General features: G+C 69.6%; 258 protein-coding genes, 2 tRNA genes, 1 rRNA gene, 1 other RNA gene and 9 pseudogenes (1 of these 271 cut by a window edge). 141 read left to right on the top strand and 130 right to left on the bottom strand.

Going from position 1 to position 364,790, the window contains the following annotated elements; genetic code table 11:
- The 5 genes from rrf to ABD793_RS15250 all read left to right on the top strand — a co-directional run.
- Positions 1 to 74: ribosomal RNA gene (gene rrf, locus ABD793_RS42690) — 5S ribosomal RNA — on the top strand; the annotation flags it as partial.
- Positions 75 to 1,457: 1,383 nt separating this feature from the next.
- Positions 1,458 to 2,207: a type 1 glutamine amidotransferase gene (locus tag ABD793_RS15265; protein WP_344860176.1), complete on the top strand. Its 750-nt coding sequence runs from the start codon at positions 1,458 to 1,460 to the stop codon at positions 2,205 to 2,207.
- A 93-nt stretch (positions 2,208 to 2,300) separates the two neighbouring features.
- Positions 2,301 to 3,431 carry an inorganic phosphate transporter gene (locus ABD793_RS15260; RefSeq protein ID WP_344860174.1) on the top strand — a complete coding sequence of 377 codons (1,131 nt, stop codon included), beginning with the start codon at positions 2,301 to 2,303 and terminating at the stop codon, positions 3,429 to 3,431.
- A gap of 51 nt (positions 3,432 to 3,482) precedes the next feature.
- Positions 3,483 to 6,458, top strand: coding sequence for a bifunctional [glutamine synthetase] adenylyltransferase/[glutamine synthetase]-adenylyl-L-tyrosine phosphorylase (locus ABD793_RS15255; RefSeq protein ID WP_344860172.1), 2,976 nt, complete (start codon positions 3,483 to 3,485; stop codon positions 6,456 to 6,458).
- A 9-nt stretch (positions 6,459 to 6,467) separates the two neighbouring features.
- Positions 6,468 to 6,896, top strand: a complete 429-nt coding sequence (locus tag ABD793_RS15250) for an acyl-CoA thioesterase (RefSeq protein WP_344860169.1) — start codon at positions 6,468 to 6,470, stop codon at positions 6,894 to 6,896.
- 13 nt (positions 6,897 to 6,909) lie between these two features.
- Here the strand turns inward: ABD793_RS15250 and ABD793_RS15245 are convergent, their stop codons facing one another.
- Positions 6,910 to 7,467, bottom strand: a complete 558-nt coding sequence (locus ABD793_RS15245) for a TetR/AcrR family transcriptional regulator (protein ID WP_344860167.1) — start codon at positions 7,465 to 7,467, stop codon at positions 6,910 to 6,912.
- A 230-nt stretch (positions 7,468 to 7,697) separates the two neighbouring features.
- Here ABD793_RS15245 and ABD793_RS15240 point away from each other — a divergent pair, with 230 nt between their 5' ends.
- From ABD793_RS15240 to ABD793_RS15230, 3 genes are read left to right on the top strand one after another with little or no spacing between them, the layout of a single operon-like run.
- Entirely contained in the window at positions 7,698 to 8,150 is a 453-nt protein-coding gene (locus ABD793_RS15240) for a (2Fe-2S)-binding protein (RefSeq protein WP_344860165.1), read from the top strand.
- Entirely contained in the window at positions 8,137 to 9,099 is a 963-nt protein-coding gene (locus ABD793_RS15235; protein ID WP_344860162.1) for an FAD binding domain-containing protein, read from the top strand. The genes ABD793_RS15240 and ABD793_RS15235 overlap by 14 nt, the downstream gene beginning before the upstream one ends.
- A complete protein-coding gene (locus ABD793_RS15230; protein ID WP_344860160.1) occupies positions 9,096 to 11,267 on the top strand; it encodes a xanthine dehydrogenase family protein molybdopterin-binding subunit in 2,172 nt (723 codons plus the stop codon). Before ABD793_RS15235 ends, ABD793_RS15230 begins: the two co-directional genes overlap by 4 nt.
- 150 nt (positions 11,268 to 11,417) lie before the next feature.
- On the opposite strand, the gene ABD793_RS15225 is transcribed toward ABD793_RS15230, so the two are convergent.
- From ABD793_RS15225 to ABD793_RS15210, 4 genes are all read right to left on the bottom strand, one after another.
- On the bottom strand, positions 11,418 to 13,127 hold the full coding sequence (locus ABD793_RS15225) for an alpha/beta hydrolase (RefSeq protein WP_344860157.1): 1,710 nt from the start codon (positions 13,125 to 13,127) through the stop codon (positions 11,418 to 11,420).
- A gap of 14 nt (positions 13,128 to 13,141) precedes the next feature.
- Positions 13,142 to 14,320: a sensor histidine kinase gene (locus tag ABD793_RS15220; protein WP_344860154.1), complete on the bottom strand. Its 1,179-nt coding sequence runs from the start codon at positions 14,318 to 14,320 to the stop codon at positions 13,142 to 13,144.
- Positions 14,301 to 14,954: a response regulator transcription factor gene (locus ABD793_RS15215; protein WP_344860151.1), complete on the bottom strand. Its 654-nt coding sequence runs from the start codon at positions 14,952 to 14,954 to the stop codon at positions 14,301 to 14,303. The genes ABD793_RS15220 and ABD793_RS15215 overlap by 20 nt, the downstream gene beginning before the upstream one ends.
- 77 nt (positions 14,955 to 15,031) lie before the next feature.
- Positions 15,032 to 15,400, bottom strand: a complete 369-nt coding sequence (locus tag ABD793_RS15210; protein ID WP_344860149.1) for an ArsR/SmtB family transcription factor — start codon at positions 15,398 to 15,400, stop codon at positions 15,032 to 15,034.
- 115 nt (positions 15,401 to 15,515) lie between these two features.
- On the opposite strand from ABD793_RS15210, the gene ABD793_RS15205 reads away from it, so the two are divergent.
- On the top strand, positions 15,516 to 16,499 hold the full coding sequence (locus ABD793_RS15205) for a cation diffusion facilitator family transporter (protein ID WP_425548706.1): 984 nt from the start codon (positions 15,516 to 15,518) through the stop codon (positions 16,497 to 16,499).
- Between the two features lie 123 nt (positions 16,500 to 16,622).
- Here the strand turns inward: ABD793_RS15205 and glnA are convergent, their stop codons facing one another.
- Entirely contained in the window at positions 16,623 to 18,047 is a 1,425-nt protein-coding gene (gene glnA, locus ABD793_RS15200; RefSeq protein WP_344860147.1) for a type I glutamate--ammonia ligase, read from the bottom strand.
- Between the two features lie 173 nt (positions 18,048 to 18,220).
- Here glnA and ABD793_RS15195 point away from each other — a divergent pair, with 173 nt between their 5' ends.
- Positions 18,221 to 18,700, top strand: a complete 480-nt coding sequence (locus tag ABD793_RS15195; RefSeq protein WP_344860145.1) for an RDD family protein — start codon at positions 18,221 to 18,223, stop codon at positions 18,698 to 18,700.
- Positions 18,701 to 19,329: 629 nt separating this feature from the next.
- On the opposite strand, the gene ABD793_RS15190 is transcribed toward ABD793_RS15195, so the two are convergent.
- Positions 19,330 to 20,058, bottom strand: coding sequence for a DUF4191 domain-containing protein (locus ABD793_RS15190; RefSeq protein ID WP_344860142.1), 729 nt, complete (start codon positions 20,056 to 20,058; stop codon positions 19,330 to 19,332).
- Positions 20,059 to 20,122: 64 nt separating this feature from the next.
- Between ABD793_RS15190 and ABD793_RS15185 the strand changes: the two genes are divergently transcribed.
- The 6 genes from ABD793_RS15185 (at position 20,123) to ABD793_RS15160 (ending at position 25,969) form a co-directional block, all read left to right on the top strand.
- A complete protein-coding gene (locus ABD793_RS15185; protein WP_344860140.1) occupies positions 20,123 to 22,222 on the top strand; it encodes an ATP-dependent DNA helicase UvrD2 in 2,100 nt (699 codons plus the stop codon).
- 212 nt (positions 22,223 to 22,434) lie between these two features.
- Positions 22,435 to 22,686: a hypothetical protein gene (locus tag ABD793_RS15180; RefSeq protein ID WP_344860138.1), complete on the top strand. Its 252-nt coding sequence runs from the start codon at positions 22,435 to 22,437 to the stop codon at positions 22,684 to 22,686.
- Positions 22,687 to 22,837: 151 nt separating this feature from the next.
- Complete coding sequence (locus tag ABD793_RS15175; RefSeq protein ID WP_344860136.1) at positions 22,838 to 23,194, top strand: WhiB family transcriptional regulator; 357 nt, start codon at positions 22,838 to 22,840, stop codon at positions 23,192 to 23,194.
- Entirely contained in the window at positions 23,191 to 23,454 is a 264-nt protein-coding gene (locus ABD793_RS15170; RefSeq protein WP_344860134.1) for a hypothetical protein, read from the top strand. The genes ABD793_RS15175 and ABD793_RS15170 overlap by 4 nt, the downstream gene beginning before the upstream one ends.
- 1,457 nt (positions 23,455 to 24,911) lie before the next feature.
- Positions 24,912 to 25,790, top strand: a complete 879-nt coding sequence (locus ABD793_RS15165; protein ID WP_344860131.1) for a class I SAM-dependent methyltransferase — start codon at positions 24,912 to 24,914, stop codon at positions 25,788 to 25,790.
- Positions 25,787 to 25,969, top strand: a complete 183-nt coding sequence (locus tag ABD793_RS15160; protein WP_344860129.1) for a hypothetical protein — start codon at positions 25,787 to 25,789, stop codon at positions 25,967 to 25,969. Before ABD793_RS15165 ends, ABD793_RS15160 begins: the two co-directional genes overlap by 4 nt.
- Positions 25,970 to 26,505: 536 nt before the next feature.
- On the opposite strand, the gene ABD793_RS15155 is transcribed toward ABD793_RS15160, so the two are convergent.
- From ABD793_RS15155 to ABD793_RS15145, 3 genes are all read right to left on the bottom strand, one after another.
- Entirely contained in the window at positions 26,506 to 27,444 is a 939-nt protein-coding gene (locus ABD793_RS15155) for a hypothetical protein (RefSeq protein ID WP_344860127.1), read from the bottom strand.
- A 101-nt stretch (positions 27,445 to 27,545) separates the two neighbouring features.
- Positions 27,546 to 28,847, bottom strand: coding sequence for an ABC1 kinase family protein (locus tag ABD793_RS15150; protein ID WP_344860212.1), 1,302 nt, complete (start codon positions 28,845 to 28,847; stop codon positions 27,546 to 27,548).
- A gap of 101 nt (positions 28,848 to 28,948) precedes the next feature.
- Positions 28,949 to 30,001: a ThiF family adenylyltransferase gene (locus ABD793_RS15145; RefSeq protein ID WP_344860125.1), complete on the bottom strand. Its 1,053-nt coding sequence runs from the start codon at positions 29,999 to 30,001 to the stop codon at positions 28,949 to 28,951.
- A 217-nt stretch (positions 30,002 to 30,218) separates the two neighbouring features.
- Between ABD793_RS15145 and ABD793_RS15140 the strand changes: the two genes are divergently transcribed.
- Complete coding sequence (locus ABD793_RS15140) at positions 30,219 to 30,728, top strand: M48 metallopeptidase family protein (RefSeq protein ID WP_344860211.1); 510 nt, start codon at positions 30,219 to 30,221, stop codon at positions 30,726 to 30,728.
- A gap of 1,447 nt (positions 30,729 to 32,175) precedes the next feature.
- Here ABD793_RS15140 and ABD793_RS15135 read toward each other — a convergent pair.
- Positions 32,176 to 33,573, bottom strand: a complete 1,398-nt coding sequence (locus tag ABD793_RS15135; RefSeq protein ID WP_344860123.1) for a zinc-dependent metalloprotease — start codon at positions 33,571 to 33,573, stop codon at positions 32,176 to 32,178.
- 191 nt (positions 33,574 to 33,764) lie between these two features.
- Between ABD793_RS15135 and ABD793_RS15130 the strand changes: the two genes are divergently transcribed.
- The gene (locus tag ABD793_RS15130) at positions 33,765 to 34,784 is read left to right on the top strand and encodes a YlbL family protein (RefSeq protein WP_425548709.1); all 1,020 of its coding nucleotides are present in this window, start codon (positions 33,765 to 33,767) and stop codon (positions 34,782 to 34,784) included.
- Positions 34,785 to 35,181: 397 nt separating this feature from the next.
- Here the strand turns inward: ABD793_RS15130 and ABD793_RS15125 are convergent, their stop codons facing one another.
- On the bottom strand, positions 35,182 to 35,754 hold the full coding sequence (locus ABD793_RS15125; protein ID WP_344860119.1) for a PPA1309 family protein: 573 nt from the start codon (positions 35,752 to 35,754) through the stop codon (positions 35,182 to 35,184).
- Between the two features lie 161 nt (positions 35,755 to 35,915).
- On the opposite strand from ABD793_RS15125, the gene ABD793_RS15120 reads away from it, so the two are divergent.
- The 9 genes from ABD793_RS15120 (at position 35,916) to ABD793_RS15080 (ending at position 44,784) form a co-directional block, all read left to right on the top strand.
- Complete coding sequence (locus ABD793_RS15120; RefSeq protein WP_425548705.1) at positions 35,916 to 38,912, top strand: UPF0182 family protein; 2,997 nt, start codon at positions 35,916 to 35,918, stop codon at positions 38,910 to 38,912.
- A 68-nt stretch (positions 38,913 to 38,980) separates the two neighbouring features.
- A tRNA-Met gene (locus ABD793_RS15115) sits at positions 38,981 to 39,054 on the top strand.
- A 526-nt stretch (positions 39,055 to 39,580) separates the two neighbouring features.
- Positions 39,581 to 39,654 (top strand) — tRNA-Met (locus ABD793_RS15110).
- A 242-nt stretch (positions 39,655 to 39,896) separates the two neighbouring features.
- Positions 39,897 to 40,397, top strand: a complete 501-nt coding sequence (locus tag ABD793_RS15105) for a PadR family transcriptional regulator (RefSeq protein ID WP_344860117.1) — start codon at positions 39,897 to 39,899, stop codon at positions 40,395 to 40,397.
- A 64-nt stretch (positions 40,398 to 40,461) separates the two neighbouring features.
- Positions 40,462 to 41,565: a peptide chain release factor 2 gene (prfB, locus tag ABD793_RS15100; protein ID WP_344860115.1), complete on the top strand. Its 1,104-nt coding sequence runs from the start codon at positions 40,462 to 40,464 to the stop codon at positions 41,563 to 41,565.
- Between the two features lie 97 nt (positions 41,566 to 41,662).
- Positions 41,663 to 42,352, top strand: a complete 690-nt coding sequence (gene ftsE, locus ABD793_RS15095) for a cell division ATP-binding protein FtsE (RefSeq protein WP_344860113.1) — start codon at positions 41,663 to 41,665, stop codon at positions 42,350 to 42,352.
- 49 nt (positions 42,353 to 42,401) lie between these two features.
- Positions 42,402 to 43,295, top strand: coding sequence for a permease-like cell division protein FtsX (gene ftsX, locus ABD793_RS15090; protein ID WP_344860111.1), 894 nt, complete (start codon positions 42,402 to 42,404; stop codon positions 43,293 to 43,295).
- A 113-nt stretch (positions 43,296 to 43,408) separates the two neighbouring features.
- The gene (smpB, locus tag ABD793_RS15085; protein WP_344860109.1) at positions 43,409 to 43,891 is read left to right on the top strand and encodes an SsrA-binding protein SmpB; all 483 of its coding nucleotides are present in this window, start codon (positions 43,409 to 43,411) and stop codon (positions 43,889 to 43,891) included.
- Positions 43,888 to 44,784, top strand: a complete 897-nt coding sequence (locus ABD793_RS15080; protein ID WP_344860107.1) for an amidohydrolase family protein — start codon at positions 43,888 to 43,890, stop codon at positions 44,782 to 44,784. Before smpB ends, ABD793_RS15080 begins: the two co-directional genes overlap by 4 nt.
- Here ABD793_RS15080 and ABD793_RS15075 read toward each other — a convergent pair.
- The 5 genes from ABD793_RS15075 to ABD793_RS15055 all read right to left on the bottom strand — a co-directional run bounded on the left by ABD793_RS15075 (position 44,774) and on the right by ABD793_RS15055 (position 49,006).
- Complete coding sequence (locus tag ABD793_RS15075) at positions 44,774 to 46,081, bottom strand: acyltransferase family protein (protein WP_344860105.1); 1,308 nt, start codon at positions 46,079 to 46,081, stop codon at positions 44,774 to 44,776. The two genes, ABD793_RS15080 and ABD793_RS15075, sit on opposite strands and share 11 nt — an antisense overlap.
- 105 nt (positions 46,082 to 46,186) lie before the next feature.
- The gene (locus ABD793_RS15070) at positions 46,187 to 46,426 is read right to left on the bottom strand and encodes a hypothetical protein (protein WP_425548704.1); all 240 of its coding nucleotides are present in this window, start codon (positions 46,424 to 46,426) and stop codon (positions 46,187 to 46,189) included.
- 58 nt (positions 46,427 to 46,484) lie between these two features.
- Complete coding sequence (locus ABD793_RS15065) at positions 46,485 to 47,126, bottom strand: response regulator transcription factor (protein ID WP_344860103.1); 642 nt, start codon at positions 47,124 to 47,126, stop codon at positions 46,485 to 46,487.
- A gap of 54 nt (positions 47,127 to 47,180) precedes the next feature.
- A complete protein-coding gene (locus ABD793_RS15060; RefSeq protein ID WP_344860101.1) occupies positions 47,181 to 48,314 on the bottom strand; it encodes a sensor histidine kinase in 1,134 nt (377 codons plus the stop codon).
- Entirely contained in the window at positions 48,311 to 49,006 is a 696-nt protein-coding gene (locus ABD793_RS15055) for a sensor domain-containing protein (RefSeq protein WP_344860099.1), read from the bottom strand. The genes ABD793_RS15060 and ABD793_RS15055 overlap by 4 nt, the downstream gene beginning before the upstream one ends.
- A gap of 194 nt (positions 49,007 to 49,200) precedes the next feature.
- Between ABD793_RS15055 and ssrA the strand changes: the two genes are divergently transcribed.
- Positions 49,201 to 49,572: a transfer-messenger RNA gene (gene ssrA / locus ABD793_RS15050) on the top strand.
- Between the two features lie 569 nt (positions 49,573 to 50,141).
- Here ssrA and ABD793_RS15045 read toward each other — a convergent pair.
- Entirely contained in the window at positions 50,142 to 50,951 is an 810-nt protein-coding gene (locus ABD793_RS15045) for an IclR family transcriptional regulator (protein ID WP_344860097.1), read from the bottom strand.
- Positions 50,952 to 51,087: 136 nt separating this feature from the next.
- Between ABD793_RS15045 and hutH the strand changes: the two genes are divergently transcribed.
- From hutH to hutI, 5 genes are read left to right on the top strand one after another with little or no spacing between them, the layout of a single operon-like run.
- Positions 51,088 to 52,617, top strand: coding sequence for a histidine ammonia-lyase (hutH, locus tag ABD793_RS15040; RefSeq protein WP_344860095.1), 1,530 nt, complete (start codon positions 51,088 to 51,090; stop codon positions 52,615 to 52,617).
- On the top strand, positions 52,614 to 54,272 hold the full coding sequence (gene hutU / locus ABD793_RS15035; RefSeq protein WP_344860093.1) for a urocanate hydratase: 1,659 nt from the start codon (positions 52,614 to 52,616) through the stop codon (positions 54,270 to 54,272). Before hutH ends, hutU begins: the two co-directional genes overlap by 4 nt.
- Positions 54,269 to 55,465, top strand: a complete 1,197-nt coding sequence (locus tag ABD793_RS15030) for an allantoate amidohydrolase (protein WP_344860091.1) — start codon at positions 54,269 to 54,271, stop codon at positions 55,463 to 55,465. The genes hutU and ABD793_RS15030 overlap by 4 nt, the downstream gene beginning before the upstream one ends.
- Positions 55,462 to 56,766, top strand: a complete 1,305-nt coding sequence (locus ABD793_RS15025) for a formimidoylglutamate deiminase (protein ID WP_344860089.1) — start codon at positions 55,462 to 55,464, stop codon at positions 56,764 to 56,766. The genes ABD793_RS15030 and ABD793_RS15025 overlap by 4 nt, the downstream gene beginning before the upstream one ends.
- Positions 56,754 to 57,899, top strand: coding sequence for an imidazolonepropionase (hutI, locus tag ABD793_RS15020; protein WP_344860087.1), 1,146 nt, complete (start codon positions 56,754 to 56,756; stop codon positions 57,897 to 57,899). The genes ABD793_RS15025 and hutI overlap by 13 nt, the downstream gene beginning before the upstream one ends.
- Positions 57,900 to 57,926: 27 nt before the next feature.
- Here hutI and ABD793_RS15015 read toward each other — a convergent pair whose 3' ends face one another.
- Positions 57,927 to 59,447: an acyltransferase gene (locus ABD793_RS15015; RefSeq protein ID WP_344860085.1), complete on the bottom strand. Its 1,521-nt coding sequence runs from the start codon at positions 59,445 to 59,447 to the stop codon at positions 57,927 to 57,929.
- Positions 59,448 to 60,802: 1,355 nt separating this feature from the next.
- On the opposite strand from ABD793_RS15015, the gene ABD793_RS15010 reads away from it, so the two are divergent.
- Both ABD793_RS15010 and ABD793_RS15005 read left to right on the top strand, forming a co-directional pair.
- Positions 60,803 to 61,930 carry an inorganic phosphate transporter gene (locus tag ABD793_RS15010; protein WP_344860083.1) on the top strand — a complete coding sequence of 376 codons (1,128 nt, stop codon included), beginning with the start codon at positions 60,803 to 60,805 and terminating at the stop codon, positions 61,928 to 61,930.
- Between the two features lie 10 nt (positions 61,931 to 61,940).
- Positions 61,941 to 62,162, top strand: coding sequence for a hypothetical protein (locus ABD793_RS15005; protein WP_344860081.1), 222 nt, complete (start codon positions 61,941 to 61,943; stop codon positions 62,160 to 62,162).
- Here ABD793_RS15005 and ABD793_RS15000 read toward each other — a convergent pair.
- Both ABD793_RS15000 and ABD793_RS14995 read right to left on the bottom strand, forming a co-directional pair.
- Complete coding sequence (locus tag ABD793_RS15000; RefSeq protein WP_344860079.1) at positions 62,144 to 62,872, bottom strand: hypothetical protein; 729 nt, start codon at positions 62,870 to 62,872, stop codon at positions 62,144 to 62,146. The two genes, ABD793_RS15005 and ABD793_RS15000, sit on opposite strands and share 19 nt — an antisense overlap.
- Entirely contained in the window at positions 62,869 to 63,078 is a 210-nt protein-coding gene (locus ABD793_RS14995) for a hypothetical protein (protein WP_344860077.1), read from the bottom strand. Before ABD793_RS14995 ends, ABD793_RS15000 begins: the two co-directional genes overlap by 4 nt.
- 82 nt (positions 63,079 to 63,160) lie before the next feature.
- Between ABD793_RS14995 and ABD793_RS14990 the strand changes: the two genes are divergently transcribed.
- Together ABD793_RS14990 and ABD793_RS14985 are read left to right on the top strand one after the other, a co-directional pair.
- Entirely contained in the window at positions 63,161 to 64,708 is a 1,548-nt protein-coding gene (locus ABD793_RS14990; protein ID WP_344860075.1) for a sensor histidine kinase, read from the top strand.
- Positions 64,705 to 65,352 (top strand): response regulator, encoded by a 648-nt coding sequence (locus tag ABD793_RS14985; protein WP_344860073.1) that lies wholly within the window; start codon positions 64,705 to 64,707, stop codon positions 65,350 to 65,352. The genes ABD793_RS14990 and ABD793_RS14985 overlap by 4 nt, the downstream gene beginning before the upstream one ends.
- A gap of 225 nt (positions 65,353 to 65,577) precedes the next feature.
- On the opposite strand, the gene ABD793_RS14980 is transcribed toward ABD793_RS14985, so the two are convergent.
- On the bottom strand, positions 65,578 to 66,702 hold the full coding sequence (locus ABD793_RS14980; protein WP_344860071.1) for an FAD-dependent monooxygenase: 1,125 nt from the start codon (positions 66,700 to 66,702) through the stop codon (positions 65,578 to 65,580).
- Between the two features lie 49 nt (positions 66,703 to 66,751).
- Here ABD793_RS14980 and ABD793_RS14975 point away from each other — a divergent pair, with 49 nt between their 5' ends.
- On the top strand, positions 66,752 to 67,306 hold the full coding sequence (locus ABD793_RS14975) for a TetR/AcrR family transcriptional regulator (protein ID WP_344860069.1): 555 nt from the start codon (positions 66,752 to 66,754) through the stop codon (positions 67,304 to 67,306).
- Between the two features lie 4 nt (positions 67,307 to 67,310).
- On the opposite strand, the gene ABD793_RS14970 is transcribed toward ABD793_RS14975, so the two are convergent.
- From ABD793_RS14970 to ABD793_RS14955, 4 genes are all read right to left on the bottom strand, one after another.
- Positions 67,311 to 68,069 (bottom strand): ABC transporter permease, encoded by a 759-nt coding sequence (locus ABD793_RS14970; protein ID WP_344860067.1) that lies wholly within the window; start codon positions 68,067 to 68,069, stop codon positions 67,311 to 67,313.
- On the bottom strand, positions 68,066 to 68,980 hold the full coding sequence (locus ABD793_RS14965; protein WP_344860064.1) for an ATP-binding cassette domain-containing protein: 915 nt from the start codon (positions 68,978 to 68,980) through the stop codon (positions 68,066 to 68,068). The genes ABD793_RS14970 and ABD793_RS14965 overlap by 4 nt, the downstream gene beginning before the upstream one ends.
- Before the next feature lie 77 nt (positions 68,981 to 69,057).
- Positions 69,058 to 71,490 (bottom strand): ATP-dependent helicase HrpB, encoded by a 2,433-nt coding sequence (gene hrpB, locus ABD793_RS14960; RefSeq protein ID WP_344860061.1) that lies wholly within the window; start codon positions 71,488 to 71,490, stop codon positions 69,058 to 69,060.
- Positions 71,487 to 72,317 (bottom strand): glutamate ABC transporter substrate-binding protein, encoded by an 831-nt coding sequence (locus ABD793_RS14955; protein WP_344860059.1) that lies wholly within the window; start codon positions 72,315 to 72,317, stop codon positions 71,487 to 71,489. Before ABD793_RS14955 ends, hrpB begins: the two co-directional genes overlap by 4 nt.
- Positions 72,318 to 72,403: 86 nt before the next feature.
- Between ABD793_RS14955 and ABD793_RS14950 the strand changes: the two genes are divergently transcribed.
- Positions 72,404 to 72,925 carry a MauE/DoxX family redox-associated membrane protein gene (locus ABD793_RS14950; RefSeq protein ID WP_344860205.1) on the top strand — a complete coding sequence of 174 codons (522 nt, stop codon included), beginning with the start codon at positions 72,404 to 72,406 and terminating at the stop codon, positions 72,923 to 72,925.
- A 5-nt stretch (positions 72,926 to 72,930) separates the two neighbouring features.
- Positions 72,931 to 73,740 carry a DsbA family protein gene (locus ABD793_RS14945; protein WP_344860057.1) on the top strand — a complete coding sequence of 270 codons (810 nt, stop codon included), beginning with the start codon at positions 72,931 to 72,933 and terminating at the stop codon, positions 73,738 to 73,740.
- A gap of 220 nt (positions 73,741 to 73,960) precedes the next feature.
- Here the strand turns inward: ABD793_RS14945 and ABD793_RS14940 are convergent.
- Positions 73,961 to 74,607, bottom strand: a pseudogene (locus ABD793_RS14940) (class I SAM-dependent methyltransferase).
- Between the two features lie 192 nt (positions 74,608 to 74,799).
- Here ABD793_RS14940 and ABD793_RS14935 point away from each other — a divergent pair.
- Positions 74,800 to 75,639 (top strand): ThuA domain-containing protein, encoded by an 840-nt coding sequence (locus ABD793_RS14935; RefSeq protein WP_344860055.1) that lies wholly within the window; start codon positions 74,800 to 74,802, stop codon positions 75,637 to 75,639.
- Between the two features lie 284 nt (positions 75,640 to 75,923).
- Here ABD793_RS14935 and ABD793_RS14930 read toward each other — a convergent pair whose 3' ends face one another.
- The gene (locus ABD793_RS14930) at positions 75,924 to 78,413 is read right to left on the bottom strand and encodes a DNA gyrase/topoisomerase IV subunit A (RefSeq protein ID WP_344860052.1); all 2,490 of its coding nucleotides are present in this window, start codon (positions 78,411 to 78,413) and stop codon (positions 75,924 to 75,926) included.
- A 32-nt stretch (positions 78,414 to 78,445) separates the two neighbouring features.
- Positions 78,446 to 80,497, bottom strand: coding sequence for a DNA gyrase/topoisomerase IV subunit B (locus tag ABD793_RS14925; RefSeq protein WP_344860050.1), 2,052 nt, complete (start codon positions 80,495 to 80,497; stop codon positions 78,446 to 78,448).
- 246 nt (positions 80,498 to 80,743) lie between these two features.
- Here ABD793_RS14925 and ABD793_RS14920 point away from each other — a divergent pair, with 246 nt between their 5' ends.
- From ABD793_RS14920 to ABD793_RS14910, 3 genes are all read left to right on the top strand, one after another.
- Positions 80,744 to 81,832 (top strand): LLM class flavin-dependent oxidoreductase, encoded by a 1,089-nt coding sequence (locus ABD793_RS14920; protein ID WP_344860048.1) that lies wholly within the window; start codon positions 80,744 to 80,746, stop codon positions 81,830 to 81,832.
- Between the two features lie 29 nt (positions 81,833 to 81,861).
- Positions 81,862 to 82,467 (top strand): FMN reductase, encoded by a 606-nt coding sequence (locus ABD793_RS14915; RefSeq protein WP_344860045.1) that lies wholly within the window; start codon positions 81,862 to 81,864, stop codon positions 82,465 to 82,467.
- Between the two features lie 79 nt (positions 82,468 to 82,546).
- Positions 82,547 to 82,963 carry a PGPGW domain-containing protein gene (locus ABD793_RS14910; protein WP_344860042.1) on the top strand — a complete coding sequence of 139 codons (417 nt, stop codon included), beginning with the start codon at positions 82,547 to 82,549 and terminating at the stop codon, positions 82,961 to 82,963.
- Positions 82,964 to 83,390: 427 nt separating this feature from the next.
- On the opposite strand, the gene ABD793_RS14905 is transcribed toward ABD793_RS14910, so the two are convergent.
- The 5 genes from ABD793_RS14905 to ABD793_RS14885 are packed head-to-tail and all read right to left on the bottom strand — an operon-like array spanning position 83,391 to position 90,501.
- A complete protein-coding gene (locus ABD793_RS14905; RefSeq protein ID WP_344860040.1) occupies positions 83,391 to 85,886 on the bottom strand; it encodes a LamG-like jellyroll fold domain-containing protein in 2,496 nt (831 codons plus the stop codon).
- Between the two features lie 32 nt (positions 85,887 to 85,918).
- Positions 85,919 to 86,902, bottom strand: a complete 984-nt coding sequence (locus tag ABD793_RS14900) for an ABC transporter permease (protein ID WP_344860038.1) — start codon at positions 86,900 to 86,902, stop codon at positions 85,919 to 85,921.
- Positions 86,899 to 87,858, bottom strand: coding sequence for an ABC transporter permease (locus tag ABD793_RS14895; protein WP_344860035.1), 960 nt, complete (start codon positions 87,856 to 87,858; stop codon positions 86,899 to 86,901). Before ABD793_RS14895 ends, ABD793_RS14900 begins: the two co-directional genes overlap by 4 nt.
- Positions 87,830 to 89,383, bottom strand: a complete 1,554-nt coding sequence (locus tag ABD793_RS14890) for a sugar ABC transporter ATP-binding protein (RefSeq protein ID WP_344860033.1) — start codon at positions 89,381 to 89,383, stop codon at positions 87,830 to 87,832. The genes ABD793_RS14895 and ABD793_RS14890 overlap by 29 nt, the downstream gene beginning before the upstream one ends.
- A gap of 41 nt (positions 89,384 to 89,424) precedes the next feature.
- On the bottom strand, positions 89,425 to 90,501 hold the full coding sequence (locus tag ABD793_RS14885; RefSeq protein WP_344860030.1) for an ABC transporter substrate-binding protein: 1,077 nt from the start codon (positions 90,499 to 90,501) through the stop codon (positions 89,425 to 89,427).
- A gap of 178 nt (positions 90,502 to 90,679) precedes the next feature.
- Here ABD793_RS14885 and ABD793_RS14880 point away from each other — a divergent pair, with 178 nt between their 5' ends.
- Entirely contained in the window at positions 90,680 to 91,702 is a 1,023-nt protein-coding gene (locus ABD793_RS14880; protein ID WP_344860026.1) for a LacI family DNA-binding transcriptional regulator, read from the top strand.
- Between the two features lie 36 nt (positions 91,703 to 91,738).
- Here the strand turns inward: ABD793_RS14880 and ABD793_RS14875 are convergent, their stop codons facing one another.
- Entirely contained in the window at positions 91,739 to 92,500 is a 762-nt protein-coding gene (locus ABD793_RS14875) for an alpha/beta fold hydrolase (RefSeq protein WP_344860023.1), read from the bottom strand.
- Positions 92,501 to 92,555: 55 nt separating this feature from the next.
- On the opposite strand from ABD793_RS14875, the gene ABD793_RS14870 reads away from it, so the two are divergent.
- On the top strand, positions 92,556 to 93,191 hold the full coding sequence (locus tag ABD793_RS14870; protein WP_344860020.1) for a TetR/AcrR family transcriptional regulator: 636 nt from the start codon (positions 92,556 to 92,558) through the stop codon (positions 93,189 to 93,191).
- A 94-nt stretch (positions 93,192 to 93,285) separates the two neighbouring features.
- Here ABD793_RS14870 and ABD793_RS14865 read toward each other — a convergent pair whose 3' ends face one another.
- A complete protein-coding gene (locus tag ABD793_RS14865; RefSeq protein WP_344860016.1) occupies positions 93,286 to 93,780 on the bottom strand; it encodes a winged helix-turn-helix transcriptional regulator in 495 nt (164 codons plus the stop codon).
- Between the two features lie 30 nt (positions 93,781 to 93,810).
- A complete protein-coding gene (gene helR / locus ABD793_RS14860; RefSeq protein WP_344860012.1) occupies positions 93,811 to 96,000 on the bottom strand; it encodes an RNA polymerase recycling motor ATPase HelR in 2,190 nt (729 codons plus the stop codon).
- Between the two features lie 536 nt (positions 96,001 to 96,536).
- Here helR and ABD793_RS14855 point away from each other — a divergent pair.
- The 4 genes from ABD793_RS14855 (at position 96,537) to ABD793_RS14840 (ending at position 99,376) form a co-directional block, all read left to right on the top strand.
- Entirely contained in the window at positions 96,537 to 96,752 is a 216-nt protein-coding gene (locus ABD793_RS14855) for a hypothetical protein (protein ID WP_344860010.1), read from the top strand.
- A 296-nt stretch (positions 96,753 to 97,048) separates the two neighbouring features.
- Positions 97,049 to 98,260, top strand: a complete 1,212-nt coding sequence (locus ABD793_RS14850; RefSeq protein ID WP_344860008.1) for a cytochrome P450 — start codon at positions 97,049 to 97,051, stop codon at positions 98,258 to 98,260.
- A gap of 16 nt (positions 98,261 to 98,276) precedes the next feature.
- Positions 98,277 to 98,471 (top strand): ferredoxin, encoded by a 195-nt coding sequence (locus ABD793_RS14845; RefSeq protein ID WP_344860006.1) that lies wholly within the window; start codon positions 98,277 to 98,279, stop codon positions 98,469 to 98,471.
- A gap of 110 nt (positions 98,472 to 98,581) precedes the next feature.
- The gene (locus tag ABD793_RS14840; protein WP_344860203.1) at positions 98,582 to 99,376 is read left to right on the top strand and encodes a TetR/AcrR family transcriptional regulator; all 795 of its coding nucleotides are present in this window, start codon (positions 98,582 to 98,584) and stop codon (positions 99,374 to 99,376) included.
- On the opposite strand, the gene ABD793_RS14835 is transcribed toward ABD793_RS14840, so the two are convergent.
- The 6 genes from ABD793_RS14835 to ABD793_RS14810 all read right to left on the bottom strand — a co-directional run bounded on the left by ABD793_RS14835 (position 99,348) and on the right by ABD793_RS14810 (position 106,307).
- A complete protein-coding gene (locus tag ABD793_RS14835; RefSeq protein WP_344860004.1) occupies positions 99,348 to 100,109 on the bottom strand; it encodes a class I SAM-dependent methyltransferase in 762 nt (253 codons plus the stop codon). The genes ABD793_RS14840 and ABD793_RS14835 overlap by 29 nt on opposite strands.
- Before the next feature lie 54 nt (positions 100,110 to 100,163).
- A complete protein-coding gene (locus ABD793_RS14830) occupies positions 100,164 to 100,409 on the bottom strand; it encodes a glutaredoxin family protein (protein ID WP_344860002.1) in 246 nt (81 codons plus the stop codon).
- On the bottom strand, positions 100,406 to 102,535 hold the full coding sequence (locus ABD793_RS14825; protein WP_344860000.1) for a phage holin family protein: 2,130 nt from the start codon (positions 102,533 to 102,535) through the stop codon (positions 100,406 to 100,408). The genes ABD793_RS14830 and ABD793_RS14825 overlap by 4 nt, the downstream gene beginning before the upstream one ends.
- Complete coding sequence (locus ABD793_RS14820; protein ID WP_344859998.1) at positions 102,532 to 103,125, bottom strand: DedA family protein; 594 nt, start codon at positions 103,123 to 103,125, stop codon at positions 102,532 to 102,534. Before ABD793_RS14820 ends, ABD793_RS14825 begins: the two co-directional genes overlap by 4 nt.
- A complete protein-coding gene (locus ABD793_RS14815; protein ID WP_344859996.1) occupies positions 103,122 to 103,913 on the bottom strand; it encodes an MBL fold metallo-hydrolase in 792 nt (263 codons plus the stop codon). Before ABD793_RS14815 ends, ABD793_RS14820 begins: the two co-directional genes overlap by 4 nt.
- 156 nt (positions 103,914 to 104,069) lie before the next feature.
- Positions 104,070 to 106,307: a terpene synthase family protein gene (locus ABD793_RS14810; RefSeq protein ID WP_344859994.1), complete on the bottom strand. Its 2,238-nt coding sequence runs from the start codon at positions 106,305 to 106,307 to the stop codon at positions 104,070 to 104,072.
- A 256-nt stretch (positions 106,308 to 106,563) separates the two neighbouring features.
- Between ABD793_RS14810 and ABD793_RS14805 the strand changes: the two genes are divergently transcribed.
- The 4 genes from ABD793_RS14805 to ABD793_RS14790 all read left to right on the top strand — a co-directional run bounded on the left by ABD793_RS14805 (position 106,564) and on the right by ABD793_RS14790 (position 110,099).
- The gene (locus ABD793_RS14805; protein ID WP_344859992.1) at positions 106,564 to 106,860 is read left to right on the top strand and encodes a GNAT family N-acetyltransferase; all 297 of its coding nucleotides are present in this window, start codon (positions 106,564 to 106,566) and stop codon (positions 106,858 to 106,860) included.
- 345 nt (positions 106,861 to 107,205) lie between these two features.
- Positions 107,206 to 108,222: a S1 family peptidase gene (locus ABD793_RS14800; RefSeq protein ID WP_344859990.1), complete on the top strand. Its 1,017-nt coding sequence runs from the start codon at positions 107,206 to 107,208 to the stop codon at positions 108,220 to 108,222.
- An 81-nt stretch (positions 108,223 to 108,303) separates the two neighbouring features.
- Positions 108,304 to 109,155, top strand: a complete 852-nt coding sequence (locus tag ABD793_RS14795; protein ID WP_344859989.1) for an SCO6745 family protein — start codon at positions 108,304 to 108,306, stop codon at positions 109,153 to 109,155.
- A complete protein-coding gene (locus tag ABD793_RS14790) occupies positions 109,152 to 110,099 on the top strand; it encodes a zinc-binding dehydrogenase (protein ID WP_344859988.1) in 948 nt (315 codons plus the stop codon). The genes ABD793_RS14795 and ABD793_RS14790 overlap by 4 nt, the downstream gene beginning before the upstream one ends.
- Positions 110,100 to 110,236: 137 nt before the next feature.
- On the opposite strand, the gene ABD793_RS14785 is transcribed toward ABD793_RS14790, so the two are convergent.
- The 5 genes from ABD793_RS14785 to ABD793_RS14765 form a co-directional block, all read right to left on the bottom strand.
- Entirely contained in the window at positions 110,237 to 110,659 is a 423-nt protein-coding gene (locus tag ABD793_RS14785; protein ID WP_344859986.1) for a hypothetical protein, read from the bottom strand.
- Positions 110,659 to 111,474 carry a heavy metal-binding domain-containing protein gene (locus tag ABD793_RS14780; protein WP_344859984.1) on the bottom strand — a complete coding sequence of 272 codons (816 nt, stop codon included), beginning with the start codon at positions 111,472 to 111,474 and terminating at the stop codon, positions 110,659 to 110,661. The genes ABD793_RS14785 and ABD793_RS14780 overlap by 1 nt, the downstream gene beginning before the upstream one ends.
- Positions 111,475 to 111,484: 10 nt before the next feature.
- A complete protein-coding gene (locus ABD793_RS14775; protein WP_344859982.1) occupies positions 111,485 to 112,285 on the bottom strand; it encodes a heavy metal-binding domain-containing protein in 801 nt (266 codons plus the stop codon).
- A gap of 99 nt (positions 112,286 to 112,384) precedes the next feature.
- On the bottom strand, positions 112,385 to 113,671 hold the full coding sequence (locus tag ABD793_RS14770) for a GGDEF domain-containing protein (RefSeq protein WP_344859980.1): 1,287 nt from the start codon (positions 113,669 to 113,671) through the stop codon (positions 112,385 to 112,387).
- Between the two features lie 780 nt (positions 113,672 to 114,451).
- Positions 114,452 to 115,684: an MFS transporter gene (locus ABD793_RS14765; protein WP_344859978.1), complete on the bottom strand. Its 1,233-nt coding sequence runs from the start codon at positions 115,682 to 115,684 to the stop codon at positions 114,452 to 114,454.
- A gap of 134 nt (positions 115,685 to 115,818) precedes the next feature.
- Here ABD793_RS14765 and ABD793_RS14760 point away from each other — a divergent pair, with 134 nt between their 5' ends.
- Positions 115,819 to 117,498: a protein kinase domain-containing protein gene (locus ABD793_RS14760; protein WP_344859976.1), complete on the top strand. Its 1,680-nt coding sequence runs from the start codon at positions 115,819 to 115,821 to the stop codon at positions 117,496 to 117,498.
- Positions 117,499 to 117,574: 76 nt separating this feature from the next.
- Positions 117,575 to 118,642 (top strand): annotated as a pseudogene (gene dinB / locus ABD793_RS14755) (DNA polymerase IV); the annotation flags it as partial.
- Positions 118,643 to 119,837: 1,195 nt separating this feature from the next.
- Here dinB and ABD793_RS14750 read toward each other — a convergent pair.
- From ABD793_RS14750 to ABD793_RS14740, 3 genes are all read right to left on the bottom strand, one after another.
- Entirely contained in the window at positions 119,838 to 120,233 is a 396-nt protein-coding gene (locus ABD793_RS14750; RefSeq protein ID WP_344859974.1) for a DUF742 domain-containing protein, read from the bottom strand.
- A 2,085-nt stretch (positions 120,234 to 122,318) separates the two neighbouring features.
- Positions 122,319 to 123,719 carry a sugar porter family MFS transporter gene (locus tag ABD793_RS14745; protein ID WP_344859972.1) on the bottom strand — a complete coding sequence of 467 codons (1,401 nt, stop codon included), beginning with the start codon at positions 123,717 to 123,719 and terminating at the stop codon, positions 122,319 to 122,321.
- A 988-nt stretch (positions 123,720 to 124,707) separates the two neighbouring features.
- Positions 124,708 to 125,265: a YceI family protein gene (locus ABD793_RS14740; RefSeq protein ID WP_344859970.1), complete on the bottom strand. Its 558-nt coding sequence runs from the start codon at positions 125,263 to 125,265 to the stop codon at positions 124,708 to 124,710.
- Between the two features lie 102 nt (positions 125,266 to 125,367).
- Between ABD793_RS14740 and ABD793_RS14735 the strand changes: the two genes are divergently transcribed.
- Positions 125,368 to 125,853, top strand: a complete 486-nt coding sequence (locus tag ABD793_RS14735; protein ID WP_344859968.1) for a MarR family winged helix-turn-helix transcriptional regulator — start codon at positions 125,368 to 125,370, stop codon at positions 125,851 to 125,853.
- Positions 125,850 to 126,842, top strand: a complete 993-nt coding sequence (locus tag ABD793_RS14730) for a glutathione S-transferase family protein (protein ID WP_344859966.1) — start codon at positions 125,850 to 125,852, stop codon at positions 126,840 to 126,842. The genes ABD793_RS14735 and ABD793_RS14730 overlap by 4 nt, the downstream gene beginning before the upstream one ends.
- Before the next feature lie 5 nt (positions 126,843 to 126,847).
- On the opposite strand, the gene ABD793_RS14725 is transcribed toward ABD793_RS14730, so the two are convergent.
- The 3 genes from ABD793_RS14725 to ABD793_RS14715 form a co-directional block, all read right to left on the bottom strand.
- Positions 126,848 to 127,513 carry an alpha/beta fold hydrolase gene (locus tag ABD793_RS14725; protein WP_344859964.1) on the bottom strand — a complete coding sequence of 222 codons (666 nt, stop codon included), beginning with the start codon at positions 127,511 to 127,513 and terminating at the stop codon, positions 126,848 to 126,850.
- Positions 127,514 to 127,582: 69 nt separating this feature from the next.
- On the bottom strand, positions 127,583 to 129,838 hold the full coding sequence (locus ABD793_RS14720; RefSeq protein WP_344859962.1) for a hypothetical protein: 2,256 nt from the start codon (positions 129,836 to 129,838) through the stop codon (positions 127,583 to 127,585).
- 40 nt (positions 129,839 to 129,878) lie between these two features.
- Positions 129,879 to 130,283, bottom strand: coding sequence for a Rossmann-fold NAD(P)-binding domain-containing protein (locus ABD793_RS14715; RefSeq protein WP_344859960.1), 405 nt, complete (start codon positions 130,281 to 130,283; stop codon positions 129,879 to 129,881).
- 93 nt (positions 130,284 to 130,376) lie between these two features.
- Here ABD793_RS14715 and ABD793_RS14710 point away from each other — a divergent pair.
- Positions 130,377 to 131,109: pseudogene (locus tag ABD793_RS14710) on the top strand (ATP-binding cassette domain-containing protein).
- Positions 131,106 to 131,790, top strand: a pseudogene (locus ABD793_RS42685) (ABC transporter permease). Before ABD793_RS14710 ends, ABD793_RS42685 begins: the two co-directional pseudogenes overlap by 4 nt.
- On the opposite strand, the gene ABD793_RS14695 reads toward ABD793_RS42685, so the two are convergent.
- Positions 131,732 to 134,881: an AfsR/SARP family transcriptional regulator gene (locus tag ABD793_RS14695; RefSeq protein ID WP_344859954.1), complete on the bottom strand. Its 3,150-nt coding sequence runs from the start codon at positions 134,879 to 134,881 to the stop codon at positions 131,732 to 131,734. The pseudogene ABD793_RS42685 and the gene ABD793_RS14695 sit on opposite strands and share 59 nt — an antisense overlap.
- 112 nt (positions 134,882 to 134,993) lie before the next feature.
- On the opposite strand from ABD793_RS14695, the gene ABD793_RS14690 reads away from it, so the two are divergent.
- The 4 genes from ABD793_RS14690 to ABD793_RS14675 are packed head-to-tail and all read left to right on the top strand — an operon-like array spanning position 134,994 to position 137,540.
- Complete coding sequence (locus ABD793_RS14690) at positions 134,994 to 135,629, top strand: TetR/AcrR family transcriptional regulator (RefSeq protein ID WP_344859952.1); 636 nt, start codon at positions 134,994 to 134,996, stop codon at positions 135,627 to 135,629.
- 1 nt (position 135,630) lies between these two features.
- Positions 135,631 to 135,930 carry a DUF6204 family protein gene (locus tag ABD793_RS14685; protein ID WP_344859949.1) on the top strand — a complete coding sequence of 100 codons (300 nt, stop codon included), beginning with the start codon at positions 135,631 to 135,633 and terminating at the stop codon, positions 135,928 to 135,930.
- A 54-nt stretch (positions 135,931 to 135,984) separates the two neighbouring features.
- Positions 135,985 to 136,548, top strand: coding sequence for a hypothetical protein (locus ABD793_RS14680; RefSeq protein WP_344859946.1), 564 nt, complete (start codon positions 135,985 to 135,987; stop codon positions 136,546 to 136,548).
- The gene (locus ABD793_RS14675) at positions 136,545 to 137,540 is read left to right on the top strand and encodes a hypothetical protein (protein WP_344859944.1); all 996 of its coding nucleotides are present in this window, start codon (positions 136,545 to 136,547) and stop codon (positions 137,538 to 137,540) included. Before ABD793_RS14680 ends, ABD793_RS14675 begins: the two co-directional genes overlap by 4 nt.
- Positions 137,541 to 137,654: 114 nt before the next feature.
- Here the strand turns inward: ABD793_RS14675 and ABD793_RS14670 are convergent, their stop codons facing one another.
- Positions 137,655 to 138,176 carry a GNAT family N-acetyltransferase gene (locus ABD793_RS14670; protein WP_344859941.1) on the bottom strand — a complete coding sequence of 174 codons (522 nt, stop codon included), beginning with the start codon at positions 138,174 to 138,176 and terminating at the stop codon, positions 137,655 to 137,657.
- A gap of 42 nt (positions 138,177 to 138,218) precedes the next feature.
- Here ABD793_RS14670 and ABD793_RS14665 point away from each other — a divergent pair, with 42 nt between their 5' ends.
- Positions 138,219 to 138,821: a helix-turn-helix domain-containing protein gene (locus ABD793_RS14665; RefSeq protein ID WP_344859939.1), complete on the top strand. Its 603-nt coding sequence runs from the start codon at positions 138,219 to 138,221 to the stop codon at positions 138,819 to 138,821.
- 3 nt (positions 138,822 to 138,824) lie between these two features.
- Here the strand turns inward: ABD793_RS14665 and ABD793_RS14660 are convergent, their stop codons facing one another.
- Both ABD793_RS14660 and ligD read right to left on the bottom strand, forming a co-directional pair.
- Positions 138,825 to 139,811 carry an LLM class F420-dependent oxidoreductase gene (locus ABD793_RS14660; protein ID WP_344859937.1) on the bottom strand — a complete coding sequence of 329 codons (987 nt, stop codon included), beginning with the start codon at positions 139,809 to 139,811 and terminating at the stop codon, positions 138,825 to 138,827.
- A 46-nt stretch (positions 139,812 to 139,857) separates the two neighbouring features.
- Complete coding sequence (gene ligD, locus ABD793_RS14655; RefSeq protein ID WP_344859935.1) at positions 139,858 to 141,444, bottom strand: non-homologous end-joining DNA ligase; 1,587 nt, start codon at positions 141,442 to 141,444, stop codon at positions 139,858 to 139,860.
- Positions 141,445 to 141,530: 86 nt separating this feature from the next.
- Between ligD and ABD793_RS14650 the strand changes: the two genes are divergently transcribed.
- Positions 141,531 to 142,178: an FMN-dependent NADH-azoreductase gene (locus tag ABD793_RS14650; protein ID WP_344859933.1), complete on the top strand. Its 648-nt coding sequence runs from the start codon at positions 141,531 to 141,533 to the stop codon at positions 142,176 to 142,178.
- Positions 142,179 to 142,350: 172 nt separating this feature from the next.
- On the opposite strand, the gene ABD793_RS14645 is transcribed toward ABD793_RS14650, so the two are convergent.
- Both ABD793_RS14645 and ABD793_RS14640 read right to left on the bottom strand, forming a co-directional pair.
- Positions 142,351 to 142,884: a GNAT family N-acetyltransferase gene (locus ABD793_RS14645; RefSeq protein WP_344859930.1), complete on the bottom strand. Its 534-nt coding sequence runs from the start codon at positions 142,882 to 142,884 to the stop codon at positions 142,351 to 142,353.
- 91 nt (positions 142,885 to 142,975) lie between these two features.
- Complete coding sequence (locus ABD793_RS14640) at positions 142,976 to 143,743, bottom strand: sulfite exporter TauE/SafE family protein (RefSeq protein WP_344859927.1); 768 nt, start codon at positions 143,741 to 143,743, stop codon at positions 142,976 to 142,978.
- 86 nt (positions 143,744 to 143,829) lie between these two features.
- Between ABD793_RS14640 and ABD793_RS14635 the strand changes: the two genes are divergently transcribed.
- From ABD793_RS14635 to ABD793_RS14560, 16 genes are all read left to right on the top strand, one after another.
- Positions 143,830 to 144,597, top strand: a complete 768-nt coding sequence (locus ABD793_RS14635; protein WP_344859925.1) for an AraC family transcriptional regulator — start codon at positions 143,830 to 143,832, stop codon at positions 144,595 to 144,597.
- A 684-nt stretch (positions 144,598 to 145,281) separates the two neighbouring features.
- Positions 145,282 to 145,752, top strand: coding sequence for a hypothetical protein (locus ABD793_RS14630; RefSeq protein ID WP_344859922.1), 471 nt, complete (start codon positions 145,282 to 145,284; stop codon positions 145,750 to 145,752).
- A gap of 103 nt (positions 145,753 to 145,855) precedes the next feature.
- On the top strand, positions 145,856 to 146,974 hold the full coding sequence (locus ABD793_RS14625; RefSeq protein WP_344859920.1) for a sensor histidine kinase: 1,119 nt from the start codon (positions 145,856 to 145,858) through the stop codon (positions 146,972 to 146,974).
- Positions 146,971 to 147,579 (top strand): response regulator transcription factor, encoded by a 609-nt coding sequence (locus ABD793_RS14620; protein ID WP_344859918.1) that lies wholly within the window; start codon positions 146,971 to 146,973, stop codon positions 147,577 to 147,579. Before ABD793_RS14625 ends, ABD793_RS14620 begins: the two co-directional genes overlap by 4 nt.
- A 94-nt stretch (positions 147,580 to 147,673) precedes the next feature.
- Positions 147,674 to 148,492: a siderophore-interacting protein gene (locus tag ABD793_RS14615; RefSeq protein ID WP_344859916.1), complete on the top strand. Its 819-nt coding sequence runs from the start codon at positions 147,674 to 147,676 to the stop codon at positions 148,490 to 148,492.
- A complete protein-coding gene (locus ABD793_RS14610) occupies positions 148,479 to 149,531 on the top strand; it encodes a FecCD family ABC transporter permease (RefSeq protein WP_344859913.1) in 1,053 nt (350 codons plus the stop codon). The genes ABD793_RS14615 and ABD793_RS14610 overlap by 14 nt, the downstream gene beginning before the upstream one ends.
- Positions 149,528 to 150,574 carry a FecCD family ABC transporter permease gene (locus tag ABD793_RS14605; protein ID WP_344859911.1) on the top strand — a complete coding sequence of 349 codons (1,047 nt, stop codon included), beginning with the start codon at positions 149,528 to 149,530 and terminating at the stop codon, positions 150,572 to 150,574. The genes ABD793_RS14610 and ABD793_RS14605 overlap by 4 nt, the downstream gene beginning before the upstream one ends.
- A 109-nt stretch (positions 150,575 to 150,683) precedes the next feature.
- On the top strand, positions 150,684 to 150,899 hold the full coding sequence (locus ABD793_RS14600; protein ID WP_344859909.1) for an MbtH family protein: 216 nt from the start codon (positions 150,684 to 150,686) through the stop codon (positions 150,897 to 150,899).
- Positions 150,892 to 152,895 carry a multicopper oxidase family protein gene (locus ABD793_RS14595; RefSeq protein ID WP_344859906.1) on the top strand — a complete coding sequence of 668 codons (2,004 nt, stop codon included), beginning with the start codon at positions 150,892 to 150,894 and terminating at the stop codon, positions 152,893 to 152,895. Before ABD793_RS14600 ends, ABD793_RS14595 begins: the two co-directional genes overlap by 8 nt.
- A gap of 24 nt (positions 152,896 to 152,919) precedes the next feature.
- On the top strand, positions 152,920 to 170,943 hold the full coding sequence (locus tag ABD793_RS14590) for an amino acid adenylation domain-containing protein (protein ID WP_344859904.1): 18,024 nt from the start codon (positions 152,920 to 152,922) through the stop codon (positions 170,941 to 170,943).
- Positions 170,940 to 178,658 carry an amino acid adenylation domain-containing protein gene (locus tag ABD793_RS14585; RefSeq protein ID WP_344859901.1) on the top strand — a complete coding sequence of 2,573 codons (7,719 nt, stop codon included), beginning with the start codon at positions 170,940 to 170,942 and terminating at the stop codon, positions 178,656 to 178,658. The genes ABD793_RS14590 and ABD793_RS14585 overlap by 4 nt, the downstream gene beginning before the upstream one ends.
- Positions 178,655 to 190,666, top strand: a complete 12,012-nt coding sequence (locus ABD793_RS14580; RefSeq protein ID WP_344859898.1) for a non-ribosomal peptide synthetase — start codon at positions 178,655 to 178,657, stop codon at positions 190,664 to 190,666. The genes ABD793_RS14585 and ABD793_RS14580 overlap by 4 nt, the downstream gene beginning before the upstream one ends.
- A 58-nt stretch (positions 190,667 to 190,724) precedes the next feature.
- Positions 190,725 to 191,702: an ABC transporter substrate-binding protein gene (locus ABD793_RS14575; protein WP_344859896.1), complete on the top strand. Its 978-nt coding sequence runs from the start codon at positions 190,725 to 190,727 to the stop codon at positions 191,700 to 191,702.
- Positions 191,703 to 193,364, top strand: a complete 1,662-nt coding sequence (locus ABD793_RS14570; RefSeq protein WP_344859894.1) for an ABC transporter ATP-binding protein — start codon at positions 191,703 to 191,705, stop codon at positions 193,362 to 193,364.
- The gene (locus ABD793_RS14565) at positions 193,357 to 195,078 is read left to right on the top strand and encodes an ABC transporter ATP-binding protein (protein ID WP_344859892.1); all 1,722 of its coding nucleotides are present in this window, start codon (positions 193,357 to 193,359) and stop codon (positions 195,076 to 195,078) included. The genes ABD793_RS14570 and ABD793_RS14565 overlap by 8 nt, the downstream gene beginning before the upstream one ends.
- On the top strand, positions 195,078 to 195,839 hold the full coding sequence (locus ABD793_RS14560) for a class I SAM-dependent methyltransferase (protein WP_344859890.1): 762 nt from the start codon (positions 195,078 to 195,080) through the stop codon (positions 195,837 to 195,839). The genes ABD793_RS14565 and ABD793_RS14560 overlap by 1 nt, the downstream gene beginning before the upstream one ends.
- 231 nt (positions 195,840 to 196,070) lie before the next feature.
- Here ABD793_RS14560 and ABD793_RS14555 read toward each other — a convergent pair whose 3' ends face one another.
- Positions 196,071 to 196,544, bottom strand: a complete 474-nt coding sequence (locus ABD793_RS14555; protein WP_344859888.1) for a MarR family winged helix-turn-helix transcriptional regulator — start codon at positions 196,542 to 196,544, stop codon at positions 196,071 to 196,073.
- Between the two features lie 201 nt (positions 196,545 to 196,745).
- Here ABD793_RS14555 and ABD793_RS14550 point away from each other — a divergent pair, with 201 nt between their 5' ends.
- Positions 196,746 to 197,702, top strand: coding sequence for a LysR family transcriptional regulator (locus ABD793_RS14550; RefSeq protein ID WP_344859886.1), 957 nt, complete (start codon positions 196,746 to 196,748; stop codon positions 197,700 to 197,702).
- On the opposite strand, the gene fdhD is transcribed toward ABD793_RS14550, so the two are convergent.
- From fdhD to ABD793_RS14520, 6 genes are all read right to left on the bottom strand, one after another.
- Positions 197,657 to 198,496: a formate dehydrogenase accessory sulfurtransferase FdhD gene (gene fdhD, locus ABD793_RS14545; RefSeq protein ID WP_344859884.1), complete on the bottom strand. Its 840-nt coding sequence runs from the start codon at positions 198,494 to 198,496 to the stop codon at positions 197,657 to 197,659. The genes ABD793_RS14550 and fdhD overlap by 46 nt on opposite strands.
- Positions 198,429 to 200,798 (bottom strand): FdhF/YdeP family oxidoreductase, encoded by a 2,370-nt coding sequence (locus ABD793_RS14540; RefSeq protein ID WP_344859882.1) that lies wholly within the window; start codon positions 200,796 to 200,798, stop codon positions 198,429 to 198,431. Before ABD793_RS14540 ends, fdhD begins: the two co-directional genes overlap by 68 nt.
- A 291-nt stretch (positions 200,799 to 201,089) precedes the next feature.
- On the bottom strand, positions 201,090 to 201,662 hold the full coding sequence (locus tag ABD793_RS14535; RefSeq protein ID WP_344859880.1) for a GNAT family N-acetyltransferase: 573 nt from the start codon (positions 201,660 to 201,662) through the stop codon (positions 201,090 to 201,092).
- Between the two features lie 91 nt (positions 201,663 to 201,753).
- A complete protein-coding gene (locus tag ABD793_RS14530; protein WP_344859878.1) occupies positions 201,754 to 203,115 on the bottom strand; it encodes an amidase in 1,362 nt (453 codons plus the stop codon).
- Positions 203,116 to 203,132: 17 nt separating this feature from the next.
- Positions 203,133 to 204,071 carry a polysaccharide deacetylase family protein gene (locus tag ABD793_RS14525; protein WP_344859876.1) on the bottom strand — a complete coding sequence of 313 codons (939 nt, stop codon included), beginning with the start codon at positions 204,069 to 204,071 and terminating at the stop codon, positions 203,133 to 203,135.
- Positions 204,072 to 204,995 carry a polysaccharide deacetylase family protein gene (locus ABD793_RS14520; RefSeq protein ID WP_344859874.1) on the bottom strand — a complete coding sequence of 308 codons (924 nt, stop codon included), beginning with the start codon at positions 204,993 to 204,995 and terminating at the stop codon, positions 204,072 to 204,074.
- Positions 204,996 to 205,103: 108 nt separating this feature from the next.
- Here ABD793_RS14520 and ABD793_RS14515 point away from each other — a divergent pair, with 108 nt between their 5' ends.
- The 4 genes from ABD793_RS14515 to ABD793_RS14500 all read left to right on the top strand — a co-directional run bounded on the left by ABD793_RS14515 (position 205,104) and on the right by ABD793_RS14500 (position 210,569).
- A complete protein-coding gene (locus ABD793_RS14515; RefSeq protein WP_344859872.1) occupies positions 205,104 to 206,153 on the top strand; it encodes a zinc-binding dehydrogenase in 1,050 nt (349 codons plus the stop codon).
- An 18-nt stretch (positions 206,154 to 206,171) separates the two neighbouring features.
- A complete protein-coding gene (locus ABD793_RS14510; RefSeq protein ID WP_344859870.1) occupies positions 206,172 to 206,465 on the top strand; it encodes a muconolactone Delta-isomerase in 294 nt (97 codons plus the stop codon).
- Between the two features lie 832 nt (positions 206,466 to 207,297).
- The gene (locus ABD793_RS14505) at positions 207,298 to 209,628 is read left to right on the top strand and encodes a glycoside hydrolase family 172 protein (RefSeq protein WP_344859868.1); all 2,331 of its coding nucleotides are present in this window, start codon (positions 207,298 to 207,300) and stop codon (positions 209,626 to 209,628) included.
- Complete coding sequence (locus ABD793_RS14500; protein ID WP_344859867.1) at positions 209,628 to 210,569, top strand: glycoside hydrolase family protein; 942 nt, start codon at positions 209,628 to 209,630, stop codon at positions 210,567 to 210,569. The genes ABD793_RS14505 and ABD793_RS14500 overlap by 1 nt, the downstream gene beginning before the upstream one ends.
- Position 210,570: 1 nt before the next feature.
- On the opposite strand, the gene ABD793_RS14495 is transcribed toward ABD793_RS14500, so the two are convergent.
- On the bottom strand, positions 210,571 to 211,650 hold the full coding sequence (locus tag ABD793_RS14495) for a winged helix DNA-binding domain-containing protein (protein WP_344859865.1): 1,080 nt from the start codon (positions 211,648 to 211,650) through the stop codon (positions 210,571 to 210,573).
- Between the two features lie 33 nt (positions 211,651 to 211,683).
- A complete protein-coding gene (locus ABD793_RS14490) occupies positions 211,684 to 212,721 on the bottom strand; it encodes an aldo/keto reductase (protein ID WP_344859863.1) in 1,038 nt (345 codons plus the stop codon).
- Between the two features lie 230 nt (positions 212,722 to 212,951).
- Between ABD793_RS14490 and ABD793_RS14485 the strand changes: the two genes are divergently transcribed.
- The gene (locus tag ABD793_RS14485; protein ID WP_344859862.1) at positions 212,952 to 213,794 is read left to right on the top strand and encodes an alpha/beta fold hydrolase; all 843 of its coding nucleotides are present in this window, start codon (positions 212,952 to 212,954) and stop codon (positions 213,792 to 213,794) included.
- Positions 213,795 to 214,048: 254 nt separating this feature from the next.
- On the opposite strand, the gene ABD793_RS14480 is transcribed toward ABD793_RS14485, so the two are convergent.
- The gene (locus ABD793_RS14480; protein ID WP_344859860.1) at positions 214,049 to 214,807 is read right to left on the bottom strand and encodes an SDR family NAD(P)-dependent oxidoreductase; all 759 of its coding nucleotides are present in this window, start codon (positions 214,805 to 214,807) and stop codon (positions 214,049 to 214,051) included.
- On the bottom strand, positions 214,807 to 216,114 hold the full coding sequence (hisD, locus tag ABD793_RS14475; protein WP_344859857.1) for a histidinol dehydrogenase: 1,308 nt from the start codon (positions 216,112 to 216,114) through the stop codon (positions 214,807 to 214,809). Before hisD ends, ABD793_RS14480 begins: the two co-directional genes overlap by 1 nt.
- Positions 216,115 to 216,150: 36 nt before the next feature.
- On the opposite strand from hisD, the gene ABD793_RS14470 reads away from it, so the two are divergent.
- The gene (locus ABD793_RS14470; protein WP_344859855.1) at positions 216,151 to 217,152 is read left to right on the top strand and encodes a LacI family DNA-binding transcriptional regulator; all 1,002 of its coding nucleotides are present in this window, start codon (positions 216,151 to 216,153) and stop codon (positions 217,150 to 217,152) included.
- Here the strand turns inward: ABD793_RS14470 and ABD793_RS14465 are convergent.
- Positions 217,131 to 217,637: a winged helix-turn-helix transcriptional regulator gene (locus tag ABD793_RS14465; protein WP_344859853.1), complete on the bottom strand. Its 507-nt coding sequence runs from the start codon at positions 217,635 to 217,637 to the stop codon at positions 217,131 to 217,133. The genes ABD793_RS14470 and ABD793_RS14465 overlap by 22 nt on opposite strands.
- A gap of 79 nt (positions 217,638 to 217,716) precedes the next feature.
- Between ABD793_RS14465 and ABD793_RS14460 the strand changes: the two genes are divergently transcribed.
- From ABD793_RS14460 to ABD793_RS14425, 8 genes are all read left to right on the top strand, one after another.
- On the top strand, positions 217,717 to 218,139 hold the full coding sequence (locus ABD793_RS14460; protein WP_344859851.1) for a nuclear transport factor 2 family protein: 423 nt from the start codon (positions 217,717 to 217,719) through the stop codon (positions 218,137 to 218,139).
- Between the two features lie 79 nt (positions 218,140 to 218,218).
- On the top strand, positions 218,219 to 219,232 hold the full coding sequence (locus ABD793_RS14455; protein ID WP_344859850.1) for a LacI family DNA-binding transcriptional regulator: 1,014 nt from the start codon (positions 218,219 to 218,221) through the stop codon (positions 219,230 to 219,232).
- A 101-nt stretch (positions 219,233 to 219,333) separates the two neighbouring features.
- Complete coding sequence (locus tag ABD793_RS14450; RefSeq protein WP_344859848.1) at positions 219,334 to 220,128, top strand: cyclase family protein; 795 nt, start codon at positions 219,334 to 219,336, stop codon at positions 220,126 to 220,128.
- On the top strand, positions 220,125 to 220,931 hold the full coding sequence (locus ABD793_RS14445; protein WP_344859846.1) for an enoyl-CoA hydratase/isomerase family protein: 807 nt from the start codon (positions 220,125 to 220,127) through the stop codon (positions 220,929 to 220,931). Before ABD793_RS14450 ends, ABD793_RS14445 begins: the two co-directional genes overlap by 4 nt.
- A gap of 37 nt (positions 220,932 to 220,968) precedes the next feature.
- On the top strand, positions 220,969 to 223,251 hold the full coding sequence (locus ABD793_RS14440) for a xanthine dehydrogenase family protein molybdopterin-binding subunit (protein WP_344859844.1): 2,283 nt from the start codon (positions 220,969 to 220,971) through the stop codon (positions 223,249 to 223,251).
- On the top strand, positions 223,248 to 224,090 hold the full coding sequence (locus tag ABD793_RS14435) for an FAD binding domain-containing protein (protein WP_344859842.1): 843 nt from the start codon (positions 223,248 to 223,250) through the stop codon (positions 224,088 to 224,090). The genes ABD793_RS14440 and ABD793_RS14435 overlap by 4 nt, the downstream gene beginning before the upstream one ends.
- On the top strand, positions 224,087 to 224,569 hold the full coding sequence (locus ABD793_RS14430) for a (2Fe-2S)-binding protein (protein ID WP_344859840.1): 483 nt from the start codon (positions 224,087 to 224,089) through the stop codon (positions 224,567 to 224,569). The genes ABD793_RS14435 and ABD793_RS14430 overlap by 4 nt, the downstream gene beginning before the upstream one ends.
- Positions 224,570 to 224,634: 65 nt before the next feature.
- On the top strand, positions 224,635 to 225,945 hold the full coding sequence (locus ABD793_RS14425) for an MFS transporter (protein ID WP_344859838.1): 1,311 nt from the start codon (positions 224,635 to 224,637) through the stop codon (positions 225,943 to 225,945).
- On the opposite strand, the gene ABD793_RS14420 is transcribed toward ABD793_RS14425, so the two are convergent.
- The 3 genes from ABD793_RS14420 to ABD793_RS14410 form a co-directional block, all read right to left on the bottom strand.
- Positions 225,938 to 226,573, bottom strand: a complete 636-nt coding sequence (locus ABD793_RS14420) for a TetR/AcrR family transcriptional regulator (protein ID WP_344859836.1) — start codon at positions 226,571 to 226,573, stop codon at positions 225,938 to 225,940. The two genes, ABD793_RS14425 and ABD793_RS14420, sit on opposite strands and share 8 nt — an antisense overlap.
- Before the next feature lie 133 nt (positions 226,574 to 226,706).
- Positions 226,707 to 227,564 carry an oxidoreductase gene (locus ABD793_RS14415; RefSeq protein ID WP_344859834.1) on the bottom strand — a complete coding sequence of 286 codons (858 nt, stop codon included), beginning with the start codon at positions 227,562 to 227,564 and terminating at the stop codon, positions 226,707 to 226,709.
- 70 nt (positions 227,565 to 227,634) lie between these two features.
- A complete protein-coding gene (locus ABD793_RS14410; RefSeq protein WP_344859832.1) occupies positions 227,635 to 228,375 on the bottom strand; it encodes an SDR family oxidoreductase in 741 nt (246 codons plus the stop codon).
- A 96-nt stretch (positions 228,376 to 228,471) separates the two neighbouring features.
- Between ABD793_RS14410 and ABD793_RS14405 the strand changes: the two genes are divergently transcribed.
- From ABD793_RS14405 to ABD793_RS14395, 3 genes are all read left to right on the top strand, one after another.
- Positions 228,472 to 229,044, top strand: coding sequence for a TetR/AcrR family transcriptional regulator (locus ABD793_RS14405; protein WP_344859830.1), 573 nt, complete (start codon positions 228,472 to 228,474; stop codon positions 229,042 to 229,044).
- 205 nt (positions 229,045 to 229,249) lie between these two features.
- Positions 229,250 to 230,233 carry a S1 family peptidase gene (locus ABD793_RS14400; RefSeq protein ID WP_344859828.1) on the top strand — a complete coding sequence of 328 codons (984 nt, stop codon included), beginning with the start codon at positions 229,250 to 229,252 and terminating at the stop codon, positions 230,231 to 230,233.
- A gap of 103 nt (positions 230,234 to 230,336) precedes the next feature.
- The gene (locus ABD793_RS14395) at positions 230,337 to 230,771 is read left to right on the top strand and encodes a VOC family protein (RefSeq protein ID WP_344859826.1); all 435 of its coding nucleotides are present in this window, start codon (positions 230,337 to 230,339) and stop codon (positions 230,769 to 230,771) included.
- An 11-nt stretch (positions 230,772 to 230,782) separates the two neighbouring features.
- Here the strand turns inward: ABD793_RS14395 and ABD793_RS14390 are convergent, their stop codons facing one another.
- From ABD793_RS14390 to ABD793_RS14375, 4 genes are read right to left on the bottom strand one after another with little or no spacing between them, the layout of a single operon-like run.
- Entirely contained in the window at positions 230,783 to 232,330 is a 1,548-nt protein-coding gene (locus ABD793_RS14390; RefSeq protein ID WP_344859824.1) for an AMP-binding protein, read from the bottom strand.
- Complete coding sequence (locus tag ABD793_RS14385) at positions 232,317 to 233,342, bottom strand: LLM class flavin-dependent oxidoreductase (RefSeq protein WP_344859822.1); 1,026 nt, start codon at positions 233,340 to 233,342, stop codon at positions 232,317 to 232,319. The genes ABD793_RS14390 and ABD793_RS14385 overlap by 14 nt, the downstream gene beginning before the upstream one ends.
- Positions 233,343 to 233,348: 6 nt before the next feature.
- Positions 233,349 to 234,458, bottom strand: a complete 1,110-nt coding sequence (locus tag ABD793_RS14380; protein WP_344859820.1) for an iron-containing alcohol dehydrogenase — start codon at positions 234,456 to 234,458, stop codon at positions 233,349 to 233,351.
- Complete coding sequence (locus ABD793_RS14375; RefSeq protein ID WP_344859818.1) at positions 234,455 to 235,225, bottom strand: citryl-CoA lyase; 771 nt, start codon at positions 235,223 to 235,225, stop codon at positions 234,455 to 234,457. Before ABD793_RS14375 ends, ABD793_RS14380 begins: the two co-directional genes overlap by 4 nt.
- Positions 235,226 to 235,325: 100 nt before the next feature.
- Between ABD793_RS14375 and ABD793_RS14370 the strand changes: the two genes are divergently transcribed.
- Positions 235,326 to 236,090, top strand: coding sequence for an IclR family transcriptional regulator domain-containing protein (locus ABD793_RS14370; RefSeq protein ID WP_344859816.1), 765 nt, complete (start codon positions 235,326 to 235,328; stop codon positions 236,088 to 236,090).
- 149 nt (positions 236,091 to 236,239) lie between these two features.
- Here the strand turns inward: ABD793_RS14370 and ABD793_RS14365 are convergent, their stop codons facing one another.
- On the bottom strand, positions 236,240 to 236,965 hold the full coding sequence (locus ABD793_RS14365; protein WP_344859814.1) for a CoA transferase: 726 nt from the start codon (positions 236,963 to 236,965) through the stop codon (positions 236,240 to 236,242).
- Positions 236,966 to 237,038: 73 nt separating this feature from the next.
- Between ABD793_RS14365 and ABD793_RS14360 the strand changes: the two genes are divergently transcribed.
- From ABD793_RS14360 to ABD793_RS14350, 3 genes and pseudogenes are all read left to right on the top strand, one after another.
- Positions 237,039 to 237,293 (top strand): hypothetical protein, encoded by a 255-nt coding sequence (locus tag ABD793_RS14360; RefSeq protein WP_344859812.1) that lies wholly within the window; start codon positions 237,039 to 237,041, stop codon positions 237,291 to 237,293.
- Positions 237,294 to 237,711: 418 nt separating this feature from the next.
- A pseudogene (locus ABD793_RS14355) lies at positions 237,712 to 237,807 on the top strand (LysR family transcriptional regulator); the annotation flags it as partial.
- A 134-nt stretch (positions 237,808 to 237,941) separates the two neighbouring features.
- Complete coding sequence (locus ABD793_RS14350) at positions 237,942 to 238,496, top strand: LysR substrate-binding domain-containing protein (RefSeq protein WP_344860201.1); 555 nt, start codon at positions 237,942 to 237,944, stop codon at positions 238,494 to 238,496.
- Between the two features lie 69 nt (positions 238,497 to 238,565).
- Here the strand turns inward: ABD793_RS14350 and map are convergent, their stop codons facing one another.
- Complete coding sequence (gene map, locus ABD793_RS14345; protein WP_344859810.1) at positions 238,566 to 239,360, bottom strand: type I methionyl aminopeptidase; 795 nt, start codon at positions 239,358 to 239,360, stop codon at positions 238,566 to 238,568.
- Positions 239,361 to 239,671: 311 nt separating this feature from the next.
- On the opposite strand from map, the gene ABD793_RS14340 reads away from it, so the two are divergent.
- Positions 239,672 to 240,703: a trimeric intracellular cation channel family protein gene (locus ABD793_RS14340; RefSeq protein ID WP_344859808.1), complete on the top strand. Its 1,032-nt coding sequence runs from the start codon at positions 239,672 to 239,674 to the stop codon at positions 240,701 to 240,703.
- A gap of 124 nt (positions 240,704 to 240,827) precedes the next feature.
- Here the strand turns inward: ABD793_RS14340 and ABD793_RS14335 are convergent, their stop codons facing one another.
- Genes ABD793_RS14335 through ABD793_RS14315 form a run of 5 tightly spaced genes read right to left on the bottom strand, consistent with a single transcriptional unit; the run spans position 240,828 to position 246,502 of the window.
- A complete protein-coding gene (locus ABD793_RS14335; RefSeq protein ID WP_344859806.1) occupies positions 240,828 to 241,769 on the bottom strand; it encodes an MBL fold metallo-hydrolase in 942 nt (313 codons plus the stop codon).
- On the bottom strand, positions 241,766 to 242,728 hold the full coding sequence (locus tag ABD793_RS14330) for an MBL fold metallo-hydrolase (protein ID WP_344859804.1): 963 nt from the start codon (positions 242,726 to 242,728) through the stop codon (positions 241,766 to 241,768). The genes ABD793_RS14335 and ABD793_RS14330 overlap by 4 nt, the downstream gene beginning before the upstream one ends.
- On the bottom strand, positions 242,725 to 243,972 hold the full coding sequence (locus ABD793_RS14325; RefSeq protein WP_344859802.1) for an MFS transporter: 1,248 nt from the start codon (positions 243,970 to 243,972) through the stop codon (positions 242,725 to 242,727). Before ABD793_RS14325 ends, ABD793_RS14330 begins: the two co-directional genes overlap by 4 nt.
- Positions 243,973 to 244,020: 48 nt before the next feature.
- Positions 244,021 to 245,478: a class I adenylate-forming enzyme family protein gene (locus ABD793_RS14320; protein ID WP_344859800.1), complete on the bottom strand. Its 1,458-nt coding sequence runs from the start codon at positions 245,476 to 245,478 to the stop codon at positions 244,021 to 244,023.
- The gene (locus ABD793_RS14315; protein ID WP_344859798.1) at positions 245,468 to 246,502 is read right to left on the bottom strand and encodes a fumarylacetoacetate hydrolase family protein; all 1,035 of its coding nucleotides are present in this window, start codon (positions 246,500 to 246,502) and stop codon (positions 245,468 to 245,470) included. The genes ABD793_RS14320 and ABD793_RS14315 overlap by 11 nt, the downstream gene beginning before the upstream one ends.
- A gap of 115 nt (positions 246,503 to 246,617) precedes the next feature.
- Between ABD793_RS14315 and ABD793_RS14310 the strand changes: the two genes are divergently transcribed.
- Positions 246,618 to 247,253 carry a TetR/AcrR family transcriptional regulator gene (locus ABD793_RS14310; protein ID WP_344859796.1) on the top strand — a complete coding sequence of 212 codons (636 nt, stop codon included), beginning with the start codon at positions 246,618 to 246,620 and terminating at the stop codon, positions 247,251 to 247,253.
- A 168-nt stretch (positions 247,254 to 247,421) separates the two neighbouring features.
- Here the strand turns inward: ABD793_RS14310 and ABD793_RS14305 are convergent, their stop codons facing one another.
- From ABD793_RS14305 to ABD793_RS14290, 5 genes and pseudogenes are all read right to left on the bottom strand, one after another.
- A complete protein-coding gene (locus ABD793_RS14305; RefSeq protein WP_344859794.1) occupies positions 247,422 to 247,661 on the bottom strand; it encodes a hypothetical protein in 240 nt (79 codons plus the stop codon).
- Positions 247,556 to 247,957, bottom strand: a pseudogene (locus ABD793_RS42960) (WXG100-like domain-containing protein); the annotation flags it as partial. The gene ABD793_RS14305 and the pseudogene ABD793_RS42960, both read right to left, overlap by 106 nt.
- 350 nt (positions 247,958 to 248,307) lie before the next feature.
- Positions 248,308 to 248,754, bottom strand: a complete 447-nt coding sequence (locus tag ABD793_RS14300; protein WP_344859792.1) for a phospholipase A2 — start codon at positions 248,752 to 248,754, stop codon at positions 248,308 to 248,310.
- Positions 248,755 to 248,968: 214 nt separating this feature from the next.
- Positions 248,969 to 250,810 carry a serine/threonine-protein kinase gene (locus tag ABD793_RS14295; protein WP_344859790.1) on the bottom strand — a complete coding sequence of 614 codons (1,842 nt, stop codon included), beginning with the start codon at positions 250,808 to 250,810 and terminating at the stop codon, positions 248,969 to 248,971.
- Entirely contained in the window at positions 250,807 to 252,675 is a 1,869-nt protein-coding gene (locus tag ABD793_RS14290) for a serine/threonine-protein kinase (protein ID WP_344859788.1), read from the bottom strand. Before ABD793_RS14290 ends, ABD793_RS14295 begins: the two co-directional genes overlap by 4 nt.
- Positions 252,676 to 252,781: 106 nt before the next feature.
- On the opposite strand from ABD793_RS14290, the gene ABD793_RS14285 reads away from it, so the two are divergent.
- Positions 252,782 to 253,297, top strand: a complete 516-nt coding sequence (locus ABD793_RS14285; protein ID WP_344859786.1) for a nuclear transport factor 2 family protein — start codon at positions 252,782 to 252,784, stop codon at positions 253,295 to 253,297.
- Positions 253,298 to 253,334: 37 nt separating this feature from the next.
- Positions 253,335 to 254,279, top strand: coding sequence for an SDR family NAD(P)-dependent oxidoreductase (locus tag ABD793_RS14280; RefSeq protein ID WP_344859784.1), 945 nt, complete (start codon positions 253,335 to 253,337; stop codon positions 254,277 to 254,279).
- 48 nt (positions 254,280 to 254,327) lie between these two features.
- Here ABD793_RS14280 and ABD793_RS14275 read toward each other — a convergent pair whose 3' ends face one another.
- The 3 genes and pseudogenes from ABD793_RS14275 to ABD793_RS14265 all read right to left on the bottom strand — a co-directional run bounded on the left by ABD793_RS14275 (position 254,328) and on the right by ABD793_RS14265 (position 258,945).
- Entirely contained in the window at positions 254,328 to 255,215 is an 888-nt protein-coding gene (locus ABD793_RS14275; protein ID WP_344859782.1) for a patatin-like phospholipase family protein, read from the bottom strand.
- Positions 255,216 to 255,364: 149 nt separating this feature from the next.
- Positions 255,365 to 256,623 (bottom strand): annotated as a pseudogene (gene manD / locus ABD793_RS14270) (D-mannonate dehydratase ManD).
- An 18-nt stretch (positions 256,624 to 256,641) separates the two neighbouring features.
- Positions 256,642 to 258,945, bottom strand: coding sequence for a mannitol dehydrogenase family protein (locus tag ABD793_RS14265; RefSeq protein ID WP_425548703.1), 2,304 nt, complete (start codon positions 258,943 to 258,945; stop codon positions 256,642 to 256,644).
- Positions 258,946 to 259,173: 228 nt separating this feature from the next.
- Here ABD793_RS14265 and ABD793_RS14260 point away from each other — a divergent pair, with 228 nt between their 5' ends.
- On the top strand, positions 259,174 to 259,833 hold the full coding sequence (locus ABD793_RS14260) for a 6-phosphogluconolactonase (RefSeq protein WP_344859778.1): 660 nt from the start codon (positions 259,174 to 259,176) through the stop codon (positions 259,831 to 259,833).
- A gap of 148 nt (positions 259,834 to 259,981) precedes the next feature.
- Here the strand turns inward: ABD793_RS14260 and ABD793_RS14255 are convergent, their stop codons facing one another.
- A complete protein-coding gene (locus ABD793_RS14255) occupies positions 259,982 to 260,905 on the bottom strand; it encodes an oxidoreductase (RefSeq protein ID WP_344859776.1) in 924 nt (307 codons plus the stop codon).
- 23 nt (positions 260,906 to 260,928) lie between these two features.
- Here ABD793_RS14255 and ABD793_RS14250 point away from each other — a divergent pair, with 23 nt between their 5' ends.
- Both ABD793_RS14250 and ABD793_RS14245 read left to right on the top strand, forming a co-directional pair.
- Entirely contained in the window at positions 260,929 to 261,813 is an 885-nt protein-coding gene (locus tag ABD793_RS14250) for a MurR/RpiR family transcriptional regulator (protein ID WP_344859774.1), read from the top strand.
- A gap of 234 nt (positions 261,814 to 262,047) precedes the next feature.
- Positions 262,048 to 266,691 (top strand): DUF6531 domain-containing protein, encoded by a 4,644-nt coding sequence (locus tag ABD793_RS14245; RefSeq protein WP_344859772.1) that lies wholly within the window; start codon positions 262,048 to 262,050, stop codon positions 266,689 to 266,691.
- A gap of 102 nt (positions 266,692 to 266,793) precedes the next feature.
- On the opposite strand, the gene ABD793_RS14240 is transcribed toward ABD793_RS14245, so the two are convergent.
- From ABD793_RS14240 to ABD793_RS14225, 4 genes are all read right to left on the bottom strand, one after another.
- Positions 266,794 to 267,102: a hypothetical protein gene (locus ABD793_RS14240; protein WP_344859770.1), complete on the bottom strand. Its 309-nt coding sequence runs from the start codon at positions 267,100 to 267,102 to the stop codon at positions 266,794 to 266,796.
- 165 nt (positions 267,103 to 267,267) lie between these two features.
- On the bottom strand, positions 267,268 to 268,437 hold the full coding sequence (locus ABD793_RS14235) for a M24 family metallopeptidase (RefSeq protein ID WP_344859768.1): 1,170 nt from the start codon (positions 268,435 to 268,437) through the stop codon (positions 267,268 to 267,270).
- Between the two features lie 243 nt (positions 268,438 to 268,680).
- The gene (locus ABD793_RS14230; RefSeq protein ID WP_344859766.1) at positions 268,681 to 269,223 is read right to left on the bottom strand and encodes an NADPH-dependent F420 reductase; all 543 of its coding nucleotides are present in this window, start codon (positions 269,221 to 269,223) and stop codon (positions 268,681 to 268,683) included.
- 52 nt (positions 269,224 to 269,275) lie between these two features.
- A complete protein-coding gene (locus ABD793_RS14225) occupies positions 269,276 to 270,208 on the bottom strand; it encodes an NAD-dependent epimerase/dehydratase family protein (protein ID WP_344859764.1) in 933 nt (310 codons plus the stop codon).
- A gap of 290 nt (positions 270,209 to 270,498) precedes the next feature.
- On the opposite strand from ABD793_RS14225, the gene ABD793_RS14220 reads away from it, so the two are divergent.
- Positions 270,499 to 271,431, top strand: a complete 933-nt coding sequence (locus ABD793_RS14220; RefSeq protein ID WP_344859762.1) for a LysR family transcriptional regulator — start codon at positions 270,499 to 270,501, stop codon at positions 271,429 to 271,431.
- A 166-nt stretch (positions 271,432 to 271,597) separates the two neighbouring features.
- Here the strand turns inward: ABD793_RS14220 and car are convergent, their stop codons facing one another.
- Together car and ABD793_RS14210 are read right to left on the bottom strand one after the other, a co-directional pair.
- Complete coding sequence (car, locus tag ABD793_RS14215; RefSeq protein WP_344859760.1) at positions 271,598 to 275,083, bottom strand: carboxylic acid reductase; 3,486 nt, start codon at positions 275,081 to 275,083, stop codon at positions 271,598 to 271,600.
- Positions 275,084 to 275,477: 394 nt separating this feature from the next.
- The gene (locus ABD793_RS14210) at positions 275,478 to 276,440 is read right to left on the bottom strand and encodes a GlxA family transcriptional regulator (RefSeq protein ID WP_344859758.1); all 963 of its coding nucleotides are present in this window, start codon (positions 276,438 to 276,440) and stop codon (positions 275,478 to 275,480) included.
- A 116-nt stretch (positions 276,441 to 276,556) separates the two neighbouring features.
- Here ABD793_RS14210 and ABD793_RS14205 point away from each other — a divergent pair, with 116 nt between their 5' ends.
- Entirely contained in the window at positions 276,557 to 277,495 is a 939-nt protein-coding gene (locus ABD793_RS14205) for an NADP-dependent oxidoreductase (protein WP_344860199.1), read from the top strand.
- A 29-nt stretch (positions 277,496 to 277,524) separates the two neighbouring features.
- Here ABD793_RS14205 and ABD793_RS14200 read toward each other — a convergent pair whose 3' ends face one another.
- Positions 277,525 to 278,244: a TetR/AcrR family transcriptional regulator gene (locus ABD793_RS14200; protein WP_344859756.1), complete on the bottom strand. Its 720-nt coding sequence runs from the start codon at positions 278,242 to 278,244 to the stop codon at positions 277,525 to 277,527.
- Between the two features lie 62 nt (positions 278,245 to 278,306).
- On the opposite strand from ABD793_RS14200, the gene ABD793_RS14195 reads away from it, so the two are divergent.
- Complete coding sequence (locus tag ABD793_RS14195) at positions 278,307 to 278,726, top strand: hypothetical protein (protein WP_344859754.1); 420 nt, start codon at positions 278,307 to 278,309, stop codon at positions 278,724 to 278,726.
- Between the two features lie 107 nt (positions 278,727 to 278,833).
- Positions 278,834 to 279,634 (top strand): S1 family peptidase, encoded by an 801-nt coding sequence (locus ABD793_RS14190; protein WP_344859752.1) that lies wholly within the window; start codon positions 278,834 to 278,836, stop codon positions 279,632 to 279,634.
- A 167-nt stretch (positions 279,635 to 279,801) separates the two neighbouring features.
- On the opposite strand, the gene ABD793_RS14185 is transcribed toward ABD793_RS14190, so the two are convergent.
- The 3 genes from ABD793_RS14185 to ABD793_RS14175 form a co-directional block, all read right to left on the bottom strand.
- Positions 279,802 to 279,930 carry a hypothetical protein gene (locus ABD793_RS14185; RefSeq protein WP_344859749.1) on the bottom strand — a complete coding sequence of 43 codons (129 nt, stop codon included), beginning with the start codon at positions 279,928 to 279,930 and terminating at the stop codon, positions 279,802 to 279,804.
- A 102-nt stretch (positions 279,931 to 280,032) separates the two neighbouring features.
- A complete protein-coding gene (locus ABD793_RS14180; RefSeq protein ID WP_344859747.1) occupies positions 280,033 to 282,111 on the bottom strand; it encodes a prolyl oligopeptidase family serine peptidase in 2,079 nt (692 codons plus the stop codon).
- A 188-nt stretch (positions 282,112 to 282,299) separates the two neighbouring features.
- Positions 282,300 to 283,712 (bottom strand): pyridoxal phosphate-dependent decarboxylase family protein, encoded by a 1,413-nt coding sequence (locus ABD793_RS14175; RefSeq protein ID WP_344859744.1) that lies wholly within the window; start codon positions 283,710 to 283,712, stop codon positions 282,300 to 282,302.
- An 81-nt stretch (positions 283,713 to 283,793) separates the two neighbouring features.
- Between ABD793_RS14175 and ABD793_RS14170 the strand changes: the two genes are divergently transcribed.
- A complete protein-coding gene (locus ABD793_RS14170; protein ID WP_344859742.1) occupies positions 283,794 to 284,225 on the top strand; it encodes an Lrp/AsnC family transcriptional regulator in 432 nt (143 codons plus the stop codon).
- A gap of 9 nt (positions 284,226 to 284,234) precedes the next feature.
- Here the strand turns inward: ABD793_RS14170 and ABD793_RS14165 are convergent, their stop codons facing one another.
- Positions 284,235 to 285,161, bottom strand: a complete 927-nt coding sequence (locus tag ABD793_RS14165) for an NADP-dependent oxidoreductase (protein ID WP_344859740.1) — start codon at positions 285,159 to 285,161, stop codon at positions 284,235 to 284,237.
- Between the two features lie 193 nt (positions 285,162 to 285,354).
- Complete coding sequence (locus ABD793_RS14160) at positions 285,355 to 285,972, bottom strand: stage II sporulation protein M (protein ID WP_344859738.1); 618 nt, start codon at positions 285,970 to 285,972, stop codon at positions 285,355 to 285,357.
- 134 nt (positions 285,973 to 286,106) lie between these two features.
- Between ABD793_RS14160 and ABD793_RS14155 the strand changes: the two genes are divergently transcribed.
- A complete protein-coding gene (locus tag ABD793_RS14155) occupies positions 286,107 to 286,712 on the top strand; it encodes a TetR/AcrR family transcriptional regulator (protein WP_344859735.1) in 606 nt (201 codons plus the stop codon).
- 209 nt (positions 286,713 to 286,921) lie between these two features.
- Here ABD793_RS14155 and ABD793_RS14150 read toward each other — a convergent pair whose 3' ends face one another.
- Together ABD793_RS14150 and ABD793_RS14145 are read right to left on the bottom strand one after the other, a co-directional pair.
- The gene (locus tag ABD793_RS14150) at positions 286,922 to 287,425 is read right to left on the bottom strand and encodes an SRPBCC family protein (RefSeq protein WP_344859733.1); all 504 of its coding nucleotides are present in this window, start codon (positions 287,423 to 287,425) and stop codon (positions 286,922 to 286,924) included.
- Positions 287,426 to 287,590: 165 nt separating this feature from the next.
- Positions 287,591 to 288,079 (bottom strand): SRPBCC domain-containing protein, encoded by a 489-nt coding sequence (locus ABD793_RS14145; RefSeq protein WP_344859730.1) that lies wholly within the window; start codon positions 288,077 to 288,079, stop codon positions 287,591 to 287,593.
- Positions 288,080 to 288,314: 235 nt separating this feature from the next.
- Here ABD793_RS14145 and ABD793_RS14140 point away from each other — a divergent pair, with 235 nt between their 5' ends.
- The 7 genes from ABD793_RS14140 (at position 288,315) to ABD793_RS14110 (ending at position 294,141) form a co-directional block, all read left to right on the top strand.
- Positions 288,315 to 289,316 (top strand): LysR substrate-binding domain-containing protein, encoded by a 1,002-nt coding sequence (locus tag ABD793_RS14140; RefSeq protein ID WP_425548702.1) that lies wholly within the window; start codon positions 288,315 to 288,317, stop codon positions 289,314 to 289,316.
- Between the two features lie 60 nt (positions 289,317 to 289,376).
- Positions 289,377 to 290,363, top strand: coding sequence for a fumarylacetoacetate hydrolase family protein (locus ABD793_RS14135; RefSeq protein ID WP_344859728.1), 987 nt, complete (start codon positions 289,377 to 289,379; stop codon positions 290,361 to 290,363).
- A complete protein-coding gene (locus ABD793_RS14130; protein ID WP_344859725.1) occupies positions 290,311 to 290,709 on the top strand; it encodes a nuclear transport factor 2 family protein in 399 nt (132 codons plus the stop codon). Before ABD793_RS14135 ends, ABD793_RS14130 begins: the two co-directional genes overlap by 53 nt.
- A 12-nt stretch (positions 290,710 to 290,721) precedes the next feature.
- Positions 290,722 to 291,516: an SDR family NAD(P)-dependent oxidoreductase gene (locus ABD793_RS14125; protein ID WP_344859723.1), complete on the top strand. Its 795-nt coding sequence runs from the start codon at positions 290,722 to 290,724 to the stop codon at positions 291,514 to 291,516.
- A gap of 41 nt (positions 291,517 to 291,557) precedes the next feature.
- Complete coding sequence (locus tag ABD793_RS14120) at positions 291,558 to 292,685, top strand: DUF3500 domain-containing protein (RefSeq protein ID WP_344859721.1); 1,128 nt, start codon at positions 291,558 to 291,560, stop codon at positions 292,683 to 292,685.
- A 51-nt stretch (positions 292,686 to 292,736) separates the two neighbouring features.
- Positions 292,737 to 293,471, top strand: a complete 735-nt coding sequence (locus tag ABD793_RS14115) for an RraA family protein (protein ID WP_344859718.1) — start codon at positions 292,737 to 292,739, stop codon at positions 293,469 to 293,471.
- 160 nt (positions 293,472 to 293,631) lie between these two features.
- The gene (locus ABD793_RS14110) at positions 293,632 to 294,141 is read left to right on the top strand and encodes a VOC family protein (RefSeq protein ID WP_344859716.1); all 510 of its coding nucleotides are present in this window, start codon (positions 293,632 to 293,634) and stop codon (positions 294,139 to 294,141) included.
- Between the two features lie 51 nt (positions 294,142 to 294,192).
- Here the strand turns inward: ABD793_RS14110 and ABD793_RS14105 are convergent, their stop codons facing one another.
- Together ABD793_RS14105 and ABD793_RS14100 are read right to left on the bottom strand one after the other, a co-directional pair.
- A complete protein-coding gene (locus tag ABD793_RS14105) occupies positions 294,193 to 295,296 on the bottom strand; it encodes a glycoside hydrolase family 183 protein (protein ID WP_344859714.1) in 1,104 nt (367 codons plus the stop codon).
- A 285-nt stretch (positions 295,297 to 295,581) separates the two neighbouring features.
- Entirely contained in the window at positions 295,582 to 296,655 is a 1,074-nt protein-coding gene (locus tag ABD793_RS14100) for a LacI family DNA-binding transcriptional regulator (protein WP_344859712.1), read from the bottom strand.
- Positions 296,656 to 296,940: 285 nt separating this feature from the next.
- Between ABD793_RS14100 and ABD793_RS14095 the strand changes: the two genes are divergently transcribed.
- From ABD793_RS14095 to ABD793_RS14075, 5 genes are all read left to right on the top strand, one after another.
- A complete protein-coding gene (locus ABD793_RS14095; protein ID WP_344859709.1) occupies positions 296,941 to 297,162 on the top strand; it encodes a hypothetical protein in 222 nt (73 codons plus the stop codon).
- Between the two features lie 114 nt (positions 297,163 to 297,276).
- The gene (locus tag ABD793_RS14090) at positions 297,277 to 298,599 is read left to right on the top strand and encodes a PepSY-associated TM helix domain-containing protein (protein WP_344859706.1); all 1,323 of its coding nucleotides are present in this window, start codon (positions 297,277 to 297,279) and stop codon (positions 298,597 to 298,599) included.
- 167 nt (positions 298,600 to 298,766) lie between these two features.
- Positions 298,767 to 300,257 carry a type I 3-dehydroquinate dehydratase gene (locus tag ABD793_RS14085; RefSeq protein ID WP_344859704.1) on the top strand — a complete coding sequence of 497 codons (1,491 nt, stop codon included), beginning with the start codon at positions 298,767 to 298,769 and terminating at the stop codon, positions 300,255 to 300,257.
- A gap of 30 nt (positions 300,258 to 300,287) precedes the next feature.
- Positions 300,288 to 301,502, top strand: a complete 1,215-nt coding sequence (locus tag ABD793_RS14080) for an acyl-CoA dehydrogenase family protein (RefSeq protein WP_344859702.1) — start codon at positions 300,288 to 300,290, stop codon at positions 301,500 to 301,502.
- A 103-nt stretch (positions 301,503 to 301,605) separates the two neighbouring features.
- A complete protein-coding gene (locus tag ABD793_RS14075) occupies positions 301,606 to 302,802 on the top strand; it encodes an MFS transporter (protein WP_344859700.1) in 1,197 nt (398 codons plus the stop codon).
- A gap of 33 nt (positions 302,803 to 302,835) precedes the next feature.
- Here the strand turns inward: ABD793_RS14075 and ABD793_RS14070 are convergent, their stop codons facing one another.
- Positions 302,836 to 303,945 (bottom strand): sodium:calcium antiporter, encoded by a 1,110-nt coding sequence (locus ABD793_RS14070; protein WP_344859698.1) that lies wholly within the window; start codon positions 303,943 to 303,945, stop codon positions 302,836 to 302,838.
- A 187-nt stretch (positions 303,946 to 304,132) separates the two neighbouring features.
- Here ABD793_RS14070 and ABD793_RS14065 point away from each other — a divergent pair, with 187 nt between their 5' ends.
- On the top strand, positions 304,133 to 304,693 hold the full coding sequence (locus ABD793_RS14065) for a Chromate resistance protein ChrB (protein ID WP_344859696.1): 561 nt from the start codon (positions 304,133 to 304,135) through the stop codon (positions 304,691 to 304,693).
- A 268-nt stretch (positions 304,694 to 304,961) separates the two neighbouring features.
- Here the strand turns inward: ABD793_RS14065 and ABD793_RS14060 are convergent, their stop codons facing one another.
- From ABD793_RS14060 to ABD793_RS14045, 4 genes and pseudogenes are all read right to left on the bottom strand, one after another.
- The gene (locus ABD793_RS14060; RefSeq protein WP_344859694.1) at positions 304,962 to 305,735 is read right to left on the bottom strand and encodes an enoyl-CoA hydratase-related protein; all 774 of its coding nucleotides are present in this window, start codon (positions 305,733 to 305,735) and stop codon (positions 304,962 to 304,964) included.
- Positions 305,736 to 305,745: 10 nt separating this feature from the next.
- A pseudogene (locus ABD793_RS14055) lies at positions 305,746 to 306,752 on the bottom strand (CaiB/BaiF CoA transferase family protein).
- Positions 306,753 to 306,820: 68 nt separating this feature from the next.
- Positions 306,821 to 307,978, bottom strand: a complete 1,158-nt coding sequence (locus tag ABD793_RS14050) for an acyl-CoA dehydrogenase family protein (RefSeq protein ID WP_344859692.1) — start codon at positions 307,976 to 307,978, stop codon at positions 306,821 to 306,823.
- A complete protein-coding gene (locus ABD793_RS14045) occupies positions 307,975 to 308,121 on the bottom strand; it encodes a hypothetical protein (RefSeq protein ID WP_344859690.1) in 147 nt (48 codons plus the stop codon). Before ABD793_RS14045 ends, ABD793_RS14050 begins: the two co-directional genes overlap by 4 nt.
- A gap of 169 nt (positions 308,122 to 308,290) precedes the next feature.
- Here ABD793_RS14045 and ABD793_RS14040 point away from each other — a divergent pair, with 169 nt between their 5' ends.
- From ABD793_RS14040 to ABD793_RS14005, 8 genes and pseudogenes are all read left to right on the top strand, one after another.
- A complete protein-coding gene (locus ABD793_RS14040; protein ID WP_344859688.1) occupies positions 308,291 to 309,262 on the top strand; it encodes an NAD(P)H-dependent flavin oxidoreductase in 972 nt (323 codons plus the stop codon).
- 17 nt (positions 309,263 to 309,279) lie between these two features.
- Positions 309,280 to 310,041: a 3-hydroxyacyl-CoA dehydrogenase gene (locus tag ABD793_RS14035; RefSeq protein WP_344859686.1), complete on the top strand. Its 762-nt coding sequence runs from the start codon at positions 309,280 to 309,282 to the stop codon at positions 310,039 to 310,041.
- Between the two features lie 111 nt (positions 310,042 to 310,152).
- A complete protein-coding gene (locus tag ABD793_RS14030; protein ID WP_344859684.1) occupies positions 310,153 to 310,809 on the top strand; it encodes a TetR/AcrR family transcriptional regulator in 657 nt (218 codons plus the stop codon).
- 328 nt (positions 310,810 to 311,137) lie between these two features.
- Positions 311,138 to 312,721, top strand: coding sequence for a class I adenylate-forming enzyme family protein (locus ABD793_RS14025; RefSeq protein ID WP_344859682.1), 1,584 nt, complete (start codon positions 311,138 to 311,140; stop codon positions 312,719 to 312,721).
- A 55-nt stretch (positions 312,722 to 312,776) separates the two neighbouring features.
- Complete coding sequence (gene hemA, locus ABD793_RS14020) at positions 312,777 to 314,066, top strand: 5-aminolevulinate synthase (RefSeq protein ID WP_344859680.1); 1,290 nt, start codon at positions 312,777 to 312,779, stop codon at positions 314,064 to 314,066.
- Entirely contained in the window at positions 314,063 to 315,604 is a 1,542-nt protein-coding gene (locus ABD793_RS14015) for a long-chain-fatty-acid--CoA ligase (RefSeq protein ID WP_344859679.1), read from the top strand. The genes hemA and ABD793_RS14015 overlap by 4 nt, the downstream gene beginning before the upstream one ends.
- A gap of 258 nt (positions 315,605 to 315,862) precedes the next feature.
- Positions 315,863 to 334,399 (top strand): SDR family NAD(P)-dependent oxidoreductase, encoded by an 18,537-nt coding sequence (locus ABD793_RS14010; protein ID WP_344859677.1) that lies wholly within the window; start codon positions 315,863 to 315,865, stop codon positions 334,397 to 334,399.
- Between the two features lie 20 nt (positions 334,400 to 334,419).
- Positions 334,420 to 345,771: pseudogene (locus tag ABD793_RS14005) on the top strand (type I polyketide synthase); the annotation flags it as partial.
- A 68-nt stretch (positions 345,772 to 345,839) separates the two neighbouring features.
- On the opposite strand, the gene ABD793_RS14000 reads toward ABD793_RS14005, so the two are convergent.
- A complete protein-coding gene (locus tag ABD793_RS14000; RefSeq protein ID WP_344859673.1) occupies positions 345,840 to 346,703 on the bottom strand; it encodes a helix-turn-helix domain-containing protein in 864 nt (287 codons plus the stop codon).
- A gap of 148 nt (positions 346,704 to 346,851) precedes the next feature.
- On the opposite strand from ABD793_RS14000, the gene ABD793_RS13995 reads away from it, so the two are divergent.
- Positions 346,852 to 347,739 carry an alpha/beta hydrolase gene (locus ABD793_RS13995; protein WP_344859670.1) on the top strand — a complete coding sequence of 296 codons (888 nt, stop codon included), beginning with the start codon at positions 346,852 to 346,854 and terminating at the stop codon, positions 347,737 to 347,739.
- A gap of 560 nt (positions 347,740 to 348,299) precedes the next feature.
- Here the strand turns inward: ABD793_RS13995 and ABD793_RS13990 are convergent.
- The 10 genes from ABD793_RS13990 to ABD793_RS13945 form a co-directional block, all read right to left on the bottom strand.
- Positions 348,300 to 349,103: a response regulator transcription factor gene (locus ABD793_RS13990; protein WP_344859668.1), complete on the bottom strand. Its 804-nt coding sequence runs from the start codon at positions 349,101 to 349,103 to the stop codon at positions 348,300 to 348,302.
- Between the two features lie 677 nt (positions 349,104 to 349,780).
- The gene (locus ABD793_RS13985) at positions 349,781 to 350,341 is read right to left on the bottom strand and encodes a hypothetical protein (RefSeq protein ID WP_344859666.1); all 561 of its coding nucleotides are present in this window, start codon (positions 350,339 to 350,341) and stop codon (positions 349,781 to 349,783) included.
- 1 nt (position 350,342) lies between these two features.
- Positions 350,343 to 352,049, bottom strand: a complete 1,707-nt coding sequence (locus ABD793_RS13980; RefSeq protein WP_344859663.1) for a DEAD/DEAH box helicase — start codon at positions 352,047 to 352,049, stop codon at positions 350,343 to 350,345.
- 112 nt (positions 352,050 to 352,161) lie between these two features.
- Entirely contained in the window at positions 352,162 to 353,739 is a 1,578-nt protein-coding gene (locus ABD793_RS13975; RefSeq protein ID WP_344860195.1) for an MFS transporter, read from the bottom strand.
- Between the two features lie 741 nt (positions 353,740 to 354,480).
- The gene (locus ABD793_RS13970) at positions 354,481 to 355,686 is read right to left on the bottom strand and encodes a PucR family transcriptional regulator (protein WP_344859660.1); all 1,206 of its coding nucleotides are present in this window, start codon (positions 355,684 to 355,686) and stop codon (positions 354,481 to 354,483) included.
- Complete coding sequence (locus tag ABD793_RS13965; protein ID WP_344859658.1) at positions 355,683 to 355,889, bottom strand: hypothetical protein; 207 nt, start codon at positions 355,887 to 355,889, stop codon at positions 355,683 to 355,685. The genes ABD793_RS13970 and ABD793_RS13965 overlap by 4 nt, the downstream gene beginning before the upstream one ends.
- Positions 355,890 to 355,933: 44 nt before the next feature.
- On the bottom strand, positions 355,934 to 356,299 hold the full coding sequence (locus ABD793_RS13960) for a RidA family protein (RefSeq protein ID WP_344859655.1): 366 nt from the start codon (positions 356,297 to 356,299) through the stop codon (positions 355,934 to 355,936).
- 138 nt (positions 356,300 to 356,437) lie between these two features.
- A complete protein-coding gene (locus ABD793_RS13955; protein ID WP_344859652.1) occupies positions 356,438 to 357,661 on the bottom strand; it encodes an NAD(P)/FAD-dependent oxidoreductase in 1,224 nt (407 codons plus the stop codon).
- Positions 357,658 to 358,602: a dipeptidase gene (locus tag ABD793_RS13950; protein ID WP_344859648.1), complete on the bottom strand. Its 945-nt coding sequence runs from the start codon at positions 358,600 to 358,602 to the stop codon at positions 357,658 to 357,660. The genes ABD793_RS13955 and ABD793_RS13950 overlap by 4 nt, the downstream gene beginning before the upstream one ends.
- Positions 358,602 to 360,038: an amidohydrolase family protein gene (locus tag ABD793_RS13945; protein ID WP_344859645.1), complete on the bottom strand. Its 1,437-nt coding sequence runs from the start codon at positions 360,036 to 360,038 to the stop codon at positions 358,602 to 358,604. Before ABD793_RS13945 ends, ABD793_RS13950 begins: the two co-directional genes overlap by 1 nt.
- Before the next feature lie 142 nt (positions 360,039 to 360,180).
- Here ABD793_RS13945 and ABD793_RS13940 point away from each other — a divergent pair, with 142 nt between their 5' ends.
- The gene (locus ABD793_RS13940) at positions 360,181 to 361,566 is read left to right on the top strand and encodes a serine hydrolase domain-containing protein (RefSeq protein WP_344859643.1); all 1,386 of its coding nucleotides are present in this window, start codon (positions 360,181 to 360,183) and stop codon (positions 361,564 to 361,566) included.
- A gap of 410 nt (positions 361,567 to 361,976) precedes the next feature.
- Positions 361,977 to 362,270 carry an alpha/beta hydrolase gene (locus ABD793_RS13935; protein WP_344859641.1) on the top strand — a complete coding sequence of 98 codons (294 nt, stop codon included), beginning with the start codon at positions 361,977 to 361,979 and terminating at the stop codon, positions 362,268 to 362,270.
- Positions 362,271 to 362,406: 136 nt separating this feature from the next.
- Here ABD793_RS13935 and ABD793_RS13930 read toward each other — a convergent pair whose 3' ends face one another.
- The 3 genes from ABD793_RS13930 to pdxR all read right to left on the bottom strand — a co-directional run.
- On the bottom strand, positions 362,407 to 363,327 hold the full coding sequence (locus ABD793_RS13930; protein WP_344859639.1) for an NADP-dependent oxidoreductase: 921 nt from the start codon (positions 363,325 to 363,327) through the stop codon (positions 362,407 to 362,409).
- 42 nt (positions 363,328 to 363,369) lie between these two features.
- Positions 363,370 to 363,780 carry a cupin domain-containing protein gene (locus ABD793_RS13925; protein ID WP_344859637.1) on the bottom strand — a complete coding sequence of 137 codons (411 nt, stop codon included), beginning with the start codon at positions 363,778 to 363,780 and terminating at the stop codon, positions 363,370 to 363,372.
- A gap of 82 nt (positions 363,781 to 363,862) precedes the next feature.
- Positions 363,863 to 364,790, bottom strand: the 3' portion of a protein-coding gene (gene pdxR / locus ABD793_RS13920; protein WP_344859635.1) for a MocR-like pyridoxine biosynthesis transcription factor PdxR. It continues 485 nt past the right edge of the window; 928 of the gene's 1,413 nt are visible here — the last part of the coding sequence; its start codon lies off the right edge, out of view; its stop codon occupies positions 363,863 to 363,865.

Raw genomic sequence — 364,790 nt, 5'->3', positions numbered from 1 at the left:
ACCCGGAAGCTAAGCCTGACAGCGCCGATGGTACTGCAACCGAAGGGTTGTGGGAGAGTAGGACACCGCCGAACTCAACCCAAAAAAGGTAGTGGTGGTGTGGGGCGGGGCCCCGGTCGAGAACCCGGAACACGGTTCTCCCAGACCCCAACCCACACCACCACTTTCTTCATGTCTGCGTCCGGTTGGGGCGCCCGGCTTCGGTGAGCGCCGAAGGTCCCCCGCCCCACAGGCGGGCCGGGAGCGGTGTGTGGCGAAACCACACCGGCGGGATGATGTTGCCGGTGACCCGGGCATTACTGTCGGGATGCCGCCATCCTGCAGCACCATCCCGACCCTGCAGCAACACCCGCACCCCCGGGCCCGGCACGGGACCGGACCGCCAGCAAGCGGGTTTCTGTATCCCACCCGACAATCGGGGGACGCTGTCCCAGCCCCCGCCAGCAGCCAACACCAACCCAACCCCCGGCCCAGCTCGGACCGCCATTGAGCTGGTTCTGCCTCCCACACCCCACAACAGGGGGCGTGTGAGGCCGGACCCCGCCCCGCAGCAGGCCTGCGATCAGACCCCGGGGCCCCCATCGAGCGGGCCCGGTATACGCCGCCCAACGACCGGATGTTCACCATCCCAGCCCCCGCCGGCGCCGATACAGGGCCCGCATCCACTCCCGCCCACCATGCCTCGAACCGCACGCCACCCGGCAGCAAGGTTTACGAGCCACACGATCCCCGGCAATCGAGCCGCGCCCCGGACCACCCGAACGACCACGATGCTCCGCATCCCACACCCCACCCGACGACGGAGCCCGCTATCCGCATCTCGCCGGCAGTTGGCACACTGCCCGGCAGGTGGGGCCGACATCGCGGCCCCACCCGACCCGACACCCTGTGCATAACAACGCATCTCCATCAGCGGCCACCAAACTCTGCCTGGTTCGAAGGCCTGTGGCAGGGTCGCTGCGGTGGCGACGTCCGGGGCTGAGGAGCTTCCCAACCGGACTGAAGATTTCCCCACGTCCGGGGGCGCCCCTGATCCGAGAGGCGCCATCCCGGGTTCCTGGTCCGAGGGCCTGGACAGCTTCGGACTTCCGCGCCTCGGGGCGGTTCAAGCTAGGCGCCCGGTCCCACGGGAGGCTTGACCTCCAGGCCTCCCATCTCCACGAGTTGCCTGCCCCCAGACTTCCCAGGCTCACAAGCGACTGGCACCCGGGTTTCCCAGCTCCACGGGCGGCCTAGCCCCTAGACCTCCCAGCTCCACGGGCGGCCTGGCTCCCAGCCTTCCCAGCCCTACAGGCTGCTCTGGTCCCAGATCTGACACCTCAGGCTCTGCCCGAGGCTTGCGGCCCGAGCTTTCGGACTTGGCGCACCCGGCTCCGTGCTCTTGATTCCCGGAGACAGAACGTCGTTGTGGAGCTGGTCCCGGGCTCGGTCGGGGGTGGGGTCCGTACGCTGGGGTGGTGACCCGTTTGCTGATCATCCAACCCGATGCCAGTGACCCGGTCGGTCCGCTTGGTGAGTGGTTTGCCGAGGCCGGGGCTGAGCTGGACGTGCGTCTTCCGCCTGGGCAGGAGTTGCCGGAAGGGCTTGACGGTTACGCCGGTGTGGTCTGTCTCGGCGGACATATGGACGCGCTCGCCGATGAAAAGTATCCATGGCTTGCCGACGTGCGGAAGTTGCTTGCTTCCGCGGTCGGCAAGAGGGTGCCGACGCTCGGTGTCTGCCTCGGGGCACAGCTGCTTGCTGTCGCCACAGGCGGGCAGGTCGCGGTCGGTGCGGACGGGCCAGAGGTGGGGCCTTCGCTCGTGTCGAAGAAGGACGTCGCCTGGACCGATCCGCTGTTCGCCGATCTGCCGCTCATGCAGGATGTGCTGCAGTTCCACACCGACGTCGTCAAGCGGCTGCCACCGGGGGCCGAGCTGCTCGCCTCCTCGCCCCGGTACCAGAACCAGGCGTTCCGGCTGAACTCCTGCGCCTACGGTGTCCAGTTCCACCTCGAGACGACCCCGGATGTGGTCAAGGCCTGGGCGGAATCCGCCCCGGAGATGGCAGAAGTCACCCGTCCGGGCGCGTTGGAGTCCGACTCGCTGACTGCGCTGCACGAGGACCTCGCCGAGACCTGGCGTCCGTTCGCGCACCGGTTCGTCCGGTTGGCGGCAGGGGAGCTGGAAACGGCGCCGGAGGGTCAGCACCGGTTGCCGTTGGCTTGACCGGAGATAGACAGATCACTACAGCGCCTTAACGATTCACCCAATCGGTCAGGTACCTTGCGGGAGGTGTATCCGTAGGGTTCGGAGGTCGGGGTGGACCCCTCGCTGCTCGTCGTGCTCGTGATCGTCACGGCGCTCGTTTTCGATTTCACCAACGGGTTCCACGACACGGCGAACGCGATGGCGACGTCCATCGCCACCGGTGCGCTGAAACCCAAGGTCGCGGTCGCGATCTCCGCGGTGCTGAACCTTGCCGGCGCCTTCCTGTCCGTCGAAGTCGCGAAAACGATCTCCAGCGGACTGGTCGACGACACGAAGATCGGACCGGCGATTGTCTTCGGTGGCCTCGTCGGCGCGATTGTGTGGAACCTCTTCACCTGGTATGTCGGCCTGCCCTCGAGCTCGTCACACGCGCTCTTCGGCGGCCTGATCGGCGCCACCTGGGTCTCCGCGGGCGCGGATTCGGTGCATTTCGGCAAGATCGTGGACAAAGTGCTGCTGCCCGCCGCGGCGTCGCCGGTGATCGCCGGCGTCGTGGCGGCCGCGGTGACCTTCCTCGTGTACCGATTCCTGGTCCGCCGCCGGGGCGGGCGTGGCTTCCGGGTCGGGCAGATCCTCTCCGCCTCCCTCGTCTCGCTCGCGCACGGCACGAACGACGCGCAGAAGACGATGGGCGTGATCACGCTGACCCTCGTCGCGGCAGGCAGCCTTCCCGCCGGTTCCGGACCCCCGGTGTGGGTGATCGTGAGTGCCGCGACCGCGCTCGCGCTCGGCACCTACCTCGGCGGCTGGCGGATCACGCACACTCTGGGCAGAGGCCTCACCGATATCGAAGGCCCGCAGGGCTTTTCCGCACAGACCAGCAGCGCCGTGGTGATCCTGCTGTCGTCGCACCTCGGCTTTCCGCTGTCCACCACGCACGTGTGTTCCGGCGGCATCGTCGGCTCCGGGGTCGGCCGTCGCGAAGCGCCGGTGCGCTGGCGAATGGCCGGGCGGATGGTGATCGCCTGGCTGTTCACGCTCCCGGCCGCGGCGGTGGTCGGCGCGGCCGCAGGCAAGCTCGCTTCGCTCGGCACCGCGGGCACGGTCGGCGTCGGCGTGCTGGGGATCGTTTTCGCCACCGGCATCTACCTGCTGTCCCGCCGCAAGCCGGTGACCGCGCACAGTTTCCAGGTCCCCGAACCGTCCCCGGCCGGCGCCGAACCGGACCGGCTCGCCGCTTGAACCGAGATGCCGTCTGCTGAACCGGCCCGTGTCCGGCTACGGTGAGAGGTAATGGCAGAGCGCGCACGTACGGCCGGTTCAGCCGCCAGGTACGGCTTCACCGACACTCGGGCCGACGGTCAGCTGCGCGCGGCGGGATGGTGGGACGCCGCGGGCCCGGCCGCCGGTGCCATCGACGTGCTCTCGGCCCTGTCCAGGGCCGCCGACCCCGACCTCGCGCTGCTCGGGCTCGACCGGTTGCGCGAAGCCGACGAGGACGGCTGGACCGAGCTCGACACCGCGCTGCGGCAGAACCGCACCTTCCGCGGCCGTCTCGTCGCGGTTCTCGGCACGTCCACCGCGCTCGCGGATTTCCTCGTGGCCCATCCGGGGGAGTGGCGTTGTCTGGTGGACAACCGCTGCACCGTCCCGGAGACCTTCACCGAACGGCTGCTCGAACGGCTTCGCCGGGACGACGGCACGTACGAGACCGGGCTCCCCGCCGAACAGGCGTTGCGTGCGGCTTATCGCGGGCTGCTCCTCGGCATCGCCGCGGCGGACCTCGGTCACCTCGTGGAGCCCGGCCTGGAGCAGCCGCCGTTCCGCGAGATCGCCAGCCAGCTCACGGTGCTGGCCGAGGCCGCGCTGACCGCCGGGCTGGCGGTGGCCGAACAGGAAGTCGGCGCGCCGGCCGAGGGGGCGCTCGCGGTGATCGCGATGGGCAAGACCGGTGGCCGCGAGCTGAACTACGTCAGCGATGTGGACGTCATCTTCGTCGGTACCGGCGAACTGGCCGTCGCCACCCGGCTGGCCAGCACGATGATGCGGGTGGTCGGCAAGGCCTGTTTCGAGGTGGACGCGGCGCTGCGGCCCGAGGGCAAGAGCGGGGCGCTCGTGCGCACCCTCGAAGGGCACACCGCCTACTACCAGAAGTGGGCGAAAACCTGGGAGTTCCAGGCGCTGCTGAAGGCTCGCCCGGTGGCAGGCGACGCGGAACTCGGCAGGCAGTACGCCGAAATGGTCGCGCCGATGGTCTGGTCGGCCGCGGACCGCGACAACTTCGTGAACGAGGTCCAGCAGATGCGCCGCCGCGTGGAGGACCATGTGGCCTCCGAACACGCCGAACGGGAGCTGAAGCTGGGGCGCGGCGGGCTGCGTGACGTCGAGTTCGCGGTGCAGCTGCTGCAGCTCGTGCACGGGAGGATTGACGCCGAGCTGCGTTCACCGTCCACTTTGGATGCGCTGGAGGCGCTGGGTGTCGGCGGGTACGTCGGACGTGCGGACGCTGCGGAGATGAGTTCGTCCTACGAATTCCTGCGTACCGTCGAACATCGGCTGCAGTTGCGGCGGTTACGGCGCACGCACCTGTTCCCGGAGACGACGGACACCGCGGAGCTGCGGGTGCTGGCGCGCGCCTGCGGCATCGTCCCGTCCCGTGGCCGGACTCAGGGTGAAGCGTTGCTCTCCGAGTTCCGCAGGCACGCCAAGGGAATCCGGCGTTTGCACGAAAAGGTGTTCTACCGTCCGCTGCTGCAGTCGGTGGCGAACGTGCCGACCGAAGCGCTGCGGCTCACCACAAAACAAGCGGCCAGCCGGCTGGCCGCGCTGGGGTATGCGGCACCGGAAGGCGCGCTGCAGCACATCAAAGCACTCACCGCGGGTGTCTCCCGGCGGGCCGCCATCCAGCAGGCGCTGCTCCCGGTGCTGCTCGACTTCCTCGCCGACACCCCCGATCCCGACGGCGGTCTGCTCTCCTACCGCAAGGTTTCCGAAGCGCTCGAGGGAACCCCGTGGTACCTGCGGGTGCTGCGTGACGAGGGGACGGTCGTCGAACGTCTCGCCTTCCTGCTCGGCACCTCCCACCTGGTACCCGATCTGCTCGTCCGCGCGCCGGAAGTACTGCAGTTGCTGGGTGATCCGGCGCGGATGACGGGTCGGTCGCCGGCGGACGTCGCGACGTCGTTGCGTGCTGCCGTGCGACGGCAGCCGGGCCCGAGCGCCGCGGTGGCCGCGGCACGATCGTTGCGGCGGCACGAGATGCTGCGCGTCGCGTGCGCGGATCTGCTGGGGCTGTTGGACGTTCCGTCCGTGTGTGACGCGCTGTCGAGTGTGTGGGTGGCTGTGCTGCAGGGAGCGCTGTCGGCCGCGTACCGGAAACGGCAGGCGGAGCTCGGCCGGACGCCCGCCACGGTCGCGGTGATCGGCATGGGCAGGCTGGGCGGTGCTGAGCTCGGCTACGGTTCCGACGCCGACGTCATGTTCGTCTGCGCACCGGCGGAAGGCGTGTCGGACGCCGACGCGGTGCGGTTCGCGTCCTCGGTCGCGGAGGCCGTGCGGAAGATGCTCGGCACGCCGAGTGCGGATCCGGCGCTGGTCGTGGACGCCGACCTGCGGCCGGAGGGACGCAGCGGGCCGCTCGTGCGCACGCTCGATTCGTACCGCGCGTATTACCAGCGCTGGGGCGAGGCGTGGGAGGCACAGGCGTTGCTGCGGGCCCGGTTCGTGGCAGGTGACGACGAGCTGGGCGAACGGTTCATCGAGATGATCGATCCGATCCGCTATCCCGGCGGCGGGCTCGATCCCGCGGACGCCAGGGAGATCCGGCGGATCAAGGCCAGGGTCGAGACCGAGCGGATGCCCCGCGGTGCCGATCCGACCCGGAACACGAAGCTCGGCAGGGGCGGACTCGCGGACGTCGAGTGGACGGTGCAGCTGCTGCAGCTGCAACACGCACACGAGGTGCCTGCCCTGCGCACCACGTCTACCCTGGACGCGCTGACCGCACTCGCCGACGCGGGACTGGCGCCGGTCGAGTCGGTGGCGTCACTGCGGGAGGCGTGGCTGCTGGCCACCCGCGTCCGCAACGCCGGGATGCTGGTGCGCGGCAAAGCCGTGGACGAGGTCCCGAGCTCCGGCCGGGACCTCGCCGCGGTGGCACGGGCGTTCGGGTACTCGGTCGACGACGACCCCGGCGAGTTCCTCGACACCTACCGCCGGGTGACGCGCCAGGCCCATGCCGTGGTCGAAGAGCTCTTCTACGACAACTAGTCTTGGCCCGTGACCGATCGCGAACCGTTCCGCACCCGGATCAAGGTGCGGCACTACGAACTCGACACGCTGGGCCACCTGAACCACGCGGTCTACCACTCCTACGGCGAGGTCGCCCGGCTGGAAGTCTTCGAGTCCGCTGGTGACGAGAAGCTGCGGGCATCGGGCCTGTCTCCGGTGCTGCTGGAATCCCACATCGTCTACCGCCGCGAACTCCGCGGCGGCGACGAGGTCGACGTGACCTGTGAGGCCTCTTTCGGCGAGGGCAAGGTCTTCTGGATGACGTCCCGGATCGTCAAACTCGACGGCACGCTGTCCGCCGAGATCAAGTGCACCCTCGGCCTGCTGGACCTGGAACGCCGCAAACTGGTCCCCGACCCACGGGGCCACTTCGAACGGGCGGGGCTGGACCTGACGGCGCTTTCGCCGACGGAGTGACCGGGCCGCCCGCTCATCCGCCGCCGGGGCACATCCCCCGCCACACCAGGTCCACCACGGATTCCGCCTCGGTTTTCCAGTCTTGCTCGGTCAGGAACAGCAATCCGCCGAGGCCGCGGAACAGCGTTTCGGCCGTCAGGTCCGCGCGGATCGTGCCCGCGTCCACGTTGGCCTGGCGCAGTGCTTCGACGGCGCCCAGCATCGACGGGTACTTCGGCAGATCGGCGGGGATGGCCTGCAGGGCGGTCGACAAACCGCGTTTCGTCATCATGTAGTGCGCGAGGTGGTCGATCACCCAGGCCCGGAACGCTTCCTCCGGCGAGTGCCGCGCCAGCAACACCGGCACGACCTCGACCAGATGCTGTACTTCGCGGTCGTACACCGCCAGGATCAGGTCCTCCGGGGTGGGGAAGTGCCGGTAGACCGTGCCGACGCCGACTTCGGCGCACTTCGCGATGGCGTTGTAGGACACCGCTCCGGTCCTCTTCAGCGAGTCGGCGGCGGCGGTCAGGATGCGTTCGTGGTTGCGGCGGGTGTCCGCCCGCCGCGGGCTGACCGATCCCGTCGGCATCCTTCCTCCTCCTCAGTAGCGTGGTTGCCGGGAAGCAGCGGGTGCTCCCCGGGAGCACCGTAATACACCTGGAGCAGCTCCAGTTCGTTGCCAAGCGGATTGTAATCCGCTAGCCTCGGTTCGGCGAGCCCGAGCGGATTCCTATCCGCATCGGCGGGTACCGAACCGGCCGACACCACCACAACCATGCCGGCGGACGTCTGTGGACGCTCCGCGGGAAAGAGCTCCCAGTGGACATCTCGATCGAAATCAACGGCAGAACCGAGCAGCTCAGCGTCGAACCCGGCGTCACGCTGCTGGACGCGCTGCGCGAACGACTCGGCATCACCGGGCCGAAGAAGGGCTGCGACCGCGGGCAGTGCGGCGCTTGCACCGTCCACGTCGACGGCAAGCCGGTGCTCTCGTGTCTCACTCTCGCCGCCACCGTGCGACAACCCGTGACCACTGTGGAAGGACTGTCCACAGAGGAGGAACTGCATCCGGTGCAGCGTGCTTTCGTGGAGCAGGACGCACTGCAGTGCGGGTTCTGCACTTCCGGGCAGGTCATGTCCGCGGTCGCCGCGGTGCGCGAGGAGGTGACGGACGTGCGTGAGTTCATGTCCGGCAACCTCTGCCGCTGCTCGGCGTATCCGAACATCGTCGCGGCAGTGCAGCAGGTGAGGCAGGCCGATGCGACCGTTTGAGCTGACCGCACCCAGTACGGTCGAGGACGCACTCGGCTCCGCAGGCACCTTCCTCGCCGGCGGCACCACACTCGTGGACCTGATGAAGCTCGACGTCCTCACACCGCAGCGCGTACTGGACATCAACGAGCTCCCGCTGCGCGGCATCGACGCTGCCGACGGCCTGCGTTTCGGTGCGCTGGAACGGATGGCCGACATCGCCACGCACCCCGGCGTGTACCCGGCGATCTCGAAGGCCCTGCTGCTCAGCGCGTCGCAGCAGTTGCGGAACATGGCCAGCATCGGCGGAAACCTGATGCAGCGCACGCGGTGCTCGTACTTCCGCGACGTGACCATGCCGTGCAACCGCCGGGTCCCCGGCAGCGGCTGCCCCGCCATCGAGGGCGCCAACCGGATGCACGCGGTCCTCGGCACGAGTGAGACCTGCGTGGCCACGCACGCCAGCGATGTCGCGGTCGCGCTCGTGGCGCTCGACGCGGAGGTCGTGCTGACCAGTGCGGTGGGCGTCCGGACGGTTGCGTTGAACGACTTCTACCGCGTGCCGGGTTCGACTCCCGAGGTCGAGAACGATTTGCGCGACGGTGAGCTGATCACCGAGGTGCACGTGCCCCGGCTCGATTGGGCCGCGAATTCCACCTACGTCAAGGTTCGCGACCGGCAGTCCTACGAGTTCGCGCTCTGCTCGGCCGCGGTCGCGCTCGACGTGCAGGACGGTCGTGTCGTGGACGCGCGGGTCGCGGCCGGTGGCGTGGCGACCGTGCCGTGGCGGCTGACCGCGGTCGAGGCCGCGCTGCGCGGTGCGCCGGCGACCGAAGCAGCCTTCGCCAATGCCGCAGCAGTGGCGGCGGAGGGAGCGCGTCCGTTGTCCGCCAACGGATTCAAGCCGTTGCTGCTGAAGCGGACCATCGTACGAGCGCTGCTGGAGCTGACCGAAGGGAAGCGGCGATGAGCGCCAGGCTGGGAGCCGAGCCGAAAGTCACCGGGCGCGCCAAGTACGCGGTGGACCACAACTTTCCCGGCATGGTCTACGGCTACGTCGTGCTCAGCACGGTCGCCAACGGCGTGCTCGAGGCCATGGACGTGGCGGCGGCCAAGAGTGCACCCGGCGTGGTCGCTGTGTACACGCCGTTCGACTCGCTCGGCCTGACCACCACGTCGTCGCCGATGATGGGGCAGACCTGGGTGCCGTTGCTCAACCGGGACGTCGACTACCGCGGCCAGCCGATCGGCGTGGTGGTGGCGGAGACGTTCGAGCAGGCCCGCGACGCCAGCGCGCTCGTCGCGGTGACCTACCGGGAGAAGCCTGCCCGGACCTCGTTCGAGGAAGGCCTCCCGAGTGCGGAGGACGCGCCCGAAAACCGGGGCAATCCGCCGGAGATCTCGGTGCTGGCCCCCGGTGTCGAGTCCATTGAGGACGCACTCGCGGCCAGTCCGGTCGTCGTCGAGGCGACGTACCGCACGGCATCGCAGAACCATGCGGCGATGGAGCCGCATTCCGCGGTCGCGGTGTGGGCGGACGGTGCGCTGACCGTCTACAGTGGAAATCAGGGCAGCGACATGCAGGCCGTGGAGCTGGCCGGTGCGTTGAAACTGCCGGAATCCGCGGTGCATGCGGTGAATCCGTACGTCGGTGGCGCGTTCGGTGGCAAGGGGCGGACCTCGGCACCCGCCTTCCTCGCGGCGGGCGCGGCCCGCGTGCTGGGCCGTCCGGTCAAATGCTCACTCACCAGGGAACAGGTCTTCACCGCGACTGCGAACCGGCCGGCCACCGTGCAGAAGGTCGCACTGGGTGCGAACGAGAGCGGCACGCTGTTCGCGGTGCGGCACGATTCGTGGTCCAGCACGCCGATGGACCGGTCGTTCGTGGAACCGACCTCGCACGGCACCTCGCGGGAGTGGTACGCCACGCAGAACCTGGCCATCAGCCAGAAGATGGTGCCGCTGAACATCCCGCTGACCACGTTCATGCGGGCTCCCGGCGAGGCACCGGGGTCGTTCGCGCTGGAGAGCGCGATGGACGAACTGGCCGTCGCGCTGAAGATGGATCCGATCGAACTGCGGAGGCGCAACAGCTCCATCGCCCCGCCGGGTATCGACCTGCAGTGGTCGAGCAAGCACCTCGACGAGTGCTACTCCATCGGTGCGCAGCGGTTCGGCTGGGCCAACCGCTCGCCGAACGGGCGCGTCGACGGCGATTGGCTGGTCGGCATGGGCACGGCGACCGCGATGTTCCCCGCGCTGCTGTTTCCGGCCACCGTCGAGATCACGCTCAACGCGGACGAGACGGCCGTGGTCTCGACCAGCGGTGCCGACCCGGGCACCGGCCTGCTGACCGTGCTCTCCGCCATCGGTTCCGAATCGCTGGACCTCCCGCCGGAGCGGATCACCCCGCGGCTGGGCGATTCCCGGTACCCCTCGGGCGGTCTGTCGGGCGGCTCGACCGCGACGGCGAGTGCGGGCGCGGCGATCATGGTTGCCGCGGCCGGAGCCATCGACGCGCTGCTGGCGCTCGCCTCGGCCCCCGGAGCGCCGTTCGAAGGCCAGGAGGTCACCTACGCCGACGGGCACGTGCACGGCGCCGACGGCACCGCGTCCTTCGGCGAACTGCTGCGGGCGGTGGGACGGGAATCCCTGTCGGTCACCGGTTCGTCCGGTCCCGGTGAGGAACGGACCAAGCATTCGTTCAGCTCGTTCGGCGCGCAGTTCTGCGAGGTGCGGGTGCACCGCCTGACCGGTGAAGCACGGGTGTCGCGGCTGCTGGGCGTGTTCGACGCCGGCCGGATCATCAACGACAAGCTGGCCCGCAGCCAGCTTTCCGGCGGCATGATCTGGGGCGTGTCGGCCGCGTTGCACGAGGGGCTGGAGATCGAGCCGGACGGCCGCCTCGCGAATGCCGACTTGGCCAGCTACCTGGTCCCGGTCAACGCCGACATCCCGGACATCGAGGTCCAGTTCGTGGAGTACCCGGACACCTTCAACAACGCGGTGGGTGCCAGGGGCATCGGCGAGATCGGCGTGGTGGGCGTGGCCGCGGCGATCGCCAACGCCATCTACAACGCAACCGGCGTCCGCGTCCGGCACATCCCGATCACGATCGAGGACCTGCTGGTGGACTGAGCCGTACGGCACCGGGGCGAGCCGATCCGGCCCGCCCCGCCCCGGTCCCGCAGTCACTGCCGGTTCGGCGTGCCTCGGTCCCGGGGTTGCTGCCGGTTCGGCCCGCCCCGGTCCGTCATTACTGCCGGTTCGGCTCGACCCGGGCCGCGGTTACTGCCAGACGGATCGGTGCCCGAGTGCTGCTTCGGCGCGGGCCGCCTTGGTGGTGCTGCTCTCGGCGTGGCGTTGTTCGGTGTGGTTTCCCGTGGCCTGGTCGGCCGGGACCGGTGGCCGGGCCTCGGCGCCGGGGCATTCCGTGCGTGATCCGGGCAGGACGCCGTTGATCAGGTAGTCGTCCACCCGGTCGGTGACGCACTGGTTGCTGCCGTACTGGCCGTGGATACCGCTGTCGCGCACGCTGATCAGCGCGCTGCCGAGGACGTCGGCCATGGCAGGCCCGCCCGCGTACGGGGTGGCCGGGTCGTCGTCGCCCTGCACCACCAGGCCGGTCGGGTAGTTCTCGTGTGCCAGCTCGACCGGTTTCTCCGGCGGGGTGAAGGAACGGAACGTGCACGGGGTCGGCGCGGCGGAATAGGCCCCGCCGGCGTTGCCGTCCCGGAACGGGTACTTCTCGCGGAACACGCGCATGTCGTCGTAGTAGGTGTTGAGGTCGCTCGGCCAGTCCGCCTCGCAGGTCACCGTGTCGTACACCCCGGGGTCGAGCTCCGGGATATCACGACGGGCGGTCAGCAGGCCGATCGCGGTACTGGAATCGCCCGATGCCGCAGCTCCGGTCGTTGCCGCCTGGCGCAGTTCGCCGATCACCTCGGCGAGTACGTCCCACACTCCGCGGGATTCACTGCTCTGCCCCACGAACAGATCCAGCGTCGAACGGTCCATCGTCTTCGGCCAGAAGCCCGGCCAGCCTTCCGGGCGGTCCCGGGTGAGCGGAACCGGCTTCTTGTCCAGCTGCGCGGAGAGCGCGTTGACCGTGGCGACGACCTGGTCACCGGATGTGCCGAGGTGGAAGGTGCCGTTGCGCTCGGCCACCCACTGCGCCCAGTGGTCCACATTGGACCGGACCGCGATCGCTTGCTGTTCGCTCATCTCCCGCCACAGCCACTGCGGGTGCACCGAGGAGTCCAGCACGCTGCGGTTCAGGTTCGCAGGGAACAGTTTGCCGTAGACCGCGCCGAGATAGGTGCCGTAGGAGTAGCCGAGGTAGTTGATCTGCTTTTCGCCGAGCGCGGCGCGAATCACGTCCATGTCCCGGGCAGTGTTGGCGGTGTTGAAATACGGCCGCATACTGCCGCCCGCGCGCTGACAGGCGGCTTCCCTCGCCCGCGCGTGGTCGGTGAACTGGACCAGCTCCTCGTCCGATGGCCGGCTGAAGTCCGGCAACGGCTCGGTGATCCGTTCGCACTTCAGCTGGGTGGACCGTTCGACCCCGCGCGGGTCGAAGCCGATGAGGTCGAACTGCTCGCCCAATTTCGAATGCTGTTTGACCAGGCCGAGCGGCATCGGCAGGCCACTGCCGCCGGGGCCGCCCGGGTTGAGGAGCACCGCACCTTGCCGGTGTGCCGGATCGGTCGCCTTGATCCGGCTGATCGTCAGGCGGAGCTTGCTGTTCCCCGGCCGGGCGTAGTCGAGCGGCACGAGCACCTCGGCGCAGTCCATCTCCTTCCAATGGCCCTTCCACGGATCCATCGAGATCCCGTCGGGTGCGTCCTCCGGGTCCGGAGGTGGCGGTTCCGCGCAAGGCTGCCAGGAAATCGTCTGGTGGTAGAACTCGTCGAGCGGCCCTGCCGCGGAGGCGGGCGCGGCCAGTCCCGCGCTCAGCAGCGCGACCGCGGTACTCACGCAGAGAATCTTCTTCCTCATGCACACTCCAGATTTCAATCGACGGGAATCGTGACGACGACGTGCATTCCGCCGTCCGGCCGGGGCCGGACGGTCAGCGAACCCCCGTGCGCGCGCACGATGGAGTCCACAATGGATAGACCAAGACCGCTGCCGCTGCCCGCGGCGCTGCGGCCGTTGCCCCGGTGGAACGGTTCGAGCAGGCGTGGGATCTCGTCCTCGGTGACCATCGCGCCGGTGTTGGCAACGGTCAGCGTGCCCGGTGCGTCGGTCCGCACCCAGGTCGTTCCCCCGCTGGTGTTGTGCCGGACCGCGTTGGCCACCAGGTTTCCTGCCAGCTGGGTGAGCAGCGCCCGGTCGCCGAGCACCGTCGTCTCGGCCAGCTCGGTTTCGACCACGACCGGCGCTTGCGCCGCTTCGGGCCGGTACTGCGAAACCGCCTCGCCGACCACGGTGTGCAGCTCGACCGGGTGCCGTTTGTCGAGGCCGCGGTCGCTGCGGGCGAGCAGGAGCAGTCCGTCGATGAGCCGTTCGATCTGCCGGTTCGCGGTCAGCAACTGCTCCCGGACCTCGGCCGCCTTCTCCGGTCCTGGGTTGCGGGCGAGCTCGATCTGCACCGCGGCGCGCTGGATCGCGAGCGGGGTGCGCAGCTCGTGCGAGGCGTTCGCGACGAACCGGCGCTGGCTGTCGAACGCCGATTCGAGCCGGTCGAGCATGCCGTCGAAGGTTTCCGCCAGTTCGGTCAGCTCGTCCCGTGGCCCGTCGAAGGCGAGCCGTTCGTGCAGATTGGACGAGGACAGCCGGCGCGCGGTCGCGGTGATCGTGTTCAGCGGCCGGAGCACCCGGCCGGACATCCACCAGCCCGCCGCCACCGCGATCACGGTCACCGCGACCAACGACAGCCCTGACACCAGCAGCAGCGTGTCCAGCGTCATCGTGCCGAGGCTGGTCGCGAACTTCTCGGTTCTCGCGGCAGGCGACGGATCGTCCGGGGGGAGCTCGGACAGCGATAATTCCAGCTGCGGCGGGTTTCCGACCTGTCGTGCGTGCAGTGAGGCGTCCTTGACCAGGAACGGGTACCGGCTGCGCATCAGCAGGTAGGTGACGGTCAGCAGGACCACGCCACCGGCGAGGAAAAGCGCGCCGTACAAGGCGGTGAGCTTGACCCGGACGGTGAGCCGCGGCCGCTTGCGGTCAGATCCGGTAGCCGACACCGGGCACCGTCTCGATCACCGGGGGTTCGCCGAGCTTCGTGCGCAGCTTGGAAAGCGCCACCCGTACCGCGTTGGTGAACGGATCGGCGTGCTCGTCCCAGGCGAGTTCGAGCAGTCGTTCGGCACTGAGCACCGTGCCCTGCGCGCGCATCAGCACGGCCAGCACCGCGAATTCCTTGGGGGACAACTCGATCCGCCGGTCGCCACGGCTGACCACGTGGCTGGTCACGTCGAGCCGGAGGTCGCCGCGCACGAGCACCGGCGGCAGCGCGGGCTGACTGCGCCTGCCGAGCGCGTGCACCCTGGCCAGCAGCTCCGGATACTCGAACGGTTTGGTGAGGTAATCGTCCGCACCGAGCCGGAGCCCGTCCACTTTGTCGTCCAGCGATCCGGCGGCGGTGAGCATGAGCACCTTGGTCCGGGTGCCCGTCGCGGCCAGTTCGGCGCACACGTCGTCACCGTGCTTACCGGGCAGGTCCCGATCGAGCACCAGCACGTCGTAGTCGTGCAGGGCAAGCCGTTCCTGCGCGTCGAGGCCGTCGTGGACCACGTCCACCGCCATCGCCGCACCGCGCAACCCGGAGGCGACCAGCTCGGCAAGCGCCACCTCATCCTCGGCGACCAAGATCCGCATGGCGGCGAGACTAACGAGAAGGGCGTTTCCGGAACGTTTCCGACAGGATCAGCTCGCCGATGGCCGGAGGACGCCGGTCACCGCGCGCGCGGCCGGTGCGTCTCGGCGTGCCCGCCGTCCGGAAGGTCGCGGCCGAGGTGGTCGGCGTGGTGCAGTGCCTGTGCCAGCAGTCCGCGAACGTGGTTGTCGGCGGCGGAGTAGAAGACGAACGTACCTTCGCGGCGGCCCTTGACCAGTCCGGCCAGCCGCAGTTTCGCGAGGTGCTGGGACACCGCGGTCGGGGTCGCACCGGCGAGCTCGGCCAGGCACGCGACCGACGATTCGCCCTGCAGCAGCGCCCACAGGACCTTGATCCGGGTCGGGTCGGCCAGCAGGCGGAACGACTCGGCGGCCAGGTGCACCTGCTCGTCGTCGGGCATGTCGAACTCCGGCAGCGAAGTGTGCATGGCCGCGACGATACCCGGTTGGCTAAGTATCTTCGTGTATACGCATATACGCTGATACTGTGCATTGCGAACCGGCCGCCGACTCGTACGCGGCCCCGTGCGAGCCGAGGCAGCCATGAACCCGACCGGACACGGTCACGACCAGCCCGGGAGCCGGATGGCCCGGCGGTGGCACGGGATCCGGCACGCGATCACTCCGCACAGCCATGAGAGCTCCGGCCGGGTGGACCGTGCACTGGAAACCAGCCGACGCGGGATCAGAGCCTTGACCTGGTCGTTCGCCGGGCTCTTGGTGACCGCGTGCGGCCAGCTGGCGCTGGTGGCGTTCACCGGATCGGTCGCGCTGCTCGGCGACACCTTCCACAACTTCGCCGACGCGTTGACCGCGCTGCCGCTCGGGCTCGCCTTCCTGCTCGGCCGCCGGGCCGCCACGCGTCGCTACACCTACGGTTTCGGCCGGGCCGAGGACCTCGCCGGAGTGGTGGTGGTCCTGGTCATCACGGCATCCGCCGCATTCGCGGCGGCCGAAGCGATCGACCGTCTGTTGAACCCCCGACCGGTCGCGCATCTCTGGGTGGTCGCGGTGGCCGGCGTCATCGGCTTCGCCGGCAACGAACTCGTGGCCCGCCACCGGATCACCGTCGGTCGGCAGATCGGGTCTGCCGCGCTGGTCGCGGACGGCCTGCACGCCCGCACCGACGGGTTCACCTCACTTGCCGTGATCCTCGGCGCGCTCGGGGTGGCCTTCGGTTTCCCGGCCGCCGACCCGATCATCGGCCTGCTGATCACCGCGGCGATCCTGGTGGTCCTGCGCGATGCGGCGAAGGAGGTGTTCCGCCGCCTCATGGACGGCGTCGAGCCCGCCACGGTCGACCAAGCCGAGCAGACCGCCCGCGCCGTCCCCGGGGTGCACGACGTGGCGAACCTCCGGATGCGCTGGATCGGCCACCGCCTGCACGCCGAACTGGCCATCCGCGTCGACCGGACCCTCACCGTCGACCAGGCACACCACCTCGCCCACGAAGTGGAAGCCCAGCTGCGCCAGACCACGCCCCGCCTGGCCTCCGCGAACATCCACACCGAACCGGCCACCGCCTGACCGTGCCCGGCAGCCCCGGCGCTCCGGCGAAATCGACGCCGCGCCAGGCGGCCGGCACACAAAGAACGGGACGGCGGTCGGGGTTTCCCCTCGACCACCGTCCCGCGGCTGCACCGGTTCGGATCACACGTCGTAGTACAGCGAGAACTCGTACGGGTGCGGCCGCAGCCGCAGCGGGTCGATTTCGTTTTCGCGCTTGTAGGAGATCCAGGTGTCGATTACGTCGGGGGTGAAGACGCCGCCCTCGAGCAGGAAGTCGTGGTCGGCTTCCAGCGTCTCGAGCACGGTGCCGAGGTCGCCGGGGACGAGCTTGACGTTCTTGGCCTCCTCGGGCGGCAGCTCGTAGAGGTCCTTGTCGATCGGCTCCGGCGGCTCGATCTTGTTCTTGATCCCGTCCAGCCCGGCCATCATCATCGCGGAGAACGCCAGGTACGGGTTGCCCGACGAGTCGGGACACCGGAACTCGGCGCGCTTGGCCTTCGGGTTGTTGCCGGTGATCGGGATGCGGACGCACGCGGAGCGGTTGCGCTGCGAGTACACCAGCGAAACCGGGGCCTCGAAGCCCGGCACCAGGCGGTGATAGGAGTTCACCGTCGGGTTGGTGAAGGCCAGCAGGCTCGGCGCGTGCTTGAGCAGGCCGCCGATGTAGTGGCGTGCGGTGTCGGACAGGCCCGCGTAACCGGATTCGTCGTGGAACAGCGGCAGGCCGTCCTTCCACAGCGACTGGTGGCAGTGCATGCCCGAGCCGTTGTCCCCGGAGAGCGGCTTCGGCATGAACGTCGCGGTCTTGCCCGCGGCGAACACGGTGTTCTTCACGATGTACTTGAACAGCTGCAAGTCGTCCGCGGCGTGCAGCAGCGTGTTGAACTTGTAGTTGATCTCGGTCTGCCCCGCGGTGCCGACCTCGTGGTGCGCGCGCTCGATCTCGAAACCGGAGTTCGTCAGCTCGCGGACGATGTCGTCGCGCAGGTCGGCGAAGTGGTCGACCGGCGGGACGGGGAAATAGCCGCCCTTGAACTTCGTCTTGTAGCCCTGGTTGCCGCCTTCGGTGTCGGCACCGGTGTTCCACCAGCCCTCGACCGAGTCGATCTCGTGGAACGACAGGTGCTCGGCGTCCTCGAAGCGGACCGAGTCGAAGATGTAAAACTCCGCCTCCGGGCCGAAGAACACGTTGTCGGCGACGCCGTACTCGGCGATGTACTGCTCGGCCTTGCGCGCGATGTTGCGCGGGTCCCGGCTGTAGGCCTCGCGCGTGAACGGGTCGTGCACGAAGAAGTTGAGCGACAGCGTCTTCGTCTTGCGGAACGGGTCGAGCCGCGCCGTCTCGGGGTCCGGCAGCAGCAGCATGTCGGACTCGTGGATCGACTGGAAGCCGCGCACCGAGGAGCCGTCGAAGGCCAGGCCTTCTTCGTACGCCTCCAGGTCGAACGCCTTGGCGGGCACCGTGAAGTGCTGCATGACGCCCGGCAGGTCGCAGAACCTGACGTCGATGGACTCCACCTTCTCGTCGGCGATGAGGCGCTGAATGTCGTCTGGAGTAGTGGGCACCCTCGGTGACTCCTTCTCGTTCGTTACCGGCGGCAGTACTCTCTTCGGCTCACGCTATGAGCGCGGTGTTGCCCGACCGTCACCCGAATGTTTCGCCGGTGTTAACGGGTGCGTGGATACCCGGCAGTCGACCAGGCAGAACGTGGTGTCCGCCACCGGCATACCCTGGATGGGTGGCGAGATGGACAGGCGAGTGGCTGCCGGGGACCGGCGATCCCACCGCGCGGCAGGACGCGCCGAAGTACCCGGGGGAGAAGTTCGGCCTGCCCGAATCGGGCGTCGGCGCAATGGCCGGCGGTGGGCAGCGACTGCTCGCGCTGATCGTGGACCTGGTGTTCGCCGCGCTGGTGACGGCCCTGTTCGTCCGCTACGACGTGCAGGACGTGGCCGCGATGCAGACGTTCAACCTGTGGGCGGGCGTGGGCTGGGCGGTGATCACGGTGGTCCCGGTGACGCTCTTCGGCTTCACCCCTGGCATGGGCGTGCTCGGGATCCGCGTCGCACGCCTCGACGGCGCCGGCGCGGTCGGCCCCTGGCGGGCGCTGGTGCGGATGGTGCTCACCGTGCTGATCATCCCGCTGCTGGTGCGCAACGCAGACGGCCGCACCTGGCTCGACCGGGCCACCGGCACCGTCGTCATCCGGATGCGCTGACCGGCCGGACCCGGCTGCGGAACTCACGGCCGCGGAACTCCCGGCCGCGGAACTCACGGCCGCGGAACTCACGGCCATGAGGAACCCAAGCCGCGAGGAACCCAAGCCGCGACGGACCCTCGCCCGAAGAGCCGAGGCGGCGACGAGCCAGGCCCGAAGGGCCCCTGGCTGCGAGGAACTCGGCCGCGAGAAATTCCGATCGCGATGGACCGTGGCCCAAGGACCGAGGCGGCGAAGAGTCGGGACCCGAAGAGTTTCGACCGCGAGAACCTGGCCGCGAAGAACCCCGGCAGCGGCCAGGAGCCCCGGCCGGGAGGCAACCTCCGGTCGCGCCGGGCAAGCCTCGGCTGGGAGGTAACCCCTCGGCGACGAGGCAACCCTGGTTGCGCCGGGCAACTACCGGCGACGAGGCAACCCCGGTCGCGCTGGGCAACCACCGGCGGCGAAGAACCCCGGTCGCGAAGCGTCCCGGCGACGAGGTAACCCTGGTTGCGCTGGGCAACTACCGGCGGCGAAGAACCCCGGTCGCGAAGCGTCCCGGCGGTGACGAACTCTGGCTGCCGGACAACCCCGGGACACGAAGAACCCCCGGCCGTGATCCGTGGCCGGGGGTCCTTGGCGTACGTGGGTCAGCGACGGCGGATGGTGCGTTGCATGTTGCGCATCTTCGCCCCGGCGGGCATCGGGCCCTTGGGCATCGCCGCGCCGCGCGAGCCGAGCGCGGCGAGCTTCGCTTCCAGCGCGTCGACCTGGGCAGGCTTGAGGTTGCGCGGCAGCTTCGTGAGGTGGCTCTGCAGCTTCTTGAGCGGCACCTGCTTGTCTTCGTAACCGATCGTCACGTCGTAGATCGGCGTTTCGCCGACCAACCGCGAAACCCGCTTCTTCTCCTGCGCAAGCAGGTTCTTCACGCGGTGCGGTGCGCCTTCGGCCACGAGCACCACGCCGGGGTGGCCGAGCACCCGGTGCACGGCGTCGAGCTGCGTCGTGGCGGCCACCGTCGGGGTGACTTTCCACTTGCCGCGCATGTTCTCCAGTGCCCACGCGGCCGCGCCGGGCTGGCCGTCCGCCTTCGCGAAGACGGTGCGCTGCACCCGGCGACCGAAGATGATCACCGCGAGCAGGATCCCGAGCACGACACCCAGCGGCAGCAGCGTCCACTGCATGTCGAAGAGGAACCCGATGCCGAACAGCACACCGGCGACGACCACGATCGAGCCGACCATCCAGGGGATGAGCATCGGGTCCTCGCGGCGTTGCATCTTGAACGCCTCGAAGAGCTGCCCGCGCCGCGCCTTGCCGGCCGCGCGCTTCTCCCGTTTGGCCGCCTTGGCCGCTTCCTTGTCCTGCTGTCCCGCCATATGACCAGGATACGGCCGCGTGCCCTGCCACGAATCCGTCGGCCCCCTCTGCGAGGATCGCGGGGTGGCCACCGCATCGTCTCCCCAGAGCAGTCCACGCCGTCTCAGCTTGCTCGACGGGCTCGACCCGGAGCAGCGTGCCGCCGCGGCCGCACCTCGCGGTCCGGTGTGCGTGCTCGCAGGCGCAGGTACGGGGAAGACACGCACGATCACGCACCGTATTGCGCATCTGGTCCGTTCGGGCCACGTTGCGCCTGGTCAGGTACTCGCGGTCACCTTCACCACGCGCGCCGCGGGCGAGATGCGCACCCGGCTGCGCGGTCTCGGCGTCGAGGCGGCGCAAGCGCTGACCTTCCACGCGGCTGCCCGCCGTCAGCTCCGCTACTTCTGGCCGCGGGTCGTCGGGGACCGGCCGTGGGACCTGGTCGACAACAAGTTCCGCCTCGTGTCGCAGGCCGCCCAGCGCGTCCGGCTGAGCAGCGAACCGGAGGTGGTGCGCGACCTCGCGAGCGAAATCGAGTGGAGCAAGGCGTCGCTGGTTTCGCCGGACGAGTACGCGGCCGTCGCGGCCCGTACGCAGCGAGAGACGCCGGCGCCGGCCGCGCAGGTCGCCGAGGCGTACCGGCTCTACGAGGAGCTGAAGACGTCCGCGCAGGTTCTCGACTTCGATGACCTGCTGCTGCACACCACCGCGGTGCTGGAGAAGCACGACGCCGTCGCCGCGGAGTTCCGTGACCGCTACCGCTGCTTCGTGGTCGACGAGTACCAGGACGTCACGCCGTTGCAGCAGCGTCTTCTCGACGCATGGCTCGGCGGGCGCGACGACCTCACCGTGGTCGGCGACGCCAACCAGACCATCTACTCGTTCGGCGGCGCTTCGCCACGGTCGTTGCTGGAGTTCACCCGGCGCTTCCCGGAGGCGACCGTTGTGCGGCTCGAACGCGACTACCGGTCGACGCCGCAGGTGGTGTCGCTCGCCAACCAGGTGATCGGCGCGGCTCGCGGGCGACCTGCCGGGTCGCGGTTGAAGCTCGTCGGTCAGCGGCCGGAGGGGCCCGATCCGCGTTTCGCCGAGTACGAGGACGAAGCCGCGGAAGCCGCCGCTGTCGCACGCCGGGTCCACGAGCTGCTCGACGGCGGAGTGGCGGCGAGCGAGGTTGCGGTGCTGTTCCGGGTGAACGCGCAGTCGGAGGCGTACGAGCAGGCGCTGACCGAGGCCGGCATTCCGTACCTGATCCGTGGTGGCGAGCGGTTCTTCCAGCGTGCCGAGGTGCGGCAGGCGATGTCGGCGCTGCGTGTGTCGTCGGCCGAACCTGCTGGGCCGGACCTGGTCACCGCGGTGCGTTCGGTCCTCGCGCGCGTCGGCCTCACCGAGCAGCCGCCTGCCGGTGGTGCGGCGAAGGAACGGTGGGACGCGCTGCTCGCGTTGGTCGAGCTGGCCGAGGAGCTGGCCGCAGCCGTGGACGATGCGGACCTGCCGCGGTTCGTCGCCGAGCTCGAGCAGCGCGCGGCGGCCCAGCACCCGCCGACGGTCGAGGGCGTCACGCTTGCGTCGCTGCACGCGGCGAAGGGGCTCGAGTGGGACGCAGTGTTCCTCGTGGGGCTGTCCGAGGGCACGATGCCGATCCTGCACGCCGAAGGCGACGACGCGGCGATCGAGGAAGAGCGTCGGCTGTTCTACGTCGGTGTCACGAGGGCGCGTGAGCACCTCTCGTTGTCGTGGTCCCTTTCGCGCGGGGCGGGCAGCCGTCGCAACCGGCGGCGCAGCCGTTTTCTCTACGGGCTGCTTCCGGAAGACCACCCGGCGGCACGGATCGCGCGTTCGCAGCAGACGGCGAAGTCGGCGGCGAAGGTGAACCGGTGCCGGCTGTGCGGTGGTCCGCTGGTGCAGACCATGGAGGTGAAGCTGGGGCGGTGCGCACGGTGCCCGTCCACAGTGGATGAAGGGCTGTTGGAGAAGCTGAAGGAATGGCGGGGAGAGCGTTCGCGCGAGCTGAAGGTGCCTGCGTTCGTGGTGTTCACCGACGCCACGTTGATGGCCATCGCCGAACAGCGACCGACCGACGACGGAGCGCTCGTGACGATCTCCGGTATCGGGGCCACGAAGATGGCTCGCTTCGGCGCGGAGGTGCTCGAGGTGGTCCGCGCGTCGATGCGGTCTTGACCGCGTCGACGCCGTGATCGATGCGGCGAACCCGCTGCTCACGGGCGATCTTCGTCGCTTCGGCAGAGATTTGGGAAAATCAGTTGCCCCGGTCTCGCAGGGGCAATAACCTGCTGGTACACCCGGGCGGTGAGCGCCTGGACTGGGGATGCATGTGACGAGCGCCGCCTGGAGCGGCGAGCGTCCGGACAGCGAAAGGTGGTGTCAGTGAAGTGATCAACAATCAGACGATGTTCATCAGCCCTGGCACCGGTCTGTCCGTCGGAGTGCCCCTCGCTTCGCGCCAGGGTATTGGTGCGTCCACGGCCGCCTGCTTCGGCGGATCCCTCCGTCGCATTGAGCGCACGTGGACCCCGGTCGGCATCACCTTCGCGGCTGCCGCTGCGTACCCGCAGGTTGATGTCGATCTGCCGACCGTCAAGCAGTTCCGTGTTCCGTCGTCGTTACGGGAGCGAAGTTCCTGACCTAGTCAGGACACGAGGCTCACGAAGGCCGCGGAACCGGTAACCGGATCCGCGGCCTTCGTGTTTTTTTGGCTGCTCAACCCTGAGGAACAAGGTGTCCAGTCCGATCGCCAATCCCACCAGCACCACCACATCGCAAAGGAGCACGGAAATGTCATCCGCCATCGCGCTCGCCGAGAGCGCCGTGACCGACGGGTTCGACGTCGGCATCGGTGACCTGCTCGACGGCGTCGCCGACCCCGAGCTGCCCTGCCGCTCGCGCGACGCCGACCTGTGGTTCGCCGAATCGCCTGCCGAACTGGAGCGGGCCAAGGCGTTCTGCGCCGGCTGCCCGGTCCGCGAGGCGTGCCTGGCAGGTGCACTCGCCCGGCGTGAGCCCTGGGGGGTTTGGGGCGGCGAGATCTTCGAACGCGGCGCGGTGATCGCGCGCAAGCGCCCCCGTGGCCGCCCGCGCAAGAACGCCAACCTCGAGCCCGTCACCACCGCCACCCGGAGCGCCGCCGCATGACCGTCGAACTTCTCACCACCCGCGATTACGAGGCCCGCACCGGAGAAACCGCCGAGGTGCAGCCGAAACCGAAGCAGAACCTGACCAAGGAGACCACCAAGATGTTGCTTCACGAAGAACTGTCCCGTGCCCGAATACGGGACTTCCACGCCGAGTCCGAGGAACAACGCCCCTGGCGCCGCGCCCGCGCGGTCCGCCGCTGGACTCGCCTGGCCCGATGGGCACAAAACCACGCAGACCGACACCGAACAGGAGACTGACCCCCGCCACTGCACGGGCCCGCACCACCGGGCCCGCGCAGTGGCGTACCCGTGGAGCTGGCAGCACAAGCCCCGGGACGGCTGAGCGGAGGCCGCTGGGCGGCGGTGCGAGCGTTGGAGGCTGCCGGGTGAAGCCGCGAGCCGCGGAGGCTGCAGCGTGAAGCCGCGAGCCGCGGAGGCTGCAGCGTGAAGCCGCGAGCCGCGGAGGCTGTTGGGCGGAGGTCTCACCCGGAACTACCTCCCGGACGCATGAGCCTCGGGGGCCAGCGCCGGGAGGCATCGCACACTCCGCGTACAGGAAACCCGGTGACCGCCACCTGGAGGCCAACGCGTCGATGCATGAGCTTCGGAAACCCACCACCGTTCGCAGCACTACCGGAGCCACTACCTCGAGCCACGAGTCTCGGGGCCACCGCTCGAGGCTGTCACGCGGAGGCCATCGTGCAGAGGCCAGAGGTTCGGGAGCCGGGTTCAGAAGACACGATGCCGAGCCGAGACTGGGAAGCCGTGGCTCGGTGGCCGGGTCCGGGTCCCGCGCCCGGCTTTTCGGAGGCTGGGTTCGGAGAACCGGGCGCGGCGGCCCACGGTTCGGGAGCCGGGTCCTCGAAATCCTGGTTTTCGAAAGCCCGGACTCGCAGATCACGGTTCGCAAGCGGGGGACTCGCAAGCCGAGTCCGGAAGCCGGGCCCGCGAGCCACTGTTCGGAAGCCGGAAGCCGGAAGCCGGAAGCCGGAAGCCGGAAGCCGGAAGCCGGAAGCCCGGCGCGAGAAGCGAGAAGTTCGGGGGCAAGGGGACCTCGGAGCCCGCGGTTCGGAACTCACGGTTTGGAGGCCAGGTTCGTTAGCCCGGCCGCGGCAGCCTGGCTTTTCGGGAGGCGGGAGCTGACCCGAAAAGCCACCAGGTTCCGGGCCCGGAGCCTGGTGGCTTTTCGTGCCGTCGGTTTGTTGGGGTCGGGTACTGGTGGCTCTTCGTGGCATCGGCTCGTTGGGCTTGGAGGCTGGGCGTCCTTCGGGCCTTCGACTTCGGGGCTCTGGTTGGGAAGTTGCAGGTTTCGGGGTGGGCAAGGGGTCCGGTCCTGCCGAGTCTTCAGGTCTGCAAGGGGTTCCGGTCGCTGGAGCCTTCGGCACTCGGGCGTGCGGATTGTCGGGCGCCGCAGGTATTTCCGGGTCTCGACTCTGCGCGTGCTCGTTGTGTGCGGAGGTTCCGATGCCTGCGCGGGAGGCCGGTCTCGCAGGTCGGGGGGGTGGGACTGGCAAGGTTCTGTCGCAAGCGAGCATGACCCGAAAGCGGAACGTTGCGCGGTGCCGTCGAGCCGGCCCCCGGGGGGGAGGCCGGAGGGTGTTGTGCCGACCAAGAGTCGGCTGGAACGAGTTGCCGGAACATGCGGAAGGAGAGCGCGGGCGACCAGGGGAATGGTGGGGCGGGCCGACGATCGTTCTCGGGTGTTCAATAAGCCAATGTCCGGGCACACTCACGACCACATCGACTGGGCTGATCGGCTCGCTCTGCTTCGGGCTGCCGACAGTCTTGACGCCGACGCGCAGGCCTCGGCGGCAGCGCGGCTGATCTCTCGGCTTCCCGCTGCGCCGACTGTGGTTGACCTCGGTTGTGGTGCGGGCGGGGCCAGCACGCACTTCGCCCGGGAACTCTCCTCTCGCGGTGGCGGCACGATCGTCCTGGCGGACGCGACGCCGGAGTTGTTGCACGAGGCTCAGCACGTCGTCCGCGCAGCGGCCGGTGACGGGTCACCGGTGCAGATCCACGCGGTTGCCGCCGACCTCGCCGACTCCGAGTTGCCGGAGAAGGTGCAGGCTGCCGATCTGGTGTGGGCCTCCCGGGTGGTGCATCACCTACCGGACCAGCAGGCCGCCGTCGCGACGCTCGCCGCGGCGGTCCGACCGGGCGGAACCGTCGCGCTGGCCGAGGGCGGATTGACTTTTTCGTGCCTCCCCTGGGATCTCGGCATCGGGCGGCCGGGCCTCGAAGACCGGTTGCACGCCGCGCAAGCCGAGTGGTTCGTCGGTATGCGCGAAGGCATCAACGGATCCGTGCCGATGCCCTACGGCTGGCCGACCGCGCTCGAACGTGCCGGGCTGACTGAAATCGGTTCGTTCAGCGTCCTCGTGGACCACCCTGCACCGGGGCCGGACGCCCTTCCCGGCTACGTGCACCACCACCTTTCCCGTATCGCCGAGCACGCCACCGACCTCCTGATCGACGAGGACCGTGCCACTCTCACCTCCCTTCTGGACCCGGAGAGCCCACACCATCTCGCCAAACGCCGCGACCTCTACCTGCTGGGCGCCCGAACCGTGCACCACGGACGCCGTCCATGACCACCCCGGACGTGGTCTGCGTGCGCTGCGGCCGCCGCCGCTCGGCGGAGTCCGACGCACTCGCCGCCCTGGCCTGGGCCTGCACCAAGGACAACGGCACTGAACGCTGGCTCTGCCCGGATTGCGCCCGCAACCACACGCGCGACATCGAGGGCAAGCTGCCCGACGAGTACTGGTGAAGCCGGACGAACACCCGAGCTGGCCGCGTCAAGCGAGGTATGTCCTGACATCGCGCCTCCCGGAACACACCGGACCCGGAAACGGGAAGCACGCCCCAGTACCACCGGCGCACCGAAGACCGCGAATGGCTTGAGGTCCGGTGTCGCACCCGGCCTGCCGATGCACTCGGGTGGGCTGATGGTCGTTGGCCCAGAGCCAGCCCGGGTTTGGTGTGCTGGTGCCGGGCAGGTCGTCGGTTGCGTTGGTGGGTATGGCCCCGAGTCAGTTCGGGTGGTTGGCGGTGGTTGACGCAGTGGTGTGCTGGGCCAGGCAGGCTGCTGGTTGCGGTGGTAGGTGCCGGGTCGAAAGTGGCTCGGGTTGGGTGTTCTTTGCGTGGTGGTGTTGGGGCCGGCGAGGTTGCGGGTGGGCGTTGGTCCAGAGCCAAGTCGGGTTGGGGTGGTTGACGTGGTGGCGTGCTCGGGCTGGTCAAGCTGCGGGTTCGGGGGCGGTGGGGGCCGGGGTGTGCTCGGATCTGGTGATGTGCCGCGCCCTGGTTTCAGGCTGCGTTGCTGGTCTGGCAGATCGCGCGCACCTTGGGGCGTGGAGTGCGGGCCGCCTGGGTGTAGGCACGCAGCAGCTCGAGGGCCATTTCCTCGGGTTCGTCCAAGAGTTGACGTGGCGTGCAGCGGAACAGCACGGTGCCGGTGGCCGCGAGGGCCAGGTGGCTGAAGTCGGTGGGTCCGGCGGCCGTCCGGTAACGCCAGGCCAACCCGATCTGGTCCCACCACGCGTCCGCGGTGCCGATCCGGCGGCCGCGGCGATCGCACACCGACACGTTCCACTGCGGGACCGGCAACGGTGTCTGCCGGAGCACCCGGATGGCCTGGCCGTGGGTGAAAGTCTCCTGGTCATTGAGGCTGCGGAGGACGGCGCGCACGGTTGCGGAACCGCGTTGGTTGCCTGCGTCGAGTTCGGCGGCCAGTTCACCGCGGTCGCAGAGTCCCCAGTACAGCGGGAGCGAGATCAGCCGCTCGACCGCGTCCGGCTCGTTTTCCCGCCTGGCCAGATCGAGTGCTGCGCGTGCGGCGGTGGCGTAGGGCAGGCCGTCGATCACCACTGGCTGCGGCAGCCGTGACGTGCGGTGCGTGAGGATGCCTGGTTCGGCGGCGAGCCGTCGGTAGTGCGGTACGAGCAGGTGGATCTGCTCGGTGAGCGGATGACTGACGCCATGCGCGCGCAGCGCATCCGTCCCGGTGATCACGGCGTCCGGCCCGCAGCGTGCCACCGCGGCGTGCAGGAGCTGTTCTCGGCTCGGAGGTTTGTCGTGCACGAGGAAGACGCCGGAGTACACCCGTTGCCACGGCCCGCCGGGTCCGGCGAGCTTCGCGACTCTTCGGTTCGATACCCCGGCGTCGCGGAGACGGCGCCGGACGACCACGCCATGGGTCGCCAAATCACCGAAAGCAACTGAACCGGGACTTGCAGTAGTCGTCATGCATCGAGAATGACGGCTCGGCCATCCGAGTGGAACCACCTTCGACAATCTGTGGATAACTTCGCGTCGTCCGGCCGGAAACGGCTCTTCCTGTGGATAACTCAGATGGCGAAACCGGGCTGCCACCGTTCCACGATGCCGCGTGCCGGGATGTCCGCGCCGAGCTGGCAGAGGATGCCGGTGGAGCCGGCCGTGACCCGGTGGATCATCAGATATTCCGGGGGCAGGTTCAGGGACCGGCCGGTGCGGAAATCGGTACCCCGGGTGTCTCCGACGCGGCCCGCTTGGCGCTGCATCCATCGACGCGTGAAGTGGAACGTCGGCGTGGCGAGCGGTTCGGTGAACGGGGCGAGATACGTCAGCACCTGGTCCGAGGACAGCTCCGAGCCTTCGCGCACGAAGCCGTTCTCCTGAAGCAGCTGCATCAGTTCCTCGGAGTGACCGTCGAGCGCCAGCCGGGTCATCTCGCCGAGGTGATGGGGGATGCCGTTGGGCAGCTTGGCGACGCCGCCGAAGTCGATCACGCACAGCCGTCCGTCGGCGGTCAGCATGAAGTTGCCCGGGTGCGGATCGGAATGCAACAGGTGGACGCGCGCCGGCGAGGAGTAGTGGAACTCGGCGAGGAGCCGGCCGGCCACGTTGCGGGTCTCCTGATCCCCGTTCGCGATGATCTCGGCCAGCGGCGTACCGGTGGCCCACTCCGTGACCACGACCTTCGGCGCGCTCGCGACGACGCGGGGGATCAGGAACGCGGGATCTCCTTCGAAAGCCTTCGCGAAGGCACGCTGGTGGTCGGCCTCGGAAAGGTAGTCGAGCTCCTCGTCCATCCGTTCGGCCAGTTCGGAGAGCAGCGGCTTCACGTCGGTGCCGGGCACGAACGCCTGGAACAGCCTGCTGAACCGCTGCAGCTGGCGAAGGTCGCTGCGCAGCGCCTCGTCCGCGCCGGGGTACTGGACCTTGACCGCCACCTCGCGGCCGTCGTGCCACGTCGCACGGTGGACCTGGCCGATGCTCGCGGACGCCGCCGGCTCGTCGTCGAAGTGCGCGAACCGCCCCGTCCACGAGCGGCCCAGCTGTTCGGCGAGCACCCGGTGGGTCTGCCGGGCCGACATCGGCGGCGCCGCGGACTGCAGCTTCGTAAGCGCTTCGCGGTAGGGCTCGGCCATGTCGTCGGGCACGGCGGCCTCGAACACGCTCAGCGCCTGGCCGAACTTCATCGCGCCGCCCTTGAGCGTGCCCAGCACTTCGAAGAGCTGCTCCGCGGCCTTGGCCGACAGCGTCGCGCTTACTTGGTCGGCGTTCTGGCCCGTGAGCCGCCTGCCCCAGCCGCCCACCGCTCGGCCCGCGATGCCGAGCGGAAGGCTGGCCAGCTTCGCGGTACGCGCAGCGCCCCGGCGTGGCATGGCGGATTCGCGGTCTCCGGTGCGTTCGCGGAAGTCGGTCACCCTGCGATTCTGCCTTGGTCGGCTCCGCGCCCGCAGCCCACGGAAAGCTTGGGTGTGGCCTACGTCTCCTGCAGTACCTCCTCCGGCGCAACGGGCGCTCCGCAGCCACAGTCCGGATGTGGTTCCCAAACCTCGTGGTTGACCCGGCCCTCGAAGTTGTCGATCTCCAGCGTGGTGTTCCACGTGGGCGGTGGTTCTTCACTCGGCGACAGCAGACGCATGGCCTGCGAGACGGCGAGCGCGGCGCACGACTGCACCGCACCGAGGTCCGGCCGTTGGGCCTTCCCGACGAGCTGGCTCGCCACCCGCGGCCACGAGGAATCGTCGTCGGTCCGGTGCAGGTCACAGCACCGCAAACAGGTACTGCGTCCGGGCACGACGAGTGGTCCGACGACGCCGGTGCCTTCACGGATTCGGACGGGCAGGTGCGGAACGCCCTCGTCGACCAGCTCCGCCACCTCTTCCGGGGCCGGAACCAGAGAGTCGGTGAGGATCACGAGGTCAGGGTTGCGGCGCTGGTTCCTGGCGGTGGACACGTCGGGGGCGAGCCGGGTCAACACGGCCACGATCGCGCGCCGACGGGGTTGGCCCAGTTCGGTGGTGGTGAAGCCGGAGCCCAGATCGGCTTCGGTGACCGTGCCGCCTGCTCGGATGTCAAGGTGCCCGACGCCGGCGTTCGCGAGCAGCATGGCGACGGCGACAGCCAGCCTTCCGCTGCCGTGCACCCCGATCAGGCTTTGGCGCCGGCGATCGGTGAGCGCGGTCTGGTGGTGGCGGGCGCGAAGCGACCACAGGCCGGTCTCGACGCGTTTTGCCGCCTGCCGGGGAGCTTCGGTGACCAGGCCCAGCGCAGTCAGCTGTTTGAGCAGCAGGTGGAGTTGGTCCTGGTGTTCGCCGACCGCGAGCATCACGTCGTCGAGCCCGCGTCTGCCGTCGAGACGGCGGACGATCTCGACGACGTGCGGGGCGAGCCCGCCGGCCACGACTCCGTGGCGGGGGTCGAGGCCGAACTGGACCTCGTTGTCGTCTCGTTCGAGCACGTGAATGCCCGGGAGCAACGTCGGATGCGCCGGAAGGAGCACGTCTGGCGGCGGAACGGTGGACAACGTCATGTCGATCAGCTTGGCACGTGCGCGACGGTGAGAGCGGCCGAAAACCTGAGTTGTCCACAGGCTCGGTCAGTTGTGGACAACTTGGAGCTGTGACCTTTCGGCACTCCAAGTTGTCGGTGTCGGGCCTTACCGTTGTCGAGTGGTCGAAGCACGGACGCCCTCATTGAGAGGCAGGGGCGAGAACGCCCCGTCGGACACTCCTCAGCACAAGGTCGAGGTGCGGCGCAGCGCGCGCCGGCACCGGACGGTCACTGCGTACTGGAACGACGACACCCTGGTGGTGTTGATCCCGGCACGGATGACCCGCGCGGAAGAGAAACACTGGGTTGCGGAGATGGAGCGCAAGCTGCAGCGTTCCGGACCCCGAAAAGGGACGCCACCAAGGGCATCGGACGAGGCGCTGCTCGCCCGCTGCGCGGTGCTCTCGGGCAAATACCTCGGCGGAAAGGCGTTACCGGCCAGCGTTCGATGGGTGCCGCCCATGCGTACCCGCTGGGCTTCGTGCACCCCGGTCGACGCCACGATCCGGGTGAGCGAGCGGCTCCGGCACGTGCCGTCGTGGGTCTTGGACTACGTGCTGGTGCACGAACTGGCGCACCTGCGCGAACCCGGGCATGACGCGGCGTTTTGGGAGTTGGTGAACCGGTATCCCAAGACAGAGCGGGCCATCGGGTACCTCGAAGGACTCTCGGCCGCGGCGGGGTGGGGAATTTCGATGGAGGAGTGAGTTCGGGCGGTCGCTCGGGATGGAGGGCGGTTGGCTGGGTGGGGGTGGAGGCCCGTGGCCGGTGGGGTCGTGGCGGGCGCTGGCGGCTCGGCTGGACGCTCGTCTGAGGCGCGGCGTTGGTCTTCGTACGCGGAGCGTGCAGGACGTGCCGGAGGCACGGTGTCCCGAGCGTGGCGGCGCGGTGGCGGGTGGGCGTGGGCGGCGTGGTGATGGACGAGCGTCGGAGGCAGGCGCTGGGTGGGCGTGGTAGGCACGGTGGCGGAAGAGCGTCGGCGTTGAGGGGCTGAATCTGGGCACAGGCCGCTGGCAGAGAAGTACGAAGTGGGCGGCTGCGGTGTGCGCTGATCGGTGGGTAGGCGGCAGTAGGTCGTGGTGGTGCTCGTACGCGGAGCGTGTTCGGTGAGGCGGGTGCGGGTGGTGTCCGTGTCCAGTGCGGGGCTGGTTGGCTGTAGCAGGCAGATGCGGGCCATGCGGCGTGCGCGCGGCCCGTCGCTGCTGGCGGGAGGGGCTGGGAACGTTCCGGGTCGCCGCGCCCGACGCTCGGGAGCTGCGGAGTTCGGGAATGCCCCGGACGGTCGGGGCCAATGGGTTGAGGAGTGCCCACGGGGCCAGGGACGTTCGGAGGCTGATGGGAAGGACCTGGGGCTGGGAGATCGGTGCCTCGGGAGGTCGTGGGGCCCCGGGGCGAGGAAGGCCGGGGGGTGCATGGGGCCCGGGGGTGAGAAGGCGCGGGATTGCCCTGAATTCAGGGGACCGGACAAGGTCCAGGACTGCTCGGAGGCCAAAGATTCAGTTCTTGTGCGTGGGAGCGTGCCAGGCGTCGGGCGTGCGGGCCCGGAGCTCCGGTCTGGGACTGCTTGGGCCTGGTTCCTGAGCTCCGGAAGCCCTGAGTCTCGGAGCCCAGGAATCAGATTTCAGGAGTCAGGAATCCGGTAGGCGCACGAGCTCCGAGTCCACTGGGCCAGGACTCCCGTGGGCTGAGGACTTTAGGGCTCAGGGACAAGGGCTCCAGGGCTCAGGGGCCGGGGTTTCAGGACTGCCGGGGTTTCAGGACTGCCGGGGTTTCAGGACTGCCGGGGCTTCAGGACTAAGGACCGGGGACCCCATGGTCCAGGAGACTCCGGCCCCAGGCGCCAAGACCTGGATCAAGTCCTGGACCCATGGCTCCAGGACTGTGAGGACTCGGTGCGCACTGCCCACTGCTCGGGACGCGGGGCTCAATGCTCGGGGCTCAGGACTCAGGCCCGGAACCCGGGACTCAGGGCTGGGGACCCGGGACCCGGGGCTCAGGACTTGGAACCCAGGGCTTGGAGCCCAGAATCCGGGACCCAGGGCCCGGAAACCAGGGCCCGGAAACCAGGGCCCGGAAACCAGGGCCCGGAAACCAGGGCCCGGAAACCAGGGCCCGGAACCCAGGGCCCGGAACCCAGGACCCGGAACCCGGGGCTCAGGAAGGTTCGGAGTCGCCCTTGTCTTCGTTGTTGCCGGGGTTGGGGGGTGGGTTTTCCTGGTCGGAATCGCGGGCTTCGCGTTCTTCGCGTTCCGTGCGTTCGAGTTCTGCGATCGGGTCCAGGTCGTCCGGGAGGGACTGGGGGTCTGCCAGGCGGTCGGCGAAGTCCAGTGGCTCGTCCAGGTCGTCGGCCGAGGGCATGAGGTCCGGGTGGGACCAGAGGTCGTCGCGCTTTTCCAGGCCGTGGCGGTCGCCTACGAGTTTCCACAGCGACGATGCCGCGCGCATGCGGCGGGGGCGCAGTTCCAGGCCGACCAGGGTGGCGAAGGTCTGTTCCGCCGGTCCGCCGGTCGCGCGGCGGCGACGCAGGGTTTCGCGCAGCGCCTCGGCACCGGGGAGACGGTCGCCGATCGCTTCCGCGACCACCACGTCCACCCAGCCTTCGACCAGGGCCAGCAGGGTCTCCAGACGCTTCAGCGCGGCCTGCTGCTCCGGCGTCGTCTGCGGTTCCAGCAGGCCCGAGGACATGGCCTGCTCGATGCTCGCCGGATTGGCCGGGTCGATCTGACCGGCGAGGGACTCCAGCGCGGAGGTGTCCACGGTGATGCCGCGGGCGAACTCCTCGACCGTCGCCAGCAGGCGCTGCCGCAGCCACGAAACGTGCGTGAACAGCCGCTGGTGCGCGGCCTCGCGCGCGGCCAGGTACACCAGCACTTCGCTGCTCGGCAGCTCAAGGCCCTCGGTGAACTTCTCGATGTTGGCCGGCAGCAACGCCGACGTCGCGGACGGGCCCAGCGGCAGGCCGACCTCCGTGGAGGTGAGCACTTCCTGCGCCAGCTGCGCGAGTGCGTTGCCGAGCTGGGAGCCGAAGGCCATCCCGCCCATCTGGCCCATCATCGACAGCAGCGGTCCCGCAGCCTGCTTGGCCTCCTCCGGCAGCGCCTCCACCCACGCGCCGGACACCTGCTGGGCCACCGGGTCGCACAGCCGCTGCCAGGTGGGCAGCGTCTTCTCCACCCAGGTGCGGGCCGACCAGGACACGGTGCTGGTCGCGCCCGCGGGCAGGATCGTCGCCGCGTCCAGCCACAGTTCCGCCAGGTGTGCCGCATCGCGCACGGCGGTGGAACTGTCCCCGGACGACTCGGATGCGGAAAAGCCGATCTTGGCGTCGTCCCGCCCGCTCAGGTTCTGCAGCGCGATCTGCTTGGCGAGGTCGTAGTTCACCGGTCCGCTCGACGTGCCGGCCTGGCTGAGCATCTGGCCCAGCTGGCTCAGCATCTGGCCGAGCTGGTTGAACGCCTCGGCGCCGGAAGGCTGCTCCGAGGGGTTCGAGGGATCTCCGTCGCCGCGCTTGTCGGGATCGGACGGTCCGAAACCGAACGGGGGATTGCTCATAGGTCCACCGTACGCGGGTAGGGGCCAGCCCAGCGCGTCAACCATGGCCTTCACCGGGAAGCGAACACCGTCACCGTACGCTGTCGCACGTGACGAAACCCGACGAGGAGACCGCGACCCCGCGTTCGCGGTCCGCCACGCCCCGCGAACCGGCCGGCACCGACCGGCGGATGACCCGGCGCGGCTGGACCCTGCTGGTCAGCGGCGTGCTGTTCCTGGTGTTCGTCGTGGCAGGCTTCCTGGTCCAGGTGCCCTACGTCGCGATCAGTCCCGGTCCGACCTACGACACGCTCGGTCGCGACGCCGCGGGCAACCCGGTGATCCAGGTCAACGGACAGCAGACCTACCGCACCAGCGGTGAGCTGCGCATGACCACCGTGTCGCTCAACGACGGGATCAACCTGTTCACCGCGCTCGGCCTGTGGGCAAGCGGACGGTACGCGCTGGCTCCGCGCGAGGAGTACTACAAGCCGGGCGAGTCCAACGAGCAGGTCAAGCAGGAGAACATCCAGCAGCTGCAGGACTCGCAGAGCGCCGCGCAGGTCGCTGCGCTGCGGCACCTCGGTTACCCGGTCCAGGTGGTCGCCAAGGAGATCGTGTCGGGCAGCCCCGCCGACCACGTGCTCGCCCCCGGCGACCGGCTGGTCACGGTGAACGGCAAGCAGGTCAAGGAAGCCACCGACGTCGCAGGCGCGCTCACCGGCACCAAACCGGGCCAGAGCGTGCAGATCACCTTCCGGTCCGCCGGCGGTCCCGAGCAGACCGTGCCGGTCACGCTCGCCCACCGCGACGACCGTACGCAGGGCTTCCTCGGGCTGACCGCGGCCGACCGGGCGCAGGCGCCGTTCAACGTCGCGATCTCCCTGCAGGACGTCGGCGGTCCGTCGGCAGGGCTGATGTTCACCCTCGCGATCATCGACCGGCTCACCCCGCCGGGGAAGCAGGGGAGCGACCTCGCCGCGGGACGGCACATCGCGGGCACCGGCGAGATCGGCGAAACCGGGCAGGTCGGTCCGATCGGCGGCATCTCGTTCAAGGTCGTCGGCGCGCGCGAGGCCGGGGCCACCGACTTTCTCGTGCCCGCACACAACTGCGCCGAGGCCGCGGCCGCCGCGCCGGACGGGCTCAACCTGATCAAGGTGTCCACACTGGACGACGCACTGGCCCAGCTGGGGAACCTCAAGGCCGGTCGCCCGACCGCGCACTGCTGAGCCGCGGGGCAACGGCGGGGCAGGGGCTGCCGCGGTCTCGCACCGCCGAGGACGAGACGCCCTGGCCGGGGAGACGCCCTGGCCGGGGAGACCACGGCCAGGGAGGCCCCGGCCGGGGAGATCCTGCGCCGGAGCGCGTAACCGGACGCGGGTTCGGTCGGGCCCGGTCGCCTCGCCGGGCCTGGGGTCAGTCGAGCCTGGCTGCCCTCGCCGGGCCTGGGGTCAGTCGAGCCCGGCTGCCCTCGTCGGGTCTGGGGTTCGGACGAGCCCGGCTGCCTCCGTTGGGTCGGGGGCCAGTCGAGTCCCGTCGCCTCGCCGGGCCTGGGTTCGGTAGAGCCCGGTCGCTTCGTCGAGTCCGGGGTTCAGCCGAGCCCGGTCGCTTCGTCGAGTCCGGGGTTCAGCCGAGCCCGGTCGCCCCGTCGGGCTGGAAGGTCGTCGTCAGTGCTTCCAGCAGGTTCGGTGCCAGGTCCGGGCTTTCCACGATCTCGTCCACGGCGTCCTCGTCGCCGTCGGGGGAAGCGCCGCGCAGCCGCATCACGCACGCTCGCTCGCCGTCCCGCAGTACGGCCGCGACCAGCCGGGCCTCGGTGCGTCGCGGGTGGTCGGCCGCGGCCCGGCGCAGGCGCTGCGCGTCCGCGTTGGCGAGGCCGTCGAGCTCGGCCTCCACATCCGGCGGCAGCACGATGATCTCCTGTGCGAGCGCGCAGCCCACCACGATCTCCGGCCAGGCGATCCGGCCGAGTGATTCGGCGAGGTCACCGTCCGGCAGCGGCTCCTGCGCCACCGGGGTCAGCGGGTTCGCCCGGTCCAGCTGACCGGCAAGCTCGGGTTGTTCGTCCAGCAACGCCGCGGTCGGTACCAGCGCGAACAGCTGCGGCGGCTGGTCCCAGCCGGCGGCGGCGACGAACTCTTCGACTTCCCGTGCCAGACCTGCGACGGGGTGGGCGGCAGACGGCTCACTCGGTGGCATGGCGATATCGTCGCAGGCCGCCACCGCGGGCGCCGCGCGCGTCGGAGATCGGGTGGTCCCGGGAACTTCGGCACCCGTCCGTAGAGTTAGACCATCAAGGGACTCCCCGGCCGGTCCGTCCGGGGCCCCGCGGACGTGTTCACGAAGACAGGAGCGTTGCCGTGGCGACTCGGCCCCCGGTGAGCCTGAAGCTGTCCCGCCGCAGCCGGATCCTCCTCATCATCGCCGCGGTGGTAGTGCTGGGGCTGCTGCTGTGCATCCGGCTGCTCGGCACCTATGTGGACTGGCTGTGGTTCGGCGAGGTGCAGGCCCGTTCGGTGTTCACCACCGAACTGGTGACCAGAATCGTGCTCTTCGTGGCCGTCGGGCTGCTGGTCGGCGGAGCGCTCGCGGTCAGCCTGATCATCGCCTACCGCACCCGCCCGGTGTTCGTGCCGGTCTCCGGCCGGGACGATCCGCTGTCGCGCTACCGCTCGGTGGTCGTCGCGCGGATCCGGCTGTTCGGCATCGGCATCCCGGTGATCACCGGGCTCATCGCCGGCGCGTCGGCGATGGGGGACTGGCAGACCATCCAGCTGTTCCTGCACGGCACCTCGTTCGGCCAGAAGGATCCCGAGTTCGGGCACGACCTCGGCTTCTACGCCTTCTCCCTGCCGTTCGTGAACTGGTTGCTCGGCTGGCTGTTCATCACGGTCGTGATCTCGTTCTTCGGCTCGCTGATCGCGCACTACCTCTTCGGCGGCATCCGGCTGGCCGGCCGCGGCGGCCAGCTCGCCGGGCCCACCCGCGCGCAGCTGGCCATCACCGTCGGCATCTTCGTGCTGCTGAAGGCGGTCGAGTACTTCTTCGACCGGTACAACCTCCTACTGTCCGATCGGGACATGCCGCTGTTCAACGGCGCCACCTACACCGACCTGAACGCGGTACTGCCGGCCAAGCTGATCCTGCTGTGCATTTCGGTGATCTGCGCGGTCGCCTTCTTCGCCGGGGCGTTCCTGCGCAACCTCCAGCTGCCTGCGATCGCGCTCGTGCTGCTGATCCTGTCCGGGGTGCTGATCGGTGTCGCCTGGCCCGCCATCCTCGACCAGTTCTCGGTCAAGCCGAATGCCAACGAGAAGGAAGCCACGTCGATCCAGCGCAACATGGACGCGACGCGGTCGGCGTTCGGGCTCAACGGCATCAAGTACGAGCAGTACCCGGGCAAGACCGAGGCCTCCTCCGCCGCGGTGAAGGAGGACACCGGCACGGTGTCCAACATCCGGCTGCTCGACCCGAACATCCTCAGCGACACCTTCACCCAGCGCGTCGGCCGGGAGAACTTCTATGGCTTCCCCGCGAAACTGGACATCGACCGCTACACCCTCGGCGGCACCACACAGGACTACATCGTCGCCGCCAAGGAGATCAAGACCGACGGCCTCACCGGCAACCAGACCAACTGGATCAACAAGCACCTGGTCTACACCCACGGCAACGGATTCGTCGCCGCGCCTGCCAACACCATCGACAGGGCGGTCAAGGACTCCAACTCCGACGGCGGCTATCCGATCGCCACCACGAGCGATACGACGAACGCGACCGGCGCCGGTTCGGCCAACGGCCAGCCGGGGATCCGGGTCGACCAGCCGCGCATCTACTACGGCGAGCTGACCAACGAATCCGACTACGCGATCGTCGGCGGCACCCCCGGGCAGGCGCCGGGCGAGTACGACACCGACGCCCAGCGCGGCTACCTCTACCAGGGCAAGGGCGGCGTCTCGCTGGACAACTGGTTCAACCGGCTGGCGTTCGCCGCCGAATACGGCGAGCGCAACATCCTCTTCTCCGACGCCATCGGCGACGGTTCGAAGATCATGTACAACCGCGATCCGCGTGATCGGGTCAGCAAGGTCGCCCCGTGGCTCACGCTCGACGGCGACCCGTACCCCGCGGTCGTCAACGGCAGGATCCAGTGGATCGTCGACGGCTACACCACGCTCAACAACTACCCGTACTCCCAGCAGACGCAGCTCGGCGAAGCCACCAACGATTCGCTCAGCGGTGTCACCAAACAGGCCAACAACTCGATCAACTACATCCGCAACTCGGTGAAGGCGACCGTCGACGCGTTCGACGGCACGGTCAACCTGTACTCGATCGACGACAACGAGCCGGTGCTGAAGGCGTGGGAGAACGTGTTCCCCGGCCTGGTCAAACCCAGTAGCGCCATCTCACCCGAACTGCGTTCGCACTTCCGCTACCCGGAGGACCTGTTCAAGATCCAACGGGAACTCATCGCGCGGTACCACGTGGACAGTCCACAGGAGTTCTACGCGCAACAGGCGTTCTGGAGCGTGCCACAGGACCCGACGGAGGACGGCAGCTCCACCACCGCCGCGGCCAACGTGGCCAACCAGCCCGGGTACTACGTGCTCGCCAATGCGGCGGGCGAGGGCAGACCGACGTTCCAGCTGACCAGTGCGCTCACCGGTTTGCAACGGCAATACCTGGCCTCCTGGATGTCGGTCTCGTCCGATCCGGAGGACTACGGCACCATCCGCGTGCTCCGATTACCCCCGGCCAGCGGGGCCAGCCAGGTCGACGGACCGGTCCAGGTCCAGAACCGGTTCCAGAGCGACCCCAGAGTCGCCCAGGACCGCACCCTGCTGAACAACCCCAACGTCATCCCCATCTACGGCAACCTCATCACGTTGCCGGTGGCCGACGGGTTCCTCTACGTCGAACCGGTCTACATCCGCCAGCGCAACCAGCTGAGCTATCCGCAGCTGGCGCGCGTGCTCGTGTCCTACGGTTCGAAGATCGGCTTCGCGCCGACCCTCAACGAGGCGTTGGACCAGGTGTTCGGCAACGGCACCGGTGCAACGGCGACCACCCCGCCCGCAGGCGGGACGCCCAGCACCCCGCCGTCCAGTCCGTCGTCCCCGTCCACCCCGCCCAACCAGGGCGGCAGCAATCCGGCCATGGACAAGGCCGTCACCGACCTCCAGTCGGCGCTGGCCAAGCTCAAAGCCGCGCAGCAAGCCGGGAACTTCACCGACCAAGGCGCGGCACTGGCCGCGCTCGACGCGGCGGCCAAGGAATACGACGCGGCCAAGGCGAGCACCGCGCCGGCCAGCGGAGCACCCACCAGCGGGGCGCCTCCGCAGTCCGGCGGGTGACGTCGGTTACGGAAAGGGCACCTGCTTTGCGCCTGGGTGAAACCCGGGCGTAGAGTAGGTGTTACCGACGCGGGGTGGAGCAGCTCGGTAGCTCGCTGGGCTCATAACCCAGAGGTCGCAGGTTCAAATCCTGTCCCCGCTACAGAGATTGGGAGACTCTTGCTTGCGGAGTGCGCAAGCAAGGGTCTCTTTCGTGTGTCGTCTGGGGGCAAGCCCCCAGGCCCCCGCCAGGGGGCTTGCCCCCTGGACCCCCATGGTGAGTGGCTGGGTTTGTCTTGTCTGTCGCCAGGGTGAGTTGCCAAAGGTGGGTGGTCGGGGTTGTCTTGTTGGTCGCTGTGGTGAGTGACAGGGGATGTCTTGTCGGTTGCCGTGGTCGGTGGTCGGGGTTGTCTTTGTTGGTCGCTGTGGTGAGTGACAGAGGTTGTCTTGTTGGTCGCCGTGGTGGGTGGTCGGGGTTGTCGTCCTGGTCGGCAAGGGTGGCCGGGGTGCCTTTTCTGTCGCCGTGGTGAGCGGTTGGGTTCTCGGTGCGGTGCGCTGGAGGCGGGCCGCGCGGTGCGGCAGGGTGGTGGTGTCGGGTGGCCGGGTTGTGGTTTCGGTGCTGGTGGTGGGGTTTTCGGGGGGTGGTGTGGGCGGGGTTTGGGGGGTGTGTAGGGTTGTGTTTACAACGACGCGGGGTGGAGCAGCTCGGTAGCTCGCTGGGCTCATAACCCAGAGGTCGCAGGTTCAAATCCTGTCCCCGCTACTGGTGGAAGATGCCCGGTTTGCGCACAGCGCGCAGACCGGGCATTTTTGCATGCCGACCAGCGGAATCGCTCGGCTGGTGGTTGCGCGGCCGGGATCGGCGCCGCGGCGATTGCGGAGCGTGGCCGGGTCCACTGTGGACCGGCTTTCGGATTGGGCCGAACGAGGGGCCGACACTAGCCACAATGGACAGAACGCCAGACCACTGTGGACACCGCAGCGATTAAGTGGGAACGTAGACGGGTGTCCGATTTGAATGCAACAGCCGCCGCTCTGCTTGGTCTGCTCCATGACGGCCCCGCCACCGGCGGGCAGCTCGTCGCCGGAGCAGACGGCCGGTTCGGCGCCTTCTTCAGCGTTACCCGTAGCCAGGTTTACCGCGAGCTCCCGGCACTGTCGAAAGAGGGCCTGGTCCGGCTCGGCAAACAGGGACCGCGCTCGAGCCAGCAGTACGTGCTGACCGCGGCCGGGAAGAAAGCCTTCAAGACGTGGCTCACGTCCGAGGCGGGTCCCGACCACCTGCGCAGCCCGCTCATCCTGCGGCTCGTGCACGCAGGCTCGCTCACCGCGAAGCAGCGGACCGCACTGCTGGAGACCGCGCGCACCACCTACCAGGGCCAGCTCGACGCGGCCAAGACCGCCACGAAGTCCGCCGACGGGCCCTACGACAAGGCCGTCGCCGAGTTCGCTCAGGCGCAGGCCAAGGCCGCTCTGAAGCTGCTCGACTCGATCCCGCAGGCCTGAGGATCACCGCGGCCCCGCGACCGGTTCGCAACCGGTCGCGGGTTTTGCCGTAACCTTGGCCAACGTGAGTGATGAGTTCGATGCGTCGTTGAGGGACCTGACCGGCAAGCTGACCCAGATCGAGTCGGTGATGGACCTCGATGCGCTGCGGGCCCAAGTCGCCGCGCTCGAGGAGCAGGCCTCCAGCCCCACCCTCTGGGACAACCCGGAGGAGGCGCAGAAGGTCACCAGCCAGCTGTCCCACCGGCAGAGCGAACTGCGCCGCGTCTCCGAGCTGCGCCAGCGCGTCGACGATCTGGGCGTGCTCTACGAGCTCGCCGCCGCCGAGAGCGACTCCGGCAGCATGGCCGAGGCCGAAGGCGAACTCGCCGAACTCGTCAAGGACATCGACGGGCTCGAGGTCCGCACCCTGCTCTCCGGCGAGTACGACGACCGCAACGCCGTCGTCACCATCCGCTCCGAGGCCGGCGGCGTCGACGCGGCCGACTGGGCCGAGATGCTGCTGCGGATGTACCTGCGCTGGGCCGAGCGCCACGGGTACCCCACGGACGTCTACGACATCTCCTACGCCGAGGAAGCGGGCATCAAGTCCGCCACCTTCAAGGTGTCCGCGTCCTACGTCTACGGCACGCTGTCGGTCGAACAGGGCACCCACCGGCTGGTGCGCATCTCGCCGTTCGACAACCAGAGCCGTCGCCAGACCTCCTTCGCGCACGTCGAGGTGCTGCCGGAGGTCGAGGAGGTCGACCACGTCGACATCCCGGAGAAGGACATCCGCGTCGACGTGTACCGCTCGTCCGGACCCGGTGGACAGAGCGTGAACACCACCGACTCCGCGGTCCGCATCACCCACCTGCCGACCGGCATCGTCGTGTCCTGCCAGAACGAGAAGTCGCAGCTGCAGAACAAGGCAGCCGCGATGAAGGTCCTCCAATCGCGGCTGCTGCAGCGCAAGAAGGAGCAGGAGCGGGCCGAAATGGATGCGCTCAAGGACGGCGGTTCCAGCTGGGGCAACCAGATGCGCTCGTACGTGTTGCACCCGTACCAGATGGTCAAGGACCTGCGTACCGAATTCGAGGTCGGCAACCCCAGCTCGGTGCTCGACGGTGACATCGACGGCTTCCTCGAGGCCGGAATCCGCTGGCGGCGCCAGGCAGGCGTCGCCTGATCCACTTCGGACAGCTCACCTGTGCAGGGGATGACGCAGCTCACCCAGGGCACCGGCAACCCCGCCTTTACAGGACCCATGGGTAGTATGCCGAACCGTGATCCGGCTCGAAGAGGTTTCCAAGGTCTACAAGACCTCGACCCGCCCCGCCCTCGAACGGGTGTCGGTCGAGGTCGACAAGGGTGAGTTCGTCTTCCTCATCGGCCCGTCCGGCTCCGGGAAGTCGACGTTCCTGCGGCTGCTGCTGCGCGAAGAGGTACCCAGCAAGGGGCGGGTCATGGTGTCGAACTTCGACGTCGCGAAGCTCGCCCGGCGCAGGGTTCCCCGGCTGCGCCAGACGATCGGCTGTGTGTTCCAGGACTTCCGCTTGCTGGCCAACAAGACCGTGGCGGAGAACGTGGCCTTCGCGCTCGAGGTGATCGGCAAACCCCGGCCCACGATCCGCAAGGTCGTGCCCGAGGTGCTCGAACTCGTCGGCCTCGACGGCAAGGCCGACCGGCTGCCCAACGAGCTCTCCGGCGGTGAACAGCAGCGCGTGGCCATCGCGCGGGCCTTCGTGAACCGCCCGCTGGTGCTGCTCGCCGACGAGCCGACCGGGAACCTGGACCCGGACACCAGCCAGGACATCATGCTGCTGCTGGAGCGAATCAACCGCACGGGCACCACCGTGCTGATGGCCACCCACGACCACTCCATCGTGGACTCGATGCGGCGCCGGGTCGTCGAGCTGCAGCTCGGTCGCGTGATTCGCGACGACTCCCGCGGCGTCTACGGCATCGGCCGCTGACGCCAACCCCCGTCCGACTCCAGCCCCGAACCAAGGACAGACACCAGCGATGCGTGCCAGTTTCGTCTTCAGCGAGGTCGTCACCGGTTTGCGCCGGAACGTCACGATGACCATCGCGATGATCCTCACCACGGCGGTTTCGCTCGCCATGCTCGGCGGCGGCCTGCTCGCCGTGCGCACGATCGACAAGATGAAGGCGAACTTCCTCGCCGAGGTCGAGGTCTCGATCAGCCTGGTCGACCAGGTGAGCGCCAACGACAAGAACTGCAGCCAGCAGCTGTGCGGCTCGCTGCGCCAGTCACTGCAGAACAACCCGGGTGTGGAATCCGTGGTGTACGAGAACCGCGACCAGGCCTACCAGCGGTTCCAGAAGATCTTCGCCAGCCAGCCGGAACTGCTCGAGCTGACCGGGCCGGAGGCGCTGCCCGCGTCACTGCAGGTCAAGCTGAAGGACCCGGACCGCTCGGACGCGATCATCAAGCAGTACACCGGCCAGCCCGGCGTGCGGAAGGTCGACGACCAGAAGAAGTTCCTCGACCGGGTGTTCAACGTGTTCAACGGCGTGCGCAACATCGCCTTCGTGATGGCGCTCATCATGGCCGTCGCCGCGCTGCTGCTGATCGCGAACACCATCCAGGTCTCGGCCTTCACCCGGCGTACCGAAGTCGGCATCATGCGCCTGGTCGGCGCCACCCGGTGGTATACCCAGCTGCCCTTCCTGCTGGAGGCGGTGGTCGCCGGCGTGGTCGGTGCCGTGCTCGGCACGGTGTTCCTGCTGCTGACCAAGCTGTCGTTCCTCGACTCGGTGTTCACCGGCGAGGTCTTCCCGCAGATCACCACGCTCGAAGTGCTGTTCCCGGTCGCACCGATCCTGCTCGCGGTGTCGGTCGTGATCTCGGCGATCACCGGGTACGTCACGCTGCGCCTGTACGTGCGGCACTAGCGCCTCGAACCCCGGCTACTCCATTGTGGACAGCAGGGACGCCATCCGCTTCGGGTCTCGGCCGGGCGGATACCCAGCTGCTCACGGCGCCGTGACCACGTAGAATGGTCGGTATGCCCAAGGAACGTGGACAGAAGGTCATTGCGTCGAACCGTAGGGCGCGGCACGACTACTCCATCCTGGACACCTATGAAGCAGGCATGGTGCTCCAGGGCACCGAGGTGAAGAGCCTGCGAGCGGGCAAGGCCTCGCTCGCCGACGCCTTCGCCACTGTCGACGACGGCGAGGTGTGGCTGCGCAACGTGCACATCCCCGAGTACACCCAGGGCACCTGGACCAATCACATGCCGCGGCGCACCCGCAAGCTGCTGATGCACCGGCGGGAGATCGAGCGGTTGATCGGCAAGACGAAGGAGAGCGGGTTGTCGCTGGTCCCGCTGTCGATGTACTTCAAGGACGGCAAGGTCAAGGTCGAGATCGCGCTGGCCAAGGGCAAGAAGGCCTACGACAAGCGGCAGACGCTGGCCAAACGCGACGCACAGCGCGACATCAGCCGGGCCATGGGCCGGGCGCTGAAGGGCCGGTTCACCGAGTGAACCCCGGCCCCGCCTCGGACGCCGACGTCGCGCGGTGGACCGCCTCGCTCGGTCTCGACGGGCTCGTCGACCTGCACGTCCACTTCCTGCCGAAACCCGTGATGGACAAGGTGTGGGCCTACTTCGACCGGGCCGAGGAGCATTACGGCACGCCATGGCCGGTGCAGTACCGCTCGCCGGAGCCGGAACGGGTGGCAACGCTGCGTGCGCTCGGCGTGCGGCACTTCGCGCCGCTGGTGTACCCGCACAAGCCGGACATGGCCGAGTGGCTGACGTCGTGGGCGATGGAGTTCGCCGCCGGGGTCCCGGAGGCGGTGCCCACCGGCACCTTCTACCCGGAGCCCGCCGCGGCCTCCTCGGTGGACGCCGCGTTGCGGGCGGGCGCGCGCTGCTTCAAGGCGCACGTCCAGGTGGGTGCCTACGATCCGCGCAGCGAGCTGCTGACCCCGGTGTGGGGTGCGCTCGCCGACGCCGGTGTCCCGGTCGTCGTCCATTGTGGACACGGGCCGTTGCGCGGCGAGTACACCGGGCTGTCGGTGTTCGCCGAGGTGCTGCAGCGGCATCCGCAGCTCACCGCGGTACTGGCGCACGCTGCGATGCCCGAGTTCGACGTGGCGTTCGAGCTGATGCAGCGTTATCCGCGGGTGCATCTCGACACCACCATGGTGGGCGTGCCGTTCTCGGAGAAGATCGCGCCGCTGCCCGCCGACTGGACCGCCCGCGTCGCCGAGGTGGCCGATCGTGTGGTGCTCGGCACGGACTTTCCGAACATCCCCTACTCCTATGCCACGCAGCTGCAGGCGATCGCCGGATGGGCGGCCGACGATCGCCTTGGCGAGCCGTTCCTGCGGGCGGTGCTGCACGACACCCCCGCGAAGCTGCTCAGCGTTTGAGCTGCACCACCGGTGCCGACGCGAGCCGGACCTGCCGTCCGGCCAGCGCGAAACCGGCCGCGGTCAGCACCACCCACAGCACCGGTCCGTGTGCAAGCCCGGCACTCAGCGGCCGGAAGCCGTTCGCGGCCAGGCCGAGCAGCCCACCGGAGGCGAGCAGGCCGGCGAGTACGAGCTGCGGTGTGCCTGCGGTGACCGCAGTCCCGCCGGGCCGGGTTTCGAAGCGTTCGAACAGCCGGAGCAGGCCCAGCAGTACCGCACCGCAGGCGGCGACCCAGCCGGGCACCATCAGCCACCACATCGTCGAACCGGGTTGCGGGGTCGCGTAGCCAAGGCCGTAGACAGTGATGCCGGAGACCACGATCAGCGCCGGCATGTGCCACAGGTACACGGACATGAACCGGGCGCCCAGCTTGCCGAGTGTGGCGGTGACGCCGGGCAGGGTCGTCAGCCGCTGCCGGAACGCCAGCAGCAGGCCGACCTGCCCGAGCGCGAGGAACAGCAGCAACCCGGTCGGCGGGCTCATGTTCGACACCGGCGCGCCGGGCATGCCGATCATGCTGGCCGGGTACGGACCGAACGCGACCATCAGCGCGGTGCTCCCGAAGCCGGCGGCGGACAGGGTCAGCGCGGCCCGGCGGCCGAGGTTGCCGAGTCTGCCCTCGGCGTAGTGGAACCCGAGCTGGTGCACCGCAACCCACACGACCACCGCGTTCGCATACCCGAGGAAGCCGGAGCCGGAGAACCGCGCGACGTCGATCAGCACCCCGGCGACGGCCAGTACGGCCGGGACCGCGAGTCCCCACCGGCGATGTGCTGCGACCATCGGCGGCGTGAGCAGCACGGTGAGCAGGTAGACCGAGAGGAACCACAGCAGCTGCGCGGCGATCGAACCGGCGACCTGCACCGGCTGCTCGGGAATCCCCAGCCCCCGCAACAGGTCCGGGACGACGAGCCACACCGCCATCAGCGGCAGGACCGGAACGAGCAGCCTGCGTACCCGCGCGGCCAGCCAGACCCGGGTGGATTCCGCGCGGCGCAAGGAGATCAGGTTCGCCGCGCCACCGGCGAAGAAGACCAGCGGCAGCACCTGGGACAGCCAGGTGATTGCCCACCACCCCGGCGTGACGAGGGCGTTGCCGGTCGCCAGGGTGCCGCCGGAGTAGGAAAGCACCGGCATGATCCAGTGTTGTGCCACCACGGCGAGGATCGCGCCCGCCCGCACCACGTCGAGGAACGTGTCGCGACGGACCGGATCCGCAGTCCTGGTGCCGCCCCGCGGCAGACTCGTTGTCATGCCCGAAAGCCTGGCGGCCCAGGTCTTCCGGCACAGCGGGGCAGACCGCCGAATCCGTCCGGTGGCCAGCCATGCCGGGGTCCCGGGGGCTGGCCCTACCCCTGATTACCGGAGCCCGTCCCGCTCCGGCTCGGTTTCGTGCGCGCGCAGCCGGTACTCCCAGCCGTCCTCGGTCAGGCCGAGTTCGTACACCGTCTCGATCTTCGGCCCGCCGTGCAGGTGGATGTGCCGTACCACGGCACCCGGCACCGGCTCCTCGTCGGTGAGTTCCTGGACGCGCCCGTCGAGTGGCCCGCCGAAGAAGCGGACACTGCGGGCGGACATCGGGGGCTCCTCACTCGACATCGGCCCATGGTAAGCGAGGCCACCGCCGTGCGGCTGCCCTCGGATCGGGTGAGGTCGATCAGCGGCCGAGGTAGGTCAGCACCGCCCGTACCCGACGGTGCTCCTCCGCGCTGGTTTCGAGCCCGAGCTTGGCGAAGATGTTGCCGATGTGCTTTTCCACCGCACCGTGCGACACCACCAGCGAATTCGCGATTGCGGTGTTCGACAGGCCTTGCGCCATCAGGCCGAGCACCTCGGACTCCCGCGCGGTGAGCGAATCGAGCGGATTGCGCCGCCCACGGGCCATCAGCTGCGCGATGACGTCCGGGTCGATGGCCGTGCCGCCACCCGCCACGCGGCGGACCGCGTCGAGGAACTCGGCCACGTCGGCCACCCGCTCCTTGAGCAGATAGCCGACGCCGCCTGCACCGCCGGACAGCAGTTCGACCGCGTAGCTCTCCTCCACGTACTGCGAAAGGACCAGCACCGGCAGCCCGGGGATCTGCTGGCGCGCCGACAGTGCGGCACGCAGGCCCTCGTCGGTGAACGTCGGCGGCATCCGCACGTCGACGATCGCGAGGTCGGGCCGGTGCTCGGTGACGGCGCCGAGCAGATCGTCCCCGTTGTCGACGGCGGCGACGGTCTCGATGCCTTCATCGGAGAGCAAGCGGGTGACTCCGGCCCGCAACAGTACGGCGTCTTCGGCGATCACTACCCGCATCAGGCCCCCAGCTCGTGAGTGGACAAGCTCCGAGGCTATTCACTCACGAACCCCTCACCACTGGCAGGGCAGGTCGGCTCTGATCACGGTCGGCCCGCCGACCGGGCTCACCACGGTGATCACGCCGTCGATCGTCGCGGCCCGGTCGGCCAGCCCGGCGAGCCCGCCGCCGGGGCTGACTTCGGCGCCGCCGCGGCCGTTGTCGGTGATCTCGGTGATCACGTGCGTTTCGCTGCGCCACACCTTCACCGTCGCCTCGGTCGCGCCGGAGTGCTTGGCGATGTTGGTGAGCGTCTCACCGACGATGAAGTACGCCGTGGTCTCCACCGCGGCAGGCGGCCGGGGTTCCACGTCCACCTGCACGTCCACCGGGATCGGCGACTTCGCCGCCTGCGCGGACAGTGCCGCGTCGAGCCCGCGATCGCCCAGCACCGCGGGGAAGATGCCACGGGCGAGGTCCCGCAGTTCGGAGACGGCCATCTTGGCGTCCGAATGCGCCTCGTCGAGCAGACCGCGCACCGCGTCCGGGTCCTGGTCGAACTTCGACTTCGCCCGGCCGAGGCTCATCGCGACGGCGACCAGCCGCTGCTGCGCACCGTCGTGCAGGTCCCGCTCGATCCGGCGGCGTTCGGCCTCCGCGGCATCCACACCGCGGGCTCGCGAGGCCTGCAGGTGTTCGGCCTTCCGCTCCAGCTTCTTGGTGCGGTTGGGGCCCAGCAGCGACAGTGCCAGGTTGCCGTGCAGCCAGCCGAGCCACGGCGTCACCCAGATCGCCATCGGCAGCAGCACGATCGAGGCGATCGCGATCGGCAGCTCGACGATCGACAGCGGGAACGCCACCATCAGATAGGTCAGGTCACGCCAGGTCGTCGGGTCGGTGAGCCGGGTCAGCCAGCGCCGGGTCAGTGACAGGCCCTCCAGCGGCAGCCGTTCCACCGGGGCGAGCGGTGTGCGGAGCATCCGCTGGGCCCACCGCCGTTCGACATCGCCGGACCAGCGGACGAAACCGGTGGTCGCGAGCAGGATCGGAAAGCCGACCCAGACGACGACCGTGCCCGCCCCGACCACGGCCCCCACCACGATCAGGATGAACTGCACCAGCCGGAACACGAAGCTCAGCAGCATGTAGACAACGGTGCGGGCCGGATTCGGCCGCGGATGCTCCGGAGGTGGTTGCTGGGAGGTCATCCGGTCACCGTGCTCATTCCGTCGATCGCGTTCCAGGAGCGCTCCATGCGCTGGCGCTGGGCGACCGTGGGCCGCAGCAGCGCCACCGAGAACTCGCAGTGGAACGCGGCCAGTGCCCTGGTCAGCGCCGCCGCCAGCGCGACGAGCAATACCCCCAGCGCCGCCCACGGCAGCGCGGTCACCGTCGAGTCGACGGTGATCCACCGCACATCGTAGCTCGGGAAGTGCCATGCGCCGCCGGGCAGGAAACGGTAGTACACCGGCAGCGCAACCAGCCCGAGCGCGACCGCCCAGAAGGCCACCACCAGCACGAATTCGACGAGTCCGAGCGGGAACAGCAGGAAGAAGTAGGCGAGGTCGCGCCAGGTGGCGCTGTCCTTGAGCCGGGTCACCCACCGGTTCCGCTGCCGTCCCGGTGGCAACGGCAGATAGGGCCGGTCGATGTAGGTGTCGAGCAGCGCGAACACCCGTGCCCGTTCCATCCGCCCGGCACCCCTGACCAGCAGCACCAGCAACCCGAGCAGCGGCACGCCGAGCCACACGATCGCGGTGCCCAGACCGGCCGCGGTCAGGGCGGTGATCAGCGTGAACCCCAGAATCCCCAGTGGCAGGTTGAGCAACAGGAAGGCCAGCGCCCCGCTTAGCGGAGGGGTTCGGCGACCAGGCTTCGCGGCAGCGGAAACAGTGCGCATCGGCGGGGCTCCTCACAGGAAATCGAACCAGCTCAGCATCGCCGCGCGAGGGGTCCCGTCGCCAGGGGGCCGACGGGCATCTCCGCGGTGGGGCCAGCCCTACCTCGGCCGGGGCCGGCCGGACCCGGCAAGCCCGGCCCGGAACATCAGGGTTGCCGGGAGCGTTATGATGGACAGGTTACGAACACCTACAAGGGGGTGAACGGTTTCGACTCTGGACGTTGAGTCAGGGGAAGCGTGCCGGTGCAGGCGAGAGACCACCGTAAGCGTCATCGCAAACCAATAAGCGCCAAGGCCAATAGCCAGCGCGACTTCGCTCTTGCTGCCTGAGTAGCGAGCGAGTCTGTCGGCCCGGGTTCGCCTCCGACCCGGTAGCCGGCATCAGCTAGGAGGCTTACCGCCAGTCCCGGCCACGGGGCCTGGTTGGGAAGCAAACAGTGGCTGGGCCCGTCACTTCAGCTTGTTCACGTGACTGAAGGGGCCAAGCAGAGACAGAGTGGACTGCGCACGGAGAAGCCCTGAGGAGGCGCTAGAGGACCCGGGTTCAATTCCCGGCACCTCCACCACTCGGATCCGGAGAGTCTTCCGACTCTCCGGATCCGTTTTTTGTCGTGTGTTGCGCCCGGTTCGGGTTGATCGTGGCCGGGGAGTGCCGGCAACCGGTTTCTGCGTGGGTTCCGCCGGCGGAGCGGCTACTGGTTGTCGACATAATCGGCTTGCTTTCACCGTCATTGACGAACGTTCGATCCACGCTTAGCTCGATCGATAAGGCTCCCGATCGCGCCGTCCGGAGCAGTGCCCCCGGCATCGTCGAGCCCATTCGCGCAGCCAGGGCTGGGCAACCGCAACCTGACTGATTCCGGCTCGCGGAAGAAGTACCGGCAGGCGCGGATTCGTCAGACTGGCGCGTCCGGCAATGAACCCCTGCAACGGCCCATTGCCGCCCGATCGGTGGCTTTCCCCTGCTCTGATCGCGACGATCCGCACGATCACGATCCGATGGGGTTCAGTCAGCGCCGGTCTCGGTCTGCTCAGGATTGTTGCGGTATCCATATTCGGCTGCGATTTACCGTGCCGATCGTGCTCTGCCTCCTGCTGCCCGCAATTGCCGCACCGGTAATTGCAGTCAACGTGGTCAGTTGCTGTCCGCAGCCGGTGGGCCGGGTGGTGACGTGCCGCCGATTCTGGTGGTGAGTTCGGTGGCGGTTGCTGCGACTTCCGTTGCCAGGGCGGGGAACGTTTCGTCGCAGGGGCGGTCTTCCGGGCACCGGTGGCGGAGCGTGACCGAGATTGCGGCCATCGGCCGGGTGCCGTGGTCGAAGACGGGGGCGGCGACGGACGCGAAGCCTGCCGTCACATGGCCGTCTTCGATGGACCAGCCCAGGCGGCGTTCGGTCGCCAGCGTCCGGCGCAGGGCGGCCAGTGAACCCGGGCCGCGATCCGTCCGCAGGACGAACGACGTCGGCGCGGGGAACAGTGCGCGGACGTGTGCGGCGGGCAGGTGCCGCAGGATAGCCCGTCCGGATGCGGTCAGCTGGCCGGGGAGCCGGACGCCCACGTCGGTCACCAGGGTCTCCGGGCGGACTGGACGTTCCTTGATCAGGTAGAGGGATTCGTTGCCGTGCAGGACACCCAGATGAGCGGTGTGGCCGACGCGGTCCACGAGCTTGCGCAGCAACGGGCCGGCCAGCCGTTCCAGCGGATCGTGGCGCAGGTAGGCCGAGCCCAGTTCGAAGGCGGCGATGCCCAGCCCGTAGCGGCGTTCCGCGGGCAGGTGCACGACGAAACCGGCTTCGGCGAGTTCGTTGAGCAAGTGGTAGGTCGTCGAGCGCGGCAGGTGCAGGTCGCGGGCGACGGTGGCGGCCGAGACGGGTCCGGCATGCGCGGCGAGCAGGCGCAGCACGGAGAGGCCGTTGCGCAGCGCCGGGATGTCCGAACTGCTCATTTTTCCCCTTCGAAGCGGTGCGAGTGGCCCGTTCGCACCAGGTGCCGAGGCTTCAACCTCGGACTGTCTTGAATACCAGACACTACCCGAAACTTTGCCCTGTCCTCTCCGCGGCGGGCGGGGTGCAATGGCTGACATGCCGGAACCAGTGCTCCTGGGCTCGAAGCCGATGACCGCGGCGGAGGTCGTCGACGTCGTACGCGGTCGCGCGTACGTCGGGCTCGCCGAGGCAGTCGAGAAGAACCTCGCTGCCACCCGCCAGCACATCGAGAAGCTCGCGGACGCCACGTCACCCACGTATGGCGTCTCCACGGGCTTCGGTGCGCTCGCCACCCGCCACATCCCGGTGGAGAGCCGCACCGCGTTGCAGCGCAGCCTGATCCGCTCGCACGCGGCGGGCGCCGGGCCCGCGGTGGAGCCGGAGGTGGTGCGTGCGCTGATGCTGCTGCGCCTGCGCACGTTGGCCAGCGGCTACACGGGCGTGCGGCCGGAAACCGCGCAAACGCTTGCGGCGCTGCTCAACGCGGACATCACGCCGATCGTGCACGAGTACGGCTCACTCGGCTGCTCCGGTGATCTCGCGCCGTTGGCCGCGGTTGCGCTCGCGTTGATGGGCGAGGGCGAGGTCGTCCACGCGGGCACGCGTAGGCCGGCCGAGGAAGCACTTCGTGCCGAGGGGATCACGCCGCTGGTGCTGGCCGAGAAGGAAGGCCTCGCGCTCACCAACGGCACCGACGGGATGCTCGGCATGCTGCTGCTGGCCGCCGCCGACCTGCACCGGCTGCTGGACATCGCGGACCTCACCGCGGCGATGAGTGTGGAAGCGTTGCTGGGCACCGATCGGGCGTTCGCCGCCGACCTGCAGGCGTTGCGTCCGCATCCCGGACAGGCGGTCAGCGCGGCGCGGATGTTCGCCGCGTTGCAGGGTTCGAAGATCGTGGAAAGCCACCGTGGTCCCGACTGCAACCGGGTGCAGGACGCCTATTCGTTGCGCTGTGCTCCGCAGGTGCACGGCGCTGCGCGGGACACGCTGGCGCACGCCGAACTGGTGGCCGATCGTGAACTGCAGTCCGCTGTGGACAACCCGGTGGTGCTGCCCGACGGCCGGGTCGAGTCGAACGGCAACTTCCACGGTGCCCCGGTCGGCTATGTGCTGGACTTTCTCGCGGTGCCGGTGGCCGACGTGGCGAGTATCGCCGAACGGCGCACCGACCGGATGCTCGACCAGGCGCGTTCGCACGGACTGCCCCCGTTCCTCGCGCACGACCCCGGCGTCGATTCCGGCCACATGATCGCGCAGTACACGCAGGCCGGCGTGGTCAGCGAGCTGAAGCGGCTCGCGGTACCCGCCTCGGTGGATTCGATCCCGAGCAGTGCGATGCAGGAGGACCACGTGTCGATGGGCTGGTCCGCCGCGCGCAAGCTGCGCAAGGCGGTCGACGGCCTGACCACGGTCCTCGCCGTCGAACTGCTCACCGCCGCTCGTGCGCTCGATCTGCGGGCGCCGCTCACCCCTTCGCCGGTCACCGGACGAGTCCGGGATCTGCTGCGCACCCGGGTCGAGGCCCCCGGGCCCGACCGTCATCTGGCGCCCGAAATCGCGGCTGCCGAAGAACTCGTGCGGTCGGGCGCTGTCCTGGCCGCGGCCGAACTGGAGGTCCGATGAACACGCCACGCACCGTCCGCGCCGCCCGCGGGACCACGCTCACCGCGAAGAGCTGGCAGACCGAGGCCGCGCTGCGGATGTTCCACAACAACCTGGACCCCGAGGTCGCCGAGCGGCCCGAGGACCTGGTGGTCTACGGCGGAACCGGCCGTGCCGCGCGCAATTGGGCCAGCTTCGACGCGATCACCCGCGAACTGACCACTTTGGACTCCGACGAGACGCTGCTGGTGCAGTCCGGTAAGCCGGTCGGGGTGTTCCGCACGCACGAGTGGGCGCCGCGGGTGCTCATCGCGAACTCGAACCTGGTGGGCGATTGGGCCACCTGGCCGGAATTCCGCAGGCTGGAGCAACAGGGCCTGACCATGTACGGCCAGATGACCGCCGGTTCCTGGATCTACATCGGCACACAGGGCATCCTGCAGGGCACCTTCGAGACGTTCGCCGCGGTGGCCAGGAAGCGCTTCGGCGGCAGCCTGCGCGGCACGCTCACGGTCACCGCGGGGCTCGGCGGCATGGGTGGTGCGCAGCCGCTGGCCGTCACTATGAACGACGGTGTGGCGCTCGTGGTCGAATGCGATCCGCACCGTGCGCACCGCCGGGTGGAGACGCGCTATCTCGACGAGGTGGCCGCAGACCTCGACGATGCGATCAAGCGGGTCACCGCGGCCAAGAAGGAGCGGCGTGCGCTCTCCGTCGCCGTGGTGGGCAACGCCGCCGAGGTGCTGCCGGAGCTGCTGCGTCGCGGGGTCGAGGTGGACATCGTGACCGACCAGACCTCGGCCCACGACCCGTTGTCCTACCTGCCCAAGGGCATCAGCGTGGACGACTGGGCCGACTACGCGGCGAAGAAGCCGGACGAGTTCACCGACCGTTCGCGCGAATCGATGGCCGACCACGTCGAGGCGATGCTCGGCTTCCTCGACGCCGGCGCCGAGGTGTTCGACTACGGCAACTCCCTGCGGGGGGAAGCGAAGCTCGGCGGATGCGAGCGCGCGTTCGACTTCCCGGGGTTCGTGCCCGCCTACATCCGGCCGTTGTTCTGCGAAGGCAACGGGCCGTTCCGGTGGGCGGCGCTCTCCGGCGATCCGGAGGACATCGCCGCCACCGACCGCGCGATGCTGGAACTGTTCCCGGAGAACGAATCGCTCGCGCGCTGGATCCGGCTGGCCGGTGAGCGCGTGGCGTTCCAGGGGCTGCCGGCGCGGATCTGCTGGCTCGGGTACGGCGAACGGCACCTGGCGGGCCTGCGCTTCAACGAGATGGTGGCCAGCGGGCAGCTGAAGGCGCCGGTCGTGATCGGCCGGGACCACCTCGACTCGGGCAGCGTCGCCTCGCCCTACCGCGAGACCGAGGGCATGGCCGACGGATCCGACGCGATCGCCGACTGGCCGCTGCTCAACGCGCTCGTCAACACCTCGTCCGGGGCGAGCTGGGTGTCCATCCACCACGGCGGCGGGGTCGGCATGGGCCGGTCGATCCACGCCGGGCAGGTGAGCGTGGCCGACGGCACGCCGCTGGCGGCGCAGAAGCTGGAGCGGGTGCTCACGAATGACCCCGGTATGGGCGTGATCCGGCATGTCGACGCCGGGTACGACCGCGCGGCCGAGGTCGCCGACGAGCGTGGTGTCCGAGTGCCGATGCGGGACCGGGCGTGAGCGCGGCCGAGCTGCTCGCTGCGATTGCCGACGTCGGGCGCGACGCGCGGCGTGGTGGCTACTCTCGACACGCATTCGACCGGCCCGAACGCGAACTGCGCACCTGGTTCGTGGAGCGTGCGCAGCGGCTGCGGCTCGACGTGGAGACCGACCGCAACGGCAATCTGTGGGCCTGGTGGGGCTCGCCGGGGCCGGACGCGGTGGTCACCGGCAGCCACCTGGACTCGGTGCCGGGTGGCGGCGCGTTCGATGGGCCGCTCGGCGTGGTCAGTGCGCTCACCGCGGTGGAGGCGTTGCAGGAAAAGGGGTTCCGTCCCGCAAAGCCGGTCGCGGTGGTGGTGTTCGCCGAGGAGGAGGGTGGCCGGTTCGGAGTGCCGTGCCTCGGGTCGCGGCTGCTGACCGGGACCATCGACGCGGGGCGCGCGCGGGCGTTGCGGGACCCGGACGGCGTGACGTTCGCCGAGGCAGCGGTCGCGGCGGGTCTGGATGCCGAACGCATCGGTTCCGACCCGGAACGGCTGGGGCTCGTCGGGCAGTTCGTGGAACTGCACGTGGAGCAGGGCCGGGGACTGATCGACCTCGGCTCACCGGTGGCCGTGGGCAGTACCGTGATCGCGCACGGACGGTGGCGGTTTTCTTTTGCCGGTCAAGGAAACCACGCCGGTGCGACACGTCTCGGCGACCGGGTGGACCCGATGTTGCCTGCGGCCGGGACGGTGCTGGCGGTGCGTCGGCTGGCGCAGTCTCGCGACGATGCGCGGGCGACCGTCGGCAGGCTCGTGCCGACGCCGGGTGGGACGAACGTCATCGCGTCCACTGTGGACCTTTGGCTGGACGCGCGGGTTCCCGGAACCGAGACTCCCGAGCTGGTCGAGGAAATCGTCGCGGCTGCCCGGGATGCTGCCGGTGCCGAGGGCTGCGAGCTGACCGTCACGAGGGAGTCGTACTCCGACGACGTGGTGTTCGACGAGCCGTTGCGCCGCGCGCTGGCGGAATGGCTCGGTGCCCCGCCCGAACTGCCCACCGGCGCCGGGCACGACGCGGCGATCCTGGCCGGGTTCGTGCCGTCCGGGATGCTTTACGTGCGCAATCCGACGGGGATCAGCCACGCGCCCGACGAGTTCGCCGAAGACGCCGACGTCGAGGCGGGCGCGCGGGCGCTCACCGAAGTGCTGGAGCGGCTCTCGAAATGACCACGTACTGGTGTGCGCGGGCCTGGCTGCCGGACGGGATTGCCGACGCGGTCCGGATCGAGGTGGCAGGCGGCCGGATCGTTTCGGTGACCGCCGGTGCGTCGCGGTCCGGGACCATCCTGAGCGGACTCACGCTTCCCGGGTTCGCGAACGGGCATTCCCATGCGTTCCACCGTGCGCTGCGCGGCCGGACGCACCACGAGCGAGGCACGTTCTGGACCTGGCGGGAACGGATGTACTCGCTCGCGGCCCGTCTCGATCCGGAGGTGTACTACCGGCTCGCCCGGGGCGTCTACGCGGAAATGGTGCTGGCGGGTTACACGAGCGTCGCCGAATTCCATTACCTGCACCATGCGCCGGGTGGCAGGCCGTACGCTTCGCCGAACGCGATGGGCGATGCGCTGCGCCAGGCCGCCCGGGACGCCGGGATCCGGTTGACCCTGCTCGACACCTGTTATCTGGCGGGTGGAATCGGCGTGCCGCCGGACGAGGTGCAGCAGCGGTTTTCCGACGGCACCGTCGAACGGTGGGCGGAGCGGGTCGCCTCGGTGCAGGAAGACGAGCTGTTCCGGGTGGGCGGGGCGATCCATTCGGTACGCGCGGTTCCCGAGCACGACCTGCCCGCGGTGGACCGGGCAGTGCCGAAGAACCGTCCGCTGCACATCCACCTGTCCGAGCAGCGCGCGGAGAACGAACAGTGCGAGGCCGCCTACGGCTGGACTCCGACCGGTCTGCTGTGGGACTACGGCGTGCTCGACGAGCGGTTGACCGCGGTGCACGCGACCCACCTCACGGATCAGGACGTGAAGTGGCTGGGCGAAGCCCGTGCCGGAGCGTGCTTTTGCCCGACCACCGAACGGGACCTCGGTGATGGCATCGGACCGGCGCGTGCGCTGCTCGACGCGGGCGCGCGGCTGAGCGTCGGCAGCGACAGCAACGCGGTGGTCGATGCGTTCGAGGAAACCCGCGCGCTGGAGCTGGACGAGCGGTTGGCGAGTGAACAGCGTGGCCGGTTCACTGCGGACGCGCTGGTGGCCGCCGGCACCGACCACGTCGCGACCGGCTGGCCGGAGGCAGGGACGATTGCCGTGGGCGCCGGGGCGGATCTGGTCACGGTCGCGCTGGACACCGTGCGGACCGCCGGGATCGAGCCGTCCGGCGTGGTGTTCGCGGCCTCGGCGGCGGACGTGTGCGCGGTCGTGGTCGCCGGCCGGGAGGTCGTCCGGGACGGGGCGCACCTGCTGATCGAACGTCCGGAAACCGTACTGGCAGAGGAGATCGAGACGCTGTGGCAGTTCTGATCACCGGAATCGGCGAGCTCACCACCAACGACCCCGAACTGGGCAAGGTGTCCGAAGCCGCGCTGGTGCTCGACGGCGGCACCGTCGCGTGGGCTGGTCCGGCCGGGCGGGCACCGGCCGCGGACGAACGCGAGGACGTCGGTGGGCGGGCGGTGTTGCCCGGCTGGGTGGACAGTCATACGCACCTGGTCTTCGCCGGCGACCGCACGGCGGAGTTCGAGGCGCGGATGGCCGGGAAGCCCTACTCGGCCGGCGGCATCGCGGTCACCGTCGAGGCCACCCGTGCGGCGCCGGACCACCTGCTGGCGGAGAACCTGCGCCGACATGTCGACGAAGCGGCCCGGCAGGGAACCACGTGCCTGGAGACGAAGACCGGGTACGGGCTGACCGTGGCCGACGAGGCGCGCTCGGCGAAGCTCGCCGGTGCGGTGGCGGACGAGGTCACCTACCTCGGCGCGCACCTCGTGCCGCCGGGCGCCGACGCGGAGTCCTATGTGGACCTCGTATGCGGGGAGATGTTGGACGCGGTCGCGCCGCACGTGCGGTGGGCAGATGTGTTCTGCGAGAACGGTGCGTTCGACGAGGCGCAGTCGGCGCGGGTGCTCGCCGCCGCCGCGGACCGCGGACTCGGGTTGCGGGTGCACGGCAACCAGCTGGGTGAAGGGCCGGGCGTGCGGCTCGCGGTGGAACAGAGCGCGGCGAGCGTCGACCATTGCACGTATCTGAGCGATGCGGATGTGGTAGCGCTGGCTTCATCCGAAACGGTGGCGACGCTGCTGCCCGCGTGCGATCTGTCGACACGGCAGCCGCTGGCTCCGGCGAGGCGGCTGCTCGACGCGGGCGCGACTGTCGCGTTGGCCAGCAATGCGAACCCCGGCAGCTCGTACACCACGTCGATGGCGTTCTGCGTCGCCACGGCCGTCCTGCAGATGCGGATGACCGTGGACGAGGCAGTGTGGGCGGCGACCGCAGGCGGGGCACGGGCATTGCGCCGGGAGGACGTCGGCGTCCTCCGGCCGGGCGCTCGCGCGGATGTGCACGTGCTCGATGCGCCGTCCACGACTCATCTCGCGTACCGGCCCGGGGTTCCCTTGACGTATGCGGTGTGGCGGAAGGGAGAACGCATGAGGTGATGAGCCGGATGCCGAACACGTCCCGCCTCACTTGCGCGTGAGGAAGAGACCGGGCAGCGCGGTGAGTCCGCAGAGCCAGGCGAACCAGTCGTGGAGGTGGCGGTACGGCGTGTCGCCGGTACCGAGCGGAACGTCGGCGGTCGCGGTCGCCATCGGTGTGCTGCCGGTGCGGGTGTCGGCGAGTACGTGACCGGTGGCGTCGCTGAGAGTCGGCGCGCCGCGGGTGGCGCTCCAGGCGACGGAGACACCGTTCTCGACGCCGCGCAGCACGGCGGTGCGGCTGTGCTGCCAGCCGTCCACGTCCTCATCGGACGCCGGGATGAGGATCAGGCCGGCGCCGGCGGGGGCGTAGTCGCTGGTTGGTGACGAGCCGTTGACGTCCATGCAGACCTCGAGGCCGATGTGCTGCCCGGGGAGGAACGCAAGGTCGTTGCCGGCGGTGACGGGAGAGGTTCCGGTGCGCCACTTGTGGTACTCGACAATCGGGCCGGTCGGCGGTACGTCCAGCGCGGTGTTGTAGGTGCGTCCGGGATCCTGCACGATCGTGCCGGTGACGATGTGCAGGCGCTTCGCGCGGGCGAGGTCGGAGAGTGGGCCGGTGATGTTCGCCAGCCGGGCGCGGTCGCTGCCGAAGGCGCCTTCGGGCAGTACCGCGATGCGGACGTCGGGCGGGAGGACGGCAAGCGCGTCTACATAGGACTCGAGGACCTGCCGGCCTGCTCCGGTGGCCGGATCCGCGGCCCAGTGCGGTTGGCTGCGCGCGAGCACGGCAATCCGCACGTGGTTCGCCGAACCGGACGGGGCTGCTGCGCCCCACATGAGGGCACCCCCGGCGGCCGCTGCGGTGACGACGAGGATTCCTGCGCGGGCCGACGTCCGCACCCCGCGCGGAGCCGGCGGCGAACCTGCGGGCTGGGCCGATGCGTGCGGGGCAGGCTGGGGCGTAGCGGAGTTTGCCGACGCTCGCCTGCCTGGCGCGAACGCCGCGGCGAATGCGACCGGGGCGAGCAGCACGAGGTATTCGATACCCCAGCCGCCGCTCACCGACGCTATCCGCAGTACGTCGGGGTGGTCGGCCTGGCTGGTCATGAAGGTCCCCATGACGCCGACCGGGCTCAGGAGCGAGACACCGTAGAGCACGCCGGTCCAGAGCGCGGGCGTTGCCACCGTCGCGAGAATCGGCCTGCCTACCCGTACCAGCCGCCGGAAGAACGCGACGGTTGCGGCGAACAACAGAGGTGCGCCGATCAGGATCGCGAGTGCGCCGGGAAGCGGGATGGTCAACGAGTTCAGGAAGTAACTCCAGCTGCCTGCGCTTCCGGCGAAGTAGCCGAGAAACGCGGCAGCACTCGCTACCCACCCGCCGACACGTGGTGCCAGCAGCAGAACCGGCAGCGGTGCGATCCAGGCAAGCACGGCGACCGGCTCGAACCCGAGACCGAAGTGGAACAACACCCCGGAAACCACCGTGGCGGCCAGCGTCCACCCCAGGCACCGTCCCGCTCTCCCCGGCGCCGGTTCACTTGGTCGGACAGCAGTGGTGGCCATTCCGGTCTCCTCGATCAGGTCGGCGGGCAGCCCCGGCCCTTTCCCGGGCCGGCGGTTGCCTGACGTACGGCCGACCGGGCACCCGAGCCGCGCCAGACGGACCGGGTTGCCCGGCGCGTCCCGAAGCGCATCGGAATGACCGCTGTGGCCGCAAACTCGGCACGGTGCCCGGTGAGTTGGCGGTGCGGCAACGGGGCTGCGGCGGGTCGGTGGTGCTGGGTGGGCTGCGGTGAGTTGGTGGTGTGGCGATGGGGCTGTGGCGGGTCGGTGGTGCTGGGTGGGCTGCGGTGAGTTGGTGGTGCTGGGTGGGGTGTAGTGAGCGATGGATTGCTGGTTCGCGGCGGGGGCGCGGTGTCCGGCGGGCTAGTGGCGTCCGGTGGGGATGCGGTGATTTGTTGGTGCTGGGCGGAGACGCGGTGTGCGGTGGCTCGGCGGTGGAGCGTGGTGTCTGGAGGGTTGGTGAGGCCGGGTGTGCGGTGGGGCGTGGTGGTTGGTGGGGCGTGGCTGGTGGGTTGGTGGTGCGGTGGTGTGGTGTCCGGCGGGTTGGTGGTGCGGTGGGGCGTGGTGGCCGGTGTGGGTTGGTGGTGCGGTGGGTTGGTGGTGTGCGGTGGTTTGTTGGTGTGAGGTGGATTCGTGGTGCGTGGTGGAGACGCGGTGTGTAGTGGGGCGGTGGGTTGGTGGTGTGCGGCGGTAGTCGGCGAGCGTGTGCGCCGTAGGCGGCGGTGTGCTGCGAGAGGCGGTGTGGTGCGCGGGTGCGTGACGGGGGCGGAGGTGTGATGCCGTGCGGCGTGGAGGGTGTCGTGCGGTGAGGTGCGGTGGAGTGTCGCGCGGAGGTGGGTGTGTGCGCCGTGCGGAGGTGGAGTGTGGGTGCCGTGGAGTGTTGGGTGGAGGTCGGGCGTGGGTGTGTGGCGGGGTGTTGAGTGGAGGTGGGGTCGGGGTGTGTGGCGGCGTGTTGAGCGGAGATGGGGCGTGGGTGTGCGGTGGTGGTTGGCGGGTGCGTTGTGTATGGGTGGGTGTGTCTGGGGATTGGGTGGGTTCTCCGGTCGGGTGGGGGTGTTCGTGGTTTCGGTCGTCCACGTTTGCAGGTTCGGGTGGGGTGGGCACTGGGTTCTGCCTCCGGGATCGGGGTGGGGTTGGCCCCAGTGGGAAGTGCGCGGCGCCGGGGTTGGCGGGACGGTTTGTCCGGTCCGTCCGTTGGTGGCTCGCTATCGGGGGGCGGACCGGACGTGCACGGGTGGGGTGCAAGGGCTCGTTCACGCAGAGTTCAGGAACTGGACACCGTTACTGGGATCTGGTGTCGCCCGATCGGTGGGTAGCGTCGACAGCGCACGACCGCCGAGCTGGAGACACACGCAATGGACTTCTCTCTCATCGTCCTGGTGGTGATCGTCGCGGCGCTTGCGTTCGACTTCACCAACGGGTTTCACGACACGGCCAACGCGATGGCGACGTCCATCGCGACCGGTGCGTTGAAGCCCCGCACCGCGGTCGCCATTTCCGCGGTGCTGAACCTGGTCGGTGCTTTCCTGTCGATCGAGGTCGCGAAGACGATTTCCGGCGGCATCGTGGACGACACCAAAGTCACGCCGGTGGTGATCTTCGCCGGGTTGATCGGTGCGATCGTGTGGAATCTCGTCACGTGGCTGGTGGGGCTGCCCTCCAGCTCGTCGCACGCACTCTTCGGCGGGCTGATCGGCGCCACCTGGATCGCGTCCGGAGGGGACGCCGTGCACTTCGGCAAGGTCGTCGAAAAGGTGCTGATCCCTGCGGTCGCGTCGCCGATCGTGGCGGGCATCGTGGCGATTGCCGGTACCTTCCTCACCTACCGGATCACCGCGAAGGCGCGCCAGAACGTGGTGGGCAGGGGCTTCAAGACCGGCCAGGTCCTCTCGGCCAGCCTCGTCTCGCTCGCGCACGGCACCAACGACGCGCAGAAGACCATGGGCGTCATCACACTGGCGCTGATCGCCGGCGGCACGCTCGCACCGGGCTCCAACCCGCCGCTGTGGGTCATCGCGGCCTGCGGCCTGGCGATCGCGCTCGGCACCTACCTCGGCGGCTGGCGGATCATCCAGACCATGGGCAAGAAGCTCACCGAGATCCAGACGCCACAGGGCTTTGCGGCGGAAACCAGTTCCGCCGCGGTGATCCTGGCCTCGTCCCACCTCGGCTTCGCACTGTCCACCACGCACGTCACCTCCGGCGGCATCATCGGGTCCGGTCTCGGCCGCAAGCTCGCCGAGGTGCGCTGGGGCGTCGCGGGCAAGATGGTGGTCGCGTGGGTGCTCACGTTGCCTGCCGCGGCGATCGTCGGGGCGGTCGCGGCCGCGGTGTCCACCCGCGGCAGCTGGGGCACGATCGCGGTCGGCGGGGTCGGGGTGCTGCTCGCGCTCGGCATCTGGCTCGCGTCGCGGCGCAATCCGGTGAACGCCAGGAACATCAACGAGCCGGAGGCCGCCGAGGCCGCCCCGGTTGCGGTCTGAGGGAGCGGATATGGACATCGACTGGGGTGCACTGGGCACCGTGTTCGTGGTCGCACTGGTCGCCGCCGTGGTGCTCACCGTGCTGTTCGCCTACGGCGTCCGCGGGCTGTCCGAACGGGCGATCGCCCGCGAGCAGGGCGGCAGCGGCGTCGTGCAGTTCACCGGCTCCATCGTGTGCTTCGTGGTCTCCGCGGCAGTCGTCGCCTACGGGATCTACTTGATCGTGGCCTGAGCGCGGGCCCGCAGTTCCTCCGGAAGCTCGCCGAGCAGCGGTCGCACCGTGGCTCGGCGAGTTTCGCCCAGGTGGGCCAGCAGATCCAGGGTCGGCTCCCACAACGAAGGGTCGGCGGCGGCCGCCCGGACCAGCTCCGGCAACCGGCTCGCGGGCAGCAGGCTCAGCACGTGGTCGACGCGGTTCTTGTCGTCCAGCACGTACGCGGTGCGCAGCAGCCCCACGTCGTCCAGCAGGTCGATGCTGCGCCGTACGGTCTCGTCCGGCAGATGTCCGACGAACCGGCCCAGCGTGATCCAGTCCTCGCGCCCGGCCAGCTCGCTGGCCACCGCCAGCACGGTGGACAGCGGGACACGCGTGATGATCGCCGTCGCCCGGCGCGGATCCAGCTCCGCTGCCACCGAGGCGAGGAACTTCGGCGGCAGCCGCTTCGCGACGTCGACACCGCGGGACACGTCGACCAGCCCGGCGATCCGCGCGCACAGCAGCGGGCCGAACACCTTCTCCGCGATCTTCGCGACCACCGGTGCAGGCAGCAGGCGGCTCGCCAGCGCCATGCGTTCCAGTACCACCAGATTGGCGTCGAACAGCGTCGTCGTGACTTGTTCGCGTAGCAGGCGGACGTCGCTTTCGTCCACGTCAGCGAGGTAGCCGAGCCGCTCGGGATCGACGCCGAGTGCCCGCGCGAGCTTGAGGATTTCCGGGTTCACAGGCCGACTGCCTTCCGCACCGCGCCACGCAGCAAGGCCGGCACGTATTTCAGTGCTTCTTCGCCTGCCTGGGCGAGGGCTTTCGCCTGTCGGTGCCGGGCGTCGCCCAGCGCCGCGGCCAGGTCTTGGCGATGCTCTTCGGGCAGGGCTTCGATACCTGCGGGGAGTGGGCCGCCGAGCTGCTCGGCGAGGGTGCGCTCAGCCATGGTGACCCATCATGCACCCACGGCGCGGACCTTGACTTTCGTCAGTGGTGGCCGGGCGTGCCGCCCTTGTAGCGTGGCCACGATGAGGGACGCGACCCGGCGCAGGTGGCGGGTGACGCTCGACATCGCGCTGTGGGCGGCGCTGAGCCTGCTCGTGGTCGGCGACGCGGCGGGGAGGGACCACTGGGAGCTGGCCTACGGTCTGGCCTCGGTCACCGTCGCGGTGGCGACTGCACGTCGGTGGCCGGCAGTGTCGCTCGCGGTGACCATGATGACCACGCTGGTCGTCTCATTCGGCTGGCAGGCGGAAGTGGCCGTCTGGGAGCTCTTCCTGATGATCGCCCTGGCCTACCCGGCCGGGCTGCGCATGTCACGGGTGCGGGCGATGAGCGCGATCTGCGCGGCCATCGCGCTGGCCGGGCTGCCGCCGGCGGCGTTCGTGCCGGCGGGCTTCGACGCATGGGGCGTGATGCTCGGTGCGCTCGCGTTCGCCGGGGTGGCCCCGTACCTGCTGGGGCGGCACGTCCGGCTGCGGCGGGAACTGGCCCGGACCGGATGGCGGCGTGCCGAGGAGATGGAAAGCCGCTACCGGCTCGTGGCACGCGAGACCCGGCTGCGTGAGCGGGCCAGGATTGCCAGTGACATGCACGATTCGCTCGGGCACGAGCTGAGCCTCATCGCGGTACGGGCCGCCGCGCTGGAGGTGGCCACCGGGCTGGCCGAGGGGCAGCGCGAAGCCGCCGGGCAGCTGCGGGCAGGTGCCGCCGAGGCGACCGAGCGGCTGCGGGAGATCATCGGCCTGCTCCGGGAAGACGCGGCGCCGGTCGAGCCGGTGCAAGGCGATCCGACCGAGCTGATCGATCGAGCGCGTTCCTCCGGAATCGAAATCGAGGCGCGGCTGGACCCGCTCGACGACGCACCGCAGATGGTTGCCCGAGCCGTCTACCGCGTGGTGCAGGAGGGCCTCACGAACGCGGCGAAGCATGCTCCCGGCGCAGCCGTGACCGTGATCGTGACCAGCTCCGCGGAGGCCACCGAGGTGGTCGTGCGCAACGCCGTGCCGCCGGCCGGTCCGTTGCCGGGCGGGTCGGGCCGGCTGGGGCTGATCGGCCTGCGGGAGCGGGTGCGGCTGGTCGGCGGGACCCTGCGCGCGGCGCCTGCCGACGGTGGGTTCGAGGTGGCCGCACAGCTGCCGCACGCCGCCGCGCCCGCGCCGGAACCGGGAGACGACGAGGTGGTCGGGCAGGCCGCGCGGGAACAGGAACTGGCCCGCCGGGACGTGCGGCGCAGCCTGGTACAGGCGATCGTGGTCCCGTTGGCGTTGTTCGGCGTGATCCTCGGCGGGACCGGACTGGCCTTCCTCGTGCAGTGGTACGACTCCGAGCTGCCTGCTTCGGCGTACGCGCAGATCAGGACGGGGGAACCGAGGGAGACGTTCGCGGCGTTGCTGCCGGAGCGGCAGCGCGGGCCGCGTCCGGTGGTCAACGAGCCACCGCAGCCACCCGGCACCACCTGCGAGTACTACGGCACCGAGCGGACCTGGCTCAATCTGAACCGGGCGGCGTACCGGCTGTGCTTCGCCGGCGGCCTGCTCGTGACCAAGGATTCCTACAGTGAGGACGAACGGTGATCCGGGTACTGCTTGCCGACGACGAGGCGATGATCCGGGCCGGGGTGGCGGCCATCCTCGCCGCCGACCGGGACATCGAGGTGGTCGCCGAGGCGGGCGACGGGCGCGAGGCGGTGGAACTGGCCAGGGCGAACCGGCCGGACGTCGTGTTGCTGGACATCCGGATGCCCGGATTGGACGGTCTTGCCGCGGCCGAGGAGATCCGTCGGGCGCTGCCGGACGCCGGGGTGCTCATGCTGACCACGTTCGGTGAGGACGCCTATATCGAACGCGCACTCGGCCTTGGCGCGAGCGGGTTCCTGCTCAAGTCGGGGGACCCACGGGAACTGCTCGCGGGCGTGCACGCGGTTGCCGACGGTGCCGCGTTCCTGTCGCCGAAGGTGGCGCACCGAGTCATCACCCGGCTCTCCGGAGACCGTCTCGGCCGGGCTGCCGCCGCGCGGGACCGCACGGCGGCACTGACGCCACGCGAGCGGGAGGTGCTCACCCTGCTCGCCGACGGACTGTCCAATGCGGACATCGCGGCCCGGATGTTCGTGGTGGAGGGCACGGTAAAGGCGCACGTGAGCACGATCCTCACCCGGCTCGGCGCACGTAACCGGGTGCAGGCGGCGATCACCGCGTACGAGGCAGGGCTGGTGTGAGCGGCGTTTTCTCGATGCGGTGACCGCAGGAGCCGATGGGGGTGGGGGAGCCCGGGTTTCGCGCCGTCCCGGTGCTGAGACCGGGCGGCGGACGTCGGGGTTGGGTGGGCGTCGGGGTTTGAGCGGGTGTCGGGTGGGCGTTGGTGTCGGGGTTTGGGCGGTCGCCGGGTGGTCGTCGGGGTTGAGCGGTGATCGGGCCGGTGCCGGATCTCGGGCTTTCGCCGGTTATCGGGCTGGTGGTATGGCCGGTGGGTGCCAGTTGTTGACCGAGGTGCCGACCCGTGCGACTGCTGCGGCCGGCATGAGGCGTAGCAGTGCGTACCGGGCGGCGACGGCGATCGGGTTGCGCAGCAACGGTCCGGTGGCTCCGGCGCGTACCGAGAGGCGGGCCACCTCCTGACTGCGTTGGCGGCGTTCGGCGTCGTAGCGGCGTACTGCCGAATCCACTGTGGACTCCGTGGCGCAGGCGGCGGCGAGTACCACCGCGTCCTCCAGTGCCTGGCAACCGCCCTGGCCGAGGAACGGGGGCATGGCGTGTGCCGCGTCGCCGAGCAGGACGATCCGGCCGTGGACGTAGCTCGGCAGCGGGGTGGCCAGGTGATGGGTGTCGTGCAGCAGGATTTCCGGGGTGGTGGCGATGAGTTCCGGGATCGGCGCGTGCCAGCCGGCATACTTCGCGGCCAGATAGGCGCGGTTGTCCTCGTGCCGGATGCCGGCCGGGCGGGCTTCGGAGATCCACCAGTACACCTGGTCGTCCGGCAGCGGGATGATGCCGATTTCCGTGCCGGGCGCCCAGGAGGTGCTCAGCCGGGCGGGCAGCCTGGCGATGCCGCGGAAAGCGGCGCCACCGCTGTAGTCCACGCGCGCGGTCGGATACTGCGATTGCCGGATCGGGCTGTTGATGCCGTCCGCGGCCACGACCAGGTCGGCCTGCGTCGACTCCGACCCGTGCCGGACCAGTCCGCTGGGCTCGACCGCGGTGACCTCGACGCCGGTGTGCAGGCTTTCGCCGGGCAATGCCGAGCGCAACGCGTCGATCAGGGCTGCGCGGTGGATGGCGGCCAGCGGCAGGCCTTGATGGCGGACGAACGCCTCGGCGTCCCAGTGCGCGAGGCGCCGTCCTCGTCGGTTGAGCACGCCGGCCTCGCGTTGCAGGGCGAGGGTGGGCGCGACACCCAGTTCGGCGAGGGCGCGCTGGGCGTTGGGCCACAACGAAATCCCGGCACCGATTGCGGTGAACGCGGTGGCCCGCTCGAACACCGTGACCCGCCAGCCGATGCGGTGCAGGCCGATCGCGGCGGCGAGACCGCCGATCCCGCCGCCGACCACCACGGCGTGCTGTGTGCCCATGACCTCTCCTCTTCGTCTGGAGCGGACTCTACACCTGTAGAGTATGGGTGTGGACCGGAAAGCGGCGATCGGCGACGCGGCGATCGAGGTGATCGCGGCACAGGGCATGCGGGGGCTCACGCACCGGGCGGTCGACCGCGCCGCCGGGCTGCCCGCGGGGTCCACGTCGTACTACGCGCGCACCCGATCGGCACTGCTCGAACTGACCGCGGCCAGGATGATCGAGCTCGACCAGAAAGAGGTCGAAGATCCACGCGAGGGCAGTCTCGCGGAATTCCTCGGCGCGGTCGTGCACGCCGCGATCACCGAGGGACGCACGAGGGTGCTGGCACGGTACGAATTCGCGCTCGAAGCGACTCGTCGTCCCGAACTGCGGGCCGGCTACGACGCCGGCGGCCTCGCGCTCCGTCGGCAGTGCGCGGAAGTGCTGGCAGCCGCGGGATCGCGTTCGCCGGAAGGCGACACCCGCGTCCTCATCGGCTGGCTCGACGGCTCGATCTTCGATGCGCTGGCAGGCACGGGTTCCCGCCGTCCTCCGTCGAAGGACGAACTGACCGCGGGAGCCCGTGCAGTGCTGACCGGACTGGGGCTGGCCGGAGTCTGAGCGGTCAGGCGTCCCTGCGCTTCAGCAGTACAGTGCCGGCGAGGAGCCCGGCCGCGCTCCAGACGAGGCAGATCAGCACCCCGATCCACGCGCCGTACGGTGGGGTCCCGCCGAACATCGGGTTGACGTCCCCCGGCGGCACCATCGCGTTGATCCCGGCGAACGCCGGGAAGTAGTTCATCGCCGCCGGCAGCACGTACGACGACATCAGCAGCGGCAACGGCAACAGCAGCACGATCATCACCACCAGCGTCCCCGCCGCACTGCGCAGGGTGAACGCGATCCCGGCGCACAGCACGCCGAGGAACGCGAAGTACGCGCCCATGCCCAGCGCGGTCAGCAAGCCCTCGCCGAACGTCGTCGGCAGGCCTCTGCCTGCCATCAGCACCTTCGCGATCACCATCCCGACCGCGGCGACCACGACCCCGAACCCGAACAACACCGGCGCCAGCACCGCCGCCTTCGCCGCGCTCACCCGTGGCCGCACCGGAACCCATTGCAGCGTCGAGCGGATCGAGCCGCTCGTGTATTCGCTCGTCACGAACAACGTCGCCACGGTGATCACGCAGAACTCGACCAGGTACACCGCGCCGGTCACGACGATGCCGTGCGCTGCCTGTGGCCGGTCGCCGCTGAACTGTTGTGAGGAACCGGAGACGACCGCGTAGAACGCCATCAGCAGCGCGCCGCCGGCCAGGCACCACCAAGTGGCGCGCACCGACCAGAATTTCGTCCACTCCGCGGCGATCGCGAACTTCGTCATGCCCGCACCCCGTATTCCACCGACGACGCGGTCAGCTCCAGATAGGCCTGCTCCAGCGATGCCGTCCGCTCGCCGAGGCCGTGCAGCCGCACGCCCAGCTCGTGCGCCAGGTCTCCCACCCGGTCCACCGTGGCGTCGTCCACCAGCAGTTCACCGGCCTCGTCGTGGCGCACGGACACCCCCAGCGTCCGCAGCCGTTCGGCGAGGGCGGCGCGCTGCGCAGGCACCGGTACCCGTACGGACACGCAACTGCTCGAATTGCCCGCGAGGAACTCGTCCATCGGTGCGTCTGCGAGCAGCTTTCCCTTGCCGATCACCACGAGGTGGTCGGCGGTCAGCTGCATCTCGCTCATCAGATGGCTGGACACGAACACCGTGCGGCCCTCGGCGGCGAGCGATCGCATCAGCTGACGCACCCAGCGCACGCCGTCCGGATCGAGGCCGTTCACCGGTTCGTCGAACATCAGCACGGCGGGGTCGCCGAGCAGGGCACCCGCGACCGCGAGCCGCTGGCTCATGCCGAGTGAGAACGTGCCGGCGCGTTTGCCCGCGACGTCGCTCAGCCCGACCGTCGCCAGCACTTCCTCGACGCGGCGTGCCGGAATCCCGTTGCTGCGTGCCATCGCGAGCAGATGCTTGCCCGCGCTGCGGCCCGGGTGCACCGCCTTCGCCTCCAGCATCGCGCCGACTTCGCGCAGTGGATACCGCAGCCGGTCGTACGGTTTGCGCCCGATCAGCACGGCACCGGCGTCCGGATGGTCCAAGCCCAGCGTCATCCGCATGGTGGTGGACTTGCCGGCGCCGTTCGGTCCGAGGAACCCGGTCACCACGCCGGAGGCGACGACCGACGTGAGACCGTCGACCACCGTCTTCTCCCCATAGCGCTTCGTCAACCCGCGAAACGTGATCATGCCTCGACTGTGCGCTGCCGGACGGGGCAAGGGCATCGGCCGACCGGCGGGTGCCCACCCCGACTTTCGGCAGGGGCTCAGCGTGCCCGGCGGGTGGTGTGCCGGGTGGCAGTGGCGGTGGCCGGGTCCGCCGGCCACGGGTGCTTCGGGTAGCGGCCGCGGAGATCGGCGCGGACCGCGGCGTATCCGTTGCGCCAGAAGGATTCCAGATCCGCGGTGACCGCGGCCGGGCGGCCGGCGGGGGAGAGCAGGTGCAGCAGCACCGGCACCCGGCCCCCGGCCAGCGCCGGGGTTTGCGTCCAGCCGAACATCTCCTGCAGCTTCACCGCGAGCACGGGCTGTTCGCCGTGGTAGTCCACGCGGTGCCGCGAGCCGGAGGGCACCTCCAGCCGGTCCGGGGCGAGTTCGTCCAGCCGGGTCGCTTCGGGCCACGGCAGCAGACCGCGAAGCGCGGCACCGGCGTCGAGGGCCGCCAGATCAGCTCGCCGGCGTACTCGGGACAGGTCGAGCCAGGAGTCCACATCGGACAGCAGCGTCTCGTCGTCCACCGCAGGCCAGGGTGCGCCCAGTGCCCGGTGCAGGAACGCCATCCGCTCCCGTAGCCGAGTGGCGTCCTGGCTCCAGCGCAGCAACGCGGTCCCTTCCGCGCGCAGCCCGTGGAGCACGGCGTCGTGCACCAGCGCGGGGTCGGGATTCCGCAGTGGACGTTCGCCCAGCACGATCGCACCCAGCCGGCGGACGTGCCGCGCCACCACCTCGCCGTCCCAGTGCACTTCGTCCACTTCGGACAACAGGGCCGGTGCGGCACGGACGGCGAGCGCCTCGTCCGCAGTCGCGGCGAGCCGGATCGTGCCGTGTGCCCGGCCGGGATCGCGGGTGGCCTCGGCAACGGCCAGCCATTCCGCGTCGCCGATGCCGCTGCCGCCGGGCAGTTCGGCCGCGGTACCACCGGCCATGAGGTAGACCGGTGCCGAGCCGGAACGCTTGCGCGCCAGCCGTTCCGGATGTGCCAACGCGACGATCAGGGCGGGATCGGCCGGTCCGGTGTTCGGTGGTGCATCCACCAACGCGGCCAACCGCCGGGCATCCCGCTGCCACCGGCGAGCCGGATCGTCGTGTGCGGAACGGAGCCGGCGCAGCTCGGCCTCGACATCGGTGAGCGTCGTTCCGGCGTCGAGCAGGGCGACGACCTCGGCCGCCGCCCGCGCGCCGACCGCTGCCGCGCCGTCCAGCAGCGCACGGGCGAGCCGCGGGTGCAGGCCGAGATCGGCCATCCGACGACCCCGTGGCGTGACGGTGCCATCGGACGTCGTCGCGCCGAGGGTGGCGAGCAGGGTGCGCGCGGCGGCCAGCGCACCTTCGCCGGGTGGGTCCCACCAGGCCAGCCCGCTGCCGTCCGGAGTGGACCAGCACGCCAGTTCCAGGGCGAACCGGGCGAGTTCGGCAGTCCGGATCTCCGGCTCCGGATAGCCGGGCAACGTCGCCTGCTCGTGCTCCGGCCAGCAGCGGTAGGCCCGCCCCGGCGCCTCGCGCCCGGCCCGTCCTGCCCGCTGTTCCGCCACTGCCGCGGATACCCGCACGGTGGCCAGTCCGGCGAGACCTCGGCGGTGATCGACGCGTGGCACCCTGGCCAGCCCGGAATCCACGACCGCACGTACTCCGGGCACGGTGAGGCTCGATTCCGCGACCGCGGTCGCGAGAACCACCCGACGGCGCGCACGCGGCCGGAGTGCTTCGTCCTGCCTCGTCGCGGACAGCCGCCCGTGCAGCGGCAGCACATCGGCGTCGAGGGAGCTGAGCAACGCCGACGTACGCGAGATTTCTCCGGCGCCAGGCAGGAAGGCGAGTACGTCACCGTCTCCTTCGGACAGTGCGAGCCGGACTGCCGACGCCACCGCCGCCTCGACCCGCTGTCCCCTGGCCGGTGCCCGGTAGCTGAGGACGACCGGATACGTGCGGGCCTGCGCGGTCACCACCGGCGCGTCGCCGAGCAACTCGGCCAGCCGTCCGGCGGCGACCGTCGCCGACGTGGCGAGCAGCCGCAGGTCGTCGCGCAGCCCGGCACGGACGTCGAGGAGCAACGCGAGCAGCAGATCGGCGTCGAGGTGGCGTTCGTGGCATTCGTCGAGCAGCACAGTGGACACTCCGGCCAGCTCCGGATCCCGCTGCACCCGGCGTACGAGCAGGCCGGAGGTGACGACCTCGATCCGGGTCCGCGGCGAAACCTTGCGATCGCCGCGCACCGAGTAACCCACCGTCTCGCCGACGGGTTCGCCCAGCAAAGCGGCCATCCGCGAGGCGGCCGCGCGAGCGGCGAGCCTGCGGGGTTCGGCGACCACCACCCGGCCGTCGCCGCGCTCCAGCGCGAGCGGCACGAGCGTGGTCTTCCCGGTTCCCGGCGGGGCCACGAGCACCGCGGTGCCGTGTTCGTCCAGCGCGGCGAGCAGGTCCGGCAGCACGGCGCGGACGGGCAGGTCCGGCAGCGCGGGACTGCCTGCGGGCTCGGTCACTTCTCGGTGATCTCCGGTGGCTGCGGCAGCGGGTAGTTCGACGGCCCGATGTTGGCCTGCAGCGAGCGCAGCCAGTCGCCGCCGGAGACCATCTTGGCGATCGCGTCGTCCACTGCCTGCCTGCCCTCGAGATCGCCCTTGCGGATGCCGATGCCGTAGCGCTCGGTAGAGAACGTGTGCCCGACCACCCGCAGCAACTCCGGGTTCTGCGCGACGTACCCGGCCAGGATGACCGCGTCCGTGGTCACCGCGTCGACCTGGCCTGCGAGCAGCGCGGTGACGCAGTCCGGGTACCGCGGGTACTCCACGAGCTTGACCGCCTGCGCGAACTTGTCGCGCACCGCCTGGGCCGGCGTCGACCCGGTGACCGAGCACAGCCTGCGGCCGTTGAGGCTCTCCGGTCCGGTGATGTCGGTCGAGGTGAGCCGCACCAGCAGGTCCTGACCGGTGACGAAATACGGTCCGGCGAAGCTCACCTGCCGCTTGCGCTGATCGGTGATCGAGTAGGTGGCCGCCACCAGGTCCACCGCGCCGGAGGCCAGATCCGACTCGCGGGTGGCCGGGGTCGTCTCGCGCCAGTTGATGTGGTCCGGCGAAACGCCGAGCTCACCGGCGACGAACGTGGCCACGTCCACGTCGAAGCCGACGTACCGGCCGTCGACCGTGCGCTGGGAAAGGCCGGGGTTGTCGAACCGGATCCCGATGGTCAGGTGGTCACCGTCACGCGCCCTGGTGGGCAGCGGATCCCCTGGCGAGGCCGTGCCCGCACCGCAGGAAACACAGCTGACCAGCAGAAACAGGACGGCGAACAGGATACGCCCCCGCATGTCCGCCTCCGATCGGGAAGTCGAGTGCTCACAGAGTTCTCAGGTCCGGCGGCTAGCCTATTCTCGTGCGACGACTGCCCCAACCCGTGCTCGACACCGTCGGCACGCTGGCCCGGCTCGGGCTGGCGGCCGTGTGGTTCGTGTCCGGTGGCGTGAAGATCGCGGATCCGGGCCAGACCTACCTCGCCGTGCGGGCCTACGACGTGCTCCCCGATGCGCTGGTGCGGCCGGTCTCGATCGCGTTGCCGCTGCTGGAGCTGGTGCTCGGGTTGCTGCTGCTGGTCGGGCTGGCCACGCGGTGGGTCGCGGGTGTCGCGCTGGTGCTGCTGGCCGTGCTCGTCGCGGGCATCGCGCAGTCGTGGGCCCGCGGGCTCAGCATCGACTGCGGCTGCTTCGGCGGCGGTGGGCAGGTGGCCGCCGGGCAGACCGCGTACCCGCAGGAGATCCTGCGGGACACCGGGTTCGCCCTGCTCGCGGTGTGGCTGCTGGTGCGGCCCCGCACATGGTTTTCGCTCGATGGCTGGCTCGGCTGGGGCGGCGGTACGGCAGGCGGGAACTCCGCAGGCACCCCGGACGACTACTCCACGAGCATCGCGGAAGGGAATTAGGAACAGTGGGTGGAGCTGCGCGCAGCGCGCGGAAGAACCGGCAGCAGGCGGCGGCCGCGAGGTCGGTTGCCCAGGCCAGGGGATCAGCCGGCGGTGACCGGAAGAAGGCCATCGCCGTGGTGATCGCGGTCGTGGTGGTCGCCGTGCTCGTGATCGGCGGCGTGCTGTGGATCAACTCGAGCAAGAACGCGACCGAGAACACCGCGATCCAGCCTGGTGCGGCTCCCACGCTCGCGGCCGGTGTCGTGGAAAAACGCGACGGGGTCGTGGTGTCGGTCGGCAAGCCGGACGCACCGAAGAGCGTCGATCTGTACGCGGACTTCCTGTGCCCGGTCTGCGGCCAGTTCCAGCAGGCCTACGGCCAGCAGATGGAGCAGGCGATCAACCAGGGTAAGCTCACTGTGCGTTATCATATGGTCACGTTGCTCAACGATCGTTCGGACCCGCCGGGCTACTCGCTGGATTCGGCGAACGCTGCGCTGGCCGCGGCCGACGCGCACAAGTTCACCGCCTTCCACGACGCGCTGTTCAAGAACCAGCCGGAGGAGGGCGGCCGCGGTTACGACAAGGCGCAGCTGATCAAGCTCGGCCAGGACATCGGGATCACCGATCCGAAGTTCTCCCAGTCGATCAACTTGGGCGCCTACGACCAGCAGATCCAGGCAGCGTTCCAGAAGACCGTGAGCGATCCGAACCTCGCGCAGGACTACCAGGGCCAGCCGAGCTTCGGCACGCCGACCCTGGCGATCGACGGCAAGGCCTTCAAGACCACGCCGGACTGGCTGGCGAAGGTCCTGAACGGCACCGCGGGCTGACGCTCGATCCGGGTTTCACGTCGAGGACGGCACGTACGAGCAGCACGCCCGAGCCCGGGTGCCGTTGTCCGGCATCCGGGTTCGCCGGCGAGGCCGCACCCAGGCCGAGGAGCTCCCAGACGTGCTCGATGTGCCGGCTGACGGTGCCGGAAACCTGGAGCGCATCGTGGCGCTTCCTGACGGTCGAGCGAAAACAACGGACAGCCGAAGATCGGTGAGATCAGCTGTCGCCGTTGCGGCGGGCGAAGAGAAACGCTTGCCGGGCTTGCCCATCCAGATCGAACAGCAGCTGAGCGCCGACGTCGAACCCGGCCGCGCGTAGCCGGTCGCCCACCTGGCCGGGCTGACGGCGGTGGACGTGCACCTTCATCGGATGGCCGCCGTAGCCCTCGGTTTTCACCCGGGAATCGGCGCCGAGGTGGAAGAACAGCTGCAGATGCCCGCCCGGTCGCAGTACCCGGTGGAACTGTCCGAACACCGCAGCCACCTCCTCGTCGGGGACGTGGATCAGCGACTGCCACGCGAGCAGTCCGGTCACCGACGCATCGGGCAGCGGCAGGTCCGTCATGGACCCGACCTCGAACCGCAGGCCGGGGTGGTCGCGGCGGGCCACCTCGATCATCCCGGGGGAGAGGTCGATCCCGAACGCGTCGATCCCGAGCTCCGCCAGATACGCGGTGACGTGCCTGGGCCGCAGCCGACGTCGACCACCGGTCCGCCGCCGTCGGCTTGCACGTCCTCGGCGAACAGTGCCAAGACTGTGCGGAGGTGGCGTTCGCTGTCGATCGCGCCGCGCACCTGTTCGGCGTAGCCTGCCGCGACCGTGTCGTAGGAGGTCCGGGTGTCGGTCAGCCATTCCGCGTCCACCTCTGGGAGGTTGGACCGTGGCGAGGATTTCCGTCGGCGGAAGCCGGGGCGCCGCCGGGCGGCCGGCACGAACGCGCACCCGCTGTCCGCGGTTCCGGTCAGCGGTACCCGGGTTCCGTGAGGTCTGGACCATTACTTCCTCTTGTGCGTTAATTCAAGCACTGAAATTTCTCCGGGCCGGAAGGATGTGCGATGTTCGGAAAACGACGTCCGCTCGGGAAGGCGATTGCCTTCTTTGTGGCGTGCCTCGGGCTCGCGCTCGGCGCTCCGGTGGTGAGTTCGGCTGCGGCGAGCCCGTTCAGCGTGCTGGCGTTCTACAGCGGAACCTTCGACGCGGCGCACATCAGTTTCGAGCAGGAGGCGAACGACTGGTTCCCGCAGCAGGCCGCGGCGAACGGCTACACCTACACCGCGACCGACGACTGGGACCGGCTGGCCTCGCTCACCCCGGACGACGCCAAGGTGGTGCTGTTCCTCGACGACCAGCCGCAGTCGCCGGAACAGTTCGACGGATTCCACCGCTATCTCGACGCCGGTGGTGCGTTCTTCGGATTCCACGTGACCGCCTACAACGACGACAGCACCCCGTCGTCCGCGGACTGGTTCCACAACGACCTCCTCGGCACCGGGCGGTTCGCGTCCAACACCTGGGGACCGACCGCGGAGACGCTGAAGATCGAAACCCACGACCACCCCGCGACCGCGAACGTGCCGGACACCATCCAGTCATCGGTCAGCGAATGGTATTCCTGGCAGAAGGACCTGCGGCAGAACCCGGACATCACCATCCTGGCCGCACTGGACCCGTCCACGTTCCCGGTCGGTACCGATCCGGACCAGACCTGGCACGACGGCTATTACCCGATTGTGTGGGCGAACAAGAACTACCGGATGCTCTACGCGAACTTCGGCCACAACGCGATGGACTACGACCACAACGTCCCGCTCTCGTCCACGTTCGAGAGTGCAGACCAGAACCGCCTGGTACTCGACGGCCTGCGCTGGCTGGGCGGGGCGACGTCCGCCAGGTGATACGCGTTTTCCTTGCCGTGCAGGCCGAAACCGGTCGCCTTTGCGACGGCTGCCAGGCCGGTGCCGAAAGCGTGCTCCCCGACGAGTCTCGTGGTGTTCTTGAGCCAGTCCGCGAGCGGTTCGCCGCCCCGGCGGGCGATCATCCCCTCCGCGGTGCAGTCGGCCACTGCTCGTTCGGAGACCCGCGGTGCCCGGCCTTGGCCGAGTGCGGCGTCGTCCATCCCGAACTGCTGCCGCACTCGACGGTTGGCCCGGCTGCGGCCACCACCGGGGTGGCCGCAGCTTCAGTCCCGTTCGATGACGTGGCCCACGACGTCCGGGCCCGGGTGCGCGTGGCCGGAGCCGTCGCGGCGGAGGTCGACTTCCGGGAGTTCCACCGGTTCGCCGTTCTTCGTCGAGCCTGCCGGACGGGGGCCGATCCAGGCGACCAGGATCTGGTCCTCGCCCTTGAGGAACCGGTGTGCCCGGACACCGCCGGTGGCCCTGCCCTTCGCCGGGTACTCGCTGAACGGGGTGACCTTCACGCTCTGCCCGGTGGCGGTGACGACCATCGGCTCACCGTGTTCCTCGTCGTCGGTGCGGATCGCGCCGAAGAACGCGACCGACGCGCCCGCGGGCAGGTTGATACCTGCCATCCCGCCGCTCTTCGTGCCCTGCGGGCGTACCAGCGAGGCCGCGAAGCGCAGCAAGGACGCGTCGGCGGACAGGAACGCGAGGGTTTCGTTGCCGTCGGTGAGCCAGGTCGCGCCGACCACCTCGTCACCGTCCTTGAGGGAGATGACTTCGAACTCGTCGGAGCGGACCGGCCAGTCCGGGGAGCAGACCTTGACCACGCCTGCCCTGGTGCCGATCGCCAGGCCCGGTGAACCGGCCGCCTGTTCGCCCAGCGGGGCGATACCGACCACCCGCTCACCCTTTTCCAGCGGTACCAGCTCTTTCGCCGCCATCCCGCCGCGCAGCGACACGGTGCCCGCCTGCTCCGGCAGCACCGGCAACGGCAGCACTTCGGTCTTGAACGCGCGCCCGCGGCTGGTCACCAGCAGTACCTGGCCGCGCGCGGTCGTGTGCACCACGGCCACCACGGCGTCGTGCTTCACCCGGCCGGCGCGCCGGCGTACTTCCGATGCCTCCTCGGATTCCGCAGCCGTGCGGGCCACGAGGCCGGTCGCGGAGAGGATCACCTGGCACGGATCGTCGGTGACCTCCAGCGGGCCGGACGGTTTGGACGCCGCCAGCACCTCCTTGAGGTCGCCGTCGATCAGCCGGGTGCGCCGCTCGGTCGGGAAGTCCTTCGCGATCTTGGCCAGCTCGGTGGAGACCAGCTTCTTCAGCACCGACTCGTCTTCCAGGATCGTGGTCAGCTCCGCGATCTCCTCGCGCAGCCGGTCCTGTTCGCCCTCCAGCTCGAGCCGGTCGTACTTGGTCAGCCGGCGCAGCGGGGTGTCCAGGATGTAGGTGGCCTGGATCTCGGAGAGCTTGAACCGCTTGATCAGGCCGTCCTTGGCCGCGGCCGCGTTCTCGCTCTCCCGGATCAGCTTGATGACCTTGTCGATGTTCAGCAGGGCGACGAGCAGACCCTCGACGAGGTGCAGCCGCTCCTCGCGCTTGCGGCGGCGGTACTTCGTGCGCCGGGTGACCACCTCGTAGCGGTGCTTGAGGAAGACCTCCAGCAGCGCCTTGAGACCGAGCGTCTGCGGCTGGCCGTCGACCAGCACCAGGTTGTTGATGCCGAACGACTGCTCCAGCGGCGTGAGCCGGTACAGGTCGGCCAGCAGTGCCTGCGGGTTGACGCCCACCTTGCACTCGATGACCAGCCGGGTGCCGTTCTCCCGGTCGGTGAGGTCCTTGACGTCGGCGATCCCGGTGAGCCGCTTGGACTTGTTGACCTCGTCGGTGATCTTCTCGATCACCTTCTCCGGGCCCACCCCGTAGGGCAGTTCGGTGACCGTGATCGCCTGCCGCCCGCGACTGCCCTCCAGCGGGCCGGTCTCGACGTTCGCGCGCATCCGCACCACGCCACGGCCGGTCTCGTAGGCCTTGCGCACCTGGTCCAGCCCGAGCAGCGAACCGCCGGTGGGCAGGTCCGGGCCGGGCACGAACTCCATCAGCTTGTCCAGCGACGCGCCGGGATGGGTGATCAGCCACCGCGCGGCGCCGATCACCTCACCGAGGTTGTGCGGGATCATGTTGGTGGCCATGCCCACCGCGATCCCGGACGTGCCGTTCACGAGCAGATTCGGATACGCCGCGGGCAGCACCGACGGTTCCTCCAGCGAACCGTCGTAGTTCGGCCGGAAATCCACCGTGTCCTCGCCCAGTTCCCCGACGAGCAGCATCGCCTCCGGGGACATCCTGGCCTCGGTGTACCGGCTCGCGGCCGGGCCGTCGTCCGGGCTGCCGAAGTTGCCGTGTCCGTCGATGAGCGGGGCGTTCATCGAGAAGTCCTGCGCCAGCCGCACCATCGCGTCGTAGATCGCCACGTCGCCGTGCGGGTGGTACTTGCCCATCACGTCCCCGACGACGCGGGAGGACTTCACGTACGCGTGGTTCGGCCGGTAGCCGTTCTCGTTCATCGAGTAGAGGATGCGGCGGTGCACCGGTTTGAGGCCGTCGCGTGCGTCGGGCAGTGCGCGCGAGTGGATGACCGAGTACGCGTACTCGAGGTAGGAGTCCTCGATCTCCGTCTTGAGCGGATTGTCGAAGACCTGTGCCCCGGGCTGGTCGAACGCACTCGAGTCGACCTTGGTGACGCTGCCCTTGCTTCGGCGGGCCATGGCTCACAAACTCCTTGGTAACGAAGGAAAAATCAGACGTCGATGGCTTCGCGGTCGACGCGGTCGGACGATTCGACGAGCCAGTTGCGCCGGGGCTCGACCTTCTCGCCCATCAGCAGTTCCAGTGCCAGCTCGGCAGCCTCCACATCGTCCAGCGTGATCCGCCGGACCGCGCGGCTGGCCGGGTTCATCGTGGTCTCCCACAACTCGTCGGCGTCCATTTCACCGAGGCCCTTGAACCGCGGTACCGGCGTGAGGACCTGTTTACCCGCGGCCTCCAGTTCGGCGACCTTCTGCTCCATCTCCCGCTGGGTGAAGGTGAAGATCGTCTCCGAGCCGCGGCCCTTGGTGGTGATCTTGTGCAACGGCGGCATCGCCGCGTACAGCCTGCCGTCCTCGACCACCGGGCGCATGTACTTGGCGAACAGCGTGATCAGCAGGGTCCGGATGTGCGAACCGTCGACGTCCGCGTCGGCCATCAGGATCACCCGGCCGTAACGCATCGTGGACAGGTCGAAGGTGCGCCCGCTGCCCGCGCCGAGCACCTGCACGATGGAGGCGATCTCGGCGTTTTTCAACGTGTCGCCGAGCGAGGCCTTCTGCACGTTGAGGATCTTGCCGCGCAACGGGAGCAGTGCCTGGTACTCCGACACTCGCGCCATCCGCGCCGAACCCAGTGCGCTGTCGCCCTCCACGAGGAACAGTTCGCTGCGCGAGACGCCGGTGGTGCGGCAGTCCACCAGCTTCGGCGGCATCGCCGCGCCCTCCAGCGCGGTCTTGCGCCGGGCGGCGTCCTTCTGCTGCTTCTGGGTGAGCCGCACGCGGGCCGCGTCGACCACCTTCTGCAGCACGATCTTGGCCTCGGACTTGGTCTTGCGGTCCTCGGTCCACGCCTTGAGGTGCTTGTCCACGATGGCCTGGATCACCCTGGTGATGCCCGCGGTGGACAGCTCGTCCTTGGTCTGCGAGGTGAACTGCGGTTCCGGCAGCCGCACGTGGATCACCGCGGTCATGCCCTCGAGCACGTCCTCCAGCGTCGGCGGGTCCTCCTTGGGCTTGAGCAGCCCGCGGGTCTTGCCGATCGCGTCCTGCAGCGCACGGGTGACCGCGCGGTCGAACCCGCGCCGATGCGTGCCGCCGTGCACGTTGCGGATGGTGTTGGTGAAGCATTCCACGGTGCGCTCGTAGCCGGTGCCCCAGCGCAGCGCGACCTCCACCTCGGCGTGGCGCTCCACATTGGACTGCATGACCCCGTTGGCGTCCGCCGCGTTCTCCTTGTACGTGCCCTCACCGGTGATGAACAGCGTGTCGCACACCGGCTTTTCGGCCGACGGCGTGAGGAACTCGACCATGTCCGACAGCCCGTGCGGGTAGTGGAAGGTCTCCTCGTTGATCGCGTCCTCGATCGCGGTGCGCAGCACGTAGGTGACGCCGGGCACGAGGAACGCGGTGTTGCGCAGCTTCGCGCGCACGCCCTCCACATCCAGTGCCGCGCCGGTTTCGAAGTACCGCGTGTCGTACCAGTAGCGGATCGAGGTGCCGCTGCGTTCGCCGCGCTTCATCTTGCCGACGAGGTTGAGCCCGGAACGGCGGGTGAACTTGGCCTTCGGACCGGGACCGTCGAACGTGCCGGGCACCCCGTGCGCGAACGACATCTGGTGCACCTTGCCGTTCTGCTTCACGGTGACGTCGAAGCGGTGCGACAGCGCGTTGACCGCCGAGGCGCCGACGCCGTGCAGACCGCCGGAGGTCTTGTAGCCGGAACCGCCGAACTTGCCGCCCGCGTGCAGCCGGGTGAGCACCAGCTCGACCCCGGAGAGCCCGGATTTCGCGTGCACTCCGGTGGGGATGCCGCGGCCGTCGTCGTCGACCTGCACGCTGCCGTCCGCGTGCAGGGTGACCACGATGCGCCCGGCGTGCCCGGCCACGCCCTCGTCGGTCGAGTTGTCCACGACCTCGGAAAAGAGGTGGTTGATGCCACGGCTGTCGGTGGAGCCGATGTACATCCCTGGGCGCTTGCGGACGGCTTCGAGGCCCTCGAGGTGCGTCAGGTCGTCGGCCCCGTACAGAGTCTCAGCAGTCACGAGGTCGTTTCTCCCGGATCGAGGCGAAGTACAGGGGGGAGCCCGGCACCGGAGCGGGGGCCCCGGGCGGACACCGTACTGCAGGATATCCGCACCCACCGACAGCTTCCGCGCGCTCCGCTCCGGATGTGGTGGTCTGGCGTGTCCCAGGTCACCGTGAACAGGCCGAGGAATACATCTTCCGCGCGAGTAGTTGAGCGAGCAAGTAAGGTAAGGGAACGGGACGAAGCGGCTGAGGAGCGCATCATGCAGTTCGGAATCTTCACGGTGGGTGACGTCACCACGGACCCCACCACGGGCGTCACGCCCTCGGAGCACGAGCGCATCAAGTCGATGGTCCGGATCGCGCTCAAGGCCGAGGAGGTGGGCCTCGACGTCTTCGCGACCGGCGAGCACCACAACCCGCCGTTCGTGCCCTCGTCGCCGACCACCATGCTCGGCTTCATCGCGGCGCAGACCAAGACCATCCAGCTGTCCACGTCGACCACGCTGATCACCACGAACGACCCGGTGAAGATCGCCGAGGACTTCGCGATGCTGCAGCACCTGTCCGGCGGCCGGGTGGATCTGATGATGGGCCGGGGCAACACCGGACCGGTGTACCCGTGGTTCGGCCAGGACATTCGGCAGGGCATCCCGCTGGCGATCGAGAACTACGCACTGCTGCGCCGGCTCTGGCGCGAGGAAGTGGTGGACTGGGAAGGCAAGTTCCGCACGCCGCTGCAGGGTTTCACCTCGACCCCGCGCCCGCTGGACGACGTGCCGCCGTTCGTCTGGCACGGTTCGATCCGCAGCCCGGAGATCGCCGAGCAGGCCGCGTACTACGGCGACGGGTTCTTCGCCAACCACATCTTCTGGCCGAAGGAGCACTTCCAGCAGCTGATCGCCTTCTACCGCAAGCGCTACGAGCACTACGGGCACGGGAAGGCCGACCAGGCGATCGTCGGGCTCGGCGGGCAGGCGTTCATCCGGGGAAAGTCGCAGGACGCGTGGCACGAGTTCCGGCCGTACTTCGACAATGCGCCGGTGTACGGGCACGGCCCTTCCCTGGAGGACTTCACCGAGCAGACGCCGCTGACCGTCGGCAGTCCGCAGGAGGTCATCGACAAGACGCTGACCTTCCGCGAGCACTTCGGCGACTACCAGCGCCAGCTGTTCCTGATGGACCACGCGGGCCTGCCGCTGAAGACCGTGCTGGAACAGCTCGATCTGCTCGGTGAACAGGTCGTTCCGGTGCTGCGCAAGGAATTGGCCGCGATGCGCCCGGAGCACGTTCCGGACGCGCCGACCCACGAATCGCTCAAGGCGGCCAAGGACCAGCCCGCCGTCGCCTGAACCCGCCGGACCGAGGAAGAAGGCCGAACATGACCGCACGCACCATCGCCGTGGTCACCGCAGGGCTGAGCCAGCCGTCGTCCACCCGGCTGCTGGCCGAGCGGCTCGCCGAGGCCACTCGCGCCGCGCTCGCTGTGGACGAGGTCGGCGTCGAGGTGATCGAGCTCCGTGACCTCGCCATCGACGTCACCAACACCATGCTCACCGGTTTCCCGAGCCCGCGGTTGCGGGAGGTGATCGACACCGTGACGCGTGCGGACGCGCTCATCGCCGTCACGCCGGTGTTCACCGCGTCCTACAGCGGGCTGTTCAAGTCGTTCTTCGACGTGTTGGACAACGACGCGCTCGACGGCAAGCCAGTGCTGCTCGGAGCGACCGGTGGCACGGAACGGCATTCGCTCGTGCTGGATTTCGCACTACGTCCGCTCTTCGCCTACCTTCGCGCGACTCCGGTCGCGACGGGCGTGTACGCGGCTTCGTCGGATTGGGGCAGCGTCTCGGCGACGGGTGCGCTGCAACAGCGTGTGGAGCGAGCCGCCGGCGAACTCGCCGCGCTGGTTTCGGCGGCACCTGAGGCCAAGCCGGAGGACGAGTTCACGTCGGTCCCGTTCGAGCAGCTGCTCGCCGGGAACTGACCTGACCCGGGGTTTCGCCGGGCGGGTGCCGGCCGAGGGCGGCACACTGGGCGGAAACGGACACGGGAGGGGAGGCCGGGTGAGCCTCGGCAGACCGGTGAAGCAGGCGATCGCCGCCGTGGTGGGCGGAGTGCTGGTGATCGTCGGGGTGGTGCTGCTCGTGCTGCCCGGTCCGGGGCTGCTGCTGGTGCTCGCCGGACTGATCGTGCTGGCGTCGCAGTTCCCGGCGCTGGAACGGTTCGTGGACCCGGTCCGCGATCGTGCGATGCAGGCCGCCGAACAGAGCGTGGCCGGCCCGCTGCGGATCGCCGGTTCGGTACTGGCCGGACTGGCGCTGATCGCCGCCGGTGTGGTGTGGGGCGTGGTGCGCAGCCTGCCGTTCAGCGGCTGGAGCACCGGGACGAGCCTGATCCTGTCCGGGCTGATCCTGTTCACCCTGCTGATCTGGAGCTACCGCCGGGTGCACGCCCGCCGGACCGCGATGCCCGAGGAATAGTCCACGCGGGGCTTTCGAGGCGGTCCCGGGCAAGTCGGGCACGCGGCCGGAGCCGGCAGGCCCGGGTGAAGGGCGCCACGGACAACGCAGCGACCCGGCTGCCGTTCGTGCGGTGAGGGTGGAAGGTCTTGTACGCGGAGCGTGCGGCCGGTTCCGGAAACGTGCCTGCCGCTCGACAGGTGTCCTGCTTGCGCCGAAGGGGCCTGCTATGGAGGTGTGCCTGTCGTTCGGTGCGTGTGTCGTAGGTGTCGAAGAAGGCCGCTATGGAGGTGTGCCTGTCGCTCGGCGCGTGTCTCGCAAGTGCCGAAGAGAAACGTGCCTGTCGCCCGGAACGTGTCTCGCAAGTGCCGAAGAAGGGCGCCACGGTGGGCCGGACGCGGAAGAGCCGGCAGGACTGGCCTGCCGGCTCTTCGGTACCGCGGGTGCGTTACGCACCTGAGGTGTAGAGGGTCTGCACCTCCTCCGGGGTCAGCGCGCGGTCGTACACGTGCACCTGGTCGACGGCTCCGTCGAGGAAGTCGGCCGGGTTGCCGTCGTACTGGGCGCGGCCGATCACCGTGTGCCCGTCGGCTGCGTCGCCGAGGCACTCGTTGCGGCTTGCCGCCTCCTGACCGTCCACGTAGAGCGCGAGCTTGCCGTTCGACGGGTCGCGGACTCCGACCAGGTGGTACCAGCGGCCGGTCTCCGGCGTCAGCTGGGCCGTCGCCCGCGTGCTGCCGATGCTGAACGCCAGCTTGTGGTCCGCACCCGAGTACTGGAGGTAGAAACCGCTGTGGTCGCTGCCGTCCTGGCTGACCGCGGTCTGGAAACCGTCACCGAGCGAGTTGAACTTCACCCAGGCCGCCACGCTGTAGCTCGCGTCGGTCTTGAGCAGCGACGCACCGGTGTCGGCGTACTGGCCGGAACCGTTCACCGCGAGCGCGGAGCCCTGGTGTCCCTCGGTCCACGTCGCTCCGCCGACCAGCGAAGCGTCGTGGTCGCCGACCGAGTCCGCGGCGGTGGTCCCGGTGTTCTCGTCGAACGGGTACGCGGCGATGCCGTCGATGCCCGGCGTTCCGGCCGGGAGCTGCGGACCCTGTTGCGGCGAACCGTCCACGCCGTTGATCACGGCGAGGTTCGCCTCCCGCACCTTGGCGAAGTCCATCTTCTGCACCTGACGGTCGTAGGTGAAGAAGCCGTTGACCTCCTGCTCCACGTCGGTGGTCTGGGTGTACACCCCGGCCGACACACCGCATTGGCGGCCGGCGAGCAGGAGCTGCTGCTGCAGTTCGGCGTACCGGCTGGTGAGGGTGGCGCTGTCCGGTTCCATCTCGTAGGCGAAGCTGCCGTCCGGATCGAACTCGTGCCCGTCGACCTTCAGTCCGAGCCCGCCGTACTCACCGTCCACCGCGGCGCGGGTCGCGTCCGGCGTCGGTGTGCCCGGTCCGGTGTAGGTGTGGTCGTCGTAGATGTCGCCCTTGCCGCTGTCCGGTTCGGACCGGCAGCAGTTCACCCCGGATTCGGCGTTCACCAGCCGGGTCGGGTCCCATTGCTTGACCTCGTCGGCGATCCGGCCGACCTGGTAGTCGCCCCAGCCCTCGTTGAACGGCACCCAGGTGACGATCGACGGGAAGCTGCGGTGCTGGTCGATCATCCGGTGCATTTCCGACTCGTAGTTGACCTGCGCTTCCGGCGGCGCGTCGACGTCGTCCTTCATCGCGGGCATGTCCTGCCACACCAGCAGACCCAGCTTGTCCGCGTAGTAGTACCAGCGGTCGGGTTCCACCTTGATGTGCTTGCGCACCATGTTGAAGCCGAGCGCCTTTTCCTGCTCCAGGTCGAACTTCAGCGCCTCGTCGGTCGGCGCGGTGTAGATGCCGTCCGGCCAGAAACCCTGGTCGAGCGGGCCGAGCTGCATCACGAACTTGCCGTTGAGCAGCATCCGCTGCTTACCGTCGGCGGTCTTGCCCACCGAGATCGACCGCATGCCGAAGTAGCCGCGCACACTGTCCCCGGAGGAAAGGTTGACCTGCAGGTCGTAGAGGAACGGATCGTCCGGCGTCCACAGATGCGGTTTGTCCAGCTTGAGCTGCAACGGTTTGTTCGCCTCGCCGGTCACCTTGCCGACCGCCGTGCCGTGGTCGTAGGCGATCGCTTCGACGGTCTGCTTGTCGTCCCCGCTGACCGCCGCGTTCACCGTGACCGAACCGTTCGCCACGTCCGGGGTGGTGTCCACCTTGTCGATGTGCGCGGGTTTCACCGGTTCCAGCCACACGGTCTGCCAGATGCCCGAGCTCGGGGTGTAGAAGATCCCGTCGCCCGCGGTGCGCTGTTTGCCGAGCGGCTGGTTGCCCGCGTCGTTCGGATCGCTGACGCCGACCACGATCTCCTGGTCCGGCGAATCGGTCAGTGCGTCGGTGACGTCCGCGGAGAACGCGTCGTAGCCGCCGGTGTGGTGGGTGACCTCGTGACCGTTGACCCATACCGTGGTGTCGTAGTCCACCGCCTGGAAGTGCAGCACGAGCCGTTCACCGTCGCCGACCTTCCAGTCCGGCGGCACCTGGAAGGTGCGCCGGTACCACATCGACGTCTCGTGCCGCATGATGCCCGACAGCGCCGACTCCACCGGATACGGCACGAGGATGCGCTCGCCCAGCCCCTGGCCGATCGGCGGGGCGTCGCCCGGTTTGGCCGCGGAGAATTCCCAGGTGCCGTTGAGGTTCTGCCATTTGTCGCGGGTGAGCTGCGGCCGGGGGTAGTCTGGCAGCGCGTTGTCCGGGGAGACCTGATCCGTCCACGGGGTGGACAGCGGTGGCGCCAGCCGTTGCCACTGCGGGGGATCGGCCGCCGAGGCGGCGGGCGCGTTCGAGAGCCCAGCGGCGACCACGGCGAACGCGGCGGCCGCCGTGGCCCATCGTCGGGACCTGCGGGCAGCACGAAACATCTTCGGACCTCCTGTTGCGGGGATCGAGCCGTTCAGGATCTGCGGGAACGAGCCAGCAGCCGCTGGATCACGACGACGACCAGCAGGAACGCCCCGCTGACCACCGTCTGGTAGTTGGAATCGAGCGTGCCGACCTGGTTGATGACGTTCTGGATGAGCGTTTTCAGCAGCACGCCGACGAGCGTGCCGATGATGGTGCCCGCGCCGCCGGTGAGCAGCGTGCCGCCGATCACGACCACGGAGATCGCGTCGAGTTCGGTGCCGACGCCGAGCACGGTGACGCCGGACTGCAGGTACGCCGCGGTGAGCACGCCGGCCAGTCCGGCGAGGGTGCCGCTGAGTGTGTAGAGCGTGATCTTGGTGCGCACCACGGGAAGTCCCATCAGCAGCGCGGATTGCTCCGATCCGCCGATGGCGAACACCGACTGGCCGAACCGGGTGCGGCGCAACAACACCCCGCCGAGCCCGAAGAGGATCAACGCGAGGTACACCGGCACGCCGACGCCGAAGATGGTGCCCTGCCCCAGCCAGAGGAATGCCGAACCGGCCTCCACTTTGTACGTCGTGGAGCCTTCGCTGGTCAGTGCCAGCAACAGCCCGCGGGCGAACAACAGCGAGGCGAGTGTGACGATGAACGGCGCCATCCGCGTCCGCGCGATGAGCAGGCCGTTGATCAGCCCGATCAGCCCGCACACCACGAGCGGCAGCAGGATCGCCACGATCAGGCCGTACCGCGAGCCGTATGCGCCGAGCACCCCGCCGAGCGCGTACACCGAGCCGACGGACAGGTCGATCCCGCCGGAGATGATCACGAACGTCATGCCGAGCGCGATCACCGCGAGGAACGAGCCCTGCAGCACCAGGCTGCGCAGGTTGTCCGCGGAACCGAAGTGCGGGAAGGCAAACCAGGAGGCGAGCACCCCGAGCACGAGCACCACCGCGGCACCCTGGCGCTGCAGGACGCCGGCCAGGCTCGCGCCGCGCTCCGTCGGTGGTGCGGCGGTGGTCGCGGTCATCGCGTGCTCCGTTCCCTGGCGACGTACACCGCGCCGACGATGATGGCGGCCTGCACCATCTGCGCCGCGGAATCGGGCAGGTTGTGCTTGATCAGCGTGGCGTGCACCAGCTGCATGAGCAGTGCGCCGAACACGGTGCCGAGCACCCGCACCCGGCCGCCGGTGAGCGGGGTCCCGCCGACCACCACGGCGGTAATCGCGGACAGCTCCATCAGCAGACCGGTTTCGCCTGCGTCACTGGCACTCAGCCGGGCAGTGGCCAGCACGCCCGCGATCGCGGCCAGTGCGCCGGAGATCACGTACACCCCGATCAGCACGCGCTTCACCGGCAGCCCGGCCAGCGTCGCGGCAGGCCGGTTGCCGCCGACCGCGACCAGGTGCCTGCCGAAGGTGGTGCGCCGCACCAGCAATCCGGCCAGCACCGCGAGCACCGCGGCGACCAGCACCATGATCGGAATGCCGAGCAGGTCGCCGGTGCCGAGTGCGAGGAAGTCGGCGTTGTGCAACTGGACCAGCTGGCCGTGCGCGATCACCAGTGCCAGCCCGCGTCCGCCGACCAGCAGCGCCAGCGTTGCGATGATCGGCTGGATGCCCAGCTGTGCCACCAGGAATCCGCTGAACAGCCCGGAAACCACGCCGGCGATGACCGCGACGATGACCGCGGTGAGCGGTCCGGCGCCGAGGTAGAGCGGGACCAGCGCGGCGGCGATCGACATTACCGAGCCCACCGACAGGTCGATGCCCTCGGTGCCGATCACCAGCGCCATGCCGAGCGCCACGATGCACACCGGCGCCGCCTGCACCAGCTGGGTGCGGAAGTTCGCGACGGAAAGGAAGTTCTCCGTGAAGATCACGTTGAACAGCAGCAGGACCACTACGGCCAGGTACACGCCGTAGTTCTGCAGCCAGCTCGTGACGCGCGCGCGGTCAGGTGCTCTCAGCGTCGCGGTCGTCATCGTCGTCACCCCCAGCGGCGATCGCGGCCAGTACGTTGTCTTCGGTCACGGCCTCGCCGGTCAGCTCGTCGGCCACCGCGCCGTCGCGCAGCACCACCACGCGGTCCGCACCGTCGAGCAGTTCCTCCAGCTCGGAGGAGATCAGCAGCACGCCGAGGCCCTCCTGGGCCAGTTCGTCGATCAGCGCCTGCACCTCGGCCTTGGCGCCGACGTCGATGCCGCGGGTCGGCTCGTCCAGCAGCAGTACTTTCGGTCCGGTGGCGAGCCACCGGGCGAGCAGCACCTTCTGCTGGTTGCCGCCGGAGAGTTCGGAGACCTTCTGCTCCGGGCTCGCCGCCTTGATCCGCAGCCGTGCCATGAAGGTCTGCACCACCCGGTCCTGTTTGGCCCGGTTGACGAAACCGAAGGTGGACAGGCTGGGGAGCGCGGCGAGCACGATGTTCTCCCGCACCGACAGGTTCGGGATGATGCCCTCGGACTTGCGATCCTCGGCCAGCAGTGCGACCCCGGACCGCATCGCGGCCGCGATCCGGCCGCGCTTCAACGGTTTCCCCGCCAGCATGATGGTGCCGCTCTCCAGCGGGAAGGCACCGATCAGTGCCCGCGCGGTCTCACTGCGACCGGAGCCGAGCAACCCGGCCAGCCCGACCACCTCGCCGGGCCGGACGGTCACCGACACCTCGCGCAGCTTGCGTCCGCCGGTGAGGTTTTCCGCCTGCAGCAACGGTTCTCCTCCGGTCTGGTGTTCCTCGCCGAAGGCGGTCACGCCTTCTTGGCGGATCTGCCGGATCTCCCGGCCGAGCATCATGGACACCAGCTCGATCCGCGGCAACGGCTTCAACGGGCCGCTGTGCACCACCTTGCCGTCGCGCAGCACGGTGACGCTGTCGCACACCCGGTACAGCTCGTCCATCCGGTGGCTCACGTAGATCACCGAGATGTCCTGCGCGTGCAGCCGGGCCAGCACCTCGAACAGCGTGTCCACTTCGCGTGGTTCCAGCGACGAGGTGGGCTCGTCCATCACCACCACACCGGCCTTCGTGGACACCGAGCGGGCGAGCGCGACCATCTGCTGCGCACCCACCGCCAGGGTGTGCAGCGGACGCCGGACGTCGGTGTCGATGCCGTAGCCGGAGAGCAGTTCGCGGGCCTGCGCGTTCATCGTCGACCAGTCCACGAGCCCGGTGCGGGTGCGCGGTTCGCGGCCGAGGAACACGTTGCTCGCCACGCTCATCAGCGGGACGAGGTTCACTTCCTGGTAGATGGTGGAGATGCCGGCCCGCTGCGCGTCGATCGGCCTGCGGAACTGCACCGGCTCGCCGAGGTGGTGTACCTGGCCCTCGTCCGGCCGGTACACCCCGGTGAGCACCTTGATCAGGGTGGACTTGCCCGCCCCGTTCTCGCCGACCAGTGCGTGCACCTCGCCGCGGCGCAGCGTGAACGAGACGTCGTCCAGCGCCACGGTGCCGGGGAACCGCTTGGTCACCCCGGTCACCTCCAGCACCGGTGCGGTCGTGGTCGTCACGCAGTCTCCTTCTCTCGCCCCGTACTGGTCTGTGCCGGTACTCAGAAGGCGTTCCCGACCTTCTGCGCCGCGTTCGACTCGTCGTAGGCGTCGTCGGTGATCACGATGCTCGGCGCGATCGGCTTGCCGTCCTCGAACTGCTGCAGCGTCTGGAACGCCAGCTGCCCGAACCGCGGGTTGGACTCGATCACCGCGTTGTAGCTGCCGTCGACGATCAGCTGCACGGCGTTGCGCGTGCCGTCCACGGAGACGACCTTGACGTCCTTGCCGGGGTTCTTGCCCGCGGTCTTCAGCGCATTGACCGCGCCGATGCCCATCTCGTCGTTTTCCGAGTACACCGCGGTGAGGTCGGGGTGGCTCTGGATCAGCTGCTCGGTCACCGACTGGCCCTTGGAGCGGTCGAAGTCACCGGTCTGCTCGGCGACCACGGTGAGGCCGGGGGTCTTCTTCAGCTCGTCCTTGAAGCCCTGGGTGCGGTCGGTGGTCACGTTGTTGCCGGACGAGCCGAGCAGGATCGCGACCTTTCCGTTGCCTCCGGTGGATTTCGCGAGCGCGGCGGCCGCGCGGTGGCCCTGTTCCACGAAGTTGGAGCCGATGAAGGTCAGGTAGTCGGTGCACGCCTTCGAGCTCACCTGGCGGTCGACGGTGACGACCGGGACCTTCTTCGCCTTCGCGGCGTCCAGCGCGGGCTGCAGGCCGTCGGAGTTCAGCGGTGCGACGATGAGCAGTTGCGCACCGCGGTCGAGCAGTGACTTGATGTCGCTGACCTGCTTGTTCAGGTCACTCTGCGCGTTCGTGGTGAGCAGGTGGTTTGCCGGGATGCCGAGTTTCGCGGCCTCGCTCCGGATGGACTGGGTCTCGGCGATGCGGAACGGGTTGGCCTCCTTCTCCGACTGGGAGAAGCCGATGATCGCGTTCTTCAGGTCGACCTTGGGGTAACCGGTCTTGGCGAGCGTGCAGCCGTCGGCGCTCGGCGCCTCGGATGCGGCCGACGCCGCCGGACCGGCCCCGTCGCTGGGCGCCGAGGACGATTCCTCGCGGCTGGTGCAGCCGGCCAGCGCCAGTGTCGCGGCGGCGCCGACGACGAGGGCCAGGCGGACAGGGACAGTCGGGGACACGGCGGACTCCTCACAGCGGATGACTAAGGTGATCCGCTCACCGGCGTGACCGCAGTCACCCCGGGGAGCTCGCGCCATTTTTACATCGTTGGAACAACGTTGTAAACAGGCAAAACGTCGCTACACTTCGTGTCCGCCGGGCTCGTCGTGGGCGTCGGTCGGAGCGGAGGGAGTCGGCGTGGCCGTGACACTCAAGGACGTCGCGACGCTGGCGGGCGTTTCGGTGAAGACCGTCTCGAACGTGGTCAACGGGTACGCGTTCGTGAAGCCGGAGAACCGCAGGCGGGTCGAGGAGGCGCTGGCCGCGACCGGTTACCGGCCGAACGTCGGCGCGCGCAACCTGCGCCGCGGCCGTACCGGTTTTCTCGCGCTGATGGTGCCGGAACTGAGCATCCCGTACTTCGGCGAGCTGGCCGGGCTGGTGATCACCGCGGCGCAGCGGCGGGGCTGGAGTGTGCTGATCGAGCAGACGCAAGGAACCCGGACCAGGGAACGGGCCACTGTGGACTCCCTCGGCCCGCATCTGGTGGACGGTGCGCTGGTGCACCCGGAAGCCCTCGAAGCGGGGGATTTCCCTGATCCGGGAATGGGAATCCCGATGGTGCTGCTGGGTGAGCACGCGGTGGACGTGGAGCTGGACCGGGTGGCGATCGACAACGTGCAGGCGGCGCACTCCGCGGTCTCGCACCTGGTTTCCCTTGGCCGCAGGCGGATTGCCGCGATCGGCGTGAATCCCCGGCGAGGAACCGCGTCGCTGCGTGTCGCCGGGTACACCGCGGCGCTCACCGACGCCGGTCTGTCCGTTGTGGACTCCCTGATGGAGCCGGCGGACAAGTACCACCGCGCGAACGGGGCAGCCGCGATGAAGCGGCTGCTGTCGCTGCCGGAACCGCCGGACGCGGTGTTCTGCTTCAACGATTTGCTGGCCGTGGGTGCACTGCGCTCGGTGGCCGAACGCGGTCTGCGGGTGCCCGAGGACATCGCCATCGTCGGGTTCGACAACACCGAGGAGAGCGCGTTCAGCCTGCCCTCGCTCACCACCATTTCGCCGGACAAGGCGGCCATCGCGGAGGCCGCGATCGACCTGGTCAACGGCCGGATCATCGGCACCGAGAACGCCTCGCCGCGCGAGGTGCAGCCGCCGTTTTCCTTGGAGATCCGGGAAAGCACCGCCGGGGTCAGCTCACCGGCCGGCCGGTGAGCGCGGTGAACACCTCGCCGGGGTGCCGGGTGAGGGCTAAACCGTCGGGGCGGAACCGGGTTCGGCCCAGAACCGGGTGAGGACACCGGCGCTGCGGACCGGATCCTGCACCATCCACCAGTGGCCGAGCCCGTGGAGCGTGGCGACCTCGGCGCCGGCCCTGGCGGCGGAACGACGGTGCCGGACCGGGCCTCCGCCGAACGGGTCCTCGGTGGCGACGATCGCCAGTCCCGGACGGGCCGCGGCGGCGGGCAGGTCCTTGCCGCGTTCGGCCATCGCCGGTTGGGCCGTCGACCGGTACAGGGCGAGGATGGCCCGTCCCATTTCCGGCCCCTGCGCGGCGGCAATGCGCTGGGCGACCGGCCGGTCGATGCCGCGGCCGACCATCCGCTCGGTGCGCGTCTCGAGTGTGCCGCCCAGTAGTTCCGCGACGGATTTCTCGCCTGCCCCTGCGGTTTGCCACAGCCGGGCCAGCTCGTGCCAGACGTAGTCGGGATCGAACAGGCCCAGTGCATCGCTGGCCCAGGTTCGCAGCAGGTCCGGCCGCGCCATGGCGACGGACAGGACGGTGCTGCCGCCGACGTCGTGGCCGACCAGGTCGACCGGTTCACCGAGCGCAGTCAGTTCCGCGACGAGCCAGTCCCGGTAGTCGGATGCGGTGCAGCCGAACCCGTCCGGGATGGGTGCGCCGAAACCGGGCGGGGACAGGCGCAGCACATCGGCGCGGTCCAGCTGGGCGCACAGCGGATCCCAGATCGCAGCGCTCTCCGGGTTGCCGTTCACGAACACAGTGGGCATGCGAAGCATCCTCACATACTTGTTAGTCAACACGCAAGTTTGTATGCTGACCGGTATGCCTGCCGAATCGCCGCGTCGCACCCAGGAACAACGGCGGACCACCACGGGAGCCGCACTGCTCGCCGCGGCTGCGGAGCTGGTGGTGGAGTCCGGGGTGCGAGCGGTGACCCTGGCCCGCGTCGGCGAGCGTGCCGGATACAGCCGGGGGATCGTCACCCACCACTTCGGCTCGAAGCAGGCGCTGCTCGACGCGCTGGCGAAGGCCAGCCAAGGCGGGTTCGTCCCGGGGATCGGTGACGTGCCGCCGGGGCTCGACCGTCTGGTGCTCCTGATCGAGGGGTACGTGCGCGAACTCGGCAGGGATGGGGTGAACGGCCGGGCGTTTCTGTTGCTGTGGGCCGAAGCGGCTACCGCGGCCGAGCTTTCCGGGACGTTCCGGGAGCGGGACGAAGCATTCCGCGCGGAGCTGAGCGGGGACGTCGAAGCCGGGCTGCGCGACGGCACGATGCGGGCGGACCTCGTGCCCCGCGACGTGGCGGTCGCGGTGCTGGGACAGGTACGCGGCATCGGGCTGCAACGCTTGCTGGACCCGGACGCGGTCGACACCGAGCGGCTCAGCGGCGCCGTGGCGGGGCAGTGGCGGCGGGCGTTGTGTGCCGAAGCCGGTGCCGACGGCGAGGTCCGGTCGTGATGGCCGAGGACGTGGCTGCCGATCGGCACGGTCGCGTGATTTCGGGCTGGTGACCGGGGATCGCGAGGGATCGTCGACGCACGGACCGCGCCGACTATGGGGTGACCGGCTCCGCCAGCGGTGCGTCGATGCCGTAGCGCCAGGTTTCGACCCGGTGCAGGTCGTCGCGTTGTAGTTCGGCGCCGCAGTGGTCGCAGGACGGGCCGGGCCGGGTGTCCTGCCCGCACGGCAGGTGCACCAGGCGCATCGGCTCGGCCGGGGCGGGGGACGACGTGTGCGCGCCGCCCCAGTGCGCCACCGCGTGGATCACCGGCAGGGTGTCCGCCCCGGCCGAGGTGAGCCGGTACTCGTGCCGGGTGCGCCCGTGTTCGCGATAGGGCACCCTGGCGAGCAGTCCGGTTTCGACCATCCGGCCCAGTCGCGTGGACAGCACGTTGTCCGCGATACCGAGCTTCTCGCGGAACTGGTCGAACCGCGTCAAGCCCGCGTGCGCATCCCGCAGGATCACGATCGTCCACGGGTCGCACAGCACGTCGGCGCCCCGCGCGACCGGGCAGGGCGCGCCCGTCCAGCTGTCCCGTCGTCCCATTCGCGGCCTCCTGACTTGCGATGGACAAGCCTAGGTTGCGGCATCGGCTGCTGCCACCAGCGGCGTGAGCCCGCGCAGTGCCGGCGGCAGCGGATCCCGGTGCAGGACGCCGAGCCGCTGCGTGGCACGGGTCAGTGCGACGTAGAGTTCGGCTGCGCCGCGGGGACTGTCGGCGAGAATCCTCTCCGGTTCCACGACCAGCACGGCGTCGAACTCCAGGCCTTTCGTCTCCGCCGGCGACACCGCCTCGGCCACCCCCGGCGGCCCGATCACCACGCTGGTGCCTTCCCGGCCCGCCTCGGTACTGACGAATTCCTCGATGGCCGCGGACATCTCGTCCTCGTCGACCTGCCGCGACCACGGCTGGACCCCGCAGGCGCGAACCGAATCCGGCGGCTGCACCTCAGGGGAGAATCCGGCGAGCACGGCCGCGGCGACGGTCATGATTTCCGACGGCGTCCGGTAGTTCACCGACAGCGACCGGTAGACCCAGCGGCCGGGCACGTACCGCTCCAGCATTTCGCCCCACGACCGCGCACCCGCCGCCGAACGGCGCTGGGCGAGGTCCCCGACCACGGTGAAGGACCGTGCGGGGCAGCGCCGCATGATCACTCGCCAGTCCATTTCGGACAGCTCCTGTGCCTCGTCGACGACCACGTGCCGGTAGGTCCAGTCCCGGTCCGCGGCGGCCCGTTCGGCCAGGTCCCTGGTGTCGCGCTCGACGAAGTGCTCGGCAAGGTCGCCGGCGTGGAGCAGGTCCTGGGCGAGCAGGTGGTCCTCGTCGTCCATCAGATCCTGGCGCTCGGTGTGCAGGATCTCCAGTACCCCGGAGGCGTACGCGGCTTGCCGCGCCTCTTCGGCATCCTGTCCGGCCGGCTTCCGGACGGCGCCGAGCAGGTCGACCAGTTCGTCGAGCAGCGGGACGTCGGAAACCGTCCAAGCTTCGCCGTCGGCGCGCAGCAGTGCCGGGTCCGCGCCTGCCGCGCGCAGCCGTTCCGGGCCGGTGTAGAGCGTCGAGAGCAGGGATTCCGGGGTCAGGATCGGCCACAGCTGCTCGATGGCGGCGGTGAACTGCACGTCACCCGCCAGCTGGCCGAGGAGGTTCTGCCGGAGTTCTTCCCAGCTCTCGCGGTCTTCGCGGGTCAGCCAGTCCCGGCCGATCCTGGCGATGGCCCGTTCGGTGAGCACGTAGGCGACGATTTCGACGAACACCGAGCGGGCCTCGTTGTGCAGCAGGCCGCTGGCCCGTGCCTCGTCTCTTGCCCACTCCGCGGTCTCCGCGTCGATCCGGACCGTGACGTCGCCCAAGCCGATCGGCACGGGTTCTTCCGGCAGCCGCTGCCGATCGGCGATTGCCGCGGAAAGCACGTCCAGCATCTTCAGCGATCCCTTGCACCGCGCCACTTCCGGCGTGTCCTCGGCGGTGATGTGGCGGCCGGGCACGAGCTCGCCCGGGGTCAGGAACACCACGTCGGTCTCGCCGAGCGACGGCAGCACACGGCTGATGTGGTTCAGGAACGCCGGATTCGGCCCGATCACGAGCACCCCGTGGCGTTCCATCCGTTCCCGCCGGGTGTAGAGCAGATAGGCGACGCGATGCAGTGCCACCACGGTTTTGCCGGTGCCGGGTCCGCCCTCGATCACCAGTACGCCCGGATGGTCGTGCCGGATGATCTCGTCCTGCTCGGCCTGGATGGTCGCGACGATGTCCCGCATTCCCTCGCCGCGTGCTGCGTTGACCGCCGCGAGCAGTGCGGCGTCTCCGTGTTCGGCGCTTTCCGGATGGCCGAAAACCTCGTCGGTGAAATCGACGACAGTGCGCCCGCGAGTCAGGAACTGCCGCCGCCTGCGCATGTTCTCCGGTGTCGCACCGGTCGCGGTGTAAAATGGCCTCGCCGCCGGCGCCCGCCAATCGAGCAGGACCGGTTCGTAGTCGTTTTCCTGATCGAACAGCCCGATCCGGCCGATGTAGGAATGCTCCCCGGAAACGGCGTCCAGCCGGCCGAAACACAACCCGTTGTCGGCCACGTCCAGACGTGCCCGCTCGCGGTCGAGCGAGCGCACCCGGACGTCCCGTTCCAGCGGTGTGCCACCGTTGTCGCCCAGTGCCTGCTCATACTCCCGCCGAACCCGCGCCCGCTCCCCGTCGAGCCGTCGGTAGAGCCCGGCGACGTACGCCCGCTCGGACTGCAATTCGTTCTCGTGCTCCTGATTTGACACGTACCCCTCGCAGCGGCTACACTGGTGACAGTTCGGCGGGTATCCCATTTTCGAGTGGAAGGCACGCCGATTTTTTATTGTCCACCTGATGTCAAGTGACTGGGTTCGTGTCGTTGCCGGGCCCGCGTGGACGTGAGAGTCCTCAATGGATGGTGGGGACGGTCTGGTTGGGCGGACTGGATCGGCGGTGTCGATTGGGCGGGGCCGCGGGTGGGGTGAAGCAGCAGAAATATTTCGGAAGAGGTCCAGGTCAGCGCTCCCCGCGCGCGTAACCGGGGGCGGCTGTGTGGGGAAATCCTTGACGCGGCCGGCTGGCTGTTGTCCGGGTTCGACGGGCGCGGGTTGACTGTTCGCGGCCGCGTCGGCGGCGTCGGCGGCGTCGGGGCCGTCGGGATTGCCTCGGTCGGGATCTACCGGTACTTCACCGACCGTGCCGCGGGGCCGACCCGGTGCGAGTTCGCGGGGTCGGCCGGGTACGAGTTCGCCCGGCTGTGTGCCGCGATGGAGGGGGCCGCTACGTCGTCCGGGTTGGCGTGGTGGGTCGTGTCCGCGTGCTGATCCACGCGTACTGCTGGTTTGCCATCGACAACTTCGGGCACTGCCGGCTGGTGGCGGCGAACGGCGCCAGCAGTACGCCCGGTGTCCGAGCGACCGGACCGTTGGTCGAGGTGCTGGATCTGCTCGCCGCTGCGTTCGCCTGTTGTGCCGACGGCGGTGTCCGCTCCGGGTGTCCGCCGGACGAGCTGGGGTGATCGCGTTCGTCGGTGTGTACGGGCAGGGTCGTCCTGTTCCGCAACCCCGCAACCCCGCAACCCCGCAACTCCGCAACCCCGCAACCCCGCCACGCAGTACGCCCCGTGGCGCCCGTGCGGTCCATCGTCGATCTCGTTTCGCTTGAGCCACGGGCGTTTTTCCCGATTCGCCCGGCCGGCGCTGCGCCGTCCCGGTGATCTTGACCGCAGGTGGTGGCCACGGCTTCACCAGGATCCCTAACATCTGTTCAGTAAGTACCCGAACAATCGTTTGGTGACTCTCTGTAGGAGGCAAGATGTCGGAGGCTCTGTCCGACGCGCCCGACTACCCGATGGCGCGAGGACGCTGCCCGTTCGACCCGCCGCCGGAGCTCGCCCGCCGGCTGCAGGATGAGCCGGTGTCCCGGGTGAAGATCTGGGACGGCAGCGAGCCGTGGCTGCTCACGCGCTACGACGACGTCCGTGAAGTGCTCGCCGATCCACGGGTGAGTGCCGATGTGGCGAAGGACGGGTATCCCGCGCAGTCGCCCGGGATCGCGGCCCGCCGTCGCCGGACCAAGGCGTTCATCGGCATGGACGATCCGGACCACGCCGCCCAGCGCCGGCTGCTGACCGGCGACTTCATGGTGCGCAAGGTGGAGCGGCTGCGGCCGCGGATCCAGAAGATCGTGGACGACCTGATCGACCAGATGCTGGCCGGCCCGAAGCCCGCCGATCTGGTGCAGGCCTTCGCGCTGCCGGTGCCCTCGCTGGTCATCTGCGAGCTGCTCGGGGTGCCCTACGCCGACCGCGTCTTCTTCCACCGCATCAGCAAGGTCCTGATTTCCAAGGACTCGACGGTCGAGGAATCGATGGCTGCGACCGAGGAGCTGCTCGGCTACCTCGGCGACCTGGTGAAGCAGAAGCTCGACGACCCCGGCGACGACGTGTTGAGCAGGCTTGCGGTGGAGCAGGTCGCCACCGGCGCGATGACCGTGGACGAGGTCGCGTCGATGGGTCAGCTGCTGTTGGTCGCCGGCCACGAGACGACCGCGAACATGATCGCTCTCGGTACCACCGCACTGTTGCAGAACCCGGACCAGCTCGCCGCGGTCCGCGACGGTGACCCCAAGCTCGTGGCCAACGCGGTGGAGGAGCTGCTGCGCTACCTCACCATCGTGCACACCGGACGGCGGCGGGTCGCGCTGGAGGACATCGAGGTCGCCGGGCAGCGCATCCGCAAGGGTGACGGCCTGATCGCAGCCGGGGACATCGCCAATCGCGACGCCACCCAGTTCCCCGATCCGGACAAGCTCGACGTCACCCGCAAGGCACGCCACCACGTCGCGTTCGGCTACGGCGTGCACCAGTGCCTCGGCCAGCCGCTCGCGCGGGTCGAGCTCCAGGTGGTCTACAGCACCCTCTACCGGCGGATTCCCACGCTTCGGCTGGCGGTTCCGCTGGACGAGGTGGCGTTCAAGCACGACATGGTGGTCTACGGGGTGCACGAACTCCCGGTGACCTGGTGAAAGGACGGTGGCCGAGATGAAGGTGGTCGTGGACCAGTCCCGCTGCGTCGGCGCGGGACAGTGCGTGCTCGTCGCGCCGGAGGTGTTCGACCAGCGTGAGGACGACGGCATCGTCGTGCTGCTGGAGGAGGAACCGCCGGAGGATCTGCACGGCCGGGTGCGGGAGGCGGCGCAGCTCTGCCCGGCGCTCGCCATCGAACTGGAGAGCTGACCGCGTGCGGACGTCACTCCACTGTGGACACGAGGTGGCGGGGTGACGTCCGTCGGTGCGATCCTTTAGGCTGTACGGAGATGGTCCGGACAGCCTGCGAGGAGCAGCCAGTGGTCGTGTTCGCCGGGCAGGGTGACGCCCGCCGTTCGCTGGAGCTGTTGTGGCGCGCGGGAACCGGACCACGTACCGCGCCGGGACCGAAACCGGCGCTGAGTGTGGACCGCATCGTGCGCGCGGCGGTGGAAATCGCGGACGCCGAGGGGATGGCCGCACTGTCGATGCGCGCGGTGGGGGAGCGGCTCGGGCGCACCGCGATGGCGCTCTACACCTACGTGCCGAGCAAGACCGAGCTGATCGACCTGATGGACGACCACGTGCTCGGCGAACTGCGCGAGGACTACGACCTGACCGGCGGCTGGCGGCCCGCGCTGAGCGAGCTGGCGCACGAGCTGTGGACGTTCCATCTGCGGCACCCGTGGCTGCTGCAGGTCTCCCCGGCCCGGCCGGTGCTGGGGCCGGGGGAATTCCGCATGCAGGAGATCGTGCTGCGGGTGCTGTTCACCACCGGTCTGCCGGCCGCGCGGGTGCGCCGGATCGTCAGCACTCTGCTCACCGTGGTCCGCGGCGCGGTGCAGATCGCCGCGGAAGCACGCCAGGCGGCACGGGAAACCGGACTGTCCGATGAGGACTGGTGGCGTTCGCGTTCGGCGGTGCTGGCCGAACTCGTGCCCGATCTGGTGACCCGGTACCCGCAGGTGGCGAGGCTGGGCGAGGATGCAGGTCCGCCGCCCGCGCAGGTGCCCTATTTGGAGCACGAGGCGCGACTCAGCCTGGAAGCCGGGGTGGAGCTCCTCGCGGACGGCATCGCGGCCGCACTCACCCGCGAGGCTTCCGCGCCTCGATGAGGAACCGCGTGGTGGTGGCGACGAACGGCCCGTCCTGCAGCTGCTGGTGGAGCTCGCGCAGCCGCGGCAGATGAGCTGCCACGGTGAAGCCCGGCACCATCCAGATCACCTTGCGCAGGAAGTAGATCACCGCACCGACGTCGAAGAATTCCGTGCGCAGCTTCTCGAACCGCAGGTCGGTCACCTCGAGACCGGCGCGTTCGGCGCCCGCGCGCGCCTCGTCCGGATGTCGTTTCCCGCGCACCTGTGCCGGTTGCGGGCCGAGGAAGTACTCCACCAGCTCGAACACGCTCGCCGGGCCGACCTGCTGGGACAGGTAGTGACCGCCCGGCCGCAGGACACGGGCGATCTCGTCCCACCACACGGTGACCGGATGCCGGCTCGAAACCAGGTCGAACCCGTTGTCCCCGAACGGAAGCGGCGGCTCGTCGGAGTCCTCGACCACGGCCACGCCACGCGGCGCCAGCAGGGCGGCGGCCTTCGCGATGTTGGGCGGCCAGGACTCGGTGGCGACGGTCCGCGACGGCAGCGCCGGTACCCCGGCCAGCACCTCGCCACCGCCGGTCTGGATGTCCAATGCGGACTCGACGGTCGCGAGCCGGTCACCGAGCAACCGCTGGTAGCCCCACGACGGCCGTTGTTCGGTGGCCCGGCCCTCGAGCCACGAGAAGTCCCAGCCTGCCACGGACACCGAAGCCGCTTCGGTCACCAGATCGTCGAAGGAACGCGTCATGCGCCCGATCGTCACAGCATCCGGCGGAACACGCGAGCCGATTTCACCACCCGGTCACCGGGACAGGTGCGCGGTCAGTTCGTCGTCGCCCGGCTCCACCAGGTGCGTGCCGTCCGGGAAGACGATGGTCGGGATGCGCCGCTCGCCGTCCTGCAGTTCCCGCACCAGCTTCTCGGCCGAAGCATCCTCTTCGACGTCCACGTAGTCGTAGGCGACGCCGGTTACGTCGAGCAGCGCGCGGCTGCGTTTCACGTCGGGACACCAGCTCGTGCCGTAGACGACCGGTTGTGGAGCGTTCATGACGCGACCTCCGAAGGGACGGGTGCGGGTTTCTCCTCGGCCGTCCCGGGTTCGGGGTGGCCGAGGAAGGAGAGCCAGTCGCGGAACACCCGGTGCACGGCTTCCGCGCCCACCGGCTCATCCGGCGCCGGGAAGTCCTTGGGGTGCAGGATGAACCCGCGCTGCTGCGGTCCGCCGAGCGCGCCGTGCGAGCCGACGTGCCGCTCGAACGGCGAAGCCTGGTCCGATTCCGGGTCGTAGCGGCTGTTGATCATGATGTCCGCGCAGTGCGGGAAGGTGTCCACGCGGGTGATCAGCTCGTCGGCGTACGGGCCGTACTCGGTGAGCGGGTCCTCGCCGATCACCACGCCGGTGGACAGCCGCTTGAGCCCGTCCCGGCCCAGCACCACCGGACCGAACTCGCGGCTGTGCACCAGCATGAACCCGACCCCGTCGTGGTCCACCAGCGTGGGCAGCAGATCCGGGTACTCGTGCTCGATGGTCTCCAGCTCGACCCGGCCCTCGTGCTCGGTGAACGACACCATCGCCAGATGCCCGGACACCACCACGACCACGCCGGGCGCCACGCGCGTGACCTCACCCGGGGAACCGCTCGTGGTACGCGGGCGGTCGTGCGCGCATTCGGCGTCCTCCACCCGCCCCCGCAGCCGGCGGGCGATCAGGCCGCCGGAGTTCGTCGCCTCCGCGAGTGCGGCGTTCACCTGCCAGCTCTCCGCCTGTCGCCGCTTGCCCGGTTCGGCCACCGGCGCCCCACCGCACAACCGGCCGACCAGCGCTTCCATCGTCTCGCCGAAGCGGTCCACGAACGCCTGGCCCTGGGTCTGCCCGTGATCGGACAGGCCGACGAGGTGGTAGCGCCGGGGCGCGAGCCTGCTCGCGCGCTGCAGCCGGGCGAACTGCTGGTCGATGGACCGCAGCACTTCCAGCGTGTCGAACCGTTCGATGCCGGAATGGTGCGCGACCTCGTCGTAGCCGAGGAAATCCGCGTACACCACCGGTCGTCCGGCCAGCATGTCGCCGATGATCGCGGACACCACCACGTCCCGCGCGATCACCGTGGTGCCCGGCCGGGCCAGCGGGTAGAAGCCGCCGCGCGGGATCCGCGGCATCACGCCCGCCCGGCGCTGCTTCGCCGCCGCGGACAGCTCGCGGAACACGTCGATGAGCGCGACGCCGAAGGTGCGGAGGACGTTCACCGGGTTGGCGAAGTAGGCGCGGTAGCCGGCGCCGACCCGGTCGTGGTGTTTTCCGCGCAGCTTGCGCGGGACCAGCACCGGGACCGAACTCATGGTCAGGCTCACGTGCTCGGCGTCGCCGGAGAACAGGTTGCCGTGGCTCGCGCCGTCACCGGCGAGCAGCCCGCGGCCGTTGGTGTGCCGCCGCTGGATCTCGGCCGAGTCGGACGGGTGCGCGCAGGCCATCACGTGGTCGCGATCCTTTTCGTACCAACGGAAGCCGAGGATGTCGTGGTTCGAGCCGTGCAGGATCCCGCAGACGCTGGCGCCGGTCTGCGAACTCCAGTCGGTGTGCCAGCGGGTGAGCGTGTGCGAGCCCTCGCTCAGCCAGGCGGCGAACGTCGGCATGTCGCCGTCCCGCACCGCGCGGCGCACGATGTCGTAGCCGAGCCCGTCGATCTGGAGGAACAGGACGCCGGGCGGCTGGTCGGCGACCTCGGCGCCGGGGGCGTGCTTGCGGCGACGGCGCGCGGCCCGGCGGAAGAAGATCTCGTCCTCGTCCACCGCCAGCGCACTGGAGATCACCGCGCCGACGGCGGACATCGCGACGGTGAGCACGACCGCCGTGGAGAATCCGTGCAGCTCGACCCCCGGCACGGCCTGGAGGATCGCCAGCGTCGCGGCGCCGAGCACGAGGTAGGTACCGACGCCGAGCGTGAAGTACGCGATCGGCCAGGCCACGCGCACCACGAGCGGCCACACCACAGAGGTGAGCAGTCCGAGGATCAACGCACACACCGTGGCCTGCCACCACGAGTGCATGGCGAACCCGTCGAGCCACCGGTCGAGCAGCCGCAGCGCACCGACCACGGCCGCCCAGACCAGCACCACGCGCGCCACGACGCGGCCACCGCGCAGCAACCGGCCCTTCGCCGGAGCGGGTGTCGTCACTGATGTCCTCCAGTTTTCGTCGCCGTCTTCTGCCGCCGTTTGGAGATCGCGGTCGTCGTGACGGTCACCAGCAGCACCAGCACGGTGGCAAGCAGGGTGGCGATCAGCGGCGAATCGAAGATGCCGCCGCTGAGGATGCCCAGCAGCGAGTAGGCCACCGCCCACAGCACACAGGCGACCAGACCGGCGGGCAGGAACTTGCGCCACGGGTAGCTCAGCGTGCCCGCGGCCAGCAGTACCGGGATCCGCCCGGCGGGCACCAGCCTGCCGATCACCACGAGCTGCCAGCCGCGGCGGGCGAACTGCTCCCGGCCTTTCTCGAGCCGGTCGGCCTGCTGCCGTCGTTCGACCCAGCGCAGCAGCGCTTCGCTGCCGAACCGGGGAACGGCGAAGGTGAGCACGTCACCCAGGTATGCGCCGAGCACGGCCAGCAGGATGACCAACGGCAGCGAAAGGTGGTCGGTGGTCGTCGCGACCGCGGCCGCGGCACCCACCACCGCACCGGTGGGCACGATCGGGATCACCGAGCCCAGCAGCACCCCGCCGAACAGCGCCGGATATCCGATCGCCGACGGGTCCGTCCAGTTCACCCGCGCTCCTCGGGGGCGGGCAGCAGGACGTCGGCGCCGGGACGGGTGTGCAGCACCTCGGTCGCCAGCCCGGCGCGGCCGACGTGGTGGGCGAACGCGCGCGGCGGCTCTACGAGCAGCTGCCGCATCCGTGCGGTGCGGTGGAGCCCCGGCACGGCGAGGGTGCCCCAGTGCACCGGCACCGCGGTGCGTGCGCGCAGCAGGCCTGCCGCTTCGGCGGCGCGTTCGGGCGTGAGGTGACCGGGGCCGAGGTTCGGGCCCCAGCCCCACACCGGCAGCAGCGCGACGTCGACCGGGCCGAGATCCGCCATGCCGGGGAACAGGTCGGTGTCACCGGCGAAGTAGACCCGTTCGCCGGGGGCGTCGAGCAGGTACCCGATGGCGGTGCTTTGCGGCCCGTGCGTGAGCCGCGGTCCCCATCGGTGCCCGGAGTGCACCGCTTCGGTCGCAGTGATCCGCAGCTCGCCATCGGTGACGGTCTCGCCGGGGGAGATCTCCTCGACCCCGGTGAAGCCGCGTTTGGCCAGCCAGCCGCCCGCGCCGCGCGGAACGACGATCCGGGCGTCCCTGCCGAGCAACTTCAGCGAAGGGAGGTGCAGATGGTCGCCGTGCAGGTGGGAGAGCAGCACCAGATCGACCCCGGACCAGGCCGCGATGTCCGGACGCGGCACGACCCTGGTGAGCGGGCCGATCCACCGGGTGAGCACCGGGTCGGTGAGCACCACCCGGCCACCGAGTTCCACGCGCGTGCTCGCGTGACCGAGGAAGTGCAGGTTCAGGCCGCTCACACCTCGAGTATCACCTGGTACGGCGGGAAACGCCCGGCGGAGTGGCCGGTCGCACCCCGCCGGGCGACCCCGGCCACTGCACCGGGTCTCGGCACCTGCGTCTCGACACCGTGGTCTCGACACCGTGGTCTCGGCGAGAGCGCTCGGTGCCCAGCCTCAGCGGGCGGCCGGGCGCACCGACGGGATCCGCAGTGCGCCGGTGCCCAGTCCGGTCGGCCCGGACGGGATCGCGCCGGGTCCGGCCGGGCCCGGCGCCGACGGCGTGGCCAGCCGGTCCAGTTCCGCGTCGGTGTACCGCACGCACTCGCGGTGCCAGTTGACGATCCCGGCCATCCAGTTCCGCAGTTCCTCGGCGTAGCCGGTGAGCGTGGCACGGGCGTCGGCGTCCAGTCCGTGATCGGCGAACAGGCTGGGCAGGCCCACGTCCACCGCATGCCGGAACTCGGCCAGCCGCGCGGCGATCAGCCCGGCGACGATCTCGAACGCCCGGTCCGGCCCGACGTCGAGGAACGAGCGCACCACCAGCACCGCGTTGTGCAGCTCGCCCTCGTACTCGATCTCCTTGCGGTAGGAGAACACGTCGTTGACCAGGCAGGCGTAGTCGGCCGCGGAGTGCTCGATCGCCTGGATCACCCGGGTGCGGTAGATCTCCGGCGGCACGGACCGGCCGTGCCCGATCCGGCAGAGGCTCATGGTCAGATCGGAACCGAAGGTCCGGCGGCGCATCTGCACGTAGTCGATCGGGTCGGGGATGCGGTTCTGCGTGTGGTTGACCAGCTCCCACAGCCAGCTCTCGGTCATCACCTCGATCGCGGTGCGGAACGTCCGCCGCGCGTCGGTGCGCATCGGCCCGGCGGTGCGCTGCCACAGGTCGGCGAGGCTCGTCTCCAGCGCGTTGAGCGGTGGCGGCACCGGCTCGTCGTGCACCGGCATGAACAGCTTGAACCGCTCGGTCAGCACCTTTGCCGCAGGCAGATCCCCGGTCGTGCCGAAGACCACCGGGTAGTAGTCGTCGCCGTAGGTGCCCCAGGCGAGCCAGCCGCTGGTGAGGTCGAGTTGCTCGGCGGAGGCGTCCGGGTGGATGCCGGCACCGCACAGCGGCAGGTCGATCCCGCGCAGCCGGCGTTCGTCCCACACCGGGCCGTCGAGGATGCCCATCCGCCGCGACCACTCGACGAGGTTCTCCCGCGCCGCGTCCAGGTGCGGGCTCAGCCGCAGCGGGAACGGGATCGCGATCTCCGGTGGGTCGATCGGGCCGGTCTTCTCGAACGGCCGGTGGGTGAACGCGCGAGTCCGCTGCGGTGCGGTCACGACGAGCGAGGAGAAGATCCGCGCGGCCGAGGTGCCGAGACCGGACGGTCCGCCGGGCAGTGCCGGACCGCCCCGCGAATCGAGCGCGCCCTCGTTCATGTAGCGGCTGGACCGCAGATGCCATTCGTGGCCGCCGGATTGCCAGTCCTGCAGGCCCTTGACGTAGGCGAAGGTCGCCATCCGCCCGGCCGGGTGCACCGCGTGCTCGTCGAACAGCGCGGGCACCTCGGTGAGCGCGGTGTGCTCGAACTGGTGCAGCCGCGACGTCAGCAGATCGTTGACCGCATCCGCGGCTTCCTGGGTGGTGCAGCCGAGGAACTCCTCGAAAACCAGCACACCGTTGGACAGCTCGCCCTCGTCCTCCACCTCGTGCTGGTAGGAAAACAGGTCGTTGCGCAGGTGCACGGCGTCGGCGAAGCAGTCCCGCAGCACCGCCATCGGACGCTTCGCGGCGATCTCGTCGGGCACCTCGGCGTGCACCGAATGCTCGATCAGGTTCGCCGACCACGGTGCGCCACCGACCTTCCGGCGCATCTCGATGTATTCGATCGGATTGGAAACCCGGCTCTCGTTGATGTTGGCCAGTTCCCACAGCGATTCGTCGAGCAGATTGCGGGTGCTCTCCCGGAACCGCCGCCGCCAGCCAGCCGAACGCTGCGGGACGGTGCGGTGCCACAGGTCCTCGAGCCCGCGTTCCACCGGGTTCTCCGGCGTTTCGGTGCTCTCGCCGGTGGCGGGCATGAACCGGCCGAGCCGGTCGAGGTACGCACGGGCGTGGTCGATGTCGCCGGTGCGCTTGAACAGTTCGAGGAAGTGGTCGTCGAAGTAGAACACCCACACGTACCAGTCGGTGACCAGGTCGAGTTCGGCTGCGCCCGCGTCCGGATGGGTGTAGGCGCACAACAGCGCGTAGTCGTGGGAGTCGAAGTCCTCCTCGTCCCAGATGACGGTGCCGTGCTGGGGCACATCGATCATGTCCATGGTGTACGCCCACTGCTTGCTGTGCGCCCGTGCGCCTTCCAGCTGCGGGTTCAGCCGGGCCGGGTAGGGCATGTAGAACTCGGGCAGAACGAACGGCTGCACGCGTGGTCCCTGACCTTCCGTGGTCGTAGGCGGCGGACCCGTTGAGGCAAACAGACCCGGCGGTGGCGGCGGAAGGCCCGCGCAGGCGCTCCACCCCAACGATGCCGGCGGGTCGCCCGTGCGGCCGAGCCGCGGTCACCGCAGGGTCTGTGCCGGACGTCGCCGGATCGCTCGTCGGTGGAGGTCAAGCCGACATCCGGGAAGCCTTGTCCGGCCCGGTGTGTTGTGCTGGACGCCCCGAGTGCGAGGAGTGGCGATGAGCGAAGGAACCCGAGTGGTCCGCAACGACGACGAGAACCGCTACGAGCTGTACGCCGACGGGAAACTCGCCGGGTTCGCCGAATTCGCCCCCGGCGAGGGCGAGACGGTGTTCACGCACACCGAGATCGGCGACGAGTTCGCCGGCCGTGGCCTGGCCAAGGTACTGGCCGCGGCGGCGCTGGACGACGTGGTGGCGCGTGCCGAGACGATCGTGCCGAGCTGCCCGTTCATCGCGGGCTATCTGCGCAAGAACGACGGGTACGCCGACCACGTGCGGTGGCCGAGCCGGTGAGTCCGTTGTGGACGCTGCGCGGCACGGGTGCACAAGGGACGGTGAAACACAATCGGCCGAACGGGCGGGCGTCGAGGGTGAGTGGTGCGGGCCGGTCTGCCGGTTCCGGATCGTGGGAGGCTCGGGCTCATTCGTCGGCATGGCAAGGCTGTTCGGCCCAGAGCGGCTGATCCGAACGGCACTGGTGCGGTCCGCTTTGTCCGGTATCGTGGTGAATAACCAACGTTCGTCGGTAGTGCGGTGGTTGCCGGGCAACGAAGGTGTGAGGCGTCCACCCTGCGCGTGGTGCGGAATGCGCGGGGTCGGTCGGTCCCCCCCACCAGAGCCCAACTGGAGGAAGAGTCAATGACTTCCCGGAAGACGCTCATCGCCGGTTTCACGGCATTCTCGGCTGCGGCGCTCACCGCGGGTATGTGCATCAACACCGCGTCGGCGAGCCCGCTCGCGTTCTCGCAGATGCAGGCCAAGGCCGTCACGCAGGCCACCCAGGTCGCCGACAGCCTCGGCGCCGCCAACGGCGGCATCTACCTCGACCGGGGCAAGGCGATCGTCAACGTCACCGACGCCGCGGCGCAGGACAAGGCCGAGGCGGCGGGCTTCGCCACCAAGACGGTCAAGTACAGCTTCCAGGCGCTCACCTCGGCGAAGAACAGCATGGACGCGGTCAAGAACGTGCCGCAGACCGCGTGGGGCATCGACACCAAGACCAACCAGGTCGTGGTGAAGATCTACGACGCCGCCTCGAAGGCCACCGCGGACAAGGTCACCGCGGCCGCGGCCAAACTGGGCGACGCCGCCCGGGTCGAGCACCGCACCGGCAAGCTGGCGACCTACATCGCCGACGGCGACTCGATCACCAACGACCAGGTCATCTGCTCGCTCGGCTTCAACGTGACCAAGGGCGGCGACCCGTTCCTGCTCACCGCGGGCCACTGCACCAACGAGGGCGGCACCTGGTCCGGCGGTGACGTCTCCGGTGCGGAGGTCGTGGAGAGCGACTGCCCCGGTGCCGACTCGGGCCTGCTGACCCGGCCGAACGGAACCGGTGAGGGCGCGATCAACACCGGGCAGAAGATCACCAGCGCGGCCGAGCCGACCGTCGGTGAGCAGATCGAGAAGCAGGGCCAGACCACCGGTGGCGGCAGCGGCGAGATCACCTCGGTCGACGAGTCGGTGAACTTCGACGTCGGTGTGCTCAACCACGAGTTCGGCACCACCGCGAAGACCGACCACGGTGACTCGGGCGGTCCGGCCTTCGACGGGGAGAAGGGCCTTGGCACGCTGTCCGGTGGCGACACCGAGACCAGCTACTTCTACCCGCTGACCCTGGAACTGCAGTCCTACGGCCTCGAGCTCGCCTGAGCCGGCCAGTCTCGTCGCGGCCCGTCGTCCCTTCCCGGGGACGGCGGGCCGCGGTCGTTCGGCGGGCCTAGAGTCACCGGGATGGAGCCGAATCCGAGCCCGGCGCGGCAATTCTGGACGGCGCTGGAGCCACTGCACGCCGTGGTCTATTTCGCACCCGAAACCGCCGAGGCCGCGAAGGCGGTGGGACTGCGCGGCTTCTGGATGGGGTACTTCGCGGGCCGTTCCGCGCCGTTGGGGCCGATCGGTCCGGAGCCGGTCGAGGCGATGTTCTTCGGGTTCGCCCCGCGGATGGTCGCTCGCGCGCTGCCCGACGCGTGGACCTTCGCCTCACCAGGCGAGGTGCTGCGCACCCGGATCGAGGCGGTCGAGACGGCGTTGACCCGGTTGCTCGGCGCGGCTTCGGTGGACGAGCTGGTGCGGTTGCTGGAAGCGGCCGTCGACGGTTGCCGGTTCGCCGGTCGCCCGCTCGGCGCTGCATGGGGCGCGGTGCCGCGGCCGGACCGTCCGCTGGCCCGATTGTGGCTGGCGACCACCGTGCTGCGCGAGCACCGCGGCGACGGGCACGTGCTGGCCGCCGTGGCGGCCGAACTCACCGGCCTCGAGGCGGCCCTCACGCACATCGCCACCGGAGCCACCACCCGGCAGCACGTCCAGCGGGCCCGCGGCTGGACCGACGGCGAATGGGACGCGGCGACCGGCGGACTGCTCACCCGCGGCCTGTTCGACCGCGAGGGCAGGCTCACCACGGCCGGCCAAGACGTGCGCCGCACGGTCGAGGAGACCACCGACCGGCTCGCTGCCGATCCGCTCGAAACGCTCGGCGCATCCGCCGTGGAACGGGTGCTGGCGCTGGCGGCGCCGCTGAGCCGGCTGGTCGTGGACGGCGGCGGGATGCCGGTGACCAATCCGATGGGGGCCGCCCGGCCATGAGAGCGGCCTATGTGCGTCGGCCGGGCCAGGCCGACGAGATCCACGTCGGCGAGCTGCCCGATCCGGTGCCTGCCGAGGGTGCGGTGCTGGTCGACGTCGCGGTGAGCGCGGTCGATCCGGTCGACACGTTCGTCCGCAGTGGCCTGTTTGCGGTTCCCGGGCCGTGGCCGTTGGTACTGGGCCGGGATTTCGCGGGCCGGGTCGCGCAGGACGGCGGCGGATTCACCGCGGGCGAGCCGGTCTGGGGCAACAGCCTCGGGCACGGCGGACGGCAGGGTGCGGCAGCCACCCGGGTCGCGGTGGCCGCCGATCGGCTGTACCGGCTGCCGGACGGGGCGGATCCGGCCGAGTTCGTCGCGATGGTGCATCCCGCGGCCACCGCCTTTCTCGCGCTGTACCCGCACGGCCGGTTGCAGGCAGGCGAGACCGTGCTGGTGGCAGGCGGAGGCGGCAACGTGGGCTCGGCGCTGATCGAACTCGCCTCGAACGCCGGTGCACGGGTGGTGGCCACGGCTTCCGCCCGCGACCTCGCACACTGTCGTGCGCTAGGCGCCGCCGAGGCACTCGACTACCACGACGCCGAACTGCCCGACGACATCGACGTGTACGTGGACACCTCGGGCACGAACGACCTCGCTGCGGTAGTGCCGCGAATGGCCTGGCGCGGCCGGATCGTGCTGCTGGCCGGTCCACACAGCCGGCCCGTGCTGCCCGCAGGTGAGCTCTACATGCACGACCGGACCGTGGTCGGGTTCGCGATCTCGCACGCCACCGCCGGAGAACTCGCCGCTGCCGCGAAGACGTTGAACGAACGGTTTTCCACCGGCGGCCTGCGCCCCCGCGCAGTGGAGCGACTGGCACTGACGGAGGCCGCGGAAGCCCACCGCCGGATCGAACGCGGCGAAACACACGGACGCCGGCTCGTCCTGGACGTCGCCGTCTAGGGTGCGACTGAGCAGGTGTTGGTCCAGATGGTGCGGGAGAATCAGGCCGATCGCGTGATCGGGCGACTCGACGTGCGGCGTCCGAGGCGGGTGGCTCGCTGTCCGCTGCATACGTTGCGTTGGCCGCAATCCTCCGGTCAGGAACCGTCGAGCAGCCGGGACAGGGCGTCGCGCGCCTTTGCGTCACGGCCGGCCAGCGCTTGCAGTTCGTTGGTGAGCACGGTGAGCCATTCCTCCAACTCGGTGCTGCGGCGGCTGATCACCACACCGCGCACCACTTGGCGGACTTCGCAGGCAATATCGCCGCTGCCGGTGGCGGTGAGCACGAGTTGTTGTTGCGGCGCAGAAACGCGTACCTCGACCGGCTGCCCGGCCCGTCCGGCGACGCGGTCGGCGAAGCTGCGACGGCGCTCGACCTCGACCATGCCCGGGGGCAACGCGTCGCCGAGCGTCTCGGACAGCACGCGGCTGTAAGAGGCGACGTCGGCGCGGTCTGCGCGCAGCGCGGCGAGCAGCAGGTGGAACTCACCCGCCGGTCCGCTCAGCTCGGAGCCTGCCATCAGTCGGTGAGCGGCAGCACGAGCTGCGGCTTGGTGATGTGGTGGTCGGCGCGCAGTGGTTTCACCGCGGTGCCGATGGCGAAGAACTCCGTGGTGTGCCCGCCCCAGCGGTGCGGCAGCGAAAGCAGCTGCACCCCGACGATGCCCTCCGCGTGCAGCTGTTCGGCCTCCGCCTGCATCCGCGACATGGCCAGCTCCCGCGCGTCGTAGAGCGCCTCGGTGTACTGCGGGATCTCCACGTTCTGGCCGATGTTGCCGAGCGCCTGCCGGAACCGCTGGTGCGCGATGTGGTAGACGCAGGAACCCATCACCATGCCCAGCGGCGCGTACCCGGCCTGCACGAGCGTCCAGAAGTCCTGCCCGGAAAGGTCGCTGGTGAACGGCTTTCCGGTGTTGTTGCGCCATTCCCCCGGTTCGTCGGCCTTCACCGCAGTACCCACCGCGACGAACTCGGCGAGGTCGTTGCCGAACTCCTTGAACTCGATTTCCAGCCGCACCGCGACGATCCCGTCCGCGCCGAGCAGATCGGCCTCGGCCTCCATCCTGGACATGGCCAGCTCACGTGCGTGGTACATCGCCTGGGAAAGCCGGTCCAGCTCCTGGTTCTTGCTCCACCGGCCCATCTGGAAGCCGACGTGGTAGATGCTGGAGCCGAGCACGAGCCCGAGCGGGCGGAACCCGGCCTCGCGCACGAGCAGGAATTCGTTGACGCTCAAATCCGAGGTGAACAGGCTGGTCGCCTGTCCTGGCCGCATTTCGGCGAGCCGGCGCATGGCGTCCTCGGGAATGTGCGGCGCGGCGGGCTCGGTGCTCACGGCGTCTCCTTCACGGTCGATCCAGCGGCAGGATGGTCAATGCGGCGCTCGGCGCGGCCGCTCCGGTGTGGAATCGCGCGACGGCCGTGCCGAACACGCTCGCCACCCCGGCGACCCCGACTTCGCCGAGCTGCCAGGAGTCCAGCGTCATCCGGGACACGATCGCGCCGTCCGCGCCGGACTCGCGCACGGCCCGGCCGAACTCGGTTCGCGCGGCCGATCGCACCGCGGTGACGAGCTCGGTGTGCGCGTCGACTTCGGTGTTCCCCGACCACACCGTGGTCTGGTACTGCATGTTGTAGTCGACCACGGCACGCGCGCCGAAGCCGGTGACCACGGTCGCGGGCACCCAGCCTGCCTGCACGAGCTTGCTCACGTCCGGTCCGGACAGTTCGGTGGTGAACACGAATCCAGGACGTTGCTTCGATTCGGCTCGCACCGCGGTGCCGAGCGCGACGAACTCGTGCATCGTCTCGTCGAGCGGGGTGACCGAGAGCGCGATGCCGATCACGCCGTCGGCACCGATCGCCTGCGCCTCCCTGCGCAGCCTCTCCAGCGTGGCGCGGTAGCCCTCGCGCAGGAATTCGGCACGCATCGTGATCTGCTGCAATGCGGTCACGGCGAGCGTGGCCGACCAGCCGACGCGCTGGACCACGCACCCCATCACCTCGCCGGAGGGCCGGAACCCGGCGGCCTCGGCACCGACCGCGCCGGGCACGCTCAGCAGCGAAGTCCACGGCCCGGATGCCGCGTACCGCTGCACCCTGGCCTGCGCGACCGGCGGCAGCCCCTGGCCATCCCATTCGGGCACCCGGACCTCCTCGCTTCGCTGTCCCCATCGTGGCACGAGCGGCACGGCCGGTCGGTCCGGAAGTGGCGGTCGCGGGGGGTTTGCCCGGAAAAACCCGGATCAGCGAGTGGCGACTTCGACCCGGTTGCGGCCGGCCTGCTTCGCCCGGTACAGCGCGCTGTCCGAGGCGACCAGCAGTTCGTCGACGCTGGAGAGGTGGTCGGCGGGGTAGAGCGCGCAGCCGATGGACACGGTGAGGTCGCTGATCACCGAATCGCGGTCCGGCAGCGAGACGGTCACCTCCGGGACCCGGCAGCGGATGCGGTCGGCGAGCTGGCCGAGGTGCTCCTCGCTGGGCACGTTCGGCAGCACGATCGCGAATTCCTCGCCGCCCCACCGTCCGCACACGTCCTCGTCGCGCACCTGCCCACGCAGTGCGATGGCGATCTCGCGCAGCACCAGATCGCCGGTCGGGTGGCCGTAGGTGTCGTTGATCGTCTTGAAGTGGTCGAGGTCGAGCAGCAGTACGCCGACCGTGCCCTGACCGGCGCGGGCGCGTTCCAGGTACTGCTCGGCAACGGTGCGCCACCAGCGTTTCGTGGCCAGCCCGGTGGTGACGTCGGTGCGTGCGTCGCGCTGGAACTGGCTCAGCAGCAGACCGCGGTGCAGTGCCACGAGCGCGATCACCACCCCGGCCAGCACCAGCGGGTTGGCCAGCACCAGCAGCGCGGCGGTGACCATGCCGAGCCCGATCGCGCCCGCCTCCAGCAGCTGGTCGCCGAAACCGGAGAACAGGTCCGAGAACGACTGCGGCGGGTTGGACAGCGCGATCGCGGCCATCACCAGCGCGGTGTTGATCGCCCAGCGCAGGCCCGCGGCGAACACGATCACCGCGAGGTCGCTCAGCCCCGGCAGGAAACCGGGCGCGAGAATCCCGGGGTACTGGTGCATGCCGAGCGCGAGCACCGCGACCGCCGCCTGCGTACCGCACAGCACGGAAGCCGCGGAGAAGATCCAGCGGTGTGCCAGCACCGGCCGTTCGCGAGGCCAGATCCGCCACCAGGCGACGGCGTAGGTGAACACGACCATCGCCGTGGCCAGCACCGCCGGGAGGGCGACCACCGCGGCAATGCTCCAGACGGCTTTGGTGTCGACGTAGGCGACTGCGGGTGCGCGGTTGTACTCGCGCTGCCGTTCGATGTGACGGGTCGCCTCGATCGCGGCGGCTGCGCACACCGCGAGCACCCCGAAGCGCAGGAGATCGGTCCGGCTGACCGGCACCAGCCACGCGGTGCTCACCGACGCGCCGACTGCCAGCACGTTCACGAGCAGTACATAAGTGCGTACCGGAGAGGGCAATCGCCACAGCCGCCAGCCCGCCAGCCACCCGGCAAATCGTCCGCGCACTCTTCACCTCACCCGGTTGGCTTCTACCGTAAACGACGAGGCGCGTCGGATGCGGCCCGTCGCCCGGACTCTGGGACCCCCGGGGCAATTTCGCCCGGACGGCCCAGCGACCGGCCGGCGATACGGGGAGGTGGCCACTGTGAGTGATGACAAGTCGCCCCGAACCTGTGACCGAGCAGCACATCGGACCGTCCGGCGGCGCACTCGCGACCGGCGCTGTTACCACTGTCGGTGATTATTGCGATGAGCTATCACCCGGTAGTGGAGTCGAGCGGAAAGGAGGGGACAACCGTGCGCGACAACAACTGGACACTCCGGCCGTAACCGGTCCGCAACCCGAGTCTTGACCCGAGGTCGAGACTCCGGTCTTCCCAGGTGAGAGGAGGTGTCCACGGTGCGGGACAACAACTGGACGTTCTGAAATCGAGCCCGTTTGAGCCGGGAGAGGAGGTGCGAACCGATGCGCGACAACAACTGGACGCGTTGAGCGGGGTTGGTCGAGTGAGCCGGGAGAGGAGGTGCGGACCGGTGCGGGACAACAACTGGACGCGTTGAGCGGGGTTGGCCGAGTGCGGTGTGAGAGGGGAGGTGAGTGGTGGTGCGCGACAACAACTGGACCTGCTGAGTCGGTGTGACGAGGTGCGCTGCCGGAGAGGAGGTGCGAACCGATGCGCGACAACAACTGGACCCGCTGACCGGTCCCCCGTCCGCAGATGTGCCGTCGAGGAGGTGAAAGGCGTGCGTGACAACAACTGGACCTGAACCGAACAGCCCCGTGATTCACTGCGCCGGAGGCGGGGTGGCCCCGTCGAGGGGACTTCGGCGGGGCTGCGCCGCGCGGGCCCACGCGGTACCGGCCACCGCGGCGCAGCCGGCGCCCGCGATCGCGGCGATCGCGACCACCGACGTCGGTGCGAACACCTGCGTGAGGGCACCCGCGGCGATGATGCCGATGCCCTGTGCCGCGCGCAGGGCGGCGATCGCCACGCCGATCACCTGGCCGCGTTGTCCGGCGGGCGCGGCCAGGCTGTACTGCACCTGCGTGATGAGGTCGTGCGCGGAACACGCTCCGGAGACCGTCCACAGCGCGACGATCACCGGCAACGCAGGCGTCCATCCGGTCGGCAGCAACACCAGGCTGCTGGCCACCGCGAGCGGGCCGAGCCAGCGCAGCTGCCACGTCCGCGGCAGCCTGCTGATCAGCAGTGCGCCCAGCACCGTCCCGACCGGGTTGGCGACCAGCAGCCAGCCGAGCGCGCCGGTGCCGCCGAGCTGCGCGGCCACCGGCACCGCCAGTCCTTCCGGCACCACGTAGAACCCGCAGCAGCAGGCGATCGCCAGCAACGACCGCAGCTTCCCGTCCCTGACCACGAGCCGGCACCCGGCCACCAGCGAAGCCCACTGCGGCACGCGTTCGGTGACCGACGTGACCGGATACCGCTGCAGGCCCCAGCGCAGCGCGATCGCCGAAACGGCGAAGGTCGCCGCGTCCACCCACAGCGCGCCGGCCACGCCCAGCCACGTCACCACGGCCGCGCCGGCACCGAAACCGACCACGAGCGCCACCTGGTAGGTCGACGACAGGATCGCCTGTCCGGTCGGCAGTTTCTCCTCGCCGAGCAGGTCCGGCAGCACCGCCTGTCGCGCGGCTTGGAACGGCCCGGCCGCCAGCTGCACCACCGCGAGCAGTCCTGCGGCGATCGGCCACGGCAGACCGGGCACCGCCATCACCGCGACGAGCAGCGCGCGCAGCACGTCCGCCACCACGAGCACCGCACGCCGCGGAAACCGGTCCGCCAGACCGCCGAGCGCCCCGCCGAGCAGATCCGGCAGATAGGTCAGTGCGTACGTCCCGGCGGCCCAGCCCGCCGATTCGGTGCGGTCGAAGACCAGCACCGTGAGCGCCACCCTCGCCAGCTGATCACCGGCGACCGACAGCACGTGCGCCACCCACAACGCCCGGAATTCCCCGACACCGAAGACGTTCCGGAAGGACGGGGCCGTCGTGGTCATGCGCTCAGACTGTCCTGGCGCGGCCACTCGGAGCAACCCCCGCGAACCGGGGTGGGTCGTCGGACACGCCATGGCCGGTTCGTGGAAAACTGGGAGGTCGCCGTCCGTGAATCGTCGCATCGAGGGGTTTTCCGTTGACCGAGGAGAGCCGGCAGGTCGCCGGGCGCTACGAGCTCGTCGAACTCGTCGGCAGCGGTGCCATGGGGATGGTCTGGCGCGGTGAGGACAAGATCCTCGGCCGGGTCGTCGCGGTGAAGGAACTCCTCATGCCGGTGAACCAGGGTGAGGACAAGGTCGAGGAGGCCAAGAACCGCGCGATGCGGGAGGCACGCATCGCGGCACGGCTGCAGCACCCCAACGCCATCTCGGTGTTCAACGTGGTCGAGTACGAGGACCGGCCGTGGCTGATCATGGAGTACCTGCCCTCGCGCAGCCTGTCGGTGAAGCTGCACGAGGACGGGCCGCTGACCGTCGACGAGGTGATCCCGATCGCGGTGCAGCTGGCCGGTGTGCTGACCGCCGCGCACCGGGCGGGGGTGGTGCACCGCGACGTCAAACCGGGCAACGTGCTGCTCGGCGACGACGGCACGGTCAAGGTCACCGACTTCGGCATCTCCCGCGCGATGGGCGACGTCACACTCACCGCGACCGGTGAAATCTCCGGCACCCCTGCGTTTCTCGCCCCGGAGGTCGCGCGCGGCGAGGAGGGCACCTTCGCCTCCGACGTGTTCGCCCTCGGCGCCACGCTCTACATGGCGGTGGAGGGCACCCCGCCGTTCGGCACCGCGGACAACGCGATCGCACTGCTGTACCGGGTTTCCAGCGGATCGATCACTCCGCCGAAGCAGGCGGGCAAGCTCGAGCCGCTGCTGCTGAAACTGCTCGAACTCAAACCGGCGGACCGGCCGTCGATGGCCGAGGTCGTGGCCGAACTGCGCCTCCTCGACGGCGGCGTCACTCCGGTCGTCACGGTCCCCGAACCCCCGACGCTGCCGGAAACCGCGCCACCGGCCCCGTTTCGGTCGCCGGCCGCCGGCGTTTCGGGAGAGGGCGCGGGCTTCGGTGTGGCGGGCGCCGGTGCTGCTGCGCCGGGTGGTTCGGCGGTGGCCGGTTCGGACGCGGGTGCTGCGGGTGGTGTCGGCGTCGTCGGCGGTGGTGCGGGTTCGGGTTCCGCCGCGTCCGGCGCTGCCGCCTCGGGTTCGGTTGCTTCGGATGCCCCCGCCGCTTCGGATACCGCCGGAACCGGCGCCCCCGGCTCCGGGGCCGCGGCCGGCTCGCCACCCTCCGGCCGAAGACGCCGCGGAGCGCTCTTCGCCGGTGTCGGCGCGGTGATCGTGGTGGTCGCCGTGATCCTGACCGTCGTGCTCACCCGCAACGACAAGCAGCAGAACCCGGTCGCCGGTGCTCCCTCGTCCGCGCCGGCCGCCTCGGTGCCGGCGTCCTCGCCGAACAGTTCTTCCTCGCCGCCGCCGTCGTCCCGTCCGACGAGTGCCACGAGCTCCGCGGATTCCTCGCCCGAGGCGATGAGTTCGGCTCTGCGCACCTACTTCTCGCTCATCCCCGGCGATCTTCCGCAGAGCTGGAGCATGCTCAGCGACGGGTTCCGCGCGCAGCACAAGCAATCCTTCGACTCCTACCGCTCGTGGTGGGACCGGTTCAGCTCGGTGTCCGCGAACGACGTCAAGGTCACCGGCGACCGCACGGTCAGCGCCCAGATCACCTACCACCGCGCCAACGGCGGCTCGACCACCGAGCACCACAGCTACGTGATGGTGCAGCGGAATGGTGCGTGGCTGATCGACGTGGAGAACTGAGCACGGCTCGCCTGACCGGGTATTAGACCGTTCGGGTGACACAGTGCCCGGTTTTGTCGGTGTTCGATGCGAACATGTGTTCGTGACGACCGAAGGACCGATCCTGCATGCCGACCTCGACGCGTTCTACGCGTCGGTCGAGCAGCGCGACGATCCCCGGCTGCGTGGCAGGCCGGTGATCGTCGGCGGCGGCGTGGTGCTCGCCGCGAGTTACGAGGCCAAGGCGCTGGGCGTGCGCACGGCGATGGGTGGCGTGCAGGCACGGCGGCTGTGCCCGCACGCGGTGGTGGTTTCGCCGCGGATGTCGGTGTACAGCGCGGCGAGCAAGGCGGTGTTCGAGGTGTTCCGGCGGACCACGCCCGTGGTCGAGGGGGTGTCCATCGATGAGGCGTTCCTCGACGTCGGCGGTCTGCGGCGGATCGCGGGACGGCCGTCGGAGATCGCCACCCGGCTGCGTGCGGACGTGCTGGCGCAGGTCGGGTTGCCGATCACGGTGGGGGTGGCGCGCACGAAGTTCCTGGCGAAGGTGGCCAGCGGTGTGGCGAAACCGGACGGGCTGCTGGTGGTGCCGCCCGAGCGGGAGCTGGAGTTCCTGCATCCGTTGCCGGTGGAGCGGTTGTGGGGCGTGGGCAGGGTGACGTCGGCGAAGCTGCGGCACCGGGGCATCCGCACCGCGGGGCAGGTGGCGCTGCTGCCGGAGGTGGATCTCGTGTCGTTGCTGGGTCCCGGCGCAGGCAGGCACCTGCACGCACTCGCCAACGGCCGGGACCCCCGCGCGGTCCGGCCCGGCAGGCGCCGTCGATCGCTGGGCTCGCAACGCGCACTCGGCCGCCGCCGTCGTTCACCTGCCGAACTGGACGAGATCATGGTGTCTATTGTGGACAGTCTGGCCCGCCGGCTGCGCGCGGCGTCACGGGTGTGCCGGACCATCGTGCTGCGCCTGCGTTTCGCCGACTACACCCGCGCCACGCGGTCCCGAACCCTCCCGGAAAGCACGGACCACACCGAAACCCTGCTCACCGTCGCGCGCGGATTGCTGTCCGCCGCACAGTCCACAGTGCACGACCGAGGCCTGACCCTGCTGGGTTTGTCCTTCGCCAACCTGGACAGCCCGAGCGCAATCCAGCTGCCCCTCCCATTCGACACGGCCTTCCCCACAGCCCCACCGAACTCGCCCACCGCCCCGACACCGCCCGGTACACCTGGCCCGCCCACACCACCCACGCCCAGCCCAACCTCCCCACCGACGCCGACACCGTTGCCGCCGCGGGGCGGCAGTGCCTCTCCGCCGGTGCCGCCGACGCGCGGCAGTACGTCTCTGCCGGTGCCGTTGATGCGCGGCAGTACCTCCGCACCGGGGTTGGCACCGGTGCCGCCGATGGGCGGCAGTACGTCTCTGCCGGTGCCGTTGATGCGCGGCAGTACCTCCGCACCGGGGTTGGCACCGGTGTCGCCGATGGGTGGCAGCACGTCTCCGCTGGTGCCGTTGATGGGCGGCAGTACCTCCGCACCGGGGTTGGCACCGGTGCCAACGATGCGCGGCAGTACCTCTCCACCGGGGTCGGCACCGACGCCGCCGACGCGCAGCACAATCTCCGCTCCGACGCCCATGCCCACACCCACGCCGCCGACGGGTTCGGCTGGGACGAGTCTGTCCCTGCCCTCAGCAGGTTCGCCCAGCGCGGCGGAGCGGCAGCCGGTGGGTCCGCCCGGTGCGGCGGAGGGGCAGCCGATGGGTTCGTCTGGTGCGGCGGAGGGGCGGTCGCTGGGTTCGTCCGATGTGGCGGAGCGGCAGCCGATGGGTTCGCCCGGAGCGGCAGAGCGGCGGTCGGCGGATCCGTCTGGTGTGTCAGTGCCGTCGCCGTCGGTGGGCTTGGCCGGCGTGGCAGTGCCGCGGTCGTCGGTGGGTCTGTCTGGTGCCGCGGAGCGGGGGTCGGGGGGTGCGGCTTTGCCGTCGTCGTCCGGCTCGTCCGGGGGGTCTGCGACCGGTTCGTCCGGTGCCGCGTCGCGGGTGTCGGCCGGTTCGTCTGGTGCGGCAGCGTCGTCGGGTTTGTCTTTCGTGGCGGGGTCGCGGCCGTCGGCGGGTTCTTCTGGTGCGGTCTTGCCTCGTGCGCCTGATGGACCGGTCGGAGTGGCTCGTTCTCCGTCGGCCGATCCGCTGGACGTTGCGGTGGACACCGTCCGGGATCGTTTCGGTGCCGCTGCGGTGACCAGGGCTGTCCTGCTACACCACGAACCCGGATTGGAGATGCCGATGCTGCCGGATTGACCGCTGATGCTCGGACGTGTGCCGCACCGTGGTGGGCGCCGGACATCGGCCGTCGTGGCGTGCTTGCGATTCAGAGGTCGTGCAGACGGGAAAAGACCCGGTCGAGCGCGTCCCGCCGTGCTTGCGGCGGGTAGCCGCCGATGGGCGGGTGCGCTTCGACGAGCTGGTCATCGATCAGCTCGCCGACGAGCGCGCGCGTGGTGCCGACGGTCAAATCCAGCCGTGCGGCCAGTTCGGCGACGGCAATGGCTTCTGCGCACAACGCACAGGCTCGGTCGTACGGCGTTCGCAACAACCGATGCAGCCTCCGCCCGAGTTCGGTGGCCGAGACCAGCATCTCGAGCGCGAGTTCGTGTTCCAGGCGCGGCTGCCCTTTCCCCTGTTCCGCCGCGGCGGCGCGTAATGGCACAGGTTGCCCGCCTTCGCCTGCCCGCCCGCGCTCGGGTGCTTCGCCGTTCCCGGCCAACGGTCCCGCCGCCGCTCCGTAGCCCGCAGCACCCGAGCCGACGTTCCACCGTCCGCCCGTCGGCGCACCGCCTTCGGCACTCCACGGGGCCCCCAGAGACCCACCGCCGTCACCGGCCCAAACCGCACCGGACCGCGGAGGGTCTTCGTGACGTAGTGGGATGGCGGGTGGTTCAGCGTTGTCGTGGCGAGGCGCAATGTCTGACCGGGGACGGTTTTCGTCACGGCGTGCGGTGCCAGGTGGTCCGGCGTTGTCGTTGGGAGGCGGTGCATCTGGTCGCGGAGGGCTTTCGCGGCGCGGTGGTGTGGTGGGTGGTTCGACGCTGTTGTGGCGACGCGCAGTGCCGGGCCGGGCCTCGTGGTGCGGTGGGGTGTTGCGTGGCTCGATGTCCGCTTGGCGCGGTGCGGAAGGTTGTGGAGGGTTTCCGAGGTGGGGTGGTTCGGTGTTGTCGGCGCGCGGTGGGCTTCTGCGTGGCTTGATGTGCTCGGCGGGCCAAGGGGCGTCGCGCGGTTCGCCGGTATCCGGTCGGGTTGGGGTGCTTGGCGGGTCGTTTTGCGTCGACGGGAGTGGTCGCTTCGGTAGTCCGCCGGATGGGGTGGGCGCGGATGCCCCGCGGTCCGGGTCGGTTGCCGGCGTGCCGGTGAGCGGATCATCCGGTATGCGCGAGTGCGGCGGGGTGGCCGGTTCGGCGTCGCGGGCGTCCGGTGTGTCCGCCTTTGACTGCCCGGCGTCGGGCAGGCGATGCCGGCCCGAGCGCGGCGGTGGGGGCGGCGCGCCGGGGAACTCCGGCTCGGGCATGCCGCACCTCCTCACGTCCTGGGTCGAAGTACAACATCGTGCGCAGGGTGGTGCCAAGGGCCGTCCGTCGGGATTCGTCCGAAGTGGACGGGAAGTGCCCGCAAACGCCCAGACCCCCGGGGCGGATCGGGAACCCAGGGCACCGATCGCCCCGAACCCGCCGAACCCGCCGAACCCGCCGAACCCGCACAGGCTCGCCGAACCGGCTCCCGACCTGGCGAGCTGTACCCGGATCCGTCGAACCGGGCACAGATCTGGCCGACGGTGGCCCGGACTGCCGAACCGGCACAGTCTGATGGACCGTGGTCAAGCCAACCGTTGCCAAGGCCCTGGTGGACCGTGGCCGAACCCGGTGGACGTGGCCAGGCCCCGAGCCGTGCTCGAGTCTGCTGCAGTGGACGGCCGCCGAGCCGGGGCGGGAGGGTTTGGCTGTTCCGGCCGTACCCGCCGGCCCACGGTGCAGGCCGTCGGCCAGCGCGGGCAAGCCGCGAGTACAGCGCCACGGCTGGGCTACGCGACGAGGCGGGTTGCGATCTCGCCAGCCTGCGAGGTGTCGGTAAGGCGGGCTGCGATCTGGCAAAGGTGGGTGTGCGCCGGAGAGTCGTTCGGTGAACGTCGATGCGGGATCGACGGTGATGCCGGAAAGCCGCCCGGTGCCCGGACAGCTTCCCGGACCACAACCGAGCCGGCTGGATCGACGGGACAGGCCGGATCGACGGGACCAGCCAGACCGGCCTGATGGTTCACTCCGGCCAGTCCGCCAGTCCGCCAGTCCGCCAGTCCGCCACTCCGGCCACTCCGCCACTCCGCCAGAGCGGCAGAGCGGCAGAGCGGCCAGACCGCCGGGCCAGGGCAGGCCCGGCAGAACGGCCAGGCCAGCCAGAGCGCCGGGACCGGCCAGACCGGGCCAGACCGGCTAGACCAGGGCCGGAAGGCCAGCCAGGTCGGCCAGACCGGTAGAGCGGCGGGACCGGCAGAGCGGCGGGACCGGCAGAGCGGCGGGACCGGCAGAGCGGCCAGTCCGCCTGATCAGCCAGACTGGCCGGAGCGCCGGAACCGGCCAGACCGGCCAGGCCAGGGCCGCCAGGCCGGGGCAGAGCCGGAAGGCCGGCCAGGCGAGCAGAGCCGGAGGGCCGGCCAGGCGAGCAGAGCCGGAGGGCCAGCCTGGCGAGCAGAGCCGGAAGGCCGGCCAGGCGAGCAGAGCCGGAAGGCCGGCCAGGCGAGCAGAGCCGGAAGGCCAGCCTGGCGAGCAGAGCCGGAAGGCCGGCCAGGGGTGGGCTGGAGGGTTCAGGCGGCCTCTGCGCCGGACTTGGCGTGGTGGCGGCCTCGGAGGTCCAGTTCGATTTGTTCCAGGCTGCGGCCCTTTGTTTCCGGGACCAGCCACTTTGTCAGGGCGAACAGGATGACGTTGATGCCTGCGAAGAGGAACATCGAGCCGCCGATGCCCAGGGCTCCCGGGTCCGAGATGATCGGGAACACGGCGCTGATGATGCCGGTCGCGGCCCACAGGACCACGCTGCTGACGCCCATGCCCGCGGCGCGGACCTTGAGCGGGAACACCTCCGACATCATCACCCACACCACGGCGCCCCAGCCGAGTTCGTAGCCGACCAAGTACAGCACCATGGCGATCAGCATCAGGATGCCCTTGGTCGCGGTGTCCTCCACCCCGACCACCACGAAACCGGCCCCGATCAGCGTGAGCACCATGATCACGTTGCCGATGAGCAGCAGCGGTTTGCGGCCCCAGCGGTCCACCACGAACACCACCCACGCGGTGAACAGGAATTTCGTGACGCCCAGCAGCACCCCGGACAGCAGTGCCGCCTGGGTGGCGAAACCGAGCCCGATCAGCATGGTCGGGAAGTACGCGTTCACCGCGTTCACGCCGCTGAACTGCTGGCCCATCGCGAGCAGCAGCGCGACCACGAGCATCGGCCGCACCATCGGGGTCACCAGATCGCGGAAGCGGGTCTTCGCCGATTCCGTGTCCAGCCGGATGACCTCGCGGATGGTGCTGATCTCCTCGTCCACGTCGACCGCGGAACCGTGCGAGCTCACCAGTACCGAACGGGCCTGCTCCTCCTGCCCGTTCGCGATCAGCCAGCGCGGCGTCTCCGGCAGGAACATCAGGCCCACGAACAGGATCGCAGCAGGCACGATCGCGCCGGCGAACATCGCGCGCCAGTTCTCCGACGAGCCGAGTCCGTAGCTCACCAGGAACGCAATCAGGATGCCCAGCACGATGAAGATCTGGTTCAGCGAGCCCATCGCCCCGCGCAGCCGCGCCGGGGCCAGCTCGGACAGGTACGTCGGCACGGTCGACGACGAGAACCCGATGCCGACACCGATCACCAGCCGGGACACGATCAGCAGGCCGAACGACGGCGAGAAGGTGGCCGCGACCGTGCCCACGATGACGATCACCGCGGCCGCCATGATCGTGCGCCGCCTGCCGAGTGCCTCGTTGAGCCGGCCCGAGAAGATCGCGCCGACGACCGCGCCGACCGAGATGCTGGCGGTGATCACGCCCTTGTCCCACCCGGTCAGGTTCCAGACCTTCCCGATGAACGGCAGCACCCCGGAGATGACCCCGAGGTCGTACCCGAACAGGATGCCGCCAAGGGCACCGAAGAAGTACAGCGTGGTCCTGTTGATGGGCCGCCGCGCTGCGGCTGTCTGTGTCATTGCCGAGCCGTCTCTTTCCGGAGGGGCCGTCCGGTCGGAGTTCGCTGGGGGAGACCAGCTCCGTCCGGGCCGGGCGATGGGGGTCGTGGATGGCCGTGGTTTCCTCGTGCCGCCGCGGGCCGAGGTTCTCCGCGGAGCACGGTGAAACGGCTGGTTCCCCTGCTGCGCAACGCCTTTCCTCGCTGCCGACGGTGCCGGCGCGGTGCGTCGGCGCGTTCGGAACGAACTTCGCCGTACACAGTCACACGCCACCTTCCGGCGAGCAAGACGCGGGCTGATAACTATTCAGTCACGTGACTAGTATTCACATACGTGTACAGAGGGGTAGGGAGTTTGCCCAGGTCAGCGACAGGTTGTCGGGTTTCTGTCCAATCGGGAACCGCGTGCGGTGGGTCCCGTCGTGCGGCTGCCGCGGGGCGGAAGGGCTGCCGCCGGGTGGGAGAGGCTGCGGTGGGGCGGAAGGGCTGCCGCCGGGTGGAGAGGCTGCGGTGGGGAGGAAGGGCTGCCGCCGGGTGGAGAGGCTGCCGCGGGGCGGAAGTGCCTGCCGCGGGGTGGGAGAGGCTGCGGTGGGCCGGAAGGGCTGCCGCCGGGCGGGAGGGGGCGCGGAAGTGGTTGTCGCTGGGACGGAAGGGCTGCTGCCGGGTGGAAGTGGCTGCGAGTGGCAAGCCGGAGTGCGGGCGAGAGGGGTTTCGATGCCGCTCCGGGGGCCTCAATGGGCGGATGCACTGCGCCGCGGCGACGGTAGGGCGGTGATCACCTGGTGCTCCGCCGGGCTTCTCGTGGTGAAGGTGGCAACGTCGGCAAGTCAAGTCGGGGGTCGGTTCCGGTGAATCGACGGCGAGTCACTGCGGCTGTGGCGGGACATGAGTTCACTGCCTTCGATGCCAACACGTCATGGCCGACGCCGCAGTGGCGCAAGAGAAGGCGGGCGCACCGAAAAAGCGGACCCCGTGGCGGTGCCACGGAGTCCGCTTCGAAATGATGGGGCTCAGGCGTTCTTGATCGCGGAGATCTCGAACTCGAGGGTGATCTTGTCCGAGACCAGCACGCCGCCGGTTTCCAGCGGTGCGTTGAAGGTGACGCCGAAGTCGCTGCGGTTGACTGCGGTCGAGCCGTCGAAGCCCACGCGGTCGTTGCCGTACGGGTCCTTCGCCGAACCGCCGAACTCGAACGGGATGGTCACCGATTTGGTGATGCCCTTGATGGTCAGCTCGCCGGTCACGTCGAAGGTGTCGTCGCCGGTCTGGGTGACGTCGGTGGAGGTGAAGGTGATGGTTGGGTGCTCGTCGGTGGAGAGGAAGTCGTTGGTCCGCAGGTGACCGTCGCGGTCGGCGTTGCGGGTGTCGATGCTCTTGGTCTGGATGGTGACCGTGGCGCTGGACTTCGCCGGGTCGTCGCCGTTCACGGTGAAGCTGCCGTCGAACTCGTTGAAGGAGCCGCGGACCTTCGTGACCATGGCGTGCCTGGCGACGAACCCGATGCGGCTGTGCGTGCCGTCGATCGTGTACTCGCCGGTGAGGTGGGGGTAGGTCGTCGCGCTGGTCATGTCTGTTCCTTCGGGGGTCGCGCTTGTTGATTGAGGGTTCAACCAAGACTGTAGCCCACCAGAACTGATTGCGCGAGCAAGTGTTGCGTTAGACTCCCCCATGTGCTGAACCGAGCCCCGCTGACGAGTGCAGAACAGGCTGTGTGGCGGCCGCTGGCCCGGATCATCACGGTGCTGCCCCGCGCGATCGAGGACCAGTTCGAGCAGGACAACGGCATTTCGATGACCGACTACACGGTGCTGGTCTCGCTGTCCGAGGCGGCAGCGGAACGGCTGCGGCTGACCGACCTGGCGAAGGTCACCGCACTGTCGCTCAGCCGGATCAGCCGGGTGGTGGAAAGCCTGGAACGCCGTGGCCTGGTGCGCAAGGTCAAGTGCCCGCAGGACCGGCGGGCCGCGCACGCCACGCTCACCGACGAGGGGCACGCGAAGCTCGCCGCCGCCTACCCTGGGCATCTCGATCGGGTGCGCACCTACCTGTTCGACCACCTCTTGCCGGAGGAGGTCGAGGCCGCGGGGCCGATCCTCGCCCGGCTGGCCGCCGCGCTCGAACAGCCCGAAGCACGTCGACGAAAGCAGAGCGCATGACCGACAAGGGCACCTACCGGCGCGACATGAACTACCTCGCCGACCGGATCACCGCCGACGGCCGCGACGGCTGGCCGGTGGAACCCGGCCGCTATCGGCTCGTGATCGCCCGCGCCTGTCCGTGGGCCAACCGAGCTTCGATCGTGCGACGGCTGCTCGGGCTCGAGGACGTGCTGTCCATGGGCATCTGCGGACCGACGCACGACGAGCGCAGCTGGACGTTCGACCTCGACCCCGGCGGCCGCGACCCGGTGCTCGGTATCGAACGGCTGCAGCAGGCGTTCTTCGCGCGCGATCCGGAGTACCCGCGGGGGATCACCGTGCCCGCGATGGTGGATGTGCCGAGCGGTCAGGTCGTGACCAACGACTTCAAGCAGATCACCCTCGATCTTTCCCTCGAATGGCGGGCCCACCACCGCGAAGGCGCTCCCGATCTGTATCCGGAACCGTTGCGCGCGGAAATCGACGACGTGGCGGAGAAGGTTTTCCGCGACGTGAACAACGGCGTGTACCAGGCCGGGTTCGCCAGTTCGCAGGAGGCTTACGAACAGGCCTACCGTGCGCTGTTCGATCGGCTCGACTGGCTGTCGCAGCGGCTCGCCGGGCAGCGTTACCTGGTCGGCGACACGATCACCGAGGCCGACGTCCGGCTGTTCACCACGCTGGTCCGGTTCGACGCGGTCTACCACGGCCACTTCAAGTGCAACCGGCAGAAGCTCGAGGAGATGCCGGTGCTGTGGGCCTACGCCCGGGATCTGTTCCAGACGCCGGGATTCGGTGACACCATCGACTTCGCGCAGATCAAGGAGCACTACTACGTGGTGCACCGGCAGCTGAACCCGAGCGGGATCGTGCCACTCGGTCCGTACCTGTCCGGCTGGCTCACCTCGCACGGCCGGGAGGAGCTGGGTGGCCGGCCCTTCGGCGACGGCATCCCGCCCGGTCCGCCGCCGGAGGGCGAGCGGGTACCCGGGCTGCCGGAGGCCTGATCCGCTCAGCCTGCGGCCAGCAGGATACGCAGCAGCTCGTCCGGAGCGTCGCGCATCAGGTCGTGCTTGCTGTCCAGTTCGTGCACGTTCCACTGTGGATCGTCGCGGAGTTTCCGGTGGGTGGGTTCGAAAGGCGAACCGCCGTCCCACACCTTCGCGTACACGTAGTCACGGCGGCGGAACCGGCTCAGGTCGCCGTCCAGCCGGATCGTCTGCAGCAGCGATGCCAGCGGGTGCGCGGACGCGCGTGGGTCGAAGAACGGCAGCGGCGGTACCGCATAACCCGTCTCGCCCACGCTCAGGTACCACTCCCGCTGCCGGTCGTCGGTGAGCGTCCAGCAGGATTCGCCGCTTTCGGGCACGAACGCATCGAGGTAGACCAGCGCGTCCACGAGTTCGGGCCGCCGGTCGGCGGCGCCGGTGAGCACCATCCCGCCGTAGCTGTGGCCCACGAGCACCGCGCGTTCCACCCGCTCGGTTTCGAGGAAGCGCACCAGGTCCTCGATGTGCGTCTCGAGGTTCACGCCGGCGTGCAGCAGGTGCTGCCGTTCGCTGAGCCCGGTCAGGGTCAGCGGCAGGACGCGGTGTCCCTCCGCACGCAGCTGTCCGGTGAGCCGATCGAAGCACCAGCCGCCGTGGCAGGCGCCGGGAACGAGTACGTAGGTGGTCATGGCGGAAACGCTAGGAGCTTCGCGGGTATAAGTCCAAGAGCTGCTTGTTCCTCAGGCCAGAAGCAATGGTTATTCCGGTAGTTCCAGGTCGTGGGCTTTGCGGAAGTCCGTCAGTGTCGCCCAGGCCAGATGCGGGTCGAGGGCCAGATACCTGCGTGCCACGGCCAATTGGTGCAGCGCGGGCGTGAGGCGGTCTTCGGTCAGTGCGTCGGTGAACAGTTCCAGCACGGTGGCGCAGAAGAGGACGAAGGCACTGCTGTGGTGCCGTAGCAGGTTCACCGGGTCGCCGATGTCGTTGGTGGCGCCTTCGTGGAGTCCGGCGGCGAGCGCGGCCAATTCCACGGACTCGTGCGTTTCCGGGATACGCAACAGCTTCGTCCACAGTTCGGTGAGTTCGCCGGTTTGCTCCAGTGTTCGTGCCTGTCCGGTGAACGTGGTTGCTTTCGCCGTCAGTTCCGCGCGGACCAGGATCGCGGTGACGGCCGACAGCGATGGCTCGTACAGTTCGGCGGTCACGTCCACCATGTCGATCGTGGTGCGGCGCAGGTCGCGGGGGAGTCCGCCGGACAGGCAGTGGCCGAGGTGGCAGAACTGCTCCGGGACGCGCGGCAGCCGCTCGGTGATCCACAACCTGCTTTCGTCGAGGGTGAACGGTTCCAGGCGCACCAGTTCGGAAAACGCGCTGTCCATGGCGTCCCGTACGGCGAGGCCGCGTTGTTCCAGGCTGAGCAACGCATCGTCGGACACCGAGACGAGGTAGAGACAGCCGGGCACGCCGAAGATCCCCTTGATGTCGTTCACCAGCTGCTGGGCCTTGTCCGGTTCGCCGATCTTGTCCAGCTCGTCGATCGCCACCACGAGCCGTTCGGTGATCCCGCCGTCGCGGAGCCTTGCCGCGGTCTGCTCGGCGAAGGTCCGGAATTCCGTCACCACTTCCGGATGGGTCAGCTGCTGCCGGGCACGCTGCGTCGAGCGCGTGCGGCCCAGATCGGCGCCGGCCGGCAGGAGCAGCTTGCCGGACCATCCGCTGGTGTGCGTCAGCAGGTAGCGGATCCGGTCGAGCTGCTGGTGCGCGTCCGCGCGCAGGGCGTGCAGCTCCGCGTTGTGCCGGTGGCGCACCGCGGCGACCAGTACGGCAACGGGGAGGGACAGCAGCTGCACCGCCTCGACGAGGGCGAGCAGGGCGAGCACGAGCACCGCGATCCGGTTGCCCGCCGGCTGGTCTGTCCACAACGGACCGATGAGGTCCGGAAAACGTACCTGCGCCAGCAGCTGCCACAGTTCGGCGGGGAAGTGCAGGAACGGGCCGTCCCACAGCCATCCGCCGAGCAACCAGGCCACCGCGGCGGAGCCGGTGAGGCCGGCCAGCCTGCGGGCGCCCCGGCGCAGCCAGGTACGCCAGTCCTCGATCGGCGGCAGGTCCGCCCGGAGCCGTTCGAGCACCGTCTGACACAGCAAACTGTGCAGGTGCAGCACGAAGTCGCGGGCATCGTAATCGGCCGGGGCAGCGGCGAGGACCACCAGCGGTGCCGGGTTCTCCGTGCCGTGGATCAGGCCGCGTTGCAGGGAAAGGATCGCAGTCGACTTACCGGACCCGCGTTGCCCGCCGAGCGCGACCGCGCCGGAACCGGCCCGGTCGAGGATGCGACGCAACCGCTTGGCCGCCGGCGTGGGCACGATGCGGTCGCTGTTCTCCTCGTAGAGGTCGCGTTGTTTTTCGAAGACCAGTTTGGTGCCGTAGTACAGCCTGCGGTGCGCGACGAGGTAGTCGCGGATCTCGGGAAGCACGATTTCCCGCAACGCGAACTCACGGCGGTGGCCGAGCCCGAGCTGCTCCTCGCCGAACTCGGCCGGGCCGGGGGTGAACTGTGCACGCAGGGTGGCAACCTGCCGGAGCACCCGCGCGGTGACCGCGGCCAACCCACAGGGCAGCGCCAGCACGGTGAAGATCCTCAGGAACACCGGCATTGCGTCCCACGCCGCCACCAGCAGCGTCAGATAGCCGACGGCGAACAGGGCGGGGACGGCCAGCCAGCCCAGTCCGCCGATGCGGATCGGCCGGGTGCGCGGCCGGAACCCGGCATCGCCTTCGGCAGCAACCTGATCCTGCAGCATCCGGAGCTTCGCGAGCAGGGTTTCGTTCTCCAGCAAGGCCTCGCGCGCGTCACTGCCCGCCAAGTCCTCACGGCGCAACGTGTGCCGGATGCTGGTTTCGCCGAGTGCTTCGTCGACCAGCGATTCCAGTGCGGCGCGAGTGGTCCACAAGTCGAAGTCGTCCAGCGCCTCCTCGTCGAACGCGCGCGGGTCACTCCACTTACCGGCCACCGGCGGATGATCCCACAACACCTGTGCCGGGTCAGGTGGTTCAGCGCAATTCGGTGGTCATCGCGTCGGTGAACGCGCGCGGGGTCAGCGGTTCGTCGTCCACGACGTGGTAGGTCCCCGGCTCTGCCTTCAGCGCAGCGACGACGGCGGATCCGGCGTCGGCGATGTGGATCACCGAAAGGTAGGCCTCCGGCGGGCCGAGCTGGACGGCGATGTGCCGACGGGCGAGCGCCAGCATCTGCTCGCTGTGCCGTGCACCGGGGCCGTAGAAGAAGCCGAACCGCAGCACGACACCTTCGCGGGCGTTGGCTTCGGCTGAGTAGTTGTCCTGGGCGTTGGGGTAGTGCTCGACCGGTGCGTCCTCGTCGATCCACTGTGCGCCGTGACTTTCGTACAGCAGCCGACCGCGCCGGTGCCACCTGTCACGAACACCCGCATGTCCCAACCGTAAGCCGGTGTCAGCGCGGTGCCAGTGCGAGTGCCACCGGGCGTCAGGGGCCCGACCAGGCTGGCGCCGTCACCGAGAAAGGGGGACCACATGCCCACCAGCACCGCCATTCCAGCGATCAGCATCAGCGGGTTGCGCAAAGCGTACGGCGACCACATCGTGCTCGACGGCGTTGACCTGCGGGTCGCACCCGGCACGATCGGCGCGGGCAAGACCACCCCTGTCCGGATCCTGTCCACCCTGCTCACGCCGGATGGCGGTGAGGTGCGGGTGGCCGGCCACGACGCGGTGCGCGAGCCGGACGAGGTGCGTGCCGCAATCGGCGTGACCGGACAGTTCTCGGCCGTCCGCGATTTGCTCACCGGCGCGGAGAACCTGCGGCTGATGGCCGATCTGCAGCATCTCGACCGGCCGGAAGGACGCGCGAGAGTGGCCGGGCTGCTGGCCCGGTTCGACGTTCATCACGACGCAGTACCTGGACGAGGCCGACCAGCTCGCCAACCGGATCGCCGTGCTCGAACACGGCAGGCTCGTCGCCGAAGGCACCGCGGACGAGCTCAAGCGGCTCGTCCCCGGCGGGCACGTGCAGCTGCGGTTCGCCGACATCGCCGCGCTGAACGCGGGTGCCCGGCTGTTCGACGACGTCGTCCGCGACGACGACGCGCTCACCCTGCAGGTGCCCAGTGACGGTGGTGTCCAGTCGGCGCGGAAGCTGCTCGACCGGCTCGACTCGGTGGCCGTGCAGGTCGGCGAGCTGTCCGTGCACTTGCCCGACCTCGACGACGTCTTCCTCGCCCTCACCGAACGGAGCACCGGCCGATGAGCACGATTTCCCATGCGGCAGGCGATTCCGCCACGATGCTGCGCCGCAACCTCAAGCACCTCGTGCGCTACCCGTCGATGACGCTGGTGCTGATCGGGATGCCGGTGATCTTCCTGCTGATGGCGATCGCCGGTTCGGTGCAGGGCACCGCGGTGTCCGTGGCGATGGACATGACCAACGGCATCGTCGCCCGTTTCGCCACGATGGCGATCAGCCGGGGTGCGCTGCTCACCGGGCACGTGCTGAGCAGCGTCATCCAGTCGATGCTGAGCGTCGCGGTGACGCTCGGGACGGCGGATCGGGTTCCGCTCCTCGGCCGGCGTGGGGCAGTGGCTGGGCACACTGGGTGTGCTCGTGGCACTGGCGTTCGCACTGACCTGGCTGACAGTCGCGCTCGGCATGGTGACCAAGAGCGTGGCGGGTGCGAGCAACCTCCCGATGCCGCTGATCCTGTTGCCGTTCCTCGGCAGTGGTTTCGTGCCGGCCGGCTCGATGCCGGTGGGACTGCGGTGGTTTGCCGAGTACCAGCCGTTCACCCCGGTGATGGAGACGGTGCGGGCTCTGCCGCGGAGTACGCCGGTGGGGTCGAACCTGGTGCTGGCACTGGGTTGGTGCGTGCTGATCAGCCTGGCCGGGTACCTGTGGGCACGGCGGCTGTTCGAGCGGAAGCTGGTTCGCTGAGCACATCGCGGGCGAGCGTGAACGGGTCCGGGTCGCCGGCGGGTGGTGTCGCACCGGCGGCCCGGACTGCGGTTTCCGCGGCAGCCTCGTCGGGGAAACCGTGGTCCGGTCCGCCACGCAGACCGGTGGCGGTCCGGAGCAGGAGCGCGGCGTCGGCGGCGCGGCCGAGGCGGAGTGCGTGGTCCGCGACACCGACCAGGATCTGGGACAGGTAGACCGCGTCGCGCACCTCGACCGTCAGTTCCAGCGCCAGCAGGCGCCGGGCACGGGCGGCGGCCAGATCGCCGGCACCGGCGTCGAGGTAGGCGTGCGAATGTTCCAGCATCGCGCGGAACACCGGGTGCATCTCGGTGTGGCTGAGGAGTGCTTCGGCCTGGTCCAGGTTCAGCCTCGCGGCCGCGGGATCGCCTCGCCAGCGGGCCAGATCCCCCTTCGTGTGTGCCAGCCCGGCCAATGCGTCGGGAAAGGTGACGGTGGTCGATTCGCGTTCGGCGGCGGCGAGTGCGGCTGCGACGCCTGCCTCGTCGCCAAGCTGCAGCAACAGTTGCGCTTGTCTGCCGCGGGACCAGATGGCGTCCTCCACCGAGCCCAGTTCGGTCACGATGTCGACCGCTTCCCCGTAGCGCGCCGCGGCTTCGGCCAGCTGCCCGCGGCGGGCGACGAGCTCGGCCAGACCGCTCAGCGCCAGTGAAGTACCCCAGCGTTCACCGACGACCCGGAACAACCGGAGCGACTCGCGTGCGTCGTCCTCCGCCGCGCTCGCGTCGTGGCGGACGTTCACCTGCAGCCGCGAACGGTGCAGCAGCGCGTGCGCACGCAGCCACGGATCCGGGTCGGCGACCAGATCGTCCAATGAGGACATCAGGGGTGCGGGACCGTCGCGGCCGCTGCGCAGCAGCTCGCGCAGCGGGGTCATGAACCGCAGGATCGGGTGGTGGCGGGCGTGCGCTCCGGCCAGTTCCAGCGCGGCGCTCACCCAGCCTTCGGCGGTACGGTCGTCGGCGAGCCCGGTGGTGGCGAGCAACGCGTACATCGCGCACGCCGTGGCCCGCGACTCGTCGTCGACCTCACCGGGCACTTCCAGCGCTGCGGTGATCAGCTCCAAGCCCTCGACCTTGTGCCCGGTCAGCATCCAGAACCACGCGCAACCGACCACCAGCCGCACGGCCATGGCCGCGTCACCCGCGGCGAGCGCACCCCGGATCGCGGCGATCAGGTTGCCGTGTTCGGCGTGCAGGCGGGGGAGCCAGTCGAGCTGTTCGGCGCGGCGCAGATGGCCGTCGGCACATTCGGCCAGCCGGGCGAACCACTCGGCGTGCGCCTGGCGGATCAGTTCCTGTTCACCCGCCTCGGCCAGCCGTTCCCCGCCGTAGGCCTTGATCGTCTCCAGCATCCCGTAACGCGGTTCGAGATCGCCGGACACGGTCAGCAGCGATTTGTCGACCAGCGCACCGAGCAGCTCGGTGCTGCCCCCGCAGACCGCCTCCACGGCCTCGGCCGTCGCACCTGCGGAGAACACCGCGAGCCGGCGCAGCAGCCGTCGTTCGTCCGGGTCCAGCAGGTCCCAGCTCCAGTCGACCACCGCACGCAACGTCCGGTGCCGTGCCAGTGCGGTCCGGCTGCCGGTGGTGAGCAGCCGGAACCGGTCGTCGAGCCGGATGGCCAGCTGTGCCAGGGTCAGCGAACGCAGCCGCGCGGTGGCCAGCTCCACGGCCAGCGGCATGCCGTCGAGCGCCCGGCAGACCCGGATCACGCTATCCACAGTGGACTCGTCAACGGCGAAGCCCGGTCGTACCGCGGCGGCCCGGTCGGCGAACAGCCGCACCGAGGCACACGTCATCGCCTCGGCCGCGCTCGCTCCCTCGGCAGGCAGGGTCAGCGGTTCGACCGGCCACAGCGCCTCGCCGGTCACCGCCAGCGCTTCCCGGCTGGTGGCCAGGATCCGCAGCCGGGGGCATTCGCCGAGCAGCTGTTCGGCCAGCGCCGCGGCGGCGTCGAGCACGTGCTCGCAGTTGTCCAGCAGCAGCACGGCTTCCCGGTCGCGCAACGCCGACACCACCCGTTCCCGCTGTGCAGTGCGGGAGTGCAGGCCGACGTGTACTTGCTCGCGCAGGTCCAGTGTGCTGAGCACGGCCAGCGCCACGTCCGCGCCCGCGGTGAGCGGGGCCAGCTCCACGAACCACACGTCGCCGCTCGTCTCGCCGAGCAGGCGGTGCCCGGTCTCGGCGGCGAGCCGGGTCTTCCCGGCGCCGCCGGGACCGATGAGCGTGGTGAGCCGGTACTCGCCGACGAGCTTGGTCACCTGGGCGAGGTCCGCATCCCGGCCGACGAAACTGGTGAGCCCGGACCGCAGATTCGTACGCGGCTCGAGCGGGATGGCCACGCTGGTGTCCCGCAGCAGTGCAGTGTGCACTGTGGACAGTTCGGCGGACGGGTCGGTGCCCAGCTCGTCGGCGAGTGCTTGCCGCAGCCGCGCGAACACCTGCAACGCCTCGGCCGGCCGTCCGGCGGCTTGCAGGGCACGCATCAACGCCGCGGCCAGCCGTTCGCGCAGTGGGTGCTCGGCCAGCAGCCCGGCCAGCTCGGTGCTGAGGTTCGCGCCGCGGCCAAGGCGAAGCGCGGCTTCGGCGTGTTCCTCGGCTGCGCTCAGCCGGAGTTCGGTGAGCCGCGCGATCGGGGCTTGGAAGAACTCGGTGTCCGCGACGTCGCCGAGCGCCGGTCCGCGCCACAGGTCCAGCGCCTCGCGCAGCAACCGGACCCGGGTGTCGTCGTCGCCCGCGGTCCGGGCCGCGCGCACGAGCTCCTCGAACCGAGCGACATCCACGGTGACTTCCGGCAGCCGGTATCCGGACGGGGTGGAGTCGAGCGTCGCGCCCGCTCGCCGCAGCCGGGAGACCAGCGCCTGCAAGGCGTTGGCGGTGGCCGGTGGATGCGCTCCCCACACCGCGTCCACCAGCCGTCCGGACGTGACGACCTGTCCGGGTGCGAGGGCGAGCGCGCTGAGCAACGTCCGTACCCGGGCTCCGGGCACGTCCACCTCGGCGCCCGCGTCGGTCCGCACTTCGAGAGGTCCCAGCAAGCCGATCCGCACCGTTCGATTCTGGCGCGTCCACCGCGGCGCTGCCTCGGGGATCACCCGGATTCTCGGCGGCGGAATTTAATTGGTGTCGACTCCAAAAATGGAGTGTGCTTCAATCAACGGCATGGGACTGCGGGAGCGGAAGAAGCGCGAGACCGTGCAGCGGATTGCCGAGACCGCGCTCGGGCTGTTCGTCGAACGTGGCTTCGACGCGGTGACGATCGCCGAGGTGGCCGCGGCCGCGGACGTGTCGGTGAACACCGTCTACAACCACTTCCGCGTGAAGGAAGACCTCGTGCTGCCGCCGGACGAGGCGTCGGCCGACCGGCTCGCCGGGATCGTGCGGGCGCGGGAGCCGGGGGTTTCCGCGGCCGACGCGGTGCTGGCGCACCTGCGCGGGGAGATCCGGCGCCGTGCGCGGACCGTGGGGCTCAGCCCCGGGTTCGGCCGGGTGCTGCCGATGATGCTGGCCGCACCCACGCTCGCCGCGCGGTTGCGGGACCTCGGTGCGCAGATGGTCGCCGAACTGGCCACGCTGCTGGCCGGTGAAGCAGGCGCCGGCCAGGAGGATCCGGTCCCGGGGCTGGTCGCCGCCCAGATCGGCTGGGTGCACAGCCTGGTGTTCGGCGAGATCGGCAAGCGCACTGTCGCGGGGGAATCGCCGGAGGACATCGCGAAGGCGGCCGAAGACCTGCTCGACGCGGTGGAAGGCCTCCTCGGCGAGCGAGTGCGCACATACGCGACTCGGAAGGAGAGCTGACATGGACGCGTTCCGCGTGATCATCCGCGGCAAGTTCGACAACCTCGACGACACCGGCCGTGCCGAGCTGGCGGCGAAGGGCGGCGACCTGATGTTCAGCGAGGAAGGCACCTTCACCTACGACGTGAACGCCACCGCGTTCACGTTCCGCTGCCAGGTGCCGGCCGACCCGGACGACGACGAAAAGACCGCGAAGGTCCGTGCGACCGAGGCGTTGCGCGCGCACGGCTTGCCGTACCGGGACCTGAACTACGCGGTCACGGACCTGCGCGCGGTCCGGATTCGGCGTAAGAAGCGATAGCCGGAAGTCGCGTCGTTCCCGGGCTTCGGCGCGCTTCGTACCTACAGTGGCCGGGTGACCACGCCTGCAGAGCACCAGCGCGACCACGCCGCGGCGCGCGTGTCCGCGCTACAGCGTCAGCTGCGTGCGGGCTTGGCCCAGCTGCCCGAACCCGCGGCTCCCGAACGCACCCAGGCCATCGACGTGCTGGTCGCGCAGGCGGAACTCCTGCTGCGCACGGAACGCGAGGCCGAAGAAGCCAAAGAGCAGGTGCGCCTGGCCCGGCTGGAGGCCAAGCGCGGGACAGTGCAGCGGACGGTGCTTTACCTCGCCGTCGCACCGGTCGCGGTGGGCATGGTGAGCGGTGCGCTGATGCTGTTCGGCGCGCTCGGTGTGGTGTGGGTGCTGCTCGCGTTGCCGTTGCTCGGGGCGGGTCTGCGGATCGCGTTCGGCCCGCTCGGCTCGACTCCGACGATGGTGAGCCGCCGGCTCCGCGGCGCCTACGCCGGTGCGCTGGCCGCAGTGTTCACCGCGGCCGCGCTGATCGTGCCCGGGGGGACGGCCGAAACCGTGCTGGTGATCCTCGCGGCCATCACGACCGCGGCCACGGCGGCGTTCCTGGTGCAGGAGGTCCGGTGACCTACTCCGAGTACTACCCGCACACCGACTACTACGCGGACGAGGACGATCGGGAGGCCGAACAGGACCCGGAGCTGCTCGCGCTGTCCGACACCGTCGGCGGGATGCAGGAGACCTTCGACGACCTCGAGTCCCGCACCGCCCGCGACCTGACCGAACTGCGCGAGACCGTCGAGACCTTCTCCGAGACGCACGCCCGGCACGAGTCGCGGCTGGACCACACCGCACGGCAGCTCGAACGCCTTCGCCAGCGGTTGCTGGTGCTGGAACGCGCGGTGCGGGTGTCGGAAAAGGTGCCCGTGGTCGACCTCGACGACGTCGGTCCCGCACTGCGAAAGCTCGCCGCGGAAGCCGAGCGGCGGCACGGGCTCACTGCGCAGCTGCTGACGCCGAGCCAGCGACGACCGTACGAGGAGGACCTGGCCCGGCTGCCGCAGGCGCAGGAGGCGTTGACCCGCAGTGAAGAAGCGGTGCTCGCCGTGCTCGAAGTGCTGGCAGGCACGGAACGGGGCGGCCCCGGCCGTGCCGAGGCGGAGGAGCGGCTGCCCGAGGTGATGGCCGGCCGGCGTGGCGTGCTGGACCGCCAGCTGCCTGCCGCGGTGCAGGATGCCGAAGCGGCACAACAGGTTCTGGCCGCGGACGAGGTCACGCGAACCCGGGTGCTGCCACAGATCGAGCAGGCCGAACGCGACTGGGAAGAGTTGCACGCACGGCTGCGGGAACGGATCACCGACGCGATCGGGTCCAGTGCGCTGCTGCCGGTGTGGTTCACGCATGCGTTCGGCGTGGCCCCGCCCTCCGGCGCATCGGGGGACCGCTGGATCGCCGCCGCGACGTCGGCGCTGGCCTACCGGATCACCCACGGCGTGACCGACCAGGCGCTCCCGCTGGGCGGGCCGCCGGCCGCCGACACCGACTGGAACGAGCCGAAATGGGCATGGCGAGCCCGGATCGAGCAGGACATCGAGGAACTGGACGTCGGCGGCGAGTGACGACCGCCGACGGCGACGCGAGCCGTCGGACGTAGTGCGGTGGCCGGAGGTGCACGGCGGGTCGGGTGTGGTGCGGTGGCCGGAGGTGGCTCGGTCGCCGGATCCTCCTCGGTTCTAACGCGGTTCGGCCGGATCCTCGTCCGAGGCGGGGCTCAGTTCCCGCTGCAGCCAGGCGACATCCCGCCACGCGCCGTGCTTCCAGCCGATCCGGCGGTAGGTGCCGACAGGTTCGAAGCCGAGTGCGCGGTGCAGGCCGGCGCTCGGTTCGTTGGGCAGCGTCATTCCCGCCACGGCGGTGCGGAATCCGCGCTCGGCCAGCCGGGCGAACAACGCCTCGTACAGTGCCCGGCCACCTCCGGTGCGCCGACGTCCGAGTTCCAGGTACACGCTGACCTCGCACGACCAGCGGTAGGCGGCGCGTTCCTTGAACGGGACACCGTAGGCGTATCCGACGATCTGTTCGTCTGCCTCGAGTACCAGCCACGCGTGGGACTTGACGGCCTTCGCGATCCTCGCCGTCATCTCGGCCGCGGTGGGCGGCTCCGTCTCGAACGTGATGGTGGTGTCCCGGACGTACGGCGCGTAGATCGCCGCGCACGCCGCGCCGTCCCGATCCTCGGCAGGTCGAATCAACATGGTCACTATGGTAGACAGGATCCGCTGCTATAGTCGACGGCTGTGACCGATGCCCTCACCGTCTCACTCGCCACCGCACTGCGCGCGGCTCGCGAGGCTCGCGAATTCTCCGCCGGCGCGCTCGCCGAACGCGCCGGTGTCTCACGCGCGATGATCGGCAAGATCGAACGGGGCGAGGCACAGCCGACGGCCGTGTTGCTGAGCAGGCTGGCCACCGCGCTCGGGCTGACGTTGTCCGAGCTGGTGGCTCGCGCGGAGGGCGACGACCGGCGTCTCGCCCGCCGCGCGGACCAGCCGACCTGGCAGGACCCGGTGACCGGCTACCTGCGTCGTGCGGTCTCCCCGCCGGGCCACGGGGCGACCGAACTCGTCGAGGTCGACCTCCCGTCAGGAGCGAAGGCCGGTTTCCCCGCCGGTTCCTACGCGTTCGCCGACCACCAGATCTGGGTGCTGTCCGGCAGGCTCCGGTTCCACGAGGGCACCGTTGCCGAGGACGGCGTGGCCAAGGGGAGCGTGTCCACCGGCGGCGTGACACATGACCTCGCCGCGGGTGACTGCCTGCAGCTGGGCCGTCCGGTGGACTGCGCCTACGAGAACCCGGGACCGGAACCGTGCCGGTATCTGGTAGTGCTCACGAAACGGTGAAGGTCAGATCAGCTCCGGAAGCACCTTGCTGGTGTACAGCTCGACCCCGGAACGGTCGAAGGCCGATTCGACGAAGTACGCGATCGCGTAAGTCATGCCGAGCCCTTCCAGTTCCTTCAGCCGCTCCACGATCTGCTCCGGCGTGCCGACCAGCGGGCCGGTCGAGTAGTTCTGGTAGGTCGACTCCAGCACGTCCGCGGGCAGGTGCGGCTCGTGGTGTGCGCGGATCCAGGCGAGCCGGTCCTGCACGTCCTTCTCGGTTTCGCCGATCACCACGTTGTAGTTCGCGGAGCGGACGATCTTGCCGAAGTCCGTGCCGACGTCCTTGCAGTGTGCCTCGAGCACCTCGGACTTGTGCTTGAACTCGTCGGGCTTGCCCGCGAAGTTGGTGTAGGACGCGTACTTCGCCGCCGTGCGCAGCGTCTTCTTCTCGCCGCCGCCGGCGATCCACAGTGGAATGCCGCCCTCCTGCAGCGGAAGCGGCCGCGAGATCGCGCCGTCGACCTGGTAGTGCTTGCCTTCGAAGGTGGCCTTGCCCTCGGTCCACAGCTGCCGCATGATCTGCACGCCCTCGTCGAGCTGGCCGAGCCGGTCGCCCGCGCTCGGGAAGCCGTAGCCGTAGGCCCGCCACTCGTGCTCGTACCAGCCACCGCCGATGCCCATCTCGACCCGGCCGCCGGAGAGCACGTCGATGGTTGCGGCGACCTTCGCGAGGTATGCCGGGTTGCGGTAGCCCATACAGGTGCACATCTGGCCGAGCCGGACGCGTTCGGTCGCCGCGCCGTAGGCCGCCATCAGGCTCCACGCCTCGTGGGTCGCCTCGTCGCTGGGTACCGGCACGGTGTGGAAGTGGTCGTAGACCCAGATCGATTCGTAGTGGCCCGCGTCGGCGTAACGGGCGAGGTCGAGCATGGTCGTCCAGTGCTGTGCGGGGTCGATGCCGACGAGATCGTGGCGCCAGCCCTGGGGAACGAAGAGTCCGAATCGCATAGCCCCGACCGTATGCCTGGAGCTGCTCCAGGCGCGCGCTGATTTCTCACAGTTGCGGCAGGCGTTGCGCCACGTTCAGCAGCGCGGCGAACGGATCGCCGGTCTCGGCGACCCGGTCCAGCACGGTGCGCACGGTCCACCGGTCCGGCGTGAGGTCCGGATCGTCGAGTTCGTCCCACGCCAGCGGCACCGACACCGGTGCGCCCGGTCGCGGCCGCACGCTGTAGGGCGCCACGAGGGTCTTGTTCAGCACGTTCTGCGTGTAGTCGAGCCGGGCGCGGCCGCCCCGGCGATCCTTGTGCCAGGCCCAGCTCACCAGGTCCGGCAGGGTGCGCCCGATGGTCTTGGACACGGTCTCGGTCCACGCGCGCGTCTCGGCGTAGGTGTAGCGCGGTTCCACCGGCACCCACACCTGGATACCGCGCTGGCCGGTGACTTTCGGCAGCCCGGCGAGCCCGAGGTGCTCCAGCGCGGTGCGGTGCAGCCGGGCGAGCGTGAGCACGTCGTCGAACGACGTCTCCGGCCCGGGGTCGATGTCGAACAGCGCCCACGTCGGATGCTCGACGTCGGAGGTGCGCGAGGTCCAGGCGTGCAGCTCCAACGCGCCGAAGTTGGCCAGCCACGCCAGATCCGCGACCCCGGACGGCACGAGGTACTGCTGCACGTCGTCCGGTTCGGCCGCGGCGTAGTGCCAGCGGTGCAGCCATTTCGGCGCGTGGCCGGGGACTTCCTTGTGCCAGAAGCCGGGTTTGCCGATCCCGCCGGGGAACCGGTGCGTGTTGAGCGCGCGGCCGGCGAGGTAGGGCAGCATCGTCGGCGCGATCCGGGTGTAGTACTCGATGAGTTCGCGTTTGGTGATCGGATCCTCGTCCGCACGGCCGGGGATCAGCACCTTGTTCAGGTTGGTGAGCTTCAGCTGCCTGCCCGCGACCTGCCAGGTACCGCTCGCGCCCAGCTCTCGCAGCGCGGTCAGCTCCTTTTCGGACGCCGGTGCCGGCACGGTCTTCAGTGGTACCTCGGCCTCGGCCGCGGGCAGGTCACTGCGCCACCGTGCCGGCGGGGCGGCGGCGACCTCGTCGTTGGTGAGCCCGCTCTTGACCGATTTCAGGTGCTCCTCGGCGTCCCAGCCGGCGGTGGCGTGCTCGTCCTGTTTGTGCAGCAGCAGCCACTGCTTGCCGTCGCCGTCGCGGCTCGGGTGGATCAGCACGAAACGGCCTGCCAGCTTTTCGCCGAACAGGTCGAAGTGCAGGTTCCCGTCCGCCAGCGCCTGTTCCGGGTCGTCGGTGTCCACCGGTGCCCAGCTGCCGCGGTCCCACACGATCACGTCGCCGCCGCCGTACTCGCCCCGCGGGATCACGCCTTCGAAGTCGGCGTATTCGAGCGGGTGGTCCTCGACGTGTACAGCCATCCGCCGCGCCTTCGGGTCCAGCGTCGGCCCCTTCGGCACGGCCCAGCTGACCAGCACGCCGTTCAGTTCGAGGCGCAGGTCGTAGTGCCGCCGCCGGGCGCGGTGGCGGTGCACCACGAACCGGTTGCCGGTACCGCCCGCGGAGTCCGCACCGGAGGGTTCGGCGGTCTTGTCGAAGTTGCGCATGGCGCGGTACTTCGCGAGCCGCTCCGCCGCACTGTCCATCGGGCCAGTTTAGGGGTCAACCGGCGGTTCCTGCCGTGTTATAAAGGCCTTGACCTGCGCAAAGTGTTCCTGGGGGTAACAGCGAGATGGCCCATCTGCTGCACATCGACTCGAGTATCAGCGGCGATCGGTCGGTCACTCGCAAGCTCACCGCCCGCGCCGCCGCGGTCTGGCGGGCGGCGCACCCCGGCGGCACGGTGACCTACCGCGATCTCGGGGCGAACCCGTTGCCCCATCTGAACAGCGAGACCGGCCTCGCCCGCTTCATCCCACCTGCCGAGCGCACGCCGGTGCAGGCGGAATCGGCCCGGCTGACCGAGGAGGTGATCGCGGAGGTCCGCGCCGCGGACACCGTGCTGCTCGGTCAGCCGCTGTACAACTACGGCGCCCCGAGCGCGGTCAAATCGTGGATCGACCACCTGGTCGCCCCCGGTCGCAGCATGGACCCGGAAACGCGGGAGGGGTTCCTCGGCGGCGGTGATTTCGTGGTGCTGTCCACCCGCGGCGGCAGATACCGCCTCGGCAGCCCACGGCACGGCTGGGACCACGCCCAGACCTGGCTGCCGCACGCACTCAGCTGGGTCGGTATCGAGGCGAGGTTCATCACCGCCGAGATGACCGCCGTCGAGTGGGTCCCGGAGATGGCCGAACTGCGCACCGCAGCAGCGGAAAGCCTCGCTGCCGCGGAACGCGAGATCGACGCACTCTGGACCCCTGCCACCGCGAACGCCTGATCCCGTTCGGCCGCGATGGGACCGTCCGGCCGTCGCGAGGTGGGTCGCGCTTGGCCGGTGCGCGTGCCGGTTCCGTTCGTCGCCGGCCGGTGCGCGTGCCGGTTCAGCAGGTCGTCGGCGGGTGTCGCCCGGCCGTTGCACGTGCCTGGCCGGGTTCGGCGTGCTGGTGTCGTTACACCAGGTCGCTGTGCCGGATCCGGTATACCTGCAGGCTCAGGTCGTAGTACTTCGTCGTTTCGCCGACCCACTGCATGCCGAGGCGTTTTGCGGTGGCGTTGGCGCGGGTGTTGGCCGGGCGGGCGACGGCGAACAGCTCGTCGGTGTCGTCCTGGGCGAAGGCCCATTCGATCAGCGCGCGGGCGGCTTCGGTGGCATAACCCTGGCCCCAGGCTTCCGGGTGCAGCTGCCAGCTCAGCTCCAGGTCCTCCTGGTACGGCGGCAGCAGCCGGATGCCCAGCCCGCCGACGACCGTGCCGTCGGACCGGCGCTCCACCGCCCACCGCCCGCGCGGCGGGATCAGGTTCGGCTGCGCTTCCTGCCACGCCTGCAGGACCGAACGCATCGCGGCCACGTCGGCGACCCGGTCCATCGCGGGCGTGAGCCAGTGGGTGACTTCGGACGAGCCGTAAATCGGATACGCGGCTTCGGCGTCGTCGTCCGACCACTCCCGGATCACGAGGCGGTCGGTGGTCAGCGGCATGCTCATGGCCGAACAATACGCCGGTCAGGGCCTCTTTCGGCAGTGATCCCCGCCGCAACCCACAGGTGGTCCTCTGTGGACGGACTCGGCCGCGGGGTCACCCGCCGGCGGCGACGGCGACCAGCGCTACCGCCAGCAGGAGGACGTACGCGATCGCGTGCACCCGGTCCGGGAGCCGGTCGGCGACCCTGCGGACCACGGCGATCGTCGGCAGGGAACCGGCCAGCAGGGCGGCCCCGGCAACCGGGTCGAGGTACCCGGCGGGGCCACTGCCTGCCGTGGCGTAGACCGCCGTGCCGATCACCGCGACCGGCACGCTGAGCGGGTTGGCCATCGCGGTGGCGTCGGCCATCGGGAGACCCCTGCGGCGCAGCAGCGGCACGGTCAGCACGCTCCCGCCGACCCCGAGGAAGCTCGCCACCGCGCCGATGCCGACGCCGCCTGCGGTGCTGGTGGCCGTCCCGAGTGGGCGTGGTTCCCCTTGGGCGCGAAGGAAACCACCGCGGATCAGGCTGTCGGCGATGGTCAGCCCCAGATAGCCGGCGAACAGCACGCGCAGCAGTCCGTCACCGACGTGGGCCGCGGCGATCGAACCCGCCAACGCGCCTGCCGCGATGAACGCGGCCAGCGGCCACAGGTACTCCCGCCGCAGCCGTCCGGCCCGCGCCTGTACGACGGTCGCGGTCCCGGCATTGACCACCATCACCGCGGTGGACGTGGCTATCGCGATGTGCATGGCGTCGCCGCTGCTGGTCACCGCCGCGACCACCGGCACCGTGACGAACCCGCCGCCGAAGCCGAACAGCACCGTGGTGACTCCGCTCAGGCAGCCGAAGCCGAACAGCACGAGGATCGAGGTGAACACGGCTCGACGGTAGGTCTCGGCGGGTACGGCACGCATTCGAAGATTGGCCACATTCTTTCGCGGATCCGACAGGTAGGCTCACCGGTGTGCGCAACGTTCCGCTCGACGACGTGGACGGCATTCCGCGGGCCGTGCTGGCGATCAGCACCGATTACCCGCCCGAGCACGTGCTCGCCAAGCATCGCCACCGGCGGGCGCAGTTCCTCTACGGCGCCACGGGTTCCATGCGAGTCGACACCGCGGACGGCACGTGGACCGTCCCCACGCGGCGCGCGGTGCTGATCCCGCCGGAGACCGACCACGGCGTCGTGATGACGAACGTGACCACGCGCAGCCTGTACCTGGAGCCGTCGGCGGTGCCGTGGTTCCCCCGGCGCTGCCGGGCGGTGGACGTCTCGCCGCTGCTGCGGGAACTGCTGCGCGAAGCCGTCGAGATGGCGCCCGAGTACCCGCGGCGCGGCCGGGATGCCACGCTGATTTCGTTACTGCTGCACGAGATCTCCCGGTGCGTACCGTTGCCGCTGGAACTGCCGTTGCCGCCGGACGAGCGGCTGCGCGCCCTGTGCCGGTCCTTTTCGGACGCTCCGGATGTGCACGACCCACCGTCCCGCTGGGCGCGGGAACTGCACCTGAGCGAACGAACGCTGCACCGCCTGTTCCGCGCGGAGACCGGCCTGACTTTCGCCCGCTGGCGCGAACGCGCGTGCGTACTGCATGCGCTGCCGCTGCTGACCGCAGGCCGCCCGGTGGCAGCCGTCGCCACCCACCTCGGCTACGACAGCCCGGCCGCGTTCAGCACCATGTTCACCCGGTTGCTGGGCTCGCCACCCAGCACCTACCACACTGCAGGCTGAGTACCGATCGGGCTGTTCCTGGCTCTGTGTCTTCGTTCTGCGGCTGCGCCGGCTTCGCCCCCGGCACCGGGCGCATCCGGGCCACTACGATCGGCGTTCATGAGCACACCAGGGGGTCTCCAAGGCGAGCAACCGGAACCGAGCCAGCCACCCCAGTCCCAGCCACCGGCGGGCTGGCACCAGCCACCCGCACCGGACCGGCCACCGCAACCAGGCCAGTCACCGCAGCCGGGTTACCCGGCGCAGTCCGGCCGGCCGGCTCCGGCGGGGTATCCGGCACCGCCCGGCGGCTCCGGGCCGACCGGGCAACCGGGCTATCCGGCGCAGTCTGGTTATCCGGCGCAGTCCGGCCGGCCGGCTCCGGCGGGGTATCCGGCACCGCCCGGCTACCCGCCTCCGGCCGGTCAACTCGGCCAGCCCGCTCAGTCCGGTTACGCACCGCAGCCCGGCCAGCCTGGTTACGCACCGCAGCCCGGCCAGCCCGGCCAGCCTGGCTACCTGCCTCCGGTCGGTCAGCCCGGCTACTCAGCCCAAGGCCAGCCCGGCTACCCACCGCAATCCGGCCAGCCGGGCTACCCACCCCAGGGCCGGCCCGGCCACCCCGGCCGGCCGCAAGCCGCTCCGGATGTCTCCGTGCGTGGTGGTGGGCCGCTCACGCTGGCTGGGGTCGGGGCGGTTCCGGCTGTGATCGGGATCGTGCTCCAGGTCGTGGCGTTGGTTGCGGTTTCCTGGATCACCTTCAGCACCGGTCGGCAGTCGGTCAGTCTGGGCTTCGTCGACGTCTTCCGGCAGCTGCCGTCGGACAGTTCCGGGCTTGCCGAGTTCTACGTGCAGGCTCTGGCGATTCTGGCGACCGTCCTGGCCGCCTGCGTCTCGCTCGTCTGGACGCTCGGGGCGTATCGCGGCGCGCGGTCCGCCCGGCTGCTCAGCGGGATCCGCAGCAGGGAGCTCACGCGGGCGAACTTCGGGCGGTACCGCTTCGGCATCGCTGCGCGCGCCGGGGTCATGCTGGTCGTCCACCTCGCCGGGATCATCGCGATGTACGGGAAGGACCTCTCCGCGATCGGTCCGGGGCCCTACCTGCTGCTCGGTGGTGGCGTGCTGATCGTCGTCGGTGCGGCGATCGGGCCACGGCCGGGGCCGGGGATGCACTGAACGGCACCGATCACGCGGACAAATGTCATCGGGTCCCGGTGCGGGGCGGCACTACCGGCCGCCTCGCCCCGGGCGCGCCCGTGACGGTCTGGAAAGGACGGTCATGGGCATCGATACCCCGAACCCGGTCCTGATCGGTAACCTCCCGGACGTGGACAACGGGCCGGGTGCCGATGCGCAACGCTGGGTGCTGGGCTGGCGCCGTCTCCTGCTGGACGTCGGTCTGCTGGTCTACCCGGCGGTGGTGCTCGCCCAGGTGGAATGGCGGCCGGTGGTGGTCGCTCTCCTGCTGGCGTTCTGCACCTGCTACCTGGCGGCCGCGCTCGCCGACTACCGGGAGCAGACCCGGCTGTTCTGGTGGCTGACCGGCGCGCTCGGACTGCTCTTCGCCGCCGCACTGCCGTTCACCCGCGCGGACGGGTTCTACCTGCTGATCGTGATCGTCTCGCTTGCCGTTCCCCGGTTGCCCCGCGGCGGCGTGCTCGTGCTCGCGGTCGCCGCGGCCGCCACGGTGCTCGTGCCGTGGGCGGTACCGCCCTGGCACAGCGGTCCCGGCTGGGCCCAGGCGGTCGCGCTCGTGTTCACCGTGCTGATGATCTCCGCGTTCGCCGAGGCGATCCGGGCGAATCGCGAGCTCGTGCGGGCCCGCGCCGAAGTGGTGCGCCTCGCCGCGGACGCGGAGCGCGCCCGCATCTCACGGGATCTGCACGACCTGCTCGGGCACTCGCTCACCGCGATCACGGTGAAGAGCAACCTCGCGCGCAGGCTCGTGGCGAAGGGTGCCGAACAGGCCGTCGGCGAGATCACCGAGGTCGAACAGCTTTCCCGGCAGGCGCTGGCGGACGTGCGGGCGGCGGTGTCCGGCTACCGCGACGTGACGCTCGCCGGCGAGCTGGCCCGTGGCCGGGAACTGCTGCGGGCCGCCGGGATCACCGCGGACCTGCCCACCTACGCCGACGGTGCGCACCAGGAACTGTTCGGCTGGGTGGTGCGCGAAGGCCTCACGAATGTGGTCCGGCACGCGCGGGCGAGCTCGTGCGCAGTCCGGCTCTCCGCGACCTCGATCGAGGTGCGCGACGACGGGGTGGGTGGTCCCGCGGACCCCGGCAGCGGGCTGTCCGGGCTGCGGGACCGGGTCGCCGAGGCCGGCGGCCGGATGGATGCCGGGCCGCTCAGCCCCCGCGGCTGGCGGCTCCGCGTCTCGGTGGAGGACCCGGCATGACGATCCGGCTGCTGCTCGCCGACGACCAGGTGCTGGTCCGCCAGGCCCTGCGCGCGCTGCTCGAACTCGAAGACGATTTCACCGTGGTCGCCGAGGTCGGCCGGGGCGACGAGGTGGTCGGCGCGGCCCGCGAGCACCACCCGGACGTCGCACTCCTCGACGTCGAAATGCCCGGTCTCGACGGGCTTGCCGCGGCCGCGCTGCTCGCCGAGCACGAGCCGGACACCCGGGTGGTGGTGCTGACCACGTTCGGCCGCGCCGGGTACCTGCGCCGGGCGATGGATGCGGGTGCGGTCGGGTTCGTGGTGAAGGACGCCCCGGCCGAAGCGCTGGCCGACGCGATCCGCCGGGTGCTGCGGGGGGAGCGCGTCGTGGACCCGGCGCTGGCCGTCGCCACCTTGGCCGCGGGGGAGTCCCCGCTCACCGCCCGCGAACGGGACGTGCTGATCGCGGCGCGTTCGGGAGCGTCCGTCGCGGACATCGCGGGCAGCCTCTACCTGTCCGAAGGGACAGTGCGCAACTACCTCTCCGCCGCGATCGCCAAGACCGGTACGCGCAACCGCATGGAAGCCATCCTGGCCGCCGATGAACGTGGCTGGCTGTAAGCACTGTTACCCTCCTCTCGCTATTAGGTAAACCTTGCCTAATAGGTGGATCTGTGGTGAGGTGGCCCGGAGTCACCGGTGATCGAGGGAGCACGTGAGTACTGATCTGGCGGCGGCGAATCCGCCGGTCGTGGTCCGGCCGTACCGGGTGGCTCGGGTCGAGGTGCTCCGGGTGACGGAGCTGAACCCGCACATGCGCCGCGTCACGGTCGGCGGCGCGGATCTCGCCGGGGTGGCCAGCGCCGGGCTGGACCAGCGGATCAAGGTGCTGCTCCCGCACCGGGGGCAGGCCGAACCGGTGGTTTCGGACGGGCCGGACTGGTACACCCGCCACCAGCAGCTTCCCGAGCACCTGCGCCCGGTGTTGCGCACGTACACGATCCGCGCGTTCCGGCCCGCAGCGCCGGAAATGGACATCGATTTCGTCCTGCACGGTGACACCGGACCGGCCACCCGCTGGGCCGCCCGCGCCCGGCCGGGCGACCGGCTGGCGATCGTGGCCCCGGACGTCCGGCACGATCCGATCACCGGCTACGAGTTCCGGTTGCCTGCCACGGCTTCGTGGTCACTGCTGGCCGGAGACGAAACGGCACTGCCCGCCATCGGGTCCATTGTGGAATCACTGCCGCCGGGTCACCGCGCGCAGGTGTTCGTCGAGGTACCGGACGCCGGCGCCGAGCAGTCGCTGGCGATTCCCGGTGGTGTCGAACTCACCTGGGTTCGCCGGGACGGGGCGCGCACCCTGCTCGACGCGATCCGCGGCCGGGAATTTCCGGCCGAGCCCGGGTACGCGTGGGTCGCCGGCGAGGCGAGCACGATCCGGCAGCTGCGCCGGCACCTGGTGACCGAGCGCGGTTTCGGCAAGGATCAGGTCTACTTCGCCGGCTACTGGAGACTCGGTGAGCGATCTTGACGTTCGCGTGGCACCGGAGACCGGCCCCCGCCGTGCTCCGCTTCCCCGCGCCACCCTGGTCCGCGCCGTCGGGTTGCTGGTCGTTGCCGGGCTGCTGTTTTTCGTTGTCCTGCTGAGCATTTCGGTCGGCGCGCAGAATCTCCCGCTCGGCACGGTCTGGCACGCGCTGTGGTCCGGTGCGCACGACTACGACAGCAAGGTCATCCTGGACCTGCGGATGCCGCGCACACTGGTCGGCGTCGCGGTCGGCGTCGCGCTCGGCCTGGCCGGCACGCTGATGCAGGCACTGACCCGCAATCCGCTCGCCGACCCCGGCATCCTCGGGGTCAACTCCGGTGCGGCCTGTGCGGTGGTGGTCGCGGTGGCCTACCTCGGGCTGGGTTCGCCGTTGTCCTACGTGTGGTTTGCCTTCCTCGGCGCCGGGATCGCCTCACTGGTGGTCTACCTGCTCGGGTTCCGCGGCAGTGTCGGGCCGGTGCGGCTCGCGCTCGCCGGGACCGCGGTGTCCGCGGTGCTCGGCGGGCTGACCTCGACGGTGCTCGTGCGGGACGCGGCGACGCTCGAGGTGGTCCGGCTGTGGCAGGTCGGTTCGCTGGCCGGGCGGGATCCGTCGGTGACCTGGCAGCTGTTGCCGTTCCTGGTGGTCGGCGCGGTGCTCGCGCTGGCGGTGGCGGCGCCGCTGAACGCACTCGCGCTCGGCGACGAACTCGGCGGTGCACTCGGCGTGCGCACCGGTGTGACCCGGGTGCTCACCGGGATCTCGGTGATCCTGCTGTGCGGCACGGCGACCGCGATCGCCGGGCCGATCGGTTTCGTCGGGCTGGTGGTGCCGCACGCGGTCCGCATCGTCTCCGGTCCCGACCAGCGCTGGCTGATGGCCTACTCGATGCTCGTCGCGCCGGTGCTGCTGGTCGGTGCGGACATCGTCGGCCGGTTCGTGGTGCGGCCGGGGGAGCTGGAGGTCGGCGTGATGACCGCGGTGATCGGCGCGCCGCTGTTCATCGCGCTCGTGCGCAGCCGGAAGAAGGTGCGGCTGTGAGCACCCTGCCGGGCACCGCGGTGCGGTTGTGGGGAGACCGGGTTTCCGCGTTGGTGCGCGGCCGTCAGCTGGTGGTCGGCGCGGTACTCGCCGCCGGGCTCGTGGTGGTGCTGGTGCTGAGCCTGATGCTGGGCGACTACCCGGTGCCGGTCGGCCGGGTGCTGGCCGCGCTGTTCGGCGGCGGCGCCCGGCTCGAACGCTTCTTCGTGCTCGACGTCCGGCTGCCGCGGGCGCTGCTGGCCATGGCGATCGGTGCCGCGCTCGCGCTGGCCGGTGCGATTTTCCAGCGGCTGTCCGGGAATCCGCTCGGCAGTCCGGACATCGTCGGGTTCAACGACGGCGCGGCGACCGGTGCGCTGCTGGTCACCCTGGTGCTCGGCGGGACGGCGGTGTCCGCGCCGCTCGGTGCGGTGCTGGGCGGGTTCGTCGCCGCGGTGCTGATCTACGTGCTGGCCTACCGGGGCGGGGTGCACGGGCTCCGGCTGATCCTGGTGGGCATCGGGGTCAGCGCGATCCTCGCCTCGGTCCGCTCGTACCTGATCACCCGCGCCGATCTTTCCGCCGCGCAGGGCGCGCTCGCCTGGCTGATCGGCAACCTCAACGCACTCGGCTGGGACCAGGCGCGTCCGGTGCTGATCGGCCTCGCCTGCGCGGTTCCGCTGCTGGCCCTGCTCGGACGAGGCCTCGGCCTGCTGGAGATGGGCCAGGAACGGGCCGGCTCGCTCGGCGTCGCGGTGCAACGCACGCAGCTGCTGCTGTTGCTGGTCGCCATCGTGCTGACCGCACTCGCGGTCGCCTATGCCGGTCCCATCCAGTTCGTCGCGCTCGCCGCGCCGCAGCTCGCCAGGCGGCTCGCGCGCACCGCCGGTTCCGCGCTGGTGACCACGGCGCTGATGGGGGCGTTGCTGCTCGCCTGCGCGGACCTGGTGGCCCAGCGGCTGTTCGCGCCCACCCAGATTCCGGTCGGCGCAGTCACGCTCGTGCTCGGCGGCGCTTACCTGGCGTGGTTGCTGCACACCGAACGCCGGTCCGGTCGCGCCTAGGTACTGCGCGGAAATGTGGTGTCCACCCGATTGACCTAGTGGTCACCCGATTTCTTAGGTTATGCTCGCCTAAGTTGAACGCCTGGTGACGAGACAGATGGGGCTTGCGGTGACGAATCCGTTCGATGACGAGGACGGCCGGTTCTTCGTGCTGGTGAACGATGAAGGGCAGCACTCGCTGTGGCCGTCGTTCGCCGAAATCCCGGCAGGCTGGCGGCAGGTGCACGGCGAGGCGGACCGGCAGTCCTGTGTGGACTACGTGGAGACGCACTGGACGGACATGCGGCCGAAGAGTCTCGTCGACGCGATGGAATCCGATGCCTGAGCCCGAACACGGCGAGGTGCGGGGGCTGAGCAGACGGGAGCTTTTCGGTGGTGCGGTCTCCTTGGCCGCAGTCGGCGCGCTCGGTTACCGTGCGCTGGTCCAGGAGCCCGGCGCGCAGGCCGCGGCGAGCACCCCGATCGTCCACACCGGACACCACGGCACGGTGGTCTCGCCGGTGTCCGCGCCGCAGCGGCCCGGTGGCGACATCCCGCCGGGTGTGCGTGATCTGACGCCGTTCCTCGACCGGCTGCCGGTGCCGCCCGTGGTGCGCACCCGCGAGCAGGACGGCGTGTCCTACGCCACGGTGACGATGCGTGAATCCTGGGTGCGTCTGCATACCCAGCTGCCGCGCACCCGGGTCTGGGCCTACGACGGGCAGTACCCCGGTCCGACCTTCGACGTGCGCCGTGGCCAGAAGCTGCGCGTCACGTGGGCCAACGAGCTCAGCGGAAGTTATCCGCTGTCCGTGGTCGAGCTGCCGTTCGCCACCGGAAGTGACCCCTACCAATGGGATCGGCCCGGCAAGGAAGGCGGTACCCCGCGGGCGGACGTGGCCGCACTGCCGCCGTGGGTCGCGGTGCACCTGCACGGCGCGCTGACCGGCGGCGGGCAGGACGGCTGGCCGGAGAACGCGGTGCTGCCGGGACAGTCGCAGCTGTCCGAGTACAGCAACGACCAGGCGGCGGCGACGCTGTGGTACCACGACCACGCGATGCACATCACGCACTTCAACGTGCTGGCCGGCCTGACCGCGGGCTGCTACCTGATCCGGGACGACGAGGAACGCGCGCTCGGCCTGCCCTCGGGCCGGTACGAGATCCCGCTCGTGCTCTCCGACCACAACCTCGACACCGACGAGAACGGTTTGCTCGACGGCGGGGTGCTGTACAAGACGATCATCACCTACCCGGAGGGCGTCCGGCTGGTCCGTCCGTTCACCGGACCGTACTCGCTGGTGAACGGGGTGATCTGGCCGTTCCTCGAGGCGGAGCCGCGGTGGTACCGGTTCCGGCTGCTCAACGCTTCCAACATGCGGCCCTACAGCCTGCGGTTCGAGGACGAGCAGGGCAACCGGGTGCCTGCCGGTTCGGTGGTGCAGATCGGCGCGGACGCCGGACTGCTGCCCGAACCGGTCACTGTGGACGATGACCTGGTGATCACGCCCGCCGAACGGGTCGATCTGCTCGTGGACTTCTCCGCACTGCGTGGCAAGAAGATCAGGGTGCGCAACCAGTTCGCGACGCCGCCGGTGCCGTGGGTGCTGGAGTTCCGCGTCGGCGGTGCGCCGGTGCACGATCCGTTCCGGTTGCCTGCCAAGGTTTCCCCGTCGTTCCGGCGGGTCACCGACGCGGACCTGAAATCGGTGCCGGAGCGGGTGGTGGTGGCCACCCCGGTTTCGCCGCCGGACGCGCAGTTGTGGGAGATGGAACGCACCGAAGCGCCGAAGGGGCCATTGCCGGTCGACGGGATCGTGCAGATCCAGCAGGACGACGGCAGTGTGGTCACCTATCGCCGGGTGGCTTCGATGCCATCGGACGCGGTGCAGTTCACCGTCACGCGGGACAGCTGGGAACGCTGGACGTTCTACAACGTGGAGCCCGAGGCCGGTGCGTTTCCGCATCCGATGCACCTGCACGCCTGCTCGTTCCAGGTGCTGGGCAAGGAGAAGTGGGACGTCAGCGGGTTCCGGTACTTCAAGCTCGCGGACGGGGTGAGCTGGGGCGGCGGTACGGCCACCCCGATCAAACGGGTGCAGGTCGAGCAGATCCCGGCGGGGGAGCAGGCCTGGAAGGACGTGGTGCAGATGTGGCCGGGGCAGAAGGTCACCATCGCACCGCGGTTCGCCGGGGTCAGCGGGCGCTACGTCTACCACTGCCACACCTACGAGCACGAGGACATGACGATGATGCGCCCCTTCGTGGTGATGCCGCCGGAGGTGCTGCGGATGGACCCGCACAACGGCGGTGGCATGGCCGGCGGCGGCCACCACTCCTGACCGACGAGAAGCCGGGGGATCTTGGTGCCCACGAACGAAACCGAGTCCACCGCGCGGCCGCTGACCCGGGCGCAGACCGGGATCTGGCGTGCGCAGCACGTGGACGAGGACAACCCGACCTACAACACCGCCGAATACGTCGAGCTCACCGGCGAACTGGCGGAGCCGGTGTTCGCCGCGGCGGTGCGGCAGGTGCTGGAAGAGGCCGACGGGCTGCGGGTCCGGTTCTCCGGGGACGGCGAGCCGGTGCAGCGGGTGCTGCCGCTCGACGAGAATCCGTTGCAGATCCTGGACTTCCGTGATCGGCCGGACCCGGCCCTGGCCGCGCACGAGTGGATGCGGGCGGATGTTGCGTGGCCGGCCCGGCTCACCGGTGACCGGTTGTGCACCCAGGCGCTGCTGCGGGTCGGGGACACGCGGTACCTGTGGTTCCAGCGGTTTCACCACGTCCTGCTCGATGCCTACGGATTCGCCATGGTGTCGCGGCGAGTTGCCGAGGTGTACCGCACGCTGTGGCACGGTGAGCCGGTGCCGCCGTCTCCGTTCGCCCCGTTCGGCGATCTGGTGGCCGAGGACCTCGCCTACGCCGAATCGACCCGGTACCAGGCGGATCGGGAGTTCTGGACGGATCGGCTCGCCGGCCTCGGCGAGGTTCCGGTGCTGGGCGACCGGACCGCACCTGCCGCGCATTCGTTCGTCCGGGCCGAGCACAGCCTGGACGGCGCCGTGCTCCGGCAGGTCGACGCTTTCGCCCGGGATACGAAGGCCACCTGGGCCGAGGTGCTGATGGCGGCCGCTGCGGCGTATCTGCACCGGCGGACCGGCGCGGACGAGGTGGTTCTCGGGCTCCCGGTGATGGGCCGGATGGGTTCGGTGGCGGCGCGGGTGCCGGCGAGCACGGTGAACGTGCTGCCGCTGCGGCTGGCCACCCGGCCGTGGACCGGCGCCGGTGAGCTGGTCGCCGCGGTCCGCGCCGAGCTGCGTGCCACGCGGCCGCACCAGCGTTACCGCGGTGAGGACATCCGCCGGGATCTCCGGCGGCTGGGCACGGGGCGGCGGCTGACCGGCCCGTGGATCAACATCAAGCCGTTCGACGCCGAACTCGACTTCGGCACCTGCCGCGGCCGGTCGCGGTACCTGGCAGCAGGGGCGGTGGAGGACCTTTCGCTGACGGTCAGCCGTTCCCCGGACGACACGCTGCTCGTGCAGGTCGACGGCAACCCGGACGTCTACCGTGCGGAGGAGCTGGAGACCCACCTGCGGGCGTTCAGCGAACTGCTCAGCGGTTTCCGCACTCCGGACGTCCGCCTCGGATCGCTGCCCGGGACCGTGCACGGTGAACTCCCGGCCGGCTCCGACGGCCCGGTACGGCAGATCCCGTACGACGGTCTCGCCGCGATGGTCGACCGGCAGGTCGCGGCGGACCCCGAAGCGACGGCGTTGGTCGCCGGTGCCGATCGACTGTCCTATCGCGAGCTTTCCGCCCGCGTCGACCAGCTCTCGCATGCACTGGCCACGCACGGAGCCGGACCAGGACAGCTGGTTGCCGTGCTGTTGCCGCGCAACGCCGACCTCGTGGCCGCGTTGCTCGCGGTGACCCGGACCGGCGCGGCCTACCTGCCGCTCGACCCGGACTTTCCGCGGCCACGGCTGGAGATGATGCTCGCCGACGCCCGGCCCGCGGTCGTTCTCACGTCCGAGCACGCCGAGCTCGCGGTGCCGGCGGGAACGGCATTGCTGGCGCCGCCGGAGCCGGCTGCCGCGGCGCCGTTCCGAGCGGTCGAGCCGAACCCGCAGCAGCCCGCCTACGTCATCTACACCTCCGGTTCGACGGGCAGGCCCAAGGGGGTCGTGGTTTCGTCCGCGAACCTGGTCAACTTCCTGCACGCGATGAGTGCCGAAGTGCCGGTGCGGGCGGGGGAACGGCTGCTGGCGGTGACCACCGTTGGCTTCGACATCGCCGCACTGGAGCTGTTCCTGCCGTTGGTCAGCGGAGCGACGGTGGTGCTCGCCGACCGTGACCAGGTCCGGGACCCGGCGCTGCTTTCCCGGCTGCTCAGCGAGAGCGGTGCCGAGGTCATGCAGGCGACCCCGTCGTTGTGGACTGCGCTGGCGGAGCACGCTCCGCAGTCGTTGCGTGGATTGCGCGCGCTCGTGGGCGGCGAGCGGCTGCCCGGCGCACTGGCCGACCGGCTGCACGAGGCCGGTGCCGACGTGACGAATCTTTACGGGCCAACGGAAACCACGATCTGGTCGGCCGTCTGGCAGCTTTCTCCGGCGGTCCGTGGGGAGGATCCGCCGATCGGGCGTGGGGTGCTGAACACTCGCCTGCGGGTACTCGACGGCGCTCTGCAGGACACGCCGATCGGCGCCACCGGGGAGCTGTACCTCGCCGGGGACGGAGTAGCGCTCGGGTATCTGAACCGGCCCGGTCTGACCGCGCAGCGATTCGTGGCCGGTGCCGGAGGCTCGGTGTGGTACCGCACCGGCGATCTCGCGCGGGTGCGTGCCGACGGCGTGACCGAGGTACTCGGCCGGGCGGACCACCAGATCAAGGTGCGGGGCTTCCGGGTCGAGCCGGGCGAGGTGGAAGCCGCGCTGCTGGCCCAGCCGGGGGTTTCGCGAGCGGTGGTGGTCGCGTTCGGTCCGCGGCTCGTCGGCTACCTGGTCGCCGAACCGGGAGCCGGTCTCGATCCGGAGGCGGTCCGGCAGGCGGTCGGCGAGACTCTGCCGGAGTACCTGGTTCCGTCGTTGCTGGCAGTGCTCGACGAGTTTCCGTTGACTCCCAACGGAAAGGTCGACCGGGCCGCGCTGCCCGAACCTGGGCCCGGCGGTTCCGCGGAGACGACCGGCGCGACCCCGGACGAACAGGTGCTGTGCGGGCTGTACGCCGAGGTGCTGAACACGGCAAGCGTCGGCGTACACGACGATTTCTTCGCCCTCGGTGGGCATTCGCTGTCCGCGATGCGGCTCGTCGCGCGGTTGCGGTCGGTGCTGGATGCCGAAGTACCGGTGCGCGCGGTCTTCGACACCCCGACTCCGGCCGGGCTCGCCCGCGCGCTGGGCGAGCACACCGTGCCCCGGCCGTCCCTGCGTGCCGGTGCGGCGGGTGCCGGACCGGTGCCGTTGTCGTTCGCGCAGCGGCAATTGTGGTTCCTGCACCGGCTTTCCGGCCCCACCCCGACCTACAACGTGCCGCTCGTGCTGCACCTGTCCGGGGCACTGGACACCGACGCGCTGGCCGCCGCGGTACGTGACGTCGTGGGCCGCCACGCGAGCCTGCGCATCGGGTTCGACCCGGGCGACGGCGAGATCACCTCCGTCCGGCAGGTGCTGACCGACGGGCCGGAGCTGGTCAGCTACCCGTCCGGGCTGTTGCCCGAGCACGCGCGGCAGACGTTCGACCTCGGGCCGGAACCGCCGGTGCGCTTCGAGCTGCACCGTGAGGAGAACGGCGAGCACACGCTGCTCGTGCTGCTGCACCACATCGTTGCCGACGAGTGGTCGCTGGACGTGCTCGTCGCGGACCTCGCTGTTGCTTACGCTGCACGTCGAGCGGGCGAAGAACCGGCGTGGGGCGCCGAGGGCCCCAGCTACCTCGACGCGACGCTCTGGCAGAACGAGCTGATCGGCTCGCCGGACGACCCGGACTCGACCGGGGCCCGGCAGCTGGCGCACTGGCGGGACCGGCTTGCCGGGCTGCCGGACGAGATCGCGCTCCCGGCCGACCGTCCGCGCCCGTCGTCGCCCACCGGGGCAGGCGCTGCGTTGGCCTTCGCCGTGGCACCGGCGGTGCACGAACGTCTCCGTGCGCTGGCCGCGGTCGAGGGCGTCAGCCTGTTCATGCTGCTGCACGCTGCCCTCGCCGCCGTGCTGACCCGGCTCGGCGCGGGCACGGACCTGCCGATCGGGGTCCCGTCGGCGGGCCGGACGGATGCCGCGCTCGACACCGTGACCGGCTTCTTCGTCAACCCGCTCGTGCTGCGCACGGACACCGCGGGCAACCCGACGTTCACCGAGCTGCTCGCCCGGGTCCGGGACACCGACCTCGCTGCGCTGGCCGATCAGGATCTGCCGTTCGCGCGGCTGGTCGAGGAGCTCAACCCGGCCCGCGTGGCCGGCCGGCATCCGCTGTTCCAGGTCTTGCTCGATCTGCGTACCGAGGACGCGGGTTCCGCCGAGTTCGCCGGGCTGGCCGTGCGCCGTGAGCTGGTCCGGACCGGCACGGCGAAGTTCGATCTTGCGTTCGCGTTCACCGAAGGCGCCGGTCTGCAGGCGGAAATCGAGTACAGCACCGAACTGTTCGAGCCCGGCACGGTCGAGTCGATCGCGCGCTGGCTGGGCACACTACTGGCGGAAGTGGCCGCCGCACCGCACCGTCGCCTCTCGGCGATCGAGGTGCTGTCCGCTGAAGAGCAGCGAAGCGCGTTGCGGCCCGGCCGGCAGGTCGGACTGCGTCCGGAAACCGCACCGGCGATCTTCGAACGACAGGTCGTGCGAGCCCCGGACGCACCCGCGCTGATCGACGACGAGCACGAGCTGTCCTACCGCGAGCTGAACGAGCGGGCGAACCGCCTCGCGCACGAGCTGATCGCCCGTGGCGCCGGTCCGGAACAGCCGGTGGCGGTGTTGCTGCCCCGCTCGCCCGAGGTCGTGGTGAGCCTGCTGGCGGTGCTCAAGGCGGGTGCGGTGTATCTGCCGGTGGACCCGGACTATCCGGCCGAACGCGTGGCTTTCGTACTCGGCGACGCCCGGCCGGTGCTGGTCGTGACCGACCGCGCGAGCCTGCACAGCGCCCCTGCCGGCGTACCCGTCCTCGTCCTCGACGACGAGACGACCAGTGCAGCGGCGGCGAGCCGGCCGGCGACCGATCCGTCCGATGTGGACCGCCGCGCGCCGCTGCGGCCCGCGCACGCCGCGTACCTGATCTACACCTCCGGCTCGACCGGCAGGCCGAAGGCCGTGGTGTCCACGCACGAGGGCCTGACCGGGCTCGTGGAAACCTGGGACAGCACGGTGACCGCCGGGCCGGGTACCCGGCATCTGCAGTTCGCGTCGCCGAGTTTCGACATGATGTTCTCCGAACTGGCGATGAGCGTGTTCTCCGGTGGCGCGCTCGCGGTGGTACCCGCGGAGCAACGGCTGGGCGCCGAGCTGGCCGAGTTCGTCACCCGGCACCGGCTGACCCACATCGACGTGCCGCCCTCGGCGCTCAGCACGGTGCCCGAGGGCAGCCTGCCCGCCGGGATGACGGTGATCGTCGGCGCGGACCACTGCCCGCCGACGCTGTTCGCGCGCTGGTCCGCGGACCACCCGATGTTCAACGCCTACGGACCCACCGAATCGACGGTCAACTCCACGCTGTGGACCTGTCCACGCGGGTTCACCACCGGCACTGTCGCGATCGGACAGCCGGACGTGGACAAAGTGGCCTACGTGCTGGATTCCGTGCTTCGGCCGGTTGCCCCGGGGGTGGCCGGAGAGCTGTACCTCGGCGGCGCCGGTCTCGCCCGCGGGTACCTCCGTCAGGCGGGACTGTCCGCGACCCGGTTCGTCGCCGATCCGTTCGGCCCGGCCGGCGCGCGGATGTACCGCACCGGCGATCTGGTGCGGTGGACCGGCGACGGCCGGCTCGAAATGCTGGGCCGGATCGACGACCAGGTCAAGATCCGTGGCTTCCGCGTGGAACCGGCCGAGGTCGAGGCCGTGGTACTGGCCGATCCCACGGTGGCCGAAGCGGTGGTGATCGCGACCGACGACGGTGCGGGTGGACGGCAGCTGGTCTGCTACGTCGTGCCGTCGCCGGGGCTCGGCGCGGAACCGGCGCAGTTGCGTCGGCACGCCGCGGGCCGGTTGCCCGCGCATCAGGTGCCTGCGGCATTCGTGGTGCTGGAGGCACTGCCGTTGCTGCCCAACCAGAAGGTCGACCGGAGAGCGCTGCCGGCGCCGGATCGCACCGCGATGGTGGGTGGTACGCAGGCGCGGACGCCGGTGGAAGCCGCGCTGTGCCGTCTCGTCGGCGACGTACTCGGCGTGCCGGGGGTCGGCATCGACGACGATTTCTTCGCGCTGGGCGGGCATTCCCTGCTTGCCACGAAGCTGATCACCAAGGCCCGCGCGGAGCTGGGGGTGGAGATCGCGCTGCGGGAAGTGTTCACCTCGCCGACCGTGCGTGACCTCGCCGCGGCGGGGCGCGCCACCCCGGCCAGGGCCGCGCTGCGTCCGGCGGACCGGCCGCGGGAGATCCCGCTTTCCCCCGCGCAACAACGGCTTTGGCTGGCCGACCGGCTCGACGGCGGCGCCGCCTACAACGTTCCGGTGGGCATCCGCCTGCGTGGCCAGCTCGACGAGGCGGCGCTGCGGGCCGCGGTCGCGGACGTGCTCGCGCGGCACGAGGTCCTCCGCACGATCTACCCGACCCGTGACGGAGTGCCGTACCAGCAGGTACTTCCGGCCGACCGCGAGTTGGCCGAGCGGTGCTTCGCCGAGCCGGAGGTGTCCCCGGAAGCGGCCGCTGCGCGACGGTTCGAGCTGGAGACCGAACTGCCGGTGCGGATCTGGTTGTGGCACCGGGGATCGGAACACCTGCTGCTGATCGTGGTGCACCACATCGCCTGTGACGAGTGGTCGATGGGTCCGTTGCTGGGTGATCTGGCGCGGGCGTACACCGCGCGGGCACCCGGCGGCGTGCCGGACTGGCCGCCGTTGCCGGTCCAGTACGCCGATTACGCGCTCTGGCACCGCGAGGTGCTCGACGAGGTACTGGAAACCCAGACCGGCTACTGGACCGGCACGCTCGCCGAACTGCCGGTGGACCACGATCTGCCGTTTGCCCGGTCCGGCACCGGGAACGAAGGCGGTTACCACGATCTGGCCCTGTCCGAGACCGCCACCCGCGGCATTCGTCAGCTGGCCGCGATGACGGCGACCACCCCGTTCATGGTGTTGCGAGCAGCGACCGCCGCGGTGCTCATGCGGCTGGGCGCCGGTACCGACCTGCCGCTGGGCACGGTCACCGCGGGCCGTTCCGACGCCGCACTCGACGGGCTGGTCGGGTTCTTCGTCACCACGCTCCTGCTGCGCACCGACCTCACCGGCAACCCGACATTCGGCGAACTGCTGAGCCGGATCCGGGACACCGACCTGGCCGCCTACGCACACCAGGACGTCCCGCTGGACCACCTCGTCGACACCCTCGGCCTGCGTCGCGCGGACCCGGCCGCGCCCGTTCCGCGGGTGCTGCTGGTGCACCGCGACGCGGTCAGCACACCTGCCTGGGGCGAGCTGGCTGCAGAACCGTTCCCACTGCGCACCGCGACCGCGAAATTCGACCTGACCCTGGTGTTCACCACTCAGCACGAGCAGGCCGGAATCACCCTGAACTACCGCACCGCGCTGTTCGACGCGGCCGACATCGAACGGTTCGGCCGGTATCTGAGCCGGTTCCTGGAAACCGCGGTGGCCGGCCCGGACCTCCGGATCGGGTCGATCCCGCTGCTCACCGACGGGGAACTGGCCGAAGCCCTCCCGGCCGGTACTGAGCCGGGTTCGTCCCGCGCGCCGGACGAGCTGTTCCAGGAGCAGGCTGTGCGCACGCCGGACTCGATTGCCCTGGTACAGGGCGAGACCACGGTGACCTACGCGGAGTTGGATGCACGGGTCACCGCAGCGGCAAAGCGGTTGTCCGCGGCGGGTGCGCGGCCGGAGACCGTGGTGGCCTTGGCGTTGCCACGCAGCGTGGATCTCGTGGTCGCGACGTTGGCGGTGGTGCGTGCCGGGGCCGCTTATCTGCCGCTCCAGGCCGGTCTGCCTGCCGCCCGGATCGCGGCGTTGTTGCGGTCCGCCGGAGCCGTGCTGGTAGTGAGCGACAACGGGTCCGTAGCCGACGAGGTCCCGGTGCTGCGCCTCGACGAGCCCGGACCGGACGGGGACCTGCCGCAACCGGATCCGGCACGGCTGGCGTACGTCATGTTCACCTCCGGATCCACCGGCGTGCCCAAGGGCGTTGCGGTGACCGGCCGCGAGATCAGCGCGCTGGCCACGGACCACCGCTTCGCCGGCGGTGCCCAGGAACGGGTGTTGCTGCACTCGCCCTATTCCTTCGACGCGGCGACCTACGAGCTGTGGGTTCCGCTGCTGTCCGGCGGACGGGTCGTCGTCGCGCCGGACGGGCAACTCGATCCGCCGTCGTTGCGGGATCTCATCGCCCGGCACGGCGTGACCTCGCTGTGGCTGACCGCGGGGCTGTTCACCGTGGTCGCCGAGGAGATGCCGGACGCTTTGCACGGCGTGCGGGAAGTCTGGACCGGCGGTGACGTCGTGCCGCCCGCCGCGGTACGTGCAGTGCTGAACACCGTGCCCACCGTGGTGAACGGCTACGGCCCGACCGAGACGACGACGTTCGCCACCGCGCACGCCATGGACCAGCCGCCGCAGTCGGTCAGTCCGATCGGCAGGCCGCTCGACGGCATGCGCGCGTATCTGCTGGACGCAGCTCTGCAGCCGGTACCTGCCGGTGTCACGGGCGAGCTGTATCTGGCCGGTGCCGGGCTGGCCCGCGGTTATCTCGGGGAACCCGGCCTTACCGCACAACGGTTTGTCGCCGATCCGTTCGGCGAGCCCGGCGCGCGCTGTTACCGCACCGGAGACCTCGCCCGGCGCCGGGCGGACGGGACATTGGTCTTCGTCGGCCGTACCGACGCCCAGGTCAAGATCCGCGGCTACCGCATCGAGCCCGGTGAAGTCGAGGTCGCGCTGGCGAACCACCCGGACGTGACCGGCGCAGTGGTGCTGGCCCGGCCGGACCGGCTGGTCGCCTACGTGACCGGAACGGCCGACGTCGAGTCGCTGGCGGAGTACGCCCGCGCCACCTTGGCACCGCATCTCGTGCCGGGTGCGTTCGTGCCGATGCCGGCTTTCCCGTTGACCGGTAACGGAAAGCTGGACCGCGCCGCGTTGCCGGAGCCCTCGGCCGGGCCGCCTGCGTCCGTTGCCGCGCGTACCGACGGCGAGAAGCTGCTGTGCCGGTTGTTCGCGGAGTTGCTCGATGTGGCGGAGATCGGCGTCGACGACAACTTCTTTGCGGTCGGCGGACATTCTCTGCTCGCCATTCGCCTGGTGTCCCGGGTCCGTGCCGCTACCGGCGCGGAGATCAGTGTCCGCACCGTGTTCGAAGCACCGACTGCCGCCGAACTCGCGCGGCAGATCGGCGGCGGTGCGCAGGAACGGCCACGGCTGGCTGCCGGTCCTCGACCGGCTGCGGTCCCGTTGTCTTTCGCCCAGCAGCGTTTGTGGTTCCTGCATCAGCTCGAAGGGGACAACCCGGCCTACAACGTGCCCGTGGTGCTACGGCTGTCCGGTGAGCTCGACCGAGCCGCTTTGACCGCGGCGGTGAACGATCTCGTGCAGCGCCACGAAAGCCTGCGTACGGTGTTCCCCGCGGACGGTGGCGTTCCTCGCCAGCATGTACTGTCCGATGTGCACCTGGAGCTGTCCGAATCGGATGGTGAACCGGCGGAAGCCGCTCGGATACCGGTTCCCCTGAACGACGAGCCTCCGGTACGGGTACATCTGTTCCGCACCGGTGCGGACGAGCACACGTTGCTGCTCGTGGTGCACCACATCGCCGCGGACGAATGGTCGTTGCGCCCGCTGGCCGACGATCTGGCGAGCGCTTACCGCGCCCGGTTGCGCGGTTCGGCGCCGGAGTGGCTGCCGCTGCCGGTGCACTACGCCGATTACGCGATCTGGCAACGGAAAGTGCTCGGCGACGCGGCCGATCCGGGCAGCGTGCTCGCCGGTCAGGTCCGGTACTGGCGCGAACGGCTGGCCGGGCTGCCGGAAGAACTCGATCTGCCCTACGCCCGGTCCCGTCCGGACACTCCCGGTTATCGCGGCGAAACCGGCGAATTCCGGCTGTCGGCCGGGCTTTCGAGCCGGTTGCGCGAGTTCGCCGAGCACACCGGCGCCAGTGTGTTCATGGTGTGCCAGTCACTGGTGGCCGCGTTGCTCGCGAAGCTCGGTGCCGGAACGGACATCCCGGTCGGCACCCCGGTGGCGGGCCGCGACGAGGACGCGCTGGGTGAGCTGGTCGGGTTCTTCGTCAACACCCTGGTGCTGCGCACCGACCTCAGCGGCGATCCCAGCCTGACCGAGCTGACCGGCCGTACCCGGCGGACCGTGCTGGACGCGCTCGAGCACTCCGCGGTGCCGTTCGAGCAGCTGGTCGACGAACTGCGGCCGGTACGGTCGAGGTCGCGGCATCCGCTGTTCCAGGTGCTGGTCTCCTACCAGCGGCGCGATTCCCGTCCGCTCGACCTGCCGGGGCTCAGCACGGACCTGGACCTGATCGACACCGGAACGGCGAAGTTCGACCTGACCTTCGCGGTGGTCGACGATGGCGGCGGAATCCGGGGTGCGGTGGTCACCGACGCCGACCTGTTCACGCCGGGCACCGCCGCCTCGCTCGCCGGCCGCTGGCAGGCCTTGCTGACCGCGATGCTCGCCGAGCCGGACGCCCCGATGTCCCGCTTCGACTTGCTCACCGACGACGAACGACAGCGAGTGCTCGGTTCCTGGGCGGGGCCGCCCGGTGCCGCCGTCGGGGAAACCGAGGAAACCATCGCCGCGGTGTTCGAGCGTGTCGCCGCGCGGCAACCGGAAGCACCGGCAGTTCTGGCTGCGGAAGGATCGCTGACTTACCGCGAACTCAACGCGCGCGCCAACCGGCTCGCTCGCGTTCTCGTTGGCCACGGGGCCGGACCGGAACGGTTCGTCGGGCTCTGCCTCGATCGCACGGCGGAACTGGTGGTCGCGATCCTCGCCGTGCTCAAGTCGGGGGCTGCGTACCTGCCGCTCGACCCGGCCTATCCGGCGCAGCGGCTGGCGTTCATGATCGAGGACGCCAAGCCGGTACTGGTGCTCACCGACCGGGCCGATCCGCCGTTGTCGGCCGGCTGCCCGGTGCTGCGGCCGAGCGACGGACCCGGTCCCGGACACGACCTCGGCCACCGGGCGGCACCGCAGCACCCGGCGTACGCGATCTACACCTCCGGCTCCACCGGGCGGCCGAAGGGCGTCGTGGTGCCGCAGCACGCGGTGGTCAGGCTCGCGGCCTGGGCACAGGCCGAACTCGGGACCGCGGCACTCAGCCGGATGCTCGCCACGACCTCGCTCAACTTCGACGTCTCGGTCTTCGAGATCTTCGCGCCACTGCTGGGCGGAGGTGCCCTGGAGCTGACCGTCGACCTGCTGGAACCGGCGCGGAATCCGGACCGCAGCTGGACGCCGAGCACGATCAGCGGAGTGCCGTCGGTGCTGGAGGCATTGCTCGGCACCGCGGATCTCCGGTTGAAGACCGGGCTCGTGGTGCCCGCGGGCGAGGCGCTGTCTTCGGGGCTGCTGCGAGAGATCCGCGAGGTACTGCCCGATGCGGAAGTGCTCAACGCGTACGGACCCACTGAGGCGACCGTCTACGCCACGGCCTGGCGCGCCCCGGACGAACCGGGTTCGGCTCCGGCGATCGGCCGGCCGATGGGCGGGACCGTGGTCTACGTGCTCGACGCCGCTCTCGCTCCGGTCCCGCCGGGCGTCGCCGGTGAGCTGTACCTCGGCGGTGCCCGGCTGGCACGGGGATATCTGGGGCAACCTGCGCTGACCGCGCAACGGTTCGTCGCCGACCCGTTCCGCGGCGGGCGGATGTACCGCACCGGAGACCTGGTCCGCTGGCGCGAAGACGGCGAGCTGGAGTTCCTCGGCCGCTCCGACGATCAGGTCAAGCTCCGCGGATTCCGGATCGAACCCGGCGAGGTGGAGGCGGTACTGCGGACCGCCCCTGGGGTGGCGACGTGCGCGGTCGTCGTGCGCGAAGACGTCCCGGGCGAACGGCGCCTGGTCGGCTACGTCGTTCCGCAGCCGGAAGAGCAGCTGGACGGCGAGGCCGTGCGGACGCACGCGACGAGCGTGCTGCCGGACTACCTGGTGCCGTCTGCGATCGTCGTGCTGCCCGCGTTGCCGCTCGGGCCGACGGGGAAGCTCGACCGGGCCGCATTGCCTGCGCCTGCCCGCTCCGGGACCGAGTACCGGCCGCCGGTTTCGGCTGCGGAGAAGGCGTTGACCGGAATCGTCGCCGAGCTGCTCGGTGTGGAAAACGTCGGCCTGGACGACAATTTCTTCGCGCTGGGTGGCGACAGCATCGTCTCGATCCAGCTGGTCAGCCGGGCCAGGACGGCGGGATTGTCGGTGCGTCCGCGGGAGGTGTTCGAGCACGCCACGATGGCCGAGCTGGCGGCTGTGGCTACTCCGGTGGATGTCGTGCACGCCGGTGGAACCGGCACCGGCATCGTCCCCGCGACGCCGATGGGACGGTGGCTGGAAGGCCGCGGCGGCGATTCGCGCGGGTTCGCCCAGCACGCCGTCGCGTACACCCCGGCCGGCCTGACCTTCGACCGGCTGCGGGAACTACTGTCCACATTGCTCAGCAGGCACGATCTTCTCCGTGCCCGGCTCGGCGACGACGGGACCCTGGTGGTACCGGACACCGCAGAACCGGCACTCCGCCGAGTCGAATCCGCCGGTGCGGACCTGACGGAACTGGTCGCCGCCGAACACACCACCGCACTGTCCGAATTGGACCCGGCGGCCGGTGCGATGATCCGGTTCGTCTGGCTCGATCGGGGTGCGCAACCCGGGCGGCTGCTCATGGTCGCGCACCACCTGGTCGTGGACGGTGTTTCCTGGCGGATTCTGCTCGGCGACCTGGCGGACGCGGCCGCAGCCGATGCGCTCGCACCCGTGCCGGTGTCCTATCGCGAATGGGCGGAGTCCCTGTCCCGCCTGGACTTCTCCGCGGAGCTGCCGTTCTGGCTCGACCAGGTCGGGTCGGAAGAACCGCTGGGACGGCGGCCGCTCGACCCGGCAAGGGACACCACCGACACTGTCGAGCACCTGTGGCGGGAGCTGACCGCCGAACGAACCACCGAGGTACTGACCACGGTCCCGACGGCATGGCACGCGCGGCTGCCGGAAGTGCTGCTGTCCGCGTTGGCTCTCGCTGTTGCGCAATGGCGGGGCGGCGACGCACCGGTGCGGATTGCCGTCGAGGGACACGGACGAGACGGCGAACTCGACCTCACCCGGACGGTGGGCTGGTTCACCAGCCTGTACCCGGTGACTTTCGATCTGCAGGGGCTGGACGTCGCCCGCGTGGTCGACCGGGTCAAGGCGCGGCTGCGGGCGGTTCCCCACGGCGGCAGCGGGTTCGGTGTGCTGCGCTACCTGCACGAGGAACCGGGTTTGGCGACCGCACCACAGATCTCGTTCAACTACCTCGGCCGCGTCGGCGGCGGAACCGGGGCCGACTGGTCGCCCGCGCCGGAACCCGGGGCAGGCGACGGTGTGCCGGAAAGCCTTGCCGCCGCGGCGGTGCTCGACATCAACGCGTCCACAGTGGATACCCCGGCTGGTCCGGTGTTGCGGGTCCGCTGGTCCTATCCCGGCGCGCTGCTGACCGAAACCGAGGTGGCGCAGCTGGCCGATGGCTGGTTCGCCGCACTGGCGACCCTCGCCGAGGTGCCCGCCGGCCGTGGCCCGGCGGACTTCCCGATGGTGGCGTTGACCGACGACGAGGCGGCCGAACTGCATCCGGTGGTGCCGGAGCGGGCCGAGGTGTGGCCGTTGACGCCGTTGCAGCGCGGCCTGCTGTTTCACGCGCTGTTCGACGGCGAAGAGACTGTCGCGCCGGACGTCTACACCGTGCAGCTGGTGCTCTCCTTGCGTGGTCCGGTCGACGCCGAGCGGCTGCACGACGCGGCACGGGCGCTGACAGCCGCGCACCCGGCGTTGCGGACGACGTTCCGGCAGCTGGCTTCGGGCACCACGGTCGCGGTGATCCCGCCCCGGCCCGACCCCGGCTGGCGGACCGGTACCGCGACCGAGGCGGAGCTGGACCAGCTGCTCGCCGCCGACCGCGCCGAACGGTTCGACCCGGAAACCGGCCCGCTGTTGCGGTTCCTGCTCGTCACGCTGGGGCCGGACGAGCACCGGCTGGTGCTGACCAGCCACCACCTGATCACCGACGGCTGGTCGAACCCGCTCATCGTGGGCGAGCTGCTCAGCCGTTACGCAGGCGAATCGGTCCCGCCGCGCCGGCCTTACCACGACTACCTCGGGTGGCTCGCCGGTCAGGACACCGACGCGGTTCGCGAGGCGTGGGCGCAAGCGTTTGCGGGCCTGGCTTCGCCCACCCTGCTGGCCGCCCCGGACCCGGCCCGTCCGCCGGAGGTGCCCGCGGAGACCGAGCTGACGGTCCCGGACACCACGGCGCTGACCGCCCTCGCCCGGCAGTGCGGGGTCACGCTCAGCACCGTGCTGCAGGCGGCCTGGGCGCTGGCCCTCGGCAGGCTGACCGGGACCACGGACGTCGTGTTCGGCACCGTCGTGTCCGGGCGGCCCGGTGAACTCGCCGGGGTCGAGTCGATGATCGGGCTGTTCGTGAACACGGTGCCGGTGCGGATCCGGCTCGGTGAACGCGACACGGCCGCCGAACTGCTCGGCCGGGTGCACCGCGAACAGGCCGGACTGCTTGCGCACCAGCATCTCGGCCTCGGCGACATCCAGCGTGCGGCGGGCATCGGCGAGCTGTTCGACACCCTGCTGGTGGTGGAGAACTACCCGGTCGACCCGGCCGCCGGACGCAGCGCGGCCGGGCTGTCCGTGTCCGGTGTGACCGGTCAGGACGCCACGCACTATCCGGTCAGTGTGCTCGTCGCCCCGAGCGGAGCCGGTCTGCGGATCCTGGTGAAACACCGGCTCGACCTGGTCCCGCCGGAGCAGGCCCGGTTCCTCGCCGACAGCCTGCGCGTGGTGCTCGGCCATTTCGTCGCCGGTACGCCGGTGCGGGACATCGTGCTCGACGCGCCCGCCGAGACTCGCGGGCCGGAGCTGGCTGTGCCGCAGACCGGGTTGGCGCAACTGCTCGCCGAGCGTGTGCGGACCCAGCCCGACGACGTCGCGCTCGTCTCCGGTGAGGAACGGCTGAGCTACGCGGAGCTGGACCGCCGGGCGCGCGAGGTGGCCGCTCGTCTGGCCGTTCGGGGCGTCGGGCCGGAAAAGCTCGTCGCGCTGCTGTTGCCTCGTTCGGCGGACTACGTGATCGCGGTGTTCGCGGTGGCGATGACCGGTGCGGCGTTCCTGCCGGTCGATCCGGACTACCCGGCCGAACGGGTCGAATTCATGCTGTCCGATGCCGCGCCCGCACTGGTGGTGACCACCGGGGAAATGCCGTCGACCGTTCCGGTGCTGCGGATGACCGACGACGAGCCGGCACCTCCGTTGCCGGATCGCCCGCTTCCGGCACCGGATGCACTGGCCTACGTCGTCTACACCTCCGGCTCGACCGGACGGCCCAAGGGCGTTGCGGTCCCGGTGGGCGCGTTGGCGAACCTGTACGCCGGACATCACCGGACGCTGTTCGCGCGGGCCGGTGCCGGACGGCTGCGTGTCGCGCATCTGGCGTCGTTCTCCTTTGATGCGGCGATAAACCCGCTGCTGTGGATGCTCGCCGGGCACGAACTGCACCTGATCGGTGAGATCGAGCGCCGGGACCCGGAGCTGCTCGCGGCCGCGTTTGCCGAACACCGCATCGACGTGTTCCAGGCAACGCCGTCGCAGGTCGAACCCTTGCTGGACACCGGTTTGCTGGAGAACGGACGGTATCGCCCGAGGTTGATCGCGTTCGGCGGGGAAGCGCTGCCGACCGCGTTGTGGGACCGGGTGGCGGCCTCGGACACCACCGGCGTGAACCTCTACGGTCCGGCGGAGTCCACAGTGGATGTCCTCAGTGCCAGGGCCGGCGACGGCGAGGTGCCGGTCCTCGGCGGGCCGGTGCCGAACGTTCGCGTGCTGCTGCTCGATTCCGGGCTGCGGCCGGTGCCCGACGGCGTACCGGGGGAGATCTACCTCGGCGGCGCGCAGCTGGCTCGGGGTTACCTCGGCAGGCCGGCGCTGACTGCGGAACGGTTCGTGGCCGCACCGGACGGGGCTCGCCTGTACCGCACCGGCGACCTCGCCCGGCGGACCGCGAACGGCGCACTGGAATTCCTCGGCCGCGCCGACCGGCAGGTCAAGATCCGCGGTTTCCGCATCGAGCCGGGAGAGGTGGAAGCCGTGCTCGCCGAACATCCGGCGGTCGCCCGGTGTGCGGTGGTGCCGCGGGAGGACGTGCCCGGCGTCCGGCGGCTGGTCGCCTACGTCGTACCGGCAGGTGCGCCGGACTCCGCCGAACTGCGGGAGCACCTCACCCGCCTGTTGCCGTCCTACCTGGTGCCCGCGGTGTTCACCGAACTGCCGGAGCTGCCGATCGGGCCGAACGGCAAGCTCGACCTCGCCCGGCTGCCGGAACCGGACCAGTCCGCCGCTGCCGGGGGAGCGCTGCCGCGGGACGAGCGCGAACGCGTGCTGACCGAGCTGTTCGCCGATCTGCTCAAGGTGCCCGGTGCCGGGGTGCACGACGGATTCGTGCCGCTGGGCGGGGACAGCATCCTGGCCATCCAGCTGGTCGCCCGTGCCCGCGCGGCCGGGCTGCGCATCACGCCGCGTCAGGTGTTCGAGCGCAGCACACCCGCCGAACTCGCCGCAGTGGCCACCGCGACCGGCGGCACGCACACCGACGACCGGGAGGCGGTCGGTTCGGCCCCGCTGACTCCGATCATGCTGCGGCTGCTCGACCGTGGCGGGCCGATCACCCGCTTCTGCCAGTCGATGCTCGTGCGCCTGCCCGCCGGGATCGACCACAGTGGACTGACTGCGGTGCTGCAATCCGTGCTGGAACGGCACGATGTCCTGCGGGCGCGGCTCGAGGAGAACAAGCTGCGGATCGACCCGGCACACCCTGGCTCGGCCGCCGGCCTCCTCGAGGTGGTGTCCACTCCGGACGAACCGGACGTCGAGGTGGCACGGGCCGCCGCGTACCTCGATCCCGAGGGCGGGGTGCCGGCCCGGTTCGCCCGGCTCGGCGACGACCGGCTGCTGATCGTCTTGCACCACCTGGTGGTCGACGCCGTCTCATGGCGCATCCTGCTCGGTGACCTGGCGGCTGCTTGGCCGGCGGTGCACGATGGACGGACGCCGGTGCTCGATCCGGTACCCACGTCGTGGCGGCGCTGGGCGGGCCTGCTCACCACCGAAGCAACCCGGCGATCCGGCGAACTCGAACACTGGACGAGCACGCTGCGCGGCCACGAGCCGAAGCGGCTCGACCCGCACCGCGACACCATGGGTACCGCCCGGACGTTGACTCGCAGCATGTCTTCGGCACGCACCGAAGCACTGCTCGGCACGGTCACCGAGGCATTCCACGCCCGCGTGCACGAGGTCCTGCTGGCCGGTCTGGTCCTCGCGCTCGACCGGGAATCCGTGGTGGTGGAGGTGGAGGGGCACGGCCGGACGGCTGATCTGGACGCCGACCTGTCCCGCACGGTCGGCTGGTTCACCTCCGCGCATCCGGTCCGGTTCGACCTCTCCGGACTCGACCTGCCCGCCGCCCGCTCCGGCGGGGCGGACGCGGGGCAGGCGTTGAAACGGGTCAAGGAAACGGTCCGCGCCGTGCCCGGTGAGGGGATCGGCTACGGCCTGCTGCGGTACCTGAACCCACGGACCTCCGCTGCGCTGGGCAGGCTGCCCGGCGCCGGAATCACCTTCAACTACCTGGGCCGCAGCGACACCACGGCGGCGCCGGACGAGCCGTGGGCACCGCTCTCGGCCGGGCTCGGCGGTACCGCGGACCCCGAGCTGGCGCTGGCGAGCGGTTTGACGGTCAACCTGTCCGTGCTGCCGGGGCCGGAACTTTCCGTGCACTGGGTCTACGCGCCCGCGCTGTGGGGCGCGGGCGAAATCGATGCGCTCACCGAACGCTGGTTCGCCGCGCTCGACGGATTCACCGCGCACGCCGCGGGCGAGGACGCGGGCGGGCACACCCCGTCCGATCTGCCGTTGGTGTCGCTGAGCCAGGACCAGATCGATCTGCTCGAAACGACTTGGAGGACCCGGTGACCACGCGGTCGCGCATCGAGGACGTCCTGCCCGCGGCACCCCTGCAGCAGGGCCTGCTCTTCCACACGATGTACTCCGAAGCCGGCCCCGACCGCTACACCGTGCAGCTCACCCTGGACCTGCGCGGCAGGCTGGACGCCGCGCGGTTGCGGGCGGCCGCCGCCGCGCTGCTGCGCAGGCACCCCAACCTGCGTGCCGCGTTCTGGCACGAGGGGATCGACCAGATCGTGCAGGTCGTGCCCGCCGAGGTGGAACCGGAGTGGCACGAGGTCGATCTGAGCGACCGGCCGCCCGGCGAGCTGACTCGACTGTCCGAAGCGGACCGGGAACGCCGGTTCGACCCCGGTACCCCGCCGTTGCTGCGGTTCACCCTGGTCCGGCTGTCCGATGTGGAGCACCGGCTGCTGCTGACCCATCACCACCTGCTGCTGGACGGCTGGTCGGTGCCGCTGGTGGTGCGTGAACTCCTTGCTCTCTACGGCGACGAGGACGCGTTGCCCACTCCGCGCCCGTACCGCGACTACCTGGCGTGGCTGACCAAACAGGACAACGACGCAGCCCGCAAGGCCTGGCGCGATGCACTGTCCGGAGTGGATGGTCCGACGCTGCTGGCCGGCGGAAGTACCGCAGAGACCGGTGCTGCGCCACAACGGCACGACACCGTATTGGACCCCGCGACCACCGAGGCGCTCGTCCGGCTCGCCCGGCAGCAGGGCGTCACGCTCGGAAACCTGCTCTACACCGCGTGGGCGGTGGTGCTCGGTGCGTCGACCGATCGCGACGATGTGGTCTTCGGTGGCGTGGTCTCCGGTCGTCCGACCGATCTGGCCGGGGTCGAATCGATGATCGGGCTGTTCGTCAACACGATTCCGGTACGCGTCCGGATCCGGCCCGGCGAGCCGGTCACCACGTTGCTGCGCCGGGTGCAGGCCGAGCAGAACGCAGTGCTCGAGCACCACCACGTCAGCCTGGCCGAGATCCAGCGGGACGCGGGCGCCGGGACGCTGTTCGACACGCTCGTGGTGATCGAGAACTACCCGGTCGACCCGGATTCGATCGAGACCGCCGGTGCCGGTGCCGGGCTCCGGCTCGCCGGCATCACCGGCAGCGACGCCACGCATTATCCGGTCACCCTGATCGCCCAGCCCGGTCCGGAGCTGAAACTGGGCCTGCTCTACCTGCCCGGCCACCGCACCGCCGGGCAGATGAGCACGCTCGCGGCCCGGCTCGTGCGGCTGCTCACCCGGATCGCCGCGCACCCGGACCGGCCGCCGGCCGCGTTCGACCTGCTCAGCGATGGTGAACGAGCCCAGCTGACGCGATCGCCCTCGGCTGACGGACGAGTGGCGACGGTGCCGGAACGCATCCGTGCGCACGTCGTGGAAACCCCGGACGCGCTCGCGGTGTCCGACGCCGACGGGTCGTTGACCTACGCCGAACTCGACGCTCGCTCGGCCCAGCTCGCCGCCGCGCTGACCGCGAGCGGAACCGGGCGTGGGGACCTGGTCGGCGTGGTGCTGCCGCGGGGCACGGGCACCGTCGTCGCCCTGCTCGCGGTGCTTCGCGCCGGTGCGGCCTACTTGCCGATCGATCCGGACTACCCGGCCGACCGCATCGCCGGCACACTCGTCGACGCGCGGCCGGTGACCGTGGTGACTGACCGGGCCACCGAGCACGTGCTGCCCGCGGGCACCGATCGTGTCCTGACCGACACCGTGGCCGAGTTACGCGGCGAGGTCGACCCGTACGGCGGGGTCGAGGTCGACCCTGCTGATGCGGCCTATGTCATCTACACCTCCGGCTCGACCGGCAGGCCGAAGGGCGTGGTCGTCACCCACCGCAATGTCGCGCGGCTGCTCGACACCACGCGTGAGCTGTTCCGGTTCGGCCCACCGGACACCTGGACCTGGTTCCATTCCACGGCTTTCGACTTCTCGGTGTGGGAGATCTGGGGCGCGCTGTGCCACGGTGGCCGGCTGGTCGTGGTTCCGGACGAGGTGCGTCGGTCGCCGCGCGAGTTGCTCGGGTTGCTCGCGCGCGAGCGGGTCACCGTGCTGAACCAGACCCCGTCCGCGTTCGCCGCGCTGTGCCGGGCCGACGACGAGGAACCCGAACCGGGACTCGTGCTGCGGCAGGTGATCTTCGGCGGCGAAGCACTCGACGAAACCGTGCTGCGAGCGTGGTTCCTCCGGCACCCGGGTACCTCGATGGCCAACATGTACGGGATCACCGAGACCACCGTGCACGTCAGTCACACCGAACTGCAGCCCGGCCGCGCTTCGGGTATCGGCACGGCGCTGCCGGATCTGCGGATGTATCTGCTGGATCACGCATTGCGGCCGGTGCCGTCCGGCGTGCCGGGGGAGATTTACGTCGGCGGCCCCGGGGTCGCGCGTGGATACCTCGGACAGCCCGGCTTGACTGCGCAACGGTTCGTTGCGGACCCGTTCGGCCCGCCCGGAGCCCGGCTGTACCGAAGCGGCGACCGGGCGGTCGCGCGGCCGGACGGCGTGCTCGACTACCTCGGCCGTGCCGACCAGCAGGTCCAGATCCGCGGCTTCCGCATCGAACCGGGCGAAGTGCGTGCGGTACTTGCCGAGCACCCCGAGGTGTCCGCGGCCGAGGTACTGGCCCGCCCCGGCCCGGACGGCACGCTCCGGCTGGTCGGCTACTACGTCCCGGCCGGCGCGGATGTGGTGCGGGCGGCTGCCGGTCCGGATGAATCACGTCGTGCATCCGGCGGTTCGGCTGCGTCGCGGGACGGCGCTGCCGGCCGGGCGGAGCTGCATTCCCCGCCGGTCGATCCGGACGGGCTGCGTGCGCACCTTGCAGACCGGTTGCCCGCGCATCTGGTACCTGCCCTGCTGCTGCCGGTGGACGAGTTTCCGTTGACTCGCAACGGGAAGCTCGACGTCGCCGGGTTGCCCGAACCGGCTGCGCCGGCGCGGGGCGGGCGGGCTCCGAACGGGCCTGCCGAGGAACTGGTCGCCGCGGCGGTCGCCGAGGTCCTGCAGCTGCCCGAGGTCGGTGCGGAGGACGACTTCTTCGCGCTGGGCGGGCATTCCCTGCTGGCGATCCGGCTGGTCTCGCGGCTGCGGAAGAGGCTCGGCGCGGACATCAGCATGCGCGCGGTGTTCGATCACCCCACGGTGTCCGGACTGGCCTCGCTCGCCGGCGGCCCGGCCGGTCGCCGTCCCGCCTTGACACCGCGGAAACGACCCGAATCGCTCCCGTTGTCGTTCGCGCAGCAGCGGTTGTGGTTCCTGGACCGGTTGCACGGACTCGGATCCGGGTACACCATTCCGTTCGCGGCGCGGCTGCATGGCGAACTGGACGTGTCCGCATTTCGCGCGGCGCTCGCGGATGTCGTGGCCCGCCACGAAACCCTGCGCACAGTGTTCGGCGAGCACGATGGGAAGCCCTTCCAGCGGGTACTGGAAGCCGGCAACCCCGAAGTGCACACGGCTGACCTCGCATCCGGTGACCTGCCCGGCCGGCTCCAGGAAATTGCCGGGTACGAATTCGATCTGTTCGCGGAGATCCCGATCCGCGCGTGGGTGCTGCGGATTTCCGCGGACGAGTGCGTCGTGGTGGTGCTGGTGCATCACATCGCCGCCGACGAGTGGTCTGCGGGCCCGCTGCTGGGTGATCTGGCGGCGGCCTACGGTGCGCGGGCCTCCGGCGTTGTCCCGGACCTGCCGGCGCTGCCGGTGCAGTACGCCGATTACGCGCTGTGGCAACGGGAATTACTCGGCGGTGAGGACGATCCGGACAGTCCACTGGGGACGCAGGTACGGTATTGGCGGGAGGCGCTGACCGATCTGCCCGCGGAGACGGCGTTGCCGTTCGACCATCCGCGTCCGGCGGTTTCGGACAACCGTGGTGACACGGTGGATTTCAGCCTCGATCGGGAGACTTACCTGGCGTTGCAGGAGTTCGCCGCGGCCGCCGGGGTGACGGTGTTCATGGTGCTGCAGGCCGGGGTGGCCGGTCTGCTGTCGCGATCGGGCGCCGGTGCGGATGTTCCGCTCGGCTCGCCGGTGGCCGGCCGGGGCGATGCCGCGCTCGAGGAACTGGTCGGGTTCTTCGTGAACACGGTGGTGCTGCGGGCCGACGTCTCGGGCGATCCTTCGTTGCGGGAGCTGGTGTCCCGGGTCCGGGAGACGAACCTCGGCGCGTTCGCCAACCAGGACGTGCCGTTCGAGCGGCTGGTCGAGCTGGTCAACCCGGAGCGGTCGCTGTCGCGACATCCGCTGTTCCAGGTGATGGTGCTCTACCAACGTCGTGACGCCGGCCTGCCCGGCCTGCCCGGCCTGCGCAGTGCGCCGGAGCCGATCCGCCAGCAGACCGCGAAGTTCGACCTGACCTTCGCATTCGCCGAAGATCCGGGCACCGGACTGTCCGGGTCGATCACCTACCGCACCGATTTGTTCGACCGGGCCACGGTGACCTCGGCCGCACGCAGGCTCCGGCGCCTGTTCGACGGTTGGGTCGGTGCGCCGGAGACCGCGCTCGGCGACGTCGACCTGTTCGACGAGACCGAGCGCGTCGCACTGACCGAACGCTGGAACGCGACCTCCGCCGAGGTCCCGGCGACGACGCTGGCCCAGCTGTTCGCCGACCAGGCCGGCCGGAGCCCGAACGAGACCGCGCTCGTGGCCGGCGCCGATCGGCTCAGCTACGCCGAACTGGACGCCAGGGTCGAAAAGCTGGCCGGATCCTTATGTGGTCACGGGGTGGGGCCGGACGTCGTCGTCGCGGTTGCCGTTCCCCGCTCGGTCGAACTGGTGCTCGCACTGCTCGCCATTCACCGTGCCGGTGGCGCGTACCTGCCGATCGATCCGGACCATCCGGCCGCGCGCAACGAATACCTGCTCGCCGACGCCCGCCCTGCGCTGCTACTGACCACAGTGGACATCACTGCCCCGGTGCCGGTCCACCGGTTCACCGCCGACGGTGTGCTCGACGCCCGGGGGACCGAGACGACGGCAGCCGATCCACGGCCGGGGAATTCCGCGTACGTCATCTACACCTCCGGCTCCACGGGTAAGCCGAAGGGGACGGTCGTCTCCCATCAGGCGATCGTCAACCGGCTGTGCTGGATGCAGGACACGTTCGGCCTCACTGCCGGCGAAGCGGTACTGCAGAAGACTCCGTCCGGTTTCGACGTCTCGGTGTGGGAGTTCTTCTGGCCGCTGATCACCGGCGCGACCCTGGTTCTCGCCGAACCCGGTGGCCACCGCGACCCGGCATACCTGGCGAAGCTCATCCAGGACGAACGGATCACCACCGTCCACTTCGTACCTTCCATGCTGCGGGCTTTTGTCGCGGATCCGGCCGCTGCGCGGTGTGCCACGCTGCGGCGGGTGTTGTGCAGTGGGGAAGCGCTGCCGCGCGAGCTCGCCGACCGGACGCTGTCCACCTTGGACGCCGAGCTGCACAACCTCTACGGCCCCACCGAATGCGCAGTCGACGTCACCTGGACCCGGGTGCACCCCGGCGGGCGGACGGTGCCGATCGGATCTCCGGTCTGGAACACCACCTGTCACGTGCTGGACAGCCGCCTGCGGCCGGTACCGCCCGGCGTGCCGGGGGAGCTGTACCTCGGCGGCGTGCAGCTGGCCCGTGGTTATCTGGCTCGGCCCGCGCTCACGGCGAGCCGGTTCGTCGCCGCCCCTGACGGTGCCCGGCTCTACCGGAGCGGTGACCGGGCGCGGTGGAGCGCCGACGGGCAGCTGGAATTCCTCGGCCGGGTCGACGACCAGGTGAAGATCCGCGGCCAGCGCATCGAACTCGGTGAGATCGAAGCCGTGCTCGCCACGCATCCGGATGTCGGCGCGGCCGCCACTGCGGTGTGGGACGGGCGGATCGCGGCCTACGTCGTGGCCCGGTCCGGAGCCGATCCGGCGGAAGCCGAGTTGCTCGCGCACGCGGCGGCGACGTTGCCGGACTACCTGGTCCCGGCGCTCGTCCTGCCGGTCGACGAGTTCCCGTTGAGCCCCAACGGCAAGCTCGCCCGTGGCCGGCTTCCCGAACCCGATTTCAGCGCTCGCGCCGGAAGCCAGGCACCGCGCACCCTACAGGAAAGTATCTTTGTCGACTTGTTCGCGGAGCTGTTGAGGCTGCCCACAGCCGGTGCGGAGGACAGCTTCTTCTCGCTGGGCGGGGACAGCATTCTGTCCCTGCAGCTGGTGAGCCGTGCTCGGGACGCGGGCCTGGTCGTGACGCCGCGGCAGGTGTTCGAACGGCAGACCCCGGCCGGACTGGCGGAGGTCGCCGAGGTGGCGACAGTGCCCGCCGCGGGGGAGCCGGAGAAGACCTTCACCGACCTGCCGCTGACCCCGATCATGCTGGAACTCCTCGGCCGGGGCGGGGATCTCCGCAGGTTCGCGCAGCACCGTCTGCTGACCACCCCGCCCGGCCTGTGCCACGCCGACCTCGTGCACCTGCTCAGCGTGCTGCGGGAGCGGCACCCGATGCTGAACACCCGGCTCGACCGTAGCGCCGGGAAGCTCGTGCCCGGCAACGGCACACCGGCGATCACCGTCACCGGACCCCGTGCTCCGGACGGGATTTCGCGTGCGCTGGCGGAATCGGTTGCCTGGCTCGATCCCGAGCGTGGGCAGATGCTCGCCGCGGTGTGGTTCGACGGCGGTGGGGAACGGCCCGGCCGGCTGCTGCTGGTCGCGCACCATCTGGTGGTGGACGGGGTGTCCTGGCGCATCCTGATCGACGAGCTGAATCGTGCCTGGCGCGAGTCGGACGGTCCGGCGACGGGCAGCACACCGATGCCGGGATGGGCCCGCGAACTGGTGTCGCGGAGCGGGGAGCTGACCGGTGAACTGGACCTGTGGCGGCGAGTCCTGGACGGTCCGGATCCGTTGCTCGGCACCAGGGCGCTGAGCCGGCAGGACACCATGGACTCGGTGTCGCACCTGGTCACTTCGGTGCCCGCGGACGTGACCGAGCACCTGCTGAGCACCGTGCCGTCGGCGTTCCACGCCCGCACCGACGACGTGCTGCTGACCGCGCTCGCCCTCGCGCTGAGCATCCGGCGCCGTACACCGGGGACGCTGATCGCATTGGAAGGGCACGGCCGGGAGGACCACCTGGTACCCGGCGCAGACCTGTCCCGCACCGTCGGCTGGTTCACCAGCCTGTATCCGGTGCGGCTCGATTTGTCCGGGATCGACGTGCCCGCGGCGATGCGTGCGGAGCCCGCCGCCGGACAAGCGGTCAAACGGATCAAGGAAGACCTGCGTGCACTGCCGGGCAACGGCACCGGGTTCGGTGTGCTCCGGTATCTGGAAGAGTCCACTGTGGAGGTTCTCGCCGGATTCCCGGAACCGCAGATCGGCTTCAACTACCACGGCCGGGTCGGCACCGGAACCGGTGCCGACAGCGGATTCGCGGTGGCTCCGGAGAGCGCTCAGCTCACCCCGCCGGTCGCGTCCGGGCTGCCCGCCCCGCGGGTGCTGGACCTCAACTCGTCCGTTGTGGACGGTGAGCTGCGGATCAGCTGGTCCTGGGTGCACACCCTGCTCGACGAAAGTGCAGTGCGGGAAATCGCCCGGCAGTTCGAAGCCGCGCTCGAGGCGCTGGTTTCGCACGTCGAAGGCGGTACGGCCGGCGGGCACACGCCCTCCGATGTGGATCTTCTCGATCTGGACCAGGACGAGATCGACGAACTCGAAGCGGAATGGGGGACACCATGAGTGCCGACCGGGGACTCGAGGACATCCTGCCGCTGTCACCGCTGCAGGAGGGACTGCTTTTCCACTCCGACGAGGCCGCCTCGGCGGGTAAGCCGGACCCGTACACCGTGCACCTGGCCGTGGAGCTGGCGGGTGAAATAGCCGAGCACCGGCTCCGGGACGCGGCCGCCCGCCTGCTGGCCCGGCACACCGCGCTGCGCTCGTGCTTCCGCCGCCGGAAGAACGGCGAGCCGGTGCAGCTGGTGGTACGCACCGTGCAGCCGGAGTGGCGTTTCCACGACCTGACCACTGCCGGGGCGGACGGTACGGCCGCCGGGATGGGCGAGGCCGGGGCAGCGGCGATCGCTGCGGGGCCGGGGGAAACCGCGGCCGATCAAGCGGCGGCGCGGATTGCCGAGGTTGCCGAGGCGATCGCGGCCGGGGAGCGGGTGCGGCCGTTCGATCTGAGCCGTCCGCCGCTGGTGCGGTTCACCTTGCTGCGACTGGGTCCGGCCAGGTACCGGTTGCTGGTCACGCATCACCACATCGTGCTGGACGGCTGGTCGTTGCCGCTGGTCGTCCGGGAGCTGCTCGCGCTCTACGCGGGTGCGGAAGCCGGCCTGCCCCGCGCCCGGCCGTATCGGGATTACCTGGCGTGGCTGGCAAAACAGGACACCGGCAAGGCGGTCGTCTCGTGGCGAGCCGCACTCGAAGGGGTCGAGGAGCCGACGTTGCTCGGCACCGGGCCCACCGGCGAAGGCGCACCGGTCGAGATCACCGCTGAGCTCGACGAGGCCGAAACCGCGCAGTTGACCGCATACGCGCGTTCGCAGCGGCTCACCCTGGCCGGCGTCGCACAGGCTGCGTGGGCGCTGGTCCTCGGCCGGCTGACCGGCCGCACCGACGTGGTGTTCGGCAGTACCGTGTCCGGTCGTCCACCGCAGCTGCGGGGCAGCGAAACCATGCCGGGACTGTTCGTCACGACGGTGCCGGCGCGCTTCCGGATCCCGGCGGCGGAGAGCTTCCTCGAACTCTGCCTGCGCTCGCAGGCCGAGCAGGCCGAGCTGATCGAGCACCAGCACCTCGGTCTCGCCCGCATCCAGCAGGAGACCGGGCACGGTGAGCTGTTCGACACGCTGTTCGTGGTCGAGAACTACCCGCTGGAACAGGCATCCGCCGAACGAACGGAAATCACTGTCACCGGCAGTTCCGGCCAGGACGCCACGCACTACCCGCTCACGGTCCTCGTCATTCCCGGCCCGCGGCTCCGGCTGCGGGCGAAGTACCAGCCGGGCCGGCTGAGCGAGGAACGCGCACGGGCCGCGGTCAACGGTCTGCGTGCGGTGCTCGTCGCGGCACTGTCCGAACCGCAGCGGCCCACCGGCGCCTTCGGGGTGCTCGAGACCGCGCAGCGGCAGGCGATGCTCCGGCAGAGCCGGGGCAAGCCGCTCGACCTCGACGAAACCACGGTGCGCGAGCTGTTCGCCGCCCAGGTACGGCGCACTCCGGACGCCCCGGCGGTGCAGCTGTCCGACGGGAACGCCTGGAGCTACGCCGAGCTCAAGACCCGGGCGGATCGGGTCGCGGCGGCACTCGCCGTACGGGGGATCGGCCCGGGTGACCTGGTCGCGCTCGCGTTGCCCCGGACTCCGGAGCTGGTCGCGGTCCTGCTGGGGGTACTGACTGCCGGTGCGGCTTACCTGCCGCTCGACCCGGCGCACCCGGCGGAACGGCGCACGTTCACCTTCGCCGACGCCCGCCCACGGCTGCTCATCACGGACCGGGACTTCACGGCCGAGGTACCCACGGTGTCGCCGCAGGACCTCGACTCGCCGGAACAGCCGCTTCAGTCGCGGCCGTTGCTTCCCGGGCACCCCGCCTACGTCATCTACACCTCCGGATCGACCGGTGTCCCGAAGGGCGTCGTCGTCAGCCAGCGCAATATGACCGGTCTCGCGGCTTGGGCGGCTGCCGAGTTCGGCCGGGACGGGCTCGGCCGGGTGCTGGCCGCGACGTCGCTGACCTTCGACGTCTCGGTCTTCGAGATCTTCGGCCCGTTGTTGTGCGGTGGGTCCCTCGAGCTGGTGCGCGATCTGCTCGAACTGCCCGAACAACCTCATCGCAGCTGGGAATTCGACTTGGTCAGCGGTGTTCCGTCAGTGGTGGACGCGCTGCTCGACGAGCCGTCCGTGCCGCTGCGCGCGCGTTCGGTGGTGCTCGCCGGCGAGGCCTTCCCCCGGGAGCTGTTCACGCGGCTGCGCGACCAGCTGCCCACGGCGCGGATCGGCAACATCTACGGTCCGACCGAAGCCACTGTCTACGCCACCGCGTGGTTCGGCGACGATCCCGAAGGTGCGCCGCCGATCGGCCGCCCGATCGACGGAGCCGGTGCCTACGTACTCGACGCTTCCCTGTCGCCGGTCCCGCCCGGCGTGGCCGGTGAGCTGTACCTCGGCGGGCACGGCGTGACCGACGGATACCTGCGTCGCCCGGGGTTGACCGCACAGCGGTTCGTGGCCGATCCGTTCGGTCCGCCGGGCGCCCGCCTGTACCGCACCGGTGATCTCGCACAGTGGACCGCGGACGGGCAGATCGAATACCTCGGCAGGCTGGACGACCAGGTCAAGATCCGTGGTTTCCGGGTCGAACTCGGCGAAGTGGAATCCGCACTGTTGAGCCATCCCGCGGTGCGCCGTGCGGCCGTCGTGCCGGACGGTGGTGGCGGGCTCACCGCTTTCGTCGTGCCGGACGGCCCGGTGACCGAACACGAGCTGCTGGACACGGTCGCGGAACACCTGCCGTCCTATATGGTCCCGTCCACAGTGGAGCAGCTGGACGAGCCGCCGCTGACCGCGAGCGGCAAGCTGGATCGAAAGGCGCTCGCCGCGCGGCCCAGAACGGCGGCAACGTCATCTGCGCCGCGAACCCCGCAGGAAGAAGTGCTGGCCGGACTGTTCGCCGAACTCCTCGGCCGGGACGAGGTCGGCATCGACGACGATTTCTTCGCCCTCGGCGGGCATTCACTGCTCGTGGTCCGGCTGATCGGCCGGATCCGTGCAGTGTTCGGAGTGGACCTTCCGGTGCGCGAGGTGTTCGACCACCCGAGCGTGGCCGCCTTGGCTGCCCGGCTCGACGAGGGTGCCGCGACGCGGCCGCCGTTGCGGGCGATGGACCGTCCGGAACAGATCCCGCTGTCCTACGCACAACAACGGCTGTGGTTCCTGGACCGGCTCGGCAACGCCGGACCCGCATACAACATCCCGCTCGTCGCACGGATGCGTGGCATGCTGGATGTCCCGGCATTGCGGATGGCGCTGGGCGATGTGGTCGCACGGCACGAAAGTCTCCGCACGATCTTCGCCGAATCCGGCGAAACTGCCCGTCAGGTGATCCTCGACGAGGCGCAACCGCAGCTCACCGAACAGGATTGCGAACCCGCTCGGCTGGCCGGCGCACTCGCCGAGGCGGTTCGGTACGAATTCGATCTGCCGAACGAGATCCCCGTTCGGGCATTCGTGTTCCGGCTGGCCGCCGAAGAATTCGTGGTAGCGGTGCTGGTCCATCACATCGCGGCCGATGAATGGTCGGCCGGGCCGTTGCTCGGCGATCTCGCCACGGCCTACGGCGCACGGGCATCCGGCGACGCTCCGAAGTGGGCTCCACTCCCGGTGCAGTACGCGGACTACGCGTTGTGGCAACGAGAACTGCTCGGTTCCGAGAGTGATCCGGCCAGTCTGCTGTCGGGTCAGACTTCCTACTGGCGCAAGACACTGGCCGAGCTGCCCGACGAGCTCGAGCTGCCGAGAGACCGGCCTCGTCCGGCCGTACCGACCTACGGCGGCGGTTCGGTGCCGCTCCGGTTTCCCGCCGAGGCGCACCGCCGGGCCCGCAAACTGGCGGCGGACGCCGGTGCGACGGTGTTCATGGTGCTGCAGGCCGGGGTGGCCGGTCTGCTGTCGCGGCTGGGTGCAGGCAACGACATTCCGCTCGGCTGCCCGGTGGCCGGCCGGGGAGACGCCGCGCTGGACGGCCTCGTCGGGTTCTTCGTGAACACGCTGGTGCTGCGCACGGACCTCTCCGGCGATCCGTCGTTGCGTTCGCTGGTTTCGCGGGTTCGCGAAGCGAATCTGGGTGCGTTCGCGAACCAGGACGTGCCGTTCGAGCGGCTGGTGGAGCTGGTGAACCCGGAGCGGTCGCTGTCGCGGCATCCGCTGTTCCAGGTCGGCGTCACCTACGAGCACCGGGCCCGGCCGCTGCCGGGGTTGCCAGGGCTGGCCGTAGCGCCGGTCGCCGCACACACCGGGGCCGCGAAGTTCGATCTCACGTTTTCGTTCGTGGAGACCGCGGACCGGGTCGAGGGCAGCCTGAACTACAGCACCGACCAGTTCGACCCGGCGACCGCCGAACGCATTGCCCGGAGCCTGAGCACCTTCCTCGGCCGGGCACTGACCGACCCGGCCGTCCCGTTGGGCCGCTGGGACGTCCTCGACGAGGATGAGCGGCAGGCTCTTCTCGTCCAGCGCAACGAGACCGCGTGCACCGTGCCGGAGCTGACCCTGCCCGCGCTTTTCGAGCAGATCGTCCGATCCGGACCCGACACGGCCGCGGTCGAACACCGCGACGGCGTGCTCAGCTACGCAGAACTCAACGCCGCAGCCAACCGGCTGGCCCGCGCGCTCGTGGCGCGTGGAATCGGCACGGAGGACACCGTTGCGGTCGCTCTGCCCAGGTCCGCAGACGCCGTGGTCGCCGCGCTGGCCACCATGAAAGCGGGCGGTTGCTACCTCCCGGTCGACCCCGGGTATCCCGCCGAGCGGATCAGTTACCTGCTCTGGGACGCCGAGCCCGCGGCGGTGCTCACCCTGGCCGGCACCGATCTGCCCGAGGTGGCACCGGCACTGATCCTGGACGATCCGGAGACGATGGCCTGGATCGCCACCCAGTCCGGCACCGACCTCACCGACGAAGACCGGCGCGGTCCGGTGCGGCCGGGCAATTCGGCGTACGTGATCTACACGTCCGGTTCGACCGGACGGCCCAAGGGTGTCGTGGTCACCCACCGTGGCGTGCCGAGCCTTGCCGAAACCATGCGGCGGGGGTTCGCGGCCGGACCGGGCGCACGGGTGCTGCAGTTCGCGTCGCTCAGCTTCGACACGGCCATGTGGGAGATCGGCATGGCCCTGCTGACCGGGGCGACGCTGGTGTTCGTGCCGGAGGAGGACCGGCTCGGCGACCGGCTGGCCGAGTTCGTCGGCGAGCGCGGGATCACCCACCTCACGCTGCCGCCCGCCGCGCTCGCCGCGATCACCGGCGGATTCGCGCACGAGACCACGCTGATCGTCGCCGGTGAGGCCTGTGGCCCGGATCTGGTGGACCGGTTCGCGGCCGCGCACCGGATGTTCAACTCCTACGGCCCGACCGAGACCACTGTGGACATCACGCTGAGCCGATGCCTTCCGCGGTCCGGGATGACGCGGGTGCCGATCGGGCTGCCGGTGGACAACACCGTCGTCTACGTGCTCGACGAATTCCTGCGCCCGGTCCCGCCAGGGGTCGTCGGTGAGCTGTACGCCGGTGGGCACGGCCTGGCGAGGGGCTACCTCGACCGTCCGGGCCTGACCGCAGGCCGGTTCGTGCCGGATCCCTTCGGCAATCCCGGTGCGCGCCTGTACCGGACCGGGGACCTGGTGCGCTGGAACAACTCCGGTGAGCTGGAGTACGTCGGCCGCTCCGACGGTCAGGTCAAGATCCGTGGTTTCCGCGTCGAACTCGGTGAGATCGAGGCGGTCCTGTCGCGGCATCCCGCCATCGGCAGCTGCGCAGTGATCGATCGCGAGGACACCCCCGGCGACCGTCGGCTGGCGGCGTACGCGGTGGCTTCGGCGCCGTGCGATCCCGCGGAGCTGCGTGCGCACCTGGCCGGCACGTTGCCCAGTCACCTCGTGCCCGCTTCGATCACCTTGCTCGACGCGCTACCGCTGACCCCACACGGAAAACTCGACCGCTCGGCGCTGCCCGCTCCGCGGTACGGCTCCGCGGAAAGCGGCGAAGCGGCCCGGGAGGGCATCGAGGAATTGCTGGCCGGTCTGTTCGGCGAGGTCCTCGGTATGCCCGCCCCCGGCGCGCGCGAGAGCTTCTTCGACCTCGGTGGCCATTCGCTGCTCGCGACCCGGTTGCTTTCCCGTATCCGCACGGTGCTTGGCCGTGAAATCCCGTTGCGGGAGCTGTTCGACAACCCCACGGTCGCCGGACTCGCCGGGGCACTCGGGGCGGCGGCAGAGCGTCGCCCGGCGGCGACCGCGATGGAGCGTCCGGACGAAATTCCCCTGTCGTTCGCGCAGCAACGCCTGTGGTTCTTCGATCGTCTGCACGGCCCGGACTCCACCTACAACATCCCGCTCGCCGCCCGGTTCTCCGGTCCGCTTGATCCGGATGCACTGCGGTCCGCGCTCACCGACCTGGTGCTCCGGCACGAAAGCCTGCGTACGGTATTCGAGGAAACCGGCGGGAACGCCCGGCAACGCGTGTTGCCCACAGTGGACCTCGAATGTGCACTCGAATCCATCGCCGAGGACGAGATTCGCGGCGCAGTACGGGAAGCAGCTCAGTACCGGTTTGCGCTCAGTGAAGAAATCCCACTCCGCGCCCGGCTTTTCCGGATCGCCGAAGACGATCATGTGCTCGTGCTGCTGGTCCACCACATCGCGTCCGACGAGTGGTCCACCGCACCGCTGCTGCGTGATCTCGGGTACGCCTACGAGTGCCGCAAGGCGGGCCGGGCGCCGGAGTTCACCCCGCTTCCGGTGCAATACGCGGACTACGCCTTATGGCAACGGGACCTGCTCGGTGACGAGCACGACGCGGACAGCCTGTTCGCCCGTCAGCTGGCGTTCTGGCGGAACGCTCTCGCCGACCTGCCGGAAGAGTTGCCGCTGCCGAGGGATCGGCCTCGTCCGGCGGTGGCCGACACCCGGGGTGCCGCGGAGCCGTTCGCTCTCGACGAGGACACGAGCAGGCGCCTGCGCGACCTCGCCGCGCAGTCCGGGGCGAGTCTGTTCATGGTGCTGCAAGCCGCGATCGCCGCGCTGCTGCGTGGTTTCGGTGCGGGCACGGACATTCCGCTCGGCGTTCCGGTCGCCGGACGCACTGACGAAGCTTTCGACGAGCTGGTCGGCTTCTTCGTGAACACGCTGGTGCACCGATGCGATGCCAGTGGCGATCCGGCGTTCACCGAACTCGTGCGCCGGGTCCGCGAAGGCAGCCTTGCGGCCTACGCCCACCAGGACGTGCCGTTCGAGCGTGTGGTGGAGGCGGTCGGTGCGGAACGTTCGCTGTCCCGGCATCCGCTGTTCCAGGTCATGGTCGTCCACCAGCACCGCGGCGAAGGACAGTTCGGCCTGCCCGGCCTGGAAACCGCCGCGGTGCCCGCGCCCGACGAGGTGGCACGCTTCGATCTGACGTTCATCTGCACCGACCACCGCGACGGCGTGATCACCGGCGCAGTCAACTACCGCACCGCACTCTTCGACGCGACCACCGCGCGGCGGCTCGCCCGCGCGATGGAACGGCTCTGCGTGGCCGTGGCGAACGCCCCGGACGTCCGGTTGAGCCGGATCGACTTGCTCGGCGGGGACGAGCGGAAGCGGCTGCTCGCCCTCGGTGACGGCGGGCCGATCGCGGAGCCGGCGACGTTCCCCGCCCTGTTCAGCGCGCAGGCCGGACGCTCCCCGGAGCATCCGGCACTGGTCTGCGATGACACGGAACTGACCTACGCCGAGCTGAGCGCCCGTGTCAACCGGCTGGCCCGTGCGCTGATCGACGCCGGGGCGGGACCGGACCGGGTGGTCGCGATCGTGCTGCCGCGGACCGCGGAGATGATCATCGCGATGCTGGCGGTGCTGCAGTCCGGCGGGGCCTATCTGCCGATCGATCCGGACTACCCGGACGAGCGGATCGCCACGATGCTCGCCGACGCCTCGCCGGTCGCGCTGGTGACCGTCGCGGAGCTGGCCGACCGGCCGGACGGCGGAATCCCCCGGCTCGTGCTCGACGGCGCCGGCCGGGACCGGATCGCCGGGTACCCGGCCGGCCCGGTCGGCGACGCGGACCGGCGTGGCCCGTTGCGGATCGAGCACGCGGCCTACGTGATCTACACCTCCGGTTCGACCGGCACGCCCAAGGGCGTGATCGTGCCGCACGAAGGCGTGGTCAAGCTGCGGGAGCTGCAGCAGCGCGTGTACCGGCCGGACCGGCGGACCCGGATGCTGCACTTCGTGTCCCTCAGCTTCGACCTGGCGTTCTGGCAGATGATGGTGCCGCTGGTTTCCGGTGGCACGCTCGTGCTGGCGACCGCCGACGTCCGGGTGCCGGGGGAGCAGTTCACCGAGTACCTGCGTCGGCACCGGGTGAACGTGGTCAACGTGCCACCGTCGTTCATCGGTGCGCTGCCCGCGGGTTGCGAGTTGCCGCCGGAGGCGACGCTGGCCGTCGGGGCCGAGCGGATGCCCGCCGAGCTGACCGAACGGTTCGCCGGGCGGCCGTTGATCAACTTCTACGGTCCGACCGAGGCCACGGTGAACTCGACCACCTGGGTGCGGAGTCCGGAGTGGACCCCGGGACCGGTGCCGATCGGCAGGCCGGACCCCGGCGTCACGGCGTATGTGCTCGACGAGTTCCTCCGCCCGGTTCCGGCCGGGGTCGCGGGGGAGCTGTACCTCGGCGGCGCCGGGCTGGCCCGTGGCTACCTCGGCCGCCCGGGGCTGAGCGCGACCAGGTTCGTGCCCGATCCGTTCGGTTCGCCCGGGACCCGGCTCTACCGCACCGGCGACCGGGTCCGCTGGCTCGACAGCGGCGACCTCGATTTCCTCGGCCGGGTCGACGACCAGGTGAAGATCCGCGGCTTCCGGATCGAACCGGGAGAGGTCGAAGCCGCACTCGCGGCGCGGGCAGGGGTGGCGCAGGCGGCCGTGCTGGTCCGCGAGGACCAGCCGGGCATCCGACGGCTCGCCGGGTACGTGGTGCCCGCCGAAGGGGCCACTGTGGACGGTGCTGCGCTGCGCCGGGAACTGGCCGCGGTGCTGCCGGACTACCTCGTCCCGGCGGCGATCGTAGTGCTGGAATCGTTGCCCGTCACCACGAACGGCAAGGTGGACCGTGCGGCGCTGCCCGCGCCCGACTTCACCGGACGGGAGGCGGGCCGTCCGCCCGCGCCGGGTGTGGAGCAGGTGCTGGCCGGGGTCTTCGCGGATCTCCTCGGCGTCGCTTCGGTGAGTGCCGACGACGACTTCTTCGCACTCGGCGGGGACAGCATCGTCTCGATCGGGCTCACCGGCCGCGCTCGGGAAGCCGGGTTGCGGATCACCCCGCGGCAGGTGTTCGAGGGCCGGACCGTGGCCGGTATTGCCGAACTGGCCGAGCCGGCCACGGCAGAGCCCAGTGCGGAACCGGCGGAAGCGGCACTCGGTCCGGTGGCACCGATGCCGATGGTGCGGCGGTTCGCCGAACGCGGACCGGTGCCTGCCCGGTTCGCGCAGTCGATGCTGTTGCGAGTCCCGGCCGGAGCGACCGCGGAACGACTGTGCCGTGTCCTGGACGCACTGCTGGAGCGGCACGACGTCCTGCGCGGCCGGCTGTCCGGTGACCGGATGGAGATCCGCCCGGTCGGCGCGGTCAGCGGCGCCGACGTGCTCACCGTCGCCGAACTCGACGGCGAAATCGCGGACCGCGCGCGGCAGGCGTTCGACCAGCTGTCGCCGGAACGGGGAGACCTGGTCCGCGCGGTCTGGTTCGACGGCGGGCCGGAGCGCCAGGGCCGGCTGTTGCTGGTCGTGCACCACATTGCGGTGGACGGGGTCTCCTGGCGCATCATCAGCGCAGATCTGGCCAGGGCCTGGGAAACGGACGCGGCGCTGCCTCGGGCAGGCACCTCGCTGCGCACCTGGGCGGCCGGGCTGGCCGAGAGCGCCATGCACCGGGACGCCGAACTCGTTCTGTGGCAAGGAATGCTCAGCGACGACGGGCTGGCAGGCGATTTCGGCGAGCGGGACCTCGATCCGGCGGTGGACACCGTCGCAACCATGGGCAGCCACTCGGTGACCCTGCCCGCGGACTACACCGAGCCGCTGCTCACCGACGTACCCGCGGCGTTCCACGCCGGGATCAACGACGTCCTTCTCGCCGCACTGGCGGTCGCGTTCGCCGCCTGGCGCCGCGGCCGGGGCGGTTTGGTCGTGGAGATGGAAGGGCACGGCCGGGAGGAGCAGGTCGTCCCCGGCGCGGATCTCGCACACACGGTCGGCTGGTTCACCAGCGTGTTCCCGGTCGCGGTCGAAGTCGCCGACAGCGAGATCGACGATGCGCTGAACGGTGGTCCCGCGCTGACCACGGTGGTGAAGCGGGCCAAGGAACGGTTGCGTGCGATCCCGGACGGCGGGATCGGCTTCGGCATGCTGCGGTACCTCCGTGGCGCTCTCGCCGAGCGTCGCGCGCCGCGGTTCGGTTTCAACTACCTCGGTCGCTTCGGCACCGCAGGCGGCGAGGAACCGTGGACGCCTGCGCCCGAGGCCGTCGCGCTCGGTGGCGCATTGGCCCCGGAAATGCCGCTGGAACACGTGCTGGAGCTGAACGCACTGACCCAGGACCGGGACAACGGGCCGGAGCTGGTCGCGCAGTGGTCGTTCGCCTCCGGCGTGCTCGCGGAGGACGAGGTCGCGGAAATCGCCGCGAAGTGGTTTGCCGTGCTGCGGAAACTGGTGGAGCACCGGAAGACCGACCGCGGACACAGCCCGGCGGACTTCCCGCTCGTCCCGCTCGCGCAGTCCGATGTGGACGATCTGGACGCCCGCTTCCCGGTCGCCGACATCTGGCCGCTCACCCCGTTCCAGCGGGAGCTGTTCGAACAGGCGGAGAGCGGACCCGCCGGGCATGCGGTCGGCACCATCCAGCTCGTGCTCGACCTCGAAGGAGACCTGGACCCGGCACGGTTGCGCGAAGCAGCAGTCGCGTTGGTGCGGCGACATCCGAACCTGCGCACGGCCTTCACCCGCACTGCGAGCGGTGTGCCGGTGGCTGTCGTGCACGCCGATCCGCCGGTGAAATGGCGGGAGGCCGACGACGCGGCGATCGGGGAACGTGGCCGGCCGGTCGCCCTCGACGAGGCCCCGCCTGTGCGGTTCGTGCTCGGCCGGGTCGGCCCGGTCCGGCATCGGCTGGTGCTCACCTCGCACCACCTGCTGCTCGACGGATGGTCCAGCTCCCTGGTGATCGCCGAGCTGTTGGCCGCTTACCGGGGTGAGCCGGTGCCGCGATCCCGGCCGTACCGCGATTTCCTGCAGTGGCGTGCCGGCCGGGACGGTGCCGAGCAGGCTTGGCGCAATCGGCTCGCCGGGCTGCCGGGGCCGACGCTGGTGGCTCCGGACGAGCCGCGAGCCCTGCGCAGCGAACCCGGCCAGCTGGCCCTCGAACTGACCGAAGACGCAACCGCCCGGCTCGTCGAGCGGGCCAGGGACGCCGGGGTCACGCTCAACACCGCGGTCCAGGCCGCGTGGGGAAGCTGGCTGGCGGAGCGGACCGGACGCAGCGACGTGGTCTTCGGCGCCGTGGTGTCCGGTCGTCCGGCGGACCTGCCGGGCGCCGAACGCACCCCGGGACTGTTCGTGAACACCGTGCCGGTGCGAGTGCGTTCCGCTTCGCTCACCGAACTGCATGACGCGCAGGTGGCCATGCTCGATCACCAGCACGCCGACGTTCGCCGGATCGCCGAGCTCACCGGGTACGAACGGCTCTTCGACACCGTCGTGGTGTTCGAGAACTTCCCGGCGGGCGGCGGGGCTGCCACGACCGAACCGGAACCACGAGTGGTGGGCGTCGGCGGCTGGGACAACATGCCGTACCCGCTCACCTTGTGGGTCACCCCGGGGCGTCGCGTGCACTTGCGGCTCGGCTACCGCGGTGACGTCTTCACCGCGGCGGAGGCGCGGGCGGTCCTCGACCGGCTCGGTGACCTGCTCGGGGAGCCACCGGTGGATTGACGGGGCCTCGGGTTTACGATTAGGTAAGGCTCGCCTTAGAAATGGAACGGGAGCGAAGATGGTGCTGCAGCGTGACCTGTCGAGACGAGCGGTGCTGACCACCGCACTGGGAGCGCTGGGCACCCTCGGGCTGGCCGCCTGCGGCAGCGGTGCCGACGACGCGGCGGCGCCTGCCGGGCAGACCCGCAAGGTCGCCACCGACCTCGGCGAGGTCGAAGTGCCGGTGAACCCGGGGAAGGTGGTCGCGGCCGACTTCTACCCGTCGTTCATCCTGCAGGACCTCGGGATCACGCCGATCGGGGTGTGCGAGTACACCGAGGACCTGGTCCACCCGGCCTACCGGAACCTGCTGTCGCTGCCGAAGATCGGCCCGAACGGCCAGCCGAACGTGCAGGAGATCGCCCGGCTGGCCCCGGATCTCGTGGTGTCGATGGGCTACGCTTCCGGACGCTCCCGGATGCAGCCGGTCTACGACCAGATCCAGGCCGTCGCACCGGCGATCGTGCTGCTTTCCAGCAGCCAGGCCAAGTTCTGGCGGGAGTGCGCGGACCGGCTGGCGCCGATGATCGGCCGCGAGGCGCAGGGCCGGAAGCTGCGCGACAGCTACGAGGGCAAGATCGCCGAGATCAAGAAACAGCGGGCGGCGCAGCTGGCCGGGCACAAGTGGGCCTACATCTCGCAGGGCAACAACTCCGGCACCTGGACGCTGAACATGGCCGGCTCCGCACTCGGCGGCGTGCTCGCCGACGCCGGGCTCCAGTTCGGCAAGGAGGCCACCGGACAGACCAAGAACGGCCAGGAGTTCTCCTACGAGCAGTTCAACGCCATCGCCGATTGCGACGTGCTCGTCTACCCGGTCACCTACGACGGCAAGCCGCGGCAGCCGGTGCAGGCCGTGCTGGAGCAGTCCACGTTCCGTGAGCTGCCCGCGGTCAAGGCAGGCAGGCTCTACCCGATGCCGAACTACAGCGTCGCCTCCTACCGCATCGCCACGGACGCGCTCAACGACGTCGACAAGATCCTCGCGGGGTTGTGAGTGAACCGGGCCGACGTCCGCCTGCTGTGGTCGTGCGTGCGGGAGTACCGCGGCCAGGTGCTGGTCTCGATCCTCGCCGGCCTGGTCTTCCAGGGCGCCTCGATCGTGCTGCCCGACCTGCTGAAACAGGGTCTCGACCAGGGCGTTGTCGGCGGAGACCGGGGTTCGCTGGTGATCTGGGCGGTGATCGTCCTGGTGGCGACGCTGGTCTCGGTGGGTGGTCTGCTGGGCATGCTGTGGTCGGCGGTCACCTATTCGACCGCGGCCGCCGGGGGGCTGCGTGAGCGGCTGCTCGACCACGTGCTGACCCTGGACCGGACGGCGGACCGGTTCGGTGCCGGGGACCTGGCCATCCGCGGCACCCGCGACGTCGACGCGGTGCGCGCCTGGCTGGCCGGGATCGCGTCACTGGTATCCGGCGCATGCGGGTTCGTCGCGATCGTGGTGGCGATCGCGCTGCTCGATCCGCTGCTCGCGGTGGTCGGCCTCGCGGTGGTCCCGCTGATCGCGCTCGCCAGCATCTTCTACCCGAAGCGGCTCGCCTCGGTGAACGCCGATCTTTCGGCCGCGCACGGCCGTCGCGCGGATGCGGTCGAGAACCTGTTGACCGGTGCGGAATCCGTGCGCGGGCTCGGTGCCGAACGCGTGCTGGTCGACGTGCACCACCGGGACAGCGCCGAGGTCACCACGCACACCTTCCGGGTGGCCAGGGTCGCGGCGGACTGGACGGCGCTGGCCCCGTTCATCCCGGCCGCCGGCACCGCGATCGGACTGGCGGTGGGCGGACCCGCGGTGGCGTCCGGCGCGCTGAGCATCGGCGGCCTGGTCGCGTTCACCACCTGGATGACCATGCTCTCGGGCTGGATCGGCATGCTGACCACGCGCTTCACCCAGGTCGTGCAGGCGATGACCGCGGCGCGGCGGATCAACGAGGTGCTGCAGGCACAGCCCACGGTGCGGGACCCCGCGCAGCCGATGCCGTTGCCCTCGCGGGGTGCGCTGGAACTGCGTGCGGTGGACCTGCCCGGCGGAACGCTGTCCGAACGCGTCGAGGCCGGGGAGTTCGTCGCGGTCACCGGCCCGCTCGGTTCGGGCAAAACCCGGCTGACCCGGTTGCTGTGCCGGCTCGACGATCCGGCACACGGCGACGTCCGCTACGGCGAGGCCGACCTCCGGACTGCGGAACTGCGCGAGGTACGGCAGCGGATCACCTACGTGCCACAGCGGCCCACCATGGTGTCCGGCACGATTGCCGAGAACCTGGCACTCGGCCAACCCGGCCGCACGCTCGCCGAACTGCGCGAGGCTTGCCGCGGCGCGGCGATCGACGCCGAGATCGAGTCCCTTCCGGACGGTTACGAGACCCCGGTCGGCGAACGCGGCAGTACGCTGTCCGGCGGGCAGCGGCAACGCCTCGCACTGGCAAGGGGCATGCTGGCCGGTGCCGAAGTGCTCGTGCTCGACGACGTCACGTCCGCAGTGGACATCGCGACCGAACGCACGATGCTGGCGAATCTGCGCGCGTGGGCAACGAAAACCGCGACCACCGTCGTGTTCGCCACCCATCGCAGTGCGGTGCTCGAGGAAGCCGACCGGGTGCTGAGGCTGCCCAGCCCGGTGCGCCGGGACCTGGTGCCGACGGCGGGAGCCGTCGATGGCTGACCAAGCGACCACAGTGGACGAATCGGTACTGGAAGAAGCTCCGTCCCAACGGAACCTGCGTGCCAGGGCCTGGCCACACCTGCGTCCGCACCGGCGGCTGATCGTGATCGCGGTCGTGGTCACCGCACTGTCCACGCTGGCGCTCGCGCTGATCCCGCCGGCGATCGGCTGGGTCACCGACGTGGTGCTCGCCGGAGACCGCACCGGGATGCTGGTGGCGGCACTGGCCGTGCTCGGCCTCGCCGTGGCGCGGATGGTGCTGCTGCGCGCGTCCGAAGTACTGCTCGTCCGTGCCGGCGAGCGCGTGGTGCGGCAGCTGCGGGACCTCGTGGTGGAGCGGCTGGCCGGTACGGCGCTGCGGTTCCTGGAACGGCACCGCACCGGCGACCTGCTGCGACGGGTCACGAGTGAGGTGTCGGATCTGGCCGGGTTCGTCCGCTCGGATCTGCCGGATCTGCTGGCTGTGGTCGGCTACCTGACGTTTTCCACGATCGTGCTGCTGCTCTATTCGGTACCGCTGACGCTGCTGCTGGCGCTGGTCTTCCTGCCCGCGACGGTCTGGCTGCTGCGGTCGTTCAAACGGGCCGCCGCGCCCGCGTTCTCCGCGCAGGCCGCCCGGCAGGCGGAAGCAGCGGCCACCTACCGCGAAGGAACCGAGGCGCGGGAGCTGCTGCAAACCACCGGTGCCCACGACGTGATCCGCGATCGGCTGGTCGAGGACCACCGTCGGCTGGTCACCGCGGCCCGGCACGCGCAACGGGTCGCCTTCCGCAGTAGCGCGGTCACCGTGGTCCAGGGCGTCGCGGACGCGGTCATGCTGGTCGCCGCCGGTCTGCTTGCCGTCTACGGCGTGATCAGCGTCGGCACAGTGGTCGTGTTCGTGCTCGCGATGCGCCAGCTGTTCAGCTCGGTCACGCAGCTGACCCAGCTGCTCACCCAGATGCAGACGTCCCGGACTGCTTTCGCGCGGCTGCTCAACCTGCTGGCGGTGACGTCCGACGTGCCGGCGCCCGGGGCGGAGCCGCACGCACCGGTCACACCGCGGCGAGGTGAACTGAGCGCGGACAGCGTGTGCTTCTCCTACACCGAGGACGCGCAGGTGCTGCACGACGTCGTGGTGCATTTCCCGAGCGGGGACCGCGTGGCGCTGGCCGGTCCGACCGGTTCGGGCAAGACGACGTTGTCGAAGCTGCTGTCCGGGCTGTACCGCCCGGCGACCGGCCGGATCCGGTACGCGGGCACCGACCTGCGCGAGATCCCGCCCGCCGAACTGCGCGCACGGATCGTGCTCGTACCGCAACAGGTCCACCTGATCACCGGCACCCTCGCGGACAACCTCGCGCTGGTGCCGGGCAATCCGGATCGGGACGAGCTGGCCGGTGCGGTCGGCGCACTGGAACTGCAGGATTGGGTCGCCGGTCTCGACAACGGACTGGACACCGACCTCGGCGCACGGGGTGCGCGCCTGTCGGCGGGGGAACAGCAGCTGGTGGCGTTGCTGCGAGCCGCGTTGCTGGACCCGGCCGTGCTCATCCTCGACGAGGCGACCGCCGACATCGATCCGGCGACCGCGGCGCGGATCGAAACCGCGATCGACCGGCTGCGCGGCGACCGCACGCTCATCGTGATCGCACACCGCCCGGCCACGATCGAGCGCATGCGCACGGTGATCTCGTTGCGGGGCGGCAGGATCGAAGAACGGAGTGCCGGCTGATGACCTGGGCCATTGGCGAGTTCAGCCAGGAAGAGGACCGTTACGCCGAGGTGCTGCGCCGGCAGTGGGGCAGCGACACGCTGCGGCAGATCTACCGGGATGCCTACGGCACGGACTATCCGGAGGAAGCCGACCCGTTCGGCTTCGTCACGAGGACGGACCTGGCCCGCATCGCCGAACTCGCCGGCCCGGTGCGGGGCAGGCGGCTCGCGGACCTCGGCTGCGGACGCGGCGGTCCCGGCCTGGAAGTGGCACGGGCATTGGGCACCTCACTGGCCGGGGTCGACGTGGTCGAAGCCGCGGTGACCGAAGCCCGCACCCGCGCGGCCGCCGCGGATGTCGCCGACACCCGCTTCACGGTCGGCAGCTTCGAAGCGACCGGACTGGAGACCCGTTCGTGCGCCGCGGTGATGAGCGTGGACGCACTGTGGATGGTCTGGGACAAGCCCGCCGCGTTCGCGGAGGTCACCCGCATCCTGGAGCCGGGCGGGCGATTCGTGTTCACCACCTGGGAACCCGCCTACCTCGACCACCGCAGCCTGCTTTCCGACGCCGGTTTCGAGGTGCTGGTCCACGAGGAAACCCCGGCGTGGCTGCGCCGGCAGCTCGCGGTGTACCGCGGCATCCTCGGCCACCGCAGGGAACTCGCCGACGAGATGGGCCAGACCGCGGCCGCCACGCTGATCGCCGAGGCACGGGAGACGCGCTCGGTACTGGCCACCACACCGCGGGTACTGGTGGCGGCACGCAAAAGCGGTTAGGCCGGGTCCTTGCTTTGCTCCGGCGAGCTCCTGCACCGGTATTGCCGCCGGGCCCTCGGGCGGGACCGCGGATCCACGCGGTGCGCCGGTGGCACGAATGCTGTCCTGCCAACGAGGTCCACGAACTCCGGCCGACTGCTTTCCGATGAAGCCCTGCTCCGATTTCGGGACCGGATTCCGCCCTTGTGCGACCGCTGTGGTGTTTCCGGCAAATCCGCGACCGGTTTCGCGTTACGGTTGTTCCGCGGGCGGGCTTTCGACCCGGTCGATCAGCTGCTCGCTCCAGCTCAGGATGGCCCCGGCCTGCTCGGGGGTGAGCGGATCGAAGAAGCACTCCCGGATCGCACGGGCGTGCCCGTGCAGGGCCTGTTCGGCCAGCCGCCGGCCTTTCCGGGCCAGCCCGATTCCGGTGCGCCTGCCGCTGGCGCCGCCTTCGGCGCGGACCACGAAGCCGCGGTTCTCCACCCGGGTGAGCTGATGCGACACCCGGCTCTTCTCCCAGCCGAGTGAGTCCGCCAGCTCCTGCACCCGCAGCTGCTGCCCTGGTGCGTGCAGCAACGTCACGAGCACGCTGAACTCGGCCTTGGAGATCCCGAACTCCGCCTGCAACCGGCGATCGACCTCCCGGACGAGCAGCCGGTGCGCCCGCATCCAGGTGTTCCACAGCTGCTGCTGACCGGCGTCGAGCAGGTCGGAGTCCGTCATCCGGCCAGCGTAGGGACGGTGAGTTGAGCCCTCAACTCGGCTCGCCCGCGAGCGCCGGGTCATCCGGTCACCCGGTTGTCGTCCTCGGCCGGTCCGAGTGTCGAATCCGGCAGCCCGAGCACTCCGTACTGGCGCATCGGGCCGGTACGGCGGTTCCGGCCCGGCCTAGGATCTCCTGATGCCGAGGGAAAGGAGGCCGCCGTGCTCTTCCGGCAGCTGGAATACCTGGTCGCGCTGGCCGGGGAGCGGCACTTCGCCCGTGCGGCGGAGCAGTGCGGGGTTTCCCAGCCGTCGCTGTCCGAGGCGATCCGCAAGCTGGAGGAAGAGCTGGCCGTGCCGCTGATCCGGCGGGGCAGGCGGTTCGACGGGCTGACCGCGGAGGGCGACCGGGTGGTGGCGTGGGCCCGGCAGATCCTCGCCGACCGGGACTCCCTGCTCACTGCGGTCGGTGCCATGCGCACCGGTCTGACCGGGCGGCTGCGCATCGGCACCGTGCCCAGCGCCGGGGTGACCGCGCCCCGGCTGATCGAAACGCTCGGCGTGGCCCATCCGCTGCTCACCACCGACGTGGCCTCGGATCTGACGTCGGTGACCATCGTCGACCGGCTCCGCGATTTCTCGCTGGACGCCGCACTGACCTACCTCGACGACGACATGCGTGCCGAGTTCCGGGTGCTTCCGCTGTACCTGGAGCGATACGCCCTGCTGGTGGGCCCCGACCGGGCCGCCGTGCTGGGACCGGTGGCGTCCTGGGCGGATGCCGCCGCGCTGCCGCTGTGCCTGCTGACCCCGTCGATGCGGGGCAGGCGGATGATGGACGACTGCTTCGCCGACGCCGGGACCGCGCCCGTCGCGGAGGTCGAGACGGACTCCTTCGCGACCGTGCTCGCGCACGTCGCGAACGGGCGCACGGCAGGGGTCGTACCGCTGGCCTGGCTGCACGCACTGGGCGTACCGGCGGGCGTGCGGGCGATCCCGCTGGCAAAGCCGCCGAAGCCGGTGCAGATCGGCCTTGTGGTGCGTGCACGCGATCCGCAGCCGCCCGCGGTACGGGCACTGCTGGCCGCGGCGGAGGAGACCGATTTCCGGGAGCTGGAGAGCGGGCCTGCCGGCTATCCGACCGGCTCGGCCACCCGCAGCCGTTCGGTGCGGCTGTAGACGTTCACCGACCGGCCGCGCAGGAACCCCATCAGCGTCAGCCCGGTTTCGGTGGCCAGATCGACCGCGAGCGACGACGGCGCGGACACCGCGGCGAGCACCGGGATCCCGGCCATCGCCGCCTTCTGCACCAGTTCGAACGACGCCCGGCCACTGACCATCAGCACCGCGCCGCGCAACGGCAGCCAGCCCTGCCGCAGCGCGTGCCCGACCAGTTTGTCCACCGCGTTGTGCCTGCCGACGTCCTCACGCAGCACCAGCAGCTCACCGTCGGCGGAGAACAGCCCAGCGGCGTGCAGCCCGCCGGTGCTGTCGAACACCCGCTGCGCGGCCCGCAGCCGGTCCGGCAGCGAGAACACGACGTCCGGGTCGATCGCGGTGTCGTCCTCGTCGAGGCTCCATCGGGTCGTGGTGCGCACTGCGTCGAGGCTGGCCTTGCCGCACAGCCCGCAGGACGAGGTGGTGTAGAAGTTGCGCTCCAGCGAAGCCTCCGGCAGTGGTGTGCCGGGGGACAGCGCGATGTCGACGATGTTGTAGGTGTTGCCGCCGTCGGCGGTGGCGCCCGCGCAGTACCGGATTCCGGCGATCTGCTCCGCGTGGTGCACCACGCCCTCACTGACCAGGAATCCCGCGGCGAGGTCGAAGTCGGAGCCGGGGGTGCGCATGGTGACCGTGAGCGGCTTGCCGCCGACCCGGATCTCCATCGGCTCCTCGCCGGCCAGCGTGTCAGGCCGGTGCGTGCTGGTCTCGTCCCGCAGGCGCAGCACCTGGCGTCGTACCGTCGCTCGTCCCATGCTCTTCACTCCTCTCGGCTCGCGGGTCCACCGGCTCGAGCCGGACCACGATCCCCTTCGAGGTGGGGCAGTTGCTCGTCTCGGCGACGCTGTCCAGTGGTACCAGCACGTTCGTCTCCGGGTAGTACGCGGCGGCCGAACCACGCGAGGTCGGGTACGGCACGACGCGGAAGTTCCGCGCCCGGCGCTCCGATCCGTCGGTCCAGATGCTGACCAGGTCGACGTGCTGCAGTTCGGTCAGTCCCAGCTCGGCCATGTCCTCGGGGTTGACCATCACGATGTGCCGTCCGTGCCGGATGCCGCGGTAACGGTCGTTGGCCGAATACGGGATGGTGTTCCACTGGTCGTGCGAACGCAGCGACTGCAGCACGAGGTGCCCCTCGGGTGCGTCGAGGAAGTCGAAAGCGTTGCCGGTGAACATCGCCTTACCGGTGGCGGTGCGGAACACGTGGTCGTTGACCGGATTCCGCAGGGCGAACCCGGCCGGGTCGGCGATCCGCGCGTTGAAGTCCTCGAAACCGGGGACGACCCGGGAAATCCGGTCCCGGACGCGTGCGTAGTCGGCTTCGAACTCCTCCCACGGGATGTCCGGACGGCTGCCCAGTGTCCGGCGTGCCAGCCGCGAAATGATCGCCACCTCGCTGAGCAGGTGCGGCGAGGCAGGCGGCAGCTTCCCGCGCGAGGCGTGCACCATGCTCATCGAATCCTCGACGGTCACCACCTGTTCGCCGCTTGCCTGCAGGTCCCGGTCACTGCGGCCGAGGGTGGGCAGGATCAGCGCCACCTCGCCGCAGACCGCGTGCGACCGGTTGAGCTTGGTGGAGATGTGCGCGGTCAGCCGGCAGGTGCGCAGGGCTTGCTCGGTCACTTCGCTGTCCGGCGTCGCGCGGACGAAATTGCCTGCCACGCCGAGGAAAACCTTCACCGCACCATCGCGCATGGCACGGATCGTGTCGACCGTGTCGTGGCCGTGCTTCGTCGGCGGGGTGAAGGAGAACTCGCGCCCGAGTGCGTCGAGGAACTTTTGCGGCACGCGTTCCCAGATGCCCATGGTGCGGTCGCCCTGCACGTTGCTGTGCCCGCGGACCGGGCACACCCCGGCACCCGGCTTGCCCAGGTTCCCGCGCAGCAGCAGGAAGTTCACCATCTCGCGGATGATCGGCACCCCGTGCCGCTGCTGGGTGATGCCCATCGCCCAGCACACGATGACCTTCTTGCTGGCGAGCACGCGTTCGTGCACCTGCTCGATCTCGGCGCGGGTCAGCCCGGTGGCGGCCAGCACGTCGTCCCACGCGGTCCGGCGGATGTGCTCGGTGAAGTCGGCGAACCCGCAGGTGTGCGCGTTGATGAACTCGTGGTCGAGCACCGTGCCGGGATTCGCGTCCTCGGCCTCGATCAGCAGCAGGTTCAGCGCCTGGAACAGGGCGAGGTCGCCACCCGCGCGGATGTGCAGGAACTGGTCGGCGATCTTCGTACCACGGCCGACGATCCCGCGGGGCCGCTGCGGATGCTTGAACCGCATCAGCCCGGCTTCCGGCAGCGTGTTCACCGCGACGATCTGGCCGCCGCGGCGTTTGTTCTCCTCCAGCGCGGTCAGCATCCGCGGGTGGTTCGTGCCGGGGTTCTGGCCGACCACGAAGATCAGGTCGGCCTCGTACAGGTCGTCGAGGCTGACGCTGCCCTTGCCGACGCCGAGGGTTTGCATCAGCGCCGAACCGCTGGACTCGTGGCACATGTTGCTGCAGTCGGGCAGGTTGTTGGTGCCGTAGGCACGGGCGAAGAGCTGGAGCAGGAACGCTGCCTCGTTGCCCAGCCTGCCGGAGGTGTAGAACGCCGCTTCGTCCGGTGTGTCCAGCGCCTGCAGTTCGCCGGCCAGCAGCGACAGGGCGCCGTCCCAGCCGATCGGTTCGTAGTAGTCGGAGCCGGCCGGTTTGACCATCGGCTCGGTGAGCCTGCCCTGCTGGTTGAGCAGGAAATCCGACATCGCGTTGATCTCGGAAACGGAATGCTGCCGGAAGAATTCCCGTCCGACGCGGCGAGTGGTCGCCTCGTCGTTGATGTGCTTTGCGCCGTTTTCGCAGTATTCGTTGAGATGCCTTTTCTTCGGCTCCTCTTCCGGCCACGCGCAGCCGGGGCAGTCGATGCCGCTGCCCTGGTTGACGTTCAGCAGGGTGGTGAGCATCCGCCGCGGCGAGGTCTCCTTCAGCGAGTACTCGATCGCGTGCGCCACCGCAGGCAACCCGGTGGCCCAGGTCTTGGGCGGGGCGAGCCGCACCGCGTCGTCGCCGGGTTCGTCTTTCATCAGCAGCGCGCGCCTTCCCTGCGGTCCGGTATTTCGGATACCGCCACGGTAACCGGGGCCGTTTCAGGCCGTCAAAAAGGCTCTGGCTGACCCGTGATAGGGCGTACCTATCGAGCGGTTCGGGCGGTGCGCGGAAATGGTGCCCGGTTTCGCGCTGCGCTTTTCGGGCGACGTCGCCCGAATTCGGTTTCGCCGGTTCGCGGTTCCATCTGCTTCGCCGACCACGGCAGCACCCGCATCGAGCGCTTGCCGACCGACAACGCCTCGGCCCGCCGCCGGCCCTTCAGTCACCTAGCGCGGGTCGACCGTGCGGGTGACGACCCAGCGGTGCGGGGAAATCGGCCGGGTGCGGGTGAAACCGTGGTGTTCGAAGGCCGCCATCGGGCCGGTGTGCAGGTACGAGCCGGGCACGGTGCGGTCGTCGGTCTCTTCGGGGTAGCCCTCCACCACGCCACCGCCGCGGCGGGCGATCTCGGCCAGCGCGCCGCTGAGCGCGGTGCCGGCGACTCCGCCGCGGCGCCGGCCCCTGCCGGTGAAGAAGCAGGTGATCCGCCAGTCCGGCAGGGTGGTGCGGCCGGCGTCGTAGCGGCGTCGGCTCTTGATCTCCGGCAGTTCCTCCGGGGAGCCGAACTGGCACCAGCCCACGCACTGCGCGCCCTCGAACACCAACGCGGCATGGGCGCGCCCCTCGCGGACGAGGTGCTGCTTGTCCGCCCGGTTCTGCTCCGCGGTGCGACCCTTGCCGAGTTTCACGTGGAAACCCATGCACCAGCAGCCGCCCCACACCCCGTTGTTCGCCTCGGCCAGTTGGGCGAACGCGGGCCAGGTGTCGGCACTCAGTGCCCGGACCTGCAGGACGGACATGCCTGCAGCCTGCCCTCCGGATGCGGAAAAGGCCAGCTCAGCCGGGTCTGCTCGGTGGTGAGACGCGCGTCCGGTCGTAATGCGCCGCGGCTCAGACCGAGATCGGCTCCACGGTCTCCGCGAGCCAGCGGGCGATCGCCGTGACCCGGGCGTCGGTTCCGGGCCTGCCCATCACCTGGACCCCCATCGGCAGGCCGGCCACGGTCAGCAGCGGCACGGTCACCACCGGGGCACCGAGCAGCGAGCCCGGGGTGTTGAAGACCGCGTCGCCGGTCGGCCACGGTGCGAGCGGCTCACCGGGTACATCGCCGGACCACAGTGGCGCGGGCCCGGGTGAGGCAGGCGACACCAGCACGTCCACGTCGAGCGCGGTGTGTTCGCGGCGAATGCGGGCGCGACGTTCGAGCAGGTCGGCATATCCGTCCACGCCCAGCCGGTCCGCCACGCGCAGCACGGCCTTGCCTCGCTCGCTGACGCCATCCGGATGCTGCGCGACCAGATCCTGGGTCCACCAGTGATTTTCCCATGCGGTGATGGTGGTCGTGGTATCGCGGGCGCCGACCAGGCTCTGCTCGAACCGTTCGATACCCGGATGCCCGGCCCTGGCCGCCACCGGTACCCCGGTGCCTGCCAGCCTGCGGACGAACTCCTCGAACGCCTTGTGCGACCGTTCGTCTACTGTGGACCATCCTTCGGTTTCCAGTACCCCGAGCGAGAACGGTCGGTGCGCCGCCGGTGGGCTGTCCGGTCCGGCCAGCCGGGCGTGCCCCGGATCGCCGCCCGCGCGCTTCGCGATTTCGATGGCGACCAGCCACAGGTCTTCCTGGCACGTCGCGTGCACGCCGTGCGTGCTCATGCTCGTGGTCTGCCGCTCGCCCCGGTTGATCGCGCCCTGTGACGGTTTCAGCGCCCAGTTCCCGCAGTAGCTGGCGGGCCGGATGATCGAGCCGCCGACCTGGGTGCCGATCGCCGCCGGGACCATTCCGGCGCCGACCGCGGCGGCGGAGCCGGACGAGGAGCCGCCCGGGGTGCGTGCCGGATCGAACGGATTCGTCGTGGGGCCCGGTTCCGAGCCGCCGAGTTCGGCGGTGACGGTCTTGCCGACGATCACCGCACCCGCCTCGCGCAATGCCCGTACCGCGGCGTTGTCCCGCCGGGGAAAGTTGCCCTCGTGTGCCGCGCAGCCCATCTGGGTCGGCAGGTCCGCGGTCTCCAGCAGGTCCTTGATCCCGATCGGCATCCCGTCGATCGGGGACAGCGGGGCGCCCTCGCGCCAGCGCGCGGTACTGCGATCGGCCTGCTCCCGCGCGCCCTGCTCGTTGCGCACCACCCACGCGCGCACGGTCGGTTCGCGTTCGGTGATCGTGTCGAGACAACGCTCGAGGTAGTCGCGCGGAGTGTCCGCGCCGGTGCCGAAGCTCGCGGTGGCGAGGTGGAACGGTGCTGCAGTCATGGAGAATTCCCTTGCGGTCAGTTGAGGCTGTCCTCGTGGTACTGCCAGATGCTCGGTTCGATGCGCAGTGTTTCGGCGGCCGGATACGTTTCGAGCCAGTACCGCGCGCATTCCCCCGCGGTCGCGTTCCACAATCCGGGCAGTGCCGTGGCGTGCGTGAGGAAATCGTCGAGCTTGCGCAACCGGTTCGGCCAGGCGATGGCGTGCGGATGCAGGTTCATGGTGAACGCCCGCCCGCGCCGGTACTGCGCGCTGAACTCCGCGCGCCAGTTGCGTTCCAGTGCGTCGGCGTGTTCGAGACCGGTGCCGCGTGCGGGGAACAGCAGGTGGAACTGGTCGTCGAAGGCGTAGTAGTACGGCATCGCCAGTATCGCGACCGGTCCGGCCGGATCGGCGACCCAGTAGTGCGGGACGTCGTCGGCCGGGCTGTTGCCCAGATAGGTGAAGCCTTCCGCGAGCAGCAGCGGCACGGTGTCCGGGCTGATCGCGCCGACCGCGTACTTGTCGCCTGCCCGCGGCAGGCAGTACCAGCCTGCCGGTGCCTCCCCGGTCGCCGCGTGCAGTGCCGCGACGGTCCGGCGGATCAGGTCCCGCTCCTCGGCCCGCTCGTGCAGGCTGATGTCTTCCCGGCGCCAGCCGTCGGCCGCGATCTCGTGCCCTTCGGCGTGCAGTGCGCGCACGATTTCCGGGTACAGCTCGGCGATCACGCCCGGAACGGCGAAGGTGGCCCGCATTCCGTGCCCGGCCAGCGTTTCCCGTAGTGCATCGAGTCCGCCGTGCAGCCCGTAGTAGTTCTCCGGGGTGTCCAGGTCGCGTGCGGTGATGCCACCGGGACCACAGGCCGGGCCCAGTTCGACCGTGATGCCGAAGCAGCACGCGGCGTCGCCGGGCCAGTGGAGCACGGCGTCGGCGAGCCCCCGTTCATCGGAAATGGTGTATCCGTCTTTCCAGGGCATTCAGTGCTCCTCTTCGAGACCGAGACAGTGCTGCGTCACGTCTTCGCAGCCGGTGAACCAGACACCCGGCAGCTGCTTCATCCGGCTGATCAGGCGGTCCAGCATGGCGATCCGCATGGCGCGCCCGGACAGGAACGGGTGCAGGCAGAGGTTGAGGTAGCCGCCGTGGCGGTACTGCTGCCGGAAGGCGTCCCACCACAGCTCGAGCACCCGTTCCGGGTCGGCGATCCGCTGTGCCGCGTTGTCGGTGTCCAGCCACGCGAAGCTGAAGAACTGCGCGTCGTCGAACGCGTAGTGGAACGGCAGGTTGACCAGCCGGAAGCCATCGTGGGTGGTGAAGTACGGACGGTGGTCCGCGGCGTCGTGCGAGTTGTAGCGGTAGCCGAGTTCGGCGAGCAGTTCCGGCGAATGCCAGCTGCGGGTGCCGATCGGACGGCGCCCGCTGAGCTGCTCCAGCGCCTCGGTCGAGCGCAGCAGGTGGGTGCGCTCGACCTGCGGATCGGCGGGCACCCGGTGTTCCCACATGTGGTCGGCGATCTCGTGCCCGCTGCGTGCCCAGGCGCGTACCGCATCGGGGTAGAGCTGACTGATCCGGCCGGGTACGAACAACGTCGTCTTGATCCCGTGCCCGTCGAACAGTTCGAGCAGCCGCCAGATGCCGACGCGGCCGCCGAACTCGCCTTTCGCGCGCTGCATCGGAGGCTCGTCAAGCAGCCGGCGCAGCAGCATCGCGTCGAAGTCGGCGGTGAAGTTGACCGCGATCCTGGCCCCGCCGGGCCATCGCGGCGCGGTCACCACCTGGTGCCGTTCCGCCTGTGTCCGCACCACCTCGCGCATCGCGGTGAGGTCGTCGGTTTCCGAAGTGTGGTCAGTGCTTTTGCCCACCGCGTTCTGCGCGTGCGGGGAAGGTCGCGAGGTCGTCATCGATCAGCTCCTAGGGCACCGGCCTTGACAGCGGTCCGGCAGACAACTCAGGATAAGGACCACTGTATAGCACGCCGTGCCGTACAGGGGAACGATTGGCAGGTGTGCATGAAGGCCGGAATCATCCAGCGGTTCGGCGGTCCGGAGGTACTGCGGATCGAGGAGGTCGGGCGGCCGCGCCCGGAACCGGGCGAAGTCCTGATCCGGCTGCGCGCGGCCGGGCTCAACCGCGCTGACCTCCTCGTTCGCGAGGGCCGGTTCGCGGAACGGAGCACGCAGCAGCCGCTGCCGATGATCCTGGGAGTCGAGGGCGCCGGCGAGATCGCCGAACTCGGCGCGGGGGTGTCCACCCGGCAGGTGGGCCAGCGGGTCGTCGTACTGCCGATGCTCACCTGCGGGACGTGCGGTGAATGCGAAGCAGGGCGAGTCAGCGAATGCGCCGCGCTCCGGATCGTCGGTGAGCACGTCGACGGCACTTACGCCGAATACCTCGCGGTGCCCGCGCGCAACGCCATCCCGGTTCCCGACGGCGCGGTGCTCAGCTACGAGGAGCTGGCCGTCGGCATCGTCGGTTACATGACCGCGTGGCACATGCTGCGTACCCGCGGCGCGCTGTCCAAAGAGGAAACCGTGCTGGTGGTCGGGGCAGGCAGCGGCATGGGCACGGCCGCGGTGCGGCTGGCCAAGGCACTGGGTGCGAGGGTGATCGCCACCAGCGGCACCGATGAGAAGTGCGCGAAGCTGCGTGAGATCGGCGCGGACGAGGTCGTCAACTACCGCGCGGTGCCGGACTATCCCGAGGTGGTCAAGGAACTCACCGGCGGCAGGGGAGTGGATCTGGTGCACGACACGGTGGGCGGGGCGACGTTCCAGAAGTCCATCGATGCGCTCCGGCACGGCGGCCGGCTGATCGGCATGGGCTCGCACACCGGACGGGTCGCCGAGGTACAGCTGGTTTCCATCCACCGCAAGGAAATCGACATCCGCGGCGCACACACCGCACACCTCGGCGAGATCCGGGAGTTCCTCCCGCTGCTCGCCGACGGTTCGCTGCGCCCGGTGATCGACTCCGTCCACCCGCTGGCCGAGGCGGTGACCGCCCAGCAGCGCCTGATCTCGGACGACCGCTTCGGCAAAGTCGTCCTGACCATCGGCTGATCCACTCAGGAGTACACAATGGACTTTCTCGTCCGGGTCGACGCGACCGGTGTCTACGAACTTCCGGAGACCGAACGGCTCGACCTCATCGAGCGCGAACGCGCCCGCGGCCTGGAACTGATGGCCGAAAACGTGATCCGCGAATTCTGGCGGTTGCCGGGCACGAAGGCGAACCTGGGCATCTGGACCGCGAAGGACGCCGACGCACTGGAAGCGGCACTGGTGAGCCTCCCGGTCCACCCCTATGCCCGGATCGAGGTGACCGCACTGGCCACGCACCCGATGACCAGGATGCGCCAGGCCACCCGGTAGGTCGATCGGGGCGTCGCTTCGGACGGCAGATCCCGACCACCGACTCCGGCACCGCGGCGCCGGTCCCGCCGACGTGCCTCGCCGACCTCGGCCACCCCCGCACAAGCCCCACCCACGACGGCCCGAACGCCGGACGAGAGCCAGCACCGCTCGCCCCGTGGGGACGGGCAGCTTCGAGATGCCTACTCGCCAGCGGGCGGTTTGCGAGGCTGGTTCGTCGGTGGGTGGGTGGTGAGGAGCGTGCTCGCCCATCGTGCGGGCCTGCTTGACGGTGGGCGCGGGCGGTTTTTGCGGGGCCCGCTCGCCTGTCGGTGTCGGGCTTGGCTGCCGGTGCGTGGTGGGTCGTTCCGTGTGCGCTGTCGTCGGTGAGTGCGGGGGGCGTTCGGCGATGTCGCTTGCCCGTGGGCGGCGGGTTGTTTCGGGCGGACGGTTGGGCCGCGAGCGTTAGGCCGATCCGCTTAACCTGGGCAAACACCATCACTGTGATTCTTGACACACTCTTACGTGGACACCTAGCGTCGGATGGGTAATCGATTACCCGTCCTCTTCTGCTGATGCCCCACGCGCGGCGGCGTGACCCGCCGGTGACTACGTAGCGACCGGATCCGGCAGTGGTTCCGGGTCCGGAGTTTCGCCCGCTTCTCCCTGTCCTCAGTGATCGGAGTGCCCCATGCACAGCCGAAGGGTTCGGCATGCCCGCAGATCGCTACTGATAGCAACGACAGTCGTACTCGCGGTAGCGTCGATCGCGGTCACGCCCGCGCAAGCGCAGGTCGATCGGCCCGCTTCGGTGGGGCCGCTCGGCTGGGACGTCTACCGTTCGCTCGATGCGATGGCCGAGTTGCGGCCGGGTGCGCAGACCAAGCAGTTCTCCAGTTTCGACCGCACCGGCGGCAACGAGGACGGCTTCCGCGGGGTCTACAGCTGCCTGCGGATCACCACCGAAGGCTGCGTGATCGCCGAGAAGACCGGCGCCGGCGAGATCGAGAGCATGTGGTTCACCCGCGACGAGGGCAATATGGCCGGCAACGGCAACCTCAAGGTCGAACTCGACGGCAGCACCGTGCTCGACCACTCGCTCCAGGACATTGTGGACGGACGGATCGGCGCGCCGTTCGTCTGGCCGCTGGTCGGCGACGGCGCCGACACCTCCGGTGGTTCGGTGATCAAAGTGCCGATGCCGTACCGGCATTCGATGCGGATCACCGTGCAGCACAATCCGCTCTTCTACCACGTCACCTATCGCGAGCTGCCCGATGCCGCAGGGGTGCGCACCTTCGACCCCCGGGATCAGGCGCTCGACGTGGTGGACCGGCTGCGCGGCTTCGGGGTCCGCGATCCCAAGCCGGTCGCGCACCGGGCGAGGCCGACCTCGGCTACCGGGGACATCCCGGACGGCGCGTCCGGGAAATTCGCCACGCTCGGCGGGCCGGGCGTGATCACCCAGCTGCGCGTCACCGTGCCGTCGCTGGTTTCCGAACCCCGCGTCCGCGACGACGGCCGTGCGTTCGGCGCGGGCGGGCACAGCTCGTTGCGGGTCTCGATCGATCCGGCCAACACCGGGGTCCGGCTCACCCGGCGGGTCGATCCGGTGGTCGGCCACCAGATCGCCGACGTCGCCGTGGACGGCAAGCCCGCAGGCCGCTGGACGACCGGTGCGGCGGATCCGAGCGGTACCTGGACCGATCAGGTGCTCGAGCTCCCGGCAAGCCGCACCGCGGGGCGTTCGCAGCTCCGGATCACCAGTACGTTCGTCTCCTCCGACTTCGACGTCAACGAGTTCCGCTACGACGTGCATTCGCTGGTCGGCGGCCAATGGCAGCGCACCGACGTCCTCGACCTCGGTCCCGGCCACCCCGGTGAGGAGGGGGCGCACGGCTACCAGCTGAGCCGGCCGAGCTGGAGCGGCCACCAGATCTACCGGTACCAGCGCGATCCGGCGGAACTGGCGGCGTCCCAGGCGGTACTGAGCGGTACCCGGCTCCGGATCACCTTCGACGGGAAGACCACAGTGGACTCCCCGCTCGGTGAATTCTTCGGTTCGGGACTGGGACGGTTCGACAGCCGCGCGTTGCTGTCCTCGATCGACGCCACCGACGGCGGTGCGCTCACCGCTTGGTGGCCGATGCCCTACCGGCACCGCGCGGTGGTCGAACTGCGGAACGCGAGCGGCCGTCCGGTCACCGGGGTGCACGTCGAGGTCACCTCGGCGCCGGCTCCCGAGGTCTCCGCCGGTCTGCTGCCCGGCGGCGACCTCGGGTACTTCTCCGCGACCAGCCACAAAGGACTGACCCGCAACGGTTCCGATTGGACGATCCTGCAGGCCGCCGGACGCGGCGTGTTCTACGGCGAGACGCAGACCATGACCGGGCTGATCCCGTCCGGAAACCAGCGCAACTACCTCGAAGGCGACGAACGGGTCTACGCCGACGGGGTCGCCAGCCCGCAATGGCACGGGACCGGGACGGAGGATTTCTTCGAGTCCGGCTGGTATTTCCGCGAAGGCACGAACTTCGCGATGCCGCTGACCGGGAACCCGGCGTACAAAGCGGCCGCCGACGGGTGCCAGTACGACTGCACCGGTGCGCTCCGCCTGATGGCCGGCGACGCGGTACCGTTCTCCTCGGCGCTGACCTTCACCATCGAACACGGCCCTGCCGACGACGCGCCTGCCGAATACAGCACCACCGCGTATTGGTACGGGCAACCGGATCAAGGAGTGCGGCAGGCCGATCTGCTCGACGTCGGCGACGATGCCGGCCGGGCAGCGCACGGTTACACCGCCGAGGGCGAGACCAGGGCAAGCCTGACCTCGACTTTCGAAGGAACCCAGGTGCCGGGCCCGGTGACCAGGACCACCGCGGCCACGACCGGTCAGGTGCGCTTCGCGATGGCAATGGACCCGCGCAACGCGGGCGCCCGGCTGGTGCGGACCGGCGACCAGAACTCGGGTTACCAACAGGCCGCGGTCTTCGTCGACGGCAGGCAGATCGGTACCTGGACCCAGCCGTTGCAGAACACCACCCACCGATGGCTGGAGGACACCTTCGCGCTGCCCGCGAGTGTCACAAGTGGACGGTCGACGATCGACGTGCGGATCGTGCCCGCGGACAGTGCCCCGGCTTGGTCGGCTGCCCAGTACCGGCTGGAGGTGCTCGGCTGATGCGGGTGAACAGACGTACCGCACTGGTGGGATGTCTCGCGCTGGGTGTGGTGTTCGGCACGGGCACGCGGGGTTCCGCAGCCGAGCCGGACCTGACGGTCGGGGAGTTCGGGAAGATTTACGATCCGAGTGTCGGGGAAAGTGCGCCGTGGTACCTCAACGACCACACCTTCATCCGGGATTTCCTCGGCACCTGGCACGTTTTCGGGATCACGCACGCCGAGCCTGCCGATCCGCTGAACGAGATCCACTTCGCGCACGCGACCGCGCCGGAACTGCACGGGCCGTGGACGAAACAGCCGTTCGCGCTCACCGCCGACCCGGCATACGGGGAGACGCATTTGTGGGCACCGCACGTGATCCGCGTCGGGGCGACGTACCAGATGTTCTACTGCGGCGGCGAAGACCACACCGCATACGCGATCAACGTGGCGACCTCGAGCGATCTGTTCCACTGGACGCGCTACGCCGGCGGCACGCTCTTCCGCGACGGTTACGACACGCGTGACCCGAACGTCGTCCGGATCAACGGCCGCTGGGTGCTGTTCTACACCGGCACCACCGAACCGGACGGCGGGTACCACGCGGTGCTGTACCGCACGAGCCACGACCTCCGGCACTGGGGCGAGCGGAACCTCGCGTACGTCTCTCCCGAATCAGGCACCTGGGGTGGCCCGACCGAGTCGCCGTTCGTACTGCGCCACGGTCGGTACTGGTACCTGTTCACCGGCCCGCGCCTGGGTTACGCGGGTACCGACGTGTACCGCAGCGGCACCCCGTTCCACTTCGAAAACGCCGGCCTGGTGGCCCATTTCCCCGCTCATGCGGCAGAAGTCGTACAAGACCACACCGGCTGGTACACCTCCCACGCGGGCTGGGAACAGGGCGGGCTGTACCTGGCAGCACTGACCTGGCAGCACGGTGGCGCCGAAGCGCAGTGAGCTACGCGCTCGGCGTCCACTTGCGGAAGAAATCCGTCAATTGCTGTGCTTCTTCCTCGACGGCTGTCTGCTCGGCCTTGGTCAGGGGACGCAGCGGTGTCACCATGACGGCGGTCTCCGCAGTGGTCCAGGTACCCGCGACCCGGCCGTCGACGAGGACGAAGCGGGCGCCGGTGACCGACAGCGGGCGGAAGTGGTCGTCGATCATGCGGCTGCGGTCGTGGAAGCCGAGCACGGCGTTGTCGAACGCGGGCAGGAAGCGGACCGGTGCCGGGGTGTCCGGTTCGGGCCGTGGGGCGTCGGGCAGATCCAGCAGTTCGCGTCCCCGGGGGTCGCGGAAGCTGATCAGCTCGTTGCGCACCGCGCGGACGGCTGCGGGGAGCCCGGCGAGTCCGCACCAGGCGCGCAGGTCGGAGGTGGTGGCGGGGCCGAACGCAGCGAGATAGCGCTTGACCATGGCCTGTCCGGCGAGGTCGTGTTCGTCGGCGGCACCGTCGTGGCCGGCAGGGCCGAGCCAGTCCTCGATGAGCCGGTAAAACGCGCCGCCGTTGCTCGCCCAGGTGCCGCGCGGGGGAATCTGCACCATCGGCACCAGCGCCGCGACGACGGTTTCGCCCAATGCTCTCGGCGAGGCCTGCGGCCAGCGTTGCGCGACGGCACGGCCGATTTCTCCCAGCGAGCGGGGCTGCCCATCGGCCATCAGGGTGCGGGCGGCCGCCGCGAGCTCGTCGAGGTCGACGTCGGCGAGCTCGCGGCGGTAGGTGGCGGTCGTTCGCTGCCGGAGCAGGGTGTGGTGGCGGGGCCGCCACTGCCGTGCGTCTTCCGCGGTGACGAGGTGCACCGTGCGGCGCATGAGGTGCAACCGCGCCAGGGACCGGCCTTCGAGCGGCTGCGAAACCATGTCGGGCTCGAATCCGGCGACCCGGCTGCACAGTCCGGTGAACGGTTCCTGTGGCAGCTGGGCCTGCAGGCCGCCCAGGTGCGCAATCAGGTCGAGGACCGGCGTCGCGGTGCGGTCCAGCAGGTGCTGGCGGGCCAGGGTCGCCCGGTTCAGCGTTCGGGTGTCGAGGTGTGTGGGCACGGCCGGATTGTCCTTGTTCGGTGGGGTGGGTGCTCAGGCTGCCGCGCGGTCGACGGCGGTACGGCGGCGCAAGTCCGGCTTTTCCAGCTCCGGCGGCAGGTAGGCGACGTCGAGCGGACCGAGGTCGGTTCCCGGCGGGACGACTGTGTCTATCCGGTCGAGGGTCGCGTCGTCGAGCACGGTGCCGGCTCCGGCGAGGAGATCCTCCAGCTGTTCCAGCGTGCGCGGACCGATGATCGCCGCGCTGACCGCGGGGTGCGCGATGGTGAACGCCAGCCCGAGGTGGGCCAGTGGCAAACCGGCTTCCTGGGCGATCGGCAGGAGCGCTTCGACCGCGTCGAGCTTGCGCTCGTCGGTCATGTGCTGCGGAACCCAGTGCAGCTGCGCACTCGACAGCTGGTGTGCACGCCCCTTCCGGTAGCGGCCGGTGAGCAGTCCCATCGCGAGCGGGCTCCAGACCAGCGTGCCCAGCCCGTACCGTGCGCAGACCGGCAGCACGTCGCGTTCGATCCCGCGGTTGAGGATCGAGTAGGGCGGCTGCTCGGTGCGGAACCGCGCCAGCCCGCGTCGTTCGGAAACCCATTGCGCCTCCACGATTTCCGTGGCGGGCAGGTTCGAATGGCCGATCGCCCGCACCTTGCCCGAGCGCAGCAGATCGGTGAGCGCGCCGAGGGTTTCCTCCGGATCGGTGCCGGGGTCCGGATGGTGCACCTGGTACAGATCGAGGTGGTCGACCTGCAGACGGCGCAGGGACGCCTCGACCGCGGAGACGATCCAGCGCCGGGAGTTCCCGCGCCGGTTGGCGTCCGGGCCCATCGGACCGCTGAACTTCGTGGCGAGCACGACGTCGTCGCGCCGGCCGCGCAGCGCTTTGCCGACGATCTCCTCGGTCGCGCCCGCTCCGCCGTAGACGTCGGCGGTGTCGACGAAGTTGATTCCCGCATCGAGCGCGCGGTGGATGATCCGCGCGCACTCGTCGGGGTCGGGGTTGCCGTTGGGGCCGAACCGCATGGTTCCCAGGCAGTACGGGCTGACCTGGATGCCGGTGCGGCCGAGCGGACGGGTACGCATGGAAGTGCTCCTCGGGGAATGCCGGAAGTGGCTGAACCCACGGTGCCACCGATAGCGGTCGGAGAATGTCCGCTACTGCTCCGCCGGGCGCATATGCTCCGGACGAATGCGCCTGCCGACGGCTCGGGCTGGTCGTGCGCCGCGTGTTCGGCGAGGCGCCCACCCGGAATGTCGGTGCTTGCGCGGATACTGTCCGGGACACATCCGTGAGCCGCTCCTGGAGGTCGATGATGCGCTTGCCCGACGGGGTCACGCTCGGGGTCGAGCACTTCGGCGAGCCGACGGCGCCCCTCGTGCTGCTAGCGGGTGGCACGACGATGCTCTCCTGGCCCGACGCGTTGTGCCAGGCGCTCGCTCGCGGTGGTCGGCACGTCGTGCGCTATGACTTGCGGGACTCCGGCACGTCGACGACCGTCAATCCCGGCGCGCCGACGTACACGCTGCGTGATCTCGCCGCCGACGCCGCCACGCTCGCCCGCGGATTCGACGACCGTCCCGCGCATCTGGCGGGCATCGGGGTCGGCGGGATGGTCGCCCAGGTCGCCGCGATCGAGCACCCGGAGGCGTTCTCGGCACTCACCCTCGTCGGGACGCGCCCGGTCGCACCCGGCCCGGTCGACGACGACCTGCCCGACCACGACGCGGCGGTGCTGGACCGGTGGTTCAGCCTGCCGATGCCCGACTGGTCCGACCGCGCCGCGGTCGCGGAGTACGCCGCCGCGGGCGCGAAGGTCCTCGGCGACGACCCCGCCGCGGCGCGCACGAGTGCCGAACGCGTTTTCGACCGCACGCCGGGCACAGAGCCCGAGGTCCAGATGGCGAACCAGATGGGCATGGTGTTCTCCCGCCTCGACTGCACGCCGCGCTGGCGCGAGCGCCTGCCCGAGCTCGCGATCCCGGCGCTCGTGGTGCACGGCCGCCGCGACCCGTTCTTCCCGGTCGGCAACGGCGAGGCCCTCGCCCGCGAGATCCCGGGCGCGCGGCTGCTCGTACTGGACCAGGCCGCGACCGCGATCCCGGCCACCGCCACCGCCGAGGTCGCCGCGGCAATGCTCAAGCTGTCGCGGGATTAGTACTGCACCGTGGGCCGGATCTGCCTCGTGCACGGGTTGGTGTCGCCAGACCGGATTCCGGCCACCGGAAATCCGGCCCGGACGCCGCCGGTCACGTCCTGCTTCCGGCGATGGTCTCGATCCCGGCGGTCGCGCCGCGGCGAACAGGGTCTCTTCGTTCCGGTCCGAAGCTGCCGGGCCGAGCTGCGGCGCCTCGGCGAGGGTGGTGTCCGGGGCCAGTTGCAGGCCCCGGACGGCGTGCCTCGGATTTCCGGTCAGCGCGCGATCATGCCGGCGGACAGGTCGATGTCCGCACCGCACAGGCCGGGCATGGTCAACATCGCGGCGGCGGCGAGGGCGACCTCCTTTTCGGTGACCATCCGGTGCAGCGCCGCGCGGCTGACGTAGTCCGCTTCCGCCTCCGCGTAGGACCGGCCGGTGCGCTCGGCTTCGAGCGTGAAATTGCGGTGCATCCTCGGCCCGTCCACCGGCCCGGGGGACAGGGTGTTCACCGAGACCCCGGCCGGGCCCACCTCGTGGGCGAGCGTGGCGGTCAGCCCGAGCACTGCCGATTTCGACGCGGTGTACGGGGTGCGCCGCGCCAGTGGCCGTTTGCCGGACACCGACGCCAGGTTGATCACGTCGCCGCTGCCCCGCTCGACCATCGGGGGCAGGAAAGCCCGGCACATCAGGAAAACTCCACGCACGTTCACCGCGAACACCTCGTCCCACCGGTCCACCGAGATCTCGGTGAGGGACGCGACGGGCCCGGCGATACCCGCGTTGTTGACGAGGATCGAGATCGTCTCGGCGGAGAGTTCGACGGCCAGCGCGGCGACCGAGCGTTCGTCCGCGGTGTCGACGGTGGCGACCCGGGTGCCGGCCCGGCATTCCTGCGCCACCCTGTCCAGCTTTCCGCGGTCGCGTCCGGTGAGCACGACACGTGCACCGCGGTCGGAAAGTTCTCGCGCGATGGCGCGCCCGAGCCCGTTCCCGGCACCGGTGACGAGTGCGGTCCGCCCTTCGATCGCCATCAGCGGCCCGCCGGTGCCCATGGCAGGCCGGCGCCGCCGAACTTGTGCGCGCGGACATCGCCGGAACGGGCGTGGCCCTCGAAGAACTCGACCCTGGCCGCTCGGCCGCACAGCTCGCCGAGGGCGGCGCTGGCCGCGGGATCGGTGACCTCCTGGTACGTCACGGTCTTGAGGTATTTGCCGACCCAGAGCCCGCCGGTATAAGTGGCCGCGCCGCGGGTGGGCAGGGTGTGGTTGGTGCCGATGACCTTGTCGCCATAGGACACACAGGTTCCTTCGCCGAGGAACAGTGCGCCGTAGTTGCGCATCTTTTCGAGCGCCGCACGGGGTTTCTCGGTCAGGACCTGGACGTGTTCGGCGGCGTACCGGTCGGCGAGGGCGTATGCGGCGTCGAGGTCTTCGACGACCGCGACCTCACCGTGGTCGCGCCAGGCCGGCCCCGCGAAGTCGGCCGTGGGCAGGTCGGGCAGGAGTTCCTCGACGAAGGCGACGACGCGGTGGGCGAGCTGTGCGGAGGTGGTGATCAGCACCGCGGGGGAGTCGGGTCCGTGCTCGGCCTGGCTGAGCAGGTCCACCGCCACGACGAACGGGTCGGCGGAGCCGTCGGCGATGATCAGCACCTCGGTGGGACCTGCGAACAGGTCGATCCCGACTTCGCCGAAGAGCTGGCGCTTGGCCTCGGCGACGAACGCGTTGCCCGGTCCGGCCAGCAGGTCGACCTTGCCGACGGTTTCGGTGCCCACCGCCATCGCGGCGACCGCCTGTGTTCCGCCGAGCAGCAGGATCTCGTCGGCTCCGGCCAGGTGCATCGCGGCCACCGTGGCGGCGGGGATCTCGCCGCGGATCGGCGGGGTGCAGGCGGTGACCCGCTCGACCCCGGCCACCTTCGCGGTCAGCACGGTCATGTGCGCCGAGGCGACCAGCGGGTACCGGCCGCCGGGCACGTAGGCACCTGCCGAGCCGACCGGGATGTTCTTCTGTCCCAAGTGCACGCCCGGTTCGGTCTCCAGTTCGAAGTCGCGCAGGGATTCCTTCTGCGCCTCGGCAAAGCGGCGCACCCGGTGCTGGACGGCCTCGATATCGGCGATCGCCTGCTCCGGCACGGTCGCCACGATCCGCTCGATCTCTTCGCCGGAGAGCCGGAACTGCTCCGGTGACCACTTGTCGAACTTCTCGGAGTACTCGCGGACGGCCTGGTCCCCGCGCTCCCGGACCTCGGCGATGACCTCGGCGACGGTTTCGCGGACGGCGAGCTGACGGGCCCGGTCGGTTTCCTTCGCGGCGGACTTCTTCAGGTATCTGGACATGGCGCCACGATTGATTGTATACGTATACTTGTCAACGTGAAGAAGGTGACGAGCCACGACGTCGCCCGGCTTGCCGGGGTGTCGCAGCCGACCGTGTCGAGGGCGTTGCGGAACCTGCCGGGAACCTCACCGGAGACGAGGCAGAAGGTCCTCGACGCCGCGCTGGAGCTGTCGTACGTGCCCAGTGATTCGGCTCGTGCACTGTCGACCACGCAAAGCAGGCGCGTTGCGGTCGTCTCCGAGGAGCTGACCAACCCGTACTACCCGGAGCTGGTCGAGCCGATCCGGCGGCGGCTGGCCGAGGCGGGTCTGCGCACCGTCGTGGTGACCGATTCGGAGCACCGCGCCGTCGGTCCGGAGGTGCTGGCGGACGGTTCGTACGACGGGGTCATCCTCACCACCACGCTGCGCACCTCGGCGCTGCCAAGGGATCTGACTGAGCGGGGGATCCCGCACGTACTGGTCAACCGGGTGCTCGACCATCCGGAGTCGCCCTCGTGCTCGGTGGACAACTCGGCGGGCGCGCGGGCGGTGGTGGAACTGCTGGCCGGTCTCGGGCACCGGCACGTGGGGCTGGTGCAGGGACCGGTGGCCACCTCGACCGGTCGCGAACGGGCGGACGCACTGCGGAAAGCGCTACGGGCGCGTGGCGTGCGCGTCCGGCGCGACGAGCTGGTGCGGACGGCGTTCGACCACGACGCGGGCCGGGCGGCGGCGGGGGAGTTGCTCGACCGGGCGGAACGGCCGACCGCGATCGTGGGCGGGAACGACGTCATCGCACTGGGTGTGCTGTCCGCGGCGCGGGAACGCGGCCTGCGCGTGCCCGAAGACCTCACCGTGGCCGGTTTCGACGACATCCCCATGGCGGGCTGGCCGCTCGTCGGACTGACCACGGTGCGCTGCGATCTCGAGCGCCTCGCGCACACCGCCGTCGAGCTGCTCCAGGACGCGATGACGACACCCGCCCCGCCGCCGGTCGAACGGCGGATTCCCGTTTCCCTCGTGCTCCGCGGCACTCACGGCCCCGCCCCGGGGTGACTCAGCGGGCGCGAGGCGACAACCGCAGTGCCGCGGACCGCGCGGGCGCCGGGACCCGGCACCGGGACGAGCGTGTCGGTGGTGACCGGGTGCGCGCAGGTCGAGCAGGCCACCGTGGGCACGCATTCGTGGCCGTCGTGTTCGAACAGCAGCGGGGGACCGCCCTGCGGAGTGCACCAGCGATCGCCCCAGGCGCTCAACGCGGCGAGGACCGGGATCAGATCGTGACCTGCGGGTTCCAGCCGGTAGCGGTAGCGGTCGCCACGCTCGCTGTAGGCCTCGCGGCGGATCAGGCCGTCCTCGACCAGCCCGGTGAGCCGCTGGGTGAGCAGACTGCGGGAAACGCCGAGGTCGGTGACGAGCTCGTCGAAGGTGTCCACGCCGAGGTAGAGGTCGCGCAGGATCAGCGGGGTCCACCACTGGCCCATGACCTCCACGCTGCGGGCGACAGAGCAGGCGAAGTCGGAGTAATCGGTCCTGGGCACGTCGTCAGGTTAGCAAGTGGGTTCTGTAAGTGAACTCAGCTACCATCTGAGTTCACTTACCGAACTGAGGGAGGCGGCTATGCCCTACCACTACGTCGTGCGCCGGATCGTGCGCCGGATCTGGCGCCGGGTGAACGCGGGCGACCTCGACGCCCCGTACCGGATGGCGGCTGCGAACCTGCGGTTCACCGTCGTCGGCGACACCGCGATCGGCGGGAATTGGCGTGGGCGCGAGGCCTTTCGAGACTGGTTTCACGGCTTCGCCCGCCGGTTCGCGGACCTGCGATTCCACGTCGAGGACGTGGCGCTCAGCGGTTGGCCCTGGCACACCCGGGTCGCTGTCCGGCTGGTGGTCGAGGGCACCCTGGCCGACGGCACCGGCTACCGCAACAACGCCACCCAGTGGGTGACACTGCGCTGGGGCCGGATGACCGACGACTGGGTCGTGGAGGACACCAAGGTCGTCGACGCCTGCCTCGGGCCGGCCGGCCGATCGAAGTGACGGCTGCCGCAAAGCCGTGTGCGACAGTGGAACCGGAGACGGGGTGGCCCACCACCATTCGGCGACAGCGGAGGCGGGAATGGCGCAGCGGCGGCCGACGCTGCGGGATGTGGCGGATGCGGCCGGGGTGCACGTGAGCCTGGTTTCGCGAGTGCTCCGCAACGATCCCCGCGGCTTCGCCTCGGAAGCGACGCGTGCGCGGATCCTGCGGGCAGCCGAAGAACTGGGGTACCGCGCCGACGTGTCCGCGCGAGGGCTGCGCAGTTCGAAGACGATGACCCTGGGACTGCTGCTGCCCGGGTTCTCGAGCCCGGTGTACTCGGCGATCGCCCACGGCGTGGAAGAGCGGGCGACCCGGCACGGCTACGGCGTGGTGCTGGGCACACATGCGGCGGGCGACCCGCACGAGACGATTTCGGACCTGGTCATGCACGGCCGGGTCGACGCGATGCTGGTGGCCTCCGGCCGGATCGAGGACGCCGCGCTGCGCCGGCTCGTCGGGCGGCTGCCCCGTTCGGTCGTCCTGGTCAACCGCCAGGTGCGGGGGATCGCGGCGAGCGTCGTCCTGCGCGACGGCGATGCCGCGGCGTCGGCTGTCGCGCATCTGGTGGGCTTGGGGCACCGCTCGATCTGTGGCGTGTTCGGGCCGAGCACCCTGGACACGATGGTCCGACGCCGGCGTGGCTTCACCCGCGCCGCGCGGGCACTGCAGGTCGAGGCGAGCACACTCGAGGTGGCCGATCGGGACTCCGCTGCGGGTTACGAGGGCGCCGTGCGTGTCCTGCGCTCGCGCCGCCCGCCGACCGCGCTGGTGGCCGGCACTTTCCCGATGGGGATCGGGGTACTGGCCGCTGCGCGGGACGAGGGTGTCGCGGTGCCGGCGGAGGTCTCCGTCCTGTCCGTCCACAATGATCAGTCGGCCGACTACCTGGCGCCGCGGTTGACCACGGTGTCGCTGCCCGCGGAGAGCCTCGGTGCCGAAGCGGTCGAGCTCGCGATGGTGCTGACGAGCGGCGGAACCGCACGCCGGGTGGTCGTCCCGGACGAACCGCAGCTGCTGGTCCGGGAGTCGACCGCACCTCCGCCGCGTTGATATCAAACGTTTGACCCGGTTGCGCCCGGCTCCTTAGCCTCGTCGGAGACACCGGTCGTGCAGGGCACCGGTGCCGGCCGTGCGATCGAAAGAACGGTGCCATGCCAAGATTCCTCGACCTCTCGATGACGCTCGAAAACGGTGTCCCGGCCGATCCTCCTGGTTACGAGTTCCACATCGACTACACCAGCCACCAGGACACCGTGCCCATGCTGCAGGGCCGCTACGAAGGCCTGCAGCCCGAGGAACTGCCCAACAGCGAAGCGTTCGCGCTGGAAACCGTCCACCTGTCCACGCACAACGGGACCCATGTGGACGCACCGTGGCACTACTCCTCGCTCATGGTGGACGGTTCGAGGCCGCGCGCGATCGACGAGATGCCGTTGGACTGGTTTCTCCGTCCCGGGGTCAAGCTCGACTTCCGGCATTTCGACGACGGCTACGTGGTCACCGCCGCCGACATCGAGCACGAACTGAAGCGGATCGAGTACACCCTGCGGCCGTTGGACATCGTGCTGGTCAACACGTCGGCAGGCGCACGGTTCGGCACCCCGGAGTACGCACAGAGCGGTTGCGGGATCGGCCGCGAAGCCACGCTGCACCTGTGCGAGCAGGGGGTGCGGGTGGTCGGCACGGATGCCTGGAGCTGGGACGCACCGTACCGGTACGTGGCCGAGCGCTACGCACGCGACCGGGACGCCTCGATCATCTGGGAGGGCCACAAAGCGGGCCGCACCAAGGAGTACTGCCAGATCGAAAAGCTCCGCTTCCTCGACCAGCTGCCTGCGCACGGGTTCACCGTCGCCTGTTTCCCGGTCAAGATCTCCGCCGCCTCCGCGGGGTGGACCAGGGCGGTGGCGATCTTCGACGACAACGGAACGGAGCCAGACCAGTGACCGGCGGAACCGACGCACGGAGCATGACCGACCTCGTACGCGCACCCTCGGCGTTCGAGCAGTACCGGGACCGCTACGAGACAATCGAGATGTCCCGTGCGGACGGCATCCTCGAGATGCGCTTCCACACCGAGGGCGGGCCGCTGCACTGGAGCCTGCTGGCGCACCACGAGTTCGAGGACGCCTTCCTGCGGGTGGGCCGGGACCGCGACAACGACGTGATCATCCTGACCGGCACCGGGGATTTCTTCAGCGGGCCCGCGATCGAACCCGGCAAGCACCCCAACCGCAACACGATGACCCCCGAGCGCTACGACCCGATCTTCTGGGAAGGCAAGCACCTGCTGCCCACCCTGCTGGCGATCGAGGCGCCGGTCATCGCTGCGATCAACGGACCCGCCGTGCGGCACGCCGAGATCCCGCTGGTGTCCGACATCGTGCTGGCCTCGGAAGACACCTACTTCCAGGACACTGCCCATTTTGCCGGCGGGATGGTGCCGGGTGACGGCATGCACGTCGTGATGCCGCTGCTGATGGGTGCCAACCGCGGCCGCTACTTCCTGCTGACCGGGCAGAAGCTCACCGCGGCCGAGGCACAGTCGATCGGCCTGGTGAACGAGGTACTGCCCGCCGCAGAGCTGCTCGATCGGGCCAGGGAGCTGGCCCGGCTGCTGTTGTGCCAGCCCCGCCTCGTGCGCCGGTACACGCGCACCGTGCTCACCGAGGATCTGCGCCAGCGGCTGCACGGGTTGCTCGGCTACGGCCTGGCGCTGGAGGGGATCGCCCGGATGAAGACGAGCTGACGTCCCCTTTTCCCGGCCGGCTCGACGAGGAGTGCAGATGCCCGGCAAGACGCAACGATGGCCGAAGACCGACGGATTCGCCTACGCCGGCGGCACCGTGACTTACCTGGACGACCTGCGCCCGCCCGGACTGCTGCACATGGCCGTCGTGCGCAGCACCCGAGCCGGTGCCCGGCTGTCCACAGTGGATCTCTCGGAGGCGAAACGCGTGCCCGGCGTGGTGCGGACGCTCGACGGCCGGGAAGCAGCGTTGCACCTGAACCCGATTCCGTATGCGATGGGAGATCCCGAGCTCGTCGGTGCCCGGCGGGACCGGCTGCTCGCACTTGCCGTGGACGAGGTGCGCTACGCCGGAGAACCGATCGCGGTCGTTGTCGCGGAAAGCCCGCGTGCGGCGCGAGCCGGGGCGAGTGCGGCGTCGGCGGCGTACGAGGATCTGCCGGACCGCGGGCCGGATCTCCTCGCCGGGAACGAGTTCCGTCGGGGAGATCCGGACACCGCCCTTGCTTCGGCCCCGCAGCGGTTCGAGGTGACGTTCTCGATCGACCGCAGCACCAGCGCACCGCTGGAGCCCCGCGGCTATGTCGCCGGATGGGATGAGCGGGCCGGACGGCTGACCGTCCACGCGGCACACCAGCAGCCCTTCCTGCTACGGGCCGAACTGGCCGAGGTGTTCGGTCTGGCGGAGACCGCGATCCGGGTGGTCGTCCCGCCGGTCGGCGGCTCGTTCGGGCTCAAGATGGCCGGACAGCCCGAGGAACCGTTGGTGTGCCTGATGAGCATGCTGTGCCGGCGTCCGGTGAAGTGGATCGAAAGCCGTGCCGAGTGTTTCCTCGCCGGCGCACGCGAGCAGGTCCACCGCGTGCAGGCCGGATTCGACCGGGACGGCCGGGTCGTGGCGTTCCGTGACGAGATCACCATCCCGGTCGGTGCCGGTTCGGCCACACCCGGCTGGCGCCAGGCCTACGTCAGCGCGGCCACGCTGCCGACCGCCTACGCCGTGCCCCACGTGGCGATCTCCGCCAAGGTGCTGACGACGCCGCTTCCGCCGTGGCAGTCCTGTCGCGGGTACGGCAAGGAAACCGCGGTGCTGGTGATGGAGCGCACGATGGACCTGGTGGCCCGGCACACCGGCCTCGACCCCGTCGAAGTGCGGCGCCGGAACCTGATTACCCCGGAGTCGATGCCGTACCGGATGCCCTCGGGCTACCTCGTCGACAGCGGTGATTTTCCGGCTTTGCTGGACAAGGCACTGCGGGCTGCGGACTACCGGCAGTCCGGCGCCGGCTCCGCCGAAGGACTCGACGGCGTGGGGCTCGCGTTCGAAGTCACCCCGGAAGGCGGCGGACACGCTTCGGGTCCGCTCGATGGCCGTCAGGCCACGAGTGCCCTTCCCGAGGCGGCCACCGTTCGGCTCGAACCGGACGGGCAGATCGTGGTGCTCAGCGGCGTGACGAACCCCGGCGGTGGCAATGACACGAGTCTCGCCGGCCTTGCCGCAGCCGAGCTGGGCGTGTCTCGCGACCGGGTGACCGTGGTGCAGGGCGATACCGACCGATGTCCACCCGGGACCGGTAACGCGAGCAGCCGCGGGACCGCGGTGGGCGGCGCCGCCGTCGTACTGGCCGCCCGTGATCTGGCCGGTGCCCTGTGCAAGGCGGCAGCGGCGCACGAGGGGGTGCCTGCCGAGGAGGTTTCGTTGCGGGACGGCCGGGTGCAGCTTCCGCACCGCGTGCTCGGCCTGGACGAACTGTCCCGTGTGGTCGATCGAGACGCACTCTCGGTCACCAGGACCTACCGCCCCGAAACGCTGCGCGGTCCACACGAGACGACCGCCTACCGGCACAGCTACCCGTATTTTTCCAGCGGTGCCTACGTCGCGCGGGTCCGGGTGGACCCGGCGACCGGTGTGGTCCGGGTCCTGGCGCTCACCGCGGTGCACGATTGCGGCCGGGTCATCGACGAGGTCCTCGTCGAGGGGCAGTTGCAGGGCGCCATCGCGATGGGCGTCGGACTCGCACTGTCCGAATCGAGTCTTTTCGACGACGACGGAACAGCGCGCAGCCGATCGTTCAAGGAGTACCTGATCCCACGCGCGAACGACCTGCCGTCGTTCCACATCGGACACCACGAAACCCCGGCGCCGGGCACCCTGCTCGGCGCGAAGGGGGCCGGTGAGGCCGGCGTCGGCGGCGCGCTGGCGGCGGTCGCGAACGCGGTGGACAACGCTCTCGCCGGGCACGGCGCTGTGGTGATGACGGTGCCGCTGACCCCGCCGAGGGTGCTGGACCTGCTGTATCGGCCGGGTGTTCGCAGATGAGCCGGTTCACCGTCGAGTACCCCACCACGGCTGAGGAAACCACGCGACTCCTCGAAGCGGAGACAGTGATCGTCGGGGGCGGCACGCTCACCGTGCCTGCTCTCGTGCGCGGGGAACTCACCGCGCACCGCGTGCTCGACCTCGGGCGGCTGGGCATCGACCGGATCACCGCGGACGGGACCGGGATCCACCTCGGTGCGATGGTGAGCTACCAGCAGCTCATCACCTCGGAGCTGATCACCACCCGGCTGCCTTTGCTGCACCGCATGGCGAGCGGGATCACCGGCGGCATCCAGATCCGCAACCAGGGCACCGTCGGCGGCGCGGCCTGCGCGGCTCGGCCGAATTCGGATGTTCCGGCTGTGCTCACCGCGTTGCGCACGGTCTTGTCACTCAGTTCGCGAAGCGGTACCCGACGGGTCCCGGCCGGGGAGTTCTTCCTCGGTGCCGGTCGCGGCGACCTGCGGCCAGGTGAATTCCTCTCCGGCCTCGCCATCGACGTCCTTCCGCCACAGTGGACAACCGGGTACTACAAGCTCAAGTTCGCCGAATCCTCGTGGCCGGTGGTGACCGCGGCGTGCGTGCTCGGTCCGGCCGGCTCTCCGGATCCGGGGGAAGTGGTACTGGGTGCGGTGGCCGATACGCCACTGCGGATCGTGCTGGAGGGAGTGGAGCGCGCCGAGGTCGAGCACGCCGTTGCCGACCGCGTCGCGGCACTGCCCGAACACCGGCGTTGGTCCGATGTGCGGGCCGGTTCCGGCTACCGGACCCGAGTATGCGCGGAGATCGCCTGCCGGGCGGTTCGCCGGGCGCTGGCCGCACGAGGAGAGTCTCGATGACCGACCTGCCCATCACGCTGCGGCTCAATGGTGAAGACGTGGCTGCCACCGTCGATGCGGATGCCACCGTGGTGGATGTCCTGCGTGAATCGTTCGGGGTGACCGGGGTGCGTGCCGGGTGCCGCAACGGGGATTGCGGCACCTGTACCGCGCTGGTCGACGGACTCTGCGTCAAGACCTGTCTGCAGCTGCCCGGCCGGATCGACGGAGCCGAGGTCCGGACCCTGGAGCACCTCGGCACCGAGGACGATCCGCATCCGGTGCAGCAGGCCTTTCTCGAGTGTTACTCGTTCCAATGCGGGTTCTGCCTGCCCGGTATGACCTTCGCCGCCAGCGCCCTGCTCGAACACATCCCCGATCCGACCGACGAGGAAATCCGCGACGCGTTGAGCGGAAACCTGTGCCGCTGCACCGGTTACCAGAATTTCGTGCGCGGCGTCCGCCGGGCCGGCCAGATCCGGCGGGACGACGCCGGTTGACCACCGCTTTCCGCCACCGCCCCGGTTTCCGTGCGTGGTGGCCGAAACCTACCCAAGGAGGGCCGATGTCGGCTCCCAGCCAGCACCCAGCCTCGGACACCCGGTCCGCCGGCGCGCCGCAGCACCGGTTCCGCACACTCCTCGGCGCGGGCGTGGGCAACGCACTGGAATGGTACGACTGGAGTGTCTACGCGGTTTTCGCACCGTTCTTCGCCGCGCAGTTCTTCGTCGACTCGAACGCGACCGGGGCACTGCTGTCCACCTTGGCGGTGTTCGCCGTCGGGTTCGTGATGCGCCCCATCGGCGGCTTCGTGTTCGGCTGGCTTGCCGACCGCCGTGGACGGCGGTTTTCGATGACCGCCTCGATGCTGCTGATGGCGGCGGGCAGCCTGGTCATCGGAGTTTCGCCGACACACCACCAGATCGGCCTGTGCGCGACTGCCATCCTGGTGACCGCACGGCTTGCCCAGGGGCTCGCCCACGGCGGGGAAATCGCCGCCTCTTACACCTACATCGCGGAGATCGCACCGAGCTCCCGGCGCGGACTCTGGTCGACCAGCCTGTACGTCTCGGTCACCACCGGAATCGTGCTCGCCTCGCTGATCGGCGCGGCCGCGGGCAGTGCGCTCGGCACCGCGACGTTACAGGACTGGGGTTGGCGCATCCCGTTCCTGTTCGGTGGCCTGCTCGGTATCGCCGGGCTGTACCTGCGTCGCTCCTTGCCCGAAACTTCCGCCTTCGCCGGCGAAGGCGCCGCCACGCCCCGGCCGTCCACCCGGGAACTGCTCCGCGGGCTTGCGGCGAATCGCGCCAGTCTTTACCGGATCATCGGGTTCAGCCTCGCCAGCACGGTCGTCTACTACACCTGGGCCATCGGGATCTCCGGTTACGCGATCACGAACCGGGGCGTCCCCGCGACGCAGGCGTTGTGGGTCACGGTGTTCGTCAATCTGGTGTTCATGGCCACTTTGCCGCTGTGGGGCAAGCTTTCCGACCGGTTCGGCCGCAAGCCGGTATTCCTGACCTACGGTATCGCATTCCTGCTGCTGTCGTTCCCGTTGTTGCTGGGCATCACCGGATCCGCGGTCCGGCTCGCGTTGTTCATGCTCGTCGCGCTGGTCTTCCTCGGGGCGTTCGTGGGCATCATGCCGGCCTATTTCGCCGAGCTGTTCCCCACCGCGGTTCGCGCGTCCGGTATCGGCGTCCCCTATTCGTTCGTGGTAGCCGTCTTCGGCGGCACCGCTCCTTATCTGCTGACCTGGTTGAGTGGCATGCACTTGCAGTGGATTTTCGCCTTGTACATGGTCGTTCTCGTCGCCATCGGGGTGGTCACCACGCTGCTCACTCCGGAAACGAAGGGCCGCGAACTCAGCTGATCGCCGTTCCTCCGGCGGAGTCGATCACCCGCAGCCAGATCTGGGCGCAGGTTTCGGTTGCCGGGCGCAGTTCGCGGGGATGGGCCGAGGCCCAGTAGAACGTCCGCTCGGTCATCCAGCAGAGGTGACCGGCCAGTGCGGCGGCACCGGCGGGCCCCTTCACGTCTGCGATGCCCGCGCGGACCAGCACGCGGGTCATCGCCTGGGCGTAGGAGTCGAGCGTGTCCTTCCACAGTTTCCCGATTTCCGGGACGACCGGGCCGAAATCCACCGCCGCGCGCATCACGAGGCCGTGTTCCCGCCACTGCTTCGCGGTGCGCCGCAAGGCATCCCGGACAGTTTCCGCGGGTGCCGAGCCAGTGTCCCCTGCCGCGCCCAGTGCGTCTTCCCGCAGTACGGCGACCGTGCGCGCCACCAGTGCGGTGAGCACCTCGTGCTTCGAACCGAAGTAGAAGTACAACGACGCGCGCGAGATTCCGGCGCCCTTGGCGATGGTCTCCACCGTCATCGGTTCGACATTCTCGTGTTCGAGCAGTGCCTCGGCCGCGTCGAGGATCGCCTGCTCGCGCCGGTCGCCCTTGGTCGGCGCCGAACGCCGTCGCCCGACGGCCGCTGATTTCCCTGTCACCACTGGACGACCGTACCGCACAGCCGGCTAGCCGACGTGGCGCCGAGAAAAATCGGCGCCACGTCGAGGGCTCGGTTCGGCGGGACCCGGCAGCCCGCCGCCGGGCTCGCGTGCGGCCGGTTCTCCGGCATGCTCAGTTCGCCGCGATCTGGTGCCCGTCGGGGAAATCCGTGGAGCGCGAGAGCTCTTCCCATTCGCGCAGATCGCTCTCCACGGCCGAACGTCCTGCCGCGACGAGCCGCAGCGCGTCCGAGCCCAGCACGAGGTGCACCGGTGGCTTCTCCGCCTCGAGCACCTTCAGCACCGCCTCCGCGGCCTTCGCCGGGTCGCCCAGCTGGTTGCCGCTCGCCGCCTGCCGTGCGGCGCGGATGGGCTCGAACAGCTCGTCGTAGTCGTCGAGGGACCGGTCGGTGCGGACCATGGAGCGGCCGGCCCAGTCCGTGCGGAACGAGCCGGGCTCGATGATCGTCACGTGCACGCCGAAGCCGGCCACCTCCTTCGCGACAGTCTCCAGAATGCCTTCGACCGCGTACTTGCTGCCGCAGTAGTAGGCCAGTCCCGGCACGGTCATCAGCCCGCCCATGGAGCTGACCGCGAAGATGTGCCCGGAGCGCCGTTGCCGCATCGACGGCAACACGGCTTGCACAGTCGAGGCGACGCCGAACACGTTGGCGTCGAACTGCGCACGCAGCTCGGAAATCGGCGACTCCTCGAAGACGCCCTCGTGGCCGTAGCCTGCGTTCGCGATCAGCACGTCGATCGGCCCGACCGAAGACTCCACTTCGCGCACCACGGCGGGTACGGCCCGGTCGTCGGTGACGTCGAGCTGCCGCGCGTGGGCGCGGCCAGGGGCAAGCGCTTCGAAGCCGGCCAGGTCGGCCTCCTTGCGGACGGTGCCGACCACGGTGTGCCCCGCATCGAGCGCACCCTGCGCGAACGCCCGGCCGAGACCGCTGCTGACGCCGGTAATCAGGAAAGTTCGGGTGGTCATGCCGTCCAATCTACAGCACGTCGGATAAAATCTACACTGTGTTGAGTATCGCCGCGGCCGGGTGCGGTGCTCAGTTCTGTTTGGCCGGCCGGATGGTGATGTCGCCGATTTCGACGTCCTCGGGTTGTTCGATGGCGAACGCGATGGCACGTGCCACGGCGTCCGGGCTGATGCCGAGGGTTGCCATGGCTTCTTGGGATTGTGCGCGCTGCGCCGGGTCTTCGACGTAGTCGACGAGTTCGGTGCGGACGAATCCGGGTGAGACGGAGGTGGTGCGCAGTACGCCGTCGGTGGACTCCTGGCGGAGTGCTTCCAGCAGGGTGCGCACGGCGTTCTTGGTGCCCGCGTAGACGGCCTGCGTCGGGACGATCTTGAGGCCGGAGGTCGAGATCGTGGTGACCAGGTGGCCGTGGCCCTGCTCGCGGAACACCGGCAGTGCGGCGGCGATGCCGTGCAGGACGCCACGCAGGTTGATGTCGATCATCGCTTCCCAGCTGTCGACGTCGAGGTCTGCCACGGGGCTGATCCGGGCGACGCCGGCATTGCCGACCAGAACGTCGAGCCGCCCGAACCGGCTGACCGCCGTTGCCACCAGCCGCTCGAGATCCGCGCGGCGGGTGACGTCGACTGCCACTGCCTCGCCGCGACCGCCCTCGGCCCGGATGCGCGCGACCAGCGAGTCGAGCCGGTCGGTGCGCCGGGCGCCCAGTACGACGGCCGCACCGCGGGCCGCCAGCTCCAGTGCGGTCGCCGCGCCGATCCCGCTGCTGGCTCCGGTGATGGCGACGACCTTGGTGTCCAGTGTGCTCATGCGAGACGCCTCCTGCGCTATGCTGACACTTGTCCGGTTACGGCTCCACTGTAGCGGACACTTGTCCGGATAGCTAGCGAAGAGAGAGGCGGCATCGTGGCGAGTCGCGAGCGCCGGTCCGACGCGGTCGCCAACCGTGACCGCATCGTCGAGGCCGCGCGGGTGGAACTGAGCGAGTCCAACGGTGCGGCCGCGGACCTGAAGCTGCACCGGGTCGCGAAGGCGGTCGGGGTGGGACAGGGCACGCTCTACCGGCACTTCCCGACCCGCGAGCACCTGCTGGCGGAGGTGTACCGGTATGAGCTGACCCAGCTCGTCGACGCGGTGGCGCCGCTGCTGGCCGAGCACCCCCCGCTTCGGGCGCTGACCCGCTGGATGGAGCGGCTGGTCGAGTACGCGCGGGTCAAACGCGGGGTCATGGCGGCGATCGAGGCCTCGGCGTGGCGCGATCTCTACTCGGACCAGCACCACCGGCTCGACGAAGCGCTCGAGACGGTGCTGCAGAGCGGAAAGGCCGCCGGTGAAGTCCGTGACGACGTCGATGCCGCGGACGTCATCCTGCTGCTGGGCGCGTTGTCGCGGATCCCCGAAGCGGAATGGGAGGTCCGGGCGCACACGGTCGTGAAGGTGATCGTCGACGGTCTCCGCCCGCGGCCGGAGCGTTCCTGAGGACCGGAGGAATCCCGGCACCGGTGCGGTGGCCGGGTCCGATTGGTGCGGGACACGACGTTCGTCGGTGTTGTCCAGGTTGGTGGTCGGGGCAGGATGGGACGGTCAGTTTGTTACCGACCGTATCGCCGCGGATTCTGTCCGCGTTTCCCGGCCAGACCGTACACACCCGCTCGCGGGGGCCACTCGGATCAGGGAGGAAAGCATGCGAACGACTCGTGCCAGGATCGGTGCTCTCGGCGTGGCCACGTTGGGTGCGCTGGCACTCGGCGTGACCACCGTGCCGGCGGCGTCCGCCGCGGCGGAACCGGCTGCGGTGCTGAGCAGTCTCGGCGCTGCCACCGGCGGCTACTACCTCGACGACGCGGGCAAGCCGGTCGTGACGGTGCTGAACAACGCCGACGCGGCCAGGGCCAAGTCCTCCGGAGTGGCCACGAAGGTGGTGCAGCACAGTCTCGGTGAGCTGACCGGGGTCAAGCAGCACCTCGATTCCCTCGGCAGCGTGCCGAACGCGGGCTGGGGCCTGGACATCGCGAACAACCAGGTGATCGTCGACGTGTACGACGCCACCCCTGCGGCGCAACGGGCCGAGCTGCTCGAGACCGTGCAGCAGTACGGCAACCTGGTGCGCGTCGAGCAGCACTCGGGCGCGATGTCGTTGTTCATCAAGGGCGGCGAGGAGATCAGCAACGGCAGCGGCTACTGCTCCAACGGTTTCAACGTGGAGAAGGACGGCCAGAAGCTGCTGCTTTCCGCCGGGCACTGCGAGGTACTCGGCGGTGGCGGTCCGTGGAACGGCGGCAAGACCGTCGGCTACAAGTTCCCGGACGAGGACAACCTGCTCGCGGAGAACGCCTCCGGTGAGGGGCCGAGCGAGGTCACCGACGGAACGAAGATCACCAGCTTCGCCGACGCGGTGGTGGGCGAGAAGATGAAGCGGGACGGCCGCACCTCGGGAGTGACCTCGGGTGAGGTCACGAAGATCGACTACACCTTCGAGGCCGAGGGATACACCGTCTACCACGAGTTCTGCACCACGGCCACGTCTGCCGGCGGCGACTCCGGTGGCCCGGCCTACGACGGGGGCAAGGGTCTCGGCACGTTGTCCGGTGGCGACAGCTCGACGTCGTGCTTCTTCCCGGCGACCCTTTCCGTGCAGCGGTACGGCGTGACCCTGCCGCAGTCCTGACCGCAGGCCGCCGCGGACCGGGTGCGCGCACCCGTTCCGCGGCGGCAGGGGCACCGTGCATTATCGGGTTTCTGCGCACCGCACGGGTGGCTATGGTGGGCCGATGACGTCGGTCAAGCAGTTCCAAGTCACTTTCGATTGTGCCGAACCCGAGCGGGTCGCCCGATTCTGGTGCGACGTGCTGGGGTACGTCGTACCGCCACCGCCGTCGGGGTTCGCCACTTGGGACGATTTCGACCGCTCGCTGCCACCGGAGAGCCAGGGCTCGGCGTTCGCCTGCGTTGACCCGTCCGGGGTGGGCCCGCGATTGTTTTTCCAGCGCGTTCCCGAAGGCAAGGTGGTCAAGAACCGGGTGCACCTCGATGTGCGGGCAGGCACCGGGCTGGTGGGCGCCGAGCGCCTCGCCGCACTGCAGGCCGAGTGCGCACGACTGGTCGCGCTCGGCGCGGTGTGCGTGCAGGTGCTGCATGCCGATGGCATCAACGAGTCCTGCATTGCGATGCAGGACATCGAGGGCAACGAGTTCTGCCTCGACTGAGCGGCCGCGCGTCAGGTGCGCTGCTTGCGGTGGTGTTCGAGGTCGGCTTCGCCAGTGGTGCGTGCGCGGGACAGTGTGCCTTTCGCGATCCGGTTCGTCTGTGTCATCGGCAGTTCGTCGACGAATTCGAGATAGCGCGGCAGCTTGAATTCCGCCAGGCTTTCGCGGCACCACTCGAGCAACTCGATCGCCGTGACGTCGCCGCGGCGCACGACGAACGCCTTCGCGTCGTCCTCGAAAAGCGGAGACGGGACGGGCACTACCGCGGACATCAGCACGGCCGGATGTTCGTCGAGCACCTCCTCGACCTCGACGGGTGCGAAGTTCTCCCCGCTGCGCCGGATGATTTCCTTGCTGCGGCCGACGAAGTAGAAGAAGCCGTCGGCGTCGGCGCGCACGATGTCGCCGGTGTTCAACCAGCCCTCGCTGAGGATCTTTCCGGTTTCCTCGGCCAAGCCGAAGTACCCCTGCATCACGGCGGGGTTCTTCAGCAACAGGGTTCCCGGCACCCCCGGTGGTACCGGCTGCCGATGCTCGTCGACCACCCGGGCCTCGTTGATCCGGCCCAACGTGGGGTGCTGGCGAAGCCTGCCGATGGAGCCGAACGGCTTCGGCCCGCCGAGCGGCCAGACTGTGCCGTAGGGTGATTCGGACAGTCCGTAGCCGACCATCAGGTCCAGCCCGAACCGTTCCTCGAAGGCCCGGTGCCGTTGCTCGGGCGGCGCCCATGCGGAGTAGCAGATCCGGACCGGATTGTCGGCTTCATCTGCCTGCCGGGGGCGGCGGAGCAGGATTTCGCCCATCCTGCCCATTGCGTTGAACTGCGTCACGCCGAATTCGCGGGTCTGTGCCCAGAACCGGCTCGCCGAGAAACGGGGGAGCACCACCACACTCGCCCCGGCTGCCAGCGCGCCCAGCAGTGAGTAGTTCAGCGCGTTGCCGTGGAACATCGGCAGCACGGTGAGCAACCGGTCGGATTCGTCAAGGCCGAGCCAGGCCGGGAACCCTTCGGCGGCCAGCACCGCGGCCGTGTGGTGCTGGCCGACCAGCTTCGGTGCGCTGGTGCTGCCCGACGTGGCGATCAACAGCAGGGTGTCGGCAGGTGTGGCCGTCGGCGGGGGTGGCGTGCCGGTGCCCGAGCACAGTTCCCGGGCGTCGTGGACCGGGAGGTCGCCGATGCCTGCCTCGGCGACGGCCTCGGTTATCGACGACTGTCCATTCACGACAACGAGACGCGGTGCGGCCTGCCGGATGATCGCGCCGATCTCGGGTGCGGTACCCCGCGGGTTGACGGGGGCGAAGGCCGCGCCGATCCGGGCACACGCGAGCAGCAGCACCAGCACCTCGGCGCAATTGGGCAGCGCCACCACGACCCGGTCACCGTGGCGCACGCCGGCGGAAAGCAGCTCCGCGGCCGCCCGGCCACTGCGGGAGACCAGATCGCCGTAGGTCAGCTCGCCGTCCTCGGTGATCAGGAACGTCTTACCGGACCGGGTACCGGCGACCCGGTCGAGCAGGCCGGTGACGGTACGTCCGATTCGGACATCAGACGGCGGCATGAGCGGCTCCCGAGGCACGGAGCGCGGGCAGCACGTGCCGTCCGAAGAGATCGATCACCCGCACCGGGTCGCTGGCGCGGCCGACCGAGAACATGATCGACTTTGCGCCCGCGTCGGCCGCGGCCTGCACCTGTGCCAGGCATTCGCCCGGGTCACCGCAGATCGCGAAGCGCTTGCTCAGGTAGTCGGTCAGGCCCAGCCGCTCGACCAGATCGGAATCCGCCTGCGACGGCCGGGTGCTGTACTGCGCGACGAGCTCACGCATCGGTTCGACGTACTCGGCGGGCACGCCCCGGTTGGCCGGGTCACGCTTGCCGATCACGTAGCCGGCGGCGAACGCGCAGATCTTGCCGATCGCGGCGCGTGCCGAGGCGCCGTCCTCAGTGCAGTCGAGTGCGGAAACCTGCCAGATGTCGGTGCGCCGCGGGTCGTCGCCACGACCGAGCTCGACCTGCCGGGTGCTCGCCGCGATGTCGTCGGCGTGCAGGCCGTAGTTGACGAACAGTCCGTCGGCGGTTGCTCCGCCGAGCCGCAGCGAACGCTCGTGCGACGCGGCGAAGAACACCCTCGCCCGCTCCCTGGCCCAGCTCAGCACGGCGTCGCCGGAGCCGGTCGGCACCGCTTCGCCGTGCATCAGCTTCCGCACCGCAGGCAGATCGTGCGCCAGGTTGTCCAATGTGGATCCTTGCATGCCGAAGTTGCGCACGGCACTGTGTCCGGCACCGACGCCGAAGATGAAACCGGGCTTGTGCACCATCGCCAGCGAAGCGGCCGCGGCGCCGCTGGTCGTCCAGTGGCGGCTGACGAAGTTGCTCACGCAGACCGAAAGCGGGACGCTCGGCGCCGCGGTGCTGAGCAGCGTCGCGGCCACCCAGCTGTCCATGCACTGACCGGGACTGTCGGCGACGCCGACGAGGTCGTATCCGTGTTCCTCGGCGAGTTCTCCCATCCGGAGCACCATCTGCGGGGTGTCCGGCCAGAAGAAGAACCCGATCTTGGGAATCTGGTTCATCGGTGATCACTCCTCGTTTCGTTCGGGCGCCGTTGTCGGCGGGCGGGTTCCCCGGTGCGTGCGGACGAGGAGGTCGCCCAGTTCGGCTCGGTCCTCGTCGCGCCAGCGCTCGGGTAGTTCTCGGTAGAGCGTTTCCCGCGCGGCGGCGAAGGCGTCCCAAGTCAGGTCGAGCTGGGACAGGCCGGGTGGGATGCCCAGTTCGCCCAGCAGGTCGTACACCCGCCCGGCGGGATCGTCGGTGGCCAGCGCCGTCCGCAGGGTCGCACCGGCCCCGGGATGACGGCGGCTCGCCCAATACGTGGTCTGCGGCAGCAGCGCCGCGTGCACGGATGCGTGCGGCAGCTGTGTCAGGTCACCGAGTGCGTGTGCCAGGTCGTGGTGCGCCGAGAGTCCGGCCAATGACAGTGCCCACCCGCAGAAGTGCGAGCCCAGCAGTGCCTCGGTGCGGGCGTCGGTGTCCTGGGAATCGTTGACACAGCGGGGTAACGCGGCGATGAGCCGACGGATTCCCTCGGCCGCGAAGAGCGCGGACACCGGGCTCGAGTCGCGTGTGGACAGACTGCCGATCGCCTGCGCCAGTGCGTTCATGCCAGTGCTCGCGGTGAGCGCGGCGGGCAGCGCGTAGGTGAGTTCGGGGTCGTAGAGGATCGCACGCGGTGCCACGACCGGGTTGAAGCCACCCTGTTTGCGCCCGCCTTCGGACACCCCGTAGATGCTGGTCATCTCGGAGCCGGAGTAGGTGGTCGGGACCGCGACCACGGGCAGCGCGGTCCTGGCCGCGACACCCTTGGCGAGTCCGATGGCCGAGCCGCCGCCGAGTGCGACGAGCACGTCGGCGTCCGCGGATTCGGCGGTGCGGCAGGCGGTGTCGACCGCGTCGATCGGCACCCGCGCCCGGACATCGTCGGACATGGCCACCACGCGGGACCGGAGTACCTCTCGGATCTGCTCGGCCGGCTGCCGCCCCGACGGGGTGCACAACACCAGCGCGCGGGAGCGGTCGAGCTGATCGAGGATGTCCCCGATTTCCGAGAGAACTCCGCAGCCGAAGCGGACGATGCGGTGCGGGTGTGCGTAACCGAAGGGTGGTAAGGAAACGCTGTGGTGCACGGTCACGATTCGCCCTCTCCGAACGTTTCGTGGGCGCGCTGCCAGACATCACGGCCGATCGCGCGCCGCTGCTCGTCGACGACGTGGGCGAGCAACCCGGCGCACCGAGCGACCAGGCCCAGCCCACGGATCGTCGATGGGGCATACCCGAGGTCGGACAGCAGTGCTCCGGTGACGCCGGCCGCGTTCATCAGCAACGGCGGGCCGGAGCTGGCCGACAGGCAACGCTCGACCTCGTGCAACGCGGTGAGATGGGTGCCGAACACGTTCTCCCGCTTGGCCAGCTCGACGAGCCGGGCGACCCGCGGGTCGATCCGGTGGTGCAGGTTGTGCCCGAAGCCGGGTACCTTGCCTCCGGCGGCGAGCACATCTCCGACCCGGGTGCGGACCACGGTTTCCAGCGTGTCGTGCGCGGCCGCGGCGCAGATTTCCCGGAGGAATTCCGCAACTTGTTCGGTCACCCCGACGAAGCGCGAACCGCAGGCGAGCAGGCCCGCGGCCACCGCGCCCTGCGTCGACTCCGGTGCCCCGTCGAGCACGAGCCGGGCGGTGAGTGTGCTCGGGGTGATGCCGTGTTCCATTGTGGTGACCAGTACCGCCTCCACGACCCGTACGTGCGCGGGCGGCGGGATCTCGCCGTGCAGATCGAGCAGGAACATCTCGGTGAAGCCGACCCTGCCGATCAGTTCGTCGACCAGATCGTGCCCGCGGACCAGGATCCGGTCGTCGATGGTCTGCGAGATCGGGGCCGGACCGGGCGACAGGTCTGCCATGCGACACCGCCTTCCTTGACTGTGCCCACCTAGCGAACTAATGTGTGCCTGATGAACACCGACGTTACGGTTCCCTGCGCACCGGGTCAAGGGGGCGGGTATGGCCGAGGCTGAGTTCGTCCGCGCGCTGGATCGCGGTCTCGCGATCATCCAGGCCTTCTCCGCCGAAACCCCGGTGCTGACGGTGTCCGAGGCGGCAGACGCCACCGGGCTGAGCCGGGCGACTGCTCGCCGGTTCCTGTACACGCTGGAGCAGCTGGATTTCGTCCGTGCCACCGGGCGCGGCTACCAGCTGACGGCGAAGACACTGTCGTTGGGCTACGCCTACCTGTCTTCGTTCGGTCTCGGCCCGATCGCGCAACCCCGGATCGACGCGCTGGCCGCGGAGATCAGGGAACCGGTGACGGTCTCGACCAGGTCCGGGCTGTCCGGGGTGTGCATCGCCCGCGCCGACGCCGACCGGATCCTGATGGCGCCGGTGATGGTGGGGACCGCGCGGCCACTGCATTGCAGCTCGCTGGGCAAGGTACTGCTGGCCCACCTGCCGGACGAGCAGCTCGACGACTTCTTCGCCCGCGCGGAGCTGACCAGGTTCACCGAGCACACGATCTCCGACGAACGCGCATTGCGTGCGGAGCTCGCCGGAATCCGGGCCAAGGGCTGGGCGGTCAGTGACGAGGAGATCGAGGAAGGCCTGGTGTCGGTCGGCGCGCCGATCCGTCGCGGCGGTGAGGTGATCGCCGCGATCAACGCACAGAGCCACACCGCGCGCACGACGCTCGCGGAGCTGATCGAGACGGTCCTGCCCCGGGTGCTGGAAACCGCCGAAGCGATCGGCACCGATCTCGCCTACACCGCACAGTGAACCGCAGCCGCCGCTGAACGTGCCGGGGCAAGCTGGCAGATCCGGCCGGACCGATCTGGCCTTCGGCCACGAGCGGGAGGCGGGGAGCCATTCCGGGGCGGAACTGCCGAGCCGGGGAGTCGTGCCCGGCCGGCGTGGGCGGGTTGCATTCATCCGGATGACCGGGCCGAGGCTTTCGAGGTCGCCGTAGATCGTGGCGTTGCCGGTCGTCGCGTAGCGCTCGGATTCCGCGGGTCGAGGCGGCCGGGGGTGTCCGCGAAGTCGTCGAGCAAACCCTGGCGCTGCACGAGCATCGCCGACTGCGCGAGTGAGACCTGCACGTGGTACGACCTGCCTTCGCGGGCGCGCCGGGTCAACGCGAGCATGACGCCGTAGCCGCCGAGGAATCCGGTGAGGAAGTCGCAGAGGTACACCGGGGTGAGCTGCGGGCGGCCTGCGTTCGCTGCGGTGCCTTGCAGATCGCAGCAGCCGGTGACGGCTTGGGCGACCTGGTCCCAGCCCGCGCGGTCGCCGAACGGGCCGCCGAAACCGAAGCAGTTGACGGTCACGTACACCAGGTCGGGACGCAGCTGTGCGCGGTCTTCGGGGCCGAAGCCGCGTGCTGCCATGCGATGCGGTCGGTACCCCTCGACGAACACGTCCGAGCCGGACACCAGCTCTCGCAGCCGCGCCGCTTCGTCGGGCTTCTTGTAGTCCAGGTACGTGCTGCGCTTGCCATGGCTGGTGTCGCGTACGAGCGGCGCGACCTGCGGCAGCCCGGGTGCGGTCACCAACAGCACGTCGGCGCCGTGTTCGGCCAGGCTGAGCGCGGCGGTGGGCCCGGCGAGGATGCGGGTCAGGTCGAGCACCCGGACCCCGGACAACGGCTTCTCCACCGGGCAGGGTCTCGGATTCGCTGTCGCCGATCTCGGTGATCTCCACGATCGGGCGGGTGGCGAGGTAGCCGCCGTGCGGGTGTGCCGGCCACTGCTGCCGGGTGCGGACGACACCGCCGCATGCACCGGCGGCGGCGATGGCGTCTTCGAGGTCGTCCGCCTTCCACTTCCGCACCGCGGCCTGCACGGCGGCGGGCGTGGGCTCGCTGCCGAGCACGTCGAGGACGCGCCGTTCGAGGTGGGGCAGGTTGAAGTGCGGCAGAAACCAGCGGTCGTCGGCGGTCTGCCATGGCTGGGTGAGCGAAACCATGCGTTCGACCTCAGGTGAGGGCGGGGCCGGCCGGCGGCGCCGCGGACCATCGTCATGTCCTCGCCATCGAGCGCGGTCGCGGCCGCGGCGCGGGTCGACCGAGATCTGCTGGCGGCGGCCGGTGCGCAGTTCCCACAGGTCGTTCGCCGCGACGGCGCGTGCCGCGAGTACGTGCGCGAGGGTGGATCCGATGCGGAAGGGCGGCGCGAACAGCGGGTCCGAGCCGGTGATCGTCACCTCGCCGTTGTCCGGCCGAGGGGCGTCGCGCAGGGCCACGAGTTCGTCGAATGCGCTCCGGATGCCGGGTGTGCTGCTCATTTCGTCTGCCCTTTTCGGTGTTCAGCGTTCGCCGCGGTGAGCGGGACGGTGCGGGTGAGGCTGTCCAGCAGCGCCGGGTCGAGGTGCCGTGCCGGGTATTGCTGCGCGACCGTCCTTTATGGAGGTGGAACTGCGGCACTTGCGTGCGTTCGTCGCGGTCGCGACGCAGCGCACGTTCACGGCCCGCGAGCTGCTGATCACCCAGCCGGCGTTGACCCGCACGGTCCAGCAGCTCGAAGAGGCAGTGGGAACGCGGTTGCTGGAGCTGCGTGGGGTCCTGCGGGATCTCGACGCGGCGCTGGCCGCGGTGGCCGGGCACGCGGGACTGCGGTCGGTTTCCAGCGGGCGCTGCCGGACCCGTGGCTCGGCGATCTGCTCTCGGCGTTCGAGACGGCCACCGGTGCGCAGGCGACGGTGCTGCGGCGAGACGACATCGTGGGCGCCTTGCACTCGGGTGAGGTCGGCGCGGCCTTGGTCCGCGGGAACGTCCACGCCTCCGGGATCGCCGGCACGCTCCTGTTCGAAGAGGAGCGCCTCGCCGCGGTTGCCGCCGGTTCCGCCCCGGTGGCTCGCCGCGAACTGGACTGGGCGGAACTGCGGGAGCACCCGCTGGTGGGCAACACCGTCAGCGGGGCGACGAGCCCGCACGACCGGCCTGCCGGACACCGGCCCGACCGGGTGATCGAATGCGGCAGCTACGACGAATGGCTTGCCCTCATCGCGGCCGGGAAGGGAATCGGGTCCACCACGACCTCCGCGGCCCTGGCGCACACCCACTCCCGCGTGACCTACCTACCGCTGCGGGACGCGCCCACGGTCGCCCTCCGGTTGCTGTGGCCGACCCTACGCAGCACCGATCCGCTGCTGCGGCGGTTCAGCGAACTCGCGCATTCGGTGCGGTGACCACCACCGTCGCGCGCTGAGGTGCGGAACCACGACGGTGCGGCCGGCAAGGCGGTCTGCCCGCCGGGGTCACGCCTGCGTCGAGTTTGCGAGGCGGGGCAGGCGCTGGGTGAGGATCAGCGGGCCGGTTTCGGTGATTGCGATCGTGTGCTCGGAGTGCGCGGTGCGCGAGCCGTCGGCCGAGCGGATGGTCCAGCCGTCGGGATCGAAGACGATCCGGTCGGTGGTGCGGGCGAACCACGGCTCCAGCGCCAATGTCATGCCCGCGCGGAGTTTGAGGCCGCGGCCGGCGAGTCCCTTGTTGGACACGTGCGGATCCTCGTGCATGGTCCGGCCCAGCCCGTGTCCGCCGAACTCCGTGTTGATCGGGTAGCCGTAGCCGGTGGCGACGGCCTCGATCGCCGCGGAGATGTCGCCCATCCGGTTGCCCGGCCGGGCGGCCTCGATGCCGGCCTCGAGTGCTTCCTCGGTCGCGCGGACGAGTCGCAGGTCTTCGTCGGCCGGGGTGCCCACGATCACGGTCCGGGCGGAGTCGGCGACCCAGCCGTCGATCTCGACCGCGAGGTCCATGGTGAGGACGTCCCCGTCGGCCAGCAGGTAGTCGTGCGGCAGCCCGTGCAGCACCGCGTCGTTGACCGACAGGCAGATGACGTTGCGGAACGGCCCCTCACCGAAGGACGGGGCGTAGTCCCAGTAGCAGGATTGTGCCCCGCGCTCGCGGATCCGGTTGCGGACGTGGTGTTCCAGGTCGAGCAGGTTGACGCCGACCTCGGCGATTTCGCCGAGCTCGGACAGGATCCCGGCGATGAACTGCCCGGTGGTCCGCATCCGTTCGATTTCCGCCGGCGACTTCAACTCGATCATGGACATCCCTCACGTGCCGTACGTCGGTATAATAATACCAACCTAGCACTGGTGGTATTGGAATACCACTTGACGGGCGTCACTCACGGCCGTCCGCAGGAGGCGACCACGGGGACGACGCCGATCCCGCGGCCGGTCGCACATCCCGTCGGTACCGACGACCCGGACGTGCACAACTGCCGGCCCCGGCGCCCGGCCGAGGTGCCGGCAATGCGGTGCGCAGCGGGTTGCGAGCACCCGGGAAACCCTGCCCGAACGTGCACTTCCCGATACTGGCTGGCTCGACTTCGACACACTGACGAGCTGAATCCGTGCGCCGGTACCTACTCTGGGCTCGTGTTACAAGATCATCATCAGGTCCGTCGGCGGCCTTCGTCGAGCATCCGCCGAGCGTCGCGTTCGCGGACGTCTGGAGTTGTGCAGTGTTCCTGGTAATGGAGGCGCTGGGCATTGTCGCGTTCGCCTTCGCGGGGGCGATGGACGGTGCGCGGTCGCGGCTGGACTTGTTCGGAATCGGCACGGCCGCGATCCTGACCGCGATCGGCGGCGGTGTGCTGCGAGACATCCTGCTCGGGGTCGAGCCGCCGGTCGGGCTGCAGACCACCTGGTACTTCCTCGCCGGCCTGGCCACCGCAGCAGCGGTGGTCCTCTGGTACCCACACCTTTCCCGGCTGAACAGGTCCGTGCAGTTCTGCGACGCGGTCGGGCTGGCCATGTTCGCCATCACCGGTGCGACCAAGGCGATGGAGCACGGCACCTCGGTCTACGTGGCCGGCATCATCGGCTTGATCAACGGAGTCGGCGGTGGCCTGATGCGTGATGTCCTGATCAGAAGAGTGCCGACCGTACTGCGCAAAGAGATCTACGCGCTGCCCGCCCTCGGCGGCGGCATCCTGGTAGGCGTGGGATTCATCCTGCACCTGCCATCCGACATCGTGGCAGTGGTGACCGTGCCCATCGTGGTCGCCGTCCGGATGCTCGCGATCCTGCTGAACTGGCACCTCCCGACCACCCGGCTGACCCGGACCGGCCGCACGCCTGCGGACCGCAGACAGCCCGCCGCGATCCGGCCTGGTCCCGGTTCGTCCGCACCGGGGGACTCCGAACAGACGCTGGAGCTGTTCCTCGCCGCGCCTGCCACGCCGAGCGGATCCGACCCGATACCCCGGCCCCGGCATTGTCAGATCGGCAAGCGGAGAGCGCGCAGGTTTCCGGCTCGACAGCCCGACGCCCACCATTCGCACGAGCGCACGACTGAATTCGAGGTCGGCCGCCACGCCCGTGGCCGGCGCGGTGCGACAGGCCCGGCGAACAGCGCCGGTCCTGCGTGCTGCGACCGCTGACGCGACCCCGCCGGCCGAAGCGGGCGGCCGACAGCGCGCCGAACGGGCATCCTGCGCCATGGACCGGCAGACGGTGCCGAACCGGTGCCCACGGTTGCCTCGGCGGGCGCGCCCGGTCGACCGGTTACGCGAGGCAGGTCAGCGGGCGGCCGCCGTTGAGGGTCACCATGTCGGCGAGCGCGGCGGCCGCGTCGACGGAACCGCCGCTCAGATCGGCGTATGCGCGGTGCAGGTTGCCGGCGAGCCGCTCGGTGTCGGTCAGCGCACCGAACCGGCCGAGGTTCGCCTGCCGGGCGACCTCGAGTGGTGTTTCCCCGGCCGCGGAGCCTTCTTTCGCCAGTCCGAGCACGAAATCCAGGTACGCCAGCACGTCGTCGATCACCTCCGGACCGCAGACCTCGCCGTGGCCGGGGACGATGGTGGCCGCGGGGATGTCCTTGAGCCCGGCGACCGCTTCACGTGCACCGGTGACCGAGCCCGCCAGCAGGAACGGCGTGCCCCCGTTGAACAGCAGGTCGCCTGCGAACAACGTGGATCGGTCGGGGATCCACACGATGCTGTCGTTGGTGGAATGGGCAGGCTGCCCGACGTGCCGGACTTCGCAGCGCAGGTCGTCGACGTAGAGGGTGATGCCGTCGACGTAGGTGAGAAAGGGCGGCGCCAGCTCCAGCTCACCCCACTGCACGTCGGTCCAGGTCCCGCTGCGCACCAGTTCGCTGGTGCCCGGCCGTCCCTCCGCCAGCATCTCCTCGCGGCAGCGTTCGTGCGCGACGATCACTGCTTCGCCGAACAGGCTGTTGCCGTGCGTGTGGTCGCCGTGGTGGTGGGTATTGACCAGCGTGCGCACCGGATTCGGGCTCACCGTGGCGATCGTCTCGCGGAAAGCACGGGTGCGGGCCTCGGTCGCGCAGCTGTCGATCGCGGCGACCCGGTCGCGGCCGACCACGAAACCGGTGTTGTTGATCCACCACGTCCCGTCCGGCTGGACGTAGGCGTAGACGCCGTCGGCGACCTCCCGCGCCACCGGGTCGGCCAGATCGCGGCGATCGATCGCGGATGAGCTCACGAGAATCCTTCCAGTTCGGCGATCCGGCGGAACACCTCGCGGGTGTCCACGCGTTCCATCTCCGGATCGAGTTCGTAGTAGGCGGAGAGCACGTTCTGCGCGATGCGGCCGCGTTCGTCGAGTTCGGCGAAGCGGCCGAGGGAGATGTCGCGCATCGCCTCCTGCGGGGACATGCCCTTGCGGTGCCGGTCGGCGGCCTCGCCCTGCACCCACTCGAGGTAGTCGCGGACGCCGCGCACGCCGTCCTTGCCGGTCACCGGGCCGTGTCCGGGCACGATGAACTCCACGTCCATGGCCAGCATCCGGTCGCATGCGGCGATCCAGTTCGACAGCGGCCCCGCCCAGCTGATCGGCGTGCCACCGATGAACAACAGGTCGCCCGCGTAGAGCACACCCTCGTCGGGCACGAGCACGACGCTGTCGCCTTCGGTGTGCGCCGGGCCGAGGCAGCTGAGCTGCACCGCCACGCCGTCGACGTCGAGGTGCAGCTCATCGGCGAACGTCCGGTTCGCCGGCGTCGGGGTGATCGAGGCGAAGTCGAACGGCGAGAAGATGTGCCGGGCGAACCGGCCGAGCGGCCCGTCCTGGTCGAGCAGCGCCAGGATCAGGTCCGGTCCGTTGCTGCCCATTTCGGTGGCGGTGGGCTCGGAAGCGATGATCTCCGCGTCCGCCAGGAGTTCGTTGCCGAACCAGTGGTCGCCGTTGGCGTGCGTGTTGACCACGGTGGCAATCGGCCGGCGCTCGGTCCGCCCGGCGAGCCCGCTCAGCATTTCCCGGGTCATCGGCACGTCGAACAGCGTGTCCACGAGCAGGGAGCGGTTTTCGCCGGTGACGAGCCCGGCGTTGCTCCAGCCCCAGGTTCCGTCCGGCACCAGCCATGCCGAACAGTGCCCGGTCAGCCGGTGCAGGCCCTTCTCGAACGGGACGTCCCCCGGCGTAGCGGGGAAACCGGTAGTCACCACGTACCTCCAACCGTGTTGACCGGTGTCGGTGCGGCCTTGACGGTCGGCGCGGCCGCGTTGCGGCCGAACACCCCGACCAGGGCGAACACCAGGGATACCGCGGCCAGCACGAACCAGCCGGTGCGGAATCCGGTGGCAGGCACGAGATGGCCGAAGACGAGTGGCACGAAGAACCCGCCGACACCGGCGAGCGTGAGCATCAGCCCGGTTGCGGTGCCGAGGTGCTCGTGCGCGATCCGGGTCACCCTGGCAGGTACCGCCGACCACGCGGCGAACCCGAAGATCATCGACGCGCCGATCCCGATGCCCAGCGCCCAGAGTGCACCGGTGGGAACGACGGGGATGAGCGCGAGGAACACGGCGCAGGTCAGGAGTGATCCGACGATGATCGCGCGCAGATTGCGGGTCCGGTCGGCGACCAGCCCGCCGAGCACGCTGCCGGGGATACCGGCCAACGCGATCAGTGCGGACAGCAGCCCGGCCATGGTCGGCGGGAACCCGCGTTCTTCGGTGGCGTACTCGGTGAACACCTGCGAAGTGGTGAAGTACGCGCCGTAGCCACCCATCAGCGCGATCCCGTAGAGCCACAGGTCACGGCTGACCAGTGCCGCCCGCAGCGCCGCCGGATCGAACCGGGTGCCGGTCAGCGCAGGTGCGCCTGCCGGGGTGCGGAACCACATCAGGGTGACGCCGGCGACGAGCAGCTCCAGCAGTCCGGCGATGATCAGCGACAGGTGCCAGCCGGTCGCCCGCTGCAGATAGATCCACACGTACAGGGCGAACGCCGCACCACCGCTGAAGGCCGCGCCGCCGGTGATGCCGAGTGCCAGGGTGACCGGTCCGTCCCGGAACCAGACGATCACCGCGGCGAAGGCGACGGCGATGAAGATCGACCCGCCGATCCCGCTCACCGTACGGAAGACCGCCAGCAAAGGGTACGTTGTAGACAGTCCGGAAAGGACACCGGAGAGACCTTGCACGGCAAGGCCGATGACCAGCGTCCGCTTCATCCCGATCGCGGTGGCGAGCATACCGCCCGGTACGTGCGCCAGGCCGTATCCGATGATGAACAGGGAGATCAGCAGGGTCAGCGAGTCGAGGCCGACGTCGAACTCGGCGCCGATGGCCCCGAACGCGGTGGCCACGTCGAACCAGTTGAGGGTCAGGGTGACGAAGCCGAGGCTGATGATGCCCAGCATCGTCCAGCGGGTGGCCGGTCTCCCGGCGGATGGTTCGGTCATGGATGTCCTCCTGGCATAGCGTCGTTGCTACCGGGACGAGCGAGGCGCTCAGCGGACCAGCGCGCGGATTTCGGACTTGCGGATCTTGCCGACGCTGGTGCGCGGCAACTCGGGCAGGAAGTGCACGCGGGAGGGGACCTTGAAGGCGGCCAGCCGATCACGGCACCACCCGATGATCTCTTCGGCGCCCGCGCTCGCCCCGGCCGCGAGTACCACGACGAGCAGTACCGCCTCGTCGTAGACCGGGTCGGGCATGGCGACCGCGGCACATTCGGCCACCGCGGGGTGTTCGCCTGCGACCCGTTCGACTTCGCCTGCCGACACGTTCTCCCCGGACCGCTTGATCACATCCTTTGCGCGGTCCACGAAGTACAGGAACCCGTCGGGGTCGCGCCGGGCCAGATCCCCGGTGCGCAGGCGGCCCGAGCCGAAGGTCTCCGCGGTCGCCTCGGGATTGCGCCAGTAGCCTGCCGCGATGGTGGTGCCCGGTGTGCCGAGCACCCGGATCTCGCCGGGCTGCCCGTCCGCGACCGGGTTGCCCTCTTCGTCGGTCAGCTCGACCTCGACGCCCGGCAGTGCACGGCCGATGCTGTCCCAGCGCCGCTGCGCGGAATCCGGGTTCATCGTCGGTGGCAGCACGGTCTCGGTCATGCCGTAGAGCTGCACCAGCCGGGTGGAGAAACGGTCTTCGAACTCGGTGGCCTGCCGGTCGGACAGGTTCTGCGCGAACACCACCGCGCGTGGCCGGACTTCGCCGGCCGACGGCGGGTTGGTGAGGATCATCCGGACCGGCGCGGCGAACAGGCTGCCGAGCGTCGCGCCGCAGCGCGCTGCCTGAACTCCCCACTGTGACGCGGAAAACCGTTCCGCCACGGCGATCGACGCGGCCCGGACCAATGCCGACATCGTGCAGTAGTACTGCGCGTTGGCGTGGAACAGCGGCAGCGCGATGAACCACCGATCGGCGTTCGTGACCGACAGGTGATCCGCGACCGCTTCGCCCACCGCGCGGTAGTTGGCGTGCGTGATGATCACGCCTTTGGGCCGGCTCGTGGTCCCGGACGTGTAGAGGATGGCCGCCGGATCTTCCCCGGACACCGGCGCCGCGGGGACTTCCTGCGCCGAGCCGGTCAGCTCGGCCGGTGCGACGACCGGATGGCCGAGTGCACGCAGCGCTTCCGCCGCTTCCCCGGCCGCGATGGAGACGCGGGGCTGCGCGTCGGCGAGAAAGTGCGCGAACTCGTCCGTGCTCGAGTGCGGGTTCGTGGGCACCAGCACCGCACCGAGGTGCGCGGTGGCGAACCAGACGTCGAAGAACTCCAGGCAGTTCGGCAGGCTGACGTGCACCCGGTCGCCCGGCTGGACGCCGAGGCCGTGCAGTGCCGCCGCAGTGGCCCGCACGCGGGCGTGCTGTTCGCGGTAGGTGACCGTGTCGCCCTCCAGCACCGCGAACACCGATTCCGGCGGTGCCGCCGCGACGAGCGAGGCCGTCGTCTCAGTGCTCATGGCCGACGTGGACTTCGGGTGAGCCCTGGTAGGTGGCGACTCCCGCGCCGCCGGGCGGGGTCTGCCGTTCGCCGACCGGGTTGCGCAGTACCCCGACCCCGGACGCCGCCAGCTCGACCACGTCGCCGGGCTGGATCCAGCGGTCCAGCTCCAGTCCGCATCCGCCGCCGACCGTGCCCAGCCCGAAGAACTCGCCCGGGTACACGGTCTCGTCGAGCGAGGCCCACGCGAGCACCTCGGCGAACGAGAACTGACGTTCCTTTGTGGACCCCGAGGCCCACACCTCACCGTTGATCGAGGCGGACATCTGCACCGCCCATTCGTCGACCTCGTCCATGGTGAGCACGCACGGACCCATTGCGGTGCAGAAATCCTTCCCCTTCGACGGGCCGATGGTCATGCTCATCTCGAAGAGCTGGATGTCGCGCGCGCTGACGTCGTTGAAGATCGTCACGCCCGCGATCCGCCCTTCGGCCTCGGCGGGGGTGAGGTCGCGGCCGCCGCCCGAGGTGAAGAAGCCGAGTTCGAGTTCGAAATCGAGCTGGGCGGTGTAGGAGGGCCACAGCAACGGCTCCTCCGGCCCGATCACCGTCTCGACGTTGCACTTGTAGCAGATCGGCATTGCCGAGAACGCCGGTGGCACGGTCAGCCCGGACCCCGCGGCGTGCTCGGTGTAGGTGAGGTAGTCGCGGATACGGCGTGGCCGCGGAACCGGCGCGAGCAACCGGGCTTCGTCCTGGCCGAGCACGGCCGGTGCGGTGCCGTCGACGAGCGGGTCGCCCCGGCCCGCCGCTGCGTCGGCCGCGGCCAGCGCACGTTCGGCGAGGCCGTGTGCTTCGGCGCCGCCCTCGAAGAAGGCGACCATCTCGGTCGGTACACCGGGGGCGCGTGCGGCGGCCGATTCGCCGCCGCGCAGCGCCTGTTCGGCCCGCAGGGCCCGGTCCGGGTCCACCACGGTGTCGCCGTGCAGCACGCCGAGCCTGGGCTGGGGACTGGCTGCGGATACGTACGTGACCAGGCGCATCATTGCCTCCTTGGACCAGCGTCTTCAATTAGACTCGGGTCTAATTATGAGGTAAAATAATACCCGTGCGAGGTTCACGTCAAGTGCCGATGCCCGGACTGGTTGACTGCGAAGCATGACCGGGGAAGCAACGGATCAGACCGGCCGCCTGGAAGCGCCGCCGGGCGGAGACCGGCGTGCGCGCAACCGAGAGGCGCGGCGCAACCACCTCTACCGTGCGGCGGTGGAGTTGTTCGTCGACCGTGGCTTCGACAACACGACCATGGAGGACATCGCCGCCCGCGCGGACACCGCCCGCGCGACCGTGTTCAACCACTTCCAGCGCAAGACGGCCTTTCTCGACGAGTGGAGTCTCCGCCGCCGCGAGCGCGCGCAGGGTGCACTCCGTGCCGAACACCTGGAGGACCGCTCGGTGCGCGAGGTGATGACCCGGTACTTCGCAGAGCTGGCGAGGATGAGCGTGGACACCAGGGCGGAAACCGTTGCCTGCATGGGCGCGGCCATCCACTCCACCAACGTCTTCGGCAATCCCGCGCTGGGCCATCAGCTCGGGGGATTCGTCGCCAGGGCGCAGGCCGCCGGTGAGGTCCGCCCCGGCATCGACCCCGATCAGGCGGGCCTGGTGCTCGCCACTTCGTACTTCGCGTCGCTGAGCGCCTGGATCGCGACCGATCCGGCCCCGTTCGACCTCGAGCAGAACATGCTGGCGAGCCTCGACATGATCCTGCACGGCATCATCGCCGAAGCGTGACGGCCCTCCGCGCTGCGCGAGGCGCTGTCCCGGCTGCGCTCTCGTGCACCGGCGCGTTCCGCGCAGGCCGGCTCTGGCTCAGTGCGAACGAGACGCTGCTCGCCACGTTCTTGAGCCGCCGCCGGAAGTCCGGTCAGTGCAGCCGGCGGGTCACCTTCGCGGGGGTCATCAGGGCAGCGCCTGCACTGCGCCGAACACGTGGGACCCGAGCGAGCCCAATCCCGCGGCGTCCTTGCCCGCCGAAGCCGCCGGGCTGTCGTCGAACTGCGCGATGCTGTGCGCGACCAGCGCCACACCGCCGGTCAGCGCGGCCACCGGTGCCGCGAAAGGCGTGCACGGAGGGAAGAGCGCAGCGAATCCGGCAACGGCGGAGACCGTACCGGCCCAGTCGCCGACTGAGCCCAGCACGGTGTTTCCGTCCTTCGGCGCGGGCGACGGATCGCCGACCCGGCGAGCTGGGCGCAGGACCGGCCGATCTGCTGCAACGACATCGCGCCGCCGGAAAGCCGCGCGGCGAAGGCGGTGCCCGCGTCGTCGCGCCACATTGCGGCCAGCCCCTGCTGCAGAGCGCTGACCTCGGCGCTCGCCTTGGCTGCCGAGTCGCCGACGGTCTTCCAGGCCGTGCCGGGTTGCTGTGCGGATTCCTCGTTGTCCGGCCGCCACGGATTCGCGATCGCCTTGACCGCGGCGTACAGCTCGTTGTCGGGTTCCGGGAGCGTCGGCCGCTACCTCGGGATCGCCGCGGCGCCCTGCTCGAGCCCGCCCGCCAGTCCGGTGATGCTGTCCTGCGCGGATTCCGAGGCGACCCGGCAAGTGCCGACGATCTGCCCGGCCATCCGTTCACCGTCCGCGACCGCACCTGCCAGTGCTGCCTGACGGTGGCCGCTTCGGTCACCGTCAGGCAGTCAGGTATCGGAAAGCGGGCACCTCGACGACGGTGAATTCCTTCGACGAGGGAGTCCGTTGTGGACTTTCCGGAGGTCGTACTTGACCGTCCCGGTTTCCACCGGGTGCGCCGGAGTTCGGTACCCCGGCGCACCCGGTGTGGTTTTCGCTATTTCGGGTTTCCGGAGCCGTGGTAGTGGCTCTTGGCGAACTTCCGGACCGCTTCGTAGTAAGTCTTGGCCACGGCGAAGCACGCCTGGGCCTTGGCTCCGGACGAGTAGGCGTACATGCAGCGGTCACGCAGGTTGGTGAGCAGGCCCTTGTCGCAGGTGAGCCGGTCGGTCGTGCTGGTGTGCGAGTAGCACCGGTCGTGCGATTCGCAGGCCGGGCCGAAATCCGCCTTGAACCAGTGGTCGGGTACCCACTTGCTGATGCCCGACCCGCCGCAGTAGTCCTTTTTCGCCTGCGCGAGCTGGGTGTTCGCGACCTGCTGCGCGGACGGCCCGGGTGCGGCCTGTGCCGCCGCACCGAGACCGAAGGACATCAAGGCCGCCACCAGAACCGCGACTACCGCGCCGTACCAGCGCAGCGCGGAACCCGAACGCTTTTCGGACATGAATCTATTCCTTTCACTGCTTCATCCAGCCGATGACGGACACCGGCTCATCCCCATGGCACGGGAGGGCAGCCCGGCACACTTCCGTGCCGCCGGGCCGATCCGGCAGAACTCTTCCCCCATCGACACCCCAGTTCGCTCCCCAGCCGAACTGAAGTGTGACATGTCGACCTCAAGTGTCGCAACCCAAACGATCACACTGACCGGAAGCCGGTCAGCGGGACAGCTTTGCCAGCACTGCCTTGGCGTACCTGGTCGCGCTGGCGCACGGGTCACTGGTGCCCATCGCCTTGGTCGTGACGATTTCGGTGCGTTCCTTGTCGAGCTGTCGATGGGTCCAGGTCACGGTGCAGTACTGGACGTCCTGCTGCAGGCGAGAGTAGGCATCGGTGCCGTCGATCTTCACCGGCTCACCGACATTCTCGAGTGGTTTTCCGGGCTTTCCCTGCGTCACGGAGACGCTCATGCTCGCGGTGCTTCCCTGCCACTCGCACTGGTGCAGCAAATACGGCTTCTTGGCAACGCTGTCGCCCACCGCAGCGCGGGCGGTCTGGTCGTCCACAAGGGAACACGGATCGGTGACGAAGGCGCTGTCCGCCGGTGCCCGCCAGAGAAACCCGTTGGTCTGCAGGCGATCGATGACGGTGCGCAGCACCGTGCTCGCGTGCCCGCAGGCATCGGATTCATCGGTGGGCAGGTCGATCTCGATACTCAGCTTCGGCTGGGCCGGCGTCTGGACGAGCGCACCGCAGCCGACGTTCGAGGTCGTGAACCGCACCGGCAGTCCGGCGATCTGCACCGAACCCGGCCGGCCCGAAGCGGTCCCGATTTCGCTGTCCGCACCGAGATCCAGCCAGACGGTGAAGTTGTCCGGGCCGTCGTAGGAACATTTGGTGGGTTCCTCGGAGAGCGCAGGCGTGAGCTTCCCGATCGGGTCCACCTCGACCCCGTCGAGCACCCGGCATGGATCCATGTCACGCAGCCGCGTTTCGGACAGTGCGTCCGGCACCGGCAGTTTCGGCGTCAGGGCGTTTCCCGCGACGATTTCCGGAGCACCACCCAGCTGGGACATGCCGGCGGTGGCAGCCGCGGCCAGCACGAGCACCCCGGCCACGGACATCGTGGTCCTCTGCCACGAGCGCTTCTGCGGTGGTGGCGGCGGTACCGGCGGCGCCGAGGAAAACGCCGCGCGGACCTGCTCGTCGGCGGCCGCGATGAGGTTTCCCACCCCGGCGGGCCACACCGCGGCGCCGGTCGGCACCGGACCAAGCCAGTCCAGCACCTGCAGCGGTGTCGGACGTCGCGCGGGATCCTTTGCCAGGCACGGTTCGACCAACGCGGCGATCTCCGGGGACAGCCCGGTCAGGTCCGGTCGCGTGTGGACGATGTTGTACAGCGTCTGCGCGGTCGTGTCGCCGATGAAGGGCGACTGCCCGGTCGCCGCCATGACGAGCACCGCACCGAACGAGAACACATCACTCGCCGCGGTGAGCACCCCGCTGGAGGCTTGTTCCGGTGACATGAACGCAGGTGTGCCGACGATCGCGCCGGTTCCGGTGAACTCCGAGATTTCCGCGGCGCGCGCGATGCCGAAGTCGATGACGCGGGGCCCGTCCGCGGCGAGCAGCACGTTGGAGGGCTTGAGATCACGGTGCACGAGCCCGGCCCGGTGGATGTCGGCGAGCGCGGTCGTGAGCCCGACGGCGAGGTAACGAAGGGCCTCGACCGGCAGCGGTCCGGTCGCGTCGACGGCCGCCCGCAGGTCCGGACCCGGTACGTAGACCGAGGCGAGCCACGGCGACTCGGCGTCCACGTCGGCGTCGAGCACGGCGGCGGTGTAGGCGCCGGAAACCTTGCGGGATGCCTCGACCTCATGCCGGAACCGGCCGCGGAACTTCGGGTCGGCGGCGAACTCCGGATGGATCTGCTTGAGCGCAGCGAACCGCCCGTCCGGGGACAGTGCGAGCGACACCCGGCCCATCCCGCCCTCGCCGAGCGAGGCGAGCAGCCGGTAGCGGCCCGCGGTGCGGGGTTCGGCCGGACCGAGCGGCCTCATCGCGGCAACCTCGGCACGACCTTCGCCGCGGCCGTCTTGGCCTGCCGGCAGGTGTCGACGGCTCGGCCATCGGCAGGAGGCGTCACCTGGACCGAGACGGTTTCCCTTGCTTCGGCGCCATTCTTGCGCTGGGTCCAGTGCACCTCGCACACTTCCGGCTCGCTGTCGGAGAACGGCCGCACGTACCCGGTGACGCCGCCGAGCCGGATCTGCGTACCGCGCGTCTCATCCGGGAACGGCGCCGACTCGAAGTAGTCCAGACTGACGTCGAGGGAGGCCGAATCGTTGAGGTACCAGCCGCAGCCGTGCAGCGTGAAGGGCGAGCCGGTGGGCACGGTCCCGAAGATCTTCTGCAGATCGTCGCCGGTGAGCAGCGTGCACGGGTCGAGCTTCGCCAGCGATGGGGTTTTTTCGGGCAGCCGGGCATTGCCGTTGCGGATGTTCTGCACCATCTCGGTCAGCTTCGCCTTCGCGTCGTCGCAAAGACCGTCGGTCGCGCCATCTGTCTCCGTGGTGACGCCTACCCGCAGCGCCGAGTCCGGATCGTCGGGCAGCCGGATCGCGGCGTCGCAGCCGTTGCGTCCATCCGAAATGGACTGAACGGCGGCGGGCAGCCCGGCGATGGTCGCGGTGGCGGTCGCTTCGTCGGCGGGAATCGGACCGGTCGGTACCCCCACGGTGATCTCGCGTTGCCGGTCGCCGGAGAACACGCACGAGGTGAACTGGACGTGGCTCGTGACCGGGAGGCCGCGGAGCACCTGGCACGGATCGATCTGGCGCAGCCCGGCGGGGCTCAGCGGCTCGGGCGGCGCAGTCGACGTCGTGACCGGTGCCGCCGGGGCGTCCGCGGCCGTCGTCGGCGGTGCATCGGGCCGGGTCAGGGTGACCGCCGTCAGCACACCGGCGGCAACCACGACCACGGCGCCTGCCGCCGCGGCGACGATCTTGCCGCGGCGCCGCCGCCGGACCGGTGCGCGCCATCGGATCGGTTCGCGCACTGCCCTCGCGGCCGTCTGCTCCCGCTCGGTGATCAGCGAGTGGACCGCCATCGGCCACGGCTGCGGACTCGGCGCGAGCGAGCCGATCGCGTCCAGCAGCTGTTCCGGGGTCGGCCGCTGGGCGGGGTCCTTCGCGAGGCACGGTTCGGCCAGGTAACGGATCGCCGGCGACGCCGCGGAGAAGTCCGGCAAGGTGTGCACGACCTGGTATAGCGTCTGCGGCGTCGACCGGCCGGCGAACGGAGCGTGTCCGGTCGCGGCGAGCACGAGCAGCCCGCCGAGGGAGAACACGTCGCTGGCCGGGGTCAGCTGTTTGCCCAGCGCCTGTTCGGGCGACATGAATCCCGGCGATCCGACGACCGCGCCGGTGTGCGTGAGCTCCGGCCCGCCCTCGGCTGCCCGGGCAATGCCGAAATCGATCACCCGTGGACCGTCGGCGGCGAGCAATACGTTGGTGGGCTTCAGATCACGGTGGATGAGCCCGCCGCGATGGATGTCGGCCAGTGCGGTCGCGAGACCGACGGCCAGCCGTCGCACGGACTCCGCCGGCAACGGGCCCGCCGCGTCGATCGCGTCCCGCAGCGTGGGACCCGCGATGAACGACGAGGCCAGCCAGGGGACCGGCGCGTCCGGATCGGCGTCGAGCACCGCCGCGGTGTACGCCCCGGACACCCGGCGGGAGGCGTCGACCTCACGCCGGAAACGTTCGCGGAAGCCGGGATCGTGCGCGAGTCCCGGATGGACCCGTTTGAGCGCGGCCAGCCGCCCGTCCGGCGCCTGCGCGAGTGCTACCTTCCCCATCCCGCCCGCACCGAGTGGTGCGAGCAGCCGGTAATGCCCGACCCACGATCCCCGCTCTTCGGGCACGGGAACTCTTCCCCCTCGGCTTGTGACACATTCGGGCATAATGTACCACCACGCGACCGGGCGGCTTGGCTTGACACTGTCATCCGAGCAGGGGACAGTGGTTCATATGACGCAGTCAGATGAACTTTCCGCCACCGATGCCCGCGTGCGCCGTTTGTGGGACCGGGCCGAGATCGGCGACGTCCAGCTCCGCTACGCCACGGGTACCGACTCGCACGACTGGGAACTCTTCCGCAGCTGTTTCACCGAGGAGGTCGAAATCGACTTCAGCGCCGGCTTCGGCCAGCCCGTCGTGCGCATGAGCGCCGACGACTGGGCGAAGAGCACCGCGCCGAGAATGGAGTCTTTCAAGGCGACGCAACACATGATCACGAATCTCGTCATCACTTTCGACGGCGACGATCGAGCCACCTGTGTTGCCTATCTGCGCGCCAGTCACCACCTTCCGAACAGCACCGGTGACAGCGACCAGGTCGTGTACGGGTACTACACGAACCGCTTCGAGCGGACCCCGGACGGCTGGCGGATCGCCCGGGTCAAGTTGACGCCGCTCTGGATGACCGGCAACTTCGGCATCTTCCAGACGGCGCTGACTGCCGAGGACTCTTCCCACCGGTCCTGAATCCGGCGAGACCAGCTGCACAGGAGGTATCGATTCGATGGCACAGCCACCCGATCTCGCGGGTCGCACCGTCGTCGTCACCGGGACGACCTCCGGCCTCGGCCTCGCCCTTTCCCGCGTGCTGGCCGGTGCCGGGGCGCGGGTCCTGATGACCGTCCGGGATACCGAGCGCGGGGCGGCGGCCGTCGAACGGGTGCGGGCCGGGATCGACGGCGAGGGCTCGGCCGAGACCGTCCTGCTCGACCTTGCCGATCTGGCTTCGGTGCGCGCCGCCGCCGCGGATATCCGGGCCCGCACCGGGGATCGGGTCGACGTGCTGATCAACAACGCCGCGGTGTCGCTGGGGCCGCCGGCCCGCACCCGCGACGGGTTCGAGCTGCAGATCGGCACCAACCACCTCGGCCCGGCCGCGCTGACCTGGCTGCTGATGCCTGCGCTGCGGGCGGCCGGCAGCTTCGGCCGGCCCGCCAGGGTGGTGACGACCTCGAGCCTCGGGCACCGCACCGGCGGTCTCGATCTCACCGATCTGCACTGGCAGCGTCGACGTTATTCGACCACGCGTGCTTACGGGGCCTCGAAACTTGCGAACCTGCTGTTCGCCGCGGAACTCGATCGACGGCTGCGACGCGCGGGCGACCCGGTGCTGTCGGTCGCCGCACATCCGGGATTGACGGCGTCGGAGCTGCTGAACAACGCCCTCGCCCGCGGGCGCACGTGGCGGGCACGCCTGCTCGTGCTGCCGGACCGGTACCTCTCCCAGCCGGTCGCCGACGGGATTGCCGCCCAGCTCCTCGCCGCCACCGGACCGGTCCGCGGCGGCGACTATCTCGGCCCGACCGGACCCTTCGAGATCCGCGGTCCGGCCGGTCCGGCGCGCCGCTCGGCAACCGCGAAGGACCCGGCGCTCGCGCGTGAGTTGTGGCAGCGCACAGCTACGGCCACCGGAGTCGTACCGGACCCCGAGCTCACCGTCCGCGGGTGACCCTCGTCCGGGCCGGCGGCCGACCGGCCCGGGACGCTCTCATCGTGGTCAGCTCTGCCACGCGGTGGTGACCTGGTCGAGCACCGCGCGTGCCTGCCGGTGGCCGAGTTCATGAGCGGGCTCGGCCAGCTGCGGGTTCAGCATGTCGCCTTGGGCGCCGGCCAGGGCGAACACCTCGGGGCTCGGTTCGATGGCTTCGACGACCGCTCCGGTGGCGCGGACCTCCTCGATTTCGCGGCCGGCGATCTGCAACGCTGCGGCGAAGCCCTCGTCGGTACCAGGCGGCGGGATGAGCGGAAAGCAGGAAAGCGCGAGGACGCGGTCGGCGCCGGCCGCGGCGGCGGCGTTGAGATGGCTCAGCGCGCCGCCGTCCATGTAGCGGTGACCGTGGATGCCGATCGGCGGGAACACCATCGGCACCGCGCAACTCGCCGCGACCGCCTGGGCCAGGTTCACGTCGTCATCCGGTCCCCACACCCGTAGTTCACCCGTTACGACGTCGATCGCGGTGGTTCGCAGGGTTTCCGGCCACGGCTGGTCCCGCAAGCTGTCGAGCAGACCGAGAAACGCCGCCTCGTCCAACGCGGTGTCCTGCGCTGCGGCCAGGCCGCCGATTTTCCGCAGGGCCGCATCGGGATCACTGCCGACGCCGGCTTCGGTCATCGCCGTCATCAGTGCCTGCGATCCGTCGCGGAGCTGGTTCCCGGTCGTGGTGGCACCGAGCCGGCTGATCGCGTCGAACGCGCCTGCGGTCTGTTTGCCGGAGGTGAGGAACGCGCCCACGATCGAGCCCGCGGACGTTCCGATCACCCGGCCGGCATCGGTGAAGTCAAGGCCTGCCTCGGCAAGTCCGGCGAGCAGGCCGGTCTGCCAGCCGATCCCGACCGCACCGCCCCCGCCCAGTACGAGGGTCTTGGCTGATCCGGTGTCGGGCATCGCTGCTCCTCGGTGCCGATCGGGGGCTGGTTCTCCCGGTTGCCATTGCAGGCTACGCCAACCTGGCAGACTCTGCCAGGTTGGCGAAAAGGTCTGGTCAGGGCTGCTTTTACCGCGGTGCTCCGGCGCCGTTCGGCTTCGCTCGCGGTTCACCAGTCGTGCACGGAGCCGTCCAGTTTGAGGCGGTTGACCGGGAGATAGGCGGGCGAATAGGGATGCGCGCCTGCCACCGCGTCGTCGTAACCGACGCCGAGTCCCGGTCCTTCGCCGGGGCTCAGCAGGCCGTCGTGAAAGCGGTGCGCGGGGCGGAAAACGGCGTCGGTTTCGGGTGAGTGCTTCAGGTACTCCTGGATGCCGAAGTTGGGGATGGCAACACCGAGGTGCAGTGCGGCGGCGAGGCCGACGGGGGAGACGTCGGTGGGACCGGGTACGCCGGATTTGATCTGGTACACCGAGGCGTAGTCGAAGATGCGCCGCAACGCGGTGATGCCACCGGCGTGCGGGCCGGGGGAGCGGACGTAGTCGATGAGCTGTTCCTCGAACAACTCCCGGTAGTCCCAGATGGTGTTGAACACTTCGCCGATCGCCAGCGGGGTGGTGGTGTGTTCGCGGACGCGGCGCAGGACCGCGGGGTTTTCCGCGGGCGTGGCGTCTTCGAGCCAGAACAGGTCGTACGGTTCGAGCTCCTTGCCGAGCTTCGTCGCCTGGATGGGGGGTGAGGCGGTGGTGCGCGTCGTGCAGCAGCGGCAGCTCCGGACCGAACTCCGCGCGCACGGCCTCGAACACACCGGGAATGTGGCGCAGGTATGCACGGGTGTCCCATTCCTCTTCCACCGGTACCGCCGAGCGCCGGGCGAGCTCGTGGTCGTAGCGCGCGGTGCCGCCGGTGCCGGTCCCGGCGTTGGCGCTGGAGGCGACGCCGTAGACGGAGCCGAGGCCGGGCACCCCGGTCCGGATCCGGATCGCGCGGTAGCCCCTGGTCGAGGTGGGCGCGCACGGAGTCGAACAGTTCCGCCAGGTCGGCTCCGCTGGCGTGGCCGTAGGCAAGGCAGCCGCGACGGCTGCGCCCGCCGAGCAGCTGGTAGAGCGGGAGACCGGCGAGTTTCGCCTTGAAGTTCCACAACGCCGTGTCCACCGCGGCGATGGCGGCCATCGTGATCGGGCCGCGTCGCCAGTAGGCACCGCGGTAGAGGTACTGCCAGGTGTCCTCGATCGCGTGCGCGTCCCGTCCGATCAGCAGTGGCACCACGTGGTCGTGCAGGTAGGAGACCACGGCCATCTCCCGCCCGTTGACCGTTGCGTCGCCGAGGCCGACGACACCATCGCCGGTCCGCAGGCGGAGCCTGACGAAGTTCCGGCCGGGTGCAGTGACCAGTACCTCGGCGGAAACGATCGGTGCGGTTGTCATCGGGAGCCTTCCTTCGGGCTACTCGGTGTCGTGCGCCGGTGGGGACCAATTCGGCGACGGTGCGGTCAGTTCGGCACGGGAGAGGGCACGGCGCAGTGCTCGCTCCGCGGACCAGCCCGCGACCAGCCGGTCGAGGGCGGCGTCCTCCTGCGAGGTTCCGGGGGCGACACCGGTGTGGGCGAGCCAGGCCGAGATGACGCGCGCGGCCGGTGCGGGGTCGGCGCGGTGCGCGAGCAGCTCGGTGACAATCGGGACGACGCGTTCCCGGAGCTTGTCCTCGGCGTCGGTGGCGATCTGCCGGAGTGAATGCCGGATCCGGTCGCTCGCGAACCGGGCGCGCAGCTGTGCCAGGCAGGCCTCGGCGTCCGGCACGTCCTGCGCGGCGGCTGTCCAGTACTGCTCGGTCAGCTGCCGCAGTGCCGGATCGGCGATGGCTTCGTCGACCGTGTGGTGGCCGCGCAGCAGCCCGCCCAGCGCCAGCAACAGATGTGCGCCGTTGAGCAGGCGCAGCTTGCGCTTTTCGAACGGCCGGCTGTCGCCGACGAAGGCCGCGCCCGCATGCGCCCAGTCCGGGCGTCCGGCGGGGAACTGCCCGGCGAGAACCCATTCGGCGAACGGCTCGGTGACCACCGGTGCACGGTCGGGCCGCCCGGTCGCGGCGGTCACCGTCGCAATGTCCTCGTCGGTGGTGGCCGAGGTGATCCGGTCGGCGACCGTGTCGACGAACGAAACGTGGTCGTTCAGCCATCTCGGCAGTGCACGGTCCACTTCGGACGCCAGACCGTGCAGTGCGGCCCGGATGCGGCCACCGTTGCCGAGGACGTTGTCACAAGGCACGACGGCGATCGGACCGGCGCCACTGCGCCGACGTGCCCCGAGCGCCCGGAGGAGCGGACCCGGCGCCGACTGCAGTGTGCTGTCCTCGCGGAGCGCGGCAATGTCGCTGTGCACCAAGGGGTTTCCCGGGTCGAGTGTACCGTCCGGGCCGAGCAGGTAGCCCACCTCGGTGACGGTCAGGGTGACGACGGCGACCGCCCGCTCGGCGACCAGCCGGTCCAGGTCGGCGATCCGGTCCGCACCGTACGCCGCGACCAGCGACCGCATGCGGTGGAACCGGTCCGTGTCCAGACCGCGCGCGACGAGGGTGTAGACGCCGTCCCGTGCCGCGGGCGTCTCCGCCGGCCGCGTCGAACGGCCGGAAAAGGCGGCGATGCCCCACGCCGGGTCGCTGCGCTGGGTGAACCACACCTGGTGCGCACGGTGGAACGCACCGAGCCCGAGATGCCCGATCCGCACTGGAGGCCGATCCGCCGAGCCGGTCATCGCGGTTCTCCTCAAACGTTTGCACCGAGGGTGCGTGCCGGATGGCCGCCCCGCAGCGGCCGGGAGGTCAGGTCCGTGGTTTGCCGATACTCGCGCGCCAGACGACCTTCGTGCCGACGCCGAGGTGGCCGGGGCGCCCGGTTCGGTTTCCCCGAGCAGCCGGTCGACCGCGAGCCGTCCGACGCGGGCGCTGCGGCCGTCGATGGCGGTCAGGCCGGGCTGGACCAGCCCGGCGAGCACGTCGTCGTGTCCGGTGACGCTGATGTCGCGGGGCACGGACAGCTTGTGCCTGCGGAAACCTTCGATGAGCCCGGCGGCGAGGACGTCGTCGAAGGGGACGACTGCGGTCGCGCCGTGGTCGGCGACGGCTTTGGCGGCCGCGATGCCGTCTTCCTGCCTGGCCGCGGTGGGACCGAGCTTGACGAGGGTGGCACCGCGCGGGCGCGCACCTTGTCGGCCCACGATCCGGTCGGACCGGGCAGATAGGCGATCTTCTCGTGCCCGAGCTCGCAGAGCCGGTCCACGAGCTCGGGCACGGACGCAGTGGAATCGGGAATACCGTCGACCGGAGGGTTCACCAGCAGGAGCGGGACCAGGTCGGCGATTTCGCGGATGTGGGACACGCTCATCCGCGGCGCGCACAACAGGATCCCCCGGGTCTGGCGGGCGAACTGCTCGCACACCTTGCGTTCGATGTCGGCGACGAACACGCCGATGTCGCGCGCGGGAGCGGGCCTGTGCGGCCTTGAGCAACGTGGTCATGTAGGGATTGCTGATGTCCGGTACCACGACGCCGAGGTAGGGAGACTCGCCCGCGCGCAGGGCTCGGGCCATCGCGTTCGGGACGAACCGCAGCTGCGCGGCGACCTCGTGCACGTTCCGCACCGTGTCCGGCGAGAGCAGCTCCGGGTTGGAGAAGACCCGCGAGACGGTCGAGATCGAAACCCCCGCTGCGGCTGCGACGTCGGCGAGTTTGGTCTTCTGCGTCCGCCGGGCCATCTCCGCCCCTGCCCGCTCGGTGAAGTGGGTGTTTACTGATCGTGCAAACGTTTGATAAGGACGTACGTACGCAGCCGCGTGACCGTCAAGGGGCGGTTCACCGATCCGTCCGAAAAGGACGCTGACGCTCGGGTCGGCGTGGTGCTGGGCAGGGGAGGCGCATGGCGGTCGAGGCCGGGCAGTCGATGACGGTCGTCGCGGAGCCGACGCGCGCCGAGCTGGGCCGGGGTGCACGCCGGGCGAGTGCTGCGTGCGGTACTTCGTGCCGGGCGCACGGCGCGGGTGATGTTTGCCGCGGCGCCCAGTCAGAGCGCGACGCTCGTGGCGGAGGACCTCGACTGGGCAAGCGTGGAGTTCTTCCACATGGACGAGTACATCGGGCTGGCCACGCACGCCCCGCAGGGATTCGCGAACTGGCTGGCGGAGAACTTCGTCCGGTACACGCCAGGCGCGGTGTTCCACCGGATCGACCCGGCGGGCGCGCCGGAGGCCGAAGCTGCGCGGTACGAAGCGTTGCTGGGCAGTGAGCCGTTCGACCTGGTCCTGCTCGGTCTGGGGATCAACGGCCACCTGGCCTTCAACGACCCGCCCGACTTTGCCGACCCGCGCGGCGTCCGGGTCGTCATGCTCGACGACACCAGCCGTCACCAGCAGGTGGCGGAGGGGCACTTCGAGACGTTCGACGATGTCCCGGAAACCGCCGTGACGGTCACGATTGCCCGCCTGCTCAACGCCGACGTCGTCATCGCTTCGATACCGGGGCGGGAAAAGCGGACCGCCGTGGCGCAGACTCTGCGAGAGCCGATCGGCGCGATGCACCCGGGCACCGCTCTGCGCACGCATCCGAACACGACGCTGTATGTCGACGCGGAAGCCGACCCGCGATGACCGAACTGCGGAGCCGCTGCACCGGACAACTGTGCGACGCAATCGAGCCGATCGCTGCTTCGGCAGATGACCTCGAATCCGTGGTGCGCATAAAAACCCGCAGCAGCGACGGCACCGCCGCCACGTGCAGCACGCTCGGACGCCCGGATCAGCCGGGCCCGTCGCTCGCGGCTGCCAACAGCGGTACCACCACATCGCTGACCGGTGTCGGGATGCCGTGCACCCGGCCGCGGCGCGCCACGACACCGTTGCGCGTGTCCCATTCGAGCGGCCGGCCCGCCTGGCGGTCGGCGAGGATGGAGGTTCCCATGTCGGGCGGGGAGGCCCGGAAACGGTCGACGATCTCGCGCGGCACCTCGTCTCCGAGGACCGCGCCTTCGGCTCGGGCGACCTCGAGACACTCCTGCGCGTAGTCCAGAGCCAGCCGGACCAGGTCGGCGCGGCCGAACATGCCGGACCGGCGGCCGCTGAGAACCATGAGCCCGGCAACCGCGTTCTGAAGCAGTTTGCGCCACGCCAGTGACGTGAAGTCTGCCGCCGGTTCGAGCGCGCACCGAGTGCCACGCAGTGCCTCGAGCACCACGCGGGCGGCCGGTACGTCCGGCACGGTGAGGCGGGCTTTGCCGCGCAGCCACACCGAACCGTCCGGCTGGGCCTGGGCCGGGAACCACACGACGGAGGGCACTACCGGGCAGCCGGGGACATAGGGCGCGACGGACGATTCCTGCTCGACGCCGTTCTGCAGAACGCAGACCACGGTGCCCGGACGGCACAACGCCGCCAGCCACGGTGCCGCCGCCTCGAGCTGTGTCGATTTGACGGCAAGAAAGACCAGGTCGACCGGCTCCTCGGGGTGCGCCGGATCGATCCGCACCGGACCCGGCACGACGACCAACTCTTTGCCGTCCCGGAGCTCCAGGCGTTCGCGAGCCGTGCGGCCACAGAGCATCGGGGTGCGGCCGGCCCCGTGCAGCGCCGCCGCGACGGTGGTGCCGATCGCCCCAGGACCCACGACTGCGACGGTGGGATCCGTGGACAGTGCCGTCTTGTCCGGATGGTCGAGCTGGGCCATGACGTCAGGTTACTCTGTTACTTGTGAAAGGCGACAGCGGTAATTCCGTTTCTCCGGATGACGGTCCGCTCACCAGATGGCTGGGGACCGTGCAGGCGCGCAGCGGCGATCTCGCCGCGAGCGAGGCGAAGGTGGTGAAGCTGCTGCTTTCGGACCCGTTGTTCGTCGGTACGAGCACCACCGCGCAAGTCGCCGCGCGGGCCGGGGTGTCCGCGCCGAGCGTGGTCCGCGCCGCGCGGGCGATCGGGTTCACCGGGTTCACCGAGCTCAAGCTCGAGATTGCCCGCGCCCGTGGGACGACCGAGTTCTTCGCGCCCTCGGAAGCACTCACCGGGAACGCTTCGACCGCGACCGTGCTCGAGACGTCCATCCGGACGGGCACCGACGCGATGACCGCACTCGGCGGCGCCTTGGACGTCGCCGCTCTCGACGAAGCGGTCAGTGCGGTGCAGGGAGCGGGTCAGGTGCTCGTCGTCGGCGCGGGTACCTCGGCGGCGGTCGCCGCGGACGCCGTGTTCCGCCTCCGTGCACTCGGTGCGAGGGTGGCCGGCATCCCGGACCACGAGTCGGCGATGATCGCGATGCGCCTCCTCGGCGGTGCCGATGTCGTGATCGCGATCAGTTCGACCGGACGCACCTCGTCGACCCTCAGCGTCGCCGACGCCGCCTGCTCGGCGGGCGCGAAACTGATTGCGGTCACCACGCAGTACGACACGCCGCTCGCGGTACTCGCCGACATCGCCCTCGTGGTCGGCGGAGCGCCGTTGCCGGGGCAAATGGCCGCCGCGGGAAGCCGGCTCGCCCAGCTCGTCGTGCTCGACGCGCTGGCAGCCGCGCTCGCCATCCGGGACCCGGACCGGAGCCGGCGAGCCGAGCACGCGGGCATCGACCTTCCGGACCTCTCCTGATCCGCTGCCCGTGAGTACCCCGTTCTTCCCGACCGGTGGGCATGATCTTCGCCGGGTTGGGCGACGCGCGCACGGTGGTGATAGACATAGCATGGTCCGTCATCACCGGCGCTTCGCAAGGGGATGGCGTCCTGCCCGGTCCGGATGAGGTGGCACCCCGGCGACCTGGGCTCGGCGACCCGGACCGGCTGGTGCGCGCAGGTGGTACGGACCCCGAGGGGAAAACAACACACCATGGTGAATCCACTGGTTGCCGAGCGTGCGGACTCCACCAAGGGCTACTCCGGTGTCCCGTTGCTGGAATCGGCGAACGATCTCAAGGCCGGTATCGAGAAGGGCGACTGGGCCGCGGTCGCGATGGGGGCGGTCGGCACGGCGCTCGACGCGCTCTCGATGGCGATGGATCCGTTCGGATCGATCCTCGCCGCGGGCGTCGGGTGGCTGATGGAACACGTCGGCCCGCTCTCCGACGCACTCGACGGCCTGACCGGCGATGCGGACCAGATCAAGGCGCAAGCCGAGACCTGGTCCAACGTCGCCAAGGAACTCGGCGCCGTCGGCACGGATCTGTCCGCGATGGTCGAGGCCGACCTGCAGTCGTGGACCGGGTCGGCCGCCGACCAGTACCGGCAGCAGACCGCGGACCTGGTCAACCTCCTCACTGCCGCGCAGAAGGGCTGCGAAGGAGCCTCCAGCGGAGTCGAGACCGCGGGCGAGGTCGTCGCCGCCGTCCGCACCCTCGTCCGCGACATCATCGCCGAGCTCGTCGGCCACCTGATCAGCTGGGCGCTGCAGGTCCTGTTCACCCTCGGCATCGGCATGACCTGGGTGGTGCCACAGGTGGCGACCGCGGTCGCCAAGACCGCCTCGAAGATCGCCGACATCACCACCAGGCTCGTCAAGGCGCTCAAGGGACTCATGCCGCTGCTCAAGAAGGCCGGCACGCTCTTCGACGACGCCGCCACGGCGATGCGCAAAGTCAAGGGCGGCAAGGTCGGCAAGGCCGATTCCCCGCCCCCGATCAAGGGCGGCAAGGACAGCGGGACCAACGACCGCGGGCTCGGCAACACCAAGGACGGCGAAGAGACTTCCGCCGCCGGCGCCGGCGGCAATGACCACGGCAACGGCGGGAACAGCGGCGGCGGCAACCACAACAACAGCAACAACCACAACAACGACGACCACACGAACGCCAGCAACGCGGACAACGGCGGCAACCACGACAGCGGTGGCGACCGCAACCGGGGCGGCAGCGACAACGACACCACCAAGAAGGACGGCACCGGCGACCGCTCGGCGGCGGGGGATGCCAAGAACTACTGCGGTGACCCCATCGACGTCGCGACCGGCGAGGTCGTGCTGACCCAGGTCGACGTGACCTTGCCCGGCGACCTTGCGGACCTGGTGATCTCCCGCACGCACCTGTCGTCCTACCGCGACGGCCGGTGGTTCGGTCCATCCTGGACGTCCACTTTGGACCAGCGACTGGAGGTCGACGGCGACCGGATCCGGTTCTGCGCCGAGGACGGGATGGTGCTGAACTACCCCGTTCCGGCCGGCGAACCCGTGCTGCCGGTGCAGGGTCCGCGCCACCGGCTGCACCGTACGCCGGAGGGCTACCGGCTGTCGGTGGGCGATCGCGAGCTGCACTTCGCCGGCACCGGCGCCGTACTGCCGCTCACGGCCATCGTGGAGGGCGGCAGCCGCACCGAACTCACCTACGCCGGGGACGGCACCCCCGCACGGCTCCGCCGTGCCGACGGTGTGGAACTCGCGGTCGGCACCGCGAACGGCCGGATCGTCGAGCTCGGGGCTCCGGGGCAGGCACCGCTGCTGCGCTACTCGTACAACCGCCACGGCCAGCTGAGCGCCGTCACGGATTTCGCCGGCCGCGCCACGGCACTCGACTACGATTTCAGCCACCGGCTCGTCGGCTGGCAGGACCGCACGGGCACCTGGTACCGCTACGTCTACGACGACGCCGGCCGCTGCGTCCGCGCCGTGGGCGCGAACGGCTACTACAACGCGACGTTCGTCTACCAGCCCGGCACGACCCGGCACACCGACGCGGTCGGGCACACGTGGACCTACCACTTCAACGAGGCCAAGCAGCTGATCGAACGGATCGACCCGCTGGGCAACTCCCGGCGCTTCGCGTGGAACCGGCGCGACGAACTGCTGTCCCAAGTGGACGAACTCGGCCGGGAGACCACCTACGGGTACGCCGACGGCGAGCTGGTCGCAGTCAACCGGCCGGGAGAGTCCGCGGTGCGGCTGGTGCCCGCCGAAGACGGTGCGGTACGGCTGCGAGCAGGCGAAGGCGCGGACGAAATCCAGCGGGTGGTGCCCGCGTTCGACCCGGCCACCACCCTGGCCGGCAACAGGATGGCGCCGGCGCTACCGGACGCGCCTGACCCGTTCGAGGACGACCCGGTGACCGATCGGACGGCCCGTCCCGGTGATCGCGACCTGTTCGGCCGCCCGCGCCTCGTGCACACGGCCTCCGGCGGCGCGGCGAGGCTCGGCTGGACGGCCGACGGCCGCCGTGCCTGGCGGCTCGGTCCGCACGGTGACCGCGAGACGTGGGTGCACGACGCGGAGGGCCAGGTCGTGGAGTACCGCGACGCCTCGGGTGCCGCGCGGCGGCGCAAGTACGGCCCGTTCGGCCTCGTGCTGGAGGAGACCGACGCCACGGGTGCGCGCACGCTGTTCACCTACGACGGCGAGCTGCGGCTCACCTCGGTGACCAACCCGAACGGTCTCACCTGGCAGTACGCCTACGACGCCGCGGGCAGGCTCGTCGAGGAGATGGACTACGACGGCCGCAGGCTCACCTACGCCTTCGACGCGGCGGGCCAGTTGCTGCGCATGACCAACGGCGTGGGCGAGGTGACCGACTACGACTACGACCTGCACGGCAACGTCGTGGCACGGCGAACTGCCGAAGACGTCACGGTGTACTCCTACGACGCGCTCGGCAGGCTGACCACCGCGGAGAACTCCGAGTCGCTGGTCGAGATCCGCCGCGACGGTGGTGACGCGGTCATCGCCGACACGATCAACGGGCTCGGCGTGTGCTGGCGCTACGACGGCGAGGCGCTCGTCCGCCGCACATCGTCCGGTGTGGACAGTGAGTGGCGCTTCGGTGCATCCGGGCTGCCGCAGTCGCTGCGGATCGCGGGCCACGAGGTCGAATTCGGCTACGACGACGTCGAACGGGAGATCACCCGCAGCGTCGACGGCACCGTGGTGCTCCGGCGGCGGTTCGACGAGGAGGACCGGCTCGCCGAGGAGGACATCGCGAGTGTCGGGCTGCGCACCTACCGCTACCGCCCGGACGGCAGGCTCGCCGCGGTCGGCGATGCGATCCGGCCATGGCAGCTCTCCTTCGACAACGCGGGCAGGGTCACCGAGGCGCGCGGGCCGGCCGGCGTCGAACGGTTCGCTCGCGACGCGGCGGGCAACATCACCTCGGCGGTGACGCCGGAGTTGCCGGGGCCACGGACCTATGCGCGCAACCGGCTCGTCTTCGCCGGCAACACCTACTACAGCGGCGACGCGCAGGGCAGGGTCACCGGGCGGCACGAAACCGGCCAGGACGGTGGCCTGCCGTGTGTCTACACCTGGGATCACCTCGACCGGCTGCGCTCCGCGGCCACCCCCGACGGCGCGCTGTGGACCTACCACTACGACCCGCTCGGGCGGCGGTTCGCCAAACGCCGCTGGATGCCGGGCCCCGACGGGGATGCCGTGCTGAGCACCGACGTCCGGTTCCTGTGGAGCGAGATGAACCTCGTCGAGCGGATCGAGCACGATCCCGCCGACGGGTCCTACCGCTTCCACACCTGGGAGCGCTACGCCGACGATCGCCCCATCGTGCAGGTCGAGCACACCGGCTCCGCCGAGCAGGCGCGGTTCCGCACCGTGATCACCTCGCCGGCGGGCACGCCCACCGAGATGCTCGACGAACATGGTGCGCTGGTGTGGCAGGACCGCAGCAGCTTCTGGGGCGTGCCGCTGCCCGGCGCCGACACCGCGGCGATGCCGCTGGCGTTCCCCGGCCAGCACCGGGACGAGGAAACCGGGCTGCACTACAACGTGCACCGGTACTACGACCCGCGGACCGCGCGGTATCTCAGCCAGGACCCGGTCGGTCTGGCCGCCGCGCCGAATCCGGTCGGCTACGTCGACCAGCCGCTGCTCGTCGGCGACCCGCTCGGGCTGTTGGGTACCTGTGGTGCGACCGGACTGGGCAAGCGCAAACGGCCTGCTACGGATCCGGGGCCGCCACCGCGGCGGCGGGAGTTCCGGCCGCGCAACGACTTCAGGCACGACGTCGACTCCATGACCAAGGAGGAGTTCGACCGGTTCAAACCGAAGCTCGACCAGATGCTGAAGGCCGACAAGCACTTCTTCTGGTCCGGTGGCTACCTCGACAAGCGGCGGCCGCCCGGCGCGACCAAGGACACCTATCTCGGTCCGTTGCAGGACCGGGCCACCCAGATCGCGAAGCAGCACGGCGGCAACACCCTCGAAGGCACCCTCTACGACAACAAGATCAAGATGCCCGGCTGGATCAACGACGCGAACGACCCGAGGAAGGCGCTCGTCGAGGAGAAATGGAAGTACGTCTCCGAGCGGTGGGCCAACAACAGCCCGGGTGAAGCCCATGTCGTCTTCCCCGGCAAGCCCGATCCGCACGCACGCATCGACCTCTCCGCCAAGGAGAGCGGTCCGGACGACATCTATTCCTACCGCCGCCCGGACAACGTGTGGGACGAGATCGAGTACCCGAGGCTCAAGGACAACGGCATCAGCAACATCACCAAATACGACTCCGAGACCGGTGCCGCCGAGCCCTACCGGCATCGCCCGTGACCGGCGTCGCGGTGCAGTGCCGCCGGACCCGACCGGCCTGACCGGCCGGCCGGGTTCAGCCGGTGCCCGGCCGTGCGTGCTGCTCCCACGCACGGCCGCGGGTCAGTCGCAGTGTGCGCTGACGTAGGCCTGCCAGCTCGGGTACGGCTCGGGGGAGATCTCGGTGTAGTAGGTGGAATCGACCTGGCATTGCGTGGCCCAGTCGTAGCCGGAGGAAGAGACCTGCAGCTGGAGCTGGAGGATGCCGTCGGCCTTGGCGGCGTCCTGATTGGGCCCGTTGCCGTAAACGGAGAACAGCATCCAGGCTCCGGGCGGTGCCGCCGCCGTTGCGGCGAAGGCGCTGGTGGCGCCGGCTCCGGACAGGAGCAGGGCTGCGGTGACAGTGGCGAGTGCGGTGCCGATCTTCGTCATGAGTCGCAACGGTAGGGCTGCTGCCCGGGAGGGGTCCCGGCCTGCCCGGCGGGCGAGGTGACCGTGCGTCCGGCCGGGGCAGGTCCGGCTCGCCGGGCTCGGTCGCGACATCCGTATCGGGTTCTGCGCGCTGCGCCACAATCCGCAGGGCGCGCCCGGGATTCGCTACTGGTAGGAGAGCAGCTGCTGTGGCCGGGTGCCGAGCCGTTCGGCGCCACCTGCACGCACCACGAGCATGTCGCCCCAGCTCACGTCGTAGCTCCGCGCGACGACGCGTCCCGCGCTCTTCGGGAATGCCGTCGGCTTGCAGATGAAGACCGCTCCGGCCTCGATCGGATCGTCCAGCACGGTCTCCGGCGTGTCGTTCGGGATGAACAGCGGGCCGTCGTAACCACTGTGCAGCAGAAAGCAGATCTCCGAGTTCGTTCCCGCGGCGACTCCCGTCGCAGCCGCGCGCACCTCGCGCCAGGTGGCTCCGGGCACGAGCGCTGCGCGGCACGCCTCGAAGGCGGCTATGTTCAGGTCGAATGCGTCGCGTTGCTCTGCAAGGACGTCGCCGGCGATGAACGGCTCGGCGACCTGAACCATACCCCGGTGACCGGGCATGATCTCGGCGGCGACGCACAGCCCGTCCTGCACCTGACCGGTCGGGACGGCGACGAGCCGGGGACGGGGGTTGCCCCAGGTTCCGGGGCACCAGGCCACGCTGGGAATACCCAGCCCCGGTCGCATCATGGCCGTCATACCGGCCCGGTATGCCTCGGCCTGTTCGGCGCCGATCCGGAACGCCGCGCCGATGGCGCGGGCGCCGGCCTCGGCGACCTCGATACCGGCCCGCAGATCTTCGAGCTCCGCCTCGCTCTTGACGTGCCGCGCCGCGGCCAGTACCGGGGCGCCGTCGACGACGTCGGTTTCGGTCAGTGCCGCCAGAATCCGCGTCACTGTCGAATAGAGCACGTACCCGTCGGCGTTGCGGACGTGGGAGTAGTCGTTGCCGTCCAGGCCGGCGATGGCGACGCGCGCCGCGTTCGGCCTGATCGCGCGGAGTTTGGCGGCGACGACCGCGCCGTAGGGCACCTTGGTGGAGCCCGACGGCGTCGCGCTCTCCCGGTCCTCGATCCACCCCTGCCGATCCACCGCGAGGTTGCTGTCCTCGCCGCCAAGCAAGATGGACGGCTCTCCCGCCAGCGGGAACAGCACCGCACCCTGCTCGTTCGCGAGATAGTGCACGTCGGTCGAGTTCGACTCGGGCAGTGCGATGAGCAGGTCGATGTCGCGCTTGCGCATCTCGTTGCGCACCCGCGCCCAGCGCCAGTTCCGCTCGTCCAGGTCCACGGCAGCCTCCACCCGTCTAGGCAATCCTATTTTACAGTACTGTACTCCTGAATTATGGGGTACCGGGCAAGTCGTCGCGAGCGCGGGCCAGGCCGGTGCAGGTCCGGCCTGGCCACGGCTCGTGCACACCTGGGCACGTCCGCCGGGGCGAACAGGGCGGTGCCGATCAGGTGGCTGCCGATCAGGGCGGTGCCGATCAGGTGGCTGCTGTCCTCGGTGCTCGGGAACAGGATTCCGTTTCGATCAGAGTTCACCGGGGACGGCGAACCGGTAGAACACCCCGCCGACCGGCTGGATGCCCATGAGCAGCCAGACCGCGTTTTCGAAATCGCGGGCCCGGGAGAGATCGCCGACGCGCACCGGATCGTATCCGGCGTCGCGGATCAGCTGCTCGGTGATCTCCCGGGCACTGTCGTCCGCGACGTACCAATTGCTCGGCCGCACCCGCTGCTCGCGCACTGCGCCGAACAACGCACCGAAGTTCATGTTGAAGCTCTTGGCCACCGGGCCGTGGGTGAAGGACTTCACCTCGTCGGCATAGGAGGGAAACCCGCCCTGCCGCGCGGGCATGATGTTCGTCGCGTCGATCGCGATTTTTCCCTCGAGTCCCGTCACCTTGGCCAGTGCCACGGAGATCTGGTCGCCGGGCACGGCGACCAGTACGACGTCCGCATCCGAAGCATCCCCGCCGTCGCGACCGAGCTCCTTGACCTCGTGCCCGGCCTCCCGCCACAGGCCGGCCAGCCCTCCGCCGATCATTCCTCGTCCGAGCGTGACAATCTTCATTTCAGCTTTCCTTCGATTGACTGTTTGGCAAGATCAAGTGAATGCGGGGGTTTCACGCGCCGCTGACGGCCAGTGAGTTCCTGACCACGTCCAGACCGGCGGAACGCGAAACAACGGGCTGGTATCCGAGTTCGGCGACGGCCTTGTCCGTCCGCAGGATGCACGCCTGCCCGAGGAACCACCGGGTGGGAACAGTGACCTCGCGTGCCGCGGTCTCGGCGTCCAGTTCCGGGATCGGCGTATCGACGCCGTAGATCTCGAACAAAGTCTCCATGAACTCACGGAGCACGGCGCGGTCCTGGTCGGTGACGAAGTAGGCCTGGCCCGGCCGGCCGTTCTGCCATCCGAGAACGAGGCCCTCGACGGCGTTGTCGACGAACGTGACGTTCGTGGTGTGCCGTCCTCCGTCGATCCAGGCGAACTGCCCCGCCTTCGCCGCGGCCACCAGTCCGTCGATGAGGATGCTTTCGGGACCCCAGACGAACCTCGGCCGGATCGACACCGTGGCGAAGCCCGGCGCATTCGCGTCGAGCACGATCTTCTCGGCCACGGCCTTCACCGCACAGTAGGCGGCTTCCGAGTCCGGCCGCAGCGGCGCGGTCTCGTCCACGTCCACGAGCGGGTCTCCGGCGAGCAGTGCAGCTTCGCTTCCACAGTGGACGAATCGGGGAACCTCCGCGTAGCGGGCCGCATCGACGACTGCCTGGGTGCCGCGAACCGTCACCAGCTCATGTCGTGCCCGGTCCGCGCCGATATCCGTTTCGGCGGCGAGGTGAAACAGCACATCGCTACCCGGCACGTGATTGCGCCAGGTGAGCGGGTCGGTCAGCTCGCCCTGCACCGGCTCCGCACCCAGCGCCGACACCTTGGCGGCCGACTCCGCACTTCGGACCAGTACCCGCACCGAGTGCCCCTCGCCGAGAAGCCGACGGACCAGTACCTTGCCGATGAACCCCGAACCTCCGGTGATGAATGCCCGAGCCATCCGATTCTCCTTTCCGGTGGGCCGCGTGGGATCGATGCGATCCCTCGTGTCGCGCATCCCATGGAGCACAGCAACCGGATACGTCCGGAACTTCCCTCAGCTGCATTCATAGTTCGAGGCTTTGCCATCATGATTGCGAATGCCTCATGGTCAAGACGCCAGCGTGGCAGGGGATTCCGGTTGGTCACACGGGCGCGCCGGCTACTCGGCCGGGCGGGGCGCACCGCGTCCGGCCGGCGCCGGTACCTCAGGATTATTCATGCTGCGGAGATCTGCGATAAGCTTGGTGGATGGCATCGTTTCGTGCGCTGGAGTGTCTTGTCGCGGTCGCGGACTCCGGTTCGATCACCGAGGCCGCGCGGCTGCTGCATTCGTCGCAGCCCGCCGTCTCCCATCAGCTCGCCGCGCTCGAACGCGAGACCCGAACGGTGCTGCTTCGCAGGGAACCCCGGGGCGTCAAGCTGACTCCCGCCGGGCGAGCCGCCGTCGCGGATGCCCGGCGGGCGATCGAGGCGGCTGCCTCCGCGGTGCGGTCGGCACGCGCCGTCGGCGAAGCGACCGGGGGATCGCTGCGGCTGGCCTGTGCGCAGAGCCTGGTGTCCGTGCTCGCCCCGGTCGTGCACGAGTGGCACCGTCGCCACCCGGAGGTCGCAATCACCGTGCGCGAGTCGACGTCGCCGGACGAGCTGCTCGGCTTCGTCGAGTCCGATGAGGTCGACCTGGCGTTGATGCCCGCGTCGGTACCGGATCGCTTCACCGTCACCGTGGTTGCCGACGAGGAGATCGTGCTGGCGGCACCGACCGATCACCTCTTGGCCCAGCAGCCGTACGTGCGGCTGGCCGAGCTCGACGGCGCGTGCCTGGTTCACTTCGCGCCGGAGAACGGCCTCAGCAGCTGGCTCGACCGGTCCCTCGCCGAGGCCGGAGTCCGCACGGAGCCGGTGATGCGGACAGCGGTGACCGCGGTGGCCCCGCAGCTCGCGGCCGCGGGCCTCGGGGTCGCGGTGTGCCCGGTCAGTGCGATCAGCGCCGGCTTCCCCGGCGCGGTCCGATCGTTCTCGCCGCGGTGGGTCAGGCAGCTGGCGGCGGTGACCTCCGCGGAGCCGGATCCGCTCGCCGCACGGTTCATCGCCAACCTGCGCACTCGCGGTGTGCGCGTACCCCGTGGCGTGCGGGCGCAGCTCGCGGACAGTGACGTGAAACCCGCGCCGGTGCCCGCCTGAAACCGCCGCATGGCAAGGCATCCCGGCCGGCCTGCGCCGAAATCCTGGGCCTGCTGCCAGCCCCGCCAGGTACCCGGGCGGTCCGCCCAGCCAGCAGCCGGCTACCGACCCGGTGGCCTAGGGGAGCAGGCCGACCGGTCGTCGGCCTGCTCCGGCAGCGGTCTGCTCAGCGCAGGCCGAGCGTCGCCAGGTCTGCCGCGTACTTGGCGATCAGTGCGGACGTCACGTGCGGGATGTCCTTGTCCGGTCCGGCGCCCGCAGCGCGGACTGCGGCCCGGAACCGGTCGGCGGGCAGCCCGGAACCGGCGACCGGCTCCGCCGGTTCGGCGAACGCGTGCAGCAGCGGCAGGAGCGAATGCTGCTTCTGCTTCTCCGGCAGAGCACGGATGGCCGTTTCGAACCGGGTGAACCAGGTGCCGTAGTCGTCGATGCGGCGGATCCGGTGGCCTGCTTCGATCAGCCAGTCCACGTAGGTGTCCAGCGAAACGCCGTCCTCGTGCGGGTTCAGCACGTTGTAGGTGCGGTACCCCTCGGTCTCCAGCCCGAGCGTGGTGATCGCCTCCGCGGTGAAATCACCGGGCAGCCCGTCGTAGTGCGCCGGTGTTTCGCCGCGGTAGAAGGACTTCGGCGCGATGCCCGTGACGAGCAGGCTCAGCAACAGCCGGGTGAACATGTCGGGCACGTTCAGCTGCCCGGTGTAGCGGCTGTGCGCCAGGATCATGTCCGAACGGAACACGGTGACCGGCAGCCCCGCCGCGTCGTGTGCTTCGCGGAGCAGGACCTCGCCCGCCCACTTGCTGGTGGCGTACCCGTTGGCGTAGCTGTCGTCGAGTTCGCGGGCCGGGCTCGTCTCGCGGATGTCCGAGACCTCGTCCGGCGACGAGGCCTGCGCGGCGATCACCGCGACCGTGGACAGGTAGGTGACCGGCTTGAGCCGCGTGGTCAGCGCGAGCCGGATCAGCTCCGCGGTGCCCACCACGTTGGGACCGAACAGCTGGTCGTAGGGCAGCACGTGGTTGACCAGCGCGGCCGGGTGCACGATCAGGTCGACGGTATCGGCAAGCCGCTGCCAGTCGGCCGGGTCGAGGCCGAGCCCGGCCTCGCCGATGTCGCCTGCCAGCACCTCGAGGTGCTCGGCGGCCAGCTCGCGGAAATGCCGCAGCAGCTGCTCGTCCCCGCTGTCGAAGGCGTCCGCCAGCCGGGCCCGCGCGGCCTCTGCGCTGCTGCCGCGCACCAGGCACACCAGCTTGCCGCCGGTTTCGGAGAGGCGCTCGAGCCATTCCAGGCACAGGAACCGGCCGAGGTAGCCGTTCGCGCCGGTGAGCAGGACGGTGTGCACGGTCCCGTTCGGCCGGGGCAGCTCCTTCGCGGTGGCAAGGATTTCCGGGTCGAGGAACTTGTCGAGGGTGAGGTCGGCCGCGCGGGCCACCGTGGCACCGGCACCGTGCACGGTGCCGGCGGCCGGGCGTTTTCCACCGGGCTGCAGGGCTTCCTCGACGTACCTGGCGATCGCGGCCAGGTCGTTGGCAGGGCTGATCAGCACCCCGACCGGGACCTCGACCTCGAAGATCTCCCGCAGCAGGTTGGAAAACGACAGTGCGGACAGCGAATCCCCGCCGAGTTCGGCGAAGTGTGCCTGCGCGCTCAGCTCCCCGGCGGACACCCCGAGCAGTGCCTGCGCGGACTGCACGACGGTCTCGGCCACCGGCCGGTCCCGCCCGGTCCGCCGCAGCTGTCGCAAGGCGCTCGTCTCGCGTTCGGCGATCTCTGCGTACAGCGCGTCCAGCCGGTCGCCGTAGTGCGCGTTGAGCGCCGGGCGCAGCAGTTTCCGGATTCCCGACAGCAGCCCGTTTTCCGTGGTGAACGGTTCGGTTTCGACGAGGAAGTCCCGCGGGATCTCGTACGAGTTCAGCTCGGCTTCCTTCGCCACCTGCTGCAGTGACGCACTCAGCCTGCTCTTCAGCTCGGTGGGCTCGAAGCTGTCCAGCGCCTCCGGCGTCGGCACGACGACCGCGAGCAGGTAGGCGCGTTCGCTGCTGCCGTACAGGTAGATCTGCCGCACCAGCGGAGCCGCGGCGAACACCGCTTCGAGGTTCGACACGGCCACGAACTCGCCCTGGGAAAGCTTGAGCACGTTCTTGCGCCGGTCGATGTAGACCAGCTCGTCCGGGCCGAGTTCGGCCATGATGTCGCCGGTGCGGTAGAACCCGTCGGCGTCGAACACCTCGGCGGTGGTGTCCGGGCGCCGGAAGTAGCCCGGCACCAGCGAGTCGCTCTTGATCAGCAGTTCGCCGCGTGGATGCGGCGAGTCGGTGTGGAAGTAGCCGAGCTCCGGCACGTCCTCCAGCCGGTACTCGCGCACCCGGGGCCGCGCCACCTTGCGGTCGAACAGCACACCGCCGGCCTCGGTGGAGCCGTAGCCGTCGTGCAGTTTGAGGCCGAGGCAGGACTCCATGAAGGTGGTCAGCTCGTCCGACAGCGGTGCGGAACCGGAGCCGACCCACAGCAGACGCCCGCCGAGGAAGTCCTCGCGCACCCCGGCCTGCACCTCCTCGTCCAGCCCGGCGTGGTAGCCGCCCTCGGCGATCCGGCGGTCGAGTTCGCTTTGGTAGCGCTGGAAAACCATGTCGCAGATCCGCGGCACGAGCATCGTCTCGGTGGGCCGCACGAGCGCGAAGTCCTCGAACAGCGTGGACAGGTCGCTGCGCGCGGTGAACCAGGCGGTGCCGCCGTCGGCCAGCGTGCCGAGCAGCAGTGCTCGTCCGGCGACGTGGCTCAGCGGCAGATAGTTCAGCTGTAGCACCGGATGCAGCGGCTTGTTCAGCCAGAACCCTTGCCACAGCGCGGCGACGAGCCGTTCGGGGTACATCGCGCCCTTGGGCGCACCGGTGCTGCCGGAGGTGTAGATCAGCAGCGCCAGCCGTTCGCCGGAAGGATCGGCCGCCGGCTCCGGAGCGGCGGGAAGCGCACTGCCGCGTTCGACCACGGACCGCAGCGGCTCGACGGTGATCCCGGTGTCCGCCAGCTGCTGCTGCGCGGCCTCGAACTGCGCACGCTCGTCGTCGGATTCGGGGTGGTAGTCGAACACCACGAGCCGGCGCAGCGTTTCCGAATCCAGGGCGAGCGTGATCGCGGTGCCGAGGTCCTCGACGCTGGTGGCCAGCAGCTTCGGCGCGGTCTCGGCGACGATCGGGCGCAGATGTCCTGGCGTGGCACCGGATTGCAGCGGTACGGCCACCGCACCGAGCCGGGTGCAGGCCAGATCGACCACGGCGTAGTCGCTGCTGGCGAACCCGAGCGTGGCAACGAAATCCCCGGCGGCCACCGGGTGCTGCCGGTGGTGGTGCCAGTCCGCGGCGACCGCGCCCGCGCGGTCCCACAGCTGTGCGTAGGTGAGGGTGTCGAACCGGGGCAGCAGCCGGGCCTCGGTGCGCCCGGTCGCCGGGTCGGTGACGAACTCCCTGGCCCGTTCGCCCACGGCGGGCCGGTCGGCGTAGGCCGCCATCACGGTGGCGGTGATCTCCCGAAGTGTCCGGCCGGGTTGCCGGATCGCCTCGCTCACCACCGGATCCGGGCTCGCGGCACGGACCTGGTCGTCGGCGGCTTCCAGTCGGGTGCGGTGGAGGTCGGCGGAGGCTTCGGTGGTCGTCAAGAGACGGTCCTCCCGGGATCGTGATGAGCACTCGGGGAGGCGGCGCTGACTCCGGGGTGGCACAAAAATCGATGCTTACGCTAGCTAACTTACCCAACGTAATCGGTCGAATACGACGTTTCGGAGTGTGATCATCGACTTATTGTGTCTGCCCGGTCGCTACTGTTAGGTAATTTCCCCCTACGTCCCGGGCGGGATGCCGAACTGCGGATGGACCTGGTCGAACACTGCGCTCGGTCACCGGCGACGGCCTGCGCCGTACGGAGGCGAAGCCGACGAGCGCGGCCAGGAACCGGCCGCGCTCAGGAGCTGCCAGGCGGGTGAACCGGAAGTCGCGGATCTCCTCGACGACCGGCCCGTCGGTTACACTGCTGCGTCGGCCGATCCGCCGCCGTCAGCGCTTCGCCCGGAACGTTCGTCGGTAAGCCAGCGGTGACACCCCGATCGCAGCCTGGAGATGTTGCCGCAGCGAGGTGCCGGTGGCGAAGCCGACCTGACCGGCGACCTCGTCGACCGGCAGGTCACTGGACTCGAGGAGCTGGCGGGCGCGGGCAACGCGCTGCTGGATGATCCACCGCCCCGGGCTCAGGCCGGCTTCCTCGGCGAAGCGGCGGGCAAAGGTGCGTGGGCTCATCCGGGCGTGCTCCGCGAGATCGTCCAGCACGAGCGGTTCGCGCAGATGCTCGAGCACCCACTGGCGCGTGGCCGCTGTGCTGTTCTCCGGCGTTCGGGGCACCGGCGTTTCGATGTACTGTGCCTGCCCGCCGTCCCGCCACGGTGGCACGACGCATTTGCGTGCCACCCAGTTGGCGACCTCGCTGCCATGGTCCTGGCGAAGCACGTGCAGCAGCAGGTCGACGCCGGAGGCGGCGCCTGCCGAGGTGAGGATGTCGCCGTCGTCGACGAACAGCACGCCCGGGTCCAGGTCGACCTTCGGGAAAAGGCCGCGGAACACCTCGGCCAGCTGCCAGTGCGTGGTGGCCCGGCGTCCGTCGAGCAATCCGGCCGCGGCGAGCACGAAGGCACCGGTGCAGATGGACACGAGCCGGGTGCCGGGCCGGATGAGCCGCAACGCCGCCGCGATCGGTTCGGGTAGCTCCGGCGAGCCGGGTTCGGCCCCGCCGGGACATGGGCCGAAGGGCGCGATCACCACGGTGTCCGCGGTGCGCAGCAGCTGCGGGCCGTGTTCGACGGCGATGGTGAAATCGGCTTCCGTGCGCACCGGCCGACCGTCGACGCTGCAGGTCAGCACCTCGTAGCGGCCGTCGGTCGCGCCGAAGATCCGGCTCGGCATACCGAGTTCGAACGGGTACACCCCGTCGAGGGCGAGTACGGCGACCCGGTGCACACGCGACATGGCGGGACTCCCGCGGATCAGGGTGGCTGGCACGATCTCATCGGACATTGACTATCTTGCCACTGTCGTGAACGCCCGTCGTTCCCCAGGCTGGGATCATGAGCGAAAGCACGACCATGCGCGCCGTCAGCCAGCGCACCTTCGGTGGCCCGCAAGTCCTCACGGAGGTCGAACGGGCCCGTCCGGTGCCGGAAACCGGTGAGATCCTCGTCCGCGTGCACGCGGCGGGAGTGAACCCGACCGACTGGAAGCACCGTGGCGGCCTTCCGGGGATGTCCGAGCCGATCCCGGTCCTCGGCTGGGACGTCTCCGGGGTCGTCGAGGAGATCAGCCGCGGGGTCACCCTGGTCAAGCCGGGCGACGAGGTGTTCGGCATGCTTCCGTACCCGCGCGGCGCGGGTGCGTTCGCCGAGTACGTCAAGGCTCCCACCCGATCGTTCACCCGCAAGCCCGCGAACCTCGACCACGTGCAGGCCGGCGCGCTGCCGCTCGCCGCGCTCACCGCGTACCAGGCGCTGGTCGACACCGCGGACCTCCAACCGGGGCAACGGGTACTGATCCATGCCGCCGCGGGCGGGGTCGGGCACCTGGCCGTGCAGATCGCCAAGGCCCGTGGCGCGTACGTGATCGGCACGGCCAGCGCGGCCAAACACGATCTGGTGCGCACATTCGGCGCCGACGAGCTGATCGACTACCGGACCACGGACTTCACCGCCGCGATCGACGACGTCGACGTGGTCCTCGACCCCCTTGCCGGCGAGGTGCGCGCCCGGTCCCTGGAGGCCCTGCGCCCCGGCGGCATCCTGGTCTCGCTCCTGACCGACGGTGGCGACGGCGCCGCCGCGAAAAGGGCCGTCGAACTCGGTGTCCGCCTGGAAGGGCTCCTTGTCGAGGCCGACAACGCGGGTATGCGGGCCATCGCCCAGCTCGCCGAGGACGGCAAGCTCCGCGCGCACCTCGACGCGACCTTCCCGCTCGCGGAAGCCGCCAAAGCCCACGCGCACGGCGAAACCGGCCACACCACCGGGAAAATCGTGCTCGTCGTGCGTGAGTAGGGAAGGAACTCGGCCACGCCGGAGCGTGGTCACCCGCCGAGCGTGGCCGGGTGCTCCTTCTGCGCCTCGCGGATGAACATCGCCTCGTGGAGGGCGACGATCGGCACGACCAGCGCGCCGAGGGCAGGCCGGTTTCCCGGACCGGCAGCTCGGATCGCGCGGGTCGCCAGCCCGTCGGCTGCTTCGGCCAGCGCGATCACCTCGAGTTCGGACGGGCAATGCACCGCCGGATCTTCGTTGGCGGCCTGCGTGGCGAGCGCGGCGAGGTTGTGTACGTGCCGTTCCAGCACCCGGTCGCGCTGGTCGAGCAGCAGTGTTCCGGCGGCACGCAGTTCGACCATGAAGCTGATGGCGTACGACGGCGCGTTCTCGAAGCCCTCGAGGTAAGCCTCCACGCCGGCACGGAGCCGTTCCCGCCACGGGGCACCGGCGTGCTCGGCGACCCGATTGCGGATCAGGTCGAGCAGCTGACGGCTGGCCTCGAGGTGTGCTCGGGCGAAAGCGTCCTGCTTGTCGGTGAACGACGCGTAGAACGCCGTCCGCGACACCCGCGCCCGGCGGATCACGTGCTGCACGGTGGTCGCCGGGTAGCCACGCGCGGCCACCTCCTCGGTCACTGCCTGCAGGATCCGGCCCCGCTGGGAGGCCGCGACCTCGGACCCGGACAGCGCGGCCCGCCCGCGGGGCAGGTCGAGCCGGTCCGGCATCAGCGTCAACCGGGGGTCTTCGTGGCAGGCAGTCTCACTCACCGCTCGAGGATATCGGTCCGCAAGGCCTTCCCTCCCGGTGGTGAGCATGTAAAAGTACGCTCATGGTTTCCAAAAATGTGACGTCCGACTCACGCGGAAACAAGCGTGCTTTCGCCCAGCAGTCGACGGCGGCCCGGATCGTCGGCGCCGGGATCGCACCGATCGCGGCGGGGGTCGTCTCGGGGCTCCTGCTCGGTGCCTCGGCCCCGGCCTACTGGGTGCTGCAGGTCCTCGCGGCAGTGGGTGGCTTCCTCGGCGGCACCGAGCACCGCGGCCGGCGGCCGGGCCTGGTCCGCGGCGGCTGCGGCGGGTTGCTCTACGGCGTGGCCACCCTGTTCGTCCGGGCGCTGACCGGGTGGACCGACCGGATTCCGCTCGGCGAGACCCCGGCGTTCCTCGTCGTCGTCACCGTCGTGGTCGGCGCGCTCGCGGGCACGCTCGGTGGCTGGTTCGGCGCACGCCGCCGGCCCAGCAGCCAGTAACCAACCGGCTGCCCTGATTCTCAGGTAGCTACTTACGTAGCTACCTGAGACCCGCTTTGTCCTGATCTGCTCGACATCGCCCTCACTGGTCCCCGAAGGGAGATCTCATGCAGGTAACTCGAGGTTCGCTCATCCGGCGCACGACGCTGGCACTGACCGCCGCCGCAGCCGCGGGTGCACTCGCACTCGGCGGTGCGCCCGGCGCTTCCGCCGACAGCGGGCCGCTGATCGTAGGCGGTACGCCGACCACGATCGACGACTTCCCGTCCACGGTCATCTTCAACGCCGACGGTGCCCAGCACTGCGCCGGAACCCTGGTCGCGCCGGACAAAGTGCTGACCGCGGCGCACTGTACCGACGGCGTCCAGGCCTCTTCGATGGAAATCATCGCAGGTCAGACCAACTTCAGTGACACGTCCGGGGAGAAGGCCGGGGTCAGTGACGTCTGGCAGAACCCGGACTTCGACATCAACGGGATGCAGCACGACAACTCCGTGCTGACGCTGGACAAGAAACTGTCCGCCAAGCCCGCGACGCTGGTGCAGTCGGCCGACGACCCGGCCTACCAGAAGGACGCGGAGCTGACCGTGGTCGGCTGGGGTGCGACCTCGGAGGGCGGCGACGTCTCCGATCAGCTGCAGAAGGTGACCGTCCCGGTCGTGGACAACGAGAGCTGCGCGAAGTCGTACTCCGGCGACTACAACTACGACAAGGCCTCGATGTTCTGCGCAGGCGTGCCCGAGGGCGGCAAGGACTCCTGCCAGGGCGACTCCGGTGGTCCCGCCTACGTCGACGGCAAGGTCGCCGGCATCGTGTCCTGGGGCAAGGGCTGCGCCGAGAAGGGCTACCCCGGCGTGTACACCAACGTGGGCAACGACTACCCGGTGATCAGCCAGCACATCGGCTGATCCCGGCGTGGTTTCCCGCCCCCGGCGCCGCGGATCAGCGGTGCCGGGGGCGGTTTCCTCCGGTCCCGGCGGCCATCCGGCTCCGCCACGCAGGTGCACCCGGCTCGTGCTGACGGCGGCTCGGTGTCCCGGCCCGCGCACCGCACGGGCTTTTCCGGGCAGACCGGCTATTGGCAGGCTTCGCAGTCGGGGTCGTCGATGCGGCAGGCGGCCCCGTCGGTGAGCGGGAAATCGAAATCGTCGAGCGGCGGGACGACCGGCGTCGCCACCGTTTCCTCCGGCGTCGTGGCGGGCATGGCACTCCTCGGGTTCTGCGGATTGCGTACTTCCGTTGCAGCGCCTGGTATCGCCGGGCATTCCGTGACCTGGCACACAGACTTGCCGGGTGCGGGCACGGATCACGAATCCTGCGCGCGCGGTGTCATGCCGAGGCGTTGCATCAGGAAGGCCAGCCAGTGCGCGGCGTGCACGACGCTTTCGGACCTGCTGGTCGTCGTTCCGTGTCCGACGTGGTCCCAGACCCGCAGCAGCACCGGTGCCGTGGTTGCCGGCGCGGCTTGCACCCGTGCGACGAACTTGCGCATCGGACCAGGCGGGCAGGCGACGTCGGCGCCGCCTGCGTGCACGTAGAGCGCCGGGTAGGGCACGTCGTCCTGGACGAGCTGATAGGGCGACATACCGGCGAGCCGGGCGATGTCGTCCGGGTCGCCGAGGTCGCCGTATTCCGCGTTGACGACGAACCGGGCGTAGGCATGGCGGTGGCATCCGATGACGTCGAGGATCGGGCATTGCGCCACCACCGCCGCCCACAGGTGCGGGCGCTGGGTGTACGCGACCCCGGCCATCATCCCGCCGTTGCTCCATCCGGTCACCGCGAGCTGCTCGCGGGTCGTGACGCCGGTGGCCACAAGGTGCTCGGCGATTGCGTAGAGATCGTCGAAGCTGTTCTGCTTGTTCCCGACGCGCCCGGCGTCGGCCCAGTCGGCGCCGAGATCGCTGCCGCCGCGTTGGTGGGAAAGGACCAGCGCTCCGCCTGCCGCGACGAAAGCCGCGACAGGTCCGGGAAACTGCGCGGGCCAGGCGACCCGGCCACCACCGTATGCGGTGAGCAGAGCCGGGAGCGGCGTCCTGCCGTCCGCCCCGGCCGGCAGCACGAGGTGGTAGGGCACCCTGGTGCCGTCCGCGGACGTCGCCCAGCGAAGCGAGACAGTCGCGCCCGGCAGGTGAACGCGCGGCGCTCGCAACGTGTCCACCTGCCCGGAGCCGAGGCGGTAGCGGTACAGCCCCGGTGCTGAGGTGGGGGTCGAAAACAGGAACACGAACTCGTCCGGATGGCCGTCCGGGGCCAGTGCAGCGTTCGGCAGCACGTCGAGCGGAAAGGCGCCCCGTCCGGGGAGCGGCACCTCTTCCAGCTCCCGCCCGGCGCGGTTGAAGATCCAGGCGCGTGCCTCGGTGTCCACCGATCCGGTCACCACCAGGCAGTCGCCGATCAGCCGGAGCCGGCCCAGCACGCGATCGGATTCCGCGACCAGTTCGCGCCAGGTCGCCGGGTCGGAAGGATTCGGCTCGTCCAACGCGATCGAGACGATCCGCCCGCGCGGGGCGCCGTGGTTGGTGATCGCGACGTAACGAGCACCGTCGATGACGCCCGCAACCGACGACTCGAGTCCTCGCACGAACGGCCGCCACGCTCGTCCCGGCAGGTCGCACACGTACTGCGGGAGCGGCCACACGTCGGTTGCGACGGCGTGCTTGCCGTCCGCGGCCACCTGGACGGTCGGTGCGTTGGCGACATCGATCGGCTCGGGTTCGGTGACCGGCCCGCCACCCAGCGAATGGAAGTACGCGCGGAACGCGAACGACTCCGTGGACAGCTCGCCTGCGGTGTAGAAGAACCCGGAACTGTCCGGCAGCCACTGCGGGGTGACCAGCGGTCCCATCGTCGGCTGCGGGATCCGGTCCGGCAGGCGGCCGCCGGTTTCGGTGTCCAGCAACCAGATCTCGCCGAGTTCCGAACCGCCCGTGCAAACCCCGCAGGCGACGATCTTCCCGTCCGGGGACGGGGCGAACCACGAGATCTGCCGGTTCCCGTCCCCGTTGGGGTCGTAGAGCACCCGCCCGGCACCGTCCGCGAGGTCGGCGACCACCAGGACGGCACGGTCCGGGTAATCCGGTTCGGGGAGCCGGTCGAGGCGGAACCACCGGCCGCCCGCGAAGCGCGGTGCCGGTTCGACCATCCAGTGCGGTGAGCCGGTGCCGTCCGCGACGTATCGGCTCACCGAGTCCCGCAGCACATCCAGCTGCGGCCACTCTTCGACGACGGCGTCGGTGAGCGAATTCTGCGCCCGCTGCCATTCCTGCGCCTCGGCGGAATCGTCTTCCAGCCACCGGTAGGGATCGGGGAAACTGATGCCCAGGATGGTGTCCTGCACGGCGACAGTTCTCGCCGCCGGGTAATCCAGCCGTTCGCCGGTCATCGTCCCCGCCCTTCCACCAAGGCTGTATCCTTTGTGGACAATCACGATAGGTCGCGGCAGCCGGGGCCGACCATCGACGATTGCCGCACGTTTCGCCTTGCCGGGCCGACAGACGTCGCGCGGTGCGCATCTTTTCCGTGGTTCGGGCGCGTCTGCACACCGCGCCGGCCGGCGCCCGCGGTGAGCGGCTAGCCACGGCCGGCGGCGACGTCCTGCAGGCGGGCGAGGATCAGGTCGATGTCCGCGGCGGTCGTGCGGTGGTTGGTGATGCAGGCGCGGAGGCCGTGCTTGCCGTTGATCAGCACCGGACCGAGCAGTGCGGTGTTCTCCGCGGCCAGCGTTTCCAGCAGTGTGGTCTGTTCGGCCGGGGAAGCACCGTCGACGGCGAAACACACCGCGGTGAGGGTGACAGGCGCGAGCAGGGTCAGACCGGGAATGGCTTCGATGCCGCGCGCGAAGTACTGCGCCAGCTCGAGCGTCCGGCGGGTGGTGGCCCGGAACGCCTCCACCCCGAACGCTTGCAGTGCACTCCACACCTTCAGCGCCTTGAAATTCCGCGACAGCTGGGGCCCGTAGTCCATGTAGTCGGTCAGCAGCGGGTCGTCCGCGACTGTGAGGTACGACGAATCGAAGGCAAAGGCCGCGCGCAGTTTCGTACCGTCGCGCACCAGCAGACAGCCTGCCTCGAGCGGGGCGAACAACAGTTTGTGCGGGTCCAAGGAGATCGAGTCGGCTCGGGCACAGCCGGCCATCAGCTCCCGCATCTCGTTGCACAGCAGGAACAAACCACCGTAGGCGCCGTCGACGTGCAGCCACAGCTCCTGCTCGGCACACAGGTCGGCGATGGCCTCCAGCGGGTCGACCGCGCCGGTGGCCACCGTGCCGCAGGTGGCCACCACGCACCACGGTTGCCGGCCGGCTGCACGGTCCGCCTCGATCGCCGCGGTCAGTGCGGCGACGTCCAGCCGGTTCTCCTCGTCGGTGGCGATGTGGCGGACATGGTCGACGCCGATGCCGAGGATCGCCGCGGCCTTGTCGACGCTGCGGTGCGCCTCGACCGACGTGTAGACGACCAGCGGCGGCCCCGGGCGTTGGAGACCTGTCCCGCGGAAGCCGGGTACCCGGTCGTTCAACGCGGTCGCGAGGGCCTGCAGGGTCGCCAGCGAGCCACCTCCGGTGAGAATGCCCTTCGCGCTCGCCGGGAACTCGACGACCGAGGCGAGCCACTCCAGCACCGACCGTTCCACCACACTCGCGGCAGGGGACAGCTGCCAGAAGTTGCAGTTCTGGTTGATGGTCGCGGCAATTGCTTCGGTATAAGCGGCAATCCCGTTGGGCGGCCCGAGCACGTACGCGAGGAACCGGGAGTGCGCCACCGTTGCCGAGTTCGCCACGATCGTGTCCTCGATCCGGTCGAACAGCCCGTCGACGCCGATTCCCTTCTCCGGCAACGAATCCGCCAGCAGCTCGGCGAGCCTGTCGCGGTCCGGCTCGGGCAGCACCGGTGTTTCCGGGAGGTCCCGTTCGTAGCGTTCCAGCAGAGTCACCAGGCGCTCGCCGGCCCGTGCCCGCTCTTCGTCGGTCAATACCAATTCACTCACGAACAGCACGATATTGCAGGCGACGTAGGACGCGATGCCAAATTTGACCCCTGAAACGTAATCTACTGGCATCATATGCTCATGGATCGCACTGATCGAGCAATTATCGGCCACCTGCGGGTGGACGGGCGGCTGAGCAACACCGAACTCGCGGACAAGGTCGGCCTGACGCCGTCGCCGTGCCTGCGCCGGGTGCGGGCACTGGAGGAATCCGGGGTCATCACCGGTTACCACGCCGCCGTCGACGCCACCGCGCTCGGCCGGGGCTTCCGCGTGCTGGTCCACATCGAGATGGCCACCCAGGACATCGGCACCATCGAAGCGTTCGAAGCCCGCGTCGGCGAGGTGGACGCGATCGAGGAGTGCTTCCGGCTGTTCGGCCAGCCCGACTACCTGCTGTGGGTGGCCGTCGCCGACCTCGCGGCCTACGAGCAGGTCTACATGACCACGCTGACCCGCCTGCCCGGCGTCGCCCGCACCAACTCCCAGTTCCCGATGAAGACGGTGAAATGACCACCGGGGTCAGACGGTGAGGACGAGTTTGCCTTGCAGGTGGCCGTGGTCGAGGAGCCGGTGTGCGTCGGTGACCTGGTCGAACGGGAACGTTTCCTGGACGTGGACGCGGAGTGTGCCGTGTTCGACGAGGTCGACGAGACCGCGCAGGGCGACCGGGTCGGGGTCGACGGCGATGCCGGTGAAGCGCTTGCCCGCCGCCTCGTACGCGGCGGCGAGTTCGGTGTCCTCGTCGGCGACCGCGGTCACCAGGTGCCCACCGGGGCGGAGCACCCCGAGTGACCGGCGGGCGGTGTCGCCGCCGAGTGTGTCGAGTACGAGGTCGACGTCGCGGACCGTCTCGGCGAAGTCGACCCTGGTGTAGTCGAGCACTTCGTCGGCGCCGCATTCCTCGGCGAACTCCCGCTTGCTCCCGCTCGCGGTCGTGAGCACATACGCGCCGAGTGCTTTCGCGATCTGGATTGCGACGTGACCGACCCCGCCGCCACCGCCGTGCACCAGCACCCGATCACCCGCGCTCACCCGGCCGAGATCGACCAGCCCCTGCCACGCGGTCAGCCCGACTACCGGCAACGCCGCCGCCGCCACATGCGACAACGACGCCGGCTTGCGTGCCAGATGCAATGCCGGAGCCGACACGAACTCGGCGTATGCGTTGGCCGCGCGCGGGAACAGTGGCATGCCGAACACCTCGTCGCCGGGACTGAACCGCCCCGTCGCCGCCTGCTCGACCACCCCGCTGATGTCCCAGCCCAGCACGAACGGCAGCTGCCCGAGCAACCGGAACTCACCCGCCCGCAGCCGTGCCTCCAAGGGGTTCAGCCCGATCGCCCTGACCCGGACGAGGACCTCGGTCGGCAACGGCCGGGGCGCGGGCGCGTCCACGACGGTGAGCACTTCGGGACCGCCGAACTTCTGCTGCGTGATGATTCGCATGACACTCCTGGATCTGGTGGGAGAACCCCAGATTAGGATTCCGATGGGAACCTGCAGGTACCTTTGACGCCATGAGCGGTTTCGGTCCCGGCGGCCCCTTCCTCGCCGGCGACCCGGCCGTCGAGCCGATCGCCGGCAAGCGGACCGCACCCGATGCCGGCCCCCAGCCGAGCACCCACCACGGCTGAGCAGTTCAGGGACCGAGTACCAGTGGTACGAGAAAGTAGATTTCAGTGGCTTCGTATGCCGCGCCGAGGACGAAGAGCGCGAGCGCCGGGAGCCAGAGCCAGCCGAGCCGGCGCAGGCCGCGCAGGTATCCCTGGCGGCGGGTGGGTGCGTCGACGGTTGCCGGCCGGAGCCAGGATTTGCCGAGCAGGTAGGCGCCGAACAGCACGAGGGCGTAGGCCTGGAATTCGATGAGCAGGGTCAGTGAATGCGGGAGGAGAGTCAGCTGTGATGCCGGGTCGACGGGAGCGAGGGTGAGGCCGAGGTCGATTGTCTTGACTGCGAAGACCGCGAGTCCGGCGAAGGGGATCACGAGTGACGGGAGGGTGATCAGCAGCAGCGCGGTCGGGAACACGTTGACGAGGAAGATGACCGTGCCGAACAGCCATCCGTTGCCGACCACCGAATTGACGAGCGCGCCCGAGTCGCCTCCGGCGAACGACGCGGAGCGCGCGGCGTGCAGGTCCGGGAAGGCCAGCCCCACTGCCATGCCGATGAGGAGCATTCCGTAGACGAAGAGGTTGGTGAGCAGGTAGGCACGGAGGTCGGCGCGGATGATCCGGAACGGCCTGCGGAGGCGGTTCATGGGTGTCACGTCCGTTTCAGGTGTCGGTGCGGTGGGTGGCAACCGCTTCGGCAAGGCGACTAACACACTGTGTTAGTGCGAACGGACGCGACAGTAGCACACTGTGCTAGTACAGTGTGTCAGAGGAGGTGGTGATGGTGGAACAGGAGCCGGGTGCCAGCAGCCGGGACCGGATTCTTCAGGCGGCCATGACGATGTTCGGGGAGGATCCGGGTGCGCGGCTCAGCGTGCGGGCGGTGGCGGCTCGGGCCGGGGTGAGCACCGGTTCGCTCCGGTACCACTTCCCGACCCAGCGTGCGCTGCAGGACACGGTGCTCGCCGGCATCTACGACGTGATCACCCCCGGCGACCGGATCCACGACCGATCGGCACCGGCGCGGGACCGGCTGATCGACTGCCTCCGGCAAGTGCTCGCTCTTGCCGGCCTCGGCGATCAGGCACGCGCGGCCTGGGGAGAGGTTTTCACGGCTTACATCCAGCCCGAACCGACCGAGGAGAACCGGGCGGCCTATCTCGCGATCGACCGGGAAGCGCAACGCCGCGTCGAGTACTGGCTCACCGTCCTCGGCAACGAAGGCGCCCTGCCCGAAGGTGACAACAGCCGACGCGCACGATTCCTCGTAACCGTCCTCAACGGACTCTCCATCGCCAGAGCCCTGCCGTCGGAGGAGTCAATCCTGACCACCGAAACCGAGACGCTGCAGACCGCGGTCGATTGCGTCCTCAATTCCCGCTGCTGACCGTCGAGGGGCATCCGCCGTTCTCCCGATGGGCCGGACGAGCCTTGGCGGGGTTGTCCTGAACCGGTTGAGCTGCGCCTTGCCGCCGGTGAAGGCGGCGGCAAGGCGCAGCGGCTCCGCAACGGCGTGACACGCCCGGGAGCCATTGTTCCGCTGACGCGGCCGGGGGCGAGGCGGCATCAGCGGCTCGGCCGCTTCCTGCGGATGAGTCAGATCGCGGGCTTCGTCACTTCGGCTTCCGCGGCGTGGGCAAGGCGTTCCACCCAGTCCTGGTGGTAAAGGTAGAGCGCCCCGGGACGCTTGCGGCCGAGTTCTTCGAGGAAGAAGGCGCCCTGCTGGGTTTCCTCGGTCAGCACGTGACATCCTTCGTCGGTGGGGGTGATCACCCAGCCGTGGTATGCACTCGAAGCGGTCTCGTCCCCGTCGACCACCGTTTTCCACGCCAGCCGGTGGAAAGGCTCGAACTCCGTCACGTTCAAGGTCATCGGAAATCCCACGGTGACCCGGCGGTAGGTGGTCCCGAGGGTCAGCTCCTTCTCGTCCCCGAGGATCTTCACCTGATCCTCGGGAGGAAAGTAGCCCGACCAGTTCTCGGCGTCGACGAGCAGCTTCCACACCACTTCCGGCGGCGCCTTCACGTCGATGTCGTTGAGCGCGTAGATCGCGGAAATCTTCGGGTGGTACTGCTCGGGCCAGATCACCTTGTCATACATCGGTTGCCGCTCCTGCCGGAATGGTCGGGGGAAGTTTTCCCTGTCGAGAACAGGAGTGGACAGCGGGTGATTCCCACGCCGAGCCGACTTCGACCCGCGCATTTTCGATGGCTGCCCTCGGCTTTGTGGATTTCTGCGGGTGGGGCAAATCCGGTGCGCGGTGTCTCACCGGGTCGCGACCTCGGCGAGGTCGGCGAGCAGCTTCTCGTGGGTGCGCCAGAAAACGTCGGGAGCGGGTTTGGCCAGTTCGAGCCAGAGCGGTCCCTGCATGGTCTCCTCCGTCCAGAGGTGGCATCCGGTCGGTGTGGGTGTGATGATCCAAGCGTGGTAGGCCCTCGACTCCGTCGAGGCCTTCGGGTGGCCGCCCCAGGCGATGCGGGTCACCGGTTCGAACTCCTGGACGGCCGCGAAGACGTCCTGACCGGCCAGATTGGTCTCGAACTGGGTGCCGGAGCCGAATGTGGTGTGCCCGCCCAGCAGCTTGACGTACTCGACCCCCGGGTAGAAACTCGGCCAGGCCGCGGGGTCCACCAGCAGTGACCAGATCTTTTCCGGGGTGGCCGGCACCTCGAGTTCGTTGGTGAAATGAATCGGCGAACGGCTCGGGACCATATCCTCGGGCCAGTTGATGATCTCGAACAAGACGTCTCCCAAGATAGTGCTCGTCGCGAACCGGTTGTGGCCGGCAGGCAAGGACCGGTTCGGCACCCGGCCGCGGGCAGGCGCCGCTGCATCTGGTGGTGCCTGGACCGGGCAAGCAAGGACGACGTCAGGGTATCCGAGAATGCCCTGCTCACCCACATACGATTCTGGATCCCTCGTATAAATCTTGTCGAGGGTGCCGGCGCCGGGTGTCACATTCGGCGCATCTATCGCAGACCTTCGCGATATGAATACGCATCCGCAAATTCGGCGCGTAACATCGGTCCTGACGCGGTCCGGGGAATGCGGCCGACCGAAGTTCGCTCTCAGTGGTCTGCTGCAGGGAAGGAGGGCGCGTGTGGAACTGCGGCACATCAGGTATTTCATCGCGGTGGCCGAAGAGCTGAGCTTCGGGCGTGCGGCGGCACGTTTGCACATCGCCCAGCCTCCGCTGAGCGTGCAGATCAAAGACCTGGAGAAAGACCTCGGCGTCAAGCTGTTCGACCGGACGAGCCGCACCACGACTCTCACCCACGAGGGCGAGGTGTTCCTGGGGGAAGCACGGCAGATCGTCGATCAGGTCGGCCGCGCCAGGCATGCGGTGCACCAGGTCGCGGCCGGCGCACTCGGGCGGTTGTGCGTCGGTGGCATACCCTACGCATTCGCCGAAGAGCTGCCCAGGATCATTCCGCGGTTCCGGCGGGAAAATCCCCATGTTCTCCTCGATCTCCGGGAGGTCGGGACGCAGGACGGTCTCGATGCGGTGCGGTCAGGTGCGGTGGACATCGCCTTTGTCCGGGAGGGAGATCCCGTCGAGGGTCTCGAAATCCTGCCGGTTCGCACCTGCCGGTTCGAGGTTGTGGTGCCGCTCGGCCACCGGCTGGCGGACGCCGGTACCGTGGACCTGCGTGCTCTCGCGTTCGAGCCCTTTGTGGTGACGGCGCGCCACATTTCGCCGTACTACTTCGACCAGACGCTTTCCCTCTTGGCAAACCGGGGGATCACACCGCGGACGGTGATCGAAGCTTCTTCGATACCGGCACAACTGGGTTACGTGGCCTGCGGGATGGGTGTTGCTCTGGTTCCCGAATCGGCCACGTCTGCCCGGGTGAAGTACGTTTCACGGGTCGCACTGGAGCAATCGGTATGGTCGACGGAAGTGGCTGCAGCGTGGCACGGCAGCTCGGTTCCGGCGATCCTTTCGAGGTTTCTCGAGGTGGTCCGGGAAGAATTCGCAGGACAGCGTTGACGGCCTTTCCCGGACTGCGATATCCAGCAGATATGGATTGATTAAATCTACGTATTTGACGTGCTTGAAGAATGCGATATACGTTCCCGTGACGGATGGGAAAACGAATTCGAACAGATGGGGTTCATCGTCTTGCTGGTGGCTCAGACGACGGCGGGCGTGGCGCGCGTCGACGGAGATCGATACGCGGTGCTCGACGTCGGCACCGCGACACTGGCCGATGTGGTGCGGGCCGGTGCGCTGACCCGGCTCGCGCACGCCCCGGTGATCGCGACCCTCGACCGGGACGAGGTGGCCCTCCGAGCGCCGATCGCCGATCCGGGAAAGCTCATCGTCGTCGGGTTGAACTACCGGGAGCACGCCGCGGAGATCGGGGCGGAGCTTCCGCGGTCTCCGCGGGTCCACTTCACCTCGCCGTCGTCGGTGGCGGGACCGGCCGACGACATCCCGCTGCCGGGGATCGCCGGTTCGTCGGTGGATTTCGAAGGCGAGGTGGCGGTGGTCATCGGTGCCACGGCGTCGGCTGTTCCGGCCGGGCAGGCCTGGTCGTACCTGGCCGGCTTGACCGTCGCCGATGACCTCACCGCGCGAGATGTGCAGGCCGGCAGCAACCCGTCGATCGCCGGGCCCAACGTCGGGTTGGCGAAGGGATTCGACGGGTTCACGCCGCTGGGTCCGGCGCTGCTGACCGCCGACGACGCTCGTGCGCGCCACGCGCTGGCGCTGCGCACGCTTGTCGACGGAGAACTGCGCCAGCAGTCGAGCACTGCCGAGATGCACTTCTCGATCGCCGAGCTGGTCTCGCGGATCAGCCGGTACACCACCCTCCGGCCGGGCGACGTCATCCTCACCGGGACTCCGGGTGGAGTGGGCATGGGAAGCGGCCGGTTCCTGCGCGCCGGTCAACTCGTCGAGGTGCAGCTCGAGGGTGTGGGAACGCTTCGCAACCGGGTCACCGGCACCGCAGATCCGAAGTACCACGAAGGGAAGAACCATGAGCAACCGCACGGTGATCGAGAACATCTACCGGCGTCTCGGCGAGGGTGACTCCGCGCCGATCTTCGAGATCCTCGGTGCCGAAGCGCCGTGGTTCGAAGCCGAGAACATCCCCTACTGGCCGGGAGCCGAGCTCGTCGGCCACGCCGCGGTCCGCAACGCCGTTTTCGACGAACTCGCCAAGGACTTCGCCGAGTTCCACATCAACGTGGTCCGCATCGCCGAGGGCGGTTCGACGGTGCTGGTAGAGGGGCGTTACGTCGGAACCACGAAGGCAGGCAAGGATCTCGACGCGATTTTCGCGCACGTCTGGGATTTCGACGGGGACACGGTCGTGCACTTCCAGCAGTACAGCGATACCTGGCAGTGGCGCCGCGTTCTCGGCGTGGCCGAGTGAGAGGGCTCGAACATGGACTTGCAACTCACCGGCAAAAGGGCTCTGGTGACCGGCGGGAGCCGGGGACTCGGGTTTGCCGTCGCGCAGGAACTCGCGGGCGAAGGCGCACGTGTCGCCCTCCTCGCGCGTGACCCGGCAGCGGTCGAGGCCGCGGCCGAACAGCTTCGCGCTCGTGGGTACGACGTCATCGGGGTGCGCGCCGACACGGCTCGGGACCGGGACGTCGAATCCGCGGTGGCGGAGGTGGACGACCGGTTCGGTGGCATCGACATCCTGGTCAACGGAGCGGCAAAGGCGGGCGGCGGTCCCGCGAAGGTGCTCGCGGACCTCGACGACGAAGACCTGCGCTCCGAGGTGGAGACGAAGGTGCTGGGCTACTTGCGCTGCACGCGGGCTGTTGCGCCCCAGATGATCGACCGCGGATGGGGGCGGATCGTCAACATCAGCGGTCTCGCTGCCCGGCGCACCGGTTCGGTCTTCGGCTCGGTGCGCAACGCCTCGGTCGCCGCGATGTCCAAGAACCTGGCCGACGAGCTGGGACCACACGGGGTCAACGTGACGGTCGTGCATCCCTGGTTGACCGAAACCGAGGGGGTCCGGGCGATGATCCGGACCGGCGCCGCCGCGCGCGGGGTGCCGGAACCGGAGTTCGCACAGGGACTTGCCGTGGACGTGAGCATCGGCCGTCTCGTGCAGCCCGCGGAGGTCGCGCACGTGGTCACGTTTCTGGCTTCTCCGCTGAGCGTGGCCATCAACGGTGATGCCGTCGCAGCCGGAGGCGGCCTGGTGGGGCCGGTCTTCTACTGACCGGCGGTGGGGCAGGCGCACACGCCGAAGGGAGTGCATCGATGACAGGTGAAACGCGCGCGGGTGCGAACCCGGTTGCCACCGACATGGCGCGGCTGGCCGCGGCCTGGCTCGGCGGTCTCGACGACGAGCAGCGTGCGGTGGGTTGGTGGGGCGGGCCCGGCGGAAAGCACGAGGCCGAGCGCAGGCGGTGGTTCTACACTCCGACCGATCACGGCGGGCTGCCGCTCAACGGCCAGTCGGACCGCCAGCAGCGGCAGGTGCTGGAGCTGGTCGCTTCGGGCCTGTCGCCCCGTGGCTACGACCTCGTCTCGACGGTGCTGGGTACCGAGAACATCCTGGACCGGGTGGAGGGATTCCGGTCGGAGTTCGACACCTCCCGCGGTCGTGACCCGTCGCGCTACTACCTGCGGGTCTTCGGCGATCCGGAAGGGCACGGCCCGTGGGGCTGGCGATTCGGCGGGCACCATGTTTCGTTGAACTTCCTGATCGCAGCGGGACAAGTGCGCTCCACCACGCCGCGCTTCTTCGGTTTGGACCCCGCAGTCACCACTTTCCCCGGCGGAGCGAGGCTCGATCCGCTCGGCGAGTTCCAGTCGGCGGCCCGTGAGCTGGTCACCTCGTTGCCGGCCGAGGCCAGGGCCGTGGCGGTCCTGCACCCGCGAGCCCCGGCCGATCTCGTGCTGGGGAACCGATCCTCGTTCACCGAAGGCGCCACCATGATGCCGCTGCCCGACCTGTTCCGGCGGCGGCCGGGAGACGACGAGCTGCAGGCGCGTATGCGTGCCGGCGGAGACGCTCGGGACCGGGAAATCGGATACGGCCGGCAGGACCACGAGCTCGTTTCGGTGACCGCCACGCCAAAAGGTATTTCCGCAGCCGATCTCGACCGCAGCCAGCAGGAGTGCCTCGACCGTCTCGTCCGCACTTACCACGACAGCCTGCCCGACGCTCTCGTGCCGAGCTGGGAGATCGAAAAGCTGCACTTCGCCTGGGCCGGGCCCACCGAGGTGGGCGCGCCGAACTATTACCGGATCCAGGGCGAGGGAATTCTCATCGAATGGGACAACACCGCTCGCCACGGCAATCACGCGCACAGCGTCGTGCGCCACCTTTCGAACGACTTCGGCGCGGACGTGCTGGCCAGGCACCGGCGTCGCTGGCATTGAGCACCATTTCCGAAAACGCGTCCTATTTCTTGACCGGAGAGGAAAGTATTCATGACCGAAACGACCAGGAAGCACTTCGACTGGGTCGAGGTGCATCCGATGCCGGCGCCGGTACCCGAAGGGATCGTCGCGCGGTTCCTTGCGCTCGACGACCTCTCCGCCACGGTGGCGGACGCGCTCGACGCACTCGGTATCGACTCCATCGTCGGTGCCTCGACCCTGGGCCCGACCCTGCCCGGTGAGCGCATCGTCGGCAGGGCGGTGACGCTGCGGAACGTACCCGCCAGGATGGGGCCCTATCGAGCGGTCACCGAGGGGAACTGGCTGATGGCCGAGATCCACGGGATCGAGCTGGCCGAGGCCGGTGACGTGCTGGTCGTCTCGGGCCTGCCCGGGGTGTCGAACATGGGCGGCATCGTCGCGGCGTGCGCTCGGCGGGGGAATCTCGCGGGCGCCGTGGTCGACGGCGCGGTACGGGACGTGGCCCAGTCCCGGCGGCGCGGATTCCCCATCTGGACCCGCGACATCAGCCCGGCGACCGGGAAGTGGCGGGGAACCTCGGTGGAGATCAACGCGACGATCGCGGTGGCGGGAGTGACCGTCGAGCCGGGTGACCTCGTCGTCGCCGACGAAACCGGGGTCTGCTTCGTCCCGATCGAGGCGGCCGGCGACGTGATCGCCCGCTGCGAGGCGATCGACGCGAAGGAGGCGGAGATGTTCACCGACATCGCCGACGGCCTGCCGATGGCCGATGTCGTCCGCCGGCTGTACGGAGATCTCGACTGACCGCTTCCGGCAGTGCCGGACTTCGCCGGTGGCCCGCTGGTCGTGGCCGCGGGGAGGTGGCGGCGGTGCGCGCGGCCAGGTGCTGCGGCCTGGCATCCAGGGCAGATATTTCTGCCGGTTTCACGTACTTATTTCACTATTTCGACGACGAGGAGTCGATGTGATCATCGGGATTCACCATGCGGCCATCTCCACTCCTGACCTCGAGCGGTTGCGCGCGTTCTACTGTGACCTGTTCGGACTCGAGGAGGTGATGCGCTACAGCTGGCAACAGGGTGACCAGCTGTGCGACCGCGTGGTCGGCCTTACCGATTCGGAGGCAACATTCGTCTACCTGCGCGGCGGTAACGCACACCTCGAGTTGTTCCAGTACGTCCACCCGGTGCCCAGGAAGCGGAATCCGGATTGGCAGGTTGCCGACCACGGCATCACGCACATTTGTTTCGAAGTCGACGACATCCACGCCGAGTTCGACCGCCTCGTTGCCGCCGGTATGAATTTCCAGGTCGATGCGCCGATCGATGCCCGCGGCATGCTTCACGTCGCATACGGATCCGACCCGGACGGGAACATCGTGGAGCTGGTCGAGTTCCCCGACCGGGCACAGGGCAGCGGATCGGCCTCCCTGACCGGCGCGCCACTGCTGTCCGACGGCAAGCCGCTTCGGTGATCGGATCTGCCGCTACGGCGATGAGCGCAGGCGGAGTTCGGTGCGAAAGCGTCAGCTGGAGAGTTTCAGGTCGACGAACCGGGGCCGGTTGTTGTCGATGTCGGCGTAGAGGTCGGAGAGCTGCCGGCTGTTGGTGTTGTAGGAGATGACGAGTTCGCCGGGCCGGCTGATCTCGGGGTGGGCGGCCACGTTGTAGGTGTAGCGCTCGCTGGTGGCCTCGGGTGCGGTGTAGACGGTTTCGCCGCCGGTGAACGGTCCGGCCGGGCTGGTCGCGTGGTAGGCGCGGATCGCGTTGCCCAGCCCCGAATCGAACGTGGTGAGCAGGTACTCGTTGCCGATCGGCGTGACGCCGAACGAGCTGCCGACGTTGCCGAGCAGCCGCGCTGACGTCGTCGGATCGGCCGACCAGCCCTCGGCGGTGCGGAACTGCCACGGTCCGCCGAGTTTGCCGATCGGGGCGCGGGCGAGGTGCAGGTACTTGGTGGGGCCGTCGCCCTCGACACCGTAGATCCAGATCCAGTCTCCATCGCGGACCAGTTCGGTGCCCCACTGCACGTTACCGGCCGAGGGCAGGTCGGTGAGCGTCTCCAACCGGAAGCTGACCGGGTCGAGCGTGGCGAGTTTCGTGCCGGTCCAGGCGAAGTTGAACGGCGCCGGGTCGTCGGACGGCTGCTGCTCGAACTCGATCACCTGCAGCTTGCCGCCGTCGACGATGCCGTCGCCGTTCCAGTACCAGTAGTCGTTCGGCGTGTTCGGGTTGTCCGGCGTCGGCCCGACGAGCGACTGCGGGTGTTCCGGTGCGCCGGGCGCGACCGTGGCGGACAGGTCGCTGGCGTCCGCGTTGGACAGTACAGCGGAGTTGTGCGTGAACGGGGACGACTCGGGCAGGCTGTCGTCGGAGCGGACGGGGCCGAAAAAGGTGTCGTTGAACAGCCACGCGTCCTGTCCGGAAGGCAGCGGCGTCGAGTAGGTTCCGTCGGCCGCCGCCCAGCCCACGCCGGGGCGACGGCCGAAGTCCTGCCAACGCTGGGTGAGCGCGGTGTCGGCACTGGCGCCGACGATCCGCAGCGGACGGCCGGCTGCTGCAGCAGGCCCGGCGACGGCGAGTGCGGCGGTGACGGCGGCGCTCAGCGTCAGGGTACGGCGGAACCTCATCAGTCGCTCCTTGGATAGTCAGCGGTGACCGGACAGCTCGGCTTCGGTGCCGGAGGCGAGCGCGACGAACGGGGCCGGGCGGTGGCGGAAGACAGCCACGGGGGCTCCCTGGAGATCGGCGGGCGGACTGCCGACGCAGACCCGGCAGCGGTTGCGACCGGGGGTGACAAACGTTGGCGACGGGTTTCAGTGTCGGACCGCGTTGTCAGCGTTGTCAATGACCGGAACCGGCCAGAACCGGACAGGACCGGCGACGCAAGGAGCTCGCGAGTTCGGCCGGGCGGCTCAGCTGCGGGTGGCACGCAGGGCGACGCCCCTGCCCTCGCCGGATCCGCGCGGCACGAGCGTGGTCGGCAGGATGATCCGGCGGGGCCGCGAATGGTCGCCGTCGAGCCGGGAGAACAGCAGGTCAGCGGCCTGGGTGCCGAGCGCGCGCGGATCCTGCGCGACCACGGTCACGCCCAGCACCCCGGCGAGTTCCGAATCGTCGAATGCGACCAGCGCGGTCCGCGGCGCGGCCGATTCCGCGATGGCTGTGGCCATGCCGCCGACCAGCCGCGGGTTGTCCGCGAACAAGGCGGTCGGCGCGTCTTCGGCAGCCAGCAGCTCCGCGGTCGCCCGGTGCGCGGCCTCGGTGTCGAGTGCGTCGGTACGCACTGTGTGCGGGGCCAGCCCGGCCGCGGTGAGCGCGGCGCGGAACCCGCGCAACCGTTGCCGCGCGGTGTGGATCGCGGGGGAGTGGCCGACGAAGGCGATCGCGCGGTGGCCCTGTCCGAGCAGGTGCTCGACGGCTTGCCTGGCCCCGTCGGCGTGCGCGGCGAGCACACAATCCACCGGCAGCCGCTGCGGCGGGCGGTCCGCGAACACGATGTGCGTGCCGACGTCGAGGTCCGGTCGCAGGTGATCGTGCCGTCGATCGGCCGAGACCACGATCAACCCGTCCAGACGGCGTTCGACGAACGTGGCCAGCAGCGTGCGTTCCCGCTCGGCGTCCTCGCCCGAACTGGCGACCAGCGTGGTGAACGAGCGTGCGGTGCTGACCTGTTCGATCGCGCTGACCATGCCCGCGTAGAACGGATCGGCCAGGTCTGCGGCGAGCACGCCGATGCTGCCCGCCGGCCGTCCGGTCTGGCGCAGGCCGACTGCGTTTCCGTTGGGCCGGAAGCCGAGCCGGCGGATTTCGGCCTGGACGCGGCTGCGTACCTCGTCGCGGATGAACGGGTAGTTGTGTACCACGCGCGAAACCGTCTTCACGCTCACCGACGCCGCGGCCGCCACGTCGCGCATGGTGGGCCTGCCGGTCGGCGCCGGGCCCTGCCGGCCTGCCGTTTGCCGGTCCGCATCCGGGGCACCTGTCACGGCAGGCACTCTACCGCCGGGACGATCGGGCGGGTTTCGTCGATCGTGGTGTGCACGCGGTCGTACCGGCCGGCGCCGCGGGGTGCAAGCTCCCGGCACCCCGCCGGGCGGACTGGCTGTCTGCGCCGGCCAGTGGCGGTCGTTGCGGCCAACGGTCGTGCGCACCGGTTCGCGAGATACCTGATTCCCTGCCGCTGCAATCCGGCCGGCCGCACCGCTCGTCCGCCGAGCAGCCAAAAGAACGCAACGTGGCGCAGAAGAGCTAACCACGGTTACTATTCCGCTGTGTTGGTCGGGCCGGTGGACTTTCCGACGGCGGGGTGCCTGTGCGCCAAGCCCGTCCGTTGGACGAAGCCATCCGGCCGTCACGACCGGAAAACCTTTGGTCACCCGAACCTTGATGCCGAGGGTGCGGTGCAGCACCATTATTCGCAGCAGGCGATGGGGGCGAAAACAGTCGTGCCCGCAATTCAGGAAGCAATGCCGGAAAACCGCTGTCGCCGCTGATTTGCTCCGCCCCGAGTCACTTCTTTTGGGAGTTGCATGGCCACGTCCACCACCGGCCGGTCACCAGATCCACGGGAGGAACCGCCACTTGCCTCGAAAGCTGTTTCCGCCGACGTGCCGAGTGCGGCAAAGCCGCGTTCGGGACTGGGACTCCTCGCGCGGCGGGTGCACTTTCTGGCGGGTTTCGCGGTTGCACCGTTCCTGGTCGTCATGTGTCTTACCGGACTGGTCAACGCCGGCACCCCGCAAATCGTCAACGCACTGTACGGGCCGGAGCTGTTCGCCGATAACACCGCGGGAGCGCCCCGGCCGGTATCGGGCCAGGTCGCCGCGGCCGTGGCAGCCCATCCGGGCGGGACGGTCAAGGAGGTCATCCCACCCGTCGATGGAGAGCGCACCACCAGGATTGTCCTGTCGACGCCCGGACTTCCGGACATCGACAAGTTCTCCGGCGAAGACCTCACCGTCTACGTCAACCCCTACACCAACCAGGTGCAAGGCGAGCTCACCACGGTCAAGGATCGCCCGCCGGCACAGGTCTGGCTGCGAAACATCCACGGCAATCTGAACCTCGGCCCGCCGGGCAGGTTCTACTCCGAACTCGCGACCAGCTGGCTCCCGGTGATCGTCCTCTTCGGCCTCGCTCTGTGGGGCATCCGGCGACGCTCCCGCGGTGTGTCGGCCCGGTCGTGGCAGTCGTCTTCGAAGCAGGCCCGATTGCGGGCCCTGCACGGTTCACTGGGTCTGTTCCTCGGCATCGGCCTCGTCGCACTCGCGGTCACCGGCTTTTCCCAGTCCCACTACGTGGGGGATCGGGTGGACCAGCTGCTGGAGACCCTCGACTCCGCCGAACCACACCTCGAGTCCGAGAAAGTCGCGGTGCCGCAAGGGGCGAAGCAGATCACCGTCGACCGGGTACTGGACACCGCCGGCGCCACCGGACTGCGCGGGGAGCTGACCATCACCGCACCCGCCGAACCGGGCGAGGTGTGGAAAGTCGCGGAAACCGGCACCGGTCTGCCGGTCCGCCACGACAGCATCGCGGTCGATCCCTACACCGGCAAGGCAATCGAACACGTCGCGTTCGACGACTACCCGCTACTGGCCAAGCTCACCATTCTCGGTGACCAAGCGCATGCCGGCACGTTGTTCGGCATTGCCAACCAGATCGTCGTGGCGCTGCTTGCCATCGGCGCACTGGTGCTGATCGTCATCGCCTATCGGATGTGGTGGATCAGACGTCCCCGCACTGCGTTGTGGCCACCCGCGCCGCCGCCGGTCTGGCGTTCTCTTTCGAGAACGGAATTGCTCGCGGTGGTGGTCATCAGTGCAATCCTGGCCTGGGCCATGCCCGTCCTCGGTGGCACCCTGCTCGGGTTTCTCGTCCTCGACACAGTAATCACCGCCGTGCGGCGCAGACCACGACGGACGAGGTAAAACCGCAATTCACCGCAAGGGCCAATATGGCCGGTGATTCCACGCGTTCCTGATCGCTCTTCTTCGGGAATGCGTGGAACGCCGCACCGCGCCCGGTGGCACGTCCTGAACGATTCCACTATTCGCACAACTGGGAGGCGACGTTGATCCGCGTCGATGGTTCAGAGGTGAAGTGGGACAGCGCTGCGATCACCGCAGTCGTGACCGGTCCGCTCCCGCACGGGAGAGCCGAGCTGGATGCGCTGCGGCACGAAGTGGATCTGGTCGAGGTCCGGGCCGATCTCGCCGGTGCGGTGGATCCGGCCTGGTTGCGGGATCGCTTCGACGGTCGGCTGGTGTACTGCCTTCGCAGCCGTGACCAGGGTGGCGAGTTCGACGGCTCGGCCGAGGCGCGACACACCCGGCTGCTCGCCGCGGCGGAGCACTACGACGTGGTCGATCTGGAAGCCGAGCACGATCTGGTTCCGGAGCTGCTGAACCGCATTCCGGCCCGGCAGCGGCGCATCTCCTGGCACGGCAGCGCCGCCGAGCACGGTGTTCTGCACGAGCGCTTCGACCGCATGGCGGCCACCGACGCCGGCCTGTACCTGCTCACGGTCGACGTATCGCGGGCCGAACAGGCGTTGGCACCGCTGCGGTTTCTCCACGCCGCCGGGCGATCGGATGTCACGGCGTTCGGGACCGGAGCTGCGGGGTTCTGGAGCCGCCTGCTGGCCCCCCGGCTCGGTGCGCCCGTCGTCTTCGGCGGGCTGGCCGACAACAGCATCGCCCTGCCGACCGTCGAGCAGCTGGTGGGGGACTACGGGTTCCCGCAGCTTCGCCCGCTGCACACGGTTTACGGCATCATCGGCCGTTCGGTCCTGAAATCGGTATCGCCGCGGGTGCACAACACCGGCTACCGCACGCTCGACATCCCGGCACTGTACTTGCCGTTCCAAGTCGAGGACTTCGGCTCCTTCTGGAGTGAAGTCGCCGAGTCCGGGCTCGCCGAACTCGGCTTTCCGCTGCGAGCCGCCACCGTGGTGTCACCGCACAAGGAGGCGGCGCTCGCCTCGGCGCGGACGACCAGTCCCGCGGCACGCCGGTCGGGATCGGCGAATTCGCTTGTCCAGCGGGAAAAATCCTGGTGCGCCGACACGTCCAACAGTCCCGCGATCAGCCGGGCGCTGGACCGTTTCGAGGTAGCAGTCTCCGGTCGCAAGGCCGCCGTGATCGGCTGCGGCGGTGCCGGACGCGCCGCCGCACTTGCGCTCGCCGACTGCGGTGCCGACCCGGTGCTGGTCAACCGCGATCCCCGCCGTGGCCGAGCCGTCGCCGAAAAGCTCGGCTTCGGCTTCACCCCACTGGAGTCGTTCCGCGCGGACGGGTATTCGGTGCTCGTGCACGCGACGCCGGTGACCGACCGGGTGCCGTTCCGACCGTTCGAACTCCCCGACGACGCAGTCGTCGTCGACATGGTCTACACGTCCGAGGAGACCGCGGTCGTCACCGCCGCCCGCGATCGCGGGCTCGCCGTCGTCGACGGATGGGATGTGCTGCTTGCCGACGCCGGCTGCCAGTTCCACTTCATGACCGGCCGGCACATCCCCACCGAACAGACCCGTGCGCTGCTGCATGCCGCGCGCATCGCCCGGCGCGAGCGTTCCCGGCACCGCTGACTCCCGGAAACCCGACAGGAAGGATCACCCGTGGACCTCGGCAAGATCTCCGAAGCACCGCACCACCTCCGCCCGCACAGCCGTGACCTGATCGAACAGGCCGGCACCGTCGCCAAGGCGTGCGCCAAGCGCGCGGACGAACACGACCGGGCGGCGACGTTCCCCGGCAAGGACTTCGACGACCTGGCGGCTGCCGGGCTGAACGCGGCCACCGTGCCCCGCGAGCACGGCGGACTGGGGCTCGGCCCGTTGAACGGTGACACGCTCACGCTGTGGCTGATGACCAAGGAACTGGCCAAGGCCGACCTCTCGCTCGGCCGATGCTGGGAGGGGCACACCAACTCGCTCGTGCTCCTCGACGCGCTGGCTTCCGCACGACAGCAGGAGCGCTGGTTCGAGGGCATCGTGCACGGTGGCCAGAAGTGGGTGGCGTGGAGCGGCGAGCCGCAAGCGCGAAAGCCAGGTGAAGGCACCAGGTTCGGCACCAGCATCACCGCTGTCGACGGCGGATGGGTACTGGAGGGAACCAAGGCCTTCGCGACGAGCGCGACCGGCGCGGACTGGGCCCTGCTGCTGGTCAACACCGCAGGACCAGGAGGCGCCCGGCATGCGGACGCTCCGGCGGAGGGGCTGCTCCTGCTGGCGTGCGATCTGTCCGACCCCACCGTCACCGTCGACGAATCGTGGTGGGACCCGATCGGCATGCGGGCCACCGCAAGTCACGTGGTCGAGTTCAACCGGACCTTCCTGCCCGAGGAGAACCTCGTCGGGGAACCCGGCGCCTACCTGCACCAGGGCTGGCAGAGCGCGTTCACCCCGCACTACGCGGCCAGTTTCCTCGGTGCCGCCGAAGGCGCCTTCGACTACGCGCTCGAATACCTCGTCCGCCAGAACAAGACCGCCGACCCGTACGTCCACCACCGCGCCGGCTCGATGGCGGTCAACATCCAGACCTGCCACCTCTGGCTCGCCCACGTCGCACAGTTCTGGGACCGCGGTCAGCGGGCCGACGCCCAGCGGGCCGGAAACTGCGCCCGCCACCTGGTCGAACATCTCGCGCTGGAGACGGTGGAGCACTGCGTTCGCGCTTGCGGGGCGCGCAGCCTCGTCCGTCCCAGCCCGGTGGAACGGATCCTGCGCGACCTCACTTTCTACGCGCGCCACGACAACGACGATCACGTCCTCGCCACGATCGGACGCGCAACGCTCGGCCACACCCACGATTCCTCGTTCTTCAAGCCCTGACCGACAACCATGCGCAGGAGATCTCGTGCCGATCGGTGCCAACCGGTCCACTTCAGTACCGGTGGGAAGACCGCTGCGAGGTTCCGCCGGTTACCGGGGACGGGTGATCGGCTCGGCCTCGGTGGCGATGGCCATGACCGCTCCTGGGCAGACTCCGGCCATCTCGGTGTTCGTGGACCCGCTGAGTACCGCGCTGCACGTGTCCCGATCGTCGGTGGCGATGGCCTATTCGATCGGCTCGCTGGCCGGTGCGCTGGTGCTGCCACTGCTGGGCAGGTTGCTCGATCGCTTCGGACCACGCCGTGCCATGGTCGCGGTTGCTCTCTGCTTCGGTGCCATCCTGGTGGCGGCAGGCACCGTCACCGAGTTCGTCGGGCTGAGCACCGCCTTCGTCGGCATCCGCCTCGGCGGACAGGGAGCGCTGAGCCTCGTGGCGACCACCGTCGTGACCGTGTACGTGCAGCGGCACCGGGGACTGGCGATGGGGGTCGTCTCGGCGATCGGCACGTCCGCGATCTCGCTCGCGCCGTTGGCACTCGAGCGGCTGATCGGTGAACTCGGCTGGCGCACCGCCTGGCAGCTGGAGGGGTGGGCCGTTCTCGCGATCGCCGTGCCCGCGGCGTTGTTCGTGCTCCCGCGACGCGTGCCCGCCGACGGCGACGTGCGCACGAGCGAGGCCGACGCCGAATCCGGGACTTCGGCCCGGGAACCCCCGGTCGACTGGACGCTACGGGAGGCAAGCCGGACGGCGGTGTTCTGGGTTGTCGTCAGCGGTGCAGGCGCATGCAGCCTGATCACCACGGCGTTGACGTTTCACCAGGTCTCCCTGCTGGGTGAACGTGGTCTCGGTGCCGCCGAGGCGGCTGCGAACTTCGTCCCGCAACTGTTCGCGGGACTGCTGGCCAGTTTTCTCGTCGGCTGGCTGGCCGATCACATCAGCGACCGTGCCCTCATCAGCACCGTGATGGCGGTTCTCGCGCTCACCACGTTCACCGCCGGATGGGTGCGTCCCGGCTGGACGGCCGTCGCATACGGCCTGGCGCTCGGCGCCTGCACCGCCGGGGTACGCACGCTGCGGGCGGTGGTCTTCAGCGACTGCTTCGGCCAGGGCCATCTCGGAACCCTGCGCGGCGTGGTGCATTCGGTCATCATCGGCACCTCCGCGCTCGGCCCGGTCGTCCTCGCGCTGGGACGAGCGTGGTCGAACTCCTACCGGGCCGCACTCGTCGCCCTTTGCGCACTACCGATACTGGTGGTCGTGGCAGCGTGCCTGACCAAACCACCACCGCGCGGCGCTTAGCCGCCGTCCTCGTGGAAGGAACCGACGAGCGAATCAGTCGTCGTCGACGGGCACCTCGCCGAAGGCGACCAGGCTGATCACGAAGTAGGCGAGGTAGCAGGCGAGCAAGACGATGCCATGCCAACGGCGTAGCCGCCCGGTGCCGAGGAAGATCGCGGCGAGCACGGTCATCAGCAGCAGCACCGGCAGGTGCCAGCTCAAGACCTCGTCGTCGACGGTGATCGTTCCGCCGAACAGCAGGATGATCCCGATCTTGCCGGTCACCGAGAACACCACACTGCCGACGACGTTGGCGACACCGATCTCCGGCGCACCCCTGCGGGAGGGCTCCACGGTGAGGAAGATGTCCTCAAGGGACAGTGCCAGGGTGGCGATCGTCGCCCCGAAAACGGTGCCGGCGATGTCGAAGGTGTCCAGGATGCCGTCGGTGCCCTTCCCGGCTACCACCGCACCGAGGATCAGGCCGACCAGCGCGAGGGCACCGAGAGCCACGTTCCGGCCGGCCGAATGCTGTCGTGCCACCAGAAATCCCTGGTCGACGCGCAGGTCCGGGGGGAGTTCGAAACCGCCGTTCCCGCCGGTGCCGCCGTTCCCGCCGGTGCCGGGGGTGTCCGGGACCTCGGTGGCGACGGCCGCCGTGCCGCCCCTGCCCACACCGGCGCTCTCGAGCTGCTCGTAGAGCTCGGCGTTGCGCCACACGGGGCGCCGCGCGGCGTATTCGCGGTAGCCGATCCAGCCCACGAAGGCCACGAACAGGGCCAGCAGCAGGATCCCGATCCACTGGGTCAGTGCCCCGGTCAGTGCCAGCACGAACATCACCACCGGCGCGGCCACCAGCAGGAGCAGGTAATCCTTGGGCACGTCCACCCGGCACGGCGCGATGATGGCCGCGAGGGCGAGCACGATCCCGGTCATCGCGATCGTCGTCCCGATCACCGTGCCGAGCGCGACGTTGCTGAGATCCTCGAGGTTCAGCACGAGACCGAACACCAGATCGTCGAACTCGATCCCGGTGAACACGACCGCGATGAGAAACAGCGAGATCGCCCATCGGCTGGCGACCCCGACCAGGTAACCGATCAGCTTCTCGGCGCTGTAGACGAGCACCGCGATGCCCAGGACGAACTCGAGGATCGGCAGCATCGGCAACTCCCCAGTTTCGACGGTTTCGTATACCGCGCTCAGGATGCTGTCAGAGTTCACCCGGTCGTGCAATGCGCCCATCGGGTCTGCGGAAACCGTCGTGTGCGGTCGGTAGCACGTTGGCCCCGCTCGGCACGCCCGGCGGAATTCTGGACGTGATCAGCCACGTGATGGCACGCTGACCGGCGTGACCAAGGACTTCTCCGACCGCGAGGCCACCCCGCCGGGGTGGCTGCTGCTGGTCTACCGGGTTCCGCGCGAACCCACGCGGCTGCGTGCGAGCGTGTGGCGGAAGCTGAAGAGCACCGGTGCGGTCTACTTGCAGAACTCGGTCGCCGTGTTGCCGGAGTCGACCGCACACGAACGGTCACTGCGCTCGTTGCGCAAGCACGTCGAGGAGCTGGGCGGCTCTGCCCAGCTGATGCGCTGCGACGTGCTCGCCGGCGCAGGTGAGGTCGCCGCGACCTACAACGCCGCGCGGGACGAGGAGTACGAGGAGATCATCGACCGGTGCCGCGGTTTCCTCGCCGAGATCGAAAAGGAGACGGCTGCCGAGAAGTTCACCTACGCGGAGCTGGAAGAAAACGATGAAGACCTCGCCAAGCTCCGCGGCTGGTCCGACAAGGTCCGTCTCCGCGACTCACTCGGTGCGGACCGCCGGAGCGTGGCCGAGGCGGCCTTGCAGGATTGCGTCTCGGCACTCGATGTCTTCGCCACCAAGGTCTACCTCGCCGAAGACGGTCGATGAGCACCGCCGCACCGCCACCCGGTCCGGTGATGCGGCCATTTCGAAGAGGCACAGAAGCTGCTGGCCGCCGAGCACGGGCGCAGCTGCGGACCCTCGCCACTGCGGTCGACCGGAGCTGACGAATCCGCAGCACCGCACCGCGACCACCGTCGCAGCAGCAGGAATGTGTTGCCGAGCAACGAAAAGCCACCCAAGAGCGACCGGCTCCCCGGAGGCGGACCCGGTTGCTCGCCGTGGGACCGGAGCTACCCGCCCTGGGGAACCCGGGCTACTCGCCCCGGAAGCGAGGCGTTCGCTTTTCGCGGAACGCAGCTGTTCCTTCGGCGAAGTCCTTGGTCTCGAACAAGGCGGTCTGCCCGGCTCGTTCCCGGGCCAGTGCGCCCGGCAGTCCGCTCAGCGCCGTCGCGTCGAGTGCCTGTTTGATCTGTGCATAGGCGGCGGACGGCCCGGCCGCCAGTTTGGCGAGCACCCGCTCGATTTCGCCGGAGAACTCCTCGTCGGAGACCGCCGAGGCGATCAGGCCCCAGCTTTCCGCGGTGCGGGCGTCGATGCGCTCGGCCAGCATGGCCATCCGGACCGCGCGGGCGCGCCCGATCGCGGCGGGCAGGAGCGCGCTCGCCCCGCCGTCGGGCATCAGCCCCACGTTGGCGAAGGCCAGCAGGAAGTAGGCGGATTCGGCGGCGACGGCCAGATCCGCGGCCAGCGCGATCGAGCAGCCGACGCCCACTGCGGGACCGTGCACGGCGGCGACCACCGGCTGCGGGGCCGCCCGGATGGCCTCGACGAGCCGATTGGCGTGGTCGACCGTCTCCGCGCCGACCTCACCCGGGTGGACCCGGGTGAGGTCGGCGCCGGCACAGAAGGCCCGCCCGCTGCCGGCGAACAGGAGCACGCGCACTGAGCGGTCCGCTGCCGCGGCACGTACTTCCTCGGTCGCGGTGCGCAGCATGCCGTCGTCGAGTGCGTTGAGTGCGTCCGGGCGGTTCCAGGTGATCCGCCGGACGGCACCGGTCTGTTCGGTCAGGACATTCGGGTTGCGCACAGCTGCTCTCTCAGACTTGCCAGTCGGCGAGGACCGCCGAGATGTCCGCCCCGGGTTCCGGGGCTGGGCGGGGGAGATCCGCCGGGGTTCGGGAGAACCGGGGCGCCGGGGCGGGCTGAACCGTGCCGGCCAGGTCCACCAGAGTGCCGCGGGCAGCCAGGTGCGGGTGGTGTGGCGCCTCGGCGAAGGTGAGCACCGGGGTGAGGCACGCATCCGTGCCCTCGAACACCTTCTCCCAGTGCTCCCGTGGCCGGGCGGCGAACGCTTCGGTGAGGCGGGCCGCAACTGCGGCCAGCGCGCCCGGTCGTTCTGGCCGGGCAGCTCGGCGGCATCGAGCTGCAGACCGGTCAGCAGCTGTGCGTAGAACTGCGGTTCGATCGCCCCGACGGCGACGTACCGGCCGTCCGCGCATTCGTAGGTGTCGTAGAACGGTGCACCGCCGTCGAGCAGGTTGGTGCCCTGCTCGTCGGACCACTGCCCTTCCCCGCGCATCGCCCACATCATCTGCGTCAGCACGGAGGCGCCGTCGACCATTGCCGCGTCGATCACCTGGCCCCGGCCGGAGTGACTGCGTTCCCACAGCGCGGCCAGTATCCCGGTGAGCAGGAACATCGAGCCACCACCGAAATCGCCGACCAGGTTCAGCGGCGGAACCGGGCGCTCACCCGGCCGCCCGATGGCGTGCAGGCTGCCGGTGAGACTGAGGTAGTTCAGGTCGTGTCCGGCGCGGCCGGCCAGCGGCCCCTGCTGGCCCCAGCCGGTCATCCGCCCGTAGACCAGACCGGGATTGGCCGCGAGACACTCGTGCGGTCCGAGGCCGAGCCGTTCGGCCACACCGGGCCGGTAGCCCTCGATGAGCACGTCCGCGTTGGCCGCGAGGCGCTGGACCAGCGCATGGCCTTCCGTGCTCTTGAGATCGGCGAACACCGACCGGCGCCCGCGCAGCAGTGCGTCCCGTGCCGTGCTGCCCGGCCGTTCCACCCGGACCACGTCGGCGCCGAGGTCGGCCAGCACCATCGCCGCGTGCGGACCCGGCCCGATCCCGGCGAGTTCGAGTACCCGCAGGCCGGTGAGCGCGCCGGGCATCAGCGTCGCCCCTGCGCGAGGTCGCGGCCGATGATCTCCTTCATGATCTCGGTCGTGCCGCCGTAGATCGTCTGGATCCGGGAGTCCAGGTACGCGCGGGCGACCGGATATTCCCGCATGTAGCCGTATCCGCCGTGCAGCTGCAGGCAGCGGTCGATGATCCGCTTCTGCAGTTCACTGCTCCACCACTTGGCCTTGGCCGCGTCGACCGCGCTGAGCTCGCCCGCGTTGAGCGCGAGCACCGCGGCGTCGTGGAAGGCCCGCGTCACGTCCAGTTCGGTACTCATCTCCGCCAGCTGGAAACGGGTGTTCTGGAAATCCCCGATCGGCTTGCCGAACGCCACGCGATCGAAGCAGTACCGCTTGGTCTCGGCGAAGACGGTCTGTGCACTCGCCAGCGCACCGGTGGCGATGGACATGCGTTCGAGCGGAAGCCGTTCCATCAGGTGCACGAAGCCGCGGCCTTCGGTGCCGAGCAGGTTCGACTCCGGAACGCGCACGTCGTCGAAGCGGAGTTCGGCGGTGTCCTGTGCGTGCAGGCCGATCTTGTCGAGCTTGCGGCCACGGGTGAAGCCGGGCGTGCCCTCCTCGACCACGAGCAGGCTGAACCCGCGGGCACCCGCCGCGGGGTCGGTCCTGGCCACGACGATCACCAGCCCGGCGTTGATCCCGCTGGAAATGAAGGTCTTCTGCCCGTTGATCACCCATTCGCCGCCGTCGCGCACCGCGGTGGTGCGCACGCCCTGCAGATCGCTGCCCGCCCCCGGTTCGGTCATCGCGATCGCGCCGATCAGGGTGCCCGCGGCCATCGCGGGCAGCCACCGGCGCTTCTGCTCGGCGGTCCCCAGCTCCTGCACGTACGGCAGGATGATGCTGTCCTGGAGGGAGAAGCTGCTGTTCAACGATGCGGCCCCGACCCGCGCGAGTTCCTCGGACACCACCACCTGGTAGCGGTAATCGGGCTGGCCGGCCCCGCCGAGCTCCTCCGGGACCCGCAGGCCGATCACACCCTGCTTGCCCGCTGCCTGCCAGACCTGGCGGTCGATCAACCGCTCGGCGTCCCACCGTTCGAGGTTCGGTTCGACCTCCCTTACCACGAACTCGCGGACGAGCTCGCGGTAGGCGTCGTGATCGGCGTTGAAGAGAGTGCGTTTCACCGAGGCTCCTTGAGACGTTCGATCAGGGTGGCGTTGGCCGTGCCGCCGCATTCGCAGAGGGGTTGCCGTCCCGTGCGCCCGATCGGGTCGATCGGCAGCCCCGGAGGTGTCCTGACTGCGTCGGCGATGACGGCGGTGGCCACGACGGTCCTCCTTGGACAGGACACTTAGCGATCGCTAAGTCATGTTACCTAACGATCGCTAAGTCACGCGGATGGTGTCAAGCAGGCCGGGCAGAGAGGAGCGTCACCTCGTTGCCGGGTGATCGCTGGGTAGCCTCGGGCACCATTGGCCGCAACGAGGAGTGAGCGAATGGTGCGAACCCGGTTCTGCGAGGTCTTCGGGGTCGAGCACCCCATTGTCCAGGGCGGGATGCAGTGGGTCGGCCGCGCCGAGCTGACCGCCGCGGTGGCGAATGCCGGTGGCCTCGGATTCCTGACCGCGCTGACCCAGCCGACGCCGGCGGACCTGGCGAAGGAGATCGCACGCTGCCGGGATCTGACGGACAAGCCGTTCGGGGTCAACCTGACCATCCTGCCCTCGATCACCCCGCCGCCCTACGCGCAGTACCGGGACGTCATCGTCGAGTCCGGGGTCCCGGTCGTGGAGACCGCCGGCTTCAACCCCGCCGAGCACCTGCCCGCCTTCCGCGCGGGCGGGGTGAAGGTCCTGCACAAGTGCACGAGCGTGCGGCATGCGGTGAAGGCACAGGCACTCGGCGTCGACGGCATCTCGATCGACGGGTTCGAGTGCGCCGGGCACCCTGGGGAGGACGACGTCCCCGGACTGGTGCTTATCCCGGCCGCGGCCGGCCGGATCACCGTCCCGATGGTCGCTTCCGGCGGGTTCGGCGATGCCCGCGGGCTGGTCGCGGCACTGGCGCTGGGTGCGGACGGGATCAACATGGGCACCCGGTTCGTGGCCACCGTCGAGGCGCCGGTGCACGACAACGTGAAACAGCAGCTCGTCGCGGCGGGCGAACGGGACACCGAGCTGATCTTCCGGACCCTCGGCAACACCGCGCGGGTGGCCCGCAACGCCGTCTCGACCGAGGTCGTGTCGATCCTCGGCGGCGGCGGGAGGTTCGAGGACGTACGGGAGCTGGTCGCGGGTACGCGCGGCCGGAAGGTTCTGGAGACCGGCGATCTCGACCTCGGCATCTGGACCGCGGGCCTGGTGCAGGGCCTGATCGAAGACGTGCCGACGGTGGCCGAGCTGATCGACCGGATCGTCACCGGAGCCGGGCAGCTCATCCGGGGCAGGCTGACCTCGGTGGCCGGGTGAACCACGAGGAGGAACAGATGGACAGCTCGAACTCGGTCGCGCTGGTGAGCGGTGGTGCGTCGGGCCTCGGTCTGGCGACGGTGCAGGAACTGCTGGGCAGCGGGGCCAAGGTGGTCATCGCGGACCTGCCCTCCTCGGACGGCGTTTCCGCGGCCGCGGAGCTGGGCGAAGACGTGCTCTTCGCCCCGGCGGACGTGTCCGACGAGGCTCAGGTCGCGGCCGCGCTGGACGCCGCCGAATCGCTCGGCCCGCTGCGCGTGGTCGTCAACTGCGCCGGCATCGGCAACGCGGTCAAGACCGTGGGGAACAAGGGTGCGTTCCCGCTCGAGGCGTTCCGCAAGGTGATCGACGTCAACCTGATCGGCACGTTCAACGTGATCCGGCTGGCGGCCGAGCGCATCGCGCGGACCGAGCCTGCCGGCGAGGAGCGCGGCGTCATCATCAACACCGCTTCGGTGGCCGCGTTCGACGGCCAGCTCGGGCAGGCGGCGTATTCGGCGTCGAAGGGCGGCATCGTCGGGATGACCTTGCCGATCGCGCGTGACCTCGCGCAGCTGCGCATTCGCGTGGTGACCATTGCGCCCGGGCTGTTCCGGACGCCGTTGTTCGCCTCGCTGCCGGAGGACGTGATCGCTTCGCTGGGTGCACAGGTGACACATCCGGCACGACTCGGCGATCCGGCGGAGTACGCCGCGCTGGTACGGCACATCATCGGGAACCCGATGCTGAACGGTGAAGTCATCCGGCTCGACGGTGCCGTCCGGATGGCACCTCGTTGAGCTCGGCTCCGCCCGCGCTGCCTGCCCTTGCCGAGCGCGCCGCGGTGGGCGAGCTGGTCTTGGACCTCGGCTGGTCGGTTATGGTTTGCGGGATCGGAGAGGGGTGGTGGCATGGTCCGGGCGAGCGCCGCGGTGGCTGCCGAACAGCCGCCGGACTGGCGGGAGTTCGGCCCGCTCGACCTGTCGCCGATCCTGGCGGCGGCCCTCGAAGTCTTCTGGGAGCACGGGTTCCACGGCGCCACCGTGCGGGAGATCGCGCGCCGGGTCGGGATGACCGTGCCCGCGCTGTATTACCACCACGAGAACAAGGAAGGTCTGCTGGTCGCCCTGCTCGAACTGGGTACGGGCGAGGCCACCTGGCGGACGCGGGCTGCCGCCGAGGAGGGTGCCGGTGATCCGGCGAAGCAGCTGACCAACGTCGTCGAGGCGATCGTGCGGCAGATGACCCAGCGCACCCGGCTGGCGACGTTGGACCTTGAACTGCGGTACCTCTCGGCACGCAGCAGACGCCGGTACGCCGCCCGGCGCAAGACGGTGGAAAACGTGCTCGCCGAGGTCGTCGACGCCGGCGCGCGGACGGGCGTGTTCACTGTCGCCGACACCGAGGAAACCTCGCGGGCGCTGCTCGGGATGTGCCAGTCGGTCGCCCGCTGGTACCGCCCGGACGGGGACTGCAGCCCGGAGGAAATGGCCGCCCGGTACGTCGAGATCGCCTTGATGACCGTCGGCGCCCGGCGCGGGCCGGTTCGCGCCACCCGCCGCCGCTGAACAACGCGATCGCCGTCCGCGGTCCTCGCGTGTGCCGGCGGGCGGGCGTCGTTCGCAGCGCACGGTCTGCTCGTCGTGGCTGCCGGCGCGACATCGGCCGTAGCGGCGTCGTGTACACGGGGCCGCAGGTTACTCCCGCAGAGTGAAGACGTCGGCACCCTGGGTAACTCTGCGGCGGGTGCACCGAACGGCTACCCAGATCGGCCTGCCTTCCGGCACTCCGTTATAGCCGGTCGAACGATCTACCGCTCGCGTCAATTCTGCGGCGAAGATTGACTGGCCCGATCTGACGACATCGCGGTAGTCGGCGAAATCAAAGGAAGGTCCCATGAGTCTGCCCGAGCATTGGTGGAGTGCACAGCAAAGTTATGCCTCGGAGATCCTCGCACTGCTCGCGGCCGCGCCGGATCGTGATTTCGCGCATTGGCGCGGTGAAGCCTTCTCCGGTGGTGACCTGATCCGGTCCGTGACCGAAGCGTTTCTCGCGCTGCGCGATCGTGGAGTGGGCAAAGGGGACGTGGTAGCGATCCTGGTCGCGCCCAACAGCCCGGAAACGTTCACCGTGCGGTACGCGGCACATCTGCTCGGTGCCGCGGTCTGCTATTTGCGAACCACCAATCCTGGTACCAAGGTAACGGTTCTTCCGCTGGACCAGCAGCTCCAGATCTTGCGCGAGACCGAAGCCGTGACCGTCTATGCCGATGCCGAAACTTCGGAGCGTGCGCTGGAGATCGCTGCTGGCAGCGGGATCCCGGTAACGCGACTTCAGCACGGGGAACGCAGTGCGGCCGGCCGGGTCGACGGTGCCGACGCCCAGGACGTCGTGGCATGGGATCCGGACGCGCTGGCCGTCATCAACTTCACCAGCGGCAGCACCGGACGGCCCAAGGGCATCCGGCTGTCGGGCCGCGCGTGGCAAGCCACCTTGCGGGCATGGATGGAGCTCGGTCGTGAAGCCGGCTGTACGTCGCTGCTGGTGTCGACCCCGCTGAGTCATGGTGTCGCTCCGATGGCCGACGCGGTCCTCGCCTCGGGCGAAGCGCTCTATCTCCAGGAGAGCTTCGATGCCGAGAAGTTCGTGCAGACCGTCTCCGCGGAGAAGGAGGTCTCGTGGACGTTCATGGCGACCACGCACGTCTTCCAGCTCATCGACCACCTGCTCGAGCGGGGAATCCGCGACAGTGCCGCGGTGGCAGCCGCGGGCTTGTCTTCGCTGAAGCGGATTGTCTACGGCGGCAGCCCCGCGGCACCCGCCAGAATTGCACAGGCCTTTCAGCTCTTCGGCTCGGTCCTGGCGCAGGGGTATGCCACGAGTGAGAGCGGTCGAATCACGACTCTGACCCCGCCACAGCACGGCGACCCGGAGATTTCGGCCACCGTCGGGCGGCCCTTCCCCGAGGTGGAGGTCGTGGTCTGCAACTCGGATTCGGGTGCACAACTGGCGACCGGGGAGATCGGTGAGGTTCGCGTCCGTTCGCCGCAGATGATGGACGGCTACAACGGCGACCCGGAATTGACTGCACGAGTTCTTCGTGACGGCTGGTATTTCACCGGCGACATCGGTTGTCTCGACGAGCGAGGGTGTCTGACCCTGCTGGGCCGGGTTGCCGACGTGATCAAGGTCGATGGGGTCAAGGTCCATCCGATAGTCGTCGAGTCGGAAATCCTCTCCCACTCAGGTGTCCGGCATGCCGCCGTCTACGGCGTGCGAGACGAGGACGGCAGTGAGCACATCCACGCCGCGATCGAATGCGATCCGGCCGACGTGGTCGAAGTGGACCGTATCCGCGCCGGAATTGCCGAGGCGCTGTCCCCGATTCACGTGCCGGAGAAGATAAATATCTTGAACGCGCTGCCGATGAACCGGAACGGTAAGCCGGACAAGGTGCTCCTGCGGTCGACAGGTGCCTAGGACGGGCCCGCTGATTCGTATATCAATCCAGCTGCAACGTCGAGAAGGCGAGTGAATGAACGTTCATCTGGCATCATACCTGAGCGGGAAAACCGCGGACGATCTTGCCGAGAGCAAGCGCGAATTCCTGGAGATCGGCCGGCGTTCCGGTAATTACCCGATGGCCACCGCGCGGCGCGACGGGATGAATTCGGAAGTCAGCGTCTGGTGTAGCAACGACTACCTGGGAATGGGGCAGAACCGCCAGGTCATCGCGGCTGTGCAGACTACGATCGATGTGCACGGCGTGGGCTCCGGAGGTTCCCGGAACATCGGCGGGAACAACCATTATCACGTCCTGCTGGAAGATGAACTGGCGGATCTGCACGGTAAGGAGGCTGCGCTCCTTTTTTCCTCGGGGTACACGGCCAATGAGGGTGCGCTCACCGTGCTGGCCGGGATGCCGAAAGATACCGTCGTATTTTCCGACGCGAAGAACCACGCCTCGATCATCGACGGTCTCCGGCACAGCGGCGCGCAGAAGCACGTGTTCCGGCACAACGACGTCGCCCACCTGGAGGAATTGATCGCGGCCGCCCCCGCCGACTGTCCGAAGCTGATCGTCGTGGAAACGGTCTACTCCATGTCGGGCAACGTCGCGCCGCTCGCCGCGATTGCCGATATTGCGGACAAGTACGGTGCCACGACCTTCATCGACGAGGTCCACGCGGTCGGTATGTACGGTCCGCAGGGTGCCGGTATTGCCGCGCGGGAAGGCATCGCCGATCGGTTCACGGTCGTGATGGGTACCTTGGCAAAGGGGTACGGAACGGTCGGTGGCTACATCACCGGACCGGCGGCACTGGTGGACGCGGTCCGGACCTATGCGCGCTCGTTCGTCTTCACCACCTCGCTGCCGCCGGCGGTCGCGGCCGGTGCGCTGGCGTCGGTTCAGTACCTGCGGTCCTCCGACGTCGAGCGAAAGCTTCTCTCGGAGAACGCGCGGCTTCTGCACAGCCTGCTGGTCGCAGCGGACATCCCGTTCATTTCCACGGACTCGCACATCGTTTCGGCCTTCGTCGGTGATGACGAGATGTGCAAGCGGGCGTCCCAGTTGCTGTTCGAGCGGCACGGGATCTACGTCCAGTCCATCAATGCCCCGAGCGTGCCCGCGGGCGAGGAGATCCTGCGGATCGCGCCGTCTGCCGTGCACGATCAGAACGAGGTCGAGGACTTCGCCCGTGCTCTGCGCGGAATCTGGGAAGAATTGCAGATCCCGACCGCGCGAGCCCGAGACTGGTTCACGTCCGAGCTCTGCGGCGGCAGCATCCGCGCCGCCGCGAAAGACGGACTGCTGCCGCAATGACCAGGTCAGTTGCCGCCGTGCTGGCCGACACGGCGGCGCAGCGGCCCAACCACTCTGCGGTGATCTACGAGTCCGAGCATTTCACTTACGGGTGGCTGTGGGAACAGGCACGTCGCTACGCCTCCGTGCTGCGAGCCAACGGAGTACGGCCAGGAGACCGGGTCGCCCTGCTCCTGGTCGACACCCCGCAGTTTCCCGTTGTGTACTTCGGCGTGCTGGCGGCCGGTGCCGTCGCGATCCCGCTGAACGTCATGTCGACCGCGTCGGAGATCGAGCACGTACTGACCGATGCGGACGCCCGTTTTCTGGTGTGCGCTAACACCTTGCTGGCACAGGCGAGAGAGGCCGCGGGGTCGCTCGCGACGGTGCTCTTCACCGTCGGCCCCGGCCCCGCGGGCACTGTCGACCTGGAGAATGCGGCACCGGACGCAGCGCCGATCGATGACTGGGCAGCGCGGGAACCCGACGATGTCGCGGTCGTGTTCTACACGTCCGGCACGACGGGCACGCCGAAAGGGGTGATGCTCACCCACCGCAATATTCTCTACAACGTCGATGGGATGGTCGCCACTCCGTACGCGTTCCGGAGTTCCGACGTATTGCTCGGGTGTCTGCCGCTGTCGCACGGTTTCGGTCAGATCTGCGGCATGCTGACCGGATTCCGTGCCGGTATATCGATTGTCCTGATGTCGAGGTTCTCCGCGCCGGAGGCCCTCGCGCTGATGACGAAGCACCGATGCACGGTGTTCATGGGCGTGCCGACGATGTATTTCGTGTTGCTCGATGCAGTGGCCAAGGGCGGGCAGGTTCCTCGGCTCGACCGCGTCTACAGCGGGGGATCGGCGCTTCCGGCCAACACGCTCGACGAGGTCCGGAGCGTGTTCGGCTGTCCGGTGTACGAGGGCTACGGGGCGACCGAGACCTCCTGCAGTGTTGCCTACCACTATCCCGGCCTGCCTTTTCGTGCCGGCACGACCGGGGTTGCGATCAATGATCTCACCGTCGGCATCGCCCGGCCGAACGCCGACTGCATCGAGCTCCTGCCGGTCGGCGAGGTGGGCGAGATCGTGGTGCGCGGCCCGACCGTGATGGCCGGATACCTCGGTCGCCCGGACCTCACCGCCGAGGTGGTGGTCGACGGCTGGTTCCGCACCGGCGATCTCGGCAGGCAGGACGGCGACGGCTACCTCTCGGTCGTGGGCCGGAAGAAGGACTTGATCCTGCGCGGCGGCTACAACGTCTATCCACGTGAAATCGAGGAGATCCTCGTCGGGCATCCGGCAGTGGCGCAGGTGGCGGTCATCGGTGTTCCGCACCGTGGGCTCGGTGAGGAGGTCTGGGCGATCGTCGTGCCTGCCCGTCCGGAGGACGTTGCCGATGGCTCGGACGAAGAGATCATCGAATGGGGAAAACAGCGTCTCGCGGCATACAAATACCCTCGTCGAGTCGAGTTCACCGACGCTCTCCCGATGGGGTCCAGCGGAAAAGTGCTCAAGCGGGCGCTCGTCTCGAAATACGAGTCGACCGTCGGCTCGTAGCCGCACACGAAGAAGCAGGCGCGTTGCCGACGATATCGGCACGAACGCGCTGGCGGGAGCAGGAGTGAGACCCACGTGAGTCGAAGCCGCACTTGACAGGTGCGGCCTGCACGTCCGGAGCCGGCTTTGCATCGTCCGGTCCCGGACGCGGCTGACCGGCCGCCACAGAATCAGATCGGCGTAGCACCCGCAGCACTGCTGTGGGTGCTACGCCGCCGCTCAAGCATCGCAGGCAACAATAGGTAGGGCAGCTCGACCATGGTTGAATTCCAAGCGGACCCGTCGACATCGACCGAAGCGATCGCCATCGTCGGTATATCCTGCCGGCTGCCACATGCGGAGAACCCTGCTCAACTGTGGCAGCTGCTGCGCGAGGGCCGCAGTGCGATTGGCGCGCCGCCGGCAGGCCGGCCCGAACTGCCCTCCCGGCCGGGCGGCTATCTCGAGGACGTCAGCGGTTTTGACGCCGGCTTCTTCGGCATCAGCCCGCGTGAAGCGTCGTCGATGGATCCGCAGCAGCGGCTCATGCTTGAGCTCTCCTGGGAGGCACTGGAGGACGCCAGGATCGTCCCGTCCGATCTTGCCGACAGCCGGACCGGTGTTTTCGTCGGCGTTATCGCCGACGACTATGCCACGCTCACGCATCAGCGCGGGGCGGACGGCATCACCCGGCACACCCTGACCGGTCTCAACCGTGGCGTCGTCGCCAACCGGATCTCCTACACCCTGGGTCTGCACGGACCCAGTGCGGCGGTGGACACCGGCCAGTCCTCCTCACTGGTCGCTGTGCACCTGGCAGCCGAAAGCCTGCGTCGCGGTGAGTCCACCATGGCCATCGCCGGTGGTGTCAACCTCAATCTGGTGCCGGACAGCACTGTCGGCGCGGAGCGGTTCGGCGCACTTTCACCGGACGGTCTCAGCTTCACGTTCGACGCGCGAGCGAATGGCTATGTGCGCGGTGAGGGCGGCGCGTTCGTGGTGCTCAAACCGCTGCACGCCGCCGTGGCAGACGGCGATCCGGTCTACTGCGTGCTGCACGGCAGCGCGATGAACAACGACGGGACGACCGAGGGCCTCACCGTGCCGAGTCCGGCCGGCCAGCAGGACGCCCTGCGACAGGCGTACGAGCGTGCCAAGGTGCCCGCGGAGCAGGTGCAGTACGTCGAATTGCACGGTACGGGTACCAAGCTGGGCGACCCGATCGAGGCGGCGGCTCTGGGCACGGTGCTCGGTGACGGCCGGGTGGACGGAGCCGAGCTACGGGTCGGATCGGTGAAGACCAATGTCGGACACCTCGAGGGTGCCGCCGGCATCGTCGGCTTGCTGAAAGCGGCGCTCTGCATCCGCAACCGCGAGCTCGTGCCGAGCCTGAACTTCGAAACCGCCAACCCGGACATTCCGTTCGACGAGTTGAAGCTCTCCGTACAGCGAAGCCTCGAGCCGTGGCCGCGGCCGGACGAGCCGCTCTACGCAGGTGTCAGCTCGTTCGGTATGGGCGGTACCAACTGCCACGTCGTGCTTTCGGACTGGCGCACCGAGCCGGCACCGGTGGAGGAGTTTTCGGGGTTGGTGCCGTGGGTGGTGTCGGGTCGGTCGGCTGCGGGGGTGGTGGGTCAGGCTGGGCGGTTGGTGTCGTTTGTGGAGGGTTGTTCGGGTGTGGGTGTGGGTGTGGTGGGTCGTTCGTTGGTGGTGTCGCGTGCGTGTTTTGGTCATCGTGCGGTGGTGGTGGGGGAGTCGTGTGGGGAGTTGTTGGCTGGTGTTCGTGGGTTGGCTGCGGGTGTGTCGGTGGCTGGTGTGGTGTCGGGTCGTGTGGTGGAGGGTGGTGGGGTGGCGTTTTTGTTTTCGGGGCAGGGGAGTCAGCGGGTGGGGATGGGTCGTGAGTTGTATGTGAGTGAGCCGGTTTTTGCGGCTGCTTTTGATGAGGTTGTTGGGGTTCTTGATGTGTTTTTGGGTTGTTCTTTGGGGGTGGTGATTGAGGGTGAGTCGGAGTTGTTGGAGCGGACGTTGTTTACGCAGCCTGCGTTGTTTGCGGTTGAGGTGGCGTTGTTTCGGTTGTTGGTGCATTACGGGGTGGTGCCGGATTATGTGGTGGGGCATTCGGTGGGTGAGGTGGTGGCGGCGTATGTGTCGGGTGTGTTGTCGTTGGAGGATGCGGCGCGTTTGGTGTGTGCGCGGGCGCGGTTGATGGATGAGGTGGCTGTGGGTGGGGCGATGGTGGCGGTGCGTGCGGGTGAGGGGCGGGTTTTGGGGTGGTTGGAGGGTCGTTCGGGTGTGGGTGTGGCGGGGGTGAATAGTCCGGGGAGCACGGTGGTTTCGGGTGATGAGGCTGCGGTGTTGGAGGTGGTGGAGTTGGCTCGTGCGGAGGGGGTGGAGGCGGTTCGGTTGAAGGTGAGTCATGCTTTTCATTCGGCGCATTTGGATGGGATGTTGGAGGAGTTGACTGAGGTTGCGCGGGGGTTGACGTATTCGGTGCCGCGGATTCCGGTGGTGTCGAATGTGACTGGTGGTTTGGTGGAGGAGTTTTCGGCGGAGTATTGGGCTGTGCAGGCTCGGTCGGCGGTGCGGTTTGCGGATGGTGTTGCGACGTTGGCTGGGTTGGGTGTGTCGGCGTTTGTGGAGTTGGGTCCGGATGCGACGTTGGCGGGTTTGGTGGGTGAGTGTTTGTCGGGTGTTGAGGATGTGGTGGTTGTTCCGGTGTTGCGGCGTGGGTTTCCGGAGCGGCGTTCTTTGTTGAGGGCTTTGTCTGAGGTGTATGTGCATGGTGTGGGTGTGGAGTGGGAACGGCTCCTGCCGGGTTCGGGAGTGGTGGACCTGCCCACGTATGCTTTCCAGCGACAGCACTTCTGGCTGGACGGTTCGGCGATCGAGCCGGTTCAGGAGCGGACTGTTGCGGCAGGGCGGAGCGGGCTGGCGGGGCGGAGCGAGCCGAAGCGGTCCGCGCGGCGAGGCGATGAGCTGGAGCTGGTCCGTGCACACGTGGCAGCAGTGCTCGGCCACGGATCGGCGCGCGAGGTGGACATCGACACGACCTTCAACGACCTGGGCTTCGACTCTCTCTCGGCCGTCGAGCTGCGGAACGCGCTGAACACGGCCACCGGGCTCTCGTTGCCCTCCGGCCTCCTGTTCAACTATCCGACCCCGGCCACGCTCGCCGAACATCTCGGTGGTCAGCTCCTCGGACTGGACCAGGGGCGGGATGAAGACGCGGACGAGGCGACCGTCCTTGACGAGCCGATCGCGATCGTGGGCATGGCCTGCCGGCTGCCGGGCGGGGTCGCCTCTCCGGCGGACCTGTGGCGGTTGGTCAGCAACGAGGTCGATGCGATCGACGGATTCCCGACCGACCGCGGCTGGGACCTCGACTCGCTCTTCGCTGCCGATCCGGACCGCTCCGGCAAGACCTACGCCGCGCAAGGTGGTTTCCTGCACGAGGCGGGCCGGTTCGATGCCGAGTTCTTCGGGATCAGTCCGCGTGAGGCGGCGGCGATGGATCCGCAGCAGCGGTTGCTGCTGGAGACGGGCTGGGAGGCTTTCGAGCACGCCGGGATCGACCCGGCCGTGGTGCGCGGCACCCGTACCGGGGTGTACATCGGCGCGACGGCGCAGGAGTACGGACCACGGCTGCACGAGTCGTCCGGCGGACATGACGGTTATCTGCTGACGGGTAACACCGCCAGCGTTGCGTCGGGTCGGTTGGCCTATACCTTCGGGTTGGAGGGCCCGGCGGTGACGGTTGATACCGCGTGTTCGTCTTCGTTGGTGGCGTTGCATCTTGCTGCTCAGGCGTTGCGTCAGGGTGAGTGTTCGATGGCGCTTGCCGGTGGTGTGACGGTGATGGCGACACCGGGCATGTTCGTGGAGTTTTCTCGGCAGCGTGGGTTGGCTCCGGATGGTCGGTGCAAGGCGTTTTCGTCGTCGGCGGACGGCACGGGGTGGGCCGAGGGCGTGGGTGTGCTGGTGTTGGAGCGCCTGTCGGACGCAGAGCGCCGCGGGCATCAGGTGCTCGCGGTGATTCGTGGGTCGGCGGTGAATCAGGACGGTGCGAGCAATGGTCTGACTGCGCCGAACGGGCCTTCGCAGGAGCGGGTCATTCGGGCTGCGTTGGCCAATGCGCGGTTGTCGGCGTCCGAAGTGGATGCTGTGGAGGCGCACGGTACGGGTACCAAGCTGGGTGATCCGATCGAGGCACAGGCGCTGCTGGCCACCTACGGCCAGGATCGGCAGGAGCCGCTTCGGCTCGGTTCGTTGAAGTCGAATATCGGGCATACGCAGGCTGCGGCGGGTGTCGCTGGTGTGATCAAGATGGTCATGGCGATGCGTAACGGGGTCTTGCCCTCGACGTTGCACGTGGCCGAGCCGACTCCGGAGGTCGATTGGTCGGCGGGCACGGTGAAACTGCTGACGCAGGCACGGCAGTGGCCGGAGCTGGACCGTCCGCGCCGGGCGGCTGTCTCGTCCTTCGGTGTGAGCGGGACCAACGCGCACCTCATCGTGGAGCAGGCTGCGGAAGTCGAAGCTCCGCCGGTGGAGGAGTTTTCGGGGTTGGTGCCGTGGGTGGTGTCGGGTCGGTCGGCTGCGGGGGTGGTGGGTCAGGCTGGGCGGTTGGTGTCGTTTGTGGAGGGTTGTTCGGGTGTGGGTGTGGGTGTGGTGGGTCGTTCGTTGGTGGTGTCGCGTGCGTGTTTTGGTCATCGTGCGGTGGTGGTGGGGGAGTCGTGTGGGGAGTTGTTGGCTGGTGTTCGTGGGTTGGCTGCGGGTGTGTCGGTGGCTGGTGTGGTGTCGGGTCGTGTGGTGGAGGGTGGTGGGGTGGCGTTTTTGTTTTCGGGGCAGGGGAGTCAGCGGGTGGGGATGGGTCGTGAGTTGTATGTGAGTGAGCCGGTTTTTGCGGCTGCTTTTGATGAGGTTGTTGGGGTTCTTGATGTGTTTTTGGGTTGTTCTTTGGGGGTGGTGATTGAGGGTGAGTCGGAGTTGTTGGAGCGGACGTTGTTTACGCAGCCTGCGTTGTTTGCGGTTGAGGTGGCGTTGTTTCGGTTGTTGGTGCATTACGGGGTGGTGCCGGATTATGTGGTGGGGCATTCGGTGGGTGAGGTGGTGGCGGCGTATGTGTCGGGTGTGTTGTCGTTGGAGGATGCGGCGCGTTTGGTGTGTGCGCGGGCGCGGTTGATGGATGAGGTGGCTGTGGGTGGGGCGATGGTGGCGGTGCGTGCGGGTGAGGGGCGGGTTTTGGGGTGGTTGGAGGGTCGTTCGGGTGTGGGTGTGGCGGGGGTGAATAGTCCGGGGAGCACGGTGGTTTCGGGTGATGAGGCTGCGGTGTTGGAGGTGGTGGAGTTGGCTCGTGCGGAGGGGGTGGAGGCGGTTCGGTTGAAGGTGAGTCATGCTTTTCATTCGGCGCATTTGGATGGGATGTTGGAGGAGTTGACTGAGGTTGCGCGGGGGTTGACGTATTCGGTGCCGCGGATTCCGGTGGTGTCGAATGTGACTGGTGGTTTGGTGGAGGAGTTTTCGGCGGAGTATTGGGCTGTGCAGGCTCGGTCGGCGGTGCGGTTTGCGGATGGTGTTGCGACGTTGGCTGGGTTGGGTGTGTCGGCGTTTGTGGAGTTGGGTCCGGATGCGACGTTGGCGGGTTTGGTGGGTGAGTGTTTGTCGGGTGTTGAGGATGTGGTGGTTGTTCCGGTGTTGCGGCGTGGGTTTCCGGAGCGGCGTTCTTTGTTGAGGGCTTTGTCTGAGGTGTATGTGCATGGTGTGGGTGTGGAGTGGGAACGGCTCCTGCCGGGTTCGGGAGTGGTGGATCTGCCCACGTATGCCTTCCAACGACAGCACTTCTGGCTGAACGCTCCGCGTTCCGGCGACGCGGGGAGCCTGGGGTTGGCGGCGGTGGACCATCCGCTGCTGGCTGCGGCAATCGCGGAGCCGGACGGCGAGGGGGTGCAGTTCTCCGGGTCGGTGTCGTTGTCGACGCATCCGTGGCTGGCTGATCACGCGATCGGCGGGACGGTCCTGGTTCCGGGGACGGTGTTCCTGGAGTTGGCCGGTCATGCTGCCGAACAACTCGGGTACGCCACCGTTGACGAGCTCACTCTCCAAGCGCCTCTCATGCTGACCGGAACCGGCGCGGTCTCGCTCCGGCTGACCGTTGAGCAGAGCGATACGCGCGGCGACCGTCGGTTCACGGTGTATTCGCGAACCGGCGAAGAACAGTGGACCGCGCACGCGGCCGGTTTGCTCACCTCCTTCGCCGCCTCGCCGGGGGTTTCCCTGGACCAGTGGCCGCCGGCGGACGGCATCGCCATCCCGCTGGAGGGTGTCTACGAGCGCCTCGACGATCTGGGTTACGGGTACGGGCCGGCCTTCTCCGGTCTCCACGCGGCCTGGCGCGCCGGGGACGATCTCTTCGCGGAGGTCGTGCTGCCCGCGCAACTGCACGGCGAAGCCGGTCGTTTCGGTGTGCATCCCGCACTCCTCGACGCGGCCCTGCACCCGCTGGTCCTCGTCCTCGAAGCGGAGCAGGACGACAGCAAGATCCACCTGCCGTTCTCGTTCTCGGGCTTCGCGGTGCACGCAGTCGGCGCCACCGTGCTGCGGGTCCGCTGGACCTATACCGGCCAGGACACCGCGCGCCTCGCGGTCGCGGACGCCACCGGCGCGCCGGTGGCGACGATCGAGGCAGTCTCGCTGCGGCCGATCGCCCGCGAGCAACTCGCACCAGCCGACCCTGGCGTGGCATCCCTGTACAGGGTGGCCTGGGAGGCCGTACCTGCGGTCGAACCGGTCGCCGGGCAGCGGTGGGTCCGAGTGGGCGAGGCACCGCACGCTGACCTCGGCGCGCTGGGTGCCGCGGTCGACGCGGGTCTTCCCGTGCCGGAGTTCGTAGTGCTCAGCGGTCAAGAACTCGTGCCCGACACCTCAGCCGAGGTACTCGTGCAGACCCACGCGACGGCGGCGCGTGGTCTGGAAGTGGTGCAGGAATGGCTGACCGCTCGGCAGTTCGCCGAGAGCCGGCTGGTCGTCGTCCTGCCGGACGGTGCGCTGCACACGGCCGCGCTCGTGGGCCTGATCCGTACTGCCCAGTCCGAACACCCGGGCAGGCTGGTCCTGGCGCACCTCGACGAGGGCGGCGCGGAGTTGTTGCCCTCGGTGTTGGCGTCGGGTGAGTCCGAGGTCGCGGTGCGTGGTGGTGCGTTGTTCGTGCCGAGGCTGGCGCGTGCCGCGGGTGCGGTCGCGGGTGCGGAGGGCCTGGACCCGGAGGGCACGGTCCTGGTGACCGGTGGTTTGGGTACGTTGGGCCGGCTGGTGACGCGGCGGTTGGTTTCGCACCACGGTGCGCGGCATCTGCTGTTGGTGAGTCGTCGTGGTGATGCGGCTGCGGGCGCTGCGGAGTTCGTCGCGGAGCTGGCGGAATCGGGTGCGCAGGCTTCGGTGGCTGCGTGCGACGTTTCGGATTTCGACGCGTTGGCCGGACTGCTGGACGAGGTGCCGGCCGGACATCCGCTGACTGCCGTGGTGCACACGGCGGGGGTGCTGGACGATGCGACGGTCGGATCGCTGACCGCGGAGCAGCTGGAGCAGGTGATGCGTCCGAAGGCGGACGCGGCCTGGAACCTGCACCGTCTCACCCGCGACTGCAGGCTGTCTGCCTTCGTGGCCTTCTCGTCCATCGCAGGTCTCGTGGGCAACGCCGGGCAGGCGAATTATGCGGCTGCGAATACCTTCTTGGACGCTCTCGCACAGTACCGCCGGGCGCAGGACCTGCCTGCCACCTCCCTCGCCTGGGGGCTGTGGGACAGCGCGGAAGGCATGGCCGGCAGCCTCGGGGATGCGGACGTCGCGCGGTGGAAGCGGAGCGGAATCGTCCCGCTGAGCCTGGAATCGGGTATGGCGCTGTTCGACGCCGCGCTGGGTTCGGCGGAGCCGCTGCTGGTTCCGGCCGAACTGGACCTGGGTGCGCTGCGTGCCCTGGCGGAGAAGACCGGGTTGCCCGACCTGTACACCGGCCTGGTCCGAGTGCGCCGCAGGCAGGCTGCGGGTGCCGCCCCCGGCGGCGGCTCGTCCTGGGCGCAACGGCTGGTCCCGCTCTCCGCGGACGACCGAGCGCAGGCAGTGCTGGAGACCGTGCGGGAGACCGTCGCACTGGTGCTGGGGCACGGGGCCGGTGTCGACGTCGATCCGGGCAAGGCGTTCAAGGATGCCGGCTTTGATTCGCTGACCGGTGTCGAGTTCCGCAACCGGCTCGGCGAACTGACGGGTATGCGGCTGCCGGCCACGTTGGTTTTCGACTGCCCTTCGCCTGCCGCGGTGGCGGATTTCGTGCTGGATCAGCTCGATGTGTCCGGGGCCGCGGTCGTCCCGGCGGTGGTTGCCCACGATCCGGGGTCGGACGAGCCGATCGCGGTGGTCGGCATGGGATGCCGTTATCCGGGCGGGGTCGGTTCGCCGGAGGAGCTGTGGCGGCTGGTGGCCGAGGGCCGGGATGCGATCGACGAGTTCCCGGCAGACCGCGGCTGGGACGTGGCGGGGCTCTTCGATCCGGATCCGGAGAAGATCGGCAAGTCGTCCACGCGCAGGGGCGGATTTCTTTACCAGGCTGCGGATTTCGACGCGGAGTTCTTCGGGTTGAGCCCGCGTGAAGCGGTGGCGACGGATCCGCAGCAGCGGGTGCTGCTGGAGGTCGTGTGGGAGGCGTTGGAGCGGGGAGGCATTGATCCTGCTTCGTTGCGTGGTTCGTCGACCGGTGTGTATGCGGGCGTGATGTACAACGACTACGGGTCGCGGCTGGGCAGCGCTCCGGAGGGGTTCGAGGGGCATTTGCTGACCGGCACGATCGCGAGTGTGCTGTCCGGCCGGGTGGCTTACACCTTCGGTTTGGAGGGGCCGGCGGTAACGCTGGATACCGCGTGTTCTTCGTCGTTGGTGGCGGTGCATCTGGCGGCTCAGGCGTTGCGCCGGGGTGAGTGTTCGACGGCGCTCGCCGGCGGGGTGACGGTGATGTCCACGCCGAACACCTTCGTGGAGTTTTCCCGGCAGCGCGGGTTGTCGCCGGACGGGCGGTGCAAGGCGTTCTCGTCGTCGGCGGACGGCACCGGCTGGGCCGAGGGCGCGGGCGTGCTGGTGCTGGAGCGGCTGTCCGACGCCCAGCGCCTTGGGCACGACATTCTCGGTGTGATCAGGGGTTCGGCGGTCAATCAGGACGGGGCGAGCAATGGTCTGACCGCGCCGAACGGACCGTCCCAGCAACGGGTGATCCGGCAGGCTCTGGCCAATGCGGGACTGACGGCCGCCGAGGTCGACGCCGTGGAGGCGCACGGCACGGGTACCCGGTTGGGCGATCCGATCGAGGCGCAGGCGCTGCTGGCGACCTACGGGCAGGAGCGGTCCGGCGATCAGCCCCTGTGGCTCGGTTCCATCAAGTCGAACATCGGTCACACGCAGGCTGCGGCGGGTGTCGCAGGCATCATCAAGATGCTGATGGCGATGCGGAGCGGGGCGCTTCCGGCGACGCTGCACGCGGACGAGCCGACCCCCGAGGTCGATTGGTCGGCGGGCACGGTGAAACTGCTGACGCAGGCCCGGGAATGGCCGGAGCTCGCTCGTCCCCGTCGTGCGTCGGTGTCGTCGTTCGGGATCAGCGGCACGAACGCGCATGTGGTCCTGGAGCAGGGCCCGGAACCGGTGGTGGCCGGCGAACCGGTCGTTGCCGGACTGCCGATGGTGGTGTCCGCCAAGAGCGAGGCGGCGCTGGCGGCTCGGGCGGCGCAGGTCCGTGGACTGCTGGCTTCGCCGGCCGTGGAGCCGGCGGTGGTCGCTTCCGCTCTGGCGACGCGGGTTCCGCACCTTCCGTTCCGGGCAGCTGTCTCGGGGGCGGACCGGGACGAGTTGCTGGCCGGTCTTGCGGCACTGGCTTCGGCCGGTTCCGCGCCGAATCTGGTGCAGGGTACGGCCGCCGGCGCGGGCAGGACGGTGTTCGTCTTCCCCGGTCAGGGTTCGCAGTGGCAGGGCATGGCGCTTGAGCTTTTCGATTCCTCCCCGGTGTTCGCCGAGCGGCTGGCGGAGTGTGCGCAGGCGCTGGCGCCGTTCACGGACTGGTCGCTGCTGGATGTGCTGCGCGGTGTGGCGGGTGCGCCTGATTTCGACCGGGTGGATGTGGTGCAGCCCGCGTTGTGGGCGGTGATGGTGTCGTTGGCGGCGTTGTGGCGTTCGGCGGGCATCGAGCCGGATGCGGTGGTCGGGCATTCGCAGGGCGAGATCGCGGCGGCGGTGGTTGCCGGTGCGTTGTCGCTCGAAGACGGGGCGAAGATCGTCGCGTTGCGCAGCCGGGCGATCGTGGAGCTGGTCGGTACGGGCGGGATGGTGTCGGTGGCGCTGCCGTCCGACCGGGTTCGCGAGCTCATCGCCGAATGGGGCGGCGCGGTCGAGATCGCCGCACACAACGGCCCGGCGAGCACGGTCGTCTCCGGCGACCCGGAGGCACTGGCCGCCCTCGTCGCGCAAAGCGAGGCCAAGGGATACCGCGCCCGCACCATTCCGGTCGACTACGCCTCGCACTCCGCGCACGTCGACTCGGTGGAAGACGAGCTGCGTGAGCTGTTGGCCGGCGTCACGCCGCGGACCGGTGACATCAGGTTCTTCTCCACTGTCACCGGGCAGCTGCTGAACGGTGCGGAGCTCGACGGCGGGTACTGGTTCCGCAACCTCCGCCAGACCGTCCGGTTGGAAGAGACCGTCCGTGCACTGCTCGGCGACGGACATCGCGTCTTCGTCGAGGTCAGTGCCCACCCGGTGGTTACCTCGGCGCTCGCGGACACGGCCGACGAGGCCGGTGTGGACAACGCCGTCGTGGTCGGCACGCTGCGGCGCGACGACGGTGGACGGGATCGTTTCCTGGCCTCGGTCGCCGAGGCGCACGTCAACGGGGTACCGGTGGACTGGCCGGCGGTGACCGGCGGTCCCGGCGTCCCGGTCGACCTGCCCACCTACCCGTTCCAGCGGCAACGCCACTGGCTCGACGGCCCGCCGCCGGCCGGCGACGCGGGCGGGCTCGGCATGGCCGCCGAGCGCCACCCGCTCATCGGTGCCGCACTCTGGACGGCCGACGAGGACAAGCTGGTCCTCAGTGGACGGATCTCCTTGTCCGGGCAGCCGTGGCTGGCGGACCACGCGGTGGCGGGCACGGTGCTGCTCCCCGCCACGGCCTTCGTGGACCTCGCAATCCGGGCGGGTGATCACAGTGGTCTCGACCAGCTCGACGAGCTGACGTTGGAGGCGCCGTTGGTGCTTCCCGGCCGCGGCGGGGTGCAACTCCAGGTTGTGGCCGACGCTCCGGACAAGGAGGGCCGGCGCGCACTGTCGGTCCACTCGCGGCCGGAAGCCGAGGCCGTCGACGCGCCGCTCAGCCCATGGGTCCTGCACGCCACCGGAACACTGAGCCGCGCGGAAGCGCGTACCGAGGTGCCGGACGCCGCTGCCTGGCCTCCTGCTGGTGCCGAACCGGTCGATCTGTCGGCGGTATACGACACGCTTGCCGAGCGGGGTTTCGAGTACGGACCCACCTTCCAGGGGCTGCGCGCACTGTGGCGCGCCGGGCAGGAGACCTTCGCCGAGGTCGCATTGCCGAAGGACGTCGCCTCGGGCGAGTTCGGGATTCACCCGGCGCTGCTCGATGCCGCGCTGCATCCACTGGCACTTGCCGAGGACGGCCGACTGGTGCTGCCGTTCGCCTGGACGGGCGTCCGGCTGCACGCAGCGCACGCCAGCGTGCTGCGGGTGCGGCTCACCCCGAACGGCTCGGGTACTGCAGTGTCCCTCGCCGACGCGAGCGGTGCACCGATCGCGACCGTGCAGTCGCTCAGCCTGCGGCCCGTCGACCCTGCGCAGCTGGCCGGTCGGAGCACCACGGACCAATCACTGTTCGAGGTGGCGTGGACGGTCGTCCCGGACGGCCCCGCGAGCACCCGATGGGCCGTGCTCGACGAGTTCGACCATGGTCTGCCTGCTCCGTCGGGAACCTACTCGGATCTTTCCGGCATGGTGGAAAGCCCGCAGCTCGTCGTGGTCCCCGTCCGTGCCGACGGCGGCCCCCGTGCCGTGGCGCAGCGCGCCTTGCGGCTGGCGCAGGAATGGCTTGCGAACGAGCGGTTCGGCGACGCGCGGCTGGTTTTCCTGACCTGCGACGCGACCACTGCCGGTACGGAGGCCGGTCTCGGCTCGGCTCCTGTCTGGGGGCTGGTGCGTACCGCGATGTCGGAGAACCCCGATCGGTTCGGCCTGGTGGACGTGCCGGAGTGGAACCTCGCCGAGGCCGAACTGGGCCGTGCGCTGGCGGTGCCGGAAGCCCAAGTGCGCTTCCGGGACGGCGCGCTGCTGGCACCGCGGCTGGTCAACTCGCCTGCGACGAGCCACCCCGCGGCCGCCCTGAACCCCGAGGGCACCGTGCTGATCACGGGTGCGACCGGCACGCTGGGCCGGCTGTTCGCCCGTCATCTCGTCTTCGAACACGGCGTGCGGCACCTGCTGCTGGTGAGTCGACGTGGCCGGGAGGCCGCAGGCATGCCGGAGCTGGAAGACGAACTCGTCGCGCACGGAGCCGAGATATCCGTGGCCGCCTGCGACACCGCGGACCGCGCGGCAGTCGCCGCGGTGCTGGAGAGTGTTCCCGCGGAGCATCCGCTTACCGCGGTGCTCCACACGGCCGGCGTGCTCGACGACGGCACGCTGCAGTCCCTTACGCCGGAGCAGCTGGACACCGTGCTGCGTCCCAAAATCGAGGCTGCGCGGAACCTGCACGAGCTCACGGCGGACCTGGAACTGGACGCGTTTGTCTTGTTCTCCTCGCTGGCCGGAACGGTCGGCACCGCGGGACAGGCCAACTACGCAGCAGCCAACACCTACCTGGATGCCCTCGCGCTCCACCGTCAGTCGCTGGGGCTGCCCGGCACTTCGCTCGCCTGGGGCTTGTGGGCAGACGAAAGCGGGATGACCGCCCACCTGACCGATGCCGACCTGGCCCGGATGGCCCGAAGCGGTATCGCTGCAATCACCGGTGATCAGGGGACGGCGTTGTTCGATGCCGCGTTGGCAACCCGTCGTCCGGTCCTGGTCCCGGCACAGCTGGATTACCCCGGGCTGCGGAAACAGCGCGAAGACGGCACACTGGCCGCGCTCTTCCACGGGCTGGTGCGCCCGGCGCGGCGCGCTGCGGCCGGTGAGCAGTCCGGCGGAAGCTCGCTGCAAGAGCGCTTGGCGGGCCTGCCCCGCCAGGAGCAGGAGCGCGTACTGCTGGAGCTGGTCCGTGCCGCGGTGGCTGCGGTGCTCGGATACCCGGACGCGGATCAAGTCGTCCCTGACCGGGCTTTCAACGAATTGGGCTTCGACTCGCTCAAGGCAGTGGAACTGCGCAACCGGTTGAACGTGGTTTCCGGGCTGCGGCTGCCCGCGACCGTGGTGTTCGACTACCCCGATACCGTCGAGCTGGCGGGCTTTCTCCGGACCGAACTCGTCGTTTCGGCTCCCGAAGCGGCGGTGGCGGAACCGATCGCCGGTACTTCGGACGAACCGATCGCGATCGTGGCAATGGCTTGCCGCTATCCGGGGGAGGTCAGCTCCCCGGAGGAGCTGTGGACGCTGCTGTCCGACGAGCAGGATGCGATGGGGCCGTTCCCGGACGACCGCGGATGGGACCTGGACAGCCTTTACGACACGAACCCGGATCACGCCGGCACCTCGTACACCCGGCACGGCGGATTCCTTTACGAAGCAGCCCAATTCGACCCCGAGCTGTTCGGGGTGAGTGCGCGGGAGGCCACCGCGATCGACCCGCAGCAGCGCCTGTTGCTGGAGATCTGCTGGGAAGCGTTCGAGCGTGCGGGTATCGACCCGACCTCGCTCAAGGGCAGCCAAACCGGGGTGTTCGCCGGTGTCATGGCGAACGACTACGCGGCGCGGTTGAAGGACGCTCCCGACGCGTTGGAAGGCTATCTGTCGGTCGGCAGCACGGCCAGCGTCGCCTCCGGCCGGGTTGCCTACACGTTCGGCCTGCAGGGACCCGCGATCACCGTCGACACGGCCTGCTCCTCCTCGCTGGTCTCGATTCACCTTGCCGCGCAGGCGCTCCGAAACGGCGAGTGCGGACTCGCGCTGGCCGGTGGCGTGACAGTACTGGCCGCGCCAACGCTTTTCGTCGAGTTCAGCCGACAGCGCGGACTCGCTCCGGACGGCCGGTGCAAGTCGTTCTCCGCACAGGCGGACGGGACGGCCTGGGCGGAAGGTGCGGGAATTCTGCTGCTGGAACGACTCTCCGACGCGCAGCGGAACGGCCGTCGGATCCTCGGCGTGGTCCGGGGAACCGCGGTCAACAACGATGGCGCGAGCAACGGTCTCACCGCTCCCAACGGTCCTTCCCAGGAAAGGGTGATCCGCCAGGCACTCACCAGCGCGGGTCTGGCCGCGGCGGACGTCGACGTGCTGGAGGCCCACGGCACCGGCACCACCTTGGGTGATCCGATCGAGGCACAGGCGGTACTCGCCACGTACGGGCGGGACCGCACGTCACCGGTCCTGATGGGCTCGCTGAAGTCGAACATCGGACACTCGCAGGCTGCCTCCGGGGTGGCCGGCGTGATCAAGATGATCATGGCGATGCGGCACGGGGCGGTCCCGAAGAGCCTGCACATCGACGAGCCCAGTCCGCATGTGGACTGGGCGGCAGGCCAGGTGGAACTCCTCACCGCGGCGACGCCGTGGCCCGAATCCGAACGTCCGCGCCGGGCGGGCGTTTCCTCCTTCGGCATCAGCGGTACCAACGCCCACGTCATCGTCGAGCAGCCACCGGCCACGGAGCCGGTTTCGCCGACCCAGCCGATGCCGGTCGTGCCGCTGGTGTTGTCCGCGCACAACGACGCGGCGTTGCTGGCGCAAGCCGATCGGGTCGGTGCGGCGCTCGCTGAAGCCACCGAGGAGGAGCTGGCCTCGACAGGCAGCACTCTGGCCACCGGACGTGCCGGACTCCCGCACCGCGCAGTAGTAGTGGCCTCCAGCGTTCCGGAAGCGGTCGGTGGGCTCGCCGCGTTGAGCGTGCGCGGTATGCCGGTGGCCGGTCGTACCGCGTTCCTTTTCACCGGTCAGGGCAGTCAGCGGCTGGGTATGGGCCGGGAGTTGTATTCGGTCTACCCGGTCTACGCCGAAGCACTGGACGCAGTCCGCGACGAGCTCGACCAGTGGTTGGAAAAGCCGCTGCTCGACGTTCTCTGGGGCGAGGACCCCGCGTTGCTGGACCGGACCGATTTCGCCCAGGCTGCGCTGTTCGCCACCGAGGTGGCGCTCTACCGGCTCCTGGAGAGCTGGGGGATACGGCCGGACTTCCTCGGCGGCCACTCCGTCGGTGAGCTGGCGGCCGCGCACGTCGCCGGCGTCCTTTCGCTGGCGGACGCGGCGAAGCTGGTCGCGGCCCGCGGCCGGCTGATGCAGGCATTGCCTGGTGGCGGAACGATGCTCGCGGTCGAGGCCGACGAGGCCGAAGTGCTGAGGCTGCTCGACGGACGGGAGGACCTGCTGGGTATCGCCGCCGTCAACGGCCCTGCCTCCGTGGTGCTCTCGGGCGATACGGCGGCCGTCGAGGCGATCGGAGCGGAACTGGCCGCGCAGGGGCGGAAGACCAAGCGGCTGCGCGTCAGCCACGCCTTCCATTCCCCGCACATGGACGCGATGCTGGACGAGTTCCGCGCGGTCGTGCAGGAGTTCGCCTTCGCCCCGCCCGTCATCCCGATCGTGTCGACCCTGACCGGGAAACCGGCCGACGCCGGGGAACTGTCCACTGTGGAGTATTGGGTCCGCCATGTCCGCCGGCCGGTGCGTTTCCTGGACGCGGCACGCGTGATGGCGGCCGAAGGCGTCCGGACCTTCCTGGAGCTCGGCCCGGACGGCGTGCTCAGCGCGATGGGACAGGACTTCCTCGACACGACCGCACTGCTGGTTCCGGTACTGCGCGATGGGCGGTCCGAGCCGCACACCGTCGTCACTGCCGTGGCGCACGCCCAGGTGCGAGGCGTTCCGGTGGAGTGGCGGGCGTTGTTCGGCGAGAACGCCGGCCGAACTGCGGACCTGCCGACTTACCCGTTCCAACGCCGGCACTACTGGCTCACGGAGGGGCACGGCAGTGACGACGTCACCTCGGCCGGGCTGGACGCCGCACGGCACCCGCTGCTCGGTGCCGGAGTCCCGCTCGCGGATTCCGACGGGGTCCTGTTCACCGGCCGGGTTTCGGCCCGCAGCCATCCGTGGTTCGCTGACCACGCCGTCGCGGACACCCTGCTGGTCCCGGGGACGGCGCTGGTGGAGCTCGCCCTGCACGCGGGAACCGAGGTCGGCTGCGCGCGGCTGGAGGAGCTGACCCTTTCCGAACCGTTGGTCCTTCCCGACCGAGGTGCGCTCCAGCTGCAGATCACCGTGGGCAGTCCCGACTCCGACGGCCGTCGGCCGGTGGCCATCCACTCCCGTGGTGACCAAGACGGCGACCTCTGGAACCGGCATGCCGCCGGAAGCGTGGTGGCTGCCATTGCGGACAGCCCGAATCCCGACCCCGATCTGGCGGCCTGGCCGCCGGCCGGCGCCGAACCGCAACCGGTCGACGACCTGTACGACCGCCTGGCCGACCGCGGCTACGGCTACGGTCCGGCCTTTCAGGGACTCCAGGCGGCATGGCGCTCGGGTGCCGACTTCTACGCCGAGGTACGGACGTCCGTGGACACCGACGGTTTCGCCCTGCATCCGGCGCTGTTCGACGCGTCGTTGCACGCGCTGCTCCTGGAAGATCCGGCGGAGATCCGGCTGCCCTTCTCCTTCAGCGGTGTGCAGCTGTCGGGCATCCGGCCGGACACCCTGCGGGTGAAGCTTTCGGCCGGGGACGGCGGCGTCGCGGTTCGCATCGCCGACGACACGGGAACGCTGGCCGCCACCGTCGAATCACTCACACTGCGAGCCCTGCCGACCGGCAATTCCACCCCGCAGGTGTATGCGGTAGAGCAAACCGCGGTGGAACTTCCCGCCGCGGGCGCCGCGACCATCGCGGTTCTCGGCTCGAGCGATCTCGGGCTCGACGCCGAATGCCATCCCGACTTCGCCGCGCTGACCGCGAATGGCGCGGCCGTTCCCGACGTGGTTGTCCTTCCGGTACCTCCAGCGACCCCACCGGAGACGGCCCAGGTCACCGAGGAAGTGCTGGCGGTGCTGCAGCAGTTCCTCGGTACCGGGGAACTGCAGGACGCGCGACTTGCCGTGCTCAGCACCGGGGAACTGGGGCACAGTGCGTTGTCCGGGCTGATCCGGGCGGCCGAGTCGGAGCACCCGGGACGGTTCCAGCACGTGATCACCGACGGCCGGTCCGCCGGCGACGAGCTGCGTGCGGCGGCGCTGGCAGATCCGCGGGCACAGCTTGAGCTGCGTGGCGGACAAGCCTATGTGACCAGGCTGGCGAAGGTGCCGCATCCGGCCCGAGTCCCGGACTCGGCCGACCTGTTCGATCCGGAACACACGGTGCTGATCACCGGTGGCACGGGCGCACTCGGCGCCATGGTCGCGCGGCACCTGGTGACCGGCCGTGGCGCTCGCCGGCTGCTGCTCACCAGCCGGCGTGGGGGTGCGGAGAACCTGGTGGCCGAATTGACGGCGCTCGGCGCCGAAGTACGGGTCGCGGCCTGCGACGCGGCCGACCGTGTTGCGCTGGCCGAGCTGCTTGCCTCGATCCCGGACGAACACCCGCTCACCGCAGTGGTGCACGCGGCCGGAGTCGTCGAGGACTCCACTGTGGCGGCCATCAGCCCGGAAAGCCTCGCCCGGGTCCTGCGGCCGAAGGTGGCCGCTGCCTGGAACCTGCACGAGCTGACCGCCGAACTGGAGCTGACCGACTTCGTCCTCTTCTCCTCTGTTGCCGGTCTGGTGGGCAACGCCGGACAGGCCAACTACGCCGCGGGCAACACCTTCCTGGATGCGCTGGCCGAGTACCGGCGCAGCGTCGAGCTGCCCGCAGTGTCGCTGGCCTGGGGGATGTGGCAGGGCGGAATGGCGGACGAACTCGAGCAGGCCGACCGCGCCCGGCTGGTGCGCAACGGGGTGCTGCCGATGCCGGCCGACCGGGCACTCGCGGCGCTCGACCTGATCGTGGCCGGGGACAAGGCGGGTGAGCTGGGTTCCCGGCCGGTGCTCGCACCGGTGGCACTCGACCTTGCCGCACTGCGCTCCTTCGGAGACACCCTGCCGGAGCTGTTCCGAGGCCTGGTGCGTACCGGGCGCCAGGCCGGCCGGCCCAGCACGGCGGTGGAAATCCCGCTGGCGCAACGGCTCACCGGGCTCGGCGAGGCAGAGCAGGAAGCGCTGCTGCTTTCCTTCGTCAAGGAGCAGGTCGGCATCGTGCTGGCCCATCCGGCACCACGGACCATCGACGTCCGGCGCGGTCTGCTGGACCTGGGCTTCGATTCGCTCACCGCGGTCGAGCTCCGCAACCGGCTCACCATCGCCACCGAGCTGAGGCTGCCCAGCACGCTCATTTTCGATCACCCGACCACCGAAGCGCTCGCCAGCTACCTCCGGGGCCGGCTGGTCGGCGAACCGCCGGACCCGGTCCAGAAAGCACTGGACGCGCTGGAGGCCGTCATCGCCACCCCGGATACGTCCGACGGCGGCGCCGCGGAAACGATCGCCGCCCGATTGCGCGGGCTGCTCCGGAGAGTGGACGGAGGATCCGCCGTCGCAGCCCCCGATCTGGAAACCGACGACGACCTCTTCGCCGCACTCGACAACGAACTCGGCAGGTAGACATGAACAACGAGCAAAAACTGCGCGACTACCTCAAGCGGGCGACGCTCGACCTGCGGGAGAGCCGTCAGCGGGTCCAGGATCTGGAGGAGCGTGCGCATGAGCCGATCGCGATCGTGGGCATGGCCTGCCGGTTGCCGGGCGGGGTCGCCTCTCCGGAAGACTTCTGGGAGCTGGTGCGCGCCGGGCGCGACGCAGTAGGTACCTTCCCCGAGTCCCGCGGCTGGGACCTGGAAAAGCTCTATGATCCGGATGCCGGCCAGCTGGGCACCTCCTACACCCGTGAAGGCGGGTTTCTGTATGACGCGGACCGGTTCGATGCCGAGTTCTTCGGGATCAGTCCGCGTGAGGCGGCGGCGATGGATCCCCAGCAGCGGTTGCTGCTGGAGACGGCGTGGGAGGCTTTCGAGCATGCCGGGATCGACCCGACCGCGCTGAGGGGCACCCGTACCGGGGTGTACGCGGGTGTCATGTACGACGACTACGGTTCCCGGATCCCCCAAGCGCCCGAGGACTTCGAGGGCTACCTGCTGACCGGAAGCGCGGGCAGTATCGCGTCAGGTCGTGTCGCCTACACCTTCGGGTTGGAGGGCCCGGCGGTGACGGTTGATACGGCTTGCTCATCCTCGTTGGTTTCACTCCACCTTGCTGCCCAGGCGTTGCGTCAGGGTGAGTGTTCGATGGCGCTTGCCGGTGGTGTGACGGTGATGGCAACGCCGGGGACGTTCGTGGAGTTTTCTCGGCAGCGTGGGTTGGCTCCGGATGGTCGGTGCAAGGCGTTTTCGTCGTCGGCGGACGGCACGGGGTGGGCCGAAGGCGTGGGCCTGCTGGTGTTGGAGCGGCTGTCGGATGCGGAGCGCAGCGGGCATCGGGTCCTGGCGGTGGTCCGTGGTACCGCGGTGAACCAGGACGGTGCGAGCAGCCAGCTGACTGCGCCGAATGGGCCTTCGCAGGAGCGGGTCATTCGGGCTGCGTTGGCCAATGCGCGGTTGTCGGCGTCCGAAGTGGATGCTGTGGAGGCGCACGGTACGGGCACCCGGCTGGGTGATCCGATCGAGGCACAGGCGCTGGCGTCTGCTTACGGTAAGGCCCGCGGGGACGAAAACCCGTTGTGGCTGGGTTCTGTCAAATCGAATATCGGGCATACGCAGGCTGCGGCGGGTGTCGCTGGTGTGATCAAGATGGTCATGGCGATGCGCAACGGGGTCTTGCCCTCGACGTTGCACGTGGCCGAGCCGACTCCGGAGGTCGATTGGTCGGCGGGCACGGTGAAACTGCTGACGCAGGCACGGCAGTGGCCGGAGCTGGACCGTCCACGTCGGACAGGTGTGTCGTCCTTCGGGATCAGCGGGACCAACGCGCACGTGATCCTCGAAGCGGCACCGCAACCGGCGAGCGAACCGGATGTTTTTGTGCAACAGCCGCAGTCCGGCCCATCGATGCCGTGGTTGCTTTCGGCCAAGTCGGACGCCGCGCTCCGGGCACAGGCCAGTCGGCTGCTGGCCTGGCTCACCGACCACCCCGAGGCCGACGACGCCGAGGTCGCTGCCTTCCTGGCCGTTGCGCGCGCCCAGCTGAATCGGCGTGGCGCGGTACTCGGCGCCGACCGGGAGAGTCTGCTCGCGGGCCTCGCGGCGCTGGCTGCGGGTTCGGAGTCCCCGCGTGCGGTGTCCGGTGCCGTCACCGCGGGCGAGACGGCGTTCCTGTTCACTGGGCAAGGCGCGCAACGGGTCGGTATGGGCGCAGGGCTGGCTGCCGATTTCCCGGTGTTCGCCGCTGCCCTCGACGAGGTGTGCGCGGAATTCGATGCCCTGCTTGGCGTTTCGCTGCGCGAGGTGATGTTCGGCGAGACCGCCGGCGATGCCGGGTGCCCGCTTGACCGGACGGAATTCACGCAGCCTGCGCTGTTCGCGTTCGAGGTGGCGCAGTATCGCCTCTTGGCGTCGTTCGGCGTGACACCGGATGTGGTGGCCGGGCATTCGATCGGTGAGCTGGCCGCGGCGTATGTGGCCGGGGTGTGGTCGTTGCCGGACGCGTGCCGACTTGTTGCGGCTCGGGGCCGCTTGATGGGCGCGTTGCCGCCCGGGGGCGCGATGCTCGCCGCCGCGGTGCCGGAGGAGCGGGCGCTGGAACTGGCCGCGGACGGGACGATCTCACTGGCGGCGGTGAATGCGCCTGTGGCAACGGTGTTCTCCGGCGAGTCGGCGGCGATCGCCGCGCTGGAGGAACGGCTGATGGCCGAGGGCGTGAAGACGAACCGGCTGACGGTCAGCCACGCCTTCCATTCGGCGTTGATGGAGCCGATGCTGGCCGAGTACGAGCGGGTCGCCAAATCGGTGGCGTATCAAGCACCGCGAATCGGTGTGTGCTCCACGGTGTCCGGTGCACCGGCCGGTCCCGAGCTGCAGACGCCGCAGTACTGGGTACGGCAGGTGCGCGAGGCCGTGCGGTTCGCTCCGGCGGTGCAATCCCTCGTCGACGCGGACGTGCGCCGGTTCGTCGAGGTGGGTCCGGACGCGGTGCTGACGGCGATGACCCGCCAGACACTGACCGGCGAAGTGGCGTCCCGCTCGCTGATCGCGGCGGCGGCACGACGCAACGTTGACGAGGCGGACCAGTTCCTGCGGTTGCTTGCCGGCGCCCACTGCTCGGGCATTGCGCTCGACTGGGCGCCGCTGTCACCGGGAAAGCCGGTCACCCACCTCGACTTGCCAGGCTACGCTTTCCAGCGTCGCCGCTACTGGGTGCAGCCTGACGACGGTGCGCTCGGTGACCTGGGCCGCGCTGGTCTCGCCGCGCTCGATCATCCGATGTTGCGCGTCGCCGCGCCGCTCGCCGGCCGCGACGAATGGCTGTTCAGCGGTCGGCTTTCCACCACCGACCAGCCGTGGATCGCCGACCACACGGCGTTCGGCGCGATACTTCTGCCCGGCACCGGGTTCGTGGATCTCGCGTTGGCCGCGGGCAACCGCCTGGAACTGCCCGTCGTGGACGAACTCGTGCTGTCCACGCCGTTGCTGTTCGACGGTGCTGCCGGCGTGGACGTGCAGGTGTCGGTGACCGAGCCGGACCACACCGGCCGTCGGCGCCTGTCGATCCACTCGCGTGCCGTCACCGGCACCGCTCGGTCCGACCCGGAATGGACGCTGCACGCCACCGGCACCCTCGCCCCCGCCGACGACGTCCCACCGGAGTGGACCGACCCCGACTGGCCGCCGGCCGACGGCACGCCGATCGACGGAACCCCGCTGTACGAACGGCTCGCCGACCTGGGATTCGGCTACGGCCCGAGTTTCCAAGGCGTACGCGCCGCCTGGACCAGTGGTGACGAAGTGTTCGCCGAGGTGGCCCTCGACGAGACGACAGCGGGCCGGGCGGCCGGTTTCGGAGTGCATCCGGCGCTACTGGACGCAATCTTCCACGCTGTCCTTAATGGACTCGCCGACGATCTGACCGACGGCAAACTGCCGCTGCCGTTCTCCTTCGGCGGTGTCCGGGTGTTCCGGCCCGGCGCCACCGCGGTCCGCGCCCGCATCAGCCGGCTGGGGCCGGAAAAGGTGCGCATCGACGCCTGCGACGCCACCGGTGCCGCGGTGCTGTCGGTCGACGCCGTGCTCGCCCGCCCCGCGGACGCGCGCGCACTCGCCGGTGCCCGCAACCCGCTTTACGCTCTCGACTGGACGCCGGTGACGGCACCTGCGGTGCCGGACCGGAAACTGGTCGCGCTGGACCAGCCCGTCGCAGGGTGTGCCGAGACTTTCGTTGATATCGCGGCGTTCGCGGCAGACGAGGGCCAGCGCGGCGCGACTGTCGTCTGGTCGCCCGAAACGGCAGCGGACGGCGCCGACATCCCCGTGACGATCCGCGTTGCCGTGCACAAGGCCCTCGCAGTGCTGCGCGACTGGCTTGCCGAACCGGGCTGCGCCGACTCGACGCTGATCGTGTTGACCCGCAACGGCGCCGGTCTGCCCGGCGAGACCCCAGACCCGGCGGCAGCGGCCGTCCGCGGCCTGGTTCGCAGTGCGCAATCGGAATACCCGGGGCGCATCGTGAACGTAGACCTCGACAACAGTGACCTCGAAGATCTAGCGGACCTGCCCCGGCGGATCGCCGCCGCAGCCGCCACGGACGAACCACAGCTCGCGATCCGCGACGGCGCCACGGTGGTACCGCGGCTGATTCGTACGACCACCGCCGAGTCGACCGGCAAACCCTTCGGCGATGGCACGGTCCTGATCACCGGTGGAGCAGGCGGATTGGGTGCCGTCACCGCACGCCATTTGGTCACCCGGCACGGGGTGCGCAGACTGCTGCTCGCCTCGCGCCGTGGCCTCGCGGCGCCCGGCGTCGAGGAACTGGTCACCGAACTGACCGCGCTCGGCGCTGACGTCCGCGTCGCCGCGTGCGATGTCAGCGACCGCGCGTCGGTCGCGGCACTGCTGGAATCCGAACCGGTGACCGCCGTCGTGCACACCGCGGGCGTGGTCGACGACGGCACCATCGAAACCTTGACCGCCGAGCAGGTGGATCGGGTGCTCGCCCCGAAGGTGGATGCCGCCTGGCATCTGCACGAGCTCACCCGCGATCTGGACCTGTCGGCGTTCGTGCTGTTCTCCTCCGCCGGGCCGTTGCTCGGCGGGCAGGGCCAGGGCAACTACGCGGCCGCGAACGCGGCGATGGACGCGCTCGCCCAGGCGCGCCGCAGCGCCGGTCTGCCCGCGCATTCGCTGGCCTGGGGGCTGTGGAAACGCGGTATGGCGGAGTCCTTGAACGACCCGGGCGCGGACCATCTGGTGCGGCAGATCCGGACGCGGCTCGGGCTGTCCCCGATCGAACCGGACATCGGCATGCAGATGTTCGACAACGCGGTGACCACCGGCGAACCGGTGCTGATGACCGCGCTGCTCGATCCCCCCGCGCTCACCGCGCTGGGCCGGCTCGGCACGCTGCCTGCGGTGCTGCGCGGCCTGATCCAGCTGCCCGCACGTGGCCGGATCGCCGACAGCCCGTTGCGCCGGCGGTTGCTCGACGCCCCCGCCGATCGGTGGGAGGCGCTGATCCGCGATGAGGTCCGCGCGATCGCCGCCGCGGTCCTCGGCCACGAGTCGGCCGACGCGGTCGACCCCGAAACCCCGTTCACCGAACTGGGTTTCGACTCGCTCGGCGGAGTCGAGTTCCGCAACAAGGTGACCGCTGCCACCGGTGTCCGGCTTCCGTCCACGCTGGTGTTCGACTATCCGACCACCGTCGCTGTCGCGGGCTTCCTGCGTACCCGGGTCGACGGTTCGGCGCCTACGCGCCCGGTCACGACCAGTACCAGAGCCGGGGCCGACGAGCCGATCGCGATCGTCGGCATGAGCTGCCGGTATCCCGGTGGCGTCGAGAATCCGGATCAGCTCTGGGAACTGATCGCCGGGCGCGTCGACGCGATCGCCCCGATCCCGGGCGAGCGTGGCTGGGACCTCGACCACCGGTACGACCCCGACCCCGGCAAACCCGGCAAGATCTACACCCGAGAAGGCGGATTCCTGCACACCGCAGGTGATTTCGATGCCGCCTTCTTCGGGATCGGGCCTCGTGAGGCGGCGGCGATGGACCCGCAGCAGCGGTTGCTGCTGGAGACGTCCTGGGAAGCGCTCGAAGACGCGGGGATCGATCCGATCGCACTGCGGGGCAGCGACACCGGGGTGTACGCGGGCGTCATGTACCAGGACTACGGCTACTCGGCACGCGAGGCCGCCGACGGTGCTGCGGAAGGCTATCTGGCCACCGGGTCGGCCGGCAGCGTCGTCTCCGGCCGGGTGTCCTACGCCCTCGGCCTGGAGGGACCAGCGGTGACAGTAGACACGGCATGTTCGTCTTCACTGGTGGCCCTGCACCTGGCGGCGCAGGCATTGCGCGCGGGGGAGACGTCGCTGGTCCTGGTCGGCGGGGTGACGGTCATGTCGACTCCGCTGCTGTTCCTGGAGTTCTCCCGGCAGCGGGCGTTGTCACCGGATGGGCGCTGCAAGGCGTTCTCGAGTGCCGCGGACGGTGTCTCGTGGGCCGAAGGCGTCGGCGTGCTCGCCCTCGAGCGGTTGTCCGACGCACAGCGCAACGGGCGTCCGGTGCTGGCCGTGATCCGCGGTAGCGCGATCAATCAGGACGGTGCGAGCAACGGTTTGACCGCACCGAACGGTCCGTCCCAGGAGCGGGTGATCGCGCAGGCACTGGGCAATGCAGGGCTGGCCGCGGCCGAAGTGGACGCGGTGGAGGCGCACGGCACCGGCACCACGCTGGGCGACCCGATCGAGGCGCAGGCGCTGATCAACGCCTACGGACAGGATCGCGCCGAGCCGCTGCGGATCGGCTCGTTGAAGTCGAACATCGGGCACACGCAGGCGGCTGCCGGGGTCGGCGGTGTGATCAAGATGGTGCAGGCGCTGCGGCACGAGATGTTGCCGCCGACCTTGCATGTCGACGCACCGTCGCCGCACGTGGAGTGGTCGGCGGGCGCGGTGCAGATCCTGACCGAGGCCGAGTCGTGGCCGGCAGGGGAGCGTCCGCGCCGGGCGGGAGTGTCGTCGTTCGGGATCAGCGGGACCAACGCGCACGTGATCCTCGAAGAGGCGCCCGCGGTCCCGCAGCGGCCGGTCGATCTGCCGTGTCCGGCGGCCGTGCCGCTGCTGCTGTCCGCGCGGACGACTGCCGCACTGCGGACCCAAGCGCGCCGCCTGCACGACGCGTTGCGCGAACGTCCCGAGCTCGACCTGACCGACGTCGCGGTGACGCTGGCGCTGCACCGTGCGCGGCTCGAGCAGCGTGCCGCGGTCGTGGGCGCGGACCGGGAGACGCTGCTGGCGGCCTTGGCGCGCCTGGCAGCCGACGAGCCGGGACCGGGCATCGTCGGCGGCACTGGTCAGACCGGCACGACCGGGTTCCTGTTCACCGGTCAGGGCGCGCAGCGGATCGGGATGGGCGCTGAGCTGTACCGGGCGTTCCCGGCTTTCGCGGCCGCATTCGACCAGGTGTGCGCGGAGTTCGATGCCCACCTGGGGAATTCGCTGCGGGAGGTGATGTTCGGCGCGGAGCGCACCGGCACCGAGCAGGAAGCGAGCGGCGCGACTGCCGAGACTTTGCTGGACCGCACCGAGTACGCGCAACCCGCACTGTTCGCGTTCGAGGTGGCGATGTACCGCCTGGTCGAGTCGTTGGGGGTGACGCCGGACGTGGTGGCCGGGCATTCGATCGGTGAGCTGGCCGCGGCATATGTGGCCGGGGTGTGGTCGTTGCCGGATGCGTGCCGGCTCGTTGCGGCCCGGGGCCGGTTGATGGGGGCGTTGCCGGCCGGCGGAAGCATGCTGGCCGCCGCGGTGCCGGAGGAGCGGGCCGTGGAGCTGCTGGCGGCGGGTGCTGCCGAGGCGGTCTCGCTGGCCGCGGTGAACGGTCCCGGCGCGGTGGTCTTCTCCGGGAACACCGAGGCGGTATCGGCACTCGAGTCGAGGTTGGCGGCCGAGGGGGTCAAGACCAGCAGGCTGCGGGTGAGCCACGCGTTCCACTCCGCCCTGATGGATCCGATGCTGGCCGAGTTCGCGGAGATCGCCGCGGACCTGACGTATCACGAGCCGCGAATACCGTTGTGCTCCACGGTTTCCGGCACATTCGCCGACGATTCGGTGGGTACGCCCGGGTACTGGGTACAGCAGGTGCGCGCGGCAGTGCGCTTCGCCCCGGCGGTGCAGTCCCTGCTCGATTCGGGGGTGCGCCTGTTCGTCGAGCTGGGCCCGGACGCGGTGCTGACGGCCATGGCGCGCGCCACTGTGGAGACAGACCCCGCCGCGCACGCATCGGTGGTGGCGGGATCCCGGCGCACGGTCGCCGAACCCGAGCAGCTGGTTGCCGCGCTGGCAACCGCGCACTGCGCGGGCCGGCCGGTGCGGTGGGCGGACTACTTCGGAGCGCGGCCGCAGGCACGGATCACCTTGCCTGCCTACCCCTTCCAGCACGAACGATTCTGGCTGCTGCCCGCGGAGCCCGCTGCGCCGCTTGCCGGCGCCGACTCCGCCGACCATCCGCTGCTGCACGCCAAGGTGCAGCTCGCCGGCAAGGACGAGTGGCTGTTCACCGGCAGGCTCTCGCTGCGCACACACCCGTGGCTCGCCGACCACGCTGTCTTCGGCGCGGTCCTGATGCCGGGTACCGGATTCGTGGAACTGGCTCTGGCCGCCGGCGTCCGGCTCGGCGTGCCGCGCGTGGCGGAACTGGTGCTCGCGGCACCGCTGGTTCTCCCGGCCGATGGTGCCGCGGATCTTCAGCTCGCGGTGGGCGAACCCGACCCCGACGGGCACCGGACCGTGACCATCCATTCCCGCGCCGCCGACGACTGGGTGCTGCATGCCCATGGCCTGCTCACGCCTGCCGCGCCGACGGTGGCGCCGGACTGGTCACAGGTGTGGCCTCCGGTCGTGGGCGATCGGGTCGACGGGCAGCAGGTGTACCGCGCGCTCGGCGACCTCGGCTTCGGGTACGGCCCGGTGTTCCAGGGGGTTCGCGCCGTGTGGTCGGGCGGGGAGGAAGTGTTCGCCGAACTGGCGCTCGACACCGACACCGCGGCGCGCGCCACCGCCTTCGGACTGCATCCGGCACTGCTGGACGCGGTATTCCACGCTGCTGTCGGCCATCTAGCCGATGGCGGGCCGGACGGCCGGGCGCCGCTGCCTTTCGCCTTCGACGGTGTGCAGCTGGCACAGTCCGGCGTGGGGGCCTTGCGCGCCCGGATCGCCCGCACCGCACCGAACACCTTCTGCGTGGACGCGGTCGACGAGACCGGTGCCCTCGTGCTGAGCGTGGAGTCGGTGCGGGTCCGCCCGATCGAGCGGCAGGCACTGGCCCGGCTGCGCGGCGCGGCACCGTTGTTCGACCTCGAATGGGTCGCCGTGCCAGCAGTATCCAAAGTGGACATCGGGCGCGTCGTCGTGCTCGGCGACCCGGCGACCGTCGAGGCCCCGGAGTCACTGGCAAGCTGTGTCGATCTCGCGGAATTTACTGCACTGCAAGATGTTCCCGATACGGCGGTATGGCAGGCACCCTGCGGAGCCGGTGCCGGAGATGTGCATGCCGGCGTGCTCAGGACGCTCGCGCTGGTGCAGGAATGGATAGCCGCCGAACACCCCGGCCGGCTGGTGATCGTGACGCGCGGGGCCGCCGGGCTGCCCGGCGAGGAACCCGACCTGGTCGGAGCCGCCGTGGCAGGTCTGGTACGCAGCGCACAGTCCGAGCATCCGGGCCGGTTCCTGCTCATCGACCACGACGGCGACGCCGTGGCGATCAAGTCGCTCGCCGACGCCGTGGCCCAGGACGAACCGCACCTGGCCGTCCGCAACGGTCGGCTCCTGGCACCGCGATTGCAGCCGCTGCCCGCCACCGAACCGGGCGAGCCGCGGTCGTTCGGCCACGGCACGGTGCTGATCACCGGGGGCACTGGTGGCATCGGTGCGATCGTCGCCCGGCATCTGGTCGCAGCGCACGGCGCACAACGACTGCTGCTGGCAGCACGGCGCGGTGCCGCTGCGGACGGTGCCGCCGAACTGGTCGCCGAGCTGACCGACCTCGGCGCCCGCGTCCGGGTCGTGGCGTGCGACGTCACCGAACGCGCCGCGGTCCAGAACTTGCTGGCCGACATCGACGCCGACGCCCCGCTGACCGCCGTCATCCATGCGGCAGGCGTCCTGGACGACGGCACGCTCGATACCCTCACCACCGCGCAGACGACCCGGGTACTGGCGCCGAAAGTCGACGCCGCACTGCACCTGCACGAGCTGACCCGCGATCTGGATCTGTCGGCGTTCGTGCTGTTCTCGTCCGCGGCACCATTGCTCGGCGGACAAGGACAGGGCAACTACGCCGCCGCGAACAGCGTGCTGGACGCGCTGGCACGCGTGCGGCGCAGCGCAGGGCTGCCTGCGCACGCACTGGCCTGGGGACTGTGGACCGTCGGTATGGCCGGGATACTCGGCGGGGAAGGCGCCGAGCAGTACGCCCGCCAGATCCGGGCCAGGCTGGGCCTGATCCCGATCGACCCGGAGTCCGGGATGGCGCTGTTCGACAACGCACTCGCGACCGATCGGGCGACACCGACAACGGCATTGCTGGACACGGCTGCGCTCACTGCACTGGCGAGCGGCGGCACACTGCCCGCGGTACTGCGCGGCATGATCCGGGTTCCCCCGGCCACCGCGAGTGCCGGTGTCAGTCTGGCGCAGCAGCTGGCCGCACTGCCCGACGCAGACCGCGACGGGGTGCTCGGGCGAGAGGTGCGCAACGTCGCTGCGGCGGTCCTCGGCCACCTCTCCGGTGACGCGATCGACCCGGACGCGCCGTTCACCGAGCTCGGTTTCGATTCCCTCGGTGCCGTCGAATTCCGGAACCGCCTCGCACAGCTGACCGGGCTGACGTTGCCGTCGACGCTGATCTTCGACCACCCGACTGCCGCCGAGGTGGCGAAACTGGTGCGGTCGCGGATCGAGGAATCCGACACCGGCGTGGTCGAGCAGGCACCGACCGGTCTGCGCGGCACGATCACCGACCTGGTGTCGGCGGCGCATCGTCGCGGTGAGCTGGCCGCGGCGATGCCCCTGCTGATCGCGAGCTCGGCTCTGATGACCACGTACGACCTGGACGAGGCCGCCGCACAGCGCCCGGATGCGCAGCTGCTGGCGCGTGGTGCCGCGGCACCGGCACTGGTCTGCATCCCCTCGTTCCTGGCGGGATCGGGCCCGCACCAGTTCGCCCGCCTCGCCCGTGAACTGGGCGGCGAGCGGCAGATCAGTGCGTTGCGGTTGCCCGGCATGCGCACCAGCGACGATCTGCCGGCGAACTGGGCGGCGGCGATCGAGAGCCTGGCCGCCGCCGTCGCATCGGAACTCGAGCGAAGCCCGGTGGCGCTGATCGGCTATTCGGCCGGTGGTGCGCTCGCCCATGCGGTCGCCCGGCGGCTCGAAGACGACGGAGCCAAGCTCGCCGGCGTCGCGATGATCGACACTTACTCCCCGGAAGACCACGAACTCAACCGCCTCGTGCTCACCGACGCGCTGGGGCAGATCCTGTCCCGGGACAACGCACTGACCCCGGTCGACGATCACGGCCTGGTCGCCATGGGCGGCTACGTGCGGATATATCCCGAGCGCGAGGCCAAGCCGATCGCCGCGCCAACGCTGAATCTGCGGGCCACCACGACGCTGAGCAGCTTCGGAGACGCCTGCCCCGTCCCCGGCTGGCAACACGATGGACCGGTCGAGCGCATCGAGGCACAGCACTTCTCGATCATCGAGGAACAAGCGGCCGAGACCGCCACGCACCTCCGGCGCTGGCTCGACTCACTCGGCGGCCATTGACCTCCGAACCGTCACCTGTTCCCTCGGTGACCGAGCGGATGTCTCGTAGTCCGGTGTGCTCAGGGCGGTCAGGGGTGCGGGGCTGTGTCGTGGGCCAGATTGACCAGCCGTTCCGCGTCCGGGGTGCCTGCTTCGGCCGACCAGAGCACCAGTTGCTGTTCTGGTGCACCGGCGTAGCGGAAGGTGTCCCAGTCGAGAGTGAGTTCGCCGACGACTGAGTGGGTGATGCGTTTGCTGCCGAAGTCCTGGTGCGCGACGCGGTGCTCGGCCCACCAGACCCGGAATTGCTGATCGGCAACGGCCAGCTCGCCCACGAGAGCGGTGAGGGCTGGATCGGTCGGGTTCGTTCCGGCTTCCATCCGCAGGACCTCGACGCAGGTGCGGGCCACGTCCTCCCACTCCGGGTAGATTTCACGCATCACCGGGTCGGTGAAGACCATCCGGACGTAGTTGCGCTCGGACTCGGGCACAGCCGCGAAGTCGCACAGCAGCTCTGCGGCCAGTGGGTTCCAGGCGAGGATGTCGAGCCGTGGGCCGAAGACGATGGCGGGCGTGTTGGTGAGCTGGCCGAGCAACCGGGTCAGGTGCGGGTGCACCTTGGGGCGGACGGACCGCCGCGGCGTCTTGCGGTGCCCAGCTCGCGCGGCCTGGCCGACCAGCCCTTCCACGTACGTCCGCTGGTCGCCGTCCAGCCGCAGCTCCCGGGAGAGGGACTCGAGCACCGGCGGCGACGGTGCCAGTCGGCCCTGCTCGATACGTACGTAGTAGTCGGTACTGATTGCGGCGAGCTCAGCCACCTCCTCGCGGCGCAGCCCCCGCACACGGCGTTGCGTGTGCGCGCGCTCGGGAAGCCCGACCTGCGCCGGGGTGAGCTCGCCACGACGATGCTTGAGGAACTCACCGAGCTCACGAAGGTGCTCGGAACCGGTCACCCCGCCAGCATGACACCCGGGCAGCGGCCCTGCGTGGGATAGATCCTTCCTAGGAAGCAGCCCGACCTTCCCGGGCCCCGGCGGTCGGCCGGACAGTGGATACCGGCCCGCAGATCGCCGGCCGGCAATGATCCCCCAGGAGCAGAACATGAGGACTGACGTCCGATTCCCGACCAACGGCCTGCAGCTTGCCGGCCACCTTTACCTGCCCGAGGACAGCGACGGCCCGTTCGCCGCGATTGTCATCGGTCACCAGACGACCGGGGTCAAGGAGCAGTCCCCGGCGGTGTACGCCACACGCCTGGTCAAGGAAGGGTTCGCCGTCCTGACCTTCGACGCCGCCTTCCAGGGCGAATCCGAGGGCACGCCCCGCGGCCTGGAGGACCCCTGCCAACGCGCTGAGGACTTCCGTGCCGCGGTCTCCTACCTCACTATCCGTCCCGAGGTCGACTCCGACCGGATCGGCGTGATGGGCGTGTGTGGTTCTGGCGCCTACGTGCCCTACGCCGCCCAGACGGACCACCGTATGAAGGCGGTGGCAGGCGTCTCCGGGACCGACGTGCCCAGCTTCTTCCGCGGGGCCGACCCCGAGGGCTGGCAGCAGATGGTGGCGAACTCCGGGAACCTCCGCAGTGCCGAAGCCGCCGGCGAGCCCGCGGCAACGTTTGCCGTGCTGCCGGAGAAGGCCGATGCCGAGACCCCCGCACCGACGGCCGAGTTCGTCGACTACTACAAGACGCCCCGCGGCAGGCACCCGCGCTCCACCGGCGACGTGGTGGTGCGCAGTGCGGATCTCCTCGACCAGTTCGACTCCTTCGCCGACGTCGCCAAGATCGCGCCTCGCCCGCTGCTCATGATCGCCGGCACCGAGGCGGTGACCCGCGGGTTCTCCGAGCAGGCCGTCGCCGACAGCCCCGGCAACGCCGAGCTGTTCCTCGTCGACGGCGCCACCCACGTCGATCTGTACGACCGCGACCAGTACGTGACTCCGGCCGTCGCCAAACTGGTCGAGTTCTTCAGCAAGCACCTCGCCTGAGTCGGCAAGCGTGAGCGGACGGCAAGCTTGTCGTATCTCCCGGCGACCGTGCGATGTCTCTTGAGGCGGTTGATCCCGCACTCGACAGCATCGCGCTCGCGGCAGCCGGACGGATCGAAACGCAGCGGCCGGCCACCGCGGGAGCCGAACTTCCGACGGTTGCGTGCCCGGCCCGATGCGGGGCACGCGAACCTTTGCCGGCACGGGTTTCGAACCGCGGTGAGTCTCACCCGCTTTCCTGCCGTGACCACGATCGAGACAGAAGATCCGGTAAACCACGTCACCTGGCTCGACGGTGCGCTCGGCGCCGCCGCACCGTCGACGGGACAGGCCGGAGACACCCGCCTCGCCGCACGCTGCTGATCGTGAACGGCACGCTCGCGCCCGCCCACGACCGCAGCATCTTCGCTTCCGGCAAGAACTATCCGGTGACCAGGTCGGCATCGCCGCCACCCGTCTGGTCGTTACGGTCGGCGACCCCGCACCCGCTTACCGCACCTGCACCGACTCGCGTCGGCGAGCCGTGCCGACGGGCAGAACCTCGCCAGGTGGCCGACGCCTCACATGACGAGGAGTCCCGATTCCATGGCCCGGACGACCGCAAGGGTCCGGTTTGGACAGTTGAGCTTGGCCAGGATGATGCCGACCGTGCGTTTGACTCCATGTTCCGAGATGCTCAGCGATCGAGCGACTTGCCGGTTGCTCAGCCCTTCGGCAATCAGGCGCAGTACCTGGTGTTCACGTGCGGTCAGGGCAATCATCGACGCGCGCTTCGAGGTGGTGTCGGCTCCGGTTTGGCCGGGCGCCGTCACGGATCGCCGCACCAGGGTCGCGGACACGTGAAATCGTCCGGACTCCACGTCGACGATCGCTTCGCGCAGGGTCTCGGGGCGGAGATCCGTCCAGTCCAGGAAACCGTTGGCACGATCGACCCAGGATTGCTCGAGAACGTCTGCAGAATCCACCAGGATCAGTACACGTATGTTGTTGATGCGCAGCTTTTCGGCGATCTCGTCGGGTACCGGCTGCACGGCATTGCCGGATGAAATGATCAGCTGGCCGTTGCCGAACGTCGAGAGATCTGCGATATCCGTGATGGATTGCACGGTCAACCGGATGTCGAGTGAACGAAACATTCCCTCGATACTGTATCGGCGAATGTCGTCTTGCACGGTCAGTGCGATCTGGATATTGGTGTCGAGGGTGCCGACCGGTACCGTGATCTCAGTTTGCAGCAGGGATCGTCCACCCAGTGGGGAAGCTCTTATGTCGCGTATTTCGGGTAATATGTAGTCCATCTGATGGGTGTAGCATTGGTGGTTTCCGCCGCTCGAGCCCGGCTGCCGCGTCAACCTGTCGTCCACACTACCCATATTGGTAGTCCCCCAGTGTCTCACGTTAAATCTGGAAGGTCCGACCCATTAGATGAGCATGGCGCGTCCGACCCCGTAGACGAGCATGGCATGGGTTGCGGGAACTTGTCCACCCCGCACCAGTCTCGATCTTTCGCCGGGTCCGGCGTTGGCGAAAGAGCGTTCAGATTGGGTTTTCCGGATCGTCTCTCGGCTGGTGGATGTGGTTATTCGCGCGGGTCGGCGGGTGGCCTGCCGGGTTCTGCCTGCCGGTGTCGGTTCTTTCGATGGTGCACATGCCGGACTTGCTGATGAGCGGTGGCGGTATTACTCCCGGCCTTACCGGGCCACGGCATCGCTGCGGCGGGCTTGCCGGTACCTGTCCAGCTGCCGTCGAAAAACGCCCACAACGGGTGAAAACCGCAGCCGCACTTGAACATCGGCCATCATTCGCCGCCACCGGCCGAATCCCATGCCGACCACAGGAATCACACCGGCAGTGCGCATGTCAATCCCGCAGATCAGCAGTATCTCACCGGAAACCGGTTGCTCCCGATTGGCGTGAGCACGTCGTCGCTTGCCGGTCACCGGGCAGCGACCAGGCGGCCCGGCCGGAGACCGACGGCGCCAACAGTGCGCGCACAGCTGCCTTCAGTCTTGCAAGCAGGGACATTTTCGGCTGACTACGACTACTTCGAAGCTGTGAAGTATTCGGCCGGATCAAGGGCATTAAGCGCGATCCACCGCTGCGGTAATGCTGCGGTGGGCACTCGGACGCTACCCGAGGAGCCGCCGAAGAATTCCTGGACGTCGAGCGCAATTCGAGGGTCGTCGTCGACGCGTCGGGCCATTTCGTAGTAGACGGCCAGCACGTGGATACAGCGCCCCGTGTCATCCGGGCAGGAGCAGTCGACGCCGGCGAGTGCCGGTGCGGGCCGGTAGCCCGCCTCGGTGATCGTGCGGTGTACCTCGTCGGTGAGGACGGGCCGTGCCCCGGACAGCTGGCCGGTGATCCCGGCGATCGTCTCCCCGGACATCGGCGCCACCTCGATACAGGCCACCGCCGTGGTGCGGCCGCGCTGGACAACGCCGCGCACGACGCGGCCGTCGATCGTGACCTGCACCCCTCCGGCGCGCGCCAGCTTGCGGGCGCGCGGCAATGCCGGATTGGGCAGGGTCTGGAGCAGCGGCTGGGCGAGCCGAACCCAGTCCCGCCCCCACGCTGTGTAACCGAAGTCGTCGTCCGGCATGTCAACCGGCTCGTTTCCGGCGCAGGGTCGCGATGAGGCGGTCGTCATCCAGCCGGGCCAATTCGGCGACCCCGGACATATCGGCGATATCGGAGAGCGCGGATTTGCGCGAATGCATGGCCGCGATGTGCTCCTCAACGGTGGTATTGGTGGTCAGGGTGGTGACGGTCACGGTGCGGGTCTGACCGATCCGATGGACTCGGTCGGAGGCCTGCGCTTCCACCGCCGGATTCCACCATCGGTCGAAGTGGATCACGTCGGCCGCACGGGTGAGCGTGAGCCCGGTGCCCCCCGCTTTCAGGCTGAGTACCAGCACCTTCGGGCCATCGTCGGCCTGGAAGCCGCGGACGATGTCGGCCCGCTGTTGCTGGTTCAAGCCGCCGTGGAAGAACGGCGCGGACACCCCGAACTGCTCGCCGAAGTGCCGCACGAGCAGCTCGCCGGTCTTCCGGTACTGGGTGAAAACCAGTGTCGGCGAATCGGTTTCGAGGTTGTTGGCCACGATGTCGGTGCACAGGTCGAGCTTTCCCGACCGGCCGGACAGCTCCGCGGAGTCGTCGTAATCGTCGGTGACCAGCTTCGGGTGGTTGCAGACCTGCTTGAGTGCGGTCAACGCGGCCAGCACCCGGGCCTGGCGCTGGGCGCCGCTGCCGAAGCCGTCGTCGATCGCCTGCTCCAGCAGCCGGTCGTACAGTTGCTGCTGTTCCACCGTGAGGTCGCAGATCAGGTCGGCGTGGATCTTGGCCGGAAGTGACCCGGCGACCTGGGACTTCTTCCGCATCAACACAACCGGCTCGATCACCGCGCGCAGCCGGGCAGCGGCGGCGACCGAACCGTCCGCGATCGGCCGGATGAAGCGCCGACGGAACTGCGTCTTGTGCCCGAACAGCTGTGGTGCGACCAGATTGAGAATCGCCCAGAGTTCCTCGAGGCGATTCTCGACGGGTGTTCCGGTCAACGCGATCCTCGCGTCGGCCGTGATGGTCCGCGCGGCCTTCGATATTTGGGTGCGGGGGTTCTTGAGCGCCTGCGCCTCGTCGAAAACCGCGGTCGCCCACTGATGCTCCATGAGGTCAGGGCCGTGCATGCGCAACGTCGGATAGCCGGTGAGCACCACCGTCCGGTTGTCGATCGCCGTCAGCGGCCCGCCACGCCAGGTTACCGTCCGCAGATCAGGTGCGAACCGCGCGATCTCGTGTGCCCAGTTCCCGACCAGCGACGTGGGACACACCACCAGCTGTGGCCCCTCGTCGGCGCGCCCGACGAGACAGCCGATCGTCTGCAGCGTCTTGCCGAGCCCCATCTCGTCGGCCAGCACCGCACCGCCGTGTGCCTCGACTGCCTCGCGCAGCCAGCTCACCCCGCGGACCTGGTACGGCCGCAGCTCGGCGGTCAGCGCGGTGCGCAGTTCGGCCGCAACAGCAGTGGTGTGCCGGAAGACGGCAACGGCATGTTCCGCTGATGTCACGGCGGAACCAGTGGCATCGGGAATGGCATGCCCGGCGATCGGCAGGGCCGCGTCGCCGCCCGCGATCCGCTCCCGCCAGGCATCGACCGACCGGCCGGGCGAGTCGAGCGGCGCGCCGGCGAGCTTGTCCGGCTCGATCAGTGCGCAGTCGACCTCGGACACCTCGAACTTGGCAAGGTCCGAGGTCGGGACGACCAGGGCAACGCTCTGGGCATCACCGTGCGGCGGGGCTTCGCCCACTGCACGATGCTGCGCAGACCAGGTCCACAACGCGAACATATGACGGTCGGGCAGGTACGTGGCCTGGCTGTCGAGCAGGACGGCCGGAAGCTCTTGCCTGATTCCCCTTGTGTCAGTGGCTGTCAAGGTCAGCGCCCGCATGTGTCGCGTGGTTGGCGGTCTCGGCGCGGGCGGTGGCCCCGGCCGCGGGGCGGCTGCTTTCTGGACCGTCGTCAGGCTTTTGTGCCGACCCCGCGCGCCTTCCGGCCGGGCGCAAGGCGAACACCAGCACGGCTGTTGCGAAGAGTGCGATGAGCATGATCCAGATCGCGCCGACGTGCATGGAGTGGATGAACGCGTGATCGGCAGCCTGCGCAAGAGCGGGCCGGTCGAGCGCGGTGGCCACGTGCCGGGCCTGTTCCGCGGAAACCCGGACGCTGTCCTGCTGCGCCGCCGGGACGTCGCTCAGCGAGGGCTCGATCGCGCCTCGGTAGGCGATCGACATGATCGTGCCGCCCACCGCAATCCCGATCACGCTGCCGGCCTGCCGCGCCGTGTTGGTGACGGCCGACCCGGCGCCGGACCGTTCCAGCGGCAGGCTGCTGATCAGCGCGCCGGTCACCGGCGCCAGCACCATGCCGACGGAAAGGCCCTGCACCAGCAACAGGATTTCGATCCAGGCGAACGGGGTGTGCAGATCGAGAAATCCGACCGCGCCGAAGCTGAGCGCCGCCACCGCGACCGCCGGCACGGCAACCGGGCGCAGCGACCACCGGCGAACCAGCCGTGCGCCCACGGGCGCCCCTACGACAGCGCCGACCGCGGTCGGGATATTGGCCAAACCGGCCTTCATCGGCGAGTAGCCCAAGGCGCCCTGCATGTAGAACGCGTTGTAGAAAGTGACCGCAGCCACCGAAAAGAGCAGCAACGCCATGGACGCGTTGCCCCCGCCGAACACCCGCTGCGCAAGCAGCCGGGGATCGAAACTCGGCGCCTTGGCCTTCAATTCGACCAGCACGAAGGCGGTCAGCAGGACAAGCCCGACCGCGATCGGTGCCCAGACGTCCGGACGGCTCCAGGCGTTCACCTGCCCCGCGCGAATCAGCCCGTAGGTCAACGCCGCGAGTCCGCTGATCGACAGCGCTATCCCGGCCGGGTCCAGCGGTCGCACGGTGGGGCTGCGGAAATTGGGGACCAGCAGGATGATCCCGGCCAGGGCCACCACGACAATGGGAACGTTGACGAGAAAGACCGAACCCCACCAGAAATGGCTGAGCAGGAGCCCCGCCAACACCGGTCCGGCCGCCATTCCGACCCCGGTGGATGTCGAGGAAATGGCGATCGCGGTTGCCCGGCCGGGACCGGTGAAGGTCCACAACAGGATGGCGAAGTTGGCAGGCATGATCAGTGCGGCGCCGACGCCCATCGCGGCCCTGGCGGCAATCAGCTGGCCGGCATCGCCCGCGTACGCCGCCCAGATCGAGGCCCCGCCGAAGATCACCAAGCCGATTGCCAGCACAGTCCGGTGGCCGAAGCTGTCGCCCAGTGCACCGGCGGTGAACATCAAGGTTGCGAAGACCAGGGTGTATGCGCCGGTGGCCCACTGCAGTTCGGCCGGGCTGGCACCCAGTCCGCGGACCGGGTCGGCAAGGGTCTCCAGGGTGATGCTGAGGACGGTGTTGTCCAGCCAGATCAGCAGCGAACACACCATGAGAACGGCAAGAATCAACTGCTGCCGGAACTTCGGCAGCGTTGGAGGCGTGGTCATGAACACCTTCGGATATAGATCGGCGGGAACCCGGACGACCATAAACACGCTCCCCGAAACTGTCAAGTTCAGAGATTCTTGTCAATACTGTTGCGAGCGAACCGACGATATGCCCTCGGACGGATTTGCCACCCGAACAATTGTGTGCCCTCCGGCGGATTTGTGATTTGCCGGATTTAATGGCTGCCGGGGGTTGTGACCGGGCAGATTCCATGCCCTCCGGTGAGCTGCCGCACCGCGTCCGGCGGTCCGGCTCGGTGCCCACGCCGAACCCGCAGCTCGTGCCCGGCCAAGACGACCGGAACACCGGCGTTCACCGGATGCCGCTTCGAGGCGCGCGGGCGATGTCGATCGCTGTCGTCGTGGCCGGGACGTCCGCGCCAGTATTTCCGGCAGTGCAGGAGGTCGCCAAATGAGGACTCGTCGTTTTCCTGACGACGCTCGCTCTCGGGATTCGGCGGACTGGGACCCGCATTGCCGCCAACGGAATCACCGTCCAGCAAGTGCTCATCGGCAATGGATCATGCGACAAGTCCTGCCTGTCTACGTTCCCAACCTCCCCGGCCAATACCGCGCCCCGCCGCACACGCTGCCGTTGAATCAGGAGCGGCGAGTATCGCGGCCGTTTCGGCCGTGCCCCGGTGTGCCGGATCTGCTCGGTGGCCCTCTTCGCCACGGGCCGCATCAGACGTCGCCGAGTAGCCTCGCTGCCTTGATGCCGAGGTGCAGGATGAGGCGGCGTTCCCCGTCGCTCAAGTCGAAGCCGGTGAGCTCCTCGATGCGGCGGAGCCGGTGGTAGATCGTCGCCCGGTGCACACCGAGACACTTGGCCACCGCACGGGAGTCACCCGCGCGGTCGAGGAAGGTCTCTGCGGTGACGAGGAGCGCGGGATCGGCGTCGAGGAGCGCGGTGATCGCCTGCGCAACCCCCACGCTGCGGAGTTGCTCGCGCGGTTGAGCGGCCAGCAACGCGTAGATGCCCAGCGCGTCGTGGCGGGCGACGGGCCGGAACGCCGGGATGACGTCGGCGACCCGGATCGCGTCGAGAGCCTGCTGGTACGAGGTCGCGGCGTCGGCCAAGCGTGCGGTCGGACGGCCCACCCCGGCGACCACGGCTCGCCAACGATCGGCGCGCCCCAGCCGCTGCGCCGCCGACGAGCACAGTTCGTCCGCGAGCTGAGGGACCCGCTCTGTCGCGCGCTGCGTCACGACGAGCAATCCGTGGTCAGGGCGAATCAGGACCATGCTCTCGCGGACCGGCATTGCGCCGGCTGCGGCACGCAGAGCCGCGCCGAGCGCAAGGCGGTCACCCTCGTCGAGCTTCTGACCGGCTACCGGCAATGGTGCGACGACGATCGCGACGACGCCGCCGCGCGCGGCAAACAGGCCGGATTCGACGAGCCCATCGGCAGCGAGCGCCCGAGCGACGTGGTCCTCCGACGTCAGATCCCGAAGGAACTCCCCGACCCGGGCGTCGTGCAGTTCGCCGAGAGCCCGCTCGCGGAACAGCACCTCGGCAGCTTCGTCGGCCGAAACACCGGCGAGGGCGAGCCCGGCGTCGGCCACCGGCTCGTCGGCGTCGATCAGCCACAGGTAGCCGAACTGAACGCCCTGGAACCGGATCGGAATCGCGACCCGCGGCAGCAGGTCGAGCTCCGCGGAAGCAGGAAGGTGGACCGGTCCGTCCGCGCGGGGAAGCCGGAAACGCCGCAACCAGGCAACCGCCTCCGGCGGAGCCGCACGGGTCAGAATCACCCGCGCTCGCATCTCGTCGATCGGACCGGCCTGCGCGCTGTAGGCGAGCAGCCGGAAATGGACGTCGTCGATCGCGACCGCCCGGCCCAGCCGCCGGGCCAGTGTGTCCACCACCCGCTGCAGGTCTTCGCTCACGGAACCGCGTTCAGCCGCATCGCTCGCCGTGCCTTTCCTCGTTCGCGGCGCCGCCCCGACGCCACCGGTTCGCCAGTGAATGTAGCCCGATCGCCGAGGACGTCGACCGCGAGCAGGAACGGCTGCCGAGCCTGGCTGCCGCTCCCGAGGCCGGGCGGTTCACCACGGCCTTGTTTGCCGGACACGAGGGTCAGGTCGGGCATCGTTCCTCCGGCCGACAACGAGATCGGGGGAGGGGCATGGCCGCTCAGGGGGTGTCGTCAAGCCACGCGACGACGTTGAGCTCGACGCGAAAGGGCGGGACCAGCTGTGCGCCGATCGTCGTTCGGGCGGGACGCCGGTCGGGGAACTCCTCGGTCCAGACTTCGTGGTAGGCGGAGAAGTCCCCGAGGTCGGCCAGGTAGGCGGTGACCTTGCGGATCTGGTCCGGCCGTGCGCCGGCCGCGGCCGGCACCCGCCGGACATTCGCGAAGGCCGCGCGGGCCTCGTCGGCGAATCTCCCGGGCACCGGCCGCCAGCTCTCGTCGACACCGACCTGGCCCGACAACAGCAGGAGATTGCCCTGCCGGCGGAACGCCGGCGCGGACGGCGGGACGACTGCGTCGTGACTCATCGAAGCCTCCTGATGAGGTGGAATGAAGCAGCGTCCTCCGGACGGAGCGCTGCTTGCGCACACCTGGTCGTCGGCTCGCCGCCGGTCCGGTGCGCGCGTGAGATCGAGCCTTCGGGATCGGCGGTCCCGGCCACGAGTTCACCCGCGGCGCAGCGGGTCGAACGGGGCCATCCCGGGTGCGTCGGTCCCGCTGGTGATCTGCCCGGCCAGCAGCTTCCCGGTGACCGGTCCCAGCGTCACACCCCACATGCCGTGCCCGCCCGCGACGTGTACGCCGGCAACCTTCGTCGCACCGATCACCGGCAGGCCGTCGGGCGTCAGCGGCCGGGACCCGACCCATGGTTCGCGAACGTCATCCCAGTCGGCGCCGTCGATCAGCGGGCGGATCGAGCGCAGGACGGAGTCCAGGCGGCGACCGTCGAAGGGCGCGTCCCGGCCGGCGATCTCCATGCTGCCTGCGATTCGGACCCGGTCTCCGTACGGGGTGAGCGTCGCTCGGGCACCGGGCAGGTAGACCGGACCCGTGAGTGGTTCGGCGAGCCGGATGCTGCACGAGTAGCCGCGCCCGGCCTGCACCGGTACCCGCACACCCAGCCGGCGACCCAGCTCCGGCAACCACGCACCCGTCGCGAGCACGACCGCGTCGGTCCGGTGCGGCGGCCCCGTCCGGGTATCCACCTGCAGTCCACCCGGCCCGAATCCGATCGACTGCACGTGGGCGCCGTTGACGAGCGCGCCACCCCGTTGCTGCACCGACCCGGCGAGCGCGTCGAGGAACCGGCCCGGTGCGAGGAACCGCTGCCCCGCCAGATGCAGGATCTGCGCGATCCGGCCGGAGAACGGGGCCTCGTACCCCGCCGAGGTCCGGTAGGACACCTCCTGCCCGCGGGTGCGGGCGGCGCCGAGCTCGTGCTCGAGCCCCGCGGTGTCCTGGCCGGCGGTGAACCCGATGCGACAGGTCCGCTCGTGGATCTCCGCGGCAACACCGCCCTTGACCAGTTCGTCGAAAGCGCTGAGGCTTTCCGCCGCCAGCGGCCCGAGCGCGGCCATCCCCCGCCGCCATCGAGACGCTGTTGCATTCCGCGCGAACCCGGCCAGGAACGCCATCGTCGCCGCGGACAGCCGCCCGCTCACCGAGACCGGCGAGCCGGGGGTGAACAGGCTCCGCACGCCCTCCCGCAGCAACGCCGGCTCTGCCAGCGGCGCGACCATGGCCGGCACGAGGTAGCCGGCGTTGCCCCACGAAGCGCCCGCCCCCACCGTCGACCGCTCCAGTACGGTGACCTCTACGCCGTGCTCCTGCAGGAACCACGCACACGAGAGCCCGACGACGCCGGCGCCCACGACCACGACGCGGGTCATCGCCACACCTTTTCCACCACGCGCAGGAAGTTTCCGCCCAGGATTCCCTCGACCGCCTCCGGCGCGTGGCCGCGGTCCAGCAGGGCCGCGCCGATGGCGAGCAGACGTTCCGGCTCGATGAACTCCAGCCGGTCCCACTGCGAGTAGCTCGCCGGGAACAGTCCGGGATTCGCGGCCAGCTCGTCGCCGATCTGGTCGAAGCAGTAGTCCAGGCCGAGGCCCACGTGTTCCCAGCCGAGGAGCTTCACGGCGTGGTCGACGTGGCGGACGAGCGCTTCGGTGCTCGCGTCGTTGGCCCCCAGGAACATCCCCACCCCGTTGATCCCGACGACGCCACCGGTCGCCGCGCACGCGAGCAGCTGGTCGTCCCACACGTTGCGCTCGTGATCGTGCACCGCTCGCACCGCCGTGTGGGACAACACCACCGGCGCCGTCGACGCCGCGAAGACATCCATCGACGTCCGGTACGAGCAGTGCGCGGCATCGACCACCATCCCCACCCGGTTCATCTCGGCCACCACCTCCCGGCCGAACTCCGTCAGGCCGCCGTCGGATTCGTCGTGGCAGCCCGAGCCGGCCGCGTTGCGCTGGTTGTAGGTCAGGAGCATGGTGCGCACGCCCAGGTCGTAATAGGTCCGCACCAGATCGACCCGCCCGCCCAGCGGGTTGGTGTCTTCCAGGTCGAACGCGACCGCGAGCCGTCCGGTGGCCTTGGCCTCCCGCACGTCGTCGGCCGTGCGGGCCAGGACGTAGCGGTCGGGCCTGGCAAGCAACTGACGCCGGAACCCCGACAACACCCGGATCGTTTCCGCGACGTCGTGCGGCGCGTAGCCGACGTTCACCGACACGAACGACGCCCCCGCCTCGGCGTACCGCCACAGCGCGCCGACGTCGGTGTCGGGGTCGAGCGGAAGGCAGCAATGCTGTTCCCACACCAGCATCAGTGGTTCCCGTTCAGGCAAGAGGGACAACCGGGCAGGCGCGCGCCGTGGTGGACGGCTTTCCGGTAGCGGGCCGCTTCCACCGGCGAAGGAGGAAGGTCCGCGGTCAACAGCGGCTGCTCCGGCAGCGCGTCGAGGTCCACCACGGCGCCGTCCTTGATGACGGCGTGAATGCTCTGGTAGTTCTTGGCGCTCTGCAGTGGATCCTCGTCGAGGACGACCAGGTCGGCGATTTTGCCGGCTTCGAGTGTGCCGAGGTCGTCATCGACCTGGTAGGCCTCGGCGATGTTGCGGGTGGCCGCGTGCAGCAAGGCCATCGGCGACATGCCCTTTTCTTCCATTGCCTTGAGCCAGACGAAGTGTCCCGTCGCCAGCCGGCCCAGCGCCTCGTCTTCGGGCAGGCCGTTCCAGGTGCCCTTGATCATCGGCTCGCTCCGGACTTCCGGGGCGAAGATGCCGCCGTCATTGGCGAGCAGTATCGAAGCCCCCGAATCGACGAGGTTGCGGGCGTTGGCGTCGGAGGCCTGCCACATCGTCCACTCGTGGTCCGAAACGGACTCCTTCAGGATCTTGAAACCGTTGTCAGTCAACGGGAAGACGACGGCGCCGCAGTTTTTCCCGGCGAGCAGCTCGAGGGTCTCGCGCGGGATCTCGGTAGGTCCGGTCATGTTGCAGTGCTGCACGAGGTCGCAGCCCGCCTCGATCGCCATCCGCAGGCCCTCGACCGTCGAGGTGTGGGATTGCGCGGTCAACCCGCCGCGATGGGCTTCTTCGACGATGATGCGCTGCGTGCGTTCCGAGAACTGGAGGAAGGCACCGGCCGCGGCCGCACCGTGCTCGTTCGACGCGTACTTGACGAAATCCACTCCGCGCTCGAGGTACGCGCGGACCTCCTCGCCGACCGCCTCGGGCGTCAGCCACATCAGATGCCGTCCGACGTTCTCGACCCACGTCGCATTCACCCGGTCGACGAAATGGGAGCTCCCGACGCCGGGGATCCGCTTGTCGAAGTCGTCGGAGAACGGGCCGTCGAATCCGATGATGTTGCCGGCACAGCGAATACGGCTGCCGGGAGTCCTGCCCCGGTCGATCCGGTCGCGGGCCGACATCAGCGCACGTCGTGGCCCCCAGGTGTCGAAGACCGTCGTCATTCCGCTTTTCAGCGCAACCTGCGCCGCCTCGACGATCAAGTCCTCGTAGCGGCCTTCGTACCGGACGAGCGTCTCGAAGAAAACGTTGATGAGGAGGTGCACGTTGGCGTTCATCAGCCCGGGGATGACGAACTTCCCGCGGAAGTCGAGGGTTTCGGTGCCGGTCAGTTCGTCCGGGCGGCCGATCGCCACGATGCGGCCGTCGTCGATCAGGATCGCGTGACCGTCGATGCCCTGGTCGGAAACGCCGTCGATGACGGTCGCGCCAGTCAGCAGGAGTGACATCGTCGTCCTTTCGTTCTCCGGCTCGTCACCTCACGGTAGAACCGGTGGCACCGCCCAGGTATGGACAGCAGTCGCATGGCCACGGGCCGTCATTCGACAGTTGTCGCATGCGGCGCGGCCCTTCGCTTGACAGGATTGCGTGATGCTCACCTCGAACGAACTCGCCGAGCGTCTGTCGCGGCTGGCGGAGAAGTTCACCGTGCCGGGTGCGTCGGCCGCGTTGTGGCACGACGGCACGCTCGTCCGGGCCGAGACCGGGGCGGTCAACGTGGAGACGGGCGCCCCCGTGCTGCCGGGCACGCTCTTCGCGGCCGGATCCGTCACGAAGACGTTGACCGCGTCCCTGGCGATGACCCTGGTGGACGAACGGCGGCTCGACCTCGAGGCGCCCGTGCTGGACTACCTCCCCGACTTCACCACGGCCGATCCGGATCGCTCGGCGGCGATCACCGTGCGCATGCTGCTCAACCACTCGTCCGGGCTGCCCGGCAACTACCTGCCGGACCTTGCCCCGGGCGACGACGTCCTTGAGCGGCTGATGCAGGAGCTCGCGACCTTGACCGTCACGGGCGTCCCCGGCCGGCGGTTTTCCTACTGCAACATGGGAATGAGCACGCTCGGCCGATTGGTGGAAGCGATCACCGGTGACCGCTTCGACGTCGCACTGCGCACACGCATTCTGCAGCCGCTCGGTATGCACGCGACCGCGGACGCCGAGGAACTGCTTCTCCGCTCGACCGCCGTCGGGCACGTCGTCGACGGGGCCGTCTCACGGGTCCCCCGCCTGCGTGTCTGGCCCGAGTACGGTCCAGCTGGTTCGCGCTTGTGGCTTGACGTCGAATCCTTGATCCGCTTCGGGCGGATGCACCTCGACGGCACGACGCCCGACGAACACCGGCTCCTGTCGCAGGAAGCCGTGGACCAGATGCGCACACCTCAGTACGACGAGTTCTGGGGCTGTCTCCGTGGATGCGCGAATTTCGGGCTCGGCTGGGGCATTTTCCGCGAGGGCGACGACCCGGTCCTCACGCACTCCGGCGCCAACCTCGGCATGCATTCCACCCTCTACGTCATTCCGAAGCAGAAGATCGTGCTTGCGGTACTCACCAACAGCACCACCGGGGCGATGCTGCATTCCACGCTGTGCACAGAAATTCTCGACGAGTTCTTCGATGTCCGGGGCCCGGCTGCGATCGCCGCACCCGAGGCGATCGCCGAGGTCGACAACGAACGGTTCACCGGGCTCTACCGGGCCCCCGACGGCCAGGTGTTCGTCGAGGTGCATAACGGCCGGCTCCATGCCCGGTTGACTCCTGAACCCGGACTGGCCGAATGGGACCGGCTGATGGGCAGCCCCACCGGCGCCGGTCAGGCCGTGCCGATCACCTGCCTCGACAGTGAGCAGCGCCGATTCGTCATGGACCTCGGCAGCCCGGGGAATGTCACGGCGGTGCAGTTCTACGAACCGGGCGCGGACGGACGTCCCACCCTGGTGCGGCTGGGGACGCTCTACGAGCGGACATCGTGAGCGCACCGTGCGTGCGGGAGCTGATCCGCCGTCCCGGCTCTCGGCTGGACATCGTGCGGTGCCGACGCGCCCGGCTACGAATGCGCGACGGCCCGAGGTGCCGCTGTGCTACCGGGTCCCGGCGGGCCGGAAGATCGCGCGGCGTCGGCGACAGCGCCGGATTGAGCTGCTTCACCGAACCCGGCGACGGCTCCCACCAGATGAGCTCGTTCCCCGTGACCCGGAGCAGGAACGGGTCACGATCGAGGACACCACGCGCGGAGTCCGGCAGTGCGCCCGGGGCCGCTGCTGAAGCACACCTCGACGGCGAACGTGGCTCGCGATTGACGAGCGCTGCGCTTTCCGGGAACCGGGTACCGGTCTGTTCGCCAAGTACAACGCACTGCTGGACCGGCACCGGCAACCCGCGGGTGTGGCCCGGCTACGCACGACGCGCCGACGAGATCGGACGCGGCTTCGGCTCGTTCTGGACCTACCTGTCGCTGGCCTGTGCGAATTGGCCCGACCCGGACCGCTACACCGGGCCATGGGACCGGGAAACGGCGGCACCGGTGCTGGTCATCGGCAACCGGCAAGGTGATCCGGCCACGCCGCACGACGATGCGCGCAAGACGTCCGAGGTGTTTTCCCGCGCCCGGGTGCTCACCCTCGACTTTTCGGACATGGCGCCCGTGGTGAGAGTGCTTGCATCGACGGGGCGTTGAACGCGTACTTCAGCGCCGGCGCACTGCCCGCGCCCACAAGTGCCGTGCTCGCACAGCCGTCACCTGGTCGAAGATCTGTCCGATCTCGACGTTCGGCAGGTACTCGTTGGACAGTCCCGGGTTGGCTACGGCAGCGTCAGCCCTGCTCCAGCACGATGATCGGTTTTCCGCCGGCACGGCGTCCTGAGCCGAAGGCGGTCGGTGCTTCGGCCAGCGGGTACCGGGAACCGACCGGAACTCGCAGGCTTCCGTTGCGGACGAGGTTCGCCAGTTCGGCCAGCCGTACCCGGTCCGCTTCGACGACGAAGAAGATCGTCCGGCCGTCACGCGGCCTGGTGCTGGTGGGTTCGCTGATGGTGACCAGGGTGCCGCCCGCGCGGACCAGCCCGGCGGAGCGGTCGAGGATTTCTCCGCCGAACACGTCCAGGACCACGTCCACTTCGCCGACGTCTTCCAGCCGCTCGGTTTGCAGGTCGACGAAGGCGTCGGCGCCCAGCTCAAGTGCGGTGGCACGATTGCCGGCGCGGCCCGTGCCGATCACCCGCGCTCCTGCCCTGCGCGCGAGCTGCACTGCGATCGATCCGACGCCGCCGGCTGCGCCGTGGATCAGGACGGTCTGCCCGGACCTGAGCCGGGCGTGGTCGAACAGTGCCTGCCACGCGGTCAGACCGGAGATCGGCAGGGCGGCGCCGACCGTGTGGTCGATGTCTGCCGGGAGGGGCGCGAGGTTGCGGGCCTCGACGGCGGTGAACTCGGCGAGCGATCCGTCCCGGGTCCAGTCGGCGAGACCGAACACCCGCTGTCCGACACTGAGTCCGGTGGTGCCGTATCCGAGTTCCGCCACGACGCCCGACAGCTCGTGACCGGGCACGCTGGGCGTCCGATCGCGGCCGGCCCGGTTCGTCCAGGTGCCCGGCCAATCCAGTTCGCCAGGGGTGAAGCCGGCCGCGTGGACCCGCACGATGACGTCGTTCTCCGCAGCGTGCGGGTGGGGGAGGTCGGTCAGGGTCAAACCATCGAGACCTGCCGCCTGGTCCTTGACGGTGATGGCTTTCACGGTGCGTCCTTCAGTGTGTTCCGGTGCGGCGCGTGCACCGGGTCAGTTCGAGTGCCGGCGGGCGCTGGGATGCCGGAGGTGATCGCGCGCCACGATCTCGTCGGGTTCCAGCATGGTGATCATCTCCACGCCGGGGGCGCACACGCACACGACGAGGAACCGGCTCCAGATCGCCGGCTCCAGGTTCGCGGCCTGGTAGTGCACCACATCCCCGCCCGGCTCCCAGAACGCTTCGCCTGCCGAGATCTCGCGCGGGGCTTCGCCTTCGAGCTCGAAGAGGATCTTGCCTTCGAGGACGTAACCGAAAACGGGTCCGCTGTGGCGATGCGGCTGCACGCCCTCGTCGGCCGGTGGCAGCTCGATCAGCTGGGTCATCGCGTGTGCGCCGGCCGGGATGGGCGGCGGGGTGACGCTGAGGAGATCGGTGACTTTGGTGTTTCCGGCAGCCAGCATGGCCCTGACGCTAACCCAGTTTCGGACCGGGGCCTGGGTCCACTTGGCGCCCGGGAACGGGAACCACTCGGCCGGGGTGCGCTCACCGAACGACGCGGACCAGCGCGTCCAGCGCGCCCGACCACGTACTGGGTGAAGGCGTGGCGAACCCGATGACCGCGCCGTCGCGGTCCGAAGTGGATCCGGGGTGCCGGAAGCTGTCCAGTGGCTCGATCGCGAGTTGTTCGCGGGCCGCCCGGCGCGCGAGCTGGGCGCCGGTTCGACCGGGTTGTTCGAGCAGGACGTGCAGTCCGGCAGGCATTCCGGCCACCTGCGCGCCGGGCGAGTGCCGGCCGATCGTCTCGACCAGCTGCCGGCGTCGTCGGTGGTACTGCGCACGCATTGCACGGATGTGCCGGTCGTATGCTCCCGACTCGATGAATTCGGTCATCGCCAATTGGTTGACGAACCCGACGATCTCTTCGGTCTCCCCCTTTTCTGCGGCTATCGAGCCGACCAGATGATCCGGCAGGACGAGCCACCCCAGGCGCAGTCCCGGCGCCAGGGACTTGCTCGCGGTTCCCAGGTAGATCACATGGTCGTGATCCAGCCCCTGCAACGCGCCCACCGGAGACCGGTCGTAGCGGAACTCGCCGTCGTAGTCGTCTTCGATGACCAGCGTGCCGCGTCGGCGGGCCCAGTCGACGACTGCCGCGCGCCGGTCGGAGTGCAGTGCCACGCCCAACGGGAACTGGTGCGACGGCGTGAGCAGAACCGCTCCCGGGTTCGGTGCGGTATCGAGCGTGGAAACGTCGGCGCCGTCCGCGTCGATCGGGATCGGCACGGCGTCGATCCCGGCTTTCTGCAGTGCCTGGCGCTGGGTCTGGAGGCCGAACTCTTCGACCGCTATTTTCGTGACTCCGGCCCTCGCGAGCGCGGCGGCAACGAGCCGCAGGCCTTCCGCCGCCCCGCTGCACACGATGACGTTGTCGGCCCGTGCGTGCAGTCCCCTGGCGCGGGCGAGATAGCGG

It is taken from the genome of Amycolatopsis ultiminotia, from assembly GCF_039536925.1.
GTDB classification, from domain to species: domain Bacteria; phylum Actinomycetota; class Actinomycetes; order Mycobacteriales; family Pseudonocardiaceae; genus Amycolatopsis; species Amycolatopsis ultiminotia.
This window is presented reverse-complemented; position numbering and strand designations above follow the sequence as displayed.

Coding starts and splice junctions, on each gene's coding strand:
- ABD793_RS15255 (WP_344860172.1), top strand. CDS start 3,483: ATGGCAGAGCGCGCACGTACGGCCGGTTCAGCCGCCAGGTACGGCTTC.
- ABD793_RS15245 (WP_344860167.1), bottom strand. CDS start 7,467: ATGCCGACGGGATCGGTCAGCCCGCGGCGGGCGGACACCCGCCGCAAC.
- ABD793_RS15235 (WP_344860162.1), top strand. CDS start 8,137: ATGCGACCGTTTGAGCTGACCGCACCCAGTACGGTCGAGGACGCACTC.
- ABD793_RS15230 (WP_344860160.1), top strand. CDS start 9,096: ATGAGCGCCAGGCTGGGAGCCGAGCCGAAAGTCACCGGGCGCGCCAAG.
- ABD793_RS15225 (WP_344860157.1), bottom strand. CDS start 13,127: ATGAGGAAGAAGATTCTCTGCGTGAGTACCGCGGTCGCGCTGCTGAGC.
- ABD793_RS15215 (WP_344860151.1), bottom strand. CDS start 14,954: ATGCGGATCTTGGTCGCCGAGGATGAGGTGGCGCTTGCCGAGCTGGTC.
- ABD793_RS15210 (WP_344860149.1), bottom strand. CDS start 15,400: ATGCACACTTCGCTGCCGGAGTTCGACATGCCCGACGACGAGCAGGTG.
- ABD793_RS15205 (WP_425548706.1), top strand. CDS start 15,516: ATGAACCCGACCGGACACGGTCACGACCAGCCCGGGAGCCGGATGGCC.
- ABD793_RS15190 (WP_344860142.1), bottom strand. CDS start 20,058: ATGGCGGGACAGCAGGACAAGGAAGCGGCCAAGGCGGCCAAACGGGAG.
- ABD793_RS15175 (WP_344860136.1), top strand. CDS start 22,838: ATGTCATCCGCCATCGCGCTCGCCGAGAGCGCCGTGACCGACGGGTTC.
- ABD793_RS15170 (WP_344860134.1), top strand. CDS start 23,191: ATGACCGTCGAACTTCTCACCACCCGCGATTACGAGGCCCGCACCGGA.
- ABD793_RS15165 (WP_344860131.1), top strand. CDS start 24,912: ATGTCCGGGCACACTCACGACCACATCGACTGGGCTGATCGGCTCGCT.
- ABD793_RS15160 (WP_344860129.1), top strand. CDS start 25,787: ATGACCACCCCGGACGTGGTCTGCGTGCGCTGCGGCCGCCGCCGCTCG.
- ABD793_RS15155 (WP_344860127.1), bottom strand. CDS start 27,444: ATGACGACTACTGCAAGTCCCGGTTCAGTTGCTTTCGGTGATTTGGCG.
- ABD793_RS15150 (WP_344860212.1), bottom strand. CDS start 28,847: ATGCCACGCCGGGGCGCTGCGCGTACCGCGAAGCTGGCCAGCCTTCCG.
- ABD793_RS15145 (WP_344860125.1), bottom strand. CDS start 30,001: ATGACGTTGTCCACCGTTCCGCCGCCAGACGTGCTCCTTCCGGCGCAT.
- ABD793_RS15135 (WP_344860123.1), bottom strand. CDS start 33,573: ATGAGCAATCCCCCGTTCGGTTTCGGACCGTCCGATCCCGACAAGCGC.
- ABD793_RS15125 (WP_344860119.1), bottom strand. CDS start 35,754: ATGCCACCGAGTGAGCCGTCTGCCGCCCACCCCGTCGCAGGTCTGGCA.
- ftsX (WP_344860111.1), top strand. CDS start 42,402: ATGCGTGCCAGTTTCGTCTTCAGCGAGGTCGTCACCGGTTTGCGCCGG.
- smpB (WP_344860109.1), top strand. CDS start 43,409: ATGCCCAAGGAACGTGGACAGAAGGTCATTGCGTCGAACCGTAGGGCG.
- ABD793_RS15075 (WP_344860105.1), bottom strand. CDS start 46,081: ATGACAACGAGTCTGCCGCGGGGCGGCACCAGGACTGCGGATCCGGTC.
- ABD793_RS15070 (WP_425548704.1), bottom strand. CDS start 46,426: ATGTCGAGTGAGGAGCCCCCGATGTCCGCCCGCAGTGTCCGCTTCTTC.
- ABD793_RS15065 (WP_344860103.1), bottom strand. CDS start 47,126: ATGCGGGTAGTGATCGCCGAAGACGCCGTACTGTTGCGGGCCGGAGTC.
- ABD793_RS15060 (WP_344860101.1), bottom strand. CDS start 48,314: ATGACCTCCCAGCAACCACCTCCGGAGCATCCGCGGCCGAATCCGGCC.
- ABD793_RS15055 (WP_344860099.1), bottom strand. CDS start 49,006: ATGCGCACTGTTTCCGCTGCCGCGAAGCCTGGTCGCCGAACCCCTCCG.
- ABD793_RS15045 (WP_344860097.1), bottom strand. CDS start 50,951: ATGAGCAGTTCGGACATCCCGGCGCTGCGCAACGGCCTCTCCGTGCTG.
- hutH (WP_344860095.1), top strand. CDS start 51,088: ATGCCGGAACCAGTGCTCCTGGGCTCGAAGCCGATGACCGCGGCGGAG.
- hutU (WP_344860093.1), top strand. CDS start 52,614: ATGAACACGCCACGCACCGTCCGCGCCGCCCGCGGGACCACGCTCACC.
- ABD793_RS15025 (WP_344860089.1), top strand. CDS start 55,462: ATGACCACGTACTGGTGTGCGCGGGCCTGGCTGCCGGACGGGATTGCC.
- ABD793_RS15015 (WP_344860085.1), bottom strand. CDS start 59,447: ATGGCCACCACTGCTGTCCGACCAAGTGAACCGGCGCCGGGGAGAGCG.
- ABD793_RS15010 (WP_344860083.1), top strand. CDS start 60,803: ATGGACTTCTCTCTCATCGTCCTGGTGGTGATCGTCGCGGCGCTTGCG.
- ABD793_RS15005 (WP_344860081.1), top strand. CDS start 61,941: ATGGACATCGACTGGGGTGCACTGGGCACCGTGTTCGTGGTCGCACTG.
- ABD793_RS14995 (WP_344860077.1), bottom strand. CDS start 63,078: ATGGCTGAGCGCACCCTCGCCGAGCAGCTCGGCGGCCCACTCCCCGCA.
- ABD793_RS14990 (WP_344860075.1), top strand. CDS start 63,161: ATGAGGGACGCGACCCGGCGCAGGTGGCGGGTGACGCTCGACATCGCG.
- ABD793_RS14980 (WP_344860071.1), bottom strand. CDS start 66,702: ATGGGCACACAGCACGCCGTGGTGGTCGGCGGCGGGATCGGCGGTCTC.
- ABD793_RS14970 (WP_344860067.1), bottom strand. CDS start 68,069: ATGACGAAGTTCGCGATCGCCGCGGAGTGGACGAAATTCTGGTCGGTG.
- ABD793_RS14965 (WP_344860064.1), bottom strand. CDS start 68,980: ATGATCACGTTTCGCGGGTTGACGAAGCGCTATGGGGAGAAGACGGTG.
- ABD793_RS14955 (WP_344860059.1), bottom strand. CDS start 72,317: ATGCGGGGGCGTATCCTGTTCGCCGTCCTGTTTCTGCTGGTCAGCTGT.
- ABD793_RS14935 (WP_344860055.1), top strand. CDS start 74,800: ATGTTCGGAAAACGACGTCCGCTCGGGAAGGCGATTGCCTTCTTTGTG.
- ABD793_RS14930 (WP_344860052.1), bottom strand. CDS start 78,413: ATGGCCCGCCGAAGCAAGGGCAGCGTCACCAAGGTCGACTCGAGTGCG.
- ABD793_RS14920 (WP_344860048.1), top strand. CDS start 80,744: ATGCAGTTCGGAATCTTCACGGTGGGTGACGTCACCACGGACCCCACC.
- ABD793_RS14915 (WP_344860045.1), top strand. CDS start 81,862: ATGACCGCACGCACCATCGCCGTGGTCACCGCAGGGCTGAGCCAGCCG.
- ABD793_RS14905 (WP_344860040.1), bottom strand. CDS start 85,886: ATGTTTCGTGCTGCCCGCAGGTCCCGACGATGGGCCACGGCGGCCGCC.
- ABD793_RS14900 (WP_344860038.1), bottom strand. CDS start 86,902: ATGACCGCGACCACCGCCGCACCACCGACGGAGCGCGGCGCGAGCCTG.
- ABD793_RS14895 (WP_344860035.1), bottom strand. CDS start 87,858: ATGACGACCGCGACGCTGAGAGCACCTGACCGCGCGCGCGTCACGAGC.
- ABD793_RS14875 (WP_344860023.1), bottom strand. CDS start 92,500: ATGCCCACTGTGTTCGTGAACGGCAACCCGGAGAGCGCTGCGATCTGG.
- ABD793_RS14870 (WP_344860020.1), top strand. CDS start 92,556: ATGCCTGCCGAATCGCCGCGTCGCACCCAGGAACAACGGCGGACCACC.
- ABD793_RS14865 (WP_344860016.1), bottom strand. CDS start 93,780: ATGGGACGACGGGACAGCTGGACGGGCGCGCCCTGCCCGGTCGCGCGG.
- ABD793_RS14850 (WP_344860008.1), top strand. CDS start 97,049: ATGTCGGAGGCTCTGTCCGACGCGCCCGACTACCCGATGGCGCGAGGA.
- ABD793_RS14845 (WP_344860006.1), top strand. CDS start 98,277: ATGAAGGTGGTCGTGGACCAGTCCCGCTGCGTCGGCGCGGGACAGTGC.
- ABD793_RS14835 (WP_344860004.1), bottom strand. CDS start 100,109: ATGACGCGTTCCTTCGACGATCTGGTGACCGAAGCGGCTTCGGTGTCC.
- ABD793_RS14830 (WP_344860002.1), bottom strand. CDS start 100,409: ATGAACGCTCCACAACCGGTCGTCTACGGCACGAGCTGGTGTCCCGAC.
- ABD793_RS14805 (WP_344859992.1), top strand. CDS start 106,564: ATGAGCGAAGGAACCCGAGTGGTCCGCAACGACGACGAGAACCGCTAC.
- ABD793_RS14800 (WP_344859990.1), top strand. CDS start 107,206: ATGACTTCCCGGAAGACGCTCATCGCCGGTTTCACGGCATTCTCGGCT.
- ABD793_RS14795 (WP_344859989.1), top strand. CDS start 108,304: ATGGAGCCGAATCCGAGCCCGGCGCGGCAATTCTGGACGGCGCTGGAG.
- ABD793_RS14790 (WP_344859988.1), top strand. CDS start 109,152: ATGAGAGCGGCCTATGTGCGTCGGCCGGGCCAGGCCGACGAGATCCAC.
- ABD793_RS14785 (WP_344859986.1), bottom strand. CDS start 110,659: ATGGCAGGCTCCGAGCTGAGCGGACCGGCGGGTGAGTTCCACCTGCTG.
- ABD793_RS14765 (WP_344859978.1), bottom strand. CDS start 115,684: ATGACCACGACGGCCCCGTCCTTCCGGAACGTCTTCGGTGTCGGGGAA.
- ABD793_RS14745 (WP_344859972.1), bottom strand. CDS start 123,719: ATGACACAGACAGCCGCAGCGCGGCGGCCCATCAACAGGACCACGCTG.
- ABD793_RS14740 (WP_344859970.1), bottom strand. CDS start 125,265: ATGACCAGCGCGACGACCTACCCCCACCTCACCGGCGAGTACACGATC.
- ABD793_RS14730 (WP_344859966.1), top strand. CDS start 125,850: ATGACCGACAAGGGCACCTACCGGCGCGACATGAACTACCTCGCCGAC.
- ABD793_RS14725 (WP_344859964.1), bottom strand. CDS start 127,513: ATGACCACCTACGTACTCGTTCCCGGCGCCTGCCACGGCGGCTGGTGC.
- ABD793_RS14690 (WP_344859952.1), top strand. CDS start 134,994: ATGGGACTGCGGGAGCGGAAGAAGCGCGAGACCGTGCAGCGGATTGCC.
- ABD793_RS14685 (WP_344859949.1), top strand. CDS start 135,631: ATGGACGCGTTCCGCGTGATCATCCGCGGCAAGTTCGACAACCTCGAC.
- ABD793_RS14670 (WP_344859941.1), bottom strand. CDS start 138,176: ATGTTGATTCGACCTGCCGAGGATCGGGACGGCGCGGCGTGCGCGGCG.
- ABD793_RS14660 (WP_344859937.1), bottom strand. CDS start 139,811: ATGCGATTCGGACTCTTCGTTCCCCAGGGCTGGCGCCACGATCTCGTC.
- ligD (WP_344859935.1), bottom strand. CDS start 141,444: ATGGACAGTGCGGCGGAGCGGCTCGCGAAGTACCGCGCCATGCGCAAC.
- ABD793_RS14650 (WP_344859933.1), top strand. CDS start 141,531: ATGGCCCATCTGCTGCACATCGACTCGAGTATCAGCGGCGATCGGTCG.
- ABD793_RS14645 (WP_344859930.1), bottom strand. CDS start 142,884: ATGAGCATGCCGCTGACCACCGACCGCCTCGTGATCCGGGAGTGGTCG.
- ABD793_RS14625 (WP_344859920.1), top strand. CDS start 145,856: ATGGGCATCGATACCCCGAACCCGGTCCTGATCGGTAACCTCCCGGAC.
- ABD793_RS14620 (WP_344859918.1), top strand. CDS start 146,971: ATGACGATCCGGCTGCTGCTCGCCGACGACCAGGTGCTGGTCCGCCAG.
- ABD793_RS14595 (WP_344859906.1), top strand. CDS start 150,892: ATGCCTGAGCCCGAACACGGCGAGGTGCGGGGGCTGAGCAGACGGGAG.
- ABD793_RS14580 (WP_344859898.1), top strand. CDS start 178,655: ATGAGTGCCGACCGGGGACTCGAGGACATCCTGCCGCTGTCACCGCTG.
- ABD793_RS14575 (WP_344859896.1), top strand. CDS start 190,725: ATGGTGCTGCAGCGTGACCTGTCGAGACGAGCGGTGCTGACCACCGCA.
- ABD793_RS14565 (WP_344859892.1), top strand. CDS start 193,357: ATGGCTGACCAAGCGACCACAGTGGACGAATCGGTACTGGAAGAAGCT.
- ABD793_RS14560 (WP_344859890.1), top strand. CDS start 195,078: ATGACCTGGGCCATTGGCGAGTTCAGCCAGGAAGAGGACCGTTACGCC.
- ABD793_RS14555 (WP_344859888.1), bottom strand. CDS start 196,544: ATGACGGACTCCGACCTGCTCGACGCCGGTCAGCAGCAGCTGTGGAAC.
- fdhD (WP_344859884.1), bottom strand. CDS start 198,496: ATGGGACGAGCGACGGTACGACGCCAGGTGCTGCGCCTGCGGGACGAG.
- ABD793_RS14540 (WP_344859882.1), bottom strand. CDS start 200,798: ATGAAAGACGAACCCGGCGACGACGCGGTGCGGCTCGCCCCGCCCAAG.
- ABD793_RS14535 (WP_344859880.1), bottom strand. CDS start 201,662: ATGTCCGTCCTGCAGGTCCGGGCACTGAGTGCCGACACCTGGCCCGCG.
- ABD793_RS14530 (WP_344859878.1), bottom strand. CDS start 203,115: ATGACTGCAGCACCGTTCCACCTCGCCACCGCGAGCTTCGGCACCGGC.
- ABD793_RS14525 (WP_344859876.1), bottom strand. CDS start 204,071: ATGCCCTGGAAAGACGGATACACCATTTCCGATGAACGGGGGCTCGCC.
- ABD793_RS14520 (WP_344859874.1), bottom strand. CDS start 204,995: ATGACGACCTCGCGACCTTCCCCGCACGCGCAGAACGCGGTGGGCAAA.
- ABD793_RS14515 (WP_344859872.1), top strand. CDS start 205,104: ATGAAGGCCGGAATCATCCAGCGGTTCGGCGGTCCGGAGGTACTGCGG.
- ABD793_RS14510 (WP_344859870.1), top strand. CDS start 206,172: ATGGACTTTCTCGTCCGGGTCGACGCGACCGGTGTCTACGAACTTCCG.
- ABD793_RS14505 (WP_344859868.1), top strand. CDS start 207,298: ATGGCCGAGTTGCGGCCGGGTGCGCAGACCAAGCAGTTCTCCAGTTTC.
- ABD793_RS14500 (WP_344859867.1), top strand. CDS start 209,628: ATGCGGGTGAACAGACGTACCGCACTGGTGGGATGTCTCGCGCTGGGT.
- ABD793_RS14490 (WP_344859863.1), bottom strand. CDS start 212,721: ATGCGTACCCGTCCGCTCGGCCGCACCGGCATCCAGGTCAGCCCGTAC.
- ABD793_RS14485 (WP_344859862.1), top strand. CDS start 212,952: ATGCGCTTGCCCGACGGGGTCACGCTCGGGGTCGAGCACTTCGGCGAG.
- ABD793_RS14480 (WP_344859860.1), bottom strand. CDS start 214,807: ATGGCGATCGAAGGGCGGACCGCACTCGTCACCGGTGCCGGGAACGGG.
- hisD (WP_344859857.1), bottom strand. CDS start 216,114: ATGTCCAGATACCTGAAGAAGTCCGCCGCGAAGGAAACCGACCGGGCC.
- ABD793_RS14460 (WP_344859851.1), top strand. CDS start 217,717: ATGCCCTACCACTACGTCGTGCGCCGGATCGTGCGCCGGATCTGGCGC.
- ABD793_RS14455 (WP_344859850.1), top strand. CDS start 218,219: ATGGCGCAGCGGCGGCCGACGCTGCGGGATGTGGCGGATGCGGCCGGG.
- ABD793_RS14450 (WP_344859848.1), top strand. CDS start 219,334: ATGCCAAGATTCCTCGACCTCTCGATGACGCTCGAAAACGGTGTCCCG.
- ABD793_RS14440 (WP_344859844.1), top strand. CDS start 220,969: ATGCCCGGCAAGACGCAACGATGGCCGAAGACCGACGGATTCGCCTAC.
- ABD793_RS14435 (WP_344859842.1), top strand. CDS start 223,248: ATGAGCCGGTTCACCGTCGAGTACCCCACCACGGCTGAGGAAACCACG.
- ABD793_RS14430 (WP_344859840.1), top strand. CDS start 224,087: ATGACCGACCTGCCCATCACGCTGCGGCTCAATGGTGAAGACGTGGCT.
- ABD793_RS14425 (WP_344859838.1), top strand. CDS start 224,635: ATGTCGGCTCCCAGCCAGCACCCAGCCTCGGACACCCGGTCCGCCGGC.
- ABD793_RS14415 (WP_344859834.1), bottom strand. CDS start 227,564: ATGACCACCCGAACTTTCCTGATTACCGGCGTCAGCAGCGGTCTCGGC.
- ABD793_RS14410 (WP_344859832.1), bottom strand. CDS start 228,375: ATGAGCACACTGGACACCAAGGTCGTCGCCATCACCGGAGCCAGCAGC.
- ABD793_RS14400 (WP_344859828.1), top strand. CDS start 229,250: ATGCGAACGACTCGTGCCAGGATCGGTGCTCTCGGCGTGGCCACGTTG.
- ABD793_RS14395 (WP_344859826.1), top strand. CDS start 230,337: ATGACGTCGGTCAAGCAGTTCCAAGTCACTTTCGATTGTGCCGAACCC.
- ABD793_RS14390 (WP_344859824.1), bottom strand. CDS start 232,330: ATGCCGCCGTCTGATGTCCGAATCGGACGTACCGTCACCGGCCTGCTC.
- ABD793_RS14385 (WP_344859822.1), bottom strand. CDS start 233,342: ATGAACCAGATTCCCAAGATCGGGTTCTTCTTCTGGCCGGACACCCCG.
- ABD793_RS14375 (WP_344859818.1), bottom strand. CDS start 235,225: ATGGCAGACCTGTCGCCCGGTCCGGCCCCGATCTCGCAGACCATCGAC.
- ABD793_RS14370 (WP_344859816.1), top strand. CDS start 235,326: ATGGCCGAGGCTGAGTTCGTCCGCGCGCTGGATCGCGGTCTCGCGATC.
- map (WP_344859810.1), bottom strand. CDS start 239,360: ATGATCGAGTTGAAGTCGCCGGCGGAAATCGAACGGATGCGGACCACC.
- ABD793_RS14325 (WP_344859802.1), bottom strand. CDS start 243,972: ATGACCGAACCATCCGCCGGGAGACCGGCCACCCGCTGGACGATGCTG.
- ABD793_RS14320 (WP_344859800.1), bottom strand. CDS start 245,478: ATGAGCACTGAGACGACGGCCTCGCTCGTCGCGGCGGCACCGCCGGAA.
- ABD793_RS14315 (WP_344859798.1), bottom strand. CDS start 246,502: ATGCGCCTGGTCACGTACGTATCCGCAGCCAGTCCCCAGCCCAGGCTC.
- ABD793_RS14310 (WP_344859796.1), top strand. CDS start 246,618: ATGACCGGGGAAGCAACGGATCAGACCGGCCGCCTGGAAGCGCCGCCG.
- ABD793_RS14300 (WP_344859792.1), bottom strand. CDS start 248,754: ATGTCCGAAAAGCGTTCGGGTTCCGCGCTGCGCTGGTACGGCGCGGTA.
- ABD793_RS14295 (WP_344859790.1), bottom strand. CDS start 250,810: ATGAGGCCGCTCGGTCCGGCCGAACCCCGCACCGCGGGCCGCTACCGG.
- ABD793_RS14285 (WP_344859786.1), top strand. CDS start 252,782: ATGACGCAGTCAGATGAACTTTCCGCCACCGATGCCCGCGTGCGCCGT.
- ABD793_RS14280 (WP_344859784.1), top strand. CDS start 253,335: ATGGCACAGCCACCCGATCTCGCGGGTCGCACCGTCGTCGTCACCGGG.
- ABD793_RS14275 (WP_344859782.1), bottom strand. CDS start 255,215: ATGCCCGACACCGGATCAGCCAAGACCCTCGTACTGGGCGGGGGCGGT.
- ABD793_RS14265 (WP_425548703.1), bottom strand. CDS start 258,945: ATGGCCCGGCGGACGCAGAAGACCAAACTCGCCGACGTCGCAGCCGCA.
- ABD793_RS14255 (WP_344859776.1), bottom strand. CDS start 260,905: ATGGCCCAGCTCGACCATCCGGACAAGACGGCACTGTCCACGGATCCC.
- ABD793_RS14245 (WP_344859772.1), top strand. CDS start 262,048: ATGGTGAATCCACTGGTTGCCGAGCGTGCGGACTCCACCAAGGGCTAC.
- ABD793_RS14240 (WP_344859770.1), bottom strand. CDS start 267,102: ATGACGAAGATCGGCACCGCACTCGCCACTGTCACCGCAGCCCTGCTC.
- ABD793_RS14230 (WP_344859766.1), bottom strand. CDS start 269,223: ATGAAGATTGTCACGCTCGGACGAGGAATGATCGGCGGAGGGCTGGCC.
- ABD793_RS14225 (WP_344859764.1), bottom strand. CDS start 270,208: ATGGCTCGGGCATTCATCACCGGAGGTTCGGGGTTCATCGGCAAGGTA.
- ABD793_RS14220 (WP_344859762.1), top strand. CDS start 270,499: ATGGCATCGTTTCGTGCGCTGGAGTGTCTTGTCGCGGTCGCGGACTCC.
- ABD793_RS14210 (WP_344859758.1), bottom strand. CDS start 276,440: ATGTCGCGTGTGCACCGGGTCGCCGTACTCGCCCTCGACGGGGTGTAC.
- ABD793_RS14205 (WP_344860199.1), top strand. CDS start 276,557: ATGCGCGCCGTCAGCCAGCGCACCTTCGGTGGCCCGCAAGTCCTCACG.
- ABD793_RS14195 (WP_344859754.1), top strand. CDS start 278,307: ATGGTTTCCAAAAATGTGACGTCCGACTCACGCGGAAACAAGCGTGCT.
- ABD793_RS14190 (WP_344859752.1), top strand. CDS start 278,834: ATGCAGGTAACTCGAGGTTCGCTCATCCGGCGCACGACGCTGGCACTG.
- ABD793_RS14185 (WP_344859749.1), bottom strand. CDS start 279,930: ATGCCCGCCACGACGCCGGAGGAAACGGTGGCGACGCCGGTCGTCCCG.
- ABD793_RS14180 (WP_344859747.1), bottom strand. CDS start 282,111: ATGACCGGCGAACGGCTGGATTACCCGGCGGCGAGAACTGTCGCCGTG.
- ABD793_RS14170 (WP_344859742.1), top strand. CDS start 283,794: ATGGATCGCACTGATCGAGCAATTATCGGCCACCTGCGGGTGGACGGG.
- ABD793_RS14165 (WP_344859740.1), bottom strand. CDS start 285,161: ATGCGAATCATCACGCAGCAGAAGTTCGGCGGTCCCGAAGTGCTCACC.
- ABD793_RS14160 (WP_344859738.1), bottom strand. CDS start 285,972: ATGAACCGCCTCCGCAGGCCGTTCCGGATCATCCGCGCCGACCTCCGT.
- ABD793_RS14155 (WP_344859735.1), top strand. CDS start 286,107: ATGGTGGAACAGGAGCCGGGTGCCAGCAGCCGGGACCGGATTCTTCAG.
- ABD793_RS14150 (WP_344859733.1), bottom strand. CDS start 287,425: ATGTATGACAAGGTGATCTGGCCCGAGCAGTACCACCCGAAGATTTCC.
- ABD793_RS14140 (WP_425548702.1), top strand. CDS start 288,315: ATGAATACGCATCCGCAAATTCGGCGCGTAACATCGGTCCTGACGCGG.
- ABD793_RS14130 (WP_344859725.1), top strand. CDS start 290,311: ATGAGCAACCGCACGGTGATCGAGAACATCTACCGGCGTCTCGGCGAG.
- ABD793_RS14125 (WP_344859723.1), top strand. CDS start 290,722: ATGGACTTGCAACTCACCGGCAAAAGGGCTCTGGTGACCGGCGGGAGC.
- ABD793_RS14120 (WP_344859721.1), top strand. CDS start 291,558: ATGACAGGTGAAACGCGCGCGGGTGCGAACCCGGTTGCCACCGACATG.
- ABD793_RS14115 (WP_344859718.1), top strand. CDS start 292,737: ATGACCGAAACGACCAGGAAGCACTTCGACTGGGTCGAGGTGCATCCG.
- ABD793_RS14105 (WP_344859714.1), bottom strand. CDS start 295,296: ATGAGGTTCCGCCGTACCCTGACGCTGAGCGCCGCCGTCACCGCCGCA.
- ABD793_RS14070 (WP_344859698.1), bottom strand. CDS start 303,945: ATGCTGCCGATCCTCGAGTTCGTCCTGGGCATCGCGGTGCTCGTCTAC.
- ABD793_RS14040 (WP_344859688.1), top strand. CDS start 308,291: ATGGTGCGAACCCGGTTCTGCGAGGTCTTCGGGGTCGAGCACCCCATT.
- ABD793_RS14035 (WP_344859686.1), top strand. CDS start 309,280: ATGGACAGCTCGAACTCGGTCGCGCTGGTGAGCGGTGGTGCGTCGGGC.
- ABD793_RS14030 (WP_344859684.1), top strand. CDS start 310,153: ATGGTCCGGGCGAGCGCCGCGGTGGCTGCCGAACAGCCGCCGGACTGG.
- ABD793_RS14025 (WP_344859682.1), top strand. CDS start 311,138: ATGAGTCTGCCCGAGCATTGGTGGAGTGCACAGCAAAGTTATGCCTCG.
- hemA (WP_344859680.1), top strand. CDS start 312,777: ATGAACGTTCATCTGGCATCATACCTGAGCGGGAAAACCGCGGACGAT.
- ABD793_RS14015 (WP_344859679.1), top strand. CDS start 314,063: ATGACCAGGTCAGTTGCCGCCGTGCTGGCCGACACGGCGGCGCAGCGG.
- ABD793_RS14010 (WP_344859677.1), top strand. CDS start 315,863: ATGGTTGAATTCCAAGCGGACCCGTCGACATCGACCGAAGCGATCGCC.
- ABD793_RS13995 (WP_344859670.1), top strand. CDS start 346,852: ATGAGGACTGACGTCCGATTCCCGACCAACGGCCTGCAGCTTGCCGGC.
- ABD793_RS13985 (WP_344859666.1), bottom strand. CDS start 350,341: ATGCCGGACGACGACTTCGGTTACACAGCGTGGGGGCGGGACTGGGTT.
- ABD793_RS13975 (WP_344860195.1), bottom strand. CDS start 353,739: ATGGTGTGTTCGCTGCTGATCTGGCTGGACAACACCGTCCTCAGCATC.
- ABD793_RS13965 (WP_344859658.1), bottom strand. CDS start 355,889: ATGCCCGACCTGACCCTCGTGTCCGGCAAACAAGGCCGTGGTGAACCG.
- ABD793_RS13960 (WP_344859655.1), bottom strand. CDS start 356,299: ATGAGTCACGACGCAGTCGTCCCGCCGTCCGCGCCGGCGTTCCGCCGG.
- ABD793_RS13955 (WP_344859652.1), bottom strand. CDS start 357,661: ATGACCCGCGTCGTGGTCGTGGGCGCCGGCGTCGTCGGGCTCTCGTGT.
- ABD793_RS13950 (WP_344859648.1), bottom strand. CDS start 358,602: ATGCTGGTGTGGGAACAGCATTGCTGCCTTCCGCTCGACCCCGACACC.
- ABD793_RS13945 (WP_344859645.1), bottom strand. CDS start 360,038: ATGTCACTCCTGCTGACTGGCGCGACCGTCATCGACGGCGTTTCCGAC.
- ABD793_RS13940 (WP_344859643.1), top strand. CDS start 360,181: ATGCTCACCTCGAACGAACTCGCCGAGCGTCTGTCGCGGCTGGCGGAG.
- ABD793_RS13925 (WP_344859637.1), bottom strand. CDS start 363,780: ATGCTGGCTGCCGGAAACACCAAAGTCACCGATCTCCTCAGCGTCACC.